Annotated in this window: 322 protein-coding genes, 3 tRNA genes, 4 pseudogenes and 1 riboswitch (1 of these 330 running past the window's edge); of the genes and pseudogenes, 161 read left to right on the forward strand and 168 right to left on the reverse strand. The window is 62.5% G+C overall.

Features of this window, described 5'->3' with window-relative positions:
* The 5 genes from MKZ91_RS05365 to cysS all read right to left on the reverse strand — a co-directional run.
* On the reverse strand, positions 1-474 hold the 5' portion of the coding sequence (locus MKZ91_RS05365) for a GFA family protein (RefSeq protein ID WP_336168776.1). The gene continues 24 nt to the left of window position 1, outside the view; 474 of the gene's 498 nt are visible here — the first part of the coding sequence; the start codon lies at positions 472-474; the stop codon falls past the left edge of the window.
* The gene (locus MKZ91_RS05370; protein ID WP_336168778.1) at positions 471-947 is read right to left on the reverse strand and encodes a GFA family protein; all 477 of its coding nucleotides are present in this window, start codon (positions 945-947) and stop codon (positions 471-473) included. Before MKZ91_RS05370 ends, MKZ91_RS05365 begins: the two co-directional genes overlap by 4 nt.
* Positions 944-1,435, reverse strand: a complete 492-nt coding sequence (locus tag MKZ91_RS05375) for a GFA family protein (RefSeq protein ID WP_336168780.1) — start codon at positions 1,433-1,435, stop codon at positions 944-946. The genes MKZ91_RS05370 and MKZ91_RS05375 overlap by 4 nt, the downstream gene beginning before the upstream one ends.
* 12 nt (positions 1,436-1,447) lie before the next feature.
* Positions 1,448-1,828 (reverse strand): VOC family protein, encoded by a 381-nt coding sequence (locus MKZ91_RS05380; RefSeq protein ID WP_336168782.1) that lies wholly within the window; start codon positions 1,826-1,828, stop codon positions 1,448-1,450.
* A gap of 112 nt (positions 1,829-1,940) precedes the next feature.
* Positions 1,941-3,332: a cysteine--tRNA ligase gene (cysS, locus tag MKZ91_RS05385; RefSeq protein WP_336168784.1), complete on the reverse strand. Its 1,392-nt coding sequence runs from the start codon at positions 3,330-3,332 to the stop codon at positions 1,941-1,943.
* A gap of 414 nt (positions 3,333-3,746) precedes the next feature.
* Between cysS and MKZ91_RS05390 the strand changes: the two genes are divergently transcribed.
* On the forward strand, positions 3,747-3,890 hold the full coding sequence (locus MKZ91_RS05390) for a hypothetical protein (protein WP_336168786.1): 144 nt from the start codon (positions 3,747-3,749) through the stop codon (positions 3,888-3,890).
* Positions 3,891-3,965: 75 nt separating this feature from the next.
* Here MKZ91_RS05390 and MKZ91_RS05395 read toward each other — a convergent pair whose 3' ends face one another.
* Positions 3,966-4,745, reverse strand: a complete 780-nt coding sequence (locus MKZ91_RS05395) for an SOS response-associated peptidase (protein WP_336168788.1) — start codon at positions 4,743-4,745, stop codon at positions 3,966-3,968.
* 60 nt (positions 4,746-4,805) lie between these two features.
* Between MKZ91_RS05395 and MKZ91_RS05400 the strand changes: the two genes are divergently transcribed.
* The 9 genes from MKZ91_RS05400 (at position 4,806) to MKZ91_RS05440 (ending at position 10,491) form a co-directional block, all read left to right on the forward strand.
* Positions 4,806-5,276 carry an NUDIX hydrolase gene (locus MKZ91_RS05400; protein ID WP_442892202.1) on the forward strand — a complete coding sequence of 157 codons (471 nt, stop codon included), beginning with the start codon at positions 4,806-4,808 and terminating at the stop codon, positions 5,274-5,276.
* Entirely contained in the window at positions 5,273-5,725 is a 453-nt protein-coding gene (locus tag MKZ91_RS05405; RefSeq protein ID WP_336168791.1) for a TIGR02301 family protein, read from the forward strand. Before MKZ91_RS05400 ends, MKZ91_RS05405 begins: the two co-directional genes overlap by 4 nt.
* Positions 5,726-5,883: 158 nt before the next feature.
* A complete protein-coding gene (locus tag MKZ91_RS05410; RefSeq protein ID WP_093232155.1) occupies positions 5,884-6,153 on the forward strand; it encodes a hypothetical protein in 270 nt (89 codons plus the stop codon).
* Between the two features lie 15 nt (positions 6,154-6,168).
* Complete coding sequence (locus MKZ91_RS05415) at positions 6,169-6,960, forward strand: hypothetical protein (protein ID WP_336168794.1); 792 nt, start codon at positions 6,169-6,171, stop codon at positions 6,958-6,960.
* A 152-nt stretch (positions 6,961-7,112) separates the two neighbouring features.
* Entirely contained in the window at positions 7,113-7,979 is an 867-nt protein-coding gene (gene ygfZ / locus MKZ91_RS05420) for a CAF17-like 4Fe-4S cluster assembly/insertion protein YgfZ (protein ID WP_336168796.1), read from the forward strand.
* The gene (locus MKZ91_RS05425; protein ID WP_336168798.1) at positions 7,976-8,584 is read left to right on the forward strand and encodes an HD family hydrolase; all 609 of its coding nucleotides are present in this window, start codon (positions 7,976-7,978) and stop codon (positions 8,582-8,584) included. Before ygfZ ends, MKZ91_RS05425 begins: the two co-directional genes overlap by 4 nt.
* A gap of 1 nt (position 8,585) precedes the next feature.
* Positions 8,586-9,125 (forward strand): tyrosine phosphatase family protein, encoded by a 540-nt coding sequence (locus tag MKZ91_RS05430; RefSeq protein ID WP_336168800.1) that lies wholly within the window; start codon positions 8,586-8,588, stop codon positions 9,123-9,125.
* A complete protein-coding gene (locus MKZ91_RS05435) occupies positions 9,061-10,095 on the forward strand; it encodes an NUDIX hydrolase (RefSeq protein WP_336168802.1) in 1,035 nt (344 codons plus the stop codon). Before MKZ91_RS05430 ends, MKZ91_RS05435 begins: the two co-directional genes overlap by 65 nt.
* 150 nt (positions 10,096-10,245) lie before the next feature.
* Positions 10,246-10,491: a hypothetical protein gene (locus MKZ91_RS05440; protein ID WP_336168805.1), complete on the forward strand. Its 246-nt coding sequence runs from the start codon at positions 10,246-10,248 to the stop codon at positions 10,489-10,491.
* Positions 10,492-10,548: 57 nt separating this feature from the next.
* Here MKZ91_RS05440 and nadC read toward each other — a convergent pair whose 3' ends face one another.
* The 5 genes from nadC to MKZ91_RS05465 form a co-directional block, all read right to left on the reverse strand.
* A complete protein-coding gene (gene nadC, locus MKZ91_RS05445) occupies positions 10,549-11,457 on the reverse strand; it encodes a carboxylating nicotinate-nucleotide diphosphorylase (protein WP_336168807.1) in 909 nt (302 codons plus the stop codon).
* 48 nt (positions 11,458-11,505) lie between these two features.
* Positions 11,506-13,104, reverse strand: a complete 1,599-nt coding sequence (locus tag MKZ91_RS05450) for an L-aspartate oxidase (protein WP_336168809.1) — start codon at positions 13,102-13,104, stop codon at positions 11,506-11,508.
* A gap of 111 nt (positions 13,105-13,215) precedes the next feature.
* Positions 13,216-14,295, reverse strand: coding sequence for a quinolinate synthase NadA (gene nadA, locus MKZ91_RS05455; protein ID WP_336168811.1), 1,080 nt, complete (start codon positions 14,293-14,295; stop codon positions 13,216-13,218).
* A 165-nt stretch (positions 14,296-14,460) separates the two neighbouring features.
* Positions 14,461-15,699 (reverse strand): MFS transporter, encoded by a 1,239-nt coding sequence (locus tag MKZ91_RS05460; RefSeq protein WP_336168814.1) that lies wholly within the window; start codon positions 15,697-15,699, stop codon positions 14,461-14,463.
* A gap of 97 nt (positions 15,700-15,796) precedes the next feature.
* The gene (locus tag MKZ91_RS05465; protein WP_336168816.1) at positions 15,797-16,396 is read right to left on the reverse strand and encodes an AraC family transcriptional regulator; all 600 of its coding nucleotides are present in this window, start codon (positions 16,394-16,396) and stop codon (positions 15,797-15,799) included.
* A 384-nt stretch (positions 16,397-16,780) separates the two neighbouring features.
* On the opposite strand from MKZ91_RS05465, the gene MKZ91_RS05470 reads away from it, so the two are divergent.
* Positions 16,781-17,713: a phytanoyl-CoA dioxygenase family protein gene (locus tag MKZ91_RS05470; RefSeq protein ID WP_336168818.1), complete on the forward strand. Its 933-nt coding sequence runs from the start codon at positions 16,781-16,783 to the stop codon at positions 17,711-17,713.
* Positions 17,714-17,766: 53 nt separating this feature from the next.
* Here MKZ91_RS05470 and MKZ91_RS05475 read toward each other — a convergent pair whose 3' ends face one another.
* The 5 genes from MKZ91_RS05475 to recO all read right to left on the reverse strand — a co-directional run bounded on the left by MKZ91_RS05475 (position 17,767) and on the right by recO (position 23,752).
* Positions 17,767-18,618 (reverse strand): MOSC domain-containing protein, encoded by an 852-nt coding sequence (locus MKZ91_RS05475; protein WP_336168820.1) that lies wholly within the window; start codon positions 18,616-18,618, stop codon positions 17,767-17,769.
* A 181-nt stretch (positions 18,619-18,799) separates the two neighbouring features.
* Positions 18,800-19,456 (reverse strand): HD domain-containing protein, encoded by a 657-nt coding sequence (locus MKZ91_RS05480; protein WP_336168822.1) that lies wholly within the window; start codon positions 19,454-19,456, stop codon positions 18,800-18,802.
* 9 nt (positions 19,457-19,465) lie between these two features.
* Positions 19,466-22,276 carry a DUF2339 domain-containing protein gene (locus MKZ91_RS05485; protein ID WP_336168824.1) on the reverse strand — a complete coding sequence of 937 codons (2,811 nt, stop codon included), beginning with the start codon at positions 22,274-22,276 and terminating at the stop codon, positions 19,466-19,468.
* Between the two features lie 203 nt (positions 22,277-22,479).
* Positions 22,480-22,989, reverse strand: a complete 510-nt coding sequence (locus tag MKZ91_RS05490; protein WP_336168827.1) for a PaaI family thioesterase — start codon at positions 22,987-22,989, stop codon at positions 22,480-22,482.
* A 16-nt stretch (positions 22,990-23,005) separates the two neighbouring features.
* A complete protein-coding gene (gene recO, locus MKZ91_RS05495; protein ID WP_336168829.1) occupies positions 23,006-23,752 on the reverse strand; it encodes a DNA repair protein RecO in 747 nt (248 codons plus the stop codon).
* Positions 23,753-23,984: 232 nt separating this feature from the next.
* Between recO and MKZ91_RS05500 the strand changes: the two genes are divergently transcribed.
* Complete coding sequence (locus MKZ91_RS05500; RefSeq protein ID WP_336168831.1) at positions 23,985-24,725, forward strand: L,D-transpeptidase; 741 nt, start codon at positions 23,985-23,987, stop codon at positions 24,723-24,725.
* Between the two features lie 15 nt (positions 24,726-24,740).
* Here MKZ91_RS05500 and MKZ91_RS05505 read toward each other — a convergent pair whose 3' ends face one another.
* Complete coding sequence (locus tag MKZ91_RS05505) at positions 24,741-25,100, reverse strand: hypothetical protein (protein WP_336168833.1); 360 nt, start codon at positions 25,098-25,100, stop codon at positions 24,741-24,743.
* Between the two features lie 118 nt (positions 25,101-25,218).
* Positions 25,219-25,701 (reverse strand): SRPBCC domain-containing protein, encoded by a 483-nt coding sequence (locus MKZ91_RS05510; RefSeq protein ID WP_336168835.1) that lies wholly within the window; start codon positions 25,699-25,701, stop codon positions 25,219-25,221.
* Between the two features lie 50 nt (positions 25,702-25,751).
* Here MKZ91_RS05510 and MKZ91_RS05515 point away from each other — a divergent pair, with 50 nt between their 5' ends.
* The 3 genes from MKZ91_RS05515 to rkpK all read left to right on the forward strand — a co-directional run bounded on the left by MKZ91_RS05515 (position 25,752) and on the right by rkpK (position 28,663).
* Positions 25,752-26,084: an ArsR/SmtB family transcription factor gene (locus tag MKZ91_RS05515; RefSeq protein ID WP_336168837.1), complete on the forward strand. Its 333-nt coding sequence runs from the start codon at positions 25,752-25,754 to the stop codon at positions 26,082-26,084.
* Between the two features lie 68 nt (positions 26,085-26,152).
* Positions 26,153-27,193: an NAD-dependent epimerase gene (locus MKZ91_RS05520; RefSeq protein WP_336168838.1), complete on the forward strand. Its 1,041-nt coding sequence runs from the start codon at positions 26,153-26,155 to the stop codon at positions 27,191-27,193.
* A gap of 156 nt (positions 27,194-27,349) precedes the next feature.
* Positions 27,350-28,663, forward strand: a complete 1,314-nt coding sequence (rkpK, locus tag MKZ91_RS05525) for a UDP-glucose 6-dehydrogenase (RefSeq protein ID WP_336168841.1) — start codon at positions 27,350-27,352, stop codon at positions 28,661-28,663.
* Positions 28,664-28,814: 151 nt separating this feature from the next.
* Here rkpK and MKZ91_RS05530 read toward each other — a convergent pair whose 3' ends face one another.
* The 12 genes from MKZ91_RS05530 to rpoZ all read right to left on the reverse strand — a co-directional run bounded on the left by MKZ91_RS05530 (position 28,815) and on the right by rpoZ (position 41,875).
* Positions 28,815-29,132 carry a hypothetical protein gene (locus MKZ91_RS05530; protein ID WP_336168842.1) on the reverse strand — a complete coding sequence of 106 codons (318 nt, stop codon included), beginning with the start codon at positions 29,130-29,132 and terminating at the stop codon, positions 28,815-28,817.
* 208 nt (positions 29,133-29,340) lie between these two features.
* A complete protein-coding gene (locus MKZ91_RS05535; RefSeq protein ID WP_336168844.1) occupies positions 29,341-31,650 on the reverse strand; it encodes a Tex family protein in 2,310 nt (769 codons plus the stop codon).
* Between the two features lie 144 nt (positions 31,651-31,794).
* Positions 31,795-33,096, reverse strand: coding sequence for a cyclopropane-fatty-acyl-phospholipid synthase family protein (locus MKZ91_RS05540; protein WP_336168846.1), 1,302 nt, complete (start codon positions 33,094-33,096; stop codon positions 31,795-31,797).
* A gap of 332 nt (positions 33,097-33,428) precedes the next feature.
* A complete protein-coding gene (locus tag MKZ91_RS05545) occupies positions 33,429-34,433 on the reverse strand; it encodes a glutathione S-transferase family protein (protein ID WP_336168848.1) in 1,005 nt (334 codons plus the stop codon).
* A gap of 376 nt (positions 34,434-34,809) precedes the next feature.
* A complete protein-coding gene (gene era / locus MKZ91_RS05550; RefSeq protein WP_336168849.1) occupies positions 34,810-35,739 on the reverse strand; it encodes a GTPase Era in 930 nt (309 codons plus the stop codon).
* Positions 35,740-35,747: 8 nt separating this feature from the next.
* A complete protein-coding gene (rnc, locus tag MKZ91_RS05555) occupies positions 35,748-36,464 on the reverse strand; it encodes a ribonuclease III (protein WP_336169390.1) in 717 nt (238 codons plus the stop codon).
* Positions 36,464-37,207 (reverse strand): signal peptidase I, encoded by a 744-nt coding sequence (lepB, locus tag MKZ91_RS05560; RefSeq protein ID WP_336168852.1) that lies wholly within the window; start codon positions 37,205-37,207, stop codon positions 36,464-36,466. The genes rnc and lepB overlap by 1 nt, the downstream gene beginning before the upstream one ends.
* A 161-nt stretch (positions 37,208-37,368) precedes the next feature.
* Positions 37,369-37,788, reverse strand: a complete 420-nt coding sequence (gene acpS, locus MKZ91_RS05565) for a holo-ACP synthase (protein ID WP_336168855.1) — start codon at positions 37,786-37,788, stop codon at positions 37,369-37,371.
* Positions 37,785-38,339 carry a DUF2062 domain-containing protein gene (locus MKZ91_RS05570; RefSeq protein WP_336168856.1) on the reverse strand — a complete coding sequence of 185 codons (555 nt, stop codon included), beginning with the start codon at positions 38,337-38,339 and terminating at the stop codon, positions 37,785-37,787. The genes acpS and MKZ91_RS05570 overlap by 4 nt, the downstream gene beginning before the upstream one ends.
* A gap of 198 nt (positions 38,340-38,537) precedes the next feature.
* On the reverse strand, positions 38,538-38,690 hold the full coding sequence (locus tag MKZ91_RS05575; RefSeq protein ID WP_336168858.1) for a DUF3563 family protein: 153 nt from the start codon (positions 38,688-38,690) through the stop codon (positions 38,538-38,540).
* Between the two features lie 235 nt (positions 38,691-38,925).
* Entirely contained in the window at positions 38,926-41,151 is a 2,226-nt protein-coding gene (locus MKZ91_RS05580; protein ID WP_336168860.1) for a RelA/SpoT family protein, read from the reverse strand.
* A 316-nt stretch (positions 41,152-41,467) separates the two neighbouring features.
* Positions 41,468-41,875, reverse strand: a complete 408-nt coding sequence (gene rpoZ / locus MKZ91_RS05585) for a DNA-directed RNA polymerase subunit omega (protein WP_336168862.1) — start codon at positions 41,873-41,875, stop codon at positions 41,468-41,470.
* Positions 41,876-42,342: 467 nt separating this feature from the next.
* Between rpoZ and MKZ91_RS05590 the strand changes: the two genes are divergently transcribed.
* A complete protein-coding gene (locus tag MKZ91_RS05590; RefSeq protein WP_336168864.1) occupies positions 42,343-42,921 on the forward strand; it encodes a LabA-like NYN domain-containing protein in 579 nt (192 codons plus the stop codon).
* A 188-nt stretch (positions 42,922-43,109) separates the two neighbouring features.
* Here the strand turns inward: MKZ91_RS05590 and smpB are convergent, their stop codons facing one another.
* Together smpB and dapA are read right to left on the reverse strand one after the other, a co-directional pair.
* Entirely contained in the window at positions 43,110-43,589 is a 480-nt protein-coding gene (smpB, locus tag MKZ91_RS05595) for an SsrA-binding protein SmpB (protein WP_043616668.1), read from the reverse strand.
* Positions 43,589-44,473 (reverse strand): 4-hydroxy-tetrahydrodipicolinate synthase, encoded by an 885-nt coding sequence (gene dapA / locus MKZ91_RS05600; protein WP_336168868.1) that lies wholly within the window; start codon positions 44,471-44,473, stop codon positions 43,589-43,591. The genes smpB and dapA overlap by 1 nt, the downstream gene beginning before the upstream one ends.
* A 282-nt stretch (positions 44,474-44,755) precedes the next feature.
* Between dapA and MKZ91_RS05605 the strand changes: the two genes are divergently transcribed.
* From MKZ91_RS05605 to MKZ91_RS05615, 3 genes are all read left to right on the forward strand, one after another.
* On the forward strand, positions 44,756-46,825 hold the full coding sequence (locus tag MKZ91_RS05605) for a lytic transglycosylase domain-containing protein (protein ID WP_336168870.1): 2,070 nt from the start codon (positions 44,756-44,758) through the stop codon (positions 46,823-46,825).
* A 109-nt stretch (positions 46,826-46,934) separates the two neighbouring features.
* Positions 46,935-47,447, forward strand: coding sequence for a BA14K family protein (locus MKZ91_RS05610; RefSeq protein ID WP_336168872.1), 513 nt, complete (start codon positions 46,935-46,937; stop codon positions 47,445-47,447).
* 251 nt (positions 47,448-47,698) lie between these two features.
* Positions 47,699-48,592 (forward strand): alpha/beta fold hydrolase, encoded by an 894-nt coding sequence (locus tag MKZ91_RS05615; protein WP_336168874.1) that lies wholly within the window; start codon positions 47,699-47,701, stop codon positions 48,590-48,592.
* A 166-nt stretch (positions 48,593-48,758) separates the two neighbouring features.
* On the opposite strand, the gene MKZ91_RS05620 is transcribed toward MKZ91_RS05615, so the two are convergent.
* The 3 genes from MKZ91_RS05620 to MKZ91_RS05630 form a co-directional block, all read right to left on the reverse strand.
* On the reverse strand, positions 48,759-49,820 hold the full coding sequence (locus tag MKZ91_RS05620; protein ID WP_336168875.1) for a porin: 1,062 nt from the start codon (positions 49,818-49,820) through the stop codon (positions 48,759-48,761).
* 664 nt (positions 49,821-50,484) lie between these two features.
* A tRNA-Ser gene (locus MKZ91_RS05625) sits at positions 50,485-50,574 on the reverse strand.
* A 188-nt stretch (positions 50,575-50,762) separates the two neighbouring features.
* Positions 50,763-52,913 carry a caspase family protein gene (locus MKZ91_RS05630; RefSeq protein ID WP_336168876.1) on the reverse strand — a complete coding sequence of 717 codons (2,151 nt, stop codon included), beginning with the start codon at positions 52,911-52,913 and terminating at the stop codon, positions 50,763-50,765.
* Positions 52,914-53,289: 376 nt separating this feature from the next.
* On the opposite strand from MKZ91_RS05630, the gene MKZ91_RS05635 reads away from it, so the two are divergent.
* The 3 genes from MKZ91_RS05635 (at position 53,290) to MKZ91_RS05645 (ending at position 55,475) form a co-directional block, all read left to right on the forward strand.
* A complete protein-coding gene (locus tag MKZ91_RS05635) occupies positions 53,290-53,646 on the forward strand; it encodes a hypothetical protein (RefSeq protein ID WP_336168877.1) in 357 nt (118 codons plus the stop codon).
* Positions 53,647-53,856: 210 nt separating this feature from the next.
* On the forward strand, positions 53,857-54,234 hold the full coding sequence (locus MKZ91_RS05640; RefSeq protein WP_336168881.1) for a PilZ domain-containing protein: 378 nt from the start codon (positions 53,857-53,859) through the stop codon (positions 54,232-54,234).
* 125 nt (positions 54,235-54,359) lie between these two features.
* Positions 54,360-55,475: a pyridoxal phosphate-dependent aminotransferase gene (locus MKZ91_RS05645; protein WP_336168883.1), complete on the forward strand. Its 1,116-nt coding sequence runs from the start codon at positions 54,360-54,362 to the stop codon at positions 55,473-55,475.
* A 75-nt stretch (positions 55,476-55,550) separates the two neighbouring features.
* Here MKZ91_RS05645 and MKZ91_RS05650 read toward each other — a convergent pair whose 3' ends face one another.
* Positions 55,551-55,817, reverse strand: coding sequence for a sel1 repeat family protein (locus tag MKZ91_RS05650; protein ID WP_336168885.1), 267 nt, complete (start codon positions 55,815-55,817; stop codon positions 55,551-55,553).
* 595 nt (positions 55,818-56,412) lie between these two features.
* Between MKZ91_RS05650 and MKZ91_RS05655 the strand changes: the two genes are divergently transcribed.
* The 5 genes from MKZ91_RS05655 to MKZ91_RS05675 all read left to right on the forward strand — a co-directional run bounded on the left by MKZ91_RS05655 (position 56,413) and on the right by MKZ91_RS05675 (position 59,524).
* On the forward strand, positions 56,413-56,754 hold the full coding sequence (locus MKZ91_RS05655) for a DUF2147 domain-containing protein (protein WP_336168887.1): 342 nt from the start codon (positions 56,413-56,415) through the stop codon (positions 56,752-56,754).
* Positions 56,755-57,043: 289 nt separating this feature from the next.
* Positions 57,044-57,217 (forward strand): hypothetical protein, encoded by a 174-nt coding sequence (locus MKZ91_RS05660; protein WP_093232134.1) that lies wholly within the window; start codon positions 57,044-57,046, stop codon positions 57,215-57,217.
* Between the two features lie 83 nt (positions 57,218-57,300).
* Positions 57,301-57,477, forward strand: coding sequence for a hypothetical protein (locus MKZ91_RS05665; protein WP_336169414.1), 177 nt, complete (start codon positions 57,301-57,303; stop codon positions 57,475-57,477).
* A 140-nt stretch (positions 57,478-57,617) separates the two neighbouring features.
* A complete protein-coding gene (locus tag MKZ91_RS05670) occupies positions 57,618-57,938 on the forward strand; it encodes a YnfA family protein (RefSeq protein WP_336168889.1) in 321 nt (106 codons plus the stop codon).
* 83 nt (positions 57,939-58,021) lie between these two features.
* On the forward strand, positions 58,022-59,524 hold the full coding sequence (locus tag MKZ91_RS05675) for an AMP nucleosidase (protein ID WP_336168891.1): 1,503 nt from the start codon (positions 58,022-58,024) through the stop codon (positions 59,522-59,524).
* Between the two features lie 44 nt (positions 59,525-59,568).
* Here MKZ91_RS05675 and MKZ91_RS05680 read toward each other — a convergent pair whose 3' ends face one another.
* Complete coding sequence (locus MKZ91_RS05680; RefSeq protein WP_336168893.1) at positions 59,569-60,522, reverse strand: lysylphosphatidylglycerol synthase domain-containing protein; 954 nt, start codon at positions 60,520-60,522, stop codon at positions 59,569-59,571.
* A gap of 132 nt (positions 60,523-60,654) precedes the next feature.
* Here MKZ91_RS05680 and MKZ91_RS05685 point away from each other — a divergent pair, with 132 nt between their 5' ends.
* Together MKZ91_RS05685 and MKZ91_RS05690 are read left to right on the forward strand one after the other, a co-directional pair.
* Positions 60,655-61,632 carry a glycosyltransferase family 2 protein gene (locus MKZ91_RS05685; protein WP_336168895.1) on the forward strand — a complete coding sequence of 326 codons (978 nt, stop codon included), beginning with the start codon at positions 60,655-60,657 and terminating at the stop codon, positions 61,630-61,632.
* On the forward strand, positions 61,625-63,121 hold the full coding sequence (locus MKZ91_RS05690; RefSeq protein WP_336168897.1) for an ArnT family glycosyltransferase: 1,497 nt from the start codon (positions 61,625-61,627) through the stop codon (positions 63,119-63,121). The genes MKZ91_RS05685 and MKZ91_RS05690 overlap by 8 nt, the downstream gene beginning before the upstream one ends.
* Here MKZ91_RS05690 and MKZ91_RS05695 read toward each other — a convergent pair.
* Both MKZ91_RS05695 and MKZ91_RS05700 read right to left on the reverse strand, forming a co-directional pair.
* A complete protein-coding gene (locus MKZ91_RS05695; protein WP_336168898.1) occupies positions 63,091-64,035 on the reverse strand; it encodes a diacylglycerol/lipid kinase family protein in 945 nt (314 codons plus the stop codon). The genes MKZ91_RS05690 and MKZ91_RS05695 overlap by 31 nt on opposite strands.
* A 163-nt stretch (positions 64,036-64,198) precedes the next feature.
* Positions 64,199-64,672, reverse strand: coding sequence for an Lrp/AsnC family transcriptional regulator (locus tag MKZ91_RS05700; RefSeq protein WP_336168899.1), 474 nt, complete (start codon positions 64,670-64,672; stop codon positions 64,199-64,201).
* Positions 64,673-64,825: 153 nt separating this feature from the next.
* Between MKZ91_RS05700 and MKZ91_RS05705 the strand changes: the two genes are divergently transcribed.
* Positions 64,826-65,734 (forward strand): DMT family transporter, encoded by a 909-nt coding sequence (locus MKZ91_RS05705; protein WP_336168901.1) that lies wholly within the window; start codon positions 64,826-64,828, stop codon positions 65,732-65,734.
* Positions 65,735-65,820: 86 nt separating this feature from the next.
* On the opposite strand, the gene MKZ91_RS05710 is transcribed toward MKZ91_RS05705, so the two are convergent.
* The 3 genes from MKZ91_RS05710 to MKZ91_RS05720 form a co-directional block, all read right to left on the reverse strand.
* Entirely contained in the window at positions 65,821-66,708 is an 888-nt protein-coding gene (locus MKZ91_RS05710; protein ID WP_336168903.1) for an ABC transporter permease, read from the reverse strand.
* A 113-nt stretch (positions 66,709-66,821) separates the two neighbouring features.
* Positions 66,822-67,820: an ABC transporter substrate-binding protein gene (locus MKZ91_RS05715; protein ID WP_336168904.1), complete on the reverse strand. Its 999-nt coding sequence runs from the start codon at positions 67,818-67,820 to the stop codon at positions 66,822-66,824.
* 245 nt (positions 67,821-68,065) lie between these two features.
* Positions 68,066-68,638: a CGNR zinc finger domain-containing protein gene (locus MKZ91_RS05720; protein WP_336168906.1), complete on the reverse strand. Its 573-nt coding sequence runs from the start codon at positions 68,636-68,638 to the stop codon at positions 68,066-68,068.
* Between the two features lie 98 nt (positions 68,639-68,736).
* Between MKZ91_RS05720 and MKZ91_RS05725 the strand changes: the two genes are divergently transcribed.
* Complete coding sequence (locus tag MKZ91_RS05725) at positions 68,737-69,627, forward strand: alpha/beta fold hydrolase (RefSeq protein ID WP_336168908.1); 891 nt, start codon at positions 68,737-68,739, stop codon at positions 69,625-69,627.
* Positions 69,628-69,738: 111 nt separating this feature from the next.
* Here MKZ91_RS05725 and MKZ91_RS05730 read toward each other — a convergent pair whose 3' ends face one another.
* Positions 69,739-71,400 carry an electron transfer flavoprotein-ubiquinone oxidoreductase gene (locus MKZ91_RS05730; RefSeq protein ID WP_336168911.1) on the reverse strand — a complete coding sequence of 554 codons (1,662 nt, stop codon included), beginning with the start codon at positions 71,398-71,400 and terminating at the stop codon, positions 69,739-69,741.
* A 458-nt stretch (positions 71,401-71,858) separates the two neighbouring features.
* Here MKZ91_RS05730 and MKZ91_RS05735 point away from each other — a divergent pair, with 458 nt between their 5' ends.
* The 5 genes from MKZ91_RS05735 to MKZ91_RS05755 all read left to right on the forward strand — a co-directional run bounded on the left by MKZ91_RS05735 (position 71,859) and on the right by MKZ91_RS05755 (position 76,239).
* Positions 71,859-73,157: an Hsp70 family protein gene (locus MKZ91_RS05735; protein ID WP_336168914.1), complete on the forward strand. Its 1,299-nt coding sequence runs from the start codon at positions 71,859-71,861 to the stop codon at positions 73,155-73,157.
* Between the two features lie 106 nt (positions 73,158-73,263).
* Positions 73,264-74,163 (forward strand): uracil-DNA glycosylase, encoded by a 900-nt coding sequence (locus MKZ91_RS05740; RefSeq protein ID WP_336168916.1) that lies wholly within the window; start codon positions 73,264-73,266, stop codon positions 74,161-74,163.
* A gap of 177 nt (positions 74,164-74,340) precedes the next feature.
* Positions 74,341-74,517, forward strand: coding sequence for a hypothetical protein (locus tag MKZ91_RS05745; RefSeq protein ID WP_156134297.1), 177 nt, complete (start codon positions 74,341-74,343; stop codon positions 74,515-74,517).
* Between the two features lie 79 nt (positions 74,518-74,596).
* The gene (locus tag MKZ91_RS05750; RefSeq protein WP_336168921.1) at positions 74,597-74,752 is read left to right on the forward strand and encodes a hypothetical protein; all 156 of its coding nucleotides are present in this window, start codon (positions 74,597-74,599) and stop codon (positions 74,750-74,752) included.
* 194 nt (positions 74,753-74,946) lie between these two features.
* On the forward strand, positions 74,947-76,239 hold the full coding sequence (locus tag MKZ91_RS05755) for an MFS transporter (RefSeq protein ID WP_336168922.1): 1,293 nt from the start codon (positions 74,947-74,949) through the stop codon (positions 76,237-76,239).
* A 4-nt stretch (positions 76,240-76,243) separates the two neighbouring features.
* Here the strand turns inward: MKZ91_RS05755 and MKZ91_RS05760 are convergent, their stop codons facing one another.
* Positions 76,244-77,182 carry a DMT family transporter gene (locus MKZ91_RS05760; protein ID WP_336168924.1) on the reverse strand — a complete coding sequence of 313 codons (939 nt, stop codon included), beginning with the start codon at positions 77,180-77,182 and terminating at the stop codon, positions 76,244-76,246.
* 427 nt (positions 77,183-77,609) lie between these two features.
* Between MKZ91_RS05760 and pepN the strand changes: the two genes are divergently transcribed.
* A complete protein-coding gene (gene pepN, locus MKZ91_RS05765) occupies positions 77,610-80,258 on the forward strand; it encodes an aminopeptidase N (RefSeq protein WP_336168925.1) in 2,649 nt (882 codons plus the stop codon).
* Between the two features lie 184 nt (positions 80,259-80,442).
* The gene (locus MKZ91_RS05770) at positions 80,443-82,770 is read left to right on the forward strand and encodes a PAS domain-containing sensor histidine kinase (RefSeq protein ID WP_336168926.1); all 2,328 of its coding nucleotides are present in this window, start codon (positions 80,443-80,445) and stop codon (positions 82,768-82,770) included.
* Between the two features lie 6 nt (positions 82,771-82,776).
* On the opposite strand, the gene MKZ91_RS05775 is transcribed toward MKZ91_RS05770, so the two are convergent.
* The 12 genes from MKZ91_RS05775 to MKZ91_RS05830 form a co-directional block, all read right to left on the reverse strand.
* A complete protein-coding gene (locus MKZ91_RS05775; RefSeq protein WP_336168928.1) occupies positions 82,777-85,731 on the reverse strand; it encodes a bifunctional [glutamine synthetase] adenylyltransferase/[glutamine synthetase]-adenylyl-L-tyrosine phosphorylase in 2,955 nt (984 codons plus the stop codon).
* A gap of 43 nt (positions 85,732-85,774) precedes the next feature.
* The gene (locus MKZ91_RS05780) at positions 85,775-87,181 is read right to left on the reverse strand and encodes a sensor histidine kinase (protein ID WP_336168931.1); all 1,407 of its coding nucleotides are present in this window, start codon (positions 87,179-87,181) and stop codon (positions 85,775-85,777) included.
* Positions 87,178-87,876, reverse strand: coding sequence for a response regulator transcription factor (locus tag MKZ91_RS05785; protein WP_336168933.1), 699 nt, complete (start codon positions 87,874-87,876; stop codon positions 87,178-87,180). Before MKZ91_RS05785 ends, MKZ91_RS05780 begins: the two co-directional genes overlap by 4 nt.
* A 144-nt stretch (positions 87,877-88,020) precedes the next feature.
* Entirely contained in the window at positions 88,021-89,577 is a 1,557-nt protein-coding gene (locus tag MKZ91_RS05790; protein WP_336168935.1) for a Do family serine endopeptidase, read from the reverse strand.
* A 334-nt stretch (positions 89,578-89,911) separates the two neighbouring features.
* On the reverse strand, positions 89,912-90,367 hold the full coding sequence (locus MKZ91_RS05795; protein ID WP_336168937.1) for a cytochrome c-type biogenesis protein: 456 nt from the start codon (positions 90,365-90,367) through the stop codon (positions 89,912-89,914).
* Positions 90,364-92,352, reverse strand: a complete 1,989-nt coding sequence (locus tag MKZ91_RS05800) for a heme lyase CcmF/NrfE family subunit (RefSeq protein WP_336168939.1) — start codon at positions 92,350-92,352, stop codon at positions 90,364-90,366. Before MKZ91_RS05800 ends, MKZ91_RS05795 begins: the two co-directional genes overlap by 4 nt.
* Positions 92,349-92,801, reverse strand: coding sequence for a cytochrome c maturation protein CcmE (ccmE, locus tag MKZ91_RS05805; protein WP_336168941.1), 453 nt, complete (start codon positions 92,799-92,801; stop codon positions 92,349-92,351). The genes MKZ91_RS05800 and ccmE overlap by 4 nt, the downstream gene beginning before the upstream one ends.
* Positions 92,798-93,934 (reverse strand): c-type cytochrome biogenesis protein CcmI, encoded by a 1,137-nt coding sequence (ccmI, locus tag MKZ91_RS05810; RefSeq protein ID WP_336168943.1) that lies wholly within the window; start codon positions 93,932-93,934, stop codon positions 92,798-92,800. Before ccmI ends, ccmE begins: the two co-directional genes overlap by 4 nt.
* A 127-nt stretch (positions 93,935-94,061) precedes the next feature.
* The gene (locus MKZ91_RS05815) at positions 94,062-94,502 is read right to left on the reverse strand and encodes a hypothetical protein (protein ID WP_336168945.1); all 441 of its coding nucleotides are present in this window, start codon (positions 94,500-94,502) and stop codon (positions 94,062-94,064) included.
* A 275-nt stretch (positions 94,503-94,777) separates the two neighbouring features.
* On the reverse strand, positions 94,778-96,163 hold the full coding sequence (locus tag MKZ91_RS05820) for a HAMP domain-containing sensor histidine kinase (protein WP_336168947.1): 1,386 nt from the start codon (positions 96,161-96,163) through the stop codon (positions 94,778-94,780).
* The gene (gene feuP / locus MKZ91_RS05825; RefSeq protein ID WP_034789361.1) at positions 96,153-96,824 is read right to left on the reverse strand and encodes a two-component system response regulator FeuP; all 672 of its coding nucleotides are present in this window, start codon (positions 96,822-96,824) and stop codon (positions 96,153-96,155) included. The genes MKZ91_RS05820 and feuP overlap by 11 nt, the downstream gene beginning before the upstream one ends.
* A 135-nt stretch (positions 96,825-96,959) precedes the next feature.
* Complete coding sequence (locus MKZ91_RS05830) at positions 96,960-97,214, reverse strand: hypothetical protein (protein ID WP_336168957.1); 255 nt, start codon at positions 97,212-97,214, stop codon at positions 96,960-96,962.
* A 948-nt stretch (positions 97,215-98,162) separates the two neighbouring features.
* On the opposite strand from MKZ91_RS05830, the gene MKZ91_RS05835 reads away from it, so the two are divergent.
* Both MKZ91_RS05835 and MKZ91_RS05840 read left to right on the forward strand, forming a co-directional pair.
* On the forward strand, positions 98,163-98,303 hold the full coding sequence (locus tag MKZ91_RS05835; protein WP_336168960.1) for a hypothetical protein: 141 nt from the start codon (positions 98,163-98,165) through the stop codon (positions 98,301-98,303).
* 300 nt (positions 98,304-98,603) lie between these two features.
* Positions 98,604-98,942: an MmcQ/YjbR family DNA-binding protein gene (locus MKZ91_RS05840; protein ID WP_336168962.1), complete on the forward strand. Its 339-nt coding sequence runs from the start codon at positions 98,604-98,606 to the stop codon at positions 98,940-98,942.
* A 110-nt stretch (positions 98,943-99,052) separates the two neighbouring features.
* Here MKZ91_RS05840 and MKZ91_RS05845 read toward each other — a convergent pair whose 3' ends face one another.
* Positions 99,053-99,520 (reverse strand): YcgN family cysteine cluster protein, encoded by a 468-nt coding sequence (locus MKZ91_RS05845; RefSeq protein WP_336169392.1) that lies wholly within the window; start codon positions 99,518-99,520, stop codon positions 99,053-99,055.
* A 235-nt stretch (positions 99,521-99,755) separates the two neighbouring features.
* On the opposite strand from MKZ91_RS05845, the gene MKZ91_RS05850 reads away from it, so the two are divergent.
* From MKZ91_RS05850 to MKZ91_RS05860, 3 genes are all read left to right on the forward strand, one after another.
* Positions 99,756-101,987: a transglycosylase domain-containing protein gene (locus tag MKZ91_RS05850; RefSeq protein WP_336168964.1), complete on the forward strand. Its 2,232-nt coding sequence runs from the start codon at positions 99,756-99,758 to the stop codon at positions 101,985-101,987.
* A 147-nt stretch (positions 101,988-102,134) separates the two neighbouring features.
* Positions 102,135-102,722 carry a DUF1214 domain-containing protein gene (locus MKZ91_RS05855; protein ID WP_336168966.1) on the forward strand — a complete coding sequence of 196 codons (588 nt, stop codon included), beginning with the start codon at positions 102,135-102,137 and terminating at the stop codon, positions 102,720-102,722.
* Complete coding sequence (locus tag MKZ91_RS05860) at positions 102,715-103,260, forward strand: DUF1254 domain-containing protein (RefSeq protein WP_336168969.1); 546 nt, start codon at positions 102,715-102,717, stop codon at positions 103,258-103,260. The genes MKZ91_RS05855 and MKZ91_RS05860 overlap by 8 nt, the downstream gene beginning before the upstream one ends.
* Before the next feature lie 198 nt (positions 103,261-103,458).
* Here the strand turns inward: MKZ91_RS05860 and MKZ91_RS05865 are convergent, their stop codons facing one another.
* The 3 genes from MKZ91_RS05865 to MKZ91_RS05875 form a co-directional block, all read right to left on the reverse strand.
* Entirely contained in the window at positions 103,459-103,632 is a 174-nt protein-coding gene (locus MKZ91_RS05865; RefSeq protein WP_336168971.1) for a hypothetical protein, read from the reverse strand.
* A gap of 366 nt (positions 103,633-103,998) precedes the next feature.
* Complete coding sequence (locus tag MKZ91_RS05870; protein ID WP_336168973.1) at positions 103,999-104,295, reverse strand: hypothetical protein; 297 nt, start codon at positions 104,293-104,295, stop codon at positions 103,999-104,001.
* 133 nt (positions 104,296-104,428) lie between these two features.
* Positions 104,429-105,118, reverse strand: a complete 690-nt coding sequence (locus MKZ91_RS05875) for an SH3 domain-containing protein (RefSeq protein WP_336168974.1) — start codon at positions 105,116-105,118, stop codon at positions 104,429-104,431.
* A gap of 296 nt (positions 105,119-105,414) precedes the next feature.
* Between MKZ91_RS05875 and MKZ91_RS05880 the strand changes: the two genes are divergently transcribed.
* Complete coding sequence (locus tag MKZ91_RS05880) at positions 105,415-106,485, forward strand: DUF2336 domain-containing protein (RefSeq protein WP_336169394.1); 1,071 nt, start codon at positions 105,415-105,417, stop codon at positions 106,483-106,485.
* A 204-nt stretch (positions 106,486-106,689) separates the two neighbouring features.
* Here the strand turns inward: MKZ91_RS05880 and MKZ91_RS05885 are convergent, their stop codons facing one another.
* The 3 genes from MKZ91_RS05885 to MKZ91_RS05895 form a co-directional block, all read right to left on the reverse strand.
* Positions 106,690-107,049: a DUF1491 family protein gene (locus MKZ91_RS05885; protein WP_336168976.1), complete on the reverse strand. Its 360-nt coding sequence runs from the start codon at positions 107,047-107,049 to the stop codon at positions 106,690-106,692.
* Positions 107,050-107,110: 61 nt separating this feature from the next.
* Positions 107,111-108,073 carry a peptidoglycan-binding domain-containing protein gene (locus tag MKZ91_RS05890; RefSeq protein ID WP_336168978.1) on the reverse strand — a complete coding sequence of 321 codons (963 nt, stop codon included), beginning with the start codon at positions 108,071-108,073 and terminating at the stop codon, positions 107,111-107,113.
* The gene (locus tag MKZ91_RS05895; RefSeq protein WP_336169395.1) at positions 108,045-109,613 is read right to left on the reverse strand and encodes a sensor histidine kinase; all 1,569 of its coding nucleotides are present in this window, start codon (positions 109,611-109,613) and stop codon (positions 108,045-108,047) included. The genes MKZ91_RS05890 and MKZ91_RS05895 overlap by 29 nt, the downstream gene beginning before the upstream one ends.
* 642 nt (positions 109,614-110,255) lie before the next feature.
* Here MKZ91_RS05895 and MKZ91_RS05900 point away from each other — a divergent pair.
* The 3 genes from MKZ91_RS05900 to MKZ91_RS05910 all read left to right on the forward strand — a co-directional run bounded on the left by MKZ91_RS05900 (position 110,256) and on the right by MKZ91_RS05910 (position 112,206).
* Positions 110,256-110,726 (forward strand): DUF5330 domain-containing protein, encoded by a 471-nt coding sequence (locus MKZ91_RS05900; RefSeq protein ID WP_336168980.1) that lies wholly within the window; start codon positions 110,256-110,258, stop codon positions 110,724-110,726.
* Positions 110,727-110,911: 185 nt separating this feature from the next.
* Positions 110,912-111,601 carry a hypothetical protein gene (locus MKZ91_RS05905; RefSeq protein ID WP_336168981.1) on the forward strand — a complete coding sequence of 230 codons (690 nt, stop codon included), beginning with the start codon at positions 110,912-110,914 and terminating at the stop codon, positions 111,599-111,601.
* Positions 111,602-111,783: 182 nt separating this feature from the next.
* Positions 111,784-112,206: a SufE family protein gene (locus tag MKZ91_RS05910; RefSeq protein WP_336168982.1), complete on the forward strand. Its 423-nt coding sequence runs from the start codon at positions 111,784-111,786 to the stop codon at positions 112,204-112,206.
* 284 nt (positions 112,207-112,490) lie between these two features.
* Here the strand turns inward: MKZ91_RS05910 and mucR are convergent, their stop codons facing one another.
* From mucR to MKZ91_RS05950, 8 genes are all read right to left on the reverse strand, one after another.
* Positions 112,491-112,922 (reverse strand): exopolysaccharide biosynthesis transcriptional regulator MucR, encoded by a 432-nt coding sequence (gene mucR, locus MKZ91_RS05915; protein WP_336168984.1) that lies wholly within the window; start codon positions 112,920-112,922, stop codon positions 112,491-112,493.
* A 402-nt stretch (positions 112,923-113,324) separates the two neighbouring features.
* Complete coding sequence (mnhG, locus tag MKZ91_RS05920; protein WP_336168986.1) at positions 113,325-113,684, reverse strand: monovalent cation/H(+) antiporter subunit G; 360 nt, start codon at positions 113,682-113,684, stop codon at positions 113,325-113,327.
* Entirely contained in the window at positions 113,681-114,043 is a 363-nt protein-coding gene (locus tag MKZ91_RS05925) for a cation:proton antiporter (protein WP_336168987.1), read from the reverse strand. Before MKZ91_RS05925 ends, mnhG begins: the two co-directional genes overlap by 4 nt.
* On the reverse strand, positions 114,040-114,513 hold the full coding sequence (locus MKZ91_RS05930; RefSeq protein WP_336169396.1) for a Na+/H+ antiporter subunit E: 474 nt from the start codon (positions 114,511-114,513) through the stop codon (positions 114,040-114,042). Before MKZ91_RS05930 ends, MKZ91_RS05925 begins: the two co-directional genes overlap by 4 nt.
* The gene (locus tag MKZ91_RS05935; RefSeq protein WP_336168989.1) at positions 114,513-116,072 is read right to left on the reverse strand and encodes a Na+/H+ antiporter subunit D; all 1,560 of its coding nucleotides are present in this window, start codon (positions 116,070-116,072) and stop codon (positions 114,513-114,515) included. Before MKZ91_RS05935 ends, MKZ91_RS05930 begins: the two co-directional genes overlap by 1 nt.
* Positions 116,073-116,079: 7 nt before the next feature.
* Complete coding sequence (locus tag MKZ91_RS05940; protein WP_336168991.1) at positions 116,080-116,457, reverse strand: Na+/H+ antiporter subunit C; 378 nt, start codon at positions 116,455-116,457, stop codon at positions 116,080-116,082.
* Positions 116,457-116,876: a Na(+)/H(+) antiporter subunit B gene (locus MKZ91_RS05945; RefSeq protein WP_336168992.1), complete on the reverse strand. Its 420-nt coding sequence runs from the start codon at positions 116,874-116,876 to the stop codon at positions 116,457-116,459. Before MKZ91_RS05945 ends, MKZ91_RS05940 begins: the two co-directional genes overlap by 1 nt.
* Positions 116,873-119,233, reverse strand: coding sequence for a putative monovalent cation/H+ antiporter subunit A (locus MKZ91_RS05950; protein ID WP_336168993.1), 2,361 nt, complete (start codon positions 119,231-119,233; stop codon positions 116,873-116,875). Before MKZ91_RS05950 ends, MKZ91_RS05945 begins: the two co-directional genes overlap by 4 nt.
* 446 nt (positions 119,234-119,679) lie before the next feature.
* Here MKZ91_RS05950 and MKZ91_RS05955 point away from each other — a divergent pair, with 446 nt between their 5' ends.
* Positions 119,680-121,272 carry an EAL domain-containing protein gene (locus MKZ91_RS05955; protein ID WP_336168994.1) on the forward strand — a complete coding sequence of 531 codons (1,593 nt, stop codon included), beginning with the start codon at positions 119,680-119,682 and terminating at the stop codon, positions 121,270-121,272.
* Between the two features lie 230 nt (positions 121,273-121,502).
* Positions 121,503-122,027 (forward strand): hypothetical protein, encoded by a 525-nt coding sequence (locus MKZ91_RS05960; protein ID WP_336168996.1) that lies wholly within the window; start codon positions 121,503-121,505, stop codon positions 122,025-122,027.
* A gap of 15 nt (positions 122,028-122,042) precedes the next feature.
* On the opposite strand, the gene trhA is transcribed toward MKZ91_RS05960, so the two are convergent.
* Positions 122,043-122,705: a PAQR family membrane homeostasis protein TrhA gene (gene trhA, locus MKZ91_RS05965; protein ID WP_336168999.1), complete on the reverse strand. Its 663-nt coding sequence runs from the start codon at positions 122,703-122,705 to the stop codon at positions 122,043-122,045.
* A 242-nt stretch (positions 122,706-122,947) separates the two neighbouring features.
* Between trhA and MKZ91_RS05970 the strand changes: the two genes are divergently transcribed.
* Positions 122,948-123,424, forward strand: coding sequence for a GNAT family N-acetyltransferase (locus MKZ91_RS05970; protein WP_336169000.1), 477 nt, complete (start codon positions 122,948-122,950; stop codon positions 123,422-123,424).
* 27 nt (positions 123,425-123,451) lie between these two features.
* Here MKZ91_RS05970 and MKZ91_RS05975 read toward each other — a convergent pair whose 3' ends face one another.
* Together MKZ91_RS05975 and MKZ91_RS05980 are read right to left on the reverse strand one after the other, a co-directional pair.
* Positions 123,452-123,796 carry a TraR/DksA family transcriptional regulator gene (locus tag MKZ91_RS05975; RefSeq protein ID WP_336169003.1) on the reverse strand — a complete coding sequence of 115 codons (345 nt, stop codon included), beginning with the start codon at positions 123,794-123,796 and terminating at the stop codon, positions 123,452-123,454.
* 64 nt (positions 123,797-123,860) lie between these two features.
* Positions 123,861-124,283, reverse strand: a complete 423-nt coding sequence (locus MKZ91_RS05980; protein ID WP_336169005.1) for a universal stress protein — start codon at positions 124,281-124,283, stop codon at positions 123,861-123,863.
* A 307-nt stretch (positions 124,284-124,590) separates the two neighbouring features.
* Between MKZ91_RS05980 and MKZ91_RS05985 the strand changes: the two genes are divergently transcribed.
* On the forward strand, positions 124,591-125,469 hold the full coding sequence (locus MKZ91_RS05985) for a VOC family protein (protein WP_336169006.1): 879 nt from the start codon (positions 124,591-124,593) through the stop codon (positions 125,467-125,469).
* A gap of 26 nt (positions 125,470-125,495) precedes the next feature.
* Here MKZ91_RS05985 and MKZ91_RS05990 read toward each other — a convergent pair whose 3' ends face one another.
* Positions 125,496-125,852, reverse strand: a complete 357-nt coding sequence (locus tag MKZ91_RS05990) for a winged helix-turn-helix transcriptional regulator (protein WP_336169008.1) — start codon at positions 125,850-125,852, stop codon at positions 125,496-125,498.
* Positions 125,853-125,984: 132 nt separating this feature from the next.
* Here MKZ91_RS05990 and MKZ91_RS05995 point away from each other — a divergent pair, with 132 nt between their 5' ends.
* Complete coding sequence (locus MKZ91_RS05995) at positions 125,985-126,824, forward strand: SDR family oxidoreductase (RefSeq protein ID WP_336169010.1); 840 nt, start codon at positions 125,985-125,987, stop codon at positions 126,822-126,824.
* Positions 126,825-127,049: 225 nt separating this feature from the next.
* Positions 127,050-129,209 carry an inverse autotransporter beta domain-containing protein gene (locus tag MKZ91_RS06000; RefSeq protein WP_336169012.1) on the forward strand — a complete coding sequence of 720 codons (2,160 nt, stop codon included), beginning with the start codon at positions 127,050-127,052 and terminating at the stop codon, positions 129,207-129,209.
* Positions 129,210-129,367: 158 nt separating this feature from the next.
* Here MKZ91_RS06000 and MKZ91_RS06005 read toward each other — a convergent pair whose 3' ends face one another.
* A complete protein-coding gene (locus tag MKZ91_RS06005; RefSeq protein ID WP_336169014.1) occupies positions 129,368-129,640 on the reverse strand; it encodes a DUF2798 domain-containing protein in 273 nt (90 codons plus the stop codon).
* 148 nt (positions 129,641-129,788) lie between these two features.
* On the opposite strand from MKZ91_RS06005, the gene MKZ91_RS06010 reads away from it, so the two are divergent.
* From MKZ91_RS06010 to MKZ91_RS06025, 4 genes are all read left to right on the forward strand, one after another.
* Entirely contained in the window at positions 129,789-130,709 is a 921-nt protein-coding gene (locus MKZ91_RS06010) for a LysR family transcriptional regulator (protein ID WP_336169015.1), read from the forward strand.
* Between the two features lie 55 nt (positions 130,710-130,764).
* The gene (locus MKZ91_RS06015) at positions 130,765-130,977 is read left to right on the forward strand and encodes a tautomerase family protein (RefSeq protein ID WP_336169397.1); all 213 of its coding nucleotides are present in this window, start codon (positions 130,765-130,767) and stop codon (positions 130,975-130,977) included.
* A gap of 147 nt (positions 130,978-131,124) precedes the next feature.
* Positions 131,125-133,233: a S9 family peptidase gene (locus MKZ91_RS06020; protein WP_336169017.1), complete on the forward strand. Its 2,109-nt coding sequence runs from the start codon at positions 131,125-131,127 to the stop codon at positions 133,231-133,233.
* Positions 133,234-133,248: 15 nt separating this feature from the next.
* Entirely contained in the window at positions 133,249-133,767 is a 519-nt protein-coding gene (locus MKZ91_RS06025) for a DUF1697 domain-containing protein (protein ID WP_336169019.1), read from the forward strand.
* A gap of 57 nt (positions 133,768-133,824) precedes the next feature.
* Here the strand turns inward: MKZ91_RS06025 and MKZ91_RS06030 are convergent, their stop codons facing one another.
* Positions 133,825-134,442: a TetR/AcrR family transcriptional regulator gene (locus tag MKZ91_RS06030; RefSeq protein ID WP_336169021.1), complete on the reverse strand. Its 618-nt coding sequence runs from the start codon at positions 134,440-134,442 to the stop codon at positions 133,825-133,827.
* Between the two features lie 238 nt (positions 134,443-134,680).
* Here MKZ91_RS06030 and MKZ91_RS06035 point away from each other — a divergent pair, with 238 nt between their 5' ends.
* The 8 genes from MKZ91_RS06035 to MKZ91_RS06070 all read left to right on the forward strand — a co-directional run bounded on the left by MKZ91_RS06035 (position 134,681) and on the right by MKZ91_RS06070 (position 143,701).
* Complete coding sequence (locus tag MKZ91_RS06035) at positions 134,681-135,637, forward strand: homocysteine S-methyltransferase family protein (RefSeq protein ID WP_336169022.1); 957 nt, start codon at positions 134,681-134,683, stop codon at positions 135,635-135,637.
* Positions 135,638-135,790: 153 nt separating this feature from the next.
* A complete protein-coding gene (locus MKZ91_RS06040) occupies positions 135,791-137,296 on the forward strand; it encodes a protein adenylyltransferase SelO (RefSeq protein ID WP_336169399.1) in 1,506 nt (501 codons plus the stop codon).
* Positions 137,297-137,826: 530 nt separating this feature from the next.
* The gene (locus tag MKZ91_RS06045) at positions 137,827-140,160 is read left to right on the forward strand and encodes a glucose/quinate/shikimate family membrane-bound PQQ-dependent dehydrogenase (protein ID WP_442892204.1); all 2,334 of its coding nucleotides are present in this window, start codon (positions 137,827-137,829) and stop codon (positions 140,158-140,160) included.
* 104 nt (positions 140,161-140,264) lie between these two features.
* A complete protein-coding gene (locus MKZ91_RS06050; RefSeq protein ID WP_336169024.1) occupies positions 140,265-140,732 on the forward strand; it encodes a hypothetical protein in 468 nt (155 codons plus the stop codon).
* Between the two features lie 215 nt (positions 140,733-140,947).
* Positions 140,948-141,829 carry an alpha/beta fold hydrolase gene (locus tag MKZ91_RS06055; RefSeq protein WP_336169027.1) on the forward strand — a complete coding sequence of 294 codons (882 nt, stop codon included), beginning with the start codon at positions 140,948-140,950 and terminating at the stop codon, positions 141,827-141,829.
* A 139-nt stretch (positions 141,830-141,968) separates the two neighbouring features.
* Complete coding sequence (locus tag MKZ91_RS06060; protein WP_336169030.1) at positions 141,969-142,382, forward strand: MerR family transcriptional regulator; 414 nt, start codon at positions 141,969-141,971, stop codon at positions 142,380-142,382.
* A 214-nt stretch (positions 142,383-142,596) separates the two neighbouring features.
* Complete coding sequence (locus MKZ91_RS06065; RefSeq protein WP_336169032.1) at positions 142,597-143,100, forward strand: GNAT family N-acetyltransferase; 504 nt, start codon at positions 142,597-142,599, stop codon at positions 143,098-143,100.
* Positions 143,101-143,110: 10 nt separating this feature from the next.
* Entirely contained in the window at positions 143,111-143,701 is a 591-nt protein-coding gene (locus MKZ91_RS06070) for a DJ-1/PfpI family protein (protein WP_336169034.1), read from the forward strand.
* Between the two features lie 50 nt (positions 143,702-143,751).
* Here MKZ91_RS06070 and MKZ91_RS06075 read toward each other — a convergent pair whose 3' ends face one another.
* The 4 genes from MKZ91_RS06075 to MKZ91_RS06090 all read right to left on the reverse strand — a co-directional run bounded on the left by MKZ91_RS06075 (position 143,752) and on the right by MKZ91_RS06090 (position 146,918).
* Complete coding sequence (locus MKZ91_RS06075; RefSeq protein WP_336169036.1) at positions 143,752-144,426, reverse strand: nitroreductase family protein; 675 nt, start codon at positions 144,424-144,426, stop codon at positions 143,752-143,754.
* Positions 144,427-144,581: 155 nt separating this feature from the next.
* Positions 144,582-145,496: a c-type cytochrome gene (locus tag MKZ91_RS06080; RefSeq protein WP_336169038.1), complete on the reverse strand. Its 915-nt coding sequence runs from the start codon at positions 145,494-145,496 to the stop codon at positions 144,582-144,584.
* 105 nt (positions 145,497-145,601) lie between these two features.
* Positions 145,602-146,048, reverse strand: a complete 447-nt coding sequence (locus MKZ91_RS06085) for a c-type cytochrome (RefSeq protein ID WP_336169040.1) — start codon at positions 146,046-146,048, stop codon at positions 145,602-145,604.
* A gap of 234 nt (positions 146,049-146,282) precedes the next feature.
* Positions 146,283-146,918 carry a LysE family translocator gene (locus MKZ91_RS06090; protein ID WP_336169042.1) on the reverse strand — a complete coding sequence of 212 codons (636 nt, stop codon included), beginning with the start codon at positions 146,916-146,918 and terminating at the stop codon, positions 146,283-146,285.
* Positions 146,919-147,048: 130 nt separating this feature from the next.
* Between MKZ91_RS06090 and MKZ91_RS06095 the strand changes: the two genes are divergently transcribed.
* Entirely contained in the window at positions 147,049-147,744 is a 696-nt protein-coding gene (locus MKZ91_RS06095) for a helix-turn-helix transcriptional regulator (protein WP_336169044.1), read from the forward strand.
* 84 nt (positions 147,745-147,828) lie between these two features.
* Here MKZ91_RS06095 and MKZ91_RS06100 read toward each other — a convergent pair whose 3' ends face one another.
* A complete protein-coding gene (locus MKZ91_RS06100; protein WP_336169045.1) occupies positions 147,829-148,431 on the reverse strand; it encodes a superoxide dismutase in 603 nt (200 codons plus the stop codon).
* Positions 148,432-148,650: 219 nt separating this feature from the next.
* On the opposite strand from MKZ91_RS06100, the gene MKZ91_RS06105 reads away from it, so the two are divergent.
* From MKZ91_RS06105 to MKZ91_RS06120, 4 genes are all read left to right on the forward strand, one after another.
* Positions 148,651-148,989 (forward strand): hypothetical protein, encoded by a 339-nt coding sequence (locus MKZ91_RS06105; RefSeq protein ID WP_336169046.1) that lies wholly within the window; start codon positions 148,651-148,653, stop codon positions 148,987-148,989.
* 132 nt (positions 148,990-149,121) lie between these two features.
* A complete protein-coding gene (locus tag MKZ91_RS06110; RefSeq protein WP_336169048.1) occupies positions 149,122-149,463 on the forward strand; it encodes a hypothetical protein in 342 nt (113 codons plus the stop codon).
* A gap of 154 nt (positions 149,464-149,617) precedes the next feature.
* On the forward strand, positions 149,618-150,205 hold the full coding sequence (locus MKZ91_RS06115; protein WP_336169050.1) for a TetR/AcrR family transcriptional regulator: 588 nt from the start codon (positions 149,618-149,620) through the stop codon (positions 150,203-150,205).
* 227 nt (positions 150,206-150,432) lie between these two features.
* Complete coding sequence (locus tag MKZ91_RS06120; protein ID WP_336169053.1) at positions 150,433-150,948, forward strand: hypothetical protein; 516 nt, start codon at positions 150,433-150,435, stop codon at positions 150,946-150,948.
* A gap of 76 nt (positions 150,949-151,024) precedes the next feature.
* Here the strand turns inward: MKZ91_RS06120 and MKZ91_RS06125 are convergent, their stop codons facing one another.
* Complete coding sequence (locus MKZ91_RS06125) at positions 151,025-151,906, reverse strand: branched-chain amino acid aminotransferase (RefSeq protein ID WP_336169055.1); 882 nt, start codon at positions 151,904-151,906, stop codon at positions 151,025-151,027.
* A 153-nt stretch (positions 151,907-152,059) separates the two neighbouring features.
* On the opposite strand from MKZ91_RS06125, the gene MKZ91_RS06130 reads away from it, so the two are divergent.
* The 6 genes from MKZ91_RS06130 (at position 152,060) to tam (ending at position 156,752) form a co-directional block, all read left to right on the forward strand.
* Positions 152,060-152,587, forward strand: coding sequence for a GNAT family N-acetyltransferase (locus MKZ91_RS06130; protein WP_336169057.1), 528 nt, complete (start codon positions 152,060-152,062; stop codon positions 152,585-152,587).
* Positions 152,584-153,624 (forward strand): zinc-dependent alcohol dehydrogenase family protein, encoded by a 1,041-nt coding sequence (locus MKZ91_RS06135; protein WP_336169059.1) that lies wholly within the window; start codon positions 152,584-152,586, stop codon positions 153,622-153,624. Before MKZ91_RS06130 ends, MKZ91_RS06135 begins: the two co-directional genes overlap by 4 nt.
* A gap of 138 nt (positions 153,625-153,762) precedes the next feature.
* Entirely contained in the window at positions 153,763-154,446 is a 684-nt protein-coding gene (locus MKZ91_RS06140; protein ID WP_336169062.1) for a YoaK family protein, read from the forward strand.
* A 106-nt stretch (positions 154,447-154,552) separates the two neighbouring features.
* Positions 154,553-155,113, forward strand: coding sequence for a phosphatase (locus MKZ91_RS06145; protein ID WP_336169065.1), 561 nt, complete (start codon positions 154,553-154,555; stop codon positions 155,111-155,113).
* A gap of 191 nt (positions 155,114-155,304) precedes the next feature.
* Positions 155,305-155,967 carry a haloacid dehalogenase type II gene (locus tag MKZ91_RS06150; RefSeq protein WP_336169068.1) on the forward strand — a complete coding sequence of 221 codons (663 nt, stop codon included), beginning with the start codon at positions 155,305-155,307 and terminating at the stop codon, positions 155,965-155,967.
* An 11-nt stretch (positions 155,968-155,978) separates the two neighbouring features.
* Positions 155,979-156,752, forward strand: a complete 774-nt coding sequence (gene tam / locus MKZ91_RS06155) for a trans-aconitate 2-methyltransferase (protein ID WP_336169071.1) — start codon at positions 155,979-155,981, stop codon at positions 156,750-156,752.
* Here the strand turns inward: tam and MKZ91_RS06160 are convergent.
* Positions 156,749-157,642, reverse strand: coding sequence for a LysR family transcriptional regulator (locus tag MKZ91_RS06160; RefSeq protein ID WP_336169073.1), 894 nt, complete (start codon positions 157,640-157,642; stop codon positions 156,749-156,751). The two genes, tam and MKZ91_RS06160, sit on opposite strands and share 4 nt — an antisense overlap.
* Before the next feature lie 228 nt (positions 157,643-157,870).
* Between MKZ91_RS06160 and MKZ91_RS06165 the strand changes: the two genes are divergently transcribed.
* From MKZ91_RS06165 to MKZ91_RS06175, 3 genes are all read left to right on the forward strand, one after another.
* The gene (locus MKZ91_RS06165; RefSeq protein WP_336169076.1) at positions 157,871-159,052 is read left to right on the forward strand and encodes an MFS transporter; all 1,182 of its coding nucleotides are present in this window, start codon (positions 157,871-157,873) and stop codon (positions 159,050-159,052) included.
* Between the two features lie 95 nt (positions 159,053-159,147).
* Positions 159,148-159,984, forward strand: a complete 837-nt coding sequence (locus tag MKZ91_RS06170) for an aldo/keto reductase (RefSeq protein WP_336169079.1) — start codon at positions 159,148-159,150, stop codon at positions 159,982-159,984.
* Positions 159,985-160,166: 182 nt separating this feature from the next.
* The gene (locus tag MKZ91_RS06175) at positions 160,167-161,333 is read left to right on the forward strand and encodes an MFS transporter (protein ID WP_336169081.1); all 1,167 of its coding nucleotides are present in this window, start codon (positions 160,167-160,169) and stop codon (positions 161,331-161,333) included.
* 46 nt (positions 161,334-161,379) lie between these two features.
* Here the strand turns inward: MKZ91_RS06175 and MKZ91_RS06180 are convergent, their stop codons facing one another.
* Positions 161,380-162,288 carry a LysR family transcriptional regulator gene (locus MKZ91_RS06180; protein WP_336169083.1) on the reverse strand — a complete coding sequence of 303 codons (909 nt, stop codon included), beginning with the start codon at positions 162,286-162,288 and terminating at the stop codon, positions 161,380-161,382.
* A 109-nt stretch (positions 162,289-162,397) separates the two neighbouring features.
* Here MKZ91_RS06180 and wrbA point away from each other — a divergent pair, with 109 nt between their 5' ends.
* Positions 162,398-163,030 carry an NAD(P)H:quinone oxidoreductase gene (gene wrbA / locus MKZ91_RS06185; RefSeq protein ID WP_336169086.1) on the forward strand — a complete coding sequence of 211 codons (633 nt, stop codon included), beginning with the start codon at positions 162,398-162,400 and terminating at the stop codon, positions 163,028-163,030.
* Positions 163,030-164,235: an MFS transporter gene (locus MKZ91_RS06190; protein ID WP_336169088.1), complete on the forward strand. Its 1,206-nt coding sequence runs from the start codon at positions 163,030-163,032 to the stop codon at positions 164,233-164,235. The genes wrbA and MKZ91_RS06190 overlap by 1 nt, the downstream gene beginning before the upstream one ends.
* Before the next feature lie 89 nt (positions 164,236-164,324).
* Here the strand turns inward: MKZ91_RS06190 and MKZ91_RS06195 are convergent, their stop codons facing one another.
* Positions 164,325-164,717, reverse strand: a complete 393-nt coding sequence (locus tag MKZ91_RS06195; RefSeq protein ID WP_336169090.1) for a hypothetical protein — start codon at positions 164,715-164,717, stop codon at positions 164,325-164,327.
* A gap of 362 nt (positions 164,718-165,079) precedes the next feature.
* On the opposite strand from MKZ91_RS06195, the gene MKZ91_RS06200 reads away from it, so the two are divergent.
* Complete coding sequence (locus MKZ91_RS06200) at positions 165,080-166,651, forward strand: helicase HerA-like C-terminal domain-containing protein (protein ID WP_336169091.1); 1,572 nt, start codon at positions 165,080-165,082, stop codon at positions 166,649-166,651.
* 86 nt (positions 166,652-166,737) lie between these two features.
* Positions 166,738-166,950: an alkylphosphonate utilization protein gene (locus tag MKZ91_RS06205; protein ID WP_336169092.1), complete on the forward strand. Its 213-nt coding sequence runs from the start codon at positions 166,738-166,740 to the stop codon at positions 166,948-166,950.
* A 30-nt stretch (positions 166,951-166,980) separates the two neighbouring features.
* Here MKZ91_RS06205 and MKZ91_RS06210 read toward each other — a convergent pair whose 3' ends face one another.
* Positions 166,981-167,217, reverse strand: coding sequence for a hypothetical protein (locus MKZ91_RS06210; RefSeq protein WP_336169093.1), 237 nt, complete (start codon positions 167,215-167,217; stop codon positions 166,981-166,983).
* 147 nt (positions 167,218-167,364) lie between these two features.
* Between MKZ91_RS06210 and MKZ91_RS06215 the strand changes: the two genes are divergently transcribed.
* Positions 167,365-167,652: a DUF1236 domain-containing protein gene (locus tag MKZ91_RS06215; protein WP_336169095.1), complete on the forward strand. Its 288-nt coding sequence runs from the start codon at positions 167,365-167,367 to the stop codon at positions 167,650-167,652.
* Positions 167,653-167,757: 105 nt separating this feature from the next.
* Here the strand turns inward: MKZ91_RS06215 and MKZ91_RS06220 are convergent, their stop codons facing one another.
* A complete protein-coding gene (locus tag MKZ91_RS06220; protein WP_336169098.1) occupies positions 167,758-168,180 on the reverse strand; it encodes an organic hydroperoxide resistance protein in 423 nt (140 codons plus the stop codon).
* Between the two features lie 114 nt (positions 168,181-168,294).
* On the opposite strand from MKZ91_RS06220, the gene MKZ91_RS06225 reads away from it, so the two are divergent.
* Positions 168,295-168,771 (forward strand): MarR family winged helix-turn-helix transcriptional regulator, encoded by a 477-nt coding sequence (locus MKZ91_RS06225; RefSeq protein ID WP_336169099.1) that lies wholly within the window; start codon positions 168,295-168,297, stop codon positions 168,769-168,771.
* 76 nt (positions 168,772-168,847) lie between these two features.
* On the opposite strand, the gene MKZ91_RS06230 is transcribed toward MKZ91_RS06225, so the two are convergent.
* The 4 genes from MKZ91_RS06230 to MKZ91_RS06245 all read right to left on the reverse strand — a co-directional run bounded on the left by MKZ91_RS06230 (position 168,848) and on the right by MKZ91_RS06245 (position 174,170).
* On the reverse strand, positions 168,848-169,636 hold the full coding sequence (locus MKZ91_RS06230) for a L,D-transpeptidase family protein (RefSeq protein ID WP_336169101.1): 789 nt from the start codon (positions 169,634-169,636) through the stop codon (positions 168,848-168,850).
* Between the two features lie 155 nt (positions 169,637-169,791).
* Positions 169,792-172,149 carry an EAL domain-containing protein gene (locus tag MKZ91_RS06235; RefSeq protein WP_442892205.1) on the reverse strand — a complete coding sequence of 786 codons (2,358 nt, stop codon included), beginning with the start codon at positions 172,147-172,149 and terminating at the stop codon, positions 169,792-169,794.
* Positions 172,150-172,316: 167 nt separating this feature from the next.
* Entirely contained in the window at positions 172,317-173,684 is a 1,368-nt protein-coding gene (locus MKZ91_RS06240; RefSeq protein WP_336169403.1) for a PepSY-associated TM helix domain-containing protein, read from the reverse strand.
* Between the two features lie 138 nt (positions 173,685-173,822).
* Positions 173,823-174,170, reverse strand: a complete 348-nt coding sequence (locus MKZ91_RS06245) for a hypothetical protein (protein ID WP_336169105.1) — start codon at positions 174,168-174,170, stop codon at positions 173,823-173,825.
* Positions 174,171-174,385: 215 nt separating this feature from the next.
* On the opposite strand from MKZ91_RS06245, the gene MKZ91_RS06250 reads away from it, so the two are divergent.
* On the forward strand, positions 174,386-175,045 hold the full coding sequence (locus MKZ91_RS06250; protein WP_336169107.1) for a glutathione S-transferase family protein: 660 nt from the start codon (positions 174,386-174,388) through the stop codon (positions 175,043-175,045).
* Positions 175,046-175,082: 37 nt separating this feature from the next.
* Here MKZ91_RS06250 and MKZ91_RS06255 read toward each other — a convergent pair whose 3' ends face one another.
* Positions 175,083-176,021: a LysR substrate-binding domain-containing protein gene (locus MKZ91_RS06255; RefSeq protein ID WP_336169109.1), complete on the reverse strand. Its 939-nt coding sequence runs from the start codon at positions 176,019-176,021 to the stop codon at positions 175,083-175,085.
* Positions 176,022-176,110: 89 nt separating this feature from the next.
* Here MKZ91_RS06255 and MKZ91_RS06260 point away from each other — a divergent pair, with 89 nt between their 5' ends.
* Complete coding sequence (locus MKZ91_RS06260) at positions 176,111-176,320, forward strand: hypothetical protein (RefSeq protein WP_336169112.1); 210 nt, start codon at positions 176,111-176,113, stop codon at positions 176,318-176,320.
* A 30-nt stretch (positions 176,321-176,350) separates the two neighbouring features.
* A complete protein-coding gene (locus MKZ91_RS06265; protein WP_336169114.1) occupies positions 176,351-176,710 on the forward strand; it encodes an MmcQ/YjbR family DNA-binding protein in 360 nt (119 codons plus the stop codon).
* Here MKZ91_RS06265 and MKZ91_RS06270 read toward each other — a convergent pair.
* Positions 176,707-177,288, reverse strand: coding sequence for a dihydrofolate reductase family protein (locus MKZ91_RS06270; protein WP_336169116.1), 582 nt, complete (start codon positions 177,286-177,288; stop codon positions 176,707-176,709). The genes MKZ91_RS06265 and MKZ91_RS06270 overlap by 4 nt on opposite strands.
* A 168-nt stretch (positions 177,289-177,456) precedes the next feature.
* Between MKZ91_RS06270 and MKZ91_RS06275 the strand changes: the two genes are divergently transcribed.
* Together MKZ91_RS06275 and MKZ91_RS06280 are read left to right on the forward strand one after the other, a co-directional pair.
* Positions 177,457-178,383: a bestrophin family protein gene (locus MKZ91_RS06275; RefSeq protein ID WP_336169118.1), complete on the forward strand. Its 927-nt coding sequence runs from the start codon at positions 177,457-177,459 to the stop codon at positions 178,381-178,383.
* A gap of 126 nt (positions 178,384-178,509) precedes the next feature.
* On the forward strand, positions 178,510-178,929 hold the full coding sequence (locus MKZ91_RS06280; RefSeq protein WP_336169120.1) for a hypothetical protein: 420 nt from the start codon (positions 178,510-178,512) through the stop codon (positions 178,927-178,929).
* Between the two features lie 9 nt (positions 178,930-178,938).
* Here the strand turns inward: MKZ91_RS06280 and MKZ91_RS06285 are convergent, their stop codons facing one another.
* The gene (locus tag MKZ91_RS06285; protein ID WP_336169122.1) at positions 178,939-179,559 is read right to left on the reverse strand and encodes a glutathione S-transferase family protein; all 621 of its coding nucleotides are present in this window, start codon (positions 179,557-179,559) and stop codon (positions 178,939-178,941) included.
* 231 nt (positions 179,560-179,790) lie between these two features.
* Between MKZ91_RS06285 and MKZ91_RS06290 the strand changes: the two genes are divergently transcribed.
* The gene (locus MKZ91_RS06290; RefSeq protein ID WP_336169123.1) at positions 179,791-180,522 is read left to right on the forward strand and encodes a DUF4198 domain-containing protein; all 732 of its coding nucleotides are present in this window, start codon (positions 179,791-179,793) and stop codon (positions 180,520-180,522) included.
* A 159-nt stretch (positions 180,523-180,681) separates the two neighbouring features.
* Here MKZ91_RS06290 and MKZ91_RS06295 read toward each other — a convergent pair whose 3' ends face one another.
* Positions 180,682-181,053: a DUF4406 domain-containing protein gene (locus MKZ91_RS06295; RefSeq protein WP_336169125.1), complete on the reverse strand. Its 372-nt coding sequence runs from the start codon at positions 181,051-181,053 to the stop codon at positions 180,682-180,684.
* A 92-nt stretch (positions 181,054-181,145) separates the two neighbouring features.
* On the opposite strand from MKZ91_RS06295, the gene MKZ91_RS06300 reads away from it, so the two are divergent.
* Positions 181,146-181,898 carry a DeoR/GlpR family DNA-binding transcription regulator gene (locus MKZ91_RS06300; protein ID WP_336169127.1) on the forward strand — a complete coding sequence of 251 codons (753 nt, stop codon included), beginning with the start codon at positions 181,146-181,148 and terminating at the stop codon, positions 181,896-181,898.
* Between the two features lie 64 nt (positions 181,899-181,962).
* Here MKZ91_RS06300 and MKZ91_RS06305 read toward each other — a convergent pair whose 3' ends face one another.
* Positions 181,963-182,970, reverse strand: coding sequence for an asparaginase (locus tag MKZ91_RS06305; RefSeq protein WP_336169129.1), 1,008 nt, complete (start codon positions 182,968-182,970; stop codon positions 181,963-181,965).
* Positions 182,971-183,041: 71 nt separating this feature from the next.
* Between MKZ91_RS06305 and MKZ91_RS06310 the strand changes: the two genes are divergently transcribed.
* The 3 genes and pseudogenes from MKZ91_RS06310 to MKZ91_RS06320 all read left to right on the forward strand — a co-directional run bounded on the left by MKZ91_RS06310 (position 183,042) and on the right by MKZ91_RS06320 (position 185,180).
* Positions 183,042-183,779 carry a DUF3750 domain-containing protein gene (locus MKZ91_RS06310; protein WP_336169131.1) on the forward strand — a complete coding sequence of 246 codons (738 nt, stop codon included), beginning with the start codon at positions 183,042-183,044 and terminating at the stop codon, positions 183,777-183,779.
* A 178-nt stretch (positions 183,780-183,957) separates the two neighbouring features.
* Entirely contained in the window at positions 183,958-184,344 is a 387-nt protein-coding gene (locus MKZ91_RS06315) for an NUDIX hydrolase (protein WP_336169133.1), read from the forward strand.
* 69 nt (positions 184,345-184,413) lie between these two features.
* Positions 184,414-185,180 (forward strand): annotated as a pseudogene (locus MKZ91_RS06320) (IS5 family transposase).
* A 336-nt stretch (positions 185,181-185,516) separates the two neighbouring features.
* On the opposite strand, the gene MKZ91_RS06325 reads toward MKZ91_RS06320, so the two are convergent.
* From MKZ91_RS06325 to MKZ91_RS06335, 3 genes are all read right to left on the reverse strand, one after another.
* Complete coding sequence (locus tag MKZ91_RS06325) at positions 185,517-186,515, reverse strand: NAD(P)H-quinone oxidoreductase (protein WP_336169136.1); 999 nt, start codon at positions 186,513-186,515, stop codon at positions 185,517-185,519.
* 112 nt (positions 186,516-186,627) lie between these two features.
* The gene (locus MKZ91_RS06330) at positions 186,628-188,424 is read right to left on the reverse strand and encodes a GGDEF domain-containing protein (protein WP_336169138.1); all 1,797 of its coding nucleotides are present in this window, start codon (positions 188,422-188,424) and stop codon (positions 186,628-186,630) included.
* Between the two features lie 251 nt (positions 188,425-188,675).
* A complete protein-coding gene (locus MKZ91_RS06335; protein WP_336169141.1) occupies positions 188,676-189,224 on the reverse strand; it encodes an HdeD family acid-resistance protein in 549 nt (182 codons plus the stop codon).
* A gap of 146 nt (positions 189,225-189,370) precedes the next feature.
* On the opposite strand from MKZ91_RS06335, the gene betI reads away from it, so the two are divergent.
* The 4 genes from betI to betA all read left to right on the forward strand — a co-directional run bounded on the left by betI (position 189,371) and on the right by betA (position 194,840).
* Positions 189,371-189,973 (forward strand): transcriptional regulator BetI, encoded by a 603-nt coding sequence (betI, locus tag MKZ91_RS06340; protein WP_336169143.1) that lies wholly within the window; start codon positions 189,371-189,373, stop codon positions 189,971-189,973.
* Positions 189,970-191,505 (forward strand): choline-sulfatase, encoded by a 1,536-nt coding sequence (betC, locus tag MKZ91_RS06345; protein ID WP_336169145.1) that lies wholly within the window; start codon positions 189,970-189,972, stop codon positions 191,503-191,505. The genes betI and betC overlap by 4 nt, the downstream gene beginning before the upstream one ends.
* Before the next feature lies 1 nt (position 191,506).
* A complete protein-coding gene (gene betB, locus MKZ91_RS06350) occupies positions 191,507-192,970 on the forward strand; it encodes a betaine-aldehyde dehydrogenase (RefSeq protein ID WP_336169147.1) in 1,464 nt (487 codons plus the stop codon).
* 220 nt (positions 192,971-193,190) lie between these two features.
* Entirely contained in the window at positions 193,191-194,840 is a 1,650-nt protein-coding gene (betA, locus tag MKZ91_RS06355) for a choline dehydrogenase (protein WP_336169149.1), read from the forward strand.
* Positions 194,841-194,842: 2 nt separating this feature from the next.
* On the opposite strand, the gene MKZ91_RS06360 is transcribed toward betA, so the two are convergent.
* Together MKZ91_RS06360 and MKZ91_RS06365 are read right to left on the reverse strand one after the other, a co-directional pair.
* Positions 194,843-195,325: a DUF6644 family protein gene (locus tag MKZ91_RS06360; RefSeq protein ID WP_336169150.1), complete on the reverse strand. Its 483-nt coding sequence runs from the start codon at positions 195,323-195,325 to the stop codon at positions 194,843-194,845.
* Positions 195,322-195,711 (reverse strand): DUF6152 family protein, encoded by a 390-nt coding sequence (locus MKZ91_RS06365; protein ID WP_336169152.1) that lies wholly within the window; start codon positions 195,709-195,711, stop codon positions 195,322-195,324. The genes MKZ91_RS06360 and MKZ91_RS06365 overlap by 4 nt, the downstream gene beginning before the upstream one ends.
* 382 nt (positions 195,712-196,093) lie before the next feature.
* Between MKZ91_RS06365 and MKZ91_RS06370 the strand changes: the two genes are divergently transcribed.
* The 5 genes from MKZ91_RS06370 to MKZ91_RS06390 all read left to right on the forward strand — a co-directional run bounded on the left by MKZ91_RS06370 (position 196,094) and on the right by MKZ91_RS06390 (position 201,857).
* Entirely contained in the window at positions 196,094-198,007 is a 1,914-nt protein-coding gene (locus tag MKZ91_RS06370) for a HAMP domain-containing methyl-accepting chemotaxis protein (protein ID WP_336169153.1), read from the forward strand.
* Positions 198,008-198,257: 250 nt separating this feature from the next.
* A complete protein-coding gene (locus MKZ91_RS06375) occupies positions 198,258-199,016 on the forward strand; it encodes a phosphoadenylyl-sulfate reductase (protein WP_336169155.1) in 759 nt (252 codons plus the stop codon).
* Between the two features lie 44 nt (positions 199,017-199,060).
* The gene (gene cysD / locus MKZ91_RS06380) at positions 199,061-200,014 is read left to right on the forward strand and encodes a sulfate adenylyltransferase subunit CysD (protein WP_336169157.1); all 954 of its coding nucleotides are present in this window, start codon (positions 199,061-199,063) and stop codon (positions 200,012-200,014) included.
* Positions 200,014-201,519, forward strand: coding sequence for a sulfate adenylyltransferase subunit CysN (gene cysN, locus MKZ91_RS06385; RefSeq protein ID WP_336169159.1), 1,506 nt, complete (start codon positions 200,014-200,016; stop codon positions 201,517-201,519). Before cysD ends, cysN begins: the two co-directional genes overlap by 1 nt.
* Before the next feature lie 143 nt (positions 201,520-201,662).
* Positions 201,663-201,857: a hypothetical protein gene (locus tag MKZ91_RS06390; RefSeq protein ID WP_336169162.1), complete on the forward strand. Its 195-nt coding sequence runs from the start codon at positions 201,663-201,665 to the stop codon at positions 201,855-201,857.
* A gap of 21 nt (positions 201,858-201,878) precedes the next feature.
* Here the strand turns inward: MKZ91_RS06390 and MKZ91_RS06395 are convergent, their stop codons facing one another.
* Positions 201,879-202,022 carry a hypothetical protein gene (locus MKZ91_RS06395; RefSeq protein ID WP_336169164.1) on the reverse strand — a complete coding sequence of 48 codons (144 nt, stop codon included), beginning with the start codon at positions 202,020-202,022 and terminating at the stop codon, positions 201,879-201,881.
* Positions 202,023-202,247: 225 nt separating this feature from the next.
* Between MKZ91_RS06395 and MKZ91_RS06400 the strand changes: the two genes are divergently transcribed.
* Both MKZ91_RS06400 and MKZ91_RS06405 read left to right on the forward strand, forming a co-directional pair.
* Positions 202,248-202,736, forward strand: a complete 489-nt coding sequence (locus MKZ91_RS06400; RefSeq protein ID WP_336169166.1) for a hypothetical protein — start codon at positions 202,248-202,250, stop codon at positions 202,734-202,736.
* 425 nt (positions 202,737-203,161) lie between these two features.
* The gene (locus MKZ91_RS06405; protein WP_336169169.1) at positions 203,162-203,341 is read left to right on the forward strand and encodes a hypothetical protein; all 180 of its coding nucleotides are present in this window, start codon (positions 203,162-203,164) and stop codon (positions 203,339-203,341) included.
* Positions 203,342-203,432: 91 nt separating this feature from the next.
* Here the strand turns inward: MKZ91_RS06405 and MKZ91_RS06410 are convergent, their stop codons facing one another.
* Together MKZ91_RS06410 and MKZ91_RS06415 are read right to left on the reverse strand one after the other, a co-directional pair.
* A complete protein-coding gene (locus MKZ91_RS06410; RefSeq protein ID WP_336169171.1) occupies positions 203,433-203,852 on the reverse strand; it encodes a hypothetical protein in 420 nt (139 codons plus the stop codon).
* A 269-nt stretch (positions 203,853-204,121) separates the two neighbouring features.
* A tRNA-Pro gene (locus MKZ91_RS06415) sits at positions 204,122-204,198 on the reverse strand.
* Between the two features lie 361 nt (positions 204,199-204,559).
* Here MKZ91_RS06415 and MKZ91_RS06420 point away from each other — a divergent pair.
* On the forward strand, positions 204,560-204,997 hold the full coding sequence (locus MKZ91_RS06420; RefSeq protein ID WP_336169174.1) for a hypothetical protein: 438 nt from the start codon (positions 204,560-204,562) through the stop codon (positions 204,995-204,997).
* A 66-nt stretch (positions 204,998-205,063) separates the two neighbouring features.
* On the opposite strand, the gene MKZ91_RS06425 is transcribed toward MKZ91_RS06420, so the two are convergent.
* Positions 205,064-205,246 carry a YegP family protein gene (locus tag MKZ91_RS06425; RefSeq protein WP_336169176.1) on the reverse strand — a complete coding sequence of 61 codons (183 nt, stop codon included), beginning with the start codon at positions 205,244-205,246 and terminating at the stop codon, positions 205,064-205,066.
* Positions 205,247-205,367: 121 nt separating this feature from the next.
* A tRNA-Gln gene (locus tag MKZ91_RS06430) sits at positions 205,368-205,442 on the reverse strand.
* 218 nt (positions 205,443-205,660) lie between these two features.
* Here MKZ91_RS06430 and MKZ91_RS06435 point away from each other — a divergent pair.
* The 4 genes and pseudogenes from MKZ91_RS06435 to MKZ91_RS06450 all read left to right on the forward strand — a co-directional run bounded on the left by MKZ91_RS06435 (position 205,661) and on the right by MKZ91_RS06450 (position 208,006).
* Positions 205,661-205,957, forward strand: coding sequence for a cupin domain-containing protein (locus MKZ91_RS06435; protein WP_336169179.1), 297 nt, complete (start codon positions 205,661-205,663; stop codon positions 205,955-205,957).
* A 17-nt stretch (positions 205,958-205,974) separates the two neighbouring features.
* Positions 205,975-206,898 (forward strand): MBL fold metallo-hydrolase, encoded by a 924-nt coding sequence (locus MKZ91_RS06440; RefSeq protein WP_336169181.1) that lies wholly within the window; start codon positions 205,975-205,977, stop codon positions 206,896-206,898.
* Positions 206,899-206,900: 2 nt separating this feature from the next.
* Positions 206,901-207,353, forward strand: coding sequence for a thiol-disulfide oxidoreductase DCC family protein (locus MKZ91_RS06445; RefSeq protein WP_336169183.1), 453 nt, complete (start codon positions 206,901-206,903; stop codon positions 207,351-207,353).
* An 80-nt stretch (positions 207,354-207,433) separates the two neighbouring features.
* Positions 207,434-208,006 (forward strand): annotated as a pseudogene (locus tag MKZ91_RS06450) (DUF4166 domain-containing protein).
* Between the two features lie 22 nt (positions 208,007-208,028).
* On the opposite strand, the gene MKZ91_RS06455 reads toward MKZ91_RS06450, so the two are convergent.
* On the reverse strand, positions 208,029-208,937 hold the full coding sequence (locus MKZ91_RS06455) for a DUF1499 domain-containing protein (protein WP_336169186.1): 909 nt from the start codon (positions 208,935-208,937) through the stop codon (positions 208,029-208,031).
* A gap of 265 nt (positions 208,938-209,202) precedes the next feature.
* Between MKZ91_RS06455 and MKZ91_RS06460 the strand changes: the two genes are divergently transcribed.
* Both MKZ91_RS06460 and MKZ91_RS06465 read left to right on the forward strand, forming a co-directional pair.
* On the forward strand, positions 209,203-209,586 hold the full coding sequence (locus MKZ91_RS06460; protein ID WP_336169188.1) for a hypothetical protein: 384 nt from the start codon (positions 209,203-209,205) through the stop codon (positions 209,584-209,586).
* A 308-nt stretch (positions 209,587-209,894) separates the two neighbouring features.
* Complete coding sequence (locus MKZ91_RS06465) at positions 209,895-210,146, forward strand: hypothetical protein (RefSeq protein ID WP_336169190.1); 252 nt, start codon at positions 209,895-209,897, stop codon at positions 210,144-210,146.
* A 59-nt stretch (positions 210,147-210,205) separates the two neighbouring features.
* Here MKZ91_RS06465 and ppdK read toward each other — a convergent pair whose 3' ends face one another.
* Positions 210,206-212,872: a pyruvate, phosphate dikinase gene (gene ppdK / locus MKZ91_RS06470; RefSeq protein ID WP_336169192.1), complete on the reverse strand. Its 2,667-nt coding sequence runs from the start codon at positions 212,870-212,872 to the stop codon at positions 210,206-210,208.
* A gap of 349 nt (positions 212,873-213,221) precedes the next feature.
* On the opposite strand from ppdK, the gene MKZ91_RS06475 reads away from it, so the two are divergent.
* Positions 213,222-215,042, forward strand: a complete 1,821-nt coding sequence (locus MKZ91_RS06475) for a caspase family protein (RefSeq protein ID WP_336169195.1) — start codon at positions 213,222-213,224, stop codon at positions 215,040-215,042.
* 66 nt (positions 215,043-215,108) lie between these two features.
* Positions 215,109-216,878, forward strand: coding sequence for a caspase family protein (locus MKZ91_RS06480; RefSeq protein ID WP_336169197.1), 1,770 nt, complete (start codon positions 215,109-215,111; stop codon positions 216,876-216,878).
* 2 nt (positions 216,879-216,880) lie between these two features.
* Here the strand turns inward: MKZ91_RS06480 and smc are convergent, their stop codons facing one another.
* The 3 genes from smc to MKZ91_RS06495 all read right to left on the reverse strand — a co-directional run bounded on the left by smc (position 216,881) and on the right by MKZ91_RS06495 (position 221,888).
* Complete coding sequence (gene smc / locus MKZ91_RS06485) at positions 216,881-220,342, reverse strand: chromosome segregation protein SMC (RefSeq protein WP_336169199.1); 3,462 nt, start codon at positions 220,340-220,342, stop codon at positions 216,881-216,883.
* A 102-nt stretch (positions 220,343-220,444) separates the two neighbouring features.
* Entirely contained in the window at positions 220,445-221,263 is an 819-nt protein-coding gene (locus tag MKZ91_RS06490; RefSeq protein WP_336169200.1) for a DsbA family protein, read from the reverse strand.
* Positions 221,264-221,381: 118 nt separating this feature from the next.
* Positions 221,382-221,888, reverse strand: coding sequence for a DUF721 domain-containing protein (locus MKZ91_RS06495; protein ID WP_336169201.1), 507 nt, complete (start codon positions 221,886-221,888; stop codon positions 221,382-221,384).
* A 92-nt stretch (positions 221,889-221,980) separates the two neighbouring features.
* Here MKZ91_RS06495 and mutY point away from each other — a divergent pair, with 92 nt between their 5' ends.
* From mutY to MKZ91_RS06510, 3 genes and pseudogenes are all read left to right on the forward strand, one after another.
* Positions 221,981-223,069 carry an A/G-specific adenine glycosylase gene (gene mutY, locus MKZ91_RS06500; protein WP_442892206.1) on the forward strand — a complete coding sequence of 363 codons (1,089 nt, stop codon included), beginning with the start codon at positions 221,981-221,983 and terminating at the stop codon, positions 223,067-223,069.
* A 23-nt stretch (positions 223,070-223,092) separates the two neighbouring features.
* Entirely contained in the window at positions 223,093-223,710 is a 618-nt protein-coding gene (locus tag MKZ91_RS06505; RefSeq protein WP_336169203.1) for an HAD family hydrolase, read from the forward strand.
* A 15-nt stretch (positions 223,711-223,725) separates the two neighbouring features.
* Positions 223,726-224,082 (forward strand): annotated as a pseudogene (locus MKZ91_RS06510) (nuclear transport factor 2 family protein); the annotation flags it as partial.
* A gap of 122 nt (positions 224,083-224,204) precedes the next feature.
* Here MKZ91_RS06510 and MKZ91_RS06515 read toward each other — a convergent pair.
* The 3 genes from MKZ91_RS06515 to MKZ91_RS06525 form a co-directional block, all read right to left on the reverse strand.
* Entirely contained in the window at positions 224,205-225,335 is a 1,131-nt protein-coding gene (locus tag MKZ91_RS06515) for a site-specific DNA-methyltransferase (protein WP_104664761.1), read from the reverse strand.
* A gap of 135 nt (positions 225,336-225,470) precedes the next feature.
* Complete coding sequence (locus tag MKZ91_RS06520) at positions 225,471-225,821, reverse strand: antibiotic biosynthesis monooxygenase family protein (RefSeq protein ID WP_336169207.1); 351 nt, start codon at positions 225,819-225,821, stop codon at positions 225,471-225,473.
* 3 nt (positions 225,822-225,824) lie between these two features.
* Positions 225,825-226,145, reverse strand: a complete 321-nt coding sequence (locus tag MKZ91_RS06525) for an NIPSNAP family protein (protein ID WP_336169208.1) — start codon at positions 226,143-226,145, stop codon at positions 225,825-225,827.
* A 94-nt stretch (positions 226,146-226,239) separates the two neighbouring features.
* Between MKZ91_RS06525 and MKZ91_RS06530 the strand changes: the two genes are divergently transcribed.
* Positions 226,240-226,920, forward strand: coding sequence for an ArsR/SmtB family transcription factor (locus tag MKZ91_RS06530; protein ID WP_336169210.1), 681 nt, complete (start codon positions 226,240-226,242; stop codon positions 226,918-226,920).
* Between the two features lie 119 nt (positions 226,921-227,039).
* Here MKZ91_RS06530 and MKZ91_RS06535 read toward each other — a convergent pair whose 3' ends face one another.
* Positions 227,040-227,708, reverse strand: a complete 669-nt coding sequence (locus tag MKZ91_RS06535) for a GntR family transcriptional regulator (protein WP_336169212.1) — start codon at positions 227,706-227,708, stop codon at positions 227,040-227,042.
* A 180-nt stretch (positions 227,709-227,888) separates the two neighbouring features.
* Between MKZ91_RS06535 and MKZ91_RS06540 the strand changes: the two genes are divergently transcribed.
* Both MKZ91_RS06540 and MKZ91_RS06545 read left to right on the forward strand, forming a co-directional pair.
* The gene (locus MKZ91_RS06540; RefSeq protein ID WP_336169214.1) at positions 227,889-228,584 is read left to right on the forward strand and encodes an HAD family hydrolase; all 696 of its coding nucleotides are present in this window, start codon (positions 227,889-227,891) and stop codon (positions 228,582-228,584) included.
* A gap of 209 nt (positions 228,585-228,793) precedes the next feature.
* On the forward strand, positions 228,794-229,900 hold the full coding sequence (locus tag MKZ91_RS06545; protein ID WP_336169216.1) for an ABC transporter substrate-binding protein: 1,107 nt from the start codon (positions 228,794-228,796) through the stop codon (positions 229,898-229,900).
* Positions 229,901-229,970: 70 nt separating this feature from the next.
* Here the strand turns inward: MKZ91_RS06545 and MKZ91_RS06550 are convergent, their stop codons facing one another.
* The gene (locus MKZ91_RS06550) at positions 229,971-230,522 is read right to left on the reverse strand and encodes a hypothetical protein (RefSeq protein ID WP_336169407.1); all 552 of its coding nucleotides are present in this window, start codon (positions 230,520-230,522) and stop codon (positions 229,971-229,973) included.
* A gap of 283 nt (positions 230,523-230,805) precedes the next feature.
* Between MKZ91_RS06550 and thrC the strand changes: the two genes are divergently transcribed.
* From thrC to MKZ91_RS06570, 4 genes are all read left to right on the forward strand, one after another.
* Positions 230,806-232,206: a threonine synthase gene (thrC, locus tag MKZ91_RS06555; RefSeq protein ID WP_336169218.1), complete on the forward strand. Its 1,401-nt coding sequence runs from the start codon at positions 230,806-230,808 to the stop codon at positions 232,204-232,206.
* Between the two features lie 16 nt (positions 232,207-232,222).
* Positions 232,223-233,524, forward strand: a complete 1,302-nt coding sequence (locus tag MKZ91_RS06560; protein ID WP_336169220.1) for a M16 family metallopeptidase — start codon at positions 232,223-232,225, stop codon at positions 233,522-233,524.
* 293 nt (positions 233,525-233,817) lie between these two features.
* Positions 233,818-234,429 (forward strand): GNAT family N-acetyltransferase, encoded by a 612-nt coding sequence (locus MKZ91_RS06565; protein ID WP_336169222.1) that lies wholly within the window; start codon positions 233,818-233,820, stop codon positions 234,427-234,429.
* Positions 234,429-237,338, forward strand: coding sequence for an EAL domain-containing protein (locus MKZ91_RS06570; RefSeq protein ID WP_336169224.1), 2,910 nt, complete (start codon positions 234,429-234,431; stop codon positions 237,336-237,338). The genes MKZ91_RS06565 and MKZ91_RS06570 overlap by 1 nt, the downstream gene beginning before the upstream one ends.
* 100 nt (positions 237,339-237,438) lie before the next feature.
* Here the strand turns inward: MKZ91_RS06570 and MKZ91_RS06575 are convergent, their stop codons facing one another.
* Complete coding sequence (locus MKZ91_RS06575; protein WP_336169226.1) at positions 237,439-238,047, reverse strand: YqgE/AlgH family protein; 609 nt, start codon at positions 238,045-238,047, stop codon at positions 237,439-237,441.
* Between the two features lie 165 nt (positions 238,048-238,212).
* Here MKZ91_RS06575 and MKZ91_RS06580 point away from each other — a divergent pair, with 165 nt between their 5' ends.
* Positions 238,213-239,055 (forward strand): protein-disulfide reductase DsbD domain-containing protein, encoded by an 843-nt coding sequence (locus MKZ91_RS06580; RefSeq protein WP_336169228.1) that lies wholly within the window; start codon positions 238,213-238,215, stop codon positions 239,053-239,055.
* Between the two features lie 74 nt (positions 239,056-239,129).
* Entirely contained in the window at positions 239,130-239,615 is a 486-nt protein-coding gene (locus tag MKZ91_RS06585; protein ID WP_336169230.1) for a peroxiredoxin, read from the forward strand.
* 46 nt (positions 239,616-239,661) lie between these two features.
* Here MKZ91_RS06585 and rnhA read toward each other — a convergent pair whose 3' ends face one another.
* The 13 genes from rnhA to coxB all read right to left on the reverse strand — a co-directional run bounded on the left by rnhA (position 239,662) and on the right by coxB (position 249,619).
* Positions 239,662-240,129, reverse strand: coding sequence for a ribonuclease HI (gene rnhA / locus MKZ91_RS06590; RefSeq protein ID WP_113537975.1), 468 nt, complete (start codon positions 240,127-240,129; stop codon positions 239,662-239,664).
* On the reverse strand, positions 240,126-241,106 hold the full coding sequence (locus tag MKZ91_RS06595) for a homoserine kinase (protein WP_336169235.1): 981 nt from the start codon (positions 241,104-241,106) through the stop codon (positions 240,126-240,128). The genes rnhA and MKZ91_RS06595 overlap by 4 nt, the downstream gene beginning before the upstream one ends.
* Positions 241,107-241,146: 40 nt before the next feature.
* Positions 241,147-242,157, reverse strand: a complete 1,011-nt coding sequence (gene ispH / locus MKZ91_RS06600; protein WP_336169237.1) for a 4-hydroxy-3-methylbut-2-enyl diphosphate reductase — start codon at positions 242,155-242,157, stop codon at positions 241,147-241,149.
* Between the two features lie 3 nt (positions 242,158-242,160).
* Positions 242,161-242,526 carry a DUF1304 domain-containing protein gene (locus MKZ91_RS06605; protein WP_336169238.1) on the reverse strand — a complete coding sequence of 122 codons (366 nt, stop codon included), beginning with the start codon at positions 242,524-242,526 and terminating at the stop codon, positions 242,161-242,163.
* Positions 242,527-242,580: 54 nt separating this feature from the next.
* Positions 242,581-243,348 (reverse strand): SURF1 family protein, encoded by a 768-nt coding sequence (locus MKZ91_RS06610; RefSeq protein WP_336169240.1) that lies wholly within the window; start codon positions 243,346-243,348, stop codon positions 242,581-242,583.
* Positions 243,317-243,700, reverse strand: a complete 384-nt coding sequence (locus MKZ91_RS06615; protein ID WP_034801241.1) for a DUF983 domain-containing protein — start codon at positions 243,698-243,700, stop codon at positions 243,317-243,319. Before MKZ91_RS06615 ends, MKZ91_RS06610 begins: the two co-directional genes overlap by 32 nt.
* Positions 243,697-244,185 (reverse strand): L,D-transpeptidase family protein, encoded by a 489-nt coding sequence (locus tag MKZ91_RS06620; RefSeq protein WP_336169246.1) that lies wholly within the window; start codon positions 244,183-244,185, stop codon positions 243,697-243,699. The genes MKZ91_RS06615 and MKZ91_RS06620 overlap by 4 nt, the downstream gene beginning before the upstream one ends.
* 100 nt (positions 244,186-244,285) lie before the next feature.
* Positions 244,286-245,164 (reverse strand): cytochrome c oxidase subunit 3, encoded by an 879-nt coding sequence (locus MKZ91_RS06625; protein ID WP_336169248.1) that lies wholly within the window; start codon positions 245,162-245,164, stop codon positions 244,286-244,288.
* Between the two features lie 64 nt (positions 245,165-245,228).
* The gene (locus MKZ91_RS06630; protein ID WP_336169250.1) at positions 245,229-245,822 is read right to left on the reverse strand and encodes a cytochrome c oxidase assembly protein; all 594 of its coding nucleotides are present in this window, start codon (positions 245,820-245,822) and stop codon (positions 245,229-245,231) included.
* A gap of 11 nt (positions 245,823-245,833) precedes the next feature.
* Positions 245,834-245,974 carry a hypothetical protein gene (locus MKZ91_RS06635; RefSeq protein ID WP_173515833.1) on the reverse strand — a complete coding sequence of 47 codons (141 nt, stop codon included), beginning with the start codon at positions 245,972-245,974 and terminating at the stop codon, positions 245,834-245,836.
* Complete coding sequence (locus MKZ91_RS06640) at positions 245,974-246,930, reverse strand: heme o synthase (protein WP_336169253.1); 957 nt, start codon at positions 246,928-246,930, stop codon at positions 245,974-245,976. The genes MKZ91_RS06635 and MKZ91_RS06640 overlap by 1 nt, the downstream gene beginning before the upstream one ends.
* A 98-nt stretch (positions 246,931-247,028) precedes the next feature.
* Positions 247,029-248,717, reverse strand: a complete 1,689-nt coding sequence (gene ctaD / locus MKZ91_RS06645; RefSeq protein ID WP_065776334.1) for a cytochrome c oxidase subunit I — start codon at positions 248,715-248,717, stop codon at positions 247,029-247,031.
* A gap of 20 nt (positions 248,718-248,737) precedes the next feature.
* Positions 248,738-249,619, reverse strand: a complete 882-nt coding sequence (coxB, locus tag MKZ91_RS06650; RefSeq protein WP_336169257.1) for a cytochrome c oxidase subunit II — start codon at positions 249,617-249,619, stop codon at positions 248,738-248,740.
* A 366-nt stretch (positions 249,620-249,985) separates the two neighbouring features.
* Between coxB and MKZ91_RS06655 the strand changes: the two genes are divergently transcribed.
* Positions 249,986-250,516: an invasion associated locus B family protein gene (locus MKZ91_RS06655; RefSeq protein ID WP_336169409.1), complete on the forward strand. Its 531-nt coding sequence runs from the start codon at positions 249,986-249,988 to the stop codon at positions 250,514-250,516.
* A 149-nt stretch (positions 250,517-250,665) separates the two neighbouring features.
* On the opposite strand, the gene ribB is transcribed toward MKZ91_RS06655, so the two are convergent.
* The 3 genes from ribB to MKZ91_RS06670 form a co-directional block, all read right to left on the reverse strand.
* Positions 250,666-251,766 (reverse strand): 3,4-dihydroxy-2-butanone-4-phosphate synthase, encoded by a 1,101-nt coding sequence (gene ribB, locus MKZ91_RS06660; RefSeq protein ID WP_336169258.1) that lies wholly within the window; start codon positions 251,764-251,766, stop codon positions 250,666-250,668.
* A 44-nt stretch (positions 251,767-251,810) separates the two neighbouring features.
* Positions 251,811-252,908 carry a chorismate synthase gene (aroC, locus tag MKZ91_RS06665; protein WP_336169260.1) on the reverse strand — a complete coding sequence of 366 codons (1,098 nt, stop codon included), beginning with the start codon at positions 252,906-252,908 and terminating at the stop codon, positions 251,811-251,813.
* 115 nt (positions 252,909-253,023) lie between these two features.
* Positions 253,024-256,197, reverse strand: a complete 3,174-nt coding sequence (locus MKZ91_RS06670; RefSeq protein WP_336169262.1) for a bifunctional diguanylate cyclase/phosphodiesterase — start codon at positions 256,195-256,197, stop codon at positions 253,024-253,026.
* A 295-nt stretch (positions 256,198-256,492) separates the two neighbouring features.
* Here MKZ91_RS06670 and MKZ91_RS06675 point away from each other — a divergent pair, with 295 nt between their 5' ends.
* Entirely contained in the window at positions 256,493-256,753 is a 261-nt protein-coding gene (locus MKZ91_RS06675; protein ID WP_336169264.1) for a DUF1344 domain-containing protein, read from the forward strand.
* Between the two features lie 87 nt (positions 256,754-256,840).
* Here MKZ91_RS06675 and MKZ91_RS06680 read toward each other — a convergent pair whose 3' ends face one another.
* The 4 genes from MKZ91_RS06680 to MKZ91_RS06695 all read right to left on the reverse strand — a co-directional run bounded on the left by MKZ91_RS06680 (position 256,841) and on the right by MKZ91_RS06695 (position 260,278).
* Positions 256,841-257,425: a histidine phosphatase family protein gene (locus tag MKZ91_RS06680; RefSeq protein WP_336169266.1), complete on the reverse strand. Its 585-nt coding sequence runs from the start codon at positions 257,423-257,425 to the stop codon at positions 256,841-256,843.
* A gap of 38 nt (positions 257,426-257,463) precedes the next feature.
* The gene (gene fabI / locus MKZ91_RS06685) at positions 257,464-258,282 is read right to left on the reverse strand and encodes an enoyl-ACP reductase FabI (protein ID WP_336169268.1); all 819 of its coding nucleotides are present in this window, start codon (positions 258,280-258,282) and stop codon (positions 257,464-257,466) included.
* 210 nt (positions 258,283-258,492) lie between these two features.
* Entirely contained in the window at positions 258,493-259,602 is a 1,110-nt protein-coding gene (locus MKZ91_RS06690; protein WP_336169270.1) for a DnaJ C-terminal domain-containing protein, read from the reverse strand.
* A 223-nt stretch (positions 259,603-259,825) separates the two neighbouring features.
* On the reverse strand, positions 259,826-260,278 hold the full coding sequence (locus MKZ91_RS06695; protein WP_336169272.1) for an RT0821/Lpp0805 family surface protein: 453 nt from the start codon (positions 260,276-260,278) through the stop codon (positions 259,826-259,828).
* A gap of 71 nt (positions 260,279-260,349) precedes the next feature.
* Here MKZ91_RS06695 and pdxH point away from each other — a divergent pair, with 71 nt between their 5' ends.
* Positions 260,350-261,039 carry a pyridoxamine 5'-phosphate oxidase gene (gene pdxH, locus MKZ91_RS06700; protein ID WP_336169274.1) on the forward strand — a complete coding sequence of 230 codons (690 nt, stop codon included), beginning with the start codon at positions 260,350-260,352 and terminating at the stop codon, positions 261,037-261,039.
* A gap of 41 nt (positions 261,040-261,080) precedes the next feature.
* Here the strand turns inward: pdxH and MKZ91_RS06705 are convergent, their stop codons facing one another.
* Positions 261,081-262,100 carry a polysaccharide deacetylase family protein gene (locus MKZ91_RS06705; protein WP_442892207.1) on the reverse strand — a complete coding sequence of 340 codons (1,020 nt, stop codon included), beginning with the start codon at positions 262,098-262,100 and terminating at the stop codon, positions 261,081-261,083.
* Between the two features lie 235 nt (positions 262,101-262,335).
* On the opposite strand from MKZ91_RS06705, the gene MKZ91_RS06710 reads away from it, so the two are divergent.
* Entirely contained in the window at positions 262,336-263,610 is a 1,275-nt protein-coding gene (locus MKZ91_RS06710; RefSeq protein WP_336169278.1) for a D-alanyl-D-alanine carboxypeptidase family protein, read from the forward strand.
* Between the two features lie 28 nt (positions 263,611-263,638).
* Here the strand turns inward: MKZ91_RS06710 and MKZ91_RS06715 are convergent, their stop codons facing one another.
* From MKZ91_RS06715 to MKZ91_RS06725, 3 genes are all read right to left on the reverse strand, one after another.
* Positions 263,639-264,154, reverse strand: coding sequence for a hypothetical protein (locus MKZ91_RS06715; protein ID WP_336169280.1), 516 nt, complete (start codon positions 264,152-264,154; stop codon positions 263,639-263,641).
* Positions 264,155-264,299: 145 nt separating this feature from the next.
* Entirely contained in the window at positions 264,300-265,715 is a 1,416-nt protein-coding gene (gene tldD, locus MKZ91_RS06720; protein WP_336169282.1) for a metalloprotease TldD, read from the reverse strand.
* Between the two features lie 73 nt (positions 265,716-265,788).
* The gene (locus MKZ91_RS06725) at positions 265,789-266,988 is read right to left on the reverse strand and encodes a winged helix-turn-helix domain-containing protein (protein ID WP_336169283.1); all 1,200 of its coding nucleotides are present in this window, start codon (positions 266,986-266,988) and stop codon (positions 265,789-265,791) included.
* Between the two features lie 131 nt (positions 266,989-267,119).
* Here MKZ91_RS06725 and MKZ91_RS06730 point away from each other — a divergent pair, with 131 nt between their 5' ends.
* From MKZ91_RS06730 to MKZ91_RS06750, 5 genes are read left to right on the forward strand one after another with little or no spacing between them, the layout of a single operon-like run.
* Positions 267,120-267,800: an energy-coupling factor ABC transporter ATP-binding protein gene (locus tag MKZ91_RS06730; RefSeq protein WP_336169284.1), complete on the forward strand. Its 681-nt coding sequence runs from the start codon at positions 267,120-267,122 to the stop codon at positions 267,798-267,800.
* Positions 267,794-268,399 (forward strand): energy-coupling factor transporter transmembrane protein EcfT, encoded by a 606-nt coding sequence (locus MKZ91_RS06735; protein WP_336169286.1) that lies wholly within the window; start codon positions 267,794-267,796, stop codon positions 268,397-268,399. Before MKZ91_RS06730 ends, MKZ91_RS06735 begins: the two co-directional genes overlap by 7 nt.
* Before the next feature lie 36 nt (positions 268,400-268,435).
* Positions 268,436-268,999 (forward strand): biotin transporter BioY, encoded by a 564-nt coding sequence (locus tag MKZ91_RS06740; protein WP_336169288.1) that lies wholly within the window; start codon positions 268,436-268,438, stop codon positions 268,997-268,999.
* A 4-nt stretch (positions 269,000-269,003) separates the two neighbouring features.
* A complete protein-coding gene (locus MKZ91_RS06745; RefSeq protein WP_336169289.1) occupies positions 269,004-270,509 on the forward strand; it encodes a class I adenylate-forming enzyme family protein in 1,506 nt (501 codons plus the stop codon).
* Positions 270,487-271,677, forward strand: a complete 1,191-nt coding sequence (locus tag MKZ91_RS06750; RefSeq protein WP_336169290.1) for a thiolase family protein — start codon at positions 270,487-270,489, stop codon at positions 271,675-271,677. Before MKZ91_RS06745 ends, MKZ91_RS06750 begins: the two co-directional genes overlap by 23 nt.
* Before the next feature lie 93 nt (positions 271,678-271,770).
* On the opposite strand, the gene MKZ91_RS06755 is transcribed toward MKZ91_RS06750, so the two are convergent.
* Positions 271,771-272,172: an acyl-CoA thioesterase gene (locus MKZ91_RS06755; protein ID WP_336169291.1), complete on the reverse strand. Its 402-nt coding sequence runs from the start codon at positions 272,170-272,172 to the stop codon at positions 271,771-271,773.
* A 16-nt stretch (positions 272,173-272,188) separates the two neighbouring features.
* Between MKZ91_RS06755 and MKZ91_RS06760 the strand changes: the two genes are divergently transcribed.
* From MKZ91_RS06760 to dxs, 5 genes are all read left to right on the forward strand, one after another.
* Positions 272,189-273,160 carry a zinc-dependent alcohol dehydrogenase family protein gene (locus MKZ91_RS06760; RefSeq protein ID WP_336169293.1) on the forward strand — a complete coding sequence of 324 codons (972 nt, stop codon included), beginning with the start codon at positions 272,189-272,191 and terminating at the stop codon, positions 273,158-273,160.
* A gap of 62 nt (positions 273,161-273,222) precedes the next feature.
* Positions 273,223-274,152: a histone deacetylase family protein gene (locus MKZ91_RS06765; protein ID WP_336169295.1), complete on the forward strand. Its 930-nt coding sequence runs from the start codon at positions 273,223-273,225 to the stop codon at positions 274,150-274,152.
* 2 nt (positions 274,153-274,154) lie between these two features.
* A complete protein-coding gene (locus tag MKZ91_RS06770; RefSeq protein ID WP_173515809.1) occupies positions 274,155-274,406 on the forward strand; it encodes an exodeoxyribonuclease VII small subunit in 252 nt (83 codons plus the stop codon).
* Positions 274,407-274,572: 166 nt separating this feature from the next.
* Complete coding sequence (locus tag MKZ91_RS06775; protein ID WP_336169298.1) at positions 274,573-275,496, forward strand: pirin family protein; 924 nt, start codon at positions 274,573-274,575, stop codon at positions 275,494-275,496.
* Positions 275,497-275,742: 246 nt separating this feature from the next.
* Positions 275,743-277,656 carry a 1-deoxy-D-xylulose-5-phosphate synthase gene (gene dxs, locus MKZ91_RS06780; protein WP_336169411.1) on the forward strand — a complete coding sequence of 638 codons (1,914 nt, stop codon included), beginning with the start codon at positions 275,743-275,745 and terminating at the stop codon, positions 277,654-277,656.
* Positions 277,657-277,729: 73 nt separating this feature from the next.
* On the opposite strand, the gene MKZ91_RS06785 is transcribed toward dxs, so the two are convergent.
* Positions 277,730-279,940: a methyl-accepting chemotaxis protein gene (locus tag MKZ91_RS06785; RefSeq protein WP_336169300.1), complete on the reverse strand. Its 2,211-nt coding sequence runs from the start codon at positions 279,938-279,940 to the stop codon at positions 277,730-277,732.
* A 245-nt stretch (positions 279,941-280,185) separates the two neighbouring features.
* Between MKZ91_RS06785 and MKZ91_RS06790 the strand changes: the two genes are divergently transcribed.
* Complete coding sequence (locus MKZ91_RS06790) at positions 280,186-280,956, forward strand: TlyA family RNA methyltransferase (protein WP_336169302.1); 771 nt, start codon at positions 280,186-280,188, stop codon at positions 280,954-280,956.
* Entirely contained in the window at positions 280,953-282,203 is a 1,251-nt protein-coding gene (locus tag MKZ91_RS06795; protein ID WP_336169303.1) for a class I SAM-dependent RNA methyltransferase, read from the forward strand. The genes MKZ91_RS06790 and MKZ91_RS06795 overlap by 4 nt, the downstream gene beginning before the upstream one ends.
* A gap of 114 nt (positions 282,204-282,317) precedes the next feature.
* On the opposite strand, the gene MKZ91_RS06800 is transcribed toward MKZ91_RS06795, so the two are convergent.
* The 4 genes from MKZ91_RS06800 to MKZ91_RS06815 form a co-directional block, all read right to left on the reverse strand.
* Positions 282,318-284,522, reverse strand: a complete 2,205-nt coding sequence (locus MKZ91_RS06800; protein ID WP_336169305.1) for a methyl-accepting chemotaxis protein — start codon at positions 284,520-284,522, stop codon at positions 282,318-282,320.
* Positions 284,523-284,807: 285 nt separating this feature from the next.
* Positions 284,808-286,907, reverse strand: coding sequence for a methyl-accepting chemotaxis protein McpU (gene mcpU, locus MKZ91_RS06805; RefSeq protein WP_442892208.1), 2,100 nt, complete (start codon positions 286,905-286,907; stop codon positions 284,808-284,810).
* Between the two features lie 367 nt (positions 286,908-287,274).
* Complete coding sequence (locus MKZ91_RS06810; RefSeq protein WP_336169306.1) at positions 287,275-288,027, reverse strand: crotonase/enoyl-CoA hydratase family protein; 753 nt, start codon at positions 288,025-288,027, stop codon at positions 287,275-287,277.
* Between the two features lie 11 nt (positions 288,028-288,038).
* A complete protein-coding gene (locus tag MKZ91_RS06815; protein ID WP_336169308.1) occupies positions 288,039-289,820 on the reverse strand; it encodes an acyl-CoA dehydrogenase in 1,782 nt (593 codons plus the stop codon).
* Between the two features lie 189 nt (positions 289,821-290,009).
* On the opposite strand from MKZ91_RS06815, the gene MKZ91_RS06820 reads away from it, so the two are divergent.
* A complete protein-coding gene (locus tag MKZ91_RS06820) occupies positions 290,010-290,999 on the forward strand; it encodes a transporter (RefSeq protein ID WP_336169310.1) in 990 nt (329 codons plus the stop codon).
* Positions 291,000-291,050: 51 nt separating this feature from the next.
* Here MKZ91_RS06820 and MKZ91_RS06825 read toward each other — a convergent pair whose 3' ends face one another.
* The gene (locus tag MKZ91_RS06825; protein WP_336169312.1) at positions 291,051-291,491 is read right to left on the reverse strand and encodes a BA14K family protein; all 441 of its coding nucleotides are present in this window, start codon (positions 291,489-291,491) and stop codon (positions 291,051-291,053) included.
* A 412-nt stretch (positions 291,492-291,903) separates the two neighbouring features.
* On the opposite strand from MKZ91_RS06825, the pseudogene MKZ91_RS06830 reads away from it, so the two are divergent.
* A pseudogene (locus MKZ91_RS06830) lies at positions 291,904-292,917 on the forward strand (glycoside hydrolase family 25 protein); the annotation flags it as partial.
* A 161-nt stretch (positions 292,918-293,078) separates the two neighbouring features.
* Here MKZ91_RS06830 and MKZ91_RS06835 read toward each other — a convergent pair.
* A complete protein-coding gene (locus tag MKZ91_RS06835; protein WP_336169316.1) occupies positions 293,079-294,173 on the reverse strand; it encodes a hybrid-cluster NAD(P)-dependent oxidoreductase in 1,095 nt (364 codons plus the stop codon).
* Between the two features lies 1 nt (position 294,174).
* The gene (locus MKZ91_RS06840; RefSeq protein WP_336169317.1) at positions 294,175-295,419 is read right to left on the reverse strand and encodes an aromatic ring-hydroxylating oxygenase subunit alpha; all 1,245 of its coding nucleotides are present in this window, start codon (positions 295,417-295,419) and stop codon (positions 294,175-294,177) included.
* Positions 295,420-295,523: 104 nt separating this feature from the next.
* Positions 295,524-295,726, reverse strand: a riboswitch (cobalamin riboswitch).
* 315 nt (positions 295,727-296,041) lie between these two features.
* Here MKZ91_RS06840 and MKZ91_RS06845 point away from each other — a divergent pair.
* From MKZ91_RS06845 to MKZ91_RS06855, 3 genes are all read left to right on the forward strand, one after another.
* Positions 296,042-296,641: a DUF6656 family protein gene (locus tag MKZ91_RS06845; RefSeq protein ID WP_336169319.1), complete on the forward strand. Its 600-nt coding sequence runs from the start codon at positions 296,042-296,044 to the stop codon at positions 296,639-296,641.
* A gap of 80 nt (positions 296,642-296,721) precedes the next feature.
* The gene (locus MKZ91_RS06850) at positions 296,722-297,696 is read left to right on the forward strand and encodes an L-threonylcarbamoyladenylate synthase (RefSeq protein ID WP_336169321.1); all 975 of its coding nucleotides are present in this window, start codon (positions 296,722-296,724) and stop codon (positions 297,694-297,696) included.
* Positions 297,697-297,823: 127 nt separating this feature from the next.
* Positions 297,824-299,254: an FAD-binding oxidoreductase gene (locus MKZ91_RS06855; RefSeq protein ID WP_336169323.1), complete on the forward strand. Its 1,431-nt coding sequence runs from the start codon at positions 297,824-297,826 to the stop codon at positions 299,252-299,254.
* Between the two features lie 60 nt (positions 299,255-299,314).
* On the opposite strand, the gene MKZ91_RS06860 is transcribed toward MKZ91_RS06855, so the two are convergent.
* A complete protein-coding gene (locus MKZ91_RS06860; RefSeq protein ID WP_336169325.1) occupies positions 299,315-301,789 on the reverse strand; it encodes a DUF1217 domain-containing protein in 2,475 nt (824 codons plus the stop codon).
* Positions 301,790-302,127: 338 nt separating this feature from the next.
* On the opposite strand from MKZ91_RS06860, the gene MKZ91_RS06865 reads away from it, so the two are divergent.
* Positions 302,128-302,694, forward strand: coding sequence for a DUF6101 family protein (locus MKZ91_RS06865; protein WP_336169327.1), 567 nt, complete (start codon positions 302,128-302,130; stop codon positions 302,692-302,694).
* 454 nt (positions 302,695-303,148) lie between these two features.
* Here the strand turns inward: MKZ91_RS06865 and ubiA are convergent, their stop codons facing one another.
* From ubiA to MKZ91_RS06880, 3 genes are all read right to left on the reverse strand, one after another.
* On the reverse strand, positions 303,149-304,108 hold the full coding sequence (ubiA, locus tag MKZ91_RS06870; RefSeq protein WP_336169329.1) for a 4-hydroxybenzoate octaprenyltransferase: 960 nt from the start codon (positions 304,106-304,108) through the stop codon (positions 303,149-303,151).
* Positions 304,109-304,182: 74 nt separating this feature from the next.
* On the reverse strand, positions 304,183-304,989 hold the full coding sequence (locus MKZ91_RS06875) for a MipA/OmpV family protein (protein ID WP_336169331.1): 807 nt from the start codon (positions 304,987-304,989) through the stop codon (positions 304,183-304,185).
* A gap of 169 nt (positions 304,990-305,158) precedes the next feature.
* Positions 305,159-305,974 (reverse strand): AraC family transcriptional regulator, encoded by an 816-nt coding sequence (locus MKZ91_RS06880; RefSeq protein WP_336169333.1) that lies wholly within the window; start codon positions 305,972-305,974, stop codon positions 305,159-305,161.
* Between the two features lie 107 nt (positions 305,975-306,081).
* On the opposite strand from MKZ91_RS06880, the gene MKZ91_RS06885 reads away from it, so the two are divergent.
* The 5 genes from MKZ91_RS06885 (at position 306,082) to MKZ91_RS06905 (ending at position 312,871) form a co-directional block, all read left to right on the forward strand.
* Positions 306,082-307,278, forward strand: a complete 1,197-nt coding sequence (locus MKZ91_RS06885) for an MFS transporter (protein ID WP_336169335.1) — start codon at positions 306,082-306,084, stop codon at positions 307,276-307,278.
* A gap of 174 nt (positions 307,279-307,452) precedes the next feature.
* On the forward strand, positions 307,453-308,493 hold the full coding sequence (locus MKZ91_RS06890) for an ABC transporter substrate-binding protein (RefSeq protein WP_336169337.1): 1,041 nt from the start codon (positions 307,453-307,455) through the stop codon (positions 308,491-308,493).
* Positions 308,490-310,859 (forward strand): putative bifunctional diguanylate cyclase/phosphodiesterase, encoded by a 2,370-nt coding sequence (locus MKZ91_RS06895; protein ID WP_336169339.1) that lies wholly within the window; start codon positions 308,490-308,492, stop codon positions 310,857-310,859. The genes MKZ91_RS06890 and MKZ91_RS06895 overlap by 4 nt, the downstream gene beginning before the upstream one ends.
* Before the next feature lie 107 nt (positions 310,860-310,966).
* Positions 310,967-312,238, forward strand: coding sequence for a phosphoribosylamine--glycine ligase (gene purD / locus MKZ91_RS06900; RefSeq protein ID WP_336169340.1), 1,272 nt, complete (start codon positions 310,967-310,969; stop codon positions 312,236-312,238).
* A 114-nt stretch (positions 312,239-312,352) separates the two neighbouring features.
* A complete protein-coding gene (locus MKZ91_RS06905) occupies positions 312,353-312,871 on the forward strand; it encodes a plant virulence effector HPE1-like domain-containing protein (RefSeq protein ID WP_336169342.1) in 519 nt (172 codons plus the stop codon).
* 117 nt (positions 312,872-312,988) lie between these two features.
* Here the strand turns inward: MKZ91_RS06905 and MKZ91_RS06910 are convergent, their stop codons facing one another.
* The 6 genes from MKZ91_RS06910 to MKZ91_RS06935 all read right to left on the reverse strand — a co-directional run bounded on the left by MKZ91_RS06910 (position 312,989) and on the right by MKZ91_RS06935 (position 320,224).
* A complete protein-coding gene (locus MKZ91_RS06910; RefSeq protein ID WP_336169344.1) occupies positions 312,989-313,489 on the reverse strand; it encodes a DUF523 domain-containing protein in 501 nt (166 codons plus the stop codon).
* 62 nt (positions 313,490-313,551) lie between these two features.
* On the reverse strand, positions 313,552-313,932 hold the full coding sequence (locus MKZ91_RS06915) for a cupin domain-containing protein (protein WP_336169346.1): 381 nt from the start codon (positions 313,930-313,932) through the stop codon (positions 313,552-313,554).
* A 117-nt stretch (positions 313,933-314,049) separates the two neighbouring features.
* Positions 314,050-316,215 (reverse strand): glycine--tRNA ligase subunit beta, encoded by a 2,166-nt coding sequence (glyS, locus tag MKZ91_RS06920; RefSeq protein ID WP_336169348.1) that lies wholly within the window; start codon positions 316,213-316,215, stop codon positions 314,050-314,052.
* A gap of 113 nt (positions 316,216-316,328) precedes the next feature.
* Positions 316,329-318,269 (reverse strand): DUF2207 domain-containing protein, encoded by a 1,941-nt coding sequence (locus tag MKZ91_RS06925; RefSeq protein WP_336169350.1) that lies wholly within the window; start codon positions 318,267-318,269, stop codon positions 316,329-316,331.
* A 47-nt stretch (positions 318,270-318,316) separates the two neighbouring features.
* On the reverse strand, positions 318,317-319,588 hold the full coding sequence (locus MKZ91_RS06930) for a 3-phosphoshikimate 1-carboxyvinyltransferase (protein ID WP_336169353.1): 1,272 nt from the start codon (positions 319,586-319,588) through the stop codon (positions 318,317-318,319).
* An 87-nt stretch (positions 319,589-319,675) separates the two neighbouring features.
* Entirely contained in the window at positions 319,676-320,224 is a 549-nt protein-coding gene (locus MKZ91_RS06935; RefSeq protein WP_336169354.1) for a LemA family protein, read from the reverse strand.
* Between the two features lie 254 nt (positions 320,225-320,478).
* Between MKZ91_RS06935 and MKZ91_RS06940 the strand changes: the two genes are divergently transcribed.
* Positions 320,479-320,676, forward strand: a complete 198-nt coding sequence (locus MKZ91_RS06940; RefSeq protein WP_336169356.1) for a hypothetical protein — start codon at positions 320,479-320,481, stop codon at positions 320,674-320,676.
* On the opposite strand, the gene MKZ91_RS06945 is transcribed toward MKZ91_RS06940, so the two are convergent.
* The 6 genes from MKZ91_RS06945 to MKZ91_RS06970 all read right to left on the reverse strand — a co-directional run bounded on the left by MKZ91_RS06945 (position 320,677) and on the right by MKZ91_RS06970 (position 324,554).
* Positions 320,677-321,228 (reverse strand): AAA family ATPase, encoded by a 552-nt coding sequence (locus MKZ91_RS06945; protein WP_336169358.1) that lies wholly within the window; start codon positions 321,226-321,228, stop codon positions 320,677-320,679.
* Positions 321,225-322,181, reverse strand: coding sequence for a glycine--tRNA ligase subunit alpha (locus MKZ91_RS06950; protein ID WP_336169360.1), 957 nt, complete (start codon positions 322,179-322,181; stop codon positions 321,225-321,227). Before MKZ91_RS06950 ends, MKZ91_RS06945 begins: the two co-directional genes overlap by 4 nt.
* A gap of 141 nt (positions 322,182-322,322) precedes the next feature.
* Positions 322,323-322,514, reverse strand: coding sequence for a hypothetical protein (locus MKZ91_RS06955; protein ID WP_336169362.1), 192 nt, complete (start codon positions 322,512-322,514; stop codon positions 322,323-322,325).
* A 77-nt stretch (positions 322,515-322,591) separates the two neighbouring features.
* Positions 322,592-323,458, reverse strand: coding sequence for a S49 family peptidase (locus MKZ91_RS06960; RefSeq protein WP_336169364.1), 867 nt, complete (start codon positions 323,456-323,458; stop codon positions 322,592-322,594).
* A gap of 89 nt (positions 323,459-323,547) precedes the next feature.
* Positions 323,548-324,336, reverse strand: a complete 789-nt coding sequence (locus MKZ91_RS06965) for a tRNA1(Val) (adenine(37)-N6)-methyltransferase (RefSeq protein WP_336169366.1) — start codon at positions 324,334-324,336, stop codon at positions 323,548-323,550.
* Entirely contained in the window at positions 324,333-324,554 is a 222-nt protein-coding gene (locus tag MKZ91_RS06970) for a putative signal transducing protein (protein ID WP_336169368.1), read from the reverse strand. Before MKZ91_RS06970 ends, MKZ91_RS06965 begins: the two co-directional genes overlap by 4 nt.
* 107 nt (positions 324,555-324,661) lie before the next feature.
* Between MKZ91_RS06970 and MKZ91_RS06975 the strand changes: the two genes are divergently transcribed.
* From MKZ91_RS06975 to moaB, 4 genes are all read left to right on the forward strand, one after another.
* Positions 324,662-325,678, forward strand: a complete 1,017-nt coding sequence (locus MKZ91_RS06975; RefSeq protein ID WP_336169369.1) for a polyprenyl synthetase family protein — start codon at positions 324,662-324,664, stop codon at positions 325,676-325,678.
* Between the two features lie 161 nt (positions 325,679-325,839).
* On the forward strand, positions 325,840-327,672 hold the full coding sequence (locus tag MKZ91_RS06980; RefSeq protein WP_336169371.1) for a tetratricopeptide repeat protein: 1,833 nt from the start codon (positions 325,840-325,842) through the stop codon (positions 327,670-327,672).
* Positions 327,673-327,679: 7 nt separating this feature from the next.
* Entirely contained in the window at positions 327,680-328,594 is a 915-nt protein-coding gene (locus tag MKZ91_RS06985; protein WP_336169373.1) for a 4-(cytidine 5'-diphospho)-2-C-methyl-D-erythritol kinase, read from the forward strand.
* Between the two features lies 1 nt (position 328,595).
* Positions 328,596-329,138 (forward strand): molybdenum cofactor biosynthesis protein B, encoded by a 543-nt coding sequence (moaB, locus tag MKZ91_RS06990; protein WP_336169374.1) that lies wholly within the window; start codon positions 328,596-328,598, stop codon positions 329,136-329,138.
* Between the two features lie 389 nt (positions 329,139-329,527).
* Here the strand turns inward: moaB and MKZ91_RS06995 are convergent, their stop codons facing one another.
* Positions 329,528-330,064 (reverse strand): glycosyl transferase, encoded by a 537-nt coding sequence (locus tag MKZ91_RS06995; RefSeq protein WP_336169376.1) that lies wholly within the window; start codon positions 330,062-330,064, stop codon positions 329,528-329,530.
* A gap of 180 nt (positions 330,065-330,244) precedes the next feature.
* Here MKZ91_RS06995 and MKZ91_RS07000 point away from each other — a divergent pair, with 180 nt between their 5' ends.
* Together MKZ91_RS07000 and MKZ91_RS07005 are read left to right on the forward strand one after the other, a co-directional pair.
* Positions 330,245-331,402, forward strand: coding sequence for a PA0069 family radical SAM protein (locus tag MKZ91_RS07000; protein ID WP_336169378.1), 1,158 nt, complete (start codon positions 330,245-330,247; stop codon positions 331,400-331,402).
* Positions 331,403-331,650: 248 nt separating this feature from the next.
* The gene (locus MKZ91_RS07005) at positions 331,651-332,298 is read left to right on the forward strand and encodes a ribonuclease HII (RefSeq protein ID WP_336169380.1); all 648 of its coding nucleotides are present in this window, start codon (positions 331,651-331,653) and stop codon (positions 332,296-332,298) included.
* Positions 332,299-332,622: the final 324 nt, after the last annotated feature.

Raw genomic sequence — 332,622 nt, forward strand, 5'->3', positions numbered from 1 at the left:
CACGGTGTCATAGTCGGGATGCTGACGGTTCGTTTCGAGAACGATCAGATGCCGCGTCGCCGATATCTCGCTGCCGTCGTCCGTCTCCCTCGCCGGCAGCTTGGCAAGCCGTGAGAACCACAGGACACGGGACTCGACGCCGGACTGGTAGACGGGCAGCACGTCATCCGGATCGTCCAGCGAGCCGAGCGTGATGTTGATGAAGTCTTCGTCCGGCATGTCATAGAAGAGTGGCGTGCCGCAGTCGCTGCAGAAACCGCGACGAACCAGATGCGACGAGCGGAACCACGACGGCTGGCCACGGGTGATATCGAAACCGTCGCGCGAAACATTGGCCAACGGCATGAAATAGTTGCCCGCCGCCTTCTGGCACATGCGGCAATGACAGATATGCGGATCCGCCAGCGTACCCTCGGCACGATAGCGCACGGCGCCGCACTGGCACCCGCCGGTATAGATACGTCCAATGCTCACCGGAACGCCCCCGAGGGATGCCACTGCTCGGTTTCATGATCCGGGTGCTGGAAAGAGATGATGCTTTCCTGTCGCGCATAGAAATCCGGATCCTGCAGCACTGGCTGTTCAAAAATCGTGTCGACCCAGGCAAGCCGCGAGGCGTAGTTGACCTGGATCTTTGGTGCGAGATCGGAGCGATCGTCAAAGGTGCCGATCGCGATCTCGAGACCACCGGGATGCCTATAGGTCATCGGCGTTCCGCATTTCGGGCAGAAACCGCGATCGATGTTGACCGACGACTGGAAGTAGCTCGGCTCGTCCCGCACCCATTCGACGCCGTCCCTGGGTGCGGTCACCAGCGCCGAGAAAAACGATCCGAATTGCTTCTGGCACATGCGGCAATGGCAGATCGACGGTCGGCCCAGTTCCCCGCGGATTCGGAAGCGAACCGCGCCGCACTGGCATCCACCTGTTCGCACTTTTTCGGTCATCGTCGATCCTCCGCAGGCCAGGTTTCGGTATCGTGATCGGGGTGTTGATAGGAAACGAGATGGGTCAGAAAATCGACGGCATCAGGATCTTCCATGGTTGCGACCCCGGGAAGATCCGGCACATCGTCGACATAGGCCAGCTTGCTCTCAATGCCCCACTGGATGGTCGGCACGATCGTTTGCGGCTCGTCGAAGGCCGCGATTGCAAGGGCGACGCCGTCTGGTGCCTCATAGGTCAGCGGCGTGCCGCAATCACCGCAGAAGCCGCGCCAGCCGAAGTTGGACGACTGGAAGCGCTTTCGCTCGCCCCTTGTCCAGGTCACATGCGCACCGCGCACCGAGACCAGCGGCAGGTAGAAGTTGCCGCTCGCCTTCTGGCACATCCGGCAATGGCAGACGGAGGCGTCTCCCAGCGTCCCCTCCACACGGAAGCGGATTGCGCCACACTGGCAACCGCCGGTGTACAGGGGCCTGTTGTCGAGGCTCATCGCACTCCCTCCTCAGACCGGCGCATGACAGACAGCTTCGACATTGTTGCCGTCGGGGTCGAGCACGAAGGCGCCGTAATAGTCAGCGTGATAATGCGGCCTCAACCCCGGCTTTCCGTTGTCACGGCCGCCGGCTGCCATCGCTGCTTCATAGAACGCATCAACATCGGCACGGTTTCGCGCCGAAAATGCATAATGGCGCCCCGCGCCCGCGGCAGCCTCGTGCAGCCAGAAGACCGGGCGGTCGCGGCCATAGCCACCGACCTTGGCGCCACCGGTATGTTCGACAGGCACCATCATCAGCAGCGACGCACCAAGCGGGGCGAAGGCCCTGTCGTAGAACGACCTTGCGCGCTCGAAGTCCGAGACGGGGATGCCCGTATGGTCGATCATGGCACGAACTCCTCTTTCATGCATGTTCTCCTCGCGCCACGATCCGGGCTCTTCATGTCCTGCCCGTGCCAACCGGGACAGGGCATGATGCGCCGCGCTCACGGCAGAGGCGTTACCGCTTGATATCCCAGGTCGTAACGCGTTCACCGGTCGCCGGATCCTTGCCGTCCTTGAGTTGGACGCCCTGCGCCACCAGGTCGTCGCGGATCTTGTCGGCCTCGGCGAAGTTCTTCGCCTTCAGCAGTTCGAGCCGGGCCCGCACGCGGTTGTCGATGTCGCGAACCACCGCCTCGTCCAGTTCCACTGCCTCTGGCACGACTCCAAGCAGCGCAGCACTGGCACCAAAGGTGCCGAGCAGCTTCGGATCGGCTGCCGCCTTCTGCGCAAGCGCATGCAGGGCCTGAACCGCCGCAACCGTGTTGAGGTCGTCGGCAAGTGCTGCGACGACAGCCGGATCCGCCTCGCCCTTTGCATCACCCGGCACCGGCCATTTGGACAAGAGGTGCTCGGCCTCCTCGAGCCGCTTGACGGAGAAGTCGATAGGCTCGCGATAATGCGTCATCAGCATCGCCAGACGGAGCACGTCACCCGGCCATTGCCGGCCGGCGAATTTCTGCGTGTGCAGCAATTCGTAGATCGTGACGAAATTGCCTTCCGACTTCGACATCTTGCGGCCTTCGACCTGCAGGAAGCCGTTGTGCATCCACACATTCGCCATCACCGCAGTGCCGTGGGCGCAACGCGACTGGGCAATCTCGTTTTCATGGTGCGGGAAGATGAGATCGAGCCCGCCGCCATGAATGTCGAAGACCTCGCCGAGATAACGATTGCTCATTGCCGAGCACTCGATGTGCCAGCCGGGACGGCCCCTGCCCCAGGGGCTTTCCCAGCCCGGCTCGTTGTCGGCCGAGAGCTTCCAAAGCACGAAGTCGCCGGGGTTCTTCTTGTGCACTTCCACGGCGACGCGGGCACCGGCCTGCTGCTCGTCGAGATTGCGCTTTGACAGTTGGCCGTAATTCGCCATCGATTTCGTGTCGAAAAGCACCTCGCCGCCCGCCTGGTAGGCGTGGCCCTTGACGAGCAGCTTCTCGATGATCTCGACCATCTGCGCGATATTGTCGGTCGCCCGCGGCTGCACGTCCGGATCGAGGCTGCCAAGTGCCTTGGCATCGTCCAGGAACTGCGTTTCGGTCTTCTCGGTCACATGCCGGATGGCCTCGTTCAGCGGCAGCGTCGGATAGTCGCGCAGTGCCCGCGCATTGATCTTGTCGTCAACGTCGGTGATGTTGCGGACATAGGTGACATGGTCTGCACCATAGACGTGGCGCAGCAGCCGGAACAGAACGTCGAAGACGATCACCGGCCGGGCGTTACCGATATGGGCATAGTCATAGACCGTCGGGCCGCAGACATACATGCGGACGTTGTCGGGATCGATCGGCCGGAACTCGACCTTTTCCCGCGTCAGCGTGTTGTACAGCTTCAATGTCGGCACTCCAGCCATTCCCAATCTCCAATACGCATACGACCGTCAAAACACGGCGCCCGGGCGGCCCGCGCGTTTGTCATCTTGGATTTTAGGAGACGAAAACGGCCAGGCCAGCGAGACGCTAGCGAATAATCTTCCGGCAGATAATGCAGATAACCGTTTTCATGGGCTCACTTATCGCGCGTCACCCGACCTCGGTCAAGAGGTCAGTCGCAAGCAAGCACAGCGGACTATCGAAATGGAATCGGCGGCCATGGATTTGTCATGATTAGGCTTATCTGAGAGCGCCACGCGGAAAACAGATTCGCGGTGTAGTTGGTTCTGCACCACGGTTCCTGTCTCCGGAGAACAGGGAGGAGCGTCGTTTTCGCGCCGAATGACGAAAACGGCAGTTATCCGGTTCGGGATAGCATCAAGGAGTGAGTGCAAGTGAAAGCCGCAAAGACCAAAGAAATCGCCAAGCCCGCCAATCTCGTCGAACAGTACCGCCCGCTCGGCCTGAAGGCCGTGCTCGCCGCAGCACTTCAGGCAAAGGTGAAGCCGGCGACGAAGCTCGCCAAGCGGCCAGCCTGATTTCGCAGACCATCCGGCAGACCCGGGAAGAGAGCCACCTCTCGGCCTTCCCGGAACTGCCTTAAGCCCGTTTCCTCAAAACAGCGACATCTGCGCGCTATCGGGCCCGTCCCGCTTGCCTTTGTTTGCGGCCTGGACCTCCGGCACAACCTCGGGCGTCACTGCATCCTGGATATCCGGGCCGGTGTTGGCGACCTTGTTGACCTTGTCCGACACCGGGATCGCTTCGAAGTAGTCCTCGGCTACCGGCGCCAGGAGGTCGGCAACCTCGCGCGGTTCCTGCGTCTTGCAATCGAGCCAGCGGGCGAAGTCCTCGGGCTGGATCACCACCGGCATCCGGTCGTGGATCTGTCGGATCGAGGCGTTGGCTGCCGTCGTCATGATCGCGGCGGTGTCGACCTCCGAGCCATCAGCCGACGACCAGGTTTCCATCAATCCGGCAAAAGCGACAATGCCGCCCCTTCGCGGTCGCACCCAGTAGGCCTGGGAGGGATTGCTGCTGCCTTTCGGCGGACGGCGCCATTCATAGAAACCGGAAACCGGCACAAGAACGCGACGGTGCCGCATGGCGGCGCGGAACGACGCTTTTTCGATCGCCGTTTCGGCGCGGGCATTGATCAGCAGCGGAAAATCGCGGGGGTCCTTGACCCAGCCGGGCATGAACCCCCAACGCACGAGCACCGCCTTGCGCTCCGGCAGATTGCTTCCCGGCAGGGCGCGCTCGCCGGCAACCACGACCATGATCGGCTGCGTTGGCGCGATGTTGAAGCGCGCAGGAAAGTCTTCGCTTTCCAGCAGGCCGAACAGTTCCATCAATTCTTCCGGCGTCGCCGTCAGCGCAAAACGTCCACACATGACATCGATGTGGCACTTCACGTAGGATGGGTCAACGCTACAGAGACGATTGATTCCGTGATGCCGACCAAACCCGAACTCGCCTCTTCCGTCATCCTTGAACGCGACGGCCGCTACCTTTTGGTGCGGCGGGCCAACCCGCCGTCGGCCGACATGTACGCCTTCCCTGGCGGACGGGCGGAACCGGGCGAGACGCCGGCGGAAACGGCGCTGCGTGAACTCTTCGAAGAAACCGGCGTGAGCGCCCGCGACCCGGTATTGTTCGAAACCTATGACCTGCCCGGCAAGGAGTCCGAGGGACGGCACTTCATCTTGTCGGTCTTCAGAGCCGAGGCGCGTTCCGACGCGGTTGCCGTTGCAAGCGACGATGCCGCCGGACTTGGCTGGTTTACCGCTGCCGAAATCTTCGCTCTGCCAATCCCCGACAGCGTGCGTGAATGTGTGGAAAGGCTCGCAGGCATCGACACGGAAACTGTGAAAGCCGCCCCCGGCCTTGAAACCGCCGCCAATTCGGGCTTGATGAAACCATGATCAATGCCTCCACCCTTGCGCGGCTCGCGCTGGCCGGCCTGGTTCTGACGGCCGCGACAGGTGCTGCGGCACAGAAGACGCCGACAAAAGAACCGGCCAAGACCGAGACTGCTGCGCCCGTCCCTGTCGTCGTCGAGGAAAAACCAACACCCTACGACCAGAGGTTGATTCGCCTCTCCGAAATCCTTGGCTCCGTCCACTATCTGCGCAATCTCTGCGTCAAGGAACCGGAGGACGTCTGGCGCCGTTCGATGCAGGAGCTGATCGACAAGGAGACGGTCGACGAGGTCAAACGGCGCGAGCGAATGACTGCCGCCTTCAACCGTGGGTATCGTACATTTGCGTCGGTCTATACGACCTGCACCGGTCCGGCGATCGTCGCAGAGCAGCGATATCGTGCCGAAGGAGCAACACTTGCGTCAGAAATCGTCGCCCGCTTTGGAAATTAGCAATAAATTAACCTCTTTTCCCACGACCCCGTGTCGTTTCGGGAAAAGGCTGCTAAGTTCGTTAAGAGAGTGGTAAGAAGTGGCGAGTCTGTCGCGGCCGTTCAGTTGAAGTTCAGCCGGGCGGCCATAAAATGAACCGCTTGCACAATGGAAGTCGCATGGAACGAATGATGGAACCAAGCCTGACCGACATCGATGACATGATCGTCCACGAGAAAATGCAGGCTGCGCTCGAGCATCAAAGTGAGGCTTGGGCGGATGGCATGGCCGACGGCATCGAGCCGGAGATCATCGCCGATGCGGCCATCGCGCTGGCCATGCGGGAAACCGTTCGGCTCCATGGCGAAGACGGTGCCGAAGCGATGCTCAATTCGCTTCGTGAGCGCGTGCTCGCCGGCGAATTCTCGCCCCAACGCACGCTTCAGTAATATCAGGACTGCCCGATGAGTCGGAACCTTGCAAACCGGACCCTTCCGGTTCGCCTTGCTACGCTGCTTCTGGCCGGTGTCACCTTGACAGTTCCGGCAGCGTTTTCCCCCGCCCTTGCGCTCAGTGAACTGCAGGAGGCACCGCAGCCGGTTCCCAGCGAACAACCCGCTGCCGGCGACCAGAAGGCAACGCCGCCTGCCGCCGAACCGGTTGCAGAGGAGCCGGAAGAGGAAGAAAAGCTCCCGCTCGAAATCCCGATGCCGGACCCGCTGATCAACAAGTCGGCGACGACAGCCAAGGAGGAAGCGCCCGCCGCCGAAGAACCGGAAGACACCGGGCCGGTCGAGGTGCTGACCGACGTCTCGAAAATACCGACGCCCGTCGCCCGCATGCGCGAACTGATCGTCGAGGCGGCTGCCTCCGGCGATATCGAGCGCTTGCGCCCGTTGCTCGGCAAGGGCCCGACCCAGACCCAGGTGACCGGCGTCAGCGGCGAAGAAGATCCGATTGCCATCCTCAAAGGTCTTTCGGGCGACCAGGAAGGTGTCGAGATCCTGGCGATCCTGCTCGACGTGCTATCGACCGGCTTCGTGCTGGTGGACAAGGGCACGCCGCAGGAGGCCTATGTCTGGCCCTATTTTGCGGAAAAGAAGCTTTCGACGCTGACCGCACCGGAAAAAGTCGACCTGTTCCGACTGGTCACCGCCGGCGATTTCGCCGACATGGAAGAGTTCGGTAGCTACAACTTCTACCGCGTCGGCATCATGCCCGACGGCAAGTGGAAATTCTTCATCGCCGGCGACTGACAGCCGGCGATGTGCTTGCCGTTGACAACTGAACATCCTACCTCTTGGCCAAGAGATCACAGGGGACTGGGTCCGAGTCGACCCGGCTCCAACCGTGATTGGTCATTAGGTTAGCGCGGGATGTTCCCATCCCGCCAAGCAGGATCCGAACGATGCCCAGAGTTCGCCTTGACGACCGTGCGATTGTCACCGTCTCCGGCAAGGACGCAGAAGATCTCCTTCAGGGATTGATCACAACCGACCTCGACGCACTAGCGCCGGACGAGGCAAAGCCCGGCGCGCTTTTGACGCCGCAGGGCAAGATCTTCTTCGAATTCCTGATTTCTCGCGATGGCAACGGTTTGCGGCTGGAGACGGCGCGTGACCAGGCGGAAGCGCTGATGAAGCGGCTGACGATGTACAAGCTGCGCGCGGCCGTCGACCTCGCGCTCGACACCTCCACACCGGTCGATGTCACATTCGGCGCAGAGGCGGCACCGAGCGGCCTTCGGGATCACCGTTTCGAGAAGGCAGGCATCGCACTCTTCCGCTCCTATGGCGGCACCGCCGTCAATGAAGAGACGCTGCGCGACCCGACCGGTGCCGACGAACTTGAGCGGCTGCGCATTGCCTCAGGCGTTGTCGTCGCAGGCGCGGACTACGCGCCGCAGGATGCGTTCCCGCACGACGTGCTTCTCGACAAGAACGGCGGCCTCTCCTTCAAGAAGGGCTGCTATGTGGGGCAGGAAGTGGTGTCGCGCATGCAGCACCGCAGCACGCCCCGCCGCCGGGTGGTGATCGTTGCAGCTGAAACCGCGCTGCCACCGACGGGTACGACGATCACCGCGAACGACAAGGCGATCGGTGCGCTCGGCACCGTTCAGGGCAAATCGGCGCTTGCGATCGTACGCGTCGACAAGGCCGGTGAGGCAATGGCGAACGAGGTCCCTCTCCTTGCCGGAGACGTACCCGTGACCATGGTCCTGCCGCAATGGACCGGCCTTAGCTTTCCGACGAGTGCGGACGAGGCAAGCGCGTGACGACGACCCGCGCCTGGCAGCGCATGCTTTCCGGCCGAAGGCTCGACCTGCTCGACCCCTCGCCGCTCGACGTCGAAATCGGTGACATTGCCCATGGCCTGGCGCGCGTGGCGCGCTGGAACGGTCAGACCGCCGGCGACCACGCCTTCTCGGTCGCCCAGCACAGCCTGATGGTCGAAGACATCTTTCGCCGCAGCAACAAATGCAGCACCGACGACTGCCTGCTGGCGCTTTTACACGACGCGCCGGAATATGTGATCGGCGACATGATCTCGCCCTTCAAGGCGGTGGTCGGCGGCGGCTACAAGGCGGTGGAGAAGCGGTTGGAAAGCGCCATTCATCTGCGCTTCGGCTTGCCGGCGCATTGCTCCAGGGAACTGAAGGACCGGATCAAGAAGGCCGACCACGTCGCTGCCTATTTCGAGGCGACAGCGCTTGCCGGCTTCTCTGCCGAAGAGGCACGCAAGTTCTTCGGCCAGCCGCGCGGGATTACGCGTGAAACCTTGCTGCTCGACCCGCTGCCGGCTGTCGAGGCGCAACGGCTGTTCACCGAGCGCTTCCAGGTGTTGGAAGCGCAGCGATTGCCAGCCCGAGCGGACATCTGACATGCCTGATATCATTGTTTCGCCGCTTGCCCGCATTGCCGAAATGGCCGTTCGCCACGGCTGCACCGAGATGATCAGCCTTGTGGCCAAGGGCCAGGATTTTCACCGCCCGGGTGTGATCGCCCAAGGGCGGCATCTGAAACTCGGCATGAACGACATCACCTTTGCCGGCACCGGCGATCTGGTCGCGCCGCAGGAAGAGCACGTTCGGCAGATCATCGCCTTTGCCCATGAATGGGATCGCACACGACCGCTGCTCGTCCACTGCTGGATGGGCGTTTCCCGTTCGCCCGCCGCAGCTTTGATTGCGGCACTTTCGGTCCTGCCTGACCAGGACGACGACGCACTGGTCAAGCGACTGCGACAAGCCTCGCCCTTTGCGACCCCGAACACGCGGCTCGTAGAGATCGGCGACGCCGTGCTTCAGCGCAACGGACGGCTCACAGTCGCCGTTCGCGCCATCGGTCGGGGTGCGGATGCCGACGGCAACGCGCCCTTCGTCCTGCCGCTTCTTGCCGAAGGAGCAGCGGTTGCCGGTTGAGACCCAGCCCACGACGGTCGAGATCGGCCTCAATGCGGCGATCGTCGCCGTCGTCCAGCGCAGTCCGCGTATCCTGGCGGTCAGCGAAACGGATGGTGACATGCGCGACAGCCTGCCGTTCGGTCCCTTCGATCCGGCCCGGCACCGCACCTTCGAGACCAGCCTGCGCGACCGCGTCGAAAAGCGCACGGCGCTCAAACTCGGATACATCGAGCAGCTCTATACCTTCGGTGACCGAGGCCGGCAGCGCCTTCCCGGCGAAGAAGGCAAGCACATGGTGTCGGTCGGTTACCTGGCATTGACCAGAACGGATGCCGAGAACACTGAAAGGCTTGCCGAAGCCGGCGCGCACTGGCGCGACTGGTATGGGTACCTCCCTTGGGAGGACTGGCGCCAGGGACGCCCGCCCGTGCTCGACCAGGCGATCCTGCCGGCGCTTGCCCGCTGGGAAACCGGCGTTTCCGGCGACGAGCAGGCCGCGCGCATCGCCCGGCGCCGGGCGCGTTTCCGGCTTGCCTTCGGCCTTGACGATTTCCCCTGGGACGAGGAGCGCGTGCTGGAGCGCTACGAACTGCTCTATGAGGCCGGCCTCGTGCCTGAAGCCGTGCTCGACGGCCACGGCAACGGAGAGCAGGTGCTGACCGTTGGCCAGGCCATGCGCCACGACCATCGGCGCATCGTCGCAACGGCTATTGCACGGCTGCGCGGAAAGCTGAAGTACCGGCCGGTCGTCTTCGAACTCATGCCGCCGGAGTTTACGCTGACCGATCTGCAGGCGACGGTCGAGGCGATCTCGGGACGTCACCTGCACAAGCAGAATTTCCGCCGCCTCGTCGAGGGCGCGGAACTGGTGGAGCCGACAGGCATGACACTGTCTTCGACGGGTGGGCGCCCGGCCGCCCTCTTCCGCTTCCGCCGCCAGATCCTCGATGAGCGCCCTGCTCCCGGCCTCAAGGTTGGTGGGCGTTGATAGTCGGCTTCTGCCGCGGAATATCCGGGCTGCGTCTAACAGTTCCCGAAAATCGCACTACATTCTAGGCCATGACGCGGGGTACGGAATGCGATCATTTCCGCGCGCGCATACGCCGGCTTCCGCACCGCTTAAGATCGAGGTAACACCATGCTGCTTGCACTGACCTTGCTTACGTCGCTGCTCGGCACCTTGCCTCAGTCGGGGGTCGACGAGAAGCCGAAGATGCCCGACTATTTCAAGAACCAGCCCGGCGGCGGCATGCAGCCGCAGACGACGATCTGCAATCTCAACAGCCAGGATTCGAACGGCCAGTTCAAGACCTGCCGCTACGACTGTGGCACGCAGATCACCGTTGGCGAACGTTTCTCCTGCCCGTTCATCATGCAGCGTTGATTCTTGAACACATGCAGTTGCGGACGGAAAACTGCTACGCAGCTTTCCTGGAGTTGCTTACCGCTCGATCACTACATCAAGGCCGATGTCGAGCGTCGGGGCGGCCATGGTGATTTTCGAGGTCGAGATGTAGTCGACGCCGCTCTCGGCGATCGCGCGCACCGTATCGATCTTCACATTGCCAGACGCTTCCAGCCGGGTGCGGCGCGGATCGAGCGCATAGGCATCGGCGGAAAGCTGCCAGTGCGCCCGATTGACGGCGACGGCTTCGGCAAGCAGCGCCGGTCCCATGTTGTCGAGCAGGATGACATCGGGCGCCGCCGTCAGGGCTTCGCGCATCTGCTCGAGGCCGTCGACTTCGATTTCGACCTTGACGAGATGGCCGCAATAGGCGCGCGCCGCATGGACCGCGCTTGCGACACCGCCGGAGACGGCGATGTGGTTGTCCTTAATCAGCACCGCATCATCGAGGCCGTAGCGATGGTTGGAGCCGCCGCCCAGGCGCACGGCGTATTTCTCGAGCGCACGCAGCCCCGGGATGGTCTTGCGGGTGCAGCAGACTTTCGCCCTTGTATGTGCGATCTCGTCGGCGAATTTTGCCGTGTAGGTCGCGATCCCCGAAAGATGCATCAGGAAATTCAGGCCGACGCGCTCGGCTGACAAGAGCCCGCGCGCGCGGCCGGAGATCCGGGCGATCGCGGTTCCCGGCGTCACCCGATCGCCATCCGCGACCAACGCCTCGAACCGGATCGACGGGTCGACCAGGCGGAAGGCAGCGCGAGCAAGATCGAGACCGGCGACAACGCCCGTGTCGCGGACATTCATGCCGGCCGTCGCCGTCAGGTCCGGCCCGATGGTCGACAGCGTGGTGATGTCGCCGGCGCGGCCGAGATCCTCTGACAGTGCTGCGCGCACCTGGTCCTCGATCATCAGCGCGGGCAGTTCGGGGCGGAGGGCTGCTGTCATCTGCTATTCGTCCTTGAGTACGGTGGCTTGCGAACCGGAAGGGACCGGTCAGGCCGGTTCCGTTTCAGCCAGTTCCTTCGCCAGGCGATCGGCGTCGGCAAGCGTCAGGTAGGTGCGTCGCCGCCATTCCGGCCGCTCCGAGGGGCAATCGGCACGGAAGTGGCCGCCGCGGCTTTCGGTGCGCCGCAGCGCGCCGACGGCAATCAGCTTGGCCGTGGTGACGATGTTGGTGAAGCGCATGCGCGTGTTGTCGCGCTCGAGCCGTTCGATCTCGCGGATCGCCTTCATCAGGCTCTCGCGGGTCCGGATCACCCCGACGTTTTCGCTCATGATCGTGCGTAGCGCCTTAAGTTGCGGGCTGTCCTCGACCGTGACCGGGTCGTCGTTTTCGCCGGCATTGTCGCCCCACTCGGTCAACTGCGGTGTCGGCAGCGTGCCCTTGATGTTTTCGGCGATACGGGCGGCAAAGACCACCGCTTCGAGCAGTGAGTTCGAGGCAAGCCGATTGGCCCCGTGCACGCCGGTCGAGGTCACCTCGCCAGCCGCCCAGAGGCCATCGATCGAGGTACGGCCCTCCGCATCGGTCAGCACGCCGCCCATGTGGTAGTGAACCGCGGGCACCACCGGAATAGGCTGGGTCACCGGATCGATGCCGGCGGCCATGCAGGAGGCGTAGACCGTCGGGAACATATCGGGGAAGTGCTTGCCAACCGCCCTGGTGCAATCGAGGAAGGCGCCGCGGCCTGCCTGAACCTCTGCGAAAACCCCGCGCGAGACGATATCGCGTGGCGCCAGTTCACCGTCCGGGTGAATGTCGAGCATGAAGCGGTGACCGGCGGCGTTCAGCAGTTGCGCGCCGTCGCCACGCAGGGCCTCGGTCGCAAGCGGCGCCGGATCCTTGCCGATGTTAATCGCGGTCGGGTGGAACTGCACGAATTCCGGGTCGGCGATGATGGCGCCGGCGCGCGCCGCCATGCCGACCCCCTGTCCGCACGCTTCCCAGGGGTTGGTGGTGACCGCATAGAGGTGTCCGACGCCGCCGGAGCAAAGGACCACGGCGCGCGCCGGGAAGGAGACACGCTTCTTCGACTGCCCGGCATCCGGTCGCGCAATGACGCCGGAGATGAAACGACCTTCGCGCACCAATTCTTCGACGACGTAGCCTTCGATTACCCGGATCGACGGCGTGTTGCGCACAGCGGCAATCAGCGCCTCCATGATCGCCTTGCCGGCCATATCGCCCTTGACGCGGACGATGCGACGCTCGGAATGGGCCGCTTCGCGCGACAGCAACAGCTTGCCTTCGAGATCACGATCGAAGGGCACGCCATATTCGAGCAGGTCGTGAATGCGCGCCGGACCTTCGGCCACCATCATGCGCGTCATCTTCTCGTCGACGATGCCGGCACCGGCTGCAAGCGTGTCGGCAACGTGCTTCTCGAAGGTGTCGCCAGGGCTCATCGCCGCGGCGATGCCGCCTTGCGCCCAGGCGGAGGATGCACCGTGACCGATCGGCGCCGCCGCAAGGATCGTCACCGGCCTCGGGCTCAGCTTCAGCGCGCAGAAGAGCCCGGCCAGGCCGCCGCCGACGATGACGATGTCGTCAATCCCGTTGAAGGATTGCGGGCGAAAGTGGTCGGTCAGCATGTTTCATTCTCCTCCAATGCGCATGCAGAGTTTCTATATTCTACAGCGACCTTTGCGCGCCTGATAAGGCGCGCGGCGCCGTAGGCCGGGCGTTTAGGCCAGGCGGAATTGTTACTGCTTGAGGTTCACCATGCGCTCGACTGCAAGGCGGGCGCGATCGGCGATATCAGGATCGACGAGAACCTCCTCCGTCATGTTGAGCAGGCTGTCGAGGATCTTCGGCAGCGTGATGCGCTTCATGTGCGGACAGAGGTTGCACGGCTTGACGAACTCGACGCCCTCGATCTCGCCCTGGATGTTCGAGGCCATCGAGCATTCGGTGACGAGCAACACCTTCGACGGGCGGTTGTCCTTGACGTAGTTGATCATGCCCGACGTCGAGCCGGCAAAGTCGCACACCGCAATCACATCCGGGTGGCATTCCGGATGGCCGATGATCTCGATGCCCGGATTGGCTTCCTTGTAGGCGAGCAGCTCGGCGGCAGTGAAGCGCTCGTGCACCTCGCAGTGGCCCTTCCAGGTCAGGATCTTCTTGTTGGTCTGGCGCGCCACGTTCATCGCCAGATACTCGTCGGGGATGCAGAGTACCGTGTCGGACTCCAGGCTCTCAACGACATCAAGCACGTTCGACGAGGTGCAGCAGATATCGGTCTCGGCCTTCACGTCGGCGGACGTGTTGACGTAGGTGACGACGGGAACGCCGGGGTAACGCTGCTTCAACAGGCGGACGTCGGCGCCAGTGATCGATTCCGACAGCGAGCAACCGGCCTTGGCGTCGGGGATCAGGACCGTCTTTTCCGGGCTCAGCAGCTTCGAGGTTTCGGCCATGAAATGCACGCCGCACTGGATGATGATCTCGGCATCGACCTTGGCGGCATCGCGCGCGAGCTGCAGCGAGTCGCCGACGATATCGGCGACGCAATGGAAGATGTCGGGCGTCTGATAATTGTGCGCGAGGATGACGGCATTGCGTTGCTTCTTCAGCCGGTTGATGGCATGAACATAGGGCGCATAGACCGGCCACTCTATGGCGGGGATGAAGTCCTTCACCTTCTCGTAAAGCGGCGCCGTTTCGCGGGCTATCGCATCGGTAAAGACAAGCTCCGGCCGTTCGATAACCCCGAAGCGGGCGGCGGCGCTAACTGCGACGGGCGCGGCTTTCGTATCGGCGTGACGATCAAGACGGGACATTGGTTCTCCTCTCCACCCGGCTGGGCGAAATCTATTATGCTCAATTTGAGCATAATAGATCCAAAACAAAAGCGGCAGCGCCGCATGGGTTGATTTAGAAAGTTTTGTGACAGAATTCAAGAATGGAGCGTCGCTTTTCGCGACGCCCCAGTTTTCCGCGGGCGATCACGCCATCGCTGGCCGCACCACGCCCTTCTCCTCGATCGGCCAGTGGACGATGGCCGCGAAGACGCCAAGCGCCACGCCAAGCCACCACACCGGATCGTAGGAACCGAAGTGGTCATAGAGATAACCGCCCATCCACACGCCGAGGAACGAACCGACCTGGTGCGAGAGGAAAACGATGCCGCCGAGCAGTCCCAGGTGACGCGTTCCGAACATGATCACGACCAGTGCATTGGTCGGCGGCACGGTTGAAAGCCAGAGCAGGCCCATGACGATGGCGAAGATGATCACCGAGGTCGGCGTCTGCGGCAAAAGCAGGAACGCGGTGACCGCCACTGAGCGGGCAACATAGATCAGCGCCAGAAAATAAGGCTTGGAGTAATGCTGGGCAATGAAGCCGGCCGACAGCGAGCCGATGATGTTGAAGAAGCCGATTAACGCCAGCGCGATCACCGCATAGCGCGCATCGATGCCGATATCACCGATATAGGCAGGGAAATGCGCGGTGATGAAGGCGACCTGATAGCCGCAAACGAAGAACCCGGAGACAAGAAGCACATAGCTCTTGTGGCCGAGCGCCTCTTTCAATGCCTCGCCGATCGACTGCTTGTACTGCGCTTCGGACTGGCGACCGGAGGATGCGTTGCCGCGCAGCGGGATGGCGAAAAGCGGCACCAGCAACATGAGCACGCCGAGATAGACCAGGCTATCCGACCAGCCATAGGCCGTGATCAGCCCCTGACTCAAAGGCGCGAAGAGGAACATGCCAGCCGAGCCGGCGGCGGTGCAGATGCCGAAGGCAAGCGACCGCTGATGGGGCGTGACGTTGCGGGCGAATGCCGAAAGCAGGATGCCGAAGGAGCCCGAGCCGACGGCCATGCCGACGAGAACGCCGCCACCGATATGCAGCCAGATCGGCGCATTGGCGAAAGCCATGATGAACAGGCCGGCGGCGTAGAGAAGCCCCGACATGGCGAGCACCCGCCAAGTGCCGAACTTGTCGGCGATCGCGCCGAAGAACGGCTGGCTCAAGCCCCAGCAAAGGTTCTGCAGCGCCATTGCAAGACCGAAGGTGGTGCGGTCCCAGCCGGTCTCGGCCAGCATCGGCAGCTGGAAGAAGCCCATCGCCGAACGCGGGCCGAAGGTGAGCATGGCGACGACCGAACCGGCAGCGATGATCAGCCAGGGCATCTCCTGGCGAACATGGGACGGCGCGGATGCTCCGGAAACAGCGGACATGGAATATCTCCGATTGAAGGACCGGCATCCTAGGCGGCTGCTAAAACAGATAAAAGCCAATTAAATTGACGCCGCGATCACCGGAATTGATGGCCGGTCAGCCGGCCGCGCGGAAGCGGTTGCGGAATTGCCTGGGGGTGATGCTCTTTGCCGCCTTGAACTGGCGGTTGAAGTTAGCAAGCGAACGATAACCCACTTCTTCAGCGATGCGGGCGATCGACCGCCCGGAGCCGCTCAGCAGCGCGCATGCTTCGCCAATTCTCAGCCGCATCAGATATTCCGAGACAGGCATATTGAGGTGACGCAGAAACAGCCGGTGCAAGCCTGAAAGACTAAGCGCCGCCAGATCGGCAAGCTCTTCCATCGTCGGGTTTTCGGCATAATGGAGATGGATGTGATCGAGCACCCGGTCAAGCCGGCCGCGATCGACGCTGCGACCTGATGGAGTGACGATGCGGCTCGACAGCGGCACGACATGTTGTTCGCGCGCAAGGATCGTCAATAGCGACAGCACATCCGGCAGCCGCTCCTCCGGCGGCAACCTCCGTAAACCTTCGAAGATCGGCCGCACGCGGGCGGCGACATCCGAAGAAAACTGCAGGCCGGGCGCCGACCGCTCAAACATTGCCTTCACGCCGGCGAGTTCGACGAACCCCTCCTCCAGGCGTTCGACCCATTCAGGATGAAACCAGAGCACCAGCGCCACATGCGGCGCCGCCTCGTCGCGTTTATCCTGGGAATGCCAGGTGTGCGGCAGGTTGGAGCCGACGAGAACGAGGTCATTGTCATCATAGGCACCGATATGATCCCCGATGAAGCGCTGGCCACGCGAATTGAGCGTGAGCGTCAGTTCGTATTCCGGATGATGGTGCCACTGGATCGTCGAGCCGGCGGTCGAGCAGGATCGATGAGGCGTTTGTCGCGCGCGGAATCTTCTGCAGAACGGCCTTCATGTTGCGCACCTCCGCCTCACGACGCCAGAATAGTACCAATTTTTGCATGCTCGGTGCAACATAGTGGCCATTCGGACGTCTAGATTTTCCTCATCGACCAATCGAACATTCAAGGCGAGGAGATATCGATGCAAGCACTCAGAGACAGCCACCCGACGGCCGCCAACCTCGACATTCAACTGAAGGACATCCAGAAACGGCTACCGCTGCGTGTCCTGTCGGAGGCGGACTGGCAGCACTGGATCACCAAGGGCTATGTCATCGTGCGCCAGGCGGTGCCGCCAGCCAATGTCGAGCGCCTCGTCGATCTGCTTTGGCGCTTCGATGAGAAGGATCCGACGGATCCTTCGACCTGGTACGCGCCGCAGCGCCGCGAACACATGATGAAGGAACTCAACAACACCGGCATGCTGGAGATCTACAATCACCAGTATCTCTGGGACAACCGCCAGGAGCCACGCATCTACGGCGCCTTCGTCGACATCTGGGACCGGGAAGACCTGTGGGTGACGATCGACCGCGCCAACCTCAACCCACCCAAGAAGGTCAAGGGCAACCCCAATGGCTTCATCCACTGGGACGTCGACACCTCGATCCGGCCGCTGCCGATCGGTGTTCAGGGCGTGCTGAGCCTCAAGAAGCAGGATGGCGACGTCGGCGGTTTCCAATGCGTGCCAGAGCTGTTCGAAAACTTCGAAAGCTGGGAGAAGACGCAAGCCGCCGACCGCGACCCGATGCACCCCGATATGACAGGACTATCGGCCGTCAACATCGAGATGGAAGCCGGCGACCTCCTGATCTTCAACAGCCTGCTTGCCCATGGCGTGCGGCCCAACCATTCCGATGGTCGCGTGCGGATGGCGCAGTACATCTCGATGCATCCGGCCGAATGGGACAATGCCGGCGAGCGCGAGGAACGGGTGCGGCTCTGGCGCGAACTCGACCATCCGAAACGCGATGCCTTCCCCGGTGACCCGCGCGACTGGGAGAAGCACAACGCCTCCCCCGCCAGTCTTTCGGACCTTGGCGCGAAGTTGCTCGGCATCACGCGATGGACGTGATCCGAACCTGGACAAGGCAGTTCCAGGAGAGTTGGCCTCCTGGGCTTGCCCCTTTAAGCTGAGGCACGAACCTTCATCGGCCAGCGTTCGCCGCGCCGGCCGATGACCTTGACCTCGTCGCCGAGCCTGACAATGCCTTCGCTGCGCGGCACCGCGTTCCAACCGAAGAGAACGCCGGGAACGCGCCGGTCGGCCGACATGCGCTTTTCTGCCAGACCCTGGATCGGGTTGCCGCCGATGCGCTCGCCGGTGATCTGGTCCTGCGTCGTCATGATGCAGCGGGCGCAAGGCTTGACGAGATCGAACCGGATGCCGCCGATCTCGACGCTCTCCCAAAGATCCTCCTCCCAGGCCTCGTCGCAATCGACGAGGATATTGGTGCGGAAACGGTCCATCCCGACCGGATCCTGCCCCTTTTCCGTCAGGGTCCGGTTGAGATCGGCGAGCGAGCCTGTCGTGGTGATCAGGATCGGGAAGCCATCGGCGAAACCGACGGGGGCCGCATCTCCGGCCCACTCGGCGCCAACGAGGCGTTCGGCCGACGCGTCCATGTGGGCAAGCTTGACCGGTCGGCCGAACCAGTCCGACAAGGTCTCGTTGGCGGCATCGTCGGAGACGGCGGCATCGACTTCACTGCCCCAGACGACGACGTTCAGCCGGCGGTCGGGATCGAAGCGCACCGAAGCCTCACGGCTTCCCATCTTCAGATGCACGCCACCTTCGATGTGATTGGCCTCGACCTGCGCCAGCGGCTGCAGTTCGCGCTGGGTGATGAACCGTCCGTCCGGCTCGACCAGCATGAAACGCCGGTCGCCCTCAACGCCATCAAGTGCGACCGTAATCGCTTCGCGGGCAATGGCGCGGCCGCTTTTCAGCGGATGAATGTTAAGGCCGGTCACCTTCATGGTAATTCCTTCGTCTTCAGAAACTGATTCATGCGCCTGACGATCCGATTCACCAGGCCGCCATAATTCGTTGAAAGACCTAGAACATTTCTCTGCTTGATGGAATCGGAGAAATGTTCCGGTGCAATCTGTCGCCGAAATGCCGCGCAGAAAACCGCTCAGCGCTTTTCCTGGCAGCGCGCTAGATTTCATCCAGCATCATGGCAAGGACATCGCGCAACCGCTTTTCGCGCTCCGTGGCCAGCCGGCGGCCGGCCGCCGTCTTGAAGCCATCGGCCAACCGGAACAGCTTGGTCTCGAAATGGTCGATCGCGAAAGCCTTGTCGTCAAGATCCCGCGCCTCTGCCAGCGGATCGAGCGGGTCGTAGAGGCCGCTGCCCATGCGCCCGGCGATGTAGAAGCACCGCGCCGCGCCAACCATGCCGATCGCATCCAGCCGGTCAGCATCCTGAAGGATCTTCGCCTCCGTTGTCTCCGGCGGGATATTGGCCGAGAAACTGTGGGTGAGAATGGCATGGGCAACGGCTGCGGTTTCCACCGCGTCCCAGCCAAGCCCTTCCAGAATGGCAGTTGCCTTCTCCGCCGCAAGGCGCGATGCCTGCGCGCGAAGCGGAGAATTCTTCTCGACCGAGACGCAATCATGCAGCAGGACCGCCGCCGCAAGCCTGCGGGCATCGCCGCCCTCCTCCGCATGAATGCGCGCGGCGTTCTTCCACACGCGGATCAGATGCGCGCCATCATGCGAGCCGTCATCGGCGGCAAAGGCGTGCGGCAACAGCGCGGCAGCAAGGTCCTCATGCGGCGCGAAGGCGGCCGCGAGTTTCGAATAGTGTGTCACGGAGACGTCCTATGGCTGTTCTGCGGGGGCAGCCGGTGCTGTCACAGCGGCGCCGGTACCGGAGAGAATCTTCTGGTAGAAGAGACCGATGCCGATCAATACGCCGCCGAGGCCAATGAAGGACAGCGCCCGCAGGAAGCCTTCGAGATTGGACATATCGATCAGGAACACCTTCAAGACGGCGATGAAGACGAGCGCGGCCGAGGCGATCCGGATGCTCTTGGCCTGGAAGCGCGACCCGAGCACCAGCAGCAGAACCCCAAGCAGCAGCCAGACGACAGAGTACGTGTAGGTCTCGCCCTGCAGGAAGCCCTTCCAGTCCGCAATGTTTTGCCCTTGCCATGCGCGGCGCACCGTGAGGCTCGCCCAGCTGAACGCAAGGACCGCGCCGCTGACGGCAAGTGCCATGACATAGGGCAGCGGCCGCTTGCCGCGGGCATAGGCGGCAAGGCCGGCATAGCCGAGCCCCGGCAGCAGGTAGCCGATGAGAAGCAGATCGAAGAACGGGATCCGCCCCAGCAACTCGCCTCTGAAGTAGGGATTGAGGCCGAAGAGATGCGCCGAGAGAACCGACAGCATCGAGAGAACGCCGAGCCCCATGCTGCCATAAAGGAAGACAGGGCTCGGCGATTTCGTGTTGAGGGTCATGAAGATCGCGGAGGCGCCGATCGCCAGCAGCGTGTAGATCGACTGCTCCCCGAGGGTCGGCACCGAACTGTCGAGCACGCCACCGTTCATCGCGTGGCGAACGAGGATCGCGAGCGTCAGCAGTACGAAGAGGCTCGCGAGCGCCTGCAGCAGGTTGCGCACGCGCGCGTCCGGCCAGGAACGAAGGAAATAGGCGGAGGCCGCAAGCAGTGCCGCCGGGAAACCATAGCCGGGCAACAGCGCATTGAAGACGGGCGTCGTGCCGAGATTATCTGCGCCGACGATGGTCGGCTCCCAGGCGATGCGGGCGAGGACCACGACCGCCGCGGCACCGGTCATCCATGGAAGCACCGGCCAGGTGCGGATGCGGGTCGCGACGGCATAGGCCGTCCCGAGCAAGGCGATGGCGAGCGTCGTCACCAGTCCGTCGGTCCATGCGTGCAACGCGATGATGAAGAGCGCAAAAGAACCGGCGACCAGCAAAGCTGCCGCCACGTCCGTGGCCTCTGCCTTGCTGTCGCGGCGGTGGAGCCAGTCCGCAAGCACGATAAGCGCTACGCCAGCGACCAGCGAGAACAGTCCGTGCGGCAGGTCGAAGGCATAGTTGCCGGTCATCAAAAATGACGTGCCCGTCACTGCGGCCGGTACGACCGCGGCAATGCCGGCCCAAAGGACGGCGTAGTGCGGATGCGTGGCGAGGCGGCGCGACACTGCAAAACCGCCAAGCACCGCGAACAGTGCCGCAAGCAGCATGGCCGTCACCATCGCCGTCCAGCCGGGAAGCACGATGGCCGGCAAGGCGTCCGCCAGTGAAGGGTCGAGATAGGCAAGCACCCCGCTCAACGCCGTCAGGCTCCAGACGCCGGCGACGGCCCCGAGCGCGGACAAGAGTGCCGGATAGACGGCGGTCGGCCGCAATGCGCCCAGGATCGCCAGTCCGGCAATGACGGCCGCGAACTCAGTCACGGGATAGCGGGCTGCAAAAACCGCCGGACTGATGAAGAGCAACGCCAGTACGGTTGCGACGATCGCTGCTGAAATGGAGATCGCAGCATGCGGAGGGATGAAAAGGCGTTCCCATGGTCCGGCAGCGGCCTTGGGTCGCGTCGTCCCTTCGGATGTTTCAGGCGCCTCGGATGCTTCTGCCACCGGCTCCGGTTCAATGGCGCCTGGCCAAATGAGCCCGATACCGGCGATCATGACCAGCAAGGAGAAAGCGACCGGCGTCGCTTCAAACGGGGCTGCCGCAGCGACATAAGCAAGGCCCCAAAGCCCGATGCCCACGTTGCCAAGCGTCGGGACCACCGTCCAGCGCCTGAGCCGCGACGCAAGCAGGGTTGCAAGCCAAACCACCGACAGGAAGCCGAAGAGGACCCAGGGGCGCGGTTCATTGCTCGAAACCAGCGCCGGCGTGACCAGGGAGGCAAGCAGGCCGAGACCGGCCAATCCCTGCCCGTGCAGGAGCGACAGCCCGACGGTCGCAAGCGATATCGCCGCCAGGAGAAGAAAAGCAGTGGTGGTGCCGATGTACCCGTAGATGCCGTGGGCCGCATAGGCGACGCCGAACAGGGTAACGGCACCGGCGGCCGTCAGGATACCGGGGATCATCGCGTTCTGGAATTCGTTGGCGATGACCGGCACCGCGCGCCGGCGAACGAGATCACCGGCAGCGGCAAGCAGGAGGCCGAACAGGGCGGCGAGCGTCAAGCGGACTGCCGGACTGAGGAGCCCCGCATCGATCGAGTATTTGACCATGAAGACGCCGCCGAGTGCCAGCGCAATGCCGCCGACCCAGACGGCCCAGCGCGCGCCGAGCTTGCTTTCCAGGCTCTCGTTCGGGCGGGCGGCGACCGGTACCGTTTCTGGTGTCGGGATTTCAGCGCGACCCGCCTCCTCAGGGGCTGTCTCGTCGCCGAAGATGCGGGCACCTTCGCGCGCGCTTTCCGACATGGAGATCACAGGTTCTTCGACCATACCGGCCTCGACCGGCGCCACGGCAAGCTCGTCGGCAGTTGCCGCCGACTGGGCACCTTCGCCATTCGGCGCCTTCAGTTGCGCAACTTCAGCCCTCAAGGCGGCGAGTTCGCGCTCCATCCGCTCGGCCGTCCTGCGCCCACCGAGATAGGCGGCGAGAGCCAGAATAAAGGCACCAAAGGCAATGAGTTCGAACATCTTTTCTCCTGGCAGTCGCATTTTCCGGCGCGCGCAACCATACAGACTTTTGCACTGTCACCAAATCCATAGACGGCCGAGCACCGCCATCTCTTCACGGCGACAAGTCGCGGCACTGTCCGCGGGTGGCACCCGTTCATTTCATCGCCTCCGCCGCACCGCCCCACGACGGCAAACCGCCTCGCACCGGCTCACGAGTGCCGCTAGCGCCGCAGGTTGTCGATCGGGAAGATCGCGCACGTTTCCGTGCCATGCGCCAGCAGTTTACCGCTTGCGTCACGCAGCCAGGCTTCCGAGGTTGCGATGGTCCGGCCGCGATGCACGATGCGTCCCTCGCAGAACACCTCCCCCATGCCCGGCAGCAGCGGCCGCACGAGGTTCACCTTGAACTCGACGGTGGTATAGGCTTCTCCGGGTTTGACTGTCGTGAAAACGGCACAGCCGAGTGCGGAATCCATGATCGTCGCCGTCCATCCGCCATGCACCGTGCCGAGCGGATTGAGATGTTCCTCGCTCGGCAGGCCCTTGAACACCACCCTGCCCTCCTCGACTTCGGTCAGGCCGAACTTCAGGGTTGCCGACATGGGCGGCGCCGGCAGGTCACCCTTCAACAGGTCCTGCATCGCCTTGAAGCCACCGTCGCGGGCCACGCGATCAAGCGGCAGCAGGCCAATGCCGGATACGGCCATGCCGGGATAAAGTTCTTGAAACATCGATGTCTCCTGGGGATCAGGCGGCCGAGGACTGGGATTTCAACGCCTTCAGCGCCGCGTTGACGAAGCCGTCGCGTGCGGAAGAGACGTCAAGGCCGCGCGGGTCATAAACATGGCGGTGGAGGAAAAAGGCGGTCAGGCGGAAGGCCGCCGCAAGGCTGTCATGGTCGGCCGCCCGACGGGCTTCGGCGGAGAGAAAGTCCGGTAGTGCCAGCATACGGTCGGCATAGCGTTCGCCAGCCGCGCGGCAGACAGCCCGGCCGGATTTCGGCGAGACGTAGATGAGCTCGGTCCGCGCGCCGGTCGCCACGCATTCCGTCAGGTCCAGCCCGAAGCCGAGATCGTTGAGAACCGCGAGTTCGAAGCGCACGAACAACTCGCCGGCATCGGCCGGATCGGCGAGGTGATCGACGATGACGGTCAGCGCTTCGTAGAGATGGGGATGCGGATCGCGTTCGGGAAGCAGGCGCAGCAACGCGCCAAGTGCCTGGATGCCGTAGACCGAGGTTGCCGTTTCCATCAGCCGCGCCGCCCGCAATTCCACCGGCTCGATCCGGAATTCGCCCATATGCTCATCAAGCCGCGCGCGCCAGGTGATCTCCACCGAGTTTCCCGGCTGCAGCACCGGCTGCATGGCGCGCGAGCGGCCCGAGCGCACCATGCCGAGGTGCCGGCCGTGCGCCGCGGTCATGACCTCGACGATGGCCGAGCTTTCGCCGTGCCGCCTCACCCCGAGAATAATGGCCTGATCGCTCCATTGCATGGATATGGCATACACCCGCGATCGAAAGCGGATCAAGCGATGATCTACGCGCCGTTCCGCAAGGTCGCGGGTGCAGCACGAGCCGACTGTCGCCTTTCGGCTACACTCGCAGGTTGCCTCATTTGCGACATGCTGTCGCCGCCCCCAGGCCATCTTTGACATTAGAACGGGGGAGCGGCTAAAGCCGTGCCTCCCGCCCGAATTGATAATCAGCAGGATCAGATAACCGATTATGTGTGTGTCCCGGAACAGCGCCGGCCGCCTGGCGCAGCTCTTCGCCCTTCTTCTCGCCACCTCAACGCTCGCAGCTTGCGTCACCACATCGGGGCCGGCCAAACCGAAGGGACCGGACCCATACTACGTGGCGATGTACGGCCCCCAGCCAAACGAGAAGTTCCCGCTTGATGCCATCGACATCAGCAAGGTCGACACCCGTTATCTGCGCCAACAGGTTGCCTACCAGACGCATGAGCCGCCCGGCACGATCGTCATCGATACCCAGAACCGCTTCCTCTACCTCGTTCAGGATGGCGGCATGGCGATGCGCTACGGCATCGGCGTCGGCAAGGCGGGCCTGGAATTTGCCGGCGACGCACGCGTCGCGCGCAAGGCCGAGTGGCCGCGCTGGACGCCGACGCAGAGCATGGTCGAGCGCGAACCTGAGCGCTATGGCCCGCTTGTCGGCGGCATGGAGCCTGGCGTGCGCAATCCGCTCGGGCCGCGCGCGCTCTATCTGTTCCAGGGCAACCGCGACACGCTGTTCCGTATCCACGGCACGACGGAGGCCTGGTCGATCGGCAAGGCGGTGTCGAGCGGCTGCATCCGCCTCTTCAACCCCGACATCATCGACCTCTACAGCCGCGTGCCGCTTGATACGCGCGTGGTGGTGCTGCAGGCGGAACCGCCGATGACCGAGCCCGCTGCGGTGCCGATGGCATCGATCGACAACGGCGGCCTGCCGCCGGTCTATTGATGTTTGGCCGGGCGCCTACCAGGCGTCCGGCGTGCGCACCAGGTGAACGATGTTGGCGGGGTTCATGATCCAGCCACCGCGAAAACCTTCGCCAAGCTTTTCCACCGGGTCGCAGCGGACAACGCCCTTTGCGGCGAGATGCCCCAGAGCGGCCGCATGATCATCCGTGAAAAGCTCGAGCCAGACCTCCGAATGACTGTAGTTCGGCACCTCGTCGATCCAAAGCTGGTTGGGGCCAAGCCGGAAGCCGACAGCCGGCAACTTCTCGGGGATCGGCTCAAGGCCGACCGTGTCGCGATAGAAGGCGATGACCGCCTCGTACTGATGCGAGGGAACCTTCATCGCGATGTTGATACCACCCGTAATGTTCGTCATGACGCAGTCTCCCGTTGCCGCGCGACACTTTCCGGCGGCCTGTTGTTGACATGTGAACCTTGGTCTGGCGCTGACCTTTCATCCGAAAGCTGCGCCTTCTCACGCCGGCCTGAAACGCTCAGATCTGCGGCTCGAGCGCCGGCTTTCCGGAAAGCTCGCTCAGGTAATAGCCGTGCCGCAGATTGATCCCGTATTCCAGCCAGGCTTTCATGCAGGCGAGCATCTGCGACCAGCCCTCGCAATTGAGGTAGGATCCCTTCTGCCCCTGCTCGCTCTCGCGCCAGCCCGTTTCGGCGATCGTCACCATGGTGGCGCCGTCGTCGAGCGATTGAAAGCGCATCTCCACCCGGGTCCTGTAGGGGGTCTCCTCCTTGGCGACCATGGCGTCCCAGCGAAAGACGATCCGCTCGTTGTGCTCGACCGCCTCGACCTCGACGGGCACCTCTCCCCACCAGGTCACTGTCGCGCCGGCGACCAGCGGTCCGCTGATACCGCCGAGGGTGACGAAGTAGCGACTGAGCTGGACCGGATTGACAACGGCATCGAAAACCTGGGCCACCGGGCGAGCGATCCGTCCGTTCACGCGGAATTCGAAGGGCATGGCGACTTCCTCCCATTGAGCGGGATCAGAATATGTTATAAAAACATAACATGTCAACCGAATCGAAAGACGACCTGGTTTTCAAGGCGCTGGCCAATGGCCTGCGGCGTCAGATGCTCGACGCGATGAAAGGCGGGCCGCAAACGACCGGCATGCTCTGCGAGCAATTCGCAAATCTCGATCGCTGTACGGTGATGCAGCATCTGAAGGTTCTGGAAGAGGCCGAGCTCGTGCTCGTGCGCCGCGAGGGGCGCGAACGCTGGAACCACTTGAACGCCCTGCCGATCCAGGCCATCCACGACCGGTGGATCAGCCAATATGCCGGCCACGCGATGTCGGTCCTGTCGGCGCTACACCAGCAGTTTGAACGATCATCGGAGTGATGGTTTCGGCTTTCCATCGCCCGGCTTTCTTCGTATGAACGCCCGAAGACACAAACAGGGACATTGGCGTGCGCTACCTCATCACCGGAACCGCGGGCTTCATCGGCTTTCACCTCGCCAAGCGACTGATCGACGAAGGGCATTTCGTGGTCGGATTCGACGGCATGACGCCCTATTATGATGTGACCCTGAAGGAGCGGCGGCACGCGATCCTCGCCCGTTCGAACGGCTTCAAGGCCGTTGTCGGCATGCTTGAGGACCGGGCAGCGTTGAACCACGCGGCCGAGATCGCCGAGCCCGAGGTCATCATCCATCTCGCCGCCCAGGCGGGCGTGCGCTACAGCCTCGAGAACCCGAAGGCCTATGTCGATTCCAACCTCGTCGGCTCCTGGAACGTGCTCGACCTGGCGCGGGAGATCGGACCCAAGCACCTGATGCTTGCATCAACCTCTTCGATTTACGGCGCGAACGAGAAGATTCCGTTCGGCGAAACGGATCGCGCCGACGAGCCGATGACGCTTTATGCGGCAACGAAGAAGTCGATGGAGTTGATGGCGCACAGCTATGCCCATCTCTACAGGATACCGACGACCGCCTTCCGCTTCTTCACTGTCTACGGCCCTTGGGGGCGCCCCGACATGGCGCTGTTCAAGTTCGTCGACGCCATCCACAAAGGCAGGCCGATCGACATTTACGGCGAAGGCCGCATGAGCCGCGACTTCACCTACATCGATGATCTCGTCGAAGGCATCTTCAGGCTCTCGCATGTGGCGCCGGCAGAGGCAAACCGCGTGCCGTCCGAGAAGGCTGATGACAGCTTGTCCCATCAGGGGCCCTTCCGCGTCGTCAACGTCGGCGGTGGCCAGCCGGTCGAGTTGATGCGTTTCGTCGAAACGGTCGAGAAGGCTGTCGGCAAACCGGCATTGCGCAACATTCTGCCGATGCAGCAGGGCGACGTGCCGCGCACCTACGCTTCTCCCGACCTGTTGGAGGCGCTGACCGATTTCAAGCCTTCGACCCCGCTGGAAGAAGGCGTGGCGCGCTTTGCCGCCTGGTATCAGGAATTTTACGAAACTGGCGCAAAGGCCGGGGCGGAAACGCAGGACTGATGTCGCAGTTCCTGCGCTTGCGGCCGAGCGGATGGAACTTTGCCGTCAAACACGAATGGCAGCGAACACGCTTGCAGGCCGAGGATTGCAAACCGCCACGGATTGCATTCTCTATGTCTTGAGTTCGCAAATGCCGCACAACGAAGGAAAGAGCCTATGAAAATCACAATGATCGGTGCCGGCTATGTGGGCCTTGTCTCCGGCGTGTGCTTCGCGGATTTCGGTCACGACGTGGTCTGCCTCGACAAGGACGAAAACAAGATCGACGCGCTGATGCAGGGTCGCATTCCGATCTTCGAACCGGGCCTCGACCAGTTGGTGGCCAGCAACGTCGCCTCTGGTCGGCTGTCGTTTACCACCGACCTCGTTGCCGCCGTCGCCGACAGCGACGTTATCTTCATCGCGGTCGGCACGCCGTCGCGCCGTGGCGACGGTCATGCGGACCTGTCCTACGTCTATGCCGCCGCGCGCGAAATCGCCGAGAACCTCAAGGGCTTCACCGTCATCGTCACCAAGTCGACCGTGCCCGTCGGCACCGGCGACGAGGTCGAGCGCATCATCCGCGAAACCAACCCGGAGGCTGATTTCGCCGTGGTTTCCAATCCGGAATTCCTGCGCGAAGGTGCGGCAATCGAGGACTTCAAGCGTCCCGACCGCATCGTCATCGGCCTTGCGGACGACGATGCGCGTGCGCGCGACGTGATGACCGAGGTTTACCGCCCGCTCTATCTCAACCAGGCGCCGCTCGTTTTCACCTCGCGCCGCACGTCGGAACTGATCAAATATGCCGGCAACGCCTTCCTGGCGATGAAGATCACCTTCATCAACGAGATGGCCGATCTTTGCGAAAAGGTCGGGGCCAATGTCCAGGACGTCGCCCGTGGCATCGGGCTCGACGGCCGCATCGGTTCGAAGTTCCTGCATGCCGGGCCCGGCTATGGCGGATCCTGTTTCCCGAAGGATACTCTGGCGCTGGTCAAGACCGCGCAGGACCATGATGCGCCCGTCCGGCTCGTCGAGACCACCGTCGCGATCAACGACAACCGCAAGCGCGCAATGGGCCGCAAGGTCATCGCCGCTGCCGGTGGCGATGTCCGCGGCCACAAGATCGCGGTCCTCGGCCTGACCTTCAAGCCGAACACCGACGACATGCGCGACAGTCCGGCAATTGCGATCGTGCAGACGTTGCAGGATGCCGGCGCGCACGTCATCGGCTACGATCCGGAAGGCATGGAAAACGCCAAGAAGGTTATCGATGGCCTCGAGTACGCCAAGGACCCTTACGAGGCAGCCAACGAAGCCGACGCACTGGTTATCGTCACCGAATGGAACGAGTTCCGCGCGCTTGATTTCCGCCGCTTGAAGACCGTGATGAAGACACCGACTTTCGTCGACCTGCGCAACATCTACCGCCAGGAAGAGGTCACCAAGCACGGCTTCACCTATTCCAGCATCGGCCGCCCTCACTAAGAGCGTCCGGTCCCGAGCCCCTGCGACATCAATGTCGCCGGGGGAAACGTTGCAACGGCAAATGAAGCGTCTCGCTGCGTGCAAACAGTGGGGCGTTTTTTTGTAGGCCGGCGCGTAACTCGGTGAAATTCCGCGGCCCGGCTACCTGATCTCAGGCTTTCGGCATCGGCAACGGCGGCAAGGCTTCCCAGTTCTTGCCGGCGAGGATGACACAGCTGCGACCGTTGACATCAGTCACGATCAACGTCCAGCTGCCGCTATCGGAGGCGTAGACCTCCATGATCGCCTGCGGATTGATGAGCGCCGTGGCGGCCGGCTTCTCCTGATATTGCCTTGCCAGAAAGTCGCTCACCTGAGCGCGATCGGCGCAATTGACCGCGATTTGCGAAGAGGCTGGAATTGAATGCGCCGTCACCCCGGTCGCCAGCAGACCGGCTCCGATAAGGCCGCGGATCACACTGAGTACCATGACGCACCTCCTTTCACCGGGAGCCCGGCGGAAGAAGAGGTTTCCGGTGACCTGTTCCGCCGTAGACCGGCATTCTTATGATCGGCACCCGTTCGCGACACGACCGAGTGCCGCCACACAGCCAGTATGGCGGAAAGCGGCAAATATTACAATTCTCTAAATTATAGACTATTTGCCGGGACCCGGACGGGTCCCGGCGGCGCAAGCGTCATTTGCGCTTCATCGCTTCCATCAGCGCGGCGCCGAACGCACCTTGCGACGGCTGCTGCTGCGGCTTCTGCTCACGCGCCGGCGCGCTGCGGTTCGCCCCGTTCGGTGCCGTTGCGCGGGCCTCGCGCCCTGTATCCGCGCCACCATCCTTGCGCATGGTCAGGCCGATGCGCTTGCGCGGGACATCGACTTCGGTGACACGCACCTTCACGACATCGCCCGCCTTCACCACCTCGTGCGGATCCTTGACGAAGCGATCGGCAAGCTGGGAGACGTGGACCAGGCCATCCTGATGGACGCCGATATCGACAAAGGCGCCGAAGGCCGCGACGTTGGTGACCGTGCCTTCGAGCTGCATGCCGACCTTCAGATCCTTGATGTCGTCCACGCCCTCGGCGAAAGTGGCGGTCTTGAAGCTCGGGCGCGGGTCGCGGCCCGGCTTCTCCAGCTCTGCAAGGATGTCCTTGACGGTCGGCAGTCCGAAGCGCTCGTCAACGAAGGTCCGCGGATCGAGCTGCTTCAACGCCGCGCTGTCGCCCATCAGCGAGCGGACGTTACGGCCGCAGGCGGCCACGATCTTCTTGGCAATACCATAGGCTTCAGGATGGACAGAAGAGGCGTCAAGCGGCTCCTTGCCATCAGGAATGCGCAGGAAGCCCGCGCATTGCTCGAAGGTGCGCGCACCAAGCCGCGGCACGTTCAGCAATTCCTTGCGGCTGCCGAAGGGTCCGGTCGCATCGCGGTGGGCAACGATCGCCTCGGCCGAGGATTTGCCGAGACCCGAAACGCGGGCAAGCAGCGGCGCCGAGGCGGTGTTGACGTCGACGCCGACGGCATTCACCGCATCTTCCACCACCGCGTCGAGCGAGCGGCTGAGTTTCGATTGGTCGACGTCGTGTTGATACTGCCCGACGCCGATCGACTTCGGCTCGATCTTCACGAGCTCGGCCAGCGGATCCTGCAGGCGACGAGCGATCGATACGGCGCCACGCAGCGAAACGTCGAGCCCCGGAAACTCGAGTGCGGCCGTCTCGGATGCCGAATAGACCGATGCGCCGGCCTCCGAAACAATGACCTTGGTCGGCTTCGGCGCCGGCAGCTGCTGGAGCATGTCGGCAACCAGCTTTTCCGTCTCGCGGCTGCCGGTGCCGTTGCCGATGGCAATCAGTTCCACCTTGTGCTTGCGGATCAGCGCAGCAAGCTCCGCTTGGGTGCCGCGAATGTCGTTCTTCGGCGGGAACGGATAGACGGTCGTGGTTTCGAGCAGCTTGCCCGTGCCGTCGACCACGGCAACCTTGACGCCGGTACGGATGCCCGGATCGAGCCCCATCGTCGCCCGCGAGCCGGCGGGCGCAGCCAGCAACAGGTCCTTGAGGTTGCGGGCAAAGACATGGATTGCGTCCTCTTCCGCCCGCTCGCGCAACTCGCGCATCAGGTCGAGTGACAGCGACATGGAGAGCTTCACCCGCCAGGTCCAGCCGATCATTTCGGAAAGCCATTTGTCGGCGGGCAAATGCGCGCCGACATTGTAGGCCGCGGCGATCATCCGTTCGATCGGCTTGATCGGCGAGGCATCGTCCTGGTCGACGACGATATCGACGGACAGAACCTCCTCATTCCAGCCGCGCAGCATCGCCAGCGCCCGGTGGCTGGGTGTCGTTGCCCATCGTTCGGAGTGGTCGAAGTAGTCTGAGAACTTGGCGCCCGCCTCCTGCTTGCCATCAACGACCTTGGCGCGCAGGAAGGCAGCGGTCTTCATGTGGTTGCGCAGGCGACCGAGCAGATCGGCGTTCTCGGTCATGCCTTCGGCAATGATGTCGCGCGCACCGTCAAGCGCTGTCTTCACATCGGGCACCTCTGCCGAAAGGAAGGCAGCCGCCCGGTCGGCCGGCACGATGGAGCGATCGGCAAGAATGGCCTCGGCGAGCGGCCCAAGCCCGCGTTCACGCGCGATCTCCGCTTTGGTACGGCGCTTCGGCTTGTAGGGCAGATAGATGTCTTCGAGTTCCGCCTTGGTCTCGACACCAGCAATCTTCGCTTCGAGTTCGTCGGTCAGCTTACCCTGCCCGCGGATCGATTCCAGGATCGATGCCCGCCGCGCTTCAAGCTCGCGCAGATAGGTCAACCGCTCCGAAAGCGTGCGCAGCTGCGTGTCGTCAAGACCGCCGGTCACCTCTTTGCGGTAGCGCGCGATGAACGGCACCGTGGCACCCTCGTCCAGCAATTCGACAGCGGCAACGACCTGCGAGGGGGTTGCCTTGATTTCGCTGGCGATAATGGCGGCGATGGGTTTTGCAGGAGTGGCCATAGTGTTTCCGTCTTTGTTGTTTCCGGTCGGCGACCATAAAGGCGCAGAGCTTCAAGGCCAAGTGAAGGCCTTTAAGGGAAAGCCGGAACTCCACAGAAGATGGGACGCGCCGATCCCGCCTCGACAAGACCCGAAGGGCTGAAATCAGACCGCGATCGCGGGTTCGATGCGCTCCTTCTGAGGCATCACATCCCAGGTATTGACCGGCTCGAGCGGCGGCCGGCGCTTCTCGAACTCGATCAGTTGCCGCTCCCTCTCTTCGATGTAGCCGCGCGAGGCCGGCACGGCATCGAGAGACGGCGAAAGCTGAAGCTGGAAGATGAAATGCTTGTCGTAGAGGAAGGCCGTCTCGGATGCCGCGAGATAGAACTCCCACATGCGGAAGAAGCGCTCGTCATAAAGCGCCACCGCTTCCTCGCGACGGGCGACGAAACGCTCGCGCCAGGCCCGCAAGGTCCAGGCATAGTGCATGGGCAGGATCTCGACATCCTTGACCAGAAGCCGCGAGTGCTCGACCGACGGCAGCACTTCCGAAACGGCCGGGATGTAACCGCCCGGGAAGATGTATTTCTCGATCCACGGATTGGTCGCCCAGGGCTTGTCGACCTGGCCGATCGAATGCAGCAGCATGACCCCTTCGGGTTTCAGCAACTCGTTCATCTTGTTGAAAAAGCGCCCGTAATTGCCGATGCCGACATGCTCGAACATGCCGACGGAGACGATGCGGTCGAACTGCCGGTTCTGAAGTGTGCGGTAATCCTGCAGCTCGAAGCGTACCCGGTCGGAAAGGCCGCGCCGGGCGGCGCGGTCACGCGAGACCTTCAGCTGCTCTTCACTGAGCGTGATGCCCGTCACTTCGATCCCGGAGGATTCGGCCAGATACATGGCCATCCCGCCCCAGCCGGATCCAACCTCCAGGACCTTCTGCCCCGGCTCCAGCAGGAGCTTCGCCGCGATATGCCGCTTCTTGGCGAGCTGCGCCTCGTCGAGCGATATTCCGCGCGGCTCAAAATAGGCGCAGGAATATTGCCAGTCTTCGTCGAGGAACAGGTTGAAGAGCTTACGATCGAGGTCGTAATGATGGGCGACATTGTGCCGGTTGCGGTTGACCGGCAAGCGGCTCAGCAACTGCTGGCGCAGCACGTGCTGAAGTCCGACGACGGTATTGGCAACGGTTGCGGCGTTTTCCAGCCCGTTGTCCTTGACGATCGACAACACATCGAAAATGTCGCCATTCTCGACAGTAACCCGTCCATCCACGTAGAGTTCGCCGAAACGAAGTCCCGGATCCTGAACGATCGCCTTTTCGGCTTCGGCATCGATGATCCGGATCGATACCGCCTTTCCGGTGCCGTCGCCCAGGGCGACCCGCTCACCGGACGAAAACGTCACCGTCATATCGCCCTTGCGGACCAGGCGGCGAAGCATGCTCAGCAGTGCATTCATATCTCACCCCTACCAGACCTACCTACGGATCCTGGTGCATGGGAGATACCGAGACACCGGCTCTTTCAGGTCCTCCGGAAGGTGTGTGCGTGCGCCCGTCTGGGAGACGCGGGCGCGTCCGGAAGCGGTGAGAACCGGCTCGGGCGTGACCTCACGGCATCCGGCAGGCGCGTCAGGCTCTTCGTGAGGGCCGTCGCCGGAAATTCGTCAGGCCAGCCGCCATCGGGCTCCTATCCATCAGAACTTCCATTTAACGTAGTGAGCTTCGATCGATTGACAATGGGCTCTTTATGGCCCCTCAAAGATTTGTTTCCTTAGTAAATGCTGCAAGGTCAGGTCGGTGAACCGACAATTCCTCTACCCGCCAGGCGTGCCCGGTCGTGCGGACGATCGAAGTCCTGGAGCGGTCCGGCCGGAACGATACGGGTCGCATTGAGGTGGGCGATGCCGTAGTAGCCCCGCTTGATATGGTCGATGCGCACGCTTTCGCGAATGCCCTGCCATTGGTAGATCTCGCGCAAGTAGTTCGATAGCGACGGATAATCCTCGATCCGGCGTATGTTGCATTTGAAGACGCCATGATAGGCGGCGTCGAAACGTACGAGCGTGACGAAGAGGCGGATATCGGCCTCTGTCAGATGCTGACCGGCAAGGTAGCGGTTGGCCGACAGGTGAGCGTCAAGTTCATCGAGCATGGCAAACAGGCTCGCGGCCGCCTCGTCATAGGAACCTTGCGTCTTGGCGAAACCGGCGCGGTAGACGCCATTGTTGACGCGCTCGTAAATCGGCCCGTTCCAACGGTCGATCTCGCCCCGCAAGGCTTCCGGATAAAGGTCCAGCCGGTTGCCGGTCAGGTGATCGAAGGCCGAATTGAGGATGCGGATGATGTCGGCGGACTCATTGTTGACGATGCGCCCTTCGCGCATGTCCCAGAGTACCGGGACCGACACCTTGCCGGTGTAGGTCGGATCGCTCGCGACGTAGAGTTCGTGGTGGAAGCGGATCTTGCCGATGCGTTCGCCGGCGTCGACGGGCTCGTCGTAAACCCAGCCGTCCTCGCCGAGCAGCGGATCGGCAACCGTGAGCCCGACGATCTGTTGCAATCCCTTGAGGTTGCGGAAGGCAATCGTGCGCGAAGCCCAGGGGCAAAGATAGGACACGAACAACCGATAGCGCCCGGCTTCAGCCGGCAATGCCTCCTGGCCGTCCGGGCCCGGGACGCCATCAGGCGTAATCCAGCGATGGAACCGCGTCGGCTCGCGATGAAACGCGCCGCCCTTCATTTCGCCCGCCGCAACGTCGCCCTTGACCCACTTCCCCTCGACAAGCTGCGGCATCCATTCGCTCCCGGATTGCAGAACCAATAGCGGCTACCTCTCACAGCGTACTGCCACCGGTCAATCGCGCGCGCAGGCGACACATTGTTCGCAATACGCGATACGCACGCCAGACCTGCACATGCGGACAGCCGAGGATCGGCGATCCGGAAGTGACGATGCCGGCTTTCACGCGAGGTTTCGGGGACAATCGGGGTGGTTCGGCGCCACCTGAGGGCGAGCCGCCCGCGGCTGATGCATCAAAGCATGCATCGCAACCGAGCCTTTACAATCGGCTCGTCCAAGCGCCAGGCGCTTGAGGCCACCGTCGCGGCAACTGTGGCACCCGTTTGCACGGGTGCCAGGATCATGACGCGCAAAACTCGGCGCACAAGTTCTATCGTGGGAATTCGAGGCCCATTTCGCGGAAGCGCTCGGGGTCGTCGCCCCAGTTCTCGCGCACCTTGACGAACAGGAACAGGTGCACCGGCTGCTCGAGGATCTCGGAGATCTCCTTGCGCGACGCCGTCGAGATTGCCTTGATCGCCTCACCGTTCTTGCCGAGAGCGATCTTCTTCTGGCTTTCGCGCTCGACGTAGATCACCTGCTCGATGCGCACCGAGCCGTCCTTGCGCTCTTCCCATTTCTCGGTTTCGACATGGGAGGCGTAGGGTAGTTCCTGGTGCAGCCGCAGGAATAGCTTCTCGCGAGTGATTTCAGCAGCGAGCTGGCGCATCGGCAGGTCGGAGATCTGGTCCTCCGGATAGTACCAGGGGCCTTCCGGCAGCGTCTCGGCCAGGTAGTCCATCAGGTCCTTGCATCCAGAGCCGTTCAGCGCCGAGATCATGAAGGTGCGTTCGAACTTGATCGTCTCGTTGGCTGCAGCCGCGAGCTTCAGCAGGTCCTCCGGCCGCACCTGGTCGATCTTGTTCAGAACCAGGATCTTCGGCTGGTGGACTTCCTTGAGGCCCTCAAGGATCGTTTCGGCATCGCCCTTCAGACCACGCTCGCTGTCGATCAGAAGCATGATCACGTCAGCGTCCTTGGCGCCGCCCCAGGCGGTCGTGACCATGGCCCGGTCGAGCCGCCGGCGCGGTTTGAAGATGCCGGGCGTGTCCATGAAAACGATCTGGGCGTTGTCGTGGATGGCAATGCCGCGCACGATCGCGCGCGTCGTCTGCACCTTGTGGCTGACGATCGAAACCTTGGCGCCGACGAGGCGGTTGACCAGGGTCGACTTGCCTGCATTGGTGGCGCCGATCAGCGCCACGAAACCCGAGTGGGTCGGCGCACCTTCGGCGGCCGTATCTTTTTCCATGTCCGTCATGTTTTCCGTCAATTTCCGGCGGAGGTCTTCCGCCACACGCCTTCGCGTTCCAACAATTTCGACGCGGCCATCTGCTCGGCGCCGCGTTTGGACCTGTCGGTCCCGGTCTCCGGCGTAACCCCTGCGATTTCCACGGTCACCGTGAAGCGAGGGTCATGGTCGGGCCCGGAACGGTCATCTGTCCGGTAGGTCGGCGCGACGCCAAACTTGGCATGCGCCCATTCCTGCAATTCGGTCTTCGCATCCCGGCGAGCGCCGTCGGCACGGGCCGCCCTGTCCTTCCAGTGACGCAGCACGAAAGCGCGGGCTGCCTCCAGGCCGCCATCAAGATAGATGGCAGCGATCAGCGACTCTACCACATCGGCTCGCACATTCATCATCGCCTTGCCGGTAATCTTCTTCACGTCGGAACCGGTGCGGATGAACTGATGCAACTCCATATCGTCGGCAACCTTGGCGCAGCTTTCGGCACTGACGAGCTGGTTCAGCCGCACCGAAAGCTCACCCTCGTTGGCATCGCGGAACGTCTGGAACAGAAGCTCGGCGACGCATAGCCCGAGCACCCGGTCCCCCAGAAATTCAAGCCGCTGATAGTTGGAGCCCTTGGCGCTGCGGGCGCTCGAATGGGTGAGCGCCCGATCCAGGCGCTCCTTCTCCGCGAACTGATAGCCAATCACGGCCTCGAGCTTGGCCCGATCCTCCGCGCTTAGCGACCGCGCCTTCATCATTCGACCGCCTTGAACAGGCGATCGTAGCGCAGGTTCGCCGGCCACTTCCAGATCTCGCGGAACGACGTGTCGTTGCCGAGCGAGAAGAAGATCATGCTGGCGCGACCGACGAGGTTCTCGGCCGGTACGAAGCCGACGTCGAAGCGGCTGTCGGCGGAGTTGTCGCGGTTGTCGCCCATCATGAAGTAGTGGCCTTCGGGCACGATGAATTCACGGGTGTTGTCGCCGCGGGCGTCCGGGAACTGGTCGAGCGTGTCGTAGGAAACGCCATTGTCCATCGTTTCGCGGAAGACCGGAACGTCGCCGCCGGTGTCGTACTGGTCGTCGGCGCGGAAGGCGCCGTCCGCAACGCGGTCAACGGGCTTGTCGTTGATATAGAGGATGCTGTTGCGCACCTGGACGCGGTCACCCGGCAAGCCGACGAGACGCTTGATGTAGTCGATGTCGGGGTTCGGCGGGAAGCGGAAGACGACGATGTCGCCACGCTTCGGCTCGCTTGCAAGAATGCGGCCGGAGAACAGATCGGGCGAAAGCGGCAACGAATACTTGGAGAAGCCGTAGGCGAACTTGTTGACGAAGATATAGTCGCCGACCAGCAGCGTCGGCATCATCGAGCCCGAGGGAATGGTAAAGGGTTGAAAGAGAACCGTACGAATGACCACGGCCAGGAGCAGCGCCTGGATCACGACCTTGACGTTCTCCCAGAGGCCGCTCTGCTTCGCTTCTGTCTTTTCTGCCACGCTTCTGTCTTCCTTTATCATCGCAAGGCCCTGACCGGGGCCTGCTCTCAACCTTCGCCAGCCGTCTCGTTCCCGGCCTTGGACTGCGCACAATCCGATTTCATATGCTGCTGATTGCCTTCCCTTCAATCCATCAGGGCCGGCTTTTCCAGCGGAATGCTCTAAACCGTTCCCTCTACGGGGGCAACGGGCAGTGCTTCGATAATCACGAAGGCCTGCGCCAGCGGAAAGTCGTCGGTGATCGTCAGGTGAATGGCCGCTCGGTGGTGGGGCGGCAACATCTTCTCAAGGCGCTCCGCCGCACCGCCAGTGAGGTTCATTGTCGGCTTGCCACCGGGCAAATTGATGACGCCCATGTCTTTCCAGAACACGCCCTGGGCCAATCCGGTGCCGAGCGCCTTGGAACAGGCTTCCTTGGCGGCGAAGCGCTTCGCGTAGGATGCAGCCCGGTTCTTGCGCCCCTCGGACTTGGCAATCTCCACATCGGTGAAACAGCGCTGCACGAACCTGTCGCCGAAACGGGAAAGCGAGTTTTCGATCCGCCTGATGTCGATCAGGTCGCTGCCGATGCCAATGATCATGAGGAATATCCGGTATCTCTGGCGCGCGACCGGCGGCGCCTTTGAAAGAGCCGCGTCGCCTGATAGGCGGCAGCATAAAAGACGAGCGCGGCTGCGCCCGCCAAGGGCAAGGACCCGACGAGCATCGGTTTGAAGACCGGCCCCCAAAGGGCGGAAAAATCAAGATGTTCGACCATGTGCAACACGTCGGCGCTCGTGGCGGCGTGTGCGGCCTCGACACCGAGGATGGCAACCCCCAGCTCATAGGATGCCGTCAGGATCATCGGGATCGTCACGGGATTGGCAAGCGCAGTGGTGATTGCTGCGGCGACGAGATTGCCTGAGAAAAGGAAGGCGAATGCGACCGCGATGACGATGTGCAGGCCGAAGAACGGCGTGAAGGAGGATGCGGCGCCAGCCGCTACGCCAACGGCAATCGAATGCGGTGTCGACGACAGGCGAAGGACCCGCAAGGCGACGTAACGGGGGCCACGCCAAAAGCCCTTGCGCGGCCAGAGCAACGCGCGGATCCGTTCGGAAATCGTGACCGGTTTTCTGCGTCTGAATAACATCGTGCCGTCATGACCGCATCTTGAAACCGTCAGCCGGCACAAGACGGCGCGTCCGCCTTTCTGCTGGCCGCAAGATAGGCGTCATGCCGATCGCTTGCAACCCGCCGGCAGCCGCGCATATGTCGCAGCAAAGCCATTCTCCAGACGCATAGCTTCCAGCATCCCGTCATCGGACGGGACGCGATCGGCGCGCGTCGCTTAGTAGCCGTTGCGGAACAGGCCGCGGTCGATCTGACGCTGACGATACTCGAGATCGATGCGATCAACCGAGCTGTTGAGGTAGGCGAGCTCGCGCTCTTCCTGGGTGGGAACGCGCAGTGCGCGGGTGATCTTCTTCAACTGATTAAACATGGCAAACCTCTTTGTTTACCTCCCGACCCAGAAGATAGTTTAGAGGCTCCTTTTCCACCAGATCCAGGAAAAGGCGGCAGCCATGCACGCAAAGCATGCCTCGTCGTTTTATTATGCGTCACATGCCTGTTTCGAAGGCATTTGCCCGCGAGGAGACAATCAGGATCCGATGACGGCATGTGACAGAGGCACCACGCGGCGGCGCAAGCGCGCCCGCCGCGAGGCGCTCGCAGGCTCATTCGAAGAGACGCTTGACCATCGAAACGCTCGGCAGCTCCTTGAGTTGGGCGATCAGATGGTTGAGCTGACGCAGGTCCCAGACTTCGAGATCGAACTGCAACTCGCTGAAGTCCGCCGCCACACGCCCCATCGACAGCGAACGGATGTTGACGTCGCTGGTGGCGATCGCCTGGGCGACCTCGGCGAGGGTCCCCGGCTCGTTCAGGGCGCTGATCGCGATGCGCGCCATGAACCGACTGCTGTTGGCCTCGTCCAGGTCCCAGCGCACATCGATCCAGCGCTCAGGTTCGTCATCGAACTTCTGCAGGATCGGCGACTGGATCGGATAGATGGTGATGCCCTTGTCCTTCTCCATGATGCCGACGATGCGGTCTCCGGGAATCGCACCGGCTGGACTGAAATGCACCTCGGCATTGCCCGACAGGCCTCGAATGGGCAGGGCTTCCGGTCCTTCGGCCAGAACCGCACCGTTCTGATCTTTACCAAGACCCGGCAGCTTGAACACCATGCCGGCGGCACTGCGCATGTTGAACCAGCCGTCGTCGGCGCTCGGCTTGACCGTCACGCGCTCATCCTGGTGGTCCGGGAAGACCGCACGCAGGACGTCGAGCGAGGACAGTTCACCGCGACCGACCGAGGCGATCGCATCTTCGACCTCCTTCTGGCCGAGACGATGCAGCGCCGGCTTCAGCGCCTCGCGCGAGAATGCCTTGCCGGCCCGCTCGAAGGTACGCTCCAGGATGCGGTAGCCGAGGCCGGCATATTGCTTGCGAATGGCAGCGCGAGTCGCGCGGCGGATGGCTGAGCGCGCCTTGCCGGTGACGACGATCTCCTCCCAGGCCGGCGGCGGCACCTGAATGCCGGAGCGAATGATCTCCACCTCGTCGCCGTTATTAAGACGGGTGACCAGCGGCATGATGCGACCGTTGATTTTTGCGCCGACGCAGGTATCGCCGATGTTGGTGTGAACCGCATAGGCAAAGTCGATCGGCGTCGCACCGCGCGGCAGCGCGATCAACTGGCCCTTGGGCGTGAAGCAGAACACCTGGTCCTGGAACAGTTCGAGCTTGGTATGCTCCAGGAACTCTTCCGGATTGTCGCCCTCGGCGAGGGATTCGATCGTGCGCCTCAGCCAGGAATAGGCGTTCGACGTCGGCGACAGCGCCGTATCGGTCGAATTCCCCTCCCCGTCCTTATAGAGCGAGTGTGCAGCGATGCCGTACTCGGCGATGTCGTTCATGCGCCGCGTGCGGATCTGCAGCTCGATGCGCTGGCGCGACGGGCCGACGATCGTGGTGTGGATCGACTGATAATCGTTCTGCTTGGGTGTCGAGATGTAATCCTTGAACCGGCCGGGCACGACCCGCCAGCGCGTGTGAACGATGCCGAGCGCGCGGTAACAGGACTGGATGTCGTCGACGATGATACGGAAACCCCAGACGTCGGAAAGCTGCTCGAAGGACAGCGATTTCGACTGCATCTTGCGAAAGACCGAATAAGGCTTCTTCTGTCGGCCCTTGACCTGCGCCGCCTTCAAACCTTCGGCCTGAAGAAGTTCTCGCAGTTCGTCTTCGATCTTCTTGATCAGACCCTCATTGCGCTGGGACAATTCTTCCAGTCGCCGGGTCACGGTCTCGAAGGCTTCCGGGTTGATATGGCGGAATGAGAGGTTTTCGAGTTCCTCACGCATGTCCTGCATACCCATGCGGCCGGCGAGCGGCGCATAGATGTCCATGGTTTCTTCGGAGATGCGCGCGCGCTTTTCAGCCGACATGTGGTCGAGCGTGCGCATGTTGTGCAGACGGTCGGCGAGCTTGACCAGAAGCACCCGCACGTCGTCGGAGATCGCCAGCAGCAATTTGCGCAGGTTCTCGGCTTGCTTGGCCTTTTTGGTAACGAGGTCGAGCTTCTTGATCTTGGTCAGGCCCTCGACAAGCGCGCCGATGTCCTCGCCGAAGAGGTCATCGATTTCCTGCCGCGTCGCCGTCGTGTCCTCGATCGTGTCGTGCAACAGCGCCACGGCGATGGTCGACTCGTCGAGCCGCATTTCTGTCAGGATCGCCGCCACTTCCAGGGGATGGGAGATATAAGGATCGCCGCTTGCCCGCTTCTGCTGGCCATGCTTCTGCATCGCGTAGACATAGGCCTTGTTCAGCAAGGCTTCATTGGCGTCGGGCTTGTATTTCTGCACGCGCTCAACGAGCTCGTATTGGCGCATCATTCGCTGGCGGTCCTTTAGAGCAGGAGGATTTCAGGTCGAATCGACCCAAAATCATGAACGTGATCGTTTCTCATCAGCAAAGCGGGATGCGGGCGGAAAACCGCATGCACTTTTCCTCATCCCGCTCTACCGCATGTTTCCTTTAGTCGTGCCCGATCAAAGAGGAAAACATGCAGCAATTCAAAGTGCTACAGCGATCGTTGCCCGCCTGACAAGACGCGCGGCGCCGTAGAAGAAGTCAATAAAAAAGTGCGCCAATCATACGAGTGGCGCACTCCTTTGAAAACACGTGGGAACGGGCGTTCCGCGACGGATCTCAGTAGTCGTCGCTCTTTTCCGGCGGAACCAAACCTTCGATGCCTGCCAGCAGTTCTTCTTCCGACATGCGGTCGAAGGTGATTGCTTCCGGCTGGTCGTCGTCTTCGGCAACTTCCGCAAACGTCGTTTCCGCATCGGCCTGGACCAGCGAAGCCGGATCGGGCTCGGGCTCGTCCACCTCGACATGCTTCTGCAGCGAATGGATGAGGTCTTCCTTGAGATCGCCCGGCGACAGCGTCTCGTCGGCAATTTCGCGGAGCGCAACGACCGGGTTCTTGTCGTTGTCGCGGTCAATGGTGATGGCGGCACCCTGAGAAATCAGGCGCGCGCGGTGGCTGGCAAGCAGAACGAGTTCGAAACGGTTATCGACCTTGTCGATGCAATCTTCGACGGTGACGCGGGCCATTGCCTGTCCTTTTGGGCTCGAAGCGCGGCGGCATCACCGCTGCACGGATTGACGACTCGAAACCGGAACAGCCGTCTAGCGACGGCCTGGTCGGCTCCGATTTCTGGAATTAGTCGCCCGGATACAATCAAAACAAGGCAAGTTCAAGTTTTTCCTTCAAGTGGTGCTCACGTAACGTCACACATCGTGATAAAATGCGATCGCAACGGGGCAGGAGAACCTTCACTACACACACCGGTTGCATCGTTAACCACGATGCGAAAACGCCTGGTAGAAAAGGCTTCCAAGGGGTGTGGAGGACCTATAGCAACTGCTAAAACTAGCTATATTCGCAAGCGTCTTGCTGGAATAATGCAATGCCTAGCCTACATTATTTGCCATATCAGCAATCATTAATGTAAACGACTTACTTTTGCGTATCGGCCGGCAGGTGGCATTTGATGCGCCGGCATTGAAAAGGAAAGACGATGTTCGACCCCCGCGAAAAAATCGCACTTTTTATCGACGGCGCCAATCTGTACGCCGCATCGAAGAGTCTCGGCTTCGACATCGACTATCGCAAACTCCTCAAGGCATTCCAGAAGCGCGGCTATTTGCTGCGTGCCTATTACTACACTGCTCTCATCGAAGACCAGGAATACTCTTCAATCCGCCCGCTGATCGACTGGCTAGACTATAACGGTTACAAGGTCGTGACTAAGCCAGCCAAGGAATTCACCGACTCGCTTGGCCGTCGCAAGATCAAGGGCAACATGGACATCGAACTTGCGATCGACGCCATGGAACAGTCCGAGACTGTCGATCACCTCGTCATCTTCTCCGGCGACGGCGATTTCACGACGCTCGTCGAAGCTCTGCAGCGCAAGGGCCGGAAGGTTTCCGTCGTATCGACGATGTCGACCCAGCCGCCGATGATCGCCGACGACCTGCGGCGCCAGGCCGATCACTTCATCGATCTTGCCACGCTGCGAGCGGAAATCGGCCGCGAACCCTCCGAGCGCACACCACGGCACACGGAGCCGGTTGCAGACCCGGTCGAAATCTAAAACGTTAATCGGAATCTGAAACGTTACCGGAGACGGCGCAAAGCGCCGCTCGGAGCAGAGCCTTTTCAATCAGCGGCGTGTTTCTCATTTCAGGGAGACTTGAACGCGCCGTCTGGCCGGCTGACGTCCCTTGGTCAGACTGTCGTGCGTGATGGCCCTGATGCCGGGCTCAACCGGGCGCGCCGGTCTTAGCCGCGATCCTTGAGCAAGCGGTTCTTCTGCCGGTTCCAATCACGCTCCTTCGACGTCTCGCGCTTGTCGTGCAGCTTCTTGCCCTTGCCGAGCGCCAACTCAAGCTTGGCCCGACCGCGGTCGTTGAAGTAGATCTTGAGCGGGATCAGCGACATGCCCTCGCGATTGACCGCCCCTTGCAGCCGGTTGACCTCGCGCTTGGACAGAAGCAGCTTTCGCCGGCGACGGGTTTCGTGGTTGAAGCGGTTCGCCTGTAGATACTCCGGCAGATAGGAATTGATCAGCCAGATCTCCCCACCTTCGTCCGTCGCGTAGGATTCCGCGATGTTGGCCTTGCCTTCGCGCAGCGACTTGACCTCGGTGCCGGTCAGAACCAGACCGGCCTCGTAGGTGTCGACGATCTCGTAGTTGAAGCGGGCCTTCCGGTTTTCCGCAACAACCTTGTTGACCGTGCGCTGGCTTCCTTTGGGTGCCATCAGTTCATCAATCCTGCATGTTTCAGCGCCGCATCGATCGCCGCTTCGGTTGCCGGCTCAAGCGTCGGCAACAACGGCGAGCGCACGGCGCGGCTCATCCGGCCAAGGCGGTTCAGCGCATACTTGGCGCCGCAGACGCCAGGCTCCATGAAGATCGCCTTGTGCAGCGGCATCAACTTGTCCTGGTAGGCGAGTGCCTTGGCGTAGTCGCCGGCAAGTGTCGCTTCCTGGAACTCGGCGCAAAGGCGCGGCGCGACGTTTGCCGTGACCGAGATGCAACCGACGCCGCCATGGGCATTGAAGCCGAGCGCCGTTGCGTCTTCGCCTGAAAGCTGGACGAAATCCGGGCCGCAGGCCATGCGCTGCTCGGACACGCGCTCGATCTTGCCGGTCGCATCCTTGACGCCGATGATGTTGGCATAGGCCTTGGTCAGAGCCGCCATGGTCTCGACGCTCATGTCGACGACCGAACGACCGGGAATGTTGTAGATGACGATCGGCAGCTTCACGCTGCCGGCGATGGAAGCGTAGTGGGCAAACAGGCCCTTCTGCGTCGGCTTGTTGTAGTAGGGCGTCACGACCAGGATCGCATCCGCACCGGCCTTTTCGGCGTGCTGCGCCAGCTCGATCGCTTCCGTCGTGTTGTTCGAACCAGCACCTGCGATCACCGGAACGCGCTTGGCCGCGGCTTCGATGCAGAGCTCCACAACCTTCTTGTGCTCGCTATGCGACAGGGTCGGAGACTCGCCAGTCGTGCCCACGGGCACCAGACCATGGCTGCCTTCTTTTATCTGCCATTCCACATGCGCGACGAAACCATCCGCATCCACCGCGCCAGTCGCGGTGAACGGTGTTACGAGAGCGGGAATGGAACCCTTGAACATGCACAACTCCTGACGGCGCAAAAGCGATCCATGCACTCACGCTTTGGCCGTAATCGACGGTTAAAAAACTGCCGCACCATAATCATGTGAGGTGGCTGCGGCAAGCGTCGTGACACGGCATTTCATAGCGGTTTTCACGCAAAAGCTTGATGTTCGGCCTGCATAACCGATACCCGCCAGCCGGAGTCGGGAGTCGGCTGGTGCAATTGCTATGAGTGAAGTTGGCCGCTAGCCGTGGCGTTGCGGCAAAGGAATGTGAGACACGGGGAATACGGGCTCTACATGCGCAGACCAATCTTCCTGCCTGTTGCCGCCATCATCGGCGCTGCACTTTTCGCCTCGTCGGCGCTCAGCTCCGAAACACTTGACCGGGTACCGGTTCCGATGCGCAAGCCTGACGCCGCAAACAAGGCGGCGCCAACCGTGACCGACGAAACGACGAATGCCATTCCGGCGATCGCAACCCCGATCAGCAGCGATCTGAAGACGGGCCTCGACGCTCTTTCCAAAAAGCAACCGTCAATGGCGATCACAATCCGCGACGCCATGGCCGAAGGCTCGCTCGATCGTCATATCCTGACCTGGGCCATCGCCGTTTCGGGCCAGCGCGGCATTCCGTCCTTCGAGATCGCCGAGGCGCAGAAAGAGCTCCAGGGATGGCCAGGCCTGAAATCGCTGCGCGCCAATTCGGAACGCGCACTTTATCGCGAGAACCCGCCGGCGACCGACATCCTCGCCGCGTTTGGCAAGACCGAGCCCGAAACGACCGAGGGCACGATCATCCTTGCCCGTGCACTCGTCGCCGAAGGCCAGAGCGATGCCGCGGCCAAATGGCTGCGCACGGTCTGGCAGCGCGAGGGGCTCGACAAGGATACCGAGACGAAAATACTGGCCGAGTTCTCCGGCCTGCTGACGATTGCCGACCACCAGCAGCGCATGGCCATGTTGCTTTACCGCAACCGCGTCGAGCAGGCCGAACGCTTCGGCGATCTTGGCAAAGCGCAATCGCTCTATCGCGCCTGGGCAGCGGTCAACCGCGGCAGTGACAAGGCTTCAGCCTTGATTGCGGCTGTCGACCCGTCCTGGCACAAGGACCCGGCCTTTATCTTCATCCAGATCGAGGCCTTGCGCAAACAGAAGAAGTACGAGGAAGCGGCCAAGCTGCTCGCCCGCATGCCGAAGGACCGAGGGGCGCTGATCAACCCTGGCGAATGGTGGGTCGAACAGCGCGTCGTCAGTCGCGGCCTGCTCGATGTGGGCGATTTTCGCGGCGCCTACCGGATCGCGGCCGGCCATTTGGCAACCGAGACAACCGACGTCGTCGATGCCGAGTTTCACGCGGGCTGGTACGCATTGCGCGGCATGGAAGATCCGGCAACCGCAGCGCGCCATTTCCGCCGCATCCTCGACGTCTCCAATCGCCCGCTTTCCGCTTCCCGCGCGTGGTACTGGCTCGGCCGATCTGCCGAGGCAGGCGCGCCGGGCGATGCAAGCGCGTATTTCGCCAATGCCGCGCGCTATCCCGGTACATTCTACGGCCAGCTCGCCGCCGCCCGGCTCGGCCGCAAGACATTGAACGTCGCCTACCCAGCCCCATCGACGGATGACCGCGCGCGGTTCGAGAACCGGGAAGCGGTGCGTGCCATCGCGCGGCTCGAGGCCGCCGGCCACGCCTGGCGCGCCGACAGCATTTACCGGGCTCTGGCCGACGAACTTACGAGCCCCGGCGAGCTGGCGCTGCTCTCGGCCCGCGCGGAAAAAAGTGGCAACCACCAGCTCTCGCTTCAGGTCGGCAAGATCGCATTCGGCCGCGGCATCGACGTCGCCGCCCTCGCCTTCCCCGTCGGCGTCATTCCATCGAGCGCGAACATCGATGGTTCCGGCAAGGCACTTGCCTATGCGATCGCACGCCAGGAGAGCGCCTTCAATCCGCAGGCGATTTCCACCGCCAACGCGCGCGGCCTCTTGCAACTGATGCCTGGCACGGCCAAGGGCGTCGCCAGTCGCTACGGTCTTGCCTATTCGCAGGAGCGCCTAACCAGTGATGCTGGTTACAACGCTACGCTTGGCGCACACTATCTCGGCGAGCAGATCAACAGTTTCGGCGGTTCCTATATCCTCACCTTCATCGCCTACAATGCCGGCCCGCGCCGCGTTCCGGAGTGGCTCGACCGCTACGGCGATCCACGCGGCAAGCCGATTGACGAGGTCGTTGACTGGATCGAGCGCATTCCTTTCCAGGAAACTCGCAACTATGTGCAAAGGGTCATGGAAAACTATCAGGTCTACAAGTCGAGGCTCGGGCAAAAGGCCGACATTGTTGAAGATCTGAGAATGGGACGGCAGCCCTAGGAACATTTTCGCCGATCAAGCAATCGTGATGATCGGGAGCGGCACAAACGATCATCTCAACCATTTCCTTTTCGAGGTTCGATTGTTCCGGAAGGAAATGGTGAACACAATGAAGACGTTGACAGTTCTTGCCCTGTCGATCGTGACGGCAATCAGCGGTGTTGCGCCGGCCAATGCATTTCCGATCGCTCCACAGGTCGCGTTTCAGACGACCTCTCGCGCCACCGATGTCCAACGCGTGCAGTTCCCCTACGAGCGTGGGGAAGCGCGAAAAAGTCGTCCGGGCTGCGGTCTGCCTTATTGCGGTCGCGGGCGAGGTTACTACCGGGATCGTGATCGCCGCTATCGAGACGGGTACTACCGCGATGGCTACTATCGCGACCGCTATCGGCGGTACTATCGCGACGACGACAACGACGTCGGCGCCTTTATCGGCGGATTGGCAGCAGGCGCGATTGTCGGCGGCCTGTTGAGCCAACCCAGATACTATAATCAGCCGCGAGTGGTCGGCGGCAGCGCACATACGCGTTGGTGCTATGCGCGCTATCGATCCTATCGGGCGTGGGACAATAGCTACCAGCCATATAGCGGCTCAAGAAGGCAATGCTATTCGCCCTACTGACGAGACTTCCTGCGCGCGTCGATGCTGACGCTTCTCAGTTCGCCAAACCTTGCTGAGGGAAAGGCCCTCCGTCCCCTCACCATCCGATTGGTGCGCGCGCAAAGCGATTAGTGGACACCGCGGATGCCGGGTCGTGAAATGAACGCGACCGTCAACGCACCCGAGCGCAGCCTTGCCCTTTCTCCGTCAATGGCTACCATTTCCCCGTCGAAGACCACCATTCACAAGAGTTACTGCGCGGAAGGGCGAGGATGGATCAGGATGAGTATCGCGAGCATCGTTTCCAGGGAAGCGACGGCTTGACGCTTTACGCCCGAAGCTACGGGCCTGAAATTCATCCGGCGGCGGCGACACCGATTGTCTGCCTGCCTGGCCTGACACGCAATGGCCGTGATTTTCACGATCTTGCCCGTTTCCTCGCCTCGGCCGCCGGTGGTGGGTCACCCGTGATAGCGCTGGATTATCGCGGGCGAGGAAACTCAGGTCGCGACGAGGACAAGAGCCACTATACGATTGCCGTCGAAACATCCGATGTGATCGCGGCCTGCGCCTATTTCACCATCGACAAGGCAATCTTCATCGGCACGTCCCGCGGAGGATTGATCCTGCACCACTTGGTCGGGCTTGCCCCTGGCTTGATCGCGGGTGTCGTGCTCAACGATATTGGACCGGTCATTGAAGTCGGCGGCTTGCTGGCCATACGGGACTATCTCAATGCAGCAGACGGACCTAAGAGCTGGACTGAGGCGCCTGGCTACTTGAAGGCCATCCATGGCCGAGACTTTCCAGCACTTGGCGAATTCGACTGGCTGCAAATGGTGCGGGCCATCTATCGTGACGAGGATGGTGTTCCGGTTGCGGATTTTGATCCGGCAATAGCCCGACAGCTGCTGGGACTGACAGCCGAAACGGCCCTTCCCGATCTTTGGCCCCAGTTCGATGCCTTGGCTCAGTTCCCGCTCCTGGTCATTCGCGGCGAACACTCACGCCTTCTCACGGAGGCAACGGTGCGTGAGATGCGCGGCCGGCACGCCGGAGTGTTGGCGAGCACGGCAACCGGCCAGGGGCATGCACCGCTGCTGCACCTCGATGGCCCAAGGCAGGCGATCACCGCTTTTGTCAACGGCATCACAAGCAAACGCTGAGCTGCAGCCGACTTAATCAAAGACGCAGGCGTAAACCGGATCGAGCGCAAGCGGACTGCCTTCATCACCAAGGCACATGCCCCGCCGCTATGTGACGCGCCTTCCGAAAACGAAAAAGCCCGGCTCGAAAGCCGGGCTTCTCTCTTCTGACCGAGGTCAGATGATATTAGAAGTCGCGCTGCAGGCGGACGAAGCCGAATACTTCGTCGTCGCTGTTGTCAGCATCGCTGTACTGAACCGATACGCGGGTAGCCAGGCCTTCGGTGATCTTGTAGTCAACCGTTACGCCAGCCTGCCATGCGTCGTCGCCACCGAAGTCGGTGAACGTGTCCTGCAGGCTGCCGAAGTACTGAACGCCGGGGGTGATAGCGAGCTTCTCGGTAGCGTTCCAGCGGTACGAAGCTGCAACGGACCACTCGGAAGCAGCCCAGTAGGTGTTCGGGTTCGAAGCCCAGATACCAGCGATCTGGAATACGCCCGGACCGACGTCAGCCGAGAGCAGAGCGCGGAGTGCGCCTTCTTCCCATTCGGTGTCGTAGCCACCGAGCAGGTCGAACGAAACGCCGCCGAACGAAGCCGAAACGATACCGGAAACGCCAATGCCGTTAGCCTTGGTGGACCAGCCTTCCAGCTCGTCAACCGAGAGACCAGCCTGGAACGAACCACCGTCGTAGATGTAGGCGATCGAGTTGAACTCGGTGACGTTGCCGAGCGAGTCGGTTTCGCCGTTCAGGCCCTTATCCCACCAGTTGTAGAAGAAACCAGCCTTCAGGCCGCCGAGCTGGATGTAGGCTTCATCGACGTCGATGAAGTCGCTGTCGCCTTCGTCGGTGTCGTTGTCAGCGTTGAATTCAGCAGCGAAGAAGCCGGTGAGCGTGCCGTACTCGGTGTCGCTCTTGGCGTCGAACGAGATGTAAGCGCGCGAGAAGGCATCCCAGTCAGACGTGGAGTAGTTCGGACCGCCGTTGTCGAGGAAGTCATGATCCGCCTGGTTGTAACGGCTCTGCGAGGCGTTATCACCGAACGAAGTCTGGAAACGGATGAAGCCGCCGATCTTGAGGCAGGTTTCGGTGCCCGGGATGTAGAAGTAGCCAGTGCCGAAAGCGTCGCAAACGCGAACGTATTCCATGGGCTCCGGCTCGGCTGCGACGATTGCGTCGGCTGCCTGTGCGCCGGAGACTGCTGCGAGAGCAGCAGCGGAGCCGAGAAGAAGGCTCTTGATGTTCATTTCTGACCTCCAGTCAAAAGTTTCAAACGGGTCTGGGTATTTTGCTGAAGGACAGCGTTCCCTGCCCCATCCCCAACGTTCAAGAAGTCGGACGATCAACCGCCCTTGCTTCCGGAGTTGAAAATACAAGACCGGATCATCGGCGCAACGTCCAACTGGCGAGATCATGTCCTTTGCATCGCCCTTCGCCGGACCCTGTTGCTGAAACGACACAAAATCGCCTCAGACCCCCGAAGAAAATTAACAAAGCATTAAGAAAATCCTTTGCCAGCAGGGGTTTAGCATATGGGGAAAACCCATAGCCTGTTCCAGAAAGAGGCAGAAAGCAGCCCAAAATGCGGGAATCCGGGGCGACAGCCGGCAACTTCATCCCGGCGATGCGCTGCCAAATTCGCGTTCACCCCGAGGAATGAGAACAGGATCGGGCGCAAGCGACCGAAAGAATCATCAGAATCAACGGTGAGATTCGCCCATCGATGGCGCGCTCCTGATTCTGCAGGACGGATTCCCGCAGTCCCAACTCGAAGCAGGGCGCATGACCAGCGAGACCAAGCTGCGCCCGTCTCGTGCAATCGCAATGTTCAATTCAGGATTTGGGAAAAATTGCCGGCCGCTCGGAAAACGAGCCATGCCGTCGAGATAACATGCTGTCGGTGTGCAAGGGTGGCGGAGAAGAAGGGATTCGAACCCTCGATACCGTTTCCGGTATACTCCCTTAGCAGGGGAGCGCCTTCGACCACTCGGCCACCTCTCCGTTAGCGCCTGACTAGTGTCAGTCCGCAGCCAATGCAAGATTTTTTTGTCGGTTTCCGGCAATTCCCCTCATTTTCGTGTTGGAGACATCGAAGTCGAGTGCACTTGCGGGCGCCCATGCCCTTCGCCAACCCAAACAAAAGCGCCGGGAGTTGCCGGCGCCCTTGATCTCAGCGGATGTGACTGCGCTTATGATTTGCGCGCGAGACGCTCGATCGCCTGCTGGGTAGCGGCGCCGAAGTCGCCGTCGATCGGGCCACTATAGTAACCACGATCCTTAAGCAGGCTCTGCATCTCCTTGCGGAAGGCCGGCGTGAAGTTGTTCGGCTGTGCCTTCAGTTCCTCCAGCTTGGCCGGGTCGCCACCTTCGACGCTTGCGGCGGCCCAGCGAACTGCTTCCTTCGCATCTGCCTTGGTTCCGAGACCATAGTCATAAAGACGGCTGAGATTGCCCATGGCATAGGCACTACCGGCATTTGCCGCCATTTCGTACCAGGTGCGCGCCTGCGCATAGTCCTGGGGGACGCCGTTGCCGATGTCATAGAACCAGCCGAGCAGCGCCATCGAATAGGAATCACCGATATTGGCCGCTTTCTCGTACCAGACCTTAGCTTCCGGATAGTTCTGCTCGGTGCCGAGCCCATTCTGGTAAGCCCAGCCAAGCGACGACATCGCGTTCGCATCGCCGCCTTCGGCCGCTTTCTTGTACCAGGAGAGCGATTGCACCAGATCCTTTGGCAGCCCCAGGCCTTCACGATAGAACCAGCCCATCGTCGCCATGGCATTGGCATAGCCCTGGTCGGCCGCCAGCCGGTACCATCTGGCGGCCTCGCTATAGTCCTGTGGAATGCCGCCGTATCCCTCGCGGTAGAGCCAGCCGAGCGAAGCCTGGCCATAGGCGTTGCCGGCATTGGCCGCCTGCTCGAACATGCGCTTGCCCTGATCCACATCCACAGGACCGTCTGTCCCATAAATGGAGAACCAGGCGAGATTCGTCAGGGCGTACATGTTCCCGCCCTCGGCCGCCTTCTGATAATTGCGCCGCGCATCGACATAGTTGCGGCCGGCATCCTGTGCCCGTCCGAGCATATTGACGAGCATCATGTCGTCAGGGTTCTCGTTGACCGCCTGTGCACAGGCCGTCAGCGCCCGCTCGGCGTCGAGCTTCAGGAAATTGACGCCGAGGAAGCCAGGCATCGACTGCGGTTCGCCGGCAAGCAGATAGCAGTCGCGCGACGCCTGCGTGTCCTTGCCGGTCGGCGAAACGTTGAGACCCTTCTGCGGCTCGAGTGCCGCGATCTGCTGCTCGGCCTCGGCCTTGTGCTTGCTGTCGGGATAACGCTCGATGAAGCGGGTTAGGGCGGCCGCATCGGTCGACTGCTTCAGCGCCTCCCAGGCAATCTCATCCGGTGTCACGCTCGATGTCTGCTCGGCTTCGGTCAGAAGCTTCAGCTTCTTCTCGGCAAGCATCCTATAGACCGGGTCCGAACCGTGCTTGGCCAGGAAGGCGGTCAGCAGATCCTTGTCGGCCAGATCGCGAATGTTCTGCCAGTCGGCTGCGGCTGCCGACTGGCTGTTGGGCGAGAGCTGCTCGCCGTTGGTGATGCTGATGTTCACCTCTTTGATATTGAGGAAGATCTGGGCGCCGCCGAGCGAACCGTAGACGAAGGGTTCCTGACCGCGATTGGTCACCGACACCACCTCGTCACGCACCTTCCCAAGCGCGATTCGGACGTCGACCCCGGGCTCCGTCAGGTATTTGGCGAGTGCCGTGGCAAAGGGACTGTTCCGGCCCTCGCCATCGAGCGCCACCGTGCCTGCCTTTGAGGCGAAGGCCACGAGCAGGTCGGCCGATTCCGGTTCGACGCGGGCCAGGCCACGCGAGACCGCTCTCGTCGAGATCGAGCGTGTCATGCTCTGTTCAAAGGGATTGTTGCGGCAGGCATCGAGAATGACGAGCTTGAGCTTGGTTGCGCCTTCGAGCGACCGTTGGACACGGTCGAGGCCAATCGCCTCGTCTTCTACATCCTTGTCCGTCTTCAGTTGCACATCGACAGGAAGCAGAAAGTTCTCGCCATTCATCTCCATCCCGTGGCCGGAATAATAGACAATGGCGACATCGGCTCCCGTGGCGAGGTCTTCGAAGTCGCGCAACGCCTTGACCATGTCCTGGCGGCTGACATCGTGAACCGTCGTGACCGAATCGAAGCCGGCCTCTTCGAAGGAAGCCTTCATCAATTCGACGTCGTTGGCCGGATTGTTGAGCTTCGTCGTTGCTTCATATTGCTCGTTGCCGATCAGCAAAGCGACGCGCTTGGCCGCCCATGCCCCACCCGACATCGCCGCCGTCCATACCATGCATATAATGACGAGCGGCAGCCACCGCCGCAAATGCCCCATAAACATGCCTTTCCCTCCGGCATCGCGTCATCCCGCGCACTGGCGTGGTTTAAATGACGACGACGCCCTCACCCGTTGCCCTCGGACGCGCCACATGCCGCGCATCCGGTCATGCCTGACGAAAGTATTACGTATGAGATGGGGGCTTTCAATGTGGGCGGGCGCCATATTTTATCAACGCCGAACATGCGCCCGCGCAAGGCAGAAGCAAGTCATCCTCCTTAGCTCAATCATCCTGTCGGTGCGGCGATCGATTCCTGTTCCGGAATAGGCTCTGCTGCAGGTCACGAAGAACAGCGCATTCCCGGAGCTTGCCATGTCCATGAAGATGCATGTCGCCGAAGCGAAGCCCGGGCAGTTGGCGACAACCTACCAGCATTTTTTCATCGAGCGCCCCTGCCGGATCCTGGTCATCGGCCAGCACCTGAAGGCAAAGACCAAATATCAGTGCCTCTTGCGCCACATCTCGATTGCCGGCGCGATGCTCGATTTCAACGCAGCGATCCTGATACCCAAACACTTCTTCCTGGAAATCGAGGGTTTCAAGGAAGAGATCGGCTGTTCGCAGGTCCATCGCGAAGGCGCCGAACTGGGTGTGCGGTTCAACATGCTGCTTTCGCCAGACTTCCTGCGGCGGCTGATCCGCATGCAATTTTCCAGCGGCGGCATCTGATCCGCTATTGAGACGTTGCTGAATACGCTACCGACATTAGATTTTTAGTGATTGATTTCAGGGGATTGCAAGTTTCTCCGGCGAAACTGATTCTGGCATTGGTGGAAATTGCCCACGATGCGATGTGGGACAAATGAATTGTCCGGGGTCGAGAGGACGCGTTCAGCAACTGTTCGCGCCGCGCGATCCGGCACTGGCGGAGAATGACGCATGCAGAACCAGACAATGTATTCCTGCGTCCCCTCGCCTTTCTACGAGCGGCGCTATGAGCGATTCTCCATCGGGCATGCGGGCACGCTGACTGCCGTGCAGCCGGGTCTCGGCAGCGTCTCAGTAAGATCTTGCCGGATGATCGACATCTCGCGTGGCGGCGCCAGCTTTGCGGTGGACACCAGCATCGGCCTGCCGCAACACTATTATCTGCATATCGTCGGTACGTCGCTCAGGATCGGCTGCGCCGAGGTCTATCGCAACGGCGAGCGCATCGGCGTCCAGTTCATCAAGCCGATCGAGCAAACCTTGCTGCGCGAGATCATAAGGCAGGAATTCTTTACCGGTCAGGTCAAGAACGCGAAGCCTCGACCGTAGGCCAGGACCGAGACGAAACGAAGGGCAATGCAATTCCGGCAGCTTTTCGTGTCGGGATGATTCCGAATTGCCAAAGCATGCGATAAGTTCCCCGACACTTCATTCGAACGGGGCCCTTATTCAGCATGTCCGCATTTTCTCGCTTCACGCCGCTCATCCAGTCTCTCCCGTCAACCATCCCCTTCGTCGGCCCGGAGGCGATCGAGCGCCAACGGGGGCGCGCCATCGCCGCCCGCATCGGCGCCAATGAAAGCGGTTTCGGCCCGGCCAAAAGTGTCCTAACGGCGATCTCGGAAGCGGCGAGCGGAACGTGGAAGTATGCAGACCCGGAAAACCACGACCTGAAGCAGGCCCTTGCCGCGCATCTCGGCACCGCCCCTGAAAATATCGCGATCGGCGAAGGCATCGACGGGTTGCTTGGCCAGATCGTCCGGATGGTGATCGAGCCGGGAATGCCGGTGGTCACGTCCCTCGGCGCCTACCCCACCTTCAACTATCATGTCGTCGGTCACGGCGGTCGGCTGGTGACGGTACCCTATGCCGGCGATCGCGAAGACCTCGACGGCCTGCTTCAGGCGGTCAAGCGCGAGAACGCTCCGCTGGTCTACTTCGCCAATCCGGACAATCCCATGGGAAGTTGGTGGACGGCCGACCGTATCGTCGACTTCGCCAAGGCCCTGCCGGAAACCACGCTTTTCATTCTGGACGAGGCCTATAGTGAAACGGCACCGACCGAAGCCCTGCCTGCCATCGAGGCGCTGATCGATCGGCCGAACGTGGTGCGCACGCGCACGTTCTCGAAGGCCTACGGGCTGGCCGGCTCACGTGTCGGCTACGTCGTGACAACGCCGGGCACCGCCCAAGCCTTCGACAAGATCCGCAACCATTTCGGCATGAACCGGATCGGCGTCGCTGCTGCGATCGCGGCATTGGCGGATCAGGATTATCTGAAAGAGGTGACGACAAAGATCGCGGCGTCCCGCCAGCGAATAGCGACAATCGCCACGGATTGCGGCCTGTCGCCTCTTGCATCCGCCACAAATTTCGTCGCAATCGACTGCGGCAAGGATGCGGTCTACGCCCGCGCCATCGTCGATACCTTGATGAGCGACCATGGCATATTCATCCGCATGCCGGGAGTCGCGCCCCTCAATCGCTGCATTCGGGTCAGCACTGGACCGGAAGCGGAGATGGCCCTCTTCGAAAGGGCTTTGCCAGAGGTCCTAAAGAAGCTGGCTTGATCCAGTCCTTCAGGCTCCGGCCATTCGCCATCGGCAATAGGCGGCTGTCCCTTCGGGCTGCCGCCGCCCTAACCGTCAATGGATCGTCATCCACTCGCGCGCCGCACGAAGGGCTGCGGCGAGGTCCGACTTGCTCATCGTCATCGCCAGATCGGCGCGCAGGTCGACGGCGCGGTCGCAACCCTTGATCGCTGCAATGTTCAGCCACTTGTGGGCGGCGACCAGATCGACCGGGCGTCCGTGGCCGGTCGCATAGGCGAGCCCCATGTCACAAAAGACTTCCGCCTGGTTTTCACCACCCATCGCGGCATCCGAAGCAATCTGCATATCAAAGCGTGCCATTGTCTTTTCCCTGTCTTGCCTGGTTGGTTTTTCCGAAGCGGCCCGCCCTTTGCGAGCGGGCCATGCTCCAGATCAGCACTTGTTTTTTGGTCCCTGTTCGACCTTGCCTCTTTGCGGGCCTTTCCGAAGCGCGCCATCTTTTGCGGCGTCATCTTCGGTGGTTTTCGGAGCGTTTTTTCTCCGCTCGTCTTATGGCTCCACTATGCAGCAGGGCTTTCAATGCGCGCTTAAAATGCATGATTAATTTGCGACAAACAAAGTTCAAACGGTTGGTAAACTTGAGTTTTTGTTAAACATCGGAAGGCCGGAAATCCGGCGCATTTGCTTCAAAATTTACGAAATATTCAACCGGCGATTTCAACCAAACGCTAACCACGAAACAATCGACGCCGGCGAAGCACGCGCAATTCCTTGTGCAAGAGCCGCTCAAAACCAGCCAGGAGAAAGCCGAAAAAGCCGCTATTTGGCTTGTTTACCTTTACGTGCGCGTAAGCTATCGTGCGCGCGGCGGTGAGGAGACTGCCTTTTCATACGAGGACATCTAGAGCTGTCGGCGGAGCGGACCACGCCGGCAGCCTCGATCTGGAGGATTATCATGCTACGTACCCTGCTCATCACCGCGACGCTGGCATTCGGCATTGCAGGAACAGCCGCGGCAGCAGAGCCGATCGTCGGCAACTGGAAGACGGCGAGCGGTGCTACCGCCGAAATTGCTCCTTGCGGCGGCGCCTTCTGCGTGACCCTGAAGTCTGGCAAACATGCGGGCAAGCGCATCGGCAACCTCTCAGGCACCGACGGCAGCTATTCGGGCGAAATCACCGATCCCGAAACCGACAAGACCTATAGCGGCTCGGGAGCCGTCAACGGCGATTCGCTGAAGATGAAGGGCTGCGTCCTGAAGGTGCTGTGCAAATCGCAGACCTGGACGCGCCTCTGAGACACGTTTCTGGCAAACAAAAAGGGCGGCCTCGGGTCGCCCTTTTTGTTTGCCAGGGTCGCCGGCAGCCTTGCGCCAACCGAGGCATCCGACGGCATGACCGGAGGCACTATCCTTGTCCCTGGAGGTCCAGATCGGCCGTCGCGACTTTCGCCCCTACCGCGACACTTGCCAGCAGCACAACCGAAGATGAACGGCAGATGAACGAGCATCTCAGCAACAATTCAGTTTGGGTATGCGAAAACACGCTCAATCGATTTGAACCTGCCTCCAAACAACGGACAGAACCATGGATATCCTTGCTCGGCGCCTCACCATCATCAGCCTTCTGATGGTTGTTTTCGCTGTGACACTCGCCGCAGCAGTCAGCGCCGACACCGAACGTCGCCGCACCAACACCTATCTGGGTTCGCTGACGGACTGCACCGCACACACGGCGCAATACTGCCAGGCGAAGCTCTAACGAACGTAACGAACGCGTGGGGCGGCTTGCGTCCCGCTCCTGATTGAAACCGATCACAGTGGTGATCTGACGGAGAGACGAACATGCTGGCCGCTCTTTCGACATCTGCGTTTCTATCGCTGCGCGTTTTGGCCCTCGCCAGCCTGCTGATGGCTCCGGTCGGCGCGCTTGCCTACACCAAGGCGAGCGCCTCCGGGATCGGCAAGCAGGGCGCCGGCCTCGTCCTGTTCGTGACCCTCCAGCGCCAATCGATGACCTGACCGACCGTCGGCAGCGGGAAGAACCGCTCCGGGCCGACACGAGGGGGCGCAACGCGCCGCTTTGTTGTACCCGGCTTGCACGACAGATCGCTTTCCTGTCCTCTTGCCACAAGGAATCGCTCAATCAGGTCCGCGTCAGCATGCCCGCCTATCTCGTCTATGCCCTCGCCGCGCTCGCCGAAATCGCCGGCTGCTTTGCCTTCTGGGCATGGCTGAAGCTCGACAAGTCCATCGTCTGGCTTGTTCCGGGCATCGCCTGCCTGGCGCTCTTCGCCTGGCTGCTCACCCTCATCGAAAGCCCCGCCGCCGGCCGTGCCTACGCCGCCTATGGCGGGGTCTACATTGCCGCCTCGCTCATCTGGCTGTGGCTTGCCGAAGGCGTGAGGCCCGACCGCTGGGATCTGGCCGGCATGACGGTCGTACTCGTCGGCAGCGCCATCATTCTTGCCGGCCCGCGTTGAACCGCCTGCACGGGATCGCCAATCGGTTGTGAGCGCAGGCATCTTGTCGTTTGCTTGTCAGATGCCGCAGCCTATAATGCGACATGAACAAGCGAATCTCTTCACACTCCGTCCTTTCCGTCGCAACGCCTGAGCCTTTCGAGCCGCAGTATTTCGATGATCCGGTCGCTGCGGTCGATTGCCTCGAGGCGCTTTACGAGCGCAACACCCGGTTCCTCTGCGACGCCTTCGAGGGCCTGGGCAAGACCGACGAGCCTCTGACCCGCTATCGTGCCTGCTACCCGCAAGTCAGCATCGAGACGAGCAGCTTCGGTCACGTCGATTCCCGTCTATCCTTTGGCTATGTCAGTGCGCCCGGCGTCTACACGACCACGATCACCCGGCCGAAGCTTTTCCGGCACTATCTGAAGGAGCAACTCGGGCATCTGATAAGGAACCACGGCCTCGGCGTTACCGTCTCGGAATCGGCCACCCCTATTCCGCTGCACTTTGCCTTTGGCGAAGGTGCCCATGTGGAAGCGTCGGCCGCCAGCACGATCGACATTCCGCTGCGCGACCTGTTCGATGCGCCCGACCTGACGACGACGGATGACGAGATCGCCAACGGCTCCTACGAGCCGGGTCCGGGCGAGCCCTCGCCGCTTGCCCCCTTCACCGCCCAGCGCATCGACTATTCGCTGGCGCGCCTCAGCCACTACACGGCAACGAGCGCGACGCATTTCCAGAACTTCGTGCTCTTTACCAATTACCAGTTCTACATCGACGAGTTCTGTGCCTGGGCGCGCCAGCAGATGGCGGAGGGCGGCAACGGCTACACCGCCTTCGTCGAACCCGGCAACATCATCACACCCGCCGGCGCCGACAAGCCCGAGACCGACTTCACCCTCGCCCGGCTGCCGCAGATGCCGGCCTATCACCTGAAGAAGAAGGGCCATGGCGGCATCACCATGGTCAATATCGGTGTCGGCCCCTCGAACGCCAAGACGATCACGGACCATATCGCGGTTCTGCGGCCACATGTCTGGCTGATGCTCGGCCATTGCGCCGGCCTTCGCAACAGCCAACGGCTTGGCGACTACGTGCTCGCGCACGCCTACATGCGCGAGGACCACGTTCTCGATGACGACCTGCCGGTGTGGATCCCGCTGCCGGCTCTCGCCGAGGTGCAGGTGGCGCTGCAGGATGCCGTCGCCGAAGTCACCGGGTATCGCGACTATGATCTCAAACAGATCATGCGCACCGGTACCGTCGCCACCATCGACAACCGGAACTGGGAGCTTCGCGACCAGCGTGGCCCGGTCAAGCGGTTGTCGCAGGCGCGCGCCATCGCGCTCGATATGGAATCGGCGACGATCGCGGCCAACGGCTTCCGCTTCCGCGTACCGTATGGCACGCTGCTTTGCGTGTCGGACAAGCCGCTGCACGGCGAACTGAAGCTGCCCGGCATGGCGACAGCCTTCTACAAAACGCAGGTCAGCCAGCATCTGAAGATCGGCATTCTGGCGCTGCAGAAGCTCGCGGCCATGCCGCCGGAGAAGCTGCATTCGCGCAAGCTCAGAAGCTTCTACGAAACGTCGTTCCAGTAAGGCACGGAAAATCCGGGCGGAAGCGTATTGCCATGCTTCCTGGCTTAATGCTTCCGCCCGATTGCCATCGACAACAGCGTGCCCGCCACGGCGGAAACTATGATCAGCAGATGGGCGTTGACGCCCGCAGCGGCAAGCTGCTCAAGCCCTTCGCGTCCTGCCGAGGCGCCAAAGGAAACAGCACCGGCGGCAATCGCCGCTGGATAGGTGCCGACGCCCGCGGGCGCGTGCATCGGCAGCACCGAGGAAAGCTCGCCGCCAAGCGCACCGCCGAAACAGGCGGAAAGCGGCGCAACCCCCATGAAGGCCAGCACCCAGGCAAGAACGATCACCTTGACCGCCCAGTTGAGGATGGTCATCCCCCAGGCGCGCAGGAAGGCGATGACATCGACCGGAAGACCGGCTTCCAGTTCGTCGACGATCGCATCGAGGCTGGTCGGCAGGAGCCGGCGCGCCAACGCAATTGCGCGGCCCTTCAGAAGAAAGAAGAGAAGCGGCGAGACGAAGGCTGCAAACCACAGGGTCCAGAGCGCGATCGAGCCCCTGCCAATCACGAGCCCGACCGCGGCAACGACGAGAAGCGCATGCAGGTCAAGCAGACGCATCACGAGCAGCGCCGCCGTGCCGCGCGCGAGCGGGACCGAAAACTCCGAACGCATCAACAGCGGAAAGCTCGTCTCGCCGGCTCTGAAAGGCAGCATGATGTTGAGGAGATTGTGAACCTGCGTGACACGAAACAGCGGCAGGAACTGGCCTGCCGTCTCGCGCGGAAAGTAATCGTAGATTCGGTAGCAGCGAATGAAGTAGGTCGCGACAAGCAGTGCCAGGGCCAAGAAGGCAATGCCGAATCCGATCTCAGACCATTGCCTCAGCAGCGTCGACCAACCCCAGAACCATTCGACAAAGGCGGCGTAAGCGAATATCGCACTCGCCGACAGCAAGGTCATCCGGTTGCGGGCGAACCAGGAACGCCGGTCGGACTCGCAATCCGGTGTCATCAGATGTCGATTTCCCGTGTTGAAACGAAAGAATGAACGTTGGTTATCACCGATAACTGTGCAAGAAAACGGGCATGTAAGCGCAATCCAAATCTTGCGGCATGCCAAAGCACCGCATGTACGAGCTGTCCCATGCACCCCATCGAGCTATCCGTCGTCATTCCTGTCTTCAACGAAGAGGACAGCATTCAGCCGCTCATCTCCCGCGTGCGCGATGCGCTGGCAAGCTTTCCGTTACCGTGGGAGCTGATCCTTGTGGACGACGGCAGTACCGACCGCACACTTGTGAATGCGCGCGGGGCCCTTTCCGACCCTCGACTCGACCTCAAGATCGTCGAGCTGCAGAAGAACTTCGGGCAAACGGCGGCCATGCAAGCCGGCATTGACGCCGCTGCCGGCCGGTTGATCGCCACGCTCGACGGCGATCTGCAAAACGATCCGGCAGATATCCCTGAGATGGTAAAGGCGATCGAGGAGCGTCAACTGGATCTGCTCGTCGGTTGGCGAAAGAACCGGCAGGACGGCCTGTTCCTGCGGAAGATCCCCTCCTGGTGCGCCAACCGGCTGATCGGCAAGATTACCGGCGTCAGGCTTCATGACTACGGCTGCAGCCTGAAGGTTTACCGGGCATCGATCATCAAGCAGGTGAAGCTGATGGGTGAAATGCACCGCTTCATCCCGGCTTGGGTGGCCGGCGTCGTGCCGAGCAGCCGCATCGGCGAGATGCCCGTGACCCACCACGCGCGCCAGCACGGCCAGTCCAAATACGGAATCTCCAGGACGTTCCGGGTTATCCTCGATCTGCTGTCGGTGCTGTTCTTCATGCGCTACAAGGCTCGTCCCGGCCATTTCTTCGGCTCGATCGGGCTTGCGAGCGGGGCGCTCAGCGCGCTGATCCTCGTCTATCTCGGCTTCGACAAGTTCATCCTGGGCAACGACATCGGAACGAGACCGATGCTGATCGTCGGCGTCATGCTGTTTCTGTCGTCCGTTCAGCTGGTTACGACGGGCATTCTGGCGGAAATGATGGCGCGCAGCTATTTCCGCGACGATGAAACAACCAACTACATCGTGCGTCAGGTCTTTGTCCGGGACCCGGCGGATGCTTGATGTCGTCAACCGTCGGCCGAACATCGTCGTTGCACTGATTGCCGGCTACTTCCTGCTGTGCATCGGCTTGCGCCTCGTCATCTCGACATCGCTCGAAATCGACGAATCGGAACAGGCCTTCGTCTCGCAATTCCTGCTGCTCGGCTACGGTTCGCAGCCGCCCTTCTACAATTGGCTGCAATACGGGCTGACTTCGGCCTTCGGCGCGTCGCTGGCGACGATGACGGTGCTCAAGAACGGACTGCTTTTTCTCTGTTGCCTCTTCTACGGCCTTGCCGCACGCGAGGTGCTCAGCGACCGACGCCTCGTCGCGATCGCTGCCATCGGCGTGTTGACCTTCCCGCCGATCTTCCTGCTTGCCCAGCGCGACCTTTCGCACACGGTCTCAGCCCTGTTTGCGGTGTCGCTGTTCCTTTACGGCTTCATCCGGACGATGAACCGGCCCAGCGTCTTCTCCTATGTCCTGACCGGCGCCGCGGTCGGCATCGGCGTCATCTCGAAGTACAATTTCGCTCTCGTCCCGGTCGCAGCGATCCTCGCCATCATTCCGGAACCGGCCCTTCGTGCCCGCATCTTCGATTGGCGCGTTCTCGTTGCCGTCGCCGTCTGCGCGCTCATTGCCCTGCCGCACGGTTACTGGATCCTCGAGAACCTCGGCGCCGCTTCGCGCAGCACCCTGAAGGAAATGGGCACAGCCCAGGAAACGAGCTTCCTATCGAAGGGGCTCAAGGGGGCGGTCGCGCTCGTCGTCGCCACGCTTCGAGGCAGTGCTATCGCCCTGCTTGTCTTCGTGCTGGTGTTCCGCAAGGATCTGGCGGCCATCTGGCGCGCCAGCAGCCTCTGGTCGCGCATCATTGGGCGCATGCTGGCAATCTGCCTGATCGCAGTATTGCTGGTCGTGCTCGCGGTCGGCGCTACCCATATGCGGGAAAAGTGGCTCGTTCTTTTTCTCGTCCTTCTGCCGCTTTACCTTGCTCTGAAAGTGGAAGCATCCGGCGTCGACACCCGTTTTAGCGTCCGGCCATTCCTTCTGCTCGTCGCCTTCATCGTGATCACCACGCTCACCATCGTTTCCGCGCGCGCGGTCGTCCGGCCCTGGTTCGGCAAGCCGTCCCGGCTCAGCATCCCCTACAGCACGCTTGTCGACACGGTGGTTGATCAGCACGGGCGAGAGCCTGCGATGGTTCTGGCATCGAACAAGCTGCTGGCTGGAAACGTGCGCACGCGACTGCACGACGCCATCGTTTTCGTCCCGGGCGACAGGAGCGGGCCGGCGGTCGAGCGCTTGGCAGGTCCGCTGCTTGTGATCTGGAACGACGAGGGCAAGCTCGATGTCCCACCGCCGGATCTGCTGATGCGCACGCTGGAGACACTCGGCGTACCGGCTGCGACCTTCAACCCGCAGCAACTGGCCCTGCCCTATCTCGACGGCAAGCAAGAGGACCGCTACGGCTTCGGCTACGTCTGGATCGACGACCCCTCGCGTTGAACGGTCGAGACGTCGCGATCGGCGCCGACGAGCAGCTTGAGTTCACCCGGGTGAATGCGAAGTGCCACGTCGCGCCCCATCGGCAACAGTTCGCCGTCGATGACGCAGTTGATCCGGCGATCGACCTTGGGGAAGTGCAGATCGAGCGCATGGCCGCTCATGGTGGTGATCAACGGACTGTCGCGAAACTTGCCGCGCATCACGTCGAAGGCGAGCTTGGCGACGCCCGGCGGGCTCAAGGGCGGTGCGGTGTAGAAGCCCAGATGGCCGGCCGTCACGTCGTCGGCATACATCAGCGTATCCCGGCCGAAAGGATTGTTCGAGACGGACACCGCCGAGACATGCCGGCGTTCCTGGTGCCCGTCGACATCGAATTCGATCTCGAAATCAGGAGGATTGAGGATCACGCCAAATGCGGCGCGCGTGCTTGCAACGATCTTGCCCGCGCGCGAGCGGAAACTGTAGGATTCACGATAGCGCACCATGCGTGCATGCAGCCCCATGGAGAACTGGTGCACGAAGGCGCGTCCGTCGGCACTGCCGATATCACCATCGATAATCACCCCGTTGGCCAGCACTTCCGGTGCCTTCCAGATATCGAGCGGCAGCTTCAGCGTGCGGGCAAAGAGGTTCATCGTGCCTGCCGGAATGACGCCAAGCGGCATGCGGTTTTTCCAGGCAACACCGGCAGCCGCTGAAATCGTGCCATCGCCGCCACCGGCAAGGATCGCATCGAGATCATCGCGCCGGCACGTACGCTCCAAAGTCTGCTGCATTTCACCGCCCGAAACGGTGGCGATTTCGATCTGATGGCCGGCTGCAGTGAAGACCTTCTCTATCATCCATCCGTACGCAGCCATGTCCGTTGTACGGAAGGTTCCACCGTCCCGATTGAGGATTGCCTTGATTTTCATGAACGGGCTACCGGCTCCAAAACGAAAAGATACACACCCGCGATCAGATAAGCGCGATCGGCGTCGTTTCCAGAACCTTACAAAAACTTAACGGTATGCAAGGAGTGCTTGCGGGCAGAAGCGCTGGCGACAAACGCTTCTGCAGGACACGGGCGATCGCGGGTTACTTCGGCTCTGGCAACTTCAGCGGACCGCCGGTCTTGATCGACCGGATCGCAAAATTGGAGCGGATATCGGTTACGCCAGGCAAGGCGAGCAGCGTCTCGGTCAGGAGCGTCTCATAGGCCGGCAGGTCCTCGACCACGACCTCAGCGAGGAAATCGGCGTTGCCGGAGATGAGGAAGCACGAGACGACTTCAGGAATGGCAAGCAACGCCTGCTGCTGCAACTGCGCGTTCTCACGGCTGTGACGTCCCACCTTGATTTCCACGAAGACAGTGAGCCCGAGACCGACTTCCTTTCGGTCGATATCGGCGCGGTAGCCGCGCAGGATGCCTGATTTTTCGAGGTTACGAATGCGCCGCAGGCAAGGCGACGGCGAAAGATTGACCTTGTCAGCGATCTCGACGTTGGTCGCGCGCGCATCCTCCTGAAGGATTTTCAGGATAGCGAGATCGAAATTATCGAGATTTGGCATGATTACAAACTTCAAAGCCTTTCGTTGGCACATTGTTGCGGATGATAGTCTATTTCAGCCATAAATCGCAAGGACATGCCCTGCCCCCAGGGCCTAATCTTCCTTCCAGACCCCAAAGCCCCAGGGGATAGCCAAATCGGGAAGGAATTTCAAATGGTTGCGCTCACTTTCGATCGCGGCAATACGACGCCTGTTGCCGCCGGCTATGCCGGCGCCTTCGTCACCGTCCTCATCTGGGCCGGCTGGATTCTCGCAACGCGGCACTCCGCCGGAACGGCACTCGGGACCATAGACCTCGGCCTGATCCGCTACGGCATTCCTGCACTTCTGCTTTCGCCAGTCTGGCTGAAGACCGGCCTCGTGCCGCGCACGCTGCCCGTCCACCTGCTTGTCCTGATGGTCACAGGTTCGGGCGCCCTCTTCTTCCAAGTCTCCACCTTCGCCATCCACTCGGTGCCAGCCTCGTCGGTTGGAATTCTCCTTGGCGGCTCGATGCCACTCGCCACAGCGCTGATCGGCGTCGCGGCCTTTGGCGAGCGGCCAGACCGGATGCGGGCGGTCGGCTTTGCCGCCATCATTGTCGGCGTCGTCATTCTGCTTACCCGCAACCTGGCGGTCTCAACCCCCACCGGCTGGAGCGGATACGTTCTGCTGCCGGCTGCGGCAACACTCTGGGCGGTCTATACCCACGCCTTTCGCCGCTCTGGCCTCAGCCCGCTGCAGGGAAGCGCGTTGATCGCCGTCTGGTCGTTCATGATCCATCTGGCGCTTGCGATTGTCTTCGGGAGCACTTTGGCTGATGTTCCGGTCGCAGAGATCGCCTTGCAGGTTGCCAGCCAGGGCATTCTGTCAGGCCTTGTTGCCATGGTCGCCTACGGCTTTGCGGTGAAGAGCCTCGGCGGCACTCAGGCCGCGGCCTTCACCGCGCTGACGCCGGTGCTGGCCATGGTCGGCGGCGCTGCGTTGCTCGGCGAACAGATCGGCCCCTTCGAGATGCTAGCAGCCATCGTCACGGCAGCCGGCGTGGCGCTTTCCACGGGCATTCTCTCAAGCCGAACCTGAAGACAAGAGCCTGATCTCAAAACGCGAAAGCCTCGGACGCCTGCGCCGGGGCTTTCCGTTTCTTTTGCCGGGGTCGGCACAATGGCCTAACCGTGAATGATCTCGCGATGCTTCTGCAGGCGGTGACCATAGGCCTGGCTGACGCGGTCGAAGATGATGGCGATGCCGACGATCGCAAGCCCGTTGAAGATGCCGAGCGTGAAGTACTGGTTGGCAATCGCCTTCAGCACCGGCTGGCCAAGACCCTGCACGCCGATCATCGAGGCGATGACCACCATGGCAAGCGCCATCATGATCGTCTGGTTGATGCCCGCCATGATCGTCGGCAAGGCGAGCGGCATCTGCACATTCTTGAGCTTCTGCCAAGCGGACGAACCAAAAGCATCGGCCGCCTCCAATACGTCCTTGTCGACCAGCCGAATGCCGAGATTGGTGAGCCTTATCATCGGCGGTATCGCATAGATGACGACGGCGATCAGCCCCGGCACCTTGCCGATGCCGAGCAGCATGACGACCGGGATCAGATAGACGAAGCTCGGCATCGTCTGCATCACGTCCAGGATCGGGTTGACGATATTCTGGAACCGGTCCGAGCGGGACATGGCGATGCCGATCGGAATGCCGATGGCTATCGACAATACGGTGCAGACGAAGATCATCGAGATCGTCTTCATCGTATCGTCCCACATGTCGAAATAGCCGATCAAAAGCAGCGTGGCGACGCAGCCGCCGACGATCTTCCAATTGCGGCTCGCAAACCACGCGACCAGCGCGATGATCACCAGGATGATCGGCCAGGGCGTCTTCGTCATGAAGCGCTCCGACTGAATGAGAAAGAACTGCAGCGGCTCGAAGAAGGCTTCGATTGTATCGCCATAGGCGCGTGTGAAGCCGCGGAACCCCTCGTCGATCGCCTTTTTCAGCGCCCTGAGGCTATCGTCATCCATGTGTGGAAACTGGGTCAACCAGTCCATTCCATTCCCCTTCCAAATCTCCACCGGCCGCGATTGTTGTTTTGCTGTTGCCGGACGTCGAACAATGAGGCGGCGCAGGTGATTGCGCCGCCCGCTGGTTCAAACGGGCTAGATCAGAGCCCGGCCTTGACCTTTTCAGCAACCTCGGGCGAAACCCATTGGGTCCAGATATCGGGGTTTTCCTGGAGGAAGTGCTTGGCGCCCTCCTCGCCGCTTGCCTGGTTGTCGGTCATCCAGGCCATCAGCTTGTTGACGGTGTCATTGGTCCAGGCGCGCTTGTTGAGATAGTCCATGGCCGGGCCTGCACGATCGGCGAAGGCCTTGGTCACCAGCGTCTGCACCCTGTCCTTCGGCCAGTCGTTCTTCTTCGGGTCCGGGCAATCGGCAACCGTGTTGCAGCGCTTCCATTCGGCGGCATCCGCTTCTACGCCGTGCCCGAGCTTGACCATCTCGTACTTGCCGAGAAGTGCGGTCGGCGCCCAGTAGTAGCCGACCCAGCCCTGCTTGCGCTCATAGGCCTTGGCGATCGAACCATCGAGGCCGGCGGCCGAACCGGTGTCGACCAGCGTGAAGCCGGCAGCTTCACCGCCATAGGCTTTGTAGAGCTGCGTCGTCACCACCGTTCCGCCCCAACCCTGCGGGCCGTTGAAGACGGCGCCTTTGCTCGCGTCTTCCGGATCCGGGAACAGCTCCTTGTGCTTCAGCACGTCATCGATCGTCTTGATGTCTGGATTGGCATCGACGATGTATTTCGGAACCCACCAGCCCTGCACCGCGCCATCGGAAAGTGCTACGGCCGCGCCAACGAGCTTGCCTTCTTCGAGGCCGCGGTTGACGACATCCGGCAGCAGGTCGACCCAGCCTTCCGGAGCGACATCCGGCTCGCCCTTTTCGATCATCGAGGTGATCGTCGGCACGGTGTCGCCAACCACCAGTTCGGCGTTGCAGCCATAACCTTCCGAAAGGATGATCTTGTCGACGCTCGCCAATACCTCGGCACTCTGCCAGTTCATGTTGGCGATCGTCACGTCGCCGCATTCGGCCGCCGAGGCCGTGCCGGCAAGGCCAAGGAGGCCGGCGGCCAGGCAAGTCGTTGCAAGAAGCTTCTTCATTTTCGTTCCCTCTGTTCTGGCGGTGCATCCCGTCCGCCGACGATCTCACCGCGCCGATCGCCAGCGTCGCAGGGTCCGGTCCAACTCAAAACAACAGGAACCGAACGGCCTGCAGGTGCGTCGACTCGTGAAGCCGACGACAGCTTGAAAGCTATCGGGGGTCTCCGGCAAGAGCTTTCCCGTTTGCGTCAGCACATGACTTTCTCAACAAGCGCCAAACGATGACCGCAATGATAGCCCATAGGTCAGGACGATTTGCTGCGCTGGTAGTAGCGCGACACGCGCACGCGGTTTCCGCATCGCGTCGCCGCACACCAACGCCGCCGCGGGTTTGTGCCGACAAACAGCATGACGCAATCCTCCGCCTCACATTTGCGGATATGCTTGCGCTCAGGCCCCGCCAACAACGCTGCTGCATCCTCCGCAAGGAAAGCGGCCAGCCGAACCGCCGCTGATCCTTCCCGATGCGTTGCAACGACAGGAGGGTCGCCCCAATCAAGCCTATGGACGGCCGGTGCTGCGCGCATCGCTGCATTCAGCCCGTCGATCGCGGCGGCAGGCACAGCGCCCCCTTTCATCTGATGATCGAGGGCAATCGCCACATGTGCGCGAACCGCATGGATACGCTTCAAGTCATCGGCAGTGATCAAAGCCAGATCTGCCGGGACCACATCTTGGAGCCGATCCCTTTCGAGTTCGACCCAAGCCCTCAGCCCGGCCTCGTCGGAAATGAGGTCGACCAATTCCGTTGAAACCCGTGGCCGCGTGTTCACCAGATCCAGAGCCAAGGGCTCGCCCACGAAAGGTGTCACATCCATTTTCGGCCTCGCTCTCGCTAATGTCTATTTTCAGGATTGACACATTAGTCGCAGCTGCGCAATTCTAATGCATAAGCTTAAGTTTTAGGAGTGTTAAAATGCCGATCGCCAGCGTTCCAGTTATTCGCCACCGCTTCATCGAAGTCGACGGGGTGCGCCTGTTCTATCGGGAGAGCGTACCGAGCAGCGTCGACGCTCCGACCCTCCTCCTGCTGCACGGCTTTCCGTCGTCATCGCATCAATATCGCCGCCTGATGGACGCGCTCGGCAGCCATTATCGACTGGTCGCACCTGACTATCCGGGCTACGGCCACAGCGATGCGCCGACATCCAGCACAGCCGGAGGCCAGTTCACCTACAGTTTCGACAAGCTATCAGAGCTGGTGGAAGGTTTCGTCGACGCCCTCAGCCTCAAGCGATTCATGCTCTACGTGTTCGACTTCGGCGCGCCGGTCGGCTTCCGCCTCGCTACCCGCCGGCCGGACCTGATCGCCGGCCTCATCGTACAGAATGGCAACGCCTATCACGAAGGTCTATCGCCCTTGGCACAGGGCCTCCTGACGCTGACGCCCGATGATGCCGATGCCGGCAGCAGGATCGGGGAGGTGCTGAAATTGCAGATGACCCGCGCACAATACGAAGGCGGCACAAGCGAGCTTGAACGCGTCGCACCGGACGGCTGGACGATGGACCAGCATTTTCTCGACCTGCCGGAGCGGCGGCAGCCGCAACATGACCTTTTCTTCAACTACAAGAGCAACCTTGCGCGTTACCCGGAGTGGCAGGACTGGCTTCGGCGCAAGCAGCCGCCGACACTGATCACCTGGGGTAGGAACGACCCCTTCTTCCCCGAGCCAGGCGCCCGCGCCTTTCTAAGAGACGTGCCCAAGGCGGAGCTTCATCTCTTCGAGACAGGTCATTTCGCGTTGGAAGAGTGCCTGCCCGAGATCGCGCCCATCATCGCCGATTTCGTTGACCGCAACTGGTGACGTGCGATCAAAGCGAAGCGGCGCCGGAGATCTACTCCGGCGCCGCTTCGCCAATACGTTCCGTTACGGTGAGCCGCCTCGATCCAAGGGTCCGCGCGGCCCTTGCAACCATCACATGTTGGGATAGACCGGCCCCTCACCGCCCTGCGGCGGTACCCAGTTGATGTTCTGGTTCGGGTCCTTGATGTCGCACGTCTTGCAGTGCACGCAGTTCTGGGCGTTGATGACGAAGGTGTCCTTGCCGTCTTTTTCCACCCACTCGTAGACGCCGGCCGGACAGTAGCGCGTCGACGGACCGGCATAGACGTCATGCTCGGAGCGCTTCTGCAGATCAAGATCCTTGACCTTGAGGTGGACCGGCTGGTCTTCCTCGTGGTTGGTGTTCGACAGGAACACCGAGGACAAACGGTCGAAGGTCAGGACGCCATCCGGCTTCGGATAGTCGATCTTCTGGTGCTTTGCTGCCGGCTCAAGCGACTGTGCATCGGTTAGCCCGTGTTTCAGCGTGCCGAAGAACGAGAAACCGAACAGCTGGTTGGTCCACATGTCGAGACCGCCGAGCGCCACGCCCACCGCCGTGCCGAACTTCGACCACAGCGGCTTGACGTTGCGGACCCGCTTCAGGTCCTTGCCGATATCGGTCTGGCGCCATTCGTTCTCGATCTCGACCGGCTCGTCATTGGCGCGACCGTTCGCAATCGCCGCCGCCAGCTTGTCAGCCGCCAGCATGCCCGACAGCACCGCATTGTGGCTGCCCTTGATGCGCGGCACGTTGACGAAACCGGCCGAACAGCCGATCAGCGCACCGCCGGGGAAGGACAGCTTCGGCACCGACTGGTAGCCACCCTCGGTGATCGCACGCGCGCCATAGGAGAGCCGCTTGCCACCCTCGAAGGTGCCGCGGATCGCCGGATGCGTCTTGAAGCGCTGGAACTCCTCGAACGGGAAGAGATAGGGGTTCTTGTAATTCAGGTGCACGACGAAGCCGACCGCGACCATGTTGTCTTCGAGATGGTAGAGGAACGAGCCGCCGCCGGTCTTCATGCCGAGCGGCCAGCCGAAGGAGTGCTGCACCAGGCCCGGCTTGTGGTTCTCGGGCTTGACCTGCCAGAGCTCCTTCAGGCCGATGCCGAACTTCGGCACGTCACGGCCTTCGTCGAGCTTGTACTTGGCGATCAGCTGCTTGGCGAGCGAACCACGCACGCCCTCGCCGATCAGCGTGTACTTGCCCAAGAGCGCCATGCCGCGGGCGAAGTTTGGCCCCGGCTCGCCGTTCCTCTCGATGCCCATGTCGCCGGTGGCGACGCCGATGACCGCACCCTCGTCGTTGTAGAGCACTTCGGTTGCAGCAAAGCCCGGATAGATCTCGACGCCGAGCGCTTCGGCATGGCTTGCCAGCCACCGACAGACGTTTCCGAGCGAGACGATGTAGTTGCCATGATTGTTCATCAGCGGCGGCATCAGGGCATTCGGCAGGCGGATCGACCCGGCGGGACCCAGGAACAGGAAGTGATCGTCCGTGACCTCGGTCTTGAACGGATGGTCGGCCTCGTCGCGCCAGCCCGGCAGCAGCCGGTCGATACCGATCGGATCGACGACTGCGCCCGACAGGATATGCGCGCCGACCTCGGCGCCCTTTTCGAGCACGACGACCGACAGATCCGGGTTGACCTGCTTCAGCCGGATCGCCGCTGCAAGACCGGCCGGCCCCGCGCCGACGATCACAACGTCGAACTCCATGCTCTCGCGTTCGGGCAATTCTTGCTCGGTCATGCGGTCTCTCCAGTCTCACCGGTCTTCTGCCGGTTCAGTTCCCAGGGCATATCATCCCGTCATGGCAAATGCAGTTTGGCTTGTCGAGCCGGGATGCGACAGGCGATGCCCGCTTTTGCGCATGAGGTCATGACTTTAGGACAAATGTCTATATGACGTGCACGTAAACGTAAATACATCAAATTGTCGCGCAACGACGCTATTGAGCATGCGGCCTTGCTTTTGCCGAAGAGCCGTGCGACGAGGCCGCCACCCCTCCGGCGGCACGCGCCGGCATATCCCAATCGCAATCGGCACGCGGCAAGGCGCCCTCTGGCGCCAGGACGACGTGTCTTTTGTCGGTCGTGGAACCGGCTGCCCGTTTAGGCGAAGGCGGCCCGACAGATTTCAAGTTGCGTTGCGCGCCACCGGCTCCCTTCCGGGCGGCGAAGCGACGCCAGACGCAAGGAGAGACACCCATGGCCAAGGCACTGGGCTTTGATTTCGGCACGACCAACTCCGTTCTGGCGGTTGCCGCCGGTGACGCCACCCATTCGATGCGATTCGACAGTCTTGCCGGCTCGACCGACGCCATGCGCACGGCCCTCTCCTTCATGAAGGACGCCCAGCTTGGCGCCCAGGCGCTGAAGGTGGAAGCGGGTCAGGCGGCAATCCGAGCCTTCATCGACAATCCGGGCGACTGTCGCTTCCTGCAGTCGATCAAGACCTTTGCGGCAAGCCCCCTCTTCCAAGGCACGCAGGTCTTTGCCAAGCGCCACAGCTTCGAAGACTTGATGCGGGTCTTCCTCAACAAGCTGCGCGACTATGCCGGCGACGGCTGGACCGACCAATACAGCCGCATCGTCGTCGGTCGGCCCGTTCACTTCGCCGGCTCCAACCCAGACCCGGCGCTGGCGCTTGATCGCTACGGCACAGCGCTCTCCGAATTCGGCTTTCCGGAAGTACACTATGTCTACGAACCCGTGGCGGCCGCCTTTTACTTCGCGCAAAACCTGAAGCAGGACGCAACCGTGCTCGTCGCCGATTTCGGCGGCGGCACCACCGACTATTCGCTGATCCGCTTCGAGACCAGGGCCGGGCGGTTGACCGCAACTCCGATCGGCCATTCGGGTGTCGGCATTGCTGGCGACCATTTCGACTTCCGCATCATCGACAATGTCGTCTCGCCGTTGATCGGAAAGGGGAGTCTGTTCAAGAGCTTCGACAAGCTGCTTGAAGTGCCGTCGAACTACTATGCAAATTTCGGCCGCTGGAATCAGCTTTCCATCTTCAAGACTTTGAAAGATTTCACGGATCTGAAGAAGCTCGTGCGCCAGAGCCTGGAGCCGGAAAAGCTCGAAGCCTTCGTCGACCTGATCGAACATGACGAGGGCTACCCGCTCTACAACGCGATCTCGGCAACGAAGATGCAACTGTCGAAAGAAGACGAGACCGAATTCTACTTCGCTCCGCTTGGGGAAATGTCGCGCCGCACCGTTCGCCGCAGCGAGTTCGAAAGCTGGATCGCCCCGGAGATCGCGCGCATCGAAGGCGCGCTTGACGACGTGCTGCAATCGACCTCGACCCCGCCTGAGACGATCGACAAGGTCTTCCTCACCGGCGGCACGTCCTTTGTCCCGGCGGTCCGTTCGATCTTCGAGCGGCGTTTCGATGCCAGCCGCATCGAGAGCGGTGGCGAACTGTTGTCGATCGCCCACGGCCTGGCGCTGATCGGCGAGCACGAGGACATCGCTCACTGGACGGCCAACGCCGCCTGAGCCGGCGCCGGTCGATGGTTTCGAAGCGATCGATGACCTTGGATAGGGACGCCAAGGACCGGAAAACGTGTTCCGGTTCGACGGCTTATGGGTTAGGTTGGCGCCCATGATTTCCGCCCACGACCTCTCTCCGGCACAGCTTGCCGCCCTTCTCGCCTTCCATGCGGATGCGGGCGTCGAATGGCTGCTGGAAGAGGAACCTGTCGACCGCTTTGCCGAATTCGAGGCAATGAAGACGGCGCGCGGCAGTGCACGCGCACCGTCCGCCGCCAGCCAACGATCCGAAGTCGAAAGCGGCGGGGCACCTGCGCCACGTCAAGCCCCGGCAGCGCCCGGTTCCACGCCATCGCGTGAGGTCCGGGCACCCGCCCCCGTCGCAAGCACGCCTGCGGTGGCCATTCCCGACGCCCAGGCTATCGAGGAAGCCCGCTTTGCCGCCGGGTCGGCGCGTTCGCTCGCGGAACTTCGGGTGGCGATGGAGGGTTTTGCCGGCTGCAACCTCAGGAACAGCGCCCGCAACCTCGTCTTTGCCGAGGGTGACGAGGCAGGCGGCATCATGGTTGTCGGCCCGATGCCCTATGCCGACGATGATCGCGACGGCCAGCCCTTCGCCGGGCGCCTTGGGGAAATGCTGACCCGGATGCTCGCCGGCATCGGTCTCGCACGTGAACAAGTTCTGCTCAGCAACGTCGTGCCTTGGCGGCCTCCGGGCAACCGGGTGCCGACGGCACGCGAGGCCGATATCTGCCGTCCCTTTATCGAGCGCCAGATCGCGCTTGCCGAGCCCAAGCATCTGCTGCTGCTCGGCAATTTCACCGCGCGCTTCTTCTTCGGCGGCAACGACACGATCCACCAGCTGCGCGGCGAATGGCGCGACCTTCCGGTTGGCGGCATCACGGTGCCGACCCTTGCTACCTTGCACCCGCAGGATCTGGTGACGGCACCGATGAACAAGCGTTTCGCCTGGCAGGATCTGCTTGCCTTCAAGGCCAGGATTCAGGGCTGATCTTCGCTTCGATGCCGGGCGTCAACGAGGCGCCGGCCCGCCAGCCCGATTTATGAACAAAGAATGAAGAAAGCCATGCGGTTTGCGCATATCAGCGGCGCATTATGACGCATTGCAAAAAGCAATGTTGCGGCGCAATATACTGACACGGGAGGAATGGAATTAAGGAATTGAACCATGACTGCCCGCTTTCGTCCGATCCACAGCAGCTTTGAGACGCTCCGTCACACCGGTGCTGCTCAACGGACGCCGTTCAACCGCTTCGGCACGGCGGCCAACGAGCAGATGACCGCGATCGGCCTTGCCCGGACCACCCGTCCGGCGCAGATTTTCGCCGATTTCATCCAGCGCTGATCCCCACGCGATACGCGACATCAGCGTATTGCGTGACGTATGGTTTTTGCGAACCGACGACGAGATAAGGAACGAAACCATGACCAAGCCCATCGCCAGCCTCAAGGTCCTGTTCGATTCGATCTCCGACATCGGCACTGCCGTGCGCGCCTCGCGCGAATACACCGTTCTCAGCACCATGCAGGATGCACGCCGCGCCCATCGCGTTGCCGTGAGCCCGCTTCTGCCCAACTGATTGCTACTCGCGAAAGGGCGCACCGCCTTTTTGCCATTGCCTGTCGCAATCGACAGGGCCTGAAAAAGTCGATAGAGCCACACTCGTCCCGACCTGGAGTGTCAGGCTCACCCGGCTCCCGCCAGAACGTTCCTCGCTCCAATTGTGCACCCGTCAACCGTGATTGACGGAACGCCACGTTTTCAGGAGCGCCGATGCTGGCCAGCCTCGCTTCCGTTCTCAGCCTGATGGTATCGACCCTGCTCATGATGGTCGCCTTCGGCCTTCAGAGCTATGTCATCCCGGTGCGCTCGGTCGCCGAGAACTGGTCGACGCTGACGGTCTCGGTGATCGCCACCGGCTATACCGTCGGCTTTACGCTCTCCTGCGTCATCACCCCGAAGTTCGTGCTGCGGGTCGGGCACGTGCGGGTCTTTACGGCGCTGATCACGTTGCTCTCGATCGCCATCCTGCTCTGCGGCCTCGTTGTCGACTGGCGCGCCTGGATCGCGTTTCGCGCCATCTCCGGTTTTGCCATCTCCGGCAGCTACCTCGTCATCGAAAGCTGGCTCAACGAGCGCGTCACCAACGAGAACCGCGGCCTCCTGTTTTCGCTCTACCTGATCACGACGATGGTCGGCACGATTGGCGGTCAGTACATGGTGCCGCTCGGCGATCCGACCAACACCTCGCTCTTCATGCTCTGCAGCGTGCTGTTCTCGCTTGCGCTTCTGCCGACGGCACTTTCCTCCTCGCCCATGCCGGCACCACCGGCGCAGGCGAAATTCGATATTCCCGCACTCTTCCGCCGCTCGCCGGTCGCCGTCGTCGGCGGCTTTCTTGCCGGCGCGCTCTCGGGCGCGTGGCTCAACCTCGGCGGTGTTTTCACCCAGAAGATCGGCCTGTCGACGGCTGAAGGCGCAACGCTGCTTGCCTCGCTCCTGACCGGCAGCGCCCTCTCGCAGATCCCGATTGGCCGCCTCTCCGACAAGATCGATCGTCGCATCGTCATGGTCGGCTGCGGCATCGTCGGCGTCGTCTCCTGCCTGTTGATGTCGGCTGCGATCGGCAGTCAGCCTGCCATTCTTTACGCCATCGCCGCGCTCGTCGGCTCGGTGCTATTCCCGATCTATGCGCTGAACGTGGCGCATGCGAACGACCTCGCCAAGCCGAATGAGTATGTCGAGACCTCGTCCGGCCTGATGATCACCTATGGTCTCGGCACGATTTCCGGCCCACTGATGGTCGGCCCGGTCATGGATCGTTTCGGCCCGGCGGCGCTGTTCCTGGTCCTTGCCGTCTATTTCGCCCTTTATGGCGGCTACGCCGCATGGCGCATTCTCCAGCGCGAGCAGCACAAGGGTCTGGTGGCCAAGACCGATTTCCAAGCAACGAGCGTCGTGCCGACGCCCGGCCCCGACGTAACCAGCCCGATGGGCCAGCAGAGTGTGCCGGAACCGTTGATCGACGACGACACGGTGCCCGCATGGGAAAAGCCCCGCCCTTAAGTATTCAGCCCTGCGGCGTCACATGCTTGCGCGCGCCCTTGCGCTCGAGCCCGAGGCGATGCTCCCGGAAGATGATGAAGATGCCGGCGCCGACGACGATCGCCGTGCCGAGCAGCATCGTTGCCGTCGGGATGTCGTCAAACAGGAAGTACCCGATGATCAGGCCGAGCACGATCGAGGTGTATTCGAAGGGCGCAATCGTCGACATGTCGGCATGACGATAGCTTTCGGTCAACAGGATCTGCGCCACACCGCCACAAAAGCCGGCGACCATCAGCAAGAGAAAGGCTTCGCGCGAGATCGACGGCCAGCCGAACGGCAGCGTCGCCAGCGAGAAGACCGAGGCCGACAGCGAGAAGTAAAGCACGATCGTGTGGGTTCTCTCGTTTTTGACCAGCTTGCGCACCAAAACCATCGCCACCGCCCCGAGCGCGGCGGAGACCAACACCGAGGCCGCACCGAGCGCCTCTAGCGAACCGAACCCGCCTTCGCGGAAAAGGGTCAGCCGCGGCCAGGTGATGATCATGACCCCGACCAGCCCGATTACGACGGCCGACCAACGATAGAGCCGCACCGTCTCGCCAAGGAAGATCGCGGCAAAGGCGACTGCGATCAGCGGCATGGCATAGCCGATGGCAATCGCCTCGGGCAGCGGCAGGTGAACCAGGCCGTAGAAGCCGAAGCTCATCGCCAGAATGCCGATGAAGCCACGGGCAATATGCCCACCGATATCCTTGGTCTTGAACGCATCGCGTAGCTTTCCGCGAAAAGCGAGATAACCGAGGATCGGCACCATGGCGAAGGCCGAGCGGTAGAAGGTGATCTGCCCCGTGGCGATCTCGCTTCCGGCCGCCTTGATCAAGGTCGACATGCAAACAAAAATCACGACGGAAAGGACCTTGAGCAGGATCCCCTTCATCGGGCTTTGAACTTCCGCATCCATCGCAGGCACTTTTCGAACAGTCTGCATCACCCTTGGCAGGCGCAGGCAGCTGGCTTGGGGAACTTGACGGAGGAACCCGTCGCAGGATGACCCCACCTTAGCGACGCTTGCCAAGAAAGTCGGATCAAACTTCGTGATGAAAGACGTTTTTTCTTGATCGGTTTCGGCGGCGTTCGGGGGAGGGTCAGGTTTTGTTTAGCTGAAGCGAAAAAAACCTTTCCAGTTTATGTCTTGTTAGTGCCACTTCGATACACCTCAATCCGATAAGGAGCGGGAAGATTATCGGACGCCATGTCTTTTCTGCCGGAAGTGCGGTCGCCGGCATCACAATCGCGTGGCAATATCCGGCTTTTCGCCCCTTGGCCTTTTCACCATCACAGGCGCCCACTACAAATTCTCCAGTAGAACGGCGCAAGCGGGACTGACCATGCGGACAAATACTGGCCAGATCATTCATCTGGAAGACTACCGGCCGACCGATTTCGTTCTGGAGAGAGTGGATCTGACCTTCGAGCTTGATCCGAAGGAGACCAAGGTCGAAGCCCGGTTGATCTTCCATCGTCGCGAAGGCGTCGACGCATCGGCACCGCTCGTTCTTGACGGCGACGAGTTGAAGATGACCGGGCTGCTGCTGGACCAGGAAGCGCTCGCACCGTCGCTCTACGACGTCGCCGACGACACTTTGACGATCCGCGGCCTGCCTGAAACAGCACCGTTTGAAATCACCATCACGACGCTGCTTTCGCCGGAAACCAATACCCAACTGATGGGCCTCTACCGCACCAACGGCATCTACTGCACCCAGTGCGAGGCCGAAGGCTTCCGCCGCATCACCTATTTCCCCGATCGCCCCGACGTTCTTGCCGTCTACACGGTCAACATCATTGCAGACAAAGCGTCCGCGCCACTGTTGCTGTCGAACGGCAACTTTCTCGGTGGCGCCGACATGGGCGACGGCCGGCACTTTGCCGCCTGGTTCGATCCGCATCCGAAGCCGAGCTATCTTTTCGCGCTCGTTGCCGGCGATCTCGGTGTCGTCGCGGACACCTTCACCACGATGTCCGGCCGCGACGTGGCGCTGAAGATCTACGTCGAGCACGGCAAGGAGGCCCGCGCCGCCTATGCCATGGATGCGCTGAAGCGTTCGATGAAGTGGGATGAGGAGGTCTTCGGTCGCGAATATGACCTCGACATCTTCATGATCGTCGCCGTCTCCGACTTCAACATGGGGGCGATGGAGAACAAGGGCCTCAACATTTTCAACGACAAATACGTGCTCGCCGATCCGGAAACGGCGACCGATGCCGACTACGCCAACATCGAGGCGATCATCGCACACGAGTATTTCCACAACTGGACCGGCAACCGCATCACCTGCCGCGACTGGTTCCAGCTGTGCCTGAAGGAAGGCCTCACGGTTTATCGCGACCACGAATTCTCCGCAGACATGCGCTCGCGCGCGGTCAAGCGTGTTGCCGAGGTCCGGCACCTGAAGTCGGAACAGTTTCCCGAGGACGCAGGTCCGCTTGCCCATCCGGTTCGCCCGACGAAATACCGCGAAATCAATAACTTCTACACGACCACCGTCTACGAAAAGGGCTCGGAAGTCACCCGGATGATCGCGACGATCCTTGGCCGCGATCTGTTCAAGACGGGCATGGATCTCTATTTCGACCGGCATGACGGCCAGGCCGTGACGATCGAGGATTTCGTTGCCTGCTTCGAAGAAGCAAGCGGCCGTGACCTTCGCCAGTTCGCGCTCTGGTACCATCAGGCCGGCACGCCGCTGGTCACCGCTTCCGGCGCCTATGACGCTGCAAAGCAGACCTTCACCCTGTCGCTCGAGCAGACCGTGCCGCCGACACCCGGACAGGGCGCAAAGGAAGCGATGCACATTCCGCTCAAGATGGGTCTCCTGCTTGAGGACGGCAGCGAAGCCGATCTTTCCGGCCTTACTGGCGCCGACATGACCGGCGACGTGCTGCACCTTACCGAGCGCAAGCAGACCATCGTCTTTTCGGGCATCCCGTCGCGACCGGTGCCGTCGTTCAACCGCGGCTTCTCCGCGCCGATCAACCTGCATATCGAGCAGAGCGCCGAGGACCTCGCCCTGATCGCTCACCACGAAAGCGATCTCTTCGCCCGCTGGCAGGCACTCAATGCCATAGCACTGACCAACCTGGTGGAAGCGACAGCAACTGTGCGCGCCGGCAAAAAGGCCACCTGCGACCAGGCGCTGATCAACGGCTTGATCCGCGCAGCCGCCGACAACAGTCTCGAGCCGGCCTTCCGTTCGCAGGCGCTGGCGCTGCCGAGCGAATCCGACATCGCCCGCGAAATCGGCACCAACAACGACCCGGACGCCATTCACGCCGCACGCCAGCAGATCCTGTCTGCCATTGCCGTGGCCGGCCGCGACACATTCCTGCGCTTGGCTGACGAGTTGGTCTCCACCGGGGCCTTCAGCCCGGATGCCGCAAGCGCCGGACGACGGGCACTGCGCAACAGCGCCCTCACCTATCTGGTCCACGGCGACGATGGACCGCAGCGCGCAGCGGCCGCCTTTGCCGCAGCCAACAACATGACTGATCTCAGCCACGCGCTGGCGCTGCTCGCCCATCGTTTCCCGGATGCGGCCGAGACCGCGGACGCACTTGCAACGTTCCGCAAGCGTTTCGCCGACAACGCGCTGGTGATCGACAAGTGGTTCGCCGTGCAGGCGACGATCCCCGGCGCCGGCACGCTCGATCGGGTCAAGGCGCTGATGACGGAGCCGCTTTTCAACGGCAACAATCCGAACCGCGTGCGTTCCTTGGTCGGCACCTATGCATTCGCCAATCCGACCGGCTTCAACCGCGCCGACGGCGAAGGTTACCGCTTCCTCGCGCGCCAGATTCTCGACATCGACCCGCGCAATCCGCAACTCGCCGCCCGCATCCTCACCTCGATGCGCTCCTGGCGTTCGCTCGAGGACAAGCGCGCTGGTCACGCCCGCAAGGCGCTGAAGGAAATTGCAGGCGCGTCAAAGCTTTCCGCCGATGTCGGCGACATCGTCGAGCGCATGCTGAAGGCCTGATCGCCCTTAGTTCACGCGGCTTTTTCGATAGGCCGGGCTGCACAAGCAGCCCGGCCTATCATTTTCCAACGATAAGAAATGGTTAAGAAATCTTTACCAACGCCACTGGACAAGGCGAATCGCCCTGTGATTCATTGAGTCAGATTCGGGCGAGCGGCGCGGCGAATCATCAGAGGGTTTCGGATTGGGAAAGATGGCGGACGCGCGACGAGCGAGCGCAGCCGACGGGCGGTTGCGACTCAAGCTTCCGGGCCTTTCAGGCCTGGAGCAGGAGTTCATCTCGCAGGCGAAGATCTTCGCCGAGCCGGCGTCGCGGCGTCTCGCGAGTGCTGAACCTATTCTCAAGCGTTCAATCCCGATCCTCATCATAGCCTTCCTGATCATCGTGGCGGTCTCGCGCATGTCCAGCATCATGGGCGAGCATGCGCGCATGGAAGACAACGCCCGTCAGACCGTCGGGCTCGCAGCCGCAACCGCCGTCGCCGCCTTCCAGGCGGATGGCGCAGCGCTGTTTGCAGAGGGTCGGCGCATGGACGCCGAACAGCGGTTCAGCCAATATCTGCCCACCGGCATGCTCGATCGCGGCACCTTCGTGCTTGCCGTGCGCAAGGACGGGCGGATCTTCGCCAGCACGCCGGAAGGTGCAGCGCTGATCGGCCGGACCCTTGCCGCGGTCGCGCCGGACATTGCGACGCTGCAGTATTACGGCGAGCGTTCCAGCATCATGAAAACGCCGATCGGCGGCATCGCCCATATCGTCGCGCTCGCGCAACTACCCGACGCAGCCGGGGTGGTGCTGGCGGCAACGCCACTTACCCAGCTCGAAACCACCTGGCGCGACGAGGTCTCGCTCAACGTGACGCTCTTTGCCGGCATTTCGGCGATCCTGCTGATGGTGCTTTACGCCTACTACATCCAGGCCAAGCGCGCCCGCGATGCCGACTCGGTCTTTGCCGAATCCAACCTGCGCGTCGAAACAGCGCTGTCGCGCGGCCGCTGCGGCCTCTGGGACTTCGACCTCGCAAACCGGCGGCTGTTCTGGTCGCGCTCGATGTACGAAATGCTCGGCATGCCCGGCGAAAGCAGCGTGCTCTCCTTCGGCGACGCGGCACGGCTGATGCACCCCGATGACCGCGGCATCTATGGCGTAGCGCGAACCATCGCCCGCGGCGACGCCCGACAGATCGACCAGGTGTTCCGCATGCGGCATGCGGATGGCCATTATGTGTGGCTGCGCGCTCGCGCGGAAATCATCCGGACGGTTTCAGGCCGGGCGCATCTGATCGGCATCGCCATGGATGTGACCGAACAGCACCGGCTGGCACAGCGCTATGCCGAAGCCGACCAGCGCCTTGCCGACGCCATCGAGTGTACGTCGGAAGCCTTCGTGCTGTGGGACAAACATGACCGTCTGGTCATGTGCAACGCCCACTTCCAGCAAGCCTACAAGCTGCCGGACCACGTGCTTGTTCCAGGGACCGAACGCATCGCCGTCCATGCCGCAGCGGTCCGTCCGGTGGTGGAACGGCGCATCGCCGACCCGGATCGCAGCAACCAGTCGCAGACGAGCGAGGTGCAGCTTGCCGACGAGCGCTGGCTGCAGATCAACGAGCGGCGCACACGCGACGGCGGTCTCGTTTCCGTCGGCACCGACATCACGCTTCTCAAGCGCCACCAGGTGCGCCTGCGTGAGTCCGAGCGGCGGCTGATGGCAACGATCGGCGACCTCTCGGCTTCGCGCATGACGCTGGAGCGGCAGAAGACCGAGCTTTCGGTCGCCAACTCCAATTACCAGGCGGAGAAGGAGCGTGCCGAGGCGGCCAACCGTGCCAAGTCTGAGTTCCTGGCCAACATGTCGCATGAGCTCAGGACCCCGCTCAACGCCATCCTCGGCTTCTCGGAAATCCTGCAGAACCAGATGTTCGGACCGCTCGGCTCGGAGAAGTACAACGAGTACTCGCGTGACATTCACGAGAGCGGCAAGCATCTCCTCAACGTCATCAACGACATCCTCGATATGTCGAAGATCGAGGCCGGGCACATGCGCATCAGCCGCGAGACGATCGATCTTGCGCCGCTGATCGAGGAGACGCTGCGCTTTACCACCATTCCGGCCGAGCAGAAGAGCATCCACGTGGTGCAGCAGATCTCGTCGGGCCTGACGATGGTCGCCGATCGCCGCGCCATGAAGCAGGTGCTGCTCAACCTGCTTTCGAACGCCGTCAAGTTTACCAATGAAGGCGGGCGCATTTCGCTCCGAGCCCGCAAGGTCACCGGTGCTGTGACCCTGACGATCGCCGACTCCGGCATCGGCATCCCGCGCGACGCGCTGCAAAAGATCGGCCAGCCCTTCGAACAGGTGCAGAGCCAATATGCCAAGAGCAAGGGCGGATCCGGGCTGGGCCTGGCGATTTCGCGCTCGCTCACCCGCCTTCACGGCGGCAGCATGAAGATCCACTCGACCGAAAACGTCGGCACCATCATTTCGGTGCGTATTCCCGATCGGGCCTGACAACAGTCAGGCCGAGATCACCGCCTGGAAGACACGCCGCACCGCCTTGGACAGCCGGCGGATATCCACCTCCAAGCTCTTCAGGTCCGGGTAATCCCCTGCCCGGCAGACGAGATCGATGAGGCCCGCAGGCGCATCCTTCGGCTCGAACTCGCCCTCGATGCACAGGCGCACGATCTGCGAGAGTTCGGTAAAGAGATGGAGCGCCTCCATGGCGACATCGAGATCGTTCGGGTTCATCAAGGCACTGCCCAGCATCTTCAGCGCTTCGGCAGTATTGGTGCCGGCCGCGAGCGGCTGAACGCCCTTCGCGGGGGCGACGAGTGCCAGATACTGCGTGATGAACTCGATATCGACGAGCCCGCCCGGAATAAGCTTGAAGTCCCAGATGTCGCTCGGCGGCTTCTCGCTGTCGATCATCTCGCGCATCGAGATCACGTCAGCACTGATCTTGGCGACCTCACGCTTGCGCCCGAGGATCTCGGCGAAGATCGCTTTGGCCTCACCGATCAGCCGGTCGTCGCCACAGATGCAGCGCGCCCGTGTCAGCGCCAGGTGTTCCCAGGTCCAGGCTTCTTCGCGCTGGTACTTGGCAAAGGCGTTGATCCTGGTCGCGACCGGACCCTTGTTGCCGGACGGCCGAAGCCGCATGTCGACTTCATAGAGGACACCCTCGGCGGTCGGTGCTGAAAGAGCGGCGATCAGGCGCTGGGTCACCCGGGTGAAGTAACGTGTCGGGTCAAGCGGCTTGGCGCCGTCGGACTCAGTTGCCGCCTCGTCGTAGTCATAGAGCAGAATGAGATCCACGTCGGAGCCGGCGGTCAGTTCGTGGCTGCCGAGCTTGCCCATGCCGACGACAGCGATACGGCCACCGGGGAAGTCGCCATGGGCGGAACGGACCTCTTCCTGCACCGCCTTGACCGCGGCCGCGATGATGAGGTCGGCAAGGTCGGTAAAGGCGCGGCCGGCTTGAGCGCCGGAGATGGCACCAGTCAACAGCCGGATGCCGATCAAAAACCGTTGCTCGGCGGCAATGATGCGCAGGCGGTCGAGCACGTCCTCATAGTGACGGGCGCCCCCGACGAAGTTGGCGATGCGAGGCGCCAGATACTCTCGGGTCGGCAGTTCGGCGAGCAGGCCGGGATCGAGCATGCCGTCGAAGACATGCGGACGCGCCGCGATGATTTCGGCCAGCCGTGGGGCCGACGACATGACGTTGACGATCAGTGACAGCAGGCCTGGATTGTTGCCCAGCAGCGAGAAGAGCTGGATGCCGGCCGGCAGGCCGGAGATGAAATTGTCGAACCGCAAGAGCGCCTCGTCGGCCCGTCGGCTTTCGCCAAAGACCCGCAGCAGCTCCGGGGTCAGCTCGGTCAAGCGTTCCCGCGCCTCGACAGACTGCGTCGCGCGATAGCGGCCGTAATGCCAGGTCCGGATCGTGTGGGAGATATCCGATGGCCGCTGGAACCCGAGTTTTTTCAACGTCTCCAGCGTATCTGGGTCATCGCGCTGGCCGGTAAAGACCAGGTTGCCGGTCTCGCTCGAGAGCTTGGCTTCCTGCTCGAAGAGCTGGGCGTAACGGCGCTCCACCGTCTTCAGCACGCGCGACAAGGCCTTCGAGAACGCAGCCGTATCCTCGAAGCCGAGCATGTAGGCGATGCGCTTCAGCTCCCCCTCGGTCTCCGGCAGCACGTGGGTCTGCTCGTCGCGCACCATCTGGATCCGGTGTTCGACGTCGCGCAGGAACCAATAGGCTTCGATGAGCTCGTCAGCCGTCTCTTCGTCGATCCAGCCGGCTTTGACCAGCGCCCGCAGCATCGGCTCAGTGGCGCGCTGGCGCAGCTCCGGCATGCGGCCGCCGGCGATCAGTTGCTGCGTCTGCACGAAGAACTCGATCTCGCGGATACCGCCGCGGCCGAGCTTGATGTTGTGTCCCTTGACCGCGATTTCGCCATGGCCCTTGTGCGCATGGATCTGGCGCTTGATCGAGTGGATGTCGGCGATCGCCGCATAGTCGAGATACTTGCGAAAGACGAAGGGGGTCAGCTCCTTCAGAAACTGCTCGCCCGCTTCGATATCGCCGGCGACCGGTCGCGCCTTGATGAAGGCGGCTCGCTCCCAGTTTTGTCCCCTGCTCTCGTAGTAGAGCATGGCCGCCTCGACCGGGATTGCGAGCGGCGTCGAGCCCGGATCCGGTCGCAGCCTGAGATCGGTACGGAAGACGTAGCCGTCGCCGCTGCGCTCCTGCAGGATGCGGATCAGCCGGCGCAAGAGGCGACCGAAGGTCTCGGACGCGTCGTCACGCTCAACGATGATGCCCGACTGCGGATCGTAGAAGACGACGAGATCGATGTCGGAGGAATAGTTGAGCTCGAAGGCGCCGAGCTTGCCCATGCCAAGCACGACGACACCGGAACCGGCGCTGGGGCATGAGACGTCCTTGACGACGAGCTTTCCGCTCTCATGGGCGCTCAAGAGCAGATGGTCGATCGTCGCCGAGACGGCGGCCCCGGCAAATTCGCTGAGCCAGCGCGTTGTTTCGCGACCATCGAACCGGCGGGAGAGATCGGCAAGCGCCACCGCGAAGGAGAGCTCGCGCTTGGCCCTTCTCAGCCGCGCCATGATCTCCGCGTCGGTCAAGGCCGCACCCGCTCCGCTCGGGCGCCAGGCCTCGCGCGCGCGCCGCACCCGTTCCGTCAGGAACACGGTCAGGTCGGTCGACAACAGCTCTTCGAGAATGGCCGGCTGGCTGCCGCCGGTGTCACGCAGGAAGGGCGAAAGCGCGAAGGCCGAAACGACAAAGGTCTTGAACGGGGTTTCGGAGCCAAGCAGCCTTGCGACCTTGTCGTGGCCCTTGGCCATGTCCTTCAGCACCGCGAGCGCAGCCTTGGCATCGGTCTGGCTTGCCGGCCGGATCGGCACCGTCTCGATCGCCCAGCACTGCTGCACCTGTTCCTGCATGCCACCTCCCTCGAGCCGCTCTCGTTCTCCGGGAACCGGTCTATCAGGTTGCGGCCACCGGGAAAACCATTTGCACCGTCAGCCCCTTGCCGCCCACTTCAGCTGTTGGCGCGGTGTCGGCAAGACGCAGCGATCCGTGGTGCATTTCCATGACCGCCTCGACCAGTGAAAGGCCAAGGCCAGTCCCGGGCTTGGAGCGGCTCTCGTCCAGACGGACAAAACGCTTGACCACCTCGTCGCGCATTGCTTCGGGTATGCCCGACCCATGATCGGCAACCGACAGCAGCACGCGTGCGTCTCGTTTTTCCAGGGTGACCTTTATTAGCGGATTGTCGGCACCATCGGCGTATTTGATGGCATTGTCGATCAGGTTGCCGAGCGCCTGGCCGACCAGCTCCCGGTTGCCCGAAATCGTGATGTTCTGGCTGACATCGGCTTCCAGCCTGAGGCCAACGTCTTCCGCAACCGGCTCGTAGAGCTCGACGCAATCGCCGACGATCTGCGAGAGGTCGATATCGCTCATCTCGGCCGCTGAAGACCCCGCCTCGACGCGGGAAATCATCAGGAGCGCGTTGAAGGTGCGGATCAGTTGGTCGGACTCGCCGATGATCTCCTCAAGGGCGCCACGCTGGCTGGTACCCTTGCGCGCAAGCGCGGCCTCCGCCTTGTTGCGCAGCCGCGTCAGCGGCGTCTTCAGGTCGTGGGCTATGTTGTCGGAGACCTGGCGCAGCCCTTCGTTCAGCTTCTCGATGCGGCCGAGCATGGCGTTCAGCGATTCTGAAAGCCGGTCGAACTCGTCGCCCGAGCCGCTCATCGGCAGGCGCTGCGAAAGATCGCCAGCCATGATCTTGGTGCTCGCCTCCGACATGCGGTCGATGCGCTTCAGGGCATTTCGACCGATGCCGAACCAGATGACGAGTGCGCCGAGGCCCATGACGCCGAGTGCCACCATCAGCGCCTGCCGCACCAGGGCGCGGAACTTCTGCGGCTCCTGCAGGTCACGGCCGACAAGAATGCGCAGGCCATTGTCGAGCACCAGCACATGGGCGAGCGCGACATGGCTGTCCTTCTTCGTCTCGTCCGTATAGCGTTGATAGACAAAGGGGCGTTCGGTCCAGCCTTCGCTGTCGAGCAGCCCCGGCTCGAGGCTTGCGACGTTGCCGGCCAGGATCTCGCCGCTCGGACCGGCAATCACATAGAGATTGGCGCCCGGCTGGCGTGCCCGCCGTTCGAGCGAGCGCAGGAGACCGTTCATGCCGGCACGGTTATAGACCTCTTCGATCTGCGTAACCTCGGCGGTAACGGCGTCACGGGTCTGCTGCTGCAGCAGCCGTTCCGACATGCCGGTCACATAGAAGACGAGAAAGGCCGCACAGAGCGAAAAGAGGACCAGATAAAGGGCGGAAAGCCGAACCGCAGTCGTTCTGAACAGAACGCGAAGCTTGCTCATGCGGGCGCCCGGTCATCCTTGATCATGTAGCCGGCGCCGCGCACGGTGCGCAGCAGCGGTACATCGAAATCCTTCTCGATCTTCGAACGAAGGCGCGAGACATGCACGTCGATCACATTGGTCTGCGGGTCGAAGTGGTAGTCCCAGACGTTTTCGAGCAGCATGGTGCGGGTCACCACCTGGCCGGCATTCTTCATGAGATATTCGAGCAGGCGGAATTCACGCGGCTGCAAGGGGATCTCCTTGCCTTGGCGACGCACCGAATGCGACAGGCGGTCAAGCTCGAGATCACCGACACGATAGACCATGTCCTGTTCAAGCGTTCCCTTGCGGCGGCCAAGCACTTCGACACGAGCGAGCAGCTCATTGAAGGCATAGGGTTTCGGCAGATAGTCGTCGCCGCCGGCGCGCAGGCCGGTGACGCGGTCATCCACCTGGCCGAGCGCCGAGAGGATCAGCACCGGCGTGTGGACGTCCTTGCGCCTGAGTTCGGTGATGACCGACAGGCCGTCCCGACGCGGCAGCATGCGGTCGACCACCAGCACGTCATAGCTGTTCTCGCTGGCCATGAAGAGGCCGCTCTCGCCGTCGCTGGCGTGGTCGGACACGATGCCGGCCTCGCGGAAGGCCTTCGCCAGATAGGCTGCCGCCTCGAGATCGTCTTCAATGATGAGAATCTTCATACGCGCGACCATAGTCCCGGACCCCTATCTGTCTCAACCGGTTTCGACTTACCCGGCAACCGGCCCAACAATCGGATTGGCCGGAGCTCCAAACGGCGAGCGCCGCGAAATCGCATCGAAATCGCGGCGCTCCGGTCATTTAACTGCCTACCGCGATCAGCCCTGATCGATCGGAAGGGCCACGAAGCGGCTGCCGTTTTCGGCCTCGATCTGGAAGAGCGCCTTGCTGCGGCCGTCCTTCTTGGCGGCGGTGATGACCTTCAGGATGTCATCGGCGGACTTCACTTCCTGATTGTTGACGGAGACGATCTTCTCGCCCGTCTTCAGCCCGCGGTCGCCGGCGTCGGAGTCTTCTTCCACCGAAGCGATGGTGACGCCCTTGCCATCATCGGACGGCACGACGGTGACGCCGAGATCGGCAAGCGCCTGCTCGCTCGAGGGCTGCGCCTCGTCGGTCTGGCTGTCCTGGCTCTTGGCGGCGTCCTTGTCGTCTTTCGGCAGAGCCCCGATCTCGAGCTTGACAGTTTCGGACTTGCCGTTGCGCCAGAGAGCCACATCGACCGTGGTACCAGGGCGGATGGCGGCAACCTTGCGGGCGAGGTCACGCGGATCCTTGACGGTATCGCCATTCAGAGCGGTGACGACGTCGCCCTTCTTGATGCCCGCCTTTTCGCCCGGCGAACCGGCCTGCGGTTCGACGACCAGGGCACCGCTTGCCTCCGACAGGCCGAGCGATTCGGCGATGTCCTTGGTGACCGGCTGGATCTGAACGCCCAGCCAGCCACGAGAGACCGAGCCGTCCTTGATGAGGTCGGTGACGACATCCTTGGCGACCGCTGCGGGGATCGCGAAGGCGATACCGACATTGCCGCCCGACGGCGAGAAGATCGCGGTGTTGATGCCGACGACTTCACCGGAGAGGTTGAAGGTCGGACCACCGGAATTGCCACGGTTCACGGCCGCGTCGACCTGCAGGTAATCGTCATAGGGGCCGGAGCCGATGTCACGGCCGCGGGCCGAGATGATGCCAGAGGTCACGGTGCCGCCGAGGCCGAACGGATTGCCGACCGCAACCACCCAGTCGCCGACGCGGACCTTGCTGTCGTCAGCCCAACTGACATAGGTGAACTTGCGCTTGTCGTCGACCTTCAGAACGGCGAGGTCGGTGCGGCTGTCCTTGCCGATCAGCTTGGCATCGAGCTCCGTGCCGTCGTTGAGGATCACGGTGAAGGCCGAGCCGTCGGAGACGACGTGGTTGTTGGTCACCAGGTAGCCGTCTTCGGAGATGAAGAAGCCGGATCCCTGCGAGGTCGGACGCAGGCGGCCTTCGCCGTGGGGACCACGACGGCCGGGACCGCGTTCGGCGCGGTCATCGCCGCGCGGGCCGAACTCCCTGAAGAAGCGCTTCAGCGGGTGATCGTCCGGCAGATCGTCGAAACCGCGGCCGTTGAAATCGAAGGTGAAGTTGTTGCCTTCCTCGGAAACCGGATTGACGCGCGACTGGACACGGACCGAGACGACGGCGGGCGAAACCGCCTCTACGACATTGGCAAAGCTCGGCACCGACGGCGCCTCCACTTTGACCGCTTCCGCAAAGGACTGCGAGATGGTTGCCGGCAGACCCGAGGTCAGCATGACGGCAGCAAGACCCGCAACGGTCGAGGTCTTCAGAACGGTCTTGAGCGAGGGACGTAGGGATTTGGTCGTAAACATCCGTTTTGCCTTTTCTCTTCCTTGATGCCGTCGGGGACGGCACCGAAACCTGGTTGCGAGACCCGCCGCAGGGAAGGCGGGCTCGTTTGACTGACTGGAGGAACAGCCGATGACGAAAGATGTAACGGATGGGACCTTACTGAGTTCTGTCCGGAAGATGAATTTTTGGTAATGTTTGCGGGCGGGGAAACCGAGCCGTGTTCAGGTCCGTTCCAAACGGTGTGCCGACCCAAATGGGTTCCGCTCCAACGGGAGCGATCTCCAGCAATTTCAGGATGTTGCCCTGCAAAGGAGCGGGAAGCGACGATCGCCATCGCTTCGTTTGCGGAAGCGGTCAGCGCTGAAGCAGCTTCTTCAGCTTTTCCTTCTCGTCCTCGGAAAGCGGCGTTCCCTTGGCCTGGCTGGCACGCCTACGGGACGCAATGACGAGGGTGACGGCGCCGATCAGCAAGAGAGCTGCCGGCATGCCCCAAAGGATCAGCGTCTTCGTCTCGAAGCGCGGCTTCAACAGCACGAATTCGCCGTAACGTGACACGACATAGTCGATGACGGCTTTGTCGCTGTCGCCGTTTACCAGCCGCTCGCGCACCAACACCCGCAGGTCCTTGGCAAGCTCTGCATTGGAATCGTCGATCGACTGGTTCTGGCAGACCATGCAGCGCAGTTCTGCCGAGATCGCTCGCGCCCGCGCTTCCAGCGCCGGATCGGCAAGCACCTCGTCGGGCGTGACTGCAAAAGCCGAACCGACGGGCGCGATAAACAGGAGGAGTGCGAGCAGCAACCGGGTCATTCCGCAGCCCCCATCGGTACAGCCTTTGGCCGTTTGGCCCGCGCCGGAGCACCGACACGCAGGCGACGATCGCTGAGCGAAACGAAGCCACCGGCCATCATGAAGAGCGTTCCACCCCAGATGCACAAGATCATCGGCTTCCACCAGATGCGAACGACAATGCCGCCTTCGCTGATCTGGTCCCCGAGCGATACGTAGAGCTGGCTGAGGCCAAAGGTCCGGATGCCAGCCTCCGTCGTCGGCATCCGGCGCGCCTGGTAGAGGCGCTTGGACGACCACGCCTCGCTGACGGCAACGCCGCCGCGGCTGATGGTGAAGTGCCCGGATTCCTCCGAATAGTTCGGCCCGCTGCCATTGCGCATGCCGTCGAAGCGCAGCGTGTAACCACCGGCGTCCACGGTCATGCCGGGTTTCATCTCGACCACCGTCTCGGTCTCGAAGGCGGAGACGGCGACGATACCGATCATCGTCACGCCGAGACCGATATGGGCAAGCGCCGTACCGAAAGCGGAACGCGGCAGGCCGGAGAAGCGCTTCCAGGCCACATTGCCCGCGACCTTGCCGAACCCCGAGCGCAGGGCCAGATCGGTCAGCGAACCTGCAATCAGGTAGACGCCAAGGGCGATGCCGAAAACCGCAAGCACCGGGCCGCCATTCATCGCGTAGTAATAGGCGGCGCCGAAGACGAGACCGATCGCGACCGACGTGAAGAGCCGTTGGGACACGCCGGCCAGATCGCCACGCTTCCAGGCAAGCAGCGGGCCAAAGGGCACCGCAAACAGCAGCGGCAGCATCAACAGGCCAAAGGTCATGTTGAAGAACGGCGGGCCGACGGAGATCTTGTCGCCGGTCAAGGCTTCGAGCACCAGCGGATAAAGCGTTCCGGTCAAAACCGTTGCGGTTGCTGTCGTCAGGATGAGGTTGTTGAAGACCAGCGCACCCTCTCGCGAGATCGGCGCGAAGATGCCGCCGGCCTTCAGGTGTGAGACGCGCAGGGCGAACAGGGAAAACGCGCCGCCGATGAAGAAGACGAGGATGGCAAGGATGAAGATGCCGCGCGTCGGATCGGTGGCAAAGGCGTGCACGGAGGTCAGCACGCCTGAGCGAACCAGGAAGGTGCCAAGCAGCGACAGCGAGAAGGTCATGATCGCCAGAAGCACGGTCCAGATCTTCAGCGCCTCGCGTTTCTCCATGACGAGCGCCGAATGCAGCAGCGCCGTGCCTGCAAGCCAGGGCATGAAGGAAGCGTTTTCGACCGGGTCCCAGAACCACCAGCCACCCCAGCCGAGCTCGTAATAGGCCCAGTAGGAGCCCATGGAGATGCCAGCGGTGAGGAAGGTCCAGGCGGCCAGCGTCCAGGGACGCACCCAGCGCGCCCAGGCGGCGTCGATGCGGCCCTCGATCAGGGCTGCAATCGCGAAGGAGAAGCAGACGGAGAAACCGACATAACCGAGATAGAGCAGCGGCGGATGGATGGCGAGGCCGACATCCTGCAGGATCGGGTTCAGGTCCTTGCCTTCGCCCGGAGCCGGCATCAGGCGCGCAAACGGGTTGGAGGTCAGAAGGATGAAGAGGGCGAAGGCTGCGGCAATCCAGGCCTGGACGGCAAGCACATTCGCCTTCAGCGTTTCCGGCAGATTGCGACCGAAGGCGGCAACCAGCGCTGAAAAGAAGGTCAGAATCAGCAGCCAGAGCAGCATCGAGCCTTCATGGTTCCCCCAGACGCCGGAGATCTTGTAGATCAGCGGCTTCAAGGAATGGGAGTTTTCCCAGACATTGCGGACAGAGAAGTCCGAGGTCACATAGGCGAAGGTGAGGACTGCAAAGGCGAAAGCAACGAGCAGGAAGCAGGCAACCGCGGCGCTCGACGCCAGCTCCATCAGTCCACGATCGTTCAGTCGCGCCCCGAGGATCGGCAGGGCGGCCTGGATGACCGCAGTCGCCAGCGCCAGAACCAACGCATAATGGCCAAGCTCGATGATCATCGGATGGTTTCCTTCCCGCTGAGCTCTACACCCTGCGCCTTCAGGCGGTCCGCAACATCCTTGGGCATATAAGTCTCGTCATGCTTGGCAAGCACCGAGTCCGCGACAAACACCGAGCTCCCGGCGACGAAGGTCCCTTCCGTCACGACGCCCTGCCCTTCCCGGAAGAGGTCGGGCAGAATGCCCGTATAGGTGACCGGCACCCCGCTCAACGTGTCGGTGACGGTGAAGGTAACCGTCTTGCCGTCACCGCGCTTGACCGATCCCGTCTCAACCACGCCGCCGAGGCGAATGCGGGTGCCGGGGGCCAGGTTGGCCTTGGCGAGATCGCTCGGCACGTAGAAATAGGCGATCGCCTGGCTGAATGCGAACATCACGAGAAAGGCGGCAAGGACGAGAAAGCCGACACCGCCGCCGATAATGGCCAATCTTTTTTGTTTGCGAGTCACTGCGTTTCTCCGTCGGTCGCAATCCCGAGTTCACGCGCGAGCGCGAGCAGCTGCTTGCCGCCATCGCCATCGGCCGGGAAGGCCTTCAGCCCTTCCTTTAATGCCACTGCCGCCTTGTCTCGTTGATCGAGGACAACATGGGAACGGATCAGCCGTGCCCATCCTTCAAGATTATCAGGATTTTCCTTCAGCCGGCTTTCAAGACTTTCGACCATGCCGCGGATCATCTCCTGGCGGTCGCCGGCACTCATGCTCTCGGCCGCAGCGACATCCTCAGCACTGGGATTGCCCGGCGCACCGCCGGCACTCGCTCCTGTGAGTTCGGCGACGTGCTGCCTGACGAGCGGCAACCACGGAGCATCGGCAGACGAAATCGCAATCAGCCTGTCGAAGGCCGCCAGCGCCTCGTCCTTCTTGCCCTCCTGCTTGAGCCCGAGCGCAAGGTAGAATTCGGAACGCGGATCATTGGGGTCAAGCGCCAGCGCCTTCTTGAGCGCCGTTTGCGCCTCCGTCGTCACCAGGCCGTCGGACCGCGTCACCAGCGCCTCGGCATAGCCGCCAAGCCGCGCCGCGGTCGGCCCGAGCAGGCGGATGGCTCGATCATAGGCGTCGACCGCATCATCGACGCGGCCGTTGCGCATGTAGATCGGCGCGAGCAGGTCCCAGCCGGCGCCGTCGTTCGGGTTCAGCGCCAAGTGGTTCTCAGCCTTGGCGATCAGGATGTTGATGTCGGTGCCCGGGTCGGCAAGGCGCGCGGCGAGCGGCTGCGCCTGCATGCCCGGACTCCCCGTCAGCATGTAAAGACAGAGCCCAATGGCAGGAAGACAGAGAAGCACGAAGGCCTGGGCCCAGCGGTTCATTCCGCGTCGAGGGACGGTGACTGCCGGACCGTTTCTATCAATCTCGCCAGCCGCCAGGAGCCGTCGCGCCACTTCCGCGCGCGCAAGCTCGGCGTCGTCGCCGTTGATCAGGCCGCTGTCCTGGTCGCGTTTGATTTCATCGAGCTGGTCGCGATAAACCTCGATGTCATGACTATGGGGAGACGATGGAGGCTCGCCTGCCCGCATCAGCGGGAGGATGAGCACGACGGCAACGGCCGCCGTCAGCGTGGCGACAAGGATCCAGAACAACATGGACGCTCAATACTATGGCCCCCATGTCATTCCAACTCGAAAACCCGTACTGACGGAGATTTGAGGCGTTTCGCCGCAAGGCGCAGGGCAACGAGGCCTGCAGACGTTTGCCGGCGCTTTCGATTGCTCAGGTCAGCGGCGTCCAGCTGCCGTCGGCATTGCGGCAGGCAGCACCGCGTGCCGTCTTCGGTTGACCTTTGACGGTCACCGTGTGGCTGTACTGACGGCAGTTCTGCGATCCGACCTGGTAGGGTGCGGCAGCGACGACCGAACCGTTCACGCCGCGCCCGACCCACTCGACCGGCTGGCCTCCAGGGGCAGCCTCAAGCGCGCGATACTCCGCCTCGAGTGCGCGCTGGCGATCGGAGGTCCCGATGTCGAGGTCCGCCAGCCGACCGATAACGCCACCCTGAAGTGCCGCGATATAGGCTGTCGATGACACTCCACGTGTCGCGGTCGAACCGAGGGCCGACGCGCCGCTCTTGCCCGCGGTCGTGCCGCAACCGGCAAGCGCCACAGCCGACGCAATCACCGCGATCCTGCCGCCGACGACAAATGCCCGTGTCATTTCTGCCTGGTTCATCATGATCCGCGACGCTCAACCATTTCTATCCGAAGCCGTGTTCCATAGCCCTATACATTCGGGCCAAACAACGACTTGTCCTTGATTTTCTTTTGGCATTCCCTGCCGGCCGAGGCAACGGCAGGTCCTCCATGTGTGACATTTTCGAGCACCGGTGTGTCACCAAGATCACGATGATTTCTATCGCGTGACCCAGATTGCGAGCATTGCCAGGCTGGAACCGCTGCCGAAGCAACCAGCACTGACTTTCCGATCCCCCTCTAAACCGCAGCCGGAAGGACCAGTTGCGCGCGCAATCCCCCTTCGTCTCGCCGCGAGAGCGCGATGTTTCCCTGGTATTCCCGCACGATTTCGCTGACGATGGACAGGCCGAGCCCCGTTCCGGGCTTGCTTTCATCGAGCCTCTTGCCACGTTTCATTGCGAGCGCAATCTGATCGGGATCGAGCCCCGGCCCGTCGTCGTCGACATCGAGCACGATCCACTGACGGCCGGGCTCCTTGGCGTGCACTTCGCTCGGCGCCGGCCGGACGTTCAACCAGACCTCGCCGCGGGCATGACGCGCCGCATTTTCAAGCAAGTTGCCGACGGTTTCCTCGACATCCTGCAGCTCCATCGCAAGGACCAGCCCAGGCGGGTTGATCGACAGGTGCACCTGCTTTTCCGGATTGAGCTTGCGCATGACGCGGACGAGCCGCTCCAGTGCCGGCTGGGCCTCGGTCCTCGCCAGAACCGATTCCCGCTGTGCGGCGATGCGCGCACGGCTGAGATAGGACTGGACCTGCGTCTGCATCGCGTCGACCTGGCTCCTGACCAGTTCGCCATGCGAGGCTTCAAGTACGCGCGCCTCATTGAGCAGGACGGCAATCGGCGTCTTCAGTGAATGCGCGAGATTGCCCACCTGCATGCGCGCGCGCTCGACAATACGCCGGTTGCTGTCGATCAAGGCGTTGACCTCGTTGGCGAGCGGCTGGATCTCGCGCGGGAAGGCTCCGTCGAGCCGTTCGCTCTCGCCGGCCCGGATCTTTTCCAGCGAACGGCGCACCTGGTCGAGCGGCCTGAGGCCAAAGAGAATGGTGAGCGCATTCACGCCAAGGCCGCCAAGGCCGAAGATGGAGAGCGCGATCGTCAGATTGCGGGTGAAGCGGTTGATGTCGGCCTCGAGCACGTCGCGGTTGCCGGCCACGCGAAAGCGCGCCGTGTGCCCCTGGATATCGAGAACGACCTCGGTCTCGGAGACTTCCACCTCGTTACCGAACGGATCCTTGGTGGTGTAGAACCGGACATAACCGGTATCGAAGGGCACTTCGTCGACACTTGCGATCGGCAGTTTTCCGTTGCCAAGCGAGGTCGAGATCAGGGGCGGCGTGTCGAATTCGCCGATCGGATCGACGATCCAGTACCAACCGGTCTGGGGCTGGGAGAAGCGCAGGTCGCCGAGCTGCGGACTGCCTGACAGCACCGTCCTCTCGTTGACGGAGATCGAATTGACGACGTTGAAAAGCTGTGCCCGCAACAGATCCTTGAAGCCGCGCTCCGAGCCCTGGCGATAGAGTTCGGAAATCACCACCCCGATCACGACGAGGGCGACGACGGCCCAGACGGTGGATACGGCCAGAACGCGGGCTGTGAGCGACCTAATTGCCATTGCCCGGCGCTTGCATTCGGTATCCGAGACCGCGCACCGTTTCGATCAGGTCGTTGCCGATCTTCTTGCGCAGCCGGCCGATGAACACTTCGATCGTATTGGAATCGCGGTCGAAATCCTGATCGTACATATGCTCGACCAGCTCGGTGCGCGATACCACCTGACCCATGTGGTGCATGAGATAGGAAAGCAGCCGGAACTCGTGCGAGGTCAGTTTCAGCGCCACGCCATCCACGGTTGCCTTGGAACCCTTGGTATCCAGTCGCACCGGGCCGCAGACGATCTCCGAGCTCGCATGGCCGGCGGCACGCCGGATGAGCGCGCGGATGCGGGCGAGAACCTCTTCGACATGGAAGGGCTTGGCGACATAGTCGTCGGCGCCGGCATCGATACCCGCCACCTTGTCGCTCCAGCGGTCACGTGCCGTCAGGATCAGGACAGGCATGGTCTTGCCGTCACCGCGCCACTTTTCCAGAACCGTGATGCCGTCCATTTCCGGCAGACCGATGTCGAGGATCACCGCATCGTAGGGTTCGGCGTCGCCGAGGTAATGCCCCTCCTCGCCATCATAGGCCTGATCGACGACGTAGCCGGCCTCCTTCAGCACCTCGGCGAGCTGCCGGTTCAAGTTGGCGTCGTCCTCGACAATCAGAATGCGCATTCGTCTCTACTTCCTCTTACGGCCATCCCTGCTGCCATTACGTCAAATCCTAGCCTATTTCAGGATAAAACGAGCAGCCATTCGAAGTGCTGCAGCGCCGCGTCTGATCAAGACGCGTGACGCTGAAGGGATAGCTTACATCGGCACCTTGACGGTTACCTTCTTCGGGCGCCCGCCGTTACCGGGAACGAGCACCGTGATCACGCACTGGCCATCGGACGTCGGCTGAGCAGACAGCAGTTCGCCGCCAGTGTCGGCAACGACCTGTGCGGCAGCCGCACTGCAATCGCCGGCCACACGAACGACAATATCCGACGGCACGCTGACCGCCGGCGGATTGAAGCCCGCGAGGCCTGCAGCAAGCGCGGCTATGATCACTGGTGAAGACATGAACGCACTTTCGACTTGGGAAGCATCATGGCAAGAAGCAATAAACGAACGAGGCTGAATGGCAAATGAATGTCGGCCTTTTGAGCCGCCAGCTGCCCATTCGACAACCCATCGACCTCACCGGAAATCCGACCCTAGATTGCAGTGATTCCATCCCGGACGAAACCCGGGACCGGGCCCCGTTCTGCTAACGATAGCCGCTTCCTGCGACAGTTTCACCGCTGCGGCTGCTGAGACAATAGGGCTCGCCGCTAGCCAGCCCTGGTTGCCACCTTGCGGAAATCAGTCTTTTGTTAAGTATGTTTCGCTAGAATTCAGAAGTCGGCGCAGGCGTGTCGACACGGCCAGGGCATCCGCCCCACAGCTCGTAGCCCGAGCGCTGAGACGGCACGTCGAGCAGGAAGCGATTCCCGATTCCTTTGAATCCCTTGATGGCGATCGTTCGAAAGTTGAGTCGGCACTCTGCGAAGTTGAGTCAAGTTGATCGCGTCCTGATTCCGGCAACCGGACTAAACCCCTTACACCCTTCGATTTCATTAACGATGACTTTCGCCACGCACTGCATGTTTGGTGGTCGTCGATAAAAGGAAACAGGCAGCAATTCAAGGGACACAGCGACCTTTGCGCGTCTAACAAGACGTGCGGCGCCGTAGGGCGCGAGCATGCCGACGTTCGGCACATCCTGTTGGCTCTGACTACGTGACAATAGACACTCACGCGCAAGACCAGACGTCCGCAAAATTACTTCAAAAGAACAGCCAATTTAGTCGCATCTGCACCGCCACATCTGTGAATTGACAGAGGGCTGTGGATCAACGAAAAATTAATCGATTTAAATATTTTTCAATCGTTTAAATGATTTAAGCCACTGATTTACAAAGCCTTTACGATGTGAAATTGTCCGCGACATCAAAGTTCATGAAACCGTCACAGACCCGGGAGGACCGAATGCAGACGCTCGCAAACAACCAGGCCGCATCTCAGCAGTCCAAGGTACCGCAATCGCTGCTCGACCGTTTCGAAAGCGAATGGCGTGAGATGCGCGCAGCGAGCCAGGCAGCGCCGAAACCGGCTCAGCCGGCAGAATAAGGCTGAAGTCGGTGGCGCGCTGACGCACCATCGGCTGCCATATACCCAAGGCACGATGCATCCGCTCGGCCGGGATCCGCTCCCGGGGGTATTGGCATTGGGGCCGGTCGGCATCGAGTATGTCGCCGGCTGTTTTATACCGGACTGTGCGGCGTACTCGCTGACAAGCCCTCCAACTGAGGACCGTTTGATCCGCACCGTACCATGATCAACGGCCGTGTTCGCGGCCGCATCCCTTCAATTTCTGTGGTGATTTTCAGCCTTTTTGCCATTCGGCAAAAGCATGTTACTCTTTCCGCCATGCTGAGCGAAGAGATCGAAAAACTGGCGCTGAGCCTGCCGGGCACGGAGGAGAATGCGCATTTCGGAACGCGGGACTTCCGCGTTGGCAAGCGTATTTTCATGACTTTGCCGGAAGCCGGTCGTGCTGTCTTCAAGTTCACACCGGATCAGCAGCGCATGCTTCTGGAAATGGAGCCGGGCGTCTGTGCCGCTGTTCCTGGCGGCTGGGGTGATCGCGGCTGGACTTCGCTTTACTTTGTCCAGGCGGACGAGGATCTCATTCGTCAGTCGATGGAAACGGCGTGGCGCAACGTCGCGCCGAAGAGCCTCGTCAAGAAGAACGGCGGCAGCCACTAGTAAGTGGCACCCTCCCCCGATCGAGCAGAGCCATCCTATACTTGGCGGCGCAGATCAGCACGCCAGGACCGGGCTCGCGGATTGATTGCGAAGCCGGCGCCAAGCCGCTCTCACTCCACGCTTTCTTCACCCACTTCCAGGGGCCAGGTCACGAGATAGTCCTCGTAGTCCTCGACATCGATACCGTCCTCGGCAACGGTGCGGCCGCGCACCGAAATGCCCGCCGCATGCACCGTCTCCGGATCGCCCGATACCAGCGGGTGCCACCAGTAGAGATCGCGCCCCTCGGCAACCAGCCGGTAGCCGCAGGTTGGCGGCAACCAGGTGATTTCGCGCACCGCCTTGGGCGTCAGCTGGATGCAGTCAGGCACCGTCGCCTGCCGGTTCGGATAGTCCTTGCATCGACAGCTCTCGCCGTCGAGCAGCGTGCATCGGATCGCGGTCCAGGCGATCTCGCCGGTATCCCAGTCCTCAAGCTTGTTGAGACAACAGAGGCCGCAGCCATCGCAGAGGCTTTCCCACTCCGCATTGGTCATGTCCTCAAGGCTCTTCGCCTTCCAGAAAGGCATTTCGCCCATCGCCATCACACTTTCGTCAAATCGGTCGCGCTACTGCACCGCACATCTATCAGACGCATAAGGGTCGCAGTAGCAATTTGAGTTGCTGCCTGTTTCGTCCTTTCAACGGCCACGCCCAAGGGAAACACGCAGCAGAGAAATTTCGCAGAAAATTGCCGGTTTTTTAAGGCCGGCGAAGCGATATGCAAGTAGATTGGAATTTGACGCCGTGCAAATATTACGCGGCGCCGGCATGATGCCACGAAGCCTTCAGGACGTTGAGACCGTGCGGGAACCGAGGAAAGACGATAACCGGCCGAGGAAGCGGCATATCTTTCTCAGGATCGACTCCTGGATCGATTCGACGGTCTGGAACGCCGGTTTCAAGCTGGCACAGTGGTGGGAAGATACCACCATCTTCTTTCGGCGCTTCCGCGTCACGGGCTGGAAAAAGGTCGTCTTCGAAATCCTCGGCGAGGGCATGACCTGGGGCACCGTCGGCTCGGTGCTGATGCTGGCTCTGGCGCTTCCGGCGTTTGAGGAAACCAAGGGCAACTGGCGCGCCCAGAGCGACTTCGCCGTGACCTTCCTCGACCGCTACGGCAACGAAATCGGCCATCGCGGCATTATTCACGAAGATTCGGTCCCGATCGACGAATTGCCTGACCATCTGATCAAGGCGGTGCTGGCGACCGAGGACCGTCGTTTCTTCGACCATTGGGGCATCGACTTCCTCGGGCTTGCCCGCGCCATGACCGAGAATGCCCGGGCCGGCGGTGTCGTCCAGGGTGGCTCGACGCTCACCCAGCAGCTCGCCAAGAACCTCTTCCTTTCCAACGAGCGTACGATCGAACGCAAGATCAAGGAAGCCTTCCTTGCCGTCTGGCTCGAATGCAACCTGTCGAAGAAGGAAATCCTGAGGCTCTATCTCGACCGCGCCTATATGGGCGGCGGCACGTTCGGCGCGGCGGCGGCGGCACAGTTCTATTTCGGCAAGTCGATCACCGACGTCAACCTGGCGGAATCGGCGATGCTTGCCGGCCTGTTCAAGGCGCCGGCGCGCTATGCGCCGCATGTCAACCTGCCAGCGGCTCGCGGGCGCGCCAACGAGGTTCTGACCAACCTCGTACAGGGTGGCCTGATGACCGAAGGCCAGGTGATCGCTGCCCGGCTCAACCCCGCATCGATCATCGACCGCGCCCAGGTGAAGGCGCCTGATTTCTTCCTCGACTGGGCGTTCGACGAGGTCCAACGCATCGCTCGCCCCTTCGCACAACATTCGCTGATCGTGCGCACCACCATCGACATGGGATTGCAGAACGCTGCGGAGGACTCGGTTGAAGCGAGCCTGCGGCAATATGGTGAAAGCTACCATGTGAAGCAGGGCGCGCTCGTCATGATCGAGAACGGTGGGGCGGTGCGCGCCATGGTCGGCGGACGAGACTATGGCGAGAGCCAGTTCAACCGCGCCACCCGCGCGCTGCGTCAGCCGGGCTCCTCCTTCAAGGTCTATACCTACGCTGCGGCGATGGAAAAGGGCATGACACCGGAAACGGTTGTCGTCGATGCACCGATCACCTGGCGCGGCTGGTCGCCCCAGAATTATGGCCGCAGCTATGCCGGCCGCATCACCATCCTGACGGCGATCGCCAAGTCGATCAACACGATCCCGGTGCGGCTCGCCAAGGACAAGCTCGGCACCGAACTGATCGCCCAGACTGCTAAGAACATGGGCATCGAGACCCCGATCCGCACCGACAAGACCATGCCGCTCGGCACGTCGGAAGTAACAGTGCTCGATCAGGCGACGGCCTATTCGGTGTTTCCGGCCGGCGGCGTGCGGTCGCGCCGCCACGGGATCAGCCAGGTTCTCAATTACGACGGCGATATTCTTTACGACTTCGGACGCGACGAACCGCCGGCCCTGCGTGTGCTCTCGGAAAGCGCCAACGCCTCGATGAACTCCATGCTGACGCAGATCCCGATCATCGGCACGGCCCGCAAGGCAGCGCTCGACAACGGCATCGTCGTCGGCGGCAAGACCGGCACGACGCAGGCCTATCGCGATGCCTGGTTCGTCGGCTTTACCGGCGACTACACGACCGCTGTCTGGTTCGGCAACGACGACTATACCTCGACCAACAACATGACCGGCGGCTCACTGCCCGCCATGACCTTCAAGCGGCTGATGGACTATGCCGAACAGGGCATCGAGCACCGCGCAATCCCCGGCATCACTGCGCCTCAACCTACGCCGGCCAAAGAGCCCGAGGTCGCAACGGCAAAACCGGATGAAAACGCGCTGCCGCCGCTCATCCGGCCACGCTCGCTGTCAACCGATGTCACGCGTCTGCTCCGCACGATCGGTGAGACCTTCGAAAAGGCTCCGGCGCTGAAGGCGCCCGAAAAGACCGGCGGCAGGCTCGCTGCCTTGGGCGCAGAAGAAAAGCAGACTGGACAGGCCGATCCCAATGCTGCCAGCAACTAAGGTCTCCTGGAAAGGCAGGCGGCTGCAGCCCTGCGATGAGGCGGAGAGCCGCTCTACCCTTCCCGTTGCACCGGACGTCGATTTCGGCGAGATAATGCAGTATGGCGACGGTAGGCCGCCGCGAGACAGTATCCGATAGAGTTGCCCTTGTTCCGAATTCCCCTCCTCGTCGCTCTCTGCCTTGCCATCGCCTTCGGCGGCGGCATTGCGTCGGCCGTTTGGGCGCTGAAGGCAACGGTCGGTTTCGGCGCGATTGCAATCGGCCCCTGGGTTGCCTTTCCCGACGCCCAGACGGCCAATGCCGACCCCTACGCAAAGGCGCACCGGGCGCGTGCCGGAGAACTCCTTTATGGCGGCGCCGAAGGGCTGATGTTTGTCGCCCAGACCGACGACAAGGGCGAAAAGCTCCAGGCCGCCTGCTCCTATGACGTCACCGGCCTCACACCACAGGCGCGCTTCTGGACGATCTACGCGGCCAACGCCGACGGCCTGCCGCTGCGCCCTGGCTCCGACCTGCCCTCCGCGCTCAACTCCTGGACGGTGCTGCGTGGCGAAAGCAGCAATTTCTCGATCCACGTGTCGCCGAACGCGCAGCCCGACAACTGGCTTGCCGTGCGCCATTCGGGCACTTTCCGCCTTGTGCTGACGCTGCTCGACACGCCGACCGCAGGCTCGTCGGGCCTGATCGATCTTGCCATGCCTGTCATCCACAAGACGGGGTGCGGCGATGCGTAGCGTGTTGTTCGTGTCGATCCTCGGCCTCGTCGGCGCCGCCCTCCTGCACATCATCATTGTGCTGGCGCTGCCGCAATTTACTGGCCGCGATGCCTATACCCGCGTGCTCGGCCTGCTTGAAATGGACAGTTTCTTTGCCCTGACAAGCACGCCGGGTTCAACCGGCCTTGCCAATGACGACCCCTATCTCAGAACGGCCGTCTGCAGCTTTTCGATCACCGACGGGCCGGCGCGCTTCCTTGCCAGCGGCAGCGTGCCTTTCTGGTCGCTTGCGGTGTTCGACAGCAATTCCAACGAAGTCTTCAGCATGAACGACCACACGGCGGTCAACGGCAGGCTCGATCTTGTCGTGGCGACCCCGATCCAGCTGGTAGAATTGCGCAAGTCTCCACCCGAGGCACTTGCACAATCGATCATGGTCGAGATGAAGGAACTGGACGGCTATGCGGTGCTGAGAGCGATGGCACCGGTCGACAGCTTCGAGGAACAGGTCCGCAACTTCCTGGCGGAATCGACCTGCGAACCGTTCCGGCGCTAATCGCCGGTAGTGCTAGCGCACAAAGGGGCGCCGCAACGAATAAACTTCACCGCCGGTTCGAAGCAGCGGGCTCATTGTTTTGAAGGATGTGGTGGAAGGGACCCGGACTTCGGTTCATCTGCGCGGGTTCGTGTGCACGCGGATCCAAGTGAACGCGCGCGGCCATCGCCGCCCGCCGACGCCGTCAGTTCGGCAGAACTACTGCTTCTTGATCCGACGCCCATCGGGTGCCGTCGGCTGCGGATCGCGGCCGTCGAGGCGCTCGTAGCGGATGCCGGTGAACAGAAGAACCTTGGCTCCGCCCGATATGGCCGGAGGTCTGCGTGGTGGGATGCGAACCTTGCGGTCTTGCATTCTGATCACGTCTGCCATGCTCGTCTCCACAACGTCTTGAGACGGATGAACTACCGTACAGATTTCACCCTGCCCGTTCTCGGGCCAGCGCATTTTCCCAGGTCTTGCCTGGACAGGCGCGCTTTTCTCGTTTGCTCCTTCTTCCGGTCGCCCGGATGTTGATGGTCTGGATCACACGATACATCCCGATGATAACGGGTCACGATCGATTGAGCCATAGGCTGGTTAACAGAATGCTAATACAACCGTTGCAACTCCAACCTGCGTTCATTATCTCTCCAGACCGTCCGCCGCGATGTATCCGAGGTAACATTGACGGCCTCCGATCGACCCGATATCGCCGGGGCCCGCCCTCCATACCGGGTCGCGGCCGAAGGTCCGCCGCTACCGCCGGGACAGAAGACCGAACAGGAAGGAAGCGCCGGCGACCACTGCCAGGGTCGACAGTGGCTCGGTACGCACCCGCTCGCGGACACGCTCGGCCAACAATTCCGCCTCGCTGTGAACGACGGCCTTCGTTCCTGTTCCGATCGCCGAAACCGCTTCCGTCAGCCGCGCGATTTCAGCGCGCAGTTCCGCAAGCTGTGCATCTACTTCTGCGCGCGCATCCGCGACGCGACTATCCGTATCAGCCTCGTTTTCGGCGACCTTCTGTACTGCCTGCAACTTCTTCTCCACCATTACAACGCTCCCTTGTCCTGCGCCCGATCAACGCGCCCGGTGGCGTTTGGTTCCGCCCGAACCGCCAAATCTGAGCCAGCAAACGCAAACGGGCGGCCAAGAGCCGCCCGTTTCCAATCGAACCGAACCGTTGTCAGTTCTCGCAATAGGGATCGTCGACCTGGCAACGAACCAGAGGCGCCGGTCGAGCCCCTTCGTAGAGGATTCCGTCGTCCTGGCGGACCCTGATGCCATCGCGGTCGCGATCGCGTTCCCAGTCGCGGCGATCCTCGCGTTCCGCTTGTTCGCCCTGCCATTCATCGTTGCGGCGCCGCCATTCCTCGTCGCGCTGCCGGCGCTCCCAGTCGCGCTGGTCGGCGCGGCGATCACGCTCGCGCTGGCGCTCCCAATCGCGGCGATCGCGACGGCCCTCGACCCAATCCGGTCCGCGGCGCCAGCGATCCCGATCGCGATAGAAGTCGCGGCCGCGATAGTTGCGGTCCCAATAGTTGTCGAACTGGAAGACCACCGTCGGGATTCCGAGCGGACGATAGTAACGCGGCTCGACATAAACGCGGTTGCGGCGATAGTCCGCCTGGACGTAACGCCCGGCGACCCAACCACGCCCGCCGTAGAACGAAACGTCGCACCACGGAAGATCGGCCAGGCATCCATGGATTTCGACCGATTCGCCGGCCGGGATCAGCGACACAGCCGGATACCGGGTGCTCGGGCCGGAGCGCATGTTGACATTGGCGGTGGCAAAGCCTTCCGCAGCCTCGGCCATCGCCGGGGCGACGAGGAGCGCGCAGACCGCCGCCGCGCGCAGAATAAACTTCTTCACAGTTCCATATCTCCCATCAGGAGGCCCCTCTTCAACTGGCCCCCAAACGTCGGCGGGCGTCCGGAGCCCTTCACCGTCGCCGCGATACCTCATGGCCGCATGTGGATTTTTTATGGCTAATGAAGAGGATGTCCCCGGGCAAATGGCCTTTTGACGATGATCGTGCCACACCGTCACCCGCCACGCAGGTGCCGCAAGCCTGAATAAAGCTCCAACATCCATAGTTAACAGTGCGCTAACGCTTTTCTTCTACTTTTTACGACGTGTGCCGTTCCGGATCACCGGCAATGGCGATCATGTTTTGCGTGCAGGGAATTATCGTGACGGATCGCTTTCGTGAGTTGGAAAGGCCACAGACCGGCCGCTTGAAGGACGTGGTCCTGATGGCAACCGTCACCGGATTCGAGAGCCTGCGCTTTCCTCGCAAATCCGACATGAAGCAGTTTGCAGAGCTGTTCGAACCGCTGTTCCTCGGTTCCAGCAACGAGGCGCGCCGGCAGGCGGCGGCCGCACTTTCCCAATGCCCACAGATACCCGAACCCGTCGCCGCCCTCATCGGCGGCATGCCGATCTCGATCGCCGCCATTTTCCTCACTCGCTCGCAGGCGATAACCGACCGGACGCTTGTTGCGATCATCCGTGGGAACGGCGCCGAGCATGCAGCAGCGATTGCCCGCCGCGCGGCCCTGTCGCCTCTCGTGATCGATGCGCTGGTCGAACACCACAATCCGCCAGGGCTCGCCGCCCGTAGCGGAGCCAAACACGCCGCGCTCGAACAGAACGCGCCTGACGGCGAAACCGCGTCAAGGCGTGCAGCCCGCGAGGAAGCGCTCCGACGCGAGATCAAGGCATTGGCGCGGACAAGCGCACAAGCTGCGCACCCGGCGCCGCCGTCCGCAGCAATCGGCGAGGTGCATGCAGCCCTGCTCGTGCGCTTTGCCCGCAGCGGCGAACTCATCCTGTTTTCACGCGTCCTTGGCGATGCGCTCGGTGCACACGACCTGCAGGTCGAGCGCATCCTGCTCGACATTTCCGGTCAGCGGCTCGCAACCAGCCTGGTCGCGCTGGAACTCGCCCCGGCCGATGCCGGCTTCGTGCTTAGGGCGCTCTATCCGCATCTGAGCGAACCTTTCGGCGACACGAGCCATGCCGAAGCCCTGATCGGCGCGATGGACCGCGAGCAGTGCCGCGAGCAGCTCGAGGCCTGGCTGGTGGCGGATGCCGAGGGCGAGGCCCAAGCCGCACGCCACGAGACCTATTTTTCCGACAACCCGGCCAACGATTCACGCCAGGTCACGCCACACAGGATTGCGGCGGCTTCCGGCTATGCCACGCCACAGCGGCTCTTCGGCAGGCGGCGCGGCTAGGCCGCGGCGCTTCGACCGGCTAAATCCGCATCCCAAGGCGCGCGACGATCGTCTCGTCAGGACTTTCCGGTTTCGTCAAACCGAAGCGAGCTCACGCAGATTCCGCGGGCTTTAGACGCGCGCCTGTACATAGGCTGCCCAACGGTGCGTGCCGTGGCTCCGGCAACGTTGCGTGCCTGACCGCCTCACGCTTGTTGCCGCGATCTAGGACCGCCCAGTCCCCTCCTCGGGGACAACCTCGAAGAGGTCGCCATGATCGTCCAGTTCGATCTCGACGATCCAGCAGTCCGGGTCGAACCGGATCTCGCTCTCAAGTGCTGCGTCAACCCGCTCGCCGTCACTGTCTCGAAGCCTCGCCTCGAACTTGCGTCCGACATCAGCCTCGTCATCGAAGTAATTCTGCGGCGCGGGGGCAAATAGTGTCTCGGTTCCGAGCCGCGTTCGCTGGCGGATGAAAATCGCGCCGGCCTCTTCCGCCCCCTTGCGCAGCACAGCCGCATAACCGCCGAGCGCAAAGGCACGGCGTAGCAGGGACGAGACGAAGATATGGGACTTCAAGCGCATGACAGCCAGATACACGGGCTGGCCGATGCAGGCAAATCCTGACGCTCGGAACGGGCGCGCGTCACAGCGCGCCGATCTCCTTGAGCTTCTTCAGAACCTGGGGATTGGGTTCGCCGGTCTGCGGCAGGCGATAGTGCTTTTCAAAGTGGCGGATCGCCGCGCGCGTCTGCTCGCCGGCAACGCCATCGACGGCGACATCGGCATAGGCAAGGTTGCTCAACCCCTTCTGAATGTTCAGCACCAGTTCGCTCGAAGCCGGAATCTCGGCGCGCGGGATCATCTGGCCGTCCTTTTCGGCGGAACGAATGGCAGCGGCGACCGGGTCTACCGGCGCGCCTGCGTCCTTCTGCTCCTGATAGGGCCTGCTGGCCGGCATGGCGGCGGCGTGCTGCTGGCCGGCGACCCGAAGCGCCTGCAGCAACTCGGCGCTGGCCTCCCCTGTTTCGGTGCGGCCGGCCCGTTGCTCGAAGCGCAGGATCGCGGCGGCCGTGCGTGGGCCGTTGCGCCCGTCCGGAACACCCTCGTAGAGACCGATCCTTGTCAGTTCCTTCTGCACATCGGCGATGAGTTTCGCATGGGCCTGATCCGGCACACTCGCCACACGCTCCGGCGATGGCTTGTCCGACGACAGGTCCGCCGACGCCTGAGCAATGACATCCTCGACGTTGTCCGCCTTGACCTCGCCTTCGCGCTCGATGACGAATGTGGTGACATTGCGCTGCTCGACGTCTTCGCCCTTGGCAATGGCGATCCGTTGCGCCGTCTCGGGGCTGACGAGCGGAACCCGGGTGCGCAGGAGCGGCGATGGATGGATGCCATGCTGATACCACATGGCATTGGCCGCGACGAAAGAGAACACCACGATGAACGCAGCCGAACCGCCGGAGACCAGCGGATGGCGCGCCATCAGGCGGCCGGCGAGCCCAACACCCTGTCCGGCAAGGGCCAGCCCGCGCACGGCCAGGCCGGGCGTACGCTGCGCGGCCTTCCTGCGTTCAGGCTGTTTTCGCTTGCGCGGCGCCATATCCCGGTTCCTCGTTCACACTTGCGTCCTCAAGCCGCCCTCCTTCGGCGGCCGGGCTCACGTCGCCGTCGCGCAAGCGCGGCGGAAACTCAACAGTCACCGACGCACTTTGCTCGTCGCGCTCGGCACAGGCGATGCCGGAGCCGTCGCGCGGAAGCGTGACGACGATGACGGTGCCTTCGCCCTCGCGGCTGCGGATCGAAAGGTTGCCGCCGTGAAGCGCAACAAGGCCCTTGACCAGCGAAAGTCCGAGGCCGGTGCCTTCATAGCGGCGGGTATAGTCATTCTGGATCTGGACAAAAGGTTGACCAAGCAACGCCAGCTTGTCGGCAGCGATGCCGATGCCGGTGTCGCTTACCGACAGCTTCAGCATTGCACCATCAGCTTCAGCATCGATGGTCACGACGCCGCCGTGATCGGTGAACTTGATGGCATTGCCGACCAGATTGATGAGAACCTGCTGGAACGCGCGCTGATCAGCGTTGATTTCGCCGACGCCGCGGGTCACGCGGCTCGCCAGCTTGACGCCCTTTTCAGCCGCCTGATGCGATAGCATCGCCTCGCAGGCGGCAACCGCCTCGGCAACACGGAACGGCTCCGGCATCAGTTCGTAGCGCCCTGCCTCGATCTTGCTCATGTCGAGCATGGTATTGACGACCGAGAGCAGATGCTCGCCCGACTTGTGGATCAGGCCGACATATTCGCGTTGGCGGTCATTCTCGAGCTTGCCGAAGTATTCGCCGGCGAGCACGTCGGAGAACCCGAGGATGGCATTGAGCGGCGTGCGCAACTCGTGGCTGACGGCGGCCAGGAAACGGGTCTTTGCGTCATTCGCCGATACGGCTTCCGCTGTTCTTGCCGCTGCTTCGGCGCGCAGCCCTGCCTCCTGCGAGACGTCACGCGACTGCGCAAGAATCGCCGTCAGGCGGCCATCGCGATCACGAAGCGGCGCCAGTTCGCAGGACATGAAGACAAACTGTTCGCCCTCGATCGGCAGCTTTCGCCGTTCGATGCGGATATCGACCGTCGCCCGGTCGCCACCCTGCCTGAGGATATCGATGGCGCTCAGAAAGGTAATGCGGTCGGAAACGTGGATCTGCTCGATGAAGCCGCGGCCCGAGGGGTCACGCATCAGGCTCAGATGCTCGGCGGCGTCACGGCCGTGAACCGAAACGACGTTGCCGCGCAGGTCGTGCACGGTCACAAGACCGGCGAAGAGGTCATAGGCTGCCGACAGGTCCGCCAATGCGTTGTCTGCAGCAACGGCTGCTTCGGCCCCCGGCGCCGGGCGGCGCGCGATGGCGACGGCCGCAACCAGCAACGAGGCCGAAGCCCACAGAGCGGTGCCGAGCGGAAGGGCGGAAGACACAGGCATGGCGAGCGACAGCGCGAGCGGCACCACCGGAAGCGCCGTCAATGAGACGGCCGCGATCGTGCGCAGGTGCTTGGCCTCCCGGTGGCTGGCAAACGACGAAGCCTCACGACGGGGCAGCCACAGGGCCGCGATCTCGTCCACGCGGGACGCCCATCTGCCAGCCATGTTACGCAATACGCTCACGCTTTACCCTGCTACAATTGTTGTTCTTGCGAGGCTGGTTTGATCGTTTTCCGCTTCGTGCGGGTCGCGATTCAGATCGCCTCGGGACATGTCGGAATCTCGCATCCCCGGCTTAATGAAAGAATAAACGCGACCGTGCCGGAACGGCGCGAAACGGCGCAAAAATCCCGTTTTGAAGCAAAACGAGCGACCTTCATTTCTTGTGGTTAACGGGGCGTAAGCAACGGATTTCTGTGCATTTTCTGCACACTGTTAACGATTGTGGCGCGCCGATTCGGTGCGATTGCCGGTGCTTTCGGGCTTCGCGCCCCGGGCTTTGCCACGAACCTTAACGGCGAAAGCTAAAATGCGACACAAATGCCCGACAAAGCACGCAAGACGGCCATTTCATTAAAATTTGAAGCAAATGCCGGGCGTTTTCGAAAAGGCGTCTTGTGATTCCCGGCCTAGTGTCGACCTCAACAAAGGGCCGGGTGTCGTTTGAAAACGCCAACCGGCCCCGAGGGAAATGACAGCAGCGTGAACGGGTATCAGGGGATACAACGGCGCTGGCGGATGCCGAAGGTGGAAAGACCGGCTAAAAGACCGGTGGGCCTAGGCAGCCAAACGAAGGATGGGCAGAACATGTGGTTTCTCATCAAGGCGACATTCTGGTTTTCGCTGGTGCTGGTGCTGCTGCCGTTCCTCGATCCGTCGAGCTCCCAGAAGCTTGAGCATGCACCCAAGGTAGAGCTCGGCGACACCTTCTCTGCAGCCAATGAGGCGTTCCAGTACATCAGCGCGATCTGCATCCAGAAGCCCGAAATCTGCGAGAAGGGTGCTGAAACCTTCGTCGCCCTCGGGCACCGGGCTCGCGAAGGCGCCCGCATCGCCTATGAGTTCCTCGACACCCAGTTTGCTGAAACCGATGCGACCAAGCCGGACGCCAAGGTGATGACCGGTACGGTCACACCGGCGATGACCGGCACGGTCACAGCGGCCGCCCGTGTTGCCGACCAGGCTGCCGAGGCAAGCACGATCGACGCCGAACCCGTCTTCAAGCGCACGCCGGTTCCCGAAAAGCGTCTCGATCCGAAGGCCGCTGCGGCGCAGTAACGGCGCGCGGCTTCACCCACACCATTGCCTGACTTTACTGCCTGACTTGCCGCCCGTTGCGGCCGCCGCGAGGATCCCATCCCCTCGCGGCGTTTTCTTTTTAGGCGCAACCGCTGATCGCACCAGAGCCAGCCACGCTCAAGCCATCGCTGCTTATGTCCACGGCCAGACGAGCGGAGGCACCTATGCAGATCTATGGGCTTTTTTCGAACGCGGGCGCGATGAAACCGACATCGACCGCTGCGTCGACCGGCGGCGACGCGATTTCGTCCGAGCAAAAGGATCCGGCATCGCTTGCGACGCTCCTCGGCGCCGATACGGAAAGCTCGGCGACCCGGGCGGCCACTGCCAAGAAAAAGCTCGACGAAATCAAGCAGCAACTCCAGGCGCTCCGCTTCTGGGCGTCGGATCCCGACACGCTGGCGCGACTTGCCAAACAGCTTGCACAACAGCTCGGCTCAGCGGCACAGCAGCTTGCCGGCAGCGGCATGACTGGTGCGGACGGAAGTATTGCGGCTGTCGCCGGCATCGCGACGGCCGCGTCGCAGGCGAGCAAGGCGCAGGCGGCTGACGTCACCAGCGAGGCGAACGGGCAGACGAGCTTCGTTGAGCGCGCCTACCGCGAATTCGCTGAGATCGACGCGCGATCCGGTTCCGAGGGGCGCATGGTCGACGAGTTCAAGAGCGTTGCCGAACAGTTGAAGCAAGTGTTGCGAAAGGCGGAACAGGATCTGCGCACCGAAGGCGCTGGACGCGACGCCGACGATGCACGCAGGGCAAGCCACGTCTTGTCGGCAGCGATCGGCAGCCTCGATGGATTTGGAACTGGCCTGGCCGCGCTGGGCTCTGCGGCCCCGTCAAGCGTTTCGATTTAGCCGCACTGCGCGCAACAACGACGACGGGAGCAGCAATTCGCGGTTCTCAACGACGTCGCCATCACCTATATGGGGTCAGACGACCCGGCGGCCGAGCGACGGCAGCCGGCGCTCAATGGGACGAACATCGTTCGCGGCAGAGGGCCGCAGGCGTATAATGCCCTGACAACTGGACCCGGATCATGACGACGCTTGACCAGATCATCGACGATTTCGCCTTCCTCGAGGAATGGGAGGACCGGTATCGCTACGTGATCGAGCTCGGCAAGGCGCTGCCTGAAATGCCGGAGGTCAAGCGTACCCAGGAGAACAAGGTCCAGGGCTGCGCAAGCCAGGTCTGGCTCGTGACCCATACGGGCGGAAATCTGGAAGACCCGGTGCTGACCTTTGAAGGGGAATCGGATGCGCACATCGTGCGCGGCCTCGTTGCGATTGTTCTCGCGATCTACTCCGGTAAGCCTGCCTCGGAGATTGCCAAGATCGATGCGATCGACACTTTCAGCAAGATCGGCCTGATCGAGCATCTCTCGACGCAGCGTGCCAACGGGCTGCGCTCGATGATCCGCAGGATCAAGAACGAGGCAAAGCTTCGTCTGGCTGCCTGACAGGCAGCCGTCCCTTCCGCTCACCGATACCAGCGGCCGATGCTGGCCGCCGTCGAGAATTCCGCGCCTTCCTTGCGCGTCCACGCTGGAAGCGTTGTCGCAACGTTCTGTGCCGACAATATCGGGCCTCCCAGACCGCACTGAAAGCCGGATCAGTGAACGCGTGCGGGACCCTTGACGCACAAAGGCCGGACGCTCTGGCCCGGCCTTTGTGATTGAAACTCTCCACCCTCGCAGCCGAGCCGCCCTAAAGGCTGCCCGCTTCCTCCTGCGAAGCCTTACGCTTACTTGCCGCGACGCTTGCGGCGCTGGCCGAGGCCCATTTCCTTGGCAAGGCGCGAGCGCGCTTCCGCATAGGCTGGCGCGACCATCGGGTAATCGGTCGGCAGGTCCCACTTCTCGCGATATTCTTCCGGCGACAGGCTGTGATGGGTCATCAGGTGACGCTTGAGCGACTTGAAAGTGCCGCCACATTCCAGGCAAGTGATCTGGTCGTCCTGGACGGACTTGCGAACCGATACGGCCGGCTTCGGCTTTTCGACTGGGATCACGACCGGCGCCGGTGCCGCTGTGTTGTTGAGCGCCGAATGCACATCTGCGATCAGCGTGGGAAGCTCGGCGACCGGAACCACGTGATTGCTGACGTAAGCGGCAACAATTTCCGCCGTCAGTTCAACCAGAAGTTCATGGCTCGCGCCAAGCGCTGTTTCAGTCATTTCTTTCTCCTATCGGACTTCAGCACAACCCGAAACGGCGTCTCGGGGGAGGAACGCTTGCAACAGTCGTCAGGAAGCCTTCGCTGCCTTGGGATAGACCATCAAGCGCAGCAAGGACAAACGCTTGCCGCGATATCAAGAGTTGGAATTTTGATTACGAAACCTGCTGCCGAGTCACAGGGACGACCGAACTCTCTAAGCAACAATCAACATACACAACTCAAGCTGGAATTTCAGATCAAAGTATTTTCCACGACGACACTTTACATTTACTCGATTAACATCACTGCGCGAAAAGTCCAAACATAAATTTAGCGCTAGTTAGCAACTTTATCTCCAAATTGCTAAATTGGCCACACTGCATCGCAAAGTTCTGAAATACAGATTCAGAAATGCTGTCGATCAGCGACGACCTGGCTCTTCTTTTTGCGGAAGCTGATCTATGACGGACAGCTTCGTAAGTCTGTATCCAGCCTGGTGAGCGGCTTTTGCCAAGAGATGAGCCGATATAGGCGCAGTCAGGACAAAGAAAAAGAAGCCCGCAAGTGCGCGAATCAATATAGCGGCGTCCAGCGAATGCACACCGGCTGCCAGAAGCAGCAGGCCCGAACCAATTGTTCCGGCCTTCGAGGCGGCATGCATACGGGTATAAAGGTCCGGGAAGCGCACGATGCCGATCGCGGCAAGAAGCGAAAATATCGCCCCCACGACCAAAAGAAGCGCGACCAAGAGATTGAGCGCGGTTTCCAAGAACGGAATCATCGGCGTCCTCCCTTGCGCCTGCGCTGCGTTGCCCTGGCCTGGGACGCGCTAACGCGCTCGGCACCCGCTCTCTCGGGTGAAAGGCCACGCGCCAGGATGAACCGGGCAAAGGCGACGGTTGCTAGGAAGCCGACGAGGCCGAGCGCAATGGCAATGTCGATGTAGAGATTGAAACCGGTGCGGACGGCGACAACGGCAATCAGACCGATGGCGATTGCCACCAGCATGTCGAGGCCGAGCACCCGATCCGGCAAGGTCGGGCCGCGGATGATGCGCCAGACGGTAATCAGCAGTGCAACCGACAGTACGATAAATGCGAAACCGGTTGCGAAGGCTTCGATCTGGTCTGGCAGGCTCATTCGAAAGCCTCCTTGATCCGCCGTTCGAAACCATTGGCGATGTCGCGCCGCAGGCCGCCAGGATCAGCGCAATCAAGCGCGTGCACGTAGAGCGTCTTGCGGTCGTCGGATACATCAACCGACAGGGTCCCCGGCGTCAGGGTGATGAGGTTGGCGAGCAACGCAATCTCGAAATCACTCTTGACCGTCAGCGGGTAGGCAAAGATGCCGGGTTTCAGCACCATCTTCGGCTGGATGACCATCAGCGCCACCTTGGTCGCCGAGATCGCCAGCTCCTTGAAGAACAACGCCGTCAGCAGGAAAAGCCTGAAAGGGCGCACCGGATAGGCAACGGGCTCAAGCTCGCGCCGGATCAGAAAGAGCGACAGGGCACCGACGGCAAAACCGAGAACCAGGTTAGCCGGCGTGAAACTGGCGCTGATCGCCCCCCAGATCGCGGTGAACACGAGGTTGATGGTGAGGAACTTGATCACGGGGCACCTCCCGGAAAGACCGAGTTCAGATAGGCCGAGGGTTCGGCAAGCCCGGCCGCAGCGCTCTGGATGGTCGCGAGCAGAGGCTCGGGGTAAAGGCCGATCGCCAGCGCCAGAAGCGTCAGGGCGGCGAGTGGCGCCAGGGCAGCGAACGAGACTTCCGACGCGGCTGCGGCTGTGTCGTTCACCGTATCGCGCCAGTAGGCAAGCAGGAAGAAGCGGCCCGTGGCAATCGTCGTCAGGAAGCCGGTGAGCAGCAGGACCGCAGCCAGCCACCAGGCGCCGATATCGAGTGCTGCCTTCACCAGCATGACCTTCGGCCAGAACCCCGAAAACGGCGGCAGGCCGGACACGGCGAAGGCGAGCATCAGCGACAGCGCCGCGAAACCGGCATGGCGGCGGTAAAGGCCGGCAAGCGCAGACAGCAAAAAGCTGCCGCCAAGCTTCGCTGCCACGCCCGAGGCGAGGTAGAGAGCCGTCATGACCAGCATCGAATGCAGCGCGTAGAAGATCGCCCCGCCAATTCCACCTGGCCCACCGACGGCAACCCCCGCCAGGATCGATCCGATGCCGGAAATCACGAGATAGCCGAGCATGCGGCGGAAGTCGGACTGCGCGAGCGCACCGAAGACGCCAACGAGCATCGTCAATGCGCCGGCAATGGCGATGACAAAGCTCAGTTCCTCGCGTTCGACCGGCAGCAGCATGACGGTAACTCGTATCAGGGCATAGATGCCGACCTTGGTCAAAAGGCCGGCAAACAGCGCCGAGACCACGACGCGTGGCGTGTGGTAGGAGGCGGGCAGCCAGAAGTTGACCGGAAAAGCCGCAGCCTTCATGCCGAAGGCGAGCAGGAACATCGCCGTCAGCGTCATCAGCGGCGCCGTGCCGGCGAGGCCCTCCGCCTTGCTGGCGATGTCGGCCATGTTGAGCGTGCCGAAGCTCGCATAGAGGTAGCCTGTCGTTACCAGAAACAGCGTGGTCGCGACCAGGTTGAGGAAACCGTACTTCACCGCGCCGTCGATCTGCTCCCGCTCGGAACCGAGCACGATCAGCCCGAAAGACGAGATCAACAGCACCTCGAACCAGACGTAGAGATTGAAGATGTCGCCGGTGAGGAACGCGCCGGAAACACCGGCCATCAGCAGCATCAGGAATGGGTAGAAACCATATCGCCGGCCGCTGTCGTTGATATCGGCAATCGAATAGATCCCGCCGGCAAGGGCGACGACGGAGGCGGTCAACGCAAAGAGCGCCCCTGTCAGATCGACCGTAAAGGCAATGCCGAAGGGCGGCAGCCAGCGCCCCATGACCATCGTCACCGGGCCGCTTGCAAGCACGTGGCGAAGAAGAAGGACATCGATGAGCACGAGCGCCGCCAGACCCGCGACGGAGACAAAGGGGTGCCAATCGATCTTTCGGCGCAGCATCACCAGCAGTGCGCCAACGGTCAGGCACCAGGCGACCGGGAGGATCACCAGCCAATCGGCCGCCGCGACCGGCTCAAGCACGAGCGCGGCGGCAAGGTCAGCGGGGGGAGAAGTTGAAACGGCCATGGGTCAGTCAATATCCAAGCGGCGGAGCCGGATCGTCCTTCGGCTCGGCGACGCGCATCTCGTCGGTGTTGTCGGTCTGAAGCTCCTCATAGGCCCGCCAGGCAAGAACCAGCAGGAAGGCAAAGAAGGAGAAAGAGATGACGATCGCCGTCAAAATCAGGGCCTGCGGCAAGGCATTGGCCGCCGGACCGGTGAGCGCATCTTCGCCGGCCGGAATGACCGGTGGCACGCCGCGGGTCAACCGCCCGCCGGTGAAGATCAGCAGGTTGACCGCATTGCCGAGGATGGCGACACCGAGCAGCACGCGGATGATCGACTTCGACAACAGCAGGTAGACGGCGACGGTGAAGAAGATGCCGACGAGCAGCGAAAACCAGGCTTCCATCATTCGCCTCCCCGCTCTTCGAGCGAAAGCGCGATGGAGCTGATGGCGCCGACGACCACCAGATAGACGCCGCAGTCAAACAACATCACCGTCGACAGCGGTATCTCTAGGCCAAACACCGATGGGTAGATCCACAGGCCGGTCATGAAGGGAACGCGGGCGGCGATCGAGATCAGACCTGCAACGGTCGATGCGAGCAATCCAGTACCGGCAATCGCCATGGGGTGGAAATAGATGGCGTGGCGTACCGTCTCGACACCGCAGGCGATGCCGTAGATGGCAAGTGCCGAAACCGCGATCAATCCGCCGATAAACCCGCCTCCGGGTTCATTGTGGCCGCGCAGCAAGACGAATATGGAAAACACCACCATCAGGCTCGTCAGAAACGGTGCGACGGCCCGGAAAATCACCGACCTCATGCGCGCTCCTCTACGTCCGGATCGTTGTCGGCGATACGCCGGAGCGAACCGGCTCTGAGGCGCACGAGCGACAGGATGGCAAGGCCGGTGACCATCACCACGGCGATTTCACCCAGAGTGTCCGTACCGCGGAAGTCGACGATGATGACGTTCACGACATTGGCGCCATGGGCAATGGATTTCGAATAGAGATTGAAGAACTCCGTCAGCGTCGCATCGAAGGGAACCCCTGTTACCTTGAGCAGCATCAATCCAAAGCCGAGGCCGCAGGCGAGCGCGATGGTGACATCAGGGATTTTTTGGCCGAGTGGTCGGTGGTCTGAGTGCGAAAGCCGGAGCCGCGTCATCACCAGCGCAAGCACCACCACCGACAAGGTTTCGATCATAAACTGAGTGAAGGCGAGATCCGGGGCACCGTAAAGCAGGAAAATGACGGCAACGGCAAAACCCTGAATGCCGAGCGAGACGATGGCAGTGAGCCGGTCGGCAGCGAGCAGGACCGCGCCCAGGCCGATAACGGCGATGGCCATGACAGCCAGTTCATGCAGGGGAACGTCGCCTGCAAAGAACGGAGCACGGGGCAACTCTCCATAGGAAAGCGGCACGCCAAGAAGCACTACGGCAATCAGTACGAATGTCGCGGTCATATAGACATCGAGGCGACCGGATTGCAGCCGGCGCGTCAGCGCAACCGAGAAACGGATAAGGCCGCGGATGAACTGATCAAAGCCGCGATCCGGGCCCCAGCCGATATCGACAAGGATCGAGGAGACGAATGCCCGCAGGCGGTCAAGGTTAAGATAGAATAGGGCACCAAGTGCAACCGTCGCGAGCGACAGCGCCAATGGCAAGCCGATATCCGGGATGATCGAAATGGTCACCGTTCGCGGCGCACCAGCAATCGCCGACGCCATCGGTGTCGACACCAGTTCATGCGTCAGTCCCGCCAGAAAGGCAGCCGTCAGCCCCTTGACCGACAACAATGCCGGACCGAGCCACAGCAGAATTGGCGCGTCATGCGGCGTCTGGGGCGTCTCGATCCTTGGGCCGACAAATGGCTTCAGGGCAACGGCAAAGGCAACAGCAAACATCAGCGCGTTGCCCAGAATGGCAAGCGCGGCAAAGATCATTGACCGCAGGTCGAAGCCCGACAGCGCATAATAGATCTCCTCCTTCGCAAGAAACCCGAAGAAGGGCGGCAGCCCTCCCATCGAAAGGGCGGCAGCAAGCGCGATAACAAAGGTGAACGGCATCGCCGTTCGCAGGCCGCCCAGTTGGGTCACGTCACGTGCGTTGGTCTCGTGGTCGATAATTCCGACGACCATGAACAACGCGCCTTTAAACAGCGAGTGCGCGACGAGGTACAGAACTGCCGCTTCGATGGCGTGCGGAAAACCGAGACCCGTGAGCATGACGAGCATGCCCAATGAAGCTGTCGTCGTATAGGCGAGCATCAGTTTCAGGTCGGTCTGGCGGCAGGCTAGCACGGCGCCGATGATCAAAGTGATGCCGCCGAACAGAGGCAGCAGGATCTGCCATTCGGGCGTACCACCGAGCACGGGGTTGAGCCGCATCAAGAGGTAGACACCCGCCTTCACCATGGTCGCCGAGTGCAGGTAGGCCGAGACCGGCGTCGGCGCTTCCATCGCGTTCGGCAGCCAGAAATGGAACGGAAACTGCGCCGACTTGGTGAAGGCGCCGCCAAGAACGAGGATCAGTGCGGCAAGGTAGAACGGGCCTTCGCGCAACTCCGGACCGAAGGCGGTAAGCAGCGAAAGCTGAGTGATGCCGCTGACATTCCAGAGGATCAACAGCGCGGCAAGCAGGAACAGCCCCCCTCCTCCGGTGACGACGAGCGCCTGGAGTGCTGCGCGTCGCGCGGCTTCGCGCGAATGGTCGAAGCCGATCAAGAGGAACGACGTGATCGACGTCAACTCCCAGAAGACGAAGAGCATCAGGAAGCTGTCGGATACGACGAGCCCAAGCATCGAGCCCATGAACATCAGGATGAAGGAGAAGAAGCGTCCCTGCTGCGGATGCCCTTTCAAGTAACCGCCGGAGTAAAGCACGATCAACGTGCCTATCCCGGCGATCAAAAGGACAAACGTCAAGGACAGACCATCGATCAGCCAGGAAAAGCTGACATTGAACGACGGGATCCAGGCATAACCGCCGGTAACCACTTCGCCCGCGGCGACTTCCGGCCAGAAGCGGGTGAAGTGCAGTACGATGGCGGCTGGAAAAAGCGCCAGAACCCAGGCCGCGTTATGTCCGAGAAGTCGCGTCAGAACCGGTGCGAGCAGTGCCGCAACGAAGGGGAGTGCGAGAGCCAGTAATGTTAGGGCCGCAACATCCATCGTGCCGGCTGCTCCTTTGTTTTTCACCGTACAATCAAGCGAACACCCGACATAGAAGAAGGGCCATGGCGCCTCAAGCCTTATCCAGATAAAATCGGCGTTATGTGCCATCAAATCGTCGAAGACGGCAGGAAACGCCAAGCTTTTCCCGGTTAGATGAGCCCGCCAAGTGCGGTGGCGGCCGGCGACAATGGGAATGCTGTTAGCAAAATATTCAGTCGGCGCCAGCGAATGGATCGAACGTTGTGGAAACGGCGCGGCAGGACGTGGTAGTTGTACATTCAGACTTCCTCAATTCAAGATCCTACCCAGCCGACAATGACGGAACCCGGCAATCGATCATAGATCTTGCGCGGATGACGTCGCCGGCCACCGCCACCTGACAGTCCTTCTGCAGCAAGCAGTGTTGAAGCGACAAAGCCATATCTGAAAGAGGCGAGGCCCGCTTGAAACGATCTCGCATTGTGGTCATCGCAAGTATCCTGGCCGCGCTCGGCGCCATCCTGCCGATGCTGGCAGCCTATTATCTTTCCTGGTCGATCGCGGTGCGCAGCGAGCAGGCGCGACTGGCGCGCCTTGCCGATTACACCATCATGCGGGCAGATGCGGCCCTTGAGGAAGCGACCCGCGCGCTGAAGGCCGCCGAGCGCTTCGACACGCCTCCGTGCATGGCGGCACATATCTCGGCGATGCGTGCGCTTGTCGTCAACACGACCTCCATCGAAGATATCGGCTACTTCGAGAACGGGCTGCTCAGATGCACCTCCTGGGGTTATCCGCCCCGCCGCCTCACCCGTTCTTCGCCCGCAGACTTTACCGCCAGCAACGGCATCGAAGTGATCCCGCGGATGTATCCCACGATCAGCATCGGCACCGCGATGACCGCCTTTCGGTATCGGTCCTACACCGCGCTGACCAATCCGGCCCGCTTTGTTGATGTGATCGCCGAGCCGGGCACCCGCCTGGCGGTCGCCACGAAGAATGGTGTCGTGATCAGCACCTTGAACGACCCTGACGCCTCGCTCACGGCGCAGCTCGCCGAGCTTCTCAAAACCGGCAGCGATGCCGGTGATCTGTTCGCAACCGCCCGCGGAACAAACTGGATCGCGGTTGCGAGTGCGCCCAATATTGCCATGCTCAAGGACATGGATCGCGAGCGCCTGCTGCTTTTGCCGGTCGGCGCCCTCGTCGCCGCCCTGATGGTCGGTCTCGTGGTGTGGTTGTCGCGGCGGCGGCTTTCGCCGCTTGGCGAGCTTTCGATCGCCGTTCAGCGCAGCGAATTCATCGTGCACTATCAGCCGCTGATCGAACTGAAGACGGGTATCTGCGTCGGTGCGGAAGCGCTGGTGCGCTGGCGGCGCCCCGACGGGCAACTCGTCCGGCCTGATCTTTTCATTCCGCTTGCAGAGGAAAACGGCCTGATCGAGGAGATCACCGACCAAGTCATCCGTGCGGTAATCGCCGAGATGAAAGCAGTTCTTGCCGCCGATCGATCGCTGCATATTGCCGTCAACCTTGCAGCCGACGACATCAAGTCCGGCCGCATCCTCCCGGTCATTCAGATGGCTCTCGAAAATACAGGGGTCTTGGCCGAGCAGATCTGGCTGGAAGCGACGGAGCGCGGCTTCATGGACGTGAAATCAGCGCGGGCGACGATCGAGGAGGCACGCCGCCGCGGCCACTCCGTGGCAATCGACGATTTCGGCACCGGCTATTCGAGCCTGCAATATCTGCAGGAACTGCCGCTCGATGCGCTGAAGATCGACAAGTCCTTCATTGACACGGTTGGCACCGATTCAGCCACCAGTTCGATCACGCCGCACATCATCGACATCGCCAAATCGCTCGACCTCTATATCGTCGCCGAAGGCATCGAGCGGCAGGAACAGGCGGATTACCTTTTGGAGCGCGGCGTTCAATATGGCCAGGGGTGGCTGTTCTCCAAGGCCTTGCCCGCGGCGGAGTTCGTCGCCTTCTACAACGACAGCAAGCGCCGGCGGGGCGCCGGTCCGGCCGTGATCCGCCGCGAGATTGCCTAGGGCCAAGCTGCGCCGAACTCCTGCGGCGAATGGCGTCGTTTGTACACTCGACTGCCGGTTCCCATATGTAATCGTGGCAACGACAGATGGCCACGCTATGAGGTCTACCGAGGATTGACACTGACGCACGGAAGGAGTGGCATGGGGCATGCTGTTCCACTAGGAACAGGCCCCGTGTCCTTGGCTAGGCTACTAAAAACAAGGGTCGAGCAAGCCGAGAGGAGGTCTGCATGCTGCGCATCCTGACTGCACTCGCATTTCTGCTCCCCTCTGCCCTTTCGGCGGCAGCCGCCGAGGACTGGGCACCCTATGCCAATGCCCGTTTCGGTTACGTGCTTGACATCCCTCCGGGGTTCGAACTGCAGAGCCAGGGCGACAATGGTGACGGCGCAAGTTTCCACGCCAACGACAATGGCGCGACCCTCTCTGTTTTCGGCAGCACCCTTATGGACGGCGACTTCGAGACCGACGTCAACGACCGCATCGGCACCGAGCGGGAGGGCGATTGGCGGATCGTCTATTCGCGGGTGACAGCCGCATGGGCAAGCTTCTCCGGTTCGCGCGGCGAGGAAGTCTTCTACACGCGGGCGATCGCCCTTTGCGACGGCAGCGCCGCCTATTTCCGCCTGCAGTACCGCAAGAGCCGTCTTACCAGTTTCGACGGCGTGATCTCGCGCATGGCAGAGGCACTTCGGCCATCCGAAGGCTGTCAGCAGGCGCCTGTTGCCGCTGCAGCTGGCGAAGCCCCGAATTGACCAGGAACGGGTGGCTCAGGCGGCCGCCGCGGCGCTGAAGCAGGTCAACACCGCCGAATAGTGAACCGCAGCTCCGGTCACGACGAAGCCGTGCCAAATCGCGTTCTGGAAGCGCAATTTTTCCCAGACATGGAAGATCACGCCGGCCGAGTAGATGACGCCCCCGATCAGGATCAGCACCAGTGTCGTGGTCGACAGCGTCGAAAGAAGCGGCCCGACGACCAGCACGCCGCTCCACCCCATGGCGAGGTAGAGCAGGATCGCCAGCCGGTCGAAGCGGCCTGGGAAGAGACATTTGATCGTGACCCCAAGCGCGGCGATCGCCCAGATGGCGATCAACATCACGAACAGAAACGGATCGTCCAACCCGCGCTGCAGGAACGGCGTATACGTCGCCGCAATCAGAACGAAAATGGACGAATGGTCGAAGCGGCGCAGGAACCATTTGGTTCGCGACACCGGATAGAGATTGTAGAGGAAGGAAATCGACAAGGTCGCGAGCAGCCCGGCGCCGTAGATGGCGGCGGCCGCAAGCTGGCCCGAGGTGCTCCACAGCGTCGCATAGAAGATCAGCGCAGTGACGCCGACGAGTGCTGCGGCAAGACCGATGCCGTGCACGATGCCGTCGGCGATCAGCTCCGAGCGATCATAGTTCCATTTGACCCCGCCGAACTCCACGCAATTCCTCTCCCGGACATTGTCCATTGCACGCGCTCAACAGGCCCGCGCTTCTTTCATTGCAACTATCCTGCCATAGAGCGGTATCGCGGCAAAGCCGGCCCGGAGCGGCAAAAGCATCAAATTTTGCAACGCATTACTACAATCGCGTGCCACCACTATAAATCGTAGCGAGCGCTTGTTTGCACGGCCGGCGACAACCACATGCCCCTCAAGAAAGAAGCCGGCCGCGGAGGAAAGTCATGGCAACCTTGCGCACGCCCCTGCCGAACCAGGCCGCCGCGCTCACCGCGCTCTGCCTGCGATCGAAGGCGGTGTGGGGTTATGATGCCGCGTTCCTGGAGGCCTGCCGGCCCGCATTGACGTTGACGGCTGAAGACTGGGCGGAATCTGATCTGCAGATCGCCGTCGATGGCAATCGCATCCTCGGCGTGGCGCAGGTCCACGCGAGCGGCGATGTGGCCGAACTCGACAAGCTTTTCATCGATCCGGACGCACGGGCGGCCGGGGTCGGCCGGAGGCTCTTCGGCTGGTGCGTCGAGGCGGCGCTGAGCCGCGGCGCCACGGTCATGACGATCGATGCGGATCCCGGCGCCGCCGCGTTCTATCGCCGCATCGGCGCCGTCGATGACGGAGTCGTCGCCTCGACCGCTATCCCCGGGCGGTTGTTGCCGCGGTTGAAACTGGACCTGAATGACGACCGCGTCCGCCGCCGCTAACTCAGACGGGCGCGGGCAGTCCGCGGGTCATCGTCCGCCGCGGGAGACCTCTGCGGCGCAATCCTGGCAGAGTGGCGCATGCGGAACGGCCTGAAGGCGCGCTGACGAAATCGGCAAGCCGCAGCGTACGCAGGTGCCGAAGGTTCCGGCAGCCATGCGGTCAAGGGCAGCGTCGATAGCGCGGATCTCTTCCTGGCCGGCGAGGCCGAGCCCTTCCAGAACCTCGTCGCCTTCCCGCTCGGTCACGCGGTCGGGCACGTCGGCGTTCATCGGCTCATCGAGATCGTGCTCGATCTTGACCAGTCGCCCCTGCAATTCCTCCTTGCGGTGCGTCAGGCGATCGCGAAAGTCGTCAAGCGCAAACTTGTCCATCTGAACACTCCTTGGCGGTGGCGGCGCGACAGCTGCGCCGCGACCCGCTCTTATTGTTGGCAGCTCACCGGTCGACGAGAACGGCGCAGGGGCAATGGCTGACGACCCGGCTGGCGGTCGATCCGATGAAGTAATCGATAAGCCCCGGGGCATGCGATGCGATGATCACCAGATCGGCATTCTCTTCCTTGGCGAAGGCGTTGATGGTGCCGGCGGCGCCACCTGTGCGGATTTCGACGCGGCCGTTGATGCCGTGCTTGATCTTCAGCGCATCGAGCGTTTTCTGGGCCTGTTTGCGAGACTCCTCGACCATCTCCAGCGGGAAGTCGACGATCATGTAGCCCTGCGCATAGGCGTTCAGATCCTCGACGACGTTAAGCAGGACAATCTCGCCCCCTTCGTCGATCAGCTTCTCGGCAATGCCCAAAACGGACTCGCCGTGCTCAAGTTGATCCATGGCAATCGGGACGATGATCTTCTTGTACATGCTGTACTCCTTCTGTTGCCCACATGGACCGCCGGCGCCGAGATGCGACAGGCCAATCCCTCATCTGGAGATTGCGCCCCCGCCGCGCTTTGGGCTTTGATTGAAATCAAATCGGCTGCGCCGCGTTCGCATGTCCTCAGATAAAATGAGGTAGGGCGTCGGGCACCACTGTCAACGCTCATCGAACACAACATCAAGCGATCGATGGACTTCCGTGAACGAGCCGGCCGGCCCATATTCCCACAATCAGTTTCAACGAAACTGCCCCGCCAACCGGCGGCGGTCCCGAAGTCCAAGGAGGCAGTATATGACGTCGCACCCGACGCCCGACATCCCGACCGACCACGCGCTCGCGATGCCGGCCCATGTCGACCACGCGCATCTGGTCGTGCAGGATCTGCCAGTTGTTTCCGCCTGGTACCAGAAGATCATGGGGCTGAAGCCGCTTGAGACGGGCGCGAATGGCGAAACGCTTGGTGTCGGCGGACGACCGCTGCTGACATTGACGACCAAGGGCAACGCTGCACGGGCGCCACGCAACGCGCCGGGCCTGTTTCACAACGCCTTCCTGGTGCCCAATCGCGAGGAGCTCGGCCGCTGGCTGGCTCACGCTGCGCATAACGATGTCCGGCTGCAGGGCGCTTCTGACCACCTCGTCAGCGAGGCGATCTACCTTGCCGACCCCGAAGGCAACGGCATCGAAGTCTATCGCGACCGGCCCCGCACCGAATGGACGTTCCAGCCCGACGGTACCGTTGGCATGGATACGCTGCCGCTCAACCTGCAGGCACTCTATGACGAGGCGCCGAAGGATGCCTGGGGCGGCATGGCTGATGGCACCGCCATCGGTCATATCCACCTGCAGGTTTCCAACATTCCCGAGGCTGACGCCTTCTTCCGCGATGTGTTGGGTCTTGGGCTGATGGCCCGCTATCCGGGCGCGAGCTTCTTCGGCTCTGGCAAGTACCACCACCACGTGGCCGCCAACATCTGGAACTCGCGCAACGCTCCGAAACGTGAAGACCAGATGACCGGTCTTTCCGACTATACGATCCAGTTCAGGGAGCCGTTGGAACTGGCCGCGGCAGTCGCCAAGCTCGACGCGCTGGAAATCCCGGTTAAGCGTAGCGGCGACGCCCACACACTCGTCGACCCCTGGGGTATCGGCCTCAAGCTCGTCGCCTGAACGTTCTCTCCCAGGCCGCGGTCGCCTCAGGCGCTGCGGTCGTATTTTTGCTGGGCTTCCAGCACCGCCTCGATGTTGTCCTCGGCCCACCGCGTCAAGGCGGCGACGGTCGACGTCAGCGTGCGGCCAAGCGGCGTGATCGCGTATTCGACGGTCACCGGAACGGTGGCGAACACGCTGCGGCTGACGAGACCGTCGCGCTCGAGTTTCTTCAGGATCTGCGACAGAACCTTTTGTGAAATCCCGTCGATTTCCCGCCTCAACTGATTGAAGCGCACCGGCTTTTCATCGAGCTTGCCGAGCACGAGAACGGCCCATTTGTCGGCAAGCCGATCCAGTACCAAACGGGTCGGGCAGGCTTGAACATAGACGTCGTATTCCATCAGACGCTCCGATCGGCGGTTTCCGGACGGAAACCATGTCACCGAAAACTGCCTCCTTTACAGCATTTTTCCGCGCTTATATCTAGTTTCCATCAGCAATATAGTTTCATTTAGAAACCATGGAGAAAGATGATGTCGGGCAAAATTCTGGTTCTCGCGGCAAACGGAACCATCGGCAGCAAGGTGGTTCGCGCTCTCGTTGCGGCTGGTGAAGCGGTAAAGGCCGCAACGCGCAAGGCGACGTCGATCGAAGGTGCTGAGGCTGTTGCCTTCGACTACCTGGACGCTTCGACTTATGGCCCTGCGCTTGATGGCGTCGACCGCCTCTTCGTGCTGGCGCCAGGGGGGCATCTTGATCCGGTCGCGCTTCTGAGCCCGATCATCACCGCGGCGGCCGCGCGCGGCGTCAAGATCGTGCTGATGACCGTCATCGGCGTCGATGCGGACGACAGCATTCCCTATCGCCAGGTCGAACTGCTGCTCGAAAAAACCGGCGCACCCTTTGTCATCCTGCGACCGAACTGGTTCTGCGACAACTTCCACAGCTACTGGATCGAGGGCATCCGTCACGGGGCAATTGCTGTGCCGGCTGCGGAGGGCAAGACCAGTTTCATAGACGCCCGCGACATCGCCGAATGTGCAGCGGTCGCCCTGACGAGCAATGCGTTCAACGGACGCGCTTTCAATCTGACCGGCCCGGAGGCGCTCAGCTACGACGAGGCTGCCGCGATCCTGTCGCGCGTCACGGGAAAACCGATCGCCTATGCGCCGGTCGATGACGAAACCTTCATCGGCATTCTGACGGGTGCCGGCGTGCCGGCGGACTATGCGCGCTTCCTCGCCTCGATCTTCTATCCGGTGCGCGAGGGCTGGGTCGCCCAACCGACCGGCGACGTGAAGACGCTGACGGGTTATGCGCCGCGCAGCGTCGAGACCTATGCCAAGGACAATCTGGCCGCCCTCAAGGGCTGAGCCATTGATCTACCAAAGCGGGCGCCCGCCCCTCCGGCGGGCGCTTCCCGGCGGTGCGCCAAATATTCCTAAAGTTGCAGATGATCATCTTCCCAGCCCCTGCGTCAACACGCCGGTGGATAGTCGCCAGATCATCATTCAATAAACTTGAGTATTTTACTCACATATCTTAACCGCATGCCCAGGCGGCCGCGCCAAGGGCCGTATATATGCGGAGTTAATGATATGAAAAACAAGAATATTTTTATGGCTGCCCTGGCAAGCAGCACCTTGATTTCGAGCCCTGCCATGGCCGTCGATTTCCGCCCGCAGGCCGAGATCGAAGGTGGTTTCTTCAGCGGCGGCTCGGGCGCGAGCGGCGGTTTCTTTCTGCCGTTCGCCCTCGATTCCGGCAATGCGATTTTTGTCGACACTCGCGGAACGGTTGCCAATGATTCCGTGCGGCAAGGCTCGGTCGGTGCCGGCTACCGCTTCCGCGCCAATGATCAATGGGTCATCGGTGCCTATGGCTATTACGACTATCTGAACAGCAACTACGGCAACTCCTTCAGCCAGCTGTCCTTCGGCCTCGAGGCACGGAGTGGCGATCTCGAGATGCGCAGCAACGTCTACCTCCCCCTGACCGGGGCCAAATCACTGAGCGCATTCAATGCCGCCTATGTGCGCGACCATGTGCTCGTCTTTCAGGAAGGCAAGGAACGCGCCCGCCGGGGCCTCGATGCTGAAATCGGCGGCCGGCTGCCCGTGTTCGAGGACAGCTCCAAGGTCCAGCTTAAGGTCTTCGGCGGCAGCTACTGGTATGGCGGCCGTAATCTCGACGACATGTTCGGTGCCAAACTGCGCGCGGAACTGACCTTTGCCGACCTGCCCGGCCTTTCCGAAGGTTCCACTGTTTCGCTCGGCGTCACCGGCACTTATGACAACGAGGACAGACTGAAGGGCGCGGTCATGGCGCGGTTGCGCATTCCGTTCGGCGCGCCCGGCGCGACCCGCCGTGCGTTCGACCCGATGACCCAGCGCGTCGAACGGGCAAGCGGGATCCGTACCCATGCCGGCGCGACCGGTGACATCGAGGCGGCGCAATTCGCCGACAGCGGCCTTACGGCCGGTCGGGTCGTCTCCGTCTCGTCGGCTTCCGGAAATGCCGCCGCCATCAACACGCTGATAGGCTCGGCGGGAACCAACGGGTTGATCCTCGTCGATGGTGATCTCGGCCTCGACCGGACGCTGACCCTTGAGAGTGGCCAAACGCTTCTTGGTGGTGGCGGCGCGATTGCCGTGCGCGGTGCACGCAGCGGCGCAACCGCGACATTCGTCAATCAAGGCGCCCCAACGACGATCACCGGCTACAATCCTGCTCAGGATGTGATCACGATGGCGTCCGGCAGCACCATCTCGCAGCTTTCGGTGCGCGGCGGCCTCGCCGGCATTTCGGCAACCGACGCGACTGATGTGACCGTCGACAACGTCGACATTGCCGCCACCAGCCATGACGGTATTCGCTTCACGCGGGTCGATGGCGCGGTGGTTCAGGACAGCCGCATTCACGACCTCTACATCTGCGAGAACAACACGACCTGCGAGTTCTCGATCTACAACCCGAACAGGGCGCCCTACGCCGCCGTCAGCTCGGTCGGCAGCCGCAACGTCACGGTGCGCGACACTGTCATCGACAAGGTCACCTACGGTGTCTTTGCGGGCGGCGAGTTCAAGAAGGTCGGCCGGACCGACTATGAGCTCACCACCGGCACCGAGAACGTCACGCTCGACAATGTAACGATCAGCAACTCGCGCCGCGAAGGCGTGCTGCTCGTTGCAGGCAAGGACGTCAAGCTCGATCGCGTAACGGTCGACAACTCCAATCAGGATCGCGACATGGATCTCGTGGTGCTGCAGGGGACATCCAATGTCGCAATCAACGACATGCGACTCTCCGGCGGCATCAACGGCCTGATGTTCGTCTCCAGCCCGAACCTCGACGTGAAGACCACCAATGTCGAAGTGAGAGGATTGAAAGTCGACGGCACGCGCAATGCCGGCATCTTCTTCAATCCGGTCTCGGGCATTTCGCTAGCTGACGTCACCGTCACCAATGCGGGCACCTATGGTGCCTACATCTATGGCAGCGACTACGAGTTTCTCGGCGGTCCGGTAAGCAACATCACGCTCAGCAACATGACCGTCGACAAGGCCGGTCGCGCGGCGCTCTACTTCTCCGGCCCGTCCGAAGACATCAAGGGCAATGTCAGCGTCACCAATACGCCGAAGGATTGCGTGCTCGACGACGGCTGGTCACCCGGAACGATCACCCAGTCCCCGGGGTCGGTGCTGACCATCAACGGCACCAGGCTCGACCAGAGCAACGCCGCCACGCGGTGCCCCTGACAAAGCGTCGTGACTCCCCTGGTTTGTGCCGCCGATTATCGGCGGCGCCGGATGAGAATGCGACCACAAGGCTGAATTGCAACTGAATGTGTCGGCAGGCGTCGCTAGCACGACCAACGCCGAACGGATCCCGTCCCCGTCTTCGAGGACGGGCTTTCTTATGCGGGCAGTCGGCAAACGGCGCCGACGAGCTTGGCCACGAAAGGACGCACAAACAGGACGCAGACAAAGGCGACAGGCATGGCCAAAACATAGGCTCTGCAGACGCGGGCCGGGTATCCGGAATCGAGCCCCGTATTGGCGCCGACGATGACGCAGGACATCAGGAACGCCATGATCGCCGACATGAAGAATGCGAAGGCGACAGGTGCGGCGCGTGACGGCAGCTTGCGGCTGCGGGCGATCCGTGGTGAGGATAAGGTGTCTTCCATCAGAAGCTCCCAGACTGTTTCCGAGGGGTCATTCCCTCGTTTCCGGAGCGCACTATACGGATCGCGTCTCGCCGAAGTAGGCCATTGCAACCTTGTTCAGAAACAGGCAAAACTATCGAATACATTTCGCCATTCGATGGAAAAGATTATGGACACGCTTCGTGGCATCGAGAGTTTTGTAAGAAGCGTCGAAGAGGGGAGCATTGCCGCCGCGGCGCGGAAGCTCGGCATCACGGCAGCATCCGCCAGCCAGAACATTGCTCGCCTGGAGCGAACGCTTGGCAGCCGGCTCCTCAGCCGCACCACGCGCCAGCTCGGGCTAACCGAAAGCGGCCGCATCTATTACGAGCGAGTGCGCGGCGTTGTACACGAGTTGGAGCTTGCCGCCGCGGCCGTTTCGGCGCTCAGCGCCGAGCCGCGCGGGCCGCTGAAGATCGCCTCGTCCGTCGCCTTCGGCCGCCATGTCGTGGCACCGCTGGTGCCGTCCTTCGCGGCGAAGTACCCAGATGTCTCGATTGAACTCGTCGTCACCGATCGGGAAATCGACCATATCGGCGAAGGGATCGACATCAGCGTTCGTTTCGGACTGCAGCTGGAACAGGGATTGATTGCACGCAAACTCGCCTCGGTGCCGATGATCATCTGTGCCGCCCCATCCTATCTGGAGCGGCGCGGTCGGCCAGATCGGCCGGAAGACCTGATCCACCACGATTGCCTGGTCTATCGTTATGCCGGTCACGGCCGCATCTTTCGCTGGGCCTTCACCCGTGACGGCCTGCGCTTCGAGCCGGAACTGAAGGCGACGATCGTCAGCAACGACATCGACACGCTCGCCGAAATGGCGATCGCCGGCGCCGGCATTGCCCGGCTTGGCGCCTTCATCGCAGCACCGTTGGTCGAGCGGGGGCTGCTGGTGCCTCTCTTCGGCGGACTTCCGCAGCAAGGGGTGGCCAGCACCGACCACGAGCCGTTCGACTTTTATGCCTGCTTCGCCGACCGCCAGGCGGAAACGCCCAAGGTTCGCGCTTTCATCGAACACGCCGTGCAGACACTGAAAGGACGCTGGTAGATCATTGCCAAGGTCTATCCCCATGACATCACAACAGCGCAACAAGGAGACGCCTGTGCCCTATGTAAACATCAAGATCACCCGCGAGGGTGCAACCGCCGAACAGAAGAAAGCCCTGATCAAGGGCGTCACGGACCTGCTTCAGACCGTGCTCAACAAGGCCCCCGCCTCCACTTTCGTCGTCATCGATGAAGTCGCGCTCGAGGACTGGGGCGTCGGCGGACTGCCGGTTGACGAATACCGGCGAAAGGCCGGGGAAAAGTCGTAGACGCACGATACCTCTCCCCACCACAAGCGAAGGGACAACCGCCCGCCCACCGGAGAACCGGCGGGCGGGCGGCGCCTTTGCGCTTGATCGCATTCGTCAGGCTCTCTATCTCATTGTCTCCCGCCGTATCGATCCCGGAGACGCATCTTGTCCGTATTCAGCAACCTCCCCAAAGCTCCCGTCGCCGCGAAAAAGCCGGTGACCGACACGCGCCACGGCATCACCCGCACCGACGACTATGCCTGGCTGCGCGCGGACAATTGGCAGGCCATGTTCCGGGATCCCTCGATCCTAGACCCCAACATCCGCCAGCATCTGGAAGCTGAAAACGCCTATATGAACGCGGCGATGGACGACACGAAAGCGCTGCAAAAGGCGCTGTTTGCCGAGATGCGCGGCCGGATCAAGGAAGACGACAGCTCGGTGCCGGTCAAGGACGGTCCCTTCGCCTATGGCAGCGCCTATGTCACCGGCGGCGAGCAGCCGCGCTATTTCCGTATCCCCCGCGACGGCGACCACAAGGACGAGGCGATCCGGCAACTGCTGCTCGACGGCGACAAGGAAGCGGAAGGCAAGGCCTATTTCCGCCTCGCCGGCCTCGACCATTCGAGCGACCATGGCCTCGGCATCTGGGGCTATGACGACAAGGGATCGGAGTACTTCACGCTGAGGGTGCGCGATCTCGCCACCGGCCAAGACCTCGCTGATGTGATCGAAAACACCGGCGGCGGCGGCGCCTGGGCGCCGGACGGCAAGAGCTTCTTCTACACCGTGCTCGACGACAACCACCGCCCGTCGAAGATCTTCCATCACGTGCTCGGCACCGCCCAGGCGGACGACCGGCTGGTTTACGAGGAAGAGGATCCGGGCTTCTTCATGTCGGTCGGCGGCTCGCTGCTCGACGACTTCATTTATATCGACATCCACGACCACGAGACGAGCGAATACCGGCTGCTGTCGACCAAGGACCTGACCGCGGAACCGAAGCTGGTTGCCGAGCGCGTGACCGGGCTCGAATACTCGATGACGGAAGGCGGCGACGTCTTCTACATCCTGACCAATGCCGACGGCGCCAAGGACTTCAAGATCGTCGAGGCGCCGGTTGACGCGCCGGCCAAGGAAAACTGGCGCCAGGTGGTGCCGCACAAGCCGGGCACGCTGATCCTCAGCCACATGGCCTATGCCCGCCACCTCGTCTGGCTGCAGCGGCGCGAGGGACTGCCGGAGATCGTCATCCGCGACAGGAAGACCGGCGAGGAGCACGCGATCGCCTTTGCCGAAGAGGCCTATTCGCTCGGCCTTTCCGGTGCTGCCGAATACGACACCGACGTCATCCGCTTCTCCTATTCGTCGATGACGACGCCGTCGCAGCTGTTCGACTACGACATGGCAACGCGCGAGCGCACGCTTCTGAAGACCCAGGAAGTACCCTCCGGCCACAATCCGGATGATTACGTCACCCGCCGCGTCTTCGCCCCCTCGTGGGATGGCATTGAAGTGCCTGTGACGCTGCTTTATCGCAAGGACACGCCGCTCGATGGCTCGGCGCCCTGCCTGCTCTATGGCTATGGCGCCTACGGCATCACCATTCCGGCCGGCTTCAACACCAATTGCCTGTCGCTGGCAGACCGCGGCTTCGTCTACGCCATCGCCCATATCCGCGGCGGCAAGGACCGCGGCTTTGCCTGGTACGAAGACGGCAAGATGGCCAGGAAGACCAATACCTTCAAGGATTTCATCGCTGCCGCTGACTATCTGAATCAACAGAAGTTCACGTCCTACGCGAACATCGTTGCCGAAGGCGGCTCGGCCGGCGGCATGCTCATGGGCGCGATCGCCAACATGGCGCCGGAGAAATTTGCCGGCATCATCGCAGCCGTGCCCTTCGTCGATGTGCTCAACACCATGCTCGACGACACCCTGCCGCTCACCCCGCCGGAATGGCCGGAATGGGGCAACCCGATCGAGAGCCGCGAGTTCTACGACATCATCGCCGGCTACTCGCCCTACGACAATGTGGACGCAAAGCCCTATCCGGCGATCCTGGCGCTCGGCGGATTGACCGACCCGCGCGTCACCTATTGGGAACCGGCGAAATGGGTAGCTCGGCTGCGCGAAAAGACCACGGGCAGCGAACCGATCCTGATGAAGACCAACATGGACGCCGGCCATGGCGGAGCGTCGGGGCGCTTCCAGCGGCTCGAGGAAATCGCCTTCGAATACGCTTTCGCGATCAAGGTCGCCGGCAAGATGTAACTAAGGGTTATCGCCATGGCGGTCCACGTCGCCCTCTTGCGTGCCGTCAATGTGGGCGGCACGGCGTCGCTCGCGATGGCTGATCTGAAGGCGATCTGCGAGGGGCTCGGCTTTGCCGACGTCAAGACCTACATCCAGAGCGGCAACGTGCTGTTCCGGTCGGATCTGCCGGCGGCCGAGGCGGCGGCAACTCTGGACGAAGCCCTGCGCGCAAAACTCGGAAAGGCGCCGGGCGTGATGATCCGGACCGGCGCCGAGCTTCAGGCGATCGCCGACCGTGCGCCCTTTCCCGATGCCAAGCCCAACCTGCTGCATGTGGTGTTCCTGAACGAGCCGGCCCCCGAAGATGCGCTCCAAAAACTCGTCGCCCCCGACGGGGAGGAGGTGCTCGTGGCCGGGTGCGAGATCTACATCCATTTTCCTGATGGCTCCGGCCGTTCGAAATTCAGGCTGCCGGCGGCCAAGCCTGGCACCGCCCGCAACCTCAACACGGTGCGCAAGCTCGCAGCCTTGGCGCTCGATATGGACGATTGAGCCTTGCCATGACGCACATGCGGACGGAAAACCGCTCCGCACCTTTCCTGGCTCGTCCTAGGCGGTCGCCGGCTGGAACAACAGCCGCACGAAGGACCTCAGCACCAGGAGTTGCTGCGGCAAGCTGTGCGGCTGCTTCAGCGCCTTGGACAGAATGATGCCGCCTTCAAGGACCGTCGAAACCATGTCGGCAAGCTGGTCGACGTCCAATGGTTCGCGCGGCCGGTAGACGCGCATGATTTCCTGAAACATCGCGCCGAAGCGCCGGCGCCACATCAGCGCCGCCTGCCGGTTGATCTCCTGGATGTCGCGGTCGAAGGCACGTTCCTGGGTGCACATCACCGCCACCAGACAACCAGGGTGTCCGTTTGGCAGATCAGCCAGAACCTCGGAGAGCAACTTCAGCCCGAGCAGGAAGGCCTGCAGCGGATCATCCGCCAGTTGACGGGCGCGGCCGAAAATCTCGTCATAGATACGCTCGTCGTTCTCGATGTAACGCTCGAGCAGCGCCCGGGCGAGTTCGTTCTTGTCGCGGAAGTGGTAGAAGAAACCGCTCTTGGTAATGCCAGTCTCGGCGATCAGTTCATCGATCGAGGTCGCACCGAAACCCTTGGCCAGAACAGCCGCTTCGGCAGCGTCGAGGATTCTACCTCGTGTTTCCTCACCCTTTCGCATTAGCCGCTTCCCTACCATTGGTACGGTTTCCAGCAACAACACGGTGATCGGCGCGCGACGCCATGACTGAACGCAAACGGTAAGTTACTGATTTTACAGCAGTATAGCGCTATATTAGCAGTAGTATACCTTAAGTCGCCTAGTTTAGAAGATGATAAAAAGGCAGTAATTTACCTGTTCTGCGGGATTGGAGGGCCCCCGAACGCCATCAGCAAGACTGAACCGGTTGGAGACCGACATGGCTAAATACCGACGCAGCCTACCGCTTCTCAAGGGTGGGCTCTTCCTTAGCGACGGCGGCATGGAGACGACGCTGATCTTTCACGAGGGCGTAGCGCTCCCGCATTTCGCAGCTTTTGTATTGCTCTCGACGGCTGACGGGCGACGGCGCTTGCTCAGCTACTACGCGCGCTATCTCGCAATCGCACAGCAGCACGGCACCGGCTTCGTGCTCGACACGCCCACCTGGCGTGCCAGCGCCGATTGGGGTGCCAAGCTCGGCTATGATGCAAAAGCGCTGGCCGAAACGAACCAGAACGCCATCTACATGCTCACGGAACTGCGCGCGGAATACGAGCGGCCACAGGCGCCGATCGTGCTCAGCGGAGCGATTGGCCCTCGCGGCGACGGCTATCGGCTTGGCCGCATGTCCGCGGACGAAGCGGAGGACTATCACTCGCCGCAGGTTTCGGCCTTTGCCGGCACCGAGGCGGATATGGTGAGCGCCTACACGCTGACCAGCATCGATGAGGCGATCGGCATCGCGCGGGCGGCACAGAGCCATGGCATGCCATGTGCCATTTCCTTCACCGTGGAAACCGATGGCCGGCTGCCGGACGGTCGCACGATCCAGACAGCGATCGAGACGGTCGATGCCGCGACCGGCGGCTCGCCGCACTACTACATGATCAATTGCGCCCATCCGAGCCACTTCGAGGCGAGCCTCGACGGCCGCAGCGACTGGGCGCAACGGATCGCCGGGATAAGAGCCAATGCTTCGGCAATGAGCCATGCCGAACTCGACGACAGCGAAACGCTCGATGACGGCGATCCCGTCGATTTCGGCCGGCGCTACAGAAACCTGACAGCGCATTTGCCACGATTGCGCATCCTCGGTGGCTGCTGCGGCACCGATCATCGCCACATCGCGGCAATCTGCGAGGCCTGCCTTCCACCGACGGCGCTGAGCGCCTGAGGCGCGGGGCCTCGCCCTCCCGGCCCTCCCGCGAGTCATCGCGGGAGGGCGCCGGCGTGTCGCCACCCTCGCGAAAGCAACAGTGCTCGTGTAGACTTGAGCCGAAAGGACGGCAGCCGGACAATCCCGGCAGAGGCCGTTGACCGCTCGATCATGAATTACCTGCCCCCCTCGCCCGCAAAAGACGGCGACACTTTCACTTTCGACAACAGCTATGCGCGGCTGCCGCAGCAGTTCTTCGCCCGCGTCGAGCCGACACCTGTCGCCGAGCCTTGGATGATCAAGCTCAACAAGCCACTGGCGGAAGAGCTCGGCCTCGATGTTGCCGCGCTTGAACGTGAAGGCGCTGAGGTCTTTTCCGGAAACCGCCTGCCTGCCGGTGCCGAACCGCTGGCGATGGCCTATGCCGGCCATCAGTTCGGCACCTTCGTGCCGCAGCTTGGCGATGGGCGGGCCATCCTGCTTGGTGAAGTGATCGATCGCAACGGAACGCGACGCGACATCCAGTTGAAGGGACCAGGCCAGACGCCGTTCTCGCGCCGTGGCGACGGGCGCGCCGCCCTTGGGCCAGTGCTGCGCGAATACATCGTCAGCGAGGCGATGTATGCGCTCGGCATCCCGACGACACGGGCGCTGGCCGCCGTCGTCACCGGTCAGCCGGTCTATCGCGAACAGATCCTGCCCGGCGCCATCGTCACACGCGTTGCCGGAAGCCACATCCGCGTCGGCACCTTCCAGTTCTACGCCGCGCGCGGCGACACGGCTTCGGTGAAGGTGCTTGCGGACTATGCGATCGACCGGCACTACCCGGACATCAAGGGAGATGCCCGTCCCTATCTCGCCTTCTTCAAGGCGGTGACGGCACAGCAGGCGGAGCTGATCGCCCGCTGGCTCCACGTCGGTTTCATCCATGGCGTCATGAACACCGACAACATGACGGTGTCGGGCGAGACGATCGACTTCGGTCCCTGCGCCTTCATGGATGCCTACGACCCGAAGAAGGTGTTCTCCTCGATCGACCAGTTTGGCCGCTATGCCTACGCCAGCCAGCCCGCGATCGGCCAGTGGAACCTTGCACGCCTGGCCGAGACGCTGGTTCCGCTCTTCGACGAGGACGAGGCCACGGCCGTCGAAATGGCCAACGACGCGCTCGGCGAGTACGGAGCAATCTTCCAGCGCCATTGGCTCGACGGCATGCGCCGCAAGATCGGCCTGCAATCCAGCGAAGAAGGCGACCTCGACCTCGTACAGTCGCTGCTGAGCGCCATGCACCAGGGAGAAGCCGACTTTACCCTCACCTTCCGAAGACTGTGCGACTGTGCAGGTGCCCCAGAGGCAGATGTTGCATTCAGCGCCTTGTTCGCTTCGCCTCTTTCGACTGCGTCCTGGCTAAACGACTGGCGGCAACGGCTTTCCCGCGAAACGACTACGCCTGACGAGCGCCGAGCGGCCATGAAGGCGGTCAACCCTGCCTATATTCCGCGCAACCACCGGATCGAACAGGCGATCGTGGCCGCGACCGAGGACGCCGACTTCTCACTGTTTGAGGCGCTCGTCGACGTCACCGCGAAGCCCTATGAGGACCAGCCGCAGTTTGCCGCCTACCAGACGCCGCCAGTGCCGGAAGAAGTGGTCCAGCGAACCTTCTGCGGCACCTGACTGTCAGTGTAACAGCGCACATCGCCGCTGCACTGTTCCGGCCTGCGTTGGGGCTTCGCTCCGACGTAGAATCATGCATTCGCTCTAACATCTTGTTTTTGCATGTTAGTCAGCGCGACACAGCTTGAGCCCGACGCGCAGTGACGGCTGATGGGAAGGTGCTGCTTCCGGCAGTTTCGGTGCGATCGGCACGCCCCATTGCGGCCCTCAAAATTTCCGCATTGCGAAATTGCGACTATTGAAAGGCACACGCGACGCGTTAGGTGCTACTGCAGGTTCCTGTGATCGGAGCCGATCACAGGGACAAAAACATGCGGAAGTTCAAAGTGATACAGCCGCCTTTCGCGTTCCTGATGAGACGCGCGGCGCTGTAGCAGCGACGGTGCCAGGCACCCCCCCAGATCCGGCGGCCGCGACATCGCTTGCGGCCGCCAGCCCCGAAATCGACCTGTCTCACGCGGCCCCGCCCGGGGACCGGCGTTCTGGGAAAACTGTGCTGCGGCACTGAATTGAATGCGGGAGTTTCCATCATGCTCATCCTGACGGCCATCGTCTTTGCCCTCATCGGCCTCGCACTTGGCGGTGGCGGGGCCAAGCTCGTGATGCTTGGCGGCAGCCCCTACTATCTCGTCGTCGGCATCGGCTTCCTGCTGACAGCCATGCTCCTGATCATGCGGCGATCGGTGGCGATCTGGCTCTATGTGCTGATCATCCTGGGCTCGCTCGGCTGGGCAATCTCGGAGGTCGGTTTCGACTGGTGGCAGCTCGGTCCACGGGGCGGCGTCATCGTGCTGCTCGGGCTCTGGCTGTTGTTGCCGGCCGTCCGGCGGCCACTCGGCTTCGAAAGCCCGACGGGTGAGCGCTATGCTGCGAGCGCCTGGCCCCTGGCGGTCGCCGTTCTGGTCGCGGTCGGCGTCGCCGGCTACTCGATGACCCAGGACCCGCATGATATCCGCGGCGACCTGCCAAGCGATGTGGTTGCCGCTGATCCACCGCTCGGTGGCTCGATGCCTGCGGGCGAATGGCATCAATATGGACGCACCCCCTTCGGCCAGCGTTACTCGCCGCTCACCCAGATCACCCCTGACAATGTCGGCGATCTCAGGGTCGCCTGGCAGTACCAAACCGGCGACGTCAAGCGACCCGACGACGTCGGCGAGACGACCTATCAGGTGACCCCGCTAAAGGTGAAAGACACGCTCTATGCCTGCACGCCACACAATTGGGCGATTGCGCTCGATGCGGCGACGGGTGAGGAAAAATGGAAGTATGATTCCAATTCGGGCATGAATCCTGATCGCCAGCATCAGACCTGCCGCGGTGTTACCTATTGGGCAGATTCGGCGGCCGCACCGGGAAGTCCTTGTGCCGAGCGGGTCTACCTGCCCACGTCCGACGCGCGCCTGATTGCGCTGGACGCCGCAACCGGCGCCGTCTGCACGAGCTTTGCCGACAACGGCGTGCTGCATCTGCAAGCCGGCATGAAATACAATCCCGCCGGCTATTACTACTCGACATCGCCTCCGGCGGCCGTTGCTGGAAAGATCATCATCGGTGGCGCGGTCAACGACAACTATTCGACACAAGAACAGTCCGGCGTGATCCGCGCCTTCGACATCAATACCGGCGCACTGATCTGGAACTGGGACAGCGGCAACCCGGACGTAACCACGCCGCTTCCCGAGGGCCAGACCTATACGACCAACTCGCCGAACAGCTGGTCGGTGTTCAGCTATGACGAAGGCCTCGGTCTCGTCTACATTCCCATGGGCAACCAGGTGCCGGATCAGCTCGGCATGGGGCGCAGCGAACACGTCGAAAAATACTCGTCCTCGATCGTTGCGCTCGATATCAACTCGGGCGCCGTGCGCTGGGTCCGTCAGACCGTCCACCACGACCTCTGGGACATGGACGTGCCGGCGCAGCCCGCCCTTCTCGACATCGCCAAGGAAGACGGCACGGTGGTGCCGGCACTCGTCGGGCCGACGAAACAGGGCGATATCTATGTGCTTGACCGGCGCAGCGGCGAACCGATGATACCGATCGAGGAGGTGAAGGCGCCAACCGGGGCAATCCCCGAGGATTTCTCTGCCCCGACACAGCCGGTCTCAGACCTTACCTTCGTGCCGGCACCGCTGCAGGAAAAGAACATGTGGGGCGTCACGCTCTTCGACCAGCTCGCCTGCCGCATCGCATTCCGATCGCTGAAATACGAAGGGCGTTACACGCCACCCTCGCTTGAAGGCACCCTGGTCTATCCCGGCAATTTCGGCACCTTCAACTGGGGGTCCGTCGCCGTCGACCCGGAGCGGCAGGTGATGTTCGGCATGCCGACCTACCTCGCCTTTACATCGCGGCTGGTTCCGCGTGACCAGATCCCGCCCAAGGGACAAGATGAAAAAGGCTCCGAGCAAGGCCTCAACCGCAATGACGGTGCGCCCTACGGCGTCTTCATGGGGCCATTCCTCGGCCCGCTCGGCATTCCCTGCCAGGCACCGCCCTGGGGCTATGTCGCGGGTGCTGATCTTCGAACCGGAAAGATCGCCTACAAGCACAAGAACGGCACCGTCGAGGACATGACGCCGCTGCCACTGCCGCTCAAGGTGGGCGTGCCTGGTATCGGTGGGCCGATGATCACCAAGGGCGGCATTGCCTTCCTTGGCGCTGCGGTCGACGACTATCTGCGCGCCTATGATCTGACGACCGGTCGCCAGCTCTGGGAGGCGCGACTGCCGGCCGGCGGTCAATCGACACCTATGTCCTATGCCGTCGGTGACAAGCAGTACGTCCTGATCGTCGCTGGCGGCCACGGCTCGGTCGGCACCAAGCCCGGCGATTACATCATCGCCTACACCCTGCCCTGAAGCGCGAGAGGTATCCCTAATTCTCGCTAGAAGGTTGCAACTGCAAGCTCCACGCAAGCCCGCAACCGCAGCTTCCCCCGGACGACAGATTCCGGGGGATTCCCATGAAGATCGACAACAGCATCTCGAACTACTACTTCTCCCAGCGCCGACAGCAGATGGGCACGGTTTCACCGATCGAGGAGAGTGGCAGCGATGCGCGCCCACGCCTCGCTCCGACCGTCGCACCGCCCTCGACGTCGAGCGCGCTCTCCAATGCCTTGTGGGCAACGGCTGCGCGCGACGAATCTTCAAAGGCTTCGATCACGGACGAGCAAGGTGCCGCCCCGTCAGGCAACTCGGTCAGCGACGAGTTCCTGAAGGAGGCTAACAAGAGCCTCGCTGAAAAAATCCGCGAACAGATCCTCAAGGCGATGGGCCTCTCTGAGGAGGACCTCGAGGGGATGGAGCCCGAGCAGCGACAGGCTGTGGAGGCAGAGATCCGCAAGGCGGTCGAACGGGCCATGGGCGTCGAGAACCAACGAGACACGGCCGCCACCGAGATCGCGAATGGCGGCGACGACATCCGCTGACCCAGCGGCACCCGCCGGCCCGGCTTGTCGTTCCGGCAGGGGATGATATCCAGCGATCGTCAAGATTCGTGCGCTTGATCCGTTAGCGACGCTCATCGGCAGAAACAACCGACACCAAGGCCGTCATTTGGCGGCTTTTGGCATGGCTTTTTCCTGGCCGCGTGAATGCGCAACGTTTGATATCATCGCTCAGCGGCCAAAACTGGACCACCTTCATGACTATCACAGACGGATTCTCCTCCGAAATTGGCAGCCTTCGTGCTGGCCCCTTCGACCTCGGTTACAGGATCGAGGGCAACGGCATGCCTGTACTCATCGTTGGCAGCGCCATCTACTATCCAAGGACCTTTTCGAGGGCGCTTCGAGAGAAGCTGCGGCTGATCTTTATCGACCACCGCGGTTTCGCTCCGGCACGGGCCACGTTTGCGGCAGCCGATATCGGCTTTGACACAGTGCTCGACGACATCGAACGGATGCGGGTGCATCTCGGCCTGGAGCGCTTCGCCGTTCTCGGTCATTCCGGGCACGGCTACATGGCCCTCGAATATGCCAAGCGGCAGCCGCAGCACGTCAGCCATGTCGTCATGGTTGGCACCGGCCCCAGTCATTCGCTCGCTCATTTGACGCTTGCAGACCGCCTCTGGGAGGAAACAGCAGCGCCGGAGCGCAAAGCAATCTTCGACAAGGAGATGTCCGAGCTCGCGTCCGACATCGCGGCACGGCCCGATGAGCGTTTCAAGTCGCTCCTGATCCGGCTTGGCGCAAAAAGCTGGCATCAGCCGGACTTCGACGCCTCGGCGCTCTGGCGGGGCGTTACCGTCAACAATCCGGTCTTCGATCATCTGTGGGGCGAGACCTTTCGCGACATCGATATCCGCAAGCATTTGAACGCGTTGACGGCACCGGTGCTGCTTGCTCTGGGGCGATCGGATTACCTCGTCGCTCCGGCTTCGACATGGGATGAATACCGGGCGGACTTCACCGATCTGACAGTACGGATGTTTGAAAAGAGTGGGCACACCCCACAACTGGAGGAAAGCGCGCTCTTCGACGAGGTGCTGCTTTCCTTTCTCAACCCGGGGAATGTGCGCGCTTAAGAAAAGCGAACACTCAAGTCGAACGGCCGTCTTACGCCGTTCGGGAAGGCCCGACCGGGCCCTCCCCTGACTCCCGCCATTGACACCTGTCGCCACTTCCTTATCTATTGCTCCAGAAGCTATAGGTTTCGAGGCGAACATGTATTCCATCGGCGATCTCTCGCGGCGCACCGGCGTGAAAATTCCGACCATTCGCTATTATGAGCAGATGGGACTGATCGCCGCGCCCGAGCGTTCCGAAGGCAACCAGCGGCGCTACGAAAAAAGCGAGCTCGATCGTCTCGCCTTCATTCGCCATGCGCGCGACCTCGGCCTATCGATCGAATCGATCCGGGATCTGCTCGCTCTCAGCCAACATCCGGAGCGCCCCTGCGGCGAAGCCGACCGGATTGCAAGCGTGCATCTGGCGACCGTGCGCGAGAAGATCGCTCGCCTGCAGAAGCTTGAACACGAACTGGAACGCATCGTCGCCTGCGACGGCAACCACACGGTGGGTGACTGCTATGTTATCCGGGCACTCGCCGACCACTCGATGTGCGAGAGCGAGCATTGAGACGGCAAGCGATCGGCCAACTCAAAAAATCCCCGTTGACAAAATCGCGAAAACAAACAATCTAGCGCCCATGATCAAGAACGCACCCATCTGCCGCGCGTATTTTTGGCTGTTCCGATAGGAGCGGCCTGCTGATCATATCCAACAAGGCCGCCATCAGGCGGCTTTTGTTTTCCAGGCTCCTGATGGCGAGAAAACCCAAGGAGCCCGAGACATGCTACAGACCGCCATCCCCACACTTCACTCGACACCGGCAGCGCGACCGCCGATGGTCACCATCCGCGCAGCCAAGCAGCGCGACCTGCCGGAACTGCGCGAGATGATCGCCGAGCTTTCCGCCCATCACGGCGACGCGGCGCCGATCACGCCGGAACAGCTCGAGCGCGATCTTTTCGGCCGCACGCCCTGGATCACGGCACTTGTGGCCGAGGCTGGCAACCGCCTGATCGGCTACGCGATCCTCGTGCCGGTCTACCGGGCTGCCGAGGGCGCCCGCGGCATGGAACTGCACCATCTGTTCGTCCGCCCCGAGGCTCGCGGCACAGGCATTGGCCGCCATCTCGTCGCCAAAGCGCGCGAGCAGGCGAAGATGGCCGGCTGCGACTACCTCTCGGTCAGTGCCGCCACGGGCAATTTCCGGGCACACCATTTCTACGAATCCGAGCGCTTCGTGCCTCGCCCCGTGACCGGCATGCGCTATATGCAAAAGCTGGGCTGAGGGTCGAGCGATGCGTCTTGCGATCGTGCTTTATGAAGGGTTTGCCGACTGGGAATGTGCGCTGTTGATGGCGGCGGCGCGCACCCATCTCGGCGTCGATATCGATGTCGCCACCACGAACGGCGCGCCGGTTACCTCGATGGGCGGTCTCGACGTCTCGGCGCATCTGTCGATCGACGCGCTTGATCCGGCAGGCTTCGACGGCCTCGTCATCTGCGGCGGGTTGACCTGGGAGCCGGAGACGATGCCTGACCTTTCCACTACGATCCGCGCCTTTGATCGCGACAGGCGACTTGTCGCGGCGATCTGCGGTGGCGTCAACGCGCTCGCCGTCAGCGGCCTTCTCGATCGGACCGATCACACGGCCAACAGCGCCGAAAGCCTTGCGGCGCTTACCGGCTATCGTGGCGGGCAACGCTATCGCGACCAGCCGCAGGCCCTGCGCAGCGGCCACGTGGTCACGGCCGCCGGCACTGCGCCGATCAGCTTTGCCGGTGAGATCCTGCGTGGCCTCGGGCTTGGCTCGGCGGAACTCGACGGCTTTCTGGCGCTCTACGGACAAGAACACCAAACGGGGCAAAACGGCAGGGCGCCCGACTGAGGACGCGCCCAGCCGCTCCCTTCAGACCGCGGGCAGCATGCGGCCGCAGCCTAGAGCCAGCTTGCGATCTCATCGAGCGGCTTCTTCACCTTGCCGGCCACCGGCACGGTGGCATCGGCGGCGGGATAGCCGACGACGAGGATCAGAAACGGCTTTTCGCTTTCCGGCCGACCGCAAATCGCGTTGAGAAAGTTCATCGGCGCCGGCGTATGGGTAAGCGTTGCGAGCCCGGCATGGTGCAACGCCGTGATCAGAATGCCGGTGGCAATACCGACGCTCTCGTTGACATAATAGTTCTTCTTGAGGTCGCCTGGATTGGGTCCGCCACGCTTCTGCGAGAAGACGACGATGAGATAGGGGGCCGTCTCGAGAAATGGCTTGTCCTCGTCGGTGCCGAGCGGCGCCAGCGCTTCGAGCCACTCCTGCGGCGCCTTCTCCCGGTAGAAGAGGCGCTCTTCCTCCTCGGCTGCAAGCCGCACCTTGTTCTTGATCGCCGCACTCTCGATGACCGCGAAGTGCCAGGGCTGATGGTTGGCGCCGCTCGGCGCCGTTCCCGCCGCCATCAGACAGGTCTCGATGACGCCGCGCGGCACCGCCCGATCGCTGAAGCAGCGCGTCGTTCGGCGACGGTTGACCTCCTCGTAGAAGGCTGTGGCACGCTCGGCCATTTCCTCCGGGCTGCGCTCGATCCATTGGTCATAGGGCGCTGTTTCATGTGGTCGCATTCGGTCTCCTCCCTGTTCGCGACGACGCTACGCGTTCTCCCGGACGCGTGAAGGTCGCGGTATGGCTTGGCACTGCTGCACATCTTGCTTCCCGTCACCGGAAGAACGCGAACGCCCAAGGCGTTGCGCCCGCCTTGGCGCCAGGATCAAGCGTGTCAGAGCGCCGGTATGGCCTTCAGATAGGCGGCGATCGCCTCGCGGTCGGCAGGCGTCAGCTTTGCCATGTTCTTCTGTACCTCGACCATGGAACCGCCGACTGAATCGAACTCCGGAGTAAAGCCGGTTTCGAGGTAGGAGGCGATATCAGAGGCGCTCCAGCCGCCGATGCTCTTCGAGCCCGGCGTGATGTCAGGAATGCGCCCCTCGCCTTCCGGGTTCGGCGCCCCCGCAAGCCATTGATCGGGCTCGAACCCACCAAGGCCGTTTCGCGGCGTGTGGCACTCGCCGCAATGCCCCGGCCCCTCGACTAGATACTGGCCACGGGTGAGCTTCGGATCGTTGCCGTCGACGCTGACGCGCGGCTTGTCGCTCAGGAACAGAAGCTTCCAGCCGCCGAGCGCAACGCGCATGTTGTAGGGGAATGGCAGTTCGTGCGGCGGGGCGATATCGGCGCTCTTCGGCAGGGTCTTCATATAGCCCCAGAGGTCGTTGACGTCCTTTGCCGTCATCCGCGCATAGGAGCCGTAGGGGAACGATGGGTAGAGGTGTTCGCCGCTGCGCCCCACCCCGCGCGTCATCGCGTTGCCGAACTCGGCCAGCGTCCAGGCGCCGATACCGGCAGTCTCGTCGGGCGAGATGTTGGGGGCATGGAAAGTGCCGAAGGGGCTCTTCAGCGGCGGCCCGCCGGCAAGCACAAGACGTGCGTCGCCCTCGGTACCGGGCTTCGCATGACAACTGACGCAACCGCCGGCCCAGAAGACCTGTTCGCCATTGGCAAGATCCGGTTCACCGAGCCCCTCCCAATGCGCCGCATTCCAGGGCGCCGGTTTCGTCAACCACCAGAAAACGGCGCCGCCGACGAGCCCAAGCACAACTAGACCCGAAATCAGTTTCCTCGTCCGACGACCCATGCTCTCCTCGTGTCCTGCCGCAAACAGGCTGGCCCCAAATACAGACGGAGGCACGCGGTCCGAAGTCGCGTGCCTCCCAGGTTCAACAGGCTGTGTCGCCCCCCGTCAGTTCTTTTTCAGGCGGTAGGTCTCATGACAGCTGCCGCAATCCTTGCCGATACCACCGAGGGCGGCGCCGACTGCTGCCTGGTCAGCGGGAAGCTGTGCAAGGACCGTCGCGGCATCAGTGCCGAGCTTGGCCGCCTTGGCCTTGAAGTCATCCATGTTTTCCCAGATCTTCGGGCTCGCTTCCGTCTCATGGCCCGTTTCCGAGCCGGCCGGGAAATGGTCGGGGAAGACCTTGATCGTTTCGCTGATCGTCGTCAGAGACGCTTTGACAATCTCAGCATCATAGGGCTTTTCGCCTTTGGCTATGCCGGCAAGGGCGCCGGTCGCTGCACCGACCTTTTTCATCAGTTGCTGGCGAACCACCTGCGGCTCGTCGGCCGCGGTGACGGCAGTAACACCCAGGCCCGCAAGAGCGGCAGCCAACATCAGTGCGCGTATTTTCATCAGGATCTCCCGGTCAACAAATCGGTTAGGTGAATCTGCCTGGTTGGCCTTCATGTCCAAGGCGCCGGCATGATGTCATCTTCATTATTCAGCGGAAGTAACATTTATTTGATGTGCTTGTTACAACAGCGGAATTTCGAATGTCCGCCCCGTATCTCCGGGTTTCGACCGACTTACTTTAAAACATGACATTTATAATCATATTTATACTTTAACCCGGAAACCCGACGCGCCTCAGTTCATCGCCCAGCCCTGCCAGACCGTGAAGGCGGCAACGGCCACGAGCACGATGCCGGCGGCGCGCCCGATCCACACCGTTGCGCCCGGACTTCCGACCAGGAAATCGCGGCCACGACCGGCGGCGAGCGCCAGGCCGCCGTAGACGGCAAGCTGCGTGATCGCGATCATCGCAGCCATGACGAGGGCCTGCGACCAGATCGGCCCGAACTGCGGTTTGAGGAACTGCGGATAGACCGCCAGCATGAAGAGATAGGCCTTGGGGTTCATCAGGCTTGTCAGCGCACCCTGGCGAAAGCTCGCCCAGCGCGACAGCCGCCCGGTTCCGTCGATGCCGCCAATGGTGATGGAGCTGCGGACAAGCGAAAATCCGATCCAGGCAATGTAGGCGGCACTGGCGACGAGCAGAACGTTGAAGAGCCCCGGCACCAGATGAAGGATGACGCTGACGCCGAGTGCGGCATAGAGCGTGTGCAGCACGCCGCCGGCCATGATGCCGGCCGTCGCCGACAGGCCGGAAGCCCGGCCGCCCGTCAGGGAGTTCGCCAGAACGAAGACCATGTCCATGCCCGGCACGATGATGATGCCGAACAAAAGGGTGAAAAAGAGCCAGAGGTTTTCCGTGTAGGTCATGTCAGTTGCCCGTCGTCAGAATTTGATCTCTCAAGACGAATTGCTGTTTTTTCAATTCGTTGGCTGATGGTATAAATCCGGGCAACTGACAGTGTATTGTCAGGAGCGTTGATGGCGGGTGGGGTTTTCGATGCGCAAGGCGTCGCGACTTTTCGAGATCATCCAGATCCTCAGGCTTGCGAGGAAGCCGGTGACGGCGGCCCAAATGAGCGAGGTGCTGGAAGTAACGGTGCGTTCGATCTACCGCGATATCGCGGCACTTCAGGCAATGCGTGTCCCGATCGAAGGCGGCCGCGGCATCGGCTACATCCTGAGGCCCGGTTTCGATCTGCCACCGCTGATGTTCTCGATCGAAGAGACGGAGGCGATCGCCGTTGCACTGGCGCTGCTCTCGCGGACTGGTGACGAGGAACTGAAGGCAGCAGCCATCCGTGTAAACAACAAGATCACCGCCGCCGTGCCGGAGCCATTGCGCCTCGCGTTCCGGTCGCAGGCGCTGCATGCCTGGGGCACGGTCGCCCCCTCCCCGCTCGGCATCGACCTGGCGCTGGTCCGTCGAGCGATCCGCGACGAACAGAAGCTCGAGCTCAATTATCGTGACGAACTCGGCCGTGCCACCGACCGCACGATCCTGCCGGTGGCGCTGATCTACTATTCCGAGACCGCAAACATCGTCGCCTGGTGCGAGTTGCGACAGGCGATACGCAACTTCCGGGCCGACCGCGTCGAACATTGCGAGGCGGCCAGTGCATTCTTCCCCGGCGATGGCAACCGCCTGAGGGAGCTCTGGGTCAGCGGTTGGGGCACCTCTCCATCCGCCGCTTGAGGATCCGCCAGTCGGGACATGGCCCAAACGAAAAGACCCGGCGCAAGCGCCGGGTCCCAAATCGACGGATTGTGTCGAGACGGCTTACTTGGCAGCCGCTTCGTACATTTCGAGCACGTAGTCCCAGTTGATCAGGCTGTCGACGAAGGCTTCGAGATACTTCGGACGGGCATTGCGGTAGTCGATGTAGTAGGAGTGTTCCCAGACGTCGACACCGAGGATCGGCGAGGCGCCGTGCACGAGCGGGTTTTCGCCGTTCGGGGTCTTGGAGATTTCAAGCTTGCCGTTCTTGACCGAGAGCCAGGCCCAGCCCGAGCCGAACTGGCCGGTGCCGGCAGCGATGAAATCTGCGCGGAACTTGTCGTAGCCGCCGAGATCCGACTTGATGGCCGCTTCGAGCTTGGCCGGCAGGCTGGTGCCGCCGCCGCCCTTCTTCATCCACTTCCAGAAGTGGATGTGGTTGTAGTGCTGGCCGGCATTGTTGAACAGCGGCTGGTTGGTGCCGTAGGACTTCTTGACGATTTCCTCGAGCGACAGGTCGGCAAGGCCAGCCTCTTCAGCAAGCTTGTTGCCGTTGGTCACGTAAGCCAGGTGATGCTTGTCGTGGTGGTACTCGAGCGTCTCGCGCGACATGTAGGGCGTAAGCGCATCGTAGTCATAGGGAAGGTTCGGCAATTCGAAAGCCATGTGGGCATCTCCTCTTGGCATGGAATTTCGTCGGGAAATCCGTGAGCGGGAACATAGGCACCGGCCCCCATGGAGGCAACCGATGCAATGCCAATTTTTCCTCAACCCACGGAATATACTTTCAACATCATTTTGAAAGCATGACACTTTCGAGCACATTCGTGCCACGGTTTGCCTGCAGCTTCGCGGCGCTTGCAATCATCCCACGAAGGATCGCCCATGCTATCGCGCTTGCTCCCCGCCATCGTTTTCTCCGCCGCCAGTGTTCTCGCCGCCTCCAGTGCCGCGGCCTCTTCCGGCGATGCATGGGAGACATTCCGGGCAGAGGTTTCAAAGAAGTGCCTGGCGGCAGCTCCCTCGCTGCAAAAGGCGAGCGCCGTGGTCGACCCCTTCGGCACCGAAAGTTTCGGCCTGGCGCTGGTGATCGGCACGCCGAAGGGCTCCAAGGCCGCTGTCACGCAGATCTGCGTCTACGACAAGCAGAAGAAGACCGTCGAACTCGGCGGCGAGCTGGCGCCCGACACGGTCAAGGTCGGCGTGCCGACGAAGAAGAAGTAGCCTGATCAGCGCAAGGGGATCCCCACCGGCGCGCCGGTAATCTGTCGCCTTCGGCCCAGCCCGATCGCCGCCACAAGCGGTTGCGAATCAGCGCTTCTGCAATTACCGGATCATCACCAACCGGAGATTGTCATGAAGCCCCTGCGCACTGCCTTGCTTGTTCTTTCCCTCGCCGTTCTTGCCTCCTGCGCGCCCTCGCAGGACGACTATGCGCGCATGCAGACGGCGGTCCAAGGCAGTCCCGAGCTTCAAAAGGCGCTGCACAAGGACTGCCTCAGCAAGAGGTGGTCGAAATCCGATCTTGAAGACGCCGCCCTGCTCCTCAGCGTTCCGCCGGGCAAGGCTCAGGCCCTCACGTGCAAGCGGGTCGTAAACGCGCTGGCATCCGGCCGGCTGAAATACGCCGACGTGCAGCAACTGATGAGCAATCGCGGGCCGACGGTCAATCTCATCAAGATCCTTCAGGGCCGCTAGGCCGACGCCCGCACTGGCTCGCACGCACTCTCCCATCGGACATGCCGTCCGGTGGGAGACCGCGGCACGAGCATATTTGAAGGGCGATGCTTCAAGTTCCCGCAAACATTGCTCGTCGCTTGAGCTTCAACCGTCCAGTTGATAGAGCTTGCTCATGGTGACCGATACCCACGAGAGGATCCTGGACGCAGCCGAGCGCCTGATGGTGTCGAGAGGCTACAACGCGTTCAGCTATGCCGACATCTCGGCCGAGGTGGGGATCGGCAAGGCAACGATCCATCACCACTTCCCGACCAAGGCGGACCTTGCTGCGGCCGTGCTTGCCCGGTACCGCAAAAACAATCGCCGCCACGTCGAAGGACTGTTGGCCGCCGTCAGCGATCCCGTCGCCAGGCTCGAAGCCTATATCGGATACTGGGAAGACTGTATTGCCAGGCAGGACATGCCGTTCTGCATCGGTGCCCTGCTTGCCTCCGAAATACCGTCGCTGCCCGACAATGTCGTGCAGCAGGTGCGCGGTCATTTCGCTGACCTTACCGGCTGGCTTGGAGCAGTGATTGAAGATGGGCTGGCGAAAGGCCTGCTGAAGACGGCGCAGGGGCCGAAAGCTGCGGCCGAGAGCCTGATGGCCACCGTTCACGGCGCGATGCTTGCCGCACGTGTTGCCGGTTCCGATCCATCCGTGTTTTCGGCGATCACGCGGCCCGCCCTCAACCGGCTTCATGCGACGAGCGGGGCCTGACCTGCAAGCGGCGGTCGCCCGTTCGGCAGAATCAATCTGTACCCCATCCGGAAGTGGGCGGCTGCCGCATTGAACAGCATGCGAGGTGTTCCCAGGGGAACGGCGGGTGATATTCCCCTGCCCTAGTAATTTGATCCAACGGACGCGATGGCAGTTGCAATCATCGCGTTTCTTTTATGAACCCGAGCCGACCAACTAGTCGGTCGAATCTAAGGAGGTACTAGATCATGGCAAATCCGCTTTCCACGCTCGGCATCATCCACACGGCGATCAGCCTTGCCCCGGTTATCGCGGGCCTCTATGGCTTTGCCCGCTACGGCGCGATCGTTCCCGCCACACGCTCGGGCAGGATCTACGTGGCCACCATTATCCTGGCGGTCCTGACGTCGGCAGGGCTCTCGAGCACGGGTGGTTTCAACGAAGGTCATGCGCTCGGCATCGTCACCCTGCTGGCGATCGGCGGCAGCCTCGCGATCGACCGGCTCGCATTTGTCGGCCGCCTGAAGCCTTACCTCACGACGCTCAGTTTCTCCTTCAGCTACTTCTTGCTGATCGTGCCGGCGATCGCCGAAACGCTGAAGCGCCTGCCTGTCTCGCAACCGCTTGCCAGCGGACCGGAATCTCCGATCGTGCAAACGACCTTGTTGGTCTGGCTGGTGATTTTCCTGTCCGGGGTCTCGCTGCAGGCCTATCTGATCCACGCGCGCTCTCCGGCCAGGGCGCGTGCACACCGCCCGCACTGAGCGCTTGGAATATCCGGCTTCACATTGCACCAGCGCACGGTTCGGACCGTGCACTGGTGCAATGCATGTAGCAGTATCAGACGTCGCGGGCTGCGTGCGCCCAGTCCATGTAGAGGTCGCGCGCCTTGGCGGCGACAGGGCCGGCATGCAGGTCGCGGCTGTCCAGTCGGGTGACCGGCAACACCTTGGAGTAGTTGCCCGTGGTGAAAATCTCGTCGGCCGCCTCGAAATCAGCCATCGTCAACGTTGCTTCGACCACCTCGAAGCCGGCCCCGCGCAGGAGCGTCATCACACGGAAACGGGTGATGCCGGCCAGGAAGGTGCGGTTGGCGGCGGGCGTATAGACGACGCCGTCCTTGACGAGGAAGACGTTGGAAGAGCCGGTCTCGGCGATGTTGCCGAGCATGTCGCGCACCAGCGCATTGTCGAAGCCGCGCGAACGGGCTTCGGTCAGGATGCGCGCATTGTTGGGATAGAGGCAGCCGGCCTTGGCATCCGTCGGCATCGATTCCAGCGTCGGCCGCCGGAAGGGCGAGAGCGTCAAGGACGAGCCGCCATGGCCGTTGCCCATCGGTGCCTCGAACAGGCAAAGCGCGAAACGGGTCGATTCCGGGTCGATGGCAACGACGCCGGCCGCACCGTGCTCAGCCCAATACATCGGCTTGACGTAAAGCGCGGTCTTGCCGTCGAACTTCTTGGCGCCTTCCCAGGTCAGCGCCTCGATCTCTTCAGCCGTCATCGTCGGCTTGAGGCCGAGCGCGACCGCCGAGCGGTTGACGCGCTGGCAATGGAGATCGAGATCCGGCGCGACCCCGTCGAAAACGCGGGCGCCGTCGAACACCGTCGAGCCGAGCCACATCGCGTGCGAGGTCGGGCCAATCAGCGGCGGATTGCCGGAAAGCCATTCACCATCGACATAGGTCCAGGTCACGGAGCGGGGGGATGTATCGACGGCCATCGGCGTCTCCTTCAGGTCTTTTGTCCTCATTCTTCGGCATAACCCGAAAAAACAGCATCGTGGTGAATGGTTTTATCAAAAAATGTCATGACGGCCATTCTGGCACCGATGCCGCCTCTCGCTTAGTCTCACCTTTCCAAGAAGGGGGAAACCGTGCACATCAAGCACCTCGACCAGGATGACGTAGACATCTTCCGCCGCATTCGGCTGGAGGCGCTCAACCGTGCCCCAGAGGCCTTCGCCTCGACGGCGGCCGACTGGGAACAACTTTCGACGGAAGAATGGCAAGCGAGACTGACGACCAACACCGTCTTTGCAGCGCTCCAGGACGGCGAACCGGTCGGCATCATGGGGCTGATGCGCGAGCGCGCGAGCCGGCTGGCGCATCGGGCCACGATCATCATGGTCTATGTACGTGAAGAAGCGCGCGGTTCCGGCGCCGCGCGGAACCTTCTCACCCATCTCACCGACCATGCCCGCGCGTCCGGCATCCGCCTGCTGGAACTCGTCGTGCGGGCCGACAACCCCGCCGCCACCCGGTTCTACACACGCGAAGGGTTTCGCGAGATCGGCCGCGTGCCCGGCGGGATGTTCGATGGCGAAAAAGAAGTCGACGAAATTTTGATGGCGCGGCACATCGACGGCCGCGCCGCCGCGATAGGACAAGGAGCAGCCCGATGAGAGCGATGTATTACGACGCCTTCGAGAACACGCCGGAAATCCGAACGCTCGCCGATCCGACTCCGACGGAAAACGGCGTGGTCATCAAGGTCGAGGCGACGGGGCTCTGCCGCTCGGACTGGCACGGCTGGATGGGCCACGACGCCGACATTCGCCTACCGCATGTGCCAGGCCATGAACTCGCCGGTATCGTCACGGCCACTGGCCGCGGCGTCATGCGCTACAAGGTCGGCGACCGGGTGACCGTGCCCTTCGTTTCCGGCTGCGGCCGCTGCGGCGAGTGCCGCTCCGGCAACCAGCAGGTCTGCGAAGCGCAGTTCCAGCCGGGCTTTACCCATTGGGGTTCTTTTGCCGAATATGTCGCGCTCGACTTTGCCGACCAGAACCTCGTGCACCTGCCCGAAAGCATGGACTTCGCCACCGCGGCAAGCCTCGGTTGCCGCTTCGCCACCTCGTTCCGCGCCGTCGCCGACCAGGCAAAGGTCAAGGGCGGCGAGTGGGTGGCCGTGCACGGCTGCGGCGGCGTCGGCCTGTCGGCGATCATGATTGCAGCGGCGCTCGGCGCCCAGCCGATCGCCATCGATATCGCCGAGGACAAGCTTGCCTTTGCCCGCACGCTCGGGGCCGTCGCGACGATCAACGGTCGCGAGGTCGAAGACGTGGCTGCGGCCGTCAAGGACATCACCAGCGGCGGCGCCCATGTCTCGATCGACGCGCTTGGCAATCCGGTTACCTGCTTCAACTCGATCAAGAACCTGAGAAGGCGGGGCCGCCACGTCCAGGTCGGGCTGATGCTCGGCGAGCAGGCGACGCCGCAGATCCCGATGGCGCAGGTGATCGGTCACGAGCTCGAGATCTATGGCAGCCACGGCATGCAGGCCTGGCGCTACGACGCCATGCTGGCGATGATCGCCGACGGCAAGTTGAGGCCGCAGCAACTGATCGGCCGAGAGATCTCGCTGGAGGAGGCAATCCCGGCGCTCGTTTCGATGGATCGCGCCACCGATCTCGGCATCAGCGTGATCACACGCTTCTGACGGTCGTGATGCCGGGCGACCCCATTAGCAGCCGCTCGGCGGGCGCAGAATCCGCGCATGCCTCAACTTAGCGCAATCGAGCCATTCCGACTCACCGGTCGCTTGCGCTAGCCTTGTCCGGAACCAGGAGCAAGGCGGATGACGATTGGAAGACGGCGAAGACTGATCAGGCGCCAGCGGACCGGCACGGCGCTTGCCATTGCCGCGACGATCTCCTTTCTCGCCGGCATGACCGACGCGATCGGTCTGCTCAGCATCGGCGATTTCGTCTCCTTCATGAGCGGCAACACGACCCGCGCGGCGATCGCGCTCGGCAACGGCGATTTTATCGGCGCCCTGATCCTGCTCGGTGCGCTCGCGGCCTTTGTCATCGGCAATGCGCTGGGCGTGATCGTCTCTCAGCGCCTCGGCGTCGTCGGGGTGCTTTCCACGGTCAGCGTCGTGCTGATGCTGCTCGCCGGCCTTGAGCCCTGGCTGCCCCCTCCCTCTTTCTTCTACGGCGTCGTGCTGTCGATGGGCCTCGTCAATGCGGCGGTCGAACATGTCGAGGGACTGCCGATCGGGCTGACCTATGTCACCGGTGCGCTTTCGCGGTTCGGGCGCGGCCTCGGCCGCTGGCTGATCGGCAACTCCAACCGCCAATGGCTTGTGCAAATCACTCCCTGGCTCGGCATGTTCGCAGGCGCCGTGGCCGGCGCGGTGCTGCAACGCCATTTCGGGGCGGCCTCCCTTTGGGCGTCATTCGCACTCAGCGCTGGCCTTGCTAGCGCGACAATCCTGGTGCCGTCACGCTGGTCGCGACGCTATATCAATCCGGGCTGACGGATCAGCATTGAAGGTTTTCACTCCCCTTGCGATATTTTGCCCTTAAGCCCGGACGGGTTTCAGGGCAAAATCTGCGGAGAAGAATCACGAGCGAGGTCCTGTCATGGCGCTTGCGGCAGCCGTTTCCGAGGATGAACTCTACCATCCCGTCCTGAGCGCCAATCCGGCGCACCCCACTGGCTGGCGGGTGCGGACGATTATCAGTTCGCAAACGGAGGCGCGGCACAACCGGGCACTTTGGGCACCGACGCACCTGATCTCGATTCGAGCACCTGGCAGCCGACTGCTCTCGATGATCGAGCTACCGCCGGAACGGCACCTGGAGCTCTATTTCGGCGACAGCACCGATCCGGATGCTCCAGACGCAGCACGCGCCGAAGCGATCGAGGCCGCCTTCGCCTTCGTCGACCGCCTGCCGGAAGACGCGCATCTGCTCATCCATTGCCTCAGGGGCATCGGACGCTCGACGGCGCTCGCTCTCGGCATGCTGGCGCGCTACATGCCGCCGGAAGATGCGGCCGCGGCACTCCATGCGCTGCGGCCCGAGGCCAAGCCGAACCGGCATGTGGTCAACCTGTGCGATACGGCGCTTGGCCTCAAAGGCAAGCTTGCAAAGCAGGCTCTGCGCTTCCCGGCGAAGGTCTGGAAACCGGGCAAAGGGTGAAAAAGCGGGGCGACCGCTCGACCGCTACCCGTTGTGCGACGCACAAAGATTTGCCATGATCCCGAGAAAGAAAAGAGACAGCAGGATGCCCGATCGGGCATGGTGCTGTAAGTCCTTGATTCCGGAAGGGCTTTGACGGGACGATTTCAGTTTATCCCGTCCAAGCCAAGGGCCATTGACGGGAGGAAACGATGTCCCACGCAGCCTACGTGTTTGACGCCTACGGCACGCTCTTCGACGTGCATGCGGCCGTCAGACGCCACGCTCAGGAGATCGGACCCGATGGACAGGCCTTTTCCGAACTCTGGCGCGCCAAGCAGCTCGAATATTCCTGGGTGCGCTCACTGATGGGGAGCTACCTGGACTTCTGGCAGTTGACCGAGCAATCGCTCGATTTCGCCTTTGCCCGGTTCCCCTCGGCCGACCCGAAGCTGCGCAAGCGGCTGCTCGACGCCTACTGGACCCTCGACTGCTATCCCGAAGTTCCGGCGGTTCTGAAGGGGCTGAAGGAGCGCGGAGCGCGGATCGCCATCCTCTCCAACGGATCGCCGGCGATGCTCGCATCTGCGGTGCGCAACGCAGCGCTCGACATCGTCATCGACGACGTCTTTTCCGTCGATGCGGTGAAAGCGTTCAAAACGGCGCCCGCCGTCTATGACATCGTTACCACCAGCTACCGGCTCTACCCGCATGCCGTCTCGTTCCAGTCGTCAAACCGCTGGGACATCGCCGGAGCAACGAAATTCGGCTTCCGCACCGTGTGGATCAACCGGGCCGACATGCCCGACGAGTATCGCGATCACGGCCCGGCGCTGATCCTGCCCTCTCTCGAAAGCCTGCAATTCGGTATCTGAAGGAGTTCTCCATGGCCTGGTCGCCCACGCAGTACCTGAAGTTCGAAGACGAACGTACCCGACCCGCCCGAGATCTTCTTGCCCAGGTGCCCGATCTGCCCGAAGGCGTCGCCTTCGACCTTGGCTGCGGCCCCGGCAACTCCACCGAACTCATTCACAACCGGTTTCCCTGGGCCACGGTTTCCGGTCTCGACAGCGATGAGAATATGCTGGTTGCTGCGGCCAAGCGGCTGCCCGGCATCACCTTCGAAAAGGCTGATCTTGCAAGTTGGGTCCCGCCCATTGGCGCTTCGTTGTTTTACGGCAACGCCGTCTTCCAGTGGCTTCCGAACCATCTGGCGATTTTTGAGCGGCTGATGGCAGCTCTGGCCGCCGGCGGCACCCTTGCCGTCCAGATGCCCGACAATCTTGGCGAGCCGACCCATGTGCTGATGGAAGAAACCGCCCGCAGCCCGGACTTCGCCGCGGCCTTTGCCGACAGGACCATCCGCCGCGATCCGCTGCCGGGACCCGGGACTTATGTCGAATGCCTGGCCCCACATGCGGCAACCGTCGACGTCTGGCACACGGTCTACTACCATCGGCTGGCCAACGCCGAGGCGATCGTCGAATGGGTAAAGGGCACGGGCCTGCGCCCCTATCTCGATGCCTTGCCGAGCGACCGGCGCGAGGCCTTCACCGCTGCCTATACCGACCGGATCCGCGCCGCCTATCCGGCGATGAGCGACGGCAAGGTGCTGCTGCGCTTTCCGAGGTTCTTCATCTCGGCCGTGAAGGCGAGCTAGATCTGTTCGACCAGGAAGTCGATGAAGGCGCGTATGCGGGCGGCGAGATGTTCGTGGCCGGCGTAAACGGCATAGACCGTCTCGATCTCCCCTGACTGGTAATCCTCCAGCAACGGCACGAGCGTGCCGGCTGCGAAATCCGTCTCCACATGGAAACGCCCGATGCGGCCGATGCCGAGGCCGGCAAGGCAAAGCTGGCGGACGATCGAACCGCTGGAGACCTCCATGTTGCCAAAGACCGAGCGGAGCTCCACCGAGGTCTGCCCCGGCATGCGGAACGCCCATTCATCGACGCTGCGGCGAAAATTGAAGCGGATGCAATTGTGGCCCTCCAGATCGTCGGGCGTTTGCGGCGTTCCATGTCTCTTGAGGTAGGCGGGTGATGCGATCACCACCGGGCGAGTTTCCATGAGCTTGCGCGCCTTGAGCGACGAGTTGCGCAGCGGGCCGGTACGGATGGCCACGTCGGCGCGTTCACCGACAACGTCGATCATGCTGTCCGTCAGGGTGAGATCGAGCCGCACTTCCGGATAGCGCTCCAGGAACGCGGACGCGAGCGGCATGATGTAGCGCTCACCGAAGCCAACCGCGGCGTTCACCCGCAGCAACCCGCGTGGGGTCATGCGACCGCCGGCGGCCACCAGTTGTTCCGCTTCGACGATCTCGGCCAGAATGTGCTGCGCCCGCTGGAGATAGACCTCCCCTTCCGGCGTCAATTGCAAGGTCCTGGTTGAGCGCACCAGAAGGCGGGTACCGAGCCGATCCTCGATCCGGGTCACCAGCTTGCTGACAGCCGAAGGCGACAGCTTCAAGCGACGCGCAGCAGCCGAAAAGCTGCGGGTTTCCGAAACGGCGACAAAGACCTCCATCTCGCCCGCGCGATTGTCCATGCGACACCTTTGAATTGAATTCACAGTCGTTTGTCGCATTATGCGTATTATCGTCTGAAGTGCCAAGCCTCATATCATCAACAACCAACGCGCCCGGTTCCTCCTACAGCGCCGCGCGTCCTTTAAGACGCGCAAAGGTCGCTGTAACACTTTGAAGCGCTGCATGATTTTGTCCTTGGATCTGCGATTTAAGGAATTGTGCAGCGGCCGTGCGGGAAAGGTCTTGTCGTGCCCATTGCCCTCTTTGCCCTGACGATCGCGGCCTACGCGATCGGAACCACGGAATTCGTGATCGTCGGCCTACTGCCGACAGTCGCCACAGATCTCAACATCACCCTGCCGCTCGCCGGCCTGATCGTCAGCGTCTATGCGCTTGGCGTCACTTTCGGCGCGCCGGTCTTGACGGCGCTTACCGGCCGGATCGAGCGCAAGCCGCTCCTGATCGGCCTGATGGCGCTGTTCATCGTTGGCAACGCCGCCGCCGCCCTGTCACCAAGTTACGAGCCGCTGCTCCTTGCCCGCGTGGTCTCCGCCTTTGCCCATGGCGTGTTCTTCTCGGTCGGCTCGACCATTGCCGCCGATCTCGTTCCCGAAGATCGTCGCGCCTCGGCGATTGCCATGATGTTCATGGGCCTGACCGTCGCGATCGTCACCGGTGTGCCGCTTGGCACCTGGATCGGCCAGACCTTCGGCTGGCGCGCCACCTTCTGGGCCGTCACCGGCCTCGGCGTCGTCGCACTCCTCGCCATCGCCGCGCTGCTGCCCAATACACTGACGAAGGCACCGCCGGCCAGGCTGATCGACCAGGTGCGCGTGCTCGGTTCCGGCCGACTGCTGATCGTCTTTGCCATGACCGCGCTCGGCTATGGCGGTACCTTCGTCGCCTTCACCTTCCTTGCGCCGATCCTGCAGCAGATCACCGGTTTTTCTGAAGGTGCCGTCAGCCTGATCCTGGTGCTCTACGGCGTCGCGATCGCCATCGGCAACATTGCCGGCGGCAAGATCGCCAATCGTGACCCGGTAAAGGCGCTTGTCGGCCTGTTCCTGGCACAGGCGGCCGTGCTGGTCCTCTTTGCCTTCACCGCGCCCTCGCCGGTGCTGACGCTGGTGACGCTTGCAGCCCTCGGGTTCCTGTCCTTCGCCAACGTGCCGGGCTTGCAGCTCTACGTCGTTCAACTCGCCAAGCAGCATCGCCCGGGCGCTGTCGATGTCGCCTCGGCACTCAATATCGCCGCCTTCAACCTCGGCATCGCCGTCGGCGCGTGGCTTGGCGGCCTGATCGTCGCCTCCCCGCTCGGTCTTGGCATGACGCCCGTAATCGGCGCCCTGCTTGTCGCCGCGGCCCTGCTGCTCACGCTCGTAAGCGGCGCGCTTGATCGCCGCGCCGCAACCGCCTACCAACCGGCTTGAACCGCCGGCACCGAAGACCACCTATAGGATCGTTCCTTTCTTGCCCGGCCGCTGGCCAGACACCCGCCAAGCATGCCCATACAGGAGTTATCATCATGCATTCCGTCAATTCCAACGGCGCCAATATCCCGGCTCTCGGCTTCGGCACTTTCCGCATGCCCGGCGCCGACGTGCTGCGCGTGCTGCCGGAAGCGCTCAAGCTCGGCTTCCATCACGTCGACACGGCGCAGATCTACGGCAACGAGGCCGAGGTCGGCGAAGCCATTCACAACTCCGGCGTCGCGCGCGCCGACATCTTCCTCACCACCAAGGTCTGGGTCGACAAATATGCCCACCGCGACTTTCTCGCGTCTGTCGATGAGAGCCTGACGAAACTGCGGACGGATCACGTCGATCTGCTCCTTCTGCACTGGCCGGGCGGCAGCGACGTGCCGATGGCCGAGCGCATCGGTGCGCTCAACGAAGTGCAAAAAGCCGGCAAGGTCCGCCACATCGGCGTCAGCAACTTCAATACGGCGCAGATGGAAGAAGCGGTGAAGCTCAGCGACGCGCCGATCGCCACCAACCAGGTCGAATACCATCCCTATCTCGACCAGACCAAGGTGCTCGGCACCGCGCGCAAGCACGGCATGTCGGTCACCGCCTACTATGCGATGGCGAACGGCAAGGTGCCGAACGACCCGCTCTTGAAGGAGATCGGCGCGCGCCACGGCAAGACGGCAGCGCAAGTGGTGCTTCGCTGGCTGGTACAGCAGAAGGACGTGATCACGCTTTCCAAGACCGCGACGATCGATCGCCTGAAGGAGAATTTCGCGATCTTCGACTTCGCGCTCGGCGACGGTGAGATGGCCGAGATCCACGCGCTTGCACGACCGGACGGCCGCATCGTCAACCCCGAAGGTCTGGCGCCGGTCTGGGACAAGGCCGCCTGACCCAGACTACGGCATGTTTCCTTCAATCGTAGCGGATTGGAGGCCATTCAAAACGCTGCAGCGACCTTCGCGCACCTGATAAGACGCGCGGCACTGTCGTGATTTCGCCGCCGGCCAATTCCCTGTCGGCGGCGGACAGGATATGGACATCGCCCACGGACACCGATCAGAGGGAGGGGGCGATGTCGCTACATGTGGCTGAGACGAGTGATTTCGCTCCGGACTGGCCGGCAATCGTTGCCGTCGTTCTCGGCGTCACCGCCTTTTCGGTGGCGCAGGGCCTCACCTACCCCCTGATCTCGCTCTCACTCGAAGGCCGAGGTGTGTCGGCCGGCATGATCGGCCTCAACGCCGTGGGCTTTGCCGCCGGCCTGGGTGCTGCGACGCTGCTTCTCGGGCGGCTGACACGGATCGCCTCCGCTGACAAGCTGATCATCGCCAGCCTTTGCGGCTGCTCGGTCTGCCTTGCGACGCTTTGGGCCACCTCTCATCTCGCCGTCTGGTTCCTTGCACGCTTCGCCCTCGGCTTCTTCGTCAGCATGGTGTTCATGCTCGGCGAGGCCTGGCTGAACACGGCCTGCCCCGATCGGCTGCGCGGTCGCGTCTCCGGCCTCTATGGCGCCGGCATGTGCGGCGGCTTTGCCGCAGGCCCCCTGGCAATCCCGCTGCTCGGCACCAGCGGCGGGCTCGGCTTCGCGCTGCTTGCGATCTATATCGCCCTCGTCGCCTTCCTCACCGGGCTATTGACCATGGGCGCGCGCACCCGGCCCGAGCCGACTTCGACACGCGACCTCTTCGCCTTCTTCGGCAAGGCGCCGATGCTGATCCTCATGGTGCTGATGTTCGGCTTTGCCGATATCGCGGCGATTTCGGCCATGCCCGTCTATTTCGTCAAGACGGGCCACAGCCAGGCTTTCGCGGCCCTCAGCGTCACGGCGCTGGCCATACCGACGGCACTGGCGCAGCCCTTCATCGGCCTGCTGCTTGATCGCCTGCCGCGCCGCCGGGTGGCGATCTCGGCCGCGGCCGTCGCCGCCACCGGCTATCTGCTCGTGCCGTTCCTTTCGTCCGACATCGCATTGCTTCTGACATTCGCCTTCATCGGCGCAGCCAGCTTTGCGCTTTACACCGCCGCTCTGACCATGCTCGGCGAGGAGTATCGCGGCAGCATGCTGGTCGCCGGTAGTGCCGCCTTCTCGCTCGCCTATGCCGGCGGCAGTGCTGCCGGGTCCGGCGCCACCGGCGCGCTGATGACGCTGATCAACCCTGTTGCCGGTCCGCTTGGCGTCGGGATTGTTCTCGTGATTTTCACCCTGGCCTTCGCTGCGAGCGGGCGTCGTTACCTCTAACCCCGGACAGAAGCCCGCTGCGCGCTTCTGCACAAGCCGTTCTGCTTCACGGGACTGACAGCCGGGCAAGCGCATCGCCGAAAACGCGCGCGGCGGGCCCGAGCGGCTCATCGATCCGGTGGCACAGATAGGTCTCGGCGCCGACCTCACTGTTGCGACCGAGCGCCGTTGTCGGCATGCGCACGAGCCGCCCCTCGTCGAGATCACGCGCCACCTGCCAAAGGGGCAAGCGGCCCCAGCCAAGGCCCGAGCGGATCATCGCATGTTTGGTATCCTGGCTGCTGACGCGGCAGGTCTGCGGTGAAAGTACGCCGAAATCCCGCCCGGCGGTTCGTTGCGACGGGTCGGACTGCACGATCTGCAGGTGATCGGCAAGCTCGGCATTGTCGAGCGCCCCGCCACCGGCACGCAAACCCAGGGGATGGTGCGCGGCAACCACGGCGACGATCTGAACCGTCGTCAACGCCCGCCGGGCGATCGCCGGATCGCGGAAATCCTCGCCCACCATGATGCCGAGCGTGAAGCTCCGGTTGACGAGGCCGTCAAGCGGCCCGCCGAGCGGCGCGACCGCAAGCCGGATCGAAACATTGGGGTAGACCACCCGCATCTCGTTCAATGCCATCCCGACCGTTTCGATCGGAAACAGCGTGTCGACGATCAGAGAAAGCTCCAGCTCGATCCCCTCGCCAAGGCCTCGCGCCCGGGCGCGCATGGCGTCGACCCGAAGCAGGATATCGCGGGCATTGGCCAGCAGAGCCTGTCCCTCCGGTGTTAGGACCGGGCGGTGGCCGGAACGGTCGAACAGCGAGACGCCAAGCTCCGCCTCCAGATTTGAGATCGCGTGACTGATGGCCGATTGCACACGTGAAAGTCTGGCCGCACCGGAGCGAAAGCTTCCGCTTTCGGCAACGGTGACGAAGGTCCGCATCTGATCGAGTGTCAGGGCATCGAGCATGATCGATCCAATAGATCAAGTTGATGAATTTTATCTCACTTCTTCAGATCATGCGAAACACCCATCTTTCGTTCTGAACAGCGAAAGCGCAGCAGAAGGAATGGGCCCGATGGCTAAATTACTGGTTCTCTACTACTCGTCCTACGGTCACATCGAGACCATGGCGGAAGCCGTCGCCGAGGGTGCGCGCGCCGCCGGCGCTACCGTGGCGCTGAAGCGGGTGCCCGAAATCGTTCCGGACGAGGTCGCGATCAGGGCGGGCTACAAGCGCAATCAGGAGGCGCCGATCGCGACCGTTGCCGAACTGCCCGACTACGACGCAATCATCATCGGCACGCCAACGCGTTTCGGCAACATGGCCGCGCAGATGAAGAACTTTCTCGACCAGGCGGGGGGTATCTGGGCGCGTGACGCATTGGTCGGGCGCATCGGCAGCGTCTTTACCTCGACCGGCAGCCAGCATGGCGGCCAGGAATCGACCATCCTCGCCACCCACACGGTGCTTTTGCATCTCGGCATGGTGATCGCCGGCCTGCCCTACAGCTTCAAGGGCCAAATGCGCATGGACGAAATCACCGGCGGATCGCCCTATGGCGCCGCGACACTGGCCGACGATGGCAATGGCGGCGACCGCCGGCCGAGCGCCAACGAACTGGAAGGCGCACGCTTCCAGGGCCGTCACGTGGCTGAACTGGCGGCGGCGCTGGTCGCCGGCCGTACGCGCGTGGCGGAGATCGCCTGATGACCACGACCGCAGCCATTGTTCGCGAGAGAACCGATTGGGCGGGGGTGGCAACCGTCGTTGCGGCCGGGATTGTCGCGGCCATGCAGGTCGGCAAGGGGCTGATTGCCGGCCCGCTCCTGCAATCCGACCTCGGGCTCGACCTTGCCGCGCTCGGCTGGATTACCTCCGTCTTTGCCATCGTCGGCGTCGTCGGCGGTATGGCGGCGGGCGCGCTCGTCGCTGTGGCCGGTGATCGCCGCCTGCTCGGCATCGGGATGTCCACGCTCGCGCTTGGTTCCTTCGCGGGAGCGGCCAGCCACACGTTCACGCTGCTGCTTCTATCACGCATCCTCGAAGGCTTCGGCTTTCTCCTCGTCGTTGTCGCCGGACCGGCGATCCTCATGCGTCTCGTCAGCTCCGTCCGACGCGACCTCGTCTTTTCGCTCTGGAGTTGCTTCATGCCCGCGGGCATCGCGGCCGCCATGCTGATCGGACCATTCTTTGCCGATTGGCGGTCGATCTGGTTGAGCAATGCCCTGATCACACTGGCAAGCCTGTTTTCTGTGTTCCTGGCTGTTTTGCCACCGGCAGATACAGCCGGCACCGCGGGCAGCTTCCGGAACGATGCGGCCGAAACGCTCGCAAGCCGCGGCCCGGCGCTGCTTTTCGTCCTGTTTTCCCTGTTCAGCCTGATGAGTTTCACGCTTTCCAGTTTCCTGCCTATCCTGCTGCTCGAGCGCTTGAAAGTCTCACTTGCAACCGTCGGCGTCATCAGCGCCGTCATTACGCTTGTGAATGTCATCGGTAATCTTGTTGCGGGCCATCTGCTTTCCAGCGGTTTTGCCCGCGGACGGTTGATCGCGACCGCAGCCGTACTGATGGCCGCGTCCGGTCTGTGGATCTTTCTCGGTCAATACGGCGAAGGCCTGACCGTTGGGCTCTGCCTTCTGTTTTCGGCGATCGGCGGCCTCATTCCCGCCACGCTGATTTCATCGGTGCCGATCCTCTCACCCCGACCGGCGCTTGCGCCGATGACGATGGGGCTGCTGATGCAAGGCAGCAATTTCGGACAGCTTGTCGGCCCCGTCGCGGTCGGAGCGGCGATCGAACAGTTCGGTTGGGTCTCGGGTGCCGCCTTCATTGGTGTCGGCGCCCTTCTCTGCATTGTTCTTTCCGCCAGGCTCGAACGAACCGTGCGGAGCAGGGTGGAGCGGACAGGATGACCTGCCACAGGTTGATCCGCCGCCGCAAACAAAAAAAGCCCACCGGTGGAAACCGGTGGGCTTGATATTTCAGGCAGACGATCGGCGGATCAGACGAACTGGCTGAGGCCCGGAACCGAAGCGACGACTTCGTCGACCACTTCGTCGCCAGCCTTTTCCTTGGCAAACGCAATGGTTTCCTTGGCGAGCGAGGTGATTTCACCCATGCCGAGGCCCTGGCTCATCAACTGCTGGCCGAGCGCCATGACGCCACCACCGCCGATGGCGGCCATCAGGCCACCCAGCAGACCGCCGCCGCCCGAACCTTCGCCATTGTGCTGGGCGATCAACTCGGAGGCGCCCGGGATCGCTTCGATCATCTGGGCAACCGGACCGTCGGCGGCTTCGCGCTGCAGGAAGCCGAGGATCATGCCGACAGCCTTCTCAGCCGTCGCCGGCTCGATACCGACATTCTCCACGACGCGCGTGACCAGTTCATTCATGGACTTAACTCCCTCATTGGATATTTGACGTTGACGTCAAGGTAAATGATCGTTCCGGAAATGACAAGCGGTGGCGGCTCCCAGTGCCGGACAAACCCACGGCTTTCCGCCGGCATTCGCCGGCGTTCGACCCCGGCGCAGCGGACCTCTTTGGACCAATGGTTTCACGATGCCGCAGGCATGGCAAGGCAGCCAGCCGGGTACTGTCGATCCATCCTCGCTCCTGCGTCCAGACGGGAACAGCCTTGTTGCCCGGCGTAGCTGCACCACCTATAACAGGAGCGAGCCACAGATCGATGACGGGCGCTTGCGAAATTCCGCGAACCGCCCGCTTTCATTGACGAAACGGAGATGAAGCCCACATGTTGGAAGAAGGCAAGCTCTTTATCGGCACCAGCCGCAAGCCTGATGATTCGATCAACAAGGGCGAGTATCTGGAACTCAAGTTCGGCAACCGCCACGGGCTGATCACCGGCGCTACGGGCACCGGCAAGACAATCACCCTGCAGATCCTCGCCGAGGGCTTTGCCAATGCCGGCGTCCCGGTTTTCTGCGCCGACGTCAAGGGCGATCTCTCCGGCATCGGTGCGATCGGCGAGCCGAAGGATTTCATCACGAAGCGTGCCGAGCAGATCGGCCTGCCGACCAACCCTTACGAGTTTCAGGAGTTCCCGGTCATCTTCTGGGATCTCTACGGCGAGAAAGGCCATCGCGTCCGCACCACCATGTCGGAAATGGGCCCCCTGCTGCTGTCGCGGCTGATGAACGCCACCGACGCCCAGGAGGGCGTGCTCAACATCGCCTTCAAGATCGCCGACGAGGGTGGGCTGCCGCTACTCGACCTGAAAGACCTGCAGGCGCTGCTCAATTACATGGGCGACAATGCCAGCGCGCTTTCCAACCAGTTCGGCTTCATTTCCAAAGCTTCCGTCGGCTCGATCCAGCGTGAACTCCTGATCCTCGAGCAGCAGGGCGCCGAGCACTTCTTCGGCGAACCGGCGCTGAAGATCACCGACATCATGCGCACGACCAATGACGGGCGTGGGGCTATCTCGGTTCTGGCGGCCGACAAGCTTATGATGAACCCGCGCCTTTACGCGACGTTCCTGCTCTGGCTGCTTTCGGAACTGTTCGAGGAACTGCCTGAGGTCGGCGATCCGGACAAGCCAAAACTGGTGTTCTTCTTTGACGAGGCACATCTGCTCTTTAACGATGCGCCGAAGGCGTTGATCGAGCGCGTCGAACAGGTGGTACGCCTGATCCGCTCCAAGGGCGTCGGCGTCTATTTCGTCACCCAGAACCCGCTCGACGTGCCGGACACGGTGCTTGGCCAGCTCGGCAACCGCGTCCAACATGCGCTTCGCGCCTATACGCCGCGCGACCAGAAGGCGGTGAAGACGGCGGCCGACACGTTCCGCCCGAACCCCGACTTCGACTGCGCCACCGTCATCACCAACCTCGGCACCGGCGAGGCGCTGGTGTCGACGCTCGAAGGCAAGGGCGCGCCGTCGATGGTCGAGCGCACGCTCGTTCGCCCGCCGCAATCACGCGTCGGCCCGCTGACCGAAGCCGAGCGGCAGAAGGTGATGGATGTCAGCCCCGTGCGCGGCCTCTATGACGAAGACTTCGACCGAGAGTCGGCCTATGAAATGCTCAGTGCACGCGCCAAGAAGACGGCCGATGCGCAGGCTCAGGCGCAGCAACAGGCTGAACAGGCAGACCAGGCCAGCACCGGCGGCAGCCGCTGGACCTTGCCCGGCTTCGGCGACGATGAGCCGGCGGCACCGGCCGGCAAGCAGGCGCGGCCGCGCAGTTCCGGATACCAGCGCGAGACCGTCGTCGAAGCGGCGATGAAGTCGGTCGCCCGCACTGTCGCCACCCAGGTCGGCCGCGCACTGGTGCGTGGCATCCTCGGCAGCCTCAGCCGGCGATAGGAAGTGTCGGTCGAGAACACGACGAGATCAATTCGCGCGCCCTGATCCCGATCGAGGCGCGTCGCTTTTTGAAAGGAACAAGTCGCATGGACGTGAAGGATTCGAACGGCGCCATTCTGGCGGATGGCGACAACGTTGCCCTGATCAAGGATCTGAAGGTCAAGGGAACATCGACGACACTAAAGCGCGGCACGATGGTTAGGGGTATTCGCCTCACCGACAATCCCGACGAAGTCGAGTGCCGGATGGAGAAGATCAAGGGCCTGGTGCTGCGCACCGAATTCCTGAAGAAGGCTTGAGGCCGCAGCTAAACGGGGCGCGGCTGCAGCTCAATGCCGCGTCTTCAGTTCGCAGCCGCGTCGCGGCTGCGGGCTCACAATGACAGCAGCCCCTTGAGCGCAGGCGTAATCGCTGGTCAGTTCCAGCAGGGCAAGCGCGATCTCGTCCCAGCGCCATCCCGAGCGCTCGGCGAGTTCCGTCAACAGTTCGAACTCCTCTCGCATGGCCCCCTGACATTCGAGTTCGCGCCCAACAAAAGCCTGCAAATGCTTCGGTCCAGAGATCATCGGATTGCTCCTCCTAGCTACTCAACGCGGGAGGAGACGAGAGGGTTCCCCAAGCGCCAAACGCACGCCTCGCCCGCCTGCCCGCGCCGAATCCGTGATGGAACCATTCGCCCGTCCAGCGGTTGGGGTAGCACAGGAGGTAGCGTTATGAAGAAACTCGTACTAGCGGCCCTATTGTCGAGCGTCACGCTCGCAGGCGTCAGTTTTGCCCAGACCACGACGGTCGTGGTGCCGGGCGAAGTCAGAACCTATGTGCTGGAGCAAAGCAGTCCGTCTGTGGTCTATGACGGTGCCGTCGTTGTCGGCGAGCCGTTGCCGGAAGCCGTCGAAATTTATCCGGTCCCCGAACAATCGGGTTATGGCTATGTCGTCCTCAACCAGAAAAGAGTGCTCGTTGACCCGCAGACCAGGCAGGTCATCGAGGTGCTGGAGTAAGAGCACGGCTGTACTGCCAACCGCACGCAGCGAAAAGCCCGGCAGGGTTGCCGGGCCTTTCTCTTGGCGTTGGTCCGCCGGGTTTGGCGACGAGAGCGGCGAGCCTCAGGCTACCGACAGCTTGACGTCGATGTTGCCGCGGGTTGCATGGCTGTAGGGGCAAACGATATGGGCCTTCTGGACGAGGTCTTCGAGCACGCCCTTGTCGACGCCCGGCGAGGCGATCTGCAGGGCAGCCTCGATGTAGAAGCCGGTGCCATCTTCGCGCGGACCGATGCCAACGTTGCCCGTCACCGTCGTGTCTTCCGACAGCTTTACCTTCTCCTTGCCGGCAACAAACTTCAGGGCACCGAGGAAGCAGGCCGAGTAGCCGGCCGCGAACAACTGCTCCGGATTGGTGCCGCGGGCGCCGTCGCCGCCAAGTTCCTTCGGCACGGTGAGGGTGACATCGAGAACGCCGTCGGCGCTCTTGGCCTGGCCAGCACGGCCGCCGGTTGCAGATGCAGTGGTGCGATAAAGAATGGGCATTGGCGTTCTCCTTTGCGTTTCCAAGTGGATGCAGTTTAGATAGCGCAAAATTCAATTGTACGCAAATTAATTTTGCAAATTGCATTTTCGGTACGTTTTTGCGACAATGCGGCCATGGCGAACAAGGCAGCAAACATCGACACGATCCCGGAAGAGGCATTGGCGCTCGGCAAGCAGCTCTGCTTTGCCGTTTATTCGGCGGCGCATGCCTTCAACCGCGCCTACAAGCCGCTGCTCGATCGTTTCGGCCTCACCTATCCACAATATCTCGTGCTGCTGGCGCTCTGGCAACAGGACAAGATGACGGTCAAGCGTATCGGCGAAGAGATCGGGCTCGATTCCGGTACGCTATCTCCGCTGCTGAAACGCCTGGAGGCCGCCGGCTATGTCGGGCGGCAGCGGGATCCGGGCGACGAGCGCCAGGTGATCGTCCGTCTTACGGAAAAAGGCCACGAGCTGAAGAGCGAGGCCTTCGGTATTCTGATCGATATCGGCAAGGCCTCGGGTTGCAGCCTGGAAGAGGCCGGAGAGATCCGCGAGACGCTGCATCAACTGACGCGACAGTTGAGCACCGGCCACGGCAAAGAGTAAGCGGACAGCGCGCAGGCGGGAGGCGTCCCGCTGCGTCAGGATGCCTGAGCGGGCAGCGAACCCACACAGACCAGCGTCAGATGACGAGGATCGGCGCCTTGCCGCGCACGCGATCGTAGAGGTCCATCACATCCTGGTTGAGCATGCGCACGCAGCCCGACGAGACGGCCTTGCCGATCGACTTCCACTCCGGTGTGCCGTGGACGCGATAGAGCGTGTCCTGCCCGTTCTGGAAAATATAAAGCGCGCGCGAACCCAGGGGATTGTTGAGACCCGGCGCCATGCCACCGTTCCTCGCCGAATACTGCTTCAGCTGCGGCTGGCGGGCGACCATGCTGTCGGGCGGCGTCCAGCGCGGCCACTTCTGTTTCCACTGGATGACGCCGCGACCCGACCACGCGAAACCTTCGCGACCGAGACCGACGCCGTAACGCAGCGCCCTGCCCCCCGGCTGGATCAAGTAGAGGTAACGATCGCCGGTATCGACGACGATGGTTCCCGGCTGCTCGCCGAAGGGATCGCTGACCTCCTGGCGATAGAAGCGTGCATCGATCTGGCGATAGGGCACTTCCGGCACCTGATAGCCACCATCGTAGAGGCTGGCATAGATGTCCGAGACATAGAGGCCCTGTGGCGGCAGACCGGTCGGCACCGGCCCCTCGCCGCCCGGCCCCACATAGACGCCTTCGGCGCGCGGGTCGATCCAGCGATTCTCAAGCGCGGGATCGCGGAACACCGGGGCCGTCTGGTAGCGGAAGACGTCCGTGTTCATCGAGGACGTGCAGCCTGCAAGGCCGGCAGAGGCGAGCGCCAAGCCGGACGAGCGGAGAAACTGACGGCGGGAGAGAAGGACTGAAGACGACATCGAACTCTGAAATGCTTGAGTGCGGCATGGAGTGCTGCATGAAATTGCTTAACGAAATGCTTCGCGCAGACCCGCTGAATAAGGCGATGCTTGCATTTGCGGCTGGAACGAGGCTTGCGTGGAGGGGTGACGGTGCCGGTGACGGCGGTCAAGTTTTAGACGGTATGGGCGTGGAACCGCGGCTGGCGCATCAGCGTCTCGAAGTCCGACGCAGACAGTGGTCGGCTGAAGAAATAGCCCTGGATCTCGTCGCAACCGCTCTGCCTCAGGAACTCGACCTGCGCCTGTGTCTCCACACCTTCGGCAATGACCCTGAGGCCAAGGTTCTGCGCCAGCGAGATGATCGCCGCCGTGATCGCCTTGTCGTCGAGGTCGGCCGGAATATCGGCAACGAAGGAACGGTCGATCTTCAGGCGCCGCACCGGGAAACGCTTCAGGGCGCTGAGGCTCGAATAGCCGGTGCCGAAATCGTCGATCGCGAGATGCACGCCGATCGCCTGCAACTCGTGCATCGTGGCGATCGCGCCCGGCACGTCCTGCATGATCAGGCTCTCCGTCAGTTCGAGTTCGAGGCAGCAGGGATCAAGCTCGGTTTCGGCGAGTATTGCGGCGACGTGTCCGGCCCAGTTGCGTTCGCGGAACTGGCGCGCCGATACGTTGACGCTGACGATCAACGACGGCAGGCCCGCATCCTGCCAGGCCCTGGCCTGGCGGCAGGCGGCGCGTAGCACCCAATCACCGATCGGCACGATCAGACCGGTCTCCTCGGCAAGCGGAATGAAATCGGCGGGCGAGATCGTACCTCGCTCGGGATGGTGCCAACGCAGCAGCGCCTCGGCGGCGAAAACGCGACCGTTTGCCAGATTCATCTGCGGCTGGAACTGCAGGAAAAATTCTTCCCGCGCGAGGGCCTGGCGCAGTTCCTCCTGCTGCCTCAGCTTCTCATGCGCCTTGGCAGCCATTTCCTCGGTGAAGACCTGCAGATTGTTACGGCCAAGCTCCTTGGCGCGGTACATCGCCATGTCGGCATTGGCGAGCAACTCGCCAACCGTACTGCCCTGATTGGGAAAGCAGGCGACGCCCATGCTGCAGGTGACCTGCAGGGTGCGACCCTCGATCTGCATCGGCGCGGCGACCGCACGGCGAATATCCTCCAGCCGCGCCAGCACCACGTCGCGTTCACAGGGAAGACCGTTCAAAAGCAGAATGAACTCGTCGCCGCCGACGCGCACGACCATGTCGGACTTGCGCACCGACGTGCGCATGCGTGAAGCGGTGATCTTCAGCAGTTCGTCGCCGGCGGCATGGCCGAGCGTATCGTTGACCAGCTTGAAATTGTCGAGATCGAGAAAGGCGAGCACGGCCCATTGGCCGGTGCCGCGCAACGCCTCCAGTGCCTCGGCGACCTGCTCCTCGAACAGCGCCCGATTTGGCAGGCCCGTCAGCGCGTCGTGATGCGCCATGAAGCTGATACGGTCCTCGGAATGCTTGCGTTCGATCGCGATGCCGGCGAGATGGGTCGCCATCGCGATCAGTTCCTTCTGCGCATCATCGGGAACGCTGACCGACGTGGAATAAAGCGCAAAGGTGCCAAGCACCTTGCGCTCGCGCGAATGGATGGGCGTCGACCAACAGGAGCGGAAGCCGTAGGGGCGAACGATCTCGCGACAGTCCTGCCATAACGGATCGACCTCAATATCCGCGACGATCACCTGCTCGCCGCGCCAGGCGGCGGTGCCGCAGGACCCCACCGAAGGGCCGATCTCGACGCCGTGGATCGTCGCACAATAACTTTCGTCCAGGCTTGGCGCGGCACCATGGAAAAGATGGCGGCCGTCGGCCGACAGCAAGAGCACCGACCCCTTGATGCCCGGCATCAGCGCCTCGATCAACAGGATCATGTCGCGAAAGAACTCGTCGAGCGGCCGGCCATTGGCAATCATCTCGAGCAGGCGTGCCTGCCCTTCGAGCAACCGTTCGGCGGCCTTGCGATCGGAAATGTCGCGCGACACGCCAACGACGCCGACGATCTTGCCGTGCTTGTTGCGCAGCGGCACCTTGGATGTCATCAGCCAGCGGTCGCGGCCCTTGCTGACGATCGCCCGTTCCTCGATGCCGAAGATCGGTTCTCCGGTTTCGATAACGCGGCGCTCGACGTCGGCGATCGCCTGGGCCATATGCAGCGGATGAAGATCGAAGTCGGTCTTGCCGACGATGTCCTTGAGTGCCTCGAGCCCGTTATCGGCCACGGTGACCTGGTTGGCGATCAGGAACCGGCCCTCGATATCCTTGGCATAGATGTAGTCGGGCACATGGTTGATCATCGTCTCCAACCAATAGTGGCGGTCGGCGATGTCGGGTTCGCTGGGAAAGATGCGCGCAACCTCCTCGGCCAGCCGGTTGCTGGCATCGATCAGGCGGCGTGTATCCTCGTTGCCGCCTGTATTGAGCGCGGCATAGCGTGGATTGCGGCACGTGTTCTTCGCCAAGCAAGGCCTCCCCACGCGCTCCATCGCGCTGCTGGTCGATCTTTCCCCGGTTCACGTTAGACGAGCAAGAGTTAGCCCTTCCTAAATAACTTGTAGAAAAATCGTGCAGAGGTTGCAATCTCCAAGTCGGGTGAAGTCAAAAAAGGGATGACGGTGCCATCCCTTTTCAGTGTTTTCACGTTTCAGTGTTTTCACGACAAGCGACGGCGCGCCACGGGCATGAGCATCAACAGTTGATCGGCGACCACCATCACGACGATCGCAAGCCCCGTCAGCGGGAAGGCCAGGCCGAACAGGATGGCCATGATCCACAAACCCGCATAGACGCTGCGTTTGGGGGGCATCGGCGGCACGCCGACCCGGCCTGCCGGCCGACGCTTCCACCACATGACGACGGCAGACAGCGATACGAGCACGATGGCAAGGCAGGCGGAAAGCATCAGCAACTGGTTGAAGCGTCCCCATTCCTGACCCTTGTGCACGTTGATGCTCCATTCGATCGCCTTTCCAAGGGCGGGATAGTCGCCGAAGGAAATGTCGACCAGCGGCTTGCCGGAGTACTGGTCGATATGGATCGTGCGTTCCTTTGCGAGGTTTTCCGGGAAGATTGCAGCGGTATAGACACCGCTTTCGTCCGCAGGGATCGCCAGCTCGTAGCCGGGCTGCATGCCCGCGGTGTTAGCGATTTCGACGGCGCGGTCGAGCCCGATAGACTGACCGGCAGCGTCCGTGCCCGACATCGGAACCGGCGCGTTTTCCATCAGCCAATTGGCCTTGGGCAGCACGTCCGTCGAGACCTTGCTCGAGGTCGGAACCTCGTCCCAAAGGGCTGCCGGATAACCGAGGCCCATCGTCGTCAGTTTGCCATTGACCGCCGACCCCCAGTAGCCGGACCAAAGCAGGCCGGAGAAAGCCAGAAACACGATCAGCAGCCCGGCGACGATGCCGGTCACGGCGTGGAGATCACGCCAGAAAACACGACGCGCCGGCGTGCCGCGCACGCTCAACACACCGCCGGTCTGCTGGCGGGGCCACCAGAGATAGATCCCGGTAAAGACCAGCAGGATGGCAAAGCCCGCCACGATCTCGATGATGATTTCGACCGACTTGCCGAAGTAGTCGAGGCTGTGCAGGTCCTCCACCACCTGGTTGAATTCCTCCGACGGCGCGACGCGGTCGAGGATGGCGCCGGTATAGGGGTCGACGAAGACGAGCATGCGGGCCTTGCCGATACCGACAGTCACGCGCGCCGAGCGGTCTGCGCCGGCAGGCGTGCGGTAGGCAACGGCGGCACTGCCCGGCACTGCCTCGACGGCCGTGGCGACGATCGAAGACGGCGGCAGCTTCTCAGCCCCGACGGGCACGATGTTGCGATAGGCAAAGGCGGTGTCGTCGATCTCGTCGTTGAAGAGATAGAGCCCGCCGGTGACCGCCAGGCTGATCATGAAGGGGATGACCAGCAGGCCGGCAAAAAAGTGCCAGCGCCAGATGGCGCGATAAAGAGAGATGCCGCGCTCGGCGGCGACCGGCTGCCCATCGGCGCCGGAAAGGGATGCAATCGTCATGGTTTTCTCCGGGGAAGGCAGCAACGCGTGCGGCTTCGCCTCTTGAGCTCGGGACGGCCGAAGGTCACGGCCAGTCACATCGAACGACGGCCTCGACGCGTTTCCTGTCGTCAGCCAACATTCAAGCGGATGTCAGGCGGAGAAAGCCGATGGAGGCGCGCGTGGCCCCGTGCCGCCGCGCAGCACCCCACGCACAAGCAGAAGTTCGCTGGCGGGTATCGAAGCCTGCCAGGCCAGAGGCTGTGGTGGCGCAACGATCCACAATGGCACCGGCAGATCCGCGGGCGCGACAAGGCAGCAGGATTGGCATCCATGGCCCATTGCGCCGCCCTTGCCGTCCGGGTCATCGTGACCGGTGAGGCAGAGCTCGGCAAAGGTGCCATCGGGAAGGACGTAGGCAGCCATGTCGGGCGCGACCGGCATGGCCGCAGCCGGCTGCTGGACGAGAGCAGAGACGACGAGAACGAGCGCGCAGAGCATGCGCGCCAAATCCGTCCACCGATCTCCCAAGAACCGCCGTGTCAATTTTGTCCCCAATCGACAGCGACAGCTAAAGTGAGCTCGCTCGAAAGGCAAGCGGGCAATGAGCCGCGGCCGCATCAAAAGATTTCATGCGTGACATCAGCGACATCGGCTTCCGCCCGCAAGCGTGCTTGCCTAAGACAGGGGCACAGCACAGCGGGGAGGAATTCAACATGCTGACGATCTATGGCGTTTATCGCTCGCGCGCTTCGCGCAACTACTGGATGGCGCTGGAACTTGGCGTCCCCTTCCAATCCGTGCCCGTCATCCAGGCGCGCCGGGTGGCCGATCCGCTTGCCGCCGATGCGCCCATCAACACCAAGTCGCCAGCCTTTCTTGCCGTCAATCCCATGGGACTGATCCCGGCGATTGAAGACGACGGCGTGGTGTTGACGGAATCGCTTGCCAACAACCTCTACCTCGCGCGCAAGTACGGTGGTCCGCTGGCTCCGGCCGATGTCACCGAGGAAGGGCTGATCGGCAACTGGACCATGTGGGCTGCGACCGAAGTCGAGCCGCATGCCGTGCGGATCATCCTGACCTACGACTACGGCGCGGAAGAGACCGAAGAAGGCAAGGCAACCATTGCCATCTGCGCCAAGGCGCTCGACAAGGTCTTCGCCCGGATGGATGGCCATCTCGACGGACGGGACTACCTCGTCGGCGATCGCTTCACGGTGGCCGACCTCAACCTTGCCGAAGTCTTCCGCTACACGATGAGCCAGATGGAGCTTTTCGAGAAATATCCGCGCGTCGCCGCCTGGCTCACGCGCTGCCACGCCCGGCCCGCCTTCAAGACGATGATGGAAACGCGCCTCGGCGAACCGGAGTAGGCCGCAGGCGAATGGTTTGTCGGCAGCCCATTTGCCGTCACGTCATGGTCGCCGCGTCGAAGTCGACACGCGGCGCCCGGGCGTCGAGCAGACGCATGCCTTCTTCCACCTCGTCGCGCACCCAGCGCTTGAAGGCCGCCGCGGCCTTGCTCTCGCGTCGCGACGGCGAACTGACGAAGTAGTGGCCGTAGCCGGTCTTTGCCCTGACGCCGAAAGGCACGACCAGACTGCCCTGGGTGATCGCAAAACCAGCCAGTGTCTGCCAGGCAAGCATCACCCCCTGGCCGGAGATCGCCGCATCAAGCACCAGCGAGGCTTCGTTGAAGGTGTGGCGCACGCTCATTTCGAACCCGGAGAGCCCGACTTCGCGAAACCACACTTCCCAGCTGAACATCGAGTGACCGTCGATGACAGCAGGCAGTTTTAGAATATCTGCAGGCTTGCGCAGGTTTGCCGCCATAGCCGGGGAGCAGACCGGAAAGACTTCCTGTTGCAGCAGCGGCTCGGATTTCACACCCGGCCACTCCCCCGTGCCGACGCGAATGCCGACATCGACATCCGATGTATCGAGATTGACAAGCTTCGTGGTGGCGTCGATGCGTAGGCGAATGTCGGGATGGCGCTCGGCAAAACGGTTGAGACGGTAGACCAGCCAGCGGGCGGCAAAAACCGGCGCGACGGAAATGGTCAGCACCGACTCGTCGCGCCGACGCGCCGAAGCCACGGCCTCGGACAGTTCACCGAAAGCATTGGTAAGACGGACAAGGAAACGCTGGCCAAAATCGGTGGCGACCAGGCCGCGGGGAGTGCGCTCGAACAGGATGCGACCGAGCTGGGCTTCCGCCTTGGCGATCTGCTGGCTGACGGCGCCGGACGTGACGCCGAGCTCGTCGGCTGCGGCCGCAAGCGAACCCAGGCGGCCGGCGGCTTCGACGGCGCGCAGCCCGTTCAGATGGACGGCATTCAGATCTCTCATATAGTTTTTCTAAACTCATTCGCTGCCATTCTCAATTGAAAAGACGGCACGACAGGCGGATCATCCAGACATCGAAAGGATGGTCCGCCATGCTGAAGTTTCTCTCGACATTGACCTCGTTTGCCGTTTCCGACAACCGCCCCCCGGAGGCGCCGCTTGCCTGGACGCGCGATCCGCTGCAGCACCCGGATCTGGAACGCATGGACGGACGCGAGCTTGGCGACCTGCCCTTCCCGGGCTGGCCCCGGCCGCGTGCTGTCGAAGGCGCCTCGGATTGCCTGCAGCCAGCTGGCCGGTGACGATTGCCACCGGCATGCTATGCTAACCGGATGAGCGAGGATCTCGATCACAATTTCCAGCGCGTCGTCAGGCTGGCGGAAGCAGCCGGCCTGCCGGCCGTCTCCATCGGCACTTGCTATGGCACCCCCGCCCTGCTGGTGAAAGACAAGAGCTTCGTGCGCATGAAGGACAGCGACACGCTCGTCGTCATGTGCTCGCTCGAGGAAAAGGAAATGCTGCTGGAACTCGATCCGAGGCTCTACTTCGAGACGGATCACTACAAGGCTTGGCCGGCCATGCTCGTCCGGCTTTCGGCGATCGACGACGCAAGCCTCACCGGACGGCTGGTTGCCGCCTGGCGCGAGAAGGCGCCAAAGCGGCTCGCCGCAAGCTTCGCCGACCGATCCTAGGCGCGCGCGCCGACCCCATAGATCAGGCAGGCCTTATCGTTGACCCTCTTTACATCTTCGAGCGCAACGTGATGGCGCCGGGCGATCGTTTCGAACAACGCCTTGCCCTTGCCGACCACCAGAGGATGGATGGTCAGGCGCAGCTCATCGATCAGCCCCCTGTCCATCAGACTGGAAACAGTCTGCGCTCCCCCGACGACATAGATCGTTCGTCCGGGCGTCTGCCGCAACGGTTCGATCTCGGCGACGTCGCGAATGATGGTGGCGTTGCTCCACTCGACGCTGGCGCGGTTCTGGGACAGAACATAGTGCGGCGTGCTCAGCGCAAAATCCGCATACTCGATCTCCTCCTGCGTCGGAACGTTGCCTGTCAGCTCCAGCGGCGAATGCGGATCGCGCTTGATGGCGCTCCAATACTGCTCATAGCCCGAATACATGCCACTCCCGAGAACGCAGGCATCAATCTCGGGCAGCAGGTCGAACGTGTCCGACCAGGAATCGACCCAATCGGCATAGCCATCCGGTCCGTCGATCTTGCCATCGATGGACATCTGCATGCCGGCAACCATCTTGCGCATTGTCGTCTCCTTGTTGACGTTACCCGCCAAGGACGCGCTGATGGCGCATGGGCCGACATCCGGGAGGAAATATTTCAACCCCGTCGTGACGGCAGCCGCCAAGCCGTCTCTTTCCTTTCGCGCCCGACGCCTGTACCGGTGGAAGCCGATAGCCGCAGGTACTCTGTCATGATCGTTCGCGACCGCCCCAGCCTCTTGAAACTGTTCTTCATCCTGCGCGGCTCCGTCATCCAGCGGATCTTCCCGCAGGTGCTGTTCGTCTTCGGGCTTTCCGCCCTCGTCGTCTGGGCCCACCGCATCGATCCCGGGCTGGTACCGAGCGTCAACAGCGGCCCCTTTGCCCTGCTCGGCATTGCGCTTTCGGTCTTTCTCGGCTTTCGCAACAATGCCTGCTACGACCGCTGGTGGGAGGCGCGCAAGGACTGGGGGCAGCTGATCTTCACGGCACGCGATTTTGCCCGCCAGACGCTGATCCTCACAGAATTGGACAAGGTCTCGGGGGACGAGGCGCGTCACCGGCTGCTCACGCTCACAATCGCCTTTGCCCATGCGCTGGTCAGCCACCTGCGCCCGGGCAGCCATGCAGCCCGGACGCTTGAACGGCTGCCGCAGGACCTCGTCGCCGGATACAAGGCAAGCCGCAACGGGCCGGATTTCCTGCTGCGCACGATCGGCAGCGAGCTTGCCTCCTTGCGCGCGTCTGAACGGATCAGCGACCTTCAATGGACGATGCTCGACGGCACGATCGCCAGGATGTCGGCGGTGCTTGCCGCCTGCGAGCGGATCCGCAACACGCCGGTGCCTTTCGGCTATACGCTGCTTCTGCACCGTACCGCCTATCTCTTCTGCTTCCTGCTGCCCTTCGGCTTTGCCGATGCGCTGGGATGGGCGACGCCCTTTGTCACCGCGCTCGTCGCCTATACGTTCTTCGGCCTCGATGCGCTTAGCGATGAGCTGGAAGAGCCGTTCGGCGTGTCGCCGAACGACCTGCCGATCGTGGCGCTTGCCGAGACGATCGAAATCAACATGCGCGAGGCGCTGGGGGAGAAGGACCTGCCCGAACTGCCGAAGCCGAACAAGTACATGCTAATGTAGGTGCGAAACGTCCAAACCAGGAAGACGCTTGATCCGGAATGCACGCAAAGATGGCTTATATGAAAAGTTGCACCTTCTGGATTTATTTGCTATTCGTTAATCGGGTTTCCGGAACAAAGGCTTAGAATGCGGCTTAGCGAAGATTTGAACGGACTGATCATCAGCCTTGGCTTCGTCGCTATCCTCGTACTTATCCTGAATTCAGGCATAGCCGAGTTCGGTCGCACCTCAAGCGCTGGCACTCTCACCGTCGATGAGTGGGAGCAGAGGAAACGTGCTCTTCGCGAGGAACGCTATGCTTATGCCCGAGCAGCCACCCGTTGTAGGCTCGCGATGGAAAAGCGCATTGCCGAAGGCCGGGTCGCCAACGTCGACCTGGCGCAGCTGGGGGGCCACTTTAATGTGCGGCTGGCAGAGATCCCCACAGCCTATTGCTTTTTGTTCGTCGTCCGCGCGATCATCGACGACAAGATCAGCTTTGAGGAGTTCGTCGCCTGGGCGGACGAACCCCCGCTCGACCTGCCAGGGAGACTTGCAGGCCGTTAGACTCGAACTTTAACCCTTCAGTGCCGCCAGCACCCGGGCGACGGCCGGTCGCGCGGTCATGCGATTGCGGTGGTCGAGCACCTTCGGGAAACGCGTCGGGTCGACACCATCTGCCTCCAGCCAGCCGGCGATGGTGAAGAGGTAGGGATCGGCGATCGTATAGGCTTCGCCCATGACGAAGGGGCCTTCGAACATCGTGTTCTCGATCAGCTCGAAGCAGGCCCCCATGTTGGAGGCAACCTTGGCCTTCATCGCTTCGTGTGCGGCCGGATCGTCAGCCCAACGCGCCCCGCGACGCCCGTGGGCGTGGGCGACGTGAACCGTCGAGCAAAGATAACTCAGGAACGACTGGATACGGGCGAACGCAAACGCATCGCCATTCGGCGCGAGCTTCGCCTCAGGATAAGCCTGGGCGACATAGGTGAGAATCGCCGGCGTCTCGGTGATCACGCCGCGATCGGTCACCAGCGCCGGAACCCGGCCCTTCGGATTGATCGCCAGATAGTCCGGCTTCGTCTGCTCGGCTGTGGAGAAATCGACGCGACGCGCCTCGTAGCTGATGCCCGTCTCCTCGAGCGCGATATGCGAGGCCAGCGAACAGGTTCCGGGTGCGTAAAACAATTTCAACACGTCAAACTCTCCTCTGCAGTCATTCCAACTTGGGGTCGCAGCGACGATAGCGCGACCCGACCTATCGCCGGCGAAACGGATCAAGCGAAACCGACATCAAAAATCACGCTCGGTCTGCCACCGCCGCCTCCGGCGCGGTCCGCAGAAGAAACGAAGTCGGCGCCGTTGACAAGGCGGATGCGGGTTCCATACAACAGAGACGTTACGTTATAACATTATTCGGAGTTGCTTATGAACAAACTCGTTTCTCCCCTGCTCGCCGCAGCGCTGCTGGTTGCCGCGGCTAGCCCCGCCTTTTCCCACGGCGCCTGGATCGGCGAACGCTGGGGCACGCTCGCGGTGATCTACGGCCACGGCCCGGCGGACGAGGCCTACGATCCGGCCAAGGTGAAAGCGATCACGGCGCTTGGCGAGGACGGCAAGACGCTGCCTGCCACGCTGGAACCCGCCAAGGATCATGCCGTGCTGAAGCTTGACGGCCAACCGGCGCTGGTGGCGCTCGAATTCGACAACGGTTATTGGAGTGAAGGCGCTGACGGAAAGTGGCTGAACAAGCCAAAGAACGAGGTGCCCGGCGCCAAGCAGGCGAGCCATTCGATCAAGTACAGCATCGCACTCGTGCATGCGCATGGCGACCTGCCGGCCTTCCCAGCGCAGCCGCTGCAGATCGTCCCGCTCGACAACCCCATCGGTCTGAAGCCGGGCGAAAAGTTTCGCGTCCGCCTGCTGCTCGACGGCAAGCCATTGGAAGGCAAGGAAATCATCCTCGACTATGCCGGACTGCCCGAACTCGTCTCGGAAAAGACGGACGCGAATGGCGAGGCTGAAGTGACGTTGCGCAATGCCGGCTTCAACATCCTCGCCGTCAGCCACGCGATCCCGCTCGAAGGCAATGCGGCGGCCGACAAGAAGGGGCTGACGGCAACGCTGACCTTCGTGGCCGAGCCGCACGTGCACGAATAGGCCGCCGGCCTCACCGTCACGCCGCCACGCCGCCCACCCATCCGACGCGCCAACTTGCAGACGCCCGCACAGATGGGTCCTCGCGCGAAGAGGACGGCCGGCGCGCTGCCCAGCAACACCCAAAGCTGGCCCGGCAGTTTACCTGCCGGGCCATGTCGGTCAGGCCACGAGCGCCTCGCCGCAGCCGGGGACATCTTCCAGCCGGTAGTAGACAGGAATGCCGCGCTCGCGGGCAATGCGCACATCGTTGTCGGCGCCCTTGCTATCGCCCGGCAGGCGCAAGACTGCATCACAAAGCGCCAGCAAGCGACCGGCGACCGGATGGAAGATCTCCTCATAGAGGTCGTCCCCGACCCGTTCGCCGCCAGCCGCATTCCAGACCGGCAGCGCCACCCATTCGCCGATCATGGGCACGTGGCCTGCCCGAAACAGCGCATGGGACGGCTCCTCAAGCCGCTTCAGGTTGGCGGCCATCTTGGCCGGATCGTCTCCTGTTCCCGAGCGATAGGGCCCCGCAATCAAAATCAGCATGATTTTCTCCACATTTTTGCACGACAAATCCAGATTATTCTGGAATATTCATGATAATTCGTGCATTATCGTGAAGAGTCAAGGAGGCATTCATGCTGACAACACAGAGACGGGCGCTGATTTCGCAGCGGCTTTCGCGCGACGGCGAAATTGTCGCCAAGCGCCTGGCGGATGAACTGGGTCTGTCGGAGGACACGATCCGGCGCGATCTCAGGGAAATGGCGGCGGAGGGGTTGTTGAAGCGCGTGCACGGAGGCGCTCTGCCGCTGGTGCCGCCGCTGCCAAACTTCGCGGCGCGGCAGGAAATTGCCGGCGACGTCAAGCGGCGGCTTGGGCGAAAGGCTGCGGCGATGATCGGCGTCGGGCAGACGATCTTTCTCGACGGCGGCACCAGCAATGCGGAAATCGCCCGGGCGCTACCGCGGGAAATGCGCGTCACCGTCGTTACACACAGTCCGACGATCGCCGCCGAACTCGAGCGCCACGAGGCCGAAGTGATCCTGATCGGCGGGCGCCTCTACAAGCATTCGATGGTCGCGACCGGAGCCGCAGCACTGGCTGCCATCGCCGGCATCCGCGTCGATCTTTTCTTCCTCGGCGTCACGGCTATTCATCCTGCCCACGGCGTCTCGACCGGCGATTATGAGGAGGCTGCCGTCAAGCGGGCGATCCTGAAGCAGGCGGCCGATACCTATGTGCTTGCGACGGCAGAGAAATTCGGCGCGGTCTCGCCGCACCACGTGGCCGGGATCGGCGATCTCGCCGGCTTTATCGTGCCCGAAGAGATCAAGGACGCCATGCTCGCGCCCTATGACGACGCGGGCGTCACGATTGTCCGCGCCTGACGGCGCGGACGTGTTGAACTGCGCGCTCCATTCGCAAGTGCGCGCAACGAGATCACGCGTGACCTCAGGCGGCGAAGGCTTCCGTCACCCTGACGTCGCCGACATGAATGCCGTTCCAGTTGCGCATGGAATGATTGGCCTGCGCCATCAGCGCCGCGTGCAGTTCCGGCTCATCGCGGAAGAAACGGGCAAGCGTTGCCGCGACCATCGCTTCGGCGGCGCGGGTGGTACCATCCTCGCATTTCAGTGCGATCGCGACGCCCTTTTCCGGGATGGCAGCGCAGAAAACGCCTTCAGCGCCGGTCTTGGCGAAGATGCGTCCGGGCGCCGTTTTCATCAGCCGCGTGCAGGCACGCTTGGTACCGGCGACGAAGAAAGGCTCAGCCATGCAGGCCTCGATCAACCGCTTCGAGGCGCGAGCGCGTTCGGTTCCAAGGCCGACGCCGGTCGCCATCTTGGCAAAGCCGTGCGCCAAGCCCTTGAGCGGCACGGCGTAAGTTGGAATAGAGCAGCCGTCGACGCCGCAATTGTCCTGAGCCAGGATCGCCCCGGTCAGGCTTTCCATCGTGCCGCGGATTTCCTGCTGCAGTGGATGCTCGTAGCCGACATAGCCCCTTGGCTCGGTGCCCGAATGGCAGCAGGCACAGATGAAGCCTGCATGTTTGCCCGAGCAATTGTTGTGAAGCGCCGTCGGCGCATCGAAGCTGCGGGCCTGACCAATCAAGGTCTTCTGGTCGGACGACCAATGGGCGCCACACTCAAGTGCTGAAACGTCGCGGCCGGTCGCCGCGAGCATTTTTGCCGCAAGCTCCACATGTTCCGGCTCGCCGGAGTGGGAGGAACAGGCAAGCGCCAGTTCCTTGTTGCCGAAACCGTAGGCGTCGGCGGCACCACTCTCCATCAGCGGCAGCCCCTGCATCGCCTTGCAGGCCGACCGCGGGAAGACCGCGGCGTCGGTATCGCCGAGCGAAAAGACAGTCCGGCCGTCGCCATCGACGGCAACGACCATGCCGCGATGACGGCTTTCCACGAGATTACCGCGGGTGACTTCGACGAGAACGGGATTCGACATGCCTTGCCCTCAAATTTCCGAAATTGCTCCGTGCATTTAGCAGGAATCTATGCGCAGGAAACGGAGTTTTCATGAAATTCGCCCGCAGGCTCGCCGCCGCCTTCCTGATCATCTACCTCTTGCCGGCGCTGGCTTCGGCCGGCTGGTGGTACATGCAGGACCGGCCCCAGAGCTGGCGCGATGCGAATTGGTCTTCAGCCGGTATTTTACCTGAGGCGGCCGAAAGTCCTGATGCGGCCATCTACATCTTTTCGGCGACGACGGGCGGCATGAAAGGTGCTGTCGCCAGCCACGCCTGGATCGTGACGAAACAACAGGGTGCACCTGCCTACGATCGCTACGACAAGGTCGGTTGGGGCAAACCGATCCGCCGCAACGGCTATCCGGCCGATGCACGCTGGTACTCGAACGAACCGCGGCTGGTCGTCTCGATGACCGGGGACGAAGCCACCCGGCTGATTCCGAAAATCGAGGCGGCAATCGCCAGCTATCCATACGCTTCACCCGGCGGCTACCGCATCTGGCCGGGTCCGAACTCCAATACCTTCGTTGCCCACGTGCTGCGCTCCGTTCCGGAACTTGGCGCCGTGCTGCCACCGGACGCCGTCGGCCGCGACTATCTGCCGGAAGGCAAACTTTTCCAGATCGATGCGGACGGACGGGACATGCGCGCGACCCTTTACGGCCTCGCAGGTCTTTCAGTGGGCGTTCGCAGCGGCTTCGAGTTGCATTTCTTCGGCCTCGTCGCCGGCTTCGACTTCGCAAGGCCCGGCATCAAGATCCCGGCGCTCGGACGCTTTGGGGTCTAGCGAGATACGACGACGATCGCTGCATCCTGGCTTGAAGCCCCACCCACCGCATTGCATGTTCCGTCGTCACATCAGGGGACCACGCCAATGCATGAGATGCCGATCAGAAGTTTCGCCGTTTCGGTCGTTGTCTTGCGGCCCACGGACAGCGCGGTAGACGTTCTCCTTTTGCGACGCAATGGAGGGAACCTGGTGCCAGGTCGCCGGCAAGATCGAGGCGAATGAGACGGCGTGGCAAGCGGGTTTGCGCGAAGTCGAGGAGGAAACGGGCCTGAAGCTCGATCGCTTCTACTCGGCCGACATTTGCGAGCAGTTCTACGAGGCCGACCGCAACGCCATCAGCCTGCTGCCGGTCTTCGTCGGCTATGCGCGTGATGGCGCAACGGTCCGTTTGAATGCCGAACACAGCGACTTTCGCTGGGTGAGTTTTGATGAAGCGATCCGCATGGTGCCCTTTGCCGGGCAACGGAAGGTCTTGAAGCACATCCGGGATGAGTTCATCGACAACGAGCCGAATCCATGGCTGCTGATTGAGGAACGGGCGCCGTCTGAAGTTGCCGGCTAGGGTCTGTACTCAATAAGGATTCCGCCTCTAGCGGAATTGTGATTCAAGGTCTTGGAGTTGGAGGCCTTGATGAAGCAGCGGCAGTTGACCTGGTTGAGCGATGCGGAGTGGGCTCGGATCGAGCCGTTGCTGCCGCGAGGACGCAAGGGCGCGCACCGGGTCGATGACCGCCGGGTGATCTCTGGCATCGTGCACATGCTCAAGTGCGGTGCCCGCTGGCGCGATTGCCCTCCTGAATATGGGCCCTACACGACCATCTATAATCGCTTCAACCGCTGGAGCCGACAGGGCATCTGGCTCGGCATGTTCGAGGCGCTGACCGGTCACAACGGCATCTGGGGAACGGTGGCAATGGATGCCACGCATATCAAGGCGCACCGCTCGGCCGCCGGCGCAAAAGGGGGGCCTTCGCCCAAGCCATAGGTGTTTCGCGCGGTGGCCGCACCAGCAAGCTGCATGGGCTGACCGATGCCCAAGGCCGACCACGGCTGCTCATGCTGTCGGCTGGCAACATCAACGACATGAGCATGGCAGGCGCCTTGATCGAGCAGGCTGCAGGCCGCTTCGATCGGCTTATCGCCGACCGCGGTTACGACACCAACGCCATCCGGACCGCCATTGCAGCCAGCGGCGCCCTCGTCGTCATTCCCTCAACAACGGGCCGGCGAGCGCCGATCCCCTACGATCGCGAGGCATACAAGACCCGAAACCTCGTCGAGCGCCTCTGGTGCAGGCTCAAGGACTGGCGGCGCATAGCCACTCGCTATGACAAGCTCGCAAGGAACTTCCTCGCCGCAGCTCTCATCGCTGCCACACTAACCTATTGGTGCAATTGAGTCCGGACCCTAGGCGAAAGTTGAAAGGAGATGGCGGAAATGGAAAAGGGCCGCCCGAGGCGACCCTTCCATGAGTTCTGGCCAGATGGATGGCCCGGGCTTTGGACCCGAAGGAAGGCGGGATCAGGCCGAGGGCTGCCTCGACGTGTTCACCTCTCCCATGCCTTTCACCAAGACCGAAATCTCATTAGACATTGGACCACCTTCCTTTCTGTTCGTTTCAGATAGCCACAAGGTAGGTGATCTGACCGCAATTGCAAGACCGACTAAGGTTTCGTGGCGAGATCATGCGGGCGCGGTGGTTCGACGGTCACATGGACGCGATGACCTCCAGGGTCACATGGACATGATGATCTTGCCGATGTGATCGCCGGTCTCCATCTCGCGATGCCCGTCGGCCACCTTGGCAAAAGGCAGCACGGAGTGGATCACCGGCGCGACCGTGCCCGATTCAAGCAGCGGCCAGACCCTTGCCGTGAGGCCATCGCGGATGGCCTGCTTTTCGGCTGCCGTGCGTGGACGCAGCGCCGAGCCCATGACGTGCAGGCGCTTTGTCAGGATTGGCGCGATATTGGCCGCTTCGACCTTGGCGCCGCCGAGGAAGGCGATGATCGACAGACGTCCGTCCTTCGCCAGCGATGCAATATTGCGGTCGAAGTACCGGCCGCCGACCATGTCGAGAATGACATCGACACCGCGACCGTCGGTCTCTTCGACAACGACGGCCTTGAAATCCTCGTCGCGATAGTTGATCGCACGCTTCGCACCAAGCGCCTCGCAAGCGGCGCATTTCTCCGCACTGCCTGCGGTAACGAAGACCTCTGCACCGAAGGCCTTTGCAAGCTGGATCGCCGTCGTGCCAATGCCGCTGGAACCGCCGTGAATGAGGATGGTTTCGCCCGCCTTCAGGCCCGCCATGTCGAAGACATTGGCCCAGACGGTGAAAAAGGTCTCCGGCAAGGCTGCCGCCCGCACCGCATCGTAACCCTTAGGCCAGGCAAGCGCCTGGGTTGCGGGCACCGCCGTGTATTCCGCGTAACCGCCGCCGTTGGCGAGTGCGCAGACCTTGTCGCCGATTGCAAATCCCTCGGCGCCTTCCCCAAGTGCCACGACCTCGCCGGCCACTTCGAGCCCGAGGATCGGGTTTGCGCCGGGCGGCGGCGGGTAGTCGCCCTTGCGCTGCAGGACGTCCGGGCGATTGATGCCCGCCGCTTCCACTCGTACGAGAATGTCACCCGGCCGAACCTCAGGCAGCGGCCCTTTCTTGAGGATCATGTTTTCCGGCCCTCCCGGAGATGGAAGGTCGACGAACTGCATTTCGGATGGAAGGGACATGGCGTTACCTCGCGAATTCTGGGGCACATAGGTAGCGCCTCGCGCGCGCCGCGAAAAGGTGCACGGAGCGCCAGGATCGGCAACGGGCGGACTTGCAGCGGACGCCCGGGCGTCAACTGCCAAGCGCGTCCATGACGAGCCCGACTTCGCTCGCCTTGGCGCGCGACTTGATCTCGGCAATCCGGGCGCTGACGGCCTGGGCGTCGGAAAAGACGAAACCTTCCGGAAGGCCGAGCACCGCGATCGAGCAGCGCATCAGCGGAAACTCCTTCAGCGAACCATCGCGACCATGGCCGCAGATACGGCCCTCCGCCTGGTGCTCGGCCGAATAGAGCTGGCGCACATCGGAGCGGAAGTCGTCGAGCAGGCGGTTGAGTACCGCCTCCAGTTCTTCGACCGAACAGCCACTGACGCCGACGAAGAAATCGTCGCCGCCGACATGGCCAAGGAATTTTTCCTCGCCGATGAAATGGCGACGCAGAAGGGCGGCGAACAGTGTGATCGCGAGGTCGCCCTTCTGGAAACCGTAGGTATCGTTGAAGGGCTTGAAGTCGTCAAAATCGCAGTAGCAGAAGTAGCGCGCGTGATCGCCGTCAAGGATCGCGTCCTGGACATAGTCGCGGATGGCGCGGTTGCCGGGCAGGCCCGTGAGCGGGTTCTGCTCCTGCGCCATCTTCAACTGCTTCTCGTTGATGATCTTCAACAGCGACGAGGCCGAGAGCGTGCCGGCGTAACGCATGTTCTCGGTCAGGATCAGACAATCGCTGCCGTCCATGCCGGCGAAAATCTTCAGCATCTCATCGGCAGGCGTGTCGAGATCGGCGATCGGCGCCGGGCTGACGAAATGCGAAATTCGCCGCTGATAAATGCGGTTCTTCAGGAGGTCGCGGCCGAAGGGATGATAGATCAGTTCCTTGACGTGGTATTCGTGCAGGATGCCGCGCGGCTCGCCATTGGCGTTCAGCACGGGGAAGAAGGCCTGGCGCGGGTTCAACCTGAAGAGATCGAAGACGGAATCGAGCTCATCGCTCTCGCGAACCGTTGGCAGTTGCTCGATCTGCTTGCGGATCAGGATCCCGTCGAGCGAGGACGAGGACCGCCTGCCGCTGACGCTTTGATCGAGATGCGGATAGGCGGGCAGAAGCTCGCTCAGATGGGTGGTCGGTCGGGCGACGTAGTAGCCCTGGACGAGGTCGCAGCCGAGATCGCGACAGGTGAGAAACTCCGCCTCCGTCTCGACGCCTTCGGCAATGACGCGTGTGCCGAGCACATGAGCGGTGTTGACCGTGTGGCGGACCAGATGACGCTTGCGGGCATCCGCCTCGATGCCGGAGATGAAGTGCCGGTCGATCTTCACATAGTCGACCGGCTGGTCGCAGAGCAGTTTCAGGCCGTTGAAGCCGGCGCCAAAGTCATCGATGGCGAGCTTGAAGCCGGCGAGCCGGAGGTCACGCACCAGTGCGGAAAAATCCGGCATCTTGCCGCTGTCGAAGCGTTCGGACAGTTCGAAGCAGAGCGACGAAGGCGCAATGCCGGCACGCTTCAGATGATTGACGAGACGCTCGACGATATCGCCCTCACCGCCAACCAGGCGCGAGTCGAAGTTCAGGAAAAGCGTGCGGGCGGCATGATCAGGCAGCGTCGCGAAGCCGGCAACGGCGCGGCTGTTGATCATGTGCTCGAGCGCCAGCAGCTGGCCAGCCTCTTCGGCCTTGTCGAGCAGCTCCAGCGGCGAGCCAAAGCCGAGCTTCTGGAAACCGCGCATCAGCGACTCGTAGCCGAAGACCGTTCCGGTCGCAGCTTCCGCAATCGGCTGGAAGGCGGTTTCGATCACCAGCTTGGCGAGGGTGACGATCTGGTCATCGCCGAACCGGCGCAGCGAGAGGATTTCGGCGGGGGCGGCGGACATGCCGGGCTCCAGAGACAAGGGAACGGACGATCGGACGCCGTCAGCATGGCCACCAAGCGTCAACGAAGTCTTTCCCCACTATGAAGCTTTCATGAAAGCTATGTGACAGTCGCAACCGCGATCGATCTACTGCAAACATTCTAATAAAATCAGTAGTTTCATCAGCAAATGCTGCGATGCGGCTCCGCCCCCGGCCGTGTGCGTTTCGCACCGCCGGGCGCGTTATTCACCATGACCGGAACAGCGCAAACTTATCCCTTCGCCAGCACGCCGAAGGCAATTAGCGACAGCCCCTGCATCACGAGGTCGACGGCCAGGAACAGGCCGAGGATCCAGAGGCTGTTGACCGGCCAGCCGGCGGCAATGATGAGGCCGGCTGCCAGCGTGACGAGGCCGCCGAGCGCCACCCAGCCCCAGCCCTGAAGCGGCCTCAGCTTGAGGCCGACCCAGATGCGGAAACAACCGGCGACGATCAAGGCGACCGCCATCACGAAGGTGAGGAAGGACGAGGCCAGCAAGGGATTGATGAAGGCGAAAAGGCCGGCGATCGTGTAGCAGGCGCCGCTCAGGCTCCAGTAGAGCACGCTGTCCCAGCCCTTCACCTGAAAGGCGTGGGCAAGATTGAACAGCCCGCCGATCAGCATGATGATCCCGACGTAGTAGACCGAAGCGACCGTCGCCATCAGCAGGTTGCCGAAGGCCAGGCCGCCGCACATGATCAGAAGCACACCGAGCGCGACGAACCATCCCCATTTGCCGGCAACCGCTGACTTTTCCGCCTGATCGAATGCATGGGTCATTTCAACCTCCAGTTCTTCAGATCGCAGAATCGCTACCGGGAGAATTGAGCCGGATTTCTCGGGAAAAGGAAAGGAAAAACACCACAGATTTTTATTGATTGATGAGTCAATCAAAAATAAACTGACTGTCGTCAAGGGAGAGATGGATGCCGAAGGTCGGAATGGAGCCGGTGCGCCGCAAGGCGCTGGTGGACGCTGCACTTCGTGTGATCGGCGACCAGGGCACGCTGGCCGTCACCATGTCCGAGATCGCCCGTCAGGCCGGAGTCTCCCCTGCCCTTGCCCACCACTATTTCGGCAGCAAGGAGCAATTGCTGATCGAGACGATCCGCAGCCTTCTACGGCAGTTACGCGACGACACGGTGACGGCCCTTCGGGCGGTGGCGAGCCCGCGAGAGCGCTTGAGCGCGATGATCCGCGTTTCCTTCCAGGCAAGCCAGTTTGCACCCGATACCATTGCCGCTTGGCTCGCCTTCTACTCGGAGGCGCAGCGGTCTGAGGAGGTCAGGCGGCTATTGGTCGTCTATGCGCGGCGGCTGCGTTCCAACCTCGTGGCAAGCCTCAAGGCGCTTTGCCCTGACGATGACGCGGAACGCATCGCCGAAGGCGCTGCTGCGATGATCGACGGGCTTTATATCCGCCAGAGTCTGCGCTCCGCGCCGATCGGCATCGAAGCCTCGATCGCGCTGACCGAAGACTATGTCACCTCGCACATCGATCGCCTTCACAGCCAGGGAACGGCCGCATGACCGCAAGACCGAACATCCTGATCATCATGGTGGACCAGCTGAACGGAAAGTTCTTTCCGGACGGACCGGCCGCTTTCCTGCATGCACCGCACCTGAAGGCGCTCGCTGCCCGCTCGGCCCGCTTCCGCAACAACTACACCTCGTCGCCGCTTTGCGCCCCTGCCCGAGCCTCGTTCATGGCCGGGCAATTGCCGAGCCGCACCCGCGTCTACGACAACGCCGCCGAGTACCAGTCGTCGATCCCGACCTATGCACATCACCTGCGCCGCGCCGGCTACTACACCGCACTGTCCGGCAAGATGCATTTCGTCGGACCGGACCAGTTGCATGGCTTCGAGGAGCGGCTGACGACCGACATCTACCCGGCCGACTTCGGCTGGACGCCGGACTATCGCAAACCCGGCGAGCGTATCGACTGGTGGTATCACAATCTCGGCTCGGTCACCGGCGCCGGCGTCGCCGAGATCACCAACCAGATGGAGTATGACGACGAGGTCGCCTTCCTCGCCAACCAGAAGCTCTATCAGCTCTCGCGCGAAAACGACGATGCGGGGCGCCGCCCCTGGTGCCTGACCGTCTCCTTCACCCATCCGCACGACCCCTACGTGGCGCGCAAGAAGTTCTGGGATCTCTATGAAGGTTGCGAACACCTCCTGCCCGAAGTCGGCATGCTGCCGGAGGATCGGCAGGACCCGCACTCCAAGCGCATCATGCATTCCTGCGACTACGGCAATTTCGACCTGACGGAAGACAATATCCGCCGCTCGCGCCGGGCCTATTTCGCCAATATCTCCTACCTCGACGAGAAGGTCGGCGAGCTCCTGGACACGCTGACGCGCACCCGCATGCTCGACGACACGCTGATCCTCTTCTGCTCGGATCACGGCGACATGCTCGGCGAGCGCGGACTGTGGTTCAAAATGAACTTCTTCGAGGGTTCGGCCCGCGTGCCGCTGATGGTGGCAGGTCCGGGCGTGACGCCCGGTCTGCACCTGGCACCGACCTCCAACCTCGACGTCACGCCGACGCTTGCCGATCTCGCCGGCATATCGATGGACGAGGTCAAGCCCTGGACCGATGGCATCAGCCTCGTGCCCATGATCAACGGCGAGGAGCGCTCGGAACCGGTGCTGATGGAATATGCGGCGGAAGCCTCCTACGCGCCGCTCGTCGCCATCCGCGAAGGCAAGTGGAAATACATCCACTGCGCGCTCGATCCGGACCAGCTCTATGATCTTGAAGCCGATCCGTTGGAATTGAAGAACCTGGCGCCCAATCCGGAAACGCCGGTGCAGGCAGCAACGCTTGAGGCATTCCGCGACATGTGCGCCGCCCATTGGGACATGGAGGCCTTCGACGCTGCCGTGCGCGAAAGCCAGGCGCGGCGCTGGGTGGTCTATGAGGCGCTTCGAAACGGCGCCTACTACCCCTGGGATCACCAGCCGCTGCAGAAGGCATCCGAGCGCTACATGCGCAACCACATGAACCTCGACAACCTCGAGGAATCCAAACGCTACCCGCGAGGAGAATGACATGAAAGCCCAACCACGAGCCTCGCACTTCATCGATGGCGAATATGTCGAGGACGTCAACGGTACCGTCATCGAGAGCATCTACCCGGCAACCGGCGAAGTGATCGCCCGGCTGCACGCGGCGACGCCCGCGATCGTCGAACGGGCAATCGCGGCGGCCAAACGCGCCCAGCCGGAATGGGCGGCGATGAGCCCGACGGCGCGCGGCCGCATCCTCAAGCGCGCTGCCGAGATCATGCGCGAGCGCAACCGCGAACTTTCCGAGCTCGAAACGCTCGACACCGGCAAGCCGATCCAGGAGACGATCGTCGCCGACCCGACGTCGGGCGCCGACAGCTTCGAGTTCTTCGGCGGCGTTATCGCGACCGCGCTCAACGGCGACTACATCCCGCTTGGCGGCGACTTCGCCTATACCAAGCGCGTGCCGCTCGGCGTCTGTGTCGGCATCGGCGCCTGGAACTATCCGCAGCAGATCGCCTGCTGGAAGGGCGCGCCGGCGCTTGCCGCCGGCAACGCCATGGTGTTCAAGCCGTCGGAAAACACGCCGCTCGGGGCGTTGAAGATCGCCGAAATCCTGATCGAGGCCGGCCTGCCGAAGGGCCTCTACAACGTCATCCAGGGCGACCGCACCACCGGCCCGCTGCTCGTCAACCATCCTGACGTCGCCAAGGTGTCGCTGACCGGCTCGGTGCCAACAGGCAAGAAGGTGGCGGGCGCTGCCGCCGCCGAACTCAAGCACGTCACCATGGAACTGGGCGGCAAGTCGCCGCTGATCGTCTTTGACGACGCCGATCTCGAAAGCGCCATCGGCGGCGCCATGCTCGGCAACTTCTATTCGACGGGCCAGGTCTGCTCCAACGGCACCCGCGTCTTCGTGCAGAAGGGGATCAAGGAACAGTTCCTGACACGGCTGAAAGCCCGCACAGAAGCCATCGTCATCGGCGACCCGATGGATGAGGCGACGCAGCTCGGACCGATGGTCTCGATGCCGCAGCGCGACAAGGTCTTCTCCTACATCGAGAAGGGCAAGGCTGAGGGCGCGCGGCTGGTGACCGGCGGCGGCATCCCAAATGCCGTCAACGCCGAAGGCACTTACATCCAGCCGACGGTCTTTGCCGACGTCACCGACGACATGACGATCGCGCGCGAAGAAATCTTCGGGCCGGTCATGTGCGTACTCGACTTCGACGACGAGGCCGAAGTGATCACACGCGCCAATGCCACCGAATTCGGCCTTTCGGCCGGCGTGTTCACCGCCGACATCACCCGCGCCCACCGCGTCGTCGACCAGCTCGAAGCCGGTACGCTCTGGATCAACACCTACAATCTCTGCCCGGTGGAAATCCCCTTCGGCGGCTCGAAACAATCCGGCTTCGGCCGCGAGAATTCGGTCGCGGCACTCAACCACTATAGCGAATTGAAGACCGTCTATGTCGGCATGGGGCCGGTGCAGGCGCCGTATTGACGTCAGGGCTGCGGCTGGCCCCTCACCCTGACCCTCTCCCCGCAGGCGGGGAGAGGGGACGTGCCCCACCAGCGGCTTGAGAGTGCACAAAACGGTGCGGCAACGTCCCTTCGCCCCGCTTGCGGGGAGAAGGTGCCGGCAGGCGGATGAGGGGCGCATTCCTCGCCGCCCCACAAAGGACGCGGCCATGGGAACCCGGAGATAGAGAAAGACCACGCTTATGCAGGCAGATTACATCATCATCGGCTCCGGCTCGGCCGGCTCGGCGCTCGCCTATCGCCTCTCGGAAGACGGCAAGAATACCGTCATGGTTCTGGAATATGGCGGGACGGATGCCGGGCCCTTTATCCAGATGCCGGCAGCACTTGCCTGGCCGATGAGCATGAAGCGCTACAATTGGGGCTATCTGTCGGAACCCGAGCCGAACCTCAACAATCGGCGCATCACAGCACCACGCGGCAAGGTGATCGGCGGCTCGTCTTCGATCAACGGCCTCGTCTATGTGCGCGGGCATGCGGAAGACTTCAACCGCTGGGAAGAGCTCGGCGCTCGCGGCTGGGCCTATTCCGACGTGCTGCCCTACTTCAAGCGCATGGAAAACTCGCATGGTGGGGAAGCCGGCTGGCGCGGCTCCGACGGGCCTCTGCACGTCAAGCGCGGCCCGGTCCACAACCCGTTGTTTCATGCCTTCATCGAGGCGGGAAAACAGGCCGGCTTCGAGGTGACGGACGACTATAACGGCTCGAAGCAGGAAGGCTTCGGCCTGATGGAGCAGACGGTCTGGCAGGGCCGGCGCTGGTCGGCGGCGAACGCCTATCTGAAGCCGGCGATGAAGCGGCAGAACGTTTCGCTCGTGCGCTGCTTCGCCCGCCGGATCATCATCGAGAACGGCCGGGCGACCGGCGTCGAGATCGAACGCGGCGGCAAGATCGAGATCGTCAAGGCGAACCGCGAAGTTGTCGTCTCGGCCTCCTCGTTCAATTCGCCGAAGCTGTTGATGCTCTCCGGTATCGGTCCGGCTGAGCACCTGAAGGACATGGGCATTGAGGTGAAGGTCGACCGACCGGGCGTTGGACAGAACCTGCAGGACCACATGGAGTTCTATTTCCAGCAGGTCTCGACCAAGCCGGTGTCGCTCTATTCCTGGCTGCCCTGGTTCTGGCAGGGCGTTGCCGGCGCGCAATGGCTGTTCTTCAAGAAGGGCCTCGGCATTTCCAACCAGTTCGAGGCCTGCGCCTTCCTGCGCTCGGCCGCAGGTGTCAAGCAACCTGATATCCAGTACCACTTCCTGCCCGTGGCGATCAGCTATGACGGCAAGGCGGCGGCCAATACGCACGGCTTCCAGGTGCATGTCGGCTACAACCTGTCGAAATCGCGCGGCAATGTCACGCTGCGCTCCTCCGACCCGATGGCCGATCCAGTGATCCGCTTCAACTATATGAGCCACCCGGAAGACTGGGAGAAGTTCCGCCATTGCGTGCGCCTCACGCGCGAAATCTTCAGCCAGAAAGCCTTCGACCACTTCCGCGGCCCGGAGATCCAGCCGGGCGAGAAGGTGCAGTCGGACGAAGACATCGACGCCTTCCTGCGCGAGCATCTGGAAAGTGCCTATCACCCCTGCGGCACCTGCAAGATGGGCGCCAAGGATGATCCGATGGCGGTTGTCGATCCGGAAACCCGCGTCATTGGCGTCGACGGCCTGCGGGTCGCCGACAGTTCGATCTTCCCGCATGTGACCTATGGCAACCTTAACAGCCCGTCGATCATGACCGGCGAGAAGGCGGCCGACCACATTCTCGGCAAGCAGCCGCTGGCGCGTTCGAACCAGGAGCCGTGGATCAATCCGCGCTGGCAGGTCAGCGACCGGTAAGCCTAAGCGATAAAGCCGATCCAGCGGCCGGCAAGCAGCGCGCCGAGCCATATCACCAAGGAGGCGAACGCCCGCACCCGCAGGCGCAGCGCTACCATGCCGCCCGCAATCGCAGCCGACCAGGCCTTGCTCCTGTGAACCGATAGGGCGTTCACGGTGCCAAGGACCACCAGCGCAAACTTGGTCAGGAATGCCGGATTGGTGAGGTAGGCGGAGGGCCGGACGCTGAAGAGACAGAGACCTGTGACAACCGCCAATGCAAGACCGATGGCGGCTGCACGCGACAGAAACGGGCCAAGCGTCTCGACCGGTCCATGGCCTGCGAGACCGAGCAGCCGCAGATCAAGCGGTACGATCGCGCCAATCAGCAGCCCGATCGCCAGGATGTGGGCCGCGTTGACCAGGAGATAGAGGAGCGCCGAACGCCGGAGCGCTACGCCGACCGGCAAGCTTGCGATCCATTCGACGAACTCCGATCCGCTCATCCACCGGCCCGGATGCGTTCCGGATAGATGTCATAGACCTTGCCCGCAACGGTGATGCGCACGGCCTTCATGCGTTTTTCGTTCGGGTCGAGCGATCGGTTGCCAAGAACGATGACGGCGTCGCCAACCTTGGCCGTGCCGTCGACGAAGCCGGAGCGCTCGGTCTGGCGCGGATTACCGAGTTCGACATGCCACATCCCGTCCCCGGTGGTCTCGACCTCAAGTGTCGGGTGCGGCGGCGCCATCGAGATCTCCCGAATCGTGCCCTTGAGTTCGATCTGGTCGGCCTCTGCCCAGGACCAGCCGTGATGGGCATAGGCGCCGGTAGCCAGGAGTGCGATCCCAATCGCTCCCGCAAGGCCGCGGCGTGAAATGGCTGTCAACATCTGCCTATTCCTTCGCCTTCTTTGAGACGCCGCAGCTTGCACCCGAAGAGCCTTTTGCGGAAGGACATGCTCTTCAACACTTCTTGAGTACCGCCGCTCGGCTGCCGCCTTCGGTTGCGAAGACCTTGGGTTGCGCGAATGTCACTCGACAGCTTAAAATTTAGCCATTCTTAATCTCCGGTTGTTATGTCTAGATGAGACGGAGTGAACGCTGGGCGAACGTGCCATGACGGCAGTTTCGCCGCGTAAGATCGCGTGCTCCATCCCATCATCGTCATCACTCCCCTGCCAAGGCGAGCTCACTTGCCGAGCCCTTGCGGCTCTGCCCGCGGCCATCGGCCGAGGATGATTTTGCCTTGCGGGCAACCGAGGAGCGTTTCCCATGACAATCAAAGCACGCCTGCTCGTGTGTTTGTCCCTGCTCGCCGCCGCCATGCTGGTCATGATCGTCACGGCATTCAATGCGATGACATCCATTTCCAAACGCACCGAAGCCATAGTCGCCGATCGACTGCTGCCGGTCGACCAGCTGAAAACGGTCTCGGACATGTATGCCGTCGAGATCGTCGACACGACCCACAAGGTCCGGAGCGGCGCGCTCGGCTGGGCTGCAGGCAGGGAAGCGATCAAGACCGCCCTTGCCACCATCGACACGCAATGGCGCACCTATGGGGCGACGCGACTGACATCGGAGGAAAAGAGGCTCGCAGAGAATTTCGACAAAGCGCGTGTCACAAGCGACGCCTCCATCCGCAACCTCGTCGAGATCATGCAGCGCGAGGACAAGCCGGAACTGGACCGTTTCGTCGACACCAGGCTCTATGCCTCCATCGACCCGCTCGCTGCACCGATCAGCGATTTGATCAAGCTGCAGCTCTCAGAAGCCAACTCCGAGCTCGAGGCGGCTAGGAGAGAGAAAGCCAACCTGTCCTTCTGGCAAACGGTCATAGCCGGCTTCGCCCTGGCGACACTTTCGGCCACCGTGTGGTTCGTGATCTCGGGTCTCTTGCGGCCGCTGACGAGACTGCGTGAGGCCATGCGGCAGCTCGCCATTGGCAATCTCAAGGCCGAGATCTTCGGCGAGAAACGCCGCGACGAAGTCGGCCAGATGGCCGGCGCCGTCGCCGTCTTCCGCGACAACGCGCTTGAACGCCAGCGGCTGGAGCAGGAGGCAGAGACCCATCGAACGCTTTCCGAACGCGAGCGCGAACAACGCGAAGCGCAGAAGGCAAAGGAAGCCGCCGAGATCCAGACCGCCGTCAACGCGCTCGGCTTCGGGCTTGATCGGCTTGCAGAAGGCGATCTCACCTATCGCATCGAGACGCCCCTTGCAGAACGGCTCGACGGGCTGCGCAGCAATTTCAACAGTTCCGTCACCAACCTCGAAGAGGCGCTGCGCTCCGTTGGCGAGAACGCCCGCAGCATCAATGCCGGCGCCGGTGAGATCCGCTCGGCCGCCGGTGACCTTTCCAAGCGCACAGAGCAACAGGCAGCCTCCGTCGAGGAAACGGCAGCCGCGCTCGACCAGATCGCGACCACTGTCGCCGACGCCAGCCGGCGGGCGGAAGAAGCCGGAACGCTCGTTGCACGCACCCGAGGTGCGGCGGAAAAATCCGGCGAGGTCGTCGGCAGTGCCGTTACGGCCATGAGCGGCATCGAGGCCTCGTCGCGTGAGATCTCCAGCATCATCGGCGTGATCGACGACATCGCCTTTCAGACCAACCTTTTGGCGCTCAATGCCGGCGTCGAGGCAGCGCGTGCCGGCGAGGCCGGCAAGGGTTTTGCCGTCGTCGCCCAGGAGGTGCGCGAGCTTGCCCAGCGTTCGGCCCAGGCTGCCCGGGAAATCAAGGTTCTGATCGCTACGTCGGGCGATCAGGTGAAATCCGGTGTCGCGCTGGTACGCGAAACCGGGACGGCGCTCGATAGCATCATCGGCGAGGTCAAGGAAATCAGCCATCACGTAACGGCGATCGTCGAGAGCGCGCGCGAGCAGGCGGCCGGTATCCAGCAAATCAATACGGCCGTCAACGCGATCGACCAGGGGACGCAGCAGAATGCCGCGATGGTGGAGCAGTCGACCGCGGCAAGTCACAGCCTGGCGCGTGAAGCGGGCACGCTCAACGAGCTGCTGATGCGGTTCAAGACCGGTAGCGCTCCTTCCTTCTCGCCCCGCCTGGTCGCAGGCATGGCCGCCGAAGCCGCGGCCACCTCCCCGGTGCGGGCGCTGACGGCCAAGCTTGCCACCAGCTATCGCGGCGCCCCGCGGGCACAGGAGGCCGGCTGGGCCGAGTTCTGACCATCAGGGGTCCGAACTCCGGTCGCCAAGGCGTGGATCGCCATTTCCACGCCTTGGCGAAGTTCGGCACGGAATTTCCATTTGAATTACAGTATAAAATCTAGTAAATTACTAGTCTATATTCGGTTTTTCACGGCCTTTCGATCTGAGAGGCAGATTTGCTCCAAACAAAGAGCATTAGAAACCGCTATTTCTGTCCATTGTCACATTGGGCTGCGATATTCCGAGCCAATTGGAACAGGACGCAGTCATGACAACGTCATCCCTCGAAACCACCGCCAAGGCTCTGAACGAGACGCTGGAAGGCCTGGATCTTGCCGGGCGATTGGCGCATGTGGCAAACCTTGCAGGGCGCGCGGTCTTCACAACCTCTCTCGGCATCGAGGACCAGGTGATCACGGCGGTCATCGGCGAGAACAAGCTTTCCGTAGATGTCGCCACCCTTGAGACCGGCCGCCTTTTCAACGAGACCGTCGCCCTTATCGACAAGACCGAAGAAACCTACGGTATCCTGATCAAGCGGTACTATCCGCAACAGGCCGACATTGACGCCTACGCGGCGCGCTATGGCCTCAACGGCTTCTACGAAAGCGTCGAAGCCCGACATGCCTGTTGTGACGTGCGCAAGCTGAAGCCGCTTGCGCGCGCACTCGAAGGGGCAACCTTCTGGGTCACCGGCCTGCGCCGCGGCCAGTCCGGCAACCGTGCATCGACCCCCTTTGCGGAAGCCGATCTCGAACGTGGCCTGATCAAGATCAACCCGCTCGCCGACTGGGACATCGAGACCATCCGCGCTTACGTTGCGGCCCATGCCGTCCCGGTGAACCCGCTGCATCAGCGCGGCTATCCCTCGATCGGCTGCGAGCCCTGCACCCGCGCCATCAAGCCCGGCGAGCCGGAGCGCGCCGGTCGCTGGTGGTGGGAGAACGACGAGAAGCGCGAATGTGGCCTGCACGTTCCGGAAACCGCCGCAAGCTCCATCATCCCGAATTCGAGCAGCGCCGCCTGAAGCTGGCGCGCTCTTCTTAGAGACAAATCCTCCCGGAGACTGAAATGCCCCACAACCTTCCGGAAACGGAACTGCACAATCCGCAGAGCACCAAACCGCCGCTCGACCCGCATCTGAAGGCGCTGGAAAACGAAGCGATCCACATCTTCCGCGAAGTGGCTGCCGAGTTCGAGCGCCCGGTCATGCTCTATTCGATCGGCAAGGATTCTTCGGTCCTCCTGCATCTCGCCCGCAAGGCGTTTTATCCCGGTCGCGTGCCCTTCCCGCTGTTGCACGTCAACACCGGCTGGAAGTTCGCCGAGATGATCACGTTCCGTAACGAGATCGTCGAGCGCTACGACCTCGACCTGATCGAGCATGTCAATCCGCGCGGGGCTGCCGAGAACGTCACGCCGTTCACCCACGGCTCGGCGCTCTATACCGACATCATGAAGACCGAAGCGTTGCGCCAGGCGCTCGACGCCGGCCAGTTCGACGCCGCCTTCGGCGGCGCGCGTCGCGACGAAGAGGCGAGCCGCGCCAAGGAGCGTATCTATTCGTTCCGCACGCCCGATCACCGCTGGGATCCGCGCAACCAGCGCCCGGAGCTGTGGAACGTCTACAATGGCATGATCCGCAAGGGCGAGAGCGTGCGCGCCTTCCCGCTCTCCAACTGGACCGAGGTCGACATCTGGCGCTACATCCAGGCCGAGGACATTCCGATCGTTCCGCTCTACTTTGCCCAGAAGCGCCCGATCGTCGAACGCGACGGCATGATGATCCTCGCCGAGGATCCGCGCCTCGAACTGCTGCCGGGTGAAAGCAAGCGCGAGGAAGTGATCCGCTTCCGCACGCTCGGCTGCTTCCCGCTGACCGGTGCCATCCGCTCGAGCGCGACGACGCTCGACGACATCATCTCCGAACTCGAAACCGCGACCGTATCCGAACGCCAGGGCCGCGCCATCGACCGCGACCAGTCCGGCTCGATGGAAAAGAAGAAACGCGAAGGATATTTCTGATGACCGCTCCCGCAACCGCGAATGCCGTTCAGGATGTTGCTGCCGGCGAGGTTCTCGCCTTTCCGGCGCAGGAGCCCGCGCGTGCTGTGCGTGACAGCCGCCCGCTGCGCCTGATCACCTGCGGCTCGGTCGACGACGGCAAGTCGACGCTGATCGGCCGCCTGCTCTGGGACACCAAGGCGGTCAAGGAAGACCAGGCGGCGACCCTTCAGCGCGATTCCAACGGCAAGCAGAATGATCTCGGCCTGCCCGATTTCGCACTGCTGCTCGACGGCCTGCAGGCCGAGCGCGAACAGGGCATCACCATCGACGTCGCCTATCGCTACTTCTCGACCGACAAGCGCTCGTTCATCGTCGCCGACACGCCCGGCCACGAACAGTACACCCGCAACATGGCAACCGGCGCTTCGACCGCCGATCTCGCCGTGCTGCTCGTCGATGCCCGCGTCGGCCTGCTTGAGCAGACCCGCCGCCACGCGACGATCGCAACCCTGATGGGCATCAAGCAGTTCGTGCTCGCGGTCAACAAGATCGACCTCACCGACTACGACCGCGCCCGCTTCGAACAGATCAGCCACGAGTTCCGCGAACTGGCGCTGTCGCTCGGCGTGCGCCAGGTCACCGCCATCCCGGTCTCGGCGCTCAAGGGCGAAAACGTCGTTTATGACGGCAGCGCCTCCATGCCCTGGTACGACGGTCCGACGCTGATCGAGGTCTTGGAACTGGCAACCACACGGTCCGCCCAGACCGTCGGCTTCCGCCTGCCGGTGCAGCGCGTCTCGCGTCCGGGCGAAAGCTTCCGCGGCTATCAGGGCACCGTTGCCGGCGGCTCGGTGAAGCCCGGCGACAGCGTCGTCATCCTGCCGTCCGGCATGGTCGCCAACGTCACCAAGATCGTCACCTTCGACCTCGTGCGCAATGCGGCGGTTGCTGGCGATGCAATCACGCTCGTGCTCGACCGCCAGGTCGACGTTTCGCGCGGCGACATGATCGTCGCCATCGACAGCCAGCCGCTGACTGGCCTCTCCTTCGATGCCCAACTGGTCGCGCTACAGGCCGAAGGCATTCAGCCCGGCAAGCGCTACTGGCTGAAGAGCGGCAGCCGTCGCCAGCGCGTCCAGGTGCAGCCGGCCAGCCAGCTCGATCTCCAGAGCGGAAAGTGGAACCACGTCGAGCAATTGCCGATGAACGCCATCGGCAAGGTGCATCTGTCCTTCGACGAACAGGCGATCTTCGACACCTACGAGCAGAACCGCACCACCGGCGCTTTCATCCTCATCGACCCGGACACCAACAACACGGTGGCGGGCGGCATGATCACGGCCAAGCGTTCGGCGCTCGGCGGCATCCACACGGAAGACGCCCGCGTCATCCTCTCGCTGCCGGCGGATCTCGCCGACCAGCTGATGGCGACCGAACTCTTTGCCAGCCGCCGCGAGGAAGCGGAAGTTCGGCGCGTCAGCGCCGGCAAGGCAATCGAGGTCATAGACGATATCGACGGCTGATCGGCGATCGCTGGACGCACAAAAAGGGCCCGGATCGGGCCCTTTTTTCGTTCAGCGTGGGCGCTGGAAATCCCGAGACCACACGACTGATGTCTTTCCAAAACCACCCGCTGCTCTATCTCCTGCGTCTTGGGAGAAGCACCATGAAAACAGAACACCAACGTGAGGACGCACAGCCCAGAGGCTTTCGCGGGAGGACGACGACAATCGAGGCTTTCGCTCGGAAATATCGGCTTGATCCGGAAGAAGCACAGCGCCTCGAGAGCCAATTCGGTCCCGTCGCCGGCGAGATCGAGCTGTTGCAGGCCGCCCGGCGCAACGGCATGCCGGAGGAGTAAACCACTGGCGCAGCTAAATCATCAAATCTGCTGCTCGATCGCGGGAAGAACCATCGTCAGCGGCGCCGGATCGGCGTGCTGCCAGAGCTGATAGCCGACGACACTGCCGAGGATGGCAGACCAGATGGCGATCTCGCGAAAAGTGAATATCGGTTCCCTGAACATCTGAGCCTCTCGATCTCGGCAACAACAAGTGTTGAAGTAAATATCGCCGCGATTGTTCACATTGATAAGACAGCAATCTGCGAACACGTCGTTTCCAGGTGAACAATAAATGCAGCTTAGTCGCCCCAGACGATCACAGGGTACTCGGCCCCGGCGGGGCGCCGATTGACACCGGCAGTCAATCTGTTTCACTTCGCAGAGCTTCACCGCATTGCGAGTTCAAGCATGTGCCGGTCACCAATCGCGGGTTTCGTCGCCATCCTTGTGATCGCCGGGGCCGCGCATGCCGAAGAGGCGCTTTTCGACCATAACGGTTCGCGCATGGCGATCGACTATGACCGCGGAGCGATCATCTACCGCACGGTCAAGTCTTCCCTGCGCAACTTCGTCAAGCCGGGCCTGGTTGCCTTTTCCGGAGAGATCGAACGGCGCGGCGCCATCAGGGGCACGGCCTTCACCTTCCGCAACGGTTGCGACGCCGCCGGCTATGCCGTCTCCGGTCGCTATGATCCGGCGCTACCGGGTTACGTGCTGACCGGTGCCGCCCCCGTGCGCGAGAAAGGTGGATGCCGGGTGACCGGCTACAGCCTCGACACTCCGAATGCACGGCTTGAGTTCATCGATCTTGCGCCCGAGGACATCGGTGCTGCACAGACGACGGACGCAGCCATGGACACGGCTCCCCGCCCGCGCCAGCCGGCGCCGCGCAACTGAAGCGATGCTCGAGGCAACATACGGGAAAACACCCGCGGGCGCCGCATGCACCGATCAACGCCGGCCAGTCATATCGGCGCCCTTGCCAACGTTGAATAACGGCGCCCCGTCTCAAAATGGGACGGCAGGACCAAAGGCTTCACCTTGGCCCGAAGTCGCTGAAATCGCGTCTTTTCTTCCGCCTCGGCATTCGTAAGTTGGCGCGTCGATCATGAAGATCGATAGGGCTGTTTCACCGTTTTCGAGCGTCGTGGGACAGTCCGCCTGATCGTAGGGTCATTCGCGCGACCACAAACCTTCTCCACTTGCCAAAACCGCAGGCAGCCGCAAGCACGGCTGGCGGCCGCACATGTGGACAGAACCGATCTCCTCGGCGTATTGGACGACTTTCGCGCAACGATGCGCCGAACCAGGGAGACGAAACGGTGACCACGGACAAGAAGCCGGAAACCAGTGTCAATGTCGAGAAACGCGCCAGCGGCAAATGGTGCTTCGTCATCAAGTTCCGCGGCGTCACCTATCCGGCCCAGGGTAATTTCACCTCGATGCTGCAGGCACAGGCCGCTGCGCAAACGGCGCTGAAAGTGCTCGAGCGGCAAGGCTGACCAAGACCTGGCGCGCTGCCCTCTCGGAAGCGCGCCAAGCCCCATGTGTCAGCACGCCGCGGCACGAGCCTGCGGCGTGCTGAAGCCGCAGCTACTCGACGGCGGAGCGGATGATGTTGCAGAGCCCCTCCTGCACCACCTGCTTGGTGGTCACCTGCCCGACCTGAATATCGAACATCGCATCGACGCGCGTGCCGGAGCCGCGCTTGCGGGCAACGACGCGCAACGTCTGCAGGCGTCCGGAGCCGGACGTATCCTGATAGGCTTCGATGGTTCCGAGCGACTCGTTGATCTCGATTCCCGAGAAACCTTCCGCCGCCACGCCGCGGGCCATCCGCTGCAAGGCAGCCTCAGGCTTCAGCTTTGGAAAATCCTGCCAGGTCTTGTAAAAGACCGGCGTCACCAGCGGCACGCCCGTAGCCTTGAAGTTCTTCTCGCAGCTCTGGGCCGCGGCCACCGAATGGCCGGCCAAGAGCAGAACCGCTGCAAGTGACAGTTGTTTGATCGACATTCCCGTTCCTCGTCGTTTTGATGCGATGACCGTGAGCCTACAGTCGTCCGTTTCTCGAGGGCAGAGCATTGCCTCAATGCATGCACCGGTATTCGACCAACGGCTCAAACGGCGCGACGAACGGTTGCGGGAGAGCGCCACGGCGTCAGGAAAGCTTGATCGGGTTCGAAGGCGGCAAGCGGATGATAGGCCGCGCTGAGATCTGCGGCAGATAATGGTGTGAAATTCTGCCGGAAATGAAAAAAGCCCGGAAATCCGGGCTTTTCGGCTGGTCGGAGTGGCAAGATTCGAACTTGCGACCCCCACGTCCCGAACGTGGTGCGCTACCAGACTGCGCTACACTCCGTGACCAGCGGCGCCTCTATAGAACAGGCTTTTTGATTTCACAAGCGCCTAACTCGAAAAACCTTGCGCCTTTTTCAAAAAATTTGTGACGGTGGAAAACCGGTGCAGAAATCGCCCCTTAAACGGGCATGGCGATGCATAAACAGTCATCGCCGCTCCTTTTGCCTCAACAACAAGTCCCCCTACGACCATGGAATAGGGACTTTCTGCAACGCTTCATATTTTCCTGAAATCGCAGCCGCAACGTGGATTTCCTTTCCCGTCTTTTGGCGCTAGAGGCACAACGGAAAGCGCGGAAACCCAGGGGATACAGGGCTTCCGTGCCATAGCTATTTCAGAACGAGAGCCAAAGGGACAGAAACATGAACTTCCGCATGATGACGGTGGCGGGCCTTGCGCTCGTGCTTACCGGCTGCACGACGACGTCAACGGGGATTTCCAGGAACGCGGTCGAAGCGCGTTGGCTCGGCCAACCGGCCGGCGGCTTCTTTGCCCAGTACGGCCCGCCGATCTCCGACGTCGAAAGCGGCAGCTCCACCGTCTATAGCTGGAAGGGCGGCTACAAGACCCGCAAGATCCCGGCACAATACGAAACCACCAAGGACGGCAAACGCGGCAAGCGTATCGCCTCGGCCCGCACGGAGTATCTGAGCTGCTCGGTACAGCTCACCGTCTCGTCCGACTACGTCATCCGCTCGATCCGCATTGTCGGCGACCGCAAGCGTGCCGACGGCCCGAGCTGGTGCGAAGAGTTCCTTGGCGCGCCGGCTGAGACCAAGCCGGCAGCAACCGCCGGCTAAGCGCCCCAAAAAACAAAAGCCCGCCGGTGCTAGTCGGCGGGCTTTCTCTATGGAAATGCGGCGACCTCAGCTGTTGCTGTTGTCTTCGACAGGTGCGCCCGGACCATTCTTCTTGATAGAGTCAATGGCGTTCTGCGCACTGGCCTTGCTCGAGTAACCTTCCGTCGAAAACATCACTTCATTGTTGTATTTGAAGCGGACACGGTATTCGCCAGCCTTGTCTTTGTAGATCTCGAATTTGTGAGCCATCTTCTCCCTCACACAAGTAGGAATCAACACAGTTAGCGTGTCAGTTGCAGAGACGGTTGACAAGGGTGCACGCAAGTAAGCGCGGCCTGACCGACGGCGATGCATGCCTCAAGGGAGAATGTGGCTGGGGCGCCAGGATTCGAACCTGGGAATGCCGGTACCAAAAACCGGTGCCTTACCGCTTGGCGACGCCCCAACGAATGTGGCGGGAACAACCCGCCAAATCGAGCGCCTGATTATCAAAGCTCGTCGCGCGTCACAATGACTAAGTTGGCACGAAGCCGGTTTTTTGGCGGATTTGTTGGCGGCCTGTGCAAAAGGCGGCGGCGGCTGCCCGCATGGCGCTGGTGCGCCAGGGCGCGCCCTTCCCTTCCTTGGCCGCACCCCCTATTGTCCCGGCGAATGGAGAACCTCATGAGCCAGTTTCGCGCCCGCCCGCCTGCTGTTCCAAGCGTGCTCGTCGACGATGCAGTCGTCAGGATCACCCGTTGGGATTTCGAACCGGGGGCAGATACCGGCCATCACGTGCACGGTCTCGGCTATGTCGTCGTGCCGATGACCGACTGCCAGTTCCTGCTCGAGGAAGAAACGGGCAGTCGCCGGGTCGACATTGCCAAGGGTGCTGCCTATCGCCGCGAGGCCGGTATGGCGCACAATGTCGTCAATGCCGGCAGCGAGCCGATGTCGTTCATCGAGATCGAATACAAGTGAAAGCCAGGAAGAGACGCATGCAGGGGCCCGATTTCGATCTCGATTTCAAGCCGGCCCATGGCGAGGCCGTGACGGTGGCCGATGACGTGCAGCGCATCACCGTCAACAATCCCGGACCGTTCACGTTCCACGGCACCAATAGCTACATCGTCGGCAGGCACTCGGTCGCGGTGATTGATCCGGGCCCGGACGACGAGGCGCATTTCCAAGCGCTCATGGCCGCACTTGCCGGACGCGAGGTCACCCATATCGCCGTCAGCCACACGCATCGCGACCACTCGCCGCTTGCCCGCCGGCTGAAGGCTGCGACCGGCGCCCTGATCGTCGGTGAAGGGCCGCACCGGCCGGCCCGGCCCTTGCATGCGGGCGAGACCAATCCCTTTGCCGAAAGCTCGGACATGGAGTTTGCCCCGGATGTCGCGCTTGCCGATGGCGGCCGCATCGAAGGCGACGGCTGGAGCCTGACGGGCCTGGCAACGCCGGGGCACACGGCCAACCATATGGCGTTTGCGCTCGACGGCACCGACATTCTCTTTTCCGCCGACCACGTCATGGCCTGGGCGACGACGATTGTCGCGCCGCCCGATGGCGCCATGGCCGACTACATGGCGTCGCTCGAAAAGCTGCTTGAGCGCGACGAGCGCCTCTATCTGCCTGGCCATGGCGGGCCGGTGGCCGAGCCTGCGTCGTTTCTTCGCGGCCTGCGCGCGCACCGCAAGATGCGCGAGCGCGCCGTGCTCGAACGCATCCGCGCCGGCGACAGCCGCATCCCTGATATGGTCAAGGTCATCTACGCCTCCACCGACGTCAGGCTGCATGGGGCGGCGGCGCTCTCGGTGCTTGCGCATCTGGAAGACCTGATCGAGCAAGGCCGTGTCGAGACAGACGGGCCGTCGTCGCTCTTGGGCGCCTATCGGCTTGCCCGCGGCGGGGCCGGCTGAGCATGCGGCAGAGACCCTACAGCTATCGCAACGATGCCTCGGTGCCTGCCTTTGCCGACGACAGGCCGGTGATCGTCTTTGATGGCGAATGTATCTTCTGCTCGAGTTGGGTTCGTTTTCTCCTGCGTCACGACCGGCTGGCCCGTTACCGCTATCTAACGGCGCAGTCACCACTCGGCCAGGCGCTCTACCGGCACTACGGGCTTAGCGTTCGCAATTTTGAAAGCAACATCCTGATCGAGGATGGCGTAGCGCACTTCAAGTCTGATGGATCGATCCGTACACTCGCAGGCCTCGGCTGGCCGTGGTCGCTGATGAACATCTGCCGTATCCTGCCAGCTGCCCTTCGTGATCCGCTTTACGATCTCGTAGCGAAAAACCGATATCGCATCGCCGGACGACGCTCGAGCTGCGTTGTGCCGACACCCGAAGAGCGCGGACGTTTCATCACGTGAAGAGCGGATGCACAAGAGACGGGGTCCACCAGCACAGCCTCTACCAACAGGTTCTCGGGCGCGATTGGGAGCGCCTACCCGTGGCGATCCGCGCCTTGCATGAAAGGGCGGAAGGACACGTGACCTTTCGGGGCCGTGCCGTCATCGAGCGTGGCAGATCGGTCTGGGCGAGCCTCGTCACTTCCTTCTTCGGTTTTCCTGCCGCCGGCGACGACGTTCCGGTCGAGATCAGTTTTGCATGCGCCAATGGCCGGGAAGTCTGGACCCGCCGCTTCGGCGAGAAAATCCTGCGCAGTTCTCAGCAGAAAGTGAAATGGCGAAATGAGCCCCTGCTCGCAGAGGATTTCGGTCCGTTCCGTATCCTGTGCGGTCTGGAGCCAAGGGAAAACCGCCTGCATCTCTCGGTTCGCAGCTGATCCGTCCTTGGCCTTCCGCTTCCCCTAAAGTTTGCGCCCGGTGGCCGGACATTCGAGGAAGACCGCGACGGTTTGTTCCATTTCCATGTCGAAGTCGAAAGCCCGTTGACCGGCCTGATCGTGCGCTATCGCGGCTGGCTTAAAGCAGCCGACGAAGCGGAATTGCCAGTCGAGCCCGTCCCGGACGCAAGAACACCCGACGAATTTGTTGACCGCGGCGCGCACGTGAACCGCTAGGTGTTTCGTCGGCCTCGGCCTATCAATCGCCGGCGATGCCCAGCAATTCGGCGTCGAGCGCACGCAGGAACTGGTCGGCGAAGGCAGCCCCCATGCCAAGATCATGCGGGCCGTAGCGCGACGCTACCCGCAGATCGACAAAGGTCGTCTCGGCCTCTTCGCGCAGCCTTATCAGCACGTCGAAGCGGAAACCGGCGATCAGCGTGCGCCATTCGCCCTGCAACACGACGTCGCTTGCGCGCCGTCCAACGATTGCACCTTCGAGTTCCAGCTCCGGCCGCGCCGCCGGCACCGGCACATTCTCGGGTTCGACCGTGTCGTCCGCCCCGGCATTCGGGCGAACCGTCAGGTCCTCGAGATCGGCGCGGGCGTTTTCGACGCCGAGTTCCTCGGTGATCCCGACGCGGCTCTGCTCGATGACCTTGCGCACCCCTTGGTAGACGCGGTCGAGTGCGCCGTCGTAGCGCCGGCCGGTGAGGCCCGGATAGGCCAGCACCTGCGCCTCGCGATCTTCCGGCGTTACCGCCGGCTTGCGCCTCAGCCAGGTGTCCTCCACCTGGGGCACCTTCAGCCATGGCGGCGGCGTCACAGTGTCGGTGCTGACATCGTAGATCTCCGGCCGGGTCAGGTATTGCACCACGCCGAAGCCGATAAAGCCCAGCGCCGGCGCGGCATAAACGAGCGCCGCAGCCGAGGCGAGGCCGCCGATTGCGGCGACCTGCCAGAGGCGAACGAGGCCGACGACGGCCAGCAGCACCGCAAGCAAGGCAAAGACGCCAGCCAAACCGACGAGCGCCAGGAAGTGCGGTGTCGTCAGCGGCCCGAAGCGGTGGGCAAGCAGCGACAGCGTAAAGAGGACAAAGGAGATACGGGCAAAGCGGCGCGCCCAATGGGCAGCATAGGAATAGGGGCGCTCATACCGGACCATCATGTAATTGAATCAATCCCCTGCCGTAAAACAGACTGCATTCTTAGACCATGCCCTTTGTGGTGGAAACAGGCAATGCGCCTGTCGGGCGCGGCAGCTTGGCCGCGGCAATGGGCTTCGCCGCAAAATCGCCATTCTCGTTAACCACCTATCAGTACATACGAATATGCCCGGGCGCCGTTCACGGCGGCGGGTGGAGTTTCAATCGGAGGCAACGGCCGGCGCCCGGCATTGTGCGAGAGTGCGCCGCAATCGACGGAGAACCGACATGGAAGCACCGCAGGCATCCGTGGCCATCGCCACCCATACCGCTCTTCCGGCCGGCGACGGCGGCATCCCGACGGGGCTCCTCGAGCTCGAACTCTCGCTCGACAGCTTCTCCGGCGGGACCGACGATTTCAGCGACTTCGTGCGCAGCGTCGCCGACAGCAGCGGCGGCGAGTTTCTATTTGCCCTCCCCGCCTCGGATCTGATCGAAGATTGCCAGAGCATCGCCGTGCTTCGCCTTAGCGAAGCCGAAAGCGAGACATCGATCCTGTTTGCCTGCCTCGACAAAGATGGGACATCGATCCGCGTCGAGCACCCGGGCGACAGCACCCGCGACCTGCAACGCTTCGCCGAATCCTTTGTCGGCTTGCTCGAGCGCATGTAATCGCGTCGAAGACTGTCACGGCGCAAGACAGGCGCGGTCGAGCAGCCGGAACGCATAGTCAAAAGCCCCTTCGAACAGCCCGTCGCAGGGTTTCTGTCGACCGCCGCGTTGCTCGCGTCCGAAGCTCCTTGGAAAATCAGAACAGGCAAGGCAGCCGCAGCCGGTAGTATGCCCAGACTTTGCGCAACCGTATGGTTGTCAAAGATTGGACGCCACCGCTTCGATTTTCGGCACAACCCCCTATATTAACTGCGATTCGAAACGTGAGCCGCGGCAGCGCTCGCGCGTACGCAGGAGGCACGAGAACCATGACGACCCGATTGACTGTCCTTGTCGCAGCCGCCCTGCTCTTGACGGCCTGCCAGACAATGACGCCCGAAGAACGGCGCATCGCCGACGGCAATACCTGCGCCTCCTACGGTTTCCGCCGCGGCACCGATGCTTTTGCCACCTGCCTGCAGCGCATCGAACTCGATCGACGCGCTGAATCGCGCGCCTTCCGCTATCAGAACGACGTCATGATGTGGGGCTGGGACCGACCCGTTGTCATCGTCCGGTGATCAGACGGCGCGAGGGACGGGGCGGCGGCGACACTCGACACCGCCACCCTCGAACGCGCTCACCCCTTGCCGTTGATCGCTGCCTGTGCCGCGGCAAGGCGGGCGATCGGCACGCGGAAGGGTGAGCAGGAGACATAGTCGAGCCCGGTTTCTTCGCAGAAACGGATCGAGGCCGGATCACCGCCATGCTCGCCGCAGATGCCGAGCTTCAGGCCGTTCTTCGTGCGACGCCCGCGCTCGGCGGCGATCTGGATGAGCTCGCCAACGCCATCGAAATCGAGCGAGACGAAGGGGTCCTGCTCGATGATGCCCTTCTGCTGATAGGTCGCCAGGAACTGCGAGGCGTCATCGCGCGAAATGCCGAAAGTCGTCTGCGTCAAGTCGTTGGTGCCGAAGGAGAAGAAATCGGCCGCTTCGGCGATGACGCCGGCACGCAAGGCCGCTCGCGGCAGCTCGATCATCGTGCCGACGAGATAATCGATGCCGATGCCCGCCTCGCCGATCACGTCCTTCGCCACCGTCTCGATCCGCTCCTTGACGTAGTCGAGCTCGGCGCGAAGGCCGACAAGTGGCACCATGATTTCGGGAACGACCGCGGCGCCGGTTTCGCGTGCGGCCTCGACCGCGGCCTCGAAGATGGCGCGCGCCTGCATCTCGGCGATCTCCGGATAGGAAATCGCCAGGCGACAGCCGCGGTGGCCGAGCATCGGGTTGAACTCGTGCAGTTCATCGACACGCTGGCGCAGTTCCGAAGGATCGAGCGAGAGGGCGCCGGCAACGTCGGCGATTTCCTCGTCGGTCTTGGGCAGGAACTCGTGCAGCGGCGGATCGAGCAGGCGGATCGTCACCGGCAGGCCGTGCATGATCGAGAACAGCTCGGCAAAATCCGAGCGCTGCATCGGCAACAGCTTGGAAAGAGCGGCCCGGCGACCGCCTTCGTCGTCTGCAAGGATCATTTCCCGCATGACGTTGATGCGATCGTCCTCGAAGAACATGTGCTCGGTGCGGCAAAGACCGATGCCTTCGGCCCCAAAGGAGCGCGCGGCGCGCGCGTCAGCCGGTGTTTCGGCATTGGTCCTGACGGTCATGCGGCGGCTGCCATCCGCCCAGGCCATGATCTTGCCGAAGTCGCCGGAAAGCTCCGGCTGCAACATGGCGATCGCGCCCTTCAGCACCTGGCCGGACGATCCGTCGATGGTGATGATATCGCCTTTTCTCAGCGTCACGCCTCCGGCCGTCAGAACTTCGTTGCGAAGGTCGACACGGATGCTGCCGGCGCCGGAAACGCAAGGCGTGCCCATGCCGCGGGCAACCACAGCGGCGTGGCTGGTCATGCCGCCGCGGGTCGTCAGGATGCCTTCGGCGGCATGCATGCCGTGAATGTCTTCCGGGCTGGTCTCGACGCGAACGAGGATGACCTTGCGGCCCTCCTTGTCGGCCTGCACCGCCTCCTCGGAGGTAAAGACGATCTCGCCGGTGGCCGCACCGGGCGACGCCGGCAGGCCGGAGCCGATGATGTCGCGGCGCGCATGCGGATCGATCGTTGGGTGCAGCAGCTGGTCGAGCGAGGCCGGATCAATGCGAACGACTGCCTCCTGCTCGGAGATCAGGCCTTCTTCGGCCATATCGACGGCGATCTTCAGCGCCGCCTTGGCGGTGCGCTTGCCCGACCGCGTCTGCAGCATCCAGAGCGTGCCGCGCTCGATGGTGAACTCGAGATCCTGCATGTCACGATAGTGGCGCTCGAGCGTATCGCAGATCGAGCGGAACTCGGCAAAGGCTTCCGGCATCAGCTTTTCAAGCGACGGCTTGTCGGAGCCCGAAGCGATACGCGCGGCCTCGGTAATGTTCTGCGGGGTGCGGATGCCGGCAACGACATCCTCCCCTTGCGCGTTGACGAGGAACTCACCGTAGAGCTCGCTCTCACCGGTCGAGGGATTGCGGGTGAAGGCGACGCCGGTTGCCGAGGAATTGCCGAGATTGCCGAAGACCATTGCCTGGACATTGACGGCCGTTCCCCAGGCCGCGGGAATCCCATGCAAATGACGATAGGTTATCGCCCGCGGATTCATCCAGCTCGAAAAGACAGCGCCGATTGCGCCCCAGAGCTGCACTTCCGGGTCCTGCGGGAATGGCTCGCCGAGCGCCTCCTCGATCGCTTCCTTGTAGCGGGAGATGACATGCTGCCACTCGACCGCCGACAACTCGGTGTCCTGTTCGTGGCCGAGCCGTGCCTTTTCGTCTTCAAGAATTTCCTCGAAGACATCGTGGTCGACACCCATGACGACATCGCCATACATCTGGATGAAGCGACGGTAGCTGTCCCAGGCAAAGCGCGCGTCGCCGGCATCGTGGCCAAGCGCATGCACCGACTGATCATTGAGGCCAAGGTTGAGCACCGTGTCCATCATGCCCGGCATCGAGGCGCGAGCACCGGAACGGACCGAAAGTAGCAGCGGGTGGGCGGTGTCGCCGAAAACCCGGCCGGTCACCTCTTCCATCCGACGGATACCTTCGCGCACCTGGTCGTGCAAGCCCGCCGGCATCTGCCTGCCGTTGTCGAAGAAGCTGTTGCAAGCGTCCGTGACGATCGTCAGACCCGGCGGCACCGGCAAGCCGAGGTTGCACATTTCCGCAAGGTTTGCGCCCTTGCCGCCCAACCGCTCGCGATCACCCGCGCGCCCCTCGGCCTTGCCCCCACCGAAGGTGTAAACCCATTTCGTCATGCCTGCTCTCCACCCAGAAACAGTCTTTTGTGACGATTTACAGTATATGTTTCATGCTGGAAATGCACCCGGCGAAGATTTATGCTGCACCGCATCATTTTCTGTAACAATGCTACATATTGGCACGGACGGCACGTTGCCGCCGTGCTTCGATGCGCGGATGGCCACAAAATACCCCTGGACCGGCAGTTTTGGCCGCGACAACCGGGAAATGCGCGCTGAGAACCACGCGCCGCCGCATTGCCGGATCCATCACACATATCTAATATTAGAAAACGCAATGGGGGCGCATTCAAGAATATCTTGTCGTGGCAATCCGTTTCAGTCCCGTAGACCCGGAGGGTCGGTCATGGAATGGCGTGCAAAACTGCGATCCTGCTTTGTCCTGGCACTGGTGATCGTCTCCTTTGCCGGGGTCGCACGCGCCGAGCAGACCGGCAAGCGGCTGGCGCTCGTCGTCGGCATGGGCGAGTACACGGTTGCGGGAACATTGCCCAACGCCACGCGCGACGCGGAGGCCTTCAGCGCCTTCCTCAAGGGCCAGGGATTTGAAACCGATCTCGTCCTCAACGCCGACCGCAAGGGCCTTGCCGGTGCGCTTTCAAGCTTTTCACGCAAGATCGGGCCCGACGATGTCGCTCTGTTCTACTACGCCGGCCATGGCATGCAGCTGCACGGTGAGAACTTTCTCATCGGAACGGATGCCAAGCTTGAGAGCGAATTCGATGTGCCGGCAGAAACCGTGGCGCTTTCGGAGATCATCAACGCCTTGGAGAAGCGCGCGAGGATATCGCTGGTTTTCCTCGACGCCTGTCGCAACAACCCGCTTGCCGAGCGGCTCACACGCGACGTGGAGGGCGCCACTCGCGGGGCCGCAACAAGAGGGCTTGCGCCGATCGAGACGCAAAGCGGCGGCACGCTCGTGGCATTTGCTGCCGCACCCGGCCAAGTCGCCGCCGACGGCACGGATGGGCACTCCCCCTTTACCCGCGCGCTGATCGCCAATCTCTCGGGCGCTGGCCTGGAAGTGGGGACCGCCTTCAAGCGGGTCGTGCGCGACGTGCGCAAGGAAACGCAGGGCAAGCAGCAACCGCAGATTCTTTCCTCCCTGTCGCTTGAGTTCTACTTCGGGTCGGAAACGGTTCCGACGCAGCCTCAGACTGTGCAGCCAGCGCTCCCGGTGCCAGCGACGGACCCCGAAGCGCTTGAAGCGGAAAAGGACTTCAAGAAGGCGCTCAAGATCGGCACGGCGCGCATCTGGCACTTTTTCGTCGAAAAGCATCGCACCGGCGAATATGCCGAGCTTGGACGGCAAGCGCTGGCACAGATCGAACCCGTGGCCGTGCGCAACGCGTCTCACCTGCCACAATCCGTCGAAGCGCGGCTCCTGCCCAACAAGGACCGGCGACGCGACGTCCAGCTCGCACTTGCCGCCAAGGGATTTGCCGTGGGCGATGCCGATGGTGTCTTCGGCGGGCAGACGCGAGAGGCGATCAAACTCTTCCAAAGCACCAACCGCCAACCGGCAAGCGGCTTCATTACCGAGCGCACCGCCGAAGCCCTCGGCATCAAGGTCAACGACAGCGCGGAAGGCATCTACAGCGCTACGAAAGTCCGACGTTACGACGTTGCCAATCTCGAAGGTCTCGAAACCGACAAGCGCGTCCTTGACGCCATGCAGTGCCTCCGGCATTTCGAGACCGTGTATGGCGTGTTCGGCGGGCACCTCTATGTCGCCGTGAGATCGGGCACCATCCTGGCAGTCTATGCCCGCGGGATCGCCAGCGGCTGCGGTGCGCATCTTGCGTCGATCTCCTCCCAAGAAGAAAACGCCTTCGTCGCATCACTTTTCAACGCCGACCAGAGTTTCTTCCACACGGGCTACGACCCGTCCGGAAACGTGAGCTTCAAGATGGGACCTTGGATTGGCCTGACACAGGACCCTCAAGGCAAGGAACCCCGAGGTGGTTGGCACTGGGACACCGGCGCACCTTTGACCTACACGAAATGGTTCAGGGACATGCCGAACGAGGGCAAGAAGGGCGACGACATCGGCATGTACTACGCCCATCGCGACGGCAGGACCGACACCAAGTCGGTCTACGTCGACAGCTGGGACGACATGGGGGCAAGCGACGGGACGGGCGGCCTCATTCTCGAATTCGAGTGACCGGATTGGGCATCGACGTTCGGCAGCCAATCCCGTGCCGAGCGTTCGTGTCGCTGGAGGGACACCATGAACTGGTGGGCGAAATTTCTGCCCCTGACCCTGTTCGTATCCGCGCTGTTAATCGCAGCGGGGAGCGCCCTTGCGGAAGAGAGCGGAAAACGGCTGGCGCTCATCGTCGGCATGACGGACTACATTGCGGCTGGCGTGCTGCCAAATGCGGTGCGCGACGCCGAGGCGTTCGAAGTCTTCATCAAGCAACAGGGCTTTGAGACCGACCTTGTCCTCAACGCAAATCGCAGGAACCTCGCCGAAGCGCTTGCACGGTTCTCGCGCAAGATCAAACCTGAGGACGTCGCGCTATTCTACTACGCCGGGCACGGCATGCAGTTGCACGGCGAAAACTTCCTGGTCGGGATCGACGCGAGGCTTGAAAGCGAGTTCGACGTGCCCGGCGAAACGATGGCGCTTTCCGAGATTGTCGCGGCGCTGGAAAAGCGTGCCAGGATATCACTGGTCTTCCTCGATGCCTGCCGCAACAATCCGCTTGCCGACCGGCTCAATCGCGAAGTCGAAGGCGCCACCCGCGGCGCTGCGACGAGGGGGCTGGCGCCGATCGAGACGCAGGGTGCGGGTACGCTCGTGGCATTTGCCGCTGCTCCCGGCCAGGTCGCTGCCGATGGAACCGACGGGCATTCGCCGTTCACCCGCGCGCTGATCGCCAATCTCTCCGGACCCGGCCTGGAAGTCGGAACCGCCTTCAAGCGTGTGATCCGGGCGGTGCGCCTGGAAACAGACGGCAAGCAGTCACCACAGATTCTTTCTTCCCTCGACCTGGAGTTCTATCTCGGTGCCGCCGTGGAAGGTCGGGAGCCGGCCCAACCGACGGCAACTTCCGTGGATCTTGCAGCACTCGACTTCGGCAAGGCGATGCGTGTCGACACGATCAGGACCTGGAAGCGCTTTATCGCCAAACACGGCAGCAGCAATTACGCGGACGCAGCCCGCCAGTCCATCCGACGCCTCGGCACAAACGACGACCTGCGGTCGCCGCTGGTAGCAATGGCACAGGAACAGAAGCTGTTCGACAGCAAAGAAAAGCGCTCAACGGCGCAGGAGGCATTGCGCAATGAGGGCTTCGACACGGGCGAGACGGACGGGACTTTCGGTGGCCAGACGCGCCGGGCGATAACCTTGTTCCAGACGGCGCGCGGGCTCACTCAGTCGGGCCTTCTCGACCAGGAGACCAGCGTGGCCCTGGGTTTGGGGTTTGCTCACGTCAATCGCCAAATCCTCTCGGCAGGAATTGCGCGCCGATACGACCCTGACGATCTGCAGGGGCTTGAGGAAGCGGCAGTAGTTTCCCTAGTGCGCTGCCTGTCGCCTCTGTCGTTGACGTACGGCACCTTTGACGGTCACCTCTATGCGGCAGCCTATGATGCGCAACAAGTCGCTTGGGAACAGGCCAAGGCGACGGCGGAGCGATGCGGCGGTCACCTCGCAACGATTGACTCCAGCGACGAGAACGCTTTCGTCGCCGCACTCGTGAACGCCGATGCCAGGTTCTTCGACAGCCTGTTCGAGGAGGGAGAACACCGCCGCATCGGCCCCTGGCTCGGGCTTGTCAACGAAAGCGGCCTTGCCGATAGCTGGACCTGGGCACCGGGTGGCGCCGTCACCTATGACAGATGGTTCAGGCGGCCGCCGGCAAGGGTTGGAGCCGCGACCCTCTACGCCGCCTACCGCGCGAACAAGGTTCCTCGGGCCGCCTATATCGACACGTGGGGAGCACGTGATCCATCGCGACCAGTTCCCGGCTTTATCGTCGAGTTCGACTAGGCTTACACCACTTCCCGCAACCGTTCGGCCGTCTGCAGGTCGACGGAAACGAGCTGCGAAACGCCCTGTTCCGCCATTGTCACGCCGAAGAGGCGGTTCATGCGAGCCATGGTGATCGGGTTGTGGGTGATGATGATGAAGCGGGTCTCGGTCGAGGCCGCCATTTCGTCCATCAGGTTGCAGTAGCGTTCGACATTGTGGTCGTCGAGCGGTGCATCCACTTCGTCGAGCACGCAGATCGGCGCCGGATTGGTGAGGAACACGGCAAAGATCAGCGCCATGGCGGTCAGTGCCTGCTCGCCGCCCGAAAGCAAGGTCATCGTCTGCGGCTTCTTGCCGGGCGGACGGGCGAGGATTTCGAGGCCCGCTTCCAGCGGATCGTCGCTTTCGATCAATTGCAGCTCGGCGGTACCGCCGCCGAAGAGATGGGTGAACAGCCGCTGGAACTGCACGTTGACCACGTCGAAGGCGGCGATCAGGCGCTCGCGGCCCTCGCGGTTCAGGTTCTGGATGGCGCTTCTGAGCTTGCGGATCGCCTCGATGACGTCGTCGCGTTCACGAAGGAGAAGGCCGAGCTTTTCGGAAAGCTCCTTCTGCTCCTCTTCGGCGCGCAGGTTGACGGCGCCAAGCCGCTCGCGCTCGATCTTCAGCCGTTCGAGTTCCCGTTCGACGTTGCGCATGTCGGGCAATGCCTCATCGACGGCAAGTCCGGTCAGGCGCATGACCTCGTGCGGCGCACAGGAGAGTGCCTCCTGGATGCGCGCCTCGATCTCGACGCGACGCTCGCGGGCCGAGACCAGGCGTTCCTCGGCGCGGCCGCGCTTCTCGCGCGATTCGGCAAGTTCGGAAAGCGCGGTTGCCGCCAGCCGGTCCGCCTCGCGCTGCCGGTTCTCGGCCTCGGCGAGCACGTCGGCAGCCTCACGCCTTGCCGCTTCCGCCTTCTGCAGTTCGCTCATCAGCGCCCGACGCTTGTCCTCGAACTCGTCCGGCGCGTCGATCAGCTCTTCCACCTCGTCGCGAGCTTCGGCCTCACGGTCGCGCAGCGTGGCGATATGTTCCTCGGCGCTGGCTGCGCGCGCCTTCCAGGTCTGGCGCTCGGCGGCGATCGCCGTCATGCGCCGCTGGCGCGCCTCGTTCTCGCGCGCCAAGCCGTCATGGGCGGCGCGCGCTTCCGCGACGGCGGCGCGATCCGCGGCGACATCTGCCGTCTGGGTGCGCAGCTTCAATTCGAGTTCCGAAAGATCGGGTGCATCCGCCAAGGCGTCGTTCGCGGTTTCGATCTGCTCGGCAACTTCCTCGACCTGGGCCTCGATCTGGCTGCGCGTTTCGGCAAGCACGGCCCGGCGGCGGGCGAGATCGCCGGATGCGCGCTCGGCCGCAGCAAGCGTGTCGCGCGCCTCGGCGAGCTGCCGCGTGATCATGCGCTGTGCGTCACGCGCGAGCCGAAGCCTTTCGTCCTCGACGCGGATCCGTGCGCCGGCAGCAGTCAGTTCGGCCTCGGCTCGGGCCAATGCCTCGGTCGCAGTCTCGGCCTCCGCGTCAAGTTCGGCCAGGCGGTTCTTCTGTGCCAGGCGCAATGCGGCAGCACTCGGCGCTTCGGAACCGGTAACGTGGCCATCCCAGCGCCAGACCGAGCCCTGCTTCGTAACCAGGCATTGACCTGGCTTGAGCAGCGGCAACAGTCGCTCGGCGTCCGCCTCGCTCGCGACGATGCCGATCTGCTTCAGGGCGCGGGTCAGTGCGGCGGGGGCCTTCACATGCGCGATCAGCGGGCTCGCGCCTTCAGGCAGCGCCGCGTCGCCGGCATGGTCTCCCGGCGCGCGCCAATGGGCGGGCGCATCTTCGTTCAGGGGCGAGTCGAGATCGTCGCCGAGCGCCGCACCAAGCGCAGTCTCGAAGCCACGGTCAACCTTCATTTCCTCGACGATGGCCGGGTAGGCACCGCCGGCAACGGCCTCAAGCATGCGGCGGATCGTGCGTGCTTCGGTTTCGATGCCGTTCAAGGCAGCGCGCGCGCGATCGACCGGCGGACGCGCCTCGACCTCGGCGCGGCGCGCTTGCGCGAGCCCCTCCTCGATCGCAAGCACATTGGCCTCGGCTTCTTCCAGTGCCGCTTCTGCGACTTCGACCTGTCCCTGCTTTTCGTGCGGATCGGGAAGTGCGGCCATCTGCCGGTCAAGATCGTCGAGATCGCGCGACTGGTCGCTCAGTTGCCGCACAAGCCGGGCCTGGCGCTCCGAAAGATCGCGCAGCGTCCGCTCCAACTGGTTGCGGCCGGCCTGCGCTTCAGCCCGCTCAGCGGTCAGCCGCGCCAGAAGCGCTTCACTGTCGGCAAGCTTGCCATTTGCGTCTTCCAGTCGTTCGCGCGCTTCGGAGGCGCGGTCGTCGGCCTCGGCCAGCATGTCGCCAAGCTCGGCCTCTTCTTCCTCGAGGCGGGCCAGAATGCCGGCATTGTCGACGACAAGCCGCTCCTCGCGAGCGATGTCTTCGGCAAGCTGCGCCAGGCGGCGCTGCAGTTCATCACGGCGCCTCAAAATGCGGCCGGCATCCTCCTCGAGCTGCGAGCGGGCGATCTGCAGGCGCTGGAGCGCGGCGGCAAACTTCGCCTCATTCTCGCGCAGCTCCGGCAGTTTCAGGCTGGCGATCGCCTGGTCCTTGGCCGCCTGCATCTGTGCCTGCGCCTTTTCCGCAACCTGCGCCGTGATCTGGTTGAGTTGGCTCGTCGCTTCGGCTTCCGCCTCCTTGGCCTGCACCCAGCGGATATGGAACAGGATCGCCTCGTGCTTGCGGATATCGGCCGAAAGCATCTTGAAGCGGTTGGCCTGGCGCGACTGGCGCTTGAGGCTTTCGATCTGGCTTTCAAGCTGCGAGGTCACGTCGTCGAGACGCTCTAGATTGGTTTCCGCGGCCCTGAGACGAAGCTCCGCTTCGTGGCGGCGCGAATGCAGGCCGGAAATGCCGGCCGCCTCTTCCAGAAGCTGGCGGCGGGCCTGCGGCTTGGCGGCGATCAGCTCGCCGATACGCCCCTGCCCGACCATCGACGGCGAACGCGCGCCAGTCGAAGCGTCGGCAAACAGAAGCTGCACGTCCTTGGCGCGCGCCTCCTTGCCGTTGATGCGGTAGACCGACCCCTGCTCGCGCTCGATGCGCCGCGTGACCTGGATCTCGTCACTGTCGTTGAAGGCGGCCGGCGCCGTGCGGTCGCTGTTGTCGAGATAAAGGCCGACTTCGGCCGTGTTGCGCGCCGGGCGGTTGCCCGACCCCGAGAAGATCACGTCGTCCATGCCGGAGGCGCGCATGTTCTTGTAGGAGTTTTCTCCCATCACCCAACGCAGCGCTTCGACAAGGTTTGACTTGCCGCAGCCGTTCGGCCCGACGACGCCGGTCAAGCCGCGCTCGATGATGAATTCGGTCGGTTCGACGAAGGATTTGAACCCGAGCAGGCGAAGCTTGTTGAACTTCATGCGGGCGACGCTGGGGAAAAGTACCCCCCTGTGCCGTCAACCCAAACGAAAAAAACGGGCGCACGACTGCTGCCGTCGCCCGCTTTCAGGAAAAGCGAAGGATCAGAGCTTGCTGTCGATGAGGGCCGACATAACGTCAACCGACATGTCCCCCGAATAGTGCTCACCATTGACGAAGAAGGTTGGCGTCGACTGAACACCGAAATCCTTTGCGCCCCGCTGCATAACAGCGTTCACATCATCCAGAAGTTTTTGGTTCGTCAAGCAGGCCTCGAAGCTCTCCTGTGTAAAACCGGCGAGTTTGGACATTTGCAGCAGCGCGTCGCGACCATTCTGGGCTGTTGCCCACTGCTGCTGCTGCTTGAACAGCATCGAAATCATCGGGAAGTACTGGCCTTCCGGAGCGCAACGCGCCAGCATGAAGGCGGCCGCTGCGCGCGGATCGAAGGGGAATTCGCGCAGCACGAAGCGAACCTTGCCGCTGTCGACGTACTTCATCTTGATCGCTTCGAAGGTGTTGTTGTGGAAGGCCGCACAATGCGGGCAGGTCATCGACATATATTCGACGATGGTCACCGGCGCGTTGGCGTCGCCGATCGACATTTCCGGCAGGGCGCCCGGCTCCATGAGCTTGGCAACGTCAACGGAACCTTCCGACGACGGAAGCTCGACCTTGGCAGGGGCGGCCGTCGACTGGGCGACTTCAGTGCCTGCGGCGGGCTTCGCCTCGGTGGTGGCCGGGGTCGAGGTCGTCGATGCCGTAGTGGTCGCGTCCGTGGCCGTCTCGCTTGCCTCGGTCGGAGCCGCCGTCGAGGCCGTTTCCTTCTTTTCGTCGCTGCAGGCGGCAAGCACCAGGGCGACGGTTGCGATGGCGGCACCGCTGAGCAGGCGTTTCGTAAGGTTCATTGCGGAAGCGGACATGAATTTGACCCGTGTTCGGAGGGATTTGTGGTGCGGATTCGATATCTTGCCGCAGGCAGGGCGGCAAGTGGCGGGACGTCAACAGAATTCAAAGAATTGTGACCGGTTGATGGTCGCGTCAGCGTCGGCGCGGGTTCAGCACGGCCGTGCCCAGACGCCGCAGCGCCGCCTTCAGTTCCTCGCTCTCGATGCCTTCGACCATCGCCTCCAGCCGGCGCGCGGGCTCGCCTGAAAGCGGCTTCGGCTTGCCACGGTGCTTGACCTGCGGCGACACCGGCTTTTGCACGATGCGCAACTGACCAATCGCGTAAAAACCGAAAAAGCCGTTGATGCGCTGGATCAATTCCCCCTGGGCATGGGTCAGGAACAGGGCCCGCGCACCCTCGCAGGCGACCGTGAGCACACCTGGCTGGTGACCGCCTTCGCCCGAGATCTCGGATGCGCGACGCGGCCAGGCGATCTTCTCGGGCCGGGTACAATCGGCAAACTCTTCGCCGGCGATTTCGTCCCAGGAGCCGAGCAACATGGTGTTGATGCCTGCGCGCTTGGCAAGCACCGGGTCGATAAGGCCGTTTGCGACCTCGCTGATCTGGACGACACCCTTGCGGGATTTCTGCTCACTCACACCTGGACTTTCTGTAGGCAATGTCGATTGAGCCTTGATGGCGCGGCTCCGCTTCGCCAAGTATAGGCCGGAAAGCAAACTCCCGGCAAATCATGCACGATACGATCCCGGCGGCCGACGCCGCGCCCCTTCTTCTTCAATGGTACGACCGGCACCACCGCGACCTGCCGTGGCGGGTGTCGCCGCCAATGGCTGCCGAAGGCATCGTCGTCAATCCCTATCACGTCTGGCTGTCCGAGGTCATGCTGCAGCAGACGACGGTGCAGGCGGTAAAGGCCTATTTCGAAAAATTCCTGTCGCTGTGGCCAACCGTCGAGGATCTGGCGCGGGCCGACAACGAAGACGTTATGAAGGCCTGGGCCGGGCTTGGATATTATGCGCGCGCCCGCAACCTGAAGAAATGCGCCGAAGTCGTTGCAAATGAATACGGTGGCCGCTTTCCTGATACGGATGATGGGCTCAAGTCCCTTCCCGGCATCGGCGATTATACCGCCGCCGCGATCGCGGCGATCGCCTTCAACCGCAGAAGCGCCGTGCTTGACGGCAATGTGGAGCGGGTCATATCGCGCCTCTACGCGATCGAGACGCCCCTTCCCGCCGCCAAGCCCGAGATGCGGGGACGCGTCGCGCTCCTTACGCCAGATGACCGGCCCGGTGATTTCGCCCAGGCGATGATGGATCTTGGGGCGACGATCTGCACGCCGAAGCGGCCTGCCTGCTCGCTCTGTCCGTTCCGGGCGCACTGTCGCGCGCTTGGTGTTGCCGATCCCGAAACCTTTCCACGCAAGGCGAAGAAGAAGGAAAAGCCGCTCCGTCTTGGTGCGGCCTTCGTCGCCATCGACACAGACAACGCCGTCTATCTGCGCAAGCGCGTCGAAAGCGGCCTGCTCGGCGGCATGACCGAGGTGCCGGGCACTGATTGGACATCGCGACAGGACGGCGACACCTCGGTAGCCGCTCAACCCTTCAGCGGCCCATGGGAAGACTGCGGCACGATCAGCCACGTCTTCACGCATTTCGAGTTGCGTCTGTCGGTCTACCGCGCCAATGTCGCGCGCGCCGGGAAGGAAGGCGACGGCTGGTGGGAGCCGGTCGGCTCTCTGAAGGCTCAAGCACTGCCGACGGTGATGAAGAAGGCAATCGCCCAGGCGATCCCTCACGCCTTCAAGGCGGGGCGCTGAAGGATCAAGCAAGGAATACGGCAATGAGCAGCATCGAGATCCGTCACATCGTCTTCGACATCGGCAAGGTGCTGATCCACTACGACCCGAACCTGCCCTATAGCCGCATCATTCCCGACGAGGCGGAGCGCGAATGGTTCTTTACCAACGTCTGCACCCATGACTGGAACATCGAGCAGGACCGCGGCCGCCCTTGGGACGAAGCCGAGGCGTTGCTGATCAAGGATTTTCCCGAGCGCGAGGAGCACATCCGCGCCTTCCGCAAGTATTGGCAGGAGATGGTACCGCACGCCTATGTCGAGACGGTTTGCCTGATGGAACGGCTGATCGCCGAAGGCCGTGACGTAACGATGCTCACCAACTTCGCTTCCGATACGTTTCGCGAAGCGCAGGTTCTCTATCCCTTCCTCACCCTGCCACGCGGCGTCACGGTTTCGGGCGACGTGAAGCTCATCAAACCCGATATCGCCATCTACGAGACGCACACCCGAACCTTCGAGCTCACACCGTCGGCGACGCTTTTCATCGATGACAGCGTCGCGAATGTCGAAGCCGCGCGGATGGCCGGCTGGCACGCGGTCCACTTCGTCGATCCGGAGAAACTGAAGGTCGACCTGGCAGCCTACGGCATCCATCCGTAAGCGGGGACGGTCAGCATGTCACCTGACCCTCTGGTCCTGACCGTCCGCTATCACGCGGCCATCAACGCCCTCGATTTCGCGGCAATAGAAGATGCCTTCGCCGAAGAGGCGCGCTACACATCCAATGGCGTCGGCGCGCTCGTCGGACGCGCGGCGATCCTCTCGGCGTTTCGAGACTATTTTGAGATCTATCCGGATCAGGTAGCGCGAGACAGCCTGATCGAAACGCTGTCACCTTGCTCAGCGCGCACCCGATGGCACCTCGAGGCCACCAACGCCAGGACCGGCGAGCAGGTCGCGCGCTCGGGCATCGAGCATCTGCAGTTCGACGCCTACGGACGGATCGTCGCGATCGAGGTCTTCGACGATCAACCGAACATACAAACGCCCGGAATCCCTCAAGAGGATTCCGGGCGTTTAAAGCTCTCCTTCCGGGACTGAAGGTACAAGGACCGGTCGGAGCGCTTTTCGAAGGACCTGGCGGAACTGGTTGATCAGTTCAGTTTTGCCAGATCATTTCGAATGACGGTTCTGAGTTCGTCGATGGGCTTCAGGGTGTTCCCCTCTTCGAAGTGCCAGAATGTCCATCCATTGCATGCATCAAGCCCCTGGACCTTGGCGCCCAGGCGATGAATTGAACCGGCCTCGCCGCCGGAAGCGACGGTGCCGTCGGCGCGAACGATCGCGCTGTAGCGACGCTTGGCGTCCGTCAGCACTGTGCCGGGCTTGATCAATCCGCTTTCGATCAGCGTGTTGAAGGCGACGCGCGGTTCGGCCTTCTTGCCGGTCATGACCGAAAGCATCGCCTTGCCGAGCGGTTCAACAGCGTCGATGCGGGCCGAGGCCGCGTCGATGTAATCCTGCTCGCGCTCGATGCCGACGAAGTGGCGGCCGAGGCGCTTGGCAACGGCGCCGGTCGTGCCGGAACCGAAGAAGGGGTCGAGCACGACGTCGCCGGGCTTGGTCGAGGCCATGAGGATGCGGGCGAGCAGCGCTTCCGGCTTCTGGGTCGGATGCACCTTCTTGCCGTCATCGTCCTTCAGCCGCTCGTGGCCGGAGCAGATCGGGAACAGCCAGTCGGAGCGCATCTGCACATCGTCATTGGCCGCCTTCATCGCATCGTAGTTGAAGGTGTAACCCTTGGCGTTGGCGTTCGGCGTCGCCCAGATCAGCGTTTCATGGGCGTTCTGGAAACGACGTCCCTTGAAGTTCGGCATCGGGTTGGTCTTGCGCCAGATGATGTCGTTGAGGATCCAGAAGTGCAGGTCCTGCAGGATCGCGCCGACGCGGAAGATGTTGTGGTAGGAGCCGATCACCCAGAGCGTACCGGTCGGCTTCAGGACGCGGCGGCAGGCAAGCAGCCAGGCGCGGGTGAAGGCGTCGTAGGCTTCGAAGGACGCGAACTGGTCCCATTCGTCGTCGACGGCATCGACCACAGACTGATCGGGACGGGTCAGCATGCCGCCAAGCTGGAGGTTGTAGGGCGGGTCGGCGAAAACGACGTCGACCGAATTGTCGGGAAGCGCATTGAGCGCCGCAACGCAGTCACCCTTGATGATACTGTCGAGCCAGCCCAGCGGGCGGGTGGAGCGGGAGACTTCGGCAAGCGAAACAACTGAAGACATGGACAACTCGCAAATACGCTTACTCGGAACGGACTATGGAGCTTATGGTTACCGAAGATGGTTACCAAAGCCTGAAGGCCGTTCCGAAAAAGTTCGTATTCACGCCATGTTAGTGAGTTCTTTTGTTGCGGCGATTCATCTGGCGTCGTGAAAGGCGCGGCTGTCGGCCGGCGCCTCGTGGCGCTCGTTCATGCCATAATCGCGGATGACCGAGGCGATGCGCAGACGGTAGTCGGCAAAGACACCGCGGCGTCCGGCATCCTGGGCTGCCCGGTGTTCTGCGCCGTTCCGCCAAGCCTTCACCGCCTCCTCGTCGCGCCAGAAGGACAAGGACAGAACCTTGTCGGCATTGGTGAGGCTTTGGAACCGCTCGATGGAGATGAAGCCATCGATACCGTCGAGCAGCGGGCGCAGATCGGCAGCAATACCGAGATAGGTCTGGCGTTGTCCCTCGGCCGGTATCACTTCGAAGATGACGGCGATCATGATTCACTTTCCTCCGACAGACGCAGAGACGTTTTTCAGGAAGATCCGATCCTCTTTCAAGATAAACCGTTCGCGGCGGGCGAAGGCATAATTCTCGCGCCCGAGCGGATCGGCGGCAAGCCGGGCGCGATAGGCCTCGTAGGCAGCGAGGCTCTCAATGTTGTAGACGCCATAGGCGGTGGTTGCCGAACCTTCGTGTGGCCCGAAATAGCCGATGAGATCGGCGCCACAGCGTGGGATCGCCTCGCCCCAGTTGCGCGAATAGGTGGCGAACTCGTCCTTCTTGAACGGGTCGATTTCATAGCGGATGAAGCAGGTGATCATCGTCTTCTCCTTGTGACCAGGGCGTTACGCCGGGCCTTCGATGAGAGGACTATGCCCGCTTGTTCGACGAGAATGCTTCGACTACGATCGAAGTATGAAGGAAGGTCCAGACATCGCTCTCATCGGCTCGCTGATCGGCGATCCTGCGCGCGCCAACATGCTGACGGCGCTTATGGGCGGTCGCGCCCTGACCGCGACCGAGCTTGCGACCCATGCCGGCATCACGCTGCAGACCGCAAGCTCCCATCTTTCGAAGCTCGAGGCCGGCGGCCTGCTCATCCAGCGCAAGCAGGGCCGCCATCGCTATTTTCAGCTCGCCGAGGACGAGGTCGGACTGATGCTCGAGAACCTGATGGGCTTTGCCGCAAGCCGTGGCATGAACCGTCATCGCCCGGGCCCGAAGGATCCGGCGCTCAGGAAAGCGCGTGTCTGCTACAACCATCTGGCCGGCGACTATGGCGTGCGCATGTATGACAGCCTGATTGCCGAAAAGCAGATCGAAGTCACTGGCGACGACCTGGCGCTGACACCGGCCGGCCAGAGCCGGATCGAGGCACTCGGCATCGACTATGACGCGCTGAAAAAATCCCGCCGCCCGATCTGCCGCACCTGCCTCGACTGGAGCGAACGTCGCTCGCATCTGGCAGGATCTCTCGGCGAAGCGCTGCTGACACTGTTCATCGACAAGGGCTGGGCAATACGCGAGGCCAACAGCCGCGCCATCCGCTTTACCGCCAATGGCGACAAGGTCTTTTCGGAGCTCTTCCCACAATAGGTCGGAAAGTCTCAACGCAATTCCGGACGGAAAACCGCTTCGCACTTTTCCTGGAAATTGCTTCGTAGGCAGCGCAATCCCGGACGGAAAACCGCTTCGCACTTTTCCTGGAACTTGCTTTAACCGACGATCGAGAAAGCCTCGCGCGTTTCGCCAGCGGCCGTCCTCACCGGCGTCTTGCCGATCCAGCCGACATGACGTTCGAGGATCTTCGCGGCTTCGTTCCCCCGGCCTTCGCGCAGGGCCGCAAGGATCGCACGGTGGTCGTGGTCCGTGCGGGCTTCCCAGCTGGTACGCCACGCGGAAAAGAGAAAGCGGGCGCTTGCCGCGTGCAGGTCGTCGATCGCCGCAAGCAGCCGCGGCATGCCGCAGGGCTCGAGGATCAGGCGATGGAAAGCCCGGTTTGCCGCCTCCCAGGAGCGCACGTCGCGCGAGGTATCGGCCGCAGCCGTTGCCGCTTCGGCGCGATCGAGGATTGCCGGCGTCAGATGCGGGATGGCATGGCGCAGCGCCAGAACCTCGAGCACGGCGCGCATTTCGGCAACCTCGCGCACTTCCTTCAAGTCGAAGGAGGCCACGCGCACGCCGCGCCGCGGTTCGCTGACGGCAAGCCCCTGCGCCTCCAGACGGCGGAAGGCTTCGCGCACCGGAACGTGGCTGGCGCCGAATTCCTCGGCGACATGATCCTGCCGCAAGCGCTCTCCCGGCATCAGAATGCCGGAGATGATCCTCTCGGCCAGCGCCTTGCTGATGCGACTTGCGAGCGTATCGTCCTGTTGCTTTTCCATCGCCTACAGATAGAGCCGCGAAACAAAGCTGTCGAGCAAGCGGGACAGCGGTTTCGATAATTTCCAAAGGTTGAGCTTTGAGCCGCCTTCGTATAAAGCTCTGCCGTACGAAAGCCCCGCGCCGCGCGACTGATCCTCCCCCCGCCTGCGGCGCCTCCTCCTCCCAGGGAACTGTTCCAAATGACCGGTATCGATCTCATCATTTTTGATTGCGACGGCGTGCTCGTCGATTCCGAAATCATCGCCTCCGAAGTCGAAGCGGCACTGCTGACGGAAGCTGGCTATCCGATCAGTGTCGAGGAAATGGCCGAGCGTTTTGCCGGCATGACCTGGCACAACACGCTGCTTCAGGTCGAGAAGGAAGCGAGCATCCCGCTTTCGGCTTCGCTGATCGACAAGGTCGATACGATCCTCGACGAACGCCTGGCGCGTGACGTGCAGATCATCGAGGGCGTGAAGCCGATGCTTTTGCAGCTGAAACTGCCCCATTGCATCTGCTCCAACTCCACGTCCGCACGCCTTGCCATGATGCTCGGCAAGGTCGGCATCAAGGATCATTTCGGCCCGCGCATCTACTCGGCGCGTGACCTCGGCGCCGACCGCGTCAAGCCGAAGCCGGACATCTTCCTGCATGGTGCCAAGCAGATGGGCGTCGACCCGTCACGGGTGCTGGTCATCGAGGATTCTGTCCACGGTATCCACGGTGCGCGTGCCGCCGGCATGCGCGTCGTCGGCTTCACCGGCGGCGCCCATACCTATCCCTCGCACGCCGACAAGCTGACGGAAGCCGGCGCCGAAACCGTGATCTCGCGCATGTCTGCTTTGCCGGGCGTGATCGCCGCGCTTGCGGAATGGTCGGAATCGCTGACGGCCTGAGACGTCGCAAACCCCTTTCGCCCCGGTTGCCGCCGGAGCGGAAAAAAGCCTTCGGCCACCACGGCAGGCGTCCAATTAGACGCCGCGGGACACGATGACACATTGCAGTGGCAGCGTGTCCCGCCGAGAATCTCCCCGGTTTTCGAGAAGTCGCGCACGAGGGCCATACCAAGCAAGCCCCATCGAGGGTATTTCAAGGAGGAAACACTATGCGTCTTTCACTGTTGACCGGTCTGACTTTGGCGGCCAGCGTCGCCTTCGGCCCGCTCGCCTTTGCCGACATCACCGTTGGCGTGATCACGCCGCTCACCGGTCCGGTCGCGGCCTATGGCGAGCAGGTGAAGAACGGTGCGGAAGCGGCCGCCGAAGAGATCAACAAGGCTGGCGGCATCAACGGCGAGAAGATCGTGCTGAAGCTGCTCGACGATGCCGGTGACCCGAAGCAGGCCGTGTCGGTCGCAAACCAGGCGGCCGGCGAAGGCATCCGCTTCGTCGTCGGTCCCGTTCTGTCGGGCACGTCGATGGCGGCTTCCGACGTTCTTGCCGAAAACGGCATCCTGATGGTGACGCCGACCGCAACCACGCCGGACCTCACCACCCGCGGTCTCTGGAACGTGCTGCGCACCTGCGGCCGTGACGACCAGCAGGCCGAAGTTGCAGCCGCTTACGTGGTCAAGAACCTCAAGGACAAGAAGGTCGCCGTGCTCCATGACAAGGCGCCCTACGGCAAGGGCCTCGCCGACGGCTTCAAGGCTGCCATCAATGCCGGCGGCATCACCGAAGTCGTCTATGAAGGCCTGAACCCGGGCGACAAGGACTTCAGCGCCATCGTCACCCGCCTAAAGGCCGAGAACGTCGAAGTCGTCTACTTCGGCGGCTATCATCCGGAAGGTGGCCTGCTGGCTCGCCAGATGCACGACCAGGGCGTGAAGGCACAGATCTTCGGCGGCGACGGCCTGTCGAACACCGAGTTCTGGGCAATCGGCGGCGAAGCTGCGACCGGCACGGTCTACACCAACGCCAGCGACGCGACCCGCAACCCGGCATCTGCCCCGGCCGTCGAGGCGCTGAAGGCGAAGAACATTCCGGCCGAAGCCTTCACACTCAACGCCTATGCCGCCGTTCAGGTGCTGAAGGCCGGCATAGAGAAGGCAGGCTCGGCCGAGGATGCGACCGCGGTTGCGACCGCGATCAAGTCCGGTGAAGGCATCGACACGGTGCTCGGCAAGCTGACCTACGGCGAAGCCGGCGACCTCACCTCGCAGGCCTTCTCGCTCTACAAGTGGGAAGGCGGCAAGAGCGTTCCGGCCGAGTAAGGCGCGCACGACACAAAATAGAAACGCCGGGGCAAGCCCCGGCGTTTTTGTTTGAGGCTGCAGCCGCAGCTTACTTCTTCTTGCCCTTGGCCGGCGGACCTTCGTCGAAGCCGACATAGACGGTGACATTGGAGCCGGAACCGGCCGGCAGCGTCACGTCCGCCTTGGTGAAGACGAACTGGGCCGAACCGGTCGCGGGGATTTCCACCGCGTGCTGCGTCAACTCGGAATAGAGTGTCTTGTCCTCGTCGGTCGCAGCGACACGGATCGGCATGGTGATCTTGCCAGGGCCGCCAGCAGGACCGCTGACGACGCGGCCCTGGACCACGACAGTTACCGTAATCGCGCTCTCGCTCTGGACGCATTGGCGCGTGGTGTCGGCAAGAGAGGCCTGATAAACGAGCTTCGTCGGGTCGTTCTTGGCCCCCTTGGCGTAGCTGGCAAACACGTTTGTGCCGTCACGAATGACGACCTGCGGGCATGCGGCTTGGACGACGGCTGGCGTCGGAGCGGCGGCACTGCCGCCTGCATCGATCGCGCCACCGGATTGCGTTTTGTTACAGCCGGCAAGGACCGCGAGAAAGGATATTGCGAGAACAGGCCGGGATACTTTGCCAAACACGTTGAACAACCTCTGCTGGACCGGTTGAAACTCCTTGACCGAAATCTCGGCCGGAAGGCCTTTCATGGCCTTCGGGCATCGTCTATAGCAGCGGCGAACTGAAAAATCGATTGGGTCGGATCACCCAATCCGAATTTTCCGAAACCCTGTTGTTTCGGCCCGAAATTGGGTCGGTGACAAGAAAGCATGCAGACTTTGTCAAGGACTGACGCAATAAGACGGGCGTGCCGCGGCGCCCTCGCCTAGGGTCGTCGCAATCCTTGAGGTGGGACGAAAGACAACGATGGTGAAGTATATCTCGACGCGCGGCGAAGCCGCTCCCCTCGGCTTCTGCGACGCGCTGCTGGCCGGCCTCGCCCGTGACGGCGGCCTCTACCTTCCCAAGGAATGGCCGAAGTTTTCCAAGAAGGACATCCGCGCGTTGCGCGGCAAGTCCTATCAGGAAATCGCCTTTGCCGTGCTCGAACCATTCACCAACGGCGAAATCCCTGCGGCGAAGTTTCGCGAAATGATCGACGAAGCCTATGCCACCTTCCGTCATCCGGCCGTCGCCCCGCTCGTCCAGACCGGCCCGAACTCCTTCGTGATGGAACTCTTCCACGGCTCGACGCTCGCCTTCAAGGACGTGGCGATGCAGTTGCTCGCCCGGCTGATGGACTACGTTCTTGCCGAGCGCGGCGAACGCGCCACCATTGTTGGCGCGACCTCGGGCGACACGGGCGGCGCAGCGATCGATGCCTTTGCCGGCCGTGAACGGACCGACATCTTCATTCTTTTCCCGCACGGCAAAGTCTCGCCGGTGCAGCAGCGACAGATGACCACCTCGAAGGCATCGAACGTTCACGCGATCGCCGTGAAAGGCAATTTCGACGACTGCCAGAACCTCGTCAAAGCCATGTTCAACGACGCCGCCTTCCGCGATCGCGTCAAGCTTTCAGGCGTCAACTCGATCAACTGGGCCCGTATCATGGCCCAGATCGTCTACTACTTCACGACGGCGGTGGCGCTCGGCGGACCGGATCGCAAGATCTCCTTCACGGTGCCGACAGGCAATTTCGGCGATATCTTCGCCGGCTATGTCGCCAAGCGCATGGGCCTGCCGATCGACAAGCTGGTGATCGCCACCAACGAAAACGACATCCTTGCCCGCACGCTCAAGACCGGGCGCTACGAGATGCGCGATGTGAAGGCGACCACCGCACCGTCGATGGACATCCAGATTTCGTCGAACTTCGAACGGCTGCTGTTTGAGGCAAACGACCGCGATCCGGGCGAAGTGCGCTCGGCGATGGACGGCCTCAAACAGTCCGGCTCCTTCACCATTCGCGACAAGGCGCTCAAGGCTATCCGCAAGGAGTTCCGCGCCGGTCGGGCCCCGGAGAAGGAAGTGGCCAAGACAATTGCCAAGACGCTGGAGAGCACCGGCTATCTGCTCGATCCGCACAGCGCCGTCGGCGTCTTCGTCGCCGCCAAGCACGAGAAGGCATCGGCCCCGATGGTGACGCTTGCCACCGCGCATCCGGCCAAATTCCCCGACGCGGTAAAATCGGCCAGTGGTATTGACCCGGCGCTTCCGACGTGGCTTGCTGACCTGATGAACAGGGAGGAGCGTTTCGATATCCTGGATCCGGACCTGAAGAGCGTCGAGACCTTTATCGGCGAGCGCACCCGCCTCCGGGGGTAAGAACGAGAAGAAACGTATGATGAAAGTTGAGTGCACCCGGCTCCCTTCCGGGTTGACGGTGGTAACCGAGCAGATGCCGCATCTCGAAAGTGTGGCGCTCGGCGTGTGGATCAAGTCCGGTTCGCGCAATGAAACCGTGGGCGAACATGGCATTGCCCACCTGCTGGAGCACATGGCTTTCAAGGGCACCGAGCGGCGCACCGCCCGCCAGATTGCCGAAGAAATCGAAAATGTCGGCGGCGAAGTCAACGCCGCCACCTCGACGGAGACGACCTCCTACTATGCGCGTGTCCTCAAGGACCACGTGCCGCTCGCGGTCGATATCCTCGCCGACATTCTGACCGAATCCACCTTCGACGACGAAGAACTCCGCCGCGAGAAGCAGGTCATCCTGCAGGAGATCGGCGCTGCCGACGACACGCCTGATGACGTCGTCTTCGACCGCTTCGCCGAGACTGCGTACCGCAATCAGACGGTCGGGCGCCCGATCCTCGGCACGCCGGATACGGTCATGTCGTTCTCGGCCGACCAGATCCGCCATTATCTCGGCCGCAACTACACGACCGACCGGATGTTCGTGGTCGCCGCCGGCGCCGTCGAGCACGACGCCTTCGTGCGCCAGGTGGAAGAACGCTTTGCCTTGCTCCCGCGCACGCCGATCGCGACGCCGGTGCTGGAAGCCGCCCGCTATACCGGCGGCGACAGCCGCGAGACGCGCGACCTGATGGATGCGCAGGTGCTGCTCGGCTTCGAAGGCAAGGCCTATCACGCCCGCGACTTCTACTGCTCGCAGATCCTTGCCAACATCCTCGGCGGCGGCATGTCGTCCCGCCTCTTCCAGGAAGTGCGCGAGCATCGCGGTCTCTGTTATTCCGTCTATGCCTTCCACTGGGGCTTCTCCGACACTGGCATCTTCGGCGTGCACGCGGCAACCGGTGGTGAGAACCTGCCGGAACTGATGCCGGTCATCGTCGATGAACTGCGCAAGTCCTCGATGAACATCGAGCAGCAGGAAATCGAGCGCGCCCGCGCCCAGATCCGGGCCCAGCTCCTGATGGGCCAGGAAAGCCCGGCGGCCCGCGCCGGCCAGATTGCCCGCCAGATGATGCTCTACGGCCGTCCGATCCCGAACGAAGAACTGATGGAGCGCCTGTCCGGCATCACCATCGAACGCCTGACCGATCTTGCCGGCCGGCTGTTCTTCGACACCACGCCGACGCTCTCGGCCATCGGCCCGCTTGAGCAGCTTGCCCCGATGAACGACATCCTGTCGTCTCTGACCGGCAAGACGGGTGTGCCGCACGCTGTCGCGAGCTGACAAGGCCTTGAACATTTCATCGTCTCGTTGAGACGGTGAAATCCCCTTTTCGGGATGGCCAAACTCCCGGGCGATGACCGTTTCAAACCTCTCGCTGATCGCTCGGAACAGGCGATCTCGCGGTGAAGGCAAACCACCGTGTCGGAACGGTGAAGTCTTTGCGCCTTTTCGCAAAATCGGATTCGATTTGCGCGCAAAGTTGTGCAACGTTTCGGTTTGTGACGGCGCGAGGGCGCGCTGTCGGGCGTATGGTCAAACGTCGCGCGCGCAACTGGACGGCCTCGGAGGCAGCAATGACACGATCGGTTTTTCGGTTCCTGTCGCGGCAGCCGGAGACGATCGAGATCGCCGATCAGAACTACCTGTTGCGCCTGCCCCGATACGCCGATTATCGTCAGTGGTACCAGCTGCGCAGCGAAAGCCGGACCTTCCTGGAACCGTGGGAGCCGACCTGGCGCGCCGATGAAATGACCGAAGGCGCCTTTCGAAGCCGGGTCATCCGCAACGAGCAGGAATATGCCTCCGGCCAGGCCGTGCCGCTCTTCCTTTTCCACAAGCCAGGCGAGACGCTGCTTGGCGGCCTGACGATCGGTCACATTCGCCGCGGCGCCGGGCAGAACTGCATGATCGGTTACTGGATGGGCGAGCGGCACGCCGGGCGCGGGCATATGTATGCAGCCCTGAAGCTCGCGATCCCCTACATCTTTTCGACCCTTGAGTTGCACCGTATTGAAGCAGCCTGTATTCCGGACAACTCAAGAAGCATCCGGCTCCTTGAAAAGGCCGGTTTTGAGCGTGAAGGCTACTTAAGACAGTACTTGAGAATCAACGGCCAGTGGCGGGACCACGTGCTCTTTTCTCTCCTGTCCGACGATGCCCTACCGAACAGGAATATGCCCCTTTGATGCCCCTAGTCCGCTCGCCCTTCGCATGGTCAGCCTCGAAGCTGGCAGCGTTTCTGATCACCTTCATGACGTTCCTATGCGCGCTTGGCGGATCGGCTCAGGCGCTTGAACCGGTGAAGATCTCGCGCGAGGACACGGCGCTCGACCTGACGGCAACGACGGAAATCTACAGCGGCCGAAATGAAGCGTTCCAGGTCTCGACCGCACCGGGCACGGACGGGATCGTGCGGCGTATCGAAGTGCGCTCCAGCAGCGAGGACCATCAGGGCGATTGGGCTGTGTTCGCGCTTGCCAACGTTTCTGCCGAACCGCTCGACCGCGTGATCGTCGCGCCGCATTTTCGGTTGGTGAATTCCAAGCTCTTCTGGCCGGACCTCGGCTCCAAGCGCATCCTATCGATCACGCCAAGTGAAGGCTTCGCGCTCAGCCGCGAGCCGAGCGACGAGGCCGACGTTTTCCGCATCACGCTGGCGCCCGGCGTCATCATCACCTTCGTCGCCGAACTCGCAACGCCTGAACTGCCGCAGATCTACCTCTGGGAGCCGGATTCCTACAAGGACACGGTCAACGCCTTTACGCTCTACCGTGGCATCGTGCTTGGCATTGCCGGTCTGCTCGCCGTGTTCCTGACGATCCTGTTCGTCGTCAAGGGCACCTCGATGCTGCCAGCCACGGCAGCCCTTGCCTGGGCGGTTCTTGCCTATATCTGCGTCGACTTCGGCTTCCTGTCGAAACTGATCAGCGTGACCGCCGGCGACGAGCGAATATGGCGAGCGGGCACCGAGGTCTTCCTGGCGGCGGGCCTCGTGATCTTCCTGTTCACCTATCTCAATCTCAACCGCTGGCACCAGCATCTCGGCTATGCGACGCTCGCCTGGATCCTCGGCCTTGGCCTGCTCTTCGGCGTCGCCGTCTATGATCCGGCGATCGCGTCCGGCATCGCGCGCCTGTCCTTTGCACTGACGGCGACCGTCGGGATCGTGCTGATCGCCTATCTCGGCTTCAATCGCTATGACCGGGCCATCCTGCTTGTGCCTGCCTGGCTGCTCATTCTGGTCTGGCTGTTCGGAGCATGGCTGACGGTAACCGGCCAGCTTGCCAACGACATCGTCCAGCCGGCGCTTGGCGGCGGTCTCGTGCTGATCGTGCTTTTGATCGGCTTCACCGTGATGCAGCATGCGGTTGCCGGCAGCGGCTACCAGCAGGGATTGTTTTCCGATCTTGAGCGCCAATCGCTCGCCCTCACCGGCTCGGGCGACACCGTCTGGGACTGGGATGTGGCGCGCGACCGGGTGGTGACGATCCCGGATATCTCGACGCAGCTCGGGCTGTCGCTTGGCAGCATGCACGGCCCATTGCGCAACTGGTTGCCGCGCCTGCATCCTGATGATCGCGACCGCTTCCGCGCGACGCTCGACGTTCTGCTCGAGCGACGCCGCGGAAAGCTCAACCATGAATTCCGGGTGCGCGCCGAGGATGGCCACTATCACTGGCTCGCCATCCGCGCCCGGCCGGTTCTCGGCGCCAACGGCGAAATCATCCGCTGCGTCGGCACGATCATCGACATCACCGAACAGCGCAATTCCGTCGAGCGCCTGTTGCACAATGCGCTGCTCGACAACCTGACGGGTCTTCCGAACCGACAGGTGTTCCTCGACCGGCTGCAGGCGATCCTGCTCATGGCCGACGGCAGCAATTCCGTTCGCCCGACGGTGCTTGCGATCGACATCGATCGCTACAAACAGGTCAACGATCTCCTGGGCATTGCCGCCGGCGACAACATCCTCATTGCGCTCACGCGCCGCCTGCGCCGGATCCTGCGGCCCCAGGACACGCTCGCCCGACTCGGCGGCGACCAGTTCGGGCTGATCCTGATGTCGGAGCGCGATCCGGCCAAGGTCGCCGATTTCGCCGACGCGGTGAGCAAGGCGATCATGGTGCCACTCAACTACGGCAACCGCGAAATCAACCTGACGGCGTCGATCGGCCTCGTCTCCTGGCTCGACCAGGAACAGAGCGCCGCTGGCCTCCTTGACGATGCCGAACTCGCCATGTTCCGCGCCAAGAAGGAAGGCGGCAATCGCGTCGAACCTTTCCGGCCAGCCTTCCGTACATCGGGATCGGACCGGTTGCAGCTTGAAGCCGATCTCAAGAAGGCGATCGAGCGCAAGGAACTTTCCCTCGTCTACCAGCCGATCGTGCGGCTGAACGATGCGGAAATTGCCGGCTTCGAGGCGCTGATGCGCTGGGATCACCCCAAGCGCGGCAATGTTTCGCCGACCGAATTCATCCCGATCGCCGAGAATTCCGACCTCATCAACCAGCTCGGAATGTTCGCCTTCGACAAGGCGACCAGCGACCTCACCGAGTGGCAGCTGCAGACTGGCGACCTGCCGATCTTCGTCTCGATCAACCTTTCGAGTGCGCAGCTGCTCAACAACGAGCTTTATGACGACGTGCGCGCCATCCTCGACAAGAACCATTGCGATCCGGCCAAGGTGAAGATGGAGCTGACGGAATCGCTGGTGATGGAAAATCCCGAGCAGGCCCGTCTCGTGCTCGAGAAGCTGAAGGAGGCCGGGCTCAAGCTGGCGCTCGACGACTTCGGAACCGGCCACTCGTCGCTCTCCTATCTCACCCGCTTCCCCTTCGACACGATCAAGATCGACAAGGCGCTGGTGCGGGACCCGAGCGACAAGCGCGGCATCCTGTTGCGCTCGGTAATCACCATGGCGCGTGAGCTCGACATGCAGGTGGTGGCCGAGGGCATCGAATCGGAAGATGACGCCATCCAGCTGTCGCAGATGGGTTGCGACTACGGCCAGAGCTTCCTCTTTGGTCCGCCGATTGGCTCGGAATCGATCCAGCGGCTGCTCAAGGAGCGCTTCCCGTTGATGAAGCGGGCATAGCACCACCCCCCGCACTCTCCGCAAAGCACCAAGAACGTGCGCCCGTCAGCGAAAAGCTACAGGCGCATCTTACAGCAGTGTCGGTTTGAGATCGGGCCCTTCAGGCGTGGCCCGCGTCCACGGAGAGCATGGCGGCCGAAACGCCCATCAATGCCAGCGCCCGGTCATATTTGTCGTCGAGCGACTTGTCGAAGATCAGTTCTTCACGCGCGGGCGACGTCAGCCAGCCGTTCTGGGCGATCTCCGCTTCGAGTTGGCCCGGACCCCAACCGGCATAGCCAAGCATCATGGTCGCCCGGACTGGCCCCTCGCCACGGGAAATGGCGCGGACGATATCGAGCGTCGCCGTCAGGCAGATATCGTCGCTGACGGGGATGCTGGAATCGCTCAGATAGTCGTCGGAATGGAGCACGAAGCCGCGTCCGGTTTCGACCGGGCCGCCCGCCTGGATCTGGAAATCTCGGGTGATCGGCGGAAGCCGGATGGCCTCGTCCTCATCGAGAATATCGAGGTGGAGCAGCACGTCCGGAAAAGTCAGTTGTTGCGGCCGGTTGAGCACGAAACCCATCGCGCCATCGTCGGAATGGGCACAGATGAAGATGACCGTCCGGGCAAAATTGGCGTCAAACATCCCGGGCATGGCGATCAGGAACTGACCGTCAAGAAAACCCCGCTCTCGCTTCTTTTGCGGCATCGGTGTCGGTTTCATGGGAACAGCCTATCAATTCGCCGCGAAATGAAAAGCGCCTCAGCGTCGCGGTCCGCAAATATTGCACGCACGGCGTTCACTTCGCCGTGTCCGATCAAGCGATTATGATCGTCACTTCTTTGGAGCGACTGGAGCCACATCGGCAAAAGCGATAATGCTTTCGGCATGTTCCAGTGCACCACATTCCAGAAGATGGGCCAGCTCATCGTCGCGGCAAGTCTCGTTTCGGCTTTTTTTCTCCCGACCGGCGCCAAGGCAGCCACCAGTGAGTGGGTCACTTCCCCCGGCGGCATGATCCGCCTGGTGGCGACCGCTCCTGAGGCGGACGGCACAATCCCGGCAGCGCTCGAAGTCAAGCTCAACCCCGGCTGGAAAACCTACTGGCGGGAACCGGGCGCAAGCGGCATCCCACCGCAGGTGACGCTCGATCCCGCCGGCGGCGTTGTTCTCGAAAAGATCGGCTTTCCGGTGCCAAAGACATTCGACGATGGGGTGGTGCGCTATGTCGGCTATGACCACTCCGTCGCCTTTCCGCTCACCTTGAAGCGGACCCAAGCTGCCGGCGACATCAACATCCGCGCCTCGGTGTTTCTCGGGATCTGCGAGGACATCTGCATCCCGGTCCAGGGCGAGCTTACCTTGGCGTTGAAGCAGGATGTCTTTGACAATCCGCTCGATGGCGCGCGCATCAATGACGCGATTGCCGCGCTTCCCGAAGCACCGTCCGCGGATTTCGCCGTCACGGCGAGCCGCTATGACGCCGACAGGGCGATGCTGCACGTCACCATGCGGCTGCCCGCTGGCAGCGGTGAGCCGGAGCTGTTTCTCGCCGGACCGACAGGCTTCGCCTTCGGCAAGCCGGATATCGTCGTCAAGGACGACCCCGACGTCAGCGCATCGGTCCCCGTTCGGCTCACCGGCAAGGAGAGGGAACTCAAGGGCAAGCCAATCGTTGTCACGATACGCGCTCGGGATCGCAGCATGGAGACAACCCTTGCCTTTGATTAGGGCGCCTCTATAGTCCGCCAAGTTCTCCGACGAGAGCGGAGAAATGCAGACGCAAGCAACGCAAGGAGAGTGCCGTGACCATTGCCGTCGGAGACAAGCTGCCAGCCGCAACCTTCAAGGAAAAGACCGCCGACGGTCCGGTGGAGATCACCACCGATCAGCTCTTCGCTGGCAAGCGCGTGGTGCTTTTTGCCGTTCCCGGTGCGTTTACGCCCACCTGCTCGCTCAACCATTTGCCCGGCTATCTCGAAAACCGCGACGCGATCCTCGCCCGCGGCATCGATGACATCGCCGTTGTTGCGGTGAACGATCTGCACGTCATGGGCGCCTGGGCGACCGCGTCGGGCGGCATGGGCAAGATCCACTTCCTCTCCGACTGGAACGCGACCTTCACCAAGGCGCTCGGTATGGACGTCGACCTCTCGGCCGGCACGCTCGGCATCCGCTCGAAGCGCTATTCGATGCTGGTGGAAGATGGCGTGGTGAAGTCGCTCAATCTCGAAGAAAGCCCGGGCCAGGCGACCGTTTCCGGTGCTGCGGCGATGCTCGAACAGCTCTGAGCGCAGACATAACTGCAATTGGAAACGGGCCTCATCGGCCCGTTTTTCATTTCACGAGAAGAGAGTCCGACCGGCGCCCCTTCTTGTAGGGCTCCATGCCCTTGCGGGCGAGCTCGTCGGCACGCTCGTTCTCCGGATGTCCGGCATGGCCCTTGACCCAGTGCCACGTCACCTTGTGGCGACGGTTCGCCTCGTCCAGCCGCTGCCAGAGCTCGCCGTTCTTCACCGGCTTCTTGTCCGCGGTCTTCCAGCCGTTCTTCTTCCAGCCGTGGATCCACTTGGAGATGCCGTCCATCACGTATTTGCTGTCGGTGTGCAGGTCGACCTCGCAGGCGCTCTTCAGCGCGTCGAGGGCCGAGATCGCCGCCAGCAGTTCCATGCGGTTGTTGGTCGTTTCCGCCTCACCACCGGAGAGCTCCTTTTCCACCTCGCCGTAACGCAGAACCGCGCCCCATCCGCCCGGCCCCGGATTGCCCGAGCAGGCACCATCGGTGAAGATATCGACATGTTTCATGCCCGGCCCTCGTCGCGGCGTAGGCCGTACTCAGCGCTCGAAGAGATCGCCCGGTGGAAGCGGATCTTGGTCAGGTATTCGAGCGGGTCCTTCTTGACGACGAGCGCGCCTGGAGGGGTCATCAGCCAGTCGTAGAGGCGGGTCAGGAAGAAGCGCAGCGCCGAGCCGCGGCACAGCAACGGCAAGGCTTCGACTTCGGCCGGCGTCAGCTTGCGCACGCTCTCATAGCCCGCAAGCATCGCCATGCCCTTGGTGATGTTGTAGGAGCCGTTCTTCTCGAAGCACCAGGAATTGAGGCAGACGGCAACGTCATAGGCGAGGTAGTCGTTGCAGGCGAAATAGAAGTCGATCAGGCCGGAAAGCTGGTCGCCGAGGAAGAAGACGTTGTCCGGGAAGAGATCGGCATGGATGACGCCCTCCGGCAGCGATTTCGGCCAATGGCGTTCGAGATGCTCGAGTTCGCTCGAGATCTCGTCCTTGAGGCCAAGCTGAACCTCGTCGGCGCGCGCCTCGGAGTTGACCCAGAGCGGCCGCCAGCCACCGACGGAAAGCGCATTGGCGCGCTTCAGCGCAAAACCCTCACCGGCCACATGCATGGCAGCAAGTGCCTTGCCCACTTCGTGGCAGTGCTTGGCTTCCGGCTTTCTCAGCCACATGCCCTCGAGGAACGAGATCACCGCGGCCGGGCGACCGGAGAGTTCGCCGAGCAGTTGGCCGTCAGCGCGCGGCAGCGGCAGCGGGCACGACAGGCCGCGCTCGGCCAGGTGATGCATCAGCCCCAGGAAAAACGGCAGGTCGTCGGCATTCACGCGCTTCTCGTAGAGCGTGAGGATGTAGGAGCCTTTGGTGGTGTGCAGCAGGAAATTGGAGTTCTCGACGCCCTCGGCAATCCCCTTGTAGGAGGTCAACTGACCGACGTCATAGGCGGTGAGAAAACGGGAGAGGTCGTCTTCCGTGATATCGGTGTAAACTGCCAAGGATTTCCACTCTCAAGAAATGTGGGGCAAGAAAAACGGGTTACTCGCCGTTGACGAAGGCCATGTCGGCGGCGGTCAGCGGCACGTGACGGATCTCGCGGTTGACGAGGAAGTTCTCGTTTTCCTCGACGGTGTCGGCGAGTTCCACGGTTGCCTGGTAGCGCTCACGGAACGCCTCGATGATTTCGTTGACGATCACTTCGGGCGCCGAAGCTCCAGCCGACAGGCCCACGATAGAGATGTCGCCAATCTCGTCCCAGTCGATTTCCGACGCGCGCTGGACCAGCACGGACTTCTTCGCCCCGGCCTTCAAGGCGACTTCGACGAGACGCTTGGAGTTGGACGAATTCGGCGCGCCGACGACGAGGAACAGATCGCAGCCGGGGGCTGCCTGCTTTACCGCCTCCTGGCGGTTGGTGGTGGCATAGCAGATTGAATCAGCGGCCGGCGCCGTCAGGTTGGGGAAGCGTTCGTGCAGCCGCTTGATGACACCGGCGGTATCATCAACCGACAGCGTCGTCTGGGTGACGAAGCCGAGATTGTCCGGGTCGACCGGTTGGTAGACGTCGGCGTCCTCGACGGTCTCGACCAGCGAGACCGCACCTTCCGGCAGCTGTCCCATGGTGCCGATCACTTCCGGATGGCCGGCATGGCCGATCAAGACGACATGGCGGCCGAGGCGATGGTGGCGCATCGCCTGCTTGTGCACCTTGGAGACCAGCGGACAGGTGGCATCGAGATAGAAGAGGTTGCGGGCATCCGCATCCGCAGGCACCGATTTCGGCACGCCGTGCGCGGAAAAGACCACCGGCTGCTTGCGGTGTTCCGGCGGGATCTCGTCGAGTTCCTCGACGAAGATCGCGCCCTTGGCTTCGAGCCCCTCGACCACGTAGCGGTTGTGCACGATCTCGTGACGAACATAGACCGGCGCGCCGAACTCCTTCAGCGCCAGGACGACGATCTGGATCGCCCGGTCGACGCCGGCGCAGAAGCCGCGCGGACCGCAGAGGCGAATGGTGATCGGGGATTTTGCTGCCGCTGAAGATGCCATGGATCAGGATGCCAATAGAAGGAAAACGAGTGCCGCGATCGCCGGGCCACCCTGGATCAACAGGATCCGCGGCTTGACCGACCACGCGCCATATATAGCGGCAACGACCACGCACACAAGGAAGAACACCTTCAGCTGGAAGGCAAAGGACGGTTCCAACTGCAGCAGCGACCAGAACAAGCCAGCGGCGAGGAAGCCGTTGTAGAGCCCCTGGTTGGCGGCGAGCACGCGCGTCGTTTCTGCCTGCTCCGGAGTCATGCGAAACACGGCCCGTCCCTTCGGCCCGGTCCACAGGAACATTTCCAGCACCAGAAAGCCGATATGCAGCAAGCCGGTCAAAGCAATCAGTGTGTTTGCAATGATCGTCATAATTGCTCCCACCGCCGTTCGTCAAACACGGTTAGCATGACGGCAAACGCGCGGCTATCGCCCGCGCCGCACTGCATAGATGCCGCTGATCAACACCAGAGCCGCTGCCAGCCCATACCAGGTCAGCGCATATTGCAGGTGGTTGTTGGGCAGATCGAACTGGGTGACACCGCCAACCGGCAGACCGCCCGGATTGGGCGTCGCATCGGCATCGACGAACAGCGGCACGACCTTGTCGGCGGGAAGGCCGACCGAAGACGCCATCGTGTCGAGATCCTTCCAGTAGAAGATGTTCTTGGCGAGGTCGTTGTCCGGAACGAGAGACGACGGCTTTCCGTCAAGCTTCGGCCTTGCAACACCATGAACGCCGACGAAGGCCCGAAGTTCTCCGGCAAGCCGGGTCGCGGCATCCTTCTGTTCGAACGGCACGAAACCGCGATTGACGAAGAGCAAGCGGCCGTCGTCCAGCGTCAGCGGCGTGAAGACATAGTAGCCGGTGCGGCCATTGAACGTCGCGAAGAAATGCCGCTCCTTGCTGTGGTCGAACCCGCCGGTCACCGAAACCGTGCGGTAGTCGATGTCGCCACCATCAGCGAGGATCTTCTCGATCTCGGCAAGCGTCGCCGGTGGCGCAGACCTGCGCTCGGCCATGGCCGAAAGCAAGCCTTCCTTCCAGTACAGCCGCTGCATCTGCCAGGTACCGAGCGAGACGAGAATGGCAAATGTCGCGACCAGCAGAAGCAACGTGCCGATGCGGCCGATCAGGCCACTCTTTTTGCTGGTCGCGATCTCAGCCACGGTCGATCTCGCCGGGACGCGCATTGTTGCGGTATTGCAAGTTGATCAGGATGCCCTTGAGCATCCGCGTCAGGCCGAGGCTGAAGATCACCGCAAGCGGGATCCACAAGATGAAATGCAGCCAGAGCGGCGGGTTGAAGTTGACCTCCGCCCAAAGCGCCGCGCCGACGACAATGAAGCCGACGATCAGGATCACGAACACTACAGGGCCGTCGCCGGCATCGGCGAACTTGTAGTCGAGATCACAGCTTGCGCAGGCGGGCTTGACCTTCAAAAACCCATCGAAAAGCTTGCCCTGGCCGCAGCGCGGGCAAAGCCCCTTGATCCCGGTCATCACCGGGTCAACCGGCGGGAAATGTGCCTTGTCTTCACTCACGGCTTTATCTCGATTGGCGTGCTGTTGGGCACCAGGGCCCAGATTTCTTCCATTTCGGCATTGGTAACGGCAATGCAGCCATTCGTCCAATCGAAGCGCTGCGTCAAAAAGGCCAGCCAGCCGAAATAACTGGGCTGGCCATGGATCATGATCATGCCACCCGGCGAGACACCGTTCGCGGCAGCGGCAGACACATCGGCCGGAGCCGGATAGGAGACGTGGATGGACTTGTAGTAACCGCTGCCGGGATTGCGCCAGTCGAGAGAATAAAGCCCCTCCGGCGTCCTCTGGTCGCCCTCCTGACGCTTGTGACCGATGGGGTTGCCGCCGAGCGCGACCGTGTATTCACGGATCACCTGGTCACCTTGGAAGAACTGCAACAGCCGCCGCTCCTTGTGCACGACAACCCTGTCCGCGCTATCGGCCGCCACGGCGGGCAAACCGCCCGACACCACAAGCGCCGCCGCCACCAAGGCCAACCTCATTCCCGTTCCTCCTCAAACCGCTCTGCGGCCACACCACCAATAGAACAAGGCGGCTGCATGGCTGCAACCGCCTTGTTCGAAAGATCTAGATGCTGCGAACTTAGCCGTGAGCGATCGGTGCGCCCCAGCTTCCCCAGATGTAGATGGAGAAGAACAGGAACAGCCAGACGACGTCAACGAAGTGCCAGTACCAGGCAGCTGCCTCGAAGCCGAAGTGCTGCTTGGGCGTGAAGTCGCCGCGGAGCGCACGGAACAGGCAGACGAGCAGGAAGATGGTGCCGACCAGAACGTGGAAGCCGTGGAAGCCGGTCGCCATGAAGAAGGTGGCGCCGTAGATCGAGTCCTTGAAGGCGAAGGGTGCGTGCGCGTATTCGTAGCCCTGGACGAAGGAGAACAGCACGCCGAGCACCACCGTCAGCGTCAGGCCGTTGATCAGGCCCTTGCGGTCGTTGTGCAGCAGCGCGTGGTGCGCCCAGGTGACCGTCGTGCCCGACAAAAGCAGGATGACGGTGTTGTAGAGCGGCAGGTGCCACGGATCGAGCACTTCGATGCCCTTCGGCGGCCAGACACCACCGGTGAAGGTAGCGCGGGTTGCCTGGATGGCTTCGCCCGGGAACAGGCTCGCGTCGAAGAAGGCCCAGAACCAGGCGACGAAGAACATCACTTCCGAAGCGATGAACATGATCATGCCATAGCGCAGGTGCAGCGACACGACGCGCGTGTGGTGACCCTCATGGGCTTCCTTCACCGTGTCCGACCACCAGCCGAACATGGTGTAGAGCACGATGATGAGGCCCGCGAGCAGGATCCAGACGTTGGCAAGCTCGAGGCCGAAGATCTTCAGCGAGCTGCCCGACAGATAGCGCATGTAGCAGATGCCGCCGAACGCCATGACGAAGGCGCCGATCGAGGCAAGCAACGGCCAGGGGCTCGGGTCGATGATGTGGTAGTCGTGATTCTTCTGATGCGCACCGGCCATGTCAGTAATCCCCGATATGTCTCTCTCTTGTCGCCTTTCCGGCATAGCCGAAAAGGACCTCCAGTCAAAGTTTGTTCTCTTCCGTCTTCACCTGCGCCACCGGCTTTGACGGTTCGCGCGGATAGAAGGTGTAGGAAAGCGTCAGCGTCTTGATGTCCTTCGTCTCCACCGCCTTGACGATCTCCGGATCGACGAAGAATACCACCGGCATCTCCATCTCCTCTCCCGGCTGCAGCGTCGTCTCGGTGAAGCAGAAGCACTGCACCTTGTTGAAATAGGCGCCCGCCTGCATCGGCGTGACATTGAAGGTCGCCTGGCCGGTCGTCGGCTTCGACGACAGGTTCTTCGCCTTGTACATCACCTGCACGGTCTCGCCGATGCGGATGTCGATGTCGCGTTGGACCGGCTTGAACTCCCAGGGCAGGCCACCCGAGGTGTTGGCGTCGAAGGTGACCTTCACCTTCTCGTCCAGGATCACATCGGACGCCTGCTCGACGCGCTGCGTCGTGCCGTTATAGCCGGTGACGCGGCAGAACATGTCATAGAGCGGCACCGCCGCATAGGCCATTCCGACCATGCCGGCAACGAAGGCGAGGCAGGTGCCGACGACGACGCCGTTGGAGCGCGGCTTGTTGCTGGTTTCCTTAGAATTCGTCATGCCCGCCTGCCTCAGTTGACCATGCCGTTGCCGAACTTGATCAGCGTGACGATGTAGAACAGGACGACGAGGCCGAAGAGGACGAAGCCGAGCGCAATGTTGCGGCCGCGGCGCGACTTCTTCTGGGCTTCAGTGAGCTTGACGGTTTCCATCAGGCAATACTCCCGGCGTTCAGCCAGATATTGACGATCAGGTGATCCGCCATCAGGGCGGAGAAGATCACGAACAGGTACATAATCGAGAAGGCAAACAGCTTCTTGGCCGGCAGCATGCGCTCGTCCGTCTCAGGCATGCGCAGCACGCCGATCGAGTACCAGATGAAGCCGAGGCCGAGGGCCGTTGCGAAGATGCCGTAACCGATGCTCGCGAAACCGAGCAAGGTGGGACAGATGCCGATGAGCGCGGTCAAGACGGCGTAGATGACGATCTGCTTCTTGGTGGTCGCCTGGCCGCAGACGTTCGGCATCATCGGCACGCCGACGGCGCCGTAGTCGCCCATCTTGAAGAGGGCCAACGCCCAGAAATGCGCCGGTGTCCACAGGAAGGTGATCAGGAACAGCACGATGCTTTCGATCGAGACGGCGCCGGTGACGCAGGCCCATCCGATCATCGGCGGGAAAGCACCAGCCGCACCGCCGATGACGATGTTCTGCGGCGTCGAGCGCTTCAGCCACATCGTGTAGATGACCACGTAGAAGAAGATGGTGAAGGCGAGCAACCCGGCTGCGAGCCAATTGACGGCGAGCCCGAGGATGATCACGGAAAAGGCGGACAGCGTCAGCCCGAAGGCCAGCGCTTCCTGCGGCAGGATCTTGCCTGCCGGGATCGGGCGCTTGGCGGTACGGCTCATGACCGCGTCGATATCGGCGTCATACCACATGTTGAGCGCGCCGGAGGCGCCGGCGCCAACAGCGATGCAGAGGATGGCGATGAAACCGATGAAGGGATTGATATGGCCCGGCGCGAGCACCAGGCCGGCAAAGGCCGTGAAGACGACGAGGGACATGACACGCGGCTTCAGGAGCTCGAAGTAATCGCGCGCAGAGGCCTCGGACAGGCGCGCCACGCCTTCCATGCCGACTGCTTCGTGATTGTCGATGACCGTCATGTCCTGTTCCTGCTTTCGTCCCGGCCGCGACGGCCGTGTGTCGCCGGTTTCCCGGCGGGGTGAAGCCGCCGGAACCGGCGGCTTCTGTTCGTTGCCAGTCACTTGATGCGCGGGAGCTGTTCCCACTGGTGGAACGGCGGCGGCGAAGACAGCTGCCATTCCAGAGTGTTCGCGCCCTCGCCCCACGGATTGTCGCCTGCGACGCGCTTCTTGGCGAAGGCTTCGAAGACGCCGAAGAGGAAGATCAGAACGCCGACGGCTGCGATGTAGGAGCCGTAGGACGAAACCATGTTCCAGCCGGCATAGGCATCCGGATAGTCGATGTAGCGGCGCGGCATACCGGCAAGGCCGAGGAAATGCTGCGGGAAGAAGACCAGGTTCACGCCGATGAACATGACCCAGAAGTGCAGCTTGCCGACGAACTCGGAGTACATGTAGCCGGTCATCTTCGGGAACCAGTAGTACCAGGCAGCGAAGATCGCGAACACGGCGCCGAGCGACAGAACGTAGTGGAAGTGAGCAACCACGTAGTAGGTGTCGTGCAGCGAGCGGTCGAGGCCGGCGTTGGCGAGCTGAACGCCCGTGACGCCACCGACGGTGAACAGGAAGATGAAGCCGATTGCCCAGACCATCGGGGTTGTGAAGCGGATCGAGCCACCCCACATCGTCGCGATCCACGAGAAGATCTTAACGCCGGTCGGGACAGCGATAACCATCGTCGCGAAGACGAAGTAGCGCTGCGTGTCGAGCGACATGCCGACGGTGTACATGTGGTGCGCCCACACGATGAAGCCGACGGCGCCGATCGCGACCATGGCGTAGGCCATGCCGAGGTAACCGAAGATCGGCTTGCGCGAGAAGGTGGAGACGATGTGGCTGACAATGCCGAAGCCCGGCAGGATCAGGATGTACACTTCCGGGTGACCGAAGAACCAGAACAGGTGCTGGAACAGGATCGGGTCGCCGCCGCCTTCAGGTGCGAAGAAGGCCGTGCCGAAGTTGCGGTCGGTGAGCAGCATGGTGATGCCGCCTGCCAGAACCGGCAGCGAGAGCAGAAGCAGGAAGGCGGTGATCAGAACCGACCAGGCAAACAGCGGCATCTTGTGCAGCGTCATGCCCGGAGCGCGCATGTTCAGGATCGTGGTGATGAAGTTGATCGCACCGAGGATCGACGACGCACCGGCAATGTGCAGGCCGAGGATGACGAAGTCCATCGCCGGCCCTGGCATGCCCGATGTCGAGAATGGGGGATAGATCGTCCACCCGCCCCCTGCACCGTACGCACCCGCCGGGCCTTCGACGAACATCGACAGCAGCACCAGCAGGAAGGCCGGAATGATCAGCCAGAAGGAAATGTTGTTCATGCGCGGGAAAGCCATGTCCGGCGCACCGATCATGATCGGCACCATCCAGTTGGCAAAACCGCCGATCAGCGCCGGCATGACCATGAAGAAGATCATGATGAGCGCGTGCGCGGTCGTGAACACGTTGAACATGTGCTTGCCGCCGTCGATGGCAGCGTCGCCCTCGAAGCCGTAAACCATCTGCGCCAGACCGTGGAAGATCTGGATGCCCGGCTCCTGCAGTTCGGCGCGCATGAAGATCGACAGCGTGCCGCCGATGATGCCCGCGAAAATCGCGAAGATCAGGTAGAGCGTGCCGATGTCCTTGTGGTTGGTCGACAGGAACCAGCGCTGGAAGAAGCTCAGCGGCTTGTGCGCGTGGTCTGCGTGGCCATGATCGGAGTGATCATGGCGTTGATCGTGATGAACGGCTGTTCCAGCCATGGGTCGAGCTCCCCTTCCGATTACTGTGCGGCGTTAGCGGCGACGTCGACGGTCTTTGCCGCGTCGATGGACGCCATGAGCGCCTTGTTCGCATCGCCGATGTTCGTAGCGGCGGCTGCGAGCCAGGTGTCGTATTTTTCCTGCGAAACCACGCGGATGGCGATCGGCATGTAAGCGTGGTCCTTACCGCAGAGCTCGGAACACTGGCCGTAGTAGAGACCTTCGCGATCAGCCTTGAACCAGGTTTCGTTCAGGCGACCGGGAACGGCATCGATCTTCACGCCGAAGGCGGGCATTGCGAAGGCGTGGATCACGTCAGCGGCAGTGACGAGGACACGAACCGTCTTGCCGACAGGAACAACGACTTCGTTGTCGACGGCGAGCAGGCGCGGATATTCCTTCTTGTCTTCCTTGCCGAGGGCGGCGCGGTCTTCTTCCTTCATCAGCAGGCTGTCGAAGGTGAGCGGGCTTTCGCCGACTTCATACTCATAGGACCAGTACCACTGATTGCCCGTCGCCTTGACCGTCAGGTCAGGATTGGCCGGCGGCGTCAGCTGCGCGGTCAGGAGCTGGAAGGACGGAATGGCAAGGAAGAGCAGAATGATGACCGGACCGACGGTCCAGACAACTTCGATCGCGGTGTTGTGGCTGGTCTTGGAAGGAACCGGGTTGGCGCCCTCGCGGAACTTCACCACGACGATGATCAAGAGGAGGAGAACGAAGAGAGTAATCGGGATGATGAACCACAGGGTATAATGCTCAAACCACGTGATTTCTTCCATGATGCCCGTCGCGGCCGTCTGAAGATTCGTCTGCCATTCGACAGGCTTGTCAGCAAAGGCGCTAGAAGCAAAAAGCAGACAGGCAAGCGCTGCCAGAACTGCATAAGCCTTGTTTTTCACAATGTGTCTCCCCAATGCGCTTGATCAGGATCAAACCGGAACGCAGAATCCCTGCGATACTGCTGCGCTTCAAACCACAGTTTGTCCGATGCCGCAACATCTGACCAATCAACCCTATGCGGCATTTTTGCACAAACGCTGCTTTTCACACAGGCACCCCTTAGAAGCCGTCGCGAATCGACTTATATGGCGTCTTCTGCGCCCTGAGCGGCGCGATTGCACGTTGCATGCCAGGCAACGCACAGGAAGGGGTGTTTAACCCGCCCAATTTCCGCCATATGGCGCTGGAATGTGCCCCGCAGGGCTTTTCATTTATTCCTGCGCGCTTCAAGAATAGCCCTGATGATTCGACGTTTTGAGGTTTACATGGGCCTGCCCCTCTTTTCCCGACTGTCGGCCTTCGCCGCCTTCGGCCTTGCCGTCCTCGCTATGCCCGCCCAGAGCCTGGCCCAGCAGCCAGCCGGCGCGCCCGGCACGGTCAAGTCCAATCATGGCGCGTGGTCGATCGTCTGCGATCAGCCGCCGGGGGCCTCCGCCAATCAATGCGCGCTGATGCAAAACGTGATTGCCGAAGACCGGCCGGAAGTCGGCCTCTCGGTTGTCGTCTTGAAGACGGCCGACCGCAAGGCGAAGATCCTGCGCGTGCTGGCCCCGCTCGGCGTTCTCCTGCCCAACGGCCTCGGCCTCAATGTCGACGGCAAGGATATCGGCCGCGCCTATTTCGTGCGCTGCTTCTCTGACGGCTGCTATGCCGAAGTGGTGCTCGAGGACGAATTGCTGAAGACTTTCCGCTCCGGCGCGACGGCAACCTTCATCGTCTTCCAGTCGCCGGAAGAAGGCATCGGCATTCCGGTCGACCTCAAGGGCTTCGGCGAAGGCTACGACGCGCTGCCCTGATCGGCTGCGAGATCTCCGGAACGACAGGAGCCGCGCCTTGCGCGTCGTGCCTTGCGCGGCTTTTTTGTTGGCACCTGCCGGCCCAAAGGACAAAGCCCGGATCGCAGACCCGGGCTTTTCACTTTCAAGACGGTAGCGTCCTTGAGGCCTTAGATGATGTCGGTTCCCGCAATCTTGATGCCGAAGCCTTCGAGGCCGACATAGTGGCGCTCACGCGAGGCCAGCAGCCGAATGGAACTGATGCCGAGGTCCTTGAGGATCTGGGCGCCAAGGCCGATTTCCAGCCACTCGCTCTCGCGGGCCTGCGCCTCGTCATGCCCTTCGCGTTCGTGCTTGCCCTTACGGGCCGTCTGCGAAACGCCGACCCCAACCGATCCTTCGCGCAGGTAGACGATGACCCCCCTGCCCTCATCGGCGATGCGCTTCATGATGCGATCGATCTGGCAGTCCTTGCCGAAGACGTCGGCACCGACATTTTCAAGGTGCAGCCGGACCGGAATATCGACACCGTCGCGGATGTCGCCGAAGACGACGGCCAAGTGCTGCATCGGATCCCAGGGCAGAGAATAGGAATGGCCCTTGGCCGAACCATAGGGCGTTTCGATATCGAAGGAGCCGCCCTGTTCGATCAGCGTTTCCTTGCGCTGGCGATAGGCGATGAGGTCGGCGACCGACACCTGCTTCAGGCCATGGGTTTCGGCAAAGCTTGCCACCTGCGGACCGCGCATTACCGTGCCATCGTCGTTGACAAGTTCGCAGATGACGCCGATCGGCGGCAGGCTTGCAAGCTTGCAGAGGTCGACGGCGGCTTCGGTGTGACCCGAGCGCATGAGGACGCCACCTTCGCGCGCCACCAGCGGGAAGATATGACCGGGGCGGACGAAATCGGTCGGCCCGACATTGGGATTGGCGAGATTGCGCACCGTCAGGGTGCGGTCATCCGCCGAAATCCCCGTGGTCGTGCCATGCTTGAAATCGACGGAAACGGTAAATGCCGTAGTATGGGCGGAATCGTTCTCGGCGACCATGGCGTTGAGGTTCAGCCGCTTGGCCTCTTCGCGCGGCATCGGCGTGCAGACGATGCCTGACGTATGCCGCACGATGAAGGCCATCTTCTCCGGCGTGCAGTGCACCGCCGCGACGATCAGGTCGCCTTCGTTTTCGCGGCCGTCGTCGTCGGTTACGACGACGATCTCGCCGGCCTCGAAAGCGCGGATGGCATCGACGACACGCTTCTGATCATAGGACATGGTGTTCTTCCCGAATTGTCTGGGCCGCTTTACTTGGAGCAGGATTACTTGAGGCGGCCGGTCTGGCCGCGGTCACGCAGGTAGTGATCGGCGATCGTGCAGGCAAGCATCGCCTCGCCGATCGGCACGGCGCGGATGCCCACGCACGGATCATGACGCCCCTTGGTGCGCACGTCGACCTCGTTGCCATCGCTATCGACCGACCGCCGCTCTGTGAGGATCGACGAGGTCGGCTTGATGGCAAAACGCGCGATCACCGGTTCACCGGTGGCGATACCACCGAGAATGCCACCGGCATGGTTTGACAGGAACACGGGCTTGCCGTCAGCGCCGATGCGCATCTCGTCGGCGTTTTCCTCGCCGGTGATTTCGGCGGCGCCGAAACCATTGCCGATTTCGACGCCCTTGACAGCGTTGATCGACATCAGGTTGGAGGCAATGTCCTGGTCGAGCTTGGCATAGATCGGCGCGCCGATACCGGCCGGGACGCCTTCGGCGACCACCTCGACCACGGCGCCAATCGAGGATCCGGCCTTGCGGATACCGTCGAGATACTCTTCCCAGACCGGAACGATCTCGGGATCCGGCGCGAAGAACGGGTTGTTGTTTACCTCGGCCCAATCCCAGTTGGCACGGTTGATCTTGTGCTTGCCGATCTGGACGAGCGCGCCGCGCACTACGAGGCCCGGAACGACCTTGCGGGCGACGCCGCCGGCGGCCACGCGTGCCGCCGTCTCGCGCGCGGACGAACGTCCGCCACCGCGATAATCGCGGATGCCGTACTTCAGATCATAGGTATAGTCGGCATGACCGGGGCGGTACCGCTTGGCAATCTCGGAGTAATCCTTCGAACGCTGGTCGGTGTTTTCGATCAGCATGGAGATCGGCGTGCCGGTCGAGATCATCGTCTCGCCGTCCTCGTCGAACATGACGCCGGAGAGAACCTTGACGAGATCATCCTCGCGGCGCTGCGTCACGAAGCGCGACTGGCCGGGCTTGCGCTTGTCAAGCCAGCCCTGGAGCTCGGCGAGCGTGAAGCGAATGCCGGGCGGGCAGCCATCGACGACGCAGCCAAGCGCCGGCCCGTGGCTCTCGCCCCAGGTGGTGACGCGGAAGAGATGACCGAAAGTGTTATGCGACATGAAGGCTACCGGACCTTAAGCAAGCAACATCCGTACGTTTTGCAACGTCGATGCCCTCTCTTAGTGGAAAGCCGCTGAAGGGGAAAGACTTTTACGCCGTGCGACGGCGCTTGTGTCACGAGGCGAGCCGCAGGCCGCGATCGGTTGCGAAGGCAAGGAACCTGTCGGCACTCAGCGGCTTGGAGAAGGCGTAGCCCTGCAGCACGTCGCAGCCGAGAATGCCCAGCATCTCGGCATGGGCCATTGTTTCCACGCCTTCAGCGACCGTTTCGATGTTGAGCGACCGGGCAATGTCGATGATCGAGCGGATCAGCGCCTGTTCCCGCCGTGCGCTCAGGACCGGGACGACGAGCTGACGATCGATCTTCAGCCGCTTCGGCTTGATCTTCAGCAGACTGACGATCGAGGTATGGCCGGTGCCGAAATCGTCGAGTTCGATGTCGATGCCGAGTTTCTTGATACCGTCGATATTGGCGACGACGACATCGTCGCTTTCGTCGAGGAAGATCGATTCCACCAGCTCGAAGCAGATCTGGCCGGGCGCGATGCTCAAGCCTTCGAGCGAGGCGAGCAGGTCATCGTCCTGTAGTCGTTTGGCCGAGACATTGACCGAGATCTTCGGAACCCTGACGCCGGCAGCAGCCCACCGCATCTGATCGGCCAGGGACTTTTCGAGCACGAGCCGGTCGAGCATCGCCGTCACGTTGAGTTCATCGGCGATGCCAAGAAAACGGTCCGGCGTCAGGATGCCTTCACGCGGATGCCGCCAGCGCACCAGGGCCTCGACGCCGCACAGCGCCAGCGTCGTGGCGTCGAACTGTGGCTGATACCAGGGCTCGAACTCATCCCGTTCGATGCCTTCGAGGATTTCGTCGGCGATGCGCTTGGCGGTGACGACTTCGGCCTGCAGCACTTCCGTGAAGAACTGGTAGCGGTTCCGACCGGCTTCCTTGGCGCGATAGAGCGCAATGTCGGCATTGACCAGCAGCTTGCGCGCGTCGATTTCCGAACCTCGCCCGATGGCCACGCCGATGCTGACGCCGAAGCGGCAGGGAAAGCCGTTGTAGTCGACCGGCTGCCGCATTGCGGCGATGATCCGGTCGCAACGCGCCGCGAGCGCCGCCTCCCCGGGCGCGCCAGTGACCGCGACGACGAACTCATCACCGCCGATGCGGGCAATGATGTCGCCTGGCGAGGTGTTGACCCTGAGGATCTCGGCGGCGTGGATCAGCATGGCGTCGCCGGCCGCATGGCCGAGCGTGTCGTTGATCTGCTTGAACCGGTCGAGATCGATATGGAGGATGGCGATGTCATCGCTGCCGGCGGCCATCGTCAGGCGCTCAAGCGCCTTGTCGAGCATGCGGCGATTGCCGAGCCCAGTCAGCGGATCGTGCAGCGCATTGTGCTCGATGCGGACCCGCGCCTGTTCCAGTTCGGCGTTCTTGGCGTCCGCCATCGCCTTGGCGGCCCGCAACTGCTCTGTCATCAGCACGTCATCGGTAACGTCGAGCGCCATGCCCACGAATTTCTGCGCGCCATCCGGCGCCACATGGAGTTTACCCACCGAACGGATGTGGCGGACGTTCCCCGTCGCCAGCACCACGCGCGCCTGATGGACATAGGTTTCATCGGCCGCGATGGCGCGGTTGACGGCCTCCAGGGCCGGTTGCCGGTCATCCGGATGAAGCGTGGTAAGCCATGTCTCTTCGTTGGTGGCGCCGTCGGTATAGACCAGCCCGTAGAGCTGATGCATGCGCTCGTCCCAATAGGCGACATTGTTGTCGAGATCCGCTTCCCACATGCCGCAGCGATAGGAATCAAGCGCGAGATCGAGCCGGCGCGACAGGAGCTCGAGTTCCTGCTCCCGCTCGTAAAGGCCCTTCAGCGCCTGCTCGAGTTCGAGATTCTGCTGGTCGACCTGTGCCTTGGCTGTGCCCAGCCGCTCGTTCTTCAGCGCATCGTCGCTGACGTCCCAACTGATGCCCGTCACTTTTGCGCGACCATCGGCACCGCGATGGCTCGATCCGACGTTGCGGATGTGGCGCAGGGTGCCGTCCGCAAGAACGACGCGATACTGCGAGCGATACTCCAACCCGTCATCGAGACTGCGGAAAAGCGCGGTCGCGGCAATGCCGATATCATCGGGATGAACCGTCGCGCGCCACTCCTCGTAAGTCGGCTCGTCCAGGTGAGCCTCAAGTCCGTGCAGATGGAACATCCGGTCGTCCCAGGAGCGCTGCTGTGTCTCGACATCGATCTCCCAGATCCCGATCTTGGATGCATCGAGCGCAAGGTTCAGGCGGTGCGACAGCGTCATCAGCTCGCCCTCCCGCGCCTTCAATTTGGCGATGTTGCGTTGCCGTTCGTTGACGAGGCCGCCGGCAAGCAGGATCGGGATAACCACGATCGCTACCGACACAGCGATTGCCACATGGATGCTGCCGCTGTTTTGCGGAAGCTGGCCCCATCCGTCGACCGGCATGGCGGCGAGCTCCCAGGCGCCCCCGGCCAGGTCAAGCCGACGGGTCACAGGTGCCTTGCGAAACAGCGCGTCGTCGCCGAAAAAAGCGTCCTGAATGCGTTCCGGCTCGGAAATGTCACGGATCGCCAGAAGAACGTCGACGTGCCGGTGATCGGCGGCCAATTCCGGCATCTCTCCACCGGCCTCCAACAGGCGCGCCGACCGGTAGAGCGCCTTCTCGTCGATCATCGCCTCGACGTAACCCCAGCGCTCCATGCGCCCCTGGATCTTGGAGAAGACCGGCAAGAAAAGTTCGAAGCCATTTCGCCCGCTCGGCAGGCGAATGGGGCCGATCATCACCGGGCGCACGGTCGACGATGCGCGCTCGACGGCATGCCGTGTCGCGCCGAACTTGCTGAAATCGGTGCCAACGAACCACTGCTGGCTCTCGCGCGGGAAAGCGATCCGCACCACCCCGCCCGGTGCGGCCGACGCCCGGACCATCTGCGGGTTCTGCAGAAGCAGCTTGGTCGCCATGACGGTGAAATCATCAGGCGTCATCGCCGGGTGCACACCGATGCTGTTGGCAAAACCGTTCAGCGCCGCAATGTTGGTGTTTACCTCCGATTGCAGCCGGTTGGCGATCAGGTTCAGTTCGTTTTCGACGTCAATCTTCAGGTCGTTCTGGAAGTTTTCGCGGTTCTGCTGCTCATAGATGGTGCCGCCGGTGAAGACGACGATGCCGGCGATCGCCGCCGGTATGAGCGACGGTTTCGCAAGTCTGGCGGCCGCCCGAATGCGCTGGCGCAGAACGTCGATGATCTTCACATGCTTCCCCTCAATCCCCAACCGAAGGTAGCGAGCGAGTCTTAAGATTGGCTTTCGTCACAAATCCTTGGAAAACCCTATGATTCATGGGGATACCGGTCGGTCCCCTCGCCGACTTCAGCCCGCACCGGCTTGAAAAATACGGTGCCGCCAGCCAGTCTTTCCGCGTCGGCCAATCCACCAAAAAAACGGGGGTGCGCCGGCCAAAAGCCAAATCACAAGGCAATTTTTGCCACAATCGGGGATCAAAGGGATGACAAGAGTATTCGCAGAATCGTTGAAGAGGGCAAGTAGGATGCGTTTTGTCATTGCCGCGCTCATGGCCACAGCAAGCATGCTTTCGCCTTTGTCCGCCCTGGCCGAAAGCGCCGACGTGGAAGCTACCATTACGGGTGTCGACACGGACCGCCTCAGCCTCCAGCTCGATGACGGCAAGAGCTACCAGGCTCCGGAGGAATTCAACTTCGAAGGCCTGAAGGCCGGCGTGAAGGTTCTGGTCTTCTATACGGAAGTCGATGGAAAGCGGGTCATCAACGACCTCGAAATCGTACAGTAAGTCTCAGCCCGCTCTTCAGGCCGCAGCGCCGTTCCGGATGGAATGTTCGTTGTGGGAGCGTTGAGGACTGGGCTTTTGTTGCGGCCGTCAGATCCAGCCGATGGCATTTCCGGAAATTCGCAACAGGCGGTCCTGAGGGATCGCCGCCGTTGCAGCCTCTTCCGCTTCCATTTCCCCGAAAAGCTTGAACAGTGCCCGGATGACGCCGCCGTGGCTAACGCAGACGGTCGGTTTCGTTACATCCTTCAGCCAGGCAGCGATGCGCCAGGACAGAATCTCGTAGCTCTCGGCGTCCGGACCGGGCGGGATGAAATCCCACTTCACCGCGCGTCGCTCGGCAATGCGCTGCGGCGACGAGCGCTTCAGTTCGGGCAGCGTGTGCCCTTCCCAGTCGCCGAAGGAAACTTCCTTTAGCCGCTCGTCGGTGCGGTAAGCGCTGGGATCAAGCCCCATTGCCTGCCTTATGCGCTCCATGGTCTCGCGCGTGCGGCCAAGCGGGCTGGCGACAAAGTCGAAATGCGCGGCATCGGCACCGAGAATGCCTGATAGCGCCACGCCATTGCCGGTCGCCTGCTGGCGACCGAAATCGTTGAGAGGGATGTCCTTCTGCCCCTGGAGCCGGCTTTCGGCATTCCAGTCGGTCTGTCCGTGACGGATCACATAGATCAGCACAACATGTCTCCGGGCAGAAGTCTGTCGGACAGCTCCGGTCAGTCCTTGATCACGGAGATGTCGGGCGCGTCCACGGCCTTCATGCCAACGACATGGTAGCCGCTGTCGGCGTGGTGGACTTCACCGGTGACCGAGCGCGACAGGTCGGAGAGCATGTAGAGGCCGACGTCGCCGACTTCTTCGATCGTGACGGTGCGGCGCAGCGGCGCGTTGTACTCGTTCCACTTCAGGATATAGCGGAAATCGCCGATACCGGAGGCTGCGAGCGTCTTGATCGGGCCTGCGGAAATGGCGTTGACGCGGATGTTCTTCGGGCCAAGGTCGACCGCCAGATACTTTACGCTCGCCTCGAGCGCTGCCTTGGCGACACCCATGACGTTGTAGTTCGGCATGACCTTCTCGGCGCCATAATAGGTCAGCGTCAGCATCGAGCCGCCATCGGTCATCAGCTTTTCAGCGCGACGGGCAACCGAGGTGAAGGAATAGACCGAGATCTGCATCGTCTTGGCGAAGTTCTCGGGCGTCGTATCGACGTAGCGGCCCGTCAGTTCATCCTTGTCGGAGAAGCCGATGGCGTGCACGACGAAGTCGATCTTGCCCCACTTCTTTTCCAGGGTGTCAAAGACGGCGTCGATAGTGGCTTCGTCGCTGACATCGCAATGGCCTGCCATGAAGCCACCGATTTCCTCCAGCAGCGGCTCGACCCGCTTCTTCAGCGCATCGCCCTGATAGGTCAACGCGACTTCACCACCCTGTGCGTGGATGGCCTTGGCAATGCCCCATGCGATGGAACGGTTGTTTGCGACGCCCATGATGACGCCGCGCTTGCCCTTCATCAGACCGGATGCCTGAGCCATGGTAAGTCCCCAATACTATGTCAAGCAACGGCCGCCGCCGGTGCCAATGGTCACAAATGCTGCAGACGCACACACCTGAACGGGTGCGTCAAATTGTCGAGAATTGCCTATGGCATAGGCGCAAGGGTGGTTCAAGCGCGGCCGACATCAGGAACTGTTAGTCCCCGTAATATTGCTTCAGTGTGTCAGCAAACTGTCACAAATGGAGTGTCACAAATATAATCCGTCGCGCTGCGACCGCATCAGGTCGGTCACCTTGTCGTCCGGCATCTCCTTCAGGATCAGGCGAAGCTCGACCAGAAGATCGCCATGCGTCCCGTAGGAGCCAGGCAAGCCGCGGCCCTCCAGGCGGATAATCTTGTCGGAACCGGACCAGGCAGGCACGACCACCGTTGCCGGCCCGACCGGCGTTTCGATGACCTGCTCGCAGCCAAGAACGGCACCTTGAAGATCGATCGGCATCGTCGTCAACAAATCCAGGCCCTGGGTGCGGAATGGACCGTCCTGATTGATCCGGAGCGTGACGACGACGTCGCCGCGGGTCATGCCGGTGACGCGGTACCCCTGCTCCGCCAGGCGGATCTGCTGGCCGTCGATCGCGGCCGGGGGGATCTGAACCTTGACGCTCTCGCCGTCAGGAAGTTCCACCGTCAAACGCTGGCGTTCGATCAGATCTGCGATGCTGACGGCAAGATCGATCGCAAGATCAGGTACCTTTTCCGTGGTTTTTGCCGCCCGCCCACGGATGCGCCGCACGATGGCGGCAACAAGTTCGGCGGCCGGGGCTGCGGCCCGCTGCATCAGCGGCATCTCCATCCTGGCCGCAGCAGTTTCCTCCTGCGGCTCGGCAGCCGGCTCTGGCTTCGGGTCGGCCGCGGGCTGTGCCGGGCGCTCCTGTTCCCTTGCAGCTGCCGGCTTCGGCGCCGGCTTGGGCGATGGTTTTGGTGTAGGCTTCGGCGAAGGCCGGGCCGACTTGGCGCGGGCCTCCGCGCCAAAAATCTGCGAGATCGCGTCTTCCGCGGTCTCCGCGTCGACCGGCGCCTCTTCCTGCGCCCCGCGCATCTTCGCCTTCATCGCCTCCATGCGGCGAAGCTCGGCTTCGCGACGCGCATAGTCGTAGCGGCTCCTGAGCTTCGGATCGCGCAGCAGTTCATAGGCCTTTCCGGCCTCGGCGAAGCGCTCGGCGGCGGTCGGATCGTCCTGGTTGTGGTCCGGATGCACGGCCTTGGCCAGCGAACGCCAAGCCGCCTTGATTTCGTCCTGACCGGCATTGCGCCGAACACCGAGGATCGCATAGGGATCACGCATGGCTTCTACCATCTTCTCTGATCGGCGGCTTCTCCCTGATAACCGCCATTTGCCCCAAGATTGAAGGCGTCATCTTCGCCCACCCATTCAAGCGCCGATGATCCGGACAACTTGCTAAATAGTGGTTAGCTGCGGCTCGGCCGGCGTCGATGGCAAAGGTTCTTGCCCTCTTCGTCCGCGGTTTTGCGCAAATGTGGTTAATCGCCGATTTCAGCCAGAGGATTGGGACGCCTGCTCAGGGGCGCGGGCCGAAGCTCGTCAGGTACCAGGCGCCATCGCCGCCCTGGCAGGTGCTGCCGTCGAACTTGGCGATGCCTTCGTAGGAATGACGTGTCGTGGTGAAGCGACGGCACAGCATGCCGCTGGCGCGATCTTCCTGAATGGTGCTGATGACGCCGGCGCTGCCCGACGTCGCATTGGCCCAGGGAATGGGATTGACCGCGCCACCGCCGAGATCGGCCGATGTCACCGTGTCGCGAACCATCACCGCGTCGGAGAGGCCGTCGGAGGTTTTGGCCACGGGCACGGTGCCGGTCGAAACCGTGCGATCGACGCCGCCACTAAAGAGATCAAGGCCCGAGCCCATGCAGCCGGAGAGCGCCAGGACAGGCAGGCAAATTGCCGCGCCACGCAGCAGGGCGAAGGAATACCCCTTCTTGGCGACGATCCACTTTGCTATGTCTTGCACGGCAATCCTGTCAGACTCGCTGGAGCTGCACGTTGTTTGACAAGGTCAACATACAGGCTCCGACATTTTCGATGCGGAAACACCGGTCGGGCTCATCCCGAAGCATTTCCGCGCCAGACATCACGGCATTGGAACGCAATATGGCGGCGAATGAGTTAACAAGCGGTGACTTCACCGAATCAAATGAACCCTTTTCCCTGTTTGGCACATGGCTGAAAGACGCGGAAGGCAGCGAGATCAACGACCCGAATGCAGTGGCGCTTGCCACGGTCGACAGTGACGGACTGCCGAATGTCCGCATGGTGCTGCTCAAGGGTTTCGACGAGCGCGGCTTCGTCTTCTACACGAATTTCGAGAGCCAGAAGGGCCAGGAGATCCTTGGCGCGCGCAAGGCGGCCATGTGCTTCCACTGGAAATCGTTGAGGCGGCAGGTGCGCGTGCGCGGGCCGGTCGAGATCGTGTCGGACGCAGAGGCCGACGAATACTTCAAGAGCCGGCCACGCGGCAGCCGCATCGGCGCCTGGGCGTCGAAACAGTCGCGCCCGCTCGAAGGCCGCTTTGCGCTCGAAAAGGCCGTCGCCGAATACACAGCCCGCCACGCGATCGGCGAAATCCCGCGCCCGAGCTACTGGTCCGGCTTCCGCATCCGCCCGACCTCGATCGAGTTCTGGCACGACCGCCCGTTCCGCCTGCATGACCGGATGGAGTTCCGCCGCGAAACGCCGGAAGGCGGTTGGGAAAAGGTGCGCATGTATCCTTGAGGCGCAAGGGCCGTGCACCCCAACCGAGGGCCGCTTTCAGTTCAGCGGAAGGGGATGCCGGACGCCAGCGCCGAGACATAGCGCGCCCGTTGGAAATGGCCGTTCAATGAAATGCGTGGCAGGGCATGAAGGCTGGACAGCGACCGCTCGACAAGCGTGCCGGGTCGCGTCGTGACTGCCAGGGTGAAACCGAGATCGGCGACAAGGCGATGATCGCGTGCCGACACCGCCTGCGCGTCGCCATAGGGATAGGCGAAGGTCAGCGGACGCTTGCCGGTGATCGCCTCGACCCGCAATGCGGATTGATGGATCTCGCGTCGCGCCTCCGCCTCCTCAAGGCGCGCCACTGAGCGGTGGCTGATCGTGTGGGCCCCGAGGCTTGCAAGCGGATTTTCCGTCAACCGTCGAAGCCCGACATCGTCTAGCGTCAGCCGGTCGGTCAGTGCCAGCGGATCGACGCCGCATTCGAGCGCGATGACATTGAGGGCCGTAATGGCCTGCGCTTCGTCGCGGTCGTGAACGAAGGCCGCAAGCCGGTTGAAGGCCACCTGCTTTTCCACAGATGTGCCTGTGCATAGCGTCTCGGCGCCGTTGCCGAAATCGAAGCGCAAGATATCGTTTGCACCAAGAAGATTGGCAAGCGTTTCCCACCACAGCGTATGGGTGCGATCGACAAAGCCGCCGGCGACAAAAACGGTGAAGGGCGCCTGATGACGCGCGAAGACCGGCAACGCATGATCGAGATTGTCCCGGTAGCCGTCGTCGAGTGTGAAGCAGGCGATCGGCCCATCACACTTTGCGAGCGCTTCGGGTAATTGCTCGAGCGCGACGAAGCGATAACCGTCGCGCTTCAATGTCGTCAGCGCGGCGTCGAGGAACGCCGGTGTGATCTCCAGATGTGCGTTCGGATCGAAAGCACGCAGAGGTTTCGGCCGGACATGATGCAGCGTGAAGATCGCCCCTTGCCCTCGCGCCCCGGCCATGAGCCCGGTACGGCGCAAGCCATTGGCCAGTTCCAGCCCGCCGGTGATCGCGGTACGGCGGACTACCGTCCTGATCATGCTCTTGATGTTCGGGCCCATGTTCCCCCGCGCAGCGTATAGGGGTGGAAGGTTAGCGCCGGGGGCGTTAAACCTTGTTGAACAGCGCCGCCGTTCATGGTCCATTTACCACAGCCGCGAAAACGGGATGGAAATGGCATATTCCGCCCTAAAGTTGCAGCAAAGTCACGGATCTTGTCACAAAACGAAACAGCTTCGCGCCAATGACCGCTGGCGCTTCTCGACGGGGATCGACATGAAAACTTTGCGCTGCCTCCTATTGGCGACCTTCGCTCTCGCCCTGGGGACCGCAACCGCACTCGCCGGGACCGCCTCGCTGGTGCTGGACGCGCGAACCGGCAAGGTTCTTTCGGCCGAAAACCCCGACGTGCTCAACCATCCGGCCTCGCTGACCAAGATGATGACGGTCTACATGACCTTCGAGGCGCTGAGGCGCGGCGAACTCTCCTGGGACAGCAAGATCAAGGTTTCCAGGACAGCGGCCGCCAAGCCGCCGATGCGCCTCGGCCTCAAGTCCGGCATGACGATCACCGTGCGCGAGGCCGTGCTTGGCATGATCGTGCGTTCGGGCAATGATGCGGCCGTGGCGATGGCCGAAAGGCTCGGCGGGACGGAAGCGAATTTTGCCAGGATGATGACCGCCAAGGCGCGGCAGCTCGGCATGAGCAAGACCGTTTTCATCAACGCCTCGGGTCTGCCCGCGAGCCAGCAGGTGACGACCGCCCGAGAGATGTCGACGCTCGCCGTAGCCCTGATGCGCGACTTCCCCAGGGAATATCGGCTGTTTGCGACCGAGAGCTTCAACTTCCGTGGCCGAAAGGTCCGCGGGCACAACAACCTGATGTATCGCTATGAAGGCATGGACGGCATCAAGACCGGCTATACCAATGCGTCCGGCTTCAACCTGGTCAGCGCCGTCAAGGACGGCAATCGCCGCGTGGTCGGCGTCGTGCTTGGCGGACGCACCGCGCGCAGCCGCGATGCCAAGATGGCGGCGCTGCTCGATCGTCACCTCGGCAAGGCGGCAGGAGGCGAGCGGCAGTTCATCGCATCCACGCGCGGCAGGAAGGTGCTCGAAGCGCCGGTCGAGATGACATCGACGACATCGGACGTCCCGATGCCCTACACGGCGCCCCAGCGGGCAAAGCAGGATTCCGTTGCGGCGTTGATCGCCACGACGTCCGCGACCGCGATCCCTGCGGAGCGCCCCACTGAAGTGGCTGAGATCGAAAGTAGTGCCATGGCGCCGGTCGCCGGCGGCGGTTGGCAGATCCAGATTTCAGCAGCCCCTTCGGCCGAGGCGGCGCGCATGCTGCTTGCCCAGGCACGCGCCGAAGGCGGCGCGCCTCTGGCCGGGGCCAAACCCCACACGGAGGCCGTCGGCAAGGGCGCAAATGCGATCTACCGCGCGCGCTTCATCGGCTTTTCTAGCCGCGACGCAGCGGCGGCGGCCTGCGATGCACTGAAGCAGCGTTCGTACGATTGCATGATGCTGCCGTCGCGCGGGTAACCGTCGACGGCGACAGAGTTAGCCTTCGTCACGCTTGCGCGAAAACCTTGCGGAAGCGGTTGGCGAGCCACCAGTCACATTGCTCCTCGCTATAGCCAAGGAGCAGGCCTTCCTCGCGCTCGTCCTCATCTGTCCAGGGACGCCAGTTGTAAAAGAGCCAATGGCAGCGCTCTCTGAAGCGCTCGAAACGCCACTCTTCGCCCGGCAGCGCATAGGTGAGGTAGAGGGTGCGTTGCTCTTTCTCGCCGCCGGCCGTGGTCGGGCACATCTGCGCGAACTCGAACGTGTCTAAAACCATAGTCCCCGCGTCCACATGCGGTGCAAAGCGCGCTCGCATTTCCTGCAACCAGGGCGATTTCGGCTCATCACAGAAATATGCAAAGGGTTTGCGCCCTTCGAGCATCAGCGGAAGTTCGTAGTTGGTATGAACCAGGTAGGGCGTCGTATCAATTGAATGCGGCCGTTGAAGCAGGGCCTTCTCGCCGGTCGCGGGCAAGGCAAGCCCGACGACCGACTCCAGCAGCGCCAGATCCTTTCGATCCAAATGGTAATAGGCATGATCTGGAAAACACCTTCCCGCAGACCTAAGCCCGCGCGATCTTCTCCGCGTCGCCTTCGAACCTCAGTTCGTGGCTTGGCGTTGCGGTCTCCGGCGATAGAAAGGAGAGCTTGAAGACCACCACCGGATCTTACGCCTGGGTGCCACCAACCGTGATCTGGTCCATGCGCAGGTGCGGCTGGCCGACGCCGACCGGCACCCATTGGCCGGCCTTGCCGCAATTGCCGATGCCGGTGTCGAGCTTGGTGTCGTTACCGACCATGGTCACCCGCTTCATCGCGTCCGGGCCGTTGCCGATCAGCATGGCGCCCTTGACCGGCGCGCCGATCTTGCCGTTCTCGATCAGGTAGGCCTCGGTGCAGCCGAAGACGAACTTGCCGGAGGTGATGTCCACCTGGCCGCCGCCGAAGGAGACGGCGTAGATACCCTTCTTCACCGAAGCGATGATTTCATCCGGCGTCCTGTCGCCCGAGAGCATGTAGGTGTTGGTCATGCGCGGCATCGGCACATGGGCGTAACCCTGGCGACGGCCGTTGCCGGTCGGCTGCATGCCCATCAGCCGGGCGTTCTGGCGGTCCTGCATGTAGCCGACGAGCTTGCCGTCTTCGATCAGCACGTTGTAGCCCGAGGGCGTGCCTTCGTCGTCGATGGAAATGGAACCGCGGCGCGCCTCGATGGTGCCGTCGTCGACGACGGTGACGCCCTTGGCAGCGACCTGCTCGCCCATCAGGCCGGCAAAGGCCGAGGTCTTCTTGCGGTTGAAATCGCCTTCGAGGCCATGCCCGACCGCTTCGTGCAGCATGACGCCCGGCCAGCCCGAGGCAAGCACCACGTCCATGGTGCCGGCGGGCGCATCGATCGCTTCGAGATTGACGAGTGCCTGGCGCAGCGCCTCGTCGGCGCCCAACTTCCAATTCTCCTCGGTGACGAAATCGCCGAAGCCGCGGCGGCCACCGGTGCCGAAGGAGCCGCTTTCCTGGCGGTCGCCGTCACCGGTCACGACGGAGATGTTGATGCGGGTCATCGGCCTGATGTCATGCACGCGATGGCCATCGGCCCTGAGAATATCGACGACCTGCCAGCTGGCGGCGATCGATGCCGTGACCTGACGAACCTTCGGATCCTTGGCGCGCAGATAGGCGTCGATTTCCTGAAGCAGCGCGACCTTCGCCTCGAAGCTCGGTTCGCCGATCGGGTTCTCGTCGCCGTAGAGCTTCTTGTTGGTGCGCTGCGGGGCTGCGGCATAGGAGCCGGCATAACCGCGCGTCACCTGCGCCACCGCGTCGGAAGCGCGGCGAAGTGCAGAAAGGGAAAGCTCACCGGAATGAGCGTAACCGACCGCTTCGCCGGCAACGGCGCGCAGGCCGAAACCCTGGTCGGTGTTGAAGCTGCCACCCTTCAAGCGGCCGTTGTCGAAGGACAGCACCTCGGCCTGGGCATGCTCTAGGAACAGTTCGCCGTCGTCGGCGCCGGCGAGCGTTTCCGAGAGAACCTTGCGGACCGTTGCCTCGTCGGCATCGAAAAGGCTCATCAGATCGGTGTTCATGGCAGTGCGCTCCCGCATCAAGATATCTATGGCCTCCATTTAGGAAGGCGGCGGGTTCAAGCCAAGGAAAATATCACGTAAGCGAAGAGTTCCAGCCTTCGAGGCGCTCCACCTTTTCGACACCGGCAAAGCGGGCGACCCGCTCGAGTTCGGCATCGATGCGCTCCAAACGTCCGACCGACGCCCGGACCCCCCTTTCCAACCATAGCCGGCGGACATCGAGACTGCTGCGCTTGCGATCCGCCTTCATGTCGATGCGGCCGATCAGCCGGTCGCCTTCGATGAGCGGGAAGACGTAGTAGCCATATTCGCGCTTGGCCTCGGGTACGAAGATCTCGATGCGATAATAGAATCCGAACAGGCGCTCGGTGCGATTGCGGTCGCGCAGGAGCGGATCGAAGGGACTGAGCACCCGGACCCGGCCGGGCGGATCGGGGATATCGCCGAGCGTTACCGGAAAGCCGGCAAAGGCAAAGGCCGCGCGGGGTCGCCCGCCGTCGATCGCTTCGATCTGCACCTCGACAAGTTCGTCGCGATGCTCGGCCACCCAGGTCTTGGCTTCGTCGGGAGACACCAGGTCCCAAAAGGCAGCGATCTCGCCATGGGTCGCAAACCCCAGTCGATCGAGCGCGCTGCGGCAGGCCCAGTCGACAAACTCCGGGTGACTGACGTCGCCCTCGTGATGGTGCTGCGGGATCACTCTTTCGGTCAGGTCATAGACTTTCTGGAAATTCTCGCGCCGGGCGATCGCCAGTTTTCCGGTCCGCCACAGCACTTCGAGCGCCGTCTTCGACGGATGCCAGTTCCACCAGCCACCGGATTCATGCTCGGCCTCCTTGAGATCGCGCGCGAGCACCGGGCCACCCTCGGCGATGCGCTGATAGGTCTCGTCGCACCCCCTCTCGAAGCCCTCGCCACGCCACGCCTTCCAGCGCTCGACAATCGTCTCGCCTTCCCATTTGAAGCGGTGCTTCCAGTAGCGGAAGAAACTGCTCGGAATGATCGAGGCGTCGTGCGTCCAGTGTTCGAAGAGGTCGCGGTCATCTTCGAGAAGCGCCGTGAGATGTTCCCTGCGGTAGGTCTGGTTGCGGGAAAACAGGATCTGGTGGTGGGCACGCTCGACCGTGGCGATGCTGTCGACCTGCACGAAGCCGATATCGTGGATGAGCTGCAAAAGCCCTTCCTTGCCGAGCGCGCGGTTGGGTGCGCCGGAAAGACCCTGCTTGGCGAGGAAGATGCGACGGGCGTCGCTGTTGGAAAGGCGAATCGTCATGGCTTCAAGAATAGGCTTTTATTCCCATAATTCAAATACAGCCTTCGGTCCGGACCGCATTGCCCTTGTTGTCGGACTTGGCCTATAGAGCAACCCGAAAACTGCGCCTGCCGAAGACCACGAGGAACGGAATGGATATCCGCTTTGCCGATTGCTCGGTGCGCTTTGGCGAGAGGGTGGCTTTGCATCCGCTGACCCTGACGCTGAGCGAGAAGCGTATCGGCATCATCGGCCTTAACGGCTCCGGAAAGACCACCTTTGCCCGACTGATCAACGGCCTGGTCAAACCCTCTTCCGGCCGGGTGACGGTCAACGGCCTGAATACGGTCGAGGACGATCGCGCCGTGCTTTCGGAGGCCGGGTTCATTTTCCAGAACCCGCAGCACCAGCTGATCATGCCGATTGTTGCCGAGGACATCGCCTTCGGCTTGAAGAACCGTGGCCTCAAGACCGACGAAATCGACCGGCGTACACAAGGCGCGCTGTCACGCTTCGGCATCGAGCATCTGGCACGGCGACGTGTGCACGAACTTTCGGGCGGCGAAACCCAACTCGTCGCCATGGCGAGCGTCGTCGTCACCGATCCGAAGATCCTCATCCTCGACGAGCCGACCAACCAGCTCGACCTCAGGAACCGGCGCCGCGTCGCCGAGACGATCGAGGGCCTGCCGGAAGATACGGTCGTGATCACGCATGATCTTGCTCTCGTCGAGAACGTCGACCGGCTGCTGCTCTTCCACGAGGGTCGGCTCGCGGCGGACGGCAACCCGCAAGATGCGATCCGCCGCTACCACGAGATCGCCGGATGCTGACGAGCCTGCACATAGAGGGCAGCAGCCTGCTGCACCGCCTATCGGCCAGGGTGAAGCTGATCGCGCTGGTCGCATCGAGCATCGTGCTTTTCCTCAGCGCGTCGCTGGTCCTTCAGGCCCTCGCCTTCGTCGTCGCCACCGGTCTCTACCTCTCTGTCGGACTGCCGGCAAAAGAAGCGTTCAAGCGCGTCGGCTTCGTCTTCGTGACGATCTTCTTCCTCGCCGCCGTCAACCTCTTCCTGCTTCCCGTTTTGGAAGTCGCGACGTTGACGTTGCGCCTGATGGCCCTGGTGCTGTTTGCCGCCGCTGTCACGGCGACGACAACGATCAGCGCCTTCATGGACGAGATAACCATCCTCTTGTCCCCGCTCGAACGATTGGGGTGGCTGAAGGCGGCCGACGTCAGCCTGGCATTGGGGCTGGTGCTGCGCTTCGTGCCCGACATCTTCGCACGCTACGAGGCGATCCGCGAGGCGCATCGGGCTCGCGGCCTTCCGGTCCGGCCGTTGACGATCATCGGGCCACTGATCATCCTGACGCTTAAAGATGCCGATACGATTGCCGCAGCGATTGACGCGCGCGGTTTTCGACGCCAATAGATGCGACAATTCTAATACACAGGGAACCGGACCTTCATGAACACCAGAGACCTCGTCCTCATCGCCCTCTTTGCCGCAATCGTCGTGGTCCTCGGCCTTATCCCGCCGATCACGCTCGGCTTCATTCCGGTGCCTATCACCGCCCAGTCCATGGGCGTGATGCTCGCCGGCTGCATTCTCGGCGCCAAGCGCGGCGCGCTTGCCTTCCTCTTGTTCCTGCTTCTGGTCGCCATCGGCCTGCCGGTGCTTTCCGGCGGCCGCGGCGGTCTCGCCGTATTTGCCGGCCCGTCCGGCGGCTTCATCATCGGTTGGGTCGTCGCCACCTTCGTCACCGGCCTGATTGCCGAGCGCAGCATCCGTGAGGGCCAGGCGGAGACGCGCCAACTCATCGGCTTCTTCCTCGCCTCCGTTGTCGGCGGCATCGTAGTGCTCTATGCGATCGGCATGCCCTGGGTCTCTGCGGTCACCGGCACGCCGCTCCTGACGGTGGCCACCGGCTCGCTCGCCTTCATTCCCGGCGATCTCTTGAAAGCGGCAATCGCGACCCTGGCGGCACGCGCCGTCTACGCCGGCTATCCGCTGTTAAACGCTCGCGCCTGAGCCAATGCCGTTTGCCGAAGCGATCAATCGCCATGCGGAGGAACATCCGCATACCCCGGCCTTCCAGATGGAGGGCCGGGTTTTCACTTTTGGCGTGCTGGCGCGGCATGGCCGACAACTCGCCGCCGCTATCGGTGATCTCATCGCCGACAGCCCAGCCCGCAGCCTGCTCGGCGACCGCGCACGCCTGATAGCGCTTGAGGCGGGCAATCATCCACTGTTTGCAGCCGCCTTTCTTGCCGCCACGAACCGCGGCACCTGTGTCGCGCTGATCGACCCGCATCTGCCGGCTCCAACCCGAAAGGCCATGCGCGAGCTTCTGTCGCCAGACCTCGTCATCTCCGCGGATGGCGACGAACTTCATCTGGAGGCTCGGGCAAGCGGGAAGACGCGGCGTTTCAGCGAAGACGCACCGGGGGCAAGAGAAGCGCCGCTCATAGTCGGCGAGGATCGCGAACCGTTGCTGATCGTCTTCACATCGGGCACGACAGGTGTGCCGAAAGCGATCGTCCGCGATCGTGGCTCTTGGCGACAAAGCCTTGTCACCGGTCAGGATTTCTTCGGGATCTCTCGCGGCACCCGCAGCTTCGCGCCCGGTCCGCTGGCGCATGGGCTAACGCTCTACGCGCTGGCCGAGACCCTTGTTGCCGGCGCCGAGTTCGTCGGCGCGGCTCATTTCGATGCGGCGCAATCGCTGCGTCTCATCGAAGCGCAAACGGTGAAGCGCCTGGTGCTGGTACCGACGATGCTGCGGCGGCTGAGCGCCGCTGCCGAGGGCAGGCAATTCGCGTCCGTCACACACATTACGGTCGCCGGCGCAAAACTGACGGCGAGTGACCGGGAAAGCGCGGCCGTTGCCTTTCCAGGGTCGCATGTCATCGAGTATTATGGCGCCTCTGAACTGGGTTTCATCAGCGTGGCCACGGAGAGCGACGCGGCTTCGGCAACTGCCGTCGGCCACGCCTTTCCCGGCGTCACCCTTCATATCCTCAACGACGCGGGGGCTGAAATGCCAACGGGTGAAACGGGGACTATTTTCGTCGACAGCAGGCTCATCTCCGACGGTTACCTCGGGGTGGCTGATGGTGCCGGTTTCCGTCGCCTCGGCGGGCTTGCGACAGTCGGTGACCTCGGTTTTCTCGAAGAGGACGGCACGCTGCATCTTCTCGGACGCACCGGCGGCATGGTGCTGTCGGGCGGCAACAACATCTACCCGCAAGAGGTGGAATCGACGCTTCTTGCCCACGCGGGCGTTCACGCTGCACTCGTGCTCGGCCTTAACCACCCGGATCTCGGCAGCGAACTGGTCGCCGTCATCGAACCGGAAGGCAACACCTTTGACCGGGCCGCACTTGATCGCCACCTGGCCGCGCACCTTCCCCGCTACAAGCATCCGCGTCGCGTCTGGCTTTGCCGGAAGATGCCGATGACGCGCTCGGGCAAGGTGGCGACTGGCACAATCAGACAATGGATCGCGGACAACAACGATGGCCTCGAACGCATCGACTAACGCTTCGCGCGTACCGGTGATCATTGCAGCGCTCAGGACGCCGATCGGCCGCGTGAACGGCACGCTTCGCGACGTCGAGCCGTCGCGGCTCGCCGCACCGCTGATGGCCCGCATCTTGGAAGAGGTCGGGATTCCCGCCAGCGATATTGATGACGTCATCCTCGGCAATGCTGCAAACAGCGCCGGCAACCTGGCGCGGCTCGCGGCGCTCGAGGCCGGGTTGCCGGTATCAACGCCAGGCGTGACGGTTGACCGACAATGCGGGTCAGGGCTCGAGGCGATCACGCTCGCCGCGCGGATGATCCAGGCGGGTGCCGGGCGCTTCTATCTCGCCGGCGGTACGGAGAGCGCCAGCCGCGCGCACATCCGCCTGAGGCCGCCGCTTGAGCGCGGCGGCGAACTGACCCCGGTCAAGCGCGCCCGCATGGCGCCGGACGAGATCGGCGATCCGGAGATGGGGGTAGCGGCCGAGAATGTCGCCGCCGCCTGTGGCATTTCCCGTGAGCGCCAGGATGCTTTTGCACTCGAGAGCCATCGTCGCGCGGTCGATGCGGAACTTTCCGGTCGCTTCGCCCGCGAGATCGTAGCGATCGAGACTGCGGCGGGCCCCGTCCTGCGCGACGAATGCCCGCGTCCCAACGCCTCGAGCGAAACGCTCGCGCGGCTGAAGCCGGTCTTCGTCGAGGGCGGTACGGTGACTGCCGGCAATGCCTGCCCGATCAATGATGGTGCTGCGGTCGTGCTGGTGACAAGCCTTGCCGAGGCAGAACGGCTGCGCACACCTTTCGCGCTCGAGTTCATCGATGCGGCAACGGCCGGCGTCCATCCCGACCTGCTCGGTCTTGGCCCGGTTCCGGCACTGCAGAAGCTGATGGTGCGGCAGCCAACCCTCGATCCCGCTAAAGTCGATCTCATCGAGTTCAACGAGGCTTTCGCTTCGCAGGTGCTTGGTAGTCTTGACCAGCTCGAGATCCCCGCCGCCAAGGTCAATCTGGACGGCGGTGCCATCGCGCTTGGCCATCCCTACGGCGCCTCCGGCGCGATCCTCACGGTTCGGCTCTTTTCGCAAATGCGGTCCGCCCCTTCCGGCACCGAGGGACTGGCGATGATGGGGGTCGGCGGCGGCATGGGTGTCGTCACGCTGTTTCGCGGCAGGCAACTCGCTTAAGGCAAGTCCAGAAAAAGCGTGTGCGGCTCTCCGTCCGTCTTGCGATCATTTCGAATAGTCAGAGCACTTCACCCGGTGGACCTGACGAAGTGTCTAGACGGCATAGGCCGCCAGCCATTCCCGCGTTGCGGTCGGCAACGGCAAGGGTGTATGCCGCTGCGGATCGACCGCGACCCAGACCACCTCCACCTCCGCCGCGAGCTGACCACGCGCCTCGACCTTGACGGCGAAGCTGATGGAACTGCCGCCGATCTTGGCGACATTCACGGTGAAGCGGGCAGGTTCGTCGTAGCGCAGGCCGCGATGGTAGACGCAAGCCGAGCGGCGAACGAGGTAGCTCGGCTCGTTGACGACGTGGGGACGGTGGCGCCACAGGCTGGAAAGGGCTGCTTCCGCATGGGCGTAGTAGGCGGCATTGTGCATGTGCCCGTGCATGTCTATATCGCGAAACGGAATACGGATGTCCGTGACGTTCTCCAGCTCCCTGCCGTCCATGCGAGGCTCCCTGACGATGCGCTCCACCCTCGTTAGCCAGTTCGGCGATCCCCGGCAAGTGATTGCGCTGGTCGATGCAGAGCGTCACGCGCCGGGACCGGGTGAGGTCGAGGTGGCGGTATCGCTCGCGGCCATCAACCCATCGGATCTCATCCCCGTCACCGGCGCCTATAGCGCCCGCACTACCTTGCCCTTCGTGCCGGGTTTCGAGGGTTTCGGCATCGTGACGCGTATTGGCGCCGGCGTGAGCTCGCTGAAAGCTGGCGATCGCGTGATCCCGATCGGCGCCAGTGGCCTCTGGCAGGAGTATCTCTTGCGCCCGGCCGAATGGTGCTTCCGCCTGCCCGACGACATTGACGACAGGGATGCGGCGACAGCTTACGTCAATCCGCTGACGGCGCTGCAACTGGTCGAAGCACTGCGAACCCATTTCGGCTCGCTCGAACGGCGCCGGATCGGCGTCACCGCGGCAGGATCGGCCATCGGCGGCATGCTGTTGAAGTTGCTTGCCGGCGAAAGCGCGGATGTCACGGGTATCGTGCGCAGCGAGCGCAGCGCCGATCGGCTCGCCCAAGCGGCTCCCGTCGCGGTCGTGCTGGGCGACGAGAGCCGTGTGCCGCAACTCCGCCTCGACGCCATCATCGACGCTGTGGGCGGTCCCTTTGCCGGCGACCTGATCCTTCGCACCCTCGAGCCGGGCGGCGCCTTCATCCAGTACGGCGCGCTTAGCGGCATTCCGGTGCCGCAGGCGGCGATCCAGGCGCGGCCGGACATCCGTTTCTCGTTCCTGTGGCTGCGCACCTGGGTGCACTCGGCCGGGCGACCGGCAATCGAAGCGGCCTTCTCAAAGAGTTTCGCGGGCTTGAGAAGCAGCCTCTTTTCGAGCCGGATCGCCGAGGTTTACCCCTTGAGCCGGATCGATGCCGCACTTCGGCACCAGGCCGATCCGTGCCGCGACGGCAAGCTGCTTCTCGATCCCCGCTGTTGAAAATTCTGCCTTTCGGCTGCCTTGCCATGGACCTTCATGGGTCAGAGCACTAGGTTTCGGGCATGACCACGTTCCTCTACGAAAATCCGGTCTTTCTGGAACACGAGGTTCCGGAGGGGCATCCCGAGCGGCCGGACCGGCTGAAGGCGTTGAACCTCGCGCTCGAGCATCCGAACTTTGCCGATCTCAAGCGGATCGAGGCCAAGAAGGCGAGCGAGGACCTCGTCCTGCTCGCCCATCCGGAAGAGCATTTGCGTGACGTCAAGCGCGCCATCCCCGAGGAAGGCCTCAACCATTTCGAGGCGGACACCTATGCCAGCCCCTTGAGCCTGGACGCCGCCCTGACCGGCATCGGCGGGGCGACTGCCGCCGTCGACGCAGTCTTTTCCGGCGAGGCCGACAATGCCTTCGTCGCCGCCCGCCCGCCGGGACATCACGCCGAAAAGAACAAGGCCATGGGCTTTTGCCTGTTCAATACGGTGGCGATTGCCGCCCGTTATGCGCAGAAGGCCTATGGGGCCGAGCGGGTCGCGATCGTCGACTGGGACGTTCACCACGGAAACGGCACACAGGATATTTTCTGGGATGACCCGTCGGTGCTGTTCTGCTCGACCCACCAGATGCCGCTTTATCCCGGCACCGGCGCCAAGGACGAGACGGGCATCAAGGGCAACATCGTCAACGCGCCGCTATCGCCCAATATGGGCAGCGAGCACTTCCGCGAAGCATTCCGGTCCCGCGTTCTTAACGCGCTTACCAATTTTCGGCCTGACTTCATCCTGATCTCCGCAGGCTTCGACGCCCACCATCGCGATCCGCTGGCGCAGATCAACCTCGTCGCCGAGGATTTCGACTGGGCGACCGGGCGTCTGCACGAGATCGCCGATCGCAGCGCCGGCAACCGCATGGTCAGTCTGCTTGAAGGCGGCTATGACCTTCAGGGGCTCGCCGAATCGGCCGGCCTGCACATTTTGCGACTGATGAGAGGGTAGACATGAACACCACCACGCAACCGGACGTTTCCACCCTCTCCTTCGAGCAGGCTGTCGAGGAACTGGAGCGGATCGTCTCGGCGCTGGAGCGCGGTGATGTGGCGCTCGACAAGTCGATCGAGATCTACGAGCGCGGCGAGGCGCTGAAGAAGCATTGCGAGGCGCTTCTGAAGGCTGCCGAAGATCGCATCGAGAAGATCCGCCTCGACCGCGCCGGCAAACCGCAGGGCGTGGAGCCGCTCGACGCGGACTAGGCCATTTCGTTGCAATTCCGGACGGAGAACCGCTTCACACTTTTCCTGGAATTGCATGTGTCGGATTGATCGTCGCGCGGAAACGCTGCGTCTTTGCTTCGCCCCTATCCGCCTGTGCATGCAGGCGTTAGTACTTGATGCGACAGCATAAACGGGAGCACGCGCCATGTCCTTCTTTCCAGGCCCCGATCCGCTCGCCGGCGACAAACCCGCCTGCGACGCCATCGAACACCTGATCGTTCCGCGCACCAGCGACATCGGTGGACTACAGGTTCGTCGCGCACTGCCGACGGCGAAACGCCGGCTGGTCGGCCCCTTCATCTTCTTCGACCGGATGGGGCCGGCGCTGTTGCGCGCCGGCGAGGCGATCGACGTGCGCCCGCACCCGCATATCGGCCTTTCGACCGTCACCTATCTCTTCGACGGCGAGATCAAGCATCGCGACAGCCTTGGCACCGAGATGGTCATCCGACCCGGCGACGTAAACCTGATGACCGCCGGACGCGGCATCGTGCATTCCGAGCGCTCTCCGGAAAACCAGCGCGGCCACGAACGCTCGATCTCGGGCCTGCAGACCTGGCTGGCGCTACCCGACCACAAGGAAGAAATCGACCCCATCTTCAGCCACACGGAAGAACGCATGTTGCCGCATATGAGCGACGACGGCATCAAGGCGCGGGTGGTGATCGGCAACTTCGAGGGCGCGAAGTCGCCGGTCTCGGTCTTTACCGACACCATCTATGTCGATCTCAACATAGCGCCCGGCAAAAGTGCACCCTTCGCGGCCCACTGGGAGGAGCGCGCGCTCTACATCCTTTCGGGCGAGGCGATCATCGCCGGCGACCACTTTGCTGACAATCAGTTGCTGGTCTTTCGCGCCGGCGACGAGATCACGGTGACGGCGGGGCCACAGGGCTGTCACGTCATGCTCTTCGGCGGCGCAGCGCTCGGCTCTGCCCGCCACATCTGGTGGAACTTCGTTTCCTCCTCCAAGGAGCGCATTGACAAGGCGAAAGAAGAATGGCGCACCGGCCGCTTCGACATCGTGCCCGGCGACGAGGAGGAGTTCGTCCCCCTGCCCGAGGGCTGAATGTGGCCGAAGGCGGAGCGGGGTGACTGCGGGAAACCGCGCAACATTGCCTCAGGCTGCTTGAAACGATTTCGATTCACAGAATCATGCGCTAGTCTCTTGGTCCACGACGCAGGAACGCCTAATTTTGCATTCAGCAACGATTGCGTCTAAAGAGCCGCTTCGACGGTACCCACCAACTATCGCGCGCCCGACCTTTGGGGCGCGCATGAGGCATGCAGCGTGACACAACTGCCAACCAATCCGATGCCGGCTACTCCCTTGCTCGACAAGGTGACCTATCCTGACGATCTGAAGAAGATCGACGACAAGGATCTGCCCCAGCTCGCCGGAGAAGTCCGGGCAGAAATGATCGACGCGGTATCGCGCACCGGCGGCCACCTTGGCGCCGGTCTTGGCGTCGTCGAGCTGACGATTGCCATCCACAAGGTGTTCAATACCCCGCATGACCGGCTGATCTTCGACGTCGGCCACCAGTGCTATCCGCACAAGATCCTGACCGGCCGCCGCGACCGCATCCGCACGCTGCGGCAGGAAGGCGGTCTCTCCGGCTTTACCCGCCGCGCCGAGAGCGAGTACGATCCCTTCGGCGCTGCGCACTCCTCGACCTCGATTTCCGCCGGCCTCGGCATGGCGGTCGCCGCCGATCTCGATGGCAAGAACCGCAATGTCATCGCCGTCATCGGCGACGGTGCGCTTTCGGCCGGCATGGCCTATGAGGCGCTCAACAATGCCGGCGCGCTCGACGCCCGGCTGATCGTCATCCTCAACGACAACGACATGTCGATCGCGCCGCCGACCGGCGCGATGAGCGCCTATCTGGCGCGCCTTGCCTCGGGCCGCACCTATATGGGCATCCGCGAGGTCGGCAAGAAGTTGACCGCCTATCTCGGCAAGACGGTGGACCGCGCCATCACCCGCGCGGTCGAGCATGCCCGCGGCTACGTCACCGGCGGCACGCTGTTTGAAGAGATGGGCTTCTACCATATCGGCCCGATCGACGGGCATTCCTTCGACCACCTTTTGCCGGTGCTGCGCAACGTGCGCGACAACGCCAAGGGCCCGGTGCTGATCCACGTAGTGACGCAGAAGGGCAAGGGCTATCCGCCGGCAGAAGCCGCCGCCGACAAGTATCACGGCGTCAACAAGTTCGACGTCATCACCGGCGCCCAGGCGAAGGCCAAGCCGAATGCGCCGGCCTACACCTCCGTTTTCGCCGATGCGCTGACACAGGAAGCCGGCTTCGACGACAAGATCGTTGCGGTCACCGCCGCCATGCCGTCCGGCACCGGGCTCGACAAGTTCGCCAAGGTGCATCCGTCGCGCTGCTTCGACGTCGGCATTGCCGAACAGCACGCCGTCACCTTTGCCGCAGGCCTTGCCGCCGAGGGCTACAAGCCGTTCGCAGCGCTCTATTCGACCTTCCTGCAGCGCGGCTACGACCAGGTGGTGCACGATGTCGCCATCCAGGGCTTGCCCGTCCGCTTCCCGATCGACCGTGCCGGCTTCGTCGGCGCCGACGGACCGACGCATGCGGGTTCGTTCGACACGACCTATCTCGCGACACTTCCTGGCTTCGTTGTGATGGCGGCCGCCGACGAAGCAGAATTGAAGCATATGGTGCGCACCGCTGCCGCCTATGACGCTGGCCCGATCTCGTTCCGCTATCCGCGCGGCGAAGGTGTCGGCGTCGAAATGCCGGAACGTGGAGAGATCCTCGAGATCGGCAAGGGCCGCGTCGTCAAGCAGGGTTCCAAGGTCGCGCTTCTATCGTTCGGCACCCGCCTGGCCGACTGTCTGATGGCCGCCGAGGATCTCGATGCCGCCGGGCTTTCGACCACGGTCGCCGATGCGCGCTTTGCAAAGCCGCTCGACCATGACCTCATCCGTGATCTTGCCCGCAACCACGAGGTGCTGATCACTATCGAGGAAGGTGCCGTTGGCGGCTTTGCCAGCCACGTGCTGCAGTTCCTCGCCGAAGACGGCCTGCTCGACGGCGACCTCAAGGTCCGCCCGATGGTCATGCCCGACATCTGGATGGAACAGGCCAAGCCGGAGGCCATGTATGCCGCCGCCGGCCTCGACCGCGCCGGCATCGTCTCGACCGTCTTTAAGGCGCTCGGCCAGAAACAGGATATCGGCATCGGCGCGGCCGGCTAAGCCCCCTCGCAGACCAATCTGAAACGAAAAACCCCGGCTCAAGACCGGGGTTTTTCGTTGTCAGCGGTATCGATCAGAATTCCTGCCAGTCGTCCTGCGCCACCGCGGCATTGCCGCGAGACAGGGGGCGGGCGTGGCTGGAGCGCGGCGCGGTCGCGGCGGGTGCAGCCATCGCACGGGCGACCGTGCGCAGCTCGGTGGTCGTTGCAACGCGGGCGCTGCCGGGCAGCGTGAAGCCCGTAATCAGCTCACGCAGTCGGACGGCTTCGTTGGCGAGCTGGGCGCTCGCCGCATTCGCCTCCTCGACCATCGCTGCGTTCTTCTGCGTCACCTGGTCCATCTGGTTGACGGCGGTGTTGACTTCGCTAAGGCCCACGGACTGTTCCCGTGCCGAAACGGCGATCGCGCTCATATGTTCGTTGATGGTCGCGACATGATCGCCGATCGCCTGCAGCGCCGCTCCGGTGTCGCGCACCAGCCGGACGCCACCTTCGACCTCCACGCTCGAGTTGCGGATCAACTCCTTGATTTCCTTGGCGGCTTGTGCCGAGCGCTGGGCAAGCTCACGGACTTCCTGGGCAACAACAGCGAACCCCTTGCCGGCTTCTCCGGCGCGCGCCGCTTCGACGCCAGCGTTGAGGGCGAGCAGGTTGGTCTGGAAGGCAATCTCGTCGATGACACCGATGATGTTGGAAATCTGGCCGGATGAATGCTCGATCCGGCGCATGGCCTCGACTGCGTCCGCAACGACACTTCCGGACTTGGCAGCACTTGCATTGGCTTCGGCGGCGACGTGCCGGGCTTCCTCCGCCCGCTTGGTCGAGTTGGTGACGTTGGCGGTGATCTCGTCGAGTGCGGCTGCCGACTCCTCAAGGGCAGCCGCCTGCTGCTCCGTGCGGCGCGACAGGTCATCCGCGCTCTCGCTGATTTCGCGCGAACCACCGTCGATCGACCGGCTGCTATCGGCAACAGCCGACAAGGCATCGCCGAGCTGGGCGACGGCCTGGTTGAGGTCTTGGCGCAACTGTTCAAAATCGGGCGCGAAAGGTTCGTTGAGCTGGAAGGCAAGATCGCCGGCGGCCAGGCGGCGGAGACCGCCGGCAAGGCCAGAGGTTGCCTGAACCAGGCGCGCCTGTGCAGCGGCTTCCGCTTCCTGTTGCAGGCGGATGCGTTCAGCCTCGGCGCGCTCCCGGTTTTCCGCTGCTTCGGCCTCCAGCCGGCGATTGGCGATGGCAGCCTGGCGGAAGATCTCCACGGCACCGGCCATCTCGCCGATCTCATCCTTGCGGCCGGCATAGGGGATCGAGGACGCGACGTCGCCCTCGGCAAGACGTGTCATCGCGCGGGTCGTTGCAACAATCGGCCGGGAGATCGTGCGGCCGACCAGGAAGACCGTCGCGGCGATCACGGCGATGGCGGCGAGTACTGCCGCAAGCGCGATCGCCTCGATCGATTTCTGCGTGGCAACGCTCTGCGTTTCGGCTTCGGCCTTTTCGTTCTCGATGACACCCGACATCTGTTCAAAAACCGGCTCGACGTCCGCGAAGGCCTTCGACATTGCCGAGCGCAGCTCGGACTCGCCTTCGGCGAGCGCCGCATAGTCGTTGAAGGCTGCGGCATAGTCATTGAGTGCGGTCAGGATCTTGCCCTGCACCTCGGCACCGCCGAACGCTTCCGCCGGGGTCGCGGCGAAGGACTTCACTTCAGCCGCGTGCTTCTCGACGTATTTGTGGTCGCGGCGCATGATGAAGTCCTTCTCGTGCCGGCGCATGGTCAGCATGCTCGCCTTCAGCCCCTTGTCCTTCACCGGCTTCAGCAGTTCCTCGATCGCGTGCACGGCAGCGCGCATCGCGCCTTCCTTGCCGTTGGCCGGATCGAGACCAAGCGTGCGATTGGCTTCGGCGACGGCCCCGAAAGCCTTCAGGTAGCTGGCGTAGCCCTCGGAGATGGTCTGAAGCTGCTGACGGGTCGACGAACTGTCGAGCAGTTTGCCAAGAGCAGTCATGGTCTCCTGGGCCTGCGCGGCGGTTTCGGCATGGGACGCGGCGTACTTGTCTTCCCTCCGCAGCAGGAAGTCCTTTTCCGCGCGGCGGGTCTGCAGGAACTGCACCTCCAGCGTCAGCAAGGTGCGCTCGGCATCTCGGTGGACCTCGACCTTATGGCGGTAACCCTCCTCGATCCGTTTCTCCACGACGAAAATCGCGACGATCGCGAGGATACCAGCGACGGCGATCGGCACGAGCAGACCGATGCGATGGGAAAGCCTGAGGTGAAAGCGCGGCATGCAGCAACTCCTTGCGCCCAAAGGCGTCAGGTGAGGAAAAAATCAGGTTTTGTCGGGAGTTCCGGCGAGGGGCGGAGGTCCTGCATCATGCAGGTGCGACATCAGAGCAAATTCGCACCCATCATTTAAGGATAGGTGAATATTCCCCTGTTTTTTAGGGTTTCCTAAAAGTTGAGCCCAAGGCAGGCCGTTGCTCCGAGCGCGGGGGGCTTGCCATTGCGGCGGCAAGTCGCCATGAGAAACACATGTCAGAAGATCGTCAGAATGAAGAACACAAGAACCGCGTCCGTCTCGACCAGCTGCTGCTGAACACGGGACTGGTCGCCAGCCGTGCCCGCGCCCGTGACGCAATCCAGCGCGGCACCGTCAAGGTCGACGGCCGCACGGTCACCAAGGCCGCGTCCATGTTTGCCGAGAGCGTAACAATTACCATCGAGGACCCGGCGCAGGATTATGTCTCGCGTGCGGCCTTGAAGCTTGTCGCAGCGCTCGATCACTTCGCGCTCGATCCCGCGGGCGAAAGCTGTCTCGATATCGGCGCCTCGACTGGCGGCTTCACCGAGGTGCTCTTGAAGCGCGGCGCCGAGCATGTGGTTGCCATCGACGTCGGCCATGGCCAGATCCATCCGCGTGTCGCCGAAGACGAGCGTGTGACGAGCATCGAGGGTCTCAACGCCCGCGCCATGACAGAGGACGACATCGGCAACCGCGAAGTCACCTTCGTTGTCTCCGACGTCTCGTTCATCTCGCTGAAGCTTGCGCTGCCGCCGGCACTCGACATGGCGCTTCCGGGCGCGCACTGCATCCTGCTGGTCAAGCCGCAGTTCGAGGCGGGGCGTGACGCGATCAGCAAGGCGGGCCTGCTCAAGGATCCCGACAGTGCGCCGGCGGTTGCCGCCGAACTCGAGCGTTGGCTTGTCGAGGACATGGGCTGGCAGAGCCTTGGCCTCATCCCCTCGCCGATTGCCGGCGGCGACGGTAATGTCGAGTTCCTGCTCGCGGGTAAAAAGCCATGAGCACCGAGGCCGTCACCATCAAGCGGCTGGGCGCCCAGGGCGACGGTATCGCTGACGGCCCCGATGGGCCGATCTACGCGCCCTTCACCCTGCCCGGCGAGAGTGTTGCGCTGGCCGTCAACAAGTCGCACGGCACGCTGATCTCGCTCCGGGAAGCGTCGCCCGAGCGCGTCGAGCCGCACTGTCGGCACTTCGGACCTGACGGCGTCAACGGCACCTGCGGTGGCTGCACGCTGCAGCATGCGTCGGACACGCTCTATCATGGTTTCAAGCGCGACCTCGTTATCGCCGCCCTGAAGTCCAAGGGACTGAAGCCGGAGGTGGCGCCGCTGATCACGGCTGAGCCGGGCCAGCGCCGCCGCGCGGTGTTTACCGCCCGCAAGACCGAAAAGGAGCTGCTTCTCGGCTTCAACCAGGCGGAAAGCCACCATATCGTCGCGATTTCGGAATGTCCGATCGCGAGCCCGGGCATCGTCTCGAAGCTCGCGACCATCGCCAAGATAGGCGCCGCGATGGCGGTGAATGCCGAGCCATTCCGCATCACCGTGCTCGAAACATTGTCTGGTCTCGATCTCGCTGTCGACGGTATCAAGAAGCTTGACGATCGCGAGCGCCGTCGCACCGTCGAAGCGGTGCTCGGCGAGAGCGGCATCGCCCGCGTGAGCCTCAATGGCGAAATCATCGTCGAACCGGTAAAGCCGGTGATCGATTTCGGCGGTGTTTCCGTTTCGCCGCCACCCGGCAGCTTTACCCAGGCGACGGCAGAGGCCGAAGAGGCAATGGCCAAGCTGGTGCTCGATCATCTCGGCAAGGCCAAACGCGTCGCCGATCTCTTTGCCGGCTGCGGCACCTTCGCACTGCGGATCGCTCGCAAGGCGCGGGTGCATGCGGTCGAGGGCGAGGACAAGGCGCTGAAGGCGCTCGATCTCGCCGCCCGCAACACGCAAGGGCTCAAACCCGTGACCATCGAGAAGCGCGACCTCTTCCGCCGTCCGGTCATGGCACAGGAACTGAAGGTCTATGACGCCATCGTCTTTGATCCGCCGCGCGCCGGCGCCGAGACGCAATGTCACGAGATCGCACGTTCCGGCGTCAAGAAGGTCGTCGCCGTCTCCTGCAACCCGATCACGCTTGCCCGCGACCTTTCGATCCTGACCACCGCCGGCTACCGAATCACTTCGGTGACGCCCATCGACCAGTTCCTGTGGTCTGCCCATGTCGAGGCGGTGGTGACGCTGGAGAAATGAAAAGGCCCGGTTTTCCGGGCCTTTCCGTTTGACTTGAAGCGCTTGCCGTTTTGAGTCACGGCGATATGCCTAAGCCTTTGTTTCTACACACTGGCCGAGACAGCCAAACTCCGCTCAAGCCGCGCGACGACGCCCGCCGCTTGCGGTCGTCGTTTCACCGAGATTGAACTGGGCAAGCAGCGCGTTGAGCGAGGCGGCTTCGGAGGCGAGACCGTGGCTTGCCGCCGTCTGTTCCTCGACCATTGCCGCGTTCTGCTGCGTGCCCTGGTCCATGGTGTTGACCGCGGTGTTGATCTCCTGAAGGCCGGTCGACTGTTCGCGTGTCGCCGTGACGATCGCGCTCACGTGCCGGTTGATCTCCTGGACCTCGGCAACGATCGTTTCCAGCGCCTTGCCGGTGTCGCCCACCAAGCTGACACCGCTCCTCACCTGGTTGCCCGAGGTGGTGATCAGCGCCTTGATCTCTTTTGCGGCATTGGCCGAACGCTGGGCGAGTTCGCGCACTTCCTGGGCGACGACGGCAAAGCCCTTGCCGGCTTCACCGGCACGCGCGGCTTCGACGCCGGCGTTGAGCGCCAGCAGGTTGGTCTGGAAGGCGATGTCGTCGATGACGCCGATGATGTTGGAGATTTCTCCGGACGACTTCTCGATCGCATGCATCGCCTCGACGGCATTGGCAACGACCTCGCCGGATTTCTCCGCACCGGCGCGGGTGCGGGCAACGAGCGCGCCGACTTCCTCGGCACGGCGGGCAGAGTCCTTGACCGTCGTGGTGATCTCTTCGAGTGCCGCTGCGGTCTCCTCGACGGAGGCTGCCTGCTGCTCGGTGCGGCGGGCAAGATCGTCGGCGGCCGAGCGGATTTCCGAGGCACCGGCATCGATGCCGCGGGCGTTGGCGCCAACCGCACGGAGCGTGTCGTGCAGCTTGGCGACCGAGTTGTTGAAGTCGGCGCGCAGACGATCGAGACGATCGGCGAACGGGTTGTCGATGCGGTAGGCGAGATCGCCCTCGGCAAGACGGCCAAGGCCGGTCGCCAGCCCATCGACGGCCTGCTGGATGTCAGCTGCGTCACGCGCCTTCTGCGTCTCGCGCTCCAGACGCTCGCGCTCCGACAGCGAGCGGTTGGCATCCGCTTCGCTTTCGAGCTGCATCTTGGCGATCGTCGCATCGCGCAGAACCCGCAGCGAGCGGGCAAGGTCGCCGATCTCGTCCTTGCGCTCGGCCTCGGACAGGTCGACATCGGTCTCGCCGGCAGCGATCTGGCCGGTCACGCCGATGACGCCCGCGACGCGCTTGCGGAAGCGGCTGGCAAGCGTCCAGCCGACGAGGATCATGATCGCGGCGGCTACGGCAATGACGACAATCGAGATCATCGCGAGCTGCGACAGTCCGGCGAAGACCGTCGCCTCGGGGACAGAGACCACGACATACCAGACAGTATCCGGCAACAGGTTGACGGGCACGGCGACTGCGAGATGTTCGCTGCCATCGGTGTGTTTCAGCACGAAGGCATGGCCGGTGCTTGCCAGAAGCTGCCCCCAACCTTCCGCCTGCAGCGGGCTGTCCTTCAGCACCTTACCGAGCACGTTGGCGTCCGGGTGACTGATGATGTTGCCGTCCTTGCTCAGGAGCGACACGAAGCCGGTGCCGAAGGGCTTCAGCTTGCCGAGTTCGGTCGACAGTTCGCCGAGCGCCATGTCGACGCCGACCACGCCGACGAAGGCGCCGTCCTTCTTGAGCGGCACCATGATCGAGGTCATCAGCACGTCCTTGCCGTTGATCGGGTAGACATAGGGCTCGGTGACCATGTCGAGGCCGGTCTTCTTCGGAATCTGGTAGTAGTCGCCCGGACCCGGCTTGTCGTAGTCGGCGAGCGGCTCATGGATCACCTTGTCGCCGGAGCGGGCGATATAGGGGACGAAACGGCCGGTCGCGTCGTGGCCGGTCTTTCCGACATACTCCGCATCCTTGCCGTCAAAGGCGTTCGGCTCCCAACCGGTGCTCATGCCGACGGCGAGCGGGTTGTCGACGATCCAGCGTTTCATCAGGGTTTCGATTTCGGCGCGCGACGGCTCACCAGTGCCCTTCACCGCATAGAGCGCGGAGCGGATGTTGTTGGCGAGCGTCTTTGCCTCGGCAAACTTCGTCTCGACACTGCGGGCACTTGCGGATGCCGCATTGGTCATCTCGGCGATGCTGCGCTCACGCAGTTGCTGGTAGGACAGCCAGAAGACAACGGCGGCGGTGACCATCGAGGTCAAAAGGCCGGTCATCACGATGGCAAACATGTTTCTTGCCGTTGCAGTCTTAAGGATCACCGTACGTCTCCCTCGCGCTTCAACCGTTCGGTCGTGCGCGGCCAAAACATTCATTGCGAGCATTGGGACAGGTGTCTGGAACACATCGCGAGACAGAATGCGGAGCGGCGACGTGCGAGCGAAGTCATTTCGCAGCGAAGAAACGGTATGCGCGACCGCTTTATCAATGCTTAAGAAACAAGCGTCTCATTCGTGATCTTGCAATGAAAGCTGAGAATCTTGATGTAGCGCGCAAAGAAAAGGCCCGGTTTCCCGGACCTTTTGCTTGCTCGATGGCTGCGGAGACTATGCTGCCCGGCGACGTTGGGTGCTGGCAGCGACGTATGTGCCCTGCGTTTCGCCGAGATTGAACTGGGCCAGCAGCGCATTGAGCGAGGCGGCTTCGGACGCGAGACCGTGGCTTGCCGCCGTCTGTTCCTCGACCATGGCCGCGTTCTGCTGCGTGCCCTGGTCCATGGTGTTGACCGCCGTGTTGATCTCCTGAAGACCGGTCGACTGTTCGCGTGTCGCGGTCACGATCGCGCTTACATGCTTGTTGATCTCCTGGACTTCGGCAACGATCGTCTCCAGTGCCTTGCCGGTGTCGCCGACGAGCGTCACGCCGTTGCGTACCTGGTTGCCCGAGGTGGTGATCAGTGCCTTGATCTCTTTTGCGGCATTGGCCGAACGCTGTGCGAGTTCGCGCACTTCCTGGGCGACGACGGCAAAGCCCTTGCCGGCTTCACCGGCACGCGCCGCTTCGACGCCGGCATTGAGTGCCAGCAGGTTGGTCTGGAAGGCGATGTCGTCGATGACGCCGATGATGTTGGAGATTTCTCCGGACGACTTCTCGATCGCATGCATCGCCTCGACGGCATTGGCAACGACCTCGCCGGATTTCTCCGCACCGGCGCGGGTGCGGGCAACGAGCGCGCCGACTTCCTCGGCGCGGCGGGCAGAGTCCTTGACCGTCGTGGTGATCTCTTCGAGTGCCGCTGCGGTCTCCTCGACGGAGGCTGCCTGCTGCTCGGTGCGGCGGGCAAGATCGTCGGCGGCCGAGCGGATTTCCGAGGCACCGGCATCGATGCCGCGGGCGTTGGCGCCAACCGCACGGAGCGTGTCGTGCAGCTTGGCGACCGAGTTGTTGAAGTCGGCGCGCAGACGATCGAGACGATCGGCGAACGGGTTGTCGATGCGGTAGGCGAGATCGCCCTCGGCAAGACGGCCAAGGCCGGTCGCCAGCCCATCGACGGCCTGCTGGATGTCAGCTGCATCACGCGCCTTCTGCGCTTCGCGCTCCAGACGCTCGCGCTCCGACAGCGACCGGTTGGCGTCCGCTTCGCTTTCCAGACGGGCACGCTCGACCGCGTTAGACTTGAAGACGGCAACGGCTGCGGCCATCGAACCGATCTGGTCGGTACGATCTTCGCCGGGGATTTCGACGTTGTGGTTGCCCGAAGCGAGCTTGTCCATCGCGCCGGTCATGTCAGTCACCGGACGGATGACCAGACGGTTGAGGAAGGTCGCAAGGAAGACGATCATCACGCCGACGGCGAGAATGGTGGCGATCGTGGCGGCGATGCGGAACTGGTCGATCGCGGAGTAAGCGGCGTCCGCGTCGATGACGAAACCGACATACCATTCGACCGAGGGCAGACCCTGCACCGGAACAAAGCTCACCAGCATGGGCTTGCCACCGAGTTCGGTGTGCATGATGCCGGAGCCGATCGACGGCGTGTCGGTCGGGAAGGCGTCGGCGAGTGACTTGGTGACGAGCTTGGCATCGGGGTGAACGAGAATCTGGCCGTCCTTGCTGGCGAGGAAGGCGAAGCCTTCGCCGCCGACGTCGACACCCTTGATCATCGCGACCAGCGTGTCGAGCGAGAAGTCGCTGGCAGCAACGCCATAGAGCTTGCCGTCGCGCTTGACCGGCACGGCGGCGCTGATGATCAGCGCGCCGCTCGAGGCGTCGACATAGGGCTCGGTCAGGACGCGGGCGTCGGCCTTGACGGCCTGCTGGTACCAGGGGCGCTGGCGCGGATCGTAGCCGGCGGGCATCGGATTGTCAGGCCAGGTGATGAACTTGCCGCTTTCGTTGCCGACATAGGTCGACATGAACTCGCTGGTCAACACGTCGTTCTTGAGGATAGGCTGGATGGCATTGTCGTCCGCGACGTTGCCGGTGGCGTCGCCCACCATTGCGGTCAGCGTGACGCGGCCGTTCAGCCACTTGGCGACGCTTTGAGCGGCCTGCGTGCCGGAGGAGGCAATGTTCTCCTCGACGGCCTTGGTGGTGGTGCCACGCTGCAGCGTGTCGATATAAACGGAAAAGCCGGCAAAGGCGCCGACGACGACACAAGACGCGGCAACGAGGATGCGCGTCATGAGGTTCGATCGCTTGGACAAGTTGGGCTCCCAATGGGTGCCGGCGGCGACCGCCGGACATGAGCTCTCGATAATTTTCGCGCAGCACCGGTCGCCCGTCAGGTTGACGGAGCGCAGACGTCTACGGAAAACGTTGAACATGCCAGAAGGCGGAGCCAGCCATGCTTCATGCGGCTGGGGGACCACCCGAATGAGGGTAGGCCTATCGCGCCGCACGCTAGCGATTGCTATTTAAGAAGCGATTAAAATTGACACATGCAAGTTCGCGATGCCGGCGGAAACAAGATCTTTACCGTCGATCGGCTAAGCGCTTGCCCCCGAACGCAAAACGGGCGCCACGAGGGCACCCGACTTGGTGATTGCAGGCCGTTTCCTGAGGGCAGAAGCCCTAGCGACGCATGAAGGCCTCGAAGGCGGCCCGCGCTTCGGCGCTCTTCAGTTGCGCGGCAAAGTGCTTCGCCTCCTCGTCGATCCGAGCCAAAACGTCGCTGCGGTCGCCGCGCACGAGATCGCGGGCGATGCGAAGCGCTTCCGGCGGCTTCTTGGCAAGGCGCCCGGCGAGCGCCAGCGTTTCTTCCTCCACCGCATCCTGCGCGACGATCTTCCAGATCAGTCCCGCGTCAACCGCTTCACGAGCAGTCAGTGGCTCACCTGCGGCGAGAAGCGCGAAAGCCCGCTGGTGGCCCATGATGCGCGGCGCGATCAGGCTCGAGGCCGCTTCCGGCACCAGCGCCAGATCGACGAAGGGCGTCTTGAACACCGAACGCTCCGACGAGATCGTCAGGTCGCAGTGGAGATGGATGGTCGTTCCGATGCCGATCGCCAAGCCGTCGACGCCAGAGACGATCGGCTTGGCCGCGGTGGCGAGCGCCTTCAGGAACTCGATCACTTCCATGCCCATGGAACCGCCCATGGCAAAGGCAAGGAAATCGGCCATGTCGTTACCGGCGGAAAAACAACCATCGGTACCGAGGAAAGCGGTCGCGCGCACCGCCGGATCGCTTGAAGCGACGGTCAGCGCATTGGTCATCTTCGCGTACATGTCGCGGGTGATGGCGTTCTTCTTTTCCGGCCGGTTGAAGCGGATCACCTGGACGCCGGGATAGGCTTCCGGCCGTTCGATGAGCACGTGGTCGGTCATGGGTCTTCCTCTCAAGCCAGAACGGCGCGGGCGACGGCGAGGCTGTCGGCACCGTTGACGACACGATCCTTCAGGGCGGCAGTTTCCGCCAAGAGGTTTTCCGCGGTGAAGCGGCAGAGCGCGATGCGCTGGTCTTCCTTGCCATCGGCCACTTCGGCGAGACCGCCCTTGGCGAGATAGGCGCCGGTGAGCGCCAGGCCGAACAGGCGCTGGTAGGCCGTGGCGCCGGCCAGGGCCTCAGCGATCTTGCCGCCGGCGGTCGCTGCAATCAGCCACTCGGTTGCCTCGGAGAGATCGTTGAAAGCGGCATCGAGACGTGCGGCCGTTTCGCCGAAACCCTCGCGGTTCGAGGCGCGCACGGCTGTCGCGATCTCGCGCAGTTCTGCGATGAAGCCACGCACATGCGCCCCATCGGAGAGCGGCAACTTGCGGGTGACGAGGTCGATCGCCTGGATGCCGTTGGTGCCCTCATAGATCGGGGCGATGCGGGCATCGCGCAGGTAGCGGGCAGCACCGGTTTCCTCGATGAAGCCCATGCCGCCATGGACCTGGATACCCATCGAGGCGACGTCGACGCCGGCGTCGGTCGAGAAGGATTTGGCGATCGGCGTCAGCAGGCTGGAGCGCTCCTGCCAGAACTTCGCCTTTTCGCCTTCGGCAGCATGCGTCATGTCGACGGCGTGGGCGCAGGCATAGGAGATCGCGCGCGAGCCCTGCGTCAGCGCCTTCATCGTCAGGAGCGTGCGGGCGACGTCGGGATGCTCGATGATCGGGCTCATGCCCTGCCCCGTCCAGCCCGGCGCCTTGCCCTGGGTGCGTTCCTTGGCAAAGGCGATCGCCTTCTGGGTGGCGGCGTCGGCAATGGCCACACCCTGCATGCCGACGGCAAGGCGGGCGTTGTTCATCATGGTGAACATGCAGGCAAGACCACGATTTTCCTCGCCGATCAGGTAGCCGATCGCGCCCTTCTCAGCGCCGAACTTGCCGTCGCCATAGATCATCGTGCAGGTCGGCGAGCCGTGGATGCCGAGCTTGTGTTCCAGCGAATGGCAGAAGAGGTCGTTGCGTTCGCCAAGCGAACCATCTGCATTGACCAGGAACTTCGGCACCAGGAACAGCGAGATGCCGCGCGTGCCTGCCGGTGCATCGGGAAGCCGTGCCAGCACCAGATGGATGATGTTGTCGGTAAAATCGTGTTCGCCCCAGGTGATGAAGATCTTCTGGCCGAAGATGCGGTAAGTGCCGTCGCCATGGCGCTCGGCGCGGGTCTTCAAGACACCGAGGTCGGAGCCGGCATGCGGTTCGGTCAGGTTCATGGTGCCGGTCCATTCGCCCGAGACCATCTTCGGCAGATAGGTGGCCTTCAGTGTCTCTGAACCGTGCTTTTCCAGCGCCTCGACCGCACCCATCGTCAGCGTGGGCCCAAGTGCAAAGGCCATGGACCCAGCATTCCACATCTCCATGGCGGCGACGTGCAGCATGTGCGGCAGGTTCTGGCCGCCGAACTCTTCGGGCGCCGTCAGACCGTTCCAGCCACCGCCGATCCAGTTGTGGTAGAGGTCGCGCCAGCCATCCGGCGTCTGAACCTTGCCGTCGACCAGACGCGAACCCTGCTTGTCGCCGACATCGCCGAGCGGCGCGACCTCATCGGTCGCGAAACGGCCGGCTTCCGACAGGATGGCATCGACCACGTCTTCGCCGAGCTCGCCGAGCGCACCGGAGTTGAGCGCCTCGCCCATGCCTGCCACGTGTTTCAGCGTGAACGCGATCTCGTCGACGGGTGCCTTGTACATGATGATCCTCCCAGATAGCCAAGGTGCGTGAGAGCGCTTCCTCGTTGCGCCGAACACTATTGATTTTTACGTAAACGTCAACGTCAATCCTGCATGCCATCCCGAGAAGGAAGCGGCGCCCGACTGTAACAAAACTGTCATCAAGCAGGCATAGAAGCCAAGGTTCAAGGCTCTCGCCAAGGCGTTCAGATGAACCTGATTTCCCCAGAAATACCCGGCATCGTCTGGGCCTATCGCTTCCTGCCGGGCGAAAGCCGCTGCCAGCGCATCGCCACCGACGCCTCGGTCGACAGCCTGCTTTCCGGCGACGGGTGGGTATGGGTTCATCTGGCGCTCTCCGACGCGCGCACGCCCGCCCTGATCGAGCGGATCGGCAATCTGCCGCCACATGCGGTCGCGACGCTCACCAGCCACGACACGCAGGCGGCGATAACCGTCTCCGACGACATCGTACACGGGACGCTGGTCGACTTCGAGCGCACCTTCGACGCGGTGACCAAGACGATCGGCTGGCTGCATTTCGCCGTCAGCGACAGGATCATCATCACCACCCGCCTGCATCCCTTGCGCAGCATCGATCGCGTCAAGGCCGCGGTGGAAAAGAGTGCCAAATGCGCCCGGCCGATCGATCTGTTCGAGATGATCGTGGTCGAGTTCCAGCGCACGCTGATTTCGCTGGTTCTGGAACTCACCGAGGACCTGAACGTCATCGAGGATCATGTCTATGGCGAGGCCGGCCATCGCCAGCAGCCGGGGCTGGCACCGCTGCGCCGGACCGTCGTTCGGCTGCACCGGCATTTGCGCACGATTCTCGCCTTGCTCAGACGCGCCGCAGCATCCGATGAAGACGAGGTGCCACCCGGTTTCATCGATGCGGCCGAGCGCCTCTCCGACCGGCTTGAAGCCGTGGATCGCGACGTCTTCGCGCTGCAGGAAAGGGCGCGGCTTCTGCACGAAGAGATCGACAGCAAGATCTCGTCGGAGACCAACCGCCACCTCTACATCCTGTCGCTGATGACCGCCTTCCTGCTGCCGCCGACGCTGGTCACCGGTTTCTTCGGCATGAACACCGGCGCCCTTCCCTTCGCCGACGGCACCGGCACGCTTTACGCGGCCCTGTTCATCGGACTGTCGATGGCATTCGCCTGGTGGATCCTGAGACGGATCGGCATTCTGTGAGCGGAAAAACGCGAGGGCCGGAGCTCAGGTCTCCGACCCTGCCGCCGGGCATCAGCTATAGGGCGAATAGCACTGCTGGCGGGGACCGCCATAGGGCTGATAGGTATTGTCGTAGGCCCTGTAGGAACGATAGCGGTCATAGCACCACTGCACATGGCGGCTTCCATAGACAGGTGCGGGCCGCGTGTAGCGCGGCGGCTGGACGATCACCACGCCGGCACCGAAGGCAGCCATCGGGTACCACCAGCCATTGTAATAGCGATAACCGGGCCTCCGATAGTTATAACCGCGATAGCCGTTGTAGTAGTAATAGCCGCCTCGACGCTCCATACCCGGCCGGCGATATTGCACGTTCACCGCATTGTTCTGTTGTTCGACCTGCGGCGGCGCCGGCACAAACGCCTGCGAGGGTGCCGCTGATGTCAGCAGTACCGCCGCGGCCATGAGCGGCGCAATCCATCTGCCTGTGCCGGATTTCATCGAATTCGTCATCAAAAACCTCCATAACCGAACGCACGGACCGGCCTCTCGAGACATTGAGGCACCGTTTCATCTCTGTTTGATTTCATCCCGGACCGACCTGGATCCGGGGATGCCCCTCAGCCGGGAGATCCGAAATCGACCGAAAACGCGTAAACTACCGGTTTTGTTCCATCTTCGGGCGTGGATAAGGGAGGTTCCGCCTCTTGTGGGACCGGTCGCAGGCCCGCGAACAGCGTAGCGATCTGGGGTTTTGCAGAGCGCCTCGCCTGTGCGTCTGCAAGCGCGCGGCACATCCAGCTCTACACAAGGCAACGCTCATATACAGCCAGAGGTCGCTATACTTTCGCTTCGGTCTCCAGCACAGTCGCTGCGGGGACTGAGATTTACGATGCATTAACGGTAATGTCGGCAATCTCATAGAATGGCCAAGCGGTGTATCTCCACGACAGGGATGATTCTGCGCCTCGGGACCTTCCTGGGTCTGATTTTCGCGGCAGCGATGGTTCGCGCCGGTGAACTGGAGCCCTGGAAGACCAAGTCAAACGCCATCATCGTCGATGCCTATGAAATGAACAGCATCGACTGGGAAGTGATGCTTGAGGACAAGCGCATCTCCGGCTTCATCGCCAAGGCATCCGATGGCCTGCCCGAGAGCTTCTCCTGCACCGGTGACCACAACGGCGACACCTTCAACCACTGCAAGACCATGTGGCGCAAATACGCCGTCAGCCGCGAGCTCTACCAGACCCGTCGCATGCTCGCCCGCTCGCATGGGCTGCTGTGGGGCGCCTATCACCTCGCACGCCCAGGAAATCCGGTAGATCAGGCCAACCACTTCCTCGACTACGCAGAGCCGCGCGACGATGAGTTGATGGTGCTGGACATCGAGGGGATCGACCCGGAAAAATACATGTCGCTCGAGGACGCGGCGATCTTTGCCGGCCACATCAAGACCCGGACCGGGCGTTATCCGATCCTCTACACCAACCACGTCACCGCCAAGTACATCGCCACGCACCGCTCGCGGTACCGGCTGCTGTCGCGGCTGCCACTCTGGTACGCGCGCTACAAGCCGGATATCCGCCAGGTCTTCCCGATGGGCAACTGGGAGAGCTATGCGCTGTGGCAGTTCTCTTCAGGCATCAATTGTGGCAAGCGGCGCTGCCCCTATCGTGTCCCGGGAACACTCGCCGACATCGACGTGAACGTCGCCGCTATGCCACCGGCGGCGCTGAAGGCAATCTGGGCGCAAGGGGCCTTGCTGCCCGAAAAGCCGCTACCGCTGACCCTTGTCGCCAAGGCAGAACAGGGAAGCGGCGTCAGCGCGATTGCCGAGGCGAAGGCCGCGTTCGAAACCGAACCACTGCTCGTCAGCCGCGCGGGCGCGACAAGCGGCGCCGGCAGCGGCGTCGACATGCTGGTGACTGGCTCGATCGATTTCGGCCGTCACGAGCGCGCGCTGCAAGTGGCGATCGCCGCCAGTGAAGCACCCATCCAGTGTCCCCATAGCTCCGCCGACACCGACAGCCTCAGGCGCGTCGCCGTCAGGCTGCTGCCCTGCAACGCCCGCTGAGCGGCACGTCGCGAGCCACAGCGTCAGGCTTCGATCTGGACATCCCCAAGCGGGCGCGAACAACAGGCGAGGATGTAGCCCTCGTCAATCTCGTCGTCGAGAATGCCACCATTGTGGTTCATATCCACCTCGCCGGCGACCTTCATGACGCGGCAGGTGCCACAGATGCCGCCCTCGCAGGCAGCCCCGATCCTCACCCCGTTGGCACGCGCCGCCTGCAGGATTGTCTGGCCCGGCTTGGCTTCGACCTCCTTGCCGCTCATGGTGAAGACGACCTTGGCGGCCTGCACTTCGCCATCGCCGCCGACACCGGCGCGCACTGCGATCTCTTCGGCCGCAGGCGCTGCCGCCGGCTGGAAGCTCTCCTCGTGATAGCGACTCATGTCGAAGCCGGTCGCCTTCAGCATTTCGCGCACACCGCGCATGAACGGTTCCGGACCGCAGCAGAACACGGTGCGCTCCAGGAAATCCGGCGCGAGCAGCGGCAGCTTGGTGCCGTCGATGCGCCCGCGCAGGCCGTGCCAGCCGTGCCGCGCCTCGTGTCCTTCAACGATAAAGCCGAGGTTGAGCCCGGGCATCTGTGTCGCCAGCACTTCCAGCTCGGAGCGGAAAAGCAGATCGTCCGGGCGCCGGGCGCAGGAGATAAAGGTCACGTCCGTTTCCGGCACGCAGTCCGCCATCCAGCGCGTCATCGACATCATCGGGGTGATACCCGATCCGGCCGAGATGAACAGATACTTGTCACCCGGATGCCGCACGAAGCTGAAATCCCCGAGCGGACCGAATGCCCTAAGCTTCATGCCGGGTTTCAGGTGGTCGAACATCCAGCGGGTACCGATGCTGTCGGCCTGCACCTTAACCGTGACGGCGATCGAGAGTGGTCGCGACGGCGTCGACGACAGCGTGTAGGTGCGCATGACCGGTTCGTCGCCGACGGGCAGTTCGAGGGTGACGAACTGCCCGGGCAGGTAGCGGAACCAGGCCGGCTTTTCCGCCCGGAAGGTGAAGGTCATGACATCGGCTGTCTCGACGACCGCCGAGGTGCATTCGAGCAGCTGCTGCCGGTCGATCCAGACGTGCAGCGCATCGAAGTGGTGGAAGGAGGACGCCATCTGCATGTCAGGCAACCCTCGAAAGCGGAGCGGCATCGCCCTTGAGGCGTTGCTCCATGAACTTGCAGTACCATTCGACGAACTGCATCACGCCGCCTTCGTGCTCCGGCGAATAGGGGCCGGGCTGATAGGCAGGCGAGCGGATGCCAAAGGCATTTTCCTCCACGATCTGACGGTCCTGGTCGTTGGTCTCGGTCCAGACGTGGGTCAGTTCTTCCAGGTTGTAGTCGACGCCCTCGACCGCATCCTTGTTGACGAGCCACTTCGTCGTCACCTGCGTCAGTTCCGGGCCGAGCGGCAGGACGCGGAAGGTGATGGCATGGTCGGCGAGCACGTGGTTCCAGGTCGTTGGATAGTGGAACATCAAAAGCGTACCGATCTGTTGCTGGTGGACACCTGCCGACAGGGCCTGGCGGACGGCGCGCGCGCCGGACATGGTATAGCTTTCGGCGTCGTCGACGAGCGGCATGCGGGCGGCGCGGAACTGTCCGGTCGGCGATATCTTGAACTCGCTCGGAAGCCCTTCCGCCTCGCACTTTGCCCAGTGCGCGGCAATCACTGGATCGTCCTTGGCGCCCTGAACGCCGGTTGCCGTCGGCGCTTCCGGATAGGTGCGGCAAAGCTCCGGGTGGTTGGCGGCGCAATGGTAGCACTCGCGGTTGTTTTCCCAGACGAGCTTCCAGTTGCCCTTCTCGATGATCGTGCTTTCAAAGGCGACCTTGGTTTCGCCGAGGCGATGCGGCGCGAGGTAGGGCAAGGCCAGTTCGCGGAAGGCCGCGAAGTCCATCGGATTTTCAGACAGGTTGATGAAAATGTAGCCGCCGACCGTTTCGCAATGGATCGGCTTCAGGCTGTGGGCCGCCTTGTCGAAGTCCTCGCCCATCTGGCGCGCAAAGAGCAGGCTGCCGTCGAGCTCGTAGGTCCACTGGTGATAGGGACAGACAAGCTTTGCCGATGACCCCTTGTGTTGCGTGCAGACGCGAGAGCCGCGGTGGCGGCAGGAATTGTGAAGTGCCCGGATCGTGCCCTGGCGATCGCGGGTGATGACGACGGGGAAATCTCCCACCTGGACGGTGAAATAATTGCCGGCCCTCGGGATCTCGCAGTCATGGCCGATGAACAGCCAGTCCTTGTACCAGATGTTCTCCAGATCCTGCCGGTAGTAGTCGGGATCGATGTAGAAGGCCCGATCGAGGCTGTAGCCGTCACGTCGGCCTTTCAGCCTGCGAAGCATATCGTTCCTGATGTCCATGTCCTGTCCTCATGCGCCATGTTTCGGAGAGGCAGGACAGGAACCCGCACGGGCGCATGCCCATGCGTTTGAGGCTCCGATCCGGCTGCCCGCCGCAACCCGTTACGGTTATGTCTGTCAAGGCTGGTTTCCGGGCTCAGGAGCCGTCCTTTGGGGACCTGCCCGGCGCCTTCCCGGACGAAACCGTCCAGTGGCCTTTTGCCGAGGCTTTCGCTCCACCACCGTTGCGGGGGCAGCGCCGGGATTTGACCGGCTTCCCAATTCTCCGCCCTCCCTTAAAGGCGGCACCTTGAGTGAGGATATGTAAGCGTGGAACCCATGCCGGCAGCTGCCAGATAGCGACATCCGTTTCCAGAAAGACGACACGCATCAATGAAGTTACGAAGGGCGAAACCGCAGAATGTTTCGCTTTATAAACAGATAGATAGATCAAAAAACCGGCAATTGCCGCGTTTTCGGCCCGGCATGGCGCGAGCGCGTGAGAGCTTCGCCAGATTGCGACATGACTTCATGACCCGCCCGACTTCTCCATCACCTCGCGGCGAAATCTTTCATTAACCATAAGCCATTAGCCTTGCCGGCGGACGAGTGGGTCCAACAGGCAGATGGCGCGCTGACGATCATGAGCAAGTTCAAGTATTACGATGCAGCGGCCGAAAGGCCGCCGGCGACCCCGGCGAAGGCGGCTGTCCATACAGAGTTCCTGCGCACCGGCCGGATCAACCGCCGTCAATGGATGCCGAGCGAGCGCCGGTATCTGAGCTACGAGGAAGTCGCAGACCGGACCGGCAAGAAACTGGCGACCGCCGGCGACACGACGCACAAGCGCATCAACGGCTTCCATTCATCGATCCAGTTCCCCAAGATGATCTTCCACCGCACGCTCGCCGGGCGGCCGCACCTCGGCTATTGCCACGTGACGGCGGCGCGCACCCCCGTTGCGCCTGCCAAGGACATCACCTGGTCGTTCTATTTCGCCAACTTCTTCTGCGAACTCGGCGACGAAAAGCACTTCTTCGAGCGGATCCAGACCGGCTATTCACGCATGTATTTCGCCGTCGCCATCGAACCGAACGCCGACGAAGGACAAATGGTCATCAACCGCAACATCCGCGATAATGGCTTGTTGTTCCGTACCGATGATCCCAAGGTGGCGCTGAAGAACGTGCTGATGCTGGGCGCCCGCGATGATGCGCTGCGCCGCATCATCCGCAGCCTCTGAGCCGACGACAGCTTGTGCTGAAAGAAGATCTTCTGTTTTCCCTGTGTGTCCGCTAAGGAAGCTTCCGGAAGGGGCACGGCATGGCTGACATCATAGACACTGGCAAGGAACCGGATCGCGCGATCGAGCGCGCCTGCGCCGTTCTTGCCGAGGGCGAGCCGGTCGCCATTCCAACCGAGACGGTCTACGGCCTTGCGGCCGACGCGACCAATCCCGATGCGATCAGCCGTATTTACGAGATGAAGGGGCGACCGCGCTTCAACCCGCTGATCTCGCATGTCTCGGACATGGCGATGGCGGAAGCTCATGTGCGGTTCGACCCGATTTCCCGGCGGCTGGCGGAGGCCTTTTGGCCCGGACCGCTGACATTGATCCTGCGGCAGCGGCAGGACAGTACCGTTCACGCACTTGCCTCAGCCGGCCTCGACACACTCGGCATCCGCATGCCCGAGGGTTTTTCGCGGCGGGTGATCGGCCGGTATGGCCGGCCGCTTGCGGCGCCCAGCGCCAATACGTCCGGCAAGATCAGCCCGACCAGTGCTGCCCATGTGGAAGCCGATCTCGGTGCCAAACTGAAGCTGATCCTCGATGCCGGCCCGGCCGAGATCGGGCTTGAGTCGACCATCATCAAGGTCGAAGACGATGCGATCCGGTTGTTGCGTCCAGGTGGCCTTGACGCCGCCGAGATCGAGCGTCTGCTCGACCGCCCCGTAGAGCGGCCGGAAACGGCGGGCGCGACGATCGAAGCGCCGGGCATGCTCGCCTCCCACTATGCTCCGGGCGCGGCCGTCAGGCTCGACGCTGCCGATGTTCGCCCCGGGGAAGCATTGGTCCGTTTCGGCGGCGGCCGGATCAGCGGCGAGGAACAGGCAGCCATCGTGCTCGACCTCAGTCCGACCGGCAACCTGAGGGAAGCGGCCGCCAACCTGTTCGACTACATGAAGCGTGCGGATGCGAGCGGCGCGCGGACGATCGCCTTCGGGCCAATCCCTTCGGATGGCTTGGGCGAAGCGATCATCGACCGGCTGCAGCGGGCAGCCGCCCCGAGAGAGTGACGTCTGCGGCGCACCGCTTTTCGCGCGTGCCCTTCTAACGATCGAGCCGCGATCACGGATAGGATCGCGGCATTGCTGCGGATCCCCGGTCCAAAACTGCGCCCACGGCGCAAAGCGAAGGCAGGCCATGACCACGCTCCCCTCTCCCGAACTGATTGCGTCCTTCGCCGAGATCGTCGGCAGCGCCAACCTGCTCACGGCCGAAGCCGACAAGGCGCGCTATCTGGTCGAGTCCCGCGGGCTATACCGAGGCACGACGCCGATGGTGCTTCGCCCCGGTTCGGTCGACGAGGTCTCGCGGATCATGAAACTCGCCAGCGCGACCCGCACGGCGATCGTGCCCCAGGGCGGCAACACCGGCCACGTCGCCGGGCAGATCCCGCGCGAAGGCCAGGCGGATGTCGTGCTTTCTCTCGAACGACTGAACCGGATCCGCGACATCGATCCGGTGGGCAACGTCATTGTGGCAGACGCCGGCTGCATTCTTGCCGAACTCCAGAAGGCGGCCGATGATCACAAACGGCTGTTCCCGCTGTCGCTCGGCTCAGAAGGATCGGCGCGGATCGGCGGCAACCTGTCCACCAATGCCGGCGGCACCGCTGTGCTCGCCTATGGCAACATGCGCCAGCTTTGCCTCGGCCTTGAGGTGGTGTTGCCGACCGGCGAGATCTGGGACGGCTTGCGCCGGCTGAAGAAGGACAACACCGGTTATGACCTGCGCGACCTGTTCATCGGCGCCGAAGGCACGCTCGGCGTCATCACCGGCGCCGTTCTGAAACTCTTCCCCAAACCACTCGGGCACCAGGTGGCCTTTGCCGGCGTCGGCAGTGTCGAAGACGCGCTCGCCCTCTTCGACAAGGCCTCCAGCCTCTGCGGTCCTGCGCTGACCGGCTTCGAACTGATGCCGCGGCTCGGCGTCGAATTCACCACCAAACACATCCCCGGCGTTCGCGACCCGATGGACACCGTCCATCCCTGGTATGCGCTGGTCGATATCTCGACCTCCGACACGGCCGAAAGCGCGCAACGGATGGTGCAGGACCTGATGGAACAAGGCTTTGCCGCCGGGCTCATCGAAAATGCCGTGATCGCCGCCAACGAGACCCAGGCCAAGGCGCTGTGGCATATGCGCGAAAGCATGTCGCCGGCGCAAAAGCCCGAGGGCGGTTCAATCAAGCACGACGTTTCGGTGCCGGTCTCAAGTATTCCCGCCTTCATGAAAGAGGCGGATGCCGCCGTTCTGAAAGCGATCCCCGGCGCGCGGATCTGCTCCTTCGGCCACATGGGCGACGGCAATATCCACTACAACATCTCGCAGCCTGTTGGAGCCGACAAGCAGGCCTTCCTCGACCGCTGGCGCGAGATCAACGCCATCGTCCATGGCATCGTGCTCAGCTACAACGGCTCGATCTCTGCCGAACACGGCATCGGTCAACTGAAGCGCGACGAACTCGCCGAGATCCGTGCGCCGATCGAAATCGACCTGATGCAGCGGATCAAACACGCCTTCGACCCGGCCGGTATCATGAACCCCGACAAGGTGCTGCGCGCAAAGTGACGCCTGCCGCAAACTGAAGAGCGGCATGCCTGGAAATGCCGTTCAGCAGGCTGCCTCCGATTAGCGACCGCCTGCCCGCAACTGCGAGAGCGACAGCAGCGTTTCGGCACTGACCCCGCTTCCAGCGCTACCGCTGAGGATCGCCAGTCCCGCTGAGACGTCGGTGTTGTTCTCGACGTCATAGAGCGCCGTGAACCGCTGCAGGAGCTTTTCAAGCTTCTCGGGATCCTGCAGGTCCTTGATGTCGACAACGCGCTCGATATAGGCGGCTTGGGCCTCGATCTTGGCGTTCTGCAAGCCCTCCGGCATGCTGTAGGCGGTCTTGATCACCTGGGAGAGTGCCGGCTCGGCCAGGATATCGTAGGCCGTATTGATGTCGGGTGCCTTGCGCTTGAAGTAGAGCGCCAGGCGAATGCCACCGTTGTCGGCGCCTTCGCTCTCTTCGAGCGACTGGTTGAGGAAAAGATCGGCGGTGGTGATCAGCCCGCGCCGGGTCTGGATCTGTCCCGCCTCGCCGCGGACGATCTTGCCCTCCTTGTCGAAATTGAAGGACGCAACGATCTCGCGATACTTCAGCCCGTTCGGATCGGTGTTGATGAAGCTCTTGGGGTCGTCGAGGTCGGACGCGAACATATCCTTGAGATAGTCGGTCTTGACCGTCTCCGGGTCGATGCCCGCGCTAACGAGGACAAGATCGACCAGGCGCCGATTGCTGAGGAAGGCGTCGAGCGTCTCGACCTTCTCGATCTCGGCGGCATAGTACTTTGCCTCCTCCTGGGCCTTCTCCTTGGCGACCTTCTTTTCTTCGTCCGTACCGAAACGCGACTTGGCAATCACATAGGCCTTGGCCGTGTTCATGATGTCAGCTTCGCTCTGCGCCAGTTTCGGTGCCCCGAGCGTGCCGTCGGGATTAAAGTTGAACGCCTTGGCGAGTTTGACGTAGCGCTCGTCGCGCAACGAGTTGGCGTAGCTTTTCGGATCGTTGAGATCGCTGGTCAGGACCCGCTTCAGCGTGCTGGAGCTCAACCCCTCGCCGTCGAGCCCAAAGGTGCGCAGGACGAAGTTGGTCACATCGGTGCTGGCCAGCAGTTCGTCGACCGACTTCATTGTTCCGACCACAAGCTTGAAGCGCTTGATGAGGGCCTCGTCCTCAGAGTCACTCTTGTCGTTGTAGCGCACCATGTAGCCATCAGATGTCGTCTTCATCTGGTCGGCGGTCTGCGCGGTTTTGCCGGCCTGCAAGGTACCGTCGGTTTGGAAGTTGAAGGCCTCAAGCATCTTCTTGTAGGCGGCGTTGTATTCACCGCCATATTTGTTCACGTAGCTTTCCGGGTCATTGATGTCGCTGGTGAGAATATTCTCCACCGTTGACTTCATCGTCGTCGCCGACGGCAGCCCGAAAGCCGTGACGACGTAGTTGAACAGGCGCGTATCGGCGACGAGGTCCGAAACCTTGGTGATGCTGCCGATCTTCTGTTCGTAATACTCCTTGTTGAGCAGTGCGCCAGCACCGGTCAGGCGCGAGCCGCCCGACGGGGTCGTGCCCGGGCGCACGAACACATAGGCCTCGTTGAGCAGCGCCTTCTTCTCATCGCTGATTGCCTTCTGGCCGGCCGGCACGCTGCCGTCGGCGTCGAAATTGAAAGTCTGCGCCAGCTGGATATAGATCTCGAGACTTCTGAGCTTTCTGTCGAGTGTCGACACTTCCAGCGAGAGCTGCTGCTGCAGTGCGGGTGCCTCATCGCGCGGCGGCAGCCTCGCGTCGAGATCCGCCACGATCGCGTTCTGCTCGTCGATCTTCGTTTGAATAGCCGGCTTGTCGGCATCGGGCGCTGCCGCCAATTGCTGCGTCAGGCTGGTGATCTGCGCAAGGGCCGTATCGCGCGCGCCGAGGTCCGTCAAAAGCTTCGATGCCTCGGTCAGTCTCGTCTTGGCAGCCGTCTGGTCCGCGGTCAGGGTTGCAGGATCGCTGGTGAGCGCATTGCGGACTTCCGTGTAGGAGAAGGTCTTTGTGTCCAGGCCAAAGATCTGAAATGCAAAGGAGCGCAGCTTTTCGTTACCCAGGAACTGGTCGACATCCGTGACCAGATCCATGGCCGCGCCAAAATAGGCCATCTCCTGCCGCATGACCGTGTCGAGATTGGTGATGCGATCGTTGTAAAGGCCGATCAGCGCATCCTGTTGTGCGCTGGTTTGAGCCACTGCCGTTGCCGAGCTGAAATTGAAGGCCTCTGCGAAATTGCGATAGCGTTCATCCGTGAGACGATTGGCGAAGCTGTTGTCGTCCTTCAGATCGCTTTCCAGGACCTTGCGCATGAAGGCCTTGGCATAGGTCATGTCCTCCAGGCCATGCGCCTTCATCGCGTAGGAGTAGAGCCGGTAGTCGTCGAGGAACGCGTCGACGGTTTTCACCTTGCCGATGTTGTCCTTGTAGTACTGGGCCTCGCGCGCGATCTGCGGCTGCTGGGCAACACGATTGAGGCTGCTGCGCAAATCACGCGTGATGCGACTGTAGTCGAGATAGGTCGATACCATGGCTGGCCCCGTCGATTACCCATGGGGCGGCCAAACCACCCCCGAAACAGAATTCTGACGCGTCATGATTGCAGGACTGGCTTGTGTGTGGCTTTTCGCCCGCCGCTTCGAGCCAGTCGCCCTTGCCCGGGATCGGAACAAAGCCGCCGAACGCGTTGACGAAACGGAAACCCTGGCCGGTCGGCTTTTGCTAACCATCGAAAAACGCAAAGTTTTCTTAACCGCGATTCTTAAGTCGTTCGGAAAGGGGGGCGCCTATTCTCCAGCCCATAGAGGACGAAAAGTCCCGACGAGAAGACCGGAAACCGGCTCTCAAGGAAAAACAAGGGCGATTTGAAATGCGCAACACACTCTCTCAACCCGCATGGGTCGAAAACACGCTCCGTCTTGATCCGAAGCGCTTTCCACAACAGGCAAGCTACGCTTTGCGCGGTCATACGGGCAATGTCACGATCAGCCTGGACGAGCGTGGCGCTGTTCTGCGCAAGGTGCTACCATCAAGCGGCCTGCCGCTTTCGATCGCATTGCCGGCGCGGGCATTCAAAGGGGTAGCGGCACGCGCGATCGATCACGGCGACGGAGACGTTACAGTGACGCTTGAACTTCATCACGACGACCCGGACCTCTGCGTACCGCTGCTCGTCGCACACGACCTGTCCGACATCGCCGCCGACTGGCGTGCCTGGGCGGAGGCCTATCGCATTCCCATGCTGATGGTCGAAGCGGATGGCGTGGCAAGACCATTGGAAGAACATCTGGGCGATGTGCGTACGGCTCCGGTCAAGCCGCGCCGCCGCCACTCCTTCTTCGCCGACCGCCGTCCGCGCTTCCTGGTGCGCCGCTCAACCGGCACGCTCGGTGTCCACATGAGGATCGACGGGCGCGAGATCATCGCCCGGAGCTAATTCCGCAGCAGCACCTCCAGCGCAACAGCCGGCCGTTCCCTGCGGCCGGCTGTTGTCGTTTGTTCTAGGCAGTGCCTGCTTCAGCGACCTGCGGCAAGGCGCGCCCACCGCATTCGCCCGCCTCGCGCCCCTCGTCCCTTGGAGGTTTTCCCAACGGACAACCGTACCCGAATTTTCCCGAGAATTGTCGGAGATGTTCCCGCGGAAACAGTGCCATCGCCTTCTTCGTGCCATATCGGCTTCATAGCCAAGATGACGAGAGAAGGAGAAACCCGATGCGCAAGCACATCGCCTCAGCCGTTGCCGCCATCCTGTCCAGCTTCCGTGCGCGTCACGAAGCGAAGAAGCGCAAGGCAGCCCGCGAGATCAGCTGGGCGTAACGCTTATTGGCGACCCGCAACCGCGGGCCGACTCCAAATGATGAAGACGATCCTCCGTCGCGACGGAGGATTTTTCATATCAGGCGAATGACAAGCGCCAACACCAGCCCGACAAAGATAATCAGACCGACGATCCCGTTGAACTTGAACAGTTGCAGGCACTGCGCCGCGTCGTGGATGTTCAAGACAAGGATCTGATAGATCAGCAGCGTCGCTGCGATCAGAAGCCCGAGATAGGCAACTGCGCCAGCTCCGGCAGCGAGAAACGACAGGAACAGAAGCAGCGTCGCGATGCCATAGAGGCCGATCAGCCACGGCCGCGGGTTGTCCCCGAACCGTCTTGCCGTCGAACGCACGCCGATCAGTTCGTCGTCCTCCTTGTCCTGATAGGCGTAGATCGTGTCATAGCCGATCGTCCAGGCGATCGCCGCACCATAGAGCAGCACGGATGCCAGCGACAATGTGGCGAATTCCGCGGCCCATCCCATCAGCGCGCCCCAGGAAAAGGCGAGGCCGAGGAAGAATTGCGGCCAATCGGTGAAGCGCTTGGCAAAGGGATAGATCGCGACGATCGCCAGCGACAGGATGCCGAGCACGATGGAGAAGCTGTTGAACTGCAAGAGCACGACGAGGCCGACGAGCGCCTGCAGCACCATGAACACTTTCGCCTGGAGACGCGAGACACGCCCCGACGGCAGCGGCCGCGAGCGTGTCCGGGCAACCTCCATGTCGATGTCGTGATCGACGATGTCATTATAGGTGCAGCCGGCACCGCGCATGGCGACTGCGCCGGCGAAAAACAGGAAGCAATGGAACAGGAAACGTCCGAGCGAGAACTGGCCGGATGCGGCCGCCGCACCGGCAGCGAGCGCCGCGGACCAGAGGCAGGGCAAGAGCAGCAACTGCCAGCCGATCGGGCGGTCCCAGCGGGCAAGCTGCGCATAGGGCCAGAGTGCGCGCGGCAGCGCGCGATAGACCCAGTTATTGGATGGCGCGTCATGGACGCGTCCGGAATCGGCGGAGAACGTGTTCATGCCCCTGTTTGACGCCGCCTGCCCGGCCGGTCAAGCGGCGAGATCGCCGCGGCCCTGCCGCATCGCCAAACGTATCAGGGGAGACTGAAATCGAAGCGGTAGGTCGCCGACAGGCCGACCATGAACTGGTCGCGGCTGCCACGTTCGCGCACGAGGCTGGAATCGGCGGCCGGCCCCAGCAGACGCCTGTATTCGGCATAGGCGCTGGTATCGAGCTTGTCCGTCGCCTGCCAGGTGATGGCCGCACCGACACCGGCCGAACCGACACCACCGCCGGGGTTGTAGGGGCTGAGCCCGGAGGCCGCGGCTTCGCGGGCATTTACGCCATAATAGGCGTCGTAGTAGTCGCTTGTGGCGGCCGTCAGGCGCGGCCCGCCGGAAATGCGAACGGTGCTGCTGATATCGGTAAAGGCATCTGCGGCAATATCGGCGACGACACCATCATGGCTGCGGATGCCCTGGCGGACCTCGGCGCGCACGCGCAGCCAGTCCGTCGGGTAGACCTCCGCGAAGCCGCCGAGCTCCCCGCCGAACTTGACCGGATCGAGCCCGCTCAGATCGCTCGACGTATCGGCATCCCGTTCAAAGATGAACTTTCCGACGACGCCTGCACGGAAACTTCCCTGGTCGACCAGCGCATAGGACATGTTGTCGTTGCGCGAGGAGAAGCGGACAGTGCTGCCGGCCTTGCCGAGCGAAATCAACGGCGCCGCCTGGAGCATGCGCTTCGAGGCGCCTTCATATTTCGGGCCGAGAAAGCCGGTGGCGCCGACCTTCAGGTACCAGTCACCGGACCACAGGTACCGGCCGTCGCCGGCCGAAGCGGCGCTCGCAGACAACAAGAGGGTTCCAGAAAAAAGAATAAGAGAACGGATACGCAAGAAACAACTCCGGAAGAATCATTCGCCGGGGCGAGGTTTTGACCGTGCCGATGCGCTGAGGCCACCTGGGTGGATTGGCACAGGGCGACTTATTGGCCGTTGTTGCTACGATTCCGTTAACTAGGTCAATTCAACCTTCCTTTGCCATGTTCCGCACACGGACCACCAATTACTGGCCGAGATAGGTCTTCAAATAAACGCTCGGCGGACTGCCGAGCATGCGGCGGAACATGGTGGTGAAGGCTGCGACGTTCTCGTAGCCGGCATCGAGCGCCACGTTGGTGATCGGCTCACCATCGGCAAGCAGCGGCAGCGAGGCGAAGATGCAGGCCTGCTGTCGCCAGGTGACGAAGCTGACACCGGTCTCGTTGCGAAACAGCCGCGTGAACGAGCGCCGGCTGAGCCCCATGCGGTCGGCCCACTGGTCGATGCTGGCGCCTGCCGACGGCGCCTGAAGGAACTGACGGCAAAGGGCTGCAAGCTTCTCGTCGCGTGGGAACGGCAGGCCGAGCGGCCTCTCCTGCAGCCGGCCGATTTCCTCCAGAAGAAGATCGGTGATCAGTTGCTCGCGTCGCTCCGACATCGTCTCGTTTTCGACGCTGACGAGCGCATCGACCAGGCTGCCGGCCAGGGGGTTGATTTCCATGACCATCGGCCGGTCAGCGCGCAGGAGTTCCGGTGCGAAATAGATCGAATGCATGCGCACGTCGCTGATCATCTCGGCCGAGTGCTCGGTGCCTGCCGGGATCAAAAGGGCGTGGCCGGGCGGAACCATCCACCGTCCGCGCTCGGTGCGCATCAACACGACACCCCCTCGCGCCCACCAGAGTTGGGTGCGCGTGTGGCTGTGGAAGGGAACCAGCAGACCCGCATTGTAGTCGCGTCCGAGCGCGAGCACGGGCGCGTTCCCCGTTTCGACCCAGTCGAGATTTCGGAAATGATCCTCGTCCGGCAACTGAGGCAGGGGAAACCGACGGTTCGACAATTGGCCCACTCGCGAAAGAAATCGACCACATCACAAAAGCAGGCCAATCGCAACCTCAGTACAGATAGCCCACGCCGAACACAACCCTTAAGACGGCAGGAACATCCATGTCTTCAGTGACTTCAACCGCCGGCTTCACGCCGGAAAAGACGGCTTTCTCCGTCATCCTGGCTGTCAGCTTCTGCCACATGCTGAACGACATCATGCAGTCGTTGCTGACCGCGCTCTATCCGCTGCTCAAGGCCAACTATTCGCTCGACTTCGTACAAATCGGCCTGTTGACCTTTACCTTCCAGCTGACGGCATCGATGCTGCAGCCGATCGTCGGCATCGTTACCGATCGCTGGGCCCTGCCCTATTCGCTGCCGCTTGCCATGCTGTCGACCTGCAGTGGCTTGATCCTGCTTGCCAATGCGCACGACTTCTGGGTGCTGCTCGTCGCGGCGAGCCTCATCGGCATCGGTTCGGCGATCTTCCATCCGGAATCCTCCCGCATCGCCCGGCTTGCCTCGGGCGGCCGCCACGGCCTGGCGCAGTCGCTGTTCCAGGTCGGTGGCAATGCCGGCAGCGCCATGGGGCCGCTGCTTGCCGCCTTCATCGTCATTCCCTTCGGCCAGGGCAGCCTCAGTTGGTTCTCGATCGTCGCGATCATCGGGTTCTTCGTGCTCTCCTGGGTCAGCACCTGGTATGTGCGCCATCGTCGCACGACGATGAGCCGCCCGGCGCCGAGTCGCGCTCTTCCCCTGCCCAGGGGCCGGGTGATCTGGGCGGTTGCGGTCCTCGTGCTTTTGACCGCCACAAAGAATATCTACATGGCGAGCATCTCCAGCTACTTCACCTTCTTCGTCATCGAGAAGTTCGGTGTCGAGGTGCAGCAGGCGCAGTTGATGCTGTTCCTGTTCCTGGGTGCAGCGGCTGCCGGAACCTTCCTCGGCGGGCCGATCGGCGATCGCTTTGGCGCCCGCTTCGTCATCTGGTTTTCGATCCTCGGCGTCATCCCCTTCGCCCTGATGCTGCCCTATGCGAACCTGTTCTGGACCTGCGTGCTTTCCGTTGTCATCGGCCTGATCTTCTCTTCGGCCTTCTCGGCGATCGTCGTCTTCGCCCAGGAACTGGTGCCGGGACGGGTGGGACTGATTGCCGGCGTCTTCTTCGGCTTCGCCTTCGGCTTCGGTGGCATGGGGGCAGCCGTGCTCGGCATCTTTGCCGACCGACAGGGCATCGAGTTCGTCTATACCGTGTGCTCCTATCTGCCGCTGCTCGGGATCCTCACGGTGCTGCTGCCGAAGATCCCGGCGAGATAGGTCTTGCCGGCTGAAAATCAACCTGCCTCCTTAACCGGGCGCCGCCACGCGGCGCCCGGTTCCGTTTGTGCGGCAACCGACATTCGACACCCGGCTATTCGTCGCAGCCCTACGTAATCATTCATCAATTTTTGCGCGCTACGGTCGTCGGACGGGCTTGGGCAGGGGTATACAATGCAGGGGCGAACGGCGATTCCGGCCTTTCTGGCGACGTTGCTATTTGCAACGGCGGCACCGGCCGAGACGCTCAATCTCCTCATCTGGGAATCCTACATCGACCAGAAGATCCTGGACCGCTGGACGCAGATTACAGGCGTCGCGGTGCACCAGGTCTATTACGACAGCGGCGACACGCGAGACGAGGTGCTGGCCGATCCGAACAACCGTGTCGACCTGGTGGTCACAGGCGAAAACAGCGCTGCTCTCTTCGGTCGCAAGGGCGTGCTCGAGAAGCTCGACGAGACCAATGTCGCCTCGCTCCGGGATTATGACGAAAGCTGGCGCAAGCGCTGTTCGGGACACGGCCTGCCCTATCTCTGGGGCACGATGGGCATCCTCTATCGCTCGGATGTCGTGACGGCCGTGCCGACGTCCTGGCAGGACCTCATGCGCCCGGCTCCGGCGCTTGCCAAGCACGTCGCCATGTACGACGACCACAACGAGGCCTTCGTCGCGCCTTTGATGCTGCTTGGCCAATCGATCAACACCAATGACAGCACGACGCTGAAAGCCGCCTTCGCGATGATGAAGGAACAGGCGCCTTCGGTGCTGACCTACGAATACGTCATCAGTTCGATCCAGAATCCAGCGGTCAGCAAGGATATCTATATCGCGCTTGGCTATAGCGGCGACCAGCACGTGCTGAACGAAAAAGCCGGCACCCCCGGCCTCTGGCACTACGCCGTTCCCAAGGAAGGTACGCTCTCCTGGCTCGACTGCATGTCGGTCGTCGCCAAATCACCAAACAAGGACAGGGCGCTGGCGCTACTCGACTATCTCGGCTCGCCGGGAAGTGCTGCGGCAAACGCGCAGGCGCTCAATATGCCGACGGCCAGCAAGGCGGCGTTTGCACTTCTTCCTGAAACCATGCGCGCCGACCCGGCCATCTACCCCTCACCCGACATCCTGGCCAAAAGCCAGTATCAGCAGGAACTGTCCACAGAGTCGGTACAACTACGCCGGCGCATCATCAGCACATTGGCGAATTTCCAGTGAACCTCGGCAAACGCGCGCTCATCCTGATCTTTCCCGTGGTGCTTGCCGGCTATCTGCTGGCAGCGGTCTCGGTCCACGTCACCCAGAGCCGCTCGATCCGCGCGCTCGAACACGCCAAGCTGTCGCAACGCCTCGAACATGCGGCCGCCGTCTTCCAGAACGAGATCGGCCGCAGCAAGGGCTTTCTCAACGCGCTTCTGAACGGCAATTCGCTACGCCAATATGTGTCTGAAACCGATGAAAGCTACCGCGCCAACGCGCTCGGCGTCCGGTTGCAGGAGAGCGTCAAATCGCTTCTGGATGATCCAACCGGCTACGTCTCACTGGCACTGCTGACGTCAGACCTGAAGTCGGAATACTATTTCGAGAACAGCTGGGATCCTTTTGCCCAGATCGACGATGCCCAGCTCAATCTCGCGCGCCGGCTGATCCGTGAAGACAAGCTGGCAGACTGGACCTACATCTACGACGCCGGGCAAAGGCCCCGCATCGTCTATTCCTTCTTCCTCGATCCAGTCGCTTTCGCCCGCCCCCTGCCGAGCAAGAAGACAAGCGCTCTGCTTGTGCAAGTCGCGATCCAGCCGGACCGTTTCCTCGACATGCAGCAGGCGCTGAAGAAGGAATACGGCTCCGACATCGTGCTCCAGCCGTGGCCGCTGGCGATTACCGACGACCTTTCGGCAAGCGTGCACCTCGGCCCCTCACTTTACGCGACGCTGACCGTCCCGAGCGAACATTTCGACGCCCTGATGGCGCGGCAGAAGATCCTGCTGGCGCTCGGCGCCGTCGCCATGAGCCTGTTCTCCATCTGGCTGATCATCCTGCTGATCCGCCGCTTCATCACCGATCCGATCGCCACCCTCGATGCCAATGTGATGGCGGTGATGGTGGGCGCGCGTGACGAGATCCGCGACATGGAGGAAAAAGGCGAGATCGGGCGGCTGACGGAAAATATCCGCGAACTGCACCGGCAGTCGGTGCAATCGCTCAAGCTGGTGCAGCGCAGTTCCTGGACCGATACGCTGACCGGTATCAGCAATCGCGGCCATTTCAATGCGCTTGCCGCCGGTGCCGTGCGCGAAGCCATTGCCGCAGGTGAGAAATGCAGCCTGATGTTCATCGACATCGACAACTTCAAATTCGTCAACGACAAGCACGGCCATGAGATCGGCGACGAACTCTTGAAGACCCTGGCCGTGCGCATCGGCGAACTTGTGGATGCGATCACCGAACGGCGCGGCCAGAAGCCGGCCATTCTCGCCCGTCTCTCAGGCGACGAGTTCGCCGTGCTGGTGCGCTCGCGCCCCGGCGACGGGACGGTCCGGGAAATCTCCGGCGCCATCCTGGCACTGTTCGAGGATGGTTTCGAGGTCTCCGACAAGCGTTATCCTGTCACGGCGAGCATCGGGGCAGCGATCTGCCCTGACGACGCAACCAACCTTGCCGAACTGATTTCGAACGCCGATGCGGCGATGTACCAGGCCAAGACCAGCGGCAAGAACCGCTCCGCCCGCTTCTCGCGCGCGCTGCACGACAAGCGCACGCGGCTGCGGCAGATCCAGGACGAACTGCGATCGCTCGATCCGGACGAACAGTTCCATCTCGTCTATATGCCGATGGTCAATGCGGAGGGCCGCGTCACCGGCTGCGAAGCGCTGCTGCGCTGGTACTCGCCGGTTCTTGGCAACGTCACCCCGGACGAGTTCGTCCCGATCGCCGAGAGCTCCGGCCTCTTCACCAAGATCGACTGGTGGGTGATCAACAAGGCCATGTCGGACTGCGCCCAGCTCAAGGCCCTGTTCGGCCCGGAAACGGTGCTGGCCATCAACATCTCGTCGGCCGAACTGCATTCCAAGGCGATCGCCGATCATTTTTCCGAGTGCCTTGAGCGGCATGGGCTGGAAGCCCGGTCGATCGAGATCGAGCTCACCGAGACCTTTGCCGTCAAGTTCAGCGACCAGCTTCGCCGCAACATCGATGCGCTGCGCCAGAAGGGTTTTCGTCTGTCGATCGACGATTTCGGCGCCGGCTACACCTCGGTGCAGCAGATCATCGAATACACGGCCGACACCATCAAGCTCGACCGGGCCCTGGTCTCGAACCTGACCGCGTCGCAATCCTTGCCCGTGCTCAAGGCGTTGATCGGCCTCTGCCACGCCAAGGATGTCGCCGTCGTCGGCGAAGGGATCGACACGCCGGAAAAGCTCTCGATGCTGACGGCGGCCGGTTGCGACATCTTCCAGGGCTATCTCATCAGCAAACCGTTGCCGATCGAGGATCTCGGGATCTGGGCGTTGACGCGCACCATCCGCTACGCCGCCGACGACGGGCGCGAGGATGTGCAAAACCGCCAGGCGACCGCCTGAACGGCGCCGATCAGCGGGATTCGCCGCCGCGAACCGCCTTTCCCCTTGACCTCGCCGCCCTGCCGTCCTAACCGCAGCGCAGCAATTTCGGGATATCGGGGGCTGCAATGAAGGTTCTTCTGATCGGATCGGGTGGGCGCGAGCACGCTCTTGCATGGAAGATCGCGCAGTCGCCCAAGCTGACGGCGCTCTACGCCGCACCGGGCAACCCGGGCATCGCCGAAGAGGCCACCATCGTTGCCCTCGATACGGAAGATCACGCCGCCGTCGCCGCCTTCTGCCGCGACCAGGCGATCGATTTTGTCGTCGTCGGCCCCGAGGGGCCGCTGGTCGCAGGCCTTGCCGACGTGTTGCGCGCCGCTGGTATCCCCGTCTTCGGCCCGTCGGCTGCAGCGGCCCAGCTTGAAGGCTCCAAGGGCTTCACCAAGGACCTCTGCGCCCGCTACGACATTCCGACTGGCGCCTATGGCCGCTTCAGCGATGCGGAAAGCGCCAAGGCCTATGTGCGCGACCAGGGTGCGCCGATCGTCATCAAGGCCGATGGGCTTGCCGCCGGCAAGGGTGTCACCGTTGCGATGACGCTCGACGAGGCGCTTGCCGCCGTCGACGACTGCTTTGCCGGCGCCTTCGGTGCTGCTGGTGCCGAAGTCGTCGTGGAAGCCTATCTCGATGGTGAAGAGGCAAGTTTCTTCTGCCTCTGCGACGGCACGACGGCGCTGGCGCTCGCCTCCGCCCAGGATCACAAGCGCGTCGGCGACGGTGATACCGGACCGAACACCGGTGGCATGGGCGCCTATTCGCCCGCCCCGGTCATGACGGCGGAGATGATCGAACGCACGATGAAGGAGATCATCGAGCCGACGATGCGCGGCATGGCGGAAAGCGGCCATCCCTTCTCAGGCGTCTTCTTTGCCGGCCTGATGATCACCGCCAAGGGACCGGAACTCATCGAATACAATGTCCGCTTCGGCGACCCGGAGTGCCAGGTGCTGATGATGCGGATGAAGAGCGACATCCTGCCGCTGCTCTATGCTGCGGCAACCGGCACGCTCTCCGGTATGAGCGCCGAATGGCGTGACGAGACGGCGTTGACAGTGGTGATGGCCTCGAAGGGTTACCCGGGAAGCTATGCCAAGAACACGCCGATCGGCACCCTTCCCGCGGCATCCGACACCACCAAGGTGTTTCATGCCGGCACAGCCATGAAGGACGGCGAACTGGTTGCGACCGGCGGCCGCGTGCTCAATGTCACCGCGACCGGGAGCAGCGCCAGCGCGGCCAAGGACAAGGCCTATGCGGCCGTTTCGGCTGTATCCTGGGACAACGGCTTCTACCGGCATGATATCGGCTGGCGCGCGGTCGCCCGCGAGCAGGCCTGACACCTCCCTTCCTTAAGCGATTCCGTCGCCGGATCATTCTATTTTTACCAATTCTCCTGACGGGAAAGTAAGGGAGAGCGCATATTCTCGCCGCCAACAACGCGGGAGAAACCGATGCGCCTGTCGCTGATCACCACCGTCCTTGGGCTTGCTGCGGGCACTGCGGCGGCGCAGTCAGTCGAGGCGGTCGTGTCCGGCAGCACCGACAATGCCAGCGTCGCTACAGTTTCCTGCCCCCAGTGCCCGCCGCTGCAGTCGAAAAAGAAGGTGACCTACGTCGTCCCTACGATCGACCACGGCACCGAAACCATTGAGCTCAAGAAGATCAACGGCGAGATGAAAGTCGTACGCACGGAAGCCTGGCTCGGTGGCTCGCCGGTCGTCTTCGTCAGCAAGCCGTCGCAGGGCATCATGCAAGCCGCGAGCAAGGGCGACGACACCGCAACAATCACGGTGTCGAACGATGCGGACGTCGAGAATCCTGACATGCCTGAGGAGAAGATGCTGACGATCGACCAAACCGCGAGAACCGCGGCCGTGACACCCGTCAGCGCGTCGATGGCTCCTGCGCCCGTGGTTGAGGACGGCTCACAGCATTTTGATCCGTCCGCCCTCGAACTTCGGCTAAACTAGCCCTCTATCGGGAAAGTTCCCTGCCCCGCTCAGCCGTCCCCTGCATCCAGGCTGACGGGCGTTTCGCTGCACAGCGAGAGATTGCGCCCCTGAGAGAAGCAGGGGCGCAATCTTTTGTTATGACTGGTCCAGTGCTTCGACGCGCGCGACGAGTTGCTCGATTTCCCTGTCCGAATAGACCTCGATGCCGTTGCCGGCGAGCAGCGCGGCCGTGACACCTTCGCCCGAATGACGCGCGCCTGAAAAGCTGCCGTCATAGACAAAACCGGACCCGCAGGACGGGCTGCCGTCGATCAACAATGCGAAGCGACAGTCGGCTTCCTGCGCCAGAGACAGGGCGTTCTCAGCCGCGCGGACGAAACCTTCCGTCACGTCGCGGCCGTTGATTTCGAGCACCTTGGCCCGGCCTGCAAGCACATCGCTGCCGACGGCGCCGGCAGCAATCTCGGCTGGCGGGCGTGGCACTGGCATGCCGGCCGACATCTCCGGACAGATCGTCACAAGGCGGCCCTCGGCCCGCCAGCGATCGATCGCCGGGTGCAGGAGCGGCTTCGACTGGCCGTCATAGCGGACGGCATGGCCCATGAGACAGGCACTGACGAGGATTTTTGCGGGCATGCGTCCCTCCTACTCCGAGGCAGCCCCGTCAGCAAGCGCGATCATGCATGCCGCCGCTGCACCTAGATCCAGCGGTCGTTGTCCGCCGTGCGCTCGCCGCCTTCATGGCCGGTGTTGATCGTGCCGCGCGGCTCGATCAGCAGCATCTTCACCTCGCGCTCCGCATAGGGCTTGTGCTCGACGCCTTTCGGCACGACGTACATCTCGCCGGGGCCGAGCGTCACAGACCCATCGCGGAAGTCGATGCGCAGGGTGCCCTCGAGCACGATAAAGGCCTCGTCGGTGTCCTGGTGATCGTGCCAGATGAAGTCACCCTCGATGCGCACGATCTTGAACTGGTAGTCGTTGAGTTCGGCGATGACGCGCGGCTGCCACTGATCGGTGAAGAGCGCGAGTTTTTCGGCGAAGTTGACGGCTTTGCGGGGGGCGGTCGTAGTGTCCATTGGCTGTCTCCATCGAGCTTGTGGAGACAGCTTATAGGGGGACAGACTGCGCCCTGCTTGAACGTTTGTGCAAAGGCTGGTGCTTGACCGCCGGCAAGCCGCGGCCAGGTCTTCCAATTATCCGGCGATCTTGGAGAAATCGGCAACCGTGCCCGTGGCCGAGCGGATGAGCCCCAGCAGCGCCAGGCGGTTGGCACGGATCCCCGCATCGTCGTCGTTGACGAGAACATCGTTGAAGAACTGGTCAACCGGCTCGCGCAGCTTTGCGAGCGCCTGCATGGCGGAGCGGAAGTCCTCCTTGGCGATCGCTTCGCGCGCCTCGCCGGAGCCGGTCACGACGGCCTGGTGCAGCGCCTTTTCGGCATCGAGACGGAAGAGGCCGGAATTGACGGCATCGGCAACGGTCGTGCCCTTCCTTTCCTCGGCAGCCAAAATCTGCGTCGCGCGCTTGGTGCCGGCAAGCAGGTTGCGGCCTTCCTCGTCGGTGATGAAGGCGGTCAGCGCCTCGACGCGACGGGCGACCATCAGGAGGTCGTCCGCATCCGGCGTGACCACCGCATCGATCAAGTCATGGCGGGCGCCAAGATCGCGCAGATAGACCTTGAGACGGTCATGGAAGAAGGAAAGCAGATCGGCCGACACGTCGGACGAAAGCTCCGGCTTCTGCGCGCGAAGGGCGATGAGCGCCGCTTCGAAGGCAGGCAGAAGCGCCAGACGCGCTTTGCCCTCGAGGATCAGCCTGACGACGCCGAGTGCGGCGCGACGCAGGGCATAGGGATCCTTCGAGCCGGTCGGCTTCTCGTCGATCGCCCAGAAGCCGACGAGCGTGTCGAGTTTGTCGGCGAGCGCAACAGTAACGGCCACGGCATCGGTCGGCACACGATCGGATGGGCCCTGCGGCTTGTAGTGGTCCTCGATCGCATCGGCGACCGAAGGCTGCTCGCCCTGAAGCAGGGCGTATTTGTGACCCATGATGCCCTGAAGCTCGGGGAACTCGCCGACGGCTTCGGTGCGCAGGTCCGCCTTGGCAAGCACAACGGCACGGTCTACGAGCTTGGCGTCCGCTCCCGTCACCCTGGCAAGTTCGGCGGCAATCGCCCGGATGCGCTCGACGCGTTCGCCCTGCGTGCCGAGCTTGGCATGGAAGGTGACATTCAGCGCGTCGAGCTTGGCCATGCGCTGGTCGAGCGGCTTTTTCAGATCGAGATCGAACTTCTTCGCAGAGGCTTCGAGCGTTTCGAGGTCCGGCAGGTTGCCCTGGTCGCGGTGCCAGAAATGGGCCGCATCCGAAAGGCGTGCGCGCACGACCTTGCCGTTGCCGTGAACGATCTCCTTGCCGCCGTCCTTCGCCTCGATGTTCGATACGAGGATGAACTTGTTGGAGAGCGTGTCAGCACCGGGCACGCGGGTAACGAAGCACTTCTGGTTGGTCTTGATCGTCAGGCGGATGATTTCCGAGGGGATTTCGAGGTAAGCATCCTCGAAGCTGCCCATCAGCACCTGCGGCCATTCGACGAGGCCGGAAACCTCTTCGAGCAGGCCTTCGTCCTCGACCAGTTCAAGGCCGTTGGCAAAGGCGATGTTGCGCGCGTCGGCGACGATCATCTGCTTGCGGCGTTCGCCGTCGAGAACAACCTTCGCTTTTTCGAGCTTCTCGGCGTAATCGGCGAAGCGACGAACCGTGATCGCTTCCGGCGCGTGGAAGCGGTGGCCATAGGTGACATTCGAGGCGACGATGCCGTCGACTTCGAACGGGATCACCTTGGTCTCTTCCGTTTCCGAGCCGAAGGTGCAGACAATCGACTGCAACGGGCGGACCCAGCGCAGCGCACCGGGCCTGGCGGATGCGGCACCAGAGCGCATCGGCTTCGGCCAGGGGAAATTGCGGATGACGCCGGGCATCGTCTCGGCGACGATCTCTTCGGCCGGGCGGCCCGGCTTGACGATATGGGCAACGTAGAAGTCACCCTTCTTCGGGTCGCTGTGGACATGCGCCTCGCTGACCGAGGAAAGGCCGGCGCCGCGCAGGAAGCCTTCGATCGCCTTTTCGTTGGCGTCAGTGCGCGGTCCCTTGCGCTCTTCGCGGATATCGGCCGAACGGGCGTTGAGACCGCGGATGTCGAGCGTCAGACGGCGCGGCGTCCAGTACTCGCGCGCACCCTCATAGGTCAGACCCGCCTCGACCAGTGCATCGGTCAGCAGCTTCTTGAGGTCGCCGGCCGCCTTGCGCTGCAGGCGGGCAGGAATTTCCTCGGAGCGGAGTTCGATAAGAAGATCGGGCATGGGAGTGACTTTTTCTGTTCCTGACGGTTGTCGCGGACTTAGCAAGCTCCGGCAAAAATGTCACCCAGCCTGCCGACGAATTTGGACGAGGATGTGCGGATATCGAGCCGACGTCACCATCCGCCGCCGCCGCCACCGCCGCCGCCGCCGCCGGAGAAGCCGCCTCCGGTGGAAAAGCCTGACGATGATGACTTGGGCGGAGGTGGCAACGACGAGGTCATGGTATCGGCCATCGACCCGGCAAAGCCGCCGATGCGATCGCCGAAGCTGGTCGAACCGAAGCCGTCGCCATGGTACCAGCTCGGCTGATAGGCAGCAGCCGCGGCCGCTCCTGCCGCGGCTGCGAGCAGCCAGCGATCGAACGCGGCGGTCCAGGGTTTCTCAACGCCGAGCGCTACGGCATAGGGCAGCAACGTTTCGAAATGCCGAGGCGACATTTCCGGCGCCCCCTGCATGTTCATGCGGTCCTGTTCGGCGAGCGTCATGTATTGCCTGAGGCCGTCAATGCCGTCCATCATCCTCGTGCCGAGCGGCGTTGGCGCGCCCATCAGGAAGAAGAACAAGACGTTGATCAGCACGATCGCACCGATCACGAACAGCAAGGGCAGTTCGTCCGTTTCGGCTGCCGAGTAGAAGACCGCGGCAAGGATCGCCGAGAAGATGGTGAAGGCGACAAAGCCGATGAAGGCGACGACCACAATCGACATGATCCGGCTCATCAGGCTCCTTTCGCGACGAAGCGACTTGCCGAACGAGACTGCGAGGATAGACACGAAGAAGGCGATGAAGACGGGAACGATCACCAGCGGCAGGCTGTCCTCACTGAGATCGCCGAAAAGGAAGACTGCGGCAACGGCCAAAACCGACAGAACAACGCCGGCGACGATGTAGCCGCTGTTGGCGTGGTAGTACTTGCCCCGATGCTCGCGCTCCATGGCATCGCGGAAATCGGCGCCGGTCGCCTGCACCCGCGTGCCATGGGCGCGGTCGATGGTGAGCTTGCCGCCGGCGGCATTGACCGCCTTCATGACCGCCGCCTCGCCGGTCGGCAGCTTTTCGTCGCTCCTCCTGCCGGTCGCAGCAATGACGATGGCATTCTTCAGGTCTTCGAGCACCACATGCCCCTTGACCGCGAGGTTGAGCGCTGCCGCCGACAGTGCCGTCCAGCCCTCTCCAGAGAAGCCCTTATTATCGATGTAGTTGACCAGCGCCGGTGAAACACCGTCCGGCGGATCCCAGCGCGGCACCATGACGCCTCGGTCCGGGTCGCGCCCGACCCTCAGCCAGGCCTGGCTATAGTAGAGCAGCACGACCGCAAGTCCGGCACCGGCGATGACGAGCGCCAGGTGGTCACGCAGCCACCAGGCGTTTTCCTGGCTGGAGGACGGTTGGTCGATGCTGCCCTTCGGCATCTTGATGGCGATTGTCAGACCTTCACGCGGATCGAGACGGCGGGTGGTGGCAAAGAAGATCTCCTGGCCATCGCGCGAAGCGCGCGCGTCCTTGCCGGTCGCGCCATAACCGCCGGTAAAGAAATCGAGTGCTTCGGCCCTTACTCCCCCAGGCAAGGTTACTGTCGCGCTCGCCTCATCGATCGGAAAGTCCCATTCGGTGCCGGTGACGTTCCAATAGAGCTCGTCGTGATCGTCAAAGAAACGGACCTGCCGGCCGGTTTCATAGGTGAACTGGAAGGTATGTTCACCCGGCTCGAGAAAGACCTCGGCTGACCCGGTGTAGATCCGGATGCCGCCACTGATCGATTCTGTCCGGTAAGGCTCTTCCTCACCGTCGCGCTCGACCGAAAGCAACTTGAAGTCCACCTTGCTGCGCTTGCCCTTCGCATCGGTGAAGGTCAGAGGCAGATCGCGATAGATGCCGCGGCGGATCTTGTTGCCTTCGACCGTCGCGGTGATCGTCTCGGTCACCGTCATCGTGCCGTCCTTGGCAAGGTCGATGACGGAACGATAGGCGGAGAAGACTTCCTCCGCCCGCGCGATGCCCGCCGTCGCCAGCAAAAGAACCAGAACGGCAAATGCGGCAGCGAGACGGGCCATGCGGATCAAGCTCTCTTGCGGTTGAGGGTCAAGGTCAGGTTCCAGTGTCAGGGCCGGTCGCCGGTGAATTCGACGCCGAGGGATGCAAGTGCGTCCCAATAGGCCGGATAGGTCTTTGCGACGCAGCCGGGATCCTCGATGGTGATGCCGTGGATCTTGAGGCCGGCAAGCGCGAAGCTCATGGCGATGCGGTGATCGGCGAAAGTGTCGATCGAGGCGGGCAAGGTCTGGCCGGCGAGGCCCGGATCGGACGAGACAATCAGATCGTCCCCTTCCTCATGGGCAAGGCCCGGCCGGATGGCGGTGAGGCCGAGCGACAACGCACGCACGCGGTCACATTCCTTCACGCGCAAGTTTGCAAGACCGACAAAACGCACCGGCGTGTTGTTGAAGGCGGCGAGCACCGCGATCGTCGGGATCGCGTCCTGCATCTGCGAGCCGTCGATGATGGCGGGCAGATTGGGGAAGCTTGCGATCACCGCATGGGCACGCGCATCCGGCTGCGAGAAGGCAGTCGCCGGAACGCCGAGGTCGATGGCGCCGCCGGTCAGCACTTCCGCCGCCCAGAGATAGGTTGCGGCCGATGCGTCCGGCTCGATGACGTAGTCGGCGGCACGATAGCCGGTCGGCGCGACCTGCCAGACCGACGGGCTCACCTGCTCGACTTCCGCCCCAAAGGCGCGCATGGCGGCGACCGTCAGGTCGATGTAGCCGCGCGCGCCGATCTCGTCGCCGGCAAGCTCGATGCTGACCGGGCCCTTGGCACCCGGCGCTGCCATCAGCAGCGCCGAGACGTACTGGCTGGAAAGTCCAGCGTCGATGATCACGCGTCCGGCCGGGAAACCGCCCGTGCCCTTGACGGTGACCGGCGGGCAGCCGGTTTCGGAGTTGACTTCGACGCCGAGGGTGCCGAGCGCTTCGACCAGCGGCATGATCGGCCGCTTGCGCATATGCTGGTCGCCGTCGACGATGACGGTGCCATCGACGAGAGCGGCGGCAGCCGTCAGGAAGCGCGTGGCGGTTCCGGCGTTGCCGAGGAAGAGTGGTTCTGCCGGTGGCAACAGCTTCCCCCTGCTGGTGACGACGAAGGTCGTTTCATCCGGCTCGGAAACCTCGACGCCCATCGCCCGCAAAGCCTCGGCCATGTAGCGTGTGTCGTCGCTCTTCAGCGCGCCGGTCAGCCGGCTCGTGCCTTTTGCAAGGCCGGCGAGCAGCAGAGCGCGGTTGGTGATCGACTTCGAGCCCGGCGGGCGGACATGGCCAGTGAGCGGATGGTCGGTCGGCAGGATGGTCAGCTTCTTCATGCTATCGGTGGTCATCGGATGAGGTCTCTTGATGCAAAGGCGCCGCAGCGGGAGCCCGCGGCGTGGAACGTTTGGAGCGATCGGGATCGCGGCTCGGAATGGTCAGAACTTGACCTGCGGCACGGCTCGATCTGCTTCGTTGGTGATCTCGAAATAGCCGGCTTTGACGAAACGGAAGGCGCTGGCGATGAGGTTGGACGGGAAGCTCTCGACCTTGACGTTGAGATCGCGGGCAGCGCCGTTGTAGTAGCGGCGCGACATCTGGATCTCGCCTTCAATCGTCTCCAGCGAACGCTGCAGTTCGGCAAAGTTCTCGTTGGCCTTGAGATCCGGATAGGCTTCGGCGAGTGCAAACAGCTTGCCGAGCGCTTGCGACAGTGCACCTTCGGCCTGAGCGCGCCCTTCGACGTCGCCTGATGGCACCGCCTGGGCGCGATTGCGCATGGCAATCACCTCCTCGAGCGTCGACTTCTCGTGCGCGGCATAGCCCTTCACCGTCTCGATCAGGTTGGGGATGAGATCGGCGCGGCGCTTCAGTTGCACGTCGATGCCCGACCAGGCCTCCTCGGCAATCTGCCGTGCCTTGACCAGGCCGTTATAAACGAAAACCAGATACAGGATCACGACAACGCCGATTGCCAGACCGATCATAGGGTACCCTCCAAAATTGCCCGGCCGAGATTAGCACCGGCTTTCAGGCTGCAAAGGCCTTTCTAGCGCAATAACGCCGAGAAACGCACTCCTCCCCAACTGTCGCTCCAAGCGGAGACGATGCACAAAGCCCCCTCGTGAACACAGTGTTCGCGTGTGGCGTCCAATCCCTGTTCCAATGGGAACGGCAGCAATGCTGACCTTCAGCCATATTGCAATGCATCGAGCAACCCCTGAAAGACGAAGCTAAGGTCATGAAAACGTTCGCAACCCTCATCAACGCAATCGCCTTCACGGCGCTTTTCGTTGCCTATGCGAACGTTTCCTTCGCAGAGGAAAAGCCGGTCGGTGTTCGCCGCGCCTTACAGACCTATGCGGGCCAGATCTACACCGGCGCCTACCCCACTCTGGACCAGGCCACCAAGGCCGCCGCCATCGTCAAGGTTGTTTGATCAGGCAAGGATGCGACCGACGATATGTTCGGCGGCCTCGTCGGCGCCAAGCGTCGTCACATCCACTTCGACAACCGCATGGCCATTGCCCCGCAGCAATCGATGTTTGGCCCTAAGGTCCAGAAGGACCGCGGGATCGGTCAGCTTGTGCTGCTTTGACCGGCCAGCCCGTGCCAGCCGCTTCAGGTTTTCCTCGACGTCACAATCGACAACCACCGCCACGAAGCGGGCACCACGCTCGCGCGCGAGTGCGGCGCAATCCTCAAAAGCCTGCGTGTCGGTGGCGTCATCCGAAAGCGCGTCAGTGAAGACGAAAGACTGCTCGACCGGCGCCTTCACCAGATGCTCGAAGACACTCTTTCGGATCGCGGCACGCAACGAGCGATAGAGCGGATTGCTGCGCGCAAACAGCGCCTCGGCCGGATTGATCAGCGTGTGGTTGTCGGCCAATCGCGCGCCAAGCCTTTCGGCCAGATGGCGCGCGATCGTCAGCTTGCCGGAGCCCGGCCAGCCGTTGATGTGAACGACGAGGCTCGGGGCTTGCTCGATCAAGCGGCGTCCCGGTTGAGGTTGGCGCCGCCGGCGTCAGTCAGGAGGAAGGCTTCGCCACAAGCCTTTGCCAGCGTGCGCACGCGCAAGATGTAGCTCTGGCGCTCGGTGACCGAGATCACGCCGCGGGCATCGAGCAGGTTGAAGACGTGGCTCGCCTTGATGCACTGGTCATAGGCGGGGAAAACGCACTTGTGCAGATGGTTGTTGCTGTGATCGCCGGGAGCGCCGGCGGCCAGAAGCGCCTGGCACTCGGCTTCCGCATCGATGAAGTGCTGGTGCAGCATCGCCGTGTTGGCGTATTCGAAATTGTAGCGCGAATATTCCTGCTCTGCCTGCAGGAAGACGTCGCCGTAGCTGATCTTCTCGTCGCCTTCGCGGCCGTTGAAGTTCAGGTCATAGACGTTGTCGACGCCTTGGACATACATGGCGAGGCGCTCCAGACCGTAGGTCAGTTCACCGGAAACCGGCGAGCATTCGATACCGCAAACCTGCTGGAAATAGGTGAACTGCGACACTTCCATGCCGTCGCACCAGCATTCCCAGCCAAGGCCCCAGGCGCCGAGCGTCGGGCTTTCCCAATCGTCCTCGACGAAGCGAATGTCGTGCAGCAGCGGATCGAGGCCGATCGCTTCGAGCGAGCCGAGATAGAGCTCCTGCAGGTTCGACGGGTTCGGCTTCAAGAGCACCTGATACTGATAGTAGTGCTGCAAGCGGTTCGGGTTTTCGCCGTAGCGGCCGTCGGTCGGGCGACGCGAAGGCTGCACATAGGCTGCCCGCCACGGACGCGAACCGAGCGCGCGCAGGGTCGTTGCCGGATGGAACGTACCGGCGCCCACTTCCATGTCGTAGGGCTGCAGGACGGCGCACCCCTTGTCGGCCCAGTAGTTGTGCAATGTCAGGATCAAGGCCTGAAACGAGCGCTTCGGGTTCATATGATCAGGCAGAGTGGTCATGGATGGCGTCCGAGTATCTTGCAAAATGAGCCGGACAGGTGCCACGCCTGATGACAGGGGTCAAGCGCTAGAGCGCCCGGCCGTCAATTCGACGCGCCAGCCCTGCCGGATGCCGCGGTTCATGACTTGCCGGTTTAAAGCCTATTCGTCGTTGCGCTTTAGCCTGTACTCGCCGGTTTCGGGGTCCTGGACCAATGTGCCTTGAGCACCGGTCCGCTCCTCGCGCCGCGCCTGCTCGCGCTGACGCGTCAGCTTTTGTGCATCGGCGACGAACTTGCGATAGCCGATCCACAAGATGAAACCTGCAATCACGAGCAGGATAAGCTGCGGCATTTTTCCTCCAAGGGACTTTCGCGGCGCTTCAACGTCCTACAGCGACTCTTGCGCGTTGCGCAGCGCCGTAGTGCGGTTCAAAGGCCAAACCGTGCCCACAATGCCCTCTCTTCGATCGCCTCGGCAAGCCCTGCCGCTGCCGACGCCGCGAGCGGCGCGGCGATGGCACCGGCAACGGCCGTGCCGGTCTGCCGGCGGCCGAAGAGGCTGCGGGCCGGCTGGATGAGCAGAAGCTGCGCCTTGTCGCCGTAGCGCTTCTTCACCTCGCCGCGCAGGTCGCCGAGCCCGTCGATGACCCCGAGTTCAAGCCCGCGGCGGCCCGTCCAGAACAGCCCGGAGAAGATGTCCGGATCGTCGGCAAGCAACTGCCCGCGGCGCGCCTTGACCATCTGGATGAAGGTATCATGGATATCGAGCTGCAGGTTCTTCAAAAACGCGATGTCGCGTTCTTTTTCCGGCTGGAACGGATCGAGCATGACCTTGTTGTCGCCGGCGGTATAGACGCGCCGCTCGACACCGACCTTCTTCAAGAGTTCCGGAAAACCAAAGCCGCCGGACACGACGCCGATCGAGCCGACGATCGAGGTCGGATCGGCAATGATCTCGTCGCCGGCGAGCGCAATCATGTAGCCGCCGGACGCCGCCACATCCTCGACGAAGATGAGCACGCGCTTTTTCTTTTCCTGGGCGAGGTCCCTGATGCGCTGATAGATCAGCCGCGACTGCACCGGCGAACCACCAGGCGAATTGATCGAGATCGCGACGGCCGGCGCGTCCTTCACCGCAAAGGCCTTCTCCAGGAGCGGGGCCGCCGATGCCAGGTTCAGCGCCGGACGGAACTGCCCGCCGCCGGCCATGATCGCACCGTGAAGACGAACGACGGGGATCGTTACGCCTTCTCTGCGAAATCGCCTGGGCAACACCCGTCTCAAGAACGCCTTCATTTCAACTCCTGCCGGCCGCAACGGCCCCAATATGAACTGTCATTGCATGTATGCACTGAAGCGGCAAACGCAATGCCGCATACGGTAAATCAGCGGCGGCGGTAGGCGGCGCGACCGTTGTTGAGATCATCGACATGATCTGCGAACCGATGTCCCTCCTCGTGCATGACGAGCGGCGCGCGCAGCACCAGCCGCTTGCGGCTCTGCTTGATTGCCGTCACCAGGATGCGCACGGCGTTTTCGCCGACCCGCGGGTGAAGCGCGGTGATCTCGATGCCGCCGAAGCGGCGGCCGCAGGCGGCAATGATATCTGCAATCGATTCCGGCCGAGCGATCAGCGACAATTGCCCGCCCGGCCTCATGATGGCACCAGCGGTCTTGACCCAGACCTCGAAGAGCCCGTCGCTCATGGCATGGGCCTCGGCCTTGAGACGATCAGGGGTCTTGCGGTCAGACGCATCGTTGAAGGGCGGGTTCATGATTACGTGGTCAAAACTGTCGTCAGCAAGGCCCGCGGCAACCCGCGCCTTGCCGGCCAGCGACACATCGGCCTCGATGACGGAGACCCGTGAGGCAAAGCGGGCGTTCTCGGCAAGCGCAACGCTGCGACGGGCATAGTCCGCCATGATCGGCGAGCGCTCGACGAGCACGACGTGCGCAGTTTCGATCCGGGAGGCGACGGCCATGCCGGCCGCCCCCGCTCCGGCGCCGAGATCCGCAACGCGGCAAGGACGCTCCGAGGCAACGAGCGAAGCGAGCAGCATGGCATCCATGCCGGAACGGTGGCCCTGGCCGAGCGGTTGAAGCACATGAAACTTGCCGCGATGGAAGGCATCGACGGTCTCGGCCGCAGCAACCAATACTGGGCCAGCGGTCATTGCCTGAGCTCCGCCTCGAGACCTGCGTCGATCAGGATCCTGCGCGCCGCGTCCGCGTCTTCGTCCGCCACGAGAAAGCGGCGCGGCAAGAGGCCGAGCGAGCCTTCCAGGATGCTCATTCCCTGATCGGCGATCAGGCTCACGATGCCGGCATCCTTCATCAGGCTCTCGGCAAAGGAGAGCACGACGGCGTCGTTGGTACGGATCAATTCCTTCATCCGGCGGTTTTTCCTGTCCTATTTCAGCAAGCGGGACAATTCGCCTCTTGCCGCACGTGCCCCCCCTTCCTATTGTCGAAAGCGACAATGAAAACAGGAGTCCCGGTGTGGGCGTAGTGATACCGCTGGAAGACAGCAAAAACAAACAGGCGTCCGTAAAGCCGCTCGTCGACCTGACGGCACCGGACATGGAGCGCGTCAACCAGCTCATCCTGTCCAAGGCTGGTTCCGACGTTCAGATGATTCCTGAGGTCGCCAACCACCTGATTTCTTCCGGCGGCAAGCGCCTGCGGCCGATGCTGACGCTCGCGTCGGCCTCGATGTTCGGCTACGAGGGCGACGCCCACGTCAAGCTCGCCACCAGCGTCGAATTCATGCACACGGCAACGCTGCTGCACGACGACGTCGTCGACGAAAGCGACCTTCGCCGCGGCAAGTCCACGGCGCGCACGATCTGGGGCAACCAGGCGAGCGTTCTCGTCGGCGACTTCCTGCTCGGCCAGGCTTTCCGCATGATGGTCGATGTCGGTTCGCTCGACGCGCTCGACGTGCTTTCGACCGCAGCCTCCGTCATCGCCGAGGGCGAGGTTCTCCAGCTTTCGGTCGCCAAAAACATGGAAACGACCGAGGACGACTATCTCCAGGTCATCCGCGCCAAGACGGCAGCCCTCTTTGCCGCCGCCGCCGAAGTCGGGCCGATCGTTGCCCAGACCAGCAAGTCCGACCGCAACGCGCTGAAATCCTACGGCATGAATCTCGGCCTTGCCTTCCAGCTCGTCGACGACGTGCTCGATTATGGTGGCTCGTCGAGCGACCTCGGCAAGAATGTCGGCGACGATTTTCGCGAAGGCAAGATCACGCTTCCGGTGATCCTGTCCTATCGCCGCGGCACGGCGGAAGACCGCGCCTTCTGGCGCGAGGCGATCGAGGGCGGCGACAGCAGCGATCAGAATCTCGACAGGGCACTCGGGCTGATCAAGCGCTATGGCGGCTTGAGCGACACCATCGCGCGCGCCCAGCATTACGGCACAATCGCCCGTGACGCACTGGCGCCGCTGCCGGCTTCGCCGTGGAAATCGGCGCTGACGGAAGTCATCGACTTCTGCATCGACCGGGTCAGCTGACGGGACGCCGGCCGAGCCAGAACAAGCGGCAGGATTTTCTTGCCGCGTTGCGCCAAAAAAGCCATTCTGTTCCTCAAGAGTTGTGCTGGGCTATATGTGGCTGACTCCGAAACAACCCTCAGTGGTGCGCAAGGCCGAGCAATCGGCACGAAAGGTTTGACATGCGGCAACAGACGATCCTCCGCCTCCTCAGCGGCGCTGCACTGCTGGCTCTTGCCGCGGTAGGCGGCAGCCATCCGGCGTTTGCCGAAGAGAAGGCCGCCGTCGAGGAAACCGAGCCTTTCGACATCAAGTCGGTGAACACCTTCGCAGGCGCCTTCCTTGCGGCTCGCACCGCCGACACGGATCGCGACTTTGCCTCGGCCACTGAACTCTATCGTATCGCGCTGCAGTTCGAGCCCGACAACAACGACGTCAAGCAACGGCTGATGATCACCCTGCTGATGGCCGGCCAGTTCGATGAAGGCGCGAAGATCGCCGAGCAACTGAAGTCCGATCCCGCCGTCGAGCGCATCACCACGGTCATCCGCGCGATCGAGTCGATCCGCAAGCGCGAGTATCGCAACGCCCAGAAGCTCCTGAACTACCAGGGCCCGAACGACCTCGACCGGCTGATGAACGGCCTGCTTTCCGCCTGGGCCAAACTCGGTCAGGGGAAGCCGAAAGAAGCGCTGGCTCAGATCAACGGCCTAGAGGGCCCGGACTGGTTCCGCGTGTTCAAGAACTACCATGCCGGCGCGATTGCGATTGCCGCAGGCGACAAGCAGACGGCGCGCACCAGGCTCAACGATGCCATTCTGGACCGCGAAGGCGGCAGCGCTGCGCCGGACACCTTCATGCGCGCGGTTGAGGCGCTCGCACGCTTCGAGGCGCGCGAAGGCAACAAGCAGAAGGCGCTCGACACCGTCGCCGTCGGCGAAAACATGGTCAACAACTACACGCCGCTGCAGGCGCTGAGGACCAATATCGAGAACGGCGTTCCGCAGGAACAACAGGTGAAGAACGCCACCCAAGGGGCGGCCGCCGTGCTGTTCTCGATCGGCGCTGCGTTGAACCGCGAAGGCGCCGAAGACATTGTTTCGCTCTACCTGCAGACCGCGCGCCGGCTCGACCCTGACAGTGCCGATATCCTGGTCATGCTCGGCGGCATCGCCGAGAACCTGAAGAAGCCCGATGAGGCAATCGCGCTTTACAAGGCCATTCCGGAAGACTCGCCAATGCGCCGGGTCTCCGAACTGCAGCTGGGCTTGAGCCTTGCCAGCATCGGCAAGGTCGACGAGGCCAAGAAGCACCTGAAGGCGCTGATCGACGTCGACCCGAAGAACATCCGCAACTATCTCGCCTATGGCAGCGTGCTTTCCGACGCCAAGGACTTTAAGGAGATGGGCGAGCTTTACGACCGCGCCGTCGAACAGATCGGTACCGTGCCGAAGCGCAGCGACTGGACCGTGTTCTTCCAGCGCGGCATCGCCTACGAGCGCCAGAAGCTCTGGGACAAGGCCGAGCCGAACTTCCGCAAGGCGCTGGAGCTCAACCCGGACCAGCCGCAGGTGCTGAACTATCTCGGCTATTCCTGGGTGGACATGAACATCAATCTCGAAGAAGGCCTCGAGATGATCCGCAAGGCGGTCGAATTGAAGCCGGATGACGGCTACATCGTCGATTCGCTCGGCTGGGCCTATTTCCGCATGAACCGCTTCGACGAAGCGGTGGTGGAATTGGAAAAGGCCGCGGAACTGATGGCCGGCGATCCAACGATCAACGATCACCTGGGTGATGCCTATTGGCGCGTCGGTCGCAAGCTGGAAGCTGTGTTCCAGTGGACGCAGACGCTGGAACTGAAGCCCGAAGAGACCGAGATCCCGAAGATCAAGGCCAAGATCGAAAACGGCCTGCCGCCGCTGAAGGAAGCGGTTCCGGCCTCTGCCGACGCCAAGGAAACGGCGCCGAAGAAGGTCACGCCGGAAGCGCCTGCGCCCGACAAGAAGTCCTGATCGTTCCATGCTGGATGACGGCATTGGGGGCTTCGCGCTGACGCGCGCAGCCCCCGCCAAGATCAATCTGGCGCTTCACGTCGTCGGCCAGCGGGCCGACGGCCACCATCTTCTTGAAAGCCTCGTCACCTTTGCCGACCGCGGCGACCGCATCGCTCTCTCGCCCGCGGACGAGGATCGTTTCACTCTATCGGGTGCCTTTGCCGCCGAACTGCCGCTCGCTGCGAACGACCAGGGCGGCAATCTCGTGCTGAAGGCCCGGGACCTCTTGCGTCAGGAACTGCGCTCGAGCGATCCAGCCGCTGCCGGCCCCGTTCATCTGCACCTCGAGAAGAACCTGCCGGTCGCCTCGGGCATCGGCGGTGGTTCGGCCGATGCTGCGGCGACGCTCCACGGGCTCATGGAACTCTGGGGCGCAACGCTTGCCCCCTCCCGCCTTCAGGCCATCGCCCTTGCGCTCGGCGCCGATGTGCCCATGTGCCTTGATGGCACCCCTCTTCTGGCGAAGGGGATCGGCGAGCAGATCACCCGGCTTGACGACTTTCCCGTACTGCCGATGGTGCTCGTCAATCCGCTCGTCGGCGTCTCGACGCCCGTTGTCTTCCGAACGCTCGAAAACAAGACGAATCCGTCCCTTGTCCTGAACAAGGGAATGCAGACGGCCGCTGAATGGCTCGCAGCTATCGCGACGATGCGCAATGACCTGCAGCCGCCAGCGCTAAGGCTTCAGCCGGTCATCGCCGACGTTTGCCAGGCATTGACTGATGCTGGCGCGCAGCTCGTGCGGATGTCTGGTTCGGGCGCCACCTGCTTTGGGATCTTTGACAGCACCGACCGTTGCGCGCTTGCCGCCCGGACCCTTTCGGTAGCGCAACCCGGATGGTACGTTCTTGCCTGCAAGACGGCGGGGAGAGAGGATTAGCATGGCCGGCAAAGACGAAAAGCGCCCCTTCATCCCTGTCGGCATCGCAGTCCTTACGGTCTCCGACACCCGTACGCTCGCCGATGACAAATCGGGCGATACGCTGGAGGCGCGGGTCCGTGATGCCGGCCATCGCCTCGAAGCGAGGGCGATCGTGCCCGACGACCGCGACAAGATCTACGATCAGGTGAAAGCCTGGACGCTCGATCCGGAAATCGATGTGGTGATCACGACCGGCGGCACGGGGTTCACCGGGCGGGACGTGACGCCCGAAGCGCTGGAGCCGCTGTTTGAAAAGCGCATGGACGGCTTTTCCGAAGTGTTTCACCGCATCTCCTATGAAAAGATCGGGACGTCGACCATCCAGTCTCGCGCGACCGGTGGTGTAGCCAATGCCACCTTCATCTTTGTCCTGCCCGGCTCACCGGGAGCCTGCCGCGATGCCTGGGACGGGATCCTTAAGCAGCAACTCGACTACCGGCACATGCCGTGCAATTTCGTCGAGATCATGCCGCGGCTCGACGAGCACCTGAAACGCGGCTAGAGCATCCTGCCTTCAAGTGGAGACACTTGCGGGCGGAAAGATGCTCTAGAATCAATGTGCTAGAGCGTCCTTTGTGCGTTCAAATGAACGCACGGCGCTCCAGCGGGCAGCCGCACTTTCTTGCCCGATCACGCTTCGCTGTTCCCTAGGAAACTGCCAGGCGCGCGTTCCCCTGTTATGTGTCGGTTGTCAGCCTGGAGAAGATCAACCGCCGCTGGTTCCTCTCTTCGCTCCCTGCAAGGAAGCTCTCCGCTCATGTCCCTAGGCGGAGAGAACAAGGAATACGACGTGCAGCCAGAATGCTGCACGGAAAACGATTTTCCAAACAAGGTCATTTGAGAGCCGACTTGGGGTGCCGTCCTATGGACTGGCACCTTTTTAGTATGCGGTCAGGGGCGCCCCGGCGCCTGCCTGTTTCCAACGGCGACCCAGGCAGGTACGAGTTCCGTCGAGAGCTTGCGAACCGTGCGGACATTCGTCATGTCCCCGAGGCACCGGTTGCCCTCGGCTGCAGCCAGCGCGTCGTGTTTGGTCACCAGGAAACCGGCTTCCAGCGGCTTTCTGCGCCGCATGAGGCGGCTGAACAACGGCTTGCGGTGCATTCTGGAATCGGAAAAACGCGCTGGCGTCCGGTTGAGCGAGACATATTCGGCGAGCTCGTCGATCCAGCGGCCGATTGGACGAGCACCGGGCTCAAGCAGCATCAACCATTCGCCGCGCGCCGAACGTACGATATCGCCGAGGTTCCAATCCACGCAGAAGCGGCACCCTGCCGCGTCCGCCACATGCGAGGAACCATCCCTGGAACCGTGATCAAGAATGATCACGTCGCTGACGAGCCCCTCCACGGCGCCGGCGACCAACACCGACAGCGTTTGCGCCAGTTCGGCTTCATTGTCCCGTGTTTCCATGATGATCGTCAACATGACCGTTCCTACCGCATTGCGAAAACAATTGCTACATCCCTGCCGGCCGGACTTCCGGCACCTCGTCCGCGCATTCATCCGCCGCATCCTTCTTTTTTGTTCTTGAATTGTTCTCGTTTTCACGATAGGAAAATAATCAGAACAAAACGGGATCAGATCGTTGATTCCGGGGAGAGTCCAATGAATGAGCTGTCTCAGATCAGGCAGGGTGCGCTTGCGCCGGCCAACGCGGCTGATGTGGCCGATGCGCTGATGGGCGCCACGGGACTCAGGATCGACATCGACCGCCGTCGCGGGCGTGGCGCCGGGCTAAACATGTCCGGTCGCTTCGAGCCGCAGTCGCGCGAGACCTTCGACGATGGCTGGGAAAGCCTGGAGGACCTGCCGCCCTTCAAGACCGAGGTCCAGGTCGAGAAGCCGCGAACGGTGATTACTCGGAACGACTCTCCCGATATCTCGTTCGACCGCTCGATCAACCCCTACCGCGGCTGCGAGCATGGCTGCATCTATTGTTTCGCCCGGCCGACGCACGCCTTCATGGGGCTGTCTGCAGGGCTCGACTTCGAGGCGAAACTCTTTGCCAAACCGGATGCGCCGCGGCTGCTGGAGCGCGAACTGTCACGGCCGGACTACAAGGTGCGGCCGATCGCAATCGGGACCAACACCGACCCGTATCAGCCGATCGAAAAGGAATGGCGCGTCATGCGCCAGATCCTTGAGGTGCTGAGGGATGCCAATCACCCAGTCATGATCGTCACCAAATCGGCGATGGTTACCCGTGACATCGACATCCTGGCGCCGATGGCCGAGAAAGGCCTGGTGCGCGTCGGCCTTTCGGTGACGACGCTTGATCGGACGCTTGCGCGCACCATGGAGCCGCGCGCCTCGACGCCAGTCAAGCGACTGGAGGCCATACGAGCACTTGCCGAGGCTGGCGTTCCTGCCGGTGTGCTGGTGTCGCCGATCATTCCGGCGCTCAACGACCACGAGATCGAGCGGGTCCTGGAAGCGACGAGAACGGCCGGGGCGACGGAGGCAAGCTATGTCTTGCTGCGACTGCCGCTGGAGGTGAGCCCGCTGTTTCGCGACTGGTTGCTGCGCAATTACCCGGACCGCTACCGGCATGTGATGTCGCTCATCCGCTCCATGCGCGGCGGCAAGGATTATGACGCCGAGTTCGGCAAGCGCATGAAGGGCGCCGGTCCCTATGCCTGGCAGATCGGCCGTCGCTTCGACCTTGCGGTCAAGCGGCTGGGCTTCAACCCGACGCGCCGTCAGCTGCGCGACGACCTTTTCGTGCCGCCGCTCGGAATGGGGGTGCAACTATCGCTTCTTTGAAGACCAACCCGAGAGCGTCCTGGGCCGGCCGTTCCGGAGGTCGTGGCCGGTAACGGTACACTGCGGAATAGCGAGGACGCGGACCAAAGGTGTCCGCCGTGATCCTTCAGGCAATTCGGTCAGACCACCCCTGGTCACAATGCAGTTCCGGCGCCTTCCCCGCATAGGGCGCCGGCCTTCCCCCGTCCGCCGCCGCACTCGGACCTGGGGGACTTGAAGAGAATCGGTCGATCGTGCGAATTAGACTTATGTCTCGCAGATCGTCCGATTCTCCCCTTTTTCCCGATATCATCGAAGCCCCCGATTTCAGGTTCGAGCTATCGGCGAAAGGCGACGGGTTCTGGCCGGTCGCCGGTGCCGACGAAGCCGGGCGCGGTCCGCTCGCGGGCCCGGTGGTCGCCGCCGCCGTCATTCTCAACCCGGACGCCATCCCTAAGGGCCTCGACGACAGCAAGAAGCTGAGCGCGCAGGCGCGCGAGAAGCTGTTTGAGGAGATCCTCGCCACGTCGGACGTGTCTATCGCGTCTGCCTCCGCCGGCACGATCGATGCCACCGATATCCGCAAGGCAAGCCTCGAAGCGATGCGCCGAGCAGTGGCCGGACTACCGAGCGCCGCACGGTTCGTACTCGTCGATGGCCGCGATGTGCCTCCTGGTCTTTCCTGCCACGCAAAGGCCGTGGTCAAGGGCGACGCCCGCTCGCTATCGATCGCCGCAGCCTCGATCGTGGCGAAGGTCACGCGCGACCGCATGATGGCACGGGCAGACCTTGCCCACCCCGGCTACGGCTTTGCAGTTCATGCCGGCTATGCGACGGTCACCCACCGCCGCGCCATCGAGGCACAGGGTCCCTGTGCCTTGCATCGGATGAGCTTCCGGCCACTGCGCCAGGACTGATCGCAGCCACCGAATGGACCGGCAGCCGGCAAGGGAGTGGCCTCCGCTTGCTCGCAGGCCATTCGCTGTGCGCATCCCGGGACGACCGACTGATCCCCACCCAATCCGCATCAAGAGAGTTCCGGCCGGTGTTTTGTCGCCAGTCAATGACCGGCGGCACGCTCGTGACGGCTACCGGACCACCCGCCCCCAGCGAGACGGACGGGCCCGCGACATCCCCACAAACAAAAAGCCCCGCACGAGGCGGGGCTCAGACCGCTGACAAACCCGTCGATATTTTCGGCGGGTTTTTGTTTTTGTGGCAGGCATTTTTGTTCGGGCTGT

The organism is Ensifer sp. MJa1 (genome assembly GCF_037026475.1).
Taxonomy (GTDB): domain Bacteria; phylum Pseudomonadota; class Alphaproteobacteria; order Rhizobiales; family Rhizobiaceae; genus Ensifer.

Excerpts from the sequence above, each read along its gene's own strand:
- MKZ91_RS05675 (WP_336168891.1), top strand. The coding sequence starts at position 58,022 with ATGAACAAGCGAATCTCTTCACACTCCGTCCTTTCCGTCGCAACGCCT.
- MKZ91_RS05580 (WP_336168860.1), bottom strand. The coding sequence starts at position 41,151 with ATGATGCGCCAATACGAGCTCGTTGAGCGCGTGCAGAAATACAAGCCC.
- MKZ91_RS06435 (WP_336169179.1), top strand. The coding sequence starts at position 205,661 with ATGAGCCAGTTTCGCGCCCGCCCGCCTGCTGTTCCAAGCGTGCTCGTC.
- MKZ91_RS06105 (WP_336169046.1), top strand. The coding sequence starts at position 148,651 with ATGCTATCGCGCTTGCTCCCCGCCATCGTTTTCTCCGCCGCCAGTGTT.
- MKZ91_RS06740 (WP_336169288.1), top strand. The coding sequence starts at position 268,436 with ATGAACACCAGAGACCTCGTCCTCATCGCCCTCTTTGCCGCAATCGTC.
- MKZ91_RS05380 (WP_336168782.1), bottom strand. The coding sequence starts at position 1,828 with ATGATCGACCATACGGGCATCCCCGTCTCGGACTTCGAGCGCGCAAGG.
- MKZ91_RS06810 (WP_336169306.1), bottom strand. The coding sequence starts at position 288,027 with ATGACCGACCACGTGCTCATCGAACGGCCGGAAGCCTATCCCGGCGTC.
- MKZ91_RS06735 (WP_336169286.1), top strand. The coding sequence starts at position 267,794 with ATGCTGACGAGCCTGCACATAGAGGGCAGCAGCCTGCTGCACCGCCTA.
- MKZ91_RS06205 (WP_336169092.1), top strand. The coding sequence starts at position 166,738 with ATGGACGTGAAGGATTCGAACGGCGCCATTCTGGCGGATGGCGACAAC.
- MKZ91_RS06560 (WP_336169220.1), top strand. The coding sequence starts at position 232,223 with ATGATGAAAGTTGAGTGCACCCGGCTCCCTTCCGGGTTGACGGTGGTA.
- MKZ91_RS06795 (WP_336169303.1), top strand. The coding sequence starts at position 280,953 with ATGAGCACCGAGGCCGTCACCATCAAGCGGCTGGGCGCCCAGGGCGAC.
- MKZ91_RS06175 (WP_336169081.1), top strand. The coding sequence starts at position 160,167 with ATGTCGCTACATGTGGCTGAGACGAGTGATTTCGCTCCGGACTGGCCG.
- MKZ91_RS06255 (WP_336169109.1), bottom strand. The coding sequence starts at position 176,021 with ATGAGAGATCTGAATGCCGTCCATCTGAACGGGCTGCGCGCCGTCGAA.
- MKZ91_RS05865 (WP_336168971.1), bottom strand. The coding sequence starts at position 103,632 with ATGGCAGACGTGATCAGAATGCAAGACCGCAAGGTTCGCATCCCACCA.
- MKZ91_RS05630 (WP_336168876.1), bottom strand. The coding sequence starts at position 52,913 with ATGTCGGGTGGGGCATGGGCGGCCAAGCGCGTCGCTTTGCTGATCGGC.
- MKZ91_RS07005 (WP_336169380.1), top strand. The coding sequence starts at position 331,651 with ATGTCTCGCAGATCGTCCGATTCTCCCCTTTTTCCCGATATCATCGAA.
- MKZ91_RS05460 (WP_336168814.1), bottom strand. The coding sequence starts at position 15,699 with ATGTCCGCTGTTTCCGGAGCATCCGCGCCGTCCCATGTTCGCCAGGAG.
- MKZ91_RS05430 (WP_336168800.1), top strand. The coding sequence starts at position 8,586 with ATGCCTGATATCATTGTTTCGCCGCTTGCCCGCATTGCCGAAATGGCC.
- MKZ91_RS06570 (WP_336169224.1), top strand. The coding sequence starts at position 234,429 with ATGCCCCTAGTCCGCTCGCCCTTCGCATGGTCAGCCTCGAAGCTGGCA.
- MKZ91_RS06950 (WP_336169360.1), bottom strand. The coding sequence starts at position 322,181 with ATGACCACTCTGCCTGATCATATGAACCCGAAGCGCTCGTTTCAGGCC.
- MKZ91_RS06860 (WP_336169325.1), bottom strand. The coding sequence starts at position 301,789 with ATGGTATCGACCTATCTCGACTACAGTCGCATCACGCGTGATTTGCGC.
- MKZ91_RS05655 (WP_336168887.1), top strand. The coding sequence starts at position 56,413 with ATGCTACGTACCCTGCTCATCACCGCGACGCTGGCATTCGGCATTGCA.
- ygfZ (WP_336168796.1), top strand. The coding sequence starts at position 7,113 with ATGCCCAGAGTTCGCCTTGACGACCGTGCGATTGTCACCGTCTCCGGC.
- MKZ91_RS06275 (WP_336169118.1), top strand. The coding sequence starts at position 177,457 with ATGATCGTTCGCGACCGCCCCAGCCTCTTGAAACTGTTCTTCATCCTG.
- MKZ91_RS06980 (WP_336169371.1), top strand. The coding sequence starts at position 325,840 with ATGCGGCAACAGACGATCCTCCGCCTCCTCAGCGGCGCTGCACTGCTG.
- MKZ91_RS05435 (WP_336168802.1), top strand. The coding sequence starts at position 9,061 with ATGCCGACGGCAACGCGCCCTTCGTCCTGCCGCTTCTTGCCGAAGGAG.
- MKZ91_RS05410 (WP_093232155.1), top strand. The coding sequence starts at position 5,884 with ATGGAACGAATGATGGAACCAAGCCTGACCGACATCGATGACATGATC.
- MKZ91_RS06520 (WP_336169207.1), bottom strand. The coding sequence starts at position 225,821 with ATGATCGCCGTCATCTTCGAAGTGATACCGGCCGAGGGACAACGCCAG.
- MKZ91_RS06090 (WP_336169042.1), bottom strand. The coding sequence starts at position 146,918 with ATGACCTACACGGAAAACCTCTGGCTCTTTTTCACCCTTTTGTTCGGC.
- rkpK (WP_336168841.1), top strand. The coding sequence starts at position 27,350 with ATGAAAATCACAATGATCGGTGCCGGCTATGTGGGCCTTGTCTCCGGC.
- MKZ91_RS06995 (WP_336169376.1), bottom strand. The coding sequence starts at position 330,064 with ATGTTGACGATCATCATGGAAACACGGGACAATGAAGCCGAACTGGCG.
- mutY (WP_442892206.1), top strand. The coding sequence starts at position 221,981 with ATGCACGATACGATCCCGGCGGCCGACGCCGCGCCCCTTCTTCTTCAA.
- MKZ91_RS05575 (WP_336168858.1), bottom strand. The coding sequence starts at position 38,690 with ATGTTTAATCAGTTGAAGAAGATCACCCGCGCACTGCGCGTTCCCACC.
- MKZ91_RS05720 (WP_336168906.1), bottom strand. The coding sequence starts at position 68,638 with ATGGATGTGACACCTTTCGTGGGCGAGCCCTTGGCTCTGGATCTGGTG.
- MKZ91_RS06270 (WP_336169116.1), bottom strand. The coding sequence starts at position 177,288 with ATGCGCAAGATGGTTGCCGGCATGCAGATGTCCATCGATGGCAAGATC.
- MKZ91_RS06250 (WP_336169107.1), top strand. The coding sequence starts at position 174,386 with ATGCTGACGATCTATGGCGTTTATCGCTCGCGCGCTTCGCGCAACTAC.
- tam (WP_336169071.1), top strand. The coding sequence starts at position 155,979 with ATGGCCTGGTCGCCCACGCAGTACCTGAAGTTCGAAGACGAACGTACC.
- MKZ91_RS06070 (WP_336169034.1), top strand. The coding sequence starts at position 143,111 with ATGCGTCTTGCGATCGTGCTTTATGAAGGGTTTGCCGACTGGGAATGT.
- MKZ91_RS06970 (WP_336169368.1), bottom strand. The coding sequence starts at position 324,554 with ATGAAGGAATTGATCCGTACCAACGACGCCGTCGTGCTCTCCTTTGCC.
- MKZ91_RS05645 (WP_336168883.1), top strand. The coding sequence starts at position 54,360 with ATGTCCGCATTTTCTCGCTTCACGCCGCTCATCCAGTCTCTCCCGTCA.
- MKZ91_RS06775 (WP_336169298.1), top strand. The coding sequence starts at position 274,573 with ATGTCCTTCTTTCCAGGCCCCGATCCGCTCGCCGGCGACAAACCCGCC.
- MKZ91_RS05980 (WP_336169005.1), bottom strand. The coding sequence starts at position 124,283 with ATGTACAAGAAGATCATCGTCCCGATTGCCATGGATCAACTTGAGCAC.
- MKZ91_RS06375 (WP_336169155.1), top strand. The coding sequence starts at position 198,258 with ATGACAACGTCATCCCTCGAAACCACCGCCAAGGCTCTGAACGAGACG.
- MKZ91_RS06960 (WP_336169364.1), bottom strand. The coding sequence starts at position 323,458 with ATGAAGGCGTTCTTGAGACGGGTGTTGCCCAGGCGATTTCGCAGAGAA.
- MKZ91_RS05470 (WP_336168818.1), top strand. The coding sequence starts at position 16,781 with ATGCAAGCACTCAGAGACAGCCACCCGACGGCCGCCAACCTCGACATT.
- MKZ91_RS05590 (WP_336168864.1), top strand. The coding sequence starts at position 42,343 with ATGTTCGACCCCCGCGAAAAAATCGCACTTTTTATCGACGGCGCCAAT.
- MKZ91_RS06225 (WP_336169099.1), top strand. The coding sequence starts at position 168,295 with ATGGCGAACAAGGCAGCAAACATCGACACGATCCCGGAAGAGGCATTG.
- MKZ91_RS06005 (WP_336169014.1), bottom strand. The coding sequence starts at position 129,640 with ATGGAAGACACCTTATCCTCACCACGGATCGCCCGCAGCCGCAAGCTG.
- nadC (WP_336168807.1), bottom strand. The coding sequence starts at position 11,457 with ATGACAGCAGCCCTCCGCCCCGAACTGCCCGCGCTGATGATCGAGGAC.
- MKZ91_RS06845 (WP_336169319.1), top strand. The coding sequence starts at position 296,042 with ATGAGCAAGTTCAAGTATTACGATGCAGCGGCCGAAAGGCCGCCGGCG.
- MKZ91_RS05900 (WP_336168980.1), top strand. The coding sequence starts at position 110,256 with ATGTGGTTTCTCATCAAGGCGACATTCTGGTTTTCGCTGGTGCTGGTG.
- MKZ91_RS06635 (WP_173515833.1), bottom strand. The coding sequence starts at position 245,974 with ATGGAAACCGTCAAGCTCACTGAAGCCCAGAAGAAGTCGCGCCGCGGC.
- cysN (WP_336169159.1), top strand. The coding sequence starts at position 200,014 with ATGACCGCTCCCGCAACCGCGAATGCCGTTCAGGATGTTGCTGCCGGC.
- MKZ91_RS06955 (WP_336169362.1), bottom strand. The coding sequence starts at position 322,514 with ATGCCGCAGCTTATCCTGCTCGTGATTGCAGGTTTCATCTTGTGGATC.
- MKZ91_RS06065 (WP_336169032.1), top strand. The coding sequence starts at position 142,597 with ATGCTACAGACCGCCATCCCCACACTTCACTCGACACCGGCAGCGCGA.
- wrbA (WP_336169086.1), top strand. The coding sequence starts at position 162,398 with ATGGCTAAATTACTGGTTCTCTACTACTCGTCCTACGGTCACATCGAG.
- MKZ91_RS05510 (WP_336168835.1), bottom strand. The coding sequence starts at position 25,701 with ATGCCCTTCGAATTCCGCGTGAACGGACGGATCGCTCGCCCGGTGGCC.
- MKZ91_RS05885 (WP_336168976.1), bottom strand. The coding sequence starts at position 107,049 with ATGCGCTTGAAGTCCCATATCTTCGTCTCGTCCCTGCTACGCCGTGCC.
- betA (WP_336169149.1), top strand. The coding sequence starts at position 193,191 with ATGCAGGCAGATTACATCATCATCGGCTCCGGCTCGGCCGGCTCGGCG.
- MKZ91_RS06195 (WP_336169090.1), bottom strand. The coding sequence starts at position 164,717 with ATGAATGAACTGGTCACGCGCGTCGTGGAGAATGTCGGTATCGAGCCG.
- MKZ91_RS05815 (WP_336168945.1), bottom strand. The coding sequence starts at position 94,502 with ATGACACGGGCATTTGTCGTCGGCGGCAGGATCGCGGTGATTGCGTCG.
- MKZ91_RS05800 (WP_336168939.1), bottom strand. The coding sequence starts at position 92,352 with ATGATCATCGAGCTTGGCCATTATGCGTTGGTTCTGGCGCTGGCGACT.
- MKZ91_RS05665 (WP_336169414.1), top strand. The coding sequence starts at position 57,301 with ATGCTGGCCGCTCTTTCGACATCTGCGTTTCTATCGCTGCGCGTTTTG.
- MKZ91_RS06045 (WP_442892204.1), top strand. The coding sequence starts at position 137,827 with ATGCTCATCCTGACGGCCATCGTCTTTGCCCTCATCGGCCTCGCACTT.
- MKZ91_RS06935 (WP_336169354.1), bottom strand. The coding sequence starts at position 320,224 with ATGATCGGTCTGGCAATCGGCGTTGTCGTGATCCTGTATCTGGTTTTC.
- MKZ91_RS06610 (WP_336169240.1), bottom strand. The coding sequence starts at position 243,348 with ATGCGCGTCCCGGCGAGATCGACCGTGGCTGAGATCGCGACCAGCAAA.
- MKZ91_RS06655 (WP_336169409.1), top strand. The coding sequence starts at position 249,986 with ATGGGCCTGCCCCTCTTTTCCCGACTGTCGGCCTTCGCCGCCTTCGGC.
- MKZ91_RS06465 (WP_336169190.1), top strand. The coding sequence starts at position 209,895 with ATGACGACCCGATTGACTGTCCTTGTCGCAGCCGCCCTGCTCTTGACG.
- mnhG (WP_336168986.1), bottom strand. The coding sequence starts at position 113,684 with ATGATTCCGTTCTTGGAAACCGCGCTCAATCTCTTGGTCGCGCTTCTT.
- MKZ91_RS06985 (WP_336169373.1), top strand. The coding sequence starts at position 327,680 with ATGCTGGATGACGGCATTGGGGGCTTCGCGCTGACGCGCGCAGCCCCC.
- MKZ91_RS05895 (WP_336169395.1), bottom strand. The coding sequence starts at position 109,613 with ATGGCTGGCAGATGGGCGTCCCGCGTGGACGAGATCGCGGCCCTGTGG.
- MKZ91_RS06060 (WP_336169030.1), top strand. The coding sequence starts at position 141,969 with ATGTATTCCATCGGCGATCTCTCGCGGCGCACCGGCGTGAAAATTCCG.
- MKZ91_RS06135 (WP_336169059.1), top strand. The coding sequence starts at position 152,584 with ATGAGAGCGATGTATTACGACGCCTTCGAGAACACGCCGGAAATCCGA.
- MKZ91_RS06785 (WP_336169300.1), bottom strand. The coding sequence starts at position 279,940 with ATGCCGCGCTTTCACCTCAGGCTTTCCCATCGCATCGGTCTGCTCGTG.
- MKZ91_RS05620 (WP_336168875.1), bottom strand. The coding sequence starts at position 49,820 with ATGAACATCAAGAGCCTTCTTCTCGGCTCCGCTGCTGCTCTCGCAGCA.
- MKZ91_RS06190 (WP_336169088.1), top strand. The coding sequence starts at position 163,030 with ATGACCACGACCGCAGCCATTGTTCGCGAGAGAACCGATTGGGCGGGG.
- MKZ91_RS05755 (WP_336168922.1), top strand. The coding sequence starts at position 74,947 with ATGCTGGCCAGCCTCGCTTCCGTTCTCAGCCTGATGGTATCGACCCTG.
- MKZ91_RS05790 (WP_336168935.1), bottom strand. The coding sequence starts at position 89,577 with ATGTTTACGACCAAATCCCTACGTCCCTCGCTCAAGACCGTTCTGAAG.
- MKZ91_RS05450 (WP_336168809.1), bottom strand. The coding sequence starts at position 13,104 with ATGCTGACCGACCACTTTCGCCCGCAATCCTTCAACGGGATTGACGAC.
- MKZ91_RS06115 (WP_336169050.1), top strand. The coding sequence starts at position 149,618 with ATGGTGACCGATACCCACGAGAGGATCCTGGACGCAGCCGAGCGCCTG.
- MKZ91_RS05785 (WP_336168933.1), bottom strand. The coding sequence starts at position 87,876 with ATGGTCGCGCGTATGAAGATTCTCATCATTGAAGACGATCTCGAGGCG.
- MKZ91_RS06420 (WP_336169174.1), top strand. The coding sequence starts at position 204,560 with ATGAACTTCCGCATGATGACGGTGGCGGGCCTTGCGCTCGTGCTTACC.
- ppdK (WP_336169192.1), bottom strand. The coding sequence starts at position 212,872 with ATGACGAAATGGGTTTACACCTTCGGTGGGGGCAAGGCCGAGGGGCGC.
- MKZ91_RS06690 (WP_336169270.1), bottom strand. The coding sequence starts at position 259,602 with ATGGTAGAAGCCATGCGTGATCCCTATGCGATCCTCGGTGTTCGGCGC.
- MKZ91_RS06220 (WP_336169098.1), bottom strand. The coding sequence starts at position 168,180 with ATGCCCATTCTTTATCGCACCACTGCATCTGCAACCGGCGGCCGTGCT.
- MKZ91_RS06085 (WP_336169040.1), bottom strand. The coding sequence starts at position 146,048 with ATGAAAATACGCGCACTGATGTTGGCTGCCGCTCTTGCGGGCCTGGGT.
- MKZ91_RS05690 (WP_336168897.1), top strand. The coding sequence starts at position 61,625 with ATGCTTGATGTCGTCAACCGTCGGCCGAACATCGTCGTTGCACTGATT.
- MKZ91_RS06815 (WP_336169308.1), bottom strand. The coding sequence starts at position 289,820 with ATGTACAAGGCACCCGTCGACGAGATCGCGTTCACGCTGAAACACGTG.
- MKZ91_RS05670 (WP_336168889.1), top strand. The coding sequence starts at position 57,618 with ATGCCCGCCTATCTCGTCTATGCCCTCGCCGCGCTCGCCGAAATCGCC.
- MKZ91_RS06370 (WP_336169153.1), top strand. The coding sequence starts at position 196,094 with ATGACAATCAAAGCACGCCTGCTCGTGTGTTTGTCCCTGCTCGCCGCC.
- MKZ91_RS06625 (WP_336169248.1), bottom strand. The coding sequence starts at position 245,164 with ATGGCCGGTGCGCATCAGAAGAATCACGACTACCACATCATCGACCCG.
- MKZ91_RS05840 (WP_336168962.1), top strand. The coding sequence starts at position 98,604 with ATGCTGAGCGAAGAGATCGAAAAACTGGCGCTGAGCCTGCCGGGCACG.
- MKZ91_RS05710 (WP_336168903.1), bottom strand. The coding sequence starts at position 66,708 with ATGGACTGGTTGACCCAGTTTCCACACATGGATGACGATAGCCTCAGG.
- MKZ91_RS07000 (WP_336169378.1), top strand. The coding sequence starts at position 330,245 with ATGAATGAGCTGTCTCAGATCAGGCAGGGTGCGCTTGCGCCGGCCAAC.
- MKZ91_RS05395 (WP_336168788.1), bottom strand. The coding sequence starts at position 4,745 with ATGTGTGGACGTTTTGCGCTGACGGCGACGCCGGAAGAATTGATGGAA.
- MKZ91_RS06790 (WP_336169302.1), top strand. The coding sequence starts at position 280,186 with ATGTCAGAAGATCGTCAGAATGAAGAACACAAGAACCGCGTCCGTCTC.
- MKZ91_RS06930 (WP_336169353.1), bottom strand. The coding sequence starts at position 319,588 with ATGACCACCGATAGCATGAAGAAGCTGACCATCCTGCCGACCGACCAT.
- MKZ91_RS06335 (WP_336169141.1), bottom strand. The coding sequence starts at position 189,224 with ATGACCCATGCATTCGATCAGGCGGAAAAGTCAGCGGTTGCCGGCAAA.
- MKZ91_RS05615 (WP_336168874.1), top strand. The coding sequence starts at position 47,699 with ATGGATCAGGATGAGTATCGCGAGCATCGTTTCCAGGGAAGCGACGGC.
- ispH (WP_336169237.1), bottom strand. The coding sequence starts at position 242,157 with ATGGCATCTTCAGCGGCAGCAAAATCCCCGATCACCATTCGCCTCTGC.
- MKZ91_RS06515 (WP_104664761.1), bottom strand. The coding sequence starts at position 225,335 with ATGTCTTCAGTTGTTTCGCTTGCCGAAGTCTCCCGCTCCACCCGCCCG.
- MKZ91_RS06525 (WP_336169208.1), bottom strand. The coding sequence starts at position 226,145 with ATGATCACCTGCTTCATCCGCTATGAAATCGACCCGTTCAAGAAGGAC.
- MKZ91_RS06640 (WP_336169253.1), bottom strand. The coding sequence starts at position 246,930 with ATGACGGTCATCGACAATCACGAAGCAGTCGGCATGGAAGGCGTGGCG.
- MKZ91_RS06545 (WP_336169216.1), top strand. The coding sequence starts at position 228,794 with ATGCGTCTTTCACTGTTGACCGGTCTGACTTTGGCGGCCAGCGTCGCC.
- pdxH (WP_336169274.1), top strand. The coding sequence starts at position 260,350 with ATGCGGAAACACCGGTCGGGCTCATCCCGAAGCATTTCCGCGCCAGAC.
- MKZ91_RS06750 (WP_336169290.1), top strand. The coding sequence starts at position 270,487 with ATGGCCTCGAACGCATCGACTAACGCTTCGCGCGTACCGGTGATCATT.
- MKZ91_RS06440 (WP_336169181.1), top strand. The coding sequence starts at position 205,975 with ATGCAGGGGCCCGATTTCGATCTCGATTTCAAGCCGGCCCATGGCGAG.
- MKZ91_RS05795 (WP_336168937.1), bottom strand. The coding sequence starts at position 90,367 with ATGACCCGGTTGCTGCTCGCACTCCTCCTGTTTATCGCGCCCGTCGGT.
- cysD (WP_336169157.1), top strand. The coding sequence starts at position 199,061 with ATGCCCCACAACCTTCCGGAAACGGAACTGCACAATCCGCAGAGCACC.
- MKZ91_RS06365 (WP_336169152.1), bottom strand. The coding sequence starts at position 195,711 with ATGTTGACAGCCATTTCACGCCGCGGCCTTGCGGGAGCGATTGGGATC.
- MKZ91_RS06825 (WP_336169312.1), bottom strand. The coding sequence starts at position 291,491 with ATGACGAATTCGATGAAATCCGGCACAGGCAGATGGATTGCGCCGCTC.
- MKZ91_RS05845 (WP_336169392.1), bottom strand. The coding sequence starts at position 99,520 with ATGGGCGAAATGCCTTTCTGGAAGGCGAAGAGCCTTGAGGACATGACC.
- MKZ91_RS05985 (WP_336169006.1), top strand. The coding sequence starts at position 124,591 with ATGACGTCGCACCCGACGCCCGACATCCCGACCGACCACGCGCTCGCG.
- era (WP_336168849.1), bottom strand. The coding sequence starts at position 35,739 with ATGACGGACATGGAAAAAGATACGGCCGCCGAAGGTGCGCCGACCCAC.
- MKZ91_RS05715 (WP_336168904.1), bottom strand. The coding sequence starts at position 67,820 with ATGAAGAAGCTTCTTGCAACGACTTGCCTGGCCGCCGGCCTCCTTGGC.
- MKZ91_RS05705 (WP_336168901.1), top strand. The coding sequence starts at position 64,826 with ATGGTTGCGCTCACTTTCGATCGCGGCAATACGACGCCTGTTGCCGCC.
- MKZ91_RS05935 (WP_336168989.1), bottom strand. The coding sequence starts at position 116,072 with ATGGCCGTTTCAACTTCTCCCCCCGCTGACCTTGCCGCCGCGCTCGTG.
- MKZ91_RS05735 (WP_336168914.1), top strand. The coding sequence starts at position 71,859 with ATGGCCAAGGCACTGGGCTTTGATTTCGGCACGACCAACTCCGTTCTG.
- MKZ91_RS05970 (WP_336169000.1), top strand. The coding sequence starts at position 122,948 with ATGGCAACCTTGCGCACGCCCCTGCCGAACCAGGCCGCCGCGCTCACC.
- smpB (WP_043616668.1), bottom strand. The coding sequence starts at position 43,589 with ATGGCACCCAAAGGAAGCCAGCGCACGGTCAACAAGGTTGTTGCGGAA.
- MKZ91_RS06505 (WP_336169203.1), top strand. The coding sequence starts at position 223,093 with ATGAGCAGCATCGAGATCCGTCACATCGTCTTCGACATCGGCAAGGTG.
- MKZ91_RS05995 (WP_336169010.1), top strand. The coding sequence starts at position 125,985 with ATGTCGGGCAAAATTCTGGTTCTCGCGGCAAACGGAACCATCGGCAGC.
- aroC (WP_336169260.1), bottom strand. The coding sequence starts at position 252,908 with ATGTCGCATAACACTTTCGGTCATCTCTTCCGCGTCACCACCTGGGGC.
- thrC (WP_336169218.1), top strand. The coding sequence starts at position 230,806 with ATGGTGAAGTATATCTCGACGCGCGGCGAAGCCGCTCCCCTCGGCTTC.
- MKZ91_RS06940 (WP_336169356.1), top strand. The coding sequence starts at position 320,479 with ATGAAAACGTTCGCAACCCTCATCAACGCAATCGCCTTCACGGCGCTT.
- MKZ91_RS06200 (WP_336169091.1), top strand. The coding sequence starts at position 165,080 with ATGTTGGAAGAAGGCAAGCTCTTTATCGGCACCAGCCGCAAGCCTGAT.
- MKZ91_RS05830 (WP_336168957.1), bottom strand. The coding sequence starts at position 97,214 with ATGTCTTCACCAGTGATCATAGCCGCGCTTGCTGCAGGCCTCGCGGGC.
- MKZ91_RS06310 (WP_336169131.1), top strand. The coding sequence starts at position 183,042 with ATGAAATTCGCCCGCAGGCTCGCCGCCGCCTTCCTGATCATCTACCTC.
- MKZ91_RS06850 (WP_336169321.1), top strand. The coding sequence starts at position 296,722 with ATGGCTGACATCATAGACACTGGCAAGGAACCGGATCGCGCGATCGAG.
- MKZ91_RS06455 (WP_336169186.1), bottom strand. The coding sequence starts at position 208,937 with ATGATGGTCCGGTATGAGCGCCCCTATTCCTATGCTGCCCATTGGGCG.
- MKZ91_RS06855 (WP_336169323.1), top strand. The coding sequence starts at position 297,824 with ATGACCACGCTCCCCTCTCCCGAACTGATTGCGTCCTTCGCCGAGATC.
- MKZ91_RS05975 (WP_336169003.1), bottom strand. The coding sequence starts at position 123,796 with ATGGACAAGTTTGCGCTTGACGACTTTCGCGATCGCCTGACGCACCGC.
- MKZ91_RS06235 (WP_442892205.1), bottom strand. The coding sequence starts at position 172,149 with ATGGAGCGCGTGGGGAGGCCTTGCTTGGCGAAGAACACGTGCCGCAAT.
- MKZ91_RS06565 (WP_336169222.1), top strand. The coding sequence starts at position 233,818 with ATGACACGATCGGTTTTTCGGTTCCTGTCGCGGCAGCCGGAGACGATC.
- MKZ91_RS06760 (WP_336169293.1), top strand. The coding sequence starts at position 272,189 with ATGCGCTCCACCCTCGTTAGCCAGTTCGGCGATCCCCGGCAAGTGATT.
- dapA (WP_336168868.1), bottom strand. The coding sequence starts at position 44,473 with ATGTTCAAGGGTTCCATTCCCGCTCTCGTAACACCGTTCACCGCGACT.
- dxs (WP_336169411.1), top strand. The coding sequence starts at position 275,743 with ATGCCGGCTACTCCCTTGCTCGACAAGGTGACCTATCCTGACGATCTG.
- MKZ91_RS05835 (WP_336168960.1), top strand. The coding sequence starts at position 98,163 with ATGCAGACGCTCGCAAACAACCAGGCCGCATCTCAGCAGTCCAAGGTA.
- smc (WP_336169199.1), bottom strand. The coding sequence starts at position 220,342 with ATGAAGTTCAACAAGCTTCGCCTGCTCGGGTTCAAATCCTTCGTCGAA.
- betI (WP_336169143.1), top strand. The coding sequence starts at position 189,371 with ATGCCGAAGGTCGGAATGGAGCCGGTGCGCCGCAAGGCGCTGGTGGAC.
- MKZ91_RS06770 (WP_173515809.1), top strand. The coding sequence starts at position 274,155 with ATGAACACCACCACGCAACCGGACGTTTCCACCCTCTCCTTCGAGCAG.
- MKZ91_RS06910 (WP_336169344.1), bottom strand. The coding sequence starts at position 313,489 with ATGCCCGCAAAAATCCTCGTCAGTGCCTGTCTCATGGGCCATGCCGTC.
- ribB (WP_336169258.1), bottom strand. The coding sequence starts at position 251,766 with ATGTCCTATGATCAGAAGCGTGTCGTCGATGCCATCCGCGCTTTCGAG.
- MKZ91_RS06315 (WP_336169133.1), top strand. The coding sequence starts at position 183,958 with ATGGAGGGAACCTGGTGCCAGGTCGCCGGCAAGATCGAGGCGAATGAG.
- MKZ91_RS05570 (WP_336168856.1), bottom strand. The coding sequence starts at position 38,339 with ATGTTATTCAGACGCAGAAAACCGGTCACGATTTCCGAACGGATCCGC.
- fabI (WP_336169268.1), bottom strand. The coding sequence starts at position 258,282 with ATGGCTCAGGCATCCGGTCTGATGAAGGGCAAGCGCGGCGTCATCATG.
- MKZ91_RS06410 (WP_336169171.1), bottom strand. The coding sequence starts at position 203,852 with ATGTCGATCAAACAACTGTCACTTGCAGCGGTTCTGCTCTTGGCCGGC.
- MKZ91_RS05400 (WP_442892202.1), top strand. The coding sequence starts at position 4,806 with ATGCCGACCAAACCCGAACTCGCCTCTTCCGTCATCCTTGAACGCGAC.
- MKZ91_RS06305 (WP_336169129.1), bottom strand. The coding sequence starts at position 182,970 with ATGTCGAATCCCGTTCTCGTCGAAGTCACCCGCGGTAATCTCGTGGAA.
- ccmI (WP_336168943.1), bottom strand. The coding sequence starts at position 93,934 with ATGTTGTTCTGGATCCTTGTCGCCACGCTGACGGCGGCCGTTGCCGTC.
- MKZ91_RS06395 (WP_336169164.1), bottom strand. The coding sequence starts at position 202,022 with ATGTTCAGGGAACCGATATTCACTTTTCGCGAGATCGCCATCTGGTCT.
- MKZ91_RS05760 (WP_336168924.1), bottom strand. The coding sequence starts at position 77,182 with ATGGATGCGGAAGTTCAAAGCCCGATGAAGGGGATCCTGCTCAAGGTC.
- MKZ91_RS06120 (WP_336169053.1), top strand. The coding sequence starts at position 150,433 with ATGGCAAATCCGCTTTCCACGCTCGGCATCATCCACACGGCGATCAGC.
- MKZ91_RS05890 (WP_336168978.1), bottom strand. The coding sequence starts at position 108,073 with ATGGCGCCGCGCAAGCGAAAACAGCCTGAACGCAGGAAGGCCGCGCAG.
- MKZ91_RS05945 (WP_336168992.1), bottom strand. The coding sequence starts at position 116,876 with ATGAGGTCGGTGATTTTCCGGGCCGTCGCACCGTTTCTGACGAGCCTG.
- pepN (WP_336168925.1), top strand. The coding sequence starts at position 77,610 with ATGCGGACAAATACTGGCCAGATCATTCATCTGGAAGACTACCGGCCG.
- MKZ91_RS06210 (WP_336169093.1), bottom strand. The coding sequence starts at position 167,217 with ATGATCTCTGGACCGAAGCATTTGCAGGCTTTTGTTGGGCGCGAACTC.
- MKZ91_RS06530 (WP_336169210.1), top strand. The coding sequence starts at position 226,240 with ATGAAGGAAGGTCCAGACATCGCTCTCATCGGCTCGCTGATCGGCGAT.
- MKZ91_RS05370 (WP_336168778.1), bottom strand. The coding sequence starts at position 947 with ATGACCGAAAAAGTGCGAACAGGTGGATGCCAGTGCGGCGCGGTTCGC.
- MKZ91_RS06040 (WP_336169399.1), top strand. The coding sequence starts at position 135,791 with ATGAATTACCTGCCCCCCTCGCCCGCAAAAGACGGCGACACTTTCACT.
- MKZ91_RS06260 (WP_336169112.1), top strand. The coding sequence starts at position 176,111 with ATGCTGAAGTTTCTCTCGACATTGACCTCGTTTGCCGTTTCCGACAAC.
- MKZ91_RS06035 (WP_336169022.1), top strand. The coding sequence starts at position 134,681 with ATGGCTAAATACCGACGCAGCCTACCGCTTCTCAAGGGTGGGCTCTTC.
- rpoZ (WP_336168862.1), bottom strand. The coding sequence starts at position 41,875 with ATGGCCCGCGTCACCGTCGAAGATTGCATCGACAAGGTCGATAACCGT.
- MKZ91_RS06360 (WP_336169150.1), bottom strand. The coding sequence starts at position 195,325 with ATGAGCGGATCGGAGTTCGTCGAATGGATCGCAAGCTTGCCGGTCGGC.
- MKZ91_RS06425 (WP_336169176.1), bottom strand. The coding sequence starts at position 205,246 with ATGGCTCACAAATTCGAGATCTACAAAGACAAGGCTGGCGAATACCGT.
- MKZ91_RS06245 (WP_336169105.1), bottom strand. The coding sequence starts at position 174,170 with ATGCTCTGCGCGCTCGTTCTCGTCGTCTCTGCTCTCGTCCAGCAGCCG.
- MKZ91_RS06620 (WP_336169246.1), bottom strand. The coding sequence starts at position 244,185 with ATGAGGTTGGCCTTGGTGGCGGCGGCGCTTGTGGTGTCGGGCGGTTTG.
- MKZ91_RS05530 (WP_336168842.1), bottom strand. The coding sequence starts at position 29,132 with ATGGTACTCAGTGTGATCCGCGGCCTTATCGGAGCCGGTCTGCTGGCG.
- MKZ91_RS05960 (WP_336168996.1), top strand. The coding sequence starts at position 121,503 with ATGCTGCGCATCCTGACTGCACTCGCATTTCTGCTCCCCTCTGCCCTT.
- MKZ91_RS05605 (WP_336168870.1), top strand. The coding sequence starts at position 44,756 with ATGCGCAGACCAATCTTCCTGCCTGTTGCCGCCATCATCGGCGCTGCA.
- MKZ91_RS06025 (WP_336169019.1), top strand. The coding sequence starts at position 133,249 with ATGGCGGTCCACGTCGCCCTCTTGCGTGCCGTCAATGTGGGCGGCACG.
- MKZ91_RS05880 (WP_336169394.1), top strand. The coding sequence starts at position 105,415 with ATGTTTTGCGTGCAGGGAATTATCGTGACGGATCGCTTTCGTGAGTTG.
- MKZ91_RS06325 (WP_336169136.1), bottom strand. The coding sequence starts at position 186,515 with ATGTCCCTTCCATCCGAAATGCAGTTCGTCGACCTTCCATCTCCGGGA.
- MKZ91_RS06100 (WP_336169045.1), bottom strand. The coding sequence starts at position 148,431 with ATGGCTTTCGAATTGCCGAACCTTCCCTATGACTACGATGCGCTTACG.
- MKZ91_RS06765 (WP_336169295.1), top strand. The coding sequence starts at position 273,223 with ATGACCACGTTCCTCTACGAAAATCCGGTCTTTCTGGAACACGAGGTT.
- MKZ91_RS05485 (WP_336168824.1), bottom strand. The coding sequence starts at position 22,276 with ATGTTCGAACTCATTGCCTTTGGTGCCTTTATTCTGGCTCTCGCCGCC.
- MKZ91_RS06890 (WP_336169337.1), top strand. The coding sequence starts at position 307,453 with ATGCAGGGGCGAACGGCGATTCCGGCCTTTCTGGCGACGTTGCTATTT.
- MKZ91_RS06905 (WP_336169342.1), top strand. The coding sequence starts at position 312,353 with ATGCGCCTGTCGCTGATCACCACCGTCCTTGGGCTTGCTGCGGGCACT.
- MKZ91_RS06010 (WP_336169015.1), top strand. The coding sequence starts at position 129,789 with ATGGACACGCTTCGTGGCATCGAGAGTTTTGTAAGAAGCGTCGAAGAG.
- MKZ91_RS06460 (WP_336169188.1), top strand. The coding sequence starts at position 209,203 with ATGGAAGCACCGCAGGCATCCGTGGCCATCGCCACCCATACCGCTCTT.
- MKZ91_RS06725 (WP_336169283.1), bottom strand. The coding sequence starts at position 266,988 with ATGACGATTCGCCTTTCCAACAGCGACGCCCGTCGCATCTTCCTCGCC.
- MKZ91_RS05850 (WP_336168964.1), top strand. The coding sequence starts at position 99,756 with ATGCCACGAAGCCTTCAGGACGTTGAGACCGTGCGGGAACCGAGGAAA.
- MKZ91_RS06480 (WP_336169197.1), top strand. The coding sequence starts at position 215,109 with ATGAACTGGTGGGCGAAATTTCTGCCCCTGACCCTGTTCGTATCCGCG.
- MKZ91_RS06170 (WP_336169079.1), top strand. The coding sequence starts at position 159,148 with ATGCATTCCGTCAATTCCAACGGCGCCAATATCCCGGCTCTCGGCTTC.
- MKZ91_RS05640 (WP_336168881.1), top strand. The coding sequence starts at position 53,857 with ATGCAGAACCAGACAATGTATTCCTGCGTCCCCTCGCCTTTCTACGAG.
- MKZ91_RS05695 (WP_336168898.1), bottom strand. The coding sequence starts at position 64,035 with ATGAAAATCAAGGCAATCCTCAATCGGGACGGTGGAACCTTCCGTACA.
- MKZ91_RS05500 (WP_336168831.1), top strand. The coding sequence starts at position 23,985 with ATGTGTGTGTCCCGGAACAGCGCCGGCCGCCTGGCGCAGCTCTTCGCC.
- MKZ91_RS05910 (WP_336168982.1), top strand. The coding sequence starts at position 111,784 with ATGACGACGCTTGACCAGATCATCGACGATTTCGCCTTCCTCGAGGAA.
- MKZ91_RS06230 (WP_336169101.1), bottom strand. The coding sequence starts at position 169,636 with ATGTCGTCTTCAGTCCTTCTCTCCCGCCGTCAGTTTCTCCGCTCGTCC.
- MKZ91_RS05730 (WP_336168911.1), bottom strand. The coding sequence starts at position 71,400 with ATGACCGAGCAAGAATTGCCCGAACGCGAGAGCATGGAGTTCGACGTT.
- cysS (WP_336168784.1), bottom strand. The coding sequence starts at position 3,332 with ATGGCTGGAGTGCCGACATTGAAGCTGTACAACACGCTGACGCGGGAA.
- MKZ91_RS05750 (WP_336168921.1), top strand. The coding sequence starts at position 74,597 with ATGACCAAGCCCATCGCCAGCCTCAAGGTCCTGTTCGATTCGATCTCC.
- MKZ91_RS06540 (WP_336169214.1), top strand. The coding sequence starts at position 227,889 with ATGACCGGTATCGATCTCATCATTTTTGATTGCGACGGCGTGCTCGTC.
- MKZ91_RS05820 (WP_336168947.1), bottom strand. The coding sequence starts at position 96,163 with ATGGCAATTAGGTCGCTCACAGCCCGCGTTCTGGCCGTATCCACCGTC.
- MKZ91_RS06125 (WP_336169055.1), bottom strand. The coding sequence starts at position 151,906 with ATGGCCGTCGATACATCCCCCCGCTCCGTGACCTGGACCTATGTCGAT.
- MKZ91_RS06475 (WP_336169195.1), top strand. The coding sequence starts at position 213,222 with ATGGAATGGCGTGCAAAACTGCGATCCTGCTTTGTCCTGGCACTGGTG.
- glyS (WP_336169348.1), bottom strand. The coding sequence starts at position 316,215 with ATGCCCGATCTTCTTATCGAACTCCGCTCCGAGGAAATTCCTGCCCGC.
- MKZ91_RS06050 (WP_336169024.1), top strand. The coding sequence starts at position 140,265 with ATGAAGATCGACAACAGCATCTCGAACTACTACTTCTCCCAGCGCCGA.
- MKZ91_RS05990 (WP_336169008.1), bottom strand. The coding sequence starts at position 125,852 with ATGGAATACGACGTCTATGTTCAAGCCTGCCCGACCCGTTTGGTACTG.
- MKZ91_RS05870 (WP_336168973.1), bottom strand. The coding sequence starts at position 104,295 with ATGGTGGAGAAGAAGTTGCAGGCAGTACAGAAGGTCGCCGAAAACGAG.
- MKZ91_RS06095 (WP_336169044.1), top strand. The coding sequence starts at position 147,049 with ATGCGCAAGGCGTCGCGACTTTTCGAGATCATCCAGATCCTCAGGCTT.
- MKZ91_RS06055 (WP_336169027.1), top strand. The coding sequence starts at position 140,948 with ATGACTATCACAGACGGATTCTCCTCCGAAATTGGCAGCCTTCGTGCT.
- MKZ91_RS06180 (WP_336169083.1), bottom strand. The coding sequence starts at position 162,288 with ATGCTCGATGCCCTGACACTCGATCAGATGCGGACCTTCGTCACCGTT.
- MKZ91_RS05515 (WP_336168837.1), top strand. The coding sequence starts at position 25,752 with ATGTCAACCGAATCGAAAGACGACCTGGTTTTCAAGGCGCTGGCCAAT.
- MKZ91_RS06605 (WP_336169238.1), bottom strand. The coding sequence starts at position 242,526 with ATGACGATCATTGCAAACACACTGATTGCTTTGACCGGCTTGCTGCAT.
- betB (WP_336169147.1), top strand. The coding sequence starts at position 191,507 with ATGAAAGCCCAACCACGAGCCTCGCACTTCATCGATGGCGAATATGTC.
- MKZ91_RS05635 (WP_336168877.1), top strand. The coding sequence starts at position 53,290 with ATGTCCATGAAGATGCATGTCGCCGAAGCGAAGCCCGGGCAGTTGGCG.
- MKZ91_RS06290 (WP_336169123.1), top strand. The coding sequence starts at position 179,791 with ATGAACAAACTCGTTTCTCCCCTGCTCGCCGCAGCGCTGCTGGTTGCC.
- nadA (WP_336168811.1), bottom strand. The coding sequence starts at position 14,295 with ATGTCCCGTCTTGATCGTCACGCCGATACGAAAGCCGCGCCCGTCGCA.
- MKZ91_RS06705 (WP_442892207.1), bottom strand. The coding sequence starts at position 262,100 with ATGATCAGGACGGTAGTCCGCCGTACCGCGATCACCGGCGGGCTGGAA.
- MKZ91_RS05780 (WP_336168931.1), bottom strand. The coding sequence starts at position 87,181 with ATGAGCAAGCTTCGCGTTCTGTTCAGAACGACTGCGGTTCGGCTTTCC.
- MKZ91_RS06280 (WP_336169120.1), top strand. The coding sequence starts at position 178,510 with ATGCGGCTTAGCGAAGATTTGAACGGACTGATCATCAGCCTTGGCTTC.
- MKZ91_RS05725 (WP_336168908.1), top strand. The coding sequence starts at position 68,737 with ATGCCGATCGCCAGCGTTCCAGTTATTCGCCACCGCTTCATCGAAGTC.
- MKZ91_RS06840 (WP_336169317.1), bottom strand. The coding sequence starts at position 295,419 with ATGGACATCAGGAACGATATGCTTCGCAGGCTGAAAGGCCGACGTGAC.
- MKZ91_RS05475 (WP_336168820.1), bottom strand. The coding sequence starts at position 18,618 with ATGAAGGTGACCGGCCTTAACATTCATCCGCTGAAAAGCGGCCGCGCC.
- MKZ91_RS05650 (WP_336168885.1), bottom strand. The coding sequence starts at position 55,817 with ATGGCACGCTTTGATATGCAGATTGCTTCGGATGCCGCGATGGGTGGT.
- purD (WP_336169340.1), top strand. The coding sequence starts at position 310,967 with ATGAAGGTTCTTCTGATCGGATCGGGTGGGCGCGAGCACGCTCTTGCA.
- MKZ91_RS05415 (WP_336168794.1), top strand. The coding sequence starts at position 6,169 with ATGAGTCGGAACCTTGCAAACCGGACCCTTCCGGTTCGCCTTGCTACG.
- MKZ91_RS06300 (WP_336169127.1), top strand. The coding sequence starts at position 181,146 with ATGCTGACAACACAGAGACGGGCGCTGATTTCGCAGCGGCTTTCGCGC.
- acpS (WP_336168855.1), bottom strand. The coding sequence starts at position 37,788 with ATGATCATTGGCATCGGCAGCGACCTGATCGACATCAGGCGGATCGAA.
- MKZ91_RS05680 (WP_336168893.1), bottom strand. The coding sequence starts at position 60,522 with ATGACACCGGATTGCGAGTCCGACCGGCGTTCCTGGTTCGCCCGCAAC.
- MKZ91_RS06580 (WP_336169228.1), top strand. The coding sequence starts at position 238,213 with ATGTTCCAGTGCACCACATTCCAGAAGATGGGCCAGCTCATCGTCGCG.
- ubiA (WP_336169329.1), bottom strand. The coding sequence starts at position 304,108 with ATGAACACGTTCTCCGCCGATTCCGGACGCGTCCATGACGCGCCATCC.
- MKZ91_RS05775 (WP_336168928.1), bottom strand. The coding sequence starts at position 85,731 with ATGCAGGAACAGGTGCAGCAGTGCTGGGCGATCGAGACGGTGCCGATC.
- MKZ91_RS06865 (WP_336169327.1), top strand. The coding sequence starts at position 302,128 with ATGCGCAACACACTCTCTCAACCCGCATGGGTCGAAAACACGCTCCGT.
- MKZ91_RS05745 (WP_156134297.1), top strand. The coding sequence starts at position 74,341 with ATGACTGCCCGCTTTCGTCCGATCCACAGCAGCTTTGAGACGCTCCGT.
- MKZ91_RS05540 (WP_336168846.1), bottom strand. The coding sequence starts at position 33,096 with ATGAATGCACTGCTGAGCATGCTTCGCCGCCTGGTCCGCAAGGGCGAT.
- MKZ91_RS06535 (WP_336169212.1), bottom strand. The coding sequence starts at position 227,708 with ATGGAAAAGCAACAGGACGATACGCTCGCAAGTCGCATCAGCAAGGCG.
- rnc (WP_336169390.1), bottom strand. The coding sequence starts at position 36,464 with ATGAAGGCGCGGTCGCTAAGCGCGGAGGATCGGGCCAAGCTCGAGGCC.
- MKZ91_RS06885 (WP_336169335.1), top strand. The coding sequence starts at position 306,082 with ATGTCTTCAGTGACTTCAACCGCCGGCTTCACGCCGGAAAAGACGGCT.
- MKZ91_RS06265 (WP_336169114.1), top strand. The coding sequence starts at position 176,351 with ATGAGCGAGGATCTCGATCACAATTTCCAGCGCGTCGTCAGGCTGGCG.
- MKZ91_RS06390 (WP_336169162.1), top strand. The coding sequence starts at position 201,663 with ATGAAAACAGAACACCAACGTGAGGACGCACAGCCCAGAGGCTTTCGC.
- MKZ91_RS06295 (WP_336169125.1), bottom strand. The coding sequence starts at position 181,053 with ATGCTGATTTTGATTGCGGGGCCCTATCGCTCGGGAACAGGAGACGAT.
- MKZ91_RS06490 (WP_336169200.1), bottom strand. The coding sequence starts at position 221,263 with ATGTCCGCTTCCGCAATGAACCTTACGAAACGCCTGCTCAGCGGTGCC.
- MKZ91_RS05505 (WP_336168833.1), bottom strand. The coding sequence starts at position 25,100 with ATGACGAACATTACGGGTGGTATCAACATCGCGATGAAGGTTCCCTCG.
- MKZ91_RS06755 (WP_336169291.1), bottom strand. The coding sequence starts at position 272,172 with ATGGACGGCAGGGAGCTGGAGAACGTCACGGACATCCGTATTCCGTTT.
- MKZ91_RS05545 (WP_336168848.1), bottom strand. The coding sequence starts at position 34,433 with ATGCCGCAGCTTGTCGAGGGGAAGTGGGTCAAGGGCGACGTTGCGGCG.
- MKZ91_RS06925 (WP_336169350.1), bottom strand. The coding sequence starts at position 318,269 with ATGGCCCGTCTCGCTGCCGCATTTGCCGTTCTGGTTCTTTTGCTGGCG.
- MKZ91_RS06330 (WP_336169138.1), bottom strand. The coding sequence starts at position 188,424 with ATGTCCGCCGCCCCCGCCGAAATCCTCTCGCTGCGCCGGTTCGGCGAT.
- MKZ91_RS06215 (WP_336169095.1), top strand. The coding sequence starts at position 167,365 with ATGAAGAAACTCGTACTAGCGGCCCTATTGTCGAGCGTCACGCTCGCA.
- feuP (WP_034789361.1), bottom strand. The coding sequence starts at position 96,824 with ATGCGCATTCTGATTGTCGAGGACGACGCCAACTTGAACCGGCAGCTC.
- MKZ91_RS05860 (WP_336168969.1), top strand. The coding sequence starts at position 102,715 with ATGCGTAGCGTGTTGTTCGTGTCGATCCTCGGCCTCGTCGGCGCCGCC.
- MKZ91_RS06150 (WP_336169068.1), top strand. The coding sequence starts at position 155,305 with ATGTCCCACGCAGCCTACGTGTTTGACGCCTACGGCACGCTCTTCGAC.
- MKZ91_RS06075 (WP_336169036.1), bottom strand. The coding sequence starts at position 144,426 with ATGCGACCACATGAAACAGCGCCCTATGACCAATGGATCGAGCGCAGC.
- MKZ91_RS05375 (WP_336168780.1), bottom strand. The coding sequence starts at position 1,435 with ATGAGCCTCGACAACAGGCCCCTGTACACCGGCGGTTGCCAGTGTGGC.
- MKZ91_RS06160 (WP_336169073.1), bottom strand. The coding sequence starts at position 157,642 with ATGGACAATCGCGCGGGCGAGATGGAGGTCTTTGTCGCCGTTTCGGAA.
- MKZ91_RS06000 (WP_336169012.1), top strand. The coding sequence starts at position 127,050 with ATGAAAAACAAGAATATTTTTATGGCTGCCCTGGCAAGCAGCACCTTG.
- MKZ91_RS06835 (WP_336169316.1), bottom strand. The coding sequence starts at position 294,173 with ATGCAGATGGCGTCCTCCTTCCACCACTTCGATGCGCTGCACGTCTGG.
- MKZ91_RS06080 (WP_336169038.1), bottom strand. The coding sequence starts at position 145,496 with ATGGGTCGTCGGACGAGGAAACTGATTTCGGGTCTAGTTGTGCTTGGG.
- MKZ91_RS06745 (WP_336169289.1), top strand. The coding sequence starts at position 269,004 with ATGCCGTTTGCCGAAGCGATCAATCGCCATGCGGAGGAACATCCGCAT.
- MKZ91_RS05685 (WP_336168895.1), top strand. The coding sequence starts at position 60,655 with ATGCACCCCATCGAGCTATCCGTCGTCATTCCTGTCTTCAACGAAGAG.
- MKZ91_RS05610 (WP_336168872.1), top strand. The coding sequence starts at position 46,935 with ATGAAGACGTTGACAGTTCTTGCCCTGTCGATCGTGACGGCAATCAGC.
- MKZ91_RS06915 (WP_336169346.1), bottom strand. The coding sequence starts at position 313,932 with ATGGACACTACGACCGCCCCCCGCAAAGCCGTCAACTTCGCCGAAAAA.
- MKZ91_RS05940 (WP_336168991.1), bottom strand. The coding sequence starts at position 116,457 with ATGGAAGCCTGGTTTTCGCTGCTCGTCGGCATCTTCTTCACCGTCGCC.
- MKZ91_RS05405 (WP_336168791.1), top strand. The coding sequence starts at position 5,273 with ATGATCAATGCCTCCACCCTTGCGCGGCTCGCGCTGGCCGGCCTGGTT.
- MKZ91_RS06730 (WP_336169284.1), top strand. The coding sequence starts at position 267,120 with ATGGATATCCGCTTTGCCGATTGCTCGGTGCGCTTTGGCGAGAGGGTG.
- MKZ91_RS06110 (WP_336169048.1), top strand. The coding sequence starts at position 149,122 with ATGAAGCCCCTGCGCACTGCCTTGCTTGTTCTTTCCCTCGCCGTTCTT.
- MKZ91_RS05700 (WP_336168899.1), bottom strand. The coding sequence starts at position 64,672 with ATGCCAAATCTCGATAATTTCGATCTCGCTATCCTGAAAATCCTTCAG.
- tldD (WP_336169282.1), bottom strand. The coding sequence starts at position 265,715 with ATGAACACCGATCTGATGAGCCTTTTCGATGCCGACGAGGCAACGGTC.
- MKZ91_RS05925 (WP_336168987.1), bottom strand. The coding sequence starts at position 114,043 with ATGAGCCTGCCAGACCAGATCGAAGCCTTCGCAACCGGTTTCGCATTT.
- MKZ91_RS06710 (WP_336169278.1), top strand. The coding sequence starts at position 262,336 with ATGAAAACTTTGCGCTGCCTCCTATTGGCGACCTTCGCTCTCGCCCTG.
- ctaD (WP_065776334.1), bottom strand. The coding sequence starts at position 248,717 with ATGGCTGGAACAGCCGTTCATCACGATCAACGCCATGATCACTCCGAT.
- moaB (WP_336169374.1), top strand. The coding sequence starts at position 328,596 with ATGGCCGGCAAAGACGAAAAGCGCCCCTTCATCCCTGTCGGCATCGCA.
- MKZ91_RS06820 (WP_336169310.1), top strand. The coding sequence starts at position 290,010 with ATGAACCTGATTTCCCCAGAAATACCCGGCATCGTCTGGGCCTATCGC.
- MKZ91_RS05950 (WP_336168993.1), bottom strand. The coding sequence starts at position 119,233 with ATGGATGTTGCGGCCCTAACATTACTGGCTCTCGCACTCCCCTTCGTT.
- MKZ91_RS06965 (WP_336169366.1), bottom strand. The coding sequence starts at position 324,336 with ATGACCGCTGGCCCAGTATTGGTTGCTGCGGCCGAGACCGTCGATGCC.
- mucR (WP_336168984.1), bottom strand. The coding sequence starts at position 112,922 with ATGACTGAAACAGCGCTTGGCGCGAGCCATGAACTTCTGGTTGAACTG.
- MKZ91_RS05535 (WP_336168844.1), bottom strand. The coding sequence starts at position 31,650 with ATGGCCACTCCTGCAAAACCCATCGCCGCCATTATCGCCAGCGAAATC.
- MKZ91_RS06400 (WP_336169166.1), top strand. The coding sequence starts at position 202,248 with ATGTGCCGGTCACCAATCGCGGGTTTCGTCGCCATCCTTGTGATCGCC.
- MKZ91_RS06140 (WP_336169062.1), top strand. The coding sequence starts at position 153,763 with ATGACGATTGGAAGACGGCGAAGACTGATCAGGCGCCAGCGGACCGGC.
- MKZ91_RS05440 (WP_336168805.1), top strand. The coding sequence starts at position 10,246 with ATGCTGCTTGCACTGACCTTGCTTACGTCGCTGCTCGGCACCTTGCCT.
- MKZ91_RS06445 (WP_336169183.1), top strand. The coding sequence starts at position 206,901 with ATGCGGCAGAGACCCTACAGCTATCGCAACGATGCCTCGGTGCCTGCC.
- MKZ91_RS06145 (WP_336169065.1), top strand. The coding sequence starts at position 154,553 with ATGGCGCTTGCGGCAGCCGTTTCCGAGGATGAACTCTACCATCCCGTC.
- betC (WP_336169145.1), top strand. The coding sequence starts at position 189,970 with ATGACCGCAAGACCGAACATCCTGATCATCATGGTGGACCAGCTGAAC.
- recO (WP_336168829.1), bottom strand. The coding sequence starts at position 23,752 with ATGCAATGGAGCGATCAGGCCATTATTCTCGGGGTGAGGCGGCACGGC.
- MKZ91_RS05740 (WP_336168916.1), top strand. The coding sequence starts at position 73,264 with ATGATTTCCGCCCACGACCTCTCTCCGGCACAGCTTGCCGCCCTTCTC.
- MKZ91_RS05490 (WP_336168827.1), bottom strand. The coding sequence starts at position 22,989 with ATGTTTCAAGAACTTTATCCCGGCATGGCCGTATCCGGCATTGGCCTG.
- MKZ91_RS06575 (WP_336169226.1), bottom strand. The coding sequence starts at position 238,047 with ATGAAACCGACACCGATGCCGCAAAAGAAGCGAGAGCGGGGTTTTCTT.
- rnhA (WP_113537975.1), bottom strand. The coding sequence starts at position 240,129 with ATGAAACATGTCGATATCTTCACCGATGGTGCCTGCTCGGGCAATCCG.
- MKZ91_RS05660 (WP_093232134.1), top strand. The coding sequence starts at position 57,044 with ATGGATATCCTTGCTCGGCGCCTCACCATCATCAGCCTTCTGATGGTT.
- MKZ91_RS06675 (WP_336169264.1), top strand. The coding sequence starts at position 256,493 with ATGCGTTTTGTCATTGCCGCGCTCATGGCCACAGCAAGCATGCTTTCG.
- MKZ91_RS06030 (WP_336169021.1), bottom strand. The coding sequence starts at position 134,442 with ATGCGAAAGGGTGAGGAAACACGAGGTAGAATCCTCGACGCTGCCGAA.
- MKZ91_RS05905 (WP_336168981.1), top strand. The coding sequence starts at position 110,912 with ATGCAGATCTATGGGCTTTTTTCGAACGCGGGCGCGATGAAACCGACA.
- MKZ91_RS06630 (WP_336169250.1), bottom strand. The coding sequence starts at position 245,822 with ATGACGAATTCTAAGGAAACCAGCAACAAGCCGCGCTCCAACGGCGTC.